353 protein-coding genes, 9 tRNA genes and 24 pseudogenes (1 of these 386 only partly in view) are annotated in these 392,614 nt (G+C 35.6%); 186 read left to right on the top strand and 200 right to left on the bottom strand.

What is annotated here, in order from left to right; all coding sequences use genetic code 11:
• Positions 1-403 precede the first annotated feature (403 nt).
• Entirely contained in the window at positions 404-1,222 is an 819-nt protein-coding gene (locus AAGD72_RS06320) for a transporter associated domain-containing protein (protein WP_007549273.1), read from the top strand.
• Between the two features lie 66 nt (positions 1,223-1,288).
• On the opposite strand, the gene AAGD72_RS06315 is transcribed toward AAGD72_RS06320, so the two are convergent.
• Together AAGD72_RS06315 and AAGD72_RS06310 are read right to left on the bottom strand one after the other, a co-directional pair.
• A complete protein-coding gene (locus AAGD72_RS06315; protein ID WP_233395610.1) occupies positions 1,289-1,633 on the bottom strand; it encodes a hypothetical protein in 345 nt (114 codons plus the stop codon).
• Positions 1,634-1,647: 14 nt separating this feature from the next.
• The gene (locus AAGD72_RS06310) at positions 1,648-1,941 is read right to left on the bottom strand and encodes a hypothetical protein (protein ID WP_006280049.1); all 294 of its coding nucleotides are present in this window, start codon (positions 1,939-1,941) and stop codon (positions 1,648-1,650) included.
• A 133-nt stretch (positions 1,942-2,074) separates the two neighbouring features.
• Here AAGD72_RS06310 and purM point away from each other — a divergent pair, with 133 nt between their 5' ends.
• Positions 2,075-3,112, top strand: a complete 1,038-nt coding sequence (purM, locus tag AAGD72_RS06305) for a phosphoribosylformylglycinamidine cyclo-ligase (protein ID WP_007549277.1) — start codon at positions 2,075-2,077, stop codon at positions 3,110-3,112.
• Here purM and purC read toward each other — a convergent pair.
• On the bottom strand, positions 3,109-3,831 hold the full coding sequence (gene purC, locus AAGD72_RS06300) for a phosphoribosylaminoimidazolesuccinocarboxamide synthase (protein WP_010081959.1): 723 nt from the start codon (positions 3,829-3,831) through the stop codon (positions 3,109-3,111). The two genes, purM and purC, sit on opposite strands and share 4 nt — an antisense overlap.
• Before the next feature lie 74 nt (positions 3,832-3,905).
• Here purC and trmD point away from each other — a divergent pair, with 74 nt between their 5' ends.
• A complete protein-coding gene (trmD, locus tag AAGD72_RS06295; protein WP_341814827.1) occupies positions 3,906-4,616 on the top strand; it encodes a tRNA (guanosine(37)-N1)-methyltransferase TrmD in 711 nt (236 codons plus the stop codon).
• Positions 4,600-4,977, top strand: a complete 378-nt coding sequence (gene rplS / locus AAGD72_RS06290) for a 50S ribosomal protein L19 (protein ID WP_006279489.1) — start codon at positions 4,600-4,602, stop codon at positions 4,975-4,977. The genes trmD and rplS overlap by 17 nt, the downstream gene beginning before the upstream one ends.
• A gap of 48 nt (positions 4,978-5,025) precedes the next feature.
• Here rplS and AAGD72_RS06285 read toward each other — a convergent pair whose 3' ends face one another.
• The gene (locus AAGD72_RS06285) at positions 5,026-5,208 is read right to left on the bottom strand and encodes a hypothetical protein (RefSeq protein WP_010962989.1); all 183 of its coding nucleotides are present in this window, start codon (positions 5,206-5,208) and stop codon (positions 5,026-5,028) included.
• Positions 5,209-5,256: 48 nt separating this feature from the next.
• On the opposite strand from AAGD72_RS06285, the gene pstA reads away from it, so the two are divergent.
• The 3 genes from pstA to terL (AAGD72_RS06270) all read left to right on the top strand — a co-directional run bounded on the left by pstA (position 5,257) and on the right by terL (AAGD72_RS06270) (position 9,628).
• A complete protein-coding gene (gene pstA, locus AAGD72_RS06280) occupies positions 5,257-6,507 on the top strand; it encodes a phosphate ABC transporter permease PstA (RefSeq protein WP_007549491.1) in 1,251 nt (416 codons plus the stop codon).
• Positions 6,508-6,513: 6 nt separating this feature from the next.
• Positions 6,514-7,311 (top strand): phosphoribosylformylglycinamidine synthase subunit PurQ, encoded by a 798-nt coding sequence (locus tag AAGD72_RS06275; RefSeq protein WP_044471287.1) that lies wholly within the window; start codon positions 6,514-6,516, stop codon positions 7,309-7,311.
• Between the two features lie 874 nt (positions 7,312-8,185).
• Positions 8,186-9,628: a phage terminase large subunit gene (gene terL, locus AAGD72_RS06270; protein WP_264705897.1), complete on the top strand. Its 1,443-nt coding sequence runs from the start codon at positions 8,186-8,188 to the stop codon at positions 9,626-9,628.
• 556 nt (positions 9,629-10,184) lie between these two features.
• Here terL (AAGD72_RS06270) and AAGD72_RS06265 read toward each other — a convergent pair.
• Complete coding sequence (locus AAGD72_RS06265) at positions 10,185-11,210, bottom strand: LD-carboxypeptidase (protein WP_264718997.1); 1,026 nt, start codon at positions 11,208-11,210, stop codon at positions 10,185-10,187.
• On the bottom strand, positions 11,210-11,827 hold the full coding sequence (gene lipB, locus AAGD72_RS06260) for a lipoyl(octanoyl) transferase LipB (protein ID WP_155968936.1): 618 nt from the start codon (positions 11,825-11,827) through the stop codon (positions 11,210-11,212). Before lipB ends, AAGD72_RS06265 begins: the two co-directional genes overlap by 1 nt.
• Before the next feature lie 251 nt (positions 11,828-12,078).
• Between lipB and AAGD72_RS06255 the strand changes: the two genes are divergently transcribed.
• The 3 genes from AAGD72_RS06255 (at position 12,079) to AAGD72_RS06245 (ending at position 13,979) form a co-directional block, all read left to right on the top strand.
• A complete protein-coding gene (locus tag AAGD72_RS06255) occupies positions 12,079-12,312 on the top strand; it encodes a DUF6290 family protein (RefSeq protein WP_010081986.1) in 234 nt (77 codons plus the stop codon).
• Between the two features lie 46 nt (positions 12,313-12,358).
• Complete coding sequence (locus tag AAGD72_RS06250; RefSeq protein ID WP_341815143.1) at positions 12,359-12,550, top strand: type II toxin-antitoxin system RelE family toxin; 192 nt, start codon at positions 12,359-12,361, stop codon at positions 12,548-12,550.
• Positions 12,551-12,785: 235 nt separating this feature from the next.
• Entirely contained in the window at positions 12,786-13,979 is a 1,194-nt protein-coding gene (locus tag AAGD72_RS06245) for a phage portal protein (protein ID WP_341814826.1), read from the top strand.
• 54 nt (positions 13,980-14,033) lie between these two features.
• Here AAGD72_RS06245 and AAGD72_RS06240 read toward each other — a convergent pair whose 3' ends face one another.
• Together AAGD72_RS06240 and murJ are read right to left on the bottom strand one after the other, a co-directional pair.
• The gene (locus AAGD72_RS06240; protein ID WP_341814825.1) at positions 14,034-16,571 is read right to left on the bottom strand and encodes an AsmA-like C-terminal region-containing protein; all 2,538 of its coding nucleotides are present in this window, start codon (positions 16,569-16,571) and stop codon (positions 14,034-14,036) included.
• Positions 16,572-16,574: 3 nt separating this feature from the next.
• Entirely contained in the window at positions 16,575-18,062 is a 1,488-nt protein-coding gene (gene murJ / locus AAGD72_RS06235; protein ID WP_341814824.1) for a murein biosynthesis integral membrane protein MurJ, read from the bottom strand.
• Positions 18,063-18,212: 150 nt separating this feature from the next.
• On the opposite strand from murJ, the gene AAGD72_RS06230 reads away from it, so the two are divergent.
• From AAGD72_RS06230 to AAGD72_RS06170, 13 genes are all read left to right on the top strand, one after another.
• Positions 18,213-18,288: transfer RNA gene (locus AAGD72_RS06230), tRNA-His, on the top strand.
• Between the two features lie 248 nt (positions 18,289-18,536).
• On the top strand, positions 18,537-19,010 hold the full coding sequence (locus AAGD72_RS06225) for a hypothetical protein (RefSeq protein WP_341814823.1): 474 nt from the start codon (positions 18,537-18,539) through the stop codon (positions 19,008-19,010).
• 111 nt (positions 19,011-19,121) lie between these two features.
• Positions 19,122-21,056, top strand: a complete 1,935-nt coding sequence (gene mnmG / locus AAGD72_RS06220; RefSeq protein WP_341814822.1) for a tRNA uridine-5-carboxymethylaminomethyl(34) synthesis enzyme MnmG — start codon at positions 19,122-19,124, stop codon at positions 21,054-21,056.
• Positions 21,057-21,064: 8 nt separating this feature from the next.
• Positions 21,065-22,732 (top strand): aminopeptidase P family protein, encoded by a 1,668-nt coding sequence (locus tag AAGD72_RS06215; protein ID WP_341814821.1) that lies wholly within the window; start codon positions 21,065-21,067, stop codon positions 22,730-22,732.
• 121 nt (positions 22,733-22,853) lie between these two features.
• The gene (locus tag AAGD72_RS06210; RefSeq protein WP_341814820.1) at positions 22,854-23,219 is read left to right on the top strand and encodes a hypothetical protein; all 366 of its coding nucleotides are present in this window, start codon (positions 22,854-22,856) and stop codon (positions 23,217-23,219) included.
• A gap of 269 nt (positions 23,220-23,488) precedes the next feature.
• Complete coding sequence (locus AAGD72_RS06205; protein WP_265029948.1) at positions 23,489-24,133, top strand: alpha/beta hydrolase; 645 nt, start codon at positions 23,489-23,491, stop codon at positions 24,131-24,133.
• 5 nt (positions 24,134-24,138) lie between these two features.
• A complete protein-coding gene (locus tag AAGD72_RS06200) occupies positions 24,139-24,945 on the top strand; it encodes an SDR family oxidoreductase (RefSeq protein ID WP_341814819.1) in 807 nt (268 codons plus the stop codon).
• A gap of 232 nt (positions 24,946-25,177) precedes the next feature.
• The gene (locus AAGD72_RS06195; RefSeq protein ID WP_007548709.1) at positions 25,178-25,471 is read left to right on the top strand and encodes a transposase; all 294 of its coding nucleotides are present in this window, start codon (positions 25,178-25,180) and stop codon (positions 25,469-25,471) included.
• The gene (locus tag AAGD72_RS06450) at positions 25,456-25,890 is read left to right on the top strand and encodes an IS3 family transposase (RefSeq protein ID WP_144078574.1); all 435 of its coding nucleotides are present in this window, start codon (positions 25,456-25,458) and stop codon (positions 25,888-25,890) included. Before AAGD72_RS06195 ends, AAGD72_RS06450 begins: the two co-directional genes overlap by 16 nt.
• A 3-nt stretch (positions 25,891-25,893) precedes the next feature.
• On the top strand, positions 25,894-26,055 hold the full coding sequence (locus tag AAGD72_RS06185) for a DDE-type integrase/transposase/recombinase (protein ID WP_010082071.1): 162 nt from the start codon (positions 25,894-25,896) through the stop codon (positions 26,053-26,055).
• The gene (locus tag AAGD72_RS06180; RefSeq protein ID WP_141456809.1) at positions 26,048-26,212 is read left to right on the top strand and encodes an IS3 family transposase; all 165 of its coding nucleotides are present in this window, start codon (positions 26,048-26,050) and stop codon (positions 26,210-26,212) included. Before AAGD72_RS06185 ends, AAGD72_RS06180 begins: the two co-directional genes overlap by 8 nt.
• Positions 26,213-26,455: 243 nt before the next feature.
• Entirely contained in the window at positions 26,456-29,029 is a 2,574-nt protein-coding gene (gene polA / locus AAGD72_RS06175; protein WP_341814818.1) for a DNA polymerase I, read from the top strand.
• A gap of 49 nt (positions 29,030-29,078) precedes the next feature.
• The gene (locus AAGD72_RS06170; RefSeq protein WP_341814817.1) at positions 29,079-30,242 is read left to right on the top strand and encodes a hypothetical protein; all 1,164 of its coding nucleotides are present in this window, start codon (positions 29,079-29,081) and stop codon (positions 30,240-30,242) included.
• Between the two features lie 26 nt (positions 30,243-30,268).
• Here AAGD72_RS06170 and AAGD72_RS06165 read toward each other — a convergent pair whose 3' ends face one another.
• From AAGD72_RS06165 to AAGD72_RS06150, 4 genes are all read right to left on the bottom strand, one after another.
• Positions 30,269-31,048: an exodeoxyribonuclease III gene (locus AAGD72_RS06165; RefSeq protein ID WP_341814816.1), complete on the bottom strand. Its 780-nt coding sequence runs from the start codon at positions 31,046-31,048 to the stop codon at positions 30,269-30,271.
• A complete protein-coding gene (locus tag AAGD72_RS06160) occupies positions 31,048-31,755 on the bottom strand; it encodes a uroporphyrinogen-III synthase (RefSeq protein WP_341814815.1) in 708 nt (235 codons plus the stop codon). The genes AAGD72_RS06165 and AAGD72_RS06160 overlap by 1 nt, the downstream gene beginning before the upstream one ends.
• A 253-nt stretch (positions 31,756-32,008) precedes the next feature.
• Positions 32,009-32,506 (bottom strand): hypothetical protein, encoded by a 498-nt coding sequence (locus AAGD72_RS06155; RefSeq protein WP_341814814.1) that lies wholly within the window; start codon positions 32,504-32,506, stop codon positions 32,009-32,011.
• Between the two features lie 70 nt (positions 32,507-32,576).
• A tRNA-Leu gene (locus tag AAGD72_RS06150) sits at positions 32,577-32,661 on the bottom strand.
• A 62-nt stretch (positions 32,662-32,723) separates the two neighbouring features.
• Between AAGD72_RS06150 and AAGD72_RS06145 the strand changes: the two are divergent.
• Together AAGD72_RS06145 and AAGD72_RS06140 are read left to right on the top strand one after the other, a co-directional pair.
• Positions 32,724-33,365: pseudogene (locus AAGD72_RS06145) on the top strand (PmbA/TldA family metallopeptidase); the annotation flags it as partial.
• 51 nt (positions 33,366-33,416) lie between these two features.
• Positions 33,417-34,206 (top strand): IS5 family transposase gene (locus AAGD72_RS06140; protein WP_341814566.1). Its coding sequence is split into 2 segments (ribosomal slippage): positions 33,417-33,677 and positions 33,679-34,206, totalling 789 coding nucleotides; the frame shifts between segments, so codons are not numbered across the junction.
• Between the two features lie 1,043 nt (positions 34,207-35,249).
• Here the strand turns inward: AAGD72_RS06140 and AAGD72_RS06135 are convergent.
• The 3 genes from AAGD72_RS06135 to AAGD72_RS06125 all read right to left on the bottom strand — a co-directional run bounded on the left by AAGD72_RS06135 (position 35,250) and on the right by AAGD72_RS06125 (position 39,250).
• A complete protein-coding gene (locus AAGD72_RS06135; protein WP_341814813.1) occupies positions 35,250-35,432 on the bottom strand; it encodes a hypothetical protein in 183 nt (60 codons plus the stop codon).
• Between the two features lie 440 nt (positions 35,433-35,872).
• Complete coding sequence (locus AAGD72_RS06130) at positions 35,873-36,085, bottom strand: hypothetical protein (RefSeq protein WP_341814812.1); 213 nt, start codon at positions 36,083-36,085, stop codon at positions 35,873-35,875.
• Between the two features lie 1,092 nt (positions 36,086-37,177).
• Positions 37,178-39,250 (bottom strand): AAA family ATPase, encoded by a 2,073-nt coding sequence (locus tag AAGD72_RS06125; RefSeq protein WP_341814811.1) that lies wholly within the window; start codon positions 39,248-39,250, stop codon positions 37,178-37,180.
• Between the two features lie 153 nt (positions 39,251-39,403).
• Here AAGD72_RS06125 and AAGD72_RS06120 point away from each other — a divergent pair, with 153 nt between their 5' ends.
• Genes AAGD72_RS06120 through AAGD72_RS06100 form a run of 5 tightly spaced genes read left to right on the top strand, consistent with a single transcriptional unit; the run spans position 39,404 to position 43,474 of the window.
• Positions 39,404-39,988 (top strand): sigma-70 family RNA polymerase sigma factor, encoded by a 585-nt coding sequence (locus AAGD72_RS06120; RefSeq protein WP_341814810.1) that lies wholly within the window; start codon positions 39,404-39,406, stop codon positions 39,986-39,988.
• A 51-nt stretch (positions 39,989-40,039) separates the two neighbouring features.
• A complete protein-coding gene (locus AAGD72_RS06115; RefSeq protein WP_341814809.1) occupies positions 40,040-40,855 on the top strand; it encodes an ATP-binding protein in 816 nt (271 codons plus the stop codon).
• A 12-nt stretch (positions 40,856-40,867) separates the two neighbouring features.
• Positions 40,868-41,704 carry an AAA family ATPase gene (locus AAGD72_RS06110; RefSeq protein ID WP_341814808.1) on the top strand — a complete coding sequence of 279 codons (837 nt, stop codon included), beginning with the start codon at positions 40,868-40,870 and terminating at the stop codon, positions 41,702-41,704.
• Positions 41,705-41,729: 25 nt separating this feature from the next.
• Positions 41,730-42,218: a hypothetical protein gene (locus tag AAGD72_RS06105; RefSeq protein ID WP_341814807.1), complete on the top strand. Its 489-nt coding sequence runs from the start codon at positions 41,730-41,732 to the stop codon at positions 42,216-42,218.
• Positions 42,215-43,474, top strand: a complete 1,260-nt coding sequence (locus AAGD72_RS06100) for an AAA family ATPase (RefSeq protein WP_341814806.1) — start codon at positions 42,215-42,217, stop codon at positions 43,472-43,474. Before AAGD72_RS06105 ends, AAGD72_RS06100 begins: the two co-directional genes overlap by 4 nt.
• Here AAGD72_RS06100 and AAGD72_RS06095 read toward each other — a convergent pair.
• Positions 43,452-44,477, bottom strand: a complete 1,026-nt coding sequence (locus tag AAGD72_RS06095) for a hypothetical protein (protein WP_341814805.1) — start codon at positions 44,475-44,477, stop codon at positions 43,452-43,454. The two genes, AAGD72_RS06100 and AAGD72_RS06095, sit on opposite strands and share 23 nt — an antisense overlap.
• Before the next feature lie 28 nt (positions 44,478-44,505).
• Positions 44,506-45,717, bottom strand: coding sequence for a hypothetical protein (locus AAGD72_RS06090; RefSeq protein WP_341814804.1), 1,212 nt, complete (start codon positions 45,715-45,717; stop codon positions 44,506-44,508).
• Positions 45,718-45,859: 142 nt separating this feature from the next.
• On the opposite strand from AAGD72_RS06090, the gene AAGD72_RS06085 reads away from it, so the two are divergent.
• The 24 genes and pseudogenes from AAGD72_RS06085 to AAGD72_RS05970 all read left to right on the top strand — a co-directional run bounded on the left by AAGD72_RS06085 (position 45,860) and on the right by AAGD72_RS05970 (position 65,892).
• Positions 45,860-46,525 carry a hypothetical protein gene (locus AAGD72_RS06085; RefSeq protein WP_341814803.1) on the top strand — a complete coding sequence of 222 codons (666 nt, stop codon included), beginning with the start codon at positions 45,860-45,862 and terminating at the stop codon, positions 46,523-46,525.
• Positions 46,526-46,699: 174 nt separating this feature from the next.
• Positions 46,700-48,640, top strand: coding sequence for a DUF4815 domain-containing protein (locus AAGD72_RS06080; RefSeq protein ID WP_341814802.1), 1,941 nt, complete (start codon positions 46,700-46,702; stop codon positions 48,638-48,640).
• On the top strand, positions 48,627-49,826 hold the full coding sequence (locus tag AAGD72_RS06075; protein WP_341814801.1) for a hypothetical protein: 1,200 nt from the start codon (positions 48,627-48,629) through the stop codon (positions 49,824-49,826). The genes AAGD72_RS06080 and AAGD72_RS06075 overlap by 14 nt, the downstream gene beginning before the upstream one ends.
• A 4-nt stretch (positions 49,827-49,830) precedes the next feature.
• Positions 49,831-50,016 carry a hypothetical protein gene (locus tag AAGD72_RS06070; RefSeq protein WP_341814800.1) on the top strand — a complete coding sequence of 62 codons (186 nt, stop codon included), beginning with the start codon at positions 49,831-49,833 and terminating at the stop codon, positions 50,014-50,016.
• Positions 50,013-50,627 (top strand): annotated as a pseudogene (locus AAGD72_RS06065) (hypothetical protein); the annotation flags it as partial. The gene AAGD72_RS06070 and the pseudogene AAGD72_RS06065, both read left to right, overlap by 4 nt.
• A 134-nt stretch (positions 50,628-50,761) precedes the next feature.
• A protein-coding gene (locus tag AAGD72_RS06060; protein WP_341814578.1) for an IS5 family transposase occupies positions 50,762-51,551 on the top strand; the annotation gives its coding sequence in 2 pieces (ribosomal slippage) (positions 50,762-51,022 and positions 51,024-51,551; 789 coding nt in all).
• Positions 51,550-52,389, top strand: a pseudogene (locus tag AAGD72_RS06055) (hypothetical protein); the annotation flags it as partial. The gene AAGD72_RS06060 and the pseudogene AAGD72_RS06055, both read left to right, overlap by 2 nt.
• A gap of 21 nt (positions 52,390-52,410) precedes the next feature.
• Positions 52,411-52,977: a hypothetical protein gene (locus tag AAGD72_RS06050; RefSeq protein ID WP_341814799.1), complete on the top strand. Its 567-nt coding sequence runs from the start codon at positions 52,411-52,413 to the stop codon at positions 52,975-52,977.
• 54 nt (positions 52,978-53,031) lie between these two features.
• A complete protein-coding gene (locus tag AAGD72_RS06045) occupies positions 53,032-54,186 on the top strand; it encodes a phage tail sheath subtilisin-like domain-containing protein (protein ID WP_341814798.1) in 1,155 nt (384 codons plus the stop codon).
• Positions 54,187-54,238: 52 nt separating this feature from the next.
• Positions 54,239-54,745, top strand: coding sequence for a phage major tail tube protein (locus AAGD72_RS06040; protein WP_265035145.1), 507 nt, complete (start codon positions 54,239-54,241; stop codon positions 54,743-54,745).
• A 22-nt stretch (positions 54,746-54,767) separates the two neighbouring features.
• A complete protein-coding gene (locus tag AAGD72_RS06035; RefSeq protein ID WP_265035147.1) occupies positions 54,768-55,025 on the top strand; it encodes a phage tail assembly protein in 258 nt (85 codons plus the stop codon).
• A 109-nt stretch (positions 55,026-55,134) separates the two neighbouring features.
• Positions 55,135-57,711, top strand: coding sequence for a phage tail tape measure protein (locus AAGD72_RS06030; RefSeq protein ID WP_265035148.1), 2,577 nt, complete (start codon positions 55,135-55,137; stop codon positions 57,709-57,711).
• Positions 57,711-58,058 carry a phage tail protein gene (locus AAGD72_RS06025; protein WP_341814797.1) on the top strand — a complete coding sequence of 116 codons (348 nt, stop codon included), beginning with the start codon at positions 57,711-57,713 and terminating at the stop codon, positions 58,056-58,058. Before AAGD72_RS06030 ends, AAGD72_RS06025 begins: the two co-directional genes overlap by 1 nt.
• On the top strand, positions 58,055-58,264 hold the full coding sequence (locus AAGD72_RS06020; RefSeq protein ID WP_265035152.1) for a tail protein X: 210 nt from the start codon (positions 58,055-58,057) through the stop codon (positions 58,262-58,264). Before AAGD72_RS06025 ends, AAGD72_RS06020 begins: the two co-directional genes overlap by 4 nt.
• A 1-nt stretch (position 58,265) precedes the next feature.
• Positions 58,266-59,210, top strand: a complete 945-nt coding sequence (locus AAGD72_RS06015; protein WP_265035153.1) for a phage late control D family protein — start codon at positions 58,266-58,268, stop codon at positions 59,208-59,210.
• A gap of 67 nt (positions 59,211-59,277) precedes the next feature.
• The gene (locus AAGD72_RS06010) at positions 59,278-59,763 is read left to right on the top strand and encodes an ankyrin repeat domain-containing protein (RefSeq protein ID WP_265035154.1); all 486 of its coding nucleotides are present in this window, start codon (positions 59,278-59,280) and stop codon (positions 59,761-59,763) included.
• A 60-nt stretch (positions 59,764-59,823) separates the two neighbouring features.
• Positions 59,824-60,045: a hypothetical protein gene (locus tag AAGD72_RS06005; protein WP_265035155.1), complete on the top strand. Its 222-nt coding sequence runs from the start codon at positions 59,824-59,826 to the stop codon at positions 60,043-60,045.
• 15 nt (positions 60,046-60,060) lie between these two features.
• Entirely contained in the window at positions 60,061-60,840 is a 780-nt protein-coding gene (locus tag AAGD72_RS06000) for a patatin-like phospholipase family protein (RefSeq protein WP_341814796.1), read from the top strand.
• Between the two features lie 478 nt (positions 60,841-61,318).
• Positions 61,319-62,659 carry a group II intron reverse transcriptase/maturase gene (gene ltrA, locus AAGD72_RS05995; protein ID WP_265035157.1) on the top strand — a complete coding sequence of 447 codons (1,341 nt, stop codon included), beginning with the start codon at positions 61,319-61,321 and terminating at the stop codon, positions 62,657-62,659.
• A 150-nt stretch (positions 62,660-62,809) separates the two neighbouring features.
• Positions 62,810-62,971: pseudogene (locus AAGD72_RS05990) on the top strand (patatin); the annotation flags it as partial.
• Positions 62,956-63,582 carry a hypothetical protein gene (locus AAGD72_RS05985; protein ID WP_265035161.1) on the top strand — a complete coding sequence of 209 codons (627 nt, stop codon included), beginning with the start codon at positions 62,956-62,958 and terminating at the stop codon, positions 63,580-63,582. The pseudogene AAGD72_RS05990 and the gene AAGD72_RS05985, both read left to right, overlap by 16 nt.
• A gap of 420 nt (positions 63,583-64,002) precedes the next feature.
• Positions 64,003-64,401, top strand: coding sequence for a DNA adenine methylase (locus tag AAGD72_RS05980; protein ID WP_341814794.1), 399 nt, complete (start codon positions 64,003-64,005; stop codon positions 64,399-64,401).
• Positions 64,402-64,724: 323 nt separating this feature from the next.
• Positions 64,725-65,534 carry an ankyrin repeat domain-containing protein gene (locus AAGD72_RS05975; protein ID WP_341814793.1) on the top strand — a complete coding sequence of 270 codons (810 nt, stop codon included), beginning with the start codon at positions 64,725-64,727 and terminating at the stop codon, positions 65,532-65,534.
• Between the two features lie 13 nt (positions 65,535-65,547).
• The gene (locus AAGD72_RS05970) at positions 65,548-65,892 is read left to right on the top strand and encodes a hypothetical protein (protein WP_265035167.1); all 345 of its coding nucleotides are present in this window, start codon (positions 65,548-65,550) and stop codon (positions 65,890-65,892) included.
• A gap of 47 nt (positions 65,893-65,939) precedes the next feature.
• Here the strand turns inward: AAGD72_RS05970 and AAGD72_RS05965 are convergent, their stop codons facing one another.
• Positions 65,940-66,350, bottom strand: coding sequence for an ankyrin repeat domain-containing protein (locus tag AAGD72_RS05965; RefSeq protein ID WP_265035169.1), 411 nt, complete (start codon positions 66,348-66,350; stop codon positions 65,940-65,942).
• A gap of 135 nt (positions 66,351-66,485) precedes the next feature.
• Positions 66,486-67,241 (bottom strand): helix-turn-helix transcriptional regulator, encoded by a 756-nt coding sequence (locus AAGD72_RS05960; protein WP_341814792.1) that lies wholly within the window; start codon positions 67,239-67,241, stop codon positions 66,486-66,488.
• Positions 67,242-67,477: 236 nt separating this feature from the next.
• Here AAGD72_RS05960 and ligA (AAGD72_RS05955) point away from each other — a divergent pair, with 236 nt between their 5' ends.
• Positions 67,478-69,394, top strand: a complete 1,917-nt coding sequence (gene ligA, locus AAGD72_RS05955) for an NAD-dependent DNA ligase LigA (RefSeq protein ID WP_265035173.1) — start codon at positions 67,478-67,480, stop codon at positions 69,392-69,394.
• Between the two features lie 148 nt (positions 69,395-69,542).
• Here ligA (AAGD72_RS05955) and AAGD72_RS05950 read toward each other — a convergent pair whose 3' ends face one another.
• Positions 69,543-70,229, bottom strand: coding sequence for a RadC family protein (locus AAGD72_RS05950; RefSeq protein WP_265035174.1), 687 nt, complete (start codon positions 70,227-70,229; stop codon positions 69,543-69,545).
• Between the two features lie 461 nt (positions 70,230-70,690).
• On the opposite strand from AAGD72_RS05950, the gene AAGD72_RS05945 reads away from it, so the two are divergent.
• The 5 genes from AAGD72_RS05945 (at position 70,691) to AAGD72_RS05925 (ending at position 79,591) form a co-directional block, all read left to right on the top strand.
• Positions 70,691-71,587, top strand: coding sequence for an Rpn family recombination-promoting nuclease/putative transposase (locus AAGD72_RS05945; RefSeq protein WP_341814791.1), 897 nt, complete (start codon positions 70,691-70,693; stop codon positions 71,585-71,587).
• Positions 71,588-71,607: 20 nt separating this feature from the next.
• Positions 71,608-72,141 (top strand): pyrimidine dimer DNA glycosylase/endonuclease V, encoded by a 534-nt coding sequence (locus tag AAGD72_RS05940; protein WP_182319428.1) that lies wholly within the window; start codon positions 71,608-71,610, stop codon positions 72,139-72,141.
• Between the two features lie 289 nt (positions 72,142-72,430).
• Entirely contained in the window at positions 72,431-73,906 is a 1,476-nt protein-coding gene (locus tag AAGD72_RS05935; RefSeq protein ID WP_341814790.1) for a cytoplasmic incompatibility factor CifA, read from the top strand.
• 53 nt (positions 73,907-73,959) lie between these two features.
• Positions 73,960-77,397 (top strand): cytoplasmic incompatibility factor CifB, encoded by a 3,438-nt coding sequence (locus tag AAGD72_RS05930; RefSeq protein WP_341814789.1) that lies wholly within the window; start codon positions 73,960-73,962, stop codon positions 77,395-77,397.
• A 697-nt stretch (positions 77,398-78,094) separates the two neighbouring features.
• Positions 78,095-79,591 (top strand): hypothetical protein, encoded by a 1,497-nt coding sequence (locus tag AAGD72_RS05925; protein ID WP_341814788.1) that lies wholly within the window; start codon positions 78,095-78,097, stop codon positions 79,589-79,591.
• A gap of 226 nt (positions 79,592-79,817) precedes the next feature.
• Here the strand turns inward: AAGD72_RS05925 and AAGD72_RS05920 are convergent, their stop codons facing one another.
• On the bottom strand, positions 79,818-80,774 hold the full coding sequence (locus AAGD72_RS05920; RefSeq protein ID WP_341814569.1) for an IS5 family transposase: 957 nt from the start codon (positions 80,772-80,774) through the stop codon (positions 79,818-79,820).
• A 325-nt stretch (positions 80,775-81,099) separates the two neighbouring features.
• Between AAGD72_RS05920 and AAGD72_RS05915 the strand changes: the two genes are divergently transcribed.
• Entirely contained in the window at positions 81,100-81,285 is a 186-nt protein-coding gene (locus AAGD72_RS05915; protein WP_341814787.1) for a hypothetical protein, read from the top strand.
• Between the two features lie 34 nt (positions 81,286-81,319).
• Positions 81,320-84,808 carry a hypothetical protein gene (locus AAGD72_RS05910; protein WP_341814786.1) on the top strand — a complete coding sequence of 1,163 codons (3,489 nt, stop codon included), beginning with the start codon at positions 81,320-81,322 and terminating at the stop codon, positions 84,806-84,808.
• Between the two features lies 1 nt (position 84,809).
• Here the strand turns inward: AAGD72_RS05910 and terL (AAGD72_RS05905) are convergent.
• From terL (AAGD72_RS05905) to AAGD72_RS05890, 4 genes and pseudogenes are all read right to left on the bottom strand, one after another.
• Positions 84,810-85,130, bottom strand: a pseudogene (gene terL, locus AAGD72_RS05905) (phage terminase large subunit); the annotation flags it as partial.
• An 84-nt stretch (positions 85,131-85,214) separates the two neighbouring features.
• On the bottom strand, positions 85,215-87,479 hold the full coding sequence (locus tag AAGD72_RS05900; protein WP_341814785.1) for an ankyrin repeat domain-containing protein: 2,265 nt from the start codon (positions 87,477-87,479) through the stop codon (positions 85,215-85,217).
• Positions 87,476-87,661, bottom strand: a complete 186-nt coding sequence (locus AAGD72_RS05895) for a hypothetical protein (protein WP_265035124.1) — start codon at positions 87,659-87,661, stop codon at positions 87,476-87,478. Before AAGD72_RS05895 ends, AAGD72_RS05900 begins: the two co-directional genes overlap by 4 nt.
• Positions 87,662-88,092: 431 nt before the next feature.
• Positions 88,093-88,710: pseudogene (locus tag AAGD72_RS05890) on the bottom strand (hypothetical protein); the annotation flags it as partial.
• Between the two features lie 552 nt (positions 88,711-89,262).
• Here AAGD72_RS05890 and AAGD72_RS05885 point away from each other — a divergent pair.
• The 3 genes from AAGD72_RS05885 (at position 89,263) to AAGD72_RS05875 (ending at position 91,667) form a co-directional block, all read left to right on the top strand.
• Positions 89,263-90,468 (top strand): hypothetical protein, encoded by a 1,206-nt coding sequence (locus tag AAGD72_RS05885; RefSeq protein WP_341814784.1) that lies wholly within the window; start codon positions 89,263-89,265, stop codon positions 90,466-90,468.
• A 326-nt stretch (positions 90,469-90,794) separates the two neighbouring features.
• On the top strand, positions 90,795-91,016 hold the full coding sequence (locus tag AAGD72_RS05880; RefSeq protein ID WP_264329650.1) for a hypothetical protein: 222 nt from the start codon (positions 90,795-90,797) through the stop codon (positions 91,014-91,016).
• Positions 91,017-91,046: 30 nt separating this feature from the next.
• Entirely contained in the window at positions 91,047-91,667 is a 621-nt protein-coding gene (locus AAGD72_RS05875) for a hypothetical protein (protein ID WP_341814783.1), read from the top strand.
• Here AAGD72_RS05875 and AAGD72_RS05870 read toward each other — a convergent pair.
• Positions 91,639-92,428 (bottom strand): IS5 family transposase gene (locus tag AAGD72_RS05870; protein WP_341814566.1). Its coding sequence is split into 2 segments (ribosomal slippage): positions 91,639-92,166 and positions 92,168-92,428, totalling 789 coding nucleotides; the frame shifts between segments, so codons are not numbered across the junction. The two genes, AAGD72_RS05875 and AAGD72_RS05870, sit on opposite strands and share 29 nt — an antisense overlap.
• 176 nt (positions 92,429-92,604) lie before the next feature.
• On the opposite strand from AAGD72_RS05870, the gene AAGD72_RS05865 reads away from it, so the two are divergent.
• Positions 92,605-94,515, top strand: a complete 1,911-nt coding sequence (locus AAGD72_RS05865) for a hypothetical protein (RefSeq protein ID WP_341814782.1) — start codon at positions 92,605-92,607, stop codon at positions 94,513-94,515.
• Between the two features lie 11 nt (positions 94,516-94,526).
• Here the strand turns inward: AAGD72_RS05865 and terL (AAGD72_RS05860) are convergent.
• From terL (AAGD72_RS05860) to hflK, 4 genes and pseudogenes are all read right to left on the bottom strand, one after another.
• Positions 94,527-96,062 (bottom strand): annotated as a pseudogene (terL, locus tag AAGD72_RS05860) (phage terminase large subunit).
• A gap of 230 nt (positions 96,063-96,292) precedes the next feature.
• Positions 96,293-97,786: a DegQ family serine endoprotease gene (locus AAGD72_RS05855; RefSeq protein WP_015589225.1), complete on the bottom strand. Its 1,494-nt coding sequence runs from the start codon at positions 97,784-97,786 to the stop codon at positions 96,293-96,295.
• Positions 97,787-97,789: 3 nt separating this feature from the next.
• The gene (gene hflC / locus AAGD72_RS05850; protein WP_012673275.1) at positions 97,790-98,662 is read right to left on the bottom strand and encodes a protease modulator HflC; all 873 of its coding nucleotides are present in this window, start codon (positions 98,660-98,662) and stop codon (positions 97,790-97,792) included.
• Positions 98,663-98,664: 2 nt separating this feature from the next.
• Positions 98,665-99,699: an FtsH protease activity modulator HflK gene (hflK, locus tag AAGD72_RS05845; RefSeq protein WP_010962866.1), complete on the bottom strand. Its 1,035-nt coding sequence runs from the start codon at positions 99,697-99,699 to the stop codon at positions 98,665-98,667.
• 453 nt (positions 99,700-100,152) lie between these two features.
• On the opposite strand from hflK, the gene walE1 reads away from it, so the two are divergent.
• The 9 genes from walE1 (at position 100,153) to AAGD72_RS05800 (ending at position 108,155) form a co-directional block, all read left to right on the top strand.
• The gene (gene walE1, locus AAGD72_RS05840; protein ID WP_264339096.1) at positions 100,153-101,676 is read left to right on the top strand and encodes an actin bundler; all 1,524 of its coding nucleotides are present in this window, start codon (positions 100,153-100,155) and stop codon (positions 101,674-101,676) included.
• 254 nt (positions 101,677-101,930) lie between these two features.
• A complete protein-coding gene (locus AAGD72_RS05835) occupies positions 101,931-102,887 on the top strand; it encodes an IS5 family transposase (protein ID WP_341814569.1) in 957 nt (318 codons plus the stop codon).
• A 7-nt stretch (positions 102,888-102,894) separates the two neighbouring features.
• A complete protein-coding gene (locus AAGD72_RS05830) occupies positions 102,895-103,041 on the top strand; it encodes a hypothetical protein (RefSeq protein WP_264339505.1) in 147 nt (48 codons plus the stop codon).
• Between the two features lie 329 nt (positions 103,042-103,370).
• Complete coding sequence (locus AAGD72_RS05825; RefSeq protein ID WP_341814781.1) at positions 103,371-103,859, top strand: hypothetical protein; 489 nt, start codon at positions 103,371-103,373, stop codon at positions 103,857-103,859.
• 91 nt (positions 103,860-103,950) lie between these two features.
• Positions 103,951-104,541: a hypothetical protein gene (locus AAGD72_RS05820; RefSeq protein ID WP_341814780.1), complete on the top strand. Its 591-nt coding sequence runs from the start codon at positions 103,951-103,953 to the stop codon at positions 104,539-104,541.
• A 102-nt stretch (positions 104,542-104,643) separates the two neighbouring features.
• The gene (gene proS / locus AAGD72_RS05815; protein ID WP_341814779.1) at positions 104,644-105,912 is read left to right on the top strand and encodes a proline--tRNA ligase; all 1,269 of its coding nucleotides are present in this window, start codon (positions 104,644-104,646) and stop codon (positions 105,910-105,912) included.
• A complete protein-coding gene (locus tag AAGD72_RS05810; protein WP_341814778.1) occupies positions 105,909-106,286 on the top strand; it encodes a holo-[acyl-carrier-protein] synthase in 378 nt (125 codons plus the stop codon). The genes proS and AAGD72_RS05810 overlap by 4 nt, the downstream gene beginning before the upstream one ends.
• A gap of 80 nt (positions 106,287-106,366) precedes the next feature.
• Positions 106,367-106,552, top strand: coding sequence for a hypothetical protein (locus AAGD72_RS05805; protein WP_265040751.1), 186 nt, complete (start codon positions 106,367-106,369; stop codon positions 106,550-106,552).
• Positions 106,553-106,658: 106 nt separating this feature from the next.
• Positions 106,659-108,155: a proton-conducting transporter membrane subunit gene (locus tag AAGD72_RS05800; protein ID WP_341815142.1), complete on the top strand. Its 1,497-nt coding sequence runs from the start codon at positions 106,659-106,661 to the stop codon at positions 108,153-108,155.
• Here AAGD72_RS05800 and AAGD72_RS05795 read toward each other — a convergent pair.
• From AAGD72_RS05795 to AAGD72_RS05775, 5 genes are all read right to left on the bottom strand, one after another.
• Positions 108,152-108,814 carry a hypothetical protein gene (locus AAGD72_RS05795; RefSeq protein WP_006280401.1) on the bottom strand — a complete coding sequence of 221 codons (663 nt, stop codon included), beginning with the start codon at positions 108,812-108,814 and terminating at the stop codon, positions 108,152-108,154. The genes AAGD72_RS05800 and AAGD72_RS05795 overlap by 4 nt on opposite strands.
• Before the next feature lie 59 nt (positions 108,815-108,873).
• Positions 108,874-109,668, bottom strand: coding sequence for a hypothetical protein (locus tag AAGD72_RS05790; protein ID WP_341814777.1), 795 nt, complete (start codon positions 109,666-109,668; stop codon positions 108,874-108,876).
• A gap of 73 nt (positions 109,669-109,741) precedes the next feature.
• Positions 109,742-110,563 (bottom strand): AAA family ATPase, encoded by an 822-nt coding sequence (locus AAGD72_RS05785; protein WP_151807995.1) that lies wholly within the window; start codon positions 110,561-110,563, stop codon positions 109,742-109,744.
• A gap of 17 nt (positions 110,564-110,580) precedes the next feature.
• Complete coding sequence (locus tag AAGD72_RS05780) at positions 110,581-111,168, bottom strand: L-threonylcarbamoyladenylate synthase (protein WP_006280292.1); 588 nt, start codon at positions 111,166-111,168, stop codon at positions 110,581-110,583.
• Positions 111,169-111,286: 118 nt separating this feature from the next.
• A complete protein-coding gene (locus tag AAGD72_RS05775; protein ID WP_010082479.1) occupies positions 111,287-111,757 on the bottom strand; it encodes a hypothetical protein in 471 nt (156 codons plus the stop codon).
• A 75-nt stretch (positions 111,758-111,832) separates the two neighbouring features.
• Here AAGD72_RS05775 and miaA point away from each other — a divergent pair, with 75 nt between their 5' ends.
• Complete coding sequence (gene miaA, locus AAGD72_RS05770; RefSeq protein WP_341814776.1) at positions 111,833-112,726, top strand: tRNA (adenosine(37)-N6)-dimethylallyltransferase MiaA; 894 nt, start codon at positions 111,833-111,835, stop codon at positions 112,724-112,726.
• Positions 112,727-112,729: 3 nt separating this feature from the next.
• On the opposite strand, the gene AAGD72_RS05765 is transcribed toward miaA, so the two are convergent.
• A complete protein-coding gene (locus AAGD72_RS05765; protein ID WP_341814775.1) occupies positions 112,730-113,686 on the bottom strand; it encodes a hypothetical protein in 957 nt (318 codons plus the stop codon).
• 298 nt (positions 113,687-113,984) lie between these two features.
• Here AAGD72_RS05765 and recG point away from each other — a divergent pair, with 298 nt between their 5' ends.
• Entirely contained in the window at positions 113,985-116,006 is a 2,022-nt protein-coding gene (gene recG / locus AAGD72_RS05760; protein ID WP_341814774.1) for an ATP-dependent DNA helicase RecG, read from the top strand.
• A 291-nt stretch (positions 116,007-116,297) separates the two neighbouring features.
• Here recG and AAGD72_RS05755 read toward each other — a convergent pair whose 3' ends face one another.
• Positions 116,298-116,474 carry a hypothetical protein gene (locus tag AAGD72_RS05755; protein WP_215401836.1) on the bottom strand — a complete coding sequence of 59 codons (177 nt, stop codon included), beginning with the start codon at positions 116,472-116,474 and terminating at the stop codon, positions 116,298-116,300.
• A 139-nt stretch (positions 116,475-116,613) separates the two neighbouring features.
• On the opposite strand from AAGD72_RS05755, the gene AAGD72_RS05750 reads away from it, so the two are divergent.
• The 3 genes and pseudogenes from AAGD72_RS05750 to AAGD72_RS05740 form a co-directional block, all read left to right on the top strand.
• Positions 116,614-116,778 carry a hypothetical protein gene (locus tag AAGD72_RS05750; protein WP_341814773.1) on the top strand — a complete coding sequence of 55 codons (165 nt, stop codon included), beginning with the start codon at positions 116,614-116,616 and terminating at the stop codon, positions 116,776-116,778.
• 71 nt (positions 116,779-116,849) lie between these two features.
• Positions 116,850-117,743: an IS5 family transposase gene (locus tag AAGD72_RS05745; protein WP_341814772.1), complete on the top strand. Its 894-nt coding sequence runs from the start codon at positions 116,850-116,852 to the stop codon at positions 117,741-117,743.
• A 36-nt stretch (positions 117,744-117,779) separates the two neighbouring features.
• Positions 117,780-118,272, top strand: a pseudogene (locus AAGD72_RS05740) (IS5 family transposase); the annotation flags it as partial.
• A 6-nt stretch (positions 118,273-118,278) separates the two neighbouring features.
• On the opposite strand, the gene AAGD72_RS05735 reads toward AAGD72_RS05740, so the two are convergent.
• Positions 118,279-119,068 (bottom strand): IS5 family transposase gene (locus tag AAGD72_RS05735; RefSeq protein WP_341814578.1). Its coding sequence is split into 2 segments (ribosomal slippage): positions 118,279-118,806 and positions 118,808-119,068, totalling 789 coding nucleotides; the frame shifts between segments, so codons are not numbered across the junction.
• A gap of 391 nt (positions 119,069-119,459) precedes the next feature.
• On the opposite strand from AAGD72_RS05735, the gene AAGD72_RS05730 reads away from it, so the two are divergent.
• Positions 119,460-119,747 (top strand): hypothetical protein, encoded by a 288-nt coding sequence (locus tag AAGD72_RS05730; protein ID WP_010962862.1) that lies wholly within the window; start codon positions 119,460-119,462, stop codon positions 119,745-119,747.
• A gap of 15 nt (positions 119,748-119,762) precedes the next feature.
• Here AAGD72_RS05730 and AAGD72_RS05725 read toward each other — a convergent pair whose 3' ends face one another.
• From AAGD72_RS05725 to AAGD72_RS05705, 5 genes are all read right to left on the bottom strand, one after another.
• Complete coding sequence (locus tag AAGD72_RS05725; protein ID WP_341814771.1) at positions 119,763-120,221, bottom strand: hypothetical protein; 459 nt, start codon at positions 120,219-120,221, stop codon at positions 119,763-119,765.
• Between the two features lie 135 nt (positions 120,222-120,356).
• A tRNA-Gln gene (locus AAGD72_RS05720) sits at positions 120,357-120,431 on the bottom strand.
• Entirely contained in the window at positions 120,422-120,757 is a 336-nt protein-coding gene (cutA, locus tag AAGD72_RS05715) for a divalent-cation tolerance protein CutA (protein ID WP_015589221.1), read from the bottom strand. Before cutA ends, AAGD72_RS05720 begins: the two co-directional genes overlap by 10 nt.
• 328 nt (positions 120,758-121,085) lie before the next feature.
• Complete coding sequence (locus AAGD72_RS05710; protein ID WP_341814569.1) at positions 121,086-122,042, bottom strand: IS5 family transposase; 957 nt, start codon at positions 122,040-122,042, stop codon at positions 121,086-121,088.
• A gap of 64 nt (positions 122,043-122,106) precedes the next feature.
• Positions 122,107-122,250 (bottom strand): hypothetical protein, encoded by a 144-nt coding sequence (locus AAGD72_RS05705; protein ID WP_341814770.1) that lies wholly within the window; start codon positions 122,248-122,250, stop codon positions 122,107-122,109.
• A gap of 208 nt (positions 122,251-122,458) precedes the next feature.
• Between AAGD72_RS05705 and AAGD72_RS05700 the strand changes: the two are divergent.
• From AAGD72_RS05700 to AAGD72_RS05690, 3 genes and pseudogenes are all read left to right on the top strand, one after another.
• A pseudogene (locus tag AAGD72_RS05700) lies at positions 122,459-123,714 on the top strand (IS4 family transposase).
• Between the two features lie 440 nt (positions 123,715-124,154).
• Complete coding sequence (locus tag AAGD72_RS05695; RefSeq protein ID WP_010082469.1) at positions 124,155-124,682, top strand: c-type cytochrome; 528 nt, start codon at positions 124,155-124,157, stop codon at positions 124,680-124,682.
• Between the two features lies 1 nt (position 124,683).
• Positions 124,684-125,445 carry an alpha/beta hydrolase gene (locus tag AAGD72_RS05690; RefSeq protein WP_012673268.1) on the top strand — a complete coding sequence of 254 codons (762 nt, stop codon included), beginning with the start codon at positions 124,684-124,686 and terminating at the stop codon, positions 125,443-125,445.
• 175 nt (positions 125,446-125,620) lie between these two features.
• Here AAGD72_RS05690 and trpS read toward each other — a convergent pair whose 3' ends face one another.
• From trpS to AAGD72_RS05665, 5 genes are all read right to left on the bottom strand, one after another.
• Positions 125,621-126,619 (bottom strand): tryptophan--tRNA ligase, encoded by a 999-nt coding sequence (trpS, locus tag AAGD72_RS05685; RefSeq protein WP_341814769.1) that lies wholly within the window; start codon positions 126,617-126,619, stop codon positions 125,621-125,623.
• Positions 126,620-126,659: 40 nt separating this feature from the next.
• The gene (locus AAGD72_RS05680) at positions 126,660-127,205 is read right to left on the bottom strand and encodes a nucleotide exchange factor GrpE (RefSeq protein WP_341814768.1); all 546 of its coding nucleotides are present in this window, start codon (positions 127,203-127,205) and stop codon (positions 126,660-126,662) included.
• Positions 127,206-127,266: 61 nt separating this feature from the next.
• Positions 127,267-128,253, bottom strand: a complete 987-nt coding sequence (locus AAGD72_RS05675; RefSeq protein ID WP_182320705.1) for a polyprenyl synthetase family protein — start codon at positions 128,251-128,253, stop codon at positions 127,267-127,269.
• A 10-nt stretch (positions 128,254-128,263) separates the two neighbouring features.
• A complete protein-coding gene (gene rpsP, locus AAGD72_RS05670) occupies positions 128,264-128,584 on the bottom strand; it encodes a 30S ribosomal protein S16 (RefSeq protein ID WP_341814767.1) in 321 nt (106 codons plus the stop codon).
• A 391-nt stretch (positions 128,585-128,975) separates the two neighbouring features.
• Positions 128,976-130,775 (bottom strand): SurA N-terminal domain-containing protein, encoded by a 1,800-nt coding sequence (locus AAGD72_RS05665; protein ID WP_341814766.1) that lies wholly within the window; start codon positions 130,773-130,775, stop codon positions 128,976-128,978.
• A 307-nt stretch (positions 130,776-131,082) separates the two neighbouring features.
• On the opposite strand from AAGD72_RS05665, the gene AAGD72_RS05660 reads away from it, so the two are divergent.
• Positions 131,083-131,685: a cell cycle transcriptional regulator TrcR gene (locus AAGD72_RS05660; protein WP_010082495.1), complete on the top strand. Its 603-nt coding sequence runs from the start codon at positions 131,083-131,085 to the stop codon at positions 131,683-131,685.
• Positions 131,686-131,884: 199 nt separating this feature from the next.
• Positions 131,885-133,288 carry a transcription termination factor Rho gene (gene rho / locus AAGD72_RS05655; protein ID WP_007549497.1) on the top strand — a complete coding sequence of 468 codons (1,404 nt, stop codon included), beginning with the start codon at positions 131,885-131,887 and terminating at the stop codon, positions 133,286-133,288.
• Positions 133,289-133,454: 166 nt separating this feature from the next.
• Here the strand turns inward: rho and AAGD72_RS05650 are convergent, their stop codons facing one another.
• Both AAGD72_RS05650 and AAGD72_RS05645 read right to left on the bottom strand, forming a co-directional pair.
• Positions 133,455-133,931 carry an RDD family protein gene (locus AAGD72_RS05650; protein ID WP_006279800.1) on the bottom strand — a complete coding sequence of 159 codons (477 nt, stop codon included), beginning with the start codon at positions 133,929-133,931 and terminating at the stop codon, positions 133,455-133,457.
• A 22-nt stretch (positions 133,932-133,953) separates the two neighbouring features.
• Complete coding sequence (locus tag AAGD72_RS05645) at positions 133,954-134,448, bottom strand: RDD family protein (protein WP_265026289.1); 495 nt, start codon at positions 134,446-134,448, stop codon at positions 133,954-133,956.
• A 143-nt stretch (positions 134,449-134,591) separates the two neighbouring features.
• On the opposite strand from AAGD72_RS05645, the gene icd reads away from it, so the two are divergent.
• On the top strand, positions 134,592-136,019 hold the full coding sequence (gene icd / locus AAGD72_RS05640) for an isocitrate dehydrogenase (RefSeq protein ID WP_341814765.1): 1,428 nt from the start codon (positions 134,592-134,594) through the stop codon (positions 136,017-136,019).
• Positions 136,020-136,046: 27 nt separating this feature from the next.
• A complete protein-coding gene (nth, locus tag AAGD72_RS05635) occupies positions 136,047-136,685 on the top strand; it encodes an endonuclease III (RefSeq protein ID WP_006279797.1) in 639 nt (212 codons plus the stop codon).
• A 117-nt stretch (positions 136,686-136,802) separates the two neighbouring features.
• Here the strand turns inward: nth and dapE are convergent, their stop codons facing one another.
• Positions 136,803-137,999 carry a succinyl-diaminopimelate desuccinylase gene (gene dapE, locus AAGD72_RS05630; protein WP_010082500.1) on the bottom strand — a complete coding sequence of 399 codons (1,197 nt, stop codon included), beginning with the start codon at positions 137,997-137,999 and terminating at the stop codon, positions 136,803-136,805.
• Positions 138,000-138,041: 42 nt separating this feature from the next.
• Here dapE and AAGD72_RS05625 point away from each other — a divergent pair, with 42 nt between their 5' ends.
• On the top strand, positions 138,042-139,298 hold the full coding sequence (locus AAGD72_RS05625; RefSeq protein ID WP_341814764.1) for an iron-containing alcohol dehydrogenase: 1,257 nt from the start codon (positions 138,042-138,044) through the stop codon (positions 139,296-139,298).
• 170 nt (positions 139,299-139,468) lie between these two features.
• On the opposite strand, the gene AAGD72_RS05620 is transcribed toward AAGD72_RS05625, so the two are convergent.
• The 8 genes from AAGD72_RS05620 to gltX (AAGD72_RS05585) form a co-directional block, all read right to left on the bottom strand.
• Positions 139,469-139,541 (bottom strand) — tRNA-Met (locus tag AAGD72_RS05620).
• On the bottom strand, positions 139,541-140,833 hold the full coding sequence (purB, locus tag AAGD72_RS05615) for an adenylosuccinate lyase (RefSeq protein ID WP_341814763.1): 1,293 nt from the start codon (positions 140,831-140,833) through the stop codon (positions 139,541-139,543). Before purB ends, AAGD72_RS05620 begins: the two co-directional genes overlap by 1 nt.
• Positions 140,834-141,069: 236 nt before the next feature.
• Positions 141,070-141,624 (bottom strand): 50S ribosomal protein L9, encoded by a 555-nt coding sequence (gene rplI / locus AAGD72_RS05610; protein ID WP_006279792.1) that lies wholly within the window; start codon positions 141,622-141,624, stop codon positions 141,070-141,072.
• 7 nt (positions 141,625-141,631) lie between these two features.
• On the bottom strand, positions 141,632-141,907 hold the full coding sequence (gene rpsR / locus AAGD72_RS05605) for a 30S ribosomal protein S18 (RefSeq protein WP_007548890.1): 276 nt from the start codon (positions 141,905-141,907) through the stop codon (positions 141,632-141,634).
• On the bottom strand, positions 141,907-142,680 hold the full coding sequence (locus AAGD72_RS05600; protein ID WP_010082465.1) for a 30S ribosomal protein S6: 774 nt from the start codon (positions 142,678-142,680) through the stop codon (positions 141,907-141,909). The genes rpsR and AAGD72_RS05600 overlap by 1 nt, the downstream gene beginning before the upstream one ends.
• Before the next feature lie 48 nt (positions 142,681-142,728).
• Positions 142,729-146,058, bottom strand: a complete 3,330-nt coding sequence (gene dnaE / locus AAGD72_RS05595) for a DNA polymerase III subunit alpha (protein WP_341814762.1) — start codon at positions 146,056-146,058, stop codon at positions 142,729-142,731.
• 357 nt (positions 146,059-146,415) lie between these two features.
• Complete coding sequence (locus AAGD72_RS05590) at positions 146,416-146,589, bottom strand: hypothetical protein (RefSeq protein ID WP_341814761.1); 174 nt, start codon at positions 146,587-146,589, stop codon at positions 146,416-146,418.
• 311 nt (positions 146,590-146,900) lie between these two features.
• Positions 146,901-148,223, bottom strand: coding sequence for a glutamate--tRNA ligase (gltX, locus tag AAGD72_RS05585; RefSeq protein WP_015589198.1), 1,323 nt, complete (start codon positions 148,221-148,223; stop codon positions 146,901-146,903).
• A 214-nt stretch (positions 148,224-148,437) separates the two neighbouring features.
• Between gltX (AAGD72_RS05585) and ligA (AAGD72_RS05580) the strand changes: the two genes are divergently transcribed.
• On the top strand, positions 148,438-150,426 hold the full coding sequence (ligA, locus tag AAGD72_RS05580; protein ID WP_341814760.1) for an NAD-dependent DNA ligase LigA: 1,989 nt from the start codon (positions 148,438-148,440) through the stop codon (positions 150,424-150,426).
• Positions 150,427-150,464: 38 nt separating this feature from the next.
• Here ligA (AAGD72_RS05580) and dapA read toward each other — a convergent pair whose 3' ends face one another.
• From dapA to AAGD72_RS05530, 10 genes are all read right to left on the bottom strand, one after another.
• Positions 150,465-151,346: a 4-hydroxy-tetrahydrodipicolinate synthase gene (dapA, locus tag AAGD72_RS05575; protein WP_341814759.1), complete on the bottom strand. Its 882-nt coding sequence runs from the start codon at positions 151,344-151,346 to the stop codon at positions 150,465-150,467.
• 9 nt (positions 151,347-151,355) lie between these two features.
• Positions 151,356-151,838, bottom strand: coding sequence for a single-stranded DNA-binding protein (ssb, locus tag AAGD72_RS05570; protein ID WP_341814758.1), 483 nt, complete (start codon positions 151,836-151,838; stop codon positions 151,356-151,358).
• A gap of 67 nt (positions 151,839-151,905) precedes the next feature.
• Positions 151,906-151,979: transfer RNA gene (locus tag AAGD72_RS05565), tRNA-Arg, on the bottom strand.
• Between the two features lie 13 nt (positions 151,980-151,992).
• Positions 151,993-152,808 (bottom strand): hypothetical protein, encoded by an 816-nt coding sequence (locus AAGD72_RS05560; protein WP_341814757.1) that lies wholly within the window; start codon positions 152,806-152,808, stop codon positions 151,993-151,995.
• 4 nt (positions 152,809-152,812) lie between these two features.
• Entirely contained in the window at positions 152,813-153,421 is a 609-nt protein-coding gene (locus tag AAGD72_RS05555; RefSeq protein WP_341814756.1) for a hypothetical protein, read from the bottom strand.
• Between the two features lie 4 nt (positions 153,422-153,425).
• A complete protein-coding gene (locus AAGD72_RS05550) occupies positions 153,426-154,865 on the bottom strand; it encodes a hypothetical protein (protein ID WP_015589193.1) in 1,440 nt (479 codons plus the stop codon).
• A gap of 362 nt (positions 154,866-155,227) precedes the next feature.
• Positions 155,228-156,973 carry a type I secretion system permease/ATPase gene (locus AAGD72_RS05545; RefSeq protein WP_015589192.1) on the bottom strand — a complete coding sequence of 582 codons (1,746 nt, stop codon included), beginning with the start codon at positions 156,971-156,973 and terminating at the stop codon, positions 155,228-155,230.
• A gap of 690 nt (positions 156,974-157,663) precedes the next feature.
• Positions 157,664-158,455 (bottom strand): prolipoprotein diacylglyceryl transferase, encoded by a 792-nt coding sequence (gene lgt / locus AAGD72_RS05540; protein ID WP_341814755.1) that lies wholly within the window; start codon positions 158,453-158,455, stop codon positions 157,664-157,666.
• A 6-nt stretch (positions 158,456-158,461) separates the two neighbouring features.
• The gene (gene smpB, locus AAGD72_RS05535; protein ID WP_007548863.1) at positions 158,462-158,911 is read right to left on the bottom strand and encodes an SsrA-binding protein SmpB; all 450 of its coding nucleotides are present in this window, start codon (positions 158,909-158,911) and stop codon (positions 158,462-158,464) included.
• Between the two features lie 120 nt (positions 158,912-159,031).
• Positions 159,032-160,909, bottom strand: coding sequence for an ankyrin repeat domain-containing protein (locus AAGD72_RS05530; RefSeq protein WP_341814754.1), 1,878 nt, complete (start codon positions 160,907-160,909; stop codon positions 159,032-159,034).
• A gap of 77 nt (positions 160,910-160,986) precedes the next feature.
• On the opposite strand from AAGD72_RS05530, the gene AAGD72_RS05525 reads away from it, so the two are divergent.
• Positions 160,987-161,776, top strand: a protein-coding gene (locus AAGD72_RS05525) for an IS5 family transposase (protein ID WP_341814566.1) whose coding sequence is annotated in 2 segments (ribosomal slippage) — positions 160,987-161,247 and positions 161,249-161,776 — 789 coding nt in all. Because the reading frame shifts where the segments join, the coding sequence is not laid out codon by codon here.
• On the opposite strand, the gene AAGD72_RS05520 is transcribed toward AAGD72_RS05525, so the two are convergent.
• On the bottom strand, positions 161,762-162,841 hold the full coding sequence (locus tag AAGD72_RS05520) for a hypothetical protein (RefSeq protein ID WP_341814753.1): 1,080 nt from the start codon (positions 162,839-162,841) through the stop codon (positions 161,762-161,764). The genes AAGD72_RS05525 and AAGD72_RS05520 overlap by 15 nt on opposite strands.
• 310 nt (positions 162,842-163,151) lie before the next feature.
• On the opposite strand from AAGD72_RS05520, the gene AAGD72_RS05515 reads away from it, so the two are divergent.
• The 7 genes and pseudogenes from AAGD72_RS05515 to AAGD72_RS05485 form a co-directional block, all read left to right on the top strand.
• On the top strand, positions 163,152-163,481 hold the full coding sequence (locus AAGD72_RS05515) for a transposase (RefSeq protein WP_007548762.1): 330 nt from the start codon (positions 163,152-163,154) through the stop codon (positions 163,479-163,481).
• Positions 163,465-163,665 (top strand): hypothetical protein, encoded by a 201-nt coding sequence (locus AAGD72_RS05510; RefSeq protein ID WP_010082383.1) that lies wholly within the window; start codon positions 163,465-163,467, stop codon positions 163,663-163,665. The genes AAGD72_RS05515 and AAGD72_RS05510 overlap by 17 nt, the downstream gene beginning before the upstream one ends.
• Positions 163,666-163,684: 19 nt before the next feature.
• Positions 163,685-164,092 carry a transposase gene (locus AAGD72_RS05505; RefSeq protein WP_341814752.1) on the top strand — a complete coding sequence of 136 codons (408 nt, stop codon included), beginning with the start codon at positions 163,685-163,687 and terminating at the stop codon, positions 164,090-164,092.
• Positions 164,093-164,099: 7 nt separating this feature from the next.
• Complete coding sequence (locus tag AAGD72_RS05500) at positions 164,100-164,438, top strand: hypothetical protein (RefSeq protein ID WP_231115842.1); 339 nt, start codon at positions 164,100-164,102, stop codon at positions 164,436-164,438.
• A 12-nt stretch (positions 164,439-164,450) separates the two neighbouring features.
• On the top strand, positions 164,451-164,723 hold the full coding sequence (gene rpsO, locus AAGD72_RS05495) for a 30S ribosomal protein S15 (protein ID WP_006279944.1): 273 nt from the start codon (positions 164,451-164,453) through the stop codon (positions 164,721-164,723).
• A 14-nt stretch (positions 164,724-164,737) separates the two neighbouring features.
• Positions 164,738-167,011: a polyribonucleotide nucleotidyltransferase gene (gene pnp, locus AAGD72_RS05490; RefSeq protein WP_341814751.1), complete on the top strand. Its 2,274-nt coding sequence runs from the start codon at positions 164,738-164,740 to the stop codon at positions 167,009-167,011.
• 205 nt (positions 167,012-167,216) lie between these two features.
• Positions 167,217-167,600, top strand: a pseudogene (locus tag AAGD72_RS05485) (IS66 family transposase); the annotation flags it as partial.
• A gap of 28 nt (positions 167,601-167,628) precedes the next feature.
• Here the strand turns inward: AAGD72_RS05485 and AAGD72_RS05480 are convergent.
• Positions 167,629-168,488 (bottom strand): IS630 family transposase gene (locus AAGD72_RS05480; protein ID WP_341814665.1). Its coding sequence is split into 2 segments (ribosomal slippage): positions 167,629-168,164 and positions 168,164-168,488, totalling 861 coding nucleotides; the frame shifts between segments, so codons are not numbered across the junction.
• 66 nt (positions 168,489-168,554) lie between these two features.
• Between AAGD72_RS05480 and AAGD72_RS05475 the strand changes: the two genes are divergently transcribed.
• Complete coding sequence (locus tag AAGD72_RS05475) at positions 168,555-169,172, top strand: transposase (protein WP_341814750.1); 618 nt, start codon at positions 168,555-168,557, stop codon at positions 169,170-169,172.
• Between the two features lie 117 nt (positions 169,173-169,289).
• On the opposite strand, the gene AAGD72_RS05470 is transcribed toward AAGD72_RS05475, so the two are convergent.
• Positions 169,290-172,121: a WPE palindromic element domain-containing protein gene (locus tag AAGD72_RS05470; RefSeq protein ID WP_341814749.1), complete on the bottom strand. Its 2,832-nt coding sequence runs from the start codon at positions 172,119-172,121 to the stop codon at positions 169,290-169,292.
• 80 nt (positions 172,122-172,201) lie between these two features.
• Positions 172,202-172,957, bottom strand: coding sequence for an ankyrin repeat domain-containing protein (locus AAGD72_RS05465; RefSeq protein WP_341814748.1), 756 nt, complete (start codon positions 172,955-172,957; stop codon positions 172,202-172,204).
• Between the two features lie 150 nt (positions 172,958-173,107).
• Here AAGD72_RS05465 and AAGD72_RS05460 point away from each other — a divergent pair, with 150 nt between their 5' ends.
• The 5 genes from AAGD72_RS05460 (at position 173,108) to AAGD72_RS05440 (ending at position 181,774) form a co-directional block, all read left to right on the top strand.
• Positions 173,108-176,095 carry a phosphoribosylformylglycinamidine synthase subunit PurL gene (locus tag AAGD72_RS05460; protein ID WP_341814747.1) on the top strand — a complete coding sequence of 996 codons (2,988 nt, stop codon included), beginning with the start codon at positions 173,108-173,110 and terminating at the stop codon, positions 176,093-176,095.
• 187 nt (positions 176,096-176,282) lie between these two features.
• Positions 176,283-176,795 (top strand): hypothetical protein, encoded by a 513-nt coding sequence (locus AAGD72_RS05455; RefSeq protein ID WP_341814746.1) that lies wholly within the window; start codon positions 176,283-176,285, stop codon positions 176,793-176,795.
• 634 nt (positions 176,796-177,429) lie between these two features.
• Entirely contained in the window at positions 177,430-180,225 is a 2,796-nt protein-coding gene (uvrA, locus tag AAGD72_RS05450; RefSeq protein WP_341814745.1) for an excinuclease ABC subunit UvrA, read from the top strand.
• Between the two features lie 54 nt (positions 180,226-180,279).
• Positions 180,280-180,924: a hypothetical protein gene (locus tag AAGD72_RS05445; protein WP_151807657.1), complete on the top strand. Its 645-nt coding sequence runs from the start codon at positions 180,280-180,282 to the stop codon at positions 180,922-180,924.
• A 115-nt stretch (positions 180,925-181,039) separates the two neighbouring features.
• Positions 181,040-181,774, top strand: a complete 735-nt coding sequence (locus AAGD72_RS05440) for a ComF family protein (protein WP_341814744.1) — start codon at positions 181,040-181,042, stop codon at positions 181,772-181,774.
• On the opposite strand, the gene AAGD72_RS05435 is transcribed toward AAGD72_RS05440, so the two are convergent.
• The 5 genes and pseudogenes from AAGD72_RS05435 to AAGD72_RS05415 all read right to left on the bottom strand — a co-directional run bounded on the left by AAGD72_RS05435 (position 181,756) and on the right by AAGD72_RS05415 (position 188,544).
• On the bottom strand, positions 181,756-183,201 hold the full coding sequence (locus AAGD72_RS05435) for a UDP-N-acetylmuramoyl-L-alanyl-D-glutamate--2,6-diaminopimelate ligase (RefSeq protein ID WP_341814743.1): 1,446 nt from the start codon (positions 183,199-183,201) through the stop codon (positions 181,756-181,758). The two genes, AAGD72_RS05440 and AAGD72_RS05435, sit on opposite strands and share 19 nt — an antisense overlap.
• Positions 183,176-184,409, bottom strand: a pseudogene (gene metC, locus AAGD72_RS05430) (cystathionine beta-lyase). Before metC ends, AAGD72_RS05435 begins: the two are co-directional and overlap by 26 nt.
• Positions 184,410-184,416: 7 nt before the next feature.
• Positions 184,417-184,701 (bottom strand): BolA family protein, encoded by a 285-nt coding sequence (locus AAGD72_RS05425; protein WP_077188332.1) that lies wholly within the window; start codon positions 184,699-184,701, stop codon positions 184,417-184,419.
• Between the two features lie 70 nt (positions 184,702-184,771).
• On the bottom strand, positions 184,772-186,694 hold the full coding sequence (dnaK, locus tag AAGD72_RS05420; protein ID WP_341814742.1) for a molecular chaperone DnaK: 1,923 nt from the start codon (positions 186,692-186,694) through the stop codon (positions 184,772-184,774).
• Positions 186,695-186,780: 86 nt separating this feature from the next.
• Complete coding sequence (locus AAGD72_RS05415; RefSeq protein ID WP_095742804.1) at positions 186,781-188,544, bottom strand: ribonuclease E/G; 1,764 nt, start codon at positions 188,542-188,544, stop codon at positions 186,781-186,783.
• Between the two features lie 149 nt (positions 188,545-188,693).
• Between AAGD72_RS05415 and rpmG the strand changes: the two genes are divergently transcribed.
• Positions 188,694-188,894 (top strand): 50S ribosomal protein L33, encoded by a 201-nt coding sequence (gene rpmG, locus AAGD72_RS05410; RefSeq protein ID WP_010082633.1) that lies wholly within the window; start codon positions 188,694-188,696, stop codon positions 188,892-188,894.
• 25 nt (positions 188,895-188,919) lie between these two features.
• A complete protein-coding gene (locus AAGD72_RS05405) occupies positions 188,920-189,195 on the top strand; it encodes a helix-turn-helix domain-containing protein (RefSeq protein ID WP_010082632.1) in 276 nt (91 codons plus the stop codon).
• Positions 189,196-189,588: 393 nt separating this feature from the next.
• Here AAGD72_RS05405 and AAGD72_RS05400 read toward each other — a convergent pair whose 3' ends face one another.
• Positions 189,589-190,470: a zinc ABC transporter substrate-binding protein gene (locus AAGD72_RS05400; RefSeq protein WP_341814741.1), complete on the bottom strand. Its 882-nt coding sequence runs from the start codon at positions 190,468-190,470 to the stop codon at positions 189,589-189,591.
• On the opposite strand from AAGD72_RS05400, the gene AAGD72_RS05395 reads away from it, so the two are divergent.
• The gene (locus tag AAGD72_RS05395; RefSeq protein ID WP_038199232.1) at positions 190,462-191,202 is read left to right on the top strand and encodes a metal ABC transporter ATP-binding protein; all 741 of its coding nucleotides are present in this window, start codon (positions 190,462-190,464) and stop codon (positions 191,200-191,202) included. The genes AAGD72_RS05400 and AAGD72_RS05395 overlap by 9 nt on opposite strands.
• Positions 191,199-192,629, top strand: a complete 1,431-nt coding sequence (gene ubiB, locus AAGD72_RS05390) for a 2-polyprenylphenol 6-hydroxylase (RefSeq protein WP_070356945.1) — start codon at positions 191,199-191,201, stop codon at positions 192,627-192,629. Before AAGD72_RS05395 ends, ubiB begins: the two co-directional genes overlap by 4 nt.
• 416 nt (positions 192,630-193,045) lie before the next feature.
• On the opposite strand, the gene AAGD72_RS06445 is transcribed toward ubiB, so the two are convergent.
• The 4 genes and pseudogenes from AAGD72_RS06445 to AAGD72_RS05375 all read right to left on the bottom strand — a co-directional run.
• The gene (locus AAGD72_RS06445) at positions 193,046-193,357 is read right to left on the bottom strand and encodes a transposase (protein ID WP_022626381.1); all 312 of its coding nucleotides are present in this window, start codon (positions 193,355-193,357) and stop codon (positions 193,046-193,048) included.
• Between the two features lie 191 nt (positions 193,358-193,548).
• Positions 193,549-193,896, bottom strand: coding sequence for an IS630 transposase-related protein (locus AAGD72_RS05385; protein WP_022626382.1), 348 nt, complete (start codon positions 193,894-193,896; stop codon positions 193,549-193,551).
• Positions 193,897-194,073: 177 nt separating this feature from the next.
• Positions 194,074-195,687, bottom strand: a complete 1,614-nt coding sequence (locus tag AAGD72_RS05380) for a hypothetical protein (RefSeq protein ID WP_264707260.1) — start codon at positions 195,685-195,687, stop codon at positions 194,074-194,076.
• A gap of 157 nt (positions 195,688-195,844) precedes the next feature.
• Positions 195,845-196,252, bottom strand: a pseudogene (locus AAGD72_RS05375) (IS4 family transposase); the annotation flags it as partial.
• 216 nt (positions 196,253-196,468) lie between these two features.
• On the opposite strand from AAGD72_RS05375, the pseudogene AAGD72_RS05370 reads away from it, so the two are divergent.
• A pseudogene (locus AAGD72_RS05370) lies at positions 196,469-197,408 on the top strand (IS110 family transposase).
• Between the two features lie 193 nt (positions 197,409-197,601).
• Here AAGD72_RS05370 and AAGD72_RS05365 read toward each other — a convergent pair.
• The 4 genes and pseudogenes from AAGD72_RS05365 to AAGD72_RS05350 all read right to left on the bottom strand — a co-directional run.
• A pseudogene (locus AAGD72_RS05365) lies at positions 197,602-197,780 on the bottom strand (IS4 family transposase); the annotation flags it as partial.
• Between the two features lie 6 nt (positions 197,781-197,786).
• Positions 197,787-198,576 (bottom strand): IS5 family transposase gene (locus AAGD72_RS05360; protein ID WP_341814566.1). Its coding sequence is split into 2 segments (ribosomal slippage): positions 197,787-198,314 and positions 198,316-198,576, totalling 789 coding nucleotides; the frame shifts between segments, so codons are not numbered across the junction.
• A gap of 60 nt (positions 198,577-198,636) precedes the next feature.
• A pseudogene (locus tag AAGD72_RS05355) lies at positions 198,637-199,465 on the bottom strand (IS4 family transposase); the annotation flags it as partial.
• A gap of 451 nt (positions 199,466-199,916) precedes the next feature.
• Complete coding sequence (locus AAGD72_RS05350) at positions 199,917-200,894, bottom strand: quinone oxidoreductase (RefSeq protein WP_341814740.1); 978 nt, start codon at positions 200,892-200,894, stop codon at positions 199,917-199,919.
• A gap of 118 nt (positions 200,895-201,012) precedes the next feature.
• Between AAGD72_RS05350 and AAGD72_RS05345 the strand changes: the two genes are divergently transcribed.
• Positions 201,013-201,711: an ankyrin repeat domain-containing protein gene (locus AAGD72_RS05345; protein WP_341814739.1), complete on the top strand. Its 699-nt coding sequence runs from the start codon at positions 201,013-201,015 to the stop codon at positions 201,709-201,711.
• 253 nt (positions 201,712-201,964) lie between these two features.
• On the opposite strand, the gene AAGD72_RS05340 is transcribed toward AAGD72_RS05345, so the two are convergent.
• The 3 genes from AAGD72_RS05340 to rlmB all read right to left on the bottom strand — a co-directional run bounded on the left by AAGD72_RS05340 (position 201,965) and on the right by rlmB (position 204,068).
• Positions 201,965-202,501, bottom strand: coding sequence for a cytochrome c oxidase assembly protein (locus AAGD72_RS05340; protein WP_341814738.1), 537 nt, complete (start codon positions 202,499-202,501; stop codon positions 201,965-201,967).
• Positions 202,502-203,224, bottom strand: coding sequence for a Bax inhibitor-1/YccA family protein (locus AAGD72_RS05335; protein ID WP_151807787.1), 723 nt, complete (start codon positions 203,222-203,224; stop codon positions 202,502-202,504).
• Positions 203,225-203,303: 79 nt separating this feature from the next.
• Positions 203,304-204,068: a 23S rRNA (guanosine(2251)-2'-O)-methyltransferase RlmB gene (gene rlmB / locus AAGD72_RS05330; protein ID WP_341814737.1), complete on the bottom strand. Its 765-nt coding sequence runs from the start codon at positions 204,066-204,068 to the stop codon at positions 203,304-203,306.
• 92 nt (positions 204,069-204,160) lie between these two features.
• Here rlmB and AAGD72_RS05325 point away from each other — a divergent pair, with 92 nt between their 5' ends.
• Positions 204,161-204,655 (top strand): Smr/MutS family protein, encoded by a 495-nt coding sequence (locus AAGD72_RS05325; protein WP_341815141.1) that lies wholly within the window; start codon positions 204,161-204,163, stop codon positions 204,653-204,655.
• A gap of 883 nt (positions 204,656-205,538) precedes the next feature.
• On the opposite strand, the gene AAGD72_RS05320 is transcribed toward AAGD72_RS05325, so the two are convergent.
• Positions 205,539-206,573 (bottom strand): aspartate-semialdehyde dehydrogenase, encoded by a 1,035-nt coding sequence (locus AAGD72_RS05320; protein ID WP_010962945.1) that lies wholly within the window; start codon positions 206,571-206,573, stop codon positions 205,539-205,541.
• 140 nt (positions 206,574-206,713) lie between these two features.
• Here AAGD72_RS05320 and AAGD72_RS05315 point away from each other — a divergent pair, with 140 nt between their 5' ends.
• The 3 genes from AAGD72_RS05315 (at position 206,714) to AAGD72_RS05305 (ending at position 209,619) form a co-directional block, all read left to right on the top strand.
• Positions 206,714-207,166, top strand: a complete 453-nt coding sequence (locus AAGD72_RS05315) for a hypothetical protein (protein ID WP_015589289.1) — start codon at positions 206,714-206,716, stop codon at positions 207,164-207,166.
• Positions 207,167-207,486: 320 nt separating this feature from the next.
• Positions 207,487-208,455: an IS110 family transposase gene (locus tag AAGD72_RS05310; protein WP_341814736.1), complete on the top strand. Its 969-nt coding sequence runs from the start codon at positions 207,487-207,489 to the stop codon at positions 208,453-208,455.
• A 207-nt stretch (positions 208,456-208,662) separates the two neighbouring features.
• Entirely contained in the window at positions 208,663-209,619 is a 957-nt protein-coding gene (locus tag AAGD72_RS05305) for an IS5 family transposase (RefSeq protein ID WP_341814569.1), read from the top strand.
• 142 nt (positions 209,620-209,761) lie between these two features.
• Here AAGD72_RS05305 and AAGD72_RS05300 read toward each other — a convergent pair whose 3' ends face one another.
• Positions 209,762-211,036, bottom strand: coding sequence for an APC family permease (locus AAGD72_RS05300; protein ID WP_010082345.1), 1,275 nt, complete (start codon positions 211,034-211,036; stop codon positions 209,762-209,764).
• Between the two features lie 135 nt (positions 211,037-211,171).
• Between AAGD72_RS05300 and AAGD72_RS05295 the strand changes: the two genes are divergently transcribed.
• The 7 genes from AAGD72_RS05295 to AAGD72_RS05265 all read left to right on the top strand — a co-directional run bounded on the left by AAGD72_RS05295 (position 211,172) and on the right by AAGD72_RS05265 (position 216,415).
• Complete coding sequence (locus AAGD72_RS05295) at positions 211,172-212,638, top strand: hypothetical protein (RefSeq protein WP_341814735.1); 1,467 nt, start codon at positions 211,172-211,174, stop codon at positions 212,636-212,638.
• A gap of 272 nt (positions 212,639-212,910) precedes the next feature.
• Positions 212,911-213,867, top strand: a complete 957-nt coding sequence (locus tag AAGD72_RS05290) for an IS5 family transposase (protein ID WP_341814569.1) — start codon at positions 212,911-212,913, stop codon at positions 213,865-213,867.
• Between the two features lie 77 nt (positions 213,868-213,944).
• Positions 213,945-214,070, top strand: coding sequence for a hypothetical protein (locus AAGD72_RS05280; protein ID WP_256469399.1), 126 nt, complete (start codon positions 213,945-213,947; stop codon positions 214,068-214,070).
• Between the two features lie 92 nt (positions 214,071-214,162).
• Positions 214,163-215,329 carry an aspartate kinase gene (locus AAGD72_RS05275; protein ID WP_341814734.1) on the top strand — a complete coding sequence of 389 codons (1,167 nt, stop codon included), beginning with the start codon at positions 214,163-214,165 and terminating at the stop codon, positions 215,327-215,329.
• Between the two features lie 91 nt (positions 215,330-215,420).
• Complete coding sequence (locus AAGD72_RS05270) at positions 215,421-215,624, top strand: IS5 family transposase (RefSeq protein ID WP_007549940.1); 204 nt, start codon at positions 215,421-215,423, stop codon at positions 215,622-215,624.
• A 158-nt stretch (positions 215,625-215,782) separates the two neighbouring features.
• Positions 215,783-216,040, top strand: a complete 258-nt coding sequence (locus AAGD72_RS06440; RefSeq protein ID WP_138264905.1) for a transposase — start codon at positions 215,783-215,785, stop codon at positions 216,038-216,040.
• 162 nt (positions 216,041-216,202) lie between these two features.
• Positions 216,203-216,415 (top strand): hypothetical protein, encoded by a 213-nt coding sequence (locus AAGD72_RS05265; RefSeq protein ID WP_065094389.1) that lies wholly within the window; start codon positions 216,203-216,205, stop codon positions 216,413-216,415.
• A gap of 154 nt (positions 216,416-216,569) precedes the next feature.
• Here the strand turns inward: AAGD72_RS05265 and AAGD72_RS05260 are convergent, their stop codons facing one another.
• The 3 genes and pseudogenes from AAGD72_RS05260 to AAGD72_RS05250 all read right to left on the bottom strand — a co-directional run bounded on the left by AAGD72_RS05260 (position 216,570) and on the right by AAGD72_RS05250 (position 219,996).
• Positions 216,570-218,486 (bottom strand): ATP-dependent helicase, encoded by a 1,917-nt coding sequence (locus tag AAGD72_RS05260; protein ID WP_155969319.1) that lies wholly within the window; start codon positions 218,484-218,486, stop codon positions 216,570-216,572.
• Positions 218,487-218,613: 127 nt separating this feature from the next.
• Positions 218,614-218,934, bottom strand: coding sequence for a hypothetical protein (locus tag AAGD72_RS05255; protein WP_341814733.1), 321 nt, complete (start codon positions 218,932-218,934; stop codon positions 218,614-218,616).
• A 73-nt stretch (positions 218,935-219,007) separates the two neighbouring features.
• Positions 219,008-219,996, bottom strand: a pseudogene (locus AAGD72_RS05250) (IS630 family transposase).
• Positions 219,997-220,318: 322 nt separating this feature from the next.
• On the opposite strand from AAGD72_RS05250, the gene AAGD72_RS05245 reads away from it, so the two are divergent.
• From AAGD72_RS05245 to ccmE, 8 genes are all read left to right on the top strand, one after another.
• Positions 220,319-221,035, top strand: a complete 717-nt coding sequence (locus AAGD72_RS05245) for a hypothetical protein (protein ID WP_174515685.1) — start codon at positions 220,319-220,321, stop codon at positions 221,033-221,035.
• 73 nt (positions 221,036-221,108) lie between these two features.
• Entirely contained in the window at positions 221,109-221,696 is a 588-nt protein-coding gene (locus AAGD72_RS05240; protein WP_265026509.1) for an NADH-quinone oxidoreductase subunit J, read from the top strand.
• Positions 221,687-221,995, top strand: a complete 309-nt coding sequence (gene nuoK, locus AAGD72_RS05235; protein ID WP_010962953.1) for an NADH-quinone oxidoreductase subunit NuoK — start codon at positions 221,687-221,689, stop codon at positions 221,993-221,995. The genes AAGD72_RS05240 and nuoK overlap by 10 nt, the downstream gene beginning before the upstream one ends.
• A 4-nt stretch (positions 221,996-221,999) precedes the next feature.
• Entirely contained in the window at positions 222,000-223,847 is a 1,848-nt protein-coding gene (gene nuoL / locus AAGD72_RS05230) for an NADH-quinone oxidoreductase subunit L (RefSeq protein WP_341814732.1), read from the top strand.
• Between the two features lie 3 nt (positions 223,848-223,850).
• Positions 223,851-225,293: an NADH-quinone oxidoreductase subunit M gene (locus AAGD72_RS05225; RefSeq protein ID WP_341814731.1), complete on the top strand. Its 1,443-nt coding sequence runs from the start codon at positions 223,851-223,853 to the stop codon at positions 225,291-225,293.
• Positions 225,290-226,654 (top strand): NADH-quinone oxidoreductase subunit N, encoded by a 1,365-nt coding sequence (locus tag AAGD72_RS05220; RefSeq protein ID WP_341814730.1) that lies wholly within the window; start codon positions 225,290-225,292, stop codon positions 226,652-226,654. Before AAGD72_RS05225 ends, AAGD72_RS05220 begins: the two co-directional genes overlap by 4 nt.
• Positions 226,655-226,671: 17 nt before the next feature.
• Complete coding sequence (locus tag AAGD72_RS05215; protein ID WP_341814729.1) at positions 226,672-227,541, top strand: biotin--[acetyl-CoA-carboxylase] ligase; 870 nt, start codon at positions 226,672-226,674, stop codon at positions 227,539-227,541.
• 117 nt (positions 227,542-227,658) lie between these two features.
• Positions 227,659-228,060 (top strand): cytochrome c maturation protein CcmE, encoded by a 402-nt coding sequence (gene ccmE, locus AAGD72_RS05210; protein ID WP_341814728.1) that lies wholly within the window; start codon positions 227,659-227,661, stop codon positions 228,058-228,060.
• Between the two features lie 62 nt (positions 228,061-228,122).
• Here ccmE and AAGD72_RS05205 read toward each other — a convergent pair whose 3' ends face one another.
• From AAGD72_RS05205 to AAGD72_RS05175, 7 genes and pseudogenes are all read right to left on the bottom strand, one after another.
• Positions 228,123-228,455: a hypothetical protein gene (locus AAGD72_RS05205; RefSeq protein ID WP_182320991.1), complete on the bottom strand. Its 333-nt coding sequence runs from the start codon at positions 228,453-228,455 to the stop codon at positions 228,123-228,125.
• A 101-nt stretch (positions 228,456-228,556) separates the two neighbouring features.
• Positions 228,557-229,000, bottom strand: a complete 444-nt coding sequence (locus AAGD72_RS05200) for a hypothetical protein (protein ID WP_265023591.1) — start codon at positions 228,998-229,000, stop codon at positions 228,557-228,559.
• Between the two features lie 46 nt (positions 229,001-229,046).
• Entirely contained in the window at positions 229,047-230,519 is a 1,473-nt protein-coding gene (locus AAGD72_RS05195) for a magnesium transporter MgtE N-terminal domain-containing protein (RefSeq protein ID WP_341814727.1), read from the bottom strand.
• Between the two features lie 43 nt (positions 230,520-230,562).
• A protein-coding gene (locus tag AAGD72_RS05190) for an IS5 family transposase (protein WP_341814578.1) occupies positions 230,563-231,352 on the bottom strand; the annotation gives its coding sequence in 2 pieces (ribosomal slippage) (positions 230,563-231,090 and positions 231,092-231,352; 789 coding nt in all).
• 64 nt (positions 231,353-231,416) lie between these two features.
• Positions 231,417-231,545: pseudogene (locus tag AAGD72_RS05185) on the bottom strand (transposase); the annotation flags it as partial.
• A gap of 36 nt (positions 231,546-231,581) precedes the next feature.
• The gene (locus AAGD72_RS05180) at positions 231,582-232,070 is read right to left on the bottom strand and encodes a transposase (RefSeq protein ID WP_341814726.1); all 489 of its coding nucleotides are present in this window, start codon (positions 232,068-232,070) and stop codon (positions 231,582-231,584) included.
• A gap of 15 nt (positions 232,071-232,085) precedes the next feature.
• On the bottom strand, positions 232,086-232,322 hold the full coding sequence (locus AAGD72_RS05175; protein ID WP_341814725.1) for a transposase: 237 nt from the start codon (positions 232,320-232,322) through the stop codon (positions 232,086-232,088).
• A gap of 1,213 nt (positions 232,323-233,535) precedes the next feature.
• Between AAGD72_RS05175 and miaB the strand changes: the two genes are divergently transcribed.
• Positions 233,536-234,855: a tRNA (N6-isopentenyl adenosine(37)-C2)-methylthiotransferase MiaB gene (miaB, locus tag AAGD72_RS05170; RefSeq protein ID WP_341814724.1), complete on the top strand. Its 1,320-nt coding sequence runs from the start codon at positions 233,536-233,538 to the stop codon at positions 234,853-234,855.
• A gap of 140 nt (positions 234,856-234,995) precedes the next feature.
• On the opposite strand, the gene AAGD72_RS05165 is transcribed toward miaB, so the two are convergent.
• Positions 234,996-236,462, bottom strand: a complete 1,467-nt coding sequence (locus AAGD72_RS05165; RefSeq protein WP_264718763.1) for a peptide MFS transporter — start codon at positions 236,460-236,462, stop codon at positions 234,996-234,998.
• A gap of 176 nt (positions 236,463-236,638) precedes the next feature.
• Between AAGD72_RS05165 and ileS the strand changes: the two genes are divergently transcribed.
• Positions 236,639-239,950, top strand: a complete 3,312-nt coding sequence (gene ileS / locus AAGD72_RS05160) for an isoleucine--tRNA ligase (RefSeq protein ID WP_341814723.1) — start codon at positions 236,639-236,641, stop codon at positions 239,948-239,950.
• A gap of 68 nt (positions 239,951-240,018) precedes the next feature.
• A complete protein-coding gene (locus tag AAGD72_RS05155) occupies positions 240,019-242,739 on the top strand; it encodes a hypothetical protein (protein WP_341814722.1) in 2,721 nt (906 codons plus the stop codon).
• Here AAGD72_RS05155 and pheT read toward each other — a convergent pair.
• Both pheT and AAGD72_RS05145 read right to left on the bottom strand, forming a co-directional pair.
• Complete coding sequence (gene pheT, locus AAGD72_RS05150) at positions 242,730-245,069, bottom strand: phenylalanine--tRNA ligase subunit beta (protein WP_341814721.1); 2,340 nt, start codon at positions 245,067-245,069, stop codon at positions 242,730-242,732. The genes AAGD72_RS05155 and pheT overlap by 10 nt on opposite strands.
• 112 nt (positions 245,070-245,181) lie before the next feature.
• Positions 245,182-245,445 carry a hypothetical protein gene (locus AAGD72_RS05145; RefSeq protein ID WP_010962582.1) on the bottom strand — a complete coding sequence of 88 codons (264 nt, stop codon included), beginning with the start codon at positions 245,443-245,445 and terminating at the stop codon, positions 245,182-245,184.
• A gap of 229 nt (positions 245,446-245,674) precedes the next feature.
• Between AAGD72_RS05145 and AAGD72_RS05140 the strand changes: the two genes are divergently transcribed.
• Genes AAGD72_RS05140 through AAGD72_RS05115 form a run of 6 tightly spaced genes read left to right on the top strand, consistent with a single transcriptional unit; the run spans position 245,675 to position 250,278 of the window.
• On the top strand, positions 245,675-246,400 hold the full coding sequence (locus tag AAGD72_RS05140) for a F0F1 ATP synthase subunit A (protein WP_155968396.1): 726 nt from the start codon (positions 245,675-245,677) through the stop codon (positions 246,398-246,400).
• 59 nt (positions 246,401-246,459) lie between these two features.
• Positions 246,460-246,687, top strand: a complete 228-nt coding sequence (locus tag AAGD72_RS05135) for a F0F1 ATP synthase subunit C (protein ID WP_006014985.1) — start codon at positions 246,460-246,462, stop codon at positions 246,685-246,687.
• Positions 246,688-246,690: 3 nt separating this feature from the next.
• Complete coding sequence (locus AAGD72_RS05130) at positions 246,691-247,170, top strand: hypothetical protein (protein ID WP_065094794.1); 480 nt, start codon at positions 246,691-246,693, stop codon at positions 247,168-247,170.
• Positions 247,171-247,178: 8 nt separating this feature from the next.
• On the top strand, positions 247,179-247,655 hold the full coding sequence (locus AAGD72_RS05125; protein ID WP_065094793.1) for a hypothetical protein: 477 nt from the start codon (positions 247,179-247,181) through the stop codon (positions 247,653-247,655).
• A gap of 14 nt (positions 247,656-247,669) precedes the next feature.
• Entirely contained in the window at positions 247,670-249,268 is a 1,599-nt protein-coding gene (locus tag AAGD72_RS05120; RefSeq protein ID WP_341815139.1) for a glycosyltransferase family 2 protein, read from the top strand.
• Positions 249,250-250,278: a COX15/CtaA family protein gene (locus tag AAGD72_RS05115; RefSeq protein ID WP_253303034.1), complete on the top strand. Its 1,029-nt coding sequence runs from the start codon at positions 249,250-249,252 to the stop codon at positions 250,276-250,278. The genes AAGD72_RS05120 and AAGD72_RS05115 overlap by 19 nt, the downstream gene beginning before the upstream one ends.
• On the opposite strand, the gene AAGD72_RS05110 is transcribed toward AAGD72_RS05115, so the two are convergent.
• Together AAGD72_RS05110 and AAGD72_RS05105 are read right to left on the bottom strand one after the other, a co-directional pair.
• Positions 250,227-252,302, bottom strand: a complete 2,076-nt coding sequence (locus tag AAGD72_RS05110) for an acetyl-CoA carboxylase biotin carboxylase subunit (RefSeq protein WP_341814720.1) — start codon at positions 252,300-252,302, stop codon at positions 250,227-250,229. The two genes, AAGD72_RS05115 and AAGD72_RS05110, sit on opposite strands and share 52 nt — an antisense overlap.
• A 72-nt stretch (positions 252,303-252,374) precedes the next feature.
• The gene (locus tag AAGD72_RS05105; RefSeq protein ID WP_341814719.1) at positions 252,375-253,130 is read right to left on the bottom strand and encodes an ankyrin repeat domain-containing protein; all 756 of its coding nucleotides are present in this window, start codon (positions 253,128-253,130) and stop codon (positions 252,375-252,377) included.
• A 149-nt stretch (positions 253,131-253,279) separates the two neighbouring features.
• Here AAGD72_RS05105 and gltX (AAGD72_RS05100) point away from each other — a divergent pair, with 149 nt between their 5' ends.
• Together gltX (AAGD72_RS05100) and sdhA are read left to right on the top strand one after the other, a co-directional pair.
• On the top strand, positions 253,280-254,701 hold the full coding sequence (gene gltX, locus AAGD72_RS05100) for a glutamate--tRNA ligase (protein WP_341814718.1): 1,422 nt from the start codon (positions 253,280-253,282) through the stop codon (positions 254,699-254,701).
• Positions 254,702-255,464: 763 nt separating this feature from the next.
• On the top strand, positions 255,465-257,264 hold the full coding sequence (gene sdhA, locus AAGD72_RS05095) for a succinate dehydrogenase flavoprotein subunit (RefSeq protein WP_151807886.1): 1,800 nt from the start codon (positions 255,465-255,467) through the stop codon (positions 257,262-257,264).
• Here sdhA and AAGD72_RS05090 read toward each other — a convergent pair whose 3' ends face one another.
• From AAGD72_RS05090 to ychF, 5 genes are all read right to left on the bottom strand, one after another.
• Positions 257,265-260,195 (bottom strand): ankyrin repeat domain-containing protein, encoded by a 2,931-nt coding sequence (locus AAGD72_RS05090; protein WP_341814717.1) that lies wholly within the window; start codon positions 260,193-260,195, stop codon positions 257,265-257,267.
• 286 nt (positions 260,196-260,481) lie between these two features.
• Positions 260,482-261,087: a guanylate kinase gene (gmk, locus tag AAGD72_RS05085; protein WP_341815138.1), complete on the bottom strand. Its 606-nt coding sequence runs from the start codon at positions 261,085-261,087 to the stop codon at positions 260,482-260,484.
• A complete protein-coding gene (locus AAGD72_RS05080) occupies positions 261,071-262,876 on the bottom strand; it encodes a pentapeptide repeat-containing protein (RefSeq protein WP_341815137.1) in 1,806 nt (601 codons plus the stop codon). The genes gmk and AAGD72_RS05080 overlap by 17 nt, the downstream gene beginning before the upstream one ends.
• Complete coding sequence (locus tag AAGD72_RS05075) at positions 262,869-264,071, bottom strand: ankyrin repeat domain-containing protein (protein ID WP_341814716.1); 1,203 nt, start codon at positions 264,069-264,071, stop codon at positions 262,869-262,871. The genes AAGD72_RS05080 and AAGD72_RS05075 overlap by 8 nt, the downstream gene beginning before the upstream one ends.
• 102 nt (positions 264,072-264,173) lie before the next feature.
• Positions 264,174-265,268 carry a redox-regulated ATPase YchF gene (gene ychF / locus AAGD72_RS05070; protein ID WP_341814715.1) on the bottom strand — a complete coding sequence of 365 codons (1,095 nt, stop codon included), beginning with the start codon at positions 265,266-265,268 and terminating at the stop codon, positions 264,174-264,176.
• Positions 265,269-265,385: 117 nt separating this feature from the next.
• On the opposite strand from ychF, the gene AAGD72_RS05065 reads away from it, so the two are divergent.
• Both AAGD72_RS05065 and AAGD72_RS05060 read left to right on the top strand, forming a co-directional pair.
• Complete coding sequence (locus AAGD72_RS05065; RefSeq protein ID WP_341814714.1) at positions 265,386-266,330, top strand: hypothetical protein; 945 nt, start codon at positions 265,386-265,388, stop codon at positions 266,328-266,330.
• A 75-nt stretch (positions 266,331-266,405) separates the two neighbouring features.
• On the top strand, positions 266,406-267,581 hold the full coding sequence (locus tag AAGD72_RS05060) for a CCA tRNA nucleotidyltransferase (RefSeq protein WP_213862916.1): 1,176 nt from the start codon (positions 266,406-266,408) through the stop codon (positions 267,579-267,581).
• On the opposite strand, the gene AAGD72_RS05055 is transcribed toward AAGD72_RS05060, so the two are convergent.
• The 3 genes from AAGD72_RS05055 to AAGD72_RS05045 all read right to left on the bottom strand — a co-directional run bounded on the left by AAGD72_RS05055 (position 267,565) and on the right by AAGD72_RS05045 (position 270,420).
• Positions 267,565-269,289, bottom strand: coding sequence for a hypothetical protein (locus AAGD72_RS05055; RefSeq protein ID WP_341814713.1), 1,725 nt, complete (start codon positions 269,287-269,289; stop codon positions 267,565-267,567). The two genes, AAGD72_RS05060 and AAGD72_RS05055, sit on opposite strands and share 17 nt — an antisense overlap.
• Positions 269,290-269,416: 127 nt before the next feature.
• On the bottom strand, positions 269,417-269,950 hold the full coding sequence (locus tag AAGD72_RS05050) for an HK97 family phage prohead protease (protein WP_182320246.1): 534 nt from the start codon (positions 269,948-269,950) through the stop codon (positions 269,417-269,419).
• 194 nt (positions 269,951-270,144) lie between these two features.
• Positions 270,145-270,420: a hypothetical protein gene (locus AAGD72_RS05045; protein ID WP_341814711.1), complete on the bottom strand. Its 276-nt coding sequence runs from the start codon at positions 270,418-270,420 to the stop codon at positions 270,145-270,147.
• A gap of 109 nt (positions 270,421-270,529) precedes the next feature.
• Here AAGD72_RS05045 and AAGD72_RS05040 point away from each other — a divergent pair, with 109 nt between their 5' ends.
• Positions 270,530-271,648: a type I glyceraldehyde-3-phosphate dehydrogenase gene (locus tag AAGD72_RS05040; protein WP_341815136.1), complete on the top strand. Its 1,119-nt coding sequence runs from the start codon at positions 270,530-270,532 to the stop codon at positions 271,646-271,648.
• Positions 271,645-272,406: a twin-arginine translocase subunit TatC gene (tatC, locus tag AAGD72_RS05035; RefSeq protein WP_341814710.1), complete on the top strand. Its 762-nt coding sequence runs from the start codon at positions 271,645-271,647 to the stop codon at positions 272,404-272,406. The genes AAGD72_RS05040 and tatC overlap by 4 nt, the downstream gene beginning before the upstream one ends.
• Before the next feature lie 53 nt (positions 272,407-272,459).
• Here tatC and AAGD72_RS05030 read toward each other — a convergent pair whose 3' ends face one another.
• A complete protein-coding gene (locus tag AAGD72_RS05030) occupies positions 272,460-272,915 on the bottom strand; it encodes an arginine repressor ArgR (protein ID WP_010081874.1) in 456 nt (151 codons plus the stop codon).
• A 124-nt stretch (positions 272,916-273,039) separates the two neighbouring features.
• Between AAGD72_RS05030 and AAGD72_RS05025 the strand changes: the two genes are divergently transcribed.
• The 3 genes from AAGD72_RS05025 to AAGD72_RS05015 are packed head-to-tail and all read left to right on the top strand — an operon-like array spanning position 273,040 to position 275,046.
• On the top strand, positions 273,040-273,774 hold the full coding sequence (locus AAGD72_RS05025) for an ABC transporter substrate-binding protein (RefSeq protein WP_341814709.1): 735 nt from the start codon (positions 273,040-273,042) through the stop codon (positions 273,772-273,774).
• The gene (locus AAGD72_RS05020) at positions 273,774-274,421 is read left to right on the top strand and encodes an amino acid ABC transporter permease (protein ID WP_007548901.1); all 648 of its coding nucleotides are present in this window, start codon (positions 273,774-273,776) and stop codon (positions 274,419-274,421) included. Before AAGD72_RS05025 ends, AAGD72_RS05020 begins: the two co-directional genes overlap by 1 nt.
• Entirely contained in the window at positions 274,405-275,046 is a 642-nt protein-coding gene (locus AAGD72_RS05015; protein ID WP_012673115.1) for an amino acid ABC transporter ATP-binding protein, read from the top strand. Before AAGD72_RS05020 ends, AAGD72_RS05015 begins: the two co-directional genes overlap by 17 nt.
• Before the next feature lie 389 nt (positions 275,047-275,435).
• Here the strand turns inward: AAGD72_RS05015 and AAGD72_RS05010 are convergent, their stop codons facing one another.
• Positions 275,436-276,635 (bottom strand): phage major capsid protein, encoded by a 1,200-nt coding sequence (locus AAGD72_RS05010; protein ID WP_151807876.1) that lies wholly within the window; start codon positions 276,633-276,635, stop codon positions 275,436-275,438.
• Positions 276,636-277,317: 682 nt separating this feature from the next.
• Here AAGD72_RS05010 and AAGD72_RS05005 point away from each other — a divergent pair.
• Together AAGD72_RS05005 and AAGD72_RS05000 are read left to right on the top strand one after the other, a co-directional pair.
• Positions 277,318-278,274 carry an IS5 family transposase gene (locus AAGD72_RS05005; protein WP_341814569.1) on the top strand — a complete coding sequence of 319 codons (957 nt, stop codon included), beginning with the start codon at positions 277,318-277,320 and terminating at the stop codon, positions 278,272-278,274.
• Between the two features lie 7 nt (positions 278,275-278,281).
• A complete protein-coding gene (locus tag AAGD72_RS05000) occupies positions 278,282-278,434 on the top strand; it encodes a hypothetical protein (RefSeq protein ID WP_341814708.1) in 153 nt (50 codons plus the stop codon).
• Positions 278,435-278,626: 192 nt separating this feature from the next.
• On the opposite strand, the gene AAGD72_RS04995 is transcribed toward AAGD72_RS05000, so the two are convergent.
• The 5 genes from AAGD72_RS04995 to AAGD72_RS04975 form a co-directional block, all read right to left on the bottom strand.
• Complete coding sequence (locus tag AAGD72_RS04995) at positions 278,627-279,424, bottom strand: hypothetical protein (protein WP_155968486.1); 798 nt, start codon at positions 279,422-279,424, stop codon at positions 278,627-278,629.
• A 49-nt stretch (positions 279,425-279,473) separates the two neighbouring features.
• Positions 279,474-280,148: an orotidine-5'-phosphate decarboxylase gene (pyrF, locus tag AAGD72_RS04990; RefSeq protein ID WP_006280567.1), complete on the bottom strand. Its 675-nt coding sequence runs from the start codon at positions 280,146-280,148 to the stop codon at positions 279,474-279,476.
• 30 nt (positions 280,149-280,178) lie between these two features.
• Positions 280,179-281,486 carry a hypothetical protein gene (locus tag AAGD72_RS04985; protein WP_341814707.1) on the bottom strand — a complete coding sequence of 436 codons (1,308 nt, stop codon included), beginning with the start codon at positions 281,484-281,486 and terminating at the stop codon, positions 280,179-280,181.
• Between the two features lie 387 nt (positions 281,487-281,873).
• On the bottom strand, positions 281,874-283,175 hold the full coding sequence (locus AAGD72_RS04980; RefSeq protein WP_341814706.1) for a hypothetical protein: 1,302 nt from the start codon (positions 283,173-283,175) through the stop codon (positions 281,874-281,876).
• A 67-nt stretch (positions 283,176-283,242) separates the two neighbouring features.
• The gene (locus AAGD72_RS04975) at positions 283,243-285,684 is read right to left on the bottom strand and encodes a valine--tRNA ligase (protein WP_341814705.1); all 2,442 of its coding nucleotides are present in this window, start codon (positions 285,682-285,684) and stop codon (positions 283,243-283,245) included.
• 188 nt (positions 285,685-285,872) lie between these two features.
• Here AAGD72_RS04975 and AAGD72_RS04970 point away from each other — a divergent pair.
• Positions 285,873-286,662, top strand: a protein-coding gene (locus AAGD72_RS04970; RefSeq protein WP_341814578.1) for an IS5 family transposase whose coding sequence is annotated in 2 segments (ribosomal slippage) — positions 285,873-286,133 and positions 286,135-286,662 — 789 coding nt in all. Because the reading frame shifts where the segments join, the coding sequence is not laid out codon by codon here.
• A gap of 51 nt (positions 286,663-286,713) precedes the next feature.
• Positions 286,714-287,958 (top strand): hypothetical protein, encoded by a 1,245-nt coding sequence (locus tag AAGD72_RS04965; protein WP_341814704.1) that lies wholly within the window; start codon positions 286,714-286,716, stop codon positions 287,956-287,958.
• A gap of 40 nt (positions 287,959-287,998) precedes the next feature.
• Here AAGD72_RS04965 and AAGD72_RS04960 read toward each other — a convergent pair whose 3' ends face one another.
• On the bottom strand, positions 287,999-288,514 hold the full coding sequence (locus AAGD72_RS04960) for a gamma carbonic anhydrase family protein (RefSeq protein ID WP_341814703.1): 516 nt from the start codon (positions 288,512-288,514) through the stop codon (positions 287,999-288,001).
• Positions 288,515-288,649: 135 nt separating this feature from the next.
• Between AAGD72_RS04960 and secG the strand changes: the two genes are divergently transcribed.
• Genes secG through AAGD72_RS04945 form a run of 3 tightly spaced genes read left to right on the top strand, consistent with a single transcriptional unit; the run spans position 288,650 to position 291,007 of the window.
• Positions 288,650-288,970: a preprotein translocase subunit SecG gene (gene secG / locus AAGD72_RS04955; protein WP_341814702.1), complete on the top strand. Its 321-nt coding sequence runs from the start codon at positions 288,650-288,652 to the stop codon at positions 288,968-288,970.
• The gene (locus tag AAGD72_RS04950) at positions 288,970-290,574 is read left to right on the top strand and encodes a CTP synthase (protein WP_341814701.1); all 1,605 of its coding nucleotides are present in this window, start codon (positions 288,970-288,972) and stop codon (positions 290,572-290,574) included. Before secG ends, AAGD72_RS04950 begins: the two co-directional genes overlap by 1 nt.
• A gap of 25 nt (positions 290,575-290,599) precedes the next feature.
• Complete coding sequence (locus tag AAGD72_RS04945) at positions 290,600-291,007, top strand: nucleoside deaminase (protein ID WP_209472967.1); 408 nt, start codon at positions 290,600-290,602, stop codon at positions 291,005-291,007.
• A gap of 77 nt (positions 291,008-291,084) precedes the next feature.
• On the opposite strand, the gene AAGD72_RS04940 is transcribed toward AAGD72_RS04945, so the two are convergent.
• The 4 genes from AAGD72_RS04940 to AAGD72_RS04925 form a co-directional block, all read right to left on the bottom strand.
• Positions 291,085-291,819: a hypothetical protein gene (locus AAGD72_RS04940; RefSeq protein WP_341814700.1), complete on the bottom strand. Its 735-nt coding sequence runs from the start codon at positions 291,817-291,819 to the stop codon at positions 291,085-291,087.
• A gap of 120 nt (positions 291,820-291,939) precedes the next feature.
• Positions 291,940-293,832: an ankyrin repeat domain-containing protein gene (locus tag AAGD72_RS04935; protein ID WP_341814699.1), complete on the bottom strand. Its 1,893-nt coding sequence runs from the start codon at positions 293,830-293,832 to the stop codon at positions 291,940-291,942.
• Between the two features lie 249 nt (positions 293,833-294,081).
• Positions 294,082-295,287 (bottom strand): MFS transporter, encoded by a 1,206-nt coding sequence (locus tag AAGD72_RS04930; protein ID WP_410529949.1) that lies wholly within the window; start codon positions 295,285-295,287, stop codon positions 294,082-294,084.
• 207 nt (positions 295,288-295,494) lie between these two features.
• Entirely contained in the window at positions 295,495-295,761 is a 267-nt protein-coding gene (locus AAGD72_RS04925) for a hypothetical protein (RefSeq protein WP_341814697.1), read from the bottom strand.
• Between the two features lie 719 nt (positions 295,762-296,480).
• Here AAGD72_RS04925 and AAGD72_RS04920 point away from each other — a divergent pair.
• Entirely contained in the window at positions 296,481-297,578 is a 1,098-nt protein-coding gene (locus tag AAGD72_RS04920; protein ID WP_341814696.1) for an ATP-binding protein, read from the top strand.
• Positions 297,579-297,818: 240 nt separating this feature from the next.
• Positions 297,819-298,817 (top strand): pyruvate dehydrogenase complex E1 component subunit beta, encoded by a 999-nt coding sequence (locus tag AAGD72_RS04915; RefSeq protein ID WP_012673123.1) that lies wholly within the window; start codon positions 297,819-297,821, stop codon positions 298,815-298,817.
• On the opposite strand, the gene AAGD72_RS04910 is transcribed toward AAGD72_RS04915, so the two are convergent.
• From AAGD72_RS04910 to AAGD72_RS04765, 30 genes and pseudogenes are all read right to left on the bottom strand, one after another.
• Positions 298,793-299,167, bottom strand: a complete 375-nt coding sequence (locus tag AAGD72_RS04910) for a TrbC/VirB2 family protein (protein WP_006279664.1) — start codon at positions 299,165-299,167, stop codon at positions 298,793-298,795. The genes AAGD72_RS04915 and AAGD72_RS04910 overlap by 25 nt on opposite strands.
• A gap of 311 nt (positions 299,168-299,478) precedes the next feature.
• Positions 299,479-300,435 (bottom strand): IS5 family transposase, encoded by a 957-nt coding sequence (locus AAGD72_RS04905; RefSeq protein ID WP_341814569.1) that lies wholly within the window; start codon positions 300,433-300,435, stop codon positions 299,479-299,481.
• Positions 300,436-300,567: 132 nt separating this feature from the next.
• Positions 300,568-301,338, bottom strand: a complete 771-nt coding sequence (locus tag AAGD72_RS04900) for a hypothetical protein (protein WP_341814695.1) — start codon at positions 301,336-301,338, stop codon at positions 300,568-300,570.
• Positions 301,313-302,992 carry a recombinase family protein gene (locus AAGD72_RS04895; protein WP_341814694.1) on the bottom strand — a complete coding sequence of 560 codons (1,680 nt, stop codon included), beginning with the start codon at positions 302,990-302,992 and terminating at the stop codon, positions 301,313-301,315. Before AAGD72_RS04895 ends, AAGD72_RS04900 begins: the two co-directional genes overlap by 26 nt.
• Before the next feature lie 175 nt (positions 302,993-303,167).
• Positions 303,168-304,823 carry a recombinase family protein gene (locus AAGD72_RS04890; protein WP_410529946.1) on the bottom strand — a complete coding sequence of 552 codons (1,656 nt, stop codon included), beginning with the start codon at positions 304,821-304,823 and terminating at the stop codon, positions 303,168-303,170.
• Complete coding sequence (locus tag AAGD72_RS04885) at positions 304,732-304,959, bottom strand: hypothetical protein (RefSeq protein WP_265026498.1); 228 nt, start codon at positions 304,957-304,959, stop codon at positions 304,732-304,734. The genes AAGD72_RS04890 and AAGD72_RS04885 overlap by 92 nt, the downstream gene beginning before the upstream one ends.
• A 203-nt stretch (positions 304,960-305,162) precedes the next feature.
• A complete protein-coding gene (locus AAGD72_RS04880) occupies positions 305,163-305,315 on the bottom strand; it encodes a hypothetical protein (RefSeq protein ID WP_341814692.1) in 153 nt (50 codons plus the stop codon).
• A complete protein-coding gene (locus AAGD72_RS04875) occupies positions 305,302-305,874 on the bottom strand; it encodes an ankyrin repeat domain-containing protein (RefSeq protein ID WP_341814691.1) in 573 nt (190 codons plus the stop codon). The genes AAGD72_RS04880 and AAGD72_RS04875 overlap by 14 nt, the downstream gene beginning before the upstream one ends.
• A 177-nt stretch (positions 305,875-306,051) precedes the next feature.
• On the bottom strand, positions 306,052-306,657 hold the full coding sequence (locus AAGD72_RS04870) for an ankyrin repeat domain-containing protein (protein WP_341814690.1): 606 nt from the start codon (positions 306,655-306,657) through the stop codon (positions 306,052-306,054).
• Positions 306,658-306,831: 174 nt separating this feature from the next.
• Entirely contained in the window at positions 306,832-307,995 is a 1,164-nt protein-coding gene (locus tag AAGD72_RS04865; protein WP_341815135.1) for a phage tail protein, read from the bottom strand.
• A pseudogene (locus tag AAGD72_RS04860) lies at positions 307,995-308,809 on the bottom strand (baseplate J/gp47 family protein). Before AAGD72_RS04860 ends, AAGD72_RS04865 begins: the two are co-directional and overlap by 1 nt.
• Before the next feature lie 2 nt (positions 308,810-308,811).
• On the bottom strand, positions 308,812-309,147 hold the full coding sequence (locus AAGD72_RS04855; RefSeq protein ID WP_341814689.1) for a GPW/gp25 family protein: 336 nt from the start codon (positions 309,145-309,147) through the stop codon (positions 308,812-308,814).
• 5 nt (positions 309,148-309,152) lie between these two features.
• The gene (locus AAGD72_RS04850) at positions 309,153-309,407 is read right to left on the bottom strand and encodes a PAAR domain-containing protein (RefSeq protein ID WP_341814688.1); all 255 of its coding nucleotides are present in this window, start codon (positions 309,405-309,407) and stop codon (positions 309,153-309,155) included.
• A gap of 3 nt (positions 309,408-309,410) precedes the next feature.
• Complete coding sequence (locus AAGD72_RS04845) at positions 309,411-309,875, bottom strand: phage baseplate assembly protein V (RefSeq protein WP_341814687.1); 465 nt, start codon at positions 309,873-309,875, stop codon at positions 309,411-309,413.
• Entirely contained in the window at positions 309,862-310,335 is a 474-nt protein-coding gene (locus AAGD72_RS04840; protein ID WP_341814686.1) for a hypothetical protein, read from the bottom strand. The genes AAGD72_RS04845 and AAGD72_RS04840 overlap by 14 nt, the downstream gene beginning before the upstream one ends.
• Entirely contained in the window at positions 310,322-310,831 is a 510-nt protein-coding gene (locus AAGD72_RS04835) for a phage tail protein (protein ID WP_341814685.1), read from the bottom strand. The genes AAGD72_RS04840 and AAGD72_RS04835 overlap by 14 nt, the downstream gene beginning before the upstream one ends.
• Positions 310,832-311,137 (bottom strand): hypothetical protein, encoded by a 306-nt coding sequence (locus AAGD72_RS04830; RefSeq protein WP_341814684.1) that lies wholly within the window; start codon positions 311,135-311,137, stop codon positions 310,832-310,834. It abuts the gene before it with no gap.
• 102 nt (positions 311,138-311,239) lie between these two features.
• Positions 311,240-312,244 (bottom strand): major capsid protein, encoded by a 1,005-nt coding sequence (locus tag AAGD72_RS04825; protein ID WP_341814683.1) that lies wholly within the window; start codon positions 312,242-312,244, stop codon positions 311,240-311,242.
• 44 nt (positions 312,245-312,288) lie between these two features.
• Complete coding sequence (locus AAGD72_RS04820; protein WP_341814682.1) at positions 312,289-312,663, bottom strand: head decoration protein; 375 nt, start codon at positions 312,661-312,663, stop codon at positions 312,289-312,291.
• A gap of 185 nt (positions 312,664-312,848) precedes the next feature.
• Positions 312,849-313,943 (bottom strand): S49 family peptidase, encoded by a 1,095-nt coding sequence (locus tag AAGD72_RS04815; RefSeq protein WP_341814681.1) that lies wholly within the window; start codon positions 313,941-313,943, stop codon positions 312,849-312,851.
• Positions 313,940-315,364 (bottom strand): phage portal protein, encoded by a 1,425-nt coding sequence (locus tag AAGD72_RS04810; protein ID WP_341814680.1) that lies wholly within the window; start codon positions 315,362-315,364, stop codon positions 313,940-313,942. Before AAGD72_RS04810 ends, AAGD72_RS04815 begins: the two co-directional genes overlap by 4 nt.
• Before the next feature lie 121 nt (positions 315,365-315,485).
• The gene (locus tag AAGD72_RS04805; RefSeq protein WP_253303276.1) at positions 315,486-315,746 is read right to left on the bottom strand and encodes a type II toxin-antitoxin system RelE family toxin; all 261 of its coding nucleotides are present in this window, start codon (positions 315,744-315,746) and stop codon (positions 315,486-315,488) included.
• Positions 315,743-316,000, bottom strand: coding sequence for a hypothetical protein (locus AAGD72_RS04800; protein ID WP_264688165.1), 258 nt, complete (start codon positions 315,998-316,000; stop codon positions 315,743-315,745). Before AAGD72_RS04800 ends, AAGD72_RS04805 begins: the two co-directional genes overlap by 4 nt.
• Positions 316,001-316,040: 40 nt before the next feature.
• The gene (locus AAGD72_RS04795) at positions 316,041-316,274 is read right to left on the bottom strand and encodes a gpW family head-tail joining protein (RefSeq protein WP_341815134.1); all 234 of its coding nucleotides are present in this window, start codon (positions 316,272-316,274) and stop codon (positions 316,041-316,043) included.
• On the bottom strand, positions 316,267-318,096 hold the full coding sequence (locus tag AAGD72_RS04790) for a phage terminase large subunit family protein (RefSeq protein ID WP_341814679.1): 1,830 nt from the start codon (positions 318,094-318,096) through the stop codon (positions 316,267-316,269). Before AAGD72_RS04790 ends, AAGD72_RS04795 begins: the two co-directional genes overlap by 8 nt.
• On the bottom strand, positions 318,093-318,326 hold the full coding sequence (locus tag AAGD72_RS04785) for a hypothetical protein (RefSeq protein WP_265026482.1): 234 nt from the start codon (positions 318,324-318,326) through the stop codon (positions 318,093-318,095). Before AAGD72_RS04785 ends, AAGD72_RS04790 begins: the two co-directional genes overlap by 4 nt.
• Positions 318,326-318,817, bottom strand: coding sequence for a helix-turn-helix domain-containing protein (locus AAGD72_RS04780; RefSeq protein ID WP_341814678.1), 492 nt, complete (start codon positions 318,815-318,817; stop codon positions 318,326-318,328). Before AAGD72_RS04780 ends, AAGD72_RS04785 begins: the two co-directional genes overlap by 1 nt.
• A gap of 23 nt (positions 318,818-318,840) precedes the next feature.
• Positions 318,841-320,048, bottom strand: a pseudogene (locus tag AAGD72_RS04775) (DNA modification methylase).
• A 181-nt stretch (positions 320,049-320,229) separates the two neighbouring features.
• Positions 320,230-320,703, bottom strand: coding sequence for a Holliday junction resolvase (locus tag AAGD72_RS04770; RefSeq protein ID WP_341814677.1), 474 nt, complete (start codon positions 320,701-320,703; stop codon positions 320,230-320,232).
• Between the two features lie 615 nt (positions 320,704-321,318).
• Positions 321,319-321,945, bottom strand: a complete 627-nt coding sequence (locus AAGD72_RS04765; RefSeq protein WP_341814676.1) for a hypothetical protein — start codon at positions 321,943-321,945, stop codon at positions 321,319-321,321.
• 68 nt (positions 321,946-322,013) lie between these two features.
• On the opposite strand from AAGD72_RS04765, the gene AAGD72_RS04760 reads away from it, so the two are divergent.
• From AAGD72_RS04760 to AAGD72_RS04740, 5 genes and pseudogenes are all read left to right on the top strand, one after another.
• Positions 322,014-322,803, top strand: a protein-coding gene (locus AAGD72_RS04760; RefSeq protein WP_341814578.1) for an IS5 family transposase whose coding sequence is annotated in 2 segments (ribosomal slippage) — positions 322,014-322,274 and positions 322,276-322,803 — 789 coding nt in all. Because the reading frame shifts where the segments join, the coding sequence is not laid out codon by codon here.
• A gap of 93 nt (positions 322,804-322,896) precedes the next feature.
• A complete protein-coding gene (locus AAGD72_RS04755; RefSeq protein ID WP_410529945.1) occupies positions 322,897-323,163 on the top strand; it encodes a metallopeptidase TldD-related protein in 267 nt (88 codons plus the stop codon).
• Positions 323,164-323,465: 302 nt separating this feature from the next.
• Positions 323,466-323,939: pseudogene (locus tag AAGD72_RS04750) on the top strand (metallopeptidase TldD-related protein); the annotation flags it as partial.
• Positions 323,940-323,994: 55 nt separating this feature from the next.
• Positions 323,995-324,135, top strand: a complete 141-nt coding sequence (locus AAGD72_RS04745) for a hypothetical protein (protein WP_153296798.1) — start codon at positions 323,995-323,997, stop codon at positions 324,133-324,135.
• Positions 324,136-324,225: 90 nt separating this feature from the next.
• A complete protein-coding gene (locus tag AAGD72_RS04740) occupies positions 324,226-325,473 on the top strand; it encodes an IscS subfamily cysteine desulfurase (protein WP_341814675.1) in 1,248 nt (415 codons plus the stop codon).
• A 34-nt stretch (positions 325,474-325,507) separates the two neighbouring features.
• Here AAGD72_RS04740 and AAGD72_RS04735 read toward each other — a convergent pair.
• From AAGD72_RS04735 to AAGD72_RS04710, 6 genes and pseudogenes are all read right to left on the bottom strand, one after another.
• A pseudogene (locus AAGD72_RS04735) lies at positions 325,508-325,666 on the bottom strand (transposase); the annotation flags it as partial.
• Between the two features lie 381 nt (positions 325,667-326,047).
• Positions 326,048-326,863: pseudogene (locus AAGD72_RS04730) on the bottom strand (Rpn family recombination-promoting nuclease/putative transposase); the annotation flags it as partial.
• 379 nt (positions 326,864-327,242) lie between these two features.
• On the bottom strand, positions 327,243-328,406 hold the full coding sequence (gene dxr, locus AAGD72_RS04725) for a 1-deoxy-D-xylulose-5-phosphate reductoisomerase (RefSeq protein WP_341814674.1): 1,164 nt from the start codon (positions 328,404-328,406) through the stop codon (positions 327,243-327,245).
• Between the two features lie 72 nt (positions 328,407-328,478).
• Entirely contained in the window at positions 328,479-328,976 is a 498-nt protein-coding gene (locus tag AAGD72_RS04720) for a hypothetical protein (protein ID WP_007548965.1), read from the bottom strand.
• 320 nt (positions 328,977-329,296) lie between these two features.
• Positions 329,297-329,998 (bottom strand): ABC transporter ATP-binding protein, encoded by a 702-nt coding sequence (locus AAGD72_RS04715; RefSeq protein ID WP_341814673.1) that lies wholly within the window; start codon positions 329,996-329,998, stop codon positions 329,297-329,299.
• A complete protein-coding gene (locus AAGD72_RS04710) occupies positions 329,991-330,773 on the bottom strand; it encodes an ABC transporter permease (RefSeq protein ID WP_341814672.1) in 783 nt (260 codons plus the stop codon). Before AAGD72_RS04710 ends, AAGD72_RS04715 begins: the two co-directional genes overlap by 8 nt.
• 339 nt (positions 330,774-331,112) lie before the next feature.
• On the opposite strand from AAGD72_RS04710, the gene rpmF reads away from it, so the two are divergent.
• From rpmF to AAGD72_RS04690, 4 genes are all read left to right on the top strand, one after another.
• Positions 331,113-331,295, top strand: coding sequence for a 50S ribosomal protein L32 (rpmF, locus tag AAGD72_RS04705; protein ID WP_010962967.1), 183 nt, complete (start codon positions 331,113-331,115; stop codon positions 331,293-331,295).
• 10 nt (positions 331,296-331,305) lie between these two features.
• Entirely contained in the window at positions 331,306-332,343 is a 1,038-nt protein-coding gene (gene plsX, locus AAGD72_RS04700; RefSeq protein WP_341815133.1) for a phosphate acyltransferase PlsX, read from the top strand.
• Complete coding sequence (locus AAGD72_RS04695; RefSeq protein ID WP_341814671.1) at positions 332,336-333,292, top strand: beta-ketoacyl-ACP synthase III; 957 nt, start codon at positions 332,336-332,338, stop codon at positions 333,290-333,292. Before plsX ends, AAGD72_RS04695 begins: the two co-directional genes overlap by 8 nt.
• Before the next feature lie 111 nt (positions 333,293-333,403).
• On the top strand, positions 333,404-333,574 hold the full coding sequence (locus tag AAGD72_RS04690; protein ID WP_010082311.1) for a hypothetical protein: 171 nt from the start codon (positions 333,404-333,406) through the stop codon (positions 333,572-333,574).
• 557 nt (positions 333,575-334,131) lie between these two features.
• On the opposite strand, the gene AAGD72_RS04685 is transcribed toward AAGD72_RS04690, so the two are convergent.
• The 3 genes from AAGD72_RS04685 to mnmE all read right to left on the bottom strand — a co-directional run bounded on the left by AAGD72_RS04685 (position 334,132) and on the right by mnmE (position 336,778).
• On the bottom strand, positions 334,132-335,148 hold the full coding sequence (locus AAGD72_RS04685; protein WP_341814670.1) for an NAD(P)/FAD-dependent oxidoreductase: 1,017 nt from the start codon (positions 335,146-335,148) through the stop codon (positions 334,132-334,134).
• Positions 335,149-335,314: 166 nt separating this feature from the next.
• Positions 335,315-335,402 (bottom strand) — tRNA-Ser (locus AAGD72_RS04680).
• Positions 335,403-335,449: 47 nt separating this feature from the next.
• Complete coding sequence (gene mnmE, locus AAGD72_RS04675; RefSeq protein WP_341814669.1) at positions 335,450-336,778, bottom strand: tRNA uridine-5-carboxymethylaminomethyl(34) synthesis GTPase MnmE; 1,329 nt, start codon at positions 336,776-336,778, stop codon at positions 335,450-335,452.
• Positions 336,779-337,000: 222 nt separating this feature from the next.
• Here mnmE and nuoI point away from each other — a divergent pair, with 222 nt between their 5' ends.
• Both nuoI and AAGD72_RS04665 read left to right on the top strand, forming a co-directional pair.
• Positions 337,001-337,483 (top strand): NADH-quinone oxidoreductase subunit NuoI, encoded by a 483-nt coding sequence (gene nuoI, locus AAGD72_RS04670; protein ID WP_041573606.1) that lies wholly within the window; start codon positions 337,001-337,003, stop codon positions 337,481-337,483.
• A 115-nt stretch (positions 337,484-337,598) separates the two neighbouring features.
• Positions 337,599-337,790 (top strand): hypothetical protein, encoded by a 192-nt coding sequence (locus AAGD72_RS04665; RefSeq protein WP_341814668.1) that lies wholly within the window; start codon positions 337,599-337,601, stop codon positions 337,788-337,790.
• A 19-nt stretch (positions 337,791-337,809) separates the two neighbouring features.
• On the opposite strand, the gene AAGD72_RS04660 is transcribed toward AAGD72_RS04665, so the two are convergent.
• Complete coding sequence (locus AAGD72_RS04660; RefSeq protein WP_341814569.1) at positions 337,810-338,766, bottom strand: IS5 family transposase; 957 nt, start codon at positions 338,764-338,766, stop codon at positions 337,810-337,812.
• Positions 338,767-338,908: 142 nt separating this feature from the next.
• On the opposite strand from AAGD72_RS04660, the gene thrS reads away from it, so the two are divergent.
• A complete protein-coding gene (thrS, locus tag AAGD72_RS04655) occupies positions 338,909-340,810 on the top strand; it encodes a threonine--tRNA ligase (protein WP_341814667.1) in 1,902 nt (633 codons plus the stop codon).
• Positions 340,811-340,822: 12 nt separating this feature from the next.
• A complete protein-coding gene (gene infC, locus AAGD72_RS04650; RefSeq protein ID WP_151807803.1) occupies positions 340,823-341,341 on the top strand; it encodes a translation initiation factor IF-3 in 519 nt (172 codons plus the stop codon).
• Positions 341,342-341,369: 28 nt separating this feature from the next.
• Here infC and nuoF read toward each other — a convergent pair whose 3' ends face one another.
• Together nuoF and AAGD72_RS04640 are read right to left on the bottom strand one after the other, a co-directional pair.
• A complete protein-coding gene (nuoF, locus tag AAGD72_RS04645) occupies positions 341,370-342,623 on the bottom strand; it encodes an NADH-quinone oxidoreductase subunit NuoF (RefSeq protein WP_341814666.1) in 1,254 nt (417 codons plus the stop codon).
• Positions 342,624-342,642: 19 nt separating this feature from the next.
• Positions 342,643-342,715 (bottom strand) — tRNA-Lys (locus AAGD72_RS04640).
• A 210-nt stretch (positions 342,716-342,925) separates the two neighbouring features.
• Here AAGD72_RS04640 and AAGD72_RS04635 point away from each other — a divergent pair.
• From AAGD72_RS04635 to AAGD72_RS04620, 4 genes are all read left to right on the top strand, one after another.
• Positions 342,926-343,785, top strand: a protein-coding gene (locus AAGD72_RS04635; RefSeq protein WP_341814665.1) for an IS630 family transposase whose coding sequence is annotated in 2 segments (ribosomal slippage) — positions 342,926-343,250 and positions 343,250-343,785 — 861 coding nt in all. Because the reading frame shifts where the segments join, the coding sequence is not laid out codon by codon here.
• Positions 343,786-343,987: 202 nt separating this feature from the next.
• Positions 343,988-344,063, top strand: a tRNA-Ala gene (locus AAGD72_RS04630).
• Positions 344,064-344,307: 244 nt separating this feature from the next.
• Positions 344,308-345,097 (top strand): IS5 family transposase gene (locus AAGD72_RS04625; RefSeq protein ID WP_341814566.1). Its coding sequence is split into 2 segments (ribosomal slippage): positions 344,308-344,568 and positions 344,570-345,097, totalling 789 coding nucleotides; the frame shifts between segments, so codons are not numbered across the junction.
• Between the two features lie 57 nt (positions 345,098-345,154).
• Positions 345,155-345,352 (top strand): hypothetical protein, encoded by a 198-nt coding sequence (locus AAGD72_RS04620; RefSeq protein WP_264732094.1) that lies wholly within the window; start codon positions 345,155-345,157, stop codon positions 345,350-345,352.
• Positions 345,353-345,517: 165 nt separating this feature from the next.
• Here the strand turns inward: AAGD72_RS04620 and hemJ are convergent, their stop codons facing one another.
• A complete protein-coding gene (gene hemJ, locus AAGD72_RS04615; RefSeq protein WP_010082641.1) occupies positions 345,518-345,946 on the bottom strand; it encodes a protoporphyrinogen oxidase HemJ in 429 nt (142 codons plus the stop codon).
• Between the two features lie 55 nt (positions 345,947-346,001).
• Between hemJ and pdhA the strand changes: the two genes are divergently transcribed.
• Entirely contained in the window at positions 346,002-346,982 is a 981-nt protein-coding gene (pdhA, locus tag AAGD72_RS04610; RefSeq protein WP_006279887.1) for a pyruvate dehydrogenase (acetyl-transferring) E1 component subunit alpha, read from the top strand.
• Between the two features lie 408 nt (positions 346,983-347,390).
• Entirely contained in the window at positions 347,391-348,314 is a 924-nt protein-coding gene (locus AAGD72_RS04605; protein WP_006279888.1) for an RluA family pseudouridine synthase, read from the top strand.
• Positions 348,315-348,321: 7 nt separating this feature from the next.
• Here AAGD72_RS04605 and AAGD72_RS04600 read toward each other — a convergent pair whose 3' ends face one another.
• Positions 348,322-349,584, bottom strand: a complete 1,263-nt coding sequence (locus tag AAGD72_RS04600) for an MFS transporter (RefSeq protein WP_006280528.1) — start codon at positions 349,582-349,584, stop codon at positions 348,322-348,324.
• A gap of 61 nt (positions 349,585-349,645) precedes the next feature.
• Complete coding sequence (aspS, locus tag AAGD72_RS04595) at positions 349,646-351,448, bottom strand: aspartate--tRNA ligase (RefSeq protein ID WP_341815132.1); 1,803 nt, start codon at positions 351,446-351,448, stop codon at positions 349,646-349,648.
• Between the two features lie 197 nt (positions 351,449-351,645).
• On the opposite strand from aspS, the gene AAGD72_RS04590 reads away from it, so the two are divergent.
• The 3 genes from AAGD72_RS04590 (at position 351,646) to AAGD72_RS04580 (ending at position 355,120) form a co-directional block, all read left to right on the top strand.
• Positions 351,646-352,077, top strand: coding sequence for a hypothetical protein (locus tag AAGD72_RS04590; RefSeq protein ID WP_341814664.1), 432 nt, complete (start codon positions 351,646-351,648; stop codon positions 352,075-352,077).
• Between the two features lie 3 nt (positions 352,078-352,080).
• Positions 352,081-352,704 carry a heme ABC exporter ATP-binding protein CcmA gene (ccmA, locus tag AAGD72_RS04585; protein ID WP_007548816.1) on the top strand — a complete coding sequence of 208 codons (624 nt, stop codon included), beginning with the start codon at positions 352,081-352,083 and terminating at the stop codon, positions 352,702-352,704.
• 1,120 nt (positions 352,705-353,824) lie between these two features.
• Positions 353,825-355,120 (top strand): Na+/H+ antiporter NhaC family protein, encoded by a 1,296-nt coding sequence (locus AAGD72_RS04580; RefSeq protein ID WP_006280467.1) that lies wholly within the window; start codon positions 353,825-353,827, stop codon positions 355,118-355,120.
• 789 nt (positions 355,121-355,909) lie between these two features.
• On the opposite strand, the gene AAGD72_RS04575 is transcribed toward AAGD72_RS04580, so the two are convergent.
• From AAGD72_RS04575 to AAGD72_RS04560, 4 genes are all read right to left on the bottom strand, one after another.
• A complete protein-coding gene (locus AAGD72_RS04575; RefSeq protein WP_341814663.1) occupies positions 355,910-356,926 on the bottom strand; it encodes an ankyrin repeat domain-containing protein in 1,017 nt (338 codons plus the stop codon).
• 57 nt (positions 356,927-356,983) lie between these two features.
• Positions 356,984-358,690: an arginine--tRNA ligase gene (gene argS, locus AAGD72_RS04570; RefSeq protein ID WP_341814662.1), complete on the bottom strand. Its 1,707-nt coding sequence runs from the start codon at positions 358,688-358,690 to the stop codon at positions 356,984-356,986.
• 95 nt (positions 358,691-358,785) lie between these two features.
• Positions 358,786-359,004: a hypothetical protein gene (locus AAGD72_RS04565; RefSeq protein ID WP_010962563.1), complete on the bottom strand. Its 219-nt coding sequence runs from the start codon at positions 359,002-359,004 to the stop codon at positions 358,786-358,788.
• Positions 359,005-359,199: 195 nt separating this feature from the next.
• Positions 359,200-360,915, bottom strand: coding sequence for an ABC transporter ATP-binding protein (locus AAGD72_RS04560; protein ID WP_341814661.1), 1,716 nt, complete (start codon positions 360,913-360,915; stop codon positions 359,200-359,202).
• Positions 360,916-361,961: 1,046 nt separating this feature from the next.
• On the opposite strand from AAGD72_RS04560, the gene AAGD72_RS04555 reads away from it, so the two are divergent.
• Entirely contained in the window at positions 361,962-362,825 is an 864-nt protein-coding gene (locus AAGD72_RS04555) for an Rpn family recombination-promoting nuclease/putative transposase (RefSeq protein ID WP_341814660.1), read from the top strand.
• A gap of 194 nt (positions 362,826-363,019) precedes the next feature.
• Here AAGD72_RS04555 and AAGD72_RS04550 read toward each other — a convergent pair whose 3' ends face one another.
• From AAGD72_RS04550 to rpsD, 8 genes are all read right to left on the bottom strand, one after another.
• A complete protein-coding gene (locus AAGD72_RS04550) occupies positions 363,020-364,135 on the bottom strand; it encodes an FtsW/RodA/SpoVE family cell cycle protein (RefSeq protein WP_341814659.1) in 1,116 nt (371 codons plus the stop codon).
• Positions 364,132-364,848: a bifunctional demethylmenaquinone methyltransferase/2-methoxy-6-polyprenyl-1,4-benzoquinol methylase UbiE gene (gene ubiE, locus AAGD72_RS04545; protein WP_341814658.1), complete on the bottom strand. Its 717-nt coding sequence runs from the start codon at positions 364,846-364,848 to the stop codon at positions 364,132-364,134. Before ubiE ends, AAGD72_RS04550 begins: the two co-directional genes overlap by 4 nt.
• 53 nt (positions 364,849-364,901) lie before the next feature.
• Entirely contained in the window at positions 364,902-365,765 is an 864-nt protein-coding gene (lipA, locus tag AAGD72_RS04540; RefSeq protein ID WP_012673150.1) for a lipoyl synthase, read from the bottom strand.
• The gene (rpmB, locus tag AAGD72_RS04535) at positions 365,758-366,072 is read right to left on the bottom strand and encodes a 50S ribosomal protein L28 (RefSeq protein WP_006279619.1); all 315 of its coding nucleotides are present in this window, start codon (positions 366,070-366,072) and stop codon (positions 365,758-365,760) included. Before rpmB ends, lipA begins: the two co-directional genes overlap by 8 nt.
• 37 nt (positions 366,073-366,109) lie before the next feature.
• Positions 366,110-366,451, bottom strand: coding sequence for a DUF721 domain-containing protein (locus AAGD72_RS04530; protein WP_010082513.1), 342 nt, complete (start codon positions 366,449-366,451; stop codon positions 366,110-366,112).
• Between the two features lie 446 nt (positions 366,452-366,897).
• Complete coding sequence (gene iscX, locus AAGD72_RS04525; protein WP_007552114.1) at positions 366,898-367,098, bottom strand: Fe-S cluster assembly protein IscX; 201 nt, start codon at positions 367,096-367,098, stop codon at positions 366,898-366,900.
• Positions 367,099-367,128: 30 nt separating this feature from the next.
• Positions 367,129-367,215, bottom strand: a tRNA-Leu gene (locus tag AAGD72_RS04520).
• A gap of 9 nt (positions 367,216-367,224) precedes the next feature.
• Complete coding sequence (rpsD, locus tag AAGD72_RS04515; protein ID WP_010962555.1) at positions 367,225-367,839, bottom strand: 30S ribosomal protein S4; 615 nt, start codon at positions 367,837-367,839, stop codon at positions 367,225-367,227.
• A gap of 113 nt (positions 367,840-367,952) precedes the next feature.
• Here rpsD and tkt point away from each other — a divergent pair, with 113 nt between their 5' ends.
• Positions 367,953-369,995: a transketolase gene (tkt, locus tag AAGD72_RS04510; protein WP_155968553.1), complete on the top strand. Its 2,043-nt coding sequence runs from the start codon at positions 367,953-367,955 to the stop codon at positions 369,993-369,995.
• 332 nt (positions 369,996-370,327) lie between these two features.
• On the opposite strand, the gene AAGD72_RS04505 is transcribed toward tkt, so the two are convergent.
• The 5 genes and pseudogenes from AAGD72_RS04505 to AAGD72_RS04480 all read right to left on the bottom strand — a co-directional run bounded on the left by AAGD72_RS04505 (position 370,328) and on the right by AAGD72_RS04480 (position 379,892).
• Positions 370,328-373,132, bottom strand: a complete 2,805-nt coding sequence (locus tag AAGD72_RS04505) for an ankyrin repeat domain-containing protein (RefSeq protein ID WP_341814657.1) — start codon at positions 373,130-373,132, stop codon at positions 370,328-370,330.
• Positions 373,092-373,881, bottom strand: a protein-coding gene (locus AAGD72_RS04500; RefSeq protein ID WP_341814578.1) for an IS5 family transposase whose coding sequence is annotated in 2 segments (ribosomal slippage) — positions 373,092-373,619 and positions 373,621-373,881 — 789 coding nt in all. Because the reading frame shifts where the segments join, the coding sequence is not laid out codon by codon here. Before AAGD72_RS04500 ends, AAGD72_RS04505 begins: the two co-directional genes overlap by 41 nt.
• Before the next feature lie 278 nt (positions 373,882-374,159).
• Entirely contained in the window at positions 374,160-375,323 is a 1,164-nt protein-coding gene (locus AAGD72_RS04495) for a multidrug effflux MFS transporter (protein ID WP_341814656.1), read from the bottom strand.
• A gap of 225 nt (positions 375,324-375,548) precedes the next feature.
• Positions 375,549-378,287, bottom strand: a pseudogene (locus tag AAGD72_RS06435) (glycoside hydrolase TIM-barrel-like domain-containing protein).
• Between the two features lie 648 nt (positions 378,288-378,935).
• A complete protein-coding gene (locus AAGD72_RS04480) occupies positions 378,936-379,892 on the bottom strand; it encodes an IS5 family transposase (protein ID WP_341814569.1) in 957 nt (318 codons plus the stop codon).
• Positions 379,893-379,933: 41 nt separating this feature from the next.
• Between AAGD72_RS04480 and AAGD72_RS04475 the strand changes: the two genes are divergently transcribed.
• Positions 379,934-380,137, top strand: a complete 204-nt coding sequence (locus AAGD72_RS04475) for a WPE palindromic element domain-containing protein (RefSeq protein WP_341814655.1) — start codon at positions 379,934-379,936, stop codon at positions 380,135-380,137.
• Positions 380,138-380,276: 139 nt separating this feature from the next.
• On the opposite strand, the gene dcd is transcribed toward AAGD72_RS04475, so the two are convergent.
• Positions 380,277-380,834 carry a dCTP deaminase gene (gene dcd, locus AAGD72_RS04470; RefSeq protein WP_006280485.1) on the bottom strand — a complete coding sequence of 186 codons (558 nt, stop codon included), beginning with the start codon at positions 380,832-380,834 and terminating at the stop codon, positions 380,277-380,279.
• 141 nt (positions 380,835-380,975) lie between these two features.
• Between dcd and AAGD72_RS04465 the strand changes: the two genes are divergently transcribed.
• Positions 380,976-381,992, top strand: coding sequence for a substrate-binding domain-containing protein (locus tag AAGD72_RS04465; RefSeq protein WP_341814654.1), 1,017 nt, complete (start codon positions 380,976-380,978; stop codon positions 381,990-381,992).
• Positions 381,993-382,071: 79 nt separating this feature from the next.
• Here AAGD72_RS04465 and AAGD72_RS04460 read toward each other — a convergent pair whose 3' ends face one another.
• Positions 382,072-383,325, bottom strand: a complete 1,254-nt coding sequence (locus AAGD72_RS04460) for a hypothetical protein (RefSeq protein WP_341814653.1) — start codon at positions 383,323-383,325, stop codon at positions 382,072-382,074.
• A 94-nt stretch (positions 383,326-383,419) separates the two neighbouring features.
• Here AAGD72_RS04460 and AAGD72_RS04455 point away from each other — a divergent pair.
• The 3 genes and pseudogenes from AAGD72_RS04455 to AAGD72_RS04445 all read left to right on the top strand — a co-directional run.
• A pseudogene (locus AAGD72_RS04455) lies at positions 383,420-383,548 on the top strand (transposase); the annotation flags it as partial.
• A 64-nt stretch (positions 383,549-383,612) separates the two neighbouring features.
• Positions 383,613-384,402, top strand: a protein-coding gene (locus AAGD72_RS04450) for an IS5 family transposase (protein ID WP_341814578.1) whose coding sequence is annotated in 2 segments (ribosomal slippage) — positions 383,613-383,873 and positions 383,875-384,402 — 789 coding nt in all. Because the reading frame shifts where the segments join, the coding sequence is not laid out codon by codon here.
• Positions 384,403-384,524: 122 nt separating this feature from the next.
• Entirely contained in the window at positions 384,525-385,985 is a 1,461-nt protein-coding gene (locus tag AAGD72_RS04445) for a TrkH family potassium uptake protein (protein ID WP_341814652.1), read from the top strand.
• Between the two features lie 263 nt (positions 385,986-386,248).
• On the opposite strand, the gene mgtE is transcribed toward AAGD72_RS04445, so the two are convergent.
• Positions 386,249-387,619 carry a magnesium transporter gene (mgtE, locus tag AAGD72_RS04440; protein WP_341814651.1) on the bottom strand — a complete coding sequence of 457 codons (1,371 nt, stop codon included), beginning with the start codon at positions 387,617-387,619 and terminating at the stop codon, positions 386,249-386,251.
• Positions 387,620-387,772: 153 nt separating this feature from the next.
• Between mgtE and prfB the strand changes: the two genes are divergently transcribed.
• A protein-coding gene (gene prfB, locus AAGD72_RS04435) for a peptide chain release factor 2 (RefSeq protein WP_264954064.1) occupies positions 387,773-388,877 on the top strand; the annotation gives its coding sequence in 2 pieces (ribosomal slippage) (positions 387,773-387,847 and positions 387,849-388,877; 1,104 coding nt in all).
• Positions 388,878-389,056: 179 nt separating this feature from the next.
• On the opposite strand, the gene AAGD72_RS04430 is transcribed toward prfB, so the two are convergent.
• The 8 genes from AAGD72_RS04430 to AAGD72_RS04395 form a co-directional block, all read right to left on the bottom strand.
• Entirely contained in the window at positions 389,057-389,221 is a 165-nt protein-coding gene (locus AAGD72_RS04430) for an IS3 family transposase (RefSeq protein ID WP_010082072.1), read from the bottom strand.
• Positions 389,214-389,375, bottom strand: a complete 162-nt coding sequence (locus tag AAGD72_RS04425; RefSeq protein WP_264373729.1) for a hypothetical protein — start codon at positions 389,373-389,375, stop codon at positions 389,214-389,216. Before AAGD72_RS04425 ends, AAGD72_RS04430 begins: the two co-directional genes overlap by 8 nt.
• 3 nt (positions 389,376-389,378) lie before the next feature.
• Entirely contained in the window at positions 389,379-389,675 is a 297-nt protein-coding gene (locus AAGD72_RS04420) for an IS3 family transposase (protein WP_094189604.1), read from the bottom strand.
• 122 nt (positions 389,676-389,797) lie between these two features.
• Positions 389,798-390,091 (bottom strand): transposase, encoded by a 294-nt coding sequence (locus AAGD72_RS04415; RefSeq protein ID WP_007548709.1) that lies wholly within the window; start codon positions 390,089-390,091, stop codon positions 389,798-389,800.
• 78 nt (positions 390,092-390,169) lie between these two features.
• Entirely contained in the window at positions 390,170-390,928 is a 759-nt protein-coding gene (pstB, locus tag AAGD72_RS04410) for a phosphate ABC transporter ATP-binding protein PstB (protein ID WP_006280935.1), read from the bottom strand.
• A complete protein-coding gene (gene dapB, locus AAGD72_RS04405) occupies positions 390,925-391,710 on the bottom strand; it encodes a 4-hydroxy-tetrahydrodipicolinate reductase (RefSeq protein WP_010962542.1) in 786 nt (261 codons plus the stop codon). Before dapB ends, pstB begins: the two co-directional genes overlap by 4 nt.
• Positions 391,711-391,856: 146 nt before the next feature.
• On the bottom strand, positions 391,857-392,033 hold the full coding sequence (locus tag AAGD72_RS04400; protein WP_153801318.1) for a hypothetical protein: 177 nt from the start codon (positions 392,031-392,033) through the stop codon (positions 391,857-391,859).
• Positions 392,034-392,116: 83 nt separating this feature from the next.
• Positions 392,117-392,614 carry the 3' end of a Fic family protein gene (locus AAGD72_RS04395; RefSeq protein ID WP_341814650.1) on the bottom strand. 537 nt of this gene lie beyond the right edge of the window, so only the last 498 of its 1,035 coding nucleotides appear in the window; its start codon lies off the right edge, out of view; the stop codon is at positions 392,117-392,119.

Genomic DNA, 392,614 nt, shown 5'->3' with positions numbered 1-392,614 from the left:
ATCTATTCTATTTATTCTTTTGTATATTAAAGTATAGTAATAATAATAGTTCTATCAATAACTTGTTACTAACTTAAAATTCAGTAAAAATTGGCGTTGTTCAACTTGTGGATAAATATGTGAGTAACTTTCGTATATTATTGATTTTCTGTTATGATTTATGTGTATAAGTAAGGTGTTTAGAGTGTTAGTAATTTTCTTTTATGGAAAATACTTTACCATCATGCATTGTTACACAACTATGTATATGTTGTTGAAAAAGTTGTTGATCAATTGTTGGTATTTTATATCAACAAATAATTCACAAATTAATTTGACATTATTCACATGCTTATTAAACATTTAATAACAGTTTTCTTGATAAATCTAATCTGAAAACGTTTTTGCCATTACAGGGAATAAATTGAGTAAAAAAAGAACCTTAGTAGAAAAAATAGCATATAGAATTTTTCTCTTCCTTTTCAAAAAAGCTTCTGTGTTGAAAAAGTGTGCGACTGAGGCATTAATGAAAGATCTGCCAGACCTTAATATATTTAATGGTCTATTAAAATTCCGCGATTGTGGTATAATGGATATAATGACTCCACGTACAGAGATATGCGCAGTAGACATTGAGTCAAGCGAGCGTGAAATAATAAAGAAGATAAAAAACACTTGCCACACTAAAATACCAATTTATAAAAATAACTTTGATAACGTAATAGGCTTTTTTTATGTAAAAGATGTTATTTTTAATAGGGATAAAAATTTTAATCTGAAACATATTATACAAAGCGTAATATTTGTTCCACCCTCGATGAAGACAACTAATCTTTTTGTTAGGATGAACTCTTCTAAATCATGCTTAGCTATCGTATTGGATGAATATGGTGGAACTGATGGTTTAATTTCAATGACTGATCTTATAGAGGAACTAATACCAAACATTGATAGTGAAAACGAAATAAATTCAGAATATACCATTACTGAATTGTCTCAAAATAAGTTTGAAGTATCAGCAAGGGCTCTTATAAAAGATATAGAAGAGGATCTAAAAATAGAATTACGTGACCCTGAAGAAGACTATGTTACACTTGGTGGTTTGATTCTTTCGATTGCTGGTAAAGTGCCTTCTGTAGATGAAGTCATTAAATATAAAAATGGTATGAAGTTTATCATCAAAGATGCAAATGAGCGCTACATTAATAAAATAGTACTAGACTTAAGTGATTACAAAAATTAGATTTGGTACCCCTTGTCGGGGAATGCCTTGACACGAAGAAAAAGTTGTAATAACCAAATATGCAACTCAAGTTATAGTTAAACCTATTTCCAGCAAATTATTTTCGCAAGTATAATGCATTTCAGTGTTATAGTACTCTAATAATAAAGAGGTCATATAGATATTAATATCTTTTGTATTTAAATTAGTGTCATTTTTTTTGATTAATTTGTCTACTAATGATTTGCTTATTGGTTTGTGTTCATTTAGAATTTTTATAGTTAATAGCATTTTATCTTCTGTTTGACTCAGTAAAACAGATACTAGTTCAACTTCCGCCACTGCACTGGCTATAGTTAGCACCATATTAGAAATTATCTTATTTATCTTTTCAATTAAATCTTCCTTATTTTTTGCAGAGTATGCGTCTATTTTCCACGTAAGCTTTACTTTTTTTTTAATAAATAATTTTCGATATTAGATTTGGTCTTATCAAAGCTATAATTATCCATTGAAGAAGAATATGCCTGCTTCATAACTTTATGTTTATATATTAAATCATCGGAGCTTTCTTTAAGAAACAACAACGCTTCCTTCTGCGCATCAGCATCATTCTTATCTATTACTTCAAGCTCTTCTACGCCAAACGTTATTCCATTCATAGAGTTAGCAAAGTCATGAAGCAGCCGTCCTGATAGCAGTTCCGTTATTAACAGTATGTTTTTGGTATTTTCGTTCATTGGATAATTATAAATGATTTAAGTTACCCTATATTGGTAAGTATATAATAGTCAATTAAGAGAAAGTTTCGTTGCACTTTTTATATCAAGGCATTAATATAGTATTAACAATTTTAAAATTTATAAAAGGATTATGAATACTTATACCAGATCAGGAATAGATATTGAACTATATAATAAGTTAATAAAAGAAGTCAAGCCTATTGCTCAAGAAACTACTAGAGAAGAAGTAATCAGCGAAATAGGTTCATTTTCTGCGTTATTTGATTTTGCTGCACTAAGTAAGAAGTATGACCATCCAGTACTCGTTTCCTCAACTGATGGAGTAGGTACGAAACTGTTGATAGCTCAAGAAGTGAATAAACATGATACTATAGGTATAGATTTAGTTGCAATGTGTGTAAATGACTTACTTGCACAAGGAGCAACGCCTTTGTTTTTCCTTGATTACTTTGCAACAGGCGTTTTGACCAAAGATGTTTTATTATCTGTGGTTAAGGGCATTGCAGAGGGGTGCAAGCAAGCTAAAATAGCATTGGTTGGTGGGGAAACTGCAGAAATGCCTGGAATGTATGGTAATAATCACTATGACCTTGCAGGGTTTGTGGTTGGTGTAGTTGATCGAAAGCAAATTCTTCCAAACTGTAGTATGATGAAAGCAGGTGATTATATAGTTGGCTTAGAGTCAAGTGGAATTCACTCAAATGGGTTTTCTTTAGTGCGCCATGTTTTCAAAAGCTTAGGTATAAATTATAACGATACATCTCTATGGAATAATAAATCTTGGAGTGAAATACTACTTGAACCAACAAAAATATATGTTGATTCTTTGCTGCCTATCATGTCACAAGTAAAAGGTATTGCGCACATCACGGGTGGTGGTTTGGTAGACAATATTCCGCGAATTCTTCCAAAAAACTTATTTGCAAACATAGACATTAATTCCTGGAAATGGCCAGATATATTTTTATGGCTAACAAAGGAGGGTAAAATAGAGAAGAAAGAAATGCTAAAAACATTTAATTGTGGTATTGGTATGGTATTGATCGTAAGTTCTGAGAATATGCAAAACGTGAAAAATCATTTCCAAAAACGTGGAGAAAAAATTGAAATTATTGGAAAACTTGATGAGGCATGTAACCCTCCACTTGATAGAGTAGTATTTAGTTAACCTAACTTTACTGACAGTCTTTTTGCAACTTCTAGGTATGCTTCCTTTAAATCTCCTAAATTCAAACGAAAGACATCTTTATCTAGCTTTTTATAAGTATTTTTATCCCATAATCTGCAGTTATCAGGGCTAATTTCATCAGCTAAAACGATTTTAGTACTGTCATTTATTAATCTGCCAAATTCTAACTTGAGATCAACTAAATATATACTTGCATTTGAAAATAGGTGAACTAATATTTCGTTGATTTTTAAAGTTGTAGTTTTAACTTCATCCATTTCTTTGCTAGATAGCCAATCAAAATACAGTATGTGATTTTCACTTACCATTGGGTCGGCTAGGTCATCATTTTTGTAAAAAAAATCGATTATAGGAGATGCAAGCCTCTCACCTTCTTTGATATTAAAACGTTTGCAAAAGCTGCCAGCTGCGACATTTCTAACTACTACCTCAAGAGGTATTATCTTGAGTTTTTTGACTAGCTGTTCTCTTTCGTTTAGAGTTTTTATAAAGTGTGTGCTAATTTCTGCTTTCTCAAGCTTTTCCATGATAAAAGCACTAATATGATTATTAATTATTCCTTTACCATCGATTATTTCATATTTTTCCTTATTGAATGCTGTAACATCATCTTTAAAGTGCTGTATGACAATTGATAAGTCTTCAGTTTCAATAATGGCTTTCGCTTTACCTTCGTATATCGTTTTATTCAGTGACATGTTTAATTTAACTATATATTATATCAATTTACTATTCTTAGAGTATAGCCCCAAATAACTTAAAATAAACCTTAATGGTATTCAATGTTACAATATTAACCATATTCCCAGAAATGTTCCCGGGGTTTTTGAACTATTCTCTTGCCGGAAAAGCGTTAGAAAAAAAAATATGGAACCTTGAAGTAATAAATATTCGTTCTTTTGCGAAAGATAAACATTCAACTGTGGATGATGTTCCATATGGAGGTGGAGCAGGAATGGTTATGCGTTCTGATGTAGTTGGTGATGCAGTAGATAGTATGCTCTCTGTTCATAAAAACACTAAGTTTATTTACATGACTCCATCTGGAACTAAGTTTAATCAGAGTATTGCCAGAGAATTATTAGAGTTTCCTCATATAACAATATTGTGTGGTCGATTTGAAGGTATTGACCAAAGGATAATTGATGCGTATACTCCTTATGAGTTAAGTATTGGAGATTATATACTTTCAGGAGGTGAGCCAGCTGCAATGGTGGTTCTTGATGCATGCATTAGACTTCTTCCAGGTGTAGTAAATAATACCGATAGTATTACTGAAGAAAGTTTTAATTATGGTGGTGGTGTACTTGAATATCCTCAATATACTAGACCTGAGCAGTGGAAGGGATATAAAGTACCTGAGGTTTTGTTATCTGGCAATCACAAAAAAATAAGTGATTGGAGGCAGAAGCAGTCTCATGTTATAACAAAAAAGCGTAGGCCTGAATTATTGAATGGAGAGATAAATGACAAATTTACTTAAAAAATTTAACGAACAGCAAATGCAAGTGTTAGCTAAAGAAATACCAGAATTTCGTCCTGGCGATGATTTGAAGGTCACTTTTAAAGTAGTTGACGGTACAAGTGAACGTATACAGATATTTGAAGGTGTATGTATATCAAAAAGGAACCGCGGGTTACATTCTTCTTTTGCAGTCAGAAAAGTGAGCCATGGAGAAAGTATAGTGTCTCAGTTTTTTGTTTATTCTCCTGCACTGGTTTCAGTGCAAGTGACAAGAAAAGGAAAGGTTCGTAGAGCAAAACTGTATTATCTGTGCAAACTATTTGGAAAAGCTGCAAGGATCAAAGAGCGTACTACTTATGTTAAAAAGAAATCTAAGTAGATACAATAGGGAGTGATGTCAATTGTGTCATCTCAGAACTCTCTCTTGTCATCCCAGTGCGTGACACACAACTGTACGAACATTGTGTTTGCCTCCCGCTGTGGTGTCATCCCAGTGCTCCGACACTGGGATCCAGCATTCATTATTCTCCTTTTGGTTTGTGCTTTCATGGAAAATGTAAAAATTATTTGCAGGCAAAGCCTGCTGGATCCCAGTGTCAGCTACTTGCATGACAAAAAAGGGGAAAGTTTTTTCAAATCCTCGTGTAAAGAAAAGTAAATGAGTATAAAGAAAAAATTCCTTAAATTACTTCAGTCAAGGCGTGTACATGCTCGTATAAAAAGGAAAAATAAAAAGAACAGAGCGCTACGCTTTTGTTCTTTCACGGCACTAGTTATCTCACTTGGCTGTCCTGTGTGTATATTGTTGAGTATATTAGTTAACTCTTACAGTGCCTTAACAGTAACGAAAATTTTATTGCCAGTTGAAATAAATGCTGATCTTGCTTTGGCGAGTAATCCTAGTGATTTGCGGTATAAGTCCATTGGCTTACTCAACGATTCTTTACGTAAGGTGTTTGGAGGAACTGATTTTAAAGACGGTGACGAAATTTTAAGTCGTAATTCTTACAAAGAACTAGAGAAATTTTTTCGTAAGAAAGTAAAAGATAGTGGTGAATATGAGATCTGGTTTACCGCGTCAAGTATAATTAATTCAATAAATAAAGATAAATATTTGAATGATCGTTATGCTAAATTACTTGATTGGCTAAAAGAAAAGAGGAGAGTGAAAAAATTTTTTAATAAGTCTTTATTCCTTAAATCTGACTCTCGTGAACCTGAAAATGCAGGGATTTTAGGAGCGTTTATCGGTTCATTAATGACAATTATAGTGTGCCTAGCATTAGCATTACCAATAGGAATTATGTCGGGCATCTGTCTTTACGAATTTATGCCTAAAAATAGGCTAATGACTAATATTGTAGAAATTAGCATAAATAATCTTGCTGCAGTGCCTTCAATAATATTTGGTGTAGTGGGCTTAACTCTCTATCTTGGCATATTTGGGCTACCACGCTCTTCACCACTTGTTGGTGGAATGACTCTTTCATTTATGATGTTACCTAATATTATAATTGCAACAAAAAATGCCTTTGCGAATGTTCCTATTACGATAAAAGATGCAGCGTTTGCGCTCGGTGCACCTCACATCAAGGTGATATTAGATCACTCTTTACCGATTGCGTTACCAAGAATAATACATGGTACTGTGCTTGCAATTGCAAGGATTTTAGGTGAATCTTCTCCTTTACTTATGATGGGTATGGTGGCATTTATTGCTGATACACCTACGTCCTTTTTCGATCCGGCGACTGTTCTACCTGTGCAAATATACATATGGTCAAGCAATCCTGAAATTGCATTTGTTGAACTTGCTGCTATCGCAATTATAGCTTTATTATTGGTGTTATTTGCGTTAAATTTAGTAGCAAATTTTGTAAAAAGGAAATTCGAATTTTTTAATTTTTAGCAATTCATGAAAATCACAGTCCTATCTGGTTATGGCTTAAATTGCGAAAAAGAAACTGCATTTGCATTTATGGAATGCAGCAGAAAACTTGGTATTGGTAATATTGAAGTAAAAATCGTTCACATTAACGATATCATAGATAATCCAGGTGAACTGAAATTAAGCAATATACTTGCAATTCCAGGGGGTTTTTCCTATGGTGATGACACTGGTGCTGGTAATGCGTTTGCTTTACGTATTAAAAACAACTTGTTGGATGAGTTTCAAGAGTTTTTATCTCAGGACAAGCTGATTATAGGAATATGTAATGGTTGTCAGATATTAGTAAAATTAATTCCAGAGTTCTCTAATCTAGCTTTAATCCATAATGATATAGGCAATTACCAATGCCGCTGGATTAGAGTGAGAGTTAATCCGCAGAGTAATTCTGTTTGGCTACGGGGTCTGAGTGAACTATATCTCCCTATTGCTCATGGGGAAGGCAAATTTTTTATGGATCAAGATATTTTGAACCAATTGATTGAGAGCAATTCCACCGCATTACGTTACATTGATAAAAATGGCAACTATGCTAACCTACAATTTCCTTACAATCCGAATGGATCTACATACGACCTAGCAGCTTTATCAGATAAAAGTGGAAGAGTGCTAGCTTTAATGCCCCATCCAGAAAGGGGAATATTTTTTACCCAGCAAGATAATTGGCCCCTTGAAAAAGAAAAGAGCAAGCGTTTAGGTGTTGCTGTGCCAAAATATGGCGATGGAATGCTTATATTTGAAAATGCACTAAAGTATTTTTGTTAAAATTTATTGATAGGGATTTATGGTCGAAATTATCCCCTGATATTGCAAAAAACTTGCTTGACAAACCTCGCCAGCCCCCTTATCATAAAACTGAAGCTATTTATTTATCTTCGCAATCTGCAGATTAAAACGACAAAGGGAACTTTGTATTTGGCGTAAATCATGCTTAATTTTTTGCACTATGTGCACCTCATGTCTTTATAAAACTTCTGGGTTTCTAGCTATACAAGCCGAAACGCGCTTATAAAGCGTTTAAGACATCAAAAGACGTCAAATAGAACAAGGGAGAATTTGAATACTAGCTACCCTAGGTTCTCTTTGCCTTTTTTTCTGCTTAGTAAATTTCTTAAACATTTAAACTAAGGTGAGTTGCATTTAAAAGCAGCTAAATTGCAGTGTTTAAGACTTAAAAAACGCCAATACTGAAAATAGACAATGACTAGGGTTTCTTTTGCCTTTTTTTTCGTTTGGTAAATTTCTTAATGTTTATGGCTAAACGACAACCGTCATCCCGCTGCTTGTTAGCGGGATCTCTTGTTAGCGCCGCGGTGGTATGACGTAGGATTGTTGTCATTCCGCTACTTGTTAGCGGCTGAGATACCGCGAATGAATCGCGGTATGACGGTGTAGATGATGGTTAAGTAATTCGTCATCCCGCTGCTTGTTAGCGGGATCTATGTTAAGGTATAGTAGGGGATCTATGTTAAGAGATACCGCGAATGAATCGCGGTATGACGGTGTAGATGATGGTTAAGTAATTCGTCATCCCGCTGCTTGTTAGCGGGATCTAGAGATACCGCGACGTCTCACCTATAGCCTTCAGTGCTCCTTTTTTTGTCATCCCAGCGTCACGCGCTGGTTTCAACATTATATCATGAACTTTCTAAAATTCATTGAGTTATGCTTTCAAACGGTAGTGCCGGGGTGTGAGTATAATGATTATCAGTATATAAAAGTCATAGCAGACAGACTTGAAGCGGCAAATGTTGGCAAAATGAGGCGAATAATATTCAATATGCCTCCGCGTTCAATGAAGTCCCTGTGCATAAGCGTTGCGTGGCCCGCATGGATACTGGGAAATCAGCCCACTGCAAGAATAATAGTTGCAAGTTACTCCCGGCTGCTTAGCGAAAAACACTCGCTCGATACAAGGTGTATAATGCAGTCTAGTTGGTATAGAGAGCTATTTCCAGAGGTAGAACTATCCAAAGATCAGAATACCAAATACAAATTTCAAACAGTGCAGAGAGGATACAGAATCGCAACATCAGTTGGAGGAACACTAACTGGTGAAGGTGGTGATTTTATCATTGTGGACGATCCGCTCAGTTCTGCTCAAGCTTTGAGTGAAACGCTTAGAAAGCGTGCCACAAACTGGTTTGATCAGACTTTAGTAACCAGGCTGAACGATAGAAAAAAAGGAGTCATCGTTCTTGTAATGCACAGGCTACACCAGGAGGACTTAACCGGACACCTTCTCTCCAAGCCAAAAAATATATGGCATCATATTTGCTTACCGATGATTTCTGAAAATAAGAAGATTATCTATTCAATCAAAAAGCCAGCGCATCCTGTTTCTGTCATCCAAGTAACTACAACCAGTAATAAAACAGCATCGCGTGCTAGACCTGCAAAGATGTTATACTCAAGAGAAGAAGGCCAGCTATTATATCCCCTCTATGGAGGAAAAAAAGAAGTTAAGATGATAAAAGTCGAACTTGGGAGTTACGCTTTTGCTGCACAATATCAACAGAACCCTCTGCCACTTTCAAGTGGTATAATTAAACGAGAGTGGCTGAAGCGCTATAGAAATTTTTCTGATAGTCTCTCATATGTCACTCAGAGCTGGGACACTGCAGTTTCAACAAGCAGCATGAGCAACTTTAGCGTCTGCACCACCTGGACAAAAGTGGGCAATAAATTCTATTTACTCGATGTATATCGCGCAAAGCTTGAGTATCCAAAGCTTAAAGAGCAAGTTCTGTCACTAGCTGCAAGATGGACACCGCACGCAATTTTAATCGAAGCAAAAACAAGTGGTCAGCAATTGGTGCAAGAGCTAAAGACAAACAGTGATTTACCAATTATCGAAATAGTACCACATGATGACAAACTCACTCGATTTTATCAAATTGTTCCGATTATAGAGTCTGGCAAGGTTTTTCTGCCGCACCAAGCAGTATGGCTGAACGATTTTGAGTATGAGATTTTAATGTTTCCTGAAACTCGACACGATGATCAAGTGGATAGTACCGTGCAATATTTGCAGTGGGTGAGAGATAGTAGCTCTAGGGTCGCAGCTTTACGGGCATTGTGATTTGAGTCTACCAGATCCAAGTAGTCAGCTACTTGCATGACACCCTGACAACCGTCATCCCGCTACGTGTTAGCGGGATCTAGAGATACCGCGAATGAATCGCGGTATGACGGTTCGTGGTGGTATGACAGTTCGTGGCGGTATGACGGTTCGCGGCGGCATGACAATAAGCTCGTCATTCCGCTACTCGTTAGCGGGATCTCTTGTTAGCGGATGAGATACCGCGAATGAATCGCGGTATGACGGTTAAGTACGTGTTAGCGGCTAAGAGATACCGCGGCGGTACGACGGTCTGCGGCGGAATGACGGTTAAGCAATTCGTCATCCCGCTACATGTTAGCGGGATCTCTTGTTAGCGGATGAGATACCGCGAATGAATCGCGGTATGACGGTTAAGTACGTGTTAGCGGCTAAGAGATACCGCGGCGGTATGACGGTCTGCGGCGGAATGACGGTTAAGCAATTCGTCATCCCGCTACATGTTAGCGGGATCTCTTGTTAGTGGATGAGATACCGCGAATGAATCGCGGTATGACGGTTAAGTACGTGTTAGCGGCTAAGAGATACTGCGGCGGTATGACGTAGAGCTCGCGTTAGCTATAAGATTAGCTAAATTCTGCACGTCCATAAAAAACAAACCTTCTTTTTCGTCTTGAACGCTAATAATAGCGTGAGTGTTAAAAGGTAAAGGATCATTTGTATGTCCATGGCCTACCCCTTTCATTGTAAATACAGGAAAGTTAACACTTTTTGCAAACCTTTCTTTTACAACTTCAACAAGGTTATCGTTATAGCAGTTAACGAAATCCCCAAAGATTACTGCATGTACTCCATCAAAGATGTGAGCTTGTTTTAGGTGATCTAAACTGCGCTCTATTGCGTATGGGTAAACTCTTATGTCCTCTAAAAATAGAATTTTACCTTTTGCATTTATTTGCCAAGCAGTTCCTATACTATTTTCAACTAGAGTCATATTACCACCGATGATTTTAGACTTTAATCTGCCATCTTTTAGTCTAATGCCATTATTTATCATCTTTAGCTTATCAAATCTGATAGAATCCTGCTTGTTAAGAATTAACTCTTTCAATTTTTTAACAGAGCTTTCAGAAATGGAGTTATTTACTATCATTTCCAACATGGTGCCGTGAAGAGTTTGCCAATTATATTTAGCTTGTAGATAGATGTGCAAGGCAGTTATATCGCTATAGCCTATGAGGATCTTTTTGTTTTGAGCAATCCTTTCTTTTTTATCATTGGGTAACTTTTCTAGATAGGGAATTAACCGAGAAGCCCCTTCTCCTCCTCTGATACACCAGATTATTTTACTATCACCGGTTAGTGCACTAATCAAATCATTTGCTCTGAATTCATCAGAGTTGGAATAAAATGGATTATCATTACTATATATTTTCTCCGAAATATGGGGATTAAAATCCAAAGCTTCTACATATTCTTTTATAGTAGTCAGATCTAATTCTTTTCCCTTCGAAGAAGGAGCAATAATATCAACTTGGTCGATTGCATGAATACCTGTGTTAGCACATAAAGTGAGAATGAAATATAAAAGGTAAACAATCATTAAAATATCTTATAAAACTCTTTTTTTAGTATATCATCCAATTCAGAGAGTGGAACTTTCACTCCTAGTTCTTCCATTGACGTGACGCCATAATCTTGCAGTCCACAAGGAATAATGCCCTTATAGTGAGAGAGGTTGGGGGAGACATTAAGCGCTATGCCATGATAAGTTACCCATTTTCTTAAACGGATACCAAAAGCTGCAATTTTTTTTTCTACTCCATTGTTATTCACCCAAACACCTATTCTATCCTCTTTAAATTCTCCAAGTATATTAAATTGCTTTAAAACATTTATTATCCACTTACTTAGGTCTCTAATATATAGCTTTATGTCGCATTTATTTCTTTTTTTAAGGTTTAACATTAAATATATGATGCGCTGTCCTGGACCATGATATGTGTATTTGCCACCCCTGCCTGTTTTATATATAGGAAATAATTTTTCAACAACGTCGTCATCTGTTGCACTGATTCCTGCAGTATAAAGTGGAGGGTGCTGGAGTAGCCATACTAATTCGTCTGCTGAATTATTGTAAATTTGTTGAATTTTTTCTTCCATAGATTTTACGGCACAGTTATAATCAATAAGCTGATTAGATATTAGCCATTCTATCATATTCTATTTCTTTTTTTTTAGTATAGCAGTTCGTTTTTTCCTGTTATTCCAGTGTGTGACACTGAGCGCAGCCTTTCTTATTCCTAATATACTTAATACTAACTTCTGTGCTATTTCTCCTTAACAAACATAGTACATGACAAATGTTTAATTATTTGTCAACACAGGTCCTCTTTACGTATAGGCAACTTTTTTTATTGAAAAATTCAGAAAAATGTTGTATAATTATTAGTAGATTTTAGGTAAAATATATGGCAAACTCAAAATTTAGCATAACTTTCAACAACGAAATTTCAGAGTGTCTTGCTGGACTGGCTAAAATAAGAAATAAGTCCATTAAAGAACTAACAGAGAAGCTAATACAAGAAGCAATTGAAAATGAGGAAGATAAAATACTAATTGAGCGTGCTGCTAAACGTAATGTTTCAGGTGTAAAGAAAATTAGAAGTGAGGATGTAGACTGGAATACAATATTATCTTCATAGAAAGCGTTCTTGAGAAAGACCTTCCAGCTCTTCCAAAAACAATAAGATTAAGATCATAAATGCGATAAATAAGCGCCTTACAGTTGATCCCATTAACCTTGGTGAGCCATTATATTACAGATTTAAAGGACAAAGAAGATTAAGGGTAGGTGATTATCGCGTTATCTATTCCGTAAATATTATAAAATATGAAGTGGTTATCACAGAGATAGGACACAGAAAAGATATTTATAAGTAAGTACATCATATAAATATTAAATATATTTTTACTCCTTCCTGATTCATTTTCTACCTTAGGTGGCTTCGCTCAGCTCAAAAAAAAAGCTCATTCTTTTTGCTACCCCTTATTGTGCCTGCCATTTAACTACTGTGTAGAGATTGCTCTCAAACATAATGTTCGTACGTTAGTATATCCTTCCTGTGACACCAATTGATATAATTCTACCACAAATTCAATTTTTTAGGAGGCATATATGAATCTCAATATTTTTCAAAGAAAAAAAAGCGCAGTATTTACTAAATATTCTGCTTTGCAACTAATGATGGAGCCAAGTTGGAGTAAGCGTGATTATGTAAGTTTTGCTGAGGAAGGTTACATAAAAAATGTTATTGCCTTTCGAGCAATCAATATGATTGCAAGTGCTGCATCTTCGGTACCTTTTACTCTCTGCCAGCTTACTGAACAGGGAAAATCGCAACTAAAAGCCCATCCATTACTGAAATTACTTTATTCTCCTAACCCAATGACATCAAAATCGGAATTTATTGAGGGGATTGTAACTTATCGGTTAGTTAACGGCAATTCTTATATATTGATGGTTGAGTCACAGAATAGTAGAAAACCACCAACAGAGCTTTATCTTCTGCGCCCAGATAGGGTTGAAATTGTTCCAGGGAGAAATAACGTTCCTTATATCTATCGTTATGCCATAAATAACAACAGTTATGACTTTAAAGTTGATAAACTAACTGGATGTTCAGCAGTGTTGCACTTAAAGACCTTTAATCCTTTGAATGATTGGTATGGGCTATCACCAATTGAGGCAGCTGCATATAGCATAGATCAGCATAATCAGGCGGGTGCTTGGAATCAAGCGATGTTGCAAAATGGGGCAAGACCAAGTGGTGCAATAGTTGTAAAATCAGCAAAAGATGGAAGTGGTGGAAGTTTAAGTCAAGAGCAGTACCAACGCTTAAAAGCGCAGATAAATGATCATTATTCAGGTTCTATAAACGCTGGAAGACCGATATTGCTTGAAGGAGGCTTGGAGTGGAAGGAAATGAGCTTATCACCAAGGGATATGGATTTTATTGAGTCCAAACACAGTTCAGCTCGTGATATTGCCCTGGCTTTTGGCGTTCCGCCGCAGTTGCTTGGCATACCAGGTGATAACACTTATAGCAATTTAGTCGAAGCACGCTTGTCCCTTTGGGAACAGACGGTTTTACCAACGCTAGAAAATATTATCTGTCACCTGAATTCTTGGCTGACACCAAGATTTGGTGAAGATCTGTGCTTGTCGTACGACAAAGATGCAATAGAAATTCTCATGGAAAAAAGACAAAAGTTGTGGAAATACGTAGAAAATGCAAGCTTTATGACACTCAATGAAAAAAGAGAAGCTTTTGGCTTGCCACCGCTGCCGGGTGGTGATGAGTTAGGTTAAGTTTGTATCCGTTCAGATTAGTTCATTGTTCCCTAAACCGTACGCCTAAGTAAATCAACTATTTTTCTTGCCAACCAGAGCGGTGAAGATTTGGTCTACATCAAAACTCATCTTAGGACGCCAAATAGGGCCATCCAAATGCATATCGATATAGATTGGATTACTATAATTTGGTGGTATGAAAAAGAACCTGAATATAGAAGCTAAAGCGAAGTTAGATAAGGTTAAATTAGAAGAGATTGACCCTGATGCTTGATCAATCCCGAACTGTAAACTAGTTGAACATATACCACTCTTAATACTTGCTTTTCCGCTAATATTTTCAAAAAATGTTTTACCATTATATATATCAATATAAGCAAGTGTGGAAATTTCAGACTTATTCTTACTGCTTAACAAATTAGTGATAAATGAATTGAAATCTACATTAATAACTTCTATTCCCTGTGCTTGTAAATTTATATCTCCTGATAAGTTACTAGCCCAATCATGAAAACTTTTTCCTTGAGTTTTGATTTCACCACTTAAGCTTACCTGACCATTTACATTGTCAATTCCTATAACCTTACCAATCTTTTTAGTGTCCAAATTTACAATAGAAAACCTTGTATTTATTGAGTCTGATCTTAAATAACCCTGAAAAAACACTTGCCCGCGTTCTAATAAGTAACTTACCTGCCTGATAGTGATAACGTTGTTTCTCATTACCGCATCCAAATTAAAATCTTTTAAAACATTCTGCTCGGTTTTAAATTCTGCAGTATTGATTTGCACATTTGCATCAAAGCCTTCTTTATCATCCAAAAAATCAAGCTGCTTTGTTGACCATTGAATTTGATCTATCTCATTTCTTGAATTTCTTTTCGTCTCTACTAAATTTGGTAATGTAATAATTTTTCCATTAAATTTACTGCCCGTAAGGTTAACATCTAATAAAGGTTTGGCGTATTTTTGATCTGCTAATATTTTTGCATTACCGGTAATATCGAAATCTTCTCCAGATAGTTTTATTTTATCTGCAACTAGCTTACCTTTTTCCATTTTCAGCAAAAAATCCAAATTTTTAATTTTCGTATCATTCAATGTAAGGTTATTAACACGGGCCTTTATATTTGCATCATACTGAAAATTTTTCAGCCATTGCATTTTAGGTAAACTGCTAAATAATGAATGATCATATTTATCTGCATCAAGATTATGCATGCTAAATTCACCATTGACCACATTGTGTTTTTTTGTATGGCTTACTCTAATTGACCCTTGCAAGGATTCCTTATTATTTAGCAGTCTAATGTCTGAGATAGATAATATTCTTGGTGCAAGGTGCAGTTTAGAACTTAGTGTAAATTGATTTTTCTGGTTTTCTTTCATCTTTATAGAAGGGAAAAAACATGAAATGAATGACCCAAAATCATTTCCTTCGACTAATAAATCGCCGTTGAATTCAGATAGGACATTATTGTTTGAGATCTCTCCTGATAAGTAAGATATATTATTGATTCCAGGAAATTTAAGAAGCGTATTAACTTTTACTTTGCCATCAGTGGATTTTAGTACAGCACGGAAATTGTCCAATATTTTGTTTTGATATTGAATGTTAGAAGCTTCCATATTAAAATTTAAGCTCAAGTTCTTTGGCACAACTGCTCTAAAACATTCCAGAAGATCCTTCATATTCATTGTTCTTTGTGAATCATTTTGTATGGAATCTAAATCAACTTTACTGAAGCTAATATTGAAATTAGTGTGATTGCCTTTTCTATCATTTTGTATTGTACCGCTGGCTTGCATGCTTTTGGAATCAATTTTTAAGTCAGTTGCCGTAAACTCACTTTCATTAAGACTTATATTGGATGATATCTTGATATTTTTGCTAGGAATAACACAAGAGAGAAAGCTAAGATTAATGATTTTTGCTAAATCACTCACAGAACCGGAACTGTTATTAATTGTTAATGTTAAATTACCCTGGAGTTCTTCTTGATTTCTATTACCTGTAAATAGCAAATTTACAAAATTTGATTCAACACTAATGTGTACATTCTTTTTTGTGATATCAACCTTTCCTGAAAAATCGTAATTATTATCACCTACCTTTACTTTACCGGAGAATTGCCTATTTTTTTTTACAGCAACCTCCTTTATGTTAACAATATCAGCGAAATCACTCTTAAAACTTACTTGGCTGTCTTTTATTACTATATCGACTGTGTTACCACTGGCTTTTGTATTTTTAAGTAAATTTTCTTTGTTGCTTTTCATACCAAACAATGTGATTGACTTTGGTTGCAACGAAAATAAAAACAACGATAGGAGTGACGGTTTTACCTCAATTTTTCTTACACTAATTAAATCTGACAACTTTTGCTCTTTATTTTCGTTGTATTGTACGTATACATTATAAATAGTGAGCTTTGGGGTAATCAACGAAACTTTAATTTTTCCTCCAATATGCACTTTAGCATCATACGTCTTCTCCAACTCTTTTATAACATATCCCTTGTAGCCACTCCAATCCTTAAAAGTTGCAGCAACATGCATGAGAATTAATAGCAGTGAGATTGATAATATAGCATATAAAGAAAGTCTCATAATTTACACATGCTTAAAGTTTCCCTTAAATATTAAATAGAGAATACCAAAATAAACAATAACACTCAAAGCTATTAAAGTCGTTAAATAAACAATACGAGCCAACATTTTATCAAAAAATAATCCTGCCAACAAAGAATTAAAAATATAAAGGGCTATTGACATGACTGCCGTTGCTACAAAAATTTTCATGACATTTAACAATAACGCTTGGCTAACCTTATACATTTTATTTATTGTTAAATAACTAATTAATAGAATAGAGTTTATCCAAGTGGAAACGGAAGTAGCAATAGCAATCCCCGTATGCTGATACTCGTTCATTAACAAAAGGTTTAGCACTACATTAATTCCAAGACACATTAGTGAAAACATAGTTGGTATTTTCAGATTGCCTTTAGCAAAAAATGTAGGTAGCAATACTTTATTTATAATAAATGCAGGTAAAGAAAGAGAAAATGCTATTAAAGTGGGAACAGTTTGCTGCACTGCATAATGATCAAACCGGCCGTAAGAAAAAAGCGTAAGTAAAATTATGTCGGGAATAATGATAAAGGCAGCAGTTGTTGGCATAATTAACATTAATCCTATGTTGAGAGCCTTGTTCTGTATTTTGACTATATTTTCAGTATTATCCACCTGTTTTGAAATTAAAGGAAGAAGCACTGTACCAATTGCAGTACCGATTATTCCCTGCGGTAGTTGATTTAGTCTATCGGCATAATATATATAGGACACCGCATTTGGTATAAAACTCGCCATGATTGTATCAATCCATAAGCTTATTTGAGTTACACAATTGTTGATAATTGCAGGTATCACACGCTTAAAAAATAACCTTACTTCATTGCTTAATTCAAGGCTAAAAGAAAAAGCTGCCTTTAACTTGTATGCACTAAATAGTATCAAAAGTAGCTGGAAAATTCCTCCTATAAGGACAGCTATAGAAAGGTTGTGCGCTGGAGTTTTTACGTAAGGCACAAACAAACTGATGATTAAACAGAGATTCAAAACAATTGGTGCAATAGCTGTTGAAGCAAAATGCTGCTTTACTTGCAGCATTCCACCAATAAGTGATGCAATTGAAACAAAGATTATGTAGGGCATCATAATTCTTGATAAAGTAACAGTAAGGGTAAACTTACTTTGGTCAAATCCAGGAGCAAAAATTTGAATCATATAAGGGGAGAAAGTTTGCATGATAAGGCAAAAAATTACTAAGATAATAAACGTAATGGATATTACACTACTTGCAAAATTAAATGCCTTCTTATTATCATATGATTCTGTCGAGTATAACGGTATGAATGAGGTAGTGAACGCTCCTTCTGCAAAAAATGCTCGAAATAGATTGGCAAAGCGAAACGAAGAAAAAAATATGTCTGCAAGAGAGTTTGCACCAATAACTGTAGCAATCAATACATCTCTTATTAACCCTGAGATCCTTGAAATAGCCGTAAAAAAACTAAATGTGAAAATACTTTTAAACATACCACTACTTCATTAGTGTCAATACAATTAACTATAATGGTAAAAGTATCAATGAAAATATTTATTGGCTAAACTTAAAACCCTCTGCAAAAGGAGAGTTAAATAATCAATTGACTATTTGCGCTCTTATGTTAGAAATTTTATATCTTGGCGGGCGTAGCTCAGTTGGTAGAGCGTCAGTTTGTGGTACTGAATGTCGCCAGTTCGATCCTGGTCGCTCGCCCCACTAAAACCCAATAATTTGAAAAACCGTCATCCCGCTGCTTGTTAGCGGGATCTAGAGATACCGTGACGGTATGACGTGGGGTTAGCTATACATTAGCCACTGATGATTGAAATAGTTAAGGTCAAGGCCCTTCTTCCGCTCTTTTTTCCAAGGCCATTTCGTAAAAAATTACTTTATTTATTCAGTCAACCTAATTATAATAACAAGGAGAAAGTAAAAAAAATTGTCATTATTAATTGAAGGGTTGTATGGGTCACGATGATAAAGCACGTGTAATATTTAATTATGTACCACCAGTAATAGTAATATTTGCAGCTTATGGATTGAGGGTTACAACTTCATCACCTTTAGTAATAGGTGGGATTATTGGTTCTATATTTCCAGCATTGTTTACGGCTGTGGTCGTAGGAAATTTGCTATATACACTTTACAAAGGAGATTCTATTGAGGAATTTGATAAAAAGGCACTAATTTACTCTGGTATTTCCACAGCTGTAAGCGCTGCAATTGGAGTTGGCCTTGCTGCAGCCGCAACTGCTATTTTTCCTAGTGCAATGCTTGGAATGGGCTCTGCAGCTTTAGCAGGTGCAACAATAGGAGTAATAGCGCCGATAGCAGGGTTACTTGCAGCCGTGGCTATAATATCTGCTGCTGAAAAAGTGAATGAGCACATTATATCACCTATAATTAAGCACTTTTCTTCAAAAGGGAAGGAAGTTTAAGCTAATCAAGTAAGGTTTCTGTTATTCCAGTGTGCAACATTGGAATAACAAGGTTTGACATCAACCGCTAATAGTCGGAATATTAGTAGAGTAAGAATTACTCAAGAAGGCATGCATAAATATGATGTAGTAGTAGTAGGTGGTGGTCATGCAGGGTGCGAAGCGGCTGCGGCTGCAGCTCGCCTTGGTGCAAACACGCTGCTTATAACTCATAAAATTTCAACTATAGGGGAAATGTCCTGCAATCCAGCAATTGGAGGAGTTGCAAAGGGTGTTGTAGTCAGGGAAGTTGATGCCCTTGATGGAATAATGGGAAGAGCAATCGATCAAGCAAGCATACACTCAGTCATTTTAAATAGCAGCAGAGGTGCGGCGGTGTGGGGACCACGTGCACAGGCAGATCGAAAATTATACAAGCAAGCAATACAGGAAATTATTCTAAATTATAACAATTTGATGGTAAAAGAAGAGTCAGTTGACGATTTCCTTATAGAGAGTAATAACAATGGAGAATTGTGCATTAAAGCTGTAATAACAAGCTCAGGGGAACGTATACTAACAAGCAAAGTCGTTTTAACCACAGGAACTTTTCTGCAAGGTGTAATTCATATAGGAGAACAAACAACCCCTTCAGGGAGAATGGGAGATAAGCCTGCAGTAGAACTTGCAAATACGTTGAAGAAATATGATTTTAGATTAGGTAGACTGCGTACCGGAACTCCACCAAGGCTTGATCGTGGCACTATAAATTGGTCAATATTGCAAGAACAAGTGGGTGATAATCCACCTGTGCCGTTTTCTTATCTCACAGAAAAAATTAACCAACCTCAGGTATCATGCTTTATTACCCATACTAATGAAAATACGCATAAAATAATTAGAGAAAATCTTCATAGGTCAGCTTCTTCGTATCTAAGTGACGTTGTTGCGCCAAGATACTGCCCATCAATTGAAGTTAAAGTTAAAAAATTCGCGGAAAAAAGTAGTCATCAAATATTTCTAGAGCCAGAAGGCCTGGATGATGATACTGTATACCCGAATGGAATTTCAAATTCATTGCCTATTGAAGTGCAGCGTGAAATGATAAAGAGTATCAAGGGACTTGAAAATGCAGAAATACTAAGACCTGGATATGCAGTTGAGTATGACTATATTGACCCACGAGAGCTGTTTCATACTCTTGAAACTAAGAAAGTTAAAGGCCTATATTTTGCTGGCCAAATTAATGGCACCACTGGATATGAAGAAGCAGCAGGGCAAGGAATTATCGCCGGAATTAATGCAGCACTCTCTGCATTTGAAAAAAAAGAAAGCTTTGTTCTCCATCGTACAGATTCGTATATCGGCGTAATGATAGATGATCTAGTCACCAAAGGGGTGATCGAACCTTATAGATTATTTACCTCGCGTGCAGAATATAGGCTAGCTATCAGGTCAGACAATGCAGATAGAAGATTAACACAAAAAGGTTATGATATTTCCCTTGTTTCGCATGAGAGATACTCTGTTTTACAGAATAAACTTGAATCCATTAAGCAGCTTGAAGAGAAGTTAGGGAGTCTGACGATTACTCCTGAGCAGCTTAGGTCTTATGGTATCAAAATATCTTATGATGGGATAAGAAAAACGGCACTAGATTTACTTAGCTATCCAAACATCGACTGGAATAAATTACAAGAAATATGGCCGGAGTTAAGCAGCGTCACGCGCTGGAATGACAAAATGGGACACACCAAAGCGGATAATAGAGCTAAGAATGAAATATGCGAAGCGGTTGAAATTGAAGCAAAATACAAACCTTATCTAATAAGACAAGAAGCGGATATGAAGTTTTTACGAGAGGAAATTAACACTCAAATTCCAATTGATTTCAACTATTCACAAGTTAAAGGCCTGTCAAGTGAAGTAATAGAAAAGTTGCAGACGATAAAACCAGCAACGATTGGCATTGCAAAGCAAATACAAGGCATCACTCCCGCAGCGATAGTGAGCATATTAGTGTATTTGAGAAACAGGAAAACGAAAGTGGCTGCTAATTTTGTATGAGGTGTTCTATGTCAAAAATCGAAGAATTTCGTTCTTTTATGCACGAGATAAACGTTGATGCATTTATGTTGCATACTAAAGATGAATATTTAAATGAGTATTCAGAGGAGCTAACAAAGCTGTGTGGCTTTACAGGAACAAATGGGCTACTTATCGTTACAAAAGACAACAAGTGCCCATTTTTTACGGATGGACGCTATATCACACAAGCTCGCAATCAGCTCGATCGGGGCAATTTTCAAGTATATAATATACAAGAAGAGGATCCACGCGAATGGATAAAAGCAAACTTAACATCGACTGCCTCACTAGGTTATTATTTGCAATATTTTACCATAGAAGATATAAGAAAGTATGAGAATATCTGTAAATTAATACCCTGTTTAGCTGGAAAAAAAAGTGACTGTCGAAAACAAGCAGTGGTTTTACATTCTATTGAATATGCTGGTGAAAGTAGTAAAGACAAATGTGAAAAAATAGCTAAAAGCATAGATAAAGAAGCTGAAGTAGTGCTTTTAACTGATCCAAATTCAATTTCATGGTTATTAAATTTAAGAAATGAAAATGCTAAATATACTCCATGTATATTGGGCCGTGCTATATTGTATAAAAGCGGTAATGTTGATTTGTTTATTCAAGATAAAGAACATTCAACTATAGAAGCAAATTTAGGCAATCATATAAATATTTTTGATATTAGTGAGCTAGAAAATTCGCTGCACAAGCTAAATTCAATAGTTATAGATCCAAACACAACTCCAATGAGTATTATGGCTGTAATAAAAGATAAACAGGTAGCTGAAAGAGAGGATCCTTGTCTAATTTATAAAGCAGTAAAAAACCAAACTGAAATAGCTGGGGCTATAAATGCGCACATCAGAGATGGAGTGGCAGTTACAAACTTTCTACATTGGCTTGAAAATAATGTTGGTACAGAGCTTGAAGCTGAAGAGAAACTCTTAGAATACAGAAAAGAGCAGAATTTGTTTAAGCAACTAAGTTTTCCAACAATTTCAGCATTTAATGAGAATGGAGCAATAATTCACTATCGTGCAAGCAGTAAGACGAATAAGGTAATTCAGAAAAGTGGACTATATTTGATTGACTCTGGTGGCCAATACCTTGACGGCACAACTGATGTGACAAGAACTGTAGCAATTTGCAGTCCAACTAATGAGCAAATAACCCACTATACAATAGTGTTGAGAGCTCACATTGCTATAGCAAGTGTCATCTTTCCCCCCGGCACTACTGGTGGAGAATTGGATATATTGGCACGTACGCATTTATGGAAATTTGGAATGGACTATATGCATGGTACAGGGCATGGAGTAGGAAGTTACCTATCAGTACACGAAGGACCACAAGCAATATCAAAAAGTAATAAAGTGAAACTCACGCCAGGGATGATACTTTCCAACGAACCTGGCTATTACATTCCGGGAGAGTATGGAATAAGAATTGAAAATCTGATATATGTTGACAGGCAAGAGAATGGCTTCTTAAACTTTAAACAACTGACCTCTATTCCATATGATAGAAGACTAATAAATGTGCAAATGCTTACTAAGGATGAAATTGAATGGATAAATGGCTACCATCAATTTGTCTATAAAAACTTAGAAAATAGCGTAAAAGATAAGGAATGGTTAAAGAAGGTATGTGACCCTTTATAAGCAAAGGAGCATTTTTTATTATTTAAAAAGTATTAATGCAATTGTGACAGGTATTTTGTATTGTTTTTTATTTTAAAATAATATATAATAAAGGACACGTATTTTTAGGTAGGTTATAATTATGATAGACAAAGGGCAAGAAGATGAATTTATGAAGCAGTATATGGATACTTGCAAAGAGCAAATAGAAAAATTAGCCAAGGATCCTGAATTGCTTAATCAGGCTTTAAAACCATTTATGCAAATGTCTCAGCAGCTTATGGCTGATGGTATGTTAGAAGGGGCTATGCCTGGCATGATACCTGATTTGGGCAGTATGGATGTTAACAAGATGATTGCTCAGATGAAGGAAATGATTGACTACATAAGAGGTAACTATAAGGAACTAATGAAAGAGCGCAGCTCGCAAATTCAAGAGCTTGATGAATCCAGTAAGAAGCTAAGAGGTTTAGTTAAAAAATTGATAGAAAAGATCGAAAGTAAATAAATAATATTTAACGCAAGTCTCTTCTGTCATTCTATGTACAACTTTCTAGTTGGACGGTAAGTCGAGGTCAATTATTGATGTCATGTAAGTAGTGTGGCTACTTGCATGACATTATTATACCAATTTCCGTAAATAAATAAGGTACGTTGCTTAAGGCTGCAGCTTTTGTTTTCTTATTTCTGAGATTTGGTATCAGCACGATTGCACATGGGTTTTTACAAATTTGAAAATTAGTGTTAAATAAAGATATAAATGCAAAAAGAAAAGAAATGATTGAACTTAAAGGCCCAGAAATTTGTGCAGGCGGAAATAAGAAAAATTTGATTATTTTTTTACATGGTTGGGGCTCAAGTGGCGATAATTTCATTCACCTTGCTAAAGTTATGAGCAAGTTTTTACTGGGTTCATATTTTGTAGCACCCAATGCTCCGTTTAAGAGAGAAATAGGTGATGGTTATCAGTGGTTTAGCTTGGAAGATCGTAGTGAGGAAGCGCTATATAATGGAGTAAAAAATGCTACATCAATTGTAAATCATTTCATTGATACAAAATTAAAGGAGCTTAATTTAAAAGATACGCAACTTTCTTTAGTTGGATTTTCTCAAGGAGCAATGCTTGCAATACATACAGCTCTCACCCGCTCTCAATCCTGTGCATCAGTTGTTGCATACTCTGGTAGGTTTCTTTCACCTTCAAAAACTGCACCAGAGATCAAGTCAAAACCTAACATATGTGTTATCCATGGTGATGCTGACGACGTGGTACCTTTTTCGTCCCTCGACTTAGCGGTTAAAGCTCTGAAAGAAAATGGAGTAAATGTTGAAGGACACCCAATTCATGCATTAGGGCATATTATTAATGAAGAGGGAATAAAATTAGGAGTAGAATTTATCAAGAAGAATTTTAAAAATTAATTTTCATGCACTTGTTTTGCTTTGGTTATGGATATGTAGCTAAATTTTTATCGAAAAAATTACTGAACTTAGGTTGGAAAGTCAGTGGCACATCAAGAAGTAAAAATATACAAGATGTAATCCTCTTTAATTATGAGAAAGTTAGTCAAGATCTGCTTAAAAGCGCAACGCACATTTTAATTTCTATTCCTCCAGATGGCGATGATGTTGTGGAGAGATACGGTGATTGCCTGCAAAATGTAAAATGGCTTGGTTATTTGTCTGCAACTAGCGTCTATGGTGATCACTCTGGTAATTGGGTGGATGAGGAATCTGAAACAAGACCTATAGAAATCAGAGGAGAAAAGCGCCTTAAATCTGAAAAGAAGTGGCTAAATAGCAAACTGCCTGTACATATTTTTCGTTTAGCTGGAATATACGGTCCTGGTAGGAACGTGTTAATTGACTTGCAGCTTGGCAAAGCAAGAAATATGAAAAAAGAAGGGCATTTTTTTTCTCGTATTCACGTTGAAGATATATCGAATATTCTATTTTCTTCCATGCAAAACATAAAACCTGGTGAAATATACAATTGTGCAGACGATTTACCCACTACACAATCTGAAGTGGTAATATATGCGACCAAACTTCTCAATGTTAGCCCTCCAGAACCAATTGAGTTACCAGATTATGCACAGAGTTTTTATTTAGGATCAAAGAGAGTAAGTAATGTTAAAATTAAAAAAGATCTTAATGTCTCTCTAATTTATCCTAACTACAAGGTGGGATTAGAGAGTTTGCACGTAAACAAAACTGAAATCACATCAGAATGATAGATAGGCTTATTGTCACTGCCATTAAGTTAAGGAAAGAATGGTTAAAAACTGAACTAAAAAGTCAGAAATAATTAAGGATTTATGACAAATGCTGAAACAGAATAGAGTAAACTTTAAAGCAGATAAACTCTGAAGTGTAAATTACTTAAGAAATAGTGACCTTACCCAGAAAAAGTGGAGAGAAAGAAAAGAGTTTTTTTGGGTAAAATAAAATTTTGGAGGATTAGAAATGGTAAGAGAATATACAGCAGAATTCAAATTGGAAGCTGTTAAACTGGCAAATGAACAAAGAAAGGTAGGTCAACCAGTTGCAAAAGTAGCAAGAGATCTAGGAATAAGGGATAGTGTATTAGGAAAATGGATGAAGAAATATAACGAAAAAAAGTCAGCGGCAAATGCATTTCCAGATGTAGCACCTTATGACAAAGAGAGGTTTGATTTACAAAGCAAGAGTAACAAGGGAAAGAGACATTTAAAAAAAAGCCCTGGCCAGTCAAAAAGAGTAAAATATTTTTTTATATAGTAACTGCTATAAAGTACAGGAATTATGTAGGATTTTCTGCTAGTGGCTACTATAAGTGGACCACAAGAAAAATAAGCAGTAGAGAATCAGCAAATAAAGAGCTACTCGAAGCTATTCAAAAAATATATCAAGTTTCTAAATGTAGATATGGAGCTCCTAAAATTCATGCTGAATTGAAGGCTTTGGGTAAAAGTTGCAATTTGAAAACGGTGCAAAGTATTATGCAGAAAAATGACATCAGGGCTATACTGAGAAGAAAGTTTAAAATTAAAAAACAACAAACAGATAATAGAGCTGTAGCTCCCAATATACTAGATCAAAACTTTATTGTTGATCAACCAAATAAAGTATGGGATTACTTACATCAAAACCAAGGAGGGATGGCTATATTTGGCAGCAATAATTCTCACGTATGGTAGTTAATGAGTAGTGCAATAAATAAACAATTGGTTATGAACTCTTTATTAATGGCCATTAATAGGCGTAAACCTGTTAAAAATCTACTGCTGCACAGTGACCAAGGTTCACAATATACTGCGCAAGGGTATCAATATCTCTTAGCTGTAAAGAATATAGATGAGTAATAAAGGCTGTTGTTACGACAATTCTGTTGTGGAAAGCTTCTTCAGTTCTCTAAAAAGGGAGTTACCAATAGACACCTCTCGGCACTCTAAACAGCATATCAAAACTGCTATATTTGAATATATAGAAATTTTTTATAACAAACAACGTCACTATTAACTATTGCATTCCTGAGCATTTTGATTCATCATTCTTTTTGTGAAAAACATTCCAAACTTTCTCTCCACTTTTTCTGGGTAAGGTCAAATTTCTTCTACTAGGTTTTGATATTACATATGTGTACATCCCCATCATGAATGCTATTTTCGGTAAAATCTCTTACAACGCTCAAAAGCAGAAAAACAAAAACTTGATTTTCTCAGCTAAATAGTGGACCATCAAAAGCACGCATAAATATCTACAATGAAAGAAAAAACTTTCACAATCATCGATGGCTATGGTTTTCTTTTCAGAGCTTACTATGTACTACCTCACTTAATTACCACAACAGGAATGCCAATAGGTGGTGTATATGGCTTTCTGAATATGGTTCTTAAGTACATTGCCCATTCGGACTACTTAACTATAGCACTTGATGCAGGGAAAAAGAATTTTAGGCACAATTTATATCCTGAGTACAAAGCGAATAGAGTAACGCCTCCTGAGGATCTAACTCCACAGTTCACCATACTGAGGGAAGCGGTAGAAGCTTTTAACCTCAGCTATGAAGAAATTGAAGGTTATGAAGCAGATGACATAATCGCAACACTAGCTGCAAAATATGCCAATCACCAAGACTTTAAAGTGGTAGTCGTTTCATCAGATAAAGATTTGTTTCAACTCTTGAACCACAATATTTTAATATTCGACCCCATTAAAAATATATATATAGATGAAAAACAAATAGTAGAAAAATTTGGTGTAAACTCACACAAGCTTCTTGATTTATTTTCTCTAACTGGTGATGCATCCGATAACATTCCAGGTGTTCCAGGAATAGGCCCAAAAACTGCCACTAAATTATTAGATGAATTTGATTCATTGAATAATATTATAGAGAACATTGATAACATCGAGCAAACGAGGATTCGTAATATTCTTACCGAACATAAGGAAAAAGCATTGATTTCAAGAGAACTTTTATCACTATGCGAAAAAGTAGACCTTCAACATGATATTGCAAAATATGAAGTCCATTCTCCAAACATGGAGAAATTGTTATCCTTTTTAAAGAAGTATGAATTCAATTCCTTGATAGGGAAAGTGGAAAAGCTTTTTTCCTATAGTGGGTCTAGCACAGAAGAAAAAATAGAGTATAGTAGTGAAGAGTTAGAGAAATTTTTAGAGCACTGTAGATATGAAGGCAAAATTGCAATTCATTACCACCTTGAAAACAATGTATTAAGTCTATCTTATAGCGAAAGTAATATTTTTTATATAGAGCAAGACAGCATACAAGATGCACTTATTACAATTAACTCAACTTTACTCTCAAATGGAGTGCTTAAAATAATACATAACATTAAAGAGATCAGGAAAATCTTCCCTGTAATAGAGAAGATGTTAGATTCAGTTGATGATTTGATGATAATGTCGTATAGCTTGGATACAGGAAAACATGATCACAGTATTCCAAACATAATTGCACATAATTTGAGTGGAGATGTAGAAATTTTCTCGGCAAAAACTTTAATAGCAATTCATGAAAAGCTAAAGCAAAGGTTATTTCAGGAAAAATTGTTCACAATTTACGAGCGCTTCGACAGACCACTCATGAAAGTAATATTTAACATGGAAAGAAACGGAATACTGCTGGACATACAAAAATTACAGGAATTATCCGATAAATTTCAGCAGGTAATTGCCGTGCTTGAAGATGAGATATATAACTTAGCAGAGGAAAAATTTAATATTGCTTCGCCAAAGCAATTAAGTGATGTTTTATTTAATAAAATGGGGCTTAATAAAAAGAAAAAGTCAAAATCTGGATCGTATAGCACCAATTATGAAGTTCTAGAGGCACTCGAAGAAGAAGGGGTAGAAATCGCAAGTAAAATCTTAAATTGGCGGCATTTAAGTAAATTAAAAAGCACCTACACTGATGCGCTAATAAAGCAAGTTGATCTTATTGATGGTAGAATACACACAAGCTTTTCAACAACTGCAACTGCAACTGGAAGGCTGAGCTCCAGCAATCCTAATTTACAGAACATTCCTATCAGAAGCGAAGAGGGAAATCTTATCAGACAAGCATTTATTGCGCCAAAAGGGCATAAGATAATTTCTGCTGACTATTCACAAATAGAATTGAGACTCCTGGCACACGTTGCAAACGTTGCAGCATTTAAAGAAGCTTTTGCAAACGAACAAGATATTCACGATATCACCGCTAGGCAAGTTTTTGGAGTGCAAGAAATAGATGAGCAATTAAGACGCAAAGCAAAATCCATTAATTTTGGAATTATATATGGCATTAGCCCATTTGGTCTTGCAAAGCGGCTTGGAATTACCATTGCGGAGGCTGCTGAATACATTAATTACTATTTTTCCTGTTACCCAGAAATAAAGGTCTATATGGAAAAAGCAGTGTCTATCGCAAGATTGCATGGTTATGTAGAAACTTTGTTTGGCAGGAGATGCTTTGTAAGAGACATAAACAATACAATTCCTTATGTAAGACAATTTGCAGAAAGGGCAGCAATAAATGCACCACTGCAAGGAACCGCTGCTGATATAATAAAACGTGCGACAATTCAGCTTTTTGACCAATTGAAAGTAGGTAAAATAATCCTCCAGGTTCACGATGAACTACTGGTTGAAGTAGAGGACGAAAAGGTACAAGAAACAGCAAAACTTATGAAAGATATAATGGAAAATGCAATAGAAATTTCTGTACTACTTGAAGTAGAAATAAAAGTTGGCGATAACTGGGGTCTAAATTCCCTTAATTATGACTTAAACATCGTGAATTCTAGGAGTATAAATCATTTGAACTAATACGAAAAATATGTTAGAATAGAACATAGCAAATGCAAATAGGTCAGCCATGATAGGCCCACAAGTAAAAAGTTCAAAACCTCCAAAGTTACCTACTCAGGTAACTAACAAAGATGAGAAAGTTTTTAAATTTGAAAAAGAGAAACATCAGTTAATCTATCGTACTTTCCTAGATATTTTTAAAAATCCAGAAAAACTAGAAGAGCAAACGAAACAGGAAATAGAAAAGAAGGAACAGGAAATAGAAAAGAAGAAACAGAAATTGAAAGAAAAACAAAAATTACAGAGTGATCTGAAGTCATTAAAGGAACGGTTACCTCGATTACAGGATGAAAATGAAAAGAAAATTTTTACTTTTGTATTTGAGAATAGTGGAAAGATATTCAACAATGTCAATCCAGAAGATATAAAATCACTCAGTGAAGAGAATTTTTCTCAGTTTTTACTTTCCGTATTTGAGAAAATTAGAGAGAAAAAATTAGCTAATGAGGAGAATCTCAAGAATGGTAAAATAAAAGAAGTAGTAGATGACTGTGTAGCTGATATACGCGGTACAGAAGCTAAAGATTCATCCATAAAGTTTGTATTGGAAATGCTGCTGCTGCTAATTGGAGGGATCAAAATAGACCCGAAAAATATTTCTGGCTCCTTTATGGATGGGATGAAAGAAAAAATACCATTCTTAGGTAAAGACAAGAAAGAAGAGGATGAACCACCACTCAGTGATGAAGAGATGGTAACAACGTTCTTAAGCAAGATCTTTTTTCCTGTCCTTCTTTCCACTATTCCAATGTTAATTTTTGGTCCTACTACACTCGGAGTAGTTCTTACTGCTATCGGCACAATATTTGCCATAAAAGGAGGAGCGGGAGTTCTTTTTTCAAATAACAAAAAAGGTACTTTGTATGACCCTAGCTCACAAGATAAAGATGATACAGAAAAGAGAGCAAAATTGAATAAAAAAATTTGCGATGGTATCAATACAATTTTAAAAACTCCAGTCAAAGGAGCTGAGAAAGGCACCTCTGTTTCTGAACAAATTTCCCAAGGAAAAGAAAAGAGTGAACAACAACCTGTTCCTGAGCAAATTTCCCAGAGAAACAACAGGGAAAACGAAAAGAGTGAGCAGCGCGATCAATCTTGGACAGGAAAGGAAAACAAACGAAGGGAAGAACCACAGAGCAGCAAAGGTAAGACTACTCAGGTTTGCTAAAAGTGAATTGTGTAAGAGATCTGCTATTATTTTATAGCACATACAACAGGAGTATGGTCAGACGGATTTTCTAGCTTACGCAATCTATCATCTATGTAGCATGTTTCCAATTTATCTACAGCTTGTGGTGATAACAGCATATAATCTATTCGCATTCCTTGATTATTTCTGAGTGAATTGCCTTGATAATGCCACCAAGTGAATTGTTGCAAATTTGGGTGAGATATTCTAAACGCATCTTTAAACCCAAGATTCAAGATCGCTCTTAACTTCTCACGTTCTCTTATATGAAAGCACACTTGGCCATTCAATAAGTTTGAATCAAAGACATCAATTTCATCCGGTGCAACATTATAATCGCCAGCTATAATAGTTAACTCTTCATTCTTTAACAAAGTGCTCATCCTTTCATATAGATTATCAAAAAACTTGAGTTTATATTCAAATGCTTGAGAGTCCGGGCTTTGACCGTTTGGAACGTATACACTTCCCACCCTTACCTTCTGATTATTGTGCTTTATTATGCACTCTATATAACGCGCTTCTTGATAACCTTCTACGATATCAATCTTAAACTTCTCCAGTATCGGATATTTAGATAAAACACAAACGCCATTTCTTGCAACTTGTCCATAGACAGCACATTCATATCCCAGCTTCTCTATCTCTGCATAAGGAAATTGCTCTTCCATACATTTTATCTCTTGCAGCAAAATTATATCTATCTGACTATCAACTATAAAACTACAAAGTTGGTTAACTCTTTTACGTATGGAGTTTACATTCCAAGTTGCAATCTTTAGCATCAGCAATCCTTATTAATTATATCAATTAAACTCTCCCCAGTAGGCAACCTCGATGTTATAATTTTTTTCCACTTGATTAACTTTAAACTATCAGCAATGTTTTTACTCATGGTATATGCAACTGTATTATTCATCACATGAGATAGCCCACTTTTTAGAACTAATGAACAAAATACCCTTGCTGTCTGTGAGGAAAAAAAAGCAACACTACCAATTTTACCATCCAATAGTAAATTTTTACACCTATTAGTTAGATTCCTTTTTATAATTGTTTTATAGAGTACAACTTCTCTTACGTTAAAATCTTCTTCAGATAATCTCTTTTTTAGGTCACATGATACTTCTTGTCCCCTTATATACAAGAACTTTATTGCGTTTGAATAATGAGCTTTTATGAATGATATCAGACCATCAACGTTGCTGTCTGCTGAGATTATATCAGAAAATCCCAAATTTTTTGCAGCCTGCATGGTTGAATTACCAACTGTAATAATCGGAAAGTCATCCACTTTGCATATTTGACTAAAAGCCTTTACACTGTTTTTACTTGTGGATATTACAACGTCAAATTCGTATGCAGATATATCAGGATTTAAGTACTTTATTGTGAATACTGGTTCTATATAAACTTTGTATCCATACTTTCTCAATATATTTCTTGTATTGAACGAATCCAATAAAGGCCTCGTTAATAAAATAGACTTCATTCTGATTTATTTCACTACTAGTAAAATAGTACCCTTTATACACAAATTACTGAATAAAAACTTTTATTTTGATAGCTTGAGCAATTATTCAAGTAATTGATGTGGAAGTAGGAGTACTAAGCGCTCCTACCCCAATAAGCCCACAATTTCTGCTTACACTTTTTTGACGCTAATTACATCGAACTCTTTTGAATGGCTTCCTTCAGTGGAATTATATAGCTAATATTCCTGTATAAGTTAAATAAGTTAATACTTAAGCTTGTACTCTTGCAGTATTTGAAGAGAGATTCTCAAGGACGTTTTTTGTCTGTGGTTCACTAATCATAGTTTGAACGATATTAGCTGCCATAATAACACAGCCTAGAATAAAAAAAGGCGTAGAAACAAAATAAATAACAGAAGACTCAAAAAGCGACATAGATGCAATACCTCCTATTAGAAATGAAGCACTGGATGCTATATCAAGATAGATCTTTGTTAACTTTTTTTGTCCTGGAGTGTTTTTTATGCCAGATTTCTTATTAAGATTCTGTTGTTGGGAATGATCATTTAGTGACCATATATTTAAAGCAAACGAAAGTGCACTGAATATAGTGCCGGCAATACTAAAATACAGACTTAAGACAGGAATATTCAAGACCAATGCCGCTATGTATCCAATGAAAGAGATAGTAGATAGTGTAGTAACTAAGCGTTTCGAGTAAGTTCGTACCTTCTTTCTGTAGGCTAACTTATCTTTTTCACCATACATAGCATAAATATTACCTAATATGTTATATTATAACATTAATTAATTCAATAAGCAATATGGAAGCTAAGAGTGCCCGAGAGAAGACTTGAACTTCCACAACTTAAAAAGTTACTAGCACCTGAAGCTAGCGCGTCTACCAATTCCGCCACCCGGGCTTTTTATAGTTTACTATGTTAAAGTTAAATAATATACTTAAACAATTTTTAGTTCAAAGGTAATGCCAAATCTAGATCAAATATTTTTTGCTCAAAACAATGTTAATATTAATAACGTATATAAAATAGTCAATAACGCTTTGAGCAATAGCGATGGTGGTGAGCTGTTTCTAGAATTTTGCCAGTCGGAGTCCCTGGTTTTTGAGGATAACATATTAAAACACATGGACTTGAATACTAGAAGGGGATTTGGTTTAAGGTCTTTTTGTGAAGATAGTACATCTTTCGTTTGTTCTTCTGAGATCAGCGAAAAAGAAATTAGTAATGCTGCTTCTATGGTAAAAAGCTCAGTGTCTTTAAACAAGACAAATTCAATAAACTTAAATGAAGAGACAACAAGCCTATATTCGAGGATTAACCCCATAAATGAAATGGATCTGAATTCAAAGATTAAACTACTCAATGAGGTTAATGAGTATGTAAGGTCCAAAAATAACTGCGTGAAGCAAGTAAAAATAACTTTAAGTGGAGAATGGCAAGTTGTACAAATAATAAAGGGTGATCACAGATTAAGCGATATCAGGCCTCTGGTACGTTTTAATGTGCTAGTCATTGTAGAAAAAGATGGCCGTACCGAAAGAGGTTCTGCAGGGCATGGTGGAAGGGACTCTTATAGTAAGTTTATTTCTGAGAACCTGTTTAAAATCTCGGAGAGATGAGGTAAAATAGTGGTAGATTAAGAATGAGGTATATCTATGCGTAAAAATTATCCAAGTGATATGAGTCGAGAGCAATTTGAAAAAATCAGACCAATACTAGAGAGTAGCAGGAAGAAAACGAGACCAAGAAAACTTGATTTGTATGATGTATTTCGTACAGTGTTATACGTCCTAAAAAGTGGTTGCCAGTGGAGAATGTTGCCAAAAGATTTTCCAAGGTGGGAAAGCGTATATTACTATTTTCAAATGTGGAATAAAAAGAATGGAGAAGAACCAAGTTTGTTGGAATTAGTTTTAAAAAAAATTGGTTGGAGAGATCCGTATCAACAATGGTCGGAAAGAGAAAACTAGCTTCTGTATAATTGATGCTCAAAGTGTTAAAAACACAGATACTGCTGAAAAAAAGGGCTATGATGCAGGTAAAAAGATTTCAGGCATAAAGCGTCATATTGCAGTTGATACTCAAGGTCTACCACATGCAATTTATGTAACAACAGCAGAAGTAACTGATCGTAGTAGCGCTGTAAGAATGGTTGAAAATGCTAAAGATACCCTTTCTGAAGTCAAAAATATATTGGTTGATGCAGGCTACACAGGAAAAATTTTTGCAACCCAAATAAAAGATATTATTGGTGCAACTGTTGAGGTAATAAAGCGCAGTGAATTACATTCTTTTGTTGTATTGCCAAAGAGATGGGTTGTTGAGCGTTCTTTTGCTTGGTTAGAAAAGTGTAGACGGCTATGGAAAAATTGCGAACGTAAACTCAATACCAGCTTGCAAATGATTGTCCTTTCCTTCATTTCTCTCCTATTACGAAGATTTTAAACAGGTTCTTAGGCAAAAGCTTGTCTAAGTTGCTTTAAATCTTTATCATAAGCTGAAGAGTGCATAATGAACATAAGACGCCTAAGCAAAGAAACCTGTTATTGCTTTTGCATTAAAAGGGTTGTTGTTATCATCGAAATATTCCATGAGCCTCTCATCCGGTGTTTCTTCTTCTATGGCAGTAGCTAGTTTAGTTAATTCTCCCAGCTCTACTAACTTCTTTCCTTTAGCTTCATCTATAAGTTGCTTATAAAGGTTGTTTCGTTACTGAGAGTTTTGCAATATTCTTTTAACTGCTCAGAGTTTTGCAATAAAAGTTGTTGTATTTTCATAAAGTCTCCATTAACCCCTTGCTATATATACTCAAGAAATTATGAAAACTGTTCAATTTTTTTTAATTTTTCTTTGCAAAGCGTAAAAAACGTGCTAAACTCACCTATGGGTTTGCTATACAGTAATAGAATTGCTAAGAATGCCATTTATTCGAGTTCTAAGGGGTATTACGTGCGTTCTTTGGCAATGGTAGTAATTTTGTACCCTAAAGTTATATCTAGTCTTAAAACAAAGTTTTTGTCTCATCTAAAAAAATACAAATTCTCAATTATGTAACTTACCAAAAGCCTAAATTACTTTATTTCTTTTGCTTTCTTCAATCTTTTCTACTCTGTTTTTGTTTGCCGACTTTTGTGTTTGAAGCGCATCTACAAACTACCTCAATACCCTTCCATAATATATATACCGGATTTCTCATCACTTTTTCCGGGATTTTCTAAAAAAAAGTTAAAATAATTTTAAGGCAGCTAAGGAATTAAAGAGCTTTGAAAACCAGCTATATCTTTTACAGCAGCTTCTTCGCTATTTAAGATCTTTCCATTTTGGAAACAACTGGTTATTTAGATTTAAAAGAGGTTACATGAGTTTTTGATAAAAACAGCTATCTAACAACACTATAATAGCCCTCTAAAACGTTTTTAAGAATGGTGTTGCAGTAGAGAGATTGTTTTGGCTCCTTTTTTCTCACAATGAAAATATGCTACCCCACTTCAATCTTTAATCTTCTTCAGAAAGTTATCCGGAGAAACGACTTTCACACCTCTCGCTTGTTCAAATGCTTCTCTTGCTATACCTGCATTTTTACCGCCTCCCTTTGCCGCTTCTAAGTTTTCATTATAACCATGAGCATCTTTATCCTTTATCTCATCAATGGTAGCTTGTTCTCCTAGCATGTTAAAAATTCGGTGTCATATGGTCTCTTAGAGGCTGCTTCTTTAAGCCTTTTATTTCCTTATGTTTTTTGGTCTTTATTCCAAAAGTCTCTTGAGAGATTGCATCTGTCAATATTGCATACTCCTTGCCTTCAAGGTGCTTATTATTATGATCAGAGATCTTTCTGCTATCCCACTCTTTTGTTAGCTGATTTCTGATAGATATCGATTGTATCCTTTTTTGTATCCACTCTTCAGGGTATCCTTTTGCAACATAATCAGCATAGGCTCGCTTAAATGCCAGTTCTGGGTTTTCATATTCTTGTAATCTTTCATACCCAACCTTTGCAAGCCAACGTTTAAATTGTTCAACCTTTTTAGAAGGAATAGACTGCGCGATACGAAATAACCCCTCAACATTTGTACAATTAACATTCTGTTTACCACCTTTTGTTTTAATTTCAAGGGGGGTGTCCCCATCCTTCAGAGAGCCCTATATCTCTGCTTTTTATCTTTTTTAGGTAATCAGATGGGTTTTTACTACCTGTAAGAGAAGCTATTACCTCTGTTATCACATACCACCACTCTCCATTGTGTAATACTCTAGTCATATTGCTATTATCAAATGCAGTAGTCTCAATATCTCCTTCTTTTAAAGTTAAAGTGTCAATCATGTTGAAAATAAGTTTATTCTAAAAACCAAATATAAACTAAGTTGCTTTTTATTACTAATAAATAGTGGAAATTTTGTCTCCGTTATGTATGATAAAATTGGAGACGTAAATTTTGCTCTTTGTCTCCATTTTAAGCGGCAATCAAATTTTACGAGCTTCTGTTTCTTCTTCTACGGCAGCAACTTCAAACTTTTTTTTCTTTAGCTTCATCTACAACCTGTTTATAGAGATTTTTTCATCAAAAGACTCACAACATTCCCTCAGGAGTTTGAGATAAAAGTCGTTGTATTTCCATAAGACCTCCAGTGTACCAACTTAACCAGCTTTTGTTATACCAAAATTACAAAAACTGTTCACTTTTTTGAAAAAATATTTTACAACGAATAAAAAACGTGATAAACTAAAATAAGGGTTTTTTTATAACAAGTAAAAGTTTAAAGTAAAAAATAATTTAGAAATGCCTCGTAATCAAGTTTTAAGCTACCCTACATGAGTAATTTAGGTCTTGGTGGTACAATTTATACCCTGAAGTCGTAGAATCGTTTTAAAACCGCGCTAATTGTATCTTTCATTAAATGTAAATATCTTAATAATGTTTTGTGGCAACCTTTCTGGACTTCTTTTTTTTTGCTGTTTAAGTTATTGTACTCTATTTGTGTTTTACTATTATTTTATATTATCTATTATTATTTATTACTATTATATATATATAATATATAAGGGTTTTAGGAAGCTAGAATCCGCCTCACTGGCTGACTTTAGACATGTAGTTTCTAGGAACGCTTTTAGGAACGTAGGTAAAAAAGCTAGCTCTCACGCAGAATTTAGATTCCTGATTTCTAATTACTGATTTAGGAACCTAGGAATTAGGAATGTAATACAATCATTGGCGGTGCTATTTCTTATATATTCTACCTATCTTTAGTTGAAAATTATATTGAGTGCTAAGATTAGCGTTTTAGTTGAGTGGATGTAAATTGATAGTAGCTATAGATTGAAAGGGCAATAGAGAAAACTGGGTAAACTCTAAAATATTTTTACCCATAAAAAAAGACTTATCCTAACATTAAATTTTGCCTATAGCTAAAATCTTCAGCTCCAGGAGTCTATACCACAAGCAAATGGTCCAGTTGGAATGTCAATCCACTTATCCTCTTTTGAACCTGTAGACATCACTTTAACTAACTGCTTTACCTGTAAAAGTTCCTGAACTATACGCTCTAGTCGATCTCTTCCCATGCTGTGAAAAACTTCAGGTAGTCTATGCCGTTGCTTATATACTCCTGTGCTTCCTGTGTGAGTAAATGGATGTCCTGCAACAGCAGATCGTGTAATTGCATCAGTAAGACATATTTTAAGGTCTTTTTCACTAGCATTTTTAACTGTTAGTTGTATTGTTATATCTTCTAGTAGCCCTGTTTCCTGATTTCTTAGGTAAGTTCTTACAGTGCGATCAGCTAAACCATTGGCCTTCACAACTGCCCCATGAAACAAAGCATTCTGTCTTGGTGTTTCTCCTACTGCCTTAAAGATTTCTAGCCTAGCTGTATTTTCTATTGGCCAAAAAGCGTATGAGCATCTAACACCATTAACAAGAGCAGAGGTACCTCTAATTGCATCGCGTGCTTGTTCAGCAGTTAATATCGGTTTTTCTCCTTTTGGCTTTCTCATGTGATGAGCAGTAATTATCGAAGCTCCAGTACTACATGCTAAATCAGATAATAAGCACATTAGATAATCCCCTACAGCTGGATCAGCATTTATATCTGCATGGATAAATGAAGCAAGTGGATCAAATACTATCAATTTCAGATCTTTTATTTCCTCGAGCTGTTTCATTACGGATTCGAATTCAGGAGAAACTTCGACGATTTTACCACGAACATTTCTGAGTATTGTAAGTGATCCTCTGACGTTTGGCAGTGGTACAATAAATAATTTATCTTTATGTTTCAACCTTTCACACTTAGGGCCGAGTCGTTCTAAGCGGCGGTGTATCTCACTTGCATCATCTTCTGCTGAAAAAATCACTACTGATCCATGTTCAGTAACAAGTGAACCAAAGCCACACATCTGATCCTTATCACTTGCAACCTTAAGCGCTAGGTCAAGAAGAAGCATACCTTTGCCTGTATCTCCCATTGCTGCTATTATTGAAGTAACACCTAAAGGAAATAGACCTTCAACAAGAAACTTTTGCTCTGGTACCGGACCTACAAAGCGCTCTGCACTCCAATCTAAAATGTTAAGTGGCTGTTTTGTGGATCTTTCTAAACTTTTCATATTTGAAGTATCAGTAGCTGGAGTATCAATAGTAAGTAACGGAGTTGAAGCTAAAAACTCTTTGACATCTATACCTTCCTCTACACAATCAGCAGCATCCCATTTCTCAGGTTTACCTTGCGGAATCTCAAGAACAGCAAGTGATGCAACTCCGATCTCTAAAAGCTTTTTTTCAGCTTTTTTTGCGTATTTATTACCTGCTTCATCATTATCTGGCCAAATAATAATATTTTTACCCTTAAGCGGTGTCCAATCTGTTTTATCAATAGGTGCATTTGCTCCAAACATTGCTGTCGTTGCAGTAATTCCTTTCTCTATGAGCGCTTCTGCACATTTTTCTCCTTCAACCAGAATAATCTTATCAGATTTTAGAATACCTGGAATGTTGTAGAGTGGCCTTATATCCGGTTCGCCAAAACTCAGCTTCTTAACATCAAATGGACGATATTCTTTCTTTCCTTCAGGTGGATCATATCGGTAAACTATAACAATAACTTGGTTGTTTTCATCGTAATAATTCCAGCTACAAGTCAGGTGCTGTTCTAGATCTTTGATACTCTTTTTTTCTCTAGTGTGTTGTTTGCCAAGCCATTCACCTATAGAAGCCATTACTTCAGAAAACTCTGTTCTGGCGTTTTTTCTATGCACGGCTGCCCAAAGATCGATAATGTCACCACCGTCCCCGGTTGCGAAATCATTCCATAACCCGGCTTTACTGCCACTTAGCTCTACTCTTAAACTTTTTCCTCTATTACCCCAGATATCCCCTACTTGAAACTCATTTCTGCAAAAAGTGCCATTAGGTAGTAAATACGAAAGACACGATCTTATCTGCAACAATAGTTCTGCTTTTAATTCTTCACTGCTTAAACCGAAATTCATAGTTCAAAACCTTTAAATGTTCCCTATGTGCTCTATACCGTAATTGCTGCTTGTTGTGCGCCATCACCATTATTTAAATTGCTATCGCCATTATTCTCAGAAAAAAAGCATAGAATATCAGTAAGTTAAAAATCGCATCGCAATTATTTAATTTTGCTCCGCAATTACAATCAGTCTCCAAAAACGATCACTCTTGAAGAAGTTAATTATTCAAGAAAAATTATGAAATCACAGAACTCTTACTCGGGAATTAATCCTATAGTTGTTAAGTACGTAAAGTATTATGCAAAATGTCTTAAACGCCTTAAATGTTTTGCCGATGAAAGCATTGAAGATATTGAACAAGAACTTTTTTTACTTGTTTGGCCAACAATTATTCAATATGACGAGAGTAAAAGTTGTTTTGTTGCTTTTGTTAAACAACTCGTTAAGTGCCGTGCCATTAACTTAGTGTATAGGCAATCATGCGAAAAGCGTGGTGGCAAACAAGGTATATTATATATAGATCATACTATTTTAGATAACATTGCTGATGAAAGGTGCCGTTTTGAAGATGAAATAGCAGACCGTAGTGATCTTGATTACATTGTCTCAACACTACCTCAAGAATGGCAAGTTCTATGCAGACAGCTAGAAATCTTCAGTGTTCCAGAAGTAGCTGAAATACGTGGAATAGCAAGGACAACAGTCTATGACATTCTCAGAAGAATAAGACGACATACAAAAAAAGTTTTCTAGAACCTCCGACAACAGAGAACCATTCCGGTATATAAAACATAGGGGGAGATTATGACTCTAAAAATAATAAGTAACGAAGAAAGAGTAAAAACAGTAACAGGTGTAAAAATGGTAATCTTTGGACCTTATGGAATCGGCAAAACTAGTCTACTTAAAACTCTCGATGAGTCGACAACACTCTGTCTTGATTTTGAAGCAGGGCTTTTAGCAGTTCAGGACTGGAAAGGAGATTCAATCAGCGTTCGTACTTGGAATGAGGCAAGAGATATAGCTTGTCTTATTGGTGGGCTAAATCCTGCATTAAAATCTGATCAAGCATATAGTCAAAGGCACTATGAGCATGTATCTGGCAAGTACAAAGATCTTTCTTCGGAGTTTTTTAAATATCATTGCATTTTTATCGATAGTATCACTGTAGCATCACGTTTATGCTTTTTATGGGCAAGGATGCAACCTGAAGCTTTTTCTGATAGATCAGGAAGAGAAGATAAAAGAGCTGCTTACGGCACACTTGCTCAGGAGATGATGGCTTGGCTCAATCAGTTTCAACATATTCGGGATAAAGACATCATCATAGTTGGCACTTTAGGTCAGTATCTTGATGATTGTAATCGTTCGACCTGGCTGCCTCAATGTGAAGGGGCTAAAACTGCCAGTGAAATTCCTGGAATTGTTGATGAAGTAATCAGCATGGTTGGAATCAAGAAAGATGATGGCACAGAAGTACGTTCATTTGTCTGTCAGACGATTAATTCCTGGGGATACCCTGCTAAAGATCGAAGTGGTTGCCTTAATATGGTTGAAGAACCGCATCTGGGAAAACTACTTGCGAAAATTAAAGCTAAAGCCTTTTCTACTGCTACTTAATGGAGAATAACTATGCTACAAAACATTTTCACTATTGGTCAAAAAATCCCTTTTTTCAGCGTAAAAGAGTATTTAAGTGACCCAACACCAATCCCAGAAGACATCATCTACCCGAGGATATTAACTCCAAGGGGTTTGTTGGTATTTGGTGGGCCACCTAAAATTGGTAAAAGCGATTTTCTAATTTCATGGCTCATGCACATGGCTGCTGGTGTTTCATTTCTTGGCATGATTCCCAATCAGCCTATGAAAGTTCTCTGTCTGCAGACTGAAATTGATGATGGATATTTAAAAGAGCGTCTACAGGAGTTAAAACTTGATAAAGAGCTTTTGGATATTGGTGCAAACAACTTCATGATCACGCCAAGAGTACAACTATCGTTTAGTAGTGAAGAGATAGATGAAATAAAAAACTCTCTGGAGGAAAAAAGTTTCAAGCCAGATATTATCGCCATAGATCCTCTACGAAATATCTTTAATTCAGGTGAATATGGTAATGAGAACGATAACAGCGCTATGCTATTCTTCCTGCAAAAAACGCTTGAAAGACTGAGAAATGTTATTAATCCAGATGCCGGTATAATACTTACCCACCACACTAAAAAATTATCCAAAAAAATGCTGGAAGAAGATCCATTTCAAGGTTTAAGTGGTGCTGGGTCTTTAAGGGGATTCTACACTACAGGTATGGTGATGTTTCGGAAGGATGAAGAAAACAGAGAAGAAAACGGAAAAGAACAAACCGCATGTCAAATAGTTTTTGAGTTACGCAATGGAAAACATATCCTGCGCAAGACTGTCGACAAGATAGATGGTCGCTGGCAGTTTGTGGACCAATGGAATAGCTGATTTCAACTTTATTATGGAGACATTTATGTTACAGGATTTAACTGATTTTAACACGGCAAAGTCGCAAAGTAATTTAATACCTAAAGGTACAACGGTAAAAGTCAAAATGGCTATTAAACCTGGGGGTTATGAATGCTGGCTCACTAAAAGTCCCACTACCGGTAGTATCTATTTAAATGCAGAATTTACCGTCATTGAAGGGTCATATGCAAGGCATAAGATTTATCAAGCAATTGGTATTAAAAGTGGCAAAGCAAACGTTGAAAGAGAAGATGTTTGGGGAGAAATGGGTCGTTCTATGATTCGCAGTATTTTAGAGTCAGCACGCAATATTCATCCACATGATAATTCAGAAAAGGCGGTACTTGCTCGTAAGCTGAACTCTATTGCAGACTTAAATGGTTTAGAATTCAGAGCAAAGGTAGGTATTGAAGCTGATCGGTATGGAGAAAAGAACAAGATTGCTACAGTTATTACTTCAGAAAATACTGAAAATGATTGGGTACCGTTTTGAAGTACGACGAGGAGAAGCTCTGGATTGCTGTCATTAAGAGAGCTATCAAAGATGCAGCAGGAAAAAATGCAGAGCTAAAAAAAGAAGCAATTGAATGGTTCAATTTGGAGTCTTTTGAAACTGTTTGTGAGCTGGCTAATCTCAGCTTTAAACGTATGAAAAACATGTTGTTAGGTTATGGAGGTTTTATGTCTAAAAAGGAAATAAAGGCGTCATTAATTGATAATATTAAGGAATGTGTGTCTCATCTAATTCCAGACGGTAAGTTTTACCAAGAGAAGACTTATGTTGGCAGCTTAAATGGAGATACCATTATGGTTAAAATAGTAGGTAAAAAAGCCGGTAATTGGCGTAATTTTACCACAGGGACTAGTGGTGACATTATTGATCTTTGGACTTTAATTAAAGGTAATATAGATTCTGCCAAGGAGTGGTTAAATACTAAAAATACTGAGAAATTACAAAATAAAGAAGCAAAGGGGGCAATAAAAAAAGGGGAAAAGGCGTTTTCTGTAGGACAGTATTTAAGCGACCAATCTCCAATGCCGAAAGATGTCATAGGCCCAAGAATTCTAACACCAGGTGGGCTTTTAGTTATAGGTGGTACTCCAAAGGTTGGAAAAAGTAGTTTTCTGCTTTCTTTATTAGCACATATGGCAGCAGGAGTATCATTTCTTAAGATGACACCTACAAAACCGCTTAGGATACTCTATCTACAGGACGAAATGGGATATGACGACATGAGAAGGCGCTTACAGCAACTCAAAATCGACCAAAAGCTTATAGATTTAATGAAAGAAAACTTGGTTATTGCTTCAGAAGCAAAAATAACGTTGAATGATGAAGGAGTGGAGAGGATCAAAGACATCATCGTGAAAGACTTTGGTACAAAGATGGTTGATCTTATTGCAATAGACTCTCTTACGACGCATCTGATGCCACTTTCTCTTTTACGTAGTGGGATTGAAAAATTACGCTCTATCGGCATTGGAATAATCATGACCCATCACACTAAGAAAGTATCCACAGCTACACTGGAAAAAAATCCATTTCAGGCTCTGGTTGGAGCTAATGCACTCAGAAGTTTCTATACGTCTGGTATAGTAATGTTTCAACCCAGTAGAAGCAAAAATATTCTGCAGGTAGTGTATGAGCTTGGGAACAGAAAACCTATACCAGCAAAATTCATTAGCAGAGCTAACGGATGTTGGAAAGCTTCTAAGGTTAGCTTGATTACTTTGTCAACACAAGTGTGAAGGGATTAAGGCGATAACCATGTTCCTTACAAATTAATTCTGGCCAACCAATGGTTTGAATAACATCATCACGTTCGATGCTCAATCCTGATTGGTTAGCCAGTTTTTCTTTTATTTGTCTTTGCATTTTATTCAGAGGATATCTTATTTGTTGTTCTAAATCTGTAATTTCTGAATGAAAAATTAAACTGTCTGCTATTTTTTCGGTGCTAAGAGGTACATGATGTTTTAATGGTATACCATTTTCAAAATCATCGAGAAATTGTTTGAGTAAAACGCGAAAGATACTAATACACAATATAGCTCTTTTATTTACTACTTCAATGTCATTTACGTAGACCGCACCATGTGAGAACCCAAGTTGTAGAGTTTTCTTTGGTGATTTAGGTTTAACTTGTTTTAATGAAATAACAGGGAAAATTTGTGTAGAGACATTAGCAATTAATTCTGGTATAGCTACTTCAAGAAGTATTTCACGTAAACTCCTATTCTCACAAAAAAGATCAGACATTTTTACGATGGGCAAAACAATTGGCAAGTCCGGTATATTCTCTCTTACGGTAATTAAAACAGTGGGCTGGATTCTAAGCTTATCTATGGTTAAATATACTGCATCAGAGCAAAGATCAAGAATGATTATGCTAACAATACTGCCTTGGCTACTTATGTGATAAACTCCTTCTGCTGCTTTTTGCCAGATGAACTTTGAGTTGTTCAATAGACTCTCAAACCAATGTGCAATTTTTTCTAGGTTAAGATTGGTTGATAGTAGGTGAAATCGTTGCTTTTGATGAGTATTGGGTAGAATGTAGCGACAACAATCTTCACAAAGCATGTCATCACATTCTTCATCAAAGTCTGGACTAATAGGAATTTCATTAGTGCAATCTGGATCAAATACGTGAGGCCAATCCAAATGATCCTCTTTACGAGAACAAATAACAAAATCAACTGCTTTTAGCTTAATAAAGCCAAGACTAGATAAATAGATTGCAGTTTTCAAGTAAGCTTTGCTCGGGTCAATACAGGGTTCATTGGATTCCAGAACATCTGCAATAGTTTGCTTTTGGTAGGATTGTAAGTCCATAGTTCTCCTTCATTAATGACTTGAAATCTTCACGCTCTTTTTTATTGAGTACATGCTCTGAGTAATAAATAATGGTATAATGCTGATTTCTTTTAAAAAATAAAGTTACTTTTTTATTCTGAAACAAAACGCGAATGGACTCAACAACAGAATTATCTTGTGTTAATTTTAACATCTGTAATTCGCGAGCAAGTGAGTTAAATGGATTAGTGGCTACAACTAAGTATGTATCTTTCTTGAGCTGAGTTGAACGGAACCTTATTTCAAAAGGGCAAATATGAGGGTCAGCCCCTTCTATGGAAGACTTTAAGAATGCTGCAACAAGAAGTGTACAATTTTGGTCTTGCATATCGATAAATAAGCATTCACGTTGAAAGTAACGACTTAAGATACTATTTGCTATTTTTAGACTTTCATCAGAGTTTTTGGCAGAAAGATTTAATTGATTACCATGTAGAGAAAAATCGAGAATAATCCGATCTGGTCTATATCCATGGATAATACGGTTTGAATTAAAGAGTAAGTCCTTATCGCTAGCACGACGTATAAACACGTATATACGATCATGATGATAGAAAAAACATTGTAGTTGAGTTTCAAAGCCATCATTTTTTGCAGCATCATATTTTTGCAGTAGTTCGTGAACAATTTGCTTTGATAAAAAGTTTTTAAAAGGAGTTTTCATCTGTCTAGGGGAATTTTGTAGAATAAAGGGAGAAAACCCTCTCTTTTGTACTCTGTCAAAATGGTAAACATACTTGATTAACTCTGGATTATGATGAAACATAACAAAGATCAAGGACTTTTTATCATATTTATTGCTCTTACATAAAAACTGAGCAATGAGCGCTTTGTCCAAGGTGGATTTTGCTACTTCAACAACAGCAGACTGAAATTTAGAATAGTTAAAACAACTAAGTAGATAATAGTTGAGCAAAGAATCTGAACAATCCGTGAGAATGGCACGTTTTTGTTGAATTGGAATATCATCGTTATGCTTAAAAAGTTGCAGAAAAATGACATTTAATTGTCTACCTGAGAGGGAAGAAAGCCAATTTTTACGTATTTTCTCATTTTGAAAGCTAGGTAACCAATGATCTATTGGCATCTCTAAATCACTCTCCCAGAAATCTCTGCTGGGATAAAGATCAACCATATAATGTGTATAATATAATGAGCTATATTTTACATAAGTAAAAAATTAATCAACAAAAAAACTTCAATAAAAAATATTTTTCAAAATAGCCTGAACAAATTTCTACAAAAAATGTATATCTTAAATAGGGGGAGTAGAAAACATGTCAATCCTAACGCAAACGGGAAGAGCAGCAATAGCAGCAAGCATAAAAGAGCAACCGATACATCTTGCTTGGGGAAGTGGTGACTCAAACTGGGAAAGTCGCCATAAAGTAGAGAAAACTTTTACCAATGGCGAAATAACCCTAGATCACCATACTATTAAAGATGTAAAAGTTTTTACCGGGCAAATAACTTATCAGCCAAGTATAGACTATACAGTTGCTGGTGTAATTAAACGTACGGAAAATGGTTCTATTGCAAATGGTGGTGGAGTTACCATAGAGTATACTCAAGACACACCACCAGAACCCATTACTTCTGCAACATTACTCAAGGAAGTTGGACGTCGTGTTGTTGATGAGATACTCTTCTGTGTTGGTGATGAGGATGGAGAACTTTTGACCCCTTCTGGGAGGTTTAAATCTTCCGCTGTACCAACCAATAATCTTTATCTCAAATTTACTTTTGATTTCACGGACGCAGCAAATCAAGTAATAAGGGAACTAGGGGTTATGGTTGGTACAAGGGTAAAGGCGCCAGGACAGAGATATTTTGAACCACAAGATATAGAAGACCCTGGAATTTTGTTAGTTTTAGAGCACACTGTGCCACTTATCAGAACCGCAGCTACAAGAGAAACTTTTTCCTTTGTTGTAACATTTTGACATATGACAATAGTCTATTTTTTGAAAGAAAAATACTTCGATCAGAAGAATCAACAAAATCTAAGTTTATTATTCAACATCCTTGTAACTTTTTTATTGACATGCAAGACGGTATCTGCGGCAACCCGTGAAACTTTTTCATTTGTTGTGACGTTTTAGAAAAAGGGGAAAAAGATGACGTTAAATAGCTATTATAATCGCTCTGACAAAGAATACGAGAAAAGTTTATTCTTAGCAGGAAGAGGTTTGCAGTCAGCAGAATTAAATGAGATTCAAGATTATGCTCTTTTGAGTCTCAAAGGCATAGGTGATGCGATATTCCGTGATGGTGACGTTATAACGGGAAGCGATTGTATCATAGACGGGGAAAAAGTTACACTTGAAGCAGGAAAAATCTATCTTCGTGGAGCAGTTAGAAAAGTCGAAAAAGAAAAATTTACTATTCCACTTAATACTACAGTTCGCATAGGTGTTTATTATGTAGAATCTACCATTACAGAACTTGAGGATGAAAATCTTCGTGATCCTGCAGTTGGTACGCGTAATTACCAAGAAGTAGGAGCAGCAAGGCTTAAAGTTTCCACCATTTGGGGTTATCAAGCAGAGAGTGTTACTGTTAACTCCGCAAATGGGGAATTCTATCCAATTTATAACATTGAAAACGGAGTTCTTGTTCAGTATTCACCGCCACCACAAGCAAACATAGTAACCACAGCTCTTGCTCGTTACGATAAAGAAGCAAATGGATCTTATGTAGTAAATGGCCTAGAAGTAATGTTCCTGCAAAAGGAAGAGGGCAAAAAAGGGGCACAAATATTTGTGATTAATGAGGGAAAAGCTCATGTTGATGGCTACGAAATTGAATTATCCCACGGTATTCGTGTTTATTTTGATGAAGATCCAGATATAAAAGCAGTTAAATCAGAATTTCACACCTTTCAGCCAAATAGCCAAAGAGTAATGGAGCTTAAAGTTCATGATTTTCCGGTTAGTGAGATAAAAAGGGTAGATATAACTGTTCAGAAAACTATTACCATGACGCATGGTTCATACTCTGGAGTTGTTGATCCGATACCTGACTCTGCAGTTCAGGAGATCATTCAAGTTAAGCAAGGTGATGTAATCTATGAAAATAGTGCAGATTGCAAGCTCAGTGGAGGAAATGTTGATTGGTCATTGGCAGGAAAAGAACCAGCACCAGGAAGTAGTTACCTGATAACCTACCGCTTTCGCACTCATGTAAGCCCTGAAGATGTGGATGAACAAGGGTGTAAAATAAGAGGAGCAGTGGATGGCAGTTTAGTTTCAGTTGATTACACTTGGAAAATGCCCCGCTTTGATTTAATCACTCTAGATGCAAAAGGGGTGGTAAGAAGAATAAAGGGAATTGCTCATCCATGGCGACCATCGATGCCTAAAGCACCTAGCGGACAATTGCTACTTTGCTACATTCACCAAACGTGGAAAGAAGGGGAAGAGGGGAAAATAAAAATAGTGAATAATGCTATCCACGCTGTACCGATGAACGAATTGGAAGCAATGAAAAAAGGAATAAATGATCTTTATGCATTAGTTGCCGAAGAACGTCTGCGTAATGATGCAAATTCAAGAGAGCCTACCACTAAAAAAGGAGTATTTGTTGATCCGTTCTTTGATGATGATATGCGTGATCAGGGAATTTTGCAGTCTGCAGCAATAGTAAACAAGGAACTAGTATTACCGATAGATGTAGAAGTTGTTGATGTTGAAAGGGGAAAAAAACCGTATCTTTTGCCGTATGAACTTGAGCCGGTATTGGAACAGCTTTTACAGACTAAAAGTGAAAGGATTAATCCTTATCAAGCTTTCGATCCAGTACCGGCAAAAGTTACCATGAACAAAAACATCGATCACTGGACAGAGGTAAAGACAAATTGGTCAAGTCCAGTGACAAGAGAATTTAATACTAGAGAAACAACAGAGCTTCTGTCAAGTAGTACGTATGAAGCTGAATTTATGAGAGAAGCAGTACAAGATTTTGAGATCGAAGGTTTTTCGGTCGGTGAGAAACTTAAAGAAATAAAATTCGATGGAATCAGCATTCAACCTATAGAGGAAGGAAATGTCTACAATTAGCAACCAGGGGAAAAAAGGACGAATAAGTGGAAAAATAAAAATCCCAGCAAATATTCCAGCCGGTACTAAATTAGTGCAGTTTTACGGGGATAAGGGAAGTTATGGAGAAGCAACGTATACTGGTAAAAAAACTATTACCATAGAAGAGCGAAGAAGAGTTTTTTCCAGCAAACGTGTTGATCCTTTAGCGCAAACATTTACCTTGGATGAGAGTAGGCATATAGGAGGTATAGACTTATGGTTTACAAATAGCGGCAAAAGACGTGTTGTTGTGCAGATTCGGGAAACAACAGTTGGAGTGCCCTCGCAAACAGTTATCGCTGAAAATTCCATCGAGCCAACCAAGATCAATACCAATGGCACAGCAACACGTATAACTTGGTCACCTGTGTTTTGTCATGGAGGGCAAGAGTATGCAATAGTTTTACTTACCGATGACGGGGAAAATGCGGTCAAAGTAGCAGAACTTGGCAAATACGATGCAGTAAACAGCCGTTGGGTAACCAGTCAACCTTATCAAGTAGGGGTATTACTCTCATCAAGCAATGCAAGTACGTGGACACCGCATCAAAATTTAGACCTAACTTTTAGGCTTTTAGCAGCAAAATTTACCGAAAGTTCTCACGTTATTGATCTTGGTAAAGTTACTGCAAATAATACATCAGACTTAATCGCTCTAACCAACATAGAAAAAGTAGGTTTTGATACTAATGTAGAATTTATCTTAACAGATGAGAAAGGAGAAGAAAATTTTCTATCTGATAATCTGCCGTTAGCACTGCGCGCAAGAATAAGTGGGGAATTAACGGTAAAAGTAGCGCTCAAAGGATCGGGGGAAAAAAGTCCAGTTCTCTACCCTGGGTTGCAGCTAGTTATGGGGAATATTTCAGCGTCCGGAGATTATGTCACGAGGAGCATTACAGCAGGATCCAACACTAAGATAACAATTACCTATGATGCATTGATACCTGGTACTGCAGATGTTAAAGCATATGTGCAGAAAAGCGTGGAAGGGGAATGGCAATTAGTAGATTTAACAGCGGGAAAACCAATCGGAGAAAATTGGGTAGAGAGAGTCCACGTGCTGACGAACTTTAATGCAAATGAGACGAGGGTAAAATTAGTCTTGAGTGGAACGGTTGTCTATCGACCAAAGGTAAAAAACTTACGAGTTATTATAACATAAAAAAATGCCAGATGATGAAACTAAACGTGGATATCCTTTACCACATCCAGAGAATATTGCTGCTCAAGATGTAGTACGTATTCGCAGAGCCATAGAAAAAATAGATGAAGATATGAGTGAAAGAGATAACAATCTTAAAAAAGCATTTGAACGACTGAATTTTGAAACTTTTTTGAATTTTTGGGGATGAAAGAAGCAATCGATGCATTGCATCAAAGAATTAAAGATTTAGCAGCAAACAGCACACCAGAGCAGCTTGCATATCTTGCTAAGTCATTGGAATTGATAATAGATAAAAAAGCAATCTCCAATATTGTGCAGATGACCACAATAAAAGAAATAATCGATGCACTACAAAAAAGACTTAAGGATTTAGCAGCAAATAGTACACCAGATCAACTAGCATATCTTGCTAAAGCATTGGAATCAATAGTAGGTAAGAGTGCAGTGTCTGAAATTGTATACATGACAGATGAAAAGTTGAAAGAACTTCTAAACGCTGCAAGATCACATTTGAATGACATAAATACCAATAAGGAAAATTCAATATCGGCGATAACTGGAGCAAAGACAGAGTCTGTAAATGAGATCAATACGCTAAAAACTAACACCTTGGATACTTTAAAAGCGTCATCAGATTCATACGTATCGCTACTTGACACGAGAAAAGATGCGAATATTGCGGCAATAAACAGTATTAGCAACAATCATAAAGATGGTCTTAAAGGTTTAGTAGAAGATTTTCGTGCTATTAATAATGTACCACCTGGCTCATCAATTATAGGAGAAATAGAAACTCGAGATAATCAACTAAAAACATCCCTTATAAATGAGGTAAAAACTCGAGATGATCAATTAAAAACGTCTCTTAGAACCTGTTTAAAATCTCGGAGAGATGAGGTAAAATAGTGGTAGATTAAGAATGAGGTATATCTATGCGTAAAAATTATCCAAGTGATATAAGTCGAGAGCAATTTGAAAAAATCAGACCAATACTAGAGAGTAGCAGGAAGAAAACGAGACCAAGAAAACTTGATTTGTATGATGTATTTCGTACAGTGTTATACGTCCTAAAAAGTGGTTGCCAGTGGAGAATGTTGCCAAAAGATTTTCCAAGGTGGGAAAGCGTATATTACTATTTTCAAATGTGGAATAAAAAGAATGGAGAAGAACCAAGTTTGTTGGAATTAGTTTTAAAAAAAATTGGTTGGAGAGATCCGTATCAACAATGGTCGGAAAGAGAAAACTAGCTTCTGTATAATTGATGCTCAAAGTGTTAAAAACACAGATACTGCTGAAAAAAAGGGCTATGATGCAGGTAAAAAGATTTCAGGCATAAAGCGTCATATTGCAGTTGATACTCAAGGTCTACCACATGCAATTTATGTAACAACAGCAGAAGTAACTGATCGTAGTAGCGCTGTAAGAATGGTTGAAAATGCTAAAGATACCCTTTCTGAAGTCAAAAATATATTGGTTGATGCAGGCTACACAGGAAAAATTTTTGCAACCCAAATAAAAGATATTATTGGTGCAACTGTTGAGGTAATAAAGCGCAGTGAATTACATTCTTTTGTTGTATTGCCAAAGAGATGGGTTGTTGAGCGTTCTTTTGCTTGGTTAGAAAAGTGTAGACGGCTATGGAAAAATTGCGAACGTAAACTCAATACCAGCTTGCAAATGATTGTCCTTTCCTTCATTTCTCTCCTATTACGAAGATTTTAAACAGGTTCTTACAAATGAGGTAAAAACTCGAGATGATCAACTAAAAGTGTCGCTTACAAACGAAATAAGAAAGCGCAATATGGTTGAACCAGGGTCATTACCTTTCTTGTTTGGTGTGCTCAGTAGAAAAAATAATTACTATGGTGACGGAGCTTTCACAACTGAATTAGGTCAATGGAGCAGCGATATAACAAAAACCGACTACATGTTACAACTACTTGCGGGTAGTCATACATACGATACAAGTTACGTTAGTTTTTATCGGCCAAGACAATTGAGTTTTATAGAGGGAAACAAAGGTACATTTATTTACGGAGAGTCATATACAAGCAGTGACTCCGTGAGTCGTGATCAGATATATTACTACCCGTATGCTGCACTTGGAGTAATGTTTGTAAAAAACACCACAAGTAGGGATATAACAAGAACATTAAACTTTGTTGGTACATCTTTTTGGAGTTCAGGATACGAAGGAGCAGGAGCATTTGTGGGAACACCTGATAATACCAATAAATCGAGGATTTCAAAAATAACATGGAAAAATGTTTACCAATACACGAGTTCGAGTAGCAGATTTGCTGCATCTGGTAATGTAGAAATTCCAGCAGGAAAAACAGTTGCAGTGTTACTGTATACATCATCTTATCTAGATAGCAGAGGAAAAGTTAGTGAAGGTATGCTTTCAGGTAATGTATATATCTATGGTCAATTTATACAGTGGGGGATTTATAACATACGTAACAATTTTCTAACCACAGGACTTGAGATCGATGTAGAGAGGACACTAAGAGCGTGGCAATGTCCAGGATTAGATGCGACGTATAAAATTTGGCAATAAATCAAAATTAGGGGAAAAATTGTGACTATTTACATTCGCTTTGAAAATAACAAACAAGTAGAAACAACAACGCTTGAAAGCAAGCCAACTGGGAATGATTGGTATGAAGCGCCAAAGAATTTCAATTGGCAAAAGAGTTATCGTTTAATAGAAGGAGGAAAAATTGTTGAAAGGAGTAAAGAGGATATTGAGTTGGAATTATTGGAAAATGCGAAATTTTCTGCACTTGATAGTGTGCGTTTTTATTTTAATGACTGTACTCACAAATACGCAGGAGCTTCTCATCAGAAGTCTAAGTCGTATGAGATACAAGCGAAAGCCGCAGAGAACATTCTAGCAGCACCAGAATCTATAGACGAAAAAGATGCAGAAATCATAGAACCTTTAGCAAAAGTCCGTGATATCCCGGTTATTGAAATGGCAAGAATAATTCAGGAAAAAGCAAAAAAAGCAGTAAAAGCAATAATCAAATGTGAAGAGCTTGAAGACTTAGCCAAGAAGAAAATTAAGGAAGTCAGGGATAAAGAAGAGCTGCAGAGTTTACTCAACGATTTTAAGCAAAAAATGCAAAAGGTTTTAGAAAGCTAAAAAAGAAACCTTTTCTCTATCCACTTTCCGAAATTCAACATTACAAGGAGAAAAATGACAGAACAGTTTTTGCATGGGGTAAATGTTATTGAGATTACCTCTGGAGCAAGGACAGTACGCACAGCTAAATCATCAGTGATAGGTGTAATTGGTACTGCTCCGGAAGCTGACGGGCAAAAGTTTCCACTCAATAGTCCAGTATTAATAGTAGGAAGCTTAAAAGAGGCAGCAAAACTTGGAAAAAGAGGAACTCTGCCTTCTGCAGTGAATGGAATATTTTCCCAGGTTGGTGCAACAGTAGTAGTTATTCGAGTTGAAAATGCTGATCAAGAAGAAGAAATATTGAGAAATATCATTGGAGGAGTTGATGAAGAAACTGGGGAATATCAAGGCATTCAAGCATTCTTAAGCAGTGAAAGTATAGTCCATGTTGCCCCAAGAATACTAATTGCACCTCAGTTTACTCATCAATTGCCTGAAGATGCTGGAAACCCAGTGGTCAGCGCTTTAATTCCTATAGCAGAAAAGCTAAGGGCGATAATAGTAGCAGATGGTCCAAATACCAATGATGAAGAAGCAATAAAGTGGAGAAAAAGTGTAGGTAGTGCAAGAGTTTACGTAGTTGATCCTTGGGTTATTGATGGAAAAGAAGAAACTTTGCCGTCTAGACCATTTGTAGCCGGTTTAATAGCCAAAGTAGATAGTGAACAAGGCTTTTGGCAATCACCTTCAAATAAAGAGATAAATGGTATTGTTGGGACAAGTAGGGCTATTGATTTTACCTTAGGTGATACAAGTTGTAGAGCAAACCACTTAAATGAAAATGAAGTAACAACGATAATTCATCAAAATGGCTACAGACTATGGGGAAATAGAACATGTTCAAACGATGAAAGGTGGGCTTTTCTGCCGGTTAGGCGTACTGCAGATCTAATCAATGATAGTCTACTGCGAGCTCATCTATGGGCAGTTGATCGAAATATTACCAAAACTTATATAGATGATGTGATTGAGGGGGTGAATTCTTATCTGGCCCATTTAAAAGCACAGGGGGCAATTACCAGTGGAAGATGTTATGAAACACCAGAGCTCAATACACCGGCAAATATTGCAAATGGGAAAGTGTATTTTGACTTTGAATTTAATACATCTTATCCAGCCGAACACGTTACTTTTAGATCTCATTTAGTGAACAACCAAATACTTTAAAAGGCAACCTGCCTTCTAGACAAAATCTAGCAACATTAAAACAGGAGAAAAAATGCTGCCAAAAATCTTAAAGAATTTTAACGTATTTGTTGATGGTAGAGGTTACGCAGGAAAAATAGATGAAGTAACCTTGCCAAAACTTACCATAAAAACAGAAGAATATCGTGCAGGTGGTATGGATATTCCAATAAATATTGATATGGGCATGGAAAAGCTGGAAGCAGATTTCACTTTTTCTGAATACGATACAGAGCTATTTAGGCTTTTTGGCCTCATAGATGGTAATTCGGTTTCTTTGACGCTAAGGGGCGGATTACAAGGCAGTGGAAGTAATGATATCGAAGGAGTAATTATCAATCTCAGAGGAATATTCAGAGAATTTGATTTTGGTAGCTGGAAACCGGCTGAGAAAGCAACACTAAAATGTACCGTAGCTGCCCATTATTATAAACTTACTATAGGTGGCAATGAACTGATAGAAATCGATGCTGAAAATATGATTCGCAGAATTAACGGTGTTGATCAAATGGCTTTGTTACAAACGATTTTAGGGATTTAATTTATTTATAGGAGAAAAAAATATGAAAACAGTAAAACTTGATAACCCAATAACAGTAGAAGGAATTGAGGTTTCAGAATTAACTTTTAGACCAGTCAAAGTAAGAGACTGCCTAACAATGGAACGTGCCGGTAGTAGTGATTTTGAAAAAGAAGTTGGATTAATAGCAAACCTAGCATCTGTAACAAAGGAAACAATTTGGGAATTATATTTTGCAGACTACATGAAAATACAGGAAGCGTTGAAGGATTTTTTTCCATCGGTTACACAAAGGACTTAAGGCTAAATGTGTTAATGCTCTGTTCTGTCGTAGGTGGCGGAATTGAGCAGGTACTTGAGATGGAAATAAACGAATTTATTTTATGGGCCAAAGCTGCGGGGGAATTTAAATGTCAACATTATCAGTAAAAATAGGTGCCATACTAGATGGTAGCTTTAATAGCGTAATGGCAGGAAGTAATGCTCAACTTTCCCGTCTTGGGAGTACAATAGAGCAACTTGATGCATCGATGAAATCGGGATCTAAATTCAAGGAATTAAGACATGGAGCTCTAGCTGCTAAGGTATCTTTGAACAAATTGGAAAAGAAATTAGAGTTCTTGTCGGGAGCACCTTTAAAGGCTGCTTTTGATAAAGCAAAGGCGTCAGTAGTAAAGGCGAAAGAAGCTTATTTACAGAAAAAAGACGAAACTTCAAAGGTTGCTCTTGACAAAGCTAGGAAGTTAGCGGCAGAGGCAAAAAAAGCTTATTCACAACATAAGAAAGACAAAACTTTAAAGGCTGAGTTTGATAAAGCTAGGGCAGAAGTAAAGAAGGAAAAAGCAGCATACTTACAAAAGAGAAATACTCTACATGCATTCAGTGAAGAAGTAAGAAAAAGTGGAAAGAACGTTCAGTCCTTGATAAGGGATCAACATAAACTTGGTGCTTCTGCAGACAGGCTGAGAGGTCAATACAGTAAGTTGAATACTGCCATCAAAAAACGGGACATGTTTTTGGGGAGAAAAGCGTACTTTAGATCACAAATGTTGGAGACGGCTGGGCTTGCATTAACGCTTGCAGCTCCAATTAAAGTTGCAATTGACTTTGAAAGTGCTATGGCTGATGTTAAGAAGGTAGTGAAATTTGCTGAGGATGATGCAGCTCATAACCAAGGAGCCGCAGAATTTGGCCAGAAATTAAAGGAATTATCCCGTACAATACCACTATCAGCTGCAGAATTAGCACAAATAGCTGCAAGTGGTGGACAACTTGGTATTAAAAAAGAGAAACTGCTTTCATTCACAGAAACAGTAGCTAAAATGTCTACAGCATTCGATATGTCTGCAGAAGAAGCAGGTGATTCCATAGCTAAACTTGCTAATGTTTATGGAATTGAAGTAGCAGGCATGGAAAGGGTAGGTAATATTATAAATCACCTTTCAGATAATAGTGCTGCTAAAGCAGGAGATATGGTTAAAGCATTAGCTATAGTTGGTGGTAGTGCAAAACAGTTTGGTCTTGATATTAAGGAAACAAGTAGTTTAGTAAATGCCTTCATTAGTTTAGGAAAACAACCAGCAAAAGCTGCTACTGCAATAAACGCTCTACTTAGTAAACTCCAGACCGCTGAGGGACAGAGCAAAGAGTTCAAAGCAGCATTGGAAGACATGGGAATCACTGCAGAAGAGATGACACAAAGGATTAGCGAAAATGGCCAAGACGCACTACTTTATTTTTTTGAAACTCTGGAGAAAGTAGATAAACAGGAACGTTCGCAAATTCTTCTCAATCTCTTTGGTCAAGAATATCAGGATGATATTGCATTACTAGTTGGAAGCTTAAAGAATTATAAAGATGCCATAAATCAGTTAGCTGACGAGAAAAAATTTGAAAAGTCCATGCAAGAAGAGTTTAACAATCGTGCAGCAACTACAGCAAATAATTTGAGACTACTGAGAAATGCGATAGCGGAAGTAGGAATGAACTTGGGCTCAGTAATGCTACCTCCTTTAAAGTGGGTAAGTAGTCTTTTAAGAGAGATAACTAACCCCATAGCTTGGTTTGCAGAAAAGTTTCCAGTTATTACTACAGGAATAATGAGTGTCATAGCAGCACTAATAGGTCTTAAAGTTCTAGCAGTAAGTGGTGGTTATGCATGGAATCTGATTAGAGGTGGAATGTTAACTTTTTCGGTTATTTTGCATGGGGTAGTTAAGCCAGCACTGATATCATTATCGTCATATGCTATTCCAGCGGTAATTACTGGGCTGAGTGTTTTAAAAGCTACAACTTTGAGCTTAGCAACGAAAGCTTTTCCTCTACTATCATCAGCTCTACCTGCAGTAGCAGCAGGAGTGAGATTTTTGACAGCAGCAATTGTGAGCAACCCTATAGGGGCTATTATTGCCTTACTTGCATCTGGTGCGATACTTGTTATATCTAACTGGCAAAAGGTAAAGAACTTTTTTTCTAGCATCTGGGAGTATATAAAATCGATAATAAAACCCATTGGAGAGATGTTTTCATGGCTGGGAAATACTGTCGGTAGTATATTTGGAAAAGTTGCTGAAAATAGTCCATTGAAGGAATTTGAAAAAAGAAAAAGTATTGTTACTGAAATAAAAGCAGTCCATACTCCCCTGAGGAGCAGCACTTTCAGCAATGGGAATCCTTTGTTGAATAACAGTATAATTAAAGAAATATCTGAGAGAAGAAAGAATAATATAAAAGTCAAAAGCCTTATTGAGGAGAAAAAGTCCACAGAGAGCGATAATGATAAGATATTTGCAGACTTTGCAAGGAGTAAGTTTGAAAATAAAGAACAAAAAACTATGAATAAAACTCAGAACATCACTAATAATTACACTATCAGCATTAAAGCAGAGCCAAATCAAGATGTTCGTAGTCTTGCAGATGAAGTAATAAAAAGAATAAGAGAAAAATCACGAGATGTTATGTTTGATACCGTAGACTCCATTTACTAATGTTATCCTTCGGTCCATATAAATTTTCTCCAACGAGTTTAAAGTATAGCAAAGAGAAACGCTGGAGTGTAGTTGAGTGTATTGGTAAGCAATTACTACAGAATATTGGCCAAGGGGCAGAAAATGTAGATTTAGAAGGGATAATCTATCTTCATAATGGGTTAGATCAATTAAAGAACATGAAAGAAACAGAAGAAAACCAAATACCTCACACTTTAGTTGATAGCATGGGAAATGTTTTAGGACAATTTGTAATCACTCGCTTTGAAGAAAAGCAAACGTCGTTTTTTCCTTGTGGGTTGCCGAAAAAAGTTGAATTTAATTTAAGTTTAAGGCGTTACTTATGACTATATATTACTCGACAAAAGAGAATGACATGTTGGACTATATTTGTTGGAAACACTACGGATTTACTTCAGGAGCAGTAGAAATAGTATTAGAGGAAAACCCTGGACTTGCAGAACATGGAAGTTTTTTACCGGCAGGACTAAAAATTAAATTGCCTGTAATAGAAAAGCCTCTACAAAAGTCAACTTTAAAGGTTTGGGAATAAAATGCAACCAGAGTTTATCATTGAAGGGTATGAATTAGCAAAAGATCACTTGGTGTCAATGCATGTTACTGATGAATCAGGGACTATAGAGGATGTAGTTGAAATATGTGTTGATTACAGGGATGATAACATAAAAGTTCCAAAAGAGCTAAAGATTGCTTTGGGATATAGAGAAACAGGAGTACTACCCATAGGTGTATATACAGTCAATGAAATTACAGTACAAAGTCCACCAAAAACCCTAACAATCAAAGCTCATGCAACAAACTTGATGATATCGCTAAAGGAAAAAGTATCTAGGGCATGGGACCAGATTACACTTGGTGATTTAGTCAAAGAAATAGCAAATAAGCATGGATATGGGTACAAAGTTGCTGAAGAATTTAAAGATATATTGATGCCACACATTGATCAGACTGAAGAAAGTGATATAAATTTGTTAACTAGAATAGCCATAGAGCGAGAAGCAATGGCAAAATTAGCAGGAGGATATGTATTGTTTATTCCAAAAGGCGCAGCAAAATCAGCAACAGGAAAAGCTTTAGGAACAACGACTATTAGACCTCAAAATACAATCAATTGGAAAGTGCATTTTACTGTACGTGATAAATATAATTCAGTGATAGCAAAATGGTATAGCTATGAGAAGGGAGAACCAATATCAGAAACAGTAGGTAGCGGTGAACCAAGTTACCCTATACAAACAATTTATCCGAATGCAGAATCAGCATTAAGTGCAGCAAATGCCAAATTTAAACAACTACAGCGTAACAATGAAACTTTAGAAATGACAATACCAGGTAATCCAGAGTTATTTGCAGAGGCAAAACTTAACCTTGTAGGGTTCAATCAAGATATAGATGGTGAATGGGTAATTGATAGAGCAGAACATACTTTAAATAGTTCGGGATATCGTACTGCATTATCGGCATCTTTGAGTAAGTGAGATTTATGTTAAGAGAAAGTAAATAAATTGCTGATTTAATGTGAAAAAAATGCTAAATATGAGCAAAATGTTCAAGAAACAAGCTACACTGTGGTTTATAGTGGCAATAGTATGTATTGTTATTACGTATTACTATCAAAAATCCAAGGCTGCTGAGGAGTATCAGAAAATGTTGGAAGTAGCAGCTAAGAACTGTGACTTAGAAACTGTGAAATCATTAGTAAAAAAAAGTAGAGATGATTCAAGTATTAGTAAAAAGGCATTATATTATGCGGCAGAGAAAGGATGCTTAGAAATTGTCAAATTTCTGTTAGATGAAGGAGTAGACATAAACACTATGAGTTTAGCACTGCTTGATGCTGCTGACGGTGGTCAATTAGAGGTTGTAAAACTTTTGTTGGAGAGAGGAGCTAACCCTCATGTTGGAGACTGGAAAGGGAGAACTGCAAAAACTATAGCAATTAGGTCATCTTATCATGAAAGTAATAAGCCTTACAGAGAGATTGTAGATCTACTTGCTGAGGCAGAAAAACAATATAAGTCAGAGCAATAAATCGTACGTACAACACGCAGTACAAATTCTCAATAACACAAATTAACATTTCAAATCATTATGCCAAACCAGAAAATCCCATTAGCAGTAATTATCACTATGGTAATACAGACCGTAGCAGCGATATGGTGGCTCGCTAAGCTAGATTTACGGGTTCACATGCATGATAAATTTGTAGAACAAAACCAAGGACTAACAGAAATAGTCTATCGACTTGAAGAGAGAGTGAAAAACCTCACTGAAGAAGTCAATGAACTTGAAGCCATTCACAAACACAAATAACGACTAAATTTCACAATGACTAAATATATCTTGTCCGTTGACGGCGGAGGCATAAGAGGCATAATACCAGCCATAATACTAGCAGAAATAGAAAAGAGAGCAAGAAAACCTATTTCCCAAATCTTTGACCTAATGGCAGGTACTTCAACCGGTGGCATTGTTGTGGCTGGGTTATGCAAGAAAGATGATCAAGGCAAACCTCAATACTCTGCAAATGATTTAGTTGAGCTTTACCAAGAGTATGGGGCATGTATTTTCAAGTCTTCATTTTTTAGGCGATCAATATTATCTTGGTTTAACTGCGCACAATACCCATATGAAAACATCGAGTCGATATTGGACAAGTATTTTGGTGAAGATATTCTAAAAAACACTTTAAGTAAGGTACTAATTACAAGTTATGATATTCACAATAACTGCCCATTTTTCTTTAAGAGCTGGAAGAAAGATAAAAATTTTATCAAGTTGAAAGATGCACTCAGAGCCACAACAGCAGCACCAACATACTTTGCACCTAAGTATTTAGAAGTTAGCCAAGAAAAAAGAGTATTAGTCGATGGAGGGGTATTTGCCAATAACCCAGCGGCTTGTGCATATGCAAATAGTAAAAAACTTTTCCCTAATGAAGAAATAATGCTGGTATCAATTGGCACAGGTCGGCTATCTAATCGAATCAAGTACAGGAAATTAGGAAAAATAGCCTGGATAAAGCCTCTATTAAATGTGATGTTTGCGTCGAGCCTTGATGTAGTGAATTATCAACGTGTGTCCAGAGAAGGTGAGTATGTTCAGTAGGAGTTAAACCTACCGGGATAAAAGTCGGAGTCCCGTAGCTTGGGTAGCAGCATGTAGGGAGACCAAAGTGTTGAAGCCTACCGACAACGTTATCGTAGGATAATGGCGAATTACCAGGCCGTAGCGAAAGCGAACACATAGGTGGCCTCGAAAATTACAAGTCCTAAAGGCTGAGCCCACGTTGGTAGGGTGAAGGCAATAGGGATAGCTGAAAACCCGAATGATACGGCATATCTACTTTAGCGTGGTGATAGTGATGGCATGGTAATGAGGACATATGAAGCAACTGGAGAAGCCCTACTCATCCCAGGGAGAAATACCTTGGAGCGGTAAGTTCTATAACTGGAAAACAGGAAATGAACCGAAGATGAGAGGGTGGCGGATGGGTGCGTAGTAGCGAAGAAATGAGGTAACTCTCACGGAGCAAAGGCACCCTACTAGTAGGAATTCTTTTAACAAAAGGAAGGTAAAGGTAAAAATGATAAAAATGCCAACAAAATTACAAGACCTGAGAAGAAAGATATATACCAAAGCGAAGGCAGAACCGGAATGGCGATTCTGGGGAATCTATGTTCACGTCTGTAAGATGGAGACACTAGAAGAAGCATATAAGCTAACAAAGAAAAGTAATGGGGCACCAGGAATTGATGGGGTGACATTCAAATCAATAGAGGCAGAAAGCTTAGAAAAGTATCTTCAGCAAATAAGACACGAACTAACAACCAAAACCTATAGCCCAAATAGGAACCGGAGAAAGGAAATACCAAAAGTTGGGGGAAAACTCAGAACGTTGAACATACCCTGCATCCGGGATAGAATAGTGCAAAGTGCACTAAAGCTAATAATTGAACCAATATTTGAATCTGACTTTCAGGACGGATCATATGGGTACAGACCTAAGAAAAAAGCGCATGAAGCAATAAACAGAGTAGAGAAAGCAGCAATCAAAGGCAACACAAAATGTATTGACGTAGATCTGAAATCCTACTTTGATAACGTGCGACATCATATTCTTATGGAGAAAATTGCCAGAAGGATAAATGATAAAGGAATCATGCACTTAATCAAGCTAATCCTTAAAGTAGGAGGAAAACGAGGAATAGCACAAGGGTCGCCGATCTCGCCGTTACTAAGCAATATATACCTGAATGAGGTAGATAAAATGCTAGAAAAGGCTAAAGAGGTGACTAAAGAGGGGAAATACCAACATATAGAATACGCCAGGTGGGCAGATGATCTAGTGATACTGATAGATGGACACCAGAAATGGGAATGGCTTGAGAAATCAGTGCACAAAAGGTTACAAGAAGAATTAGCAAAACTAGAAGTAGAAGTAAATAAAGAAAAGACAAAGGTAGTCAATCTAAAAGAAAAAGAGACATTCAGTTTTCTAGGATTTGATTTTCGAGAGAAAATTACAAAACAAGGAAAGTGGAGGGTACAAATAACACCAAAGATGAAAACACGGACAAGCTTACTTCAAAAACTGAAGGAAGTATTCCGTAGCTATAAATCACAACCAATAGGAAAGGTGATCCAAATCATTAATCCAATATTGAGAGGGTGGACAAACTACTTTAGGATAGGAAACTCAGGTCGAAGCTTTAAATACATAAAACAATGGGTAGAGAAGAAAGCAAGACGCAATCTGATGCAAGCCAGAAAAGCAAAAGGATTTGGCTGGAAAAGGTGGAGTAGCAAATGGATATACGAGACTCTTGGTCTATATTCGGACTATAGAATAAGATATTACGTCCCGAAAGCCTTACCAGCACAATATGCTATAAACTTTGGTAAAGAATCTACTAGGAAAGCGTAGTGCGGGAAAACCGCATGCTGCGTTTGATGAGGCGGGAGCTGGAAACGTAAACACGGGAATTTTGGATTGAGGCCCAGGATGAAAATAATGGATCAGTCGCCAAACCCTAAAGAGGCGCGCCAGTTCTCGACCCTACTAGGTAATGTAATGGACGACAGATACATCAGGATACAATCACAACTGACAATAGCGTCGGCTGAGATGGATAATGTAACACCTAAAAATATTAAATGTCTTCAGCAAGAAGCAAATGCGATGATAGAGGACAACCAGAAAGTAATAGATAAATTTTTGAAATGCCAAGCAAGATAAAGAACTTATATAAAAAAGCAAAGAAGGGCTTAAAGAATCTAGTTTTGCCGAAAAAACATAAAGCTAAGGATCAAGAAGCTAAGCCAAAACCGCCACATGAGCAACCTCTGAAGTTGATGGAGAAGACCTCTAAAGTAGAAAATGTCAAAAAAGATAAGAAGGGATTTAAAGAAATAAAAGAAAAAATAAAAAGCTTAAAAACGAAGAAAGCAAAACCCGTAGAAAAAGAGCTGAAAAGAGGTAACGTGTTCAAAAAAGGCTTCAAAAAGCTAAAAGGGAAGCTGAAGAGCCTAAACCCCATAAAAGCTAAGAAAAATAAGATAATCGGGAGCAAGAAGTTAGCATTTTTACTGACATCTGCTACAATTGTGGCAATTTTACCAACATTCAGTTTAGCTCCCTTGCCAGCACTAGCAATAACTTCGGCATGTGTTTTCAGTATTAATTTTATTGCAGTCAAAACATTAAAGAAGTTTATCAAACAACGCAAATTAGCAGCAGAATCTAAAGAAGAGTCAACTCTAGCCGAACCAAACAAGCCGGAAGAAGAAATTCAAGATGTATCGTTCGAATCAATAAAAGAAGAATCTAAGCAAATTTCCAGAGAATAGACTTAGCTATTTATTACCGCATTTGTTACAGCAGACAAACCACCCAAGAAAAGGAAATAAATTTTGCTTGTAAAGTCTCCTCTTCGCTACCCTGGAGGTAAGAGTCGCGCCGTTTCTCAAATTATTAATAAATATATTCCAAAAGACGCTGTGCTCTCCTTTTATAGGTAATAGAGTTAGCGTTAGCCAGCAGAGGAACAAAAGTTTATGGCTATGACGCCTTTGAACCATTAGTAAGATTTTGGCAGGTGCTTTTAGAAGATGCTTCTTACCTTGCAGAGGTAGTTAGGAAATACCAAAATATGACATCTACCATACTTACAAAAAACATTTTTCACCTTGCAAGATAGAATTGAAATTGCTGCAGCATTTTTTGCATTAAATCGCTCATCTTTCAGCGGTACAACATTGTCGGGCGGTATGTCTCCAGGCCACCCACGTTTTACACCAAGTTCAATAGAAAGATTAGCAAAGTTCTCAATTAAAAATCTTACTGTGGATTTAGCTGACTTTAAAAAAAGTATTCCTAAACACGCAAATGATTTCTTATATTGTGATCCTCCTTATTTAATTGATCAAAAACTATACGGAAGAAGAGGTACAGATTTTGACCATGAAGGACTTGCCAAACTTTTGTCGACTCGCGATGGATGGGTTTTATCGTATAATGATTGTGAGGAAATACGGGACATGTATACAGAGCATCGTATCATTACACCCAAATGGACGTATGGAATGGGTAACTCTAAAAAATCGAATGAGATTTTAATCTTGAGTAAGGACTATAGGAATTTCAGTATCGCGGTCAAAACACACTAAAGAAATTAACGCAAATTAGCAGCAGAATCTAAAGAAGAGTCAACTCTAGCTGAACCAAACAAGCCGGAAGAAGAAATTCAAGATATATCAGTCGAATCAATAAAAGAAGAATCCAAGCAAGTTTCCAAAGAATAGATTTCTATATTAATATATTTGCTTAAATATCTCTCTATTTTCATTTAAATATTATATATTTAATAAAAAACACTAGCAAAGCGGAAATTTTGTTCGTAAAATAACACAAAAGTGAGTGCGCAAGTTAATAATTTAAAAATGTTTGTCGCTGCATACTTATATACAAACACATTTTTTGTGAGGTTGTTATGACAATAGAAAAGATGTTAAAAGAGACTGCAAAGAAAATTTATCACTTCAGACATCCTAGTCTCCTTTCATTGATCGTTTTCGAGACTATCAAAACTATTATTAATACTAGACTTGGTACTAAAATCTTACTTTTCTCTGCAAAACACAATCTTTACAACTTATTTCTATCCTTCGTTAGATACGATGCTAATGTTGATGCTGCAGATAGAAAAGGTAATACAGTACTACACGTTGCCTCTCAATATGGATCCACAGCAATAGCAGAGGTTATTATAGCAATAAGCAAAAATGTTAATGCTCAGAATATCGATGGCGACACTCCTTTGCATTATTCAGTAAAGTATGGATGTATGGACGTTATGCAAAAGTTATTACAATCTGGTGCAGACATCAATTGCCAAAATCATCTAGGTAAATCACCGCTACATATCGCAGCTCAATGCTCTGATGGTGTAATATTGGGATTACTAGCAAAAGGAGGATCTTATATCAACATCGAAAATAAAGATGGACATACACCTTTGCACCTTGCAGTTTCATCCAATTGTAAAGATTTTGTGGAGATTTTGCTGCAAAACGGGGCAAATGTTAATGCAATAGGGAAAGATGGTTGTACTTCTCTGCACCTTGCTGTTATGAAAGGCAATAAAGAAATTGTTGAGTTATTACTAGACAAAAAGGCAAACGCTCATCTGGAATGTTCTTATAACTCTAATGAAGGTTACACAGCACTGGAAATCGCTGTAGCAAATCGAAACAAAAAAATTGTAGCATTGTTTCTGCTTCATGGAATAACCTTAGAATAGTTGGAGTGCAACAATGTCTTACGAGCAGATTTCTATATGTGGCATAATACTAATCATTGCTATTAAAATACTTTCCTTTTTTAGGAAACGAGCGTATAAAAGTCTTATCAGAAAGGTGTCACTAAAAGAGAGTGAAGAGAAATTTGAACATAACCTTCAAGTTTATAAAGAAAATCTAAAAATAGTTGGTGTTGCAAAACCGATAGGTAAATGGACAAAGATGGCTATACTCAATAATGAATTGATGCAGCGTTTGGCACAATTGATAACGGAAGAAGGCGATGAGAAGGGATACTGGCAGCTATTTGTGAAAGCTCAAGCTTCAACTCAAGGTAAGTATAAGGGAAGAGGGCGGTAGCTCCGTTTGTAGGAAACTGCGAAAAAACGGCAACTTGATGCAACAGTCTAACGGTTATGGGGATTTAGAATAGAACGCTTTTCATATGTCAGCCCCTGTACCCCAACCTGTCGTCTAATTTCTTTATCACTTGCAAATAGGTCCTGAACCAAGGGTTTGTTTTGAGATATGTCGTATGCTGTTTCGCCTTTTTTATTCTTTATAAAAAGTTTTGCACAGTTGGATAGTAATAATCTCACAACAGGTATATTTTCCAACATGATAGCTTTGTGCAAAGGTGTATTGCCATTACTGCTGCGTTCGTTGAGATCAATACCGTTTTCTATCAATGACTTTACTTTATCCACATCACAGTTTGAAACAGCTTGGTATAATTCAGGTTCACAAAATAACGTATCGCTGAATCTGCCTATGAAGACACCCTTTATAGCCTTTATTATTTTCCATAGCTTCCTCATCTTTACCCCCTCTCTATTTACAGAAAAAAGTTTCCTTAAATTTAAGGCATATATATAAAGTTTTTGTTAAAAATGCTACATATAATGCTTATAAAGGTATACCTTGTCTATAAAAATATTGAATAAAGTTTCAAGCTAGCTATCCTTCTCTTCACTAATCTTTACAACCTCAGACAAAAACGAATACCATAAATCTTTTAACTTTTGATTATCAATTTTTTGGTATTCCCTCATTATACTCAATATCTTCTTTTCTCCTTCACCATCCTCATCTTCACAATACCTCTCTGCTTTTGATGTAGGCAGTAGAACTCCATAATGCAATGATAATCCATCTGCCATTTTGGGTACTATTTTGAACGATACCTCCCCTTTCTCATACCTGACTACTTGTCCATGGGGCATTCCACTTTTATCCGCTACTTCCATCTGTGTACGCCCTCTTGCAAACCGCCAATCTTTTGCCTTTTGCACCATTTGGTAGCTTATAGATCTTATCTCTTCTGTAACCTTACTAATTTGAATTCCTTCTGACAAAAATCTAGTTAGTACACACACCGCATCACGAACCTTCCAGTCCTTAATTCTTTTTAGGGTTTGCACTAAATCAAATGACTTCTTGTCCTCACTGTTAATACAATTAATTGGCTCGGGAAAGAAATATTCAATATCACGCGATGATTTGTTTGCTATCTTCTCGAGAGTATCAGGTAGAATACTGTGTATTCCTCGCTCATACTTTCCTATTAGTGACTTTGCTACATCAGTTTTTTCTGCGAACTCTGCTTGAGTGGAGTTTAGCTCAAATCTAACATTTTTAACCTTTTGAGTTATGTAGTAACATAAAGAATCAGTATCTATCTTCTTTTCGGTACTCATGTTTTTATTCAATTGCAGTACAAATATATATACCCTTTTATAAAATTTTATTAAAGATAAAACGTTTTTTAGCTAGCCAAGCGGCAAAGTTAAATACTTTTCTATTTTTATTTAAATGTTATATCTTTAATAAAAACACTAGCAAAGCGGGAATTTTATTTGCAAAATAACACGAAAGTGAGTGCATAAGTTAATAATTGATTTACCATTGACGCTGTATACTGAAACAGTGGTTGAGGTAAATTATTATGAGTGAAAATGCATTACAAGAAGAAATAAAACGCTACAATGAGTTGTACTATCGGGAAAATATATCAGAAATAACCGATGCAGAATACGATGAGCTGGTGAAAAAAGCAGATGTGCAAATTGTAGGTGCTGCACCTGATGATAGGTTTTCCAAGGTAGAACATATTGTGCCCATGCTCTCGTTAATCAAAGTTTACAGCCAAGAAGACATTGAAGAATTTATTGCTAAGTCCAGAGAACTCCTAAATACAGATGAGCTGGAGATAATGTGCGAGCTGAAAATTGATGGCTTAAGTTTCACTGCAATTTATGAAAATGGCTTACTCGTTAAAGCTGCAACGCGCGGTGATGGTAATTTAGGCGAAGATGTCACTGATAACACAAAAACCATAAAGGATTTTCCTCAAGCTTTACCTGGTATAAAGGGTAGATTGGAGGTGAGAGGGGAAGTATACATAAGAAATGATGATTTTTTAAAATTAAATAAGGATGATCAATTTTCAAATCCGCGCAATTTAGCATCTGGTTCACTAAGACAACTAAATCCAGAGGTTACTACTAGCAGACCACTCAGGTACTTTGCCTATTCTTTAATTGGTGGAGCAGAAAAAACTCAATTTGAAGTATTAAACAAGTTGAAGGAACTTGGATTCTGTGTAAATGAACATCAATGCTTAGCAAAAAATGTGGACGAAATGCTGGGGTTTTATAACAGAATCTATAATGACCGTTATAGTTTAGGGTATGATATTGACGGAATTGTCTTGAAGGTAAATAATTTAACATCACAAAGTCGTCTTGGGAATACCAACAAGGCTCCAAAATGGGCAATAGCACACAAGTTTCCAGCAGCTCATGCAAAAACTAAGATAGTTGAAATATTAATACAAGTAGGCAAAACGGGCAAATTGAATCCTGTTGCTAAATTAGCTCCGATAAATGTAGGTGGGGTGATCATTACTAGAGCAAATCTGTATAATAAAGATGAAATTAAGCACAAGGACATAAGAGTAGGAGATATTGTAACAATCAAAAGGGCAGGAGATGTGATTCCTCAAATTTTAGAAGTAGACAAAAATGCTCGTTCTCGAAAAGCACCAAGGTTTGTATTTCCTAATATTTGCCCAGAATGCGGAAGTGCAATAGATAAATTTGAAGATGAAGCTGCAGTTAGGTGTTCAGGTGAAAACGTTTGCCCAGCACAGCAAATAGAAAAGCTGAAATATTTTGTTTCTCAGTTGGACATTACCGGCTTTGGTGATAAGCAAATAGAGTTCTTTTATGACCTTGGTTTGATAAGGAAAATATCTGACATTTTTGCTCTCGAAGAAAAACTCAAAAATTTCAACTTAAGTGAGCTGAAGGGATGGGATGAAAAATCAATATCTAATTTGCTCAATTCCATCAACAGCAGAAGAGTTGTGAGTTTGGATAAATTTATATGTTCTCTAGGGATTCGATACGTCGGACCACATGTAGCAAAATTACTAGCAAAACATTATGGCTCATATGAAAATTGGTATTCTGCTGATGAAGAAGAATTAATGAGCATAATAGGTGTAGGAGAAAAGATTATAGATTCATTAATATCTTTCTTCTCTGAAAAGGATAATGTTGAAATGGTAAAGAATCTCGCTTCTCAACTAAAGATTGAGCCTGTAAGTGCTAATGTTAGTAATTCCCCTCTTAGCGGAAAAATAGTGGTTTTTACTGGGACCCTCTTGACAATGGACAGGAAAACAGCGCAAGCAGAAGCAGAATCTTTAGGCACGATTGTGAGTTCAAGTGTATCAAATAAAACGGACTTCTTGGTTGTTGGCGAAAAACCTGGGTCGAAATATAAAAAAGCTGTGGAACTTGGTATTAAAATTTTAACTGAGGAGGAATTTAATAAACTAATCATGAGAGAAAAATAAACGCTATTATTTCCTATACCTTCTTCATCACTGAAAGCCTCAAATCAACAAGTAGCAATTTTCTTTTCGTTAGCCATTCACAGGCATTGCAGTTCAACTGCGAGAAAAATGTACATAAAAAAGAGGCTTACAGCAGATGCCCAAAACTCTACAACAATCCGTTTTGTCGAAAGCTAAAATAATCGCTGCCTGTAATGATAATATGATCGAGAAACTTGATACCCACGCTATGACAAGCTAAAGCTAAATTCTTGGTCATAGTTTTATCAGCTTCAGATGGTTTTGCACTTCCGCATGGGTGGTTGTGTGAAATTACGATTGATGTTGAATTTTTTAATAATGCTTTTTTTATTATTTCCCTTGTATAGACAGGCGCCTGGTCCACTGTACCAGAAAATACTTCTTCCCCTATCAAATGGCACCCTTGATTCAAATATATTATTGTAATATTCTCCTTATCTGAATAGCCAATACTCACCCTTAAATATTCTATAAGCTTGCCTAGGTTATCTAGTATCGGCACTTTTTTTAGCTCTTCCTTTAATACCCTAGTTAAAGTTTCCTTAACACAAAAAATCATTGAAATCGTAGAGTCTGTTACACCTTCTATGCTTTTCAGCTCATCCATTTCGCGACCTAAAATCCTTCCTATTCCTGTACAAGTGGTTACTAGATTTTTAGCAATAGCTCGAGCCTGAGCCCTATCATGCACTGCACTTAGAAACGTTTCAATTATTTCATGATCTAGTAAAGCATTTCCTTTGCTTGCCAATATTCTGAACTCTATTTCTTTTTTACGTTTATTTTCATCTTTACTTTTATTCTTATTGTTCATATAATATACCCTTCACTAATAATAAATTATTTTTAAATGTTTACTGTTATTTTCTTAGCAGTATTGGCATAAAGCCATAGGTTACGGGTGAAGTCAAATCAATTTTTCAATTTTTTTTATTTATTTTTTTATGAAAAGGTAGAAGATATTAATAGCTGCTAATTTCTTTAAACGATGTCGTTGTAGATTCGTATTTTTATACACCAAAAAGCGTATCTTTGATGTCTCCACAGCTCTAAATTCATGATATCCATTTGCCGGGGTTTTTAGGCGCTTTATGAGGGGGGTATAAAAAGATCTAAAAAGGACGTCTAAGGTGCGTAGTAGCATTCTAGGGCCATCTATGGGAGACATTTTTTTCATCAACACATTCAAAACTTAAAAAATAAACTAAAAATAAAGAAGTTGAATATTTCTTCAGAATTGTGTATAATTATTAATGCTTTTTAGGTTAATTTCTCATGGCTCTTTCACAATTTCTCAATGTGCGAAATGATTATGCATTTAAGAGAATATTTGGTACTGAAAAGAACAAAGACATTCTTATTCACTTTCTTAATGATATATTAGATCTTACTGATGACAACCAGATTAAAGATGTCTCCTTTCTCAGTCCCATTCAAGACCCTGTTATTGCCTCTCAAAAGCAAAGTATTGTTGATGTTCTCTGTGTTGATTCTACAGGGGTCAAAACCATCATTGAGATGCAAGTCGCTAAAACAAGGGGCTTTGAAAAACGTGCCCAATACTACGCTGCCAAAGCTTATTCAAGTCAAGCTGATGTAGGTGACCAGTATCATGATCTTAAAGGGGTTATCTTTATTGCTATTGCTGATTTTATCCTATTTCCTAATAAGCTGGCTTATAAGTCTGATCACGTTACTTTTGATAAGATGACCTTTGAACATGATCTCAAAGACTTTAGTTTCACTTTCGTAGAGCTACCAAAGTTTAATAAGACAAAAGAAGATCAATTAGAAAATATTGTTGAAAAATGGATCTATTTTTTTAAGCACGCAGATGAAACGAGCGAAGAGGATCTAAAAAAAATAATAGGTAGTGATGTAATTATTGGTAGGGCTTATGATGAGTTAAATCAATATAATTGGAGTAAAGAAGAACGTTTTGCATATGATCAAGCTAAGAAACGTACCGATGATTATTTATCTACCCTTGAAGAAAAACTTCATGAAGGCATCCTCATAGGCAAAGAAAAAGGCATCCTAATCGGACATGAAAAAGGCAGAAAAGCAGAGAAAATTGAGGTCGCAAAGAATCTACTAAAAGCAGGTGTTTCTATTGATATTATAGCTCAAACTACTGGTCTTACAGCTAATGAAATTAAAGACTTAAGCTGATTCTATCTTTGGATGTTTAGATGAACATCTTTGTACTAGATGAAAACCCAGAGATTGCGGCAAAAATGTTATGTGATAAGCATATAGTAAAAATGCCATTAGAAACTGCTCAGTTATTAAGTAATGTTTTTTCAATAGCATTAAAAGTGCCAAATCCTTTAGTCAGCATCACAGACCAGAATATAGAAGTTCCATATAAACTTACTCACAAAAACCACCCTTGTTCTCTATGGGCTAGACACTCAAAAGGAAACTTTAATTGGTTGATAAAGCATGGAAAAGAATTGTGCATAGAGTATAGCTTGCGATACAAAAGAACGCATAAATCCGAAGAAGTTATAGATTGGTGTGATAATAATAAGGATTTGCTAATTTTTCAATCAGCTGATATACAAATTTTTACACAAGCGTTACCTGATCGATATAAATGTAGTAATCCAATAGAAGCCTATAGAGAATATTACCTAAAAGAAAAGATGAGGTTTGCTAAGTGGGAAAAAGGTAGAGAAGCACCAGGTTGGATAATCTGCTACACAATACCACAGCTAATATAGCTCATAAATAAAGAAGCCATCCAAATCGGACATGAAAAAAGCAGGGAAGAGGGCGAAAAACAGGCTAAAATAGCTGTGGCTAAAAATTCACTCAAGGCGGGTGTTTCTATTGATGTTATTGCTGAAATAACAGGGTTTTCTGTTGATTATATTGAGAAAATTCAAGAAAAGAAGTTTTAGCCATAACGTTTTTTTTATTAAACCCTCTATTCTAGTAATTTTAATATTGTAATCCATTCTAATGTCTGTACAATACCTTTTTTATATAAATACTTAATAGGAGGGGTTAATGCCAACACAGAAAGAGCTTCAGGCTACGATGTCCAAAAAATTACAGGAAGCTATTAAACATCCAGATCCAACAGTTGCTGCCGGGAGGAAGTCAGCTATCAAGAGATGGGTGGGAGTCCTTCAAGATAACTTTATGGAGCACATAAAATACTTTAAGGGTGATAAGTTGAAGTTTTTGCACAATGTATTCCAAGATGAAGGTTGCTGGTCAGGTGTAAGGTTGGATAATGCTGCTTTAGGTCAAAGGTTTACTGAAGAGAAAATAGGTGGAATAGATAATCCACTTCGCAAATATGAGATGGCTTGTAGTTACTGTGTAGTAGATAAAATTCATCCACTCTTTCAAAAAAGATTTGAATCTTATAGGAACAATTTTCCTCCTAGTGCATTTGATGGTAAAACTGAAACTGAAATTGGCAAATACGTACGAAACTCGTTACTAGATAGCATAAAGAGGAAAGGTCCTGTGTTTGATTTCTGGATCGATAGAGAATCTGGGCGATTAAAGCAACCAAGTAACGCGTCAGAAGGTTTTGACAGTGCTGTAAAACTTAAGTGGAGCGAAGGAGTAGAGTATTTTTATAATCATTTAAAAGAAGAAGATAAGGAAAAGAAACTTACAGAAGCTGTTATTGCTCTGTCTCGCGTTCAATCTGTTGAGAAAGACGCTCCTATTTTAGATTTTTGTGTAAGGAATATAGCTGACAAAGATACTCTTTTACAGAAATTATTGCAGAAGGATAGAGGGGTATATTTCCTTTTTAGTAGATTAATACGTTCATGTTTTTTTGATACGGTTCATGATTTGGTACAGTATTGGTGCTATAAAGGAATTTCAGCACGTGGAGATCATTCAGAGAAAATATTCTCACAGCAAAACTATGAGATTCTTCTTTCTTCACTTTCAGATACAATGTTGAACAATCCTGAATCAAATGTTCAAGCTAGATCTCTCATTATGGAGATTTGGCAGTGTGGTAGTTTTAGTGAATATAAAAAGGCTGCTATTATTGATACTTCAAATGATAGAATTCCTATAAAGGGTGTACTTGCAGAATTGATAGTTAACTGGAAACGAGAAGACATTTATAAGTCTGATGAGGAAAAAGAAATAGAGAAAAAAGAAATACTAGATATGATGTTATTTGCTAAAAATAGCTTTCCTGAAAGGTTTGAGTTCTTTAAGGGAAGGATAATAAAAAGTCTTAGATTATGTGGTAGAGAAGGTAAAAGAGTAAATGTAGATTACGGTCTGTTTGCGGAAGAATTATTCTCTGAGTTAGAGAAAACAATTTTACCACCTGTAGGTGATGGTCCTTGGAATAATTTACGGTCACGATCTAAAGCTCATGGTAGTAAGGAAACAACTTTGCCAGTTGATGATGGTCCACAGTCTGAGCTTGGAACTCCTAGTGTAAGTGGTGTTTCTTCTTATAAGAAAAAAAGCGTCTTTACGCTTAGTGGTAATAAGTAATCCACTTATGAACTCTTGGTGTTTCTGGTCGTAGTAAATAAGGGGTATTTTGTATGAGTAATGGTGATGGATTTATTAGGAGTTTGGTGGATGGAGATCTTGAAGGATTCAGACAAGGATTTGAATCTTTTTTAGATCAATGTCCATCTTTTTTGTATCATGTGAGTGCAGGTCGTTTCCTTCCTGTATTCTTTTTTAGTATGTTTGCTACTGCACATGATGCTGGTATCTTAACTGCAAATGAGAGAGTCTATTTTCGTTTTGATAATCATGGTATTGATACAGGTGGTAGGAATAGAAATACAGGAAACTTAAAGGTTGCTGTTTCAACTCGTAGTCGTGACGGACAGCGAGTTGTCAAGTGTTACAGCATTTCTGATCGCCCTAACAGTAATGGGTTAAGGTTTAGTACAAGGGAGAGAAATGCTCTAGTGCAAGAGATTAGATGGCAAAATCCGAATTTACGGGAAGAAGACCTAAATTTTGAGCAGTACAAAGTATGCATGCATGGAAAGGGCAAGAGTCAGGGAGAGGCAATTGCAACAGTATTCGAGGCGATTCGTGAAAAGGATTTTAGAGGTAGAGATAAATTTGCCAAATATTCAGCATCTGAGGTTCATTTCTTGAGGCAACTCTTTAGAAATCGCAGATTAACAATTAAGGAAATAGAAGGAAGACAACTTAATCAAAATCAGCTCAGACAACTTGATAGATCAGTCAATTTTGCACAGGTAGCACAAGGTCAACAAAGGATTGACAACTTTATGGAAATACTAACAAGTGATGACGAAGAAAATGTAAGAGATCCTCTCCGAGAAGATATTTTAGAATATATAACTGATACCTATAATAATTATAGAGCGCAGATAGAAAATAATATTGAAAATCGCAGTCAAAAATTTGAGAGTCACGGGTTTTTATTAGGTTTCTTAGCAAATTTTAGTCATCGCTACACAATAGGCATCGATCTTGACTTATCTCCTAGAAACTCACATGTTGCTTTTCTTGTACGTCACCAAGCAGAAAGAGAAAATATTCCTATTGTTGTTAATCTTGCTACAAGGGCACCGTCCAATATCGCATTAAACCGCGCCAGAAGTCACGCTGAAAGATTGCATGTTTTTTCATTTATACCTATCCATACTGAATCAAGAAATACTGTCTGTGTTGGATTAAATTTTAATTTAAATCTAGATCCTTTTAGTGTTGATACAGTAGGGCTTCAACAGGATAGATTTCCTTTAGTACAAAGATTGTTTGAGTATATAGAAGATGAAGAGGTTGGAGAGAATATTAGAGATTTCTTGCTTCAACATCTTCCTGGTGAAATACCAAGAAATGCAGATAATTATAACAGAGTATTTGATTGTATAACTGGTTTTACTTTTGGAAGTAGTGCTTTTGATAGGCACCCTTTAGAACTAGAAGAGGAAGACGAAGCACCTATAACAAAATACATATTTAGACATGGTGATGAGGGTTTAAGATGTTTAACTATGGTCTTTCATGCTGAAGGTTCTGATATAGTTATACTTCATATTAGAGCTCACGATGCGCAACAACAAGGAGCAATCAATTTAGAAAATCTTAATATTAATGGAAATAATGTTCATGTATGGGAAGTTTCATGCACACTTAATGACCAATTTAAGCTAGATATTGATCAACCAAATGACCTTGGTTTATATCACGATTACCAAAATAATAATGCAAATAATTTTCTTGATGGTGATCTTATACAAGTGCCTAATGTTGAAAATGTACATGGTATTTCAGAAAGAGTTATGGATGATGGCTGGCAAGATGTAGGTCAGCATGGAGAGCTGTTTCAAGAGATCTCTGGAATATTGATGCCACTTAGGGACGCAATAAATGTTAATAGTGAGGATAAGTTTCGTTCTATACTACATGGTACATTTTATGCTAGTGATAATCCTTATAAAGTGCTTGCTATGTATAAAGTTGGTCAAACATATAGTTTGAAAAGGGGTCAGGAAGAAGAAGGAGAAAGGGCAATACTCACAAGAATTACAGAACAGAGATTAGACCTTTTATTATTAAGACAATCTACGGAGAATGCTCCAGATACTCATCCGATTGTATATGTATTAGGATTTGCTAATAATGCAGAAGAAGTAGCACAAAAGGAGAATAACGCAAAAGATCGAATAAAAGAACTTATGAACAAGCAAAGAGGATATTTGCTTATTACTTCTGGAAATGAGGTGGTTTTATTTCCTCTTATATTTAATGCAGGTGCAGGGAGAGTAGAAGGTCTTATATCTATTCCAGAAGGAATAGGAAGAGAAGAGTATGTACATAGACTTGATCGTGGTGGTCGTGACTCAAGACCAGGAGTATTAGTGGGACCTGAAAGTGTTATTGATGAAAATCCACCAGAGGGTCTATTATCAGATCAGACTCGTGAAAATTTAATAAATTATATTCGAGAAAATCCCGGACGGAACCGGATTTTACCGTTTGATCTAGGTGATAATCGATGTGTTAGTATTATTACCTTCGAAGGTAGTATACAACAACTCCTAGAAATACTAAGGTCAAGAATAAGGGGAGGTGATAATTCCATTCCTACAGCACAAGAGATAAGAAGACAAATAAGAGATATTCTTAGAAATCAAGGGATAGAAGTAAATGATCTACTTACACTAGAATTTGCGACGAGAAATGGACATTATGATTACTGGCTTCAACAAATTGATATAGCTCACGCTGGAAGATTTCGATATCAGCTTCGTACTGAAGGTAATCACACTTTTGAAGTAGCTAATTTGGCAAGGAATGACGGTAACGAGCACATTGTTAGAGTATTAAATCAATTTAGGGAAAATGAAGAACAACAGCGTTTAACTTTAATCATTACTTTAAATAATACTCATTGCGTTACACTAGTGATTGAACGTCAAAATGGGAACTATGTTGGGTACTATGCTGATTCAACTGCTACTGCTGTTCCAGGTGGTATTACTGATATCATTCAAAATAACTTAGGAAATAATATCAGGATTAATAATGTTTCTGTTAGTCAGCAAACAGATGGTTGGAATTGTGGTTTATGGGCATTAGAAAATGCTAGTGATATTAATCGAGTTCTAAACGAAAATCCTGTTGGGCAAGTGCAGAATATCATAAATATAATACGCGATTTTCTTGGAAGAGGCCACCCAAACAGAGATAGAAATTACTTTCAGAACATAAGAGTGGGCATTTCACAATTATTCAGGAATGATCCGGGATTTCAAGATGTGCAATTGCAAGCATACATTCAAAATAGAGAACAAATTGATCCATTACTACGTACTTATCTAGAATTAGGATATCACAGAGTAGGAGGAGGGTATGGATTAGTAGAAGCACCTATATCGCTTGGTGTTAGTGATTCCAGTAATTTTGGTGACCTGCCACAGTCAAGTTTAGAAGGTCCTGAAGCTAGTCGTGTTTCTGACCTTAGCAAAGGTAAAGGCGGTAAGTAGAGGTAATCGGTAGATGAAAGGAGTGTAACAAAAACCTTATGCATCAAGTAAAGATTGTGAGCAAATTTAAAGAAGTTAAGGTGGGTAACCTGTTTTTTTCTACTTGCAGCAATGTTTCAAAAAGTATATGTGTCGAGTTGGGTAAAGTTGAAGGAGGTTCTTAAATGAGCAACTATTAATTTGGTAGTGTATAACATTAATAAATTTAAATGATGCAACCATTTCCAGCAACAAAAATCAGCTAGCGTGAGAAGATTTTTTCTTGGAATCGTGTGGTCTAGAGTTAAGATCTTGGATGTTTTGGAGCATCTTTAGTGAATAAGCATTTCCTCCATTTTCAAGTTTTCGGATCGAGGTTTAGAGAGTTTTTTACTATTTGTATTGCTCTGCCTCTGTTGCTCTGATAGTTTCTCCTTCTGAATATAATATGTTGAAAATATTATGCCAGAGAGTATAATAAAATCTATATCAAATACTTTACAAGAAAAAGTGGTGGTAGAGGCAAAAGTGAACACTAATAAGAACCAATTTAAGGAAAGCGCATGCTAGAGTTTGAAAAAGCAGCAAGAATATTATTGAAAGGTTAAATGGCGTATGATATGATATATATAGTGTAAAGATGTAAATAATCTTATTGACATCTTTACATTAATAGTTCTTAAATGTTTAGTGCTGTAAAATTAAATTATTAAGTTTTATGAAGGGAGTAAAAATGGTGGAAAGCTTTCTAGGTAAGAACAAAGGCAGTAATTTTATTGAGGGGACAAAAATAATGAAAAATTTTTCAGATAATAACAAAAACGGTAGCTCAATCTTCCAAGGAAAAATCAGGGAGCAAGATTTCTCTGCGGAGCAGAAGTTAAATGAACTAAAAGCAGCCGTAGAGGAGCTTGCCAGACAAGATTTACTCAGAAGGCTCGAGTGTGAGCGTCAGGCCTCTAGTTGTATCGATGAAATATCATCTCAAGCAGAGCTACATATCGAAGAAGATGATGAAGATTACTTCAATGGTGAAAGAGAAAGAGTACTCGGAGATTTCTGGAGTTTCTTTGAACCTCTCTTCAACCTCTTTGAAGTAGATGTAGATCCGAAAATCTACCAAATGCTCAAGGAGAAGAAAGAAAAAAATTGGCTTCTTTCGATAATGAAGTTTTTGCGTGACAAGCTTAAGGAGTTAATCAAGAAGATTTTTGCACGCGATTTAAGTTTCGATCAGAGGTTGGACAAAGAGATAAAAGAATTGCAGGAGAAATTAGGCAGTGGTGAGTTATCAGAAGAAGAGTTTGCAAGGGCGTTAGAAAGGTTAACTGCATTGCAAGATCTGAAACTCAAGTTACAGCTGGCCGTTGTCGGATGGATTGTTACAATGTTCGCAGAGATTTTTGGAGTTGAGTTGGCGGCTGCGGCAGAGGCATCTAAAGAAAAAGAAGATAAAAAAGCAGAAAAAACATCATTAAAGGAAGAAAATAAAGAAGTTTGCGAAAACGTAGAAATGAAAGTGGATGAAAGAGAAAAACCTAAAGTGCCAGTTTCCCTTTTTGACGTCTCATCTGGGTTTGTAAGGCCAGTTGTTCTGAGCAAACCAGAACTTGATCTTTTACCAAAACCTATAATGCCTCCTATATTTAAAGAGGTTAATGAGAATCGCGAGATAAAAGAAACAAAACCAAAAGTGGAAGAAGAGAAAAAAGCGAAGCCTGAGAAACCGAAGGTGGCTGTGTGTCCACCGAAACCTGCGGAGAAGAAGCCCGTGGTGAGTGGGATAAAATTTTATTCTATAGACAAGGATATTAATTTCGAAAAATGGGATACGAATACTAGTGTTAATGGAAGAGGCACCACGTCTACCAATAAATGTGGTACTACTAATGATTTTAAGGAAAAGGAACTCAAGCCTACTAATGAGCAAAAATTTGATGGGAAAGAATCTAAGTCTACTGATAAGCAGAAAACGGATGACCCTTACGCTAAGCTTGCAAAAAAAGTTGCTGAAAGGAACACTCAAAGAAAAGAATCTGCCACTATTAAACACGATTATCCAATTGATACTTGGCAGGCTCCATCAGGAACTACTGATAATGGAAAGTCTAGTGCTAGTTCTGCAAGTGATGCTAAAGAAAATCCTAAGTCAAAATTTACTGATGTATTGAAGGAACGTGCAGCAAGAGGGAATGGTAATACACCATCGAGATAGCTAGTGTTAGCTACTTATTGGATGACGAGAAAGGGTGTCATTCCAGTGCTTGACACTGGAATCCAGGATGTGCATTGGGTTTGATAAGTGTAGGGTTTTATGTTAAGAGGGAGTGTTTTTGATGAAATTGTGAAGAACCAGTGTTAGCTACTTGGATGACAAAAAGACTGGATCCCAGTGGGCTTTGTTGCATCGCTCTTCGGATAGTAGGTAACGCACAATAAATTTATGAAGCTATCTCAAATTTAGCCATACCAATATCAGTGAACTTATTGAGCAAATAGCATTTAACAAGTAGTTCCTTCTCACGATTAATCTCAGATTTGCTCCTAAAACTAAACCCAAATATTCGCTTCAACCTTGAGAAAAATCCTTCAATATACGATCTTTTTCCGTAATTTACTTCTTCTTTCCATCTTTTTATACCATTCTCACCATGTAATTTCATTAACTGAATAGCGGCATTTCTATCAAGCATATAATCCAATTTTGGATGCTCTGCTGCGTTGTTTTTCGGAGGAATTTTCGTTTTTATACCATATTGATTACACAGCTTATAGAGCTTTTCTCTATCATATGCCCTATCTGCATATAGTACTTTTATGACATACTGAAAATCGACTTCTTTTAGCAAATCACAAGCTCCATAGTGATCAGAGTAGACACCATTACTGTATTTTACAGCTATGGCTTTTTTGCTGTTTGTATTCAACATTACATGCAATTTTCTTGTCTGTTCATAGCTGCGATACTTTCTATCTTCGCTATTTTCCTTGCTATGACCAGGAGTGTTGTTGTATATACTAATTCCTGTACTGTCTATAGCAATTTCGATATCTTCCATATTATTTTTATCAATTCTGCAATCATTGATCTTAATATTAAGTTTCTTAAACCTTCTTGATGATTGTGAATAGCTGATAACTTGCAAATTTTTCCCAATTTGCTCAAGGTATCCTGCTATAAACCCAACTGTTTGCCTCAGGCCTATTCTAAATAAACAAGTTATTATGTGCACCAAAATTACAACTTTATCGCTATAAATATTGTTGCCACCTGGTATTTTTGGACCATTCTCGTACCACTTTTCTATGGCTTCGTTGATATAATGAAAAATATTTCCTCTTTTTTCTAGAAATTTGTTATATTCGCTATGGTTACTGACCCTCATTTTTTGTGGCATATTTTTTCTTTCAAGGTTAAATGGCTATTTTATAATGAATTTTGTCAGTAGCCACCAGATTTTTTCAGTTGCTATGCAACAAAGCCATCCCAGTGTCTGGGCACTGGGATGACATTAAAAGAGTAGGAGTTGATGGCAAAAAGAAACACAGGCGTCATTCAGCGTCTTTTTTTTGCCATTCCAGCGCGTGACAATGGAATCTCTAAGCTCGAGTTTTATGAAAAAAAGAGTGAATAAAATTTATACTAAAAAATATAAAAAAAGTGCTTGCACTATAATTTATTTTTAGTATATTAGTTACATAATATTTTTACTGGAGGTTAATATGCATGGTAGTAATGATAATGGTGGTGCTAATAAGTGGATTTCAGATAAAAATGTTGAGTGGATTGGTCCTGATAAGTATAAAAACTACGAGCGACTACATGAAAGCAGTAAGCCTAACACACAACTGGGTAGTAGTAGTGCTACTGGTGCCGGTAGTAGTAAAGATAAAGGAAAAAGCAAGTAGTGAGGTTTCTTAACAATTTTTAATAGAGGTAGTTATGGGTATAAAAGAGTTGGTTAATGCGTTTAACTTAAATAATTATGCTTGTGATAAGATCGATACTAATTTTACTGTAGAAGGTAAAAAGATTGTTGGTTTATTTGCTAGTGGTACTAATACAAAAGAATATCTGCGAAGAATGGAAAAGGAGATAATAGGGCGGCACTATGGCACTAGAGAGATAGCAAATGAATATTATAACTTAGACTGTTTTCCATTTGTTTTAGGTGCTAATCATGATGAAGAGTATTTAGGTAATGGCATAGTGAAAGTGAAGCTTGCAGATTCTACGGATCCTGCAGTAATTCATAACTTGAAGGTTCATTTTGCTAGTGAGTTTAAGAGAGCTGTGAGATCCAAAGTGGCTGCATGTCTACAAAAAGAAGTAGGGATATCTGAGGAAGAAGCATATGAATGGGTCAATGAAACTGTTGGAACAGGAGCGATAGGCAAGCCTTATTTGTACTGTATAGCTTTTAGCAACGAATACCTTAAGAGGGAATATGATTTAGAGACTTTTGAATTTTTTAAGCAGGCATATATTAAAGAATTTAACTCAAGGTTAGAAAACTGTGGCCTTAAGAGTTCAAACTTTTATGAATATAAAGATGATGTGTTATATATTAAAGATGTGAGTGATAAGGTAGTCAGGAGTGTGGCAGAATATGTTAAAGGGCGAGTAGCGCTTTATTTGGGAACTCCAGGCACAGAAGATTCTAAAGTCGAAAATTTTAAAGATGTTCTTGGCGATTTTATTTTTAAATTGACAGGGAAATCAATTAATGCTTATGAGTATGATATTTTTACGGATAAAAAGAAAATAGAGAATGGTAATGATTTTGTCCTTATACCTTTAACAAAAAGATATAGTGGTCAGCTTGAATCTTTAAAGCATAAGGATGCATACAAAATTAATACAATACATAAAGATTTTGTAAGTGATATTAGAGGTAAGACTGCAAAACCAGATGTTGCCAGTTATGAAAGCCCAGTTTATGCTATCTCTAACAAAAGAATTGCTCAGTTACTTCCTGAAATTATGCAGTCTCCAATTGCATATAATCAAATACACGGACGTTTTGAATTTGCAGTTGATCTTGAGAATTTTAAGAGACGTGGCTCGAGTCGATCCTCCTCAACAGTAACTTCTCCATTCAATTCTCCTACACATGCAGGACAGAGTGGACTAAGAACACCGCCCAACCAAAGGAAAGCAGACACAGATAGTGGTTATGATAGTAATTCACCTCCGAAACCTAAGGATTCTGGTTCTTCAAGTGGCGGTCCAGGGCCATCGACTGAACTGTCAGATATGGAATGGGAGTCTCCCACGCGGAGTCAGGATGGAGCATTAGAGGATTCTCCCAGGCGAGGGTCAGAGCAAGGATCAGAAACGGAAAAAGAAGGACGGCTGCTGCACAATCATGTAAATTTAGCTGGAACGAGTAAAGGATTTCCGCCATTGCCGCAGCTGAATTCTATTGCAGTTAGTTATGGTGTTTCAGGGCCATCTTCATTATCGCAATCTGTAAGTACTGCTCAAAATCGTTGGTCATCACAAGGCACGTCCGGAAATAAATGGATGCCGTCACGGCAATTTACTGAACCAGGACCTAGTGGTTTATCATGGTCACAGAGTGGACCTTCATCATGGAAAGGTGCTAATCCAGTAGGGGCTAACCCTTGGGCTCAGCAAACGAACCCTTGTTTATCACAAGGCACGTCCGAAAATAAATGGATATCGTCAATGCAATTTACTAAACCAGGACCTAGTGGTTTATCATGCTCACAGAGTGGAGCTTCATCATCGAGAGGCGCTGGTAAAAATATGCCAACAGGGAGTAGTTCTTGGTGTTTGCCACCATCGACTTCTTCTCTTACGACAAGGAATGATCCAATATCCTCAAATCTTGGGATTTTTGCAGATCCTCCAGAAGATACGGAGAACATTTGTAGCATGAAAGAAAAACAGCAAGTTACTAAGGAAAAGGAAGAAGAAAAGTTGTCTAAAGCATTGCTTTATACATTCAACCTAATGAATTATACTCTTGATGGTGTTTATACTAACTTTTTTGCAAAAGATGGGAAAATTGTTAGTTTACTCCATGATAATGTTGATAGAGAGGAATATTTACAGGCGGTAATAGATTATGTAGTAGAAGAGTATTATGAAACTGAGAAAGAAGCAAGAGAATCTTGCGATTTTGATGAGTTTCCATTTAAATTTCTTCCTGATCCTGATTATGAAAAAAATCAAAATGATTGTGAGAAAAATTCAAGAAAGACAGTTGTTGCTAATATAAGTAGTGGTGCTTTATCTAACTTAGAAAAACTTTTTAGGCAGAAGTTTGGGAAAAACGTAGGTGCTATCGACACTAATTGGGTCAAAAAGGTAGAGAAACGTGAAAAGGACGAATGGGTAGATCGCCAGCGATCTTATGGCGCTTCTCTTCAAGACGCATGTGAGAGTTGTTTTCCTGATGAAGGGCCAATGAAAATAATTCCAATTGCACTTGAAGGAGATGAATACGTGCTTGACCGTAGTCGTGAAGAGTGTGAAGTAAAATTGTTGCTCAGAGAGCAAAAACTACGGCTTAGAGGTACATTAGTTAACGAGGAAGAAAAAGGGTTGTTTAAAGCATTGCTTTATGCGTTTAACTACAGTAATAATAATTTCGACCTTCCTGATACTAACTTTATTGTAAAAAATGGGAAGATTGCTAGTTTAATTCCTGATAGTGTTAATGTAGAAGAATATTTACAGGAGGTAATAGATAAGACGAAAGAAGAGTATTGTGAAGATAAGAAAGAAGCCTATGATCTAGATGAGTTTCCATTTGAACTTAATTGTGAGAAAAACCAAGAAACAACAGTTGTTGCTAATATAAGTCGTGGTGCCTTATTTAACTTAAAAAAACTTTTTATTTATGGGTATAAGAAAAAAGCGGAAACAGGAGATATCGACATTAACACTGTCGAAGAGGCAGTGAAATCTAAAAAGGACGAATTGGTAAATTCCAAGGTGAAAGGAATAGAAAGAGAAGGAGGATATTACAGTAGGATAAAACCTGACGAAGCAGCTACAGCCTCTTATCCCGATGGAAACGCATTAGAAGGTATTCCAATTATAAAAGGCAAAGGTGGATACTGCCTTGACCGTACTTTTAACGATTGGGAAACAAAGTTGTTTGTGGAAGATTCAGAGTATACTAAAGGTACATCAAAAGCTAAAAAGATGAAGTCCGAAGATAATAAAGACAGCGGTATCTCTTCAGGGGAGGCGACTGATGCTGAAAACGTAAGCTCTAAAGCTGAGGGGAAAACAAGTGGAACAAGTGGTTATGAGTCTATGGATTGTGAGAATACTAGAGGAGGATCGCCAAAACATACTCTAGAATTAAGTGTGGAAAATTTGAGAATATCCACAAAACTGGATGCTACTAAGGCCGAGCAGCACTCTCCCATAAAAAAATTTAGAAGCAATTGATCTAATCCACTGCTCTCAGCCACCTAAGCGTTTTATTAGGGTTGGGGCCAAAGCCCCTGACCCTGGGGATGCTGTCGGTGGTTTTTCTTGTCCATTGTAAATATTGTACTGTACTGTCCACCTGATCATCATAACGGGCTTCTGGGAACATTAAAATCTCATACTCAAAATCATTGAGCCATACCGCTTGCTGTGGCAGAAAAACCCTGCCAGACTCTATCACTGGAACAATTTGATAAAATCGAGTGAGTTTGTCATTGTGTGGCACTATTTCAATAATCGGTAGATCGCTATTTGCCTTTAGCTCTTGTGTTAATTGTTGCTTTTTATACCATCTGCTCTAATTTAACACGTATGAACATTCATGATTAATTTTTTAAAATCTTATCCTGAAAAATACATTAACTTAACCTGGTGGAGCCATTGCTGTTTTCTTTTGCTGCAAACAAGCTTGCGTGAGATCAGTAGATGGAACATCCTTAGTAGTCTCGATTGACTCTGTAGACACACTACCATTTTTCTTAAAACCTTTATCTTCTATAGCTTTCAGAACGTTTTCTCCTCCCAAAAGACAATTTTCTCCTAAACTTTTCTTCTTAGCTTTTAACTCGTCAAACCTTGTTCTGCTCTCCTCACAAATCTTTACCTCTATTTTATTACTATCTTCCTTACTAGGACTTAGATAAATACTAATCTCTCCTACCTCAGTGGTAAAAGACATTTCAATGCTACCTTTTAAGATATCTGTATAATTTCTTTTTCCATCTTTTGTGCCTTTAACTCTCACTATACTTTCCCCAATTTGAAGTATGCCGACTTTTAATTTTAACTCTTTAGCTTTTTCATTGTTTAAGATTTTTACAGGTTCAATAATACTATCTTGTGAATATTTCATATAAAAATATTGATTATCTATCTCCACTGTCTCTAGCTCCTCCTTTTGAGCTTGCCTATCTCTGTTTACGATACCTTCATATGCTATACTTATTAGCTTGCTTTCAATTTCTTTATATTTTTTATTGCGAGCATTCATATAAGAATAGTTATAATTTTGTGCTAGCTCAGTACCGGTGAAGAAAGATTCTTTTGCTTTCCCACCTTTTAACAATAAATCATCCATGATGCTTTCCATGATGTCTGAAGCTTCATCTTTATCTTTACCTTTATCTTCTTGTTCGGGAATATCATTAACCCTTCCTCTATACTCTCTGGTTTCATCGCGTGGTTTCACACGACTAATAAGAACATCTTCTATTTCTTTAAATATTAAATTTGTTACAGTTTCTTTATCACCTTTTTCACTGCCATTTTTATTATCATTACTACAACTTGAATTTAACCTTATTCCTTTCTCCAAGTACTCATTTACTATTTTCTTAATACTTTTTAGAATACTTTCTTCAGGTTCTTGTTTGTTTTTTGTTATATCTATTATCTCCTTATAAAAACCTTTAATTAGCCCCTCTTCACTTGTAGTTAATGGTATTTCTAACTTCATCAAAAGTGAGTCTTCTAGAAAAAGATCATCACTTGAACTACAGCTCGAATCCTCGTCTTCTGAGTCACAATCACTCAATTTAACAGACTTTACCTGACTATCATCACCAGAGTTATTTGAACAATCATTACTTTCATCTACCGAACCATCAGGTGTTGTCGGATTACCTTCATTTTCACGAGAATTATCTGAATAATAGTCCGAATCCTCTTCTGTGTTACAATTACTCAATTCAGCAGGCTTTACCTGACTATCATCACCAGAGCTATTTGAACAATCGTTTCTTTCACCTACCGAACTATCAGGTGTTGCCGGATTCCCTTTATTTTCATGAGAATCATCTGAACTATGGCTCGAATCCTCAATAGCTTGACGGCACTCATCTTCAGTAGCATATTCAGATGGAGTCTTTCCACTTTGATCTTGCACATTTGGATTAGCACCCGCTCCTAAAAGAAGTTCTCTAGCTTGAAGGCAGTTATTTTTAGCAGCATAATCTAACGGAGTCTTTCCACTTTGATCTCGCACATTTGGATTAGCTTTTATTACTTCTAAAAGAAACCTTATACCGCCAGTATCGTTACATTCAGCAACGTAATGTAACAGAGTTTTTCCATCTTCTTGGTTTTGTACATTTGGATTAGCTCCTGCTTCTAGAAGAAGAATTATATGTTGAATATTATTTAATATATCTCCATTGCTTTCTAACGCATTTAAAATGTTAAGTAATGGTTCATTTGAGTAATGTGACAGAGTTTTTCCATATTGGTTTTGTGTATTTCGATCAGCTCCTGCTTGTAGAAGAAGACTTATATGTTTAGCATAATAATATAATAGACCTCTATCGCTTTCTAACTGATCTAAAATATCACGTAATTTTTCATCTAAGTAACATGACAGAGTTTTTCCATCTGGGCTCCGTATATTTGGATCAGCTCCTGCTTGTAGAAGAGACATTATACGTTGAATATCATTGGGATTATCTAATAGACCTCTATTGCTTTCTAACTGATCTAAAATGTCACCTAATTTTTCATCTTGGTTCTGTATATTTGGATCAGCTTCTGCTCCTGAAAGAGACGTTATATTTTGAATATTACTATCGTTTTCTGGCTGACCTAAAATGTTAAGTGAACTTTCATTTAATTCCTTGCTTGATACCCCACCACTCATATTTTATAACCATTACTCACTAATTCTTCAGTGATTACCGTAATATATGGGTAAGTCAATAAAAAAATACACCTTTCCTTCTTCAGTTCTAAGAAATTGTCAAAAATCTCAAAAAGATGAGTTAAAAAGGGTTCTGCTTCCAACTTTTTTGCTGTAAATTTTTGCAAAATTTTAAAACTCACATCTACTCTATTATAGTATTCTTGGCAACTAATTTTATGTCAATATTAAAAATCTTACTATTACCCACAAATAAAGACATGGTATTGTATTTACTCAAATAATTTTATTAACTTGAAAGATTATTAGATTAAAATTATTAAATTAAGAGTTATAATTTTAGCAACTAAAAGCTGTAAGTTATACCATATAAACAGTTATTTCAAGCAAAAGTTATGCCATTAAGAGCTATGCAACAAACGTTCATATTTGTGGGTAATAGTAAGGGGGAAGTTATAGAATGACACTCAATCGCGAGGACTATGACTTCTACCAACCAGACTTTTCGTATAGCTTCTAGGTTCAAGCTTTCAATTTGCCTTTGAGCGCAGAAACTCCCTAGAAATCACGCTTTTGAACTCTATATTATTTTTTGTAACATTGTCGTAGGCGTTAGATCTTGCAATGCAGTTAATCTTTCTAACGCCCTTGCAAACTCTTCTTCTGATAACTCACCACTGCCTAATTTTTCCTGCAATTCTTTTATCTCTTTGTCCAACCTCTGATTGAAACTTAAATCGCGTGCAAAAATCTTCTTGATTAACTCCTTAAGCTTGTCACGCATAAATTTAATTATCGAAAGAAGCCAATTTTTTTCTTTCTTCTCCTTGAGCATTTGGTAGATTTTCGGATCATCTACATCTACTTCAAAAAGGGTAAAGAGAGATTCAAAGAAATTCCAGAAATCTCCGATTACTCTTCCTTTTTCACCAGTGAAGTAATCCTCATCATCACCTTCTCCGATATGTAGCTCTGCTTGAGATGATATTTCATCGATACAACTAGAAGCCTGACGCTCACACTCGAGCCTCCTGAGCAAATCTTGTCTGGTGAGCTCCTCTATGGCTGCTTTTAGTTCATTTAGCTTCTGCTCTGCAGAGAAATCTTGCTCCCTGATTTTTCCTTGGAAGATCGAGCTACCGTTTCCGTTATTATCTGAAAAATTTTCCATTATTTTTGCCTCCTCAATAAAATTACTGCCTTTGTTGTTACCTGAAAAGCTTTCCACCATTTTTACTTCCTTCATAAAACTTAATAATTTAATTCTACAGTACTAAATATTTAAGAACTATTAATGTAAAGATGTCAATAAAATTATTTACATTTTTACACTATATATATATTATATCATGTGCTATTTAACCTTTCAATAATATTTTTTATTTTTACTGCTTCTTCAAACTCTAGCATGCACTTTTCTTAAATTATCCTTATTAATATTTGCTTTTGCCTCTATCCCACTTTTTCTTGTAAAGTATTTGATATAGATTTTATTATACTCTTTGGCATAACATTTGCAACATACTTTATCTATAAATGGAAATTATTATACTTGCAGCTAGACACAATTTGAAATAATTTACACTATAAAGTTAAGGAACGAGATCCCAGTGTCACGCACTGGGATGACAGCAGTCCTACGTCATACCGCGATTCATTCGCGGTATAGATTCCGCTAACAAGTAGCGGAATGACGAATTTTTGTTTTTCAAATTATCGGTAAGTCACTTTAGCTATATCAGAGCAATAGAGGCAGTGCGTAGAGGAGCTCACCAGACAAGATTTGCTCAGGAGGCTCGAGTGTGAGCGTCAGGCTTCTAGTTGTATCGATGAAATATCATCTCAAGCAGAGCTACATATCGGAGAAGGTGATGATGAGGATTACTTCACTGATGAAAAAGGAAGAGTACTCGGAGATTTCTGGAATTTCTTTGAACCTCTCTTCAACCTTTTTGAAGTAGATGTAGATGATCCGAAAATCTACCAAATGCTCAAGGAGAAGAAAGAAAAAAATTGGCTTCTTTCGATAATTAAATTTATGCGTGACAAGCTTAAGGAGTTAATCAAGAAGATTTTTGCACGCGATTTAAGTTTCAATCAGAAGTTGGACAAAGAGATAAAAGAATTGCAGGAGAAATTAGGCAGTGGTGAGTTATCAGAAGAAGAGTTTGCAAGGGCGTTAGAAAGATTAACTGCATTGCAAGATCTGAAACTCAGGTTACAAATGGCTGTTGTCGGATGGATTGTTACAATGTTCGCAGAGATGTTTGGAGTTGAGTTGGCGGCTGCGGTAGAGGCATCTACAGAAAAGGAAGATAAAAAAGCAGAAAAAACATCATTAAAGGAAGAAAATAAAGAAGTTTGCGAAAACGTAGAAATGAAAGTGGATGAAAGAGAAAAACCTAAAGTGCCAGTTTTCCTTTTTGAAGTTTCACCAGGATTTGTAAGGCCGGTTGTTCTGAGCAAACCAGAACTTGATCTTTTACCAAAGCCTATAATGCCTTCTATATTTAAGGAGGTTATAAACAATGAGAACCGCGAGGAAACAAAACCAAAAGTGGAAGAAGAGAAAAAAGCGAAGCCGGAGGGACCGAAGAAAGAGGTGTGTCCACCTGCTCCAAAGACTGCAACGAATACGACGGAGCAGGGGAGAAAAAAGGTTTATGGATGCGATAGTAGTAAGGAAAGAAAGAAAAACCACGATGAAAATAATAATAAGCAAGCTCTAAACCAACCTACTCAAGGCTCTGTTCCTAACGGAAAAGCTTCGAACCAACCTATCCCAAAATCTATGTCTGACAGAAAGGCTTCAGAGCAATCCGTTAAAAGTTCTGTTGCTGATTGTGGATTTGATTTTACTAACATGGGTACTTGGAATGGTGCTGAGAATGAAGGTTCTGTAAGTAATGCTCGACCACCAGGAGGATTGACTAATGATGTAAAAGTTGAGAAATGTGCAGAAGGTCAGTCAGTAGGGAAGACACCATAGTGGGGATAGCTAATACTTAGATGACAAAAAAGGGTGTCATTCCAGTACTGGAATCCAGGGGCATATAGATAGATGTCGACAGTTCGTCATTCCGCTACGTGTTAGCGGAATCTATGCTTGAGATACCGCGAATGAATCGCGGTATGACGTAGGGAACTTAGGGTTGCCAATGACTTGTCATTCCAGCGCGTGACGCTGGAATCTTGAAATTTGTGTTTTGTGAAAAAGAGTGAATGAAATTTTTTGAAAAAAAATATAAAAAAGTGCTTGCACTTAATTTTATTTTTAGTATATTAGTTACATAATATTTTTACTTAGGAGGCAATATGCATAGCGGTAATGATAAAAAAGGTTTTGATGCTGAAAAGTGGAAACGTGAGAATCCAGGTCCAGGTGGTGGGAGATTGCTGCGAATCGAAGGAGCAAGGTTTGATGATCATCGTGATGCACTTAAGGACGTACGAGAGAAGCTACGTCAGTCTAATCAGCCTAGCAGTTCTATTAGTGGATCAAGCTCTAGTGGGGTTGGTAGCAGTAATAAAAGATAGTTGTTGTAATTTAAAAATGGGGAGGTTGGTATGCCTAATAGAGAAACAGTAAGAGCATTGGTTAGTGCTTTTAATGTACATAATTATTTTTCTAATACAGTTAAAACTAATTTTAAGCTGCAAAGCAAGGGCAAGGAGGACTATATTGTAGTCTCATTTGATAAGAGTATGGATACGTATCAGTGTAGAAGATATCTGGACAGTATAAAAAGGAAGATAATACGTGAATTCTACGGCATTGAAAAAGGTAATAAAGCAGAAATATTGGATACAGCTAAGCTAATTTTTGATGTTAATTCTTTTCCGTTTGAAAACTATAAAGATGTTGAATCTTTTCCACTTAAGAACTATAAAGAAGATTGGTTCGTAGATAAACAAGGTAGTATTAAGTTTGTAACACCTATAGATAAGGGCGTGATTTTTAATTTGAAGTCTCACTTGGCTTCTTCACTTAAAAAGGATGTTCTAGAAGATATGCAAATTAGCAGCACAACTGTACCATTTAATAAGGGAGAATATTTGTGTTGTTCTAAATTTGATAATAAAGAATTAAGTCAGCAATTTAAGAGTAAGTTTTTATCAAGGATGAGAGAAAGATATAAAAATGTTCCTAAGAACCTGTTTAAAATCTTCGTAATAGGAGAGAAATGAAGGAAAGGACAATCATTTGCAAGCTGGTATTGAGTTTACGTTCGCAATTTTTCCATAGCCGTCTACACTTTTCTAACCAAGCAAAAGAACGCTCAACAACCCATCTCTTTGGCAATACAACAAAAGAATGTAATTCACTGCGCTTTATTACCTCAACAGTTGCACCAATAATATCTTTTATTTGGGTTGCAAAAATTTTTCCTGTGTAGCCTGCATCAACCAATATATTTTTGACTTCAGAAAGGGTATCTTTAGCATTTTCAACCATTCTTACAGCGCTACTACGATCAGTTACTTCTGCTGTTGTTACATAAATTGCATGTGGTAGACCTTGAGTATCAACTGCAATATGACGCTTTATGCCTGAAATCTTTTTACCTGCATCATAGCCCTTTTTTTCAGCAGTATCTGTGTTTTTAACACTTTGAGCATCAATTATACAGAAGCTAGTTTTCTCTTTCCGACCATTGTTGATACGGATCTCTCCAACCAATTTTTTTTAAAACTAATTCCAACAAACTTGGTTCTTCTCCATTCTTTTTATTCCACATTTGAAAATAGTAATATACGCTTTCCCACCTTGGAAAATCTTTTGGCAACATTCTCCACTGGCAACCACTTTTTAGGACGTATAACACTGTACGAAATACATCATACAAATCAAGTTTTCTTGGTCTCGTTTTCTTCCTGCTACTCTCTAGTATTGGTCTGATTTTTTCAAATTGCTCTCGACTCATATCACTTGGATAATTTTTACGCATAGATATACCTCATTCTTAATCTACCACTATTTTACCTCATCTCTCCGAGATTTTAAACAGGTTCTAAGAAGCCTTTAGAGGTTAATGGTAAAGACAATAGTGTATATATCAAAGATGTTTTTGATAACGCTCGTTTTATTGATAGTGTAACACGGTATAAGGCATGGCTTACAGGTATGGACCTTGGAGTTGGCAATGATGTTGATCATAGTGTGAAGTCATTTAAAAATATGATAATAAGATCTACTTATTCGGTGACAAAAGTGATGATAGATGGTTTTATACTTGCTCCTCCTTTAGGTAGGAAAGACGCCTCAGTTCTTGTGCCTGTTATACTAGATGATAAAGGAGCTAGATTATTAACACACGAAGAAGCTCTTAAACTAAATTATACATTTAATAATGTTGTGCTTGGTGATCTTAATAGTAAAACTCAAGCAAAATTATCAGTGAATGGAAGCAGTGAGGTATATGGCATAGACTTTTCCAATCCATACATTTCTCACTGTGTGATAACCAAAATAATAAAAAACTCTGTAATCAACAAAGACCATGAATTGTCCATTGACCCTGAGCTTCGTTTTCGAGCATTGTCGCGATCACCATCGACTGAACTGTTAGATATGAAATTGGAGTCTCCCACGTGTAGTCAGGGTGTAGCATCAAAGGATTCTCCCAGGCAATGGTCAGGAACGGAAACAGAAAAAGAAGAACTGCTGTATAATCCAGTAAATTCAGTTAGAACGAGTGATAGGCCATTGACAGATCTGAGTTATGCTACAACTAGTTGTGGTGTTCCAGGGATATCTAGAGATCTAAGTGCTGGTGAAGGTACGCTAACAGAGGCTAATATTCCGGATCAGAAAAGATCATCATCGATTCCTTCTTTTAGAGCATGGGATAGTTCAACATTCTTAAATTCTGAAGATTCTCTAAAAGATACGGAGAACATTTGTAATGAGGAACCTGAAAAACAGCAAGTTACTGATGAAAGTGATCGAAAAAGTAGTGATGAGGGTTCTAAAGCGAAGCCACAAAAGAATGAATCTTCGAAGAAACATGGGGGTGGTCTCCAAAGTAAAATAAAAAGTTTCTTCTCTTTATCTCCTCAGCCTAAGCAACATAACGCAAGCTTTAAGCGACATGATGAAGGGCGTGATACAAAGCGAAGTACTCCTGAAACTCCTGTAACTGAAAAACCACCTGTGTCTACACGATCTCCTTCACTCCCAATTGAAATAGTAAAAAGTCGATCCTTAAAAGTGACTCCTGTTACTGAAGTACATACCGAAAACAAGCCTACTGAATTAAATGATAGTATTACAGAACTCCCGTCACAAGGTACCGTAGGCAAACTAAACATGCCCGGGGACCGTAGTTCTAAAATTTCTGTAGATAGTGGTTTAGGGTCGCTTGAGCGGTCACAGTCACTGCCACTTACTGAAAAGTCTAGTGGTTCATCTCAGCGGAAACAAAATATATTGAAGCAATTTTTTAGTGCGTTCCTTTCTGATAAGGGTAAAACAACAAAAGATATTCTGTTTGATGAGGAAACATTCTCACGTTTTTCTTCTGGAATGCAGAAGGTACTATCTTTATCTCTTTCTTGTGATATGGTAAGTAATCTATGCCGATTTTTTCCTATTAATGAACATGAGGAGCTAATAGTATTAGCTCGTTCTGGAAAAGTGAAGAAATCACGAAGTCCTGAGGAGATTGAGCAACTATTCTCATCTTTTTCTCGTGAGGAGAAGGAAATATGCTCACTTCTTTTTTTTCCTGAGAAGCAAAACGAAATGTGTGAAAATCTTTCTCCTACCGCAAAGGAGCAAGTGGACTTATTTTGGACGATCCTTGATGAACGAGGAATTAGTGGTAACGCTTCTACAAGTTCTAAAGATAGTGGTGTTTCTTTAGGATCGTCTTCACAAAAATCGACTAGTGATACTGGAAGTGATGAAGATGGACTAGAAGCTAGTGGTGGGTCGTCAGTCTCATCGAACTCCAGTACTTCCACTGTTAGAACTAAAATGGATGCTACTAAGATCGAGCAATACTTGCAAGAAGGAAAAGAAGTTTTTGTATAAGCGGTTTGTACCTAATCCACCGCTCTCAGCCACCTAAGCGTTTTATTAGGGTTAGGGCCAAAGTCTCTGACCCTGAAAGCACTGGTGTTAGTTTTTCTTGTCCATTGTAAGTATTGTGCGGTACTATCCACTTGATCATCATGGCGAGCTTCTGGGAACATTAAAATTTCATATTCGAAATCGCTGAGCCATACTGCTTAATGCGGCAGAAAAACCCTACCAGACTCTATCACCGGAACAATTTGATAAAATCGAGTGAGTTTGTCATTGTGTGGAATTATTTCGATAATCGGTAGATCGCTATTTGCCTTTAGCTCTTGTGTTAATTGTTGACCACTCGTTTTTGCTTCGATCAAAATTGCATGTGGTGCCCATCTTGCAGCTAGTGACAGAACTTGCTCTTTAAGCTTTGGGTACTCAAGCTTTGCTCGATATACATCAAGTAAATAGAATTTATTATCTATTTTTGCCCAGGTGGTGCAGATGCTAAAGTCGCTGGAATCGTTTGTTGAAACTGCAGTGTCCCAGCTTTGAGTTACATGTGAGAGATTATCAGGGAAATTTTTATAGCGCTTTAGCCACTCTTGTTTTATTATACCACTTGAAAGCGGCAGGGGGTTTTGTTGATATTGAGCAGCAAAAGCGTAACTCCCGAGTTCAACTTTTATCATCTCAACTTCTTCTCTTCCTCCCTCCAGGGGATATAATAACTCATTCTCTTCTCTTGAGTATAATACTCTTGCAGGTAGTGTCATTCCAGCACTTGATGCTGGAATCCAGTCTTTTGCGGTTGAATTTTCTGGATCCCAGTGTCTGGGCACTGGGATGACAGGAGGGGGGGTTGGAATGACACCAGTATGGTTATTAATTGAATAAATAACCTCCTTATTTTCAGAAATCATTGGCAAACAAATGTGATGCCATATGTTTTTTGGCTTGGATAAGAGGTGCCCAGTTAAGTCTTCCAGGTGGAGCCTATGCATCACAAGCACAATTACTCCTTTTTTTCTATCGTTGAGTCTCGTTACTAAAGTCTGATCGAACCAGTTTGTGGCACGTTTTCTAAATGTTTCACTCAAAGCTTGAGCAGGGTTAAGCGGATCATCCACAATAATAAAGTCACCACCTTCACCGGTTAATGTTCCTCCAACTGATGTTGCGATTCTGTATCCTCTCTGCACTGTTTGGAATTTATATTTAGTGTTCTGGTCTTTGGATAGTTCTACCTCTGGAAATAGCTTTTTATACCAATCAGATTGCATTATGCACCTCGTATCGAGCGAATGTTTTTCGCTAAGCAACTTAGAATAACTTGCAACTATTATTCTTGCAGTTGGCTGATTTCCCAGTATCCATGCGGGCCACGCAACACCCATACATATGGACTTCATTGAACGCGGAGGCATATTGAATATTATGCGCCTTACTTCGCCAGCATTCGCTGCTTCCAGCCTGTCTGCTATGACTTTTATGTACTGATAATCATTATACTCACATCCCGGCACTACTGTTTGAAAGCACAGTTCAATGAATTTTAGAAAGTTCATGTTAGACCTCCTATAGTATCACCCAAGTAACCCCTATGGTGTTATCCAAGTGGCCGACACTGGTTCCTTTATGACGGCGTCATGCAAGTAGCTGACACTGGAATGACATCCTTTGATTTTTTATATGGTTATGCAAGAAATCTAGTGTAGATTTTTATTTATTTTATAAGATTGAAGTGTTACAGTAGCGAGCTTACAACACTACTGTTTTGTAAATTTAGTGAATAAAATTACTTCTTTAACTTTATTGAAGCGAAAAATTGATTTCCATTGCGGTAAATGAGCAACATTATTGAATCTTTACCGTTTTTCTTTACTGCTGAATCAACTTGTTTTTGAAAATCATTAGTATTTTCTATATCGGTTCCATCTAATTGGATAATAATGTCTCCTTTTTTAATACCACGCAACGTGGCATTACTGTTACTATCTACATTGGTAACTATCACACCTTTTGTAGGTACATTATTTTTACTTTCTTTTGATTCTTTTGGCAGATTTGAAACAGTTAAACCGGTTACATAATCAGATGTTGATTTATTTTCTTCTTGATTGTTATCTTGGCCATCATTTGTAGATTCTCCGATCACAACTTTAATATTAACCTCTTTGCTCTTTCTAAGTAACTTAACTTGCACTTTTTTCTCAGGTCCAGCTCTTGAAACCATTTGAGGTAATTGTGTCATTCTATCGATTTTTTTACCGTCAAATTCTAATAATATATCACCTACTTTAATCCCACCTTTTTCTGCAGGACTATCCTTTACTATACTTGCAACCAATGCGCCTTTTATATCTTTTAAACCCAAGGACTCAGCAAATTCTTTCGTTATAGGCTGAACTTGCACACCAAGCCAACCATGTTTTATTTTTTTGCCACTTTTTAATGTGTCAATAATTGACATAGCTAAATTAGATGGTATGGCAAAACCTATACCCACGTTGCCGCCAGACTCAGATGGAGAATAGATAGCAGTATTAATACCTATAACTTTTCCATTTAAATCAAATAACGGTCCTCCAGAGTTACCCCTATTAATTGCAGCATCAGTTTGAATAAATTCATTCATAGTGCCAATACTAATGTCCCTGGACCTTGCAGATATAATTCCTGTGCTTACAGAGCCACCCAAACCAAATGGGTTACCTATTGCCATAACCGTATCACCAACCCTTGCTTTATCAGAATCACCAAATGCAACAGAGGAAAGATCTTTATCAGAATTAATCTTAAGCACAGCAAGATCAGTTCTTGCATCATAGCCTAAAACTTCTGCTTTGAAATAAGTATTATCGTTCATAGTAACTGTGATATCTTTAGCGTTTTTAATAACGTGATAATTGGTTACTATAGTTCCACCTTTATCTATAATAAACCCAGAACCAAGCAACACCACCTCTTTGTTAACACTAGGGCCCCTATCCATAAAAAACTGATCAAAATGCTCAAAAAACTCTCTAAAATCATCAAAAAAATTATTTCCTGGCATAGATGGAACTCTAGTTCTGCTGTTATTTTCTTGTTTGATGATTTGTTCGCTTGAAATATTTACAACCGCAGGAATGAGTTCTTCCACTAAATCGGCAAGTCCTTGATTACAGTTGCATGCAGTAGTGCTAGCATCAACGACCTTTTTTGCATTCCAATCAAACATATTAGCATACGAAGAAAACGCAATTAGAAAATATGCAAATATAGATAAAATAAATGCCTTACTTTTCATAAATTATTTCCATCCTTTATTTAAAATATCTAAAAAGTTATTGTTTGGTGAAAGTACAAATTTAGTATTATTTTCGGCAAATGATTTACTGTAAGCGCTCATAGAGCGATAAAAGTTAAAGAACTCTTCATCAACCTTAAATGCCTCATTATAAATTCTAGTTGCTTCAGCATAACCACGGCCCCTTATTTCGTACGATTCTTTTACTGCACTGGAGATAATTTCCCTTTTTAATTTATCAGCTTTTGATCTAACTTCCTGCCCAGCTTGCTCTCCTTCTGCTCTAATTTCTTTTGCTTCTTTTTCCCTTTCAGTTTGCATACGGCGAAATATTGCAGAACTATTTTCTTCTGGTAAATCTGCTCTCTTAATTCTTACATCTATTATTTCTATGCCAAATTTTTCAGCTTCAGAATAAACTCCACGCTGAATCAATTGCATAACCTCTGATCTTTTTTCATTCAACAAGCTAATCAACGAAAATCTGCCTATATTTTCTCTTATGTGAGCTTCTATAACCGGATATAATCTTCTAACCAGACCTGATTCATTCCTCACAGCCTGGTAAAAAGTAACAGGATTTGTTATTTTATATTTTGCATACGCATCTACTATAATACGTTTTTGATCCGCTGTTATCACTTCCCTTGGGATCTTATCAGGACTTAAATCTAAAACTCTTTTATCAAGAAACTCTACACTATTTATGAATGGCAACTTAAAATATAAGCCACTTTCCCTAACATCCCTTACAACTTTACCCAGTTGTATAACTATTGCTTGCTTTGTTTCTTGCACAACAAATATTGAATTAGATAAAACAATCAATAAAACAACAAATACAGAAACAAAAACAATTTTAATATTACTACTCATGGTTATTTTCCTAAATTTGTAAGAGGTAAATAAGAAAACATACCTTTCAGATCATCAGTTACAACAACTTTGTCTACCTTACTGAAAATATTTTCCATAGTTTCAAGATAAATACGATTCTTAACGAGAGAAGGATTCTGTCTATATTCCTCATAAAGAGATAAAAAGCGATTTGCATTACCTTTTGCTTCATTTATTATTTCATTTTCATATGCTTGTGCATCTAATTTTATCTTTATCGCTTCACCCTTTGCTCGAGGTATAATATCATTATTATAAGCATATGCTTCGTTTATAGTACGCTCTTTGTCTGCACGAGCACTTTGTACATCTCTAAACGAACTGATTACTTTTTCTGGTGGATCAATTTTTTTCATTTGAACAGATAAAATCTCTATACCCATTTGGTATCCATCAAGAATCTGCTGCAATAGAATTCTAGTATCTCTAGAAATTTCTGGTCTGCCTTGACCAAGTGCAAAAGAGATCGTATTTTTACCTATTATTTCTCTCATGGCACTTTCAGCAGCATTTTTAACACTGAAACCGGGTTTGTAATCCCGCACTTTGAATAAATAGTCCTTAGCATCTCTAACGCGCCATTGAACCTCGAAGTTAACGTTGACTATATTTTCATCTCCAGTTAGCATCACGCCTTCACCGCGATCTGTATCTCGCCCATAAGAACTACTTACCCCAATTTCTTCACGATTTACTTCCTTAACGTTCACTTTAAAAACCTTGCCAATAGGGTAGGGGAAGTGATAACGCAAACCAGGTGTTTCTGTATTAGAATATTTACCAAAGGTAAGTTCTATACTTTCTTCACTAGGATGGACAATATAAAAGCCAGTGCAAGCATAGAACAGCAAAATAATGAAAATGATGAAATAAGGTTTTTTGCCCCTGTTTCTGGTTAATCCATTAAGAAAGAACCTTATATCAGATACAGCTTTACTTAAAATATCTTCATTATTAGGAGTTTTGTTCCCTACCGGTTTCTTTCCCAGATTCCAAGGATTATTATCATCAAACATAATGATTGATTCTATAATTAATACGCTAATATTACTTCTTTAATAAGAAAATGCAAACATAAATTGCTATTTTATTTACAAATTAATCATCAGGATGGAAAACATGATCGTACACTTCCTTTTCTCTATGTAATATGGTCGACTCTATGGAATTTTCTGGCTTTTTTTTGAATTCTTTGTTGTCACTCTTTAAGTGCACTACGTCTTTGTGAAAATGGGAATTATACCTAAATAGTAAAGCTATTATTATTAAAGTTATAACAGCCAAAAAGATGAGTGTTCTTTTTCTATACTTCATAAATGCTGCAGCTTCTTGACCTAATTTTCTATGTTACCACAAAACACGTCAAGCGAAATTATTTGAAGACAAATAAATACTGGCAATCAATTTAACACTAACTTAAGAATCAAGGAATACAATTATAATATATTTAATTAATAGTGAGGTTTAAAATGTTACATAATGAAAAAAATTCAAATTCTGTTGGAACTCAACAAAACCAACCAGAAGATAGTTTTGATTTGAATAAAACGATGCAAAATCTACCAAATTCAGATATTGCTAATGATCCCAAGAAGCTAAAAGAAAGAATTACTGACCTGTTAAAAGGGGATACAAAATTCTCTAAGATGAAACAAGGAGATAAGATTCTTGTAGTAAGTGCAGCAAGTGGATTATTTACGGCAGTACTACCACTTTTGGCAGTTGGTGCAACACTTGCTATACCAGGTGCTATAGTTGGTCTTGCTTTATATTTCGCTGTAAAAGTCGCTGTAAAAACAGTTCAATCTGGATATAAAGGGCTCAAGTGGTCAGCAGAAAAAACAGTTGATGGGGCGAAATATACTGCTGGGAAAGTTAAGGACGCATCAACATACGCTGCCGGAAAAGTTAGAGATGGTGCTGTGCATGTTAAAGATAAGGTGAAAGAAGGTTATGAACATTCAGTAGATTCACTGAAAAAAGGCGCTAGTTTTGTAGGCGAAGGAGTGGCAAATAAGTTCCATAAGGCATCTGGTGAGACGGACTATTTAGATAAGGTAAAAAGGTTTACTCCAGATGCAATTAAGAAATCTGACGAAATAAGAAATGATATGAAAGCAATTTTTGCTGATAAAGGAAATAATTCTGGGTTAGTGAAAAATGTACTTTCTGGAATATCGTCAGAAATTGATTTAAAAATGGCAGAGAAGGCAAAATCAGGGGAGATTGAACATACTTCTGGATGGCAAGTACAGAAAGAATTCATTAATAATTTAAATGAAAAAAGCTTGCATAACTTGTTAACACAAAGGTCATTACCTAAAGGTAGTTATTTCATCGACAGTGTTTTCTCTGAACATTACGATGAAATTAAGAAGGTTATTAAAGAATGTAGAGAAAATCATTTGTACTCAAGCGTAAGCAATATGTTTGACAGAGCAGAGAAAAAAGCTAACAGGCCTTCTGTCAAAAGTTTAACTAGGTCTGTGTCATCATCATTCTCTTCACTGGGAAGAAAAGGCTCTGAACAATCTAACAGCTTGTCAAAAAGCAATTCACTAAATTCTATAGGAACTGAAAGTACTGCTACTGTCTCTGATTCAGATTCTCAGAACTTTGCAACAGTCCGTAGAAGCAATTCATCTAGTAGCTTAACTCCTAAGCTTACTCCAGTTGCTCCACCAGAACTACCTAGAAGCGCCTCATTGACTAACTTAAATGGACAAAGTTCTTTCAGTGAAGATGTTCTCAGTGATCCTATTGTGGAGCAAAACCTGGATAGTTTGAGTAACAGAACTCTCACTCACAGTAATTCTACTGATAGTGGAATGGGTTCTGGTTCTTCTACGCTAACAAGAAAACAAGTTCTTCCTTTAAAAGAAGAATTTGACAGAGAACTCGAAGAAAAGTTGGCAAAACGACGCGCATCTCTAGATCAACCTAGTGCAGAACCTGTCAACTCAAGAGCTACAGCAACTCCAGGAACAGTGTAATAAGTAAAACTTCTACCTTCTCCAAAAGGATGTTACTCAATGAGTAACGTCCTTTTTTTGTTTTTAAACTATAGAAAAATCCTAGATCCCAGCGGTATGCGTACAACCGTATGAACATTGTGATTTCTCTGCTAGGAAAGGTGTCATCCGAGTAGCTGACACTGGGATGGCTTTGTTGCATAGCAACTGAAAAAATCTGGTGGCTACTGACAAAATTCATTATAAAATAGCCATTTAACCTTGAAAGAAAAAATATGCCACAAAAAATGAGGGTCAGTAACCATAGCGAATATAACAAATTTCTAGAAAAAAGAGGAAATATTTTTCATTATATCAACGAAGCCATAGAAAAGTGGTACGAGAATGGTCCAAAAATACCAGGTGGCAACAATATTTATAGCGATAAAGTTGTAATTTTGGTGCACATAATAACTTGTTTATTTAGAATAGGCCTGAGGCAAACAGTTGGGTTTATAGCAGGATACCTTGAGCAAATTGGGAAAAATTTGCAAGTTATCAGCTATTCACAATCATCAAGAAGGTTTAAGAAACTTAATATTAAGATCAATGATTGCAGAATTGATAAAAATAATATGGAAGATATCGAAATTGCTATAGACAGTACAGGAATTAGTATATACAACAACACTCCTGGTCATAGCAAGGAAAATAGCGAAGATAGAAAGTATCGCAGCTATGAACAGACAAGAAAATTGCATGTAATGTTGAATACAAACAGCAAAAAAGCCATAGCTGTAAAATACAGTAATGGTGTCTACTCTGATCACTATGGAGCTTGTGATTTGCTAAAAGAAGTCGATTTTCAGTATGTCATAAAAGTACTATATGCAGATAGGGCATATGATAGAGAAAAGCTCTATAAGCTGTGTAATCAATATGGTATAAAAACGAAAATTCCTCCGAAAAACAACGCAGCAGAGCATCCAAAATTGGATTATATGCTTGATAGAAATGCCGCTATTCAGTTAATGAAATTACATGGTGAGAATGGTATAAAAAGATGGAAAGAAGAAGTAAATTACGGAAAAAGATCGTATATTGAAGGATTTTTCTCAAGGTTGAAGCGAATATTTGGGTTTAGTTTTAGGAGCAAATCTGAGATTAATCGTGAGAAGGAACTACTTGTTAAATGCTATTTGCTCAATAAGTTCACTGATATTGGTATGGCTAAATTTGAGATAGCTTCATAAATTTATTGTGCGTTACCTACTATCCGAAGAGCGATGCAACAAAGCCATCCCAGTGTCAAGCACTGGGATGACAAAAAAAGGAGCACTGGAATGGCACCATTTGTTATGTTTAACAAAGTTCGTACTTAGCTTCATGTTAGCCATAAATATTTAAGAAATTTACCAAATGGAAAAAAAGGCAAAAGAAGCCCCATGGTTAACTAGTTCTGACACTGGTTTCCATCCAAGACGGCAGTAGCCCCTTCGGTGTCATTCCAGTGTCAAGCACTGGAATGACAAAGGAGAGCAGTGTCAGCTACTTGGATGACACCTTTTTTCTACTTAGTGTGGGTTATACAAGAAGTCTATTGTATGGCTATTGCTGGTCGTATATTACTTATAGCTTATCTATTCAAATTGCAACTTTGTTTTTCATAATTAATTATTGACAGAAATTATTAATTGGGTTATTATTAAATTATCGTTAACAAGTGAGGCAAAGAAATGATGATATCCAATAATTCTTCATTGCTAAAAGATAGTCAGGAGCTTACTAAAACTAAGCAGACTATATGGAAACCTTTAATTGCTGTTTCATTATTATCTATATTTAGTTTCATATCTGGTCAATATCTTCCTTATGTTATTATAGCAGTTTCTGGTTCTGGTCCTATTGCAGCAGTTCCTTTAGCAATTTTTGCTGTTTCTACGGCTGTTGCATTGATTTCAAAAATATATCTCATTAGACTGGCCGTTTCTAGAGCTGACAATAAGAAAGAAGAACCACAAAAATTTGTGTGTGAAAATTGTACTAATCTGGAGAATAAATCAAGTGTGCCTACTCCTACACCGCCTCCAGTAACATTGGGTACACAACCAAATCCAAGTGTCAGTGTACCACCGCCGCCACCTCCTCCATTGCCACAAGATGCTGCACTACCACCTCCGCCTCCGCATTTTTTTTACAGCTTCCAAGCGTACGGAGCAACCTAAGAATGATGCACCGAAGAAGGCTGGTGAACCTGAGAATAATAATCATTCTACTCTGTTTGAACAGATAAGAGGAGGTACTACGTTAAAAAGAGTGAGCAGCAACAAGAGTGGGCAGCAACAAAATTTTACAAATGAATTGAAAGCAAAATTAGAAAGTAGTGGGGGCACTGACAAAAAAGAAACACCAGAAGAGTTTGCTGCAAGAATAGATAGGGAGCAAGCAGAGAGAAAGAAGTCGGATGATAATGATTCAGATTGGACAAAGAGACTTAAGGAGAGAGTAACAGTCATGCGATTCTCAGATAGTGAAAGTGAGCATTCTGATTCTATTAGCGATTCAGGTTGGACTACAGATGAAAGCAAAGACAAACAGAAAGAGATAGAGCAGGAAAAAGAGGAGCAGACAAAACACACAAATTCCCCATCAAGCAAGGAAGAAGGAAGCGGGGGTCTTGACAGTGGTATAGGATCTAGAGCCACATCTCCGATACATCCTGAACAAGAAACAGAGGAGTCACCGGTACCGCCAAGTTCGTGTGTTGATTCACCACAAGTAAATAATGTTGACTCAGTGGATAATGAGGTGCAAGATTCACCTCCTCTTTCTGTTGAGGATCGCATAGCACAGTTTGGTGGAAAAGCGTTGCGATGCCAAAAGGAAAATGTTGTACAAGGACTATGATAACTATGAAATGGTCAGCCATGCACTTCCCTTCCTTTTCAAAATAAGTTTACCTACAGGTCTGATTGTATTAAGATTACTTAATACAATCAGATCTATTATATGCGTTTATCCAAATATTACCTGCCAACTCTAAAGGAAAAGCCTGCCCATGCTAAAATTATCTCCCATCAATATTCTTTGCGTGCAGGTTTAATAAAGCAGATAGCATCTGGCATCTATACGTGGTTACCACTTGGTCTCTTAGTGCTTAAGAATATTGAAGATATTATCAGAGATGAAATGAACAAATCCGGTGCTATTGAAGCATTAATGCCTTGTGTGCAACCAGCAAATCTTTGGCGAGAATCAGGGCGTTACGATGATTACGGTAAGGAAATGCTACGCATAAAGGATAGGCATGAGGAAGATATGCTTTTTGGTCCAACGCATGAGGAGATAGCAACTGATTTAATTAGAGATGTGGTAAAAAGTTACAAAGATTTGCCACTTTGTTTATACCAAATTCAATGGAAATTTCGTGATGAGGTAAGACCACGTTATGGTGTTATGAGGGGCAGGGAATTTTTGATGAAGGATGCATACAGTTTTGATGTAGATTACGAAGGTGCACTGAATTCATATAATTTGATGTACAAAACTTACATAAAAATCTTCAAACGCATGGGACTTACCCCAATTGGAGTGAGAGCTGATACGGGGCCAATTGGAGGAAATTTGAGCCACGAGTTTCATATATTGGCAAACACTGGTGAGAGCACTTTATATTATGACAATAAATTTTCTGAACTACTAGAAAGTGAAGATATTGAAAGTTTGAAGAGTATATACGCAGTTGCAGATGATATGCATGATCCTGAGACTTGCCCTATATCACAAGAGCAGTTAAATGTTAGTAAAGGTATTGAAATAGGGCATATTTTTTATTTTGGCGACAAATACTCAAAGCCTATGAAGGCAAGTGTTACTTCTCAAGATGGAAAAAATGTCAATATACATATGGGTTCGTATGGCATTGGGGTTTCAAGACTTGTTGGTGCGATAATAGAAGCTTTTCATGATGATAAGGGAATTATCTGGCCGGAGGAGGTAGCTCCTTTCAGAATTGGTTTAATCAATTTACAAACGAAAGTAACGGAGACTGCAGATAAAATATACAAAGCTTTGAAGAGCGATGAAGTGCTTTACGATGACACGGAAGGAAGTGTAGGAGTAAAATTTTCTAGAATGGATCTGATGGGCTTGCCGTGGCAAATAATTGTCGGAAAAAAGGCAATAGATGAAAAGATAGTTGAAGTAAAAAATAGAGCAACTGGAGAGGTAAAGGAAATGCAGATTGAAGAAGCAATAAATCACTTTAGCACAAAATGATACACGGTATCGGCACTGACATAGTATATATACCAAGAGTATCGAGGATATTACAAAAATACGGGGAAAAATTTCTCAATAGAATCTACACTAAAAAAGAAATAGAGCTAAGTAGAAAGTATAATAGTCAAGAAATGCGAGCAAGGTATTTTGCTAAACGCTTTGCAGCAAAAGAAGCTTTTGTTAAAGCACGAGGTACTGGATTTAGTCAGGGCATTACAATGAAAGATATAGAAATATACAATGATGTGAGAGGCAAGCCGTATCTTACCGTTAGCAAGGATTTTATCTCCAAAATTCATCTTTCTCTAAGTGACGATGGAGATTACGCTACTGCATTTGTTGTAATTTGCGTCTATAGCTCACACAGATAAAGTTTACTCTTTTGTCATCCTATGGCTTACTGTATGAACATTCATTTTTAAAGGTAAACTGCACAGCAAATGGTCAGTGCTTGACACTGTCCTCCTTTGTCATCCCAGTGCCCAGACACTGGCTTTCTGCAATCTCATCGAAAACGTTTTTCTATGCTAGTTTGCTTGCTCACAAGCAAACTTTCCTGGATCCAAGTAGTCAGGGCACTGGGATGACATCTTTGTTGTGTTTAACAAAAACAAATGTTCGTACAGTTGTGGAATGAATCGCAGTATAGCTATAGCATACACAAACAACTAAAAAAACATAGCGGTTTTTCTATGATTTTAGTATAATTCTAGCTTTACCTAAACAAAAAGATGAATTATTTAATGGACTGTGTTTTAACGTCTCTTTCCTTACCATTTTCAATTACCGAGAATTATTTATTAATTACTGCATTGATTCCACTTTTGAGTGGGTTAGCTATTTTTTTTACTGGTAAATGGCCCGGAGTGAACAATAGTATTACTGTCACTTCTTCTGTACTTCTGTTTACGTATACGTGTCTGTGCACTTTATATTGGGTATATGATGATTATTCTCAATTTATTCTCATGGATTTTGGTAATAATTTGCACATTAGTTTAAAGCTAGAGTCTACCGGAGTAATATTCAGTTTATTAATATCGTTTTTATGGGTGCTGACCAGTATATATGCAATATGTTATATGCAGAATAACTATGCTGATAGCAATCACTCAAGTTTTCTATGCTTTTTTTCAATATCGATTAGCTGTGCAATGTTTATTGCTTTTTCTGGAGACTTGCTCACTACATTTGTCTTTTATGAGCTTCTAACTATTAGTACATACCCTCTGGTTACTTACAACTCAACAAATGAATCAATGATTGCAGGACGCTATTACTTTGGCGTGCTATTTTTCTCTTCTTTGGTATTGTTTTTTCCTGCAATAGGCCTTTTATATAATGAATTTCATACTTTAGACTTTGTAAGCGGTGGAATATTCAAATTTGATACTTCACTCATCACTTTCATTGCAGCGTGTTTTGCTATGCTGATTTACGGAATAGGAAAAGCTGCATTAATGCCAATGCATTTTTGGTTACCAAAAGCAATGGTTGCACCAACTCCTGTAAGCGCACTACTGCATGCTGTTGCTGTTGTGAAATCCGGAGTTTTCATCATCATAAAAGTTATATTATACACTTTCGGCGTCGATAACATGCAACGTTTTGTGCAGCAAAATTGGTTTGCTGGAGGGTGGCTTCCGTACGCTGCTGGATTTACTATTATTACTGCATCATTGATTGCACTAAAGCAAAAAGAATTAAAGAAGTTGCTTGCTTACTCTACCATCTCTCAATTGTCGTATATTATATTATTCGCTTCAATTTTTAGTGATCTCAGCATGAGGGTTGCAATTTTTCAATTAGTTTGCCACGCATTTGCAAAAATCACTTTGTTTTTCGTTGCCGGAGCAATAATAACGAGAGCAGGTGAGAAATATATAGATAAGATTTACGGTATAGGACGCAGTATGCCAATTAGCATGACAGCATTTGCTATAGGTGCATTGTCTATGATAGGGGTGCCGCCTGCTCCGACTTTTTGGGGTAAATTTCTCATTTTTCAAGCTGTTTTCAACTCTGGCAATGTAATACTTTCTGTGTTTGTAACTCTAGTGTTAATTGTTAGTACTATACTCAACGCTCTGTACTTTTTACCGATAATTTACAACGCCTTTTTCTTAAAACCTTCTCAGAATTACTTTATTAAAAAAACACCAATTCTTCTAGTTTTACCTCCAGTTATTACTGCTATGTGCACTTTGGTTATTTTTCTTAGCTACCAAGTAATATTTTAAAATCTGTATTTATAACCATTAACAATAAATTTAAATGGTATTATACCAGCCAGAGTTGCTTTTATATTCGACAAAGTGAAGCTAATCTCCACAGTATCCTCCTTATTTTGCTCGGTTGTAAAAACTACAGTAGCATTTCCAGCAAATGTAACTAAGTCCTTGGTCGATCGATCAATAGATAATGTTATTACATTTATGTTGGCGATTTTTCTTTTAGATAAAGACAAATTACCAGCTTCATTATTCGTTTTTTCCTGAAAGCCTTGATAGATTTTATGTATAGAATTGTTTCTTATAAAATTTTCTTGGTACTTCGGTTCAACGGTCTTAATGGACTCGTATATTTCAATGTATTTACTTATTAAGTACCTCGCTGTGGAAGTGTATTCATCTTCCTTTTTACTGAAACTAAGCTTATGCATTGCAGAGAACTCATCTTCTGTGTGGTTCATATACTTCACAAAATTTAAATCTTTTTTAACAGGAAATAACAGGTATATGTTTAATGTTAATAAACATAAGCATACTAGGAGAAGCGATACTATTAATGCCATCCAAGATCTTTCTGCTACACAAAACAGATACCTATGGCAGTACCATTCGACTGCTTTACTGAAATAACTTTTGTTTTTTACTGATTCAAGCAATTTATCTTCCATAACACAATGCTACCAGACCCAATTATAATAACAATAAGCTTAGATACTCTAAAAAAACTTTAAAATATGTCTAAATTTTCCCAAATAGGATGAATGATTATATCACCTTGTTCTGCAATGAGGTAGAATTTATCGATTTTGCTCACATCTATATTTATCATTTTTACACTGAAATTTTCAGGATCATAAGTATTACTTTCAGCACTTTTGTGATAATTATAATAATGTAATTTATTTTGATCATCAAAATAACCAAATTCATCAGCGAGGGTTCCCACTTTGCTACCTTTACCATCTTTGACTAGCCTAAATAGATCAATTGCATGGTTTTGAGATCCAGGCTCAATAGGCCCTTCCGCAGCAAAAAACTTAGGTGCATGACCAACATATTCCTTAAATTTTAGATTATGAGTCTTTTTTACACTACCAAAATCCACAAATTTATATTCATCTGAAACGCCAGAATATTGTGGATCATACTTTTTATATTCAAAAAACTCATTACCTAAAAAATTACAAAACGTTAATTTATAATTATCATGATCGGATTTAACGACTTTAAGGTAATGAAAATCTCTAGGAATCTTTACTTCCTCTTCCATAATATGATTACGTACAACAAGCTCACCATTTAGCATATGATAGCCAATTTTTGGCAAAGTGGCTATATTGATTGCCTTGTTTAGCTTAAAATTTGCTTCATAAATGCCGCTTAACAACTCCTTTCCTTTTTCTAAGGTGACGTCCTGGTCTAAAGCTATATTCTTGATTGAACTCAATTCTTTCTGCATGTTCAGTATGGCTTTCGTCAAAACTTCTATTGATTGCCATACAGTTAATTTATTATCAGTCAAATTATATACTTCAAGTATTAAATTAACAGGATTTTATCATGAATTTATGTTAAAAGTATTATACTTTGTAAACTTATGTCATGATATTAACTACATTAGCTAAAACATGCTTTTTATCTAAGTGGAGTTGCTTTGCGGCAACGAAAAGTTCATCTATTTTTTTCCACTGACTTAGCAGAATTTCAACACCATTTACCTCTCTCTTTATGCTTTCTAAAATGAAGGCCTGAATTATATATGATGCTAGTTCTAGTTCGATTTCGCTATTAATGACTTTATTAATCATATTGGGATTCTTTAAATCATGAAGAAATTTATAAAAGCATTTGTATGCTTCATAAGCATCACTACTTATTGTATTTATTATCATTCCTGGCATTCCAGGAAATAAAGTAATCATTTCGTCAAACGTTTGATTATCAAATTTACATTGAGATGAAGCAACTTGCTTTGTTTCATCATAAGTTAATGGGAGTAAATTTAGCTGAAAGCACCTACACAAGATAGTGGTTTGTATATCATATGGCTTATGGCTAATTATAAATATCTTAGAATTTTTTGGCGGCTCTTCTAATATTTTCAATATTGCGTTTTTAGCGTTATTAGTCATTGCCTCTAAGCTATCTATTATAGCTATTTTGTGTTCTGATTGAATGGGACTTAAGTGTAGAAAGTTTTTCATTTCTCTGACTTTTTCTATTCCGATAGTATCACCTTCAACAATGTGTAAGTCCAATGCTACTTCATTATAGTTTTTTATGAGTAACCAATTGGAGAAGGATTTTGCAAGTGTTGCTTTTCCTATACCTTTTTTACCACAGATCAGCCAAGACTGAACAGATAAGTTGTTCATTATTTTTTTTTTGGCTTGGTTGTGGCCTATTACTTTTTTCATTCTTTCTCCTATAGATTTTAGTTTGAAAATGCGTTGTTTACTGTTTGTAATGAAATTGCACCTTCCCTTAAAACCTTAATCTTATCTTCGGTTAAGTCAATAATAGTAGATTCTATACCAGAAACTAGTTCGTCATCTTCAATCACTACAGATAAATGTTGCTTAATGGATTGTGGTATATCGTTTGCCTTACATACACTTTCTTTTCCTGAAATATTTGTACTAGTTGCAACTATTGGAACTTTCAGTTTGTTTAGTATTGAAATTGCAATAGGATGCTCAGGAATTCTGATACCTATACTATCTTTAAAGAATTCGTTTGGCAATATGTTGTTGTTTTTAAGTGGTAAAATATAGGTAATTGGTCCAGGAGAAAAGTGGTTTATTAAATCAATATATCTTTCCTTTACCTTTGCTATTTTTGTCAAATTGTAAATATCACTAACAAATATAGACAGTGGTTTATTTTGAGAGCGTTTCTTTATCTGATATATTTTTCCTATAGATTCATTATCTAGTGCATTACAAGCAAGAGCATACACTGTTTCTGTTGGAAAACACACTAATAAATTGTTCTGTATTGCATTTATTATTTTAGATACCATATAGCTAAAAACTTATTCATAACAACTAGATCAGTTTTGTTGCACTGTATCTTATATAGTAACTGCTAGTTTTTGTAAACGTAATGCAACGCAGCTTACCATTTGTTATGCAGATTTGCTACAACCCAAACTCTTCATTGACTTTATCAATTATTGCCTGTGGTGGATCCTCTCCCCATCCTGAATACAAAATCTCTCCATAGTCTGCAACATCTATAGAGCCAGTTCTGCTTTTTGCTAGAAACATTTCTCTTTTCTCTTTATCAACTAATACATAATGCCACGCTGATTTTCCACGATCTTTACCACGGACTAAGTATATAAGATCTGACCTACTTCTTTTTGTTGCATCAGCAAAAGATCTTTCATTGACAGTTCTGCTTTTACTTTTTATGCCGCCACTTTCAGAAAAAGCTTCCTTGGATTCGGTTTTTTTGCCTGCTAATTCAGAAATTTTTCCTTTTTCCCCTAATGCCCGTTCTTTGGTGTTTTGAGACGAATACTTACTGGAAAAACCTTCCCCTGTACCGCCAGGAGTCCTGTTTGTGAAACGCTTAGTAAATGAATTATTGTCGTTGTTTTCTGCCATAAAAATCTCCAAACTTTAGATTGTAGAATCCAAACTTTTACTACACTTTATCATATGTTAATTAAATTAATATAAATGAAAAATAATATAGTAATTATTACAGGAATTACGGCCTCAGGTAAATCAGAATTATGCGATAACCTGATAGAAAAATATGGAAACATTAGTATAATAAATTGTGATTCAAAGCAGGTATATGAAGAAATTCCCATAATTACTGCTCAACCACCAAAGCAAGAAGTATTTTATAAACTATATGGTTATGTTTCAGCAAAAGAAAATTATTCCGTGGGTCTATGGTTAGAAGATTTAGAAAAAGAAGTTAATCACGCATTAGAAAATGCTCAAATACCTATCATCACTGGAGGAAGCGGGCTTTACATCAGCAGTTTAATCAAAGGCTTATCATCAATGCCACAAATAAGTCAGGAAGTGAGGAAAAATGTAAGCGAATTAAGGAAAAATTTAAGTAAAGAGGAGTTTTACAAATTAGCGCTAAGCAAAGATCCAAGGATTCAAGGTAAAGTGTTCATGAATGACTCGCACCGCCTTTCAAGGGCACTTGAAGTTATCACTGAAACTGGCAAGTCAATTTTTGTATGGCAAGAGAATAGACAGCCTCCTTTATTCAATAATTTTAAGATATATACAATTCTGCATAAACGTGAAGATGTATACCGAAAAATAAATTCTCGTTTCATTACAATGATTGAAAATGGAGCAATTGATGAAGTAAAAAAGCTACTTAGCATGAACCTAGCCCCACATTTGCCAGCTATGAAAGCACATGGAGTGCCAGAAATTGTAAAGTATTTGAAAGGTGAGATTACTTTAGACGAAGCGATACAGATTGCTCAAACAAACACAAGACACTACGCAAAACGCCAGTATACTTGGTTTAAAAACCAGTTCCCAAGTTCTGAAGTCATTGATTGTGCAAATGAGCTAACAGCGCTTGAAATATTTTAATTGTTAGTTTCTAGGTGTATTTCCATACTCATTGCTATGAATGGGCGGTTCCATATTTTCCAGATGGCTGTTCACTTTTGGTGGCTTATCCAAGCCATGCTCTATTTTTATTTTAAAAAATCCAAGCCTCTCGCAAAATTTCTGAAAACACTCTTTTATAACGTCAAACAAGTTTTTATCACCTATATTATAGTCCTTCAGTCTCTTAGGAACAGTAAGTGACAATTTACCATCTTCATATGTTACATTTTTATCACCTTGAGACTTAAGTGTGAATTCTAGCGAGCTATCCAATTTACATAATTCTTCTTCTGATTTTGCTAAAGTGCAAACTGCAATTTTTTCTTCAATTCTGATTGTTGCATGACTTGGATCACTACAATTAATATGTGTTGTATGACTAGAACCGAAAACTAACTCATATGCCATAGCTACATGAAAAAGAGGTTTATCTTCAGCGTATAATGCACCTACGTACCCTGCTTGATTACAATTGATAACCAGTTCTTCCAAAATAGAATCACTTGGAACTTGAGCTTCAGCATATTTAAATATTTCCTTAAAAACTTCTTTTGCAAACGCACGATAACTCTTATTTTCATCTTCTTCTTTCGGTAATAGGTTAGTATATCCTTTACCTATATTGTAGAATTTTTCAACTTCCTCTTTATACCGATCAGTTTCTTTATCATTAGAAACCTTCAGACCTTCGCAATACTTTTCCCAAAATTTGTCAAATTCTTCTTTATCTCTATTTATTAGTGCTTTAATCAAAATTGTGTCTATATTTTTCTTGTTAATAACAAAATTCATTCTGTCAAAATCCTCATACATCTGTTTACCAGAGTTCGCTGAGATATCCTTTTCATCAGCTCTTAACTTACTAAAATCAAACTTTTCTGCTTGAGCTCTTAGTGTAACTATTGGATTTTCCTTTTCTTCTGATATAGGGCTACTCATTATTAGTACCTCAATATAGACTACTGTATAATAATACATGAAAATGATTAATAAGTCAATAAAATACTTTATATAAACGCAAGTTCTATGACAGCAAATATAGTTAGGGGTAACTTAGGCTTACCGACGATTTTAAAAACAACAAATTCGTCATTCCGTTACGTGTTAGCGGCTGAGATACCGCGAATGAATCGCGGTATGACGTTAGAGAGCTGTGCTAGCTATAGTGCATACCTGACCATAAGGTGACAAGATTTTAAAAAGGCTCTATAACAGTTTTACACATGTATGAATCTCAATGAGCAATCAGATTTTTCTAAATAGCAGGCTGGAGAATATACCTAAGTTCCATTCCGCAATATTGCCTAAACTTTGTGGTGGGGACAAGGTGGTGGATCTGCTGTTTTATAAGCCACTTAGTTATGTGGATAGAAGCAAGTTACTATCTGATGCTCGAGTTGGAGAATTTACAACTTTCATTGCAAAAGTTTATGAGCATCAGTCGCCCACTTTTAGAGGTAGACCATATAAAATAGTCGTTGAAAGTGAGAGTCAGTATATATTCATAGTCTTTTTTAATTACTCAGTTAAGTATTTATATAAACTATTTCCAATTGGAGCGAATGTGATCATCAGTGGCAAACTCGAAAAATTTGCTGAACATTGGCAAATTACTCATCCAGATTACGTGTCGCTTGACATCAACCAATTTAAAAAAATAGCTTGCATAGAGCCAGTTTACCAATTATGCCGTGGCATTACCAATAAGCGCATTGGGAACATAATAAGCTCTAATCTAAAGGAATTGCCTGATTTACCAGAGTGGATAGATGATACATTAATCAAGCAAAAAAAATGGTTAAGTTGGAGGGAAAGCATCATAAAGTTGCACAGACCAAGCTCATTGGCGGAAGCTGAGGTTTGTAGAAAAAGGCTTGCTTATGATGAATTGTTTGCGTATCAGCTAGCGCTGAAACTTGCAAGAAAAAATCATGTGAAAGAAAGGGGAAGAGAATTTATAATATTGAGTAAATACAAAGAGCAAGTTTTAAATGAATTGTCGTTTCAATTAACAAATGATCAAACTCGTGCAATAGATGAGATCTCAGAGAGACAAAAATCCAAGTATCGCATGATAAGCTTGCTGCAAGGTGATGTTGGTAGTGGCAAAACCGTAGTTGCACTTTTTGCGATGATAAATGTGGTAGAAAACAACATGCAGGCAGCTCTAATGGCACCGACTACTATCTTGGCGGAGCAACATTATAATTGGATTGAGGAAGTTTTATCCTGTACCGATATAAAAGTTGCGCTGCTTACTGGTAAAACTTCGCGCAAGGAAAGAAAGATTATCATGAACGAACTTGCAAGTGGTGTTTTAAATATAGTGATTGGCACTCATGCACTATTTCAAGCTAACGTTACATTTAAAAATTTAGGGCTTGCAGTCATAGACGAGCAACAGCGATTTGGAGTGATGCAGAGAAATCGCTTGGTAGGAAAAGGAGAAAATGCCGATATACTTTTCGTTACTGCAACTCCCATTCCAAGAACCTTGCAGCAAGCTATGTATGGTGATGTTGAATGTTCAATTTTGAAAGAAAAACCAAAATCCAGATTGCCAATAAAAACTGTAACTATGAACATTAGTAGGATGCCAGATGTTATTGAAAAGCTAAAAGGTGCTATAAACAGGGGCGAAAAAGCATATTGGATTTGTCCATATATAGAAGAAAACGAAGAGACCAATATTGCTGCAGCAGAGATGCGTTTTCAGGAATTACAAAAAACATTTCTTGATAAAGTCGGGATAATACACGGAAAATTGACTCAGGAGCAGAAAGATCAAGTTATGTTTTCCTTCAAAAGGAATGAATTTTCTCTGCTTGTTGCAACCACTGTGATAGAAGTTGGTATAGATGTGCCAGATGCAACCATCATGATTATAGAAAATGCAGAGCAATTTGGGTTATCACAATTGCATCAGTTAAGAGGCAGAGTAGGGCGAGGAAACAAGCCATCTTTTTGTGTATTATTATACGATAATTTAAGTAAAAGCTCATCTTCAAAGTTAAAGATCATGTGTGAGTCACAAGATGGATTTTACATTGCTGAAAGGGATATGATGCTAAGAGGCAGTGGAGATATTTTAGGCACAAAACAATCAGGATGTATGGAATTTAAATTTGCTGATTTATATCAGGACAAAGAGCTGCTCAATCTCGCGTATAATAACGCAAAAGGCGCAATGGCTGATTTTGAATTACTGCTTGATATATTTGAATATAGGAGTAGATTACATTTTTCAAAATTTCAGTAGGAAAACCAGGTAGCCCGCAGAAACGAAAAAACTTCCTTGACAAACCTCGCCAGCCCCCTTATCATGAAACTGAAGCTATTGTATTTGCTTTCGCCAATCTGCAGATTAAAAGGTAAGGATTACTTAATGTATCGGCGTCTTATGTTCAATTTTTTGCAGTATATAGATACTGTATGTCTTTACAAAACTTCATCTACATCTAGATTTTTATCTAAATAAGCTGAACGCGCTTATAAAGCGTTACAAGACATCAAAAAATGCCAATACTCGACAGAGATAGTAAAAGACTAGCTAACTTGGGGATTCTTTGTCTTTTTTTCTGCTTAGTAAATTTCTTAAACATTTGCAGCGTAAGTTAGTTGCAATTAAAAGCGGCTGAATCTCGCTTGTCAAGCGTTTAAAACATAAAAAACGCCAATATTTTAAAGCGGATAATAACCTCAGGGCTTCTTTTGCCTTTTTTTTCATTTGGTAAATTTCTTAATGTTTATGGCTAAACGACAACCGTCATCCCGCTGCTTGTTAGCGGGATCTCTTGTTAGCGGCTGAGATACCGCGAATGAATCGCGGTATGACGTAGATTGCTGTCATTCCAGTGCTCCTTTTTTTGTCATCCAAGCAGCCTCCTATGGTGTCATCCCAGTGCCCAGACACTGGGATCCAGCATTTCATGCAATCCCATCAAGAACGTTGTATTTTACATAACACTTTTATGCTTACCAACCCAGTGTCCAATCAAAATTCCTGGATCCCAGTGGGCTTTGTTGCATAGCAACTGAAAAAATCTGGTGGCTACTGACAAAATTCATTATAAAATAGCCATTTAACCTTGAAAGAAAAAATATGCCACAAAAAATGAGGGTCAGTAACCATAGCGAATATAACAAATTTCTAGAAAAAAGAGGAAATATTTTTCATTATATCAACGAAGCCATAGAAAAGTGGTACGAGAATGGTCCAAAAATACCAGGTGGCAACAATATTTATAGCGATAAAGTTGTAATTTTGGTGCACATAATAACTTGTTTATTTAGAATAGGCCTGAGGCAAACAGTTGGGTTTATAGCAGGATACCTTGAGCAAATTGGGAAAAATTTGCAAGTTATCAGCTATTCACAATCATCAAGAAGGTTTAAGAAACTTAATATTAAGATCAATGATTGCAGAATTGATAAAAATAATATGGAAGATATCGAAATTGCTATAGACAGTACAGGAATTAGTATATACAACAACACTCCTGGTCATAGCAAGGAAAATAGCGAAGATAGAAAGTATCGCAGCTATGAACAGACAAGAAAATTGCATGTAATGTTGAATACAAACAGCAAAAAAGCCATAGCTGTAAAATACAGTAATGGTGTCTACTCTGATCACTATGGAGCTTGTGATTTGCTAAAAGAAGTCGATTTTCAGTATGTCATAAAAGTACTATATGCAGATAGGGCATATGATAGAGAAAAGCTCTATAAGCTGTGTAATCAATATGGTATAAAAACGAAAATTCCTCCGAAAAACAACGCAGCAGAGCATCCAAAATTGGATTATATGCTTGATAGAAATGCCGCTATTCAGTTAATGAAATTACATGGTGAGAATGGTATAAAAAGATGGAAAGAAGAAGTAAATTACGGAAAAAGATCGTATATTGAAGGATTTTTCTCAAGGTTGAAGCGAATATTTGGGTTTAGTTTTAGGAGCAAATCTGAGAACCTGTTTAAAATCTCGGAGAGATAAGGTAAAATAGTGGTAGATTAAGAATGAGGTATATCTATGCGTAAAAATTATCCAAGTGATATGAGTCGAGAGCAATTTGAAAAAATCAGACCAATACTAGAGAGTAGCAGGAAGAAAACGAGACCAAGAAAACTTGATTTGTATGATGTATTTCGTACAGTGTTATACGTCCTAAAAAGTGGTTGCCAGTGGAGAATGTTGCCAAAAGATTTTCCAAGGTGGGAAAGCGTATATTACTATTTTCAAATGTGGAATAAAAAGAATGGAGAAGAACCAAGTTTGTTGGAATTAGTTTTAAAAAAAATTGGTTGGAGAGATCCGTATCAACAATGGTCGGAAAGAGAAAACTAGCTTCTGTATAATTGATGCTCAAAGTGTTAAAAACACAGATACTGCTGAAAAAAAGGGCTATGATGCAGGTAAAAAGATTTCAGGCATAAAGCGTCATATTGCAGTTGATACTCAAGGTCTACCACATGCAATTTATGTAACAACAGCAGAAGTAACTGATCGTAGTAGCGCTGTAAGAACCTGTTTAAAATCTTCGTAATAGGAGAGAAATGAAGGAAAGGACAATCATTTGCAAGCTGGTATTGAGTTTACGTTCGCAATTTTTCCATAGCCGTCTACACTTTTCTAACCAAGCAAAAGAACGCTCAACAACCCATCTCTTTGGCAATACAACAAAAGAATGTAATTCACTGCGCTTTATTACCTCAACAGTTGCACCAATAATATCTTTTATTTGGGTTGCAAAAATTTTTCCTGTGTAGCCTGCATCAACCAATATATTTTTGACTTCAGAAAGGGTATCTTTAGCATTTTCAACCATTCTTACAGCGCTACTACGATCAGTTACTTCTGCTGTTGTTACATAAATTGCATGTGGTAGACCTTGAGTATCAACTGCAATATGACGCTTTATGCCTGAAATCTTTTTACCTGCATCATAGCCCTTTTTTTCAGCAGTATCTGTGTTTTTAACACTTTGAGCATCAATTATACAGAAGCTAGTTTTCTCTTTCCGACCATTGTTGATACGGATCTCTCCAACCAATTTTTTTTAAAACTAATTCCAACAAACTTGGTTCTTCTCCATTCTTTTTATTCCACATTTGAAAATAGTAATATACGCTTTCCCACCTTGGAAAATCTTTTGGCAACATTCTCCACTGGCAACCACTTTTTAGGACGTATAACACTGTACGAAATACATCATACAAATCAAGTTTTCTTGGTCTCGTTTTCTTCCTGCTACTCTCTAGTATTGGTCTGATTTTTTCAAATTGCTCTCGACTTATATCACTTGGATAATTTTTACGCATAGATATACCTCATTCTTAATCTACCACTATTTTACCTCATCTCTCCGAGATTTTAAACAGGTTCTGAGATTAATCGTGAGAAGGAACTACTTGTTAAATGCTATTTGCTCAATAAGTTCACTGATATTGGTATGGCTAAATTTGAGATAGCTTCATAAATTTATTGTGCGTTACCTACTATCCGAAGAGCGATGCAACAAAGCCATCCCAGTGTCAAGCACTGGGATGACACCATAGGGGCACTGCCGTCATAAAGGAACCAGTGTCAGCTACTTGAATGACATCATAGGGGCGCTGGCCTGACAACCGTCATCCCGCTGCTTGTTAGCGGAATCTGCTGTGGCGACATAAACTCAAATCATTTCAAATTTCAATCCAAAGAGGTATCATTATGTCAAACAACTTCAATTTTAAAGAATTTTTTAACCACTATGAAACAAATAGTACGTCAGATGATATACAAAGGTATTATTTGCTGTGGAAATCAGTAATAGCGCAGGCAATGATTGATGCAGCAAGTAACTGTAAAAAAACAGAAAGCTTGGTAGAAAAACGTAAGGCAATTTCTTGGTTGTCAGACTTTAGTCAAGATTTTGTGCACACATGTATATTGGCTGATTGTGATCCGGTATACGTAAAAAATAAAATACAGCCAACCTTAAAAAGCCTTACTAGATAAAGCCTTTTTATATACTTAATGAGGTTTACTCCTTTTACCGAAAAAAATATAATTCAATCTCCTATCTATAGTTGCCTCTATATCTTTGATTAATAGCTGCTTTATCATGTTTACTTTTCGCTTTGCATCTTGAGCTTGACGCTCATTGTTACCACTGTTATTGCTGTAATTATTCTTATCACTATAATTACTGCCACTTGGTTTGCTACTGTTACTGAACTCACTACCCTTTTTTCTTCTTGTGTTGAGTATCTGTATTATCTTTTCCTTTAAAAAGGACTTCCAGCCTGTGCCAAGTAATAATTTATAGAGAAAATGCGGAGTAAGAAACGCCACTAATATTCGAATAGAAATTCCGTAACCGAGATCTTCCCTATTTTCATAATACCACTTGCAATATTGAAACAAACGGTAAAACGCATTTTTGAAAGAGCAAAATTCTACAGCATACCAAAAACCATTGCTGAGAAACATGAGCACAATGCTGAATGTGTAAAGATACATTGTGAAGAGAAACAGTTTCACAATTATATCTTTTAGACTACCTAATATATAATTCAATAATCTTAATTTATAGAAAAGTGATATCATTTCACACCCACTTCAATATGGCTGGGGTGGAAGGATTCGAACCTTCGCGTGGCGGTATCAAAAACCGCTGCCTTACCACTTGGCTACACCCCAATACTACTTACATCAATAACACTATTAGCCCAATTAGTAAAAGATTTATTTGCTTTTTCTATGGGCATCACAGCAATAGCTGGCTGATCATAAGAATGCATTGCTTCAATTTTTTCTACAATTTTATCAACTTGATCATTTTTGCTTTTCATAATTGCTACTACTTCACAACTATTACTAATTTTACCTTCCCATAAATACAGAGAATTCACTTCGGGAAATATATTTACACATACAATTAATTTCTCGTTTAACAATTCTTCAGAAATAGTTTTAGCTTCTTCAAAATTTGAAAAAGTTGTATAAATCAAAACTAAACTACTCATTAGAATCTATATAAACGCACTGCTACTATACTCTACCGAGGTTTATTCATCAAGAGAAAATAACGCCAGCGCGTACTGTATGAACATTTGTTTGCAAAGGTAGTATGTTAAGTGTTATAGCTAGTTTGCCTCAAACGTAAAGGTGTCATCCCAGTGCCCCTGTGATGTCATTCCAGTGCTTGACACTGGAATCCAGTTTTCCATATAATCTCATCGAAAACGTTGTAACCACTTTCTATGCTAGTTTGCTTGTAAACAAGCAAACTTTCCTGGATCCCAGTGGGCTTTGTTGCATCGCTCTTCGGATAGTAGGTAACGCACAATAAATTTATGAAGCTATCTCAAATTTAGCCATACCAATATCAGTGAACTTATTGAGCAAATAGCATTTAACAAGTAGTTCCTTCTCACGATTAATCTCAGATTTGCTCCTAAAACTAAACCCAAATATTCGCTTCAACCTTGAGAAAAATCCTTCAATATACGATCTTTTTCCGTAATTTACTTCTTCTTTCCATCTTTTTATACCATTCTCACCATGTAATTTCATTAACTGAATAGCGGCATTTCTATCAAGCATATAATCCAATTTTGGATGCTCTGCTGCGTTGTTTTTCGGAGGAATTTTCGTTTTTATACCATATTGATTACACAGCTTATAGAGCTTTTCTCTATCATATGCCCTATCTGCATATAGTACTTTTATGACATACTGAAAATCGACTTCTTTTAGCAAATCACAAGCTCCATAGTGATCAGAGTAGACACCATTACTGTATTTTACAGCTATGGCTTTTTTGCTGTTTGTATTCAACATTACATGCAATTTTCTTGTCTGTTCATAGCTGCGATACTTTCTATCTTCGCTATTTTCCTTGCTATGACCAGGAGTGTTGTTGTATATACTAATTCCTGTACTGTCTATAGCAATTTCGATATCTTCCATATTATTTTTATCAATTCTGCAATCATTGATCTTAATATTAAGTTTCTTAAACCTTCTTGATGATTGTGAATAGCTGATAACTTGCAAATTTTTCCCAATTTGCTCAAGGTATCCTGCTATAAACCCAACTGTTTGCCTCAGGCCTATTCTAAATAAACAAGTTATTATGTGCACCAAAATTACAACTTTATCGCTATAAATATTGTTGCCACCTGGTATTTTTGGACCATTCTCGTACCACTTTTCTATGGCTTCGTTGATATAATGAAAAATATTTCCTCTTTTTTCTAGAAATTTGTTATATTCGCTATGGTTACTGACCCTCATTTTTTGTGGCATATTTTTTCTTTCAAGGTTAAATGGCTATTTTATAATGAATTTTGTCAGTAGCCACCAGATTTTTTCAGTTGCTATGCAACAAAGCCCACTGGGATCCAGTTTTCCATATAATCTCATCGAAAATGTTGTAACCACTTTCTGTGCTAGTTTGCTTGCTTACAAGCAAACTTTCCTGGATCCCAGTGTCTGGGCACTGGGATGACATCATAGGGACACTGGGATTACACCCTGACAATCGTCATCCAGCTACTTGTTAGCGGCTAAGAGATACCGCGAATGAATCGCGGTATGACGGTTCGTGGCGGCATGACGATAACCTCGTCTCACTGCCATTAAGTTAAGGAAAAAAGATAGATTTTATGGGATAATGATGTATACCAATAAGTTTAAAGGTAGTATGAGTAAAAAAGGCAGTAATAAAATTTATTCAAAATGAATTGGCAAGTCTAGAATTTATAGAATCCCATAAATCATCTTCAAAAGATTTTATGAGAAAGAGGAAGTTATCTTTTATTGACATATTTATCTTAATTTTAAGAAAAAGTGTAAAGTCGCTGCAAGTAATACTAAACGAATTTATTTTATATAGGAAAAAAGACTATACCGTTACTGCTAGTGCTTTTAGTCAAGCAAGAAAAAAAATGAAACACAGTGCATTTTCAGAAATTAACGAAGGTGTGGTTTCCTTGTACTACCAAGACCAAAAATTTAAAACTTGTTTTGGCTTTAGAGTGTTAGCTCTTGATGCCTCCAAAATCATTTTACCAACAAGCGTTGAAATAAAAAATGAATTTGGCTCAAGAAAAATACGTAACCAAAAACCAAAAGATTTAGGTGATTATGCAAGTGCAACCTTTGCGGTTTGTTATGATGTGTTAAATAATGTTGCCATAAGGTCAGTGTTAGATAGAGGTAACACTCATGAAATTAACTTAGCAGATGAAATGCTTAAAGTTGTAAATACTAATGACTTACTGATTTGTATATTTATTTTATAAATTTCTTTCTAGCCTTACAAAAAGAAAAATTGCTTATGTCATTCGATGTCCCAGATCATCTTTTAATGAAGTGAATGCTATGTTTGAAGAAAAAAGCCCATCTAGTGTTGAGGTTACCATATGTGCTCAGCGTAAGATAAAACAAGAAAATAGTGGAATAACGCTTCAAAGTGGTACTGCCATCTGGTGAAATTGAAGTGTTAGCTACATCATTAATGGATGAACAAAAGTTTCAAACTGGAGGATTTAAGGAGTTATATTTTTTACGCTGGGGAGTTGAGACATTTTTTGCAAAACTCAAAGGAAGACTAAGTCTAGAAAATTTTACAGGAAAAAGTGTTGAGTCTGTTAAACAGGATTTTTGGTCAGCTATCTTTATTAGCAACCTAGAAAGTGTTATGACAGAAGATGTAGAAGAAGCGTTGAATATGGACTTAACCGATGATAAGCTTAAGAGGAGCATTAACAAATCTGTCTCATTTAACGCGATCAAAAACTTGGCTTTCGACATTTTTGCTACGGAATCAGATACTGACTGCATTATGGATCAATTATCAAAGCTATTTTTGATGAACACTTTGGCGGTAAGAAAGGGAAGGAAAGTTGATCGTCATAAGGTACCTTATCTTCGTTCGTTCAATTACCAAAAAAGGGTTAGAAAACACATATTTTGACTAGAGGTAGTATTCATATCTTCTGATAATAACTGGGTAGCTTATTGCCATAGCTCCTGTAAAATGACTTCTAAACAAACTATTTCTTAAGTAATTTACACTTCAGAGTTTATCTGCTTTAAAGTTTACTCTATTCTGTTTCAGTATTTGTCATAAATCCTTAATTATTTCTGACTTTTTAGTTCAGTTTTTAACCATTCTTTCCTTAACTTAATGGCAGTGAACCTCGTCATCCCGCTACTTGTTAGCGGGATCTCTTGTTAGCGGCTGAGATACCGCGAATGAATCGCGGTATGACGGTTCGCGGCGGTATGGACGTAGGAAAACCTTTCTTGGGTCAGCTATAGAGACTCTCATCTTTAGCGAGCTTCAAGGTAATTGGTTGCTATTTGCGAAAATATTCGCATAATTTAAGTAACATTACTTAATAAAAATTAACTATGGAGCTTAATAAGATTGCAGCATCGATTTTACTTTCTGGGCTAATCATTATGATAGTTAGTAATGTAGTTGATATGCTTTACAGTCCAGAAGAATATAAGATTGAACACCAAACGATAGTAGCTGCTGGCAGCAATGAGTTCCAGCAAAAAATCGAGCAAGTGGCGCTTGATATTGGAGCGCTCATGCAGAATGCTAGCTTTGAGAAAGGTAAATCAGCAGCAAAAAAATGTATAGCCTGCCATAGTTTTGAGAAAGGTGGAATGAATAAAGTAGGACCAAACTTATGGAACATAGTTGGAAATAAAAAGGCCCATCTTGGTAACTCATTCAATTACTCAAAAGCAGTGCTTGAAAGAGGTGGAAAATGGGGGTATGAGGAGCTATTTGCCTTTTTAAAGAACCCAAAAGCCTATATAAAAGGTACACGTATGGCATTTGCAGGTATTTCCAATCCACAAGAAATTGCAGATCTAGTTAGTTATTTGCATCAATTGAGTGATAGCCCGGTTGCTTTGCCAAAGTAGTATGGATTATTGTAAATTGTTTGATGGAAATAATGGTCACATAGCATATCGAAAGCTACAAGGAAAGAAAGCTTCTGTAGTTTTTTTCGGTGGATTTGCATCCAATATGGATGGAACTAAAGCAACTGCTATTTACAAATTTTGCCAAGAAAATGACGTAGCACTTGTGCTATTTGATTATTTTGGTCACGGTCATTCAAGTGGTAATTTTATTGATTACACGATAAGTGATTGGCAAAAAAATTGTGCTAAAGTAATGAGTGAATTAACTAGCGATAAACAAATAATTATAGGTTCAAGTATGGGAGGATGGCTGATGTTGCTCACTGCCCTTCAATTTCCAGAAAAAATTGCAGCACTAATTGGTATATCGTCTGCTCCCGATTTTACTGAAGATTTGATATTCAAGCAATTGTCAGGCAAGCAAAAAGAAGAACTAGATTCTAAAGGTGTAATAGATTTTACTTCAGAGCATTGTACATACAAAATAACTAAAAATTTGATCGAAGATGGCAGAAAGAACCTTCTTTTAAACAAAAAGACAATAGATATAAACTGTCCTGTGCGCTTGCTGCATAGCATTAATGATAAAGATGTTCCTTATCAAACTTCATTGAATTTAGCTGAAAAAATTAAGTCAACCGATGTTGAAGTACACTTAATAAAATCAGCAGAGCACAATATGTCTGACAATCATTCACTGGAAGTTTTATTTAAGACCATTAGAGAATTTTGTAACCAGACTGCATTCTGTGATTTTTAGCAAAACACGATTTTTCATTTGAGCTTTCTTCAACTTAAAATAAATACAGAAAATTGCTGCCTATAGCTAAACTGACTTAGATTTACCGACAATTTGAAAAACCGTCATCCCGCTACGTGTTAGCGGCTGAGATACCGCGGCGGTATGACGGTTCGCACCATCACACTTTGGAACCTTACAGATATTGAGCAAATCCAATAATATCCTTGATTTCTTTTATATTATGGGTTGCAATTTCTGCTGCTTTCTTTGTGCCTTTTTTTAATATTTCATGTAAATGGAATTGGTCTTTTAAAAGATCATTCATTTTCTCACGTATGGGTGATATAACACTGATAATTAAATCAGCTAACTCTTTTTTGAAGTGCTTCATGTCATGCTTGTTCACTTCTTCACACACTTTTTCCACATTTAAATTACTAAGCACTGAATAAATGTTTATCAAATTGCTTATTTCCGGTCGGCACTCTAAAGTAGCAAAGCCTAGAATTGAATCTGTTTTTGCTTTTTCTATTTTTTTAACAATTAAGTCATCTGTATCATCAAGGTTAATGCACGAATGTTCTGAAGGGTCAGATTTACTCATCTTGCTTGTACCATCTCTTAAGCTCATTATTCTTGATGTGCAATCCAAAGTTAAGATTTCAGGTACGATGAAATAATCCAGTTTATAATGATTGTTAAAAGCTGATGCAATATCACGTGCAAGCTCCAAATGCTGTTTTTGATCATCACCAACAGGAACGTATTTAGTTTGATACAACAATATATCTGCAGCCATAAGTACTGGATAACTATATAATCCAAGAGAGGCTTTTTGTTTATCGCTACCAGCTTTATCTTTAAATTGAGTCATGCGATTAAGCCAACCAATTGGCGTGTAGCACCCAAGCAGCCAGCCCAGTTCTGCATGACCACTAACTGTGGACTGATTAAAAATAATGGACTTTTCTGGATCTATTCCACATGCAATATAAGCTGCTGCTGTTTTAAAAATATTACTTTTTAATTCACTTGCGGGAAGCTTATTTGCTGTAATTGCGTGTAGGTCGACAATACAAAAAAGAGATTTGTATTTATTCTGTAAGTCTATCCACTGTTTGATTGCACCAAGATAATTACCTAAATGTAGTACGCCACTTGGCTGGATACCTGAAAAGACAATACTTGTCATTACACATGTGCCTTATGCGTTTTGCTAATCGTTTCCACAATCAGCAAGAAATAATAACCATTGCAGGGCGGAGCAACCTATTTTTGATAGTATAACCAGTTTGTAGTACCTCTACAATGGTGCCAGGCTCTTTTTCATTGTCTTCTCTTTCCACAACAGCTTGGTGTAAATTACTATCAAAAAGCTCACCAAGTGGATCTACTTCCTCTATTCCATGTTTTTTCAGATCATTTATAATTTTTTGATAAGCTACTTTAATCCCCTCATGAACAGGATCACCGTCTTTCAAAATTTCCATTACTTTTTTTAAATTGTCACACGAGTCAATCATATCACGTGCAAATTTTGTGACTGCATAGTCACTTGCATCGCTAATTTGCTTTTGCATTATACGTTTGACGTTTTCATTATCTGCAACAGCACGGCGTAAATGATCTTCAAGCTGAACTGCACGTTCTTTTAATGTATTGAGATCTTCATTTAAATCATCAGTTTGCTTATGGTTATCACTTTGTTGATCGTCACCTTTCTGCCTACTTACCATATCAGCAAACTTCTTCTTTTTCTCCTTACTGCTATCTGACATATCATTACCCTTAAGAATCTAATAAATATATAACAATTAATCTGAAAATATCAAGCGCCAGCTACATTCGTCTTTCTATGCTCGCATTTAAAAAGTTAATTAAAGTAGTTTTATAAAAAGAATCAGAAAAAGTACTAATATCATTTTGTGCCATATTAATGTAGTGTCTAGCTTTTTCCATAGAAAGCTGAATGGCATTATGGTGATTAATATAGTGTAATGCTTGGTCAAAATTGTGTCTAGCTGAAGAAAAGCATTTTTCCCAGAATGTTTGCTCTGCTGGACTGCCCTTTTCGTATGCTATAATAGCAGGTAAGGTGACTTTACCTTCGAAAAAGTCTTTTCCGACTTGCTTTCCAGAAGTGCCTTGATTAGCAGTATAATCGAGCATATCATCAACTATTTGAAATGCCATACCAAAATTAAAACCAAAATTCTTTAGCCTCTCTGTTTCGTCATTTGTTGCACCAGATACTGTTGATGCAGCTTCACAGCATGCAGAAAATAAAGATGCTGTCTTTTCTCCAATGATATCAAAATAATTTTCCCTGACTGTGTGGGGGTCAAAGCGTGCTGTCATCTGCTTTATTTCACCCTTCACAAGTAAATGCGATGCTTTAGATAAAATAGAGAGAATATTTAAATTTCCACACTCTATAAGCCATCTAAATGCTAGAGTCAACAATAGATCACCAACTAAAATGCTTGATTTATTTCCCCAAATCTTATTCGCTGTTTTAACTCCATGGCGTGCCTCACTTTCATCGAGCACATCATCATGAAGTAAAGTAGCATTGTGTATAAACTCTACCGATGCAGCAACATTGATCCTATTCTCCCCAGAATAGTTTAGCATTTTACATATAATAAAAACTAGTTTAGGCCTTATTTTTTTTCCACCTGACCTAACAAGATGAGATATAATATCAGTAGCAAGCTTAGCATCTTCATCATTGACATTTTTGAAGACAAAGTCATTCATAGCTGACAAATCAGAAGATACAATATCGTCTAATTTATCGCTGTTTGTTAAATCAGTATTTAGCATTTTAAGAGACTTATGCCTCTTGCCCTTGTGCTTTCTCGTTCTCTACTTTCTTCTTTTCTGTTTTCTTTGGTTCTGTTTCTAAAGTTACCATGCCTTTTTTGATAAACCACAGTACTCTTTCAGTTGCCTGCGCGCCTACACTTAGCCAATGTTTTAATCTATCAGCTTTCACCACAACACGATTTTTATTGTCTTTTGGTAACATTGGATCATATTGTCCTATTTTCTCAATAAAACGCCCATCTCTTGGTGCTCGTGAATCAGCTACAACTATTCTATAAAAAGGGCGTTTCTTTGCGCCAAACCTCGCCAACCTTATTTTAACTGCCATGTTAACCTTTATTCATATATTAGCCACAATTTTATACAATGAGCCGTTTTAAGTCAAATGAATTATACAACTTTTGCACCTTATAATATAATTACCAATAATGTAGGATGTGCCGGGCGCATAACTGCACGAACATTCATTTTTGAAGACAACAAATGGTGTCATGCAAGTAGCTGACACTGGAATCCAGCCTTTTTTTAATCATTAAAACGTTGTATTTTAACATAAAACGGCTACTTTTATGCTTACCAACTTAATAAAATTCCTGGATCCCAGTGTCTGGGCACTGGGATGACATCCTTTCTAGTGAAGATTGCTCTCAAATCGCAATGTTCGTACAGTTGTGTGTCTGGGCACTGGATGCGTTTGAAGCAACTTATAAGATTTTTGATTATATATCATCAAGTATAGCGTGATTAACTTCGACTTTATACTTTGATTCCAGATAGCTAATTAATTGCTCTTTTAGCGATATCATCACACGTTTTCCAGTGTCAAGCATGTTTAATTTGCCATTTGATGAATGCATTTCTTTTAGAACACCTATTATAATTTCATTATTGTATTGAATAGGGTCTGTCACTGAACCAGTTGTTTTCATATTGAAAATCTCTTCTACAAAAGAAAATGGGTAGTTTTGTTCATTGCGATGCATCTGCTGATCTTCAACTAATTCCACACCTTGAATTTTTTCCCAATCTGTTTTTTCTCTTAGTTGAACTGCAAACTCTTGCCCAATTTTAAACATTCTTTCTTTTATAAACTCACTCTGCCAAAGCTCTACTGCTGATGCCCTGCCTTCTTCAAAACTTTGTGATTTAGGTGGAACGATATCGATGATTTTTACACTAACAACAGCGTCCCCAACGCCCTTAAAATAACCTTTCTGATCCTTTTCTCGCGAAAAAATGAAAGAAATCAAATCACTAGAATCTCCTACGTTATTACCGCTTTGATCTTTTCCACTCGCATCTACTGGACCAATAGTTTGTATAGGTAAATTATATTCACTCAATATTTCTTCGATTGCTGAACCATTGTATATCTTATAGTTCACTTGGTTTATGAAATCATTGACTCTTTCAAAAGACTTTTGGTTAGTTAAAACTGACTTTATGTCTTTTTTTAAATCAACTAAGTCTTCATCAGAGATTTGATGCGCACTTTCCACTTTTATTATGTGCCAACCAAAACTGCTTGCTAAAACTTCACTTACTTCACCTACTTTAAGAGCAAACACCTTCTCTCTCATGTCTTCCGGTAGAAAATCCTTAGTTATATTATTTACTCTAGTTTCTTCAAGTTCTGCTTTGCCAAACTCTTCTACTATCTGTTCAAAGCTTGTTTTACCCTCTTCACATGCTCTTCTTGCTGTCTCAGCTTCTTCTTTGGTAGAAAATATTACATTAAATATGTCTCTTTGATCTCTAAGTTCTTGTTGTTCTATTATGCCATCAACTTCTTCATCTGAGATCTTGATTTGATCTTCAAAATATTTCTGTTCTAGAGAAATATATTGCGCAGTTCGATACTCAGGATAATAAAAATGGGATTTATTTCTTTCGTACAAATCAAGTAAGGTTTGATCATCTGGTTCAGGAATGTTTGTAACTGCATCTTCAGTTATCTTAACAATATCAACTACTCTAGTTTGGTAGCGACTGTTGTATATCTGCTCATCAATTTTCTCGCCAAAAGTTACCGGATAATTATCTTTAAATAACGAAGTCATAAACATCATTGCAGGCAGGATTTTCTCTAGCTTTGCTATATACTCTTTCTCTGTCATATGCAGGTCATTTAGCGTTTCATGGAATTTGTTTTTGTCAAATTCGCCTTTATCATTTTGAAAGTACTTGGTGTTTTTAATATGGTTTTTTATAGACTCTTCTCCAACTGTCAACCCCAGTTCACTAGTTAGGTTAAACAATAGTTTTTGCTCTATAAGTGCGTTAAGTAAATCATATTTCAGCTTTTTTACTTGTTCTCTACTCGCATCAGATCCAGAAATTTGTTTTCCATAATTTTGATATAGTGATTTATACTCATCTGACGTTATAACTTCTTTTCCAACCCTAGCTACCTCTTCTTTTTCATCATCACCTGATAAAAGGTTGCCAACTCCCACAAAGATTAACAAGCAAGCTAAAAGGACAACAGTTACTTTAGTGAAAAAATTTTTAACATTCATTTTAAACTCAGTTAATTAATGGTTAATTATAGAATAGTGATAATTTAATACTTGTAAACCTGTTGCTTTATTAGTTAATATATATAATATATTAACTTAAAATTTAACTCTCTTCTTAAATAGAAACATATGTTTAACTGAGTTATACTATACCTTAAGAAGGGGAAATATGCTTAAAGGTGAGAGCATTTAATTAACTTAAGAGGTGGGAAGTGACAAACAAAAAGTTATTGAATGACAAAATTAATGCTTTTTTAGTTTTAATAGCTTATATTTTAGCTCTGTATAACAGTAATGGATACTTTAAATGGGAGATGCTTTTTTGATGTCAATGGAATCTTCTAAGGGCAATAACGATAGAAATAAACAGTTTCTAGTGCAAATAGCTGCTTGGTTAGTAGACAACACTGGTTTAACTTTTAATCAAATAGCACAATGTTGCAGATTGGCCCTTGAAGAAGTACAAGACATAGCTGATGAGGAAATAGAAGTAGAAAAATATAACCCTATTATTTCTGGAATAATTACTGAAAAAGAAATCGATGATTGCAAAAAAAATCCAAATCGTGTACCAAATTTGATTATAAAAAATATAAAAAAAAGGAGTAAAGCGATTGGTAGCATTCTTGGCTTTGCCTCTACGGCAAGACGTAGAGATAAACCTGATGCGATTTATTATTTAGTAAAAAAATTTCCTATCTTGGACAATAACGTTATAGCTAAATTAATTAGTACAACAAATTACACAGTTGAGCAGGTAAGAGATGGATCTCATCATAACATGCAAAATATAAAACCCCAAGATCCTGTACTACTCGGCTTATGTAGTCAAGAAAATTTAGAAGCAGAAGTGGAAAAAGCAAAAGTAGAAGAGGAGAAGCAAGAAAGGTTAAAAAAATATAAAGAATAGCTATTGAAAATCCTCAAATTTTTGTGCTTTGTTAACATTAAATTAACTTGACTTGCTAGTGTTTATTAGTATAATGTAAGTAAAGTACGGGGTTTAATGATAATTAAGCTTAATACGCACTGAAACTAACTCAGCCTAATTTATTATCTTATAGTCACATTTTAGGTTAGTAAGCATCAATTAAAATTTTTGGAGGATTATGACAACAATCAATGAAGATGTTTTGGCAAAAGGAAAGGTTACAGCTCAACCTGAAAAAAGTGAGCAAATTTACAATAACGATACAGTAAAACAGATGGTCAATGAAGGTACTGAGAAAAACAGAAAAACATTAGATCTGAGCGAATTAAAAGAGAAAACAGCAGAAGAATTGTTAGAGTTAGCTGAAGAAAGAAAAATTTCAACTAACGGTAAAAGCAATGGTAGAATGCTAAAGCAGGAAATAATATTCAGCTTAATGAAAAAAATGAGTGAAGAAGGAGGCATAACCACAGGGAGTGGAATAGTGGAAATATTGCCTGATGGTTTTGGTTTCTTACGTTCAGCAAGTGCAAATTATGCCCCAAGTACCGATGATGTTTATATTTCTAACGGGCAAATAAAGAAGTTTAATTTACGTACAGGAGATATGGCATATGGAGAAATAAGGCCACCTGGTGATAAAGAGAGATATTTTACTTTAACTAAGGTTCAAAGTATAAACTCTACTGAAGTAAGTGAATTAAGAAAGTACGTCCATTTTGATAATTTGCTTCCTCTTTATCCTGAGGAAAGCATAGTACTTGAGTGTAATAATGGTGATGATAAAAAAGGCTTAAGCATGCGTGCTATAGATATAGTAGCTCCTCTTGGAAAAGGGCAAAGAGCGTTAGTAGTTGCTCCACCTCGCACAGGAAAAACTGTATTGCTTCAGCAAATGGCTAACTCTATAGCTATAAATCACCCTGAAGTAGAATTAATAGTGTTACTTATAGATGAAAGACCTGAAGAAGTAACAGATATGATACGTTCTGTAAAAGGTGAGGTAGTAAGTTCTACGTTCGATGAGCCTGCTTACCGTCACGTACAGCTTGCTGAAATAGTAATAGAAAAAGCTAAAAGAATGGTTGAGCATAAAAAAGATGTGGTAATTCTACTTGACAATATTACTAGACTTGCACGTGCTTATAATGCGGTTATTCCTTCGTCTGGGAAAGTTCTAACTGGTGGTGTAGATTCAAACGCACTGCAGAGACCAAAACGCTTTTTTGGAGCAGCTCGTAATATTGAGAATGGGGGTTCTTTAACTATAATCGCCACAGCTCTTATAGAGACTGGTTCAAAAATGGATGAAGTTATTTTTGAAGAGTTTAAAGGTACAGGAAATGCTGAGATCATACTTGATAGAAAACTTTCTGATAAACGTATATTTCCAGCTATTGATATTACAAAATCCGGAACAAGGAAGGAAGAGCTATTAGTTGATAAGGCTATACTAAATAAAATATGGGTGGTGCGTAGGATACTCAATCCTATGGGACCCGTTGAAGCAATGGAATTTTTACGTGACAAACTACTTTTAACAAAGAGCAATGCTGACTTTTTTAACTCCATGAATCACTAAAAGTAAGCCAGTTATGATGGATATGCTGAGCAAAAAGTAAAACGCTCTTATAGCTAAAATAATTTGGATTTACCAAAATATATTTATAGTTAAGTTGGCAATTTACCTTAAGTTAGCGCGTGACACTGGAATGACACCCTTGGTGGCAGACAGCTAAAGGAAAATATCAACTAGGTTTATAATCTATCACTACCGTGTTTGCAATTTTGTCGTGAAAAGCTTGTTTATGTTCATCACCTACTGCACATACTAAAACTAAGATTAGTATAGCTAAGAATAAAATGGGATTACAAAGTGATATGCAATAAATTATAAAAAGAGCTATAGTCCTTTTCATTGCTTGCATTGTAGTGATTGACTCAAATGTATCTTTGTCTTTTACACGCATGCTAAATAACAAGTGTCCTGGAGTGCCGCCAAATTTTACTAGCATGAATATATGAAATATACATGGTATCATTAAAAATAAAGAAAATACAATCGTGGTGATTACAATTATTGCACCCATGATCCCTTGTATTGCGTGTGTAAGTGAGAAACCCACCGCCATTAAACCAAATGGTATTGCGATAAATAAAATACAATCAACTATAAATGCTAGAGTACGTCTTGTCATCGTTGAGTAGTTTACTTTTTTATCCATGTACTACCTATAAAGAAAAATATCAACTAGGTTTATAGTCTATTACTACTGTTTTTGCAATTTTGTCGTGAAGAAATTGTTTACGCTGGTCAAGGATTGCAAATAATATGATTAAGATTGATACAACTATGAATAGACTAGAAATATTGAATAGTGTGTAGCAGATTATAAAATATAATACTCCAAAAACTGCTGTTCTGCTTATTGCTTGTATTAGAGTGATTTTTTCAAGTGTATTTTCGTCTTTTACACGCATGCGAAGTAACAATTGTCCTGGAGTACCGCCAAATTCTATTATCGTAAATACATAAAATATTAATTCCAATATCAACCCTATTACTTGTATAGTTACTGCTTTATCTAAAATCATTTCAGTTACATTGAGTGATAGAGAATATGCTAAAGTAAATCCAATGATAAATCCGATAACAAACCCCATTCCCTGTGCTAAAACATAATCGATTGCAAATGCAAAAATACGTCTTGTAATCCCTGCATAACTTACTTTAGTATCCATACTCTGCCCATGTTCTACTGTGACGTAACTAGTATAAAAATACGTTATTAAATAACCGTAAATATACTAATATGGGTAATATTAGCTACTTGTGCCACTCTATTATTTGAATTAACATTAAATCATTTACAGTTAAGGAAGTTATGTCAACACCAATCACAGTTGCGTATGGCGACGGTATCGGGCCAGAAATTATGGAAGCGGTGCTGTCGATATTGCGCGAAGCAGAGGCAAAGATCTCGGTAGATATTATTGAAATAGGAGAGCGTGTTTATAGTAAGGGATGGTCTCATGGAATTTCTCCAAGTGGTTGGGAATCAATTGAAAGGACAAAAATATTATTAAAATCTCCGACAACAACTCCTCAAGGTAAAGGCCACAAAAGCTTAAACGTTGCACTCAGAAAAAATCTAGGGTTGTATGCAAATATCAGACCATGCATTTCATATCATCCTGTTATAGAAAATAAATTCGATAAGTTTGATATCGTAGTAATACGTGAAAATGAAGAGGACGTTTACACCGGAATAGAGCACAGGCTCACTGGTGACTCTTACCAATGCACTAAAATTATTACTAGATCCGGCTCAGAAAAAATATGCAGGTACGCTTTTGAATATGCAAAAAAACATAGTAGAAAGAAGGTAACTTGTCTTACTAAAGATAACATAATGAAAATGACTGACGGAACTTTCCATGCGGCGTTTGATCGTATTGCAAAGGAATACCCGGACATAAAGGCAGAACATTATATAGTCGATATTGGGATGGCACGTGTTGCCACAGAACCGGAGAATTTCGATGTTATAGTAACCGAGAACTTATATGGCGATATATTATCGGACATTGTGGCGCAAACCTCTGGATCTGTTGGACTCGCTGGAAGTAGCAATATAGGTAATGAATATGCAATGTTTGAAGCAGTGCACGGTTCTGCTCCTGATATTGCAGGAAAAAACATAGCTAATCCTTCTGGACTTTTGAATGCTGCAGTGCATATGTTGGTCTACATCAGTCAAGTGAGTACTGCAAAACTAATTTACGATGCATGGCTCAAGACTTTGGAGGATGGAATACATACCGCCGATTTATATAAAGAGAAAAAGAGTAAACAGAAAATTGGTACCAAAGAATTTGCAGAAGCCGTTATAGATAATCTAGGAAAAAAACCGAAAACATTATCTGAGCTTACAGTCGGTAGCAGTACAAATAGCAAAATAAGTGAAATACAAAATAGCTATGAACAGGACTATAAAACCAAAAAGCTAGTAGGTAGTGATATAGCGCTTGCTTGGGACAAATCCAGCAACTTTGACCAAATAGTTAGGTTATTTGAATCGAGTAATCTGCAAATGATAGCAATATACTCAAAAGGTCTTGCGATTTGGCCAGGAAACTCAAAACCTTCAAGTGATCAAATAACCTGTAGGTTTATCGCAAATAATGAAAAGCAAGCTATTACAAATAGTGATGTGAATAACTTGCTAATCAAACTTGAAGAACACAATTTTGACGTGGTGAGAATGGACAAATTGTATTTGTATGATGGGAAAGAGGGGTTCTTTGTTTAAATATTTAAAAGAGGTGTGGTAAATGAAATGGACTCAAAAAAAGTAGAACTAATATTTGAAAAGTTTCAACAATCAAATCCTGCGCCAAAAATAGAGCTAAATTATACCAATCATTTTACGTTACTGGTTGCGATAGTTTTATCAGCGCGGACAACTGATGTAAGCGTTAATAAAATTACAAGAGAACTATTTAATATCGCTGATACGCCAGAAAAAATGCTGAGCTTTGGGCAGAGTGAGCTGAAAAAATGCATAAGCAGTATTGGTTTATATAATTCCAAAGCAAAAAATATAATCGGGCTTAGTAAAATATTGGTAGAACGATACAACAGCAAAGTACCTACTAATTTTGATGATTTGGTGTCTTTGCCTGGAGTGGGGAGAAAGAGCGCTAATGTGTTCTTAAATTCGGGGCTTGGCATTCCAACATTGGCAGTTGATACTCACGTTTTTAGAGTGAGCAATAGAATTGGGCTTGTGAAAGAAAAAGATGTGTTTAAAACAGAGCAATCTCTTTTAAATGTGGTTCCCAAAAAATACCTGCTTTATGCTCATCATTGGCTAGTTTTGCATGGTAGATATGTTTGCAAAGCACAGAAACCTTCGTGTGAAACGTGCATAATTCATGATTTATGTGAATTTGAGTGCAAAAGGTATAAAGTCTAGTATTTCTTCTTTTGTCATCCAAGTAGCTATAGAAACGAAAAAACTTACTTGACACATTTTGCTGGAATGACACCAGTTGTTATTCAGACAACAGTTATGCAAGAGATCTGATTACATCTAAGCTAACAATGGACCACTAGATATATTACTAACTACGTTGACCTGATTCAATATTTTATTAGTGGGATTGAAATAATTTTCTATAAATTCCTTATATATAGCTGTTAACTTGTGTATATCGTTTACTGATACGCATTCGTTTATCTGATGTGCAGTTTTGTTGATTATACCAAATTCAATCACTGGACAAACATCTTTGATAAACGCAGCGTCAGATGTGCCACCACTTGTGCTAAGTATAGCATCAATGTTGGTAACCTTACTTATTGCATCAAGCATAATATCAGTATTTCTATCGGGAGTAGAGAGGAAAACGTCCCTGCTGCTATGCATAGAAAGTTTATAATCGTTAGTTACACTGGAGCATATTTCATCAATCAGCTTATATAAGCCACCCGGTGTTTGTTCATTGTTATATCGAATGTTAAAACGTGTAGTTGCTGAGCCAGGTATTAGATTGCTAGTATTATTTCCAACATCGATAGTAGTAACTTCGCAATGTGAAGGCTGAAAATATTTATTACCATGATCAAAAGTAGTATTTTTTACCTTACTCAATATCGATATTACCTTATATATTGGATTGTCTGCTAGGTCTGGGTAGGCAACGTGCCCTTGTTTTCCATGGCAAATTAATTCAAATGTTACAGAACCTCTTCTGCCTATTTTTATGGTATCACCTAATTTCTCACTACTGGTTGGTTCGCCAACCACACAAAAATCTATCTTTTTCTGCTTATTTTTCATCCATTCCAAAACTGCCTTTGTTCCATATTCTTCCATGCTTTCTTCAGCACTGGTAATCAATGCACTTATCGAACCATTAAATTGAAACTTCTCTGCAATCAAATTTACCATAGCAGCAATAAATGCAGCTACTCCGCTTTTCATATCAGCGGCCCCTCTTCCATATAGCATTCCATCCCTCACTTCTGGTTTAAATGGACCAAATGCCCAATCTTTTAACTGACCCGGTGGTACAACATCAACGTGCCCAGCAAAGCACAAATTTGGTACTCCATTTATATATTTCGCATAAAGATTTTTAACTTTATCACCAAATTCTAAAATCTCACAATCAAAGCCGCTCTTTTTGAAGATTGTTGCTATATACTCTATTGCCCCGCTGTCTTCTGGTGTTATACTCTCAAAAGAGATCAATTTCCTAGTTAGCTCTACAGGGTCAATTTTCATGTCAATCTTAAAATACTTATACTGCTATATTGTAAACACTCTATGCACTATTTAAAACAAATATTACATCAAACCGAACAAACTTTTCTAAGGGAAGTAATAACAGATTACTACCTTGCTGATGATATCTATGAAATATGCACACGACACGGAAATGACGTCTTTCTAGTTGCAGATAAAAATACAGCAAAACTTTTAAACAAAAACGTACTTAATAAAATTCCTAACTTAATTATTCCAGCTCCACCTGCCATTCCAGTGTCACGCGCTGGGATGACATCAGGTAGAGAAATGACACCAAGCAGAGCTGCCTCTCTTGAAACCGTAAATCTAGTTAGAAACAAAGCAAAAGACAGTGACTTAATAGTTGCATTTGGTAGCGGCACTGTTAACGATATCTGCAAATATGCAAGCTACCTCGAGAAAAAAGATTATATATCGTTCCCAACAGCCGCTTCTATGAATGGATATACCTCTGCAAATGCTTCAATATTAGTAAATGGATATAAAAAATCGTTCAAAGCACATCTTCCAAGAGCAGTATATATAGATATAGACATACTTGCCAATGCACCACTGCGTCTCACATTAAGCGGATTTGCAGATTTCATTTGTCGTTCAACAGTTCAGGCTGACTGGCTACTATCTCATTTGTTGCTTGGCACAGAATACAATGAATTACCTTTTACACTTGTTCGCGATTTGGAGCAAATTTTGCTAAGAGAGTATACGGCGCTTACTAAAAGAAGTAGAAAAGTGGTCCTATTACTTATGGAAGTTCTACTAATTTCAGGACTTGGAATGGTAATATCAAAAGGCAGCTATTCTGCAAGCCAAGGAGAGCATATGATAGCTCACGCAATGGAAATGGTAACAAGAGATCATTCCTTACTACATGGCGAAAAAATTGCTGTTACGACGATTACCATGGCTAATTTGCAGGAAAAGATATTATCAATACAAAACCCGATTATCAAACCGACCACTTTAGATGTAAAACATATAACTCAGTGCTTTGATAATATCGAATTTGTAAGAACTTTTGAACAGAAGCAAATTATGCAGCAAAAAATCCAAGAGATTATTTGTAAAGAATGGCATAATATTTCCAGTTTAATTAAGCAAAATTTACTACCTGCAAAACACCTGCAAAAAATATTTGAAGATCTATCAATTCCACACTTACCAGAGCACCTCAGTTGGAATAAAGAACAATATTGTAAAGTGGTCGATCTTGCGTTTACAACAAGAGATAGATTCACCTTTCTTGACTTAGCTAACTGCATAGAAGAAAGTTAAGTTTTGTAGTGAAATTCTGTCATTTAAAGAGATCATAGGCCAAAAGCTAAACCCTTTTCACAATCTCTTATCCATTGTCTCCTCACCTGAGTGGATATACAACTCATTCCAAGTAACTGACACTGGGTTTCACCAATAGCACTGCTTTGCTAAACATAGTTTAGTTCGAGTGGCTGAGGAGGGACTTGAACCCCCGACCAAGAGATTATGATCCTCCTGCTCTACCAACTGAGCTACTCAGCCTAATTGAAAACCTTGCTATACATGTGACCTACATGTTTTGTATAATATTTCAAATCAAACAAAGATTCAAGTTTTTCCGAGTTAATAACCTTAAGTAAGAGTTTATCTTGTTTCAATTCGGCCAGAAAATCACTGTTGTTTTGTTTCACTTTCATTGCATTGCTCTGAACAATTTTATACGCCTCTTCCCTCGCCAAACCACTATTTACTAACTCAAGCAATACACGCTGTGAGAAAACTAAACCTTTTGAAGAATTTAAGTTCTTTTCAATGTTTTCCTTATTGATCACCAATTTATCTATCAAATCTGTTAATCGCACTAAAGCAAAATCCATTGTTATACAAGCATCAGGAGCAATGCATCTTTCCACAGATGAGTGTGATATATCACGTTCGTGCCACAATGCAACATTTTCTAACGCAGGAAAAACATAACTGCGTATTAAACGTGAGAGTCCAGTCAGATTTTCACTTAAAATAGGATTACATTTGTGTGGCATAGCAGAGCTTCCCTTCTGCCCAGTGGAAAAATGCTCAGAAATTTCGCCGATTTCAGTTCTTTGCAAATGACGAATTTCAATTGCAATATTTTCTATTGAGCTTGCAATCACTCCCAAAATTGAAAAGAACATGGCATGTCTATCACGAGGAATGACTTGAGATGATATGGTTTCAGGTATGAGTCCCATTTCTTTCGCTACATACTCTTCAACAAACGGATCAACATTTGCAAAATTACCTACTGCACCTGATATTTTACAAATTGAGATCTCTTTTTGCGCGCTAATTAATCTCTGATAATTGCGTTTAAATTCAGCATAAAATCTGGCAAATTTTATTCCAAGAGTTGTTGGTTCTGCATGCATTCCGTGACTGCGTCCAACACAAACAATATCTTTATAGTCCTCAGCTTTTTTTTTCAATGCTGCAAGTAAATTTTTTAGATTCTCGAGCAAAATATCACAGGACTCTTTCAGTTGCACCGCAAGGCATGTATCCAAAACATCAGAACTTGTCATTCCATAATGAAGATAACGAACATCAACTCCCGCTTTTTTAGCAATATATGTCAGAAAAGCTATAACATCATGTTTTACAATGGATTCAATTTCGTTGATACATTCAACATCAAATTCAATAGCACCAGAGAGGTTCTCAGCAATATTATTCGGAATCACTCCTAACTTTGCTTGAGCTTCACACGCTAATTTTTCTATTTTAAGCCATATATTAAATTTATTATTTTCCTCCCAAATGGAAGACATTTCTTTTCTGCTATAGCGGGGAATCATTTTTGATTTATTCCAATAATGGTGTCATTCCAGTGCGTGACACTGGAATCCAGATATAAAAGTATTTGCAAATTATTCAATGGACAACGGATTCTAGAAGCATAAAATAATGTCCATGATGAAATAAACTGGATCCCAGTGTCACGCACTGGGATGACATGAGGGAAGCACTGGGATGACACCAGCTTAGCCATGGCAGACATTTCTTTACGACTATAACAAGGGATCATCTTTGATCAGCTATCATCACCATCAGTAGCTTCTTTATTCGCATCTTGCTCTGCCTCTTGTTGCTCAGACTTCTGATTTTGCAATTTTACTTGCCTTAGCTCATTTGCATCTGTTTCGGATTTTACGACGTATATAGTAATTGGTACTACTACTTCACTATGTAATTCTACGTTTACTTGGTATTCACCCAAGTTTTTGATGCTTACTCCACCAAAAGATAAACTACGGTGATCTATCACATGTCCTTCTTGTAGTAAAATTTTCGCAATTTCACGTGTTGTTACAGAACCAAAAATTTTACCATCCTCTGAAGCTTGCTTTATCAATACCACAAACTTATCATGTAGTGACAATGCAAGCTCTTTTGCTACATTTAATCTTTTTATATTCTCTTCTTCCAGTAATAAACGTTGCTCCTCTAGCTTTGTTAAATTTTCCTTGGTAGCTTTCACCGCTTTTCTTTGTGGAAAAAGAAAATTACGTGCATAACCTGGTTTAACTTTGACAACTTCACCAAGCTTACCTAAAGTCCTTATATTTTCCTTTAAAATTATCAACATAAATTACCTAAACTTTTTTAGTACAGTAAGGAATAAGAGCTAAAAAACGTGCCCTTATGATCGCTAAGCGTAACTTCCTTTGTTTTTTTGCACATACGCCTGTTAATCTTCTAGGTAATATCCTACCATAGTCAGAGGTAAACTTGGATAATAAATCTATATTCTTATAATCTATGTCTTCATCTTTAGACGCAGCAAGAGGGCAAACTTTAGAACGCCTAAAGCCAGTCCTATTATTTACAGATACGTAAGAATTATTAAAACTATTTCGTCTTTTCATCATTATGCGCTTTGCTCCTCAATTTGTTTATTCATCATATGAGATTTACCTTCAAAAATTTTATCAACCTGCACAGGAAAGTGGCGAATAACGTTCTCATTAAGTTTCATTCTACGCATAAATTCATCCAGAATGCTTGCAGTAGAACTTATGCACATTATACAATAATGACCGCTCTTCATTTTATTTTTGTGATATGCAAAATCCAAAAGACCCCAATGTTCATACTTGATTAATCCTGATGCTTCAATGTTTTTCAAAAGCATTTCCAACGCTTTGCTCGATTGAGTTGGACCGTTTATTCTAAAATCTTTCAAAATATCTTGAAAAATCTTTATTAGATGTTCTGAAATATTTCTCTTCAAAGCATTTACTGCGTTATGGATAAACGCACTTTTAGTACTGCCTCCTAGAAATTTTGTAAAATCTTGCGTTATTCCTAAATCTTTTAGGTCATCTTTCAACTCTTTATCGATTTTTGACTTCACTTCTTTCAAATTTGAAAGATCTTCTTCTAATTCAACCCATAAAATTTTTGTAAGATCTTCCAAGAAATCAGAGTAAGCAACTAGACTTTCTTTAATGTCCTCAGCACGCACTTCTAACTCTTGTTTTGTAAGCTTGTCATTTCCTTTTTTCAGAATATCCCTGATTTGCTGGAACATAATATCTGCTTTAATATTTTTCAATGAAACAGCTAGCTCTTGGACCATCTCCTCTACTTCTTGCTGTAACAATCCTTGTTGTGCTATAAAAGTAAATTCATAAAGATTCACTATATCTTCCTTTAATACCGATTAAATATTTCATTATATAAAGCTTTTTTATATAAGCAAGTTATTTGTATTAATTTCTACGCCTTTAATCCAGCTTAAATTAGATATTTCATAAATTACTTGAGGAGCAATTGAGTATGTACCTGGTAATAAGATGCTCACTTTATGTTTTTCGAGAAGAAGTTTTAGCATTATTTTGGTTCTGCCTTCATCTTTCAATATTGTGTTTAATTCCATAGCGGCTTTTTGCGAATCCGTGCACTCAGTGGTGAGAACTAATTCTTTTATTGTAGAAGTGACTCTTTTTGTAAACTCAGATATATCCTTGCCTGCTAATCTTGTTGTATTTTCTGAAGCTTCAAGATCAATTATCACAAACGTTCCTGGTGAAAATAAATCTCTTTTTTCTTCTATTATTTCATTATTATAGAATGCTATTTCAGAAACGTTATGGGGATCAGAAAGTGTGAGGATAACAAACCTTCCACGCTCTGAAGTTCTCATACGTGCATTTAATATTACCCCAGCAGTTTTTGCTGTTCTATTTTCTCCGATAAACCCAATATTTAACTTTTCCAGAAGAATTCTAAATTTTTCAAGTGGATGATTAGTTAAATAAAATCCTAGTGAAAATAACTCATGCTCTAATTTTTTCTCTTCATCAAAATCTTCCACATTCTCAAGTTTCGGTTTGAGGACATCAAGGCTACCAAACAAAGCAGCTTGACTTGATTCTCTATCCTGTTTGTTTTTATTTGCAAAGTAAATCAGCGTGTCCATTGACTCATATAGCTGCTTTCTGTTCTTATGCACGCTATCGAATGCTCCGGATTTAATCAGGCTTTCTAGCGCTCTCTTATTTATTATATGACCTGAATTTTGAATGAATTCCCATATGTCCTTACAAGCGCTTGAACGTACGTTCACTATTCCTTCCGCTATAGAAAAACCAACATTCCTCAAGGCAGCAATACCATAACGTATGCGTTCATCCTCTATTGAGAATTCAGCTTGAGACTTGTTTATATCAGGTGAAAGAACGGTAACGCCACTAAACTTTGCTGCATGATAAAATAAATTCAGTTTATCTCTATCATCAATATTCAGATTCATTAGTGCTGTAAAAAATTCTAATGGATAATTAGCTTTAAGGTAAGCCGTTTGATAAGATATAACCGCATATGCTGCAGCATGAGATTTATTAAACCCATAACCAGCAAATTTTGCAACAAGGTCAAAAATATAACTTGCCCTGTCATAATCAACGCCATTCTTCGTTGCCCCTTGGATGAAAAGTTCACGTTGTTTATCCATCTCTTCCTTGATTTTCTTACCCATGGCACGTCTCAGCAGATCTGCTTCCGCTAAGCTATACCCGGAAAGAATACGCGCTATTTCCATCACTTGTTCTTGGTAAATTATTACCCCAAATGTTTCTTTTAATATTCCCTCAAGTAATGGATGAATATAATCTGGCTTTTCAAGTCCATGTTTTCTTGCAACATAAGTTGGAATGTTATCCATAGGTCCTGGACGATAAAGAGAGATTAAAGCGATGATGTCCTCGATGCAGTCTGGTTTTAACTTGATTAAAGCTTCTCTCATTCCCGAACTTTCAAGCTGGAACACTCCAATTGAATCACCGCTTGAGAGTATCTCATAGGTTTTTTGGTCATTTAAAGGAACTGAAGAAATATCAATCTTTTTTCCATCACGATTAATTAAACGACATACATGATCTATTAGCGTTAGCGTACCAAGCCCAAGAAAATCAAATTTTATTAGCCCAGCTTTCTCCACATATTTCATGCTGTATTGAGTGATTGGCAAAGCTGAATTTGGATCATAATACACAGGAACAAAATTTTCCAACTTTTGATCACATATTACAATTCCAGCAGCATGGGTTGAAACGTGACGATATATTCCTTCAAGCTTAAGAGATATATCAAGAAGCTTTGCAATTACCTCATCACTATCCCGCTCTTTCTGCAGGTTTTGATCAAACTCTATCGCTTGTGATAAAGTTACAGGATTTACTGGATTAAATGGAACCATTTTAGATATTTTATCCACTTGAGAGTAAGGCATTTGCAATACTCTACCAACATCACGCAATACTGCCCTTGCCTGCAATTTACCAAAAGTGATTATTTGAGCAACATAACCGTACTTTTTCTGAACATAATCAATAACCAGGTCCCTTTTCTCTTGGCAGAAATCGATATCAAAGTCAGGCATCGATACACGATCAGGATTCAAAAATCTTTCAAATATTAGGCCAAACTTTATTGGATCAAGGTCTGTAATCTGCAAGCCCCAAGCAACAATTGATCCAGCACCAGAGCCTCTTCCTGGACCAACTGGAATGCCATTTGCTTTGCTCCAACGGATAAAGTCAGAAACTATTAGAAAATACCCGGAATAATTCATTGAAGTTATTACGCTTAGTTCGTAATTCAGCCGATCGTAGTATTGTTTAAGGTCTATGTCTGTCTCATTCGCAATACGGAATTCTAATCCTGCAACTGCCTGCTCCCTCAGTTCTTCATTCTCAGTTTTATTTTCTCTACAAGGAAATTTAGGCAAAATAGGCTGCCTGCTTCTTGGCATGTAAGAGCACCGCTTAGCTATCACTAAAGTGTTATGAATTGCTTCGGGAATGTCGCTGAACAGCTCCTCCATTTCTGCCACAGACTTGAAGTAATGCTCGGTAGTTAACTTCTTTCTGTTATTCTCCAGGGCATAACTCCCCTCCGATATACACGTTAATATATCATAAGCCTCATAGTCAGACCTATTTGGAAAAAACACATCGTTCGTTGCAACTAGTGGTATATTGCGCTGATAAGCAAAGTCTATCAAAGCTTCTTCAAGCTCTAGCTCTTTATTCAACCCATGACGCTGCAATTCAACATATAAATGACCATTAAATGCTGAAAGCAGTTTTTCAACCGTTTCTTTATCTTGCCCCAACAATAGTTGAGCCAAACATCCACCGGTTAAAGCGATCAGACCCGTACTTAAATTCAATAGCTCATCAAAATCAACGTAAGGAATATCGCTGTTATTTTTGCGCTTTCTAAAAGACTCACTTACCAAAGTGACTAAATTAGTGTACCCTTGCTCATTTTTTGCAAGCAATAATATAGGTAAATTTTGTTCTGAATGTTTAACTATAATATTGCATCCTATTATTAGCTGTATTCCTCTACTTGCCGCATATTCTGCAAACTCAAGTGAACCAAATAAATTACCTGAATCAGTAATTGCAACCGCTGGCATTTTATTTCGCAAACAAAGGCCGATCAGCTCCTCAATTTTAACCGAGCTTTCAAGCAGCGAATAAACACTATGAACACGTAAGTGTATGAACATAAAAAACTTTAGATCAACAAAAAAGGATAACATTAATTTACCCATGAGAACATAATTTTCATGAGAACAAAAGCCTATAAAATTCTAAAATTAAAATACAAAAACTTGCTTGACAAACTCGGCCAGCGCCCTTATCATGAAACTGAAGCTATTTATTTATCTTCGCAATCTGCAGATTAAAACGACAAAGGGAACTTTGTATTTGGCGTAAATCATGCTTAATTTTTTGCACTATGTGCATCTCATGTCTTTATAAAACTTTTAGGTTTCTACCTATACAAGCCGAAACGCGCTTATAAAGCGTTCAAGACATCAAAAGACGTCAAATAGAACAAGGGAGAATTTGAATGCTAGCTACTACGGGGTTTCTTTGTCTTTTTTTCTGCTTAGTAAATTTCTTAAACATTTGCAGCGTAGGTTAGTTGCAATTAAAAGCAGCTGAATTTCGCTTGTCAAGCGTTTAAAACATAAAAAACGCCAATATTTTAAAGCGGATAATAACTCCAGGGCTTCTTTTGCCTTTTTTTTCATTTGGTAAATTTCTTAACATTTATAGCTAAACGACAACCGTCATCCCGCTGCTTGTTAGCGGGATCTCTTGTTAGCGGCTGAGATACCGCGAATGAATCGCGGTATGACGTAGATTGCTGTCATTCCAGTGCTCCTTTTTTTGTCATCCCAGTGTCTGGGCACTGGGATGACAAGAAAGAGGCTACTTGGATGACACCCTGACAACCGTCATCCCGCTACTTGTTAGCGGGATCTCTTGTTAGCGGCTAAGAGATACCGCGAATGAATCGCGGTATGACGTAGGGATTGCATTAGCTATAATTCTTTAGTTTTCACTTTTCTTTTAACCTTGCAATGATATTTTCTTTGCCGATAAAAATTAATAGTTTAGCGAGCTCTGGTCCTGTTTCTGTTCCTGTTAAAGCTGAACGCAACTGCGTAAATAGGTTTTTTGCCTTTATATCCACTGTTTGTCGAATAGTTTTGACCCATTCTGACAACGTGTTTTCATTACAATCACCTTGGGGCAATGCATTGAACGCAATTTTTATAAGCTCCTTATCAAGAATCACAGGCTCTATATCAGATTTGCATATTTTCCACCACTTGGCCACCTCAGAAAACCTTTCTATATTGTTCCTTATAAAATACCAAAACTCTGAGGAGTCCACTCCAATTTGATTTAAACGGTCTTGCACCATTTCAAATGGCATTTGTTGCAGAACTTTGCTATTTAGCTTATATATTTCACTCAAGCTGAATTGTACAGATGCTGAGCTAAATTTTTTAATATTAAATGAATCAATCAAAGATTGCATACAGGCGCAAGCTTCAATTGGATTGGATGTTCCGAGCTTCACTAAATAACTAACTAGTGCCATCGGTTCAATTTCATCTTCTTTTATAGATTTGATATCTAGCACGCCGGCTCGCTTGGATATCTTGCTATCATCAAAATGTAGCAGAGAAAGGTGAGCAAATGTAGGGATTTTCGCTTTTAATGCTTTAATCATTTGGAGCTGAACTGCGGTATTAGTTACATGATCTTCCCCGCGTACAACATGGGTTACATTAAAGTCAACATCATCAATAACAGAAGGTAACATGTATGTGTAAATTCCATCTTCTCTTTTTACCACAGGGTCACTTATGCTACTGGTTGCAATATTTATTTCACCTTTAACTTCATCATTCCATTTAACAACCTCATTTCTATCCAACTTAAATCTAAAATGTGGTCTTCTTCCTTCTTGCTCATAACTAATTTTCTCTTGCTCAGTTAGAAGTAACGCGCTTCTGTCATATACAGGGGGAAGTCCTTGTTTTAACTGCAATTTTCGTTTAATGTCTAACTCTTCTCTTGTTTCATAGCATGCATAAATATGCCCTTCTTTTATTAACTGCAAAAACACCTCATTGTAACGCTCAAAGCGCTCTGATTGCTTGAAACTTGCATCCCAATTGATACCAATCCATTTCAAATCTTGTATGATATCATTTATATATTTGACATCTGAACGCTGAAGGTCAGTATCATCAAAACGGAGTAAAAATTTTCCATTTTGATTGCGTGTGTACATCCAACAAACCAAGGCAGTTCGTACGTTTCCTACGTGGAGGTAGCCAGTTGGGCTTGGAGCGAATCTTGTTAGCATTTAAATAGCAATATTGTTTACTCTAATTTATTTTAATTTTATATAAATGTACGGCTAAAGCAAGTGAGATCTGCTAATACAATTGAGCAAGAGAAGAATAAGTATGGCTATAGCATTGTGGTACCTTTGATATTTGATGGATTAAGACCATATGATAAATTCAAGAAAATTCACAGCTTGACGACAAAGGCTAATGTAGCATTATATTGGTATCATGACTAACTTAGAAAAGATGAGAGAAAAACTGCAAGATCAAATAAATTATCATAATGTTTTGTATCACCAAAAAAATAAGCCAGAAATAAGTGATGCTGAATATGATGAACTGAAGAAAAAGTTAGCTGAAATAGAGCCAGAAATTTATGCAACACAAGATAGTGTTGGTGCTCCACCTGATGAGAGGTTTTCTAAGGTGGAACATCAAGAACCTATGCTTTCCCTTGAGAATGCTTATGATGAACAAGGTGTAGAGAAATTTTTGCCTAAAATAAAGAGGTTTTTAATTGAGGACAAAATAGAGATATTATGTGAACCAAAAATTGATGGGTTGTCGTTTTCTGCAATTTATGAGGATGGAAGATTTGTTAAAGCTGCAACTCGAGGTGATGGTTTTGTAGGGGAAGATGTCACTCACAATGTTGCAACAATAAAAGGCTTTCCTAAGTTTTTGCAAGGTGTGCAAGGAAGACTAGAAGTAAGAGGTGAAATATACATCAGTAACAGCGACTTTTTAAAGTTAAATGAAAACGATGAATTTGCCAATCCTCGAAATGCAGCCGCTGGTTCTCTAAAGCAATTGGATGCAAACATTACAGCAAGTAGACCTCTTAGATATTTTGCTTATTCTTTAATTGGTGGGGCAGAGAAAAGTCAAAGTGAAATACTAAATAAGCTTGAGGCACTTGGTTTTTGCGTAAATGAGCATCAGTCCTTAACGAGTAGTTTAGATGGAATGCTGAAGTTCTATAATGAAGTCTATAACTGTCGCTATAACTTGGATTATGATATTGATGGAATAGTCTATAAAGTAAATGATTTGGTACTACAAAATCGTCTAGGGAATACTCACAAAGCACCGCGCTCAGCACTTGCATACAAGTTTTCTGCGGTTTATGCAAAAACAAAGTTAAACAAGATATTTATACAGGTGGGCAGAACAGGGGTTTTAACTCCAGTTGCAGATTTAGTGCCAGTCAATATTGGTGGGGTGCTAGTTAGTAGAGCAAGTCTGCATAACCAAGATGAGATAAAACGTAAAGACATAAGAGAGGGAGATATTGTAACAATCAAAAGAGCAGGTGATGTAATTCCCCAGATCGTTGAAGTAAGCAGAGATTCTCGTCTTCCAAATACACCTGAATTTGTGTTTCCTGAAGTATGCCCTGAATGTGGTAGTAAAGTACGTCAGGTTGAGGGAGAGGCGGCAGTAAGATGTCCTGAGGAATTTGCCTGTAAAGCTCAAATAATAGAAAAACTAAAGCATTTTGTATCGAAAGATGCATTTGACATTGTTGGCCTTGGTGATAAGCAGATAGAGTTTTTTTACGACCTTGGTCTGATAAAACAAATCCATGATATTTTTACTTTAGAAGAAAAATTGGATGAATTTAATCTGGAAGAACAGTCTGGCTGGGGCGAGAAATCTATAGCTCATTTATTAAATGCTATACAAAGCAGAAGGGTAATAACTCTAGATAGGTTTATATTTTCTTTAGGTATTAGATTTATTGGCCAAGTTGCAGCAGAATTGCTTGCAGATTATTATGTTTCTTATGATAATTGGTATAATTCGATGATTGAACTGTCATCAGATAATACTGAGCTAGTAGGTATAGACGGCATAGGAAAAAAAGTGGCTGAATCTTTGGAATCATTTTTTTCTAAGGAACATAACATCAAAATGTTAAATGATCTTACTGCTTGTCTTCAAATTCTTCCTGCGAGCTCCAACTCTAGTGACTCTGTTTTAAATAATAAAATTATAGTGTTTACTGGTAAGCTACTTGCTATGAGTAGAGGAGAGGCAAAAGTAAGAGCCAAAACTCTAGGAGCAAAGGTCAGCTCACATCTTTCTGCTAAAACTGACTACCTAATTGCAGGAGAAAAACCAGGATCCAAATATAAAAAGGCAGTGGAATTAGGTGTAGAAATTTTAGATGAAGACCAGTGGCATAAAGTGATAAGTTTGGGAGTGTTCAAATGAAACTTGGATTGTATATTAAATCAAAGTTGCAAGACTATTTAGAGAGTAGCCAATTCTTTCCATCCAAGAATCATTTTATTGACTTGCCTCAATTTTTCAACAGAAGGCAAGTCTTCTGTGCTGAGTGGTAGGCGGACAGTTTGATGTTCTATGAGCCCAATATCATGCAAAAGTGCTTTAGTAGGTATTGGGTTGCTGGCAGTAAATAACGCTTCGCAAGCCTGTTGCCAGATATCTGCCTGAGGGTTCCTGCCATTGAGGCACTTCTTAACATATTCATGTGCTACATATGGCCAAACATTGGAAGCAACGGAAACCAGGCCAGCCGCACCATAAGCGGCCATATCGGATATCATATTATCATCTCCACAAAAGACCTCAATATTTGGTGCAACTTTCTTATACTGAGCTAAAGTATCAACAGTGCCACTTGAATCTTTGATAGCCCAAAATTTTTCGTGGCTGGATAAGTTGCGTACAGTTTCAGCGTGAAGATTTATTCCTGCTCTTGATGGAATATTGTAAAACATAACCGGCACATGTGCTTTCTCAAGCAGCTTTTCAAACCATAAAGTCTGCCCCATAATTCCGGGCTTTGCATAAATGGGAGTTGTCATTAGATAGCCATGAATAGGCATACCCTTGCAAAAATCAAGCCATTCAAGAGTCTGATATAGATTCACTCCTGGTACGCCAATTATAATTTTTGTATTTAATTTTAGCTTACATACGAATTCAACTAATGTACGCTTTTCAGAATCAGTAAGCGATAGGCTCTCACCTGTGCTACCCAGCAACACTACGCCATTTTCAGCTTTAACTTGCATTGTCAGTAAACGCTGCAAACTGCTATAATCTATGCTATCCCCATTGCAATTAAAAGGAGTAATACAAGCAGTCCATAAAAATGTAGATTTCAATTTAAATTGTTAAAATGGTATTTCATCGTCGAGTAGTTCATCTTTTATATCGTTGTCAAAACTTTCGTGTTTATCTTTTTGTTCTGTTTTACCTTGTTTGTATTCACTTGGCTTGTAATCAGGATTTGGCGCACTATTTCGTGAATCCAAGAGAGTAAGAGCGCTATTAAAATTATATAGAACCACCTCTGTTGTGTATTTTTCACTACCGTTTTGGTCAGTCCATTTTCTAGTTCTCAAAGAACCTTCAACATAAACTTTACTGCCTTTACGTGCAAAATCTTTGACGATTTTTACTAATCCTTCACTAAAAATTACGATATTATGCCACTCTGTCTTTTCAGAGCGCATACCGGAAAGTTTGTCAGTCCAACTTTCAGACGTGGCTATTGAAAAACTTGCCATTTCTTTTCCATTTTGTGTAGTCCTAATTTCAGGATCTTTTCCTAAATTACCAACTAGTATGACTTTGTTTATGGTACCACCAGACATAATTATGCTCTAAATAAATCCTTTTATTATCTTATGTGAAAATACTATTGTCAAATTTAATTAAAAGTGCGCTTGGAGGGATTCGAACCCACGGCCTTTGCCTCCGGAGGGCAACGCTCTATCCAACTGAGCTACAAGCGCATATATATTTAAGTTATTTAATAGATAAGCCATCCAAGTCAAATTTTTGTTTTGGATAAAGCGTAAACATAATACTCCCATATCCAAAATATACATTTTGAGAATCATTCGCATGCTTTTTTATTGCTTTTTGATCTACGGTCCATACAAAAGTTACATAATTTTCAGTGACTGAGTGCACTTTTAAATCCTTGGTATTTATAAACAGTTTTCCATTTACCCATATTTTCCATGTATCGGGAGAAAGATATAAAATTGAGTCTAAACTCACTACCTTACAGTTGAAATTATCTGATACCTCCTCTTTTACAGCTCTTGAAGATCGTAAATTGAACTTTTCCATTTCATTGACCATTCTATTAACTGGCTCTTCATCAAAAAAAATGCTTTTTACGTTACTATATTGTGACAAAACGTCAAAGTCACTTTCCACTGCTTCTCTTATTATATCGTCCCGATCTGTATAGCTTAGTTTTTGATTGTTGATAAAGAAACACTCTTTTGCACGCAAATTTGCTATATCAATAAAATCGTCGATTTCTTGATTGCCAACTTTAAGAATACTTTCAAAATATCTTTTTTCTATCATCATTCCATACTGAGAATGATGACAAACCATTTCATCATTACCTTGTTTTTCTATATATACGCATAAATTTCCACTATTTAATCCTAATATTTTATGCTCAATAAAATCTTCATTGCCAATATATTGTCGGCAAGAATACTTCTTACAAATTCCTATGCTTTCTATAATATCTTCACAACTGCAATATGCATTAACATTGGAAATGAGTAGCGTAAAAATAAAAAACAGCTTTATATTCATTATCTTATCTACTTAATATAGTATACCAATCAAAGACTATATTAGCTCTCACTATCTCTATCATATTACCATTCAAAATCTGATTCATAGTTGCAGCATCAATATTTCTCTGCTTGTTTAAAATAAGAGATTTGATCATAACATAACCAGGCAGATTTGGAATAGACTGTAAAAATAAAAAAATATGCTTATCGCTGATTGAGCTTAAATTTAGGGCCACTTCACTTTTTATTACTTTTGTGCGTTCACTTTTGTTGTGGAGCTCAACTTCTTCGGGTATAGAAATTGATATTTCAGGTTCTAATATATAGTACTTTTTATATAACTTGCTAAGCTCGAAATTTAAATTTGCAATGTATCTGCTACTATGTAAATTTGAAGAAGAAATTTTTTTCCATAAATCTAGGTTTTTATTTAGAACAACTTCCTTTTTTTGAATTCCAGTAATCTGTAAATTAATAGAACGTATTTTATCAATCGCAATTTGGTTTTTATTATAAATCTTTTCGTTATAGATAACAACATATGTTAATAACCCTATTAATCCAACAGATAATAACAAATACGATATAAACTGAATTGTAGCTTTTCTTTTTAATTGAGAGATAGTCATTAATCTACATTGCCTCTCCTATTTCAACATCAATAGATAGATTTTGCTCTTTAGCAGCAGGTAAGCTAGAAATATTAATGTCATAGGTACGAAAATTATCGTTTAAATTTTTTCGTAGTTTCTCGTATTGATGAGAAATATTTTTACCGGATTGAAAATTAAACTTTAAAGTTGTGGTAATATAACTTTTTGCCTCATTATAATTCCATTCAAATGATCGAAGCTCTATACCTGGTATTTTTAACTTTTCTACATACTTAACTTGTGTAAGAGGAGAGTATTCTATTTTTGATAAAATATTATTGATATTAATAAAATCATAAATTTCATCTATTTTTTTTACATTATAGCTTTGGCTAAGTTTTGTTAATTGGTTATTTAAGGTGTTCTGCTTTGCTGATAAATTATCAGCGACATTGAAATTTGAATACAAATTTAGCAAACAAAGGGTGTTTGTTATAACTAAAACCAGGGCGAAGTATAGAAAAATTCGAGGAGAGTTTAAATAAAGGTAATTGAATAGATAAAATTCTTTAGTTTCCTTTGTATTAAAAATAGCTGCTAATTTATTCTTAAAGCTATGAAACAAAATTATGGTATCGCAAAAGTTATCTTTTTCACTTATAGCTAGTTCTGCTCCTAATAGTTTGCCTAACTCATATGGAGTTAATATGTTCACACTGTTCTCTGAAAAATTTATGACTGATAAACTAGCTTTGATATCTTCTGACACTATGATACAAAGGTCGATAGGGTTATTTTTTTCAAACCCAAACTTAGTTAAGGATCGAATAGTATCTTGCACTTCCTGATATATTCCACCAGCGATAATTCCTGGTAAATTATCATTAGTAAATGATGTTAAGCGCGTAAATACCATTTTATTCTCTTTAAGAACCACTTGTCTATAGCCTCCCGTTTTAGTTGCAGCAACTATAATTTTCCAATTATTAGGATCTTTATGTAGAATCTTTTTTGTTATATTACTTATTTCTATAGGAAACATTAATATTCCCTTAAAGTTGGAGCCTATCTCAATAAACACATTCAACCAATATTCTACTAAATGCTTTGCTTTTGATGAAACAAGAAGATAGCACCAGTTTTGATTGAATTTGTTTGGCTTCTCAACCAAAAAAACTGAACTTATGTCATTATTACGAGAAAAATGCTCCATCTTTGTTTTTGCTGATAGATAGGCACTAATCTTGTTTGCCCTTGTAATAAACTGTAGCGAGTAATTTTGATCTGCATGATTAAGCACCAGGTATAAAGGTGCTTTTTTATCTGACGAAAGACATGAAATTAAATCGGAAACTGCTTTATCGTTTTTGCCCTTAACAAAATACCTTTTATTTAAAGTATTATTTTTAAAATATAGTAACATTATGCCTTCTTCTCCAATAGAAAGCATAAACTTACTTTTGGATTTTGAACTAAACATATTAACAAAGCATATACTTATCTAGAATTAAAAAGGCAATTTATTGAAATTCATTAAACGTTAGAGGGAAATATTGTTATAAATTTTCGCAGCAACATTATTTATATTATAATTTTTTTTATAAAATTACCACTAATATTAAGTTATTTAGATAACAAATTAAGAAAATTCATTAAGACGAATTTGTTGTTTTTCAAATTGTAGGTAAACCTAAGCCACTTTAGCTATATCTGCCGATTGACTTTAATTAATAAGAGTTATTAATCTATTTACTATTCTTGTAATATTATTTCTAATGGTAAAGAAATATATATTTTTCTGGAACAGTTGTTATTTCAGATACAGAATTTATTGTAAGTAAACTAACCATTTGCTGAAGAGCGCTCATCTTCTGTGGTACTTGATGATGGAGCAACTAATTTGCTCAAAATCTCATCTTTTGGTCCCATAGCGTAAATGACACCATCTGACATGAGGATCACCTTATCAACTACGGACAATAACGGTAGCTTGTGAGTGATGATAACAGTAGTAGTATTTTGTTTTCTTGCAATGCCAATTGCATTAATTAAGCATGCCTCTCCATTGCTATCTAAGTTAGCGTTTGGTTCATCAAGTACTAAAAGTTTTGTGTGACCATAAAAAGCTCTGGCAAGTCCAAGAAGCTGTTTTTGGCCGCCAGAGAGCGTTACTCCTCCAGGACCTCCTATTGTTGTATCATATCCATTTGGTAAGCTTAGTATTAGTTCATGTATTCCTGCAATTTTTGCTGCTTTGATTATTTCTTCAGGATTTGGATCTGGCCTCATGCGAGCAATATTAGCTTTGACACTAGTGTTAAATAACTCAATATCCTGAGGTAAGTAGCCAACATAATTACCAAAATTTTCTCGATTCCAAGTATATACATCAGCGCCATCTAGTCTGACTACACCAGATATTGGCTTCCATACACCAACAGTTAATTTTGCGATAGTGGATTTACCAGAAGCACTTGCACCAATAACACCAACTACATCTCCAGGATCTATAATGAATGATATTCCTTTTACTGTCGGCTTATTGCTTCCATAAGGAGTAAAAAATACTCTATCAAATTCCAATTTTCCTTCAGGTTCTGGTAGAGCCATCGTTTGCTCTCTTTTTGGCGATGTTAATATAAGTCTTTGTAGCCTTCCATATGACATTCTAGCCTGATTTAAAAACTTCCAAGTATGAACCGCAGCATCAAATGGTGCTAATACTCTACCCATTAAAATTGAAGCAGCGATGATGCTACCGGCAGTCTTATGAGCTGTGATTGCAAGTAATGCACCTGTTCCAATTACTGATATTTGCAGAGTTGAGCGCAAAAACTTAGTGATTCCAGTAATTACATTAGAGCGATTTTGTGCTTTAATTTGCATTGCTCGATTCTGATCATTTCGTTTACACCAATCAGAGACTATGAATTCTGACATGCCCATAGCTTCAACCACTTCTGCATTTCTTGTTGCAACATCTATAGCATTGATATTCCGTATAGTTTCTTCGTTGGTTTCTTGTAATATTCGTTTAGTGGCAAGTTCATTCCATATTGCCATAGAGACTAATATAATAATTCCAGTAATAGCTATAAACCCCGTGGAGGTATGTATCATGAAAATCACAACAAGGTAAATTAACGACCATGGAGTATCAAACAGTGAGAATATACCATTTCCTGTAATGAAATTTTTTATCACTCCGAGATCTCGTATTGCTTCACCACTTGAAGTTGAGCTCTGCACTGACGTTAGCCTGATTGACCTTACTATCAGATCTGGTGTTGCAGTTTTATCGATCCAATCACCTATTTTTGCCATGGCTAAATATCGACAAGTTTCAAGCATTGCAGAACATGCAAATGCAGATAAAGTGATAATTGTCAGCATAGTTAGTGTTGATACACTTTCGCTCGATATCACCCGATCAAGCACTTGAGAGGTATAAAGTGGTAGGAATAACATTAATAAATTGATTCCCGCACTAAACCAAAAGATAAACCAAAATGCACTTTTGCATTTTTCTAGGCAAACATATAGAGTACTTTGCTTCAATTCTTTTTTTATTGATGGCGTAATTTCCACAATCTTCCTCTTAATTTGATTACATGCACCATATACAATTTTTATTACAAAAATATTAATAACGGTAGTTAGCTTACTTTAAGTGAGTAAAATATTAATATATGTGAATAGGAAATATAAACAATGGTAAAAAGAAGTATAGTTAATATTTCCTTCATTGCCTATAGCGAAGCTACGTCATACCGCGATTCATTCCATAGCTGTACGAACATTCATTTTTGAAGGTAAACTGCACAGCAAATGGTGTCATGAAAGTAGCTGACACTGGGATGGCTTTGTTGCATCGCTACTTATGAAAGGCTAACTATAATTAGGATTATAAGCAACTTATTGAAAATCTTGTTTTTTTGCAATCAATCTGATCAAATTTAAGAATAGTAATTTGTTATTTATATTAATAAATTTAATTCTATTGAAAATAGCTAAAGCATTGAAATTCTTGAATTTTAGCCGGATTAGTGAGTGGTAGTGAAATTTCTTTTACTCAAATTTAGGTATTCACTGACCGTTCTTGTTATAAATACCAGAATAATAAGCTACTGATATTCTCCACCTTTTTTATCTTTAATCCATCATAGCTAGCGATGCAACAAAGCCCACCGATTCATTCTACTGCAACGCAGAAAATTCGTACAATTGTGCATAATGTGGGGCTTCTGGCTACATTTTTCTATTGAACTCACCTTTTCTCTATGTGACAGATTTCGTATTAAATTTTAAATTTAATGCGCCTAGATATACAAGCATTCCTAGCAAAACCATAGGTATAGAAAGCAACTGCCCCATAGTTAAATCAAGCCACAAATAGCCAATTTGATAGTCTGGTTCGCGAAAAAACTCAACGAAAAAACGTGCTATTCCATACCACATAACTGCAATACCAGTTAACGCACCGTGATACAGTCTTATTCTAGTTAAGAAAAACAGTGAATTTGCAACTGCAAAAAGTAGCAGTCCTTCAAAAAGTGCCTCATAAAGCTGGCTTGGATGATGCAGCAAATTATCACCACTCTCTGGAAATACCATACCCCATGGCATAGTTGTAACTCTGCCAAATAACTCTCCGTTTATAAAATTGCCTATGCGACCTAAAAATAAACCTATGGGAACTCCGCAAGAAACTAGGTCCAGTGCATAAAATATAGGAATGTTATGTCTTCTGCAGGAGATTATTACTGCAAGCAAAACTCCTATAGCACCACCATGAAATGACATCCCTCCTTCCCAGGTCTTCAATATCTCAATAGGGTTGCTTATATAAAGAACTGGATCATATATCAATACGTAGCCAAGTCTACCTCCAAGGATAATACCTACAATAGTGGCTGTTAATAACGAATCGTAAAAATTCTTAGTAAATATTTTTTGGTCATCTAGCTTATGTAAATACCAATATGCAAACACTATACCCAAAACGTAGGCTAAGGAATACCAATATATAGAAACAGGACCGATGCTGAAAATTACTGGATTTAAAGACATATTTTGCTATAAATTATTCTTAGACAATCTACTTTTTTCACGATCCCACTCTCTCTGTTTTATGGTTGCTCTCTTATCGTAGAGTTTTTTTCCTTTTACAATGGCAATTTTAGTTTTTGCAAATCCTTTATCGTTAAAATAGACCGAAAGCGGCACAACAGTTATCCCAGCAGTCTTGATTTGACCAATTAGTTTATTTATCTCCTTTTTATGCAAGAGTAATTTACGTTCCCTTTTTGGTTTATGATTTTTTCGGTTCGCAGCTTTATATTCTGCAATATGCATATTGTGCAGCCATACTTCGCTATTCTTTTCAACAACGTAGGCGTCGGAAATATTTACTTTTCTTTCTCTTAGCGATTTAACTTCACTGCTTAATAAGACCATACCCGCTTCAAATTCTTCTAAGATGAAATATTCAAACCTTGCTTTCCTATTTTCTGCAATAACTTCCATATCTAAAGATATCTTTAAGCTTCAATATATTACAGAGTTTTTGACTTAATTCATAATAAAACAGTTATCCCAATAAATATAAGGTGCCAGGCTAGTCTGATAGCAACAGGATAACAAAAATCAAGTAAGTGCTTTTTCTGTCTCTCTAGGCACAAGTTCCTTTACTTCTTTCATTTCAGTTTTAGGCTTTGACATTATATATTGACCAGCACCAACTATGAGCGCAGATCCTGCAGCTAGTCCAATTATTGCTGGTACAGATAGGGCAGTAGCAAATGCAAGTGCAACACCAACTATCACTGCAGTTACAAAACACACAATAACACCTTTTACAATTGCATTTTTTGCAGATTGTTCTTTTTCTTTCACAATTGCATTTTTTCCAATTTGTTTTTCTTCCTTTTTCTCTGGAAGCTGCATTACATCTTTATTTTCGGTAAGATCCTTTGGCGTTTTTTTATTCTCATTTTTTAACGTTTGCTTTTTTTCCGCTTCCTCTAAAAGCTGAATTATACCTTGATATTTAGTAAGGTCTCTTGGCGTTTTTCCATCAACATCTTTTAATGAAGGGTCTGCTTCAGTGTGTAGCAGAACTTCCACCACTTTTATTTTGCCATTTTTAGCAGCAAGATGTAAAGGAGTACGTCTATCACCATTTTTTGCATTAACCTCTGCTCCTTTTGCGATTAGAGTTTTTACTACATCTTCGTGGCCATTTTTAGCAGCAAGATGTAAAGGAGTACGTCTCTCACCATTTTTTGCATTAACCTTTGCTCCTTTTGCGATTAGAGTTTTTACTATATCTTCGTGGCCATTTTCAGCAGCAACATGCAAAGGAGTCCATCTATCAGCATCCTTTATATTAACATCTGCTTTCTCAACTAGAATTTTTACTACCTCTATGTGGTTATTTTCAGCAGCAAGATGTAAAGCAGTACATCTATCATCATTTTCTGCATTAACCTTTGCTCCTTTTTTGATTAGAATGTCTACTACATCTTTATGGCCCTCTCTGGCTGCAAGATGTAAAGGAGTCTCGTCCACAATACCTTCTGCATTAACATCTGCTTTCTCAACTAGAATTTTTACTACCTCTATGTGGTTATTTTCAGCAGCAAGATGTAAAGCAGTACATCTATCATCATTTTCTGCATTAACCTTTGCTCCTTTTGCGATTAGAATGTCTACTACATCTTTATGGCCCTCTCTGGCTGCAAGATGTAAAGGAGTCTCGTCCACAATACCTTCTGCATTAACATTTGCTCCTTTTGCAATGAGAGTTTTTACTACATCTTCGCAGCCCTCTCTGGCAGCAAGATGTAAAGGAGTACATCCATCATCATCTTTTGCATTAACGTTTACTCCTTTATTTAATAGGTTTTTCACCTCCTCCTCATTATTATGTTTAACAGCTGAATGCAAAGCTTTGATGTTCTCTTGTGCCTTTAATAGAGCTTCTTTTACCGCTTTATGGCCTTTTTGAGAAGCAAATGTTAAAGGAGTCCATTTATAATGGTCTTTCGCATTAACATCTGCTCCTTTTTCAATTAGAGTTTCTACTATATCTTTGCGGCCATTTGCAGCAGCAAGATGTAAAGAAGTCCACCCATCACTATTTTTTGCATCAACGTTGATTCCTTCTGCTTTTGATAGAACTTGTACTATCTCTTTGTGGCCATTTGTAATAGCAAGATGTAAAGGAGCCCATCCTTTATCATTTTCTGCATTAACATTTGCTCCTTTTCCAATTAGAGTGTTTACTACATTTTTGTGGTTCTTTTCAACAGCAAAATGTAAAGAAGTCCATCCATCACCATTTTTTGCATCAACAATTGCTCCTTTTCCAGTTAGAATGGTTACTACATCTTCGTGGCCATAGTGAGCAGCAATATGTAAAGGAGTAATTTTATTATCATGTTCTGCATTAATATCTGCTCCGTTTTCAATCAGAGCTTTTGCTACATTTGCACAGTTCCAAAAAGAAGCAAGATGTAACAATTTGACTTCCTTAGAACCTGTTTAAAATCTCGGAGAGATGAGGTAAAATAGTGGTAGATTAAGAATGAGGTATATCTATGCGTAAAAATTATCCAAGTGATATGAGTCGAGAGCAATTTGAAAAAATCAGACCAATACTAGAGAGTAGCAGGAAGAAAACGAGACCAAGAAAACTTGATTTGTATGATGTATTTCGTACAGTGTTATACGTCCTAAAAAGTGGTTGCCAGTGGAGAATGTTGCCAAAAGATTTTCCAAGGTGGGAAAGCGTATATTACTATTTTCAAATGTGGAATAAAAAGAATGGAGAAGAACCAAGTTTGTTGGAATTAGTTTTAAAAAAAATTGGTTGGAGAGATCCGTATCAACAATGGTCGGAAAGAGAAAACTAGCTTCTGTATAATTGATGCTCAAAGTGTTAAAAACACAGATACTGCTGAAAAAAAGGGCTATGATGCAGGTAAAAAGATTTCAGGCATAAAGCGTCATATTGCAGTTGATACTCAAGGTCTACCACATGCAATTTATGTAACAACAGCAGAAGTAACTGATCGTAGTAGCGCTGTAAGAATGGTTGAAAATGCTAAAGATACCCTTTCTGAAGTCAAAAATATATTGGTTGATGCAGGCTACACAGGAAAAATTTTTGCAACCCAAATAAAAGATATTATTGGTGCAACTGTTGAGGTAATAAAGCGCAGTGAATTACATTCTTTTGTTGTATTGCCAAAGAGATGGGTTGTTGAGCGTTCTTTTGCTTGGTTAGAAAAGTGTAGACGGCTATGGAAAAATTGCGAACGTAAACTCAATACCAGCTTGCAAATGATTGTCCTTTCCTTCATTTCTCTCCTATTACGAAGATTTTAAACAGGTTCTTACAGCATTTTGAAATCCTGTATCACTAGCATTGACATTCATTGCAACGCTTGTTTTGAAATTGTCATTGCTTGTGAGTCTAGTAAATATTGCATCCTCTGATGGAATTAGCCCTCTACTGTTTAAGAACTGTTTTGCTGTTTGTTCAGTTCCAACATTATACTCTGCTTTATCTGTGCTAGCTATGGCGTCCCCCAATTTATCCACTAAAATTGATTTGTCGCCGTCTTGTGCAGGAAGTATAGCTTCCGCGAAAGCTTTCTTGTTTGCTGCATCTGTAAGGTTAGAAGCATCGATTTTAGCAAACGTAGTATCTGTAACAGTTTTAGTATAAACTTCATCAGCTGGAGCAGCTTTAATATATACCTTATTTGTAAAATCAGAAGAAGCAGTTATAGCATCCACGACCTCTTTTTCTGCAGCTTTTGTTTTAAGCTCTGTAGCTTTAACAACTTTATCAGTGAGTTTGTCTAACATAGCATTTACACCAGCATCAGTTACGTTGTCACCAGCAACATTAACTTTGGTAGTGAGATCAGAAACTTTAGCAACTCTCTCGTTTGCTGAGAGCTTATCTAACATAGCTTTCACACCAGCTTCAGTTGCATTATCACCAAGAACGTTAACTTTAGTAATGAGATCTGGAACTTTAACAACTTTATCAGTGAGTTTGCCTAACATAGCATTTACACCAGCTTCCTCTACATTAGAACCATCAATTTTAGCAACTACGTTAGCTCCAGTAAGTCTGTCTAGCATAGCATTTACGCCATCTTCAGTTGCATTGTCACCGTTAGCTTTAACAACTTGGTTATTTCCTCTAAGTGTGCCTAGCATAGCAGTTACACCAGCTTCAGTTGCATTGGAACCATCAGTTTTAACAAATGCAGTATTTGCAGCAGTTTTAGTATAAACACCACTATTACCAACACCTGCTGCGAGCTTTTCTACTAAAGCATTTATAAAAGCACCGTCGTCTATGAGCTCTTGTTCTGTCTTAGCATTCAATTGATCACCTAACGCCATATCACACTCTCCGTTAATTATAAAAACCATAGCATGCATGAAAAAAGTATAATTTTCGTTAATGCTAGATTTTACATAAGTTTTTTTTGAGGTTTGTCGTTTCAGAATTCTTCTCTTGCTATCCCAGTCCCCTCTCCTGTCATCCGAGTAGCTGACACTGGGATCCAGTTTTCCATATAATCTCATCGAAAATGTTGTAACCACTTTCTATACTAGTTTGCTTGCTCACAAGCAAACTTTCCTGGATCCCAGTGGGCTTTGTTGCATAGCAACTGAAAAAATCTGGTGGCTACTGACAAAATTCATTATAAAATAGCCATTTAACCTTGAAAGAAAAAATATGCCACAAAAAATGAGGGTCAGTAACCATAGCGAATATAACAAATTTCTAGAAAAAAGAGGAAATATTTTTCATTATATCAACGAAGCCATAGAAAAGTGGTACGAGAATGGTCCAAAAATACCAGGTGGCAACAATATTTATAGCGATAAAGTTGTAATTTTGGTGCACATAATAACTTGTTTATTTAGAATAGGCCTGAGGCAAACAGTTGGGTTTATAGCAGGATACCTTGAGCAAATTGGGAAAAATTTGCAAGTTATCAGCTATTCACAATCATCAAGAAGGTTTAAGAAACTCAATATTAAGATCAATGATTGCAGAAAATAATATGGAAGATATCGAAATTGCTATAGACAGTACAGGAATTAGTATATACAACAACACTCCTGGTCATAGCAAAGAAAATAGCGAAGATAGAAAGTATCGCAGCTATGAACAGACAAGAAAATTGCATGTAATGTTGAATACAAACAGCAAAAAAGCCATAGCTGTAAAATACAGTAACGGCTGATCACTATGGAGCTTGTGATTTGCTAAAAGAAGTCGATTTTCAGTATGTCATAAAAGTACTATATGCAGATAGGGCATATGACAGAGAAAAGCTCTATAAGCTGTGTAATCAATATGGTATAAAAACGAAAATTCCTCCGAAAAACAACGCAGCAGAGCATCCAAAGTTAGACTATATGGCTGAGAGAAATTCTGCAGTCAAGCTCATAAAGTCATATGATGAAGATGGTATAAAGAAGTGGAAAAAAGAGATGAGTTATGGAAAAAGATCTTATATAGAAGGTTTTTTCTCGCGATTAAAAAAGACATTTGGATTTAGTTTTAAGAACAAATCTGAAATGAATCGTGAGAGGGAACTACTACTCAAATGTTATTTGCTTAACAAATTTACTGAAATAGGCATGGCTAAATTTGAGATAGCTTCATAAATTTATTGTGCGTTACCTACTATCCGAAGAGCGATGCAACAAAGCCATCCCAGTGTCAGCTACTTGGATGACAGAGGGGGGTGGGATGACAGAAGATGATGGAGTGACAGGGAGTAATACAAAAAGTTTCGTCATCCCCATTGAATCGGCTTTAAAATCGATGTTCAAAGTTGAAATTTCCCTAGAAGATGCGGGGAAAATCAGAAAAGGTCAGGAAGTTGTATTAAATAACTTGCGTAATTTAAAGAATCATGATATTTGTTGTACGGTGGTGGGTAGTGTACCTATTGCAATCTGCAGTTTTATTTATGGTTGTGTGAAACCTATTCGTGTTTTTAATATTTAAAATGAGGTTTAGATGTCGATAACATCCGAAAAGAAAAAGAGTTTGATAAATATATATGCAATTAAAGAAGATGATACAGGTTCATCTTTTGTACAATGTGCAATTTTGACCGAGAGGATCAGTAACTTAACTGAGCATTTTAAAGTGCACAAGCATGACCATCACTCTAAGCGTGGTTTACTTATATTGATAGGTAGAAGACGCAAGCACTTAAATTATATAAAGCGTAAATTTGGTAATGAAGCCTATCAGGAATTAATAGAGAAGTTAGGCATTAGAAAATAATCGAGGAATTTAGTATGTTTAAAATTATAAAAAAATCTATAGAGTGGGGTGGTCGTACCTTATCTTTAGAAACAGGAAAAATAGCACGCCAAGCTCATGGTTCAGTAGTTGTAAATTACGGTGATACTTCTGTTTTAGTAACTGTTGTAAGTAAAAAGAAGGAAGAAAATGTTGATTTTCTTCCTTTAAATGTACAGTTTATCGCAAAAAGCTATGCCATGGGTAAGATCCCTGGCGGCTTTTTTAAAAGAGAAGGCAAGCCATCTGATAGAGAAACTTTAATCTCAAGGGTAATAGATAGAAGTATAAGACCACTATTCCGAGAAGGATTTCATGATGAAATTAGTGTGGTGTGCAATCTATTAACTTATGATACAGTCAATCCTCCTGAAGTGCCAGCATTGATTGGTGCTGTTGCAGCTCTTGCAATTTCTGGTGTTCCCTTTCACTTTACTATAGCTGGAGTGATGGTTGGTTGTGATGAAAATAATAACTATATACTCAACCCTTCTGTTCAAGAGATGAAAGCAAGCAGCTTGGATCTGTTTTTGTCTGGTGATGAAAATTCAATTTTAATGGTTGAATCAGAAGTGAAAGAGCTCTCTGAAGAAAATGTTTTTAATGCAATAAAATTTGGCCATGAACACCTTAAGCCTGTCATTAAGCTCATAAAAGAGTTTGCTGATACAATTGGCAATAAACCTGAGAGCTTTGCCCCTATTGATGCATCAGATATAACACAAGAGCTCGAAAAACACGGTAAAGATTTTGAAAAAGCATATTCGCAAACAGTAAAACAAGAGCGAGTTCAAGCTCTAGAAGCGATCAGAGAGAATATATTGAATACTCTTAAAGAAACTGGAAAAGACGAAAAGTTAATTACGTATGCAGTAAAAAACTTTGAAAGATCTTTAGTACGTGAAATAATTAGGAAGAAAAGTGTAAGGATAGACGGTCGTAAGCATGATGAGATACGTCAGATAGAAGTTGAAGTTGATATTCTGTCCAAAACTCACGGTTCTGCACTATTTACAAGAGGCAATACTCAGGCACTGGTTGTTACTGCTCTTGGCACCACTCAAGATGAGCAAATTGTGGATGATATTGAAGGGGATAGACGTGAGCATTTCATGTTGCATTATAACTTTCCCTCATTTGCTGTTGGAGAAACTTCTGCTGCGCGTGCACCAGGAAGAAGAGAAATCGGTCATGGCAAACTTGCTTGGAAAGCAATTCATCCTGTTTTACCCGATAAGTCTGAATTTCCTTATACAATAAGAGTAGTGTCCGAAATTTTGGAGTCTGATGGTTCTTCTTCTATGGCAACAGTTTGTGGGACTTCTCTTGCTTTAATGGATACGGGTGTGCCAATAAAGGCCCCTGTTGCTGGAATTGCTATGGGTCTCATCAAAGATAAAGACGAGTATGTAATACTTTCCGATATACTTGGTGATGAAGATTATCTTGGTGATATGGACTTTAAAGTAGCAGGAACTAGTGAAGGGATTACGGCGCTACAAATGGACATGAAAATTTCTGGTATAAGCTTTGAAATTGTTGAAAAATCTTTAGAACAGGCAAAAGCTGGAAGATTACATATTTTAGAAAAAATGAATGCAGTGATTTCAGAACACAGTGATGATGTCAAAGACCATGCACCAAGGATGTTATCATTTTACATAGATAAAGACAAAATTTCTGCTGCTATAGGTTCTAAGGGGAAAAATATACGCAGTGTGTGTGAAAGAAGTAATGCAAAAATTGAAATAGGAGATGATGGTAAAGTTTCTGTTTTTGCTACGAGTGGCATTGAAGCTGAAATTGCAAAGAGTATGATGATTGATTCAATAACAGAACTAGAACAAGGTTCTATAGTTGATGTCAAGGTTGTAAGAATAGAGAAGTCTATTGTAGAGCTTGAATTTCTTAATGGCAGAAAAGGAAAAATGCACATAAGTGAAGTAGCTAATGAACATATAGATTCTATAGAGAGCGTACTTAAACAAGATGATACTTTCAAAGCACTAGTAATTGACTTCGAAAAAGGTGGGTGTCCAAAGTTGTCAAGACGTCGGGTTGACCAAGAGACGGGAGAGTTTTTTGAAGGTGAGCTTTACAACGAGGAAAGGAAAGATGGTCCAAATGACAGGGATAATTATTACAATAATTCATTTAGTAGAAAACCTGGAGGAAGTCACCATAAGAGGCCTCCTCGTCCTCGTTCTGGTTTCAGCAACAGAAATAGGCCGAAATTTGGTAATAATGATTCATCATCAGGTTTTTATTAAGAGTAAACTTCTTGCGTTACCTCTCGTCATTCCAGTGCTTAACAATGGAATGACACCCTTTCTGGTGAAGGTTGTTCTCAAATCACAATGTTAGTACAATTGTGGTGTTAGCTATAGCTAACCCAAGGTATCCGTTCAGCGGAGTGGTAGAATAAGGTAGACAAAGTGATCTAAAAAGATAATCATAGAGCAAAAGTGAGGTAATGTGGTAAACCTTTTAGAACTTTGCAAAAATTTACAGCAAAAAATAGAAAAACTGAAAGCAGAGATAGAAAACTTAAAAGCAGAAAATAAAGCTTTAAAGATAGAGAACGCTGAATTAAAGGAAAGGCTTGGTTTAAACTCGAAAAATTCATCTCTACCGAGCTCTAAAGAATTGTACAAAACAAAAAAGGACAAGCCAAAAAGCGAAAGGAATGTTGGCGATCAGGTTGGGCATAAAGGAAATTTTCATGCTACAATGGAAGCGGATAAAGTAGTAAAAATAGAGTTGCCTAATATTTGCGAATGCGGAGGAGAGCTTGTAATATGCGAAAAACCTTATGTTCACCAAAAAGTTGATCTTCCGGAAATTAGGCCTTATGTAGTATAGCATTTCTCATAATAGTCCGAACAGGTCATAGGAAGGCAGAATCAACAGCACGACGAAAGGATTCGAATAGAGGAATGTTTTTCCTGGCTCTGTTTTTTATAGCAAACCAATGATGCTCAATTTTGTTGAAATCTGGAGAATAAGGCGGCAGATACAAAATTTCTGCACCAACCCCTTTAGCAAGCTCGATAATCTTATCAGACTTATGAAAAGTAGCATTGTCAAGAATGACAGTCTGTCCAGGTTCCAAGATCGGTGTCAAAAATTGCTCAAACCATCCATTAAAAACATCCATATTACAGTGGCCTTCAAAGGTTAACGGAACAACTATCTTTCTTCCACTTAAGGCTGCAACCATACTGATTCGTTGAGTTTTCTTTCCAGATTTTAAGGCATAAAACCGCTGTCCTTTCTGGCAATATCCGTAGGGGTAGTCTTCGGTGTTATCAATGCCAGACTCATCTATATACACTAAGTTTTTAGGTTCTTTTGTCGCTATAATTTTCAAAAATTCAGCACGTTTTTCTTCGTTTCTTTCCTTGTATCCATATGTCTTTTTTTGCGCGTAAATCCAATTTTTTTAAGGGCTCGATAGATCGTTTGGATACTAACGTTGTTCCAAAGTTTAGCCATTTCCGATAGAGTCTTTCCTCCGTGTTCTCTGGCAAATTTGGCAAAGGTACCCCAGTCGGTAATTTTGTGATTGTAACCCCCATTTCCAAGTTTTTTTGATTGAAAGTCTCCTGTTTCTTTTCTTCTTTGCTGCCACTCCCATAAAGTAGTTCGTCCAATCTTAAATCTTGCTGCCACTGTTTCTCTGCTTTCTCCTTCGTCTAGCGCTTCCATTGCTTTTTTTCTTAAATCATAACTATATGCTGCTGGCATTCAACCTCCTTATCATCATCTACCCTTATCCTATCACATCCAGACTTTTATGGAAAGAGCTATAATATGGAAGATATCGAAATTGCTATAGACAGTACAGGAATTAGTATATACAACAACACTCCTGGTCACAGTAAGGAAAATAGCACTGACAGAAAATATCGTGGCTATGAGCAAACGAGAAAATTGTACGTAATGTTGAATATAAACAACAAAAAAGCCATAGCTGTAAAATACAGTAACGGTGTCTACTCTGATCACTATGGAGCTTGTGATTTGCTAAAAGAAGTTGATTTTCAGCATGCCATAAAAGCACTATATGCAGATAGAGCATGTGATAGGCACAAGTTTTATAAGTTGTGTAACGAATATGATATAAAGACAAAAATTCCACCAATAAACAATGCGGCAGAACATCCAGAAATAGATTATATGTCTGACAGGAATGCTGCTATTAGGTTAATAAAATTATATGGTGAAGATGGCATGAAAGAATGGAAAAAAGAAGTAAATTATGGGAAAAGATCTTATATTGAAGGGTTTTTCTCAAGATTAAAGCAAATATTCGGATTTAGTTTTAGGAATAAATCTGAGATAAATCGAGAAAAAGAACTGCTAATCAAATGCTATTTGCTTAATAAATTCACTGATATTGGTATGGCTAAATTTGAGATAGTTACATGAATTTACCATAAATCACCATCTCATAAAGTGTGATGCAACAAAGCCATCCCAGTGTCTGGGCACTGGGATGACACCCTTTTGGATGGAAACCAGTGTCAGGTACTCGGATGACACCATTTACAACCACTCTCCTACCTTTTCTAGCTGTTTATAGCTGTTAAATCTCAGGAATTTATCAAAATATGGAGAGGCAATAAAGGGTGTGGAATTACTTAAATAATTAGATAAAAAATCTGGCAGATCATTCTGAAATTCTTGCATTTTTTGTCTATAATCTCGCAAAGAAATAACTTTTATTTTATCATAATCAAGTTTCCAATAAGCAAGTTCTGAGACTTCCCTTCCGGTCACATACTCTACCGCTAAAGCTTGCAAAATTAATTGCGGAAAAAACCCCGACATCACTTCTTCATTGGAAGGTGGTGAACCAAGTTTATAGTCTATAATTGCTACTTGCCCACTTGGTAGATACTCAACTCTATCACATCTTGCTGTCAGTAAGATTTCTTGTGGCCTATTTGTCATCCAAGCAGTTTCATACTGATCACAAGAACCAGTGTCACGCGCTGGAATATGAAATATCGGACAGGAAAAGTTCTTTTCCAACTCAACATAATTGCTTCGAGTTTCATCAAATTCGACAAAAGATTGAATTATCTTTTGTAGTCTTACCCACCACATATTTGAAAAATTAAACTGACTAGTCGAAAATGCTTCTCGTGCAATGCTCATTGGAGATTTTTTGTTGCGTAAATATCTTGCAAGAATGTTGTGTACCATAGTGCCAAATTCCAATATCGATGGCTTAAAATTCAAGTCTCTTAATTGTTTAAGGCCCAGTATATATTCAACGTAAAATGAATAAGGGTTGCGGATTAGCTTTTCTATTGCACTGCAAGACATCACCTGCATTTTTTCTTTTCTAACTTCGGTTTGAGGTTTTGGCATAGGCTGAGTACATGGAACAGTACATTCAGGCGTATTTAATACCCTCAGCCAATCACGATACGGCTGTTTCCCCTCCTTAAGCAGAATTTCCAAACGCTGCAATAGAATTGGTTTTCTATGGCTTAGCGATCTTGTAATATAAACCTTACTTGCACAAAACAAATTGTGTAAAGTATAAAAAAAATACCCCTGCTCTTCTTGCGCAGAAGGAAGGTTAAATTTTTCTCTCGTAAGTGCATTCAAAAGCGGACTTTGAAAGCTTGGCGCTTCATTAAATCCAGCGAGTATTACAACTTTGTTGTGATATAAGCTGAATTTATTCAAGTCACTTGCTACAGAGAAAAACTCTTTCTCTAAAAATAAGGTCAGAATTTGGCTATATAACTCTAAGGAGCACTTAATTTCTATACCCTCACATGCATTCAAGAAATTACAGGTGAAATTACCTATTTCACTATTTAGCTCTGAAAAATTTATACCAGATAGCACATTAATACACTGCAAATGAGTTGCCACCACATCAGAAATAGGGCAATTTATAATGTTAAGTAAAGGATTAAATATAATCCCTAACTTACTGATAATAAGTAATATATCTTCTTTATGTTTTAGCTTTTTATGAGCATTGATAGCATTTATAATATCGCTCAGGCCATTTGTACTAAAGTTGCGTAATATCTCTATTTCAAATTCAGATAAAATCCGAGAGTACTCTTCTTGAGTGTAACCAAAAGTCACTAGCCTATGTTTAAGGAGCGAAAGTAATGCCACACTGCTCCAATTTGAGGTCAAAACTTCGATACTATAAAGTAGAAGCGTTATATAAGGATAATTTTCCGGTATGGCACTGTGTTGCCTTGATAAACATGCTATACGAGCTGCAAGTAATTTATCAAAGACAACCAAAGAAACGTTTTCATAACCTTCATTTTCTATAATTAATGATGTCACTTGTGCTTCTTCCTCTCTGGAATCACAAGTGATGACTTCAATATTGCCAATATGTCCACTACTAACTTTGCTTAGATCGGCAGTTGTATCAAAGACATAATCTAGCTCAGGACTTCCTGTCATCCCAGCCCTCTGATTTTTAGTGTACGAACATTGTAATTTGCAGGTAATTTGAGTAGTAGATGGTGTCATTCCAGTGCTTGACACTGGAATCCAGTTTCTATTGTACAGCCACCTGGTGCGTTCATTTAAAGTTAAGTTTTCTGGATCCCAGTGTCGGAGCACTGGAGAACACGCTTCTGGCAGAAAACTCACATCCCTTCTATCTACATTTAAATAATCGAGCAGATCTTTCAAACAATATTGATAGTGTTTTTTATCAAGCAATTTCCAGTCTTTCTCTTTAATTTTCAAATTCAGGTTAGGCAAAATTATTTCTCCAAACGGCAGGTCATATATAGCCTTAATTAACGACTTATCCTTTCCGATTCCAACAAAGATTATATGTTGGTCTTTTTGTAAAGAGGTTATCATACTGTTTATGTAATCACTCTTATGTTCTAATATATCTACTACTCCTAAATCTTTTAAAATTTTATTCCATGTTTCAATAAGTAAATTTATGAAACTTTCTATTTTTTTTGAATGTTCATCGAACTCTGCCATTTGGGTATACTGAATTTTATCAAGCAATGATGGCAGGCTATAAGCTAAATCAATTGGGAAATTATCATTATTTTTTCTATTCCATTCCAATATGAATTGAATGAGTAGCAGCGTCCTTTTTATTGGACTTATAACTTTAACTCTATCAAGATTTAATATTAAATCTTCCTCATCAATGTTCTCTAGCGAAACTATCTCTGGCAAAATTATGCATTTTTCAGCGTTATAATTCTTGAATGCATTGAGTAGCGCTATCACATCCCTCTTGCAAGGAAGTATGACCTTTATCTCGGGAATTTTTTCTCTTTCATATTCAGAAAATATGTGCTGAACCAATACATTGAAAAAGGACTCATCCACATTAACGGTAAAAACTCTTCCCACTAACAGTAACAATTAATACAATACTTTATTATACAGGGCTTATTTTGGGGATAAATATTTTTATTTCACTTATGCGAAAGTTATGGTCTTAGTTCTTCTTGTTTACCTGTAAGTTTCACTTCATTTGTTTCAGTGTTAGGCTTTGACATTACGTATGTAACCTTGCCAACTGCTAATCCTACTACTGCAACTATGCTAATTGCTGCAAGTACAGTGAGCGTTTCAACTGCTATTATCCCTGTTGCAAATAGTGCTGTTGCTATAATAGCACAGGCTAATGCTGTTAAGCTACCAGAAATAGCACCTATTGCAATTGCTTTATTTGTTTTAAGTTGCATTTCTTTGGCTTCCTCTGAAGATTTTGTTATGTCTCCGTTTGTACCAGGACTTTTGGGAGTTTTACTACAACTATCCTTCGATAAAGAGCTTGATCTTTTTTTTGCCAGAGCTTCTGCTTCCTTCTCTAGAAGTTTCATTCTTAGGAGTTCCACTAACTCTCCATTGCCACTTTCAATAGCCAAATCTAAAGGAGTATACCCCCATCTATCTTTTTTACTAACATTTCCCCCTCTTTTTATTAGAGCGTCTGCTACTTTTTCACAGCCACCCTTAGCAGCATAATGTAATAGTGTTCTACCTAATTGAAACGGGGAAGAAAAATAACAGAAATTGTAATTTATCCCTTCCAAAGCTCTACTTATTTCGTAATAGATATGATTTCCAGCTTTATATTGTGCATACGATTCATCCTGTATCTTGCTGATCACATTCCATTGATTCAAATCTGGAAGACTGTTTACTGGCTTCAATATCTTTATAATGATGTCATCATCCATGACCTTACCTATCTTAAAATGTATAATTTATTATACATAACTTTAGTAAGTAAAGTCAAACATACAAATCTCAAGTTGAAAATCACTAAAAATATAAATGTGCTCACAGTTTCTTATGTTATTATATATTAAAATCTTTTATAATATTACATGACAAACATCAGAATAGAAGTTTTAAATAAATGTGAGCAAGTTGGCCGCAAAAGAGTAGTTAATGTTTATTCGATTTGCATGTGCAAAGAACTACCACCAAAATTATATGAAGAAATTTGTGGGCTATTTTATAATAAAGTCATACAAGACTGCCGTTATTATTCCTACAACGAAAACCTTGAAGAAGTTCAATATAACTTCATAGAACCACAAGCTGAGTGGGGCTTGGAAATAAGCTTTTTACCTGGCATGACCGATAATGTAGGCAACACAGTGAAACAAATTGTTAGAGAATATTTAATAAACAAGAACTACATTGATGAAAATGTTTATATCAAAGCAAGAAGTTCAAAATTGATTCTAAGTCAAGGGAGTTTGCCAACTGAAGATGACATAAAACAAGAATTTAATCCTATCACTCAGTATTGCACACTTATCTGTAAGAACTATAGCTGGAAATATTATGGTAAATACAAAGCAAACTCTTCAGCGCTCTCTTACTTGTCATCCCAGTGCCCAGACACTGGGATCCAGAAAAAAGATGTAGATTCCAGTGTCAGCTACTCAAATGACACCATTAATGGCAAAGCCAAATCTGTTGATTTAAATGTAAGTGACCAAGAACTTGAGAAAATCAGCAGAGATGGAATCGATGGTAATGGCACTTTAGGGCTCTCTCTGGCAGCAATGAAAGCTATAAAGGATTACTTTAAAAAACTTAATAGAAATCCATATGATATTGAACTTGAGTCCCTAGCACAAACTTGGTCTGAACATTGTAAGCACAATATCTTTTGCTCTCCCATTGATGAAATAAAAGATGGCCTATACGCACATTATATTAAGCGTGCAACGCGTGAGATAAATTCTGACATATGCGTGTCAGTTTTCTCCGACAATGCCGGAGGAATAATTTTTAATGACGATTACTTAATCGTAGATAAAGTTGAAACTCACAATAGCCCTTCGGCGCTTGATCCGTTTGGTGGAGCAATGACTGGGGTACTTGGAGTAAATCGTGATATAGTTGGTTTCGGGAAAGGCGCGGAGCCTATAATGAATACCTATTACTTTTGCTTTGCCAAAGAAGCAAAAGGCAAGTTTTATAGGGACAAAGAGCGCACTGATGAGATCTTACCGCCAAAATATATAATGAAAGAAGTGATCCACGGTGTTAATGTTGCTGGTAATTGCTCTGGTATTCCAACGCAACTTGGATCGGTATATTTTGACGATAGATTTTGTGGCAAGCCGTTAGTTTTTGTTGGCAGTGTCGGAATTATTCCGCGCAACATAAATAACGCACCTTCACACATCAAAGGGCCTAAAAACAGCGATAAAATCGTAATTATTGGCGGAAGAGTTGGAAGAGACGGAATTCACGGTGCAACGTTTTCTTCAGAGGCTTTGTCGGGAAACAGCCCTTCAACGATTGTGCAAATTGGTGACCCTATAACACAAAAAAAACTATCCAATGCCGTCATAAAAGCAAGAGATCTTGGTCTTTATAATGCAATAACGGACAATGGAGCAGGTGGGCTGTCGTCGTCTATTGGTGAAATGGGAAAAGACGGATTTGAAGTTGATTTGAGCAAGGTTCTCCTTAAAAACGATGGTATGGCTCCGTGGGAAATATGGATATCAGAATCACAAGAGAGAATGACCTTAGCAGTGCCAGAAGAAAATCTCCCTATGTTTAAGCAAATCATGAAAAAACATGATGTGGAGGTTTGTGTGATTGGAGAGTTTAATGAGAGTGGTAAAGCCGTTGTTAAATGTCCTAAAGGGACAGTAATAATGGATATCGGAACTGAATTTCTGCATGATGGTAATCCTAAAATGCATTTACAGACAAAGCCGTGGTCTAAGGGGCTTCCAGCGCCACGCGCTGGAATGACAACAAGTTCGCCTTCTTTAGAAATTGAATTAAAAGAAATGTTAAGCAGACCAAACATTTGCAGTAAAGAGTTCATAGTGGTGCAATATGATCATGAGGTTCAAGGATCGTCAGTGTTAAAACCACTGCAAGGCAAGGGAAGAATGTGCAGCGAAGCTATTGTCTCAAGGCCTGTTCTTTCTTCAAATAAAGGTGTTGTAAAATCGCAAGGATTTGGCTCAAGTTATGGAGAAATTGACACCTACCACATGGCAGCATGTGCAATTGACACCGCGATACGCAACTATGTAGCCGCAGGAGGAAATATAAATCATCTAGCGTTGCTCGACAATTTTTGCTGGTGTGATGCTTATAATCCAGAAAGGTTGTGGCAACTAAAGAAAGCTGCAGAGGCTTGTTACGACTTTGCAACTGCATTTAAAACACCATTCATATCCGGAAAAGATAGTATGTTCAATGACTTCAAGGGATATGATGAAAATGGCGAGAAAGTGATAATCTCTGCACCACCTTCATTACTCATCTCAGCAATTGGAATTATAGAAAATATTGAAAATGCAGTATCGCTTGATGTAAAAATGCCGGGGGACTTAATATACGTGCTTGGAGAAACACTTGATGAACTTGGTAGATCTGAATATCAGTTATATAGTGGAATAGGTAATAACAACGTACCAAAAGTTGATGCAAAGAGCGCTAGGAAGTTGTATGAGCGTTACAACCAGGCAATAAAAGATGGCATAATTGCCTCTGCAATTGCACCAAACTTAGGCGGATTAATTATTGCTCTGGCAAAATCACTAATTGCAGGAGACCTTGGTGCTGAAATCGATCTTTCACTAGTGCCAATAGGAGAAACACAAAATACAGACATAATAAACAAGATAATAATGTTTTCTGAATCGCAAAGTAGAATTTTGGTTACTATTGCACCACAAAGCCAGAAGAGGTTTGAAGAGTTGTTTAAAGGTGCGGTTTATTCATGTATTGGCAAAGTAACAGAGAAAAAGGTGCTAAACATAAAGGATGTTTTAAAAGTAGATTTAAAACATTTAAAAAATAGTTATTATATAGCTAAAGTAACTTAGGTTTACAGACAACCGTCATCCCGCTGCTTGTTAGCGGGATCTAGAGATACCGCGGCGGTATGACGTCTCTTAGCTATAACATGCCAGTTTAAAATGTTTTTTGTTTTCCATTAGGTTAAATAATTCTTTCACTATGTGCAATATTTACTTAAAATGAACGTATGTTATTAAATTTGGGTAGGTAACTATGTCTATTTTATCGATACTCTTGCTTATCAGTCTTTCTTTACTCAACACTTCAAATAAATTGATGGTATGTGCTGCCTTATTTGTGGGAGCTGCTTTAGTTGTAAATTCAATGGTTGAATTTTATGGCAAAAGCAAAGCTACGTACAGCTTAATAGTGTGTACAGCGCTATGTTGTGTTTTTAATTTGCAAAGTTTTAATTTGATGATATTGATTTCATATACTGCAATTTTAGTATCTCTTCTCTCAAGCATAATTATTTTTGAAAAATTGAAGTCCAAGTTGAATTTTCATATGGCAAATTTCATTACTTTAATTATAGCATCAGTGGTTGATAGTACCGTTGTATGTGTTGGATTACTATACAAATTTTCTGCAGGTAAATGCCTATCAATATATACTAGAGACTTAATTTTTAAGTTTTCTTATGCGTCAGTATTGAGCATCTGCTTGTTTGCAGGAATGTATTTATTTTGCTTGGCGAACAAGAAATATTTTAAGATTTCCACATAACCTGTTTTCTGATATAGCTAAACTGACTTTGGGTCCTGGAGGTGTATTTGGTGGTCCTAATACGTAACAACAGTTTAGAATTTATAGGTAGCCTAAACCCACAACTGTACAAACACTATGATTTGAGCCTATCAGGGGGGTGTCATTCCAGTGCCCAGACACTGGAATCCAGAAAAAAGAATGGTGTCATCCCAGTGCTTGACACATAGCTGTACGAACATTCATTTTTGAAGGTAAATTGCACAGCAAATGGTGTCATTCCAGTCTGGAATCCAGAAATTTTGCTTATAACTGAGCTGATGAGCTAAAGGTAGTTGTCTTACGCTAAAACAAACGTTTTTAATTAAGTTGCATAGAACCAGTGTCTGGGCACTGGCCCACTGGTGGGAATTGCTCCTAAACTACAACGTTCGTACAGCTATGTGCTTGACACTGGGATGACATCATAGGGGCACTGGCCTACTTAACCGTCATACCGTCGCGGTATCTCAGCCGCTAACAAGTAGCGGAATGACGATTTATCAAACGCTGCTTAATTTTCCGTAACAGTTGAAAAAATCAATAGAAAATCAATATATCACTATAAATTCACGTATTTTGAGGCTATAATGGTTAATACGCTATATGGTATAATATGGACGATTTTATCAGAGTTAAGGGCGCAAGGGAACATAATCTGCAAGGTGTAGACGTCAATATACCGAAAAATAAGCTAGTTGTTATAACTGGGCTAAGTGGTTCTGGCAAGTCTAGCCTTGCATTTGATACGATTTATGCAGAAGGCCAACGCCGGTACGTTGAAAGCCTGTCAGCTTACGCGCGTCAATTTCTCAACATTCAGGATAAACCAGATGTTGAGTCGATTACAGGTCTCTCTCCTGCAATATCTATCAACCAGAAATCGATCTCAAAAAATCCAAGGTCAACAGTTGGAACTGTTACCGAAATTTACGATTACTTGCGCTTAGTATATGCACGAATAGGAGTTCCTTATTCACCTGCAACTGGATTACCAATAACAAAACAAACGGTGTCTCAAATTGTAGATACTATAATTGCGTTACCTTTAGAAACTAAGATATATATACTTGCCCCTGTTGTGCGTGGTAGAAAGGGAGAACATCTTAAAGAGATATTGGAAATTAAAAGACAAGGTTACGTAAGGTTCAAAATAGATGGTGAAGTGTACAATGTAGATGACTTGCCTAAACTCGATAAGAACAAGAAACACGACATTTTTGTGGTTGCAGATAGAATATCAATATTGGGCGATATAGGAAATCGACTGCCAAGTAGTATAGAATCCGCACTAAAACTTGGTAATGGTCTAATGTATGTAGAAATAGTAAACCTACCTGACAACCATAATTCCGAGTATAAAAATGGTCAAATTCTGACTTTTTCAGAGAATTTTGCATGCCCCGAGTCTGGTTTCACTCTTGAGGAAATAGAACCAAGATTATTTTCTTTTAACAGCCCTTACGGTGCATGTGGTTCGTGTAATGGGCTTGGTAAAAAGCTGGCTATTGATGTGAAGCTGATAGTGCCAGATGAAACTCTTTCAATATCTGAAGGCGCTTTAAAGCCAGTGGGATCAATGTTCCGTCAAGTGCACACAGGTTATGGATTTCTAAAAAGTGCAATTCTATCACTGGCTGAAAACTACAAATTTAACCTTGATATTCCGTGGAAGAACATAGATCAAGAAGTAAAAGATATGATACTCTTTGGCTCTAATAAATTTCAAGGTTTGATCAGCATCTTGGAGAACCAGATGGATTATGATGAAACACTTGTTGAGCGATATTGCTCTGTCACTCACTGCAGAGAATGTACTGGCTATAGATTGAAAAAAGAAGCGCTTACAGTAAAAATTGATAGCAAACACATAGGTGAAATATCTAGGCTCAGCATCGATGAATCCCTTAAGTGGTTTGAAAATTTGCCAGACAAGCTCACAGAACAACAGAAGCAAATCTCAAGTAAAATATTAAATGAAATAATCAAGAGGCTAGCATTTTTAAAGAATGTAGGGTTGAATTACCTAACGCTTGATCGAGAATCTAGCACTCTCTCTGGCGGTGAGAGTCAGAGGATCAGACTTGCTTCACAAATTGGCTCTGGTTTAACAGGAGTGCTGTACGTGCTTGATGAACCCTCGATAGGCCTTCATCAATGCGATAATGATCGGTTAATTGCTACACTGAAAAACTTGAGAGACATGGGTAACACTGTAATCGTTGTTGAGCATGATGAAGATACAATAATGGCTGCTGATTATGCGATTGATATTGGTCCTGGAGCTGGCGTAAATGGTGGAAAAGTTGTTGCAGAAGGAACACCAGACCAGGTGCAAAGAAATTCGGGGAGCATAACAGGGCAATATTTGAGTGGAGAGAAAAAAATTTTAATTCCAAGGAGAAGAAAGCAAGCAACTCAGTTCATAAAAGTAATAAATGCATGTGAAAATAACTTAAAAAATGTGAACGTTAAATTTCCTATAGGGAATCTTATTTGTGTTACTGGAATATCAGGAGGGGGAAAATCAAGTTTAGTCATAGAAACGTTATATAAATATTCAGCACATAAGATACATCATTCGTCTGCAAGGTATGGTCAGTGTGATAGAATAGAAGGCCTTGAATATATAGATAAAGTTATAGAAGTTGATCAGTCGCCAATTGGTAGAACTCCTGCGTCAAATCCAGCAACATATGTTGGTATGTTCACTCATATAAGAAATTGGTTTGCAGGTCTTTCGGAGTCAAAAGCAAGGGGATATAATATAGGCCGGTTTTCATTTAATACCAGAGGGGGAAGGTGTGAGGCTTGTAAAGGTGATGGGCACTTAAAGATAGAGATGCATTTTCTACCGGACGTTTATGTGAAGTGTGAGCAGTGTAAAGGGCGAAGGTATAATCGGGAAACATTGGAAGTTACTTATAAAGAAAAATCAATCTCTGATGTCCTTGATATGACGATAGATCAAGCTTGTGATTTTTTTGAAAACCTTCCAATGGTAAAAGAAAAGTTGATTTCTTTGCAGGAAGTGGGGCTTGGCTATATAAAACTCGGACAGTCGTCAACAACGTTGTCTGGGGGTGAAGCACAACGAATAAAGCTGTCCAAAGAGCTATCAAAACGATTTACCGGAAGAACATTGTATATTCTTGATGAACCAACAACTGGATTACACTTTGAAGATATAAATAACTTACTAAAAATACTCCATAGATTAGTCGATCTGGGAAACACTGTTATAGTTATCGAGCACAATTTGCACGTTATAAAAACTGCAGATTATATAATAGACATCGGACCAGAGGGCGGAATAAAAGGCGGAGAAGTGATTGCTACTGGAACTCCAGAAGAAGTGGTAAAAATTCCAGAAAGTGTTACAGGCAGGTATCTTAAAACGTATTTATTATAAACTATTTCTTAATTATATTAGGCTAGGTTGCATATTTATGATTTGGAGATAAGAATGTCAGTATATCGATACTTTAGAAGGTACGTTGAATATGGAGTTGTACCTGCTAAGAAAGCAGAAGATAACACACTAGTTCCAGAAAATAGTTTCTATAAGTCCGTACATTACGTTGATAATGTGCTAGGATCTGTGAAAGATGTAATTTGTGGAGTTGAGAGTAAAGACGATTATAACAAGTATTATAAAAACAATGATAAATGTGAATACGTGGGCCACAGAGCAGAGAGAGTGTATTCATTGTGTACACTGGGTGCTGTTTTAGCAGCCAACATAATATTGCAACCTTTACTTTTGATAGTGGCATGTTTGTCATACTTTCCAGTCAAGTTATTGTCAAAAATAACAGGGGACTATTGTTTTAAAACGGATACAAAATCATTCGTTAATTATTCAAACATATTTTTAGAAATGGGGCAAGATTGTGCTAATGCAGTAGCTAGAGTATTTAACAAGATTGTAAGTTATGCTTGCGCTGCTATCATTTGGGCTGCCGCGTCAATCATAACGCCACTTGTGTGGGCTTGTGACAAAGTGCAAAGTAAGTTGAGTGAAGTACAGAAGCCAGAAAAACATCAATTTTTATCTAAGGATAATTCAAAGACTACTTCAGTCAATGGTATACCACAAACTGAGTTATAAGTTCTGCTTTTCAGCAGCATGAACTATATTGAAATGGAATAAAAAGTGAAAGAGTGTAAGCTTAAGTTACTTTAGCTATACTATATAAATTATTTTATAATATATTTAATGAGTTGTGAACCTTCTCTTACTAAAAAAAGCTACAAATCTCATATTTCCAAGCGTATGCGTAAGTTGCGAATGTATCATTGATGAAAATCTTAATCTGTGTAGTGAATGCAACAAAAAAATCAATTTTCTAACTAAGCATTACTGCAATGTTTGTGGCGTAGTAATCTCAGACAATATTTATACGTGTGGTAAGTGCATCATCAATCCTCCACCGTTTAAAGTATTAAGATCAGTTTTTGCTTATGATCAACATAGTAGAAACATGATTATAAATTTCAAATTTTTTGATAATTTGAATTACGTAAAAATCTATGCAAAGTGGATACACCAAGCTAATCAGGATACATTTCAGAACGCAGAGATCATAATTCCTATACCGTTACATAAAATGCGCTTGTTTAAACGTAAATATAATCAAGCAGCACTGCTTGCAAAAGAGTTGAGTAAGTTGTCCAATTTATCCTATACGCCATTTGCAATAAAACGTCTTCGCCATACTATCCCTCAGGCTGGTCTTTCACTTAAGCAGCGTGAAAAAAATTTAAAAAAGGCTTTTAGTATAAGCAACAAAGAAATTATCGAAAATAAAATCGTGATATTAGTTGACGATGTGGTAACAACCGGAGCAACTGTAAGATCTTGCTCTCAAGAAATTTTAAACTCCAGTGCAAGAGAAGTGAGAGTGCTATCGCTTGCAAGAACGGTGAATGATTGTGAAAATCAGCATGTTAAAACGTGATTTTTAATAACCTCAACATCACTAAATTCAAAAGTTTGATTTCCTATGATTTGAAATCTTTCATGCCCCTTTCCTGCAACTAGCAGAATCATACCTTCGTTATAGGCAATATCTACTCCTTTCTCTATAGCTTCTCTTCTATCTTCTATCTCTAACGCATCAGGGCAATGTAGTAAAATACCACGACGAATTTCTGCAGGATTCTCATCACGCGGATTGTCATCTGTGATTATCACTCTGTCTGCATACATTTGTGCTATTTTACCCATTTCTGCGCGTTTTGTTTGATCGCGATTTCCACCGCATCCAAAAACTAGAACTATTTTTTTATTGAAGTGCCATTTTAAAGACAATAGGGCTTGTTTAAGCGCACTTGGAGTATGAGCGTAATCTACAAATGCAAAAGGTTTCACTTTTTCCATTCTTCCTGCTGGAAAAATGAGTTTATCCACACATATTTCTCTGTAATTCAGTCCAGACAAGGTAACTATACCCATTGCACACAACAGATTATATGCTTGAAATTGCCCCAAAACTGGAAAAAACATGTCATAAATTTCATCGCCAATTTTAATTGTAAGATGTTGACCGTTTGGTGCTGGTATTTGCTTTAACAAAGTAATATCAGAGCCTTTTTTCCCATAGGTTATAACTTTATTACCACGTTCTTCAGCTATTTTAAGCAGCGCATCATATTCACTTATGTCTGCATTTAACACTGCTGTTTCCCCTTTTGGTAATACCTCATAAAATAACTTTTTTTTAACTTCAAAATACTTATTGATATCCTTATGATAATCTAAATGGTCTTGTGAGAAGTTGGTAAAAACTGCAGCAGTGAGCCTGAGTCCATGGATTCTATATTGATCAATCCCATGACTTGATGCTTCTAACACTAAGTGCTCTACGTTTTTATTATCTATATCACGTAATGCTGCGTAAAGGTCATCTGCACCTGGAGTGGTAAGACTGTTGCTATTACCTTTTCTGCCATTATTGATGCATGTTCCAAGTGTTCCAATAGACGCAGCATTATAGCCAGCGTTTTGCCAGATCTGGCGGCAAAATTCTACTACTGAAGTCTTGCCATTTGTGCCTGTTACAGCAGCAACATATTTTGGCTGTTTGAATTGATAAAACCTGCTGACTATTTTACTGTATATTTCTTGAGGGTTTGGGTGGAAGATACAGATTCCAGCATCACGCGTTGGAATGATACCAAGGCTTGAAGCTTCTGTTATGCAATCACTTGCAATTATCGCTTTAGCTCCACAAGATAATATCTGATCTATGTAAATCCTATCCCTTTCTGACACACAAACAAAAAGATAACCTTCCTTGATTTTCTTGGGATTACATGTGACGCCTTTGATTTCAATATCAAAGTTAACATCAATAATGTTATGCAGTAATTCTCTCAGTTTCATCTGCCAGCTTTGATATTCAAACATGGCAGTCTTGCTAGTGCAGCATTTAAATCAGAGATCAAATCCTCAGAATCTTCTAGTCCACAAAATATCCGCATGAAACTTCCACCATAATCTGAATTCATTACAGATCTTGACATAGATCTACGATCTATTGGTAATATCAAACTGTCGCACCCTCCCCAAGAAGCACCAATACTAAAAATTTTCATATGATCAACCATGCAGCTTAGTTCTTCACATGAATATTCTCTATCCAGTATTATACTGAATACGCTACTTGCTCCTTTGAAGTAACTTTTCCATAATTCGTGTTGAGGATGGGAGGGAAGTGCTGGGTACAAAACTTTTTTGATTTTTAAATGTTTTTCTAGCCACTTTGCCACTTCCATTGCTGTATTTTGGTGCCTTTTTATACGTGTGTGCAGTGTTCTTAGTCCCCTATGTGCAAGGTAGCAGTCGTGCGATTGAATGGTTACTCCATAATTTTTATAGCTCTCATAAAGCAATTTAAAAGTTTCACCTTCAGCAACCATAGCTCCCATCACTAAATCTGAGTGACCGGCTAGATACTTTGTCACCGCATATAGTGCAACATCAACTCCATAATCAAGCGGCTTAAATAACAAAGGAGTGGCCCATGAATTGTCACAAACGGTCACAATTTTATGTTCCTTAGCAACTTTTACTATATGCTCTATATTCGAAATCTCAAACGTTACAGAACCAGGAGTCTCGATCATTATCAATGAAGTATTACTCTGAATTAAATCAGTTATATCCTGTGTTGGATCATAAAAAGTTACTTCTGTTCCTCTTTTTGGTAGCTCATTTTCTGCAAACCTCCTAAGCCTATAATAACTATTATCTTGAATTAAAACGTGCGAGCCTGCTTTAGCGAAAGTTAGAATAGCAAAAGTAAGTGCAAATAGTCCGGAAGGATAAATAAGCGCTTGTCCACTCCCTTCAATTTCAGCCAGTGCATTTGAAAGATAATGAACAGTAGGAGTACCAACATTACTGTAGCTATAATCCCTTGCAACACCATCATTGATTACATCGTATATACTTTCTCCATTTGCTGCATTTAAGTAGTCCTTGTAAGTAGGGAATAATATGGTAGAAGAATGATAAACTGGCGGGTTCATGGAACCTTTATAGTCATTAAATTTTCTTCCTGCTTTAACTAATATAGACTCTTCCTTCACATTTTTATTATTTATTTTTTAAATTGTACTCATCTTGCGTATACAAGTGAAGAGAAATTGCATGTATTAGCTCTATCTCACCCTTCAATAACTCATAAATCAACTTGTGTCTTTTTAGAACGCTCATTCCAATAAAGCCGTCAGATATTAATATTAATTTAATGTGCGAAGGTAATGTTGAAGATGAAGCAAAATAATGATCAGCATGCTTTGCTGATTCATCGATAATGTTGATATCAATTACATCTATCGAATCGCGTATCTTTTCTTCTATTGTTTTAATAATATCCATAATGGTTTCTTTAAGCAACAATATGCTCCTCTTGTCATCCTAGTATCAGCTACTTGGATGACAATCGCAATTACTTATTCTCTTCTTTATTATCTATGTCTTGATAATCAGAATCTACTACTTTTTCCTCTTTATCATTTGGATTTCCTTCTGATGAAAAGCCATTTTCAGCACTATTTTGTTGAGATGCTTGATACATAGCTTCTCCAAGTTTCATAGATAATTGAGAAAGATTAGTGACTTTCTGCTGTATTGAATCAGCGTCATCAATGTTATCAGATTTACTAACTTCTTTTAATTCGTTAACTGCATTTTCAATAGCAGATCTATCTTCTGGTGAAACTTTATCACCATACTCTGTCAGAGACTTTTCTGTAGAATGGACTAAGCTATCCGCTTGATTCTTCACTTCAATAAACTTTTTGCGCTTTTCATCTTCTTGCGCTTTTTCTTCAGCTTCTTTTACCATGCGATTTATTTCATCATCAGATAAACCACCTGAAGATTGAATGCGTATTTTTTGCTCTTTTCCAGTAGCTTTATCTTTTGCAGAAACGTGTGCTATTCCATTTGCATCTATATCAAATGTCACTTCAATTTGTGGCCTTCCGCGCGGAGCAGGAGGTATCCCTTCCAAACTAAACTGACCGAGTAGCTTATTATCAACTGCCAGTTTTCTTTCACCCTGATGCACCTTAATTGTAACAGCTGTTTGGTTATCTTCTGCAGTTGAAAACACCTGAGATTTTTTAGTAGGAATTGTAGTATTACGCTCAATAAGTGGAGTGAATACTCCTCCTAGAGTTTCAATACCAAGAGAAAGTGGGGTCACATCAAGTAGTAACACATCTCTTACATCACCTTGAATGATCCCCGCCTGTATTGCAGCTCCAATTGCTACAACTTCATCAGGGTTAACTCCTCTATGTGGATCTTTGCCAAAGAATTCTTTAACTTTCTCTATGACTTTTGGCATACGAGTCATGCCACCAACAAGAACCACTTCGTCAATTTGACTAGCAGATAAACCAGCATCCTCAAGAGCTTTTTTACAAGGAGCCATAGTTCTTTCGATTAAATCATTCACTAAGCTTTCAAGTTTTGCTCTCGTTAATTTCATATTTAAGTGTTTTGGACCACTTGCATCAGCTGTAATAAACGGTAGATTTATTTCCGTTTCCATTGCACTTGATAATTCAATTTTCGCTTTTTCAGCAGCTTCTTTGATTCTTTGCATAGCCATTGGATCATTTTTCAAATCAATGCCATTACTTTTCTTGAATTCATCTAGTAAATAACTCACTACTCCATTATCAAAGTCTTCACCTCCAAGATGGGTATCACCGTTTGTTGCTTTCACTTCGAAAACTCCATCACCTATTTCAAGTATTGAAACGTCAAATGTACCACCACCAAGGTCATATACTACTATTGTGTGCCCATGTTTCTTATCAAGACCATAAGCAAGTGCTGCAGCAGTCGGTTCATTTACTATTCTGAGTACATTTAATCCGGCAATTTTTCCTGCATCTTTTGTTGCTTGACGTTGAGAGTCGTTGAAGTATGCTGGCACTGTTATCACAGCATCTTTTACTTCCTCTCCAAGATAAGCTTCTGCTACCTCTTTCATGTTTTGTAGTATAAATGCACCAATTTGACTAGGAGAATATTCTTTATTATCAGTTGTTTTAACCCATGCATCACCACTTTTTGCTGCAAATACTTTGTATGGTACACTTAGATTTTTCATCTCAGGATCACTATATTGACGGCCTATTAATCTCTTAGTAGCAAAAAAGGTATTACTTGCATTGGTGGTTGCTTGCCTTTTTGCTGGAGCACCAATCAACCTTTCTCCTGAAGAAGTCAATGCAACTATAGATGGAGTAGTTCTTGCCCCTTCTTTATTTTCTATTACCTTTGTATCCTTGCCCTGCATTATTGCAACACAAGAATTTGTTGTTCCGAGATCTATGCCTATTGCTCTTCCCATAATGAGTACCCCATTGTAAATATTATCTGATATAAGAATATATAAGTATAGGGCTCATTAATTACAAGCCCAATTTAGGTTTCTAATTAGTTATTAGAACTTAAAAGGCGCGAAAGCCACTTAGTCAGCCAAAAATTGCCTCGTAGTTTATTTGAATTATCAGCTTCTTCATTGCTGCTATCCCCAATTTGGTATCCAGAGTTCTGTAATGGCTTATAACCGTTTAAATTAACATCATCTCCTTGTTTTAAAACAAATGTATTTACATCTAAACTGTTATCAATACTAACGTTCAATGTAATATTAAACTCTTTTTCGATTGTAGAAACTGTATTGCGTTTGTTATTAAAAATGTGCGCTATAACTGCACTGTGTGCTACTAAATCAAAAGACTTATTTCGATTCTTGTTAGCAATATGTTGTAAATCCCTTAGTATTGATGAAACAATTACTTCGTTTGATTTTACTCTTCCAGTACCTTTGCAGTGTAAACACTCTGTAGTATTAATTTCTTGTATGTTTGGTTTAATTCTTTGTCTTGAAAATACCATTAAACCAAAGTCATTTATGTAGCTAAATTGAACTTTAGCTTTATCATCTTTAAACGCTTGCTTTATAGCAGACTCAACAGCTCTGCAATACTGATATTTCAACATATCAATAAAATCGACTACTATTAATCCTGATAGGCCCCTAAGATTCACCTGTCTTGATATTTCAGGTACTGCTTCCATGTTGGTTCTATAAGCTGTTTCTTCTATGCTATCTTCTCCTGTCATCTTTCCTGAATTTACGTCTATTGAAACAAACGCCTCAGTTAAAGTTATTATCAAAGACCCACCAGATGGCAATTCTACTCTATTGCTATATAACTCAGAAATTTGATCTTCGATTCCGTAGTAAGTAAAGATCGGAGCATAACCTCTATACAATCTATAGCGCAACTTACTACCTTTTAGTGCATTGTTAGCATATTGCCTAACTGCCTCAAAAGCTTCCTTTCCAGACACTATAACTTCTATACCATCGCTACAAAAATCACGAACAGATCTCATAATTACATCTGCTTCATTGTAAATTAATGATGGAACGTTTACAGAGAAGGCATTTTTTTGAATGCTCTGCCATAATGAGGATAAGTAATTGTAATCCTGCTCAATTTCTTTCTTATTTTTTCCTGAACCAACAGTTCTTACTATTAAACCTGATCTTTTTGGCAAGTTTATTGAACTCAGTATCTCCTTTAACTGCTTTCTGACATTAGCATCTTCAATTCTGCGGGACACTCCACCTTTGCTCATGGAATTTGGCATGAAAACACAGTATCTACCCACTAAAGTTATGTATGTTGTAAATGAAGCTCCTTTATTGCCTCGTTCCTCTTTAGTTAGCTGGACCAATACTTTTTGATTTACTGAAATAACATCTTGTAATTTGTATTTTTTATATAAAGGTACCTCTCTTACAAAACCACTACCTGATCCGTTGACATTCTTACTAGCTGCAGAATCTGAAGAAACATTTGCTGAGGCTTCTTCTATACAATCGTCATTTGAGTAGCCCTCAAAGATAGTTTCCTTTTCTTTTTCTGGAATGTTGAAGTAATCTAGAGATATCTCGGAAAAAGACAAAAAACCTTGCTTATTTTTCCCATATTCAATAAATACGGCTTGCAAAGAAGGCTCTATACGCTTTATATAAGCAACGTATATATTACCTCTTAATTGTTTTTTTTCCTTGAATTCTTGTTCAAATTCTACAACCTTGTTATTAATTGACAAGGCAACTCTTACCTCATTAGAACAGATAGAATTTTCTATCAATAATACCCTTTTACCACTATTTGTCACTTATTTACCGTTTGCTTTTTATTCTGAAGTTAACTTTATGCTACTTAATGCACTGTTGATTGTCAAGGATTTTGCAATCTGCATTATTCGATTGACTTTTAGTATTTTGCGTAATAAACTCGCATAGAATTTATTATATCATTATAAGTATGGCGAAAAAAAATGCTTCTTTGCTCGTTAAGTTAGTCAGCACTGCAATCAAGATAACAAAAACTGGTGAAGAAAAATCAACTGGCTATTTTTATGTAAAAAAGCGTAATCCAAAAAAGCTCACCAAAAAACTGGAGTTTAGGAAGTATGACCCAGTAGTCAGAAGGCATGTGTTATTTAAAGAAGAAAAACTAAAGTAATTTTTTTATAAGGAATTTTATTATTATGCAAAATTTACAATTAAGTTATCCTATAATAGTAGAGTTGGGGGATGTGAAAGATACAAAACTGAAATTAATAAAGGTCATTGCACAATTAATAAGTAAGAAGTACACAACACAGAAAAAAGCAGCAAACGCTCTAAAGATTGATCAACCTAAAGTATCTCAAATCAATAGGTCAAAAATCGAAGGGTTCTCCTTAGAATACTTGCTTAACTTATTGATTGTATTGGGCCAAGACATAAACGTAAGAATAAAGCATAATTCTAAACCTGCATAATATGGTATCCGTTCAGCGGAGTGGCAAAATAAGGTAGACAAGATAAATCAATCTCGGTGTCAAGCACTGGGATGACAAGGTATAAACCTTATCGTCATGCCGCCGCGAACCGTCATACCGCGATTCATTCGCGGTATCTCTAGATCCCGCTAACAAGTAGCGGGATGACGGTTATCAGGCCAGCACCCCTACGATGTCATCCCAGTCTGGGATCCAGGAATTTTATTAAGTTAGTAAGCATAAAAGTAGCCGTTTTATGTTAAAATACAACGTTTTGATGATTATGAAAAAGCTGGATTCCAGACTGGAATGACACCATTTGTTGTAAACTCACTTCTTCTTGATTTGCAGAACAATAAAACAGTAAGTCAGAGGCATTTTAAAAAGAACTTATTATTCAACAAAACAAGACTTAAAATTTTGTGCAATGCTGTTAATTATAGCTAGATATGCATCTTTTCCAGGTTCTATGTCTGATCCAATAGGGTCAAGAATTACCATTTTTGCGTCATTAGAAAGGGCGTTAGGCTTTATGCTATCTTCCTGTGAATGAGCAAATATACATTTAACGTTTTCTTCCTTCATTATCTTTTTTAGCTTCATTAAACTCTTCATACCTATGTAAGAATCCTCTTCTATGGAAAGAATAGCGCTTGGATGATTTAGACCGAAATATTTTTCAAAATATTGATAAGCATCGTGAGTGACGATATATTTTTGATTTTTAAAATCATTCAGTTCTTTCATAATTTCTTTTACTTCTTGGTCTATTTTTTTTATAGCTTTTGTTGCATTAGAACTGTATCGATGGGAATTTCCTTTATCTATGTCAGACAATGTTGCACTTATAGAAAGTATCATGCTCTTTGCATTTTCGGGACTCAGCCACATGTGTAAATCTTTTTCATCTTGAATGTGAGTGATTTTTCTAGAAAATGAATGTGGCCGAGTAGGAAGTAGGTTGATTGCCTTTGACAATTGCACTAGTTCTTTATTATTTTTGGCGAAAGTTTGAACAAACGTCTCTAAGTTATCGTCAACATAAAATATAACGTCACTTGATTCTAAATTACTCGCATCAGATGGCTTTAATATATAATTATGTGCAGATGTTGCATAGCCAAGCAATTCCGGTTCTAAAATCCCTTCTGTAACAGAAGCTACAAGTGAGTGGATAGGTTTGATTGTAGCTACAACTTTTAAATTGGATGAAAAGGCAATATTATAGTATAGTGTAAGTGAAAGTAATAGAAAAAAAGCCAGTAAATGTCTCATATAAACGTTGAGAAGAAGTTAAATTTTGTCAATAAATTGAATAATGTCAATAATCGTGTTCTAAAAATAGAAAATCTTGCTCTCGCATATGATGGTAAAAGAATCCTTGACAATATCAATATGTTCATGGAAAGAGGAGACATAATTACAATACTTGGTCCAAATGGTGGAGGTAAAACCTCTTTAGTGAAAGCAATTGCTGGTATAAATAAAAATTATACTGGAAATATTGTGTTAGCTGAGAACACAAAAATTAGCTACATGCCGCAAAATTTTAGTATTAGTAATTTGATGCCAATAACAGTTGAATATTTTCTTTTAAATAGCTCCTTGAAAAGACTAAAGAAAAATCAATCCATTATTACAGAAACGATAGAGTTGGCTGGTATCGGTAACATTTTGAAAAATCAAGTGTTAGAAATTTCTGCAGGGCAAACACAATTATTACTGCTTGCACGTTGTTTAATTGCAGAGCCTGACTTGATCATTCTAGATGAACCAGTTAGTGCAATGGATATTAACGCGCGGGCTAAATTTTATGATATTATAAATAAAATAGCAAAAAAACGATTGGTATCGATTCTTATGACTTCTCATGATCTTAACTCTGCTCTACCATCCTCAGATTACATAATTTGTATAAATAATACTATCTATTGCCAAGGCAAGCCTGATGAGATTATGAAAAATAGAACCCTAAATGAAATATTTAGCAGTTACGCAGCGAAATGATTCAAAATATTTTGCGTCTTCTGCACATAACTACGGTGCTGACGCGTTACAATATATTACCTTATTTACTTCCACCATCAAAAAAATCAATAAATAAAATACAAGGCCACAAGCTAAAGTGTGCTCTTGAAAAATTAGGTCCGGTGTTCATTAAGTTTGGGCAGTCTATCTCATCACGTACTGATGTTTTAAATGAGGATATAACAAATAACTTGTTATTGATATGTGATAGATTGCCATCATTTTCACATAAAATAGCAGTTAAAACTATAGAAAGTGAGTTTAATTGTAAATTGAGCGACATTTTTTCAAGCTTTTCTGAAAAGCCAATTGCAGCAGCATCGATTTCTCAGGTGCATAGAGCGGTTACAACTGAGGGTAAGGAAGTTGCTGTGAAGGTTTTAAGGCCAAATATTGAGAAAACATTCTCAAGGGATATAAAAATGCTTTCTTGGCTTGCAGAAATTGCAGAAAAATTTAGCGAACAATCAAAAAGGCTGAGGCCAATTGAATTAGTCAAAACTTTTGCTGAAATTTGCCGATTAGAGTTAGATCTACGTTTTGAAGCTGCTCACTCTTCGGAACTAAAGGAAAACACAAAAAATGACAGAGGTTTTTACGTACCTGAAATAGATTGGAATAGAACTTCGAAAAAGGTTTTAACATTAGAATGGATAGAAGCAACGCCAATATACGAAGTTGAAAAACTGAATAATCGTAAGCAAATAGCTATCAATCTTATAGAATCGTTTTGCAATCAAGTATACAGGGATTGTTTTTTTCATGCTGATATGCATCCTGGAAATCTAATGGTTGATAGTAATAACAATATTATTGCCCTGGATTGTGGAATCATGGGTAGAATAGATCGTGAGACATGCTATTACGTTATAGAGATACTCAAAGGCTTTTTAAATCGGGATTATGATCACGTTGCAAAAATGCACTTTAGGGCTGGTTATGTTTCATCACAGCATAGAAATTTTGTCACAGCTTGCAGGGCAATAGGTGAACCCATTATTGGGCAGCCTATACAGAAGATTTCATTTGCTAGTTTACTTGCTCAGCTATTAAAAATAACTGGTGATTTTGATATGAAAGTTCAAACACAATTGTTATTGCTGCAGAAAACTATGATTTTACTGGAAGGGACATGTAGAAAGATCTACTCAGAAATCAATATGTGGAAAGTAGTTGAAGCGTGGATAAGCAGTCAACATGAAAATAAAATAGGGTATAGGGAAAAAATTAGAAGTTCTTATCCTGTAAAAACAATCCAAGGGATATTTAGCCTTATAGAAAAATTAAACCTAATAGCTGATAAAAAATTAGAAAACATCCAAATTAAAAATAAATCAAATGGAAAAGTCTATTTTTTATTGTGGTTTGTAATTATAATTCTAATCGTTAAACTTTTAATTTCTTAAACTATGGGAAAAAACTGCGTCAAATCCAATTTTTATTCAACTTAATTTTTAATCTGCAGGAGCCGAGTTGAGAATGTCCAATTTTCCACTTTCTTTATGTATCTGTTCAGCAGAGTGGCAAAATAAGGTAGACGAGAAAAGACAACTATAGGAACAAATGGGTGTCATGCCAGTGCGTGACACTGGCCTCTTGTTTCAATGTTAAACAAAATACCATAGAATTCAAAAAGACAATTCCTAGAAAATTTCTACATCCAAAAAAGGCATAAGTTATGTTAATGCTGTTTGAATGAGATGATATAAAGATAAGCCAAATTTTTACAAAGAAAACATTTCAAGCAGCAAGACACCTTTGATTGAAAGAGAGCACCAAATTTATGGGGTGAGTAACTGCGCTATTTCAACTATAGTATTTTCTAAAACGAATGATAAACGTCTAAAATGGTATTACCAACTAAAAGGTGTAAGTCTGTACATTGATGCATTAGAGGTCTGAGGCAACTTTTGATGGTGTGCCAACAATGCTCTATCGGATTTAGATCAGGTGAATATGTTGGAAGATAAAGCAAATGACAGCCAAAAGACTCTATTAATGACTTTGTTTTGGGAGTTTTATGGAATGTAGCATTATCCATAACTATGGTTGTATCACGCTGTAATTGTGGAAGTAATCTTCGCTCTAACCATACATTAAATATATCTTTATTACACCCTCCTGTGAAGGTCATTGGTGCAATAAACTTCTCATCCACCTATTATACTCACTCTTTCCCGCTTTTTTCCTGGAACATCAGCATATATTTTTTCTCCTCTTGGAGCTCGTGCATATTCTCGGTATAGTCTATTATCAACTCCTGCTTCATCTATATATAAAATGCTACAGTGGTCTATTTTTGAGACTTTATCGATAAATTGCTGCCTATCTTCTTGATTGCGCTCTTGATAGAATGTGACTTTTTTTAAAGGTTATTTTTAGCTGTCTTAATCTATACCAAATTGCACTTATCCCAAAGCCAAGGTTTTGTTTCATTTCTGCTAGTGTGTGATCTGGGTGTTTTTTGACATATTCTTTGAGTATTTCTGGATCTATTTTTCGAATAAAACCAGTACTTTTTACCGCTTTGAGACCTTGGCCAGTAGCTTTCTTTTTTAGCCATCTATATAGTGTTGCTATCCCTATCTCAAAAACCTCTGCAACTTCAACCTTTGACTTTCCTTTTTCTACCAAAGACACTGCTTTTTCCCTTAAATCTACACTATATACCATTGCTTTCCCTACTTTAAAAAAACATATTATACCTTTATCATTCGCTTTTGAAAATACTATAGTTAGCGGAATGACGGTTTTTCAAATTGTCGGTAAATCTAATTCAGTTTAGCTATAATTTCCTAAATTTGCTCACAATCTCTTGACTTGACACATATGTTTTTTTCCCAAATGTTACTATCTTCCTCCTTTTCCTTTCTCAATTTGTGCAACCATTTCCTTTACATTTGCATGCGTGAGAAGGGAATTTTTGCTGACATGAGATTTTGGATCAGATTTTGCTGTTACGTGTTTCGTTGCAGATCTTTTATTCTCTGTTAGAAATGAATGAGATTGTTTTTTCTTCACACCGATATCCGCTTGTGCTGCTGGAGTGGTTTTGCTTTCAGCAAGCTGTACATTAGCATTTCCTTTTGCTTGATTTTGCTCAAATTTTTCTTTTAATGCCTTTACTTTACTGCCCATCTCGCGATTAGCTCCTCCTTTCATAGTAGCTGCTGCTACTTTTGGTATCGCCTTACCAGCAGCTTTTTGTGCTGATTTCCTATTGTCTTGATTTTCAGATTTTAGTGGTACTCTTTCAGCTGATTTTTTAAGAATTACTCCTACTACTTTTGGCTCTGTGCTTACTTTTTGATTAGCACGGCTTAGATTTTTAGGCTTTGGCGGTACTGCAGGTTTATCTTTGATTACCACTTTCGATTCTTGTCTAACTTCTTGACCAGTAGTAAACATTTTTTTTGGCACTTGCGGTGGTTTTGGTGGTACGAGGGATTGAGGTTGTTGTTTCTGCTTACGTTCTCTTTTTGCTTCTATATGTTCTTTAGAAACTGTTGCATAAATTGGCTCTTCTTTGGGCGATTTTGAACTCTGCGAATTTTCTATTAAAATTTTACTCTTCTTCTCTTGATAATTTGATATCTCTTTGTATACAGACTCTTCATTTAATGAACTTTCATAGCCTAAATCTTCTCTCTGCTCATATAAAGGATTTTCCTTTTGCTTTTTCTCTTGATAATTTGATATGTCTTCATATTCAGACCCCTGATCTAATGAACTTTCATAGCCTGAATCCTCAGAAGGATTTTCCTTAGCATCAGGCATACTAAAACTATTAGCTCCTTTTAGTAAAGAAGATGTAGACTTTGCCTTGCTTTCTCCATCTGAGGATATTTCTGATTTAAAGCGTACCTTCCTCAAATCTGGAGCAGCCGGAGGTGCTGTTGTTGGTCGCTTTATTTGCCTCATGCGATTACCACCTAATTTTTCTTTCGGCTGTTCTTCTTTTCGCAGCTCAAAAGTACTTTCCTTTTGCTTTCTACCTTCCAAACTCACTTCGTGCGATCTATCTTTTCCTTGACTCTTTTCACTTTGTTCTAAATTTAAAGAATCTTTTAAAATATTATTTTTTCTGAAATCTTTTTCTAATTGTTCCAAGAGATCAATTTTTTTTAAAATTCTTGTATACTTAGCTGCTGTTTCTAAAGTGAAACTTGACAACTCATCATTTACAAAATTACTTATACTACTGTTCTTGGTTGGAAAATTTTTTCCCAAAATTCTATTCATTAATGTTTTAAAAAGACCTAATGGCTGTTCTACATAATTGTTCAAGTCAGTATATATAACAAACTCAGCTATACCTTTTGCCTCACCTGTAAAACCTTCTAATGCATGAGATAAATCCCTTAACGTTTTGTTATATTGTTTCTCTGCATTTCCTAGCTTTACAGCTTTGATCAGAGAATCGAGATTTTTTTTATAGTTCTCACTTTTAAATGGATTATTCATACTAATTACAGCTCATTATTTATTAAAATATAGATCTAAAATATTAAGATCTAGTAAATGTTACTTTTGTAATTCATGTAGAACTATAGCTATAATAAGTAAGATTTCCCTACGTCATACCGCCGCGGTATCTCCAGATCCCGCTAACAACTTACTATTACCCACAAATATGAGGTTCGTGAGCAAGTCGCCATCCTTCTGCTAAATCAAAGAGACGTTTATATCCTTTCCAAAGAGTAATTGGTCCTGGTTTTGGGTCATTTTTTCTTGCTAAATGACCTCCAAGTTCACGAAACGGCTTCTTTTATAGTAGGGGCTATATTTGGACATGGTTTCCTGTGTATTTTAACATATAAAACTTTCCATTCTTCCTCAGCTAATAAGGCAGTACATGGTAATGTTGGGTTAGTTCTTGCAATTGATGTAATAAAGAAAATTCTCCAAGCAATAATGCTCATGACTGTTAAATACCTCATTAATCTTTCTGCTATTCCAAGCCTACATTCTTCAACTTTGAGACCGGATTTAAAATTTTATGTAATATCTCTATTTTCCATCTAAGGCAATTGTAAGTTAAAAACGTGATATAAAAGAGATAAGAGAGAAAGATAACCCTGCTCACTAGGAATAGCGGGCGTGCGCGACCGAAAGGAAATTGGTATTACAACCGTTGGTATCAAGGTACGCTAGCCCTATCTCTCGATACGTTTGAATAGTTGCTTGGGACATATATATGCACCCGTTTACAATCTTAAATTAACTAAAACTATCGAGGTTTATTATGGTTACATCTTATCAAAATTTTATTGGCATTGACATCGGAAAATTTAAAAATGTCGTTGCAATTCACAAACAGAAGAATGCTGTCGAATTTGATAATAATGCTTCTGGTTGGCAACAATTATTTCAAGAGTTTTCAGATATTCTACCTAATGCTTTAGTGACTTTAGAAAATACAGGGAAATATGAGCTTGGCTTATCACATTTTCTTACCGACAAAAATATTGCCGTGCATCGAGCTAATACTCGTAAAGTAAAAAGCTTTATTTTATCTCACGGAACTTTAGCAAAGTCTAGATGCAAGAGCTCTTGCTCAATATGGATTTGAACGCCATAGAACTATCTCTCTATTTGTACCTACCTCTACAGAACAATCAACTTTGGCTGCACTTTGTCAACGTCGTGATGATATTACGCAAATGAGAACTCAAGAAAAATGCAAACTTGAAGCACCGGAAAATGATCATATAAAAGAAAGCTGTCAAAAGACCATTGAGTTTTTCGATAGTCAAATAAACGAACTCAATGATACTATACAAAAGATTATTGATGAAAGCCGCGAATTACAACAACGCCAAAAAATTCTTAAAACAGTTCCTGGAATAGGTAAAAAGTTATCACAAGATTTTTTGTGTTTAATGCCAGAGCTTGGTTACTTAAATAGAAAAGAAGTAGCAAGTCTTGCCAGAGTTGCACCGCATCCAAAAGAAAGTGGTAAAGCTGTTGGTTACCGAAGGATTACAGGTGGTAGAAGTAACGTTCGTTCAAAGCTCTTTACAGCCGCTATGGCTGCTACAAGGTCAAAATCTATACTTGGCGCCTTTTATTCTAAGCTTGTTGAAAGTGGTAAGAAGAAGATGGTGGCTATAACAGCCCTAATGCGTAAAATTATAGTAATTGCTAATACAAGACTTAAAGAAGCAATTAATTTGCATACTTAAAAATCTTCACAACGGTAACTGAAATTGGCTAATGAATATGTGCGTCCGCACAGACTTAAAGCACATATTCATTAGCTTAAGCAGAAATTGCTGTGGTAGCTGTTTGATATAAAATTCTATTTCTATGACAAACGGGTTTTTATTGCCCATATAATTTGCAAAATTACACAAATAAAAAAATTTTTAAAAAACATAGTTGATACCAACTAATTTTTTCAACAGCTTCATCGAAAGTATTAACTGAAAGATTCGTTAATAGCATCCATTCTAGCGGTTTTTTTTTAAGGGAAGGGGAGTTTTCTCAACAACATAAACTGCATAAAGTGGTAATTTAGGTAGTTCTTCCGTCTTATGCCTAATATTATTCTTAGAACCTGTTTAAAATCTTCGTAATAGGAGAGAAATGAAGGAAAGGACAATCATTTGCAAGCTGGTATTGAGTTTACGTTCGCAATTTTTCCATAGCCGTCTACACTTTTCTAACCAAGCAAAAGAACGCTCAACAACCCATCTCTTTGGCAATACAACAAAAGAATGTAATTCACTGCGCTTTATTACCTCAACAGTTGCACCAATAATATCTTTTATTTGGGTTGCAAAAATTTTTCCTGTGTAGCCTGCATCAACCAATATATTTTTGACTTCAGAAAGGGTATCTTTAGCATTTTCAACCATTCTTACAGCGCTACTACGATCAGTTACTTCTGCTGTTGTTACATAAATTGCATGTGGTAGACCTTGAGTATCAACTGCAATATGACGCTTTATGCCTGAAATCTTTTTACCTGCATCATAGCCCTTTTTTTCAGCAGTATCTGTGTTTTTAACACTTTGAGCATCAATTATACAGAAGCTAGTTTTCTCTTTCCGACCATTGTTGATACGGATCTCTCCAACCAATTTTTTTTAAAACTAATTCCAACAAACTTGGTTCTTCTCCATTCTTTTTATTCCACATTTGAAAATAGTAATATACGCTTTCCCACCTTGGAAAATCTTTTGGCAACATTCTCCACTGGCAACCACTTTTTAGGACGTATAACACTGTACGAAATACATCATACAAATCAAGTTTTCTTGGTCTCGTTTTCTTCCTGCTACTCTCTAGTATTGGTCTGATTTTTTCAAATTGCTCTCGACTCATATCACTTGGATAATTTTTACGCATAGATATACCTCATTCTTAATCTACCACTATTTTACCTCATCTCTCCGAGATTTTAAACAGGTTCTTAGATGGATTCATCATAAACTTTCCAAATCTAACTTCCAAACGTGCTGTTCTTTTTGGCTTATTATCTTTTACAGGAACTTCAACTTCTACCGTACCTGCACAATGAGAGGATTTAATAAATGCCCATAACTTCTGCTCACCTTTTTCAGGATATCGAGATTTTCTATTTACTGCTCTATCTCTGCATGCTCTAACTAGCACTGCCGAATTAAGACTATGTGCAAGCTCAAAAAAGTCATATATATCTGCTTCTCTATCGCATACAGTTATAGTCTCAGTTTGAGTTGGATCAATAATATTATTTGTTTTTCTTAAAGTTTCCAACCACTTTACGCTTTCTTTATCTTCAATGCGATCGCTCTTTTTTTTAAGGTTCTCAGTTTCTTCAGGTCTTGAATAAACTTTTTGATCTAGTATCCCTAGTACCAAACCTTCTATACTAACGGCAAGAGCTGTATGCATTATAATACCTTTTGCAGTATCATAACTGGACAAATTTGCTAATCCGCTTGTTTTTTTATGGTTATTATATACAATGTAACTGGTATCTTGAATGACAAGAACCCTCTTGTGAGCTTTTGTTCTCTCAACTGTTTTATCAATGTGTGAAGCTAGAATATCGACTTCTTTTACGTTCTCATTTTAAAAAAAACGATATGCTGCTTTTGCTTCTGACCAACTTTCACATGCTTGATTAATCTAACTTTCAGGTAATTTTGTCAAACATATCAGCAATCTTTACTAATCGCTCAGTTAACCTTTTATCTCCAAGTACGGCATCTCCAAATTCATTTTTAGCCCATTCACTACTTTTACTTGCCATTTTACACCCTCAATATTTGCAAACTTTAATATTGTAATATTTTACTTTTTAGTCCATTTATATTTGTGGGTAATAGTAAGGAATGACGCCGTCTTGGATGGAAACCAGTGTCAGCTACTTTCATGACACCATCATAAGGTGAAACTGGATCCCAGTGTTTGGGCACTGGGATGACAAGAAGAGAGCACTGGAATGACAGGAGAAGGGGGGCTACTACCGTCATAAAGGAACCAGTGTCAGCTACTCGGATGATACCTTTTTCTACTTAATTTGGGTTATGCAAGAAGTCTATTCGCGGTATAGATTCCGCTAACACGTAGCGGGATGACGGTTGTCGGTAAATCTAAGTCAGTTTAGCTATATGCTTTTAATTCCCCCAAAAGGAGAATGAAATATGTGAAATTCTAGTTGATATAATTTAATGAATGGTTAGTTTAAATTACTAATTTATTTAAGAGATTTTGATAATATTTAACCCACTCGCTTTTCTATTTTCCATATCACGATGTGCTTGAATTATTTCATCAAATTTATATTTTTTATTGATCCGTACAGTTAAAAGTTTTTTTCTTATCATCTCGAAGATTTCCATTGTGGTAAGCACTAATGTGAATCTATCATGCTTATAATGGTATATTGAGGTTCCAGTTGCAAATAACGAACGTGAACTAAGTAAAGAAAAACTAATAGGAGCGTTACCTGATATCTGCCCATAGGAAACGTATATGCCGAACCTGCCTAAAGATTCAAAAGAAAGCTTGCTTGTAGCGTAACCTATAGGGTCATACACTGCACCTACTCCTCTGTTTTGCGTAATCTCCATAACTTTAGAAACGAAGTCTTTATCATTGTAGTTTATTGCGTATGTGCAGCCACTTTGTAAAGCTATCTTCATTTTTTCATCAGAGCTTACAGAACCTATCACTACACCTTTTTTATCCTTTGCCCATTGGCATATTATTTGTCCTAAGCCACCATTAGCCCCATGAACTAGCACAAAAGCACCAGGCCTGATTTTATAAGATTGATTAACTAAATAGTGAGCTGTCATACCTTTAAACAGCACTGCAGCAGCAACTTCATCAGATATGTCATCTGGGATTTTTATCAGATATTTCTGGTGTATAATGCGCTTTTCACAATATGCCCCTGGAGGAGCTGTGCAATATCCAACTCTATCTCCGACCTTCAACCCATCACTGATTTTTTTACCAAGCTTTTCAATAACTCCCACTGCTTCTACCCCAAGCACTGATGGTAAATTTTTAATTTTGCGCGTACCTTTTCTGTGCTCTAAATCATAACGATTTAAGCCGATAGTTGTGTGACGCACTAAGACTTCCTCGCCTTTTGGCTCACCTATACTCTTATCTACAAATTCTAATACTTCTGGTCCCCCAGTTTTTTTTATTTGTATAGCTCTAACCATGATGAATGTAAGATAAAAACTTTGATTATGTTATCTAACAATTAATATTTTGCAAAATGTTATTTAGAGTTTATATACTACATAAGTGTATATTAATAGTTTTAAGGTATAAATTATAATGAATAGAGAAACTTGGCTTTATAGTGTTTTGTATAATGTGTTGTACAAAGTGGATGAAGATAACGATTTAGATACTAGTAATATAATAAAAAAAATAAAAGAAAGGCTAGAAAGTGGAATGCGAACTTCAAGCAAAGAAAACTATTATGAATATTTATATGCTTCTTGGGAAAAAAAAGGTTTTGATATTAATCACAAATTTGATTTGAAAGACTATGATGGCTTTCCAGTAGATAGTCTTTTTTCTATTGCTATTAATCACAAGCCTCACGCTTTACCAAATCTAGCGCAAGTTTTAATAAAAGCAGGGGCTAACGTGCAAAATGAGAAAGGATATTTACATGCCTGCGCTTTGACTCGTTCTCCAGACGTGTTAAAGGCTCTCATAGAAGCGGGGGTAAGTGATAGCCCACATGAACACTACGGTGGAAATACCGCTTTAGATTGTGTTACTGAATTATATGATGCAGAGAAGTCAATTGAATGCAAAGATTGCTGTAAGATTCTAATTAAGCATACATTAGAAAAAAATCCCAACATAGAAGTGCCAAATTCTGTAAAAAATAATAAGGAATTGGCTAAGTATTGGGATGCTTGTGAAGCAAATAATGAAGGATGGGAATTGATAACACCAAGCACTGAGACACAAGTAGTCGGTGCGCAAAAAGCAAATAAGAACTCCTGCTCAATTCAATAGATCTGTTGCCTAATCATTATTTGAATAACAACGCACTCCTTCTATAGCTAACACGTCATACCGCCGCGGAGATCCCGCTAACAAGTAGCGGGATGACGAGGTTTACCTTATCGGATTACGTCATACCGCCGCGGTATCTCAAAGCATAGATCCCGCTAACGGGTAGCGGAATGACAGTTTTTCAAATTGTCGGTAAATCTAAGTCAGTTTAGCTATAGCTCACGCTGCTTGGGTGACAATAGGAAAAAGTTTATTACTTAAGCTTAAAAAACGTGTATGATAGTGTTATTTCGCTCAAATCTTTTGTATTACTATCAAGCATTATCTCAGGATCTATATAGAAAGATACGGGCATAGCTGCTTTTTGTTTTGCTAGCAACATTTGCTCTTCAAAACAAAAGCATGCAACTTTATTGAAATACTTACCTGCTTTGAAAGGCGTAACGTTATATACTGCCATACCAAATGAAGGCTGATCAGATAGATTTTTTGCGTAATAAAACGTTAAACTTTGTTCTCCTATGTTTACATCAATGTAGTTAGTTTCTGATTTAAACTCCCAAGGTAGATCGGACATTATATCAGCATTGAAATGGACCCTGATCTTTTGGTTAGTTATATTTGTTGTTGTGTTAGTTACTTTTCTTATTGTACCACCATACCCAGTAGCTTTACAAAAAATGCTATATAGAGGCACCGATGCATATGCAAGACATAACATCAATACAACTAGAGATATTAGAAAGAAAACTATAGAATTCTTACTGCCTTTCCTTAAAAAGGAAAACATCTAATCCCTATTGTTGAACAAGTTAAGTAACCTGAGTAGATTGAGAAATATATTAATAAAGTCAAAATAAAGATTAGTTGCACCGAGTATTGCCAATTTAGTAGTAGCAACTTCTGATCCGTCATTATGTTTATAATAAACGTCCTTGATTCTTTGAGCATCATACGCAGTCATTAAGGTAAATACTATTACTGATATAAACGATATTGCAAAGTAGAGAGGACTACTTCCAAGGAATAAATTTACTATAGACGCAATGATTAACCCCCAGATTCCCATAATCAAGAAAGAGCCCATACTTGTAAGATCTCTTTTTGTAGTATTACCATATAAAGCCATAGAGCCAAACATGATTGATGTAATGAAAAACGCCCTTGCTATATTTTCTGCAGTATAAACTATAAAAATATAAGATAAGGAAAGCCCCATTAACACTGAGAACGAGAAAAATATAGTAACGGCAGACTGAGCACTTAGGTGTTGAATTCTATAAGACATGTAGAACACCAATGCAACTGGAGATAACATTACCACAAGCGATAGGACGGGATTAGAATAAATCACCTGAAAAAGACCAGAAAATACCGTTAGAAACGCAACAAGCCCTGTAACGCCTAAAGCTAAAGCCATGTAGTTATATACTTTAGTTAGGTAACTTCTGAGCCCAGCGCTATAATAAACGCCCTGAGAGCGGATATCCTGTTCATTTCTCATGTAAGACATAATATAACTCCTTTTATCCATTACTTAACACATTATAATATAAAACCATATTTTTATCAAGTGTTTTTATTATAAACAGCTATGCGCTGGCATTTGTTTTAATATAAATAGAATATAGGCCTATTGCTGCTGCATTTGAGACATTTAAGCTGTCAATTACGTTTGACATTGGGATTTTTAAAAGATAATCACAGTTTTCTTTAACTAGTCTTCGTACCCCTTTCTCTTCAGAACCAAAAATAATTACTCTTTTTTTCTCAAAACTCTTTATTTCATCTATATTTTCTTTAGTATTGCAATCAAACCCATAACACCAGTAACCGACCTTTTTTAAATACTGCATAGTTTTTACTATATTTGTAACGTATATTAGTGGGACAATATCCAATGCTCCACTTGCTGCTTTTGCAATAGATGCATTTTCACTTGGTGAATGGTTATGTGGTAAAACCAATGCGTTGACATTAAAACAAGCTGAAGTTCTTAAAATTGATCCAATATTGTGCGTGTCAGTGACTTGATCTAAAATGACTATAGTAGAGCTGTCGTTTGAGCTTTCAGCTACTTCTTCGATGCTTAAGTTATGAAGAATAGGGGCAACATTTAAAGCAATTCCTTGATGGTTAGCACCTTTAGATAAAACGTCATTAAGTATTTTGTTTTCTACTAATCGAACTTTAATGCCCTTACTATTTGCACATTGCTTAATTTCTTTTTCGTGTTCTCTATAGAAATTTTCTGTTACTAACAGTTCTATACACCGCCTATTTTTATTCTTCAGTGCTGACATGCAGGTGTGCTTTCCATACAGCCAAAAATTCTCATTAGTTTTTGACGATTTCATCGTATTATCGAAAATCTGGTTTTTATAGAATAAGCAACATTTTACTATGTTTGAATATTGTTGTAAAATTATACAATTCGATTAATGCGTTTATGTCGGACGATGAGTTGGATTGGCAAAAAAATGTTAAGCCAATAAAATGTGGAAAAGTTACTTTGAAAGTTGATCATAAAGTAAATATAAAGTCTATGGTTGATAAAGGTACCTCCGACTTACAAGGGAATTTTCTTAATACCAATAATGGTAACTCATCATTTTGTCTTGACTACAACACAAAATCAAAGATTGATAGGGGTAAATATTTTATAAGCGACAAGCTCGATTTGCATGGCTATAATATAGAGGATGCTTACTGTAAATTGATAGATTTTATTATCAAAAATTATCGAGCAGGGAATAGATGTTTATTGGTAATTACGGGATACGGCAGTGCAACAAATAAAACAGACACTATAAAGAATAACTTAAATAAGTGGTTAAATGATACTAAAATCCAGCATATGGTTCTATACTACCAGCAAGCTACGAAAAAACATGGTGGTAAAGGAGCTTTTTATGTTTTATTAAGAAGGCTTAGGTCCTATTAGCTGCTTAAGTTTCCTTTTAAGCCTTAATTTTTCTTGTATAACCATACAGTGTTCGGCAGCGCGTGACGCACAACTGTGCGAACATTGTGATTTGGGTCTACCAGGAAGGATGTCTCCCAGTACCTCTTTTCCCGTCATCCCGCTACGTGTTAGCGGGATCTCATTTCACTTTATGAGGGTGTCATCCGAGTAGCCCCTTTCTCGTCATCCCGCTACGTGTTAGCGGGATCTCATTTCACTTTATGAGGGTGTCATCCGAATAGCTTGACTACTTGGATCCAGATTGGATACTGAGTTGGTGAGTATAAAAGTATAGCTTCTACGTCATACCGCCGCGGTATCTCAGCCGCTAACAAGTAGCGGGGTGACGAGTTACTATAACGCTGCGAACCGTCATACCGCGATTTATTCCATAGCTGTACGAACATTCATTTTTGAAGGTAAACTGCACAGCAAATGGTGTCATTCCAGTGCTTGACACTGGAATCCAGCCGGCTTTGTTGCATCGCTAGCTATGATGGATTAAAGATAAAAAAGGTGGAGAATATCAGTAGCTTATTATTCTGGTATTTATAACAAGAACGGTCAGTGAATACCTAAATTTGAGTAAAAGAAATTTCACTACCATTTACCAATCCGGCTAAAATTCAAGAATTTCAATGCTTTAGCTATTTTCAATAGAATTAAATTTATTAATATAAATAACAAATTACTATTCTTAAATTTGATCAGATTGATTGCAAAAAAACAAGATTTTCAATAGGTTGCTTATAATCCTAACTATAGTTAGCCTTTCATAAGTAGCGATGCAACAAAGCCATTCCAGCGTCACGCGCTGCCATGTGGTATACAAATTTCCTTCGAATTACAACGTACGTGCGCTCTATATGCACTTGATTGACAAATGCTCTCTTATCAAAATCTCAAGAATCTGCACTATATTTAATGCTGCGCCTTTGCGCAGGTTGTCAGCCACTATCCACATATTTAATCCGTGCTCAACAGTATTGTCTCTTCTAATACGCGATACATATACAGCATTCTCCTGTACAACATCAATTTGAGTTATGTATTCACTATCTTCACGCCTGTTGTACACTAAAACTCCACTATCTTCGGCTTCACTTAGCACTTCACGAGCTTGTTCTTCAGTGATATGTTGATCAAATTCCACATTTACTGCCATAGCGTGACCGATAAAGACGGGTACCCTTACACAAGTTGCAGTAACTTTTATATCTTCCTCTAAAATTTTTTTTGTCTCCTCTTGCATTTTCCATTCCTCTTCTGTAGAGCCATTTTCCATGAATTCTCCTACATGGGGAATGCAATTGAATGCTATTTGCTTAGAGAATATCTTGGGTTTTTTAGCTTCGTTCATAAAGATTTTTTTTGTCTGGTCATAGAGCTCATCCATTGCTGCTTTGCCTGCACCAGAAGTTGATTGATAAGTTGAAGCAACGATTCTCTTTATTTTTGCTTTTTGGTGTAATAGATGTAGTACTAGCAGCATCTGTATTGTAGTACAGTTTGGATTGGATATTATGTTGTGGTTTTTATATTCCATAATTTTTTCTTTATTAATCTCTGGAATAATGAGTGGCACACCCTCTTTCATTCTAAAATGGGAACTGTTATCTATCACGATGCATCCAGCCTGTGTTGCAATTGGTACATACTCTTCAGAAACATGAGATCCAGCACAGAAAATGGCTACATTAGTTCCAACGAAGTCATAATCCTCAAGGCATAAAACTGTTAACTCTTTGTCACCAAAGCTCACCTTCTTCCCTTCTGATTTTTTCGATGCAAGTGCAATAACGCAATCTATCGCCTCATCTTGAAATTCAGCAAGCGTGCTTAATACCTCACGCCCTACTCTTCCGGTTGCTCCAATAACAGCAATTTTGTATCTCATATAGATGAACCTCTAATTTTAAAGTTCTATTATATTTTTACTGACAAAATTTACAATTGTTTTAATATTTTTACCTTGCAATTAATTGTAATTTAGCTATTATTATGCAATATTAGTAATATTACATAATGAAATGAAAGATGAGTAAGGAATACGATGAAACTAAGGTTAAACCTGCAATGTCTACACCTCAAGGGCCTGAAGGAACCAATGGATCAAAGGCCCAAAGTGTTCTTTCGAATAAAAGAAAGCCTACAATAAATTTTGATGATAAAAAGTATGGTGTAAAAACCTCTAAAATAGACCAACAGTCTCTAAACAAAAGACAAGAATCTTCAAAGCTAAGAGATCTCTTAAGGTCAATACCAATAATAAGGAGATTTTTAGCAAGGATTTTCACACCTGAAAAAATAGAAATCATCAGTAACCCTATATATGACAACATGGAAGCATATAAAAAATCGCAGGAAGATTACCCTAGTAAGATAAAAGATGAAACTAGTATAGATGATGAACACACAAAAGAAGTAGATAGTAAACTTGAGAAGGGTAATGTTGAACAAGTGGACAACAAGAAAAGTCGTAGTTCATAAATATCAATCATTTAAAAATTATCTCTAGTTATAACATTGTATCTGTTCAGATGCATGGCTCATGTACAAATATTGAAACAAAAATTCCAGTGCTCCTTTCTCGTCATCCCAGTGCGTGACACTTGTATCTTTATGATGTGAGGCATTAGAGCTAAAATACCTCACAGGGAGGGTGAAGCTGATGCGACACTAATGCCATTAAGCCAGATTTTGCTTCCCTCCCATAGAGTTAAAGACTGAACAGTATCTTTTGGAATTATATCCCGTATTACAAGGTTAGTCTAAACTCTCAGTTTATTTATAGTCTTGGAGGCAATTTTATGCAAGTAAATGCTATTTTGGGTGTGGATATTTCAAAAAAGAAATTTGATGTTTGTTTGTTAGTGGACAGTAAAAAACGACACAAAGTCTTTCAAAATAATCAAGATGGTTTTGCAAAACTTGTAGTTTGGTGCAATGGCCATGGAGCAAATCTTACTCATTTATGTCTTGAAGCAACTAGTTGGTATGGAGAAGATTTGGCTACTTTTATGCACGATTTAGGACATAATGTCAGTATAGTAAACCCAGCCCAAATCAAAGCTTTTGGCAAAAGTGAGCTGCTCAGAAATAAGACAGATAAATCAGATGCAGCTATGATAGCTAGATTTTGTATCGCCAACAAACCTGCTCTTTGGAAGCCCATTGCACCTGAAATGAGGCATTTGAGGGAGCTTTACCGTTGCATGCAATCGCTAAAAGATGATAAGGTGCAACAGACAAATCGCTTGGAAAACAAAAATATGCATTCCAGTTGCAAAGAAGCTATATCTAAAGTAATTTTGGCAATAGAGGAGCAAATTATTGTTCTCGAAAAAGAAATTAATGAGCATATAAATAACTATCCACATCTAAAAAATATGGTGGAAAACCTTAAGACTATAAAAGGTATAGGATATCTTACTGCTGTTGCTGTTGTCGCAGAAATGCCATCAGTTGATAACTTTGACAATGCTAAACAATTTACAGCTTTTGCTGGTCTAAATCCAGGACATTATCAATCGGTATCGTCAGTAAGTAAGAGAAGTTGCATATGCAAAATAGGATCTGAGCGTATTCGAAAAGCTCTTTATATGCCAGCTATAGTAGTCAAAAACCATAATAATCATTTTCAAAAGTTTTGTCAGCGTCTAGCAAGTAAAGGCAAATGTCCAAAAGTCATAGTTCTTGCGTTAATGCGAAAATTAATGCATGTCTTTTTTGGTATTCTTAAAAATAATCAACCATTTAATTGTAATTTTGTTGGATAATTTGTTTGACAGCAGAGACAGTATCTGGGATCCAGATTGGGCACTAAGTTGGTAAACACGAAAGCGATTAATCCTTTACAACGTTTTTGATGGAACTGCGCGAAAGAACTGGATGCCAGTGGGCTTTGTTGCATAGCAACTGAAAAAATCTGGTGGCTACTGACAAAATTCATTATAAAATAGCCATTTAACCTTGAAAGAAAAAATATGCCACAAAAAATGAGGGTCAGTAACCATAGCGAATATAACAAATTTCTAGAAAAAAGAGGAAATATTTTTCATTATATCAACGAAGCCATAGAAAAGTGGTACGAGAATGGTCCAAAAATACCAGGTGGCAACAATATTTATAGCGATAAAGTTGTAATTTTGGTGCACATAATAACTTGTTTATTTAGAATAGGCCTGAGGCAAACAGTTGGGTTTATAGCAGGATACCTTGAGCAAATTGGGAAAAATTTGCAAGTTATCAGCTATTCACAATCATCAAGAAGGTTTAAGAAACTTAATATTAAGATCAATGATTGCAGAATTGATAAAAATAATATGGAAGATATCGAAATTGCTATAGACAGTACAGGAATTAGTATATACAACAACACTCCTGGTCATAGCAAGGAAAATAGCGAAGATAGAAAGTATCGCAGCTATGAACAGACAAGAAAATTGCATGTAATGTTGAATACAAACAGCAAAAAAGCCATAGCTGTAAAATACAGTAATGGTGTCTACTCTGATCACTATGGAGCTTGTGATTTGCTAAAAGAAGTCGATTTTCAGTATGTCATAAAAGTACTATATGCAGATAGGGCATATGATAGAGAAAAGCTCTATAAGCTGTGTAATCAATATGGTATAAAAACGAAAATTCCTCCGAAAAACAACGCAGCAGAGCATCCAAAATTGGATTATATGCTTGATAGAAATGCCGCTATTCAGTTAATGAAATTACATGGTGAGAATGGTATAAAAAGATGGAAAGAAGAAGTAAATTACGGAAAAAGATCGTATATTGAAGGATTTTTCTCAAGGTTGAAGCGAATATTTGGGTTTAGTTTTAGGAGCAAATCTGAGATTAATCGTGAGAAGGAACTACTTGTTAAATGCTATTTGCTCAATAAGTTCACTGATATTGGTATGGCTAAATTTGAGATAGCTTCATAAATTTATTGTGCGTTACCTACTATCCGAAGAGCGATGCAACAAAGCCATGCCAGTGTCACGCACTGGCATCCAGTTCTTCCTATAGTTGTCTTTTCTCGTCTACCTTATTTTGCCACTCTGCTGAACAGATACATAACATTTGCTATACAGAAACTCTGCGATACCAAAATAAATAAAGAGGTACGCCACTTGCAGTGAATAAGCTTGCGATCAGCAAGGTATTCACAGAAGTTTCAAATATTACCCAGCAGCAAAAGGTTGTTGCTATACTGCCAATTAAAAATTTGTAACAACTCTTTTCTTGCACAATAACTTTGAGAAAAGCAAGACTGCATGCAAGGTAAACAAATAAAAATGAAACTACAGAAAAGTCGATAATTGATGTGATCTGCTTAGCAAAATTGTTGCTTGAAGTGAGGATTAGTAAAGTTGCAGTTCCAACTGAGCTAGTTGTTATGCCCCAGAAAGGAGAACCGTGCTTGTTTCTTTGAGCAAAAAACTGTGGCATCAGTTTATCTTTTGCAAGGCCAAGGGCCACTTGTCCACTAGCTAGTACCCAAGCGTTTAAAGTACCAACACAAAAAATGAACGCAGTTATAGAAATAATCAAGTGCCAATTGCCAGAGGCCATAATTTTTATTGCGTCAACATATGGTGCTCTTGAACTTGCTAAATCATTGCCATTTATTAATCCCATAATTGCAAGATTGTTGATAAAATACACAACAGCAACAGAGATTGTTCCAAGTACCACAGCTCTTGGTATTGTTCTAGCTGGATTATCAACTGACCCTGCAGGTGCTGTTGCCAATTCAACTCCAATAAAACCCCATAGAGTAATAAGTGTAGAACGGGCAAGAATCTGCGATGTTGTAAGATTTGATATTTCTTCACTTATGATGAAGTTATTTCTATCAAAAAAAAACAATGCTGCTATAGGTATTACAAGCAATACAGAAATTTTTATCACCGTCAATAAAAACTCAACACGTCCAGCAGTAGCTACTCCTCTAAAATTTATTAGTGTAATAATTGTAAGTAATAACATCTCTAAAAACAGATGTACGTTTTGAATATCTTCATGGAAAAATGGTGTAAGATAACCAACACCCACAACTATTACGGCTGTTGTGCTAACCCATGAGATCACCCAATACGTCCAACCAACAAAAAAAGCTGCAGCAGGGCCAAAAGCATGCTTTACATAGACGTGAGGGCCACCCGTTTCCGGAAATTTTGCGCAGAGTGAGGCAAAAACTAAAGCAAGAGATATAGCACCAAGCCCTGATATTATCCAGCTTATAAGGCTATACATGCCATATGGAGCAAGGCTAATTGGAAGCATAAAAATTCCAGAGCCAATTTGGCTGCTAATCACTAAGGCAAAAATAGCCCAAAAACCTATTTTATTTGACACAATAATTCTTATCTAAATAGATTAACAATATACCCTAAACTCAGAAATTTCAATTGATCTTTTAACATAAAAACTTGCATTTTTTTCAATTTATTCCTAAAATAGATTATATTAACAGATTATTAAGAGGGGGTTATGAATCCGAGATTAAAAGCATTTTTGGTTGTTTGTAGTATTATTGCATTTTTGATTGCACTTTTGTTTCTCGTGTATTATTTAAATCTTCTTGTTAACTATATCCTTGACCCGATTCTAGTTCGTCCCTTTGAAAGATTATACAAAAACTTAATTGTTGATGGTCTTTATGCCTATTTATCTACAAGCACTTCTAGCCCTGCACTAGCATTTTTGGCTACAGGTTTTATTGTTATTGCTGCGTTTATTTGCCTGAATAAAATGCTTCTTCCCTTGCAAGAGAAGATCATAAACAACTATACCTCCTTTAAAAACGACAATATTGATAGCAATAGCATGTTGTTTGAGGTTTATAAAGATCCAACAATAAAATTAAAGGACAAAATCTTATTCTTCAGTATACACTTGATATATTACCTACAGCTTCCATTTTTGTACATTGCATCAAAGGTATCAGCTCTACGTGAGTTTCTTATATTTAATTTTGGTTTATTATTGTTAAATTATGCACTGCTAATTCCAGTAGCACTTCTTGAGTTAATAAAATATCCATCAGTAAAACTCTTTTCACCTTTGGGTTTGAATGTAAAGCAGCTAAGCTTTTTGTTTAATGTAAGTGATGTGGGCACTGGTAGTCAAAGTGTTCATACTAGAAGTTTTGAAGAAAGCACCATTAAATGTGCTAAAGAATTAAAGGAAAAATATGGGGCACCATCAAATGAGTTAGATGAAGAGTTTAAAAGTTATATAAGCGGTTTAACAAGTCAGCAAAAACGAATGATAGAACCTTATCTAAGATTGGATGGTTATGAAACTGGGGAGTGGGTAAATTGGGTAGATTCAAAAACCGGATTGACATTGACACAGGCTATAAATTTAGTTTTAATTGCGGCAAGAAAGCAAAATTCAGACGTAGAACTATTGAAATCTATATTACTGGTTCGCTTTGATGAAAGTAACCGCCAATGTGGTCCTGGAATGCTTCTCCGCATTATTTATGCATTAAATGGCCTTGAAGCAGAAAACAACTTTGCAGCTCAACTAGAGCCTTGGCAAATAGGAGAGTTGGCTAGGTATACTACTAAAAGATTTTTTGAGAGATATGTGGATAAGCATTACTATAAGATAAAAGTTTTGAAAGAAAATTTTGATGATTTGTATTCACCAAGTTCTGAAGTGGATTTGAGCAACGTGAGTGATGAAGTAAAGGACGGCATTTCTTATACAAGAGATGCTATAAAAGAATTTGTGTTTAAGGAATTATATGTAAAGTTTTATAACGACTATGGGGAGCATATTCAGAGAGGGCAGATAAAACAAAGGTTAAGGGAGTTAATAACGGATGAAGTCGTAGACGCGGCAATATATTCTAAAATAGATGAAATAGAAATCCCTGCAGAACCACCTACTTATCTTGAAAGAGTAAAAGCATTTTTTGGAGGTCATGCAAGGTCTTCTGCTGCTTAGTGGTTTAGTTCGTGCTATATAGCTAAACTGACTTAGATTTACTGACAATTTTAAAACAACAAATTCGTCATTCCGCTACTAGTTAGCGGAATCTATACCGCGAATGAATCCATAGCTGTACGAACATTGTGATTTGAGAGCAATTTCCACAAGGGAGGGTGTCATTCCAGTGCTTGGCACTGGAATGGCTTTGTTGCATAGCAACTGAAAAAATCTGGTGGCTACTGACAAAATTCATTATAAAATAGCCATTTAACCTTGAAAGAAAAAATATGCCACAAAAAATGAGGGTCAGTAACCATAGCGAATATAACAAATTTCTAGAAAAAAGAGGAAATATTTTTCATTATATCAACGAAGCCATAGAAAAGTGGTACGAGAATGGTCCAAAAATACCAGGTGGCAACAATATTTATAGCGATAAAGTTGTAATTTTGGTGCACATAATAACTTGTTTATTTAGAATAGGCCTGAGGCAAACAGTTGGGTTTATAGCAGGATACCTTGAGCAAATTGGGAAAAATTTGCAAGTTATCAGCTATTCACAATCATCAAGAAGGTTTAAGAAACTTAATATTAAGATCAATGATTGCAGAATTGATAAAAATAATATGGAAGATATCGAAATTGCTATAGACAGTACAGGAATTAGTATATACAACAACACTCCTGGTCATAGCAAGGAAAATAGCGAAGATAGAAAGTATCGCAGCTATGAACAGACAAGAAAATTGCATGTAATGTTGAATACAAACAGCAAAAAAGCCATAGCTGTAAAATACAGTAATGGTGTCTACTCTGATCACTATGGAGCTTGTGATTTGCTAAAAGAAGTCGATTTTCAGTATGTCATAAAAGTACTATATGCAGATAGGGCATATGATAGAGAAAAGCTCTATAAGCTGTGTAATCAATATGGTATAAAAACGAAAATTCCTCCGAAAAACAACGCAGCAGAGCATCCAAAATTGGATTATATGCTTGATAGAAATGCCGCTATTCAGTTAATGAAATTACATGGTGAGAATGGTATAAAAAGATGGAAAGAAGAAGTAAATTACGGAAAAAGATCGTATATTGAAGGATTTTTCTCAAGGTTGAAGCGAATATTTGGGTTTAGTTTTAGGAGCAAATCTGAGATTAATCGTGAGAAGGAACTACTTGTTAAATGCTATTTGCTCAATAAGTTCACTGATATTGGTATGGCTAAATTTGAGATAGCTTCATAAATTTATTGTGCGTTACCTACTATCCGAAGAGCGATGCAACAAAGCCCACTGGAATCCAGCCTTTATTATGCAGCCACTTGGTTGAAATTAAGTCTTCTGGATCCCAGTGTCTAGGCACTGGGATGACACCATTTGCTGTGCAATTTACCTTCAAAAATGAATGTTCGTACAGCTATGGAATGAATCGTGGTATGACGCGTTAGCTATAGCTTTGTCTTCCCTTTTCTGAATGGCTTGCAAGCTGCTATCTCTACAAAAACTATATTTTTCTTCAGAAGAGAGTTATATTGTAACTATGGACAAAATAATCATAAAAAAATTTGGTGGGACTTCGCTAACTGATTTAAACCGAGTTGCAAATTTGATAAAAAACGATATTGAGAAAGGTTGTAATGTAATCGTTGTTGTATCTGCTGTTGCAGGATTTACTGACCAAATGGCTTTTCAGGCTAGGCAAATCTCAAATTTAAGTTGCAGACAAGAGTTATCAGAGTATGACGTTATGCTTTCAGCAGGAGAACAAATTTCTTGCGGTCTATTAGCTATCACTCTCCAATCGATCGGAGTTAATGCTAAATCGTGGCTTGCCTGGCAGTTACCAATTGTAACTGATGATTTTTATTCTGAGTCTAAAATAAAAACAATAAAGATTGAACGTGTGAAAAGATCTTTTGCTGAGGGTTATACTGCTGCGATCATTGCTGGTTTTCAGGGTATAAATGATGATAGAATCACTACTTTTGGAAGAGGAGGCTCTGATATATCAGCAGTTGCCTTCGCGGTAGCCTTTGGTGTTAGAACTTGCGAAATTTTTACTGATATTGATGGAATATATACAGCAGACCCGAGAATTGTTCCAAAGGCACGCAAGCTCAAATTTATCTCTTACGATGAAATGTTGGAAATGTCGTCATCTGGTGCTAAAATATTGCATAATCGTTCAGTACAACTTGCAATGAAACATGACATTAAAGTGCAAGTGCTATCCACTTTTAAGGAAGTAGAAGGTACCACAGTGCTACACAAAAGGGAGGTACTAGAGAGATACTTAATTACTGGAATAGCTTATAGCACTAATGAAGCTCTTGTAACTTTCACTAACCTTGCAAATAACTTGCGTACTTTAAGAGATATAGTAGGGGCAAACGTTAAAATTGATATGGTACATGGGTCAAGTTTTGTTATCTCCAAATTTGATATTGATTTAATGGAAAAGTTACTGAATAAGAATGAAAATTATGCTATAAACGATAATGTAGCTAAAATTTCAATAATTGGTATTGGTGTTATGTCTAACACTGAAGTGATGCACCGTACACTCAAGGTTTTAAGCGAAAAAAAGATAGAAATACTTGCTATCACAACATCCGAAATCAAAATCAGTATAATTGTTCAAAAAGAATACGTTGTAGCTTTGGTCAAAGATTTACATACTGAGTATGAGCTTGATATGCAACACTAGGATAGGCTCGACGTCCAGTTGTCTAAGAGTATGTCTTGAAAAGGAATGAGGAAAAAAATATGATAGTGTAAGTAAAAAATAGGAGGGAAAATTGTATCCAAGTGATATAAGTGATAAGGAATGGGAAATTTTGGAGCCACATGTTGCACAAGGAAAGATAGGGAGGCCAAGAAAGCACAATATCAGAACAATTATTAATGCAATAAGGTATATAATGAGAGGTGGTTGTCAATGGAGAATGCTGCCGAAAGATTTTCCTCCATGGAAGACGGTGTATGACTATTTTCTCAGGTGACGTAGTAATGGCAAATTGGAAAAAATACATAATATGCTAGTAAAAGAGGTAAGAAAAATGTTTGGTAAAAATGAAACACCTTCAGTAGGAATAATTGACAGTCAATCAGTAAAAACCACTCAAAAAGGGGATCCAGAGGATATGATGCTGAAAAAAAAATAAAGGGTAGAAAACGTCATATTGTTGTAGATACAGTGGGCTTAATTATTGCGGCTGATGTTCATAGTGCAAGTGTTCAAGATCGTGATGGTGCTCTAAATCTTTTCACTCAAGCTAAATACAAGGCTCCAACTTTACGTAAGTTTTTTGCTGATCAAGGATACATAGCAAAACCGCTGTTTATTGGAGACAGGATACGATTACCAAGAAAGCTGTTGATGTTACAGGATTTTTCGACAATCTGGACCACAATTTAGCACTGCAGGCTATCAAGAAGCACACAGACTGCAAATGGGTCATACTGTATGTTGAAAGGTGGATGAAATCCCCTATTCAGCAAGCAGATGGCAGTAAGGTAGTTAGGGAAAAAAGGAGTTCCGCAAGGAGGTTCAATAAGCCCAATCATTTCAAACATATTTATGCACCATGCATTTGATATATGGATGAAACAAAATCACCCAACAGTACCATTTGAAAGATATGTGGATGATGCGATAGTGCACTGCAGAACTAAAAGACAGGCAGAATTTATGCGAGCAGCAATTGAAGAAAGATTGGCACAATGTAAGCTAAAATTGCAACCTGATACCAATGCCATTCCAAAACTCCATCATTATACTGCCTTAGTATAACCTTCTCACTTCTATTGTCTATTTGTTTGTTATGTAATAGAAATTGGTATGAGATTGAAGAATTAAGTGTGAACGGTTACAGAATTTTTGCCAGGAGAAACATATAGTTAAAGTAATTCAGATTTGTAAGATATGTTTATCTGCAATTATAGCTTCAACAGTAGGCAATGTTGCTTTTAATTACCTCAACATTTTCTCTTGGCAATTCTTTAATGAACCGAGAAGTGCGCATCGGTTGCCACTGGTTGTTAATTTCCCTCCTATCTGCACATGAAATGATTAACCTTTCTTTGGCTCTGGTTATGCCAACATATGCGAGTCTCCTTTCTTCTTCTAAAGCTTTACCACTTTTGTCATCAAAAGATCTTTGATGAGGAAATAATCCCTCTTCCCAACCAGGAAGAAACACGCACGGGAATTCAAGTCCTTTGGCTGCATGAAGAGTCATAACATATACGGTGTCATCGTTATTCATATTATCCACTTCCATCACCAAACTTATGTGCTCCAAGAAAGTTGTGGCATTATCGAAATTTTTTAAAGATGAGATGAGCTCCTTGACATTTTCTATTCGTGCTAAGCCTGTTACCTCCTCATTTTCAAGCATTTCAATATACCCTGATTGGTTTGCTACGATTTTAACGAATTCATGCAGTGGTTTTACGCTTACTATTTCTTCCCAAGCTTTAATTTTATTTAAAAAATCATTTAGTGAGAGTTTAATTCTTTCGGTTACTTGATTACTATTAACTAATATTTTTGCTGCCTCAAAAAAAGAAATTTTGTTATCCTGAGCAGTCGTGTATATTTTCTTTAGAGTTGTAGCTCCTATGCTTCTTTTTGGCCGGTTTACGATCCTTTCGAAAGCTAAGTCATCGTTATTGTTTGTAACGAGTCTTAAATATGCAATTATATCCCTGACTTCCTGACGTTCGTAGAATTTTACGCCACTTATAATCTTGTAGGGAATTGAATATTTTATAAAATACTCTTCGAGAACTCTAGTTTGAAAAGTGGCCCTTACCAGCACTGCAATGTCACTAAATCTGTATTTATTGAGCTTTAATATCTGTTCGCTTATGAACCTTGCTTCAGCTTTTCCGTCCCATAATTTTATTAGATTTACCTTTTCCCCTTCAATGTTTGTTGTCCACAATTTTTTTTCTAAGCGAGTCTTATTGTGATTGATAACATATGACGCAGTTGCAAGTATGTGGGATGTTGACCTGTAGTTACACTCTAGTTTAACGGTTTTTGCATTTTTAAAATCATCAGAAAACTTCAAAATATTTTCAACTTCTGCACCACGCCAACTATATATCGACTGGTCATCATCTCCTACACAGCAAATATTTGAGTGCTCTTTTGCAAGGTATTTTAGCCAAAGATATTGTATCGCATTTGTATCTTGATATTCATCTACCATGACATATTTAAACTTGTTTTGGTAGTAGGACAGAACTTCGGTCTTTTGATTAAAGAGTTGTATGTTATATAGCAATAAGTCACCAAAATCGACAGAGTTAAGGAATCTCAACCTTTCCTGATACTGGTGATAGACTTTGAGTGCAGTTACGTACACTGGCCTAAATGATTGAATATCTTCCACTTCAGATGGCAATAAGCACTTCTCTTTCCATTGCTGAATAATATTCATAATGGTCTTACATTTTTCTGATAGGTAATCAGGGCTTATTTCATTGATAATATTTTTTATTACCTGTAATTGGTCATCCACACCAATGATTGTAAAATTGGGGTTTAAGCCCACAATTTCTGCGTGCAGGCGCAAAATTTTTGCTGCAATTGCATGGAAAGTGCCAAGCCATGGTATGTTTGTGCCCGTTAGCTCAAGTACCCTTGATACCATCTCATTTGCTGCTTTATTTGTGAATGTAACAGCTAATATTTCATCAGAATAAGCGTGACCATTTCTAATTATGTGTGCTATTCTTGAAGTAATCGTTCTTGTTTTTCCGGTTCCGGCTCCTGCCAATATTAAAACCGGTCCATCTATGTTAGTTACAGCTGATTGTTGTTCTGGATTTAGCAGTGAGAGATAATCGTTCATCGTAGCCCTATAGATTATAACTTCGTAAAGTTAAACCTATGATTGAAATATTGTAAAGGTTTTATTGAATAGAACAGTTAAAGAATGCTTCACTCAAGTACTATATATTTAAACGTAGGTTTTACATCTATTTTGTTTTAGTAGTTTCAGGTGTATGTCGAGTAACAACAACTTGATTTGAGGTATTGGCACCAGTTGTTGGGTGAATAGGTGGAGTTTGGAATGGCTTATATGTACGGTTTAGTTCCTTCATTTCTATTTCTTCAACTTCAACAAGGGGTTTTTCTTTTGGGGTATAGCGATTATGCGTTGCAGGTCGTTCAGTGAGATTTTCATATGTTTCTTTCAACCAAGTTCCGATATCATACATAAATCCATACGCTTTTTCTTTAAATTCTCTCAATGATCTACTGAAACTTGCTAGTGTGTTATTAAAGTAAATTGTCATATAGTCTCTTGTGGTGTATTGATAACTTTCTCCATCTAGTCTGCTACTTTGTGCGTTATACCAATTCTCATTACTAGTGAATCAAATAAGCGGCATTGCAGAGTTTTTTAATTGTGGAGTGAGAAAGAGAGGTAATAAATTTGCACAAAGCGCTCTCAAGCAAAGCAATTGTGTCGTAGATTTTGTTACGCAAAATGTTCTGTTTTATATATAACCAAAACCTCTCAACAGGATTGAGGTCAGGTGAGTATGGTGGTAGGTATATAATGTCGATATTTTTAGGTACTTTTAAATTTTTTGACTTATGCCAACTAGCACAATCCATGATAAGAAATGCCTCCCTTGTTCCTAAATATTGTGACATCTGCTCAAGGAATATATTCATACAATCAGTATTGACGTTTGAGCTAGAACTTTCTCCATTTCTGGGATTAACTGCACTATAGAGATAAAAATTTTGCCTACCTAGTTTTACCTTAACCTGTGTCCTAATGCCTTTTTTAAACCACCCGTGTCCAATCTTTGAATGTGTGCCAAACCGCGATTCATCGAAGAAAAATAGCTCTTTTTCAGGATACATGACAATAGTTTCATTAAGATTTTTTTTTAAATTCCTCTTGTTTACTTTTATCTTGTCCGTTATGCACTGGTCTTGGTGTGATATATGAGAATTTCATTCTTTGCATATTACGGTGTACTGTAGATTTGCTGATATTCAAACCAAACTTTTCTTGAATTCTTATTTTCATTTCTTTTATAGTAATATTGGGGTTTTCCTCTATCCACACCTCAACTTGTTCACGTTGACTTTGATTCAATATAGTTTTTCTACGGCGTTGAGGCGGAGCAAATAATTTTTCTTCTCTGCCAAATTTTAGGTCATGCAGTAAGTGCCTTTCTTGAAATGCAGCATATCTTTGCTACGGCTGTTATACTGTGCTTTTTTGCTGCAATTACAGCATTTAGTTTTTTTGCAACATATGCGTTATTTCTTACTTTCTTCAGCATTTCTTTTGCTGATTCCACCACTTTTTCATCCAATAATTTTGATCTTAATGCCATTTAAACCTCGCTACTTTACTTACTTCAGTATGGCTTTTTTTCTATTATTGTCTATCCGTTACTTGTGTAGCGGGAATTGGTATTAGAACTATTGTTGCTTTTGAAATAACCAAATATGTTGTACATTTTGAGCTACCGCTGATTATTAATATACATATATTATGCATTAATAAATTAAAGTTGTCAAGAATTTTACTACTTGCACTCTGTAAAGTTTTTGTTGTGTACTTTGAACTTTGAGAAAAATGGACGCCTAAATTTGACAATTGTGAAAATATTAGTTAAAATTATTGTATGTTAAGTATAGTAAATAGGAGAAAATATGCCTACTAATTCTGATGAGCAAAGAAAACTTTCACTTGAAGAACGGATAGTTATTACGTCTTTAACATCTGTGGAAAATTTAAGAATCCATAATGTTGAATCAGTTAAAAAAACGACTGACATAATAAGTTATTATGTTGAACAAATAAAGGAGCCCTTTGAGGAATTTATTAAGCAAATCAATGAGATACATACTTCATTTATGTGGGAACTTGATCGTCTTGATCATGATACTTTGAGAGAACACTTTAATGAAGGAGTAACAATAGATGCACTAAAAGAACATGTGCAATCTGTTGGACAATACTTAGAATGCACTTCAAAGATTTTATATAAATTTGGTAAGTTAAATGATGAAGAAAAACAACAAGGTAGTGATTTAGTAGCAGAAAAACTTAAAATAATAGAAGAGATTTCAAATCCTAAAAGCAAGCCAAACGCTTGTAGAACTTGTTGTGCTTTAAGTGGTGGTGCAATTATTGGAGCAGCTATAGCATACCTTGCAGGAGCTGCCACTTTAGCTCCTGCTATTGTTGCTGTTGCAGTATTTATTGCAGCCACTGTTGTTGGTGCACTGGTGGGTTATGGTATTGGAAAATCTTGTGAAAAGGTCAGTGAAGAAAGGCAAAAGGATCGCCATATGAGCATAGGTACTGTGATTAAGAATGTCCTTACTCCTGAGTGTTTAAAATCACAATCGCAAGTTCATCCATAAGGTAGGCATTTAGTATTGACTTTACAACGATAGTCACTTTAAATTAGTAACTATTGTTGCAGTTAAAGTATCAATGCCTTTTTTCTTTTATTTTTTTGCAATTCTTAGCATTTTATCTGCTGTATGCGTAATTAGTGTAAGAAATCCTGTGCATGCAGTATTATTTTTAATTTTCACCTTCGTTAACTCTGCAGTGCTTTTCATTCTTCTTGGAGCTGAATTCATTGCTATGATGGTACTGATAGTATACATCGGTGCAGTTGCAGTGTTATTCCTCTTTGTAGTTATGATGCTCGATATTGACTACATAAGGTTGCGCCAGGGTTTTGCAAAGCATTTCACTCTTGGTGCTATATTATGTGTTGTGTTTTTTCTAATCATCAGCTTTGTAATCCGCAGCTCAGCACCGAATATAAGCAATGTTATAAACTATAATACTAATAACGTGAAAGCTATTGGTAATTTGCTATATACTGACTATATGTATGCTTTTCATCTTTCTGGAATTTTGCTGCTTGTTGCAATTGTCGGTGCAATTGCTCTTACTTTGCAGGACAAGAAAAAAGGAGTTAAAAAACAGAATGTATTAAAGCAATTGACGCAATCTTCATCTGTAAAATTGGTTAAGGCTAAATTTGGAAAAGGAGTGGAATGGAAATAGGATTAAATCATTTTTTGATAGTTGCTGCTATTTTGTTCACTGTTGGGGTGTGCGGTATTTTCATCAACCGTAAGAGCATAATCAATATATTGTTATCAATAGAAATATTATTGTTGGCGATTAACATCAATCTAGTTGCTTTTTCTGCCTTTATGAATGATATAGTTGGGCAAATTTTTGTGATGTTTGTGTTGACTGTTGCGGCAGCAGAGTCAGGAGTTGGGCTTGCAATATTGGTTGTATATTATAGAAGCCGTGGCAATATAGATGTTGAACAAGCAAATTTAATGAAAGAATGAAAGTATGATGGATATACTGAAATTAATAGTATTTTTGCCACTTTTTGGTTCGCTATTTGCAGCACTTTTTAGAAAAAGTCAGTTAGTTACAACGGCAGGGATTGGAATATCTGCAGTTTTATCTTGGTATGTTTTTCTCACCTTCTCTGAAAATTATCACTTGAGTTTATTTCCTTTGTTTTCATTGAGCATCTTAAAAGTAAATTGGGCAATTAGTGTGGATGCTCTCTCATCCTTAATGCTTATTGTTATTACCACCGTTTCACTGGTAGTACATCTCTACTCTATCGGTTATATGGAGCATGATAAGGGGAAGTCGAGGTTTTTTTCTTACCTATCGCTATTTACGTTTTGCATGATTGTGCTGGTTGTAAGCGATAATTTCGTGCAGCTTTTTTTTGGCTGGGAAGGAGTTGGCCTGTGTTCTTATTTACTCATAGGATTTTGGTTCCAAAAATATTCTGCAAATAATGCAGCAATTAAAGCATTTGTTGTGAATAGGGTAGGAGACTTTGCACTATTGATTGGAATCTTTCTTATTTATTATACATTTAATTCTCTAGAATTTGCATATATATTTGATACAATTAATTTTCTTGGCACTCAAAACATTCGTGTGTTCTGCTGTGAATTTAAAATAATTCATATAATATGCATATTACTTTTTATTGGCTGTATGGGAAAATCCGCGCAACTTGGCCTACATGTTTGGTTACCAGATGCAATGGAAGGGCCAACTCCTGTTTCTGCACTTATTCACGCAGCAACGATGGTAACAGCAGGTATATTTTTAGTAGCAAAGTGTTCTCCATTGTTTGAGTTATCAAATGTGGCACGAGAATTAATAGTTATCGTTGGAGCACTCACTGCTTTTTTTGCAGCCACCGTTGCAATTACTCAGAACGATATAAAGAAAATAATTGCTTATTCAACCTGCAGTCAACTTGGTTATATGTTCATGGCATGTGGGCTTTCTGCTTACAATGTTGCTATTTTTCATTTAATGACCCACGCTTTTTTTAAAGCTCTACTATTTCTTGGTGCTGGCAATGTAATTCATGCAATGCATCATGAGCAAAACATTCAGAAAATGGGAAATTGCTGGAAGAAAATCCCTTGCACTTACACTCTCATGTGGATTGGGTCTCTTGCGCTTTCTGGAATATTTCCATTTGCAGGTTTTTACTCAAAGGATTTGATAATTGAACATGCTTATAGCACGGATAGCTTTGCTTTTGTAATAAGCTTAGTTGTTGCATTCTTCACAGCGTTTTACTCTTGGAGGTTATTGCTTCTTGTGTTCCACAGCCAAAAACAAAGTAAAATTAATATACATGAGGCACCAAAGATTATGCTTATACCATTACTGATACTTGCTTTTGGTTCGGTATTTTCTGGAGTGTGGGGAGCAAATATTTTGAACATAACTAGTAATGCGTTTTGGAAATCAAGTTTAGTAGTTATTGATGAGCATGGAGTTCATAATTTCTTTATAAAACTACTGCCAACCTTAGCAAGCCTAAGTGGAATAGCACTTGCGTACCTAATTTACCAATATCAAGTAATTAGGCAAATTAAGAGTAAATTTTTACTTAAGTTTTTGCAGAATAAATGGTACTTTGATGAGGTGTATGAGTTTGTTATCATTGCACCGATAAGGTTTATATCTAGGCTTCTATGGAAGTTTGATGTTAAGGCTATTGATTCATTTGGGCCAAATGGTATTGTAAGGTTGGTTAATGAATGTTCAAAAAGTTCTATAAAGTTACAAACTGGTTATATATTTGATTATGCATTTATTATGTTTGTTACTTTAATAATCGGTGCTTTATATATTATTGGAATTAAATAGAAGGTGTTGTTACTTAGTATATTCTTGCTTCCACTGATAGGAGCGTTGATTTTATCCTTAATCAGGATTAATCATCAATCTATACACTTAAGATTCCTTGCTCTATTTTTTGCTGTACTTCCATTTTTGCTTAGCATTGTAGCTTGTATAGAATTTGATTATAACGATGCGGACTTTCAGTTTGTCAGCTACCCAATTAGAAATGTTGGAATAGGGATAGATGGTATATCGTTGCTTTTCCTTCTGCTTACAACTTTCTTGTTTGTAATTTGTATACTCTACAACTGCAAAATGAGTTATACAACCCTTAGGCCATATATGGCATTATTTCTACTGCTTGAGAGTTTTGTAGTCGGTTTTTTCGTTTCACTGAATGCTATAAGCTTTTATGTGTTTTTTGAAGCTGTTTTAATACCAATGTTCTTTATTATTGGCATTTGGGGAGGAAAACACAGGGTATATGCAACGTTTAAGTTGTTTCTTTATACATTAACTGGCTCATTATTATTTTTACTTGGATTGGTGTACATCTATAGCACTTTTGGGACGTTTAATATACAAAAATTAGCTACATTAGTGCCAAACCTTGATCTTGAAGTGCAGTCATTGCTGTGGATTGCATTTTTTATTTCTTTTGCAATAAAAGTACCGATGTTTCCATTTCACACTTGGCTTCCTGATGCGCATGTGCAATCACCAACTTCTGGATCTGTGATTTTAGCTGGCTTGCTTATTAAAATGGGGGGATATGGATTTTTAAGGTTTTCTATTCCAATGCTTCCTCAGGCAAGTTTGTATTTTTCAAATTTCGTTGTTGTGCTGAGCATTATTGCGGTGATATATGCTTCGCTAGTTGCGTTTGCTCAAGATGATATAAAGAAGTTAATAGCTTATTCTTCAATAGCACATATGGGGATCGTTACTGCTGGCCTCTTTTCATTTTGTGAGGAAGGAATACTCGGCGCTATATTTCAAATGATTAGTCATGGCCTTATTTCTGCTGCTTTATTTTTATGTGTTGGAATGCTATATACTCGAACTGGAACTTTGGAGATTGCAAAGTATTTTGGCATAGTAAACACAATGCCAAAATTTGGTTTTATGTTCATTTTATTTTCAATGGCTTCAATAGGGCTACCTGGAACATCTGGGTTCGCAGGTGAGTTTTTGGCTATGGTTGGGATGTTTAAGAGCATAGGGTTTTTTACAGGATTTATCGCACTTGGCACTATTTTAAGCGCAGTTTATATGCTGAATTTATGTAAGCAAATAATATGGGGGGTTAGCTATTCTAAATTATTAAATAACCGTTTGGATAGCATAGAATTTTCTGTCTTAATTCTGCTTGCAGTGTTTGTTATTTTGCTTGGATTTTACCCAACCCTTGCACTGAATTATTTGAAGCCATGTATGGCAAATTTGTTAGTCAAATATAATGCGCTATGAATTATATACAGATATTGCCGGAAACGTTCTCTATTATCTCCTCGTTCGTGTTGCTGCTGCTTGGGATTATATTTAACCGCCGAACTATCAACTTATTAGCACTTGGCTGCACAGTGGTAACTTTGATTATTTTAATTCTTTCGGCAGAAAACAATGAAATTTTTCTCTTTAATTCGTTGTTAAAACTCAATTTATACATCAGGTCAGCCCAAGGGTTAATTCTCAGCACAGGAATTTTAATACTTTTGATGCTGAATTTATCAAAATATGACTATAAGTATGAATTTTCAATGCTGATTCTTTTTGCGCTATTTGGCATGATAACTTTGGTTTCAGCAAATAGTCTGATTTCTTTTTATTTAGCTTTTGAGTTGATGAGTATATCTTTGTATGTTCTTGCGAGCTTTAATAAAGATTCGATTTATTCATGTGAAGCAGGAGTGAAATATTTTACACTCAGTGCATTATCTTCCTGCATTATGCTGTATGGTATGTCATTGCTTTATGGATATACAGGACAAGTCAATTTCTCTGAGCTCGGTTCATTCTTGCAAAACCATCAGATAACTTATGGAATAGTTTTTGGGTTAGTCTTTGTCCTAATTGGTTTGTGTTTCAAGCTTGCTATTGCTCCTTTTCATATGTGGGCTCCAGATGTCTATCAAGGTGCACCTACCATAGTAACTGCGTTTTTTTCTACGGCCCCAAAAGCTGCACTTGTAACATTTTTAATTCGATTGATGAATGAAGAGTTAGTAAATGTAAAAAGTTATGTTCAGCCTATTTTCTTATACGTTTCAGCATTGTCTGTGCTTATCTCAGCTTTTGGGGCTTTGCGTCAGCAAAACTTAAAAAGGCTGCTTGCTTACAGTTCAATTGGTCACATTGGTTTTATATTTGCTTCACTTTCTATTTTTACACAAGCAGGAACAGATAGTGCCTTAATGTATCTGGTGATATATATCATCACAAGCATAGGGCTATTCTCATATCTCGTACAAATTGACGATGACGATTGTGATATTGCAAACTTGTCTGGTATAGGGAAGAAACGCCCAATTGTAGCATTTCATCTTTCTGTGCTGTTACTCTCGATGTCGGGAATACCTCCACTTGCGGGTTTTATCGCTAAATTTTTTATATTCAAAAGTTTAATAAATTCTGGCTTTATCACCCTGTCTTTGATCCTTGTAATGGCAAGTGTTATATCGTGTTACTATTATCTAAATATTATAAAAGCTATGTATTTCGATAAAGCTAGTGGTAATAAGGTTACTTATTCTAAGGGTCTATTCATTATCACTTCGGTGGCTTCACTGATTAACCTCGTTCTTTTCTTGTACGTTTTACTCACTCATTGAACTAAAGGGCTGACAAGGTGATCCCTGAGGGTTTTCATATTCATCATTACAAAGAAGTTTTAAGCACTAATGGAAAAGCACTGGACTTAATTAACAGAGGAATATCAAATGAAACTGTTATTATTGCCGATAAACAAACAGAAGGCAGGGGGCGCACCGGAAAAAGTTGGGTTTCTCCAGAAGGTAATTTCTATGCGAGTTTGGTGATAAACCTCTTTAACGATTATCTGAATGAAAGCCAGCTTTCGGTGTCATTCCAGTGCGTGACGCTGGAATCTAGGAATCAAGAAGCATGGATCCCAGTGTCAAGCACTGGGATGACATCGGATGGTACTGGGATAACAGTAGGCTTAACGAGTCAAGTTAAAGACATCAGCAAATTAACAGAATTGACTTTTGTGACTGCTCTTGTTGTAGGAAATACTTTACTGTCATTTATGGATGATAGTAACATTCAATATAAATGGCCAAATGATGTCCTAGTTGATAGTAAAAAAATCAGTGGAATATTGCTTGAAAAAAGATCCAATTCGAATTGGCTTATTGTAGGAATTGGAATTAATGTCAATCATGCACCACTTGCAGGAACAACGTGCATTAGCAATTACGGTGAATCTGTGTCTAACATGGATCTGTTAAAGGAATTAATAATAAATTTTAATAAGCTAAGAAAGCAATGGCTATTTGACGGGTTTTATGCTATAAGAGAAATGTGGTTAAAAAAAGCATTCAAAATGAATGAGCAAATCAGTGTAAAGTTAGCTGACAAATTGTATGAAGGAATTTTTGCTGATATAGATGAAAGTGGTAAATTGGTGTTGCAGCAAAAGGATGGAAGCTTAATTTATTTTGATGCAGGTGAGTTATTTATTGGCAGTGCATTATGAATACGTATGTAATTTTTGCTTACCTTATTAGTTTTACGTTGATTACCGGAGAACTGATTTTTACCATTTCTTGCTATATTAAAAGTAAAAAAATTCTAGAAAGCCTGAAAGATAATAATGAAGAAGAAACATAAGCGATTACTTATAACTTCAGGAATTTTCTGCTTTTTAAGCTGCATAGCCTTTTTTATTTTAACAACGCTCAAAGAAAATATCTCATTTTTCTATACAGTAAGTGAGGCAATAGTTTTACCAAATAGTCAAAAGCCAATCCGTGTTGGTGGAATGGTTGTTGAAGATAGTGTGATACGGAGCGAAAGTGAAGTAGTTTTTCAAATGACAGATTTTAACAAAAGCGTTGTGGTAAAATACCAGGGAATACTTCCACCGATGTTTTCAGAAAAAAGTGGTGTTGTTGTGCAAGGTAAAATGTCTGATAATAATACCTTTCTTGCAGATACGGTGTTTGCAAAACATGATGAGAACTATATGCCGAAAGTTTTAAAACAGATTCCCTAATTCAGCTGTATTGAAACGATATGTAGAGAGAGTAACAGCCCACTGGGCTATTACTTTTTTTCTTATATGAATTCAGGAGCATCCATTGGTGGCGGTTCTAGCGAAGATTTTAAATCGTTAATTTCTTTTATTAGCTCGTCAAGCTTACTCCTTTCTTCTGTTAGCATGTCATTTAATTGACTGATAGAGTTGCTATTGTTATGCAATACATCATCCAATTCAGGAACGAATTTCGTGTTCAGCTCTGCGATTAATTTATCTAAAGCTTTGTGGACATAACCAAGCTGCGCTGGATTTCGCGCAACTGTTTCATCATAACCTTTAGGTTTGGTGTTAACTTCTATTTTGCTTATTACTTTAAGTTCGTTTTTGCTTTCTTGTTTACTATTATTCATGCTAACTCCTATAAAAAATTATAATTTCAAAATCAACTCAGCTATATTGAAATGATATGTGGAAAGGGTAACAGCCTGATATCAGGCTATTACCTTTTTTATTAAAGCAATCCGTTCTCTTCACCAGTAATATGGAGTAATGGAGGAGCTTCTCCAATATCTGGAATCGAATCCCTAAGATCTGCAAGTTCACTGTCTATACTACTTGTCTTGCTGCCTATACTATCTATGGTTGATGATAATTGTGTTATTATACCACTTTGAATTGCACTATCCATATTTTCGTCATACTTATTAATGCTGTTTATCAAGCCATCATAAAAATTTTTAAGGTGCTTGATGGTCAATGTAATTTGTGGCATCTTATCAATCTCTTCTTGTGTCATATCTTTAGTTATATCAAATTCTTCCTTTGTTTTACCACTGACAATCTTCTTTATTACTGGCTTTTCAAAGCTTGGTTTATCAAACTTCGGCTTCGAAAGTTGTAATGTATTATTTGATTCAACTTCTTCACTAGAATATAATTTTATATTTTTATTCATAATAGTTACCTCCTATAAAAAAACTACTTATCTTTATAAATCACTACTATACAAATAACAGTGAGTCATTATTAATGTCTACTATTGTAAAGTCTGGAGCCTGTCCAATGTCTGGCATATCGTCCTTGATTTGCTTGAGCATCTCAATCATTTCCTTGTTCTGTTTACTCTGCTCTTCAAGTTCCCCTTTTAATGCATCAATAATAGCTTTAGACTGATCTTTACTGCCAAGATCACCAATCACAGCTGTTACTTTCTCATAAGGCAGTTTGTGAATAATATCTTTAAGCTCTTCTGTACCTACGTTATCCAAGAGTTCTTTAAACTGCTCATTAGACATATTGCGAGCAAAAGCTTGAAGTTTTTCTGGGTTGTTAGCTAAAGACTTAATGATAATCTGAATCCTATTAGAATCAGTTAAATCCTGAGCAATTGCTTCGAGTTTATCATGATCAAGCTTATTAACTAAGTCTTTCAGTTGGTCTTCTTGCAGACTATTTACTAAAGCTTTCAACTGATCACCTTCTAATTCTTTGGAGAGTATTGTCAAGTGGTGCTCAGCTAAGTCTTTTGCAAGCACTGTAAATTGCTCGTCATTTAAAGTTTTAATAAGTGCTTTGAACTGATCCACTTTTAAGTGAGGTAAAATTTCTTTTACTTGTTCTGGATTTAAGCCTCTCACTAGAGCTTCAAGCTGAGCATCATTTAAAATAGGAACAATTATTTGTAATTTTTCTGGATTTAGTTCCTGAGCAAGAGTTTGTAATTGGTGATTGGTTAGATGATCTACTAAAGCTTGGAGTTGTTCATCTGTTAAGTTCTCTGCTAAGACCTGCAACTGGTTTGAGCTCAGTTCAGGAATTATTTTTTGCAGTTGCTCGTTACTAAGAGTATTGGCAAGAGTTTTTAGTTGGTCGTCTGTTAGGCCCTGAATAAAAACTTTAGTAAACGCGTTTGATAGCAACAGTAGCACATCTCTTATATGTCTCTCACCGTAGTATAACATAATGTCTTGTAATACCTCATTGTCAGGTGAATCGATTATATTTCCTGCCTCGTCTGAAAAATAATATTTATTGTTGCCAGTATCTGAATCTTCCCATGTTACATATTTGTATTCCAATTTTTTTGATTTAATAGAACTGCTACACATAGTTTTGAAAGGCTGCACAAGCTCTCTTGTATATGATAACTTAGCCAACTCATTACCGTAATATACAAATGTATGGTTACTTTTTACATAATCTAAGTTAGAATCACTTTTATAATCTTTGGCTACCAGATTTCCTTCATTTTCTTCCTCCAGACATATGTAACTGTCTAGGCAAGAACTGCTGCAAAGTTTTATAGGCAATAAGCCTAGTACTACATCGTTTTTATCATCCAGCGATACAAGCTCAACTTTTTTAATAGGCATTGTAGGATCATTACCTTCAGGCCACTTTATCCTTGTAGTCGGGGTTTTTCTAAACACCTCTTTTCCAGGTATCATCTTAAAAACATGCTTTTTTCCACTCATAGGCGTTACCAATAAATTAATTGTTAGTATTCTAAGAACCTGTTTAAAATCTTCGTAATAGGAGAGAAATGAAGGAAAGGACAATCATTTGCAAGCTGGTATTGAGTTTACGTTCGCAATTTTTCCATAGCCGTCTACACTTTTCTAACCAAGCAAAAGAACGCTCAACAACCCATCTCTTTGGCAATACAACAAAAGAATGTAATTCACTGCGCTTTATTACCTCAACAGTTGCACCAATAATATCTTTTATTTGGGTTGCAAAAATTTTTCCTGTGTAGCCTGCATCAACCAATATATTTTTGACTTCAGAAAGGGTATCTTTAGCATTTTCAACCATTCTTACAGCGCTACTACGATCAGTTACTTCTGCTGTTGTTACATAAATTGCATGTGGTAGACCTTGAGTATCAACTGCAATATGACGCTTTATGCCTGAAATCTTTTTACCTGCATCATAGCCCTTTTTTTCAGCAGTATCTGTGTTTTTAACACTTTGAGCATCAATTATACAGAAGCTAGTTTTCTCTTTCCGACCATTGTTGATACGGATCTCTCCAACCAATTTTTTTTAAAACTAATTCCAACAAACTTGGTTCTTCTCCATTCTTTTTATTCCACATTTGAAAATAGTAATATACGCTTTCCCACCTTGGAAAATCTTTTGGCAACATTCTCCACTGGCAACCACTTTTTAGGACGTATAACACTGTACGAAATACATCATACAAATCAAGTTTTCTTGGTCTCGTTTTCTTCCTGCTACTCTCTAGTATTGGTCTGATTTTTTCAAATTGCTCTCGACTTATATCACTTGGATAATTTTTACGCATAGATATACCTCATTCTTAATCTACCACTATTTTACCTCATCTCTCCGAGATTTTAAACAGGTTCTAACACTGTACGAAATACATCATACAAATCAAGTTTTCTTGGTCTCGTTTTCTTCCTGCTACTCTCTAGTATTGGTCTGATTTTTTCAAATTGCTCTCGACTTATATCACTTGGATAATTTTTACGCATAGATATACCTCATTCTTAATCTACCACTATTTTACCTTATCTCTCCGAGATTTTAAACAGGTTCTCAGACATATAATCTATTTCTGGATGTTCTGCCGCATTGTTTATTGGTGGAATTTTTGTCTTTATATCATATTCGTTACACAACTTATAAAACTTGTGCCTATCACATGCTCTATCTGCATATAGTGCTTTTATGGCATGCTGAAAATCAACTTCTTTTAGCAAATCACAAGCTCCATAGTGATCAGAGTAGACACCGTTACTGTATTTTACAGCTATGGCTTTTTTGTTGTTTATATTCAACATTACGTGCAATTTTCTCGTTTGCTCATAGCCACGATATTTTCTGTCAGTGCTATTTTCCTTACTGTGACCAGGAGTGTTGTTGTATATACTAATTCCTGTACTGTCTATAGCAATTTCGATATCTTCCATATTATTTTTATCAATTCTGCAATCATTTATCTTAATATTAAGTTTCTTAAACCTTCTTGATGCTTGTGAATAGCTGATAACTGCCAAATCTCTTCCTATTTGTTACAAATACCCTTGTATAAACCCGACTGTTTGTCTTAAACCAATTCTAAAGAAACTGACGATTATATGCACCAAAATCACAACTTTATCACTATAAATATAGTTGCCGCCCTGCATTTTTGGACAATTCTCGTACCAATTTTCTATGGCGTCATTGATATAACAAAAAATGCTTCCTCTTTCTTGGAGAAATTTGTTATATTCATGGCAGTTACTGACTCTCATTTTTTGTGGCATATTTTTTCTTCAACAGTTAAATGGCTATTTATAATGAATTTGTCAGTAACTGCCAGTTCTTTTCACTTGAGCGATGCAATAAAGCCCACTGGGATCCAGCTTTCTTTACAAATTCACCAAAAGTGCTTCATTCTATAACGCAAAACCCATACTCACCAAACTCAATGCATTACTTGCAATTAAGTTTCCTGGATGCCAGTGGGCTTTGTTGCATCGCTAGCTATGATGGATTAAAGATAAAAAAGGTGGAGAATATCAGTAGCTTATTATTCTGGTATTTATAACAAGAACGGTCAGTGAATACCTAAATTTGAGTAAAAGAAATTTCACTACCACTCACTAATCCGGCTAAAATTCAAGAATTTCAATGCTTTAGCTATTTTCAATAGAATTAAATTTATTAATATAAATAATAAATTACTATTCTTAAATTTGATCAGATTGATTGCAAAAAAACAAGATTTTCAATAGGTTGCTTATAATCCTAACTATAGTTAGCCTTTCATAAGTAGCGATGCAACAAAGCCATGCCAGTGTCAAGCTACTCGGATGACACCATTCTTTTTCCTGGATCCCAGTGGGCTTTGTTGCATCGCTAGCTATGATGGATTAAAGATAAAAAAGGTGGAGAATATCAGTAGCTTATTATTCTGGTATTTATAACAAGAACGGTCAGTGAATACCTAAATTTGAGTAAAAGAAATTTCACTACCACTCACTAATCCGGCTAAAATTCAAGAATTTCAATGCTTTAGCTATTTTCAATAGAATTAAATTTATTAATATAAATAATAAATTACTATTCTTAAATTTGATCAGATTGATTGCAAAAAAACAAGATTTTCAATAGGTTGCTTATAATCCTAACTATAGTTAGCCTTTCATAAGTAGCGATGCAACAAAGCCATCCCAGTGTCAAGCACTGGGATGACAAGAAGAGGGCACTGCCCTCTTGGATGGAAGCCAGTGTTAGCTACTTTCATGACACCCTGACAACCGTCATCCCGCTACTTGTTAGCGGGATCTAGAGATACCGTGATGGTATGACGTAGGGGTTGCCGAGAACTTGTCATCCCAGTGCTTGACACTGGGATCCAGTTTTTCGTATAATTTTGTCAAAATCTATTGTGCTAGCAAGTTCACTAGCGTCACGCGCTGGTCTGTTAGACATTTACGTGTAGGGTGAAGAAATTTTGAAAAAGACATACCAAATATGAAAGGCCTATATATTAAAACTTACGGCTGTCAGATGAACGTTTATGACTCCGTTTTAATGGAAAATGTAATTAAACCTTTGGGGTTCAACGTTGTTAGTGATGCAGAAAAAGCTGATTTGGTGATACTGAACACTTGTCACATTAGAGAGAAGGCAGCAGAAAAGCTTTATTCTGAGCTCGGGAAGATTCATTCGTCACGAAAAGAAATTACTATAGTGGTGGCTGGATGTGTAGCGCAAGCAGAGGGAGAAGAAGTATTCAGAAGGGCTCCATTTGTGGATATTGTTGTTGGTCCGCAGAGTATCGCTACCTTACCGGAGCTGATAGTCAAAGCAAGCAGAAGTAAAGGTCATGTAATAAACACTGATTTTCCTGAAGTTGCAAAATTTGATAAATTGCCAGATGAATGCTATGGCAATAGCCAGGGATCTTCTGCGTTTCTTGCCATACAAGAAGGTTGTGATAAATTTTGTACGTTTTGTGTGGTGCCCTACACTCGCGGAGCCGAGTATTCACGACCAGTAAATGAAATATTCCGCGAAGCATTGAAATTAGTTGCAAATGGAGCAAGGGAAATCAATCTACTCGGTCAAAACGTCAATGCTTACCATGGGAAATGCGAAGGGGAAGTGTGGGATTTAGGAAAATTAATTAGTCATATTGCTAAAATTGAAAAGCTAGAAAGAATCCGCTATACAACTTCCCATCCAAGAGATATGCACGAATCTCTCTACTTGGCACATGCGGAAGAGCCAAAACTCATGCCGTTTGTTCACCTGCCTGTGCAGTCAGGTTCGAATAAAATATTGCACGCGATGAACAGGAAACACACTGCAGAGGAGTATTTGGAAATGATAGACAGAATTCGCAAATTGAAACCTGAAATCGAATTTTCTTCTGATTTTATTGTTGGTTTTCCTGGAGAAACCGAAAAAGATTTTGAAGAAACTATGAAATTAGTAGAAAAAGTAAAATACGCTCAGGCTTATAGTTTTAAATACAGCCCAAGACCAGGCACACCGGGAGCGGAAAGAAAAGATCAAGTACCAGAAGAGGTTAAAACAGAGCGCCTTCTTCGTTTACAGAAATTAATTAGTAAGCAACAACTTGAGTTTAACCAGAGTATGGTGGGCAAGACTGTTCCTGCTTTGTTCAGTGATAAAAAAGGCAAACATCAAAACCAAATTATTGGTAAAAGCCCATATATGCAATCAGTGTGCATTGATGATCCTGAAGGTAAATACAGGGACAAAATAGTAAACGTGAAAGTGTTGGAAGCTCGGCAAAATAGTTTGTTGGGGCGTGCCTTTCACTGATTTTAAGCAGCGTTAAATATAAGTCATTAAGCAAAGAGTATTGAAAAAATGCAATCATAATCTTTTTCAAAAGTTACAAAGTTTAATTGCTACCTCTGCTGAACGGGTACCTTAAACCTACAAATTTGAGCTTACCTATATCAATTTTTTGTGTAAGATGAGTTAGTAATAACTTTATGTATTAAGTTAAAGAAAAGTAAAAATATAATACTTATTACTAGATTCAATATTCCCAACTTTAAGAAACCTTCTTTATATATTTCTAAAGATTCTAAATAATTTATTTTACCATTTACTGAAGGAACTGACATAAATTTTGATATTGCAACTCCGGCTAGGTTAGAAAACGCTAATGACAGCATTACTATACCCATCACTACTCCTCTAAGGTATTTAGGGGCTAGTGTAGTTGTTTGTTCGTGGACTAATGGAGCAATACATAATTCTCCCAGTCCCATAAAGGAGATAGCAATTATTAAATATAAGTATTCTACTTTACCTTCGCTGTTAGAGTTTAGGCATCCTATGTACAGTGTGAAAAAACACATAGCCATTGTCAGAAGGCCAAGGGTAAATATGGAAGTTGCATATTCTTTCTTAAACTTCATGTATGTTCCAAAAAGAAAGCCAAATATTATAATTGACAAAGGATTTATAGCTTGAAAAACTGAAGCTGGAATTGTTATACCTAATACATTGTTAATAACGTTTCTTTCGGTAAATAAGTTAATCAAGGAGCCAAGCTGCATTTCTAAAGCAAAAAAACACAAGAAAAATATCACAAGAATAGATAATGCCACTAATTTTCGTCTTTGTTCTGCTGATGATTTAGATATTATATAAATAAATATGCCTAGAGCTGTTATCCCAACAAATATAAGCACATTAGTAAAAAATTCACTATGTATAAGCATTTTAGCAATTATTGATGATAACAGAAGACTTCCTATCAATACTATACCAAAAATTTTAATTCCGAATATGCGCTTATTCATAAGCTCTGGATAAGGAGAAAGGCCGCTATCTCCTAAAAGACTCTGAAATTTGAGAAAAATGATGAGCCCTATGAACATCCCAATACCAGCTAAACCAAAGCCATAGTGCCAGCCAAACAAGTGGGCTACATAACCACATGAAATGGAAGCCAACATTGATCCAATATTCACACTTACGTAAAATAAAGTAAAGCCCCTGCCACGTTCAGGATCGCCTTTACCATAACATGAACCAAGTAGGTTAGTTGCATTTCCTTTAAACATACCAGTACCTACAGCTATTAGAGATAAACTTAAATATAATAAACCTGGTTCAAACTCAACTAATGACATGCAAGCATGACCTGCTATTATCACTATCCCTCCAAGCAATACCATGTTGCGGAATCCCATCAACTTATCAGCTAAAAAACCTCCAAGTATTGGCATAGCATAACCTGTTGCAGCAAATAATGAGTAAACAGTAAAGGCCCTCTTATCAGTGAAACCTAAGTGAGAAGTCAAAAATAGGACCAAAAGTGTCCTCATTCCATAGTAAGAGAAACGTTCCCACATTTCAACAAAGCACAACATTTTTAAAAATTGTGGAAACTTACTTGCCTTCTGATCCATAAAATACCTCTAAAACTTGAGTTAACATTAAGTAAAACAATAAAAACTGCAAGTAAAATTAAAAAAAAAGTATTAGAAGCTTGGCAAAGTAATTTGTTGGGGTGTGGGCTACGGAAATATTTTTGAATTTGTAATTTTTCAGAAAGCCCTATATTCTTTAGTTTTACATAGCGAACATGAAGTCAAAGCATTATCCTGATACAGTAAGTAATCCTGATTTTTCGTCGTTAGAAAAGGAAATCATAAAATTTTGGCAGGAAAATAAAGTTTTTGAGCAGTCAGTTGAAGAACGTTCCAAGGATAATTGTTTTGTCTTTTACGATGGGCCTCCGTTTGCAAATGGACTTCCGCATTATGGACATTTACTCACTGGTTTCATCAAAGACGCATTTGCAAGATATCAAACTATGCTTCAAAAAAGGGTTGAACGTAGATTTGGCTGGGATTGCCATGGATTGCCGGCTGAGATGGGTGCAGAAAAGGAACTTGGAATATCTGGTAGAACTGAGATAGAGAAGTTTGGTATAGATAAATTTAACAATCATTGTCGTACTTCTGTAATGAAATTTTCATCAGAATGGGAGAAGTATGTCAATAGGCAAGCAAGGTGGGTAGACTTTCACAATGACTATAAGACTATGGATAAATCATTCATGGAGTCGGTCATGTGGGCATTTAAGCAGCTTTATGATAAGGGCTTAGTATATGAATCAGTACGCGTTGTTCCATATAGTTGGGCTTGCGAAACTCCATTATCCAATTTTGAAACAAGGCTTGATAACGCGTATAGAGAAAAGACTAGCAAAGCTGTAACTGTTGCATTTGAGCTTTTAGAAAACCCACAGCAATTTAAAAATATTGAACAAAAGTGCAAATTACTTGCTTGGACTACAACCCCATGGACGTTGCCGAGCAATTTAGCTTTGGCGATAGGAAAGGACATCAAGTATTGTGCAGTGTCAGTCCACTCTTTGGCAGCGCGTGAAGCTGGAATCCAGGAAGGTAATAAATGTTTGCATGCTGAAGTGACATCAAATCAACCTAATGAAATATATATCTTTGCTGAAAGTTACCTAGAGAAATTTATCAGCCACTCTGAACAAAACAATATTCCATATGAAAACTGCAATATAAAACTTAAAGCGAATGATCTTGCAGGTCTTTCTTACAAACCACTGTTTGACTATTTTAAAGACACAAAAAATGCATTTCGCGTTTTTATTGCTGATTATGTTACAGGAGAAGACGGTACTGGCGTTGTGCATACTGCTCCTGGATTTGGTGAGGAAGATTTTTACCTTTGCCAAAGCCATGATATTCCAGTTATTTGTCCAATTGATAACAGTGGAAAATTTACTGCTGAAGTTTCAGATTTGGCAGGGGTTCATGTTTTTGATACCAATGATACAGTAATAAAAAAATTAAAAGAGCAAGGGAATTGGTTTAAAACTGAGCAATATATTCACAATTATCCACACTGCTGGAGAACTGACACTCCTTTGATCTATCGCACTATGCCTTCTTGGTATGTTGCTGTTACAAAATTCAAAAGCAGAATGGTAGAGCTAAATAAGAGAGTTAATTGGATACCAAACCACATTAGAGATGGTCAATTTGGAAAATGGCTTGAAGGGGCACACGACTGGTCAATTTCACGCAATCGATTCTGGGGTACGCCAATCCCTGTATGGAAATCAGATGATGCGAGATATCCAAGAGTAGATGTATATGGTTCAATAGAAGAACTGGAAAGAGATTTTAATGTTAAAATAGACGACTTGCACAGACCATTTATCGATACTTTAACAAGACCAAATCCTGATGATCCAACAGGAAAATCAGTTATGCGCCGTGTACCTGACGTGTTTGACTGCTGGTTTGAATCTGGCTCGATGCCATTTGCGCAAATCCACTATCCGTTTGAAAATAAGGAGTGGTTTGAATCTGCGGATTTTATCACTGAATACATAGCGCAAACCAGGGGGTGGTTTTATACGCTCTTTGTATTGTCCACTGCTTTGTTTGATAGGGAACCATTTAAGAACTGCATATGCCACGGTGTTGTTTTGGATGTAAAAGGGCAAAAATTGTCCAAACGTTTGAATAACTATGCAGATCCAATGGAGGTTTTTGATAGATACGGTTCTGATGCGCTGCGTTTTCTTATGCTTTCTGGATCTATTGTTTGTGGTGGTAATTTGCTACTCGATAAAGAAGGAAACTCAATACGAGATGTTCTGAAAAACGTAATAAAACCTATTTGGAATAGCTATCACTTTTTTACCATGTATGCAAATGCAGATGGGATTAAAGCTGAAGTTTGTAAGGATTATCAAAGCACTATTGATCGTTACATGATTTCCAAGTGTTTTGAAGCTGTAGAAGGTATCCAAGCTTCTATGAACAACTATAACTCCCAAGAGGCTTGCAAAATTTTAATGAACTTTTTTGAAGTGCTAAATAATTGGTATATTCGTCGCAGTCGCGAGCGTTTTTGGAAAAGTGATTTGGATCAGGATAAAACTGATGCTTATAATGTTCTATATACGGTTTTTTATTACATACTAAGAGCTGCAGCTCCTTTGTTGCCACTTATAACAGAGAATATATGGCAAGGGCTTAAGTATGAAGAAACATCTGTTCATTTGGCTAATTTTCCACAATTAGAGAAGTTTGATAGTCAGCTCATTGCCAAGATGGATTTGGTGAGAGAGATATGCAACTCTGCACTCTCTATTAGAAACACTTTTAACATACGTATCAGACAGCCACTTGGCAGTATGATCATTTATCATCAGTCTTCCTGTAGTTTTCTTGAAGGTGAGCCGTTTTCTGTCATCCCAGAGTTCTCTCCTGTTATCCAAGTAGCTGACACTGGGATCCAGTGTACTGCAGATTCAAATGAGTACCAGGAGATGATAAAAGATGAGGTAAATGTAAAAAAACTGGAGTTAGTAAACAGACTTGAAGATATTGCATCACTAGAGTTAAAGCTAAGTTTTCCGCTGCTTGGAAAGAGAATACCAGATAAAATTAAGAAACTAGTTCAATATGTCAAAGAGGGAAAATGGAAGCAAGTTGAAAATGAGCAAGTTTTTTTAGGTAATGAGTCAGAAAATTACATCATAGAAAAAGGCGAATATGAACTATTGTTAAAAGCAAATAGTGGATATTCTGCTGTGTTTGATAACAACAAAGGAGTTGTCATTCTAAATACTGAACTAAATGATGAATTAATTCTAGAAGGGTTAGCGAGAGATGTCGTGAGGCTCATTCAAGAAACCAGAAAACAAGCTGATTTTCATATATCAGATAGAATCAGAGTAATAATCAAAACAGAAGATGAGAAAATTAAGGAAGCAATAAATACGTGGTTTGAATATATAAAAGAGCAGACCCTTGCCTTATCTTTGGACATTAATACAGAAATTGGAACTAACTTCTATTCTAAGGAATATCAGGATTTAAGTGTTAGTATTGAGCGTTAAATTTTTAATAAAATTGCAAGATTGTCAGTATTTATGCTATACTTAAGGTAATTGGATAAGGTTATAATATGAATAAAGCTGTTGCAGATGATTATGAAGAAGTTGTTAACAATAGTGGTGGTTTAGGTAAAGCAGAATCTGTTGTTACTTTGGAGGAGGAAGAAGAGTTTTTTGATGCTATGGAAGCTGTTTCTAATGTAGAAGAAGGGAATAATTTAGGTCTTGCTACTTCAGAAGAGGAAGAAGAATTTTTTGATGCTGTGGAAGAACAAGAGCCGTTAGCTAATTTTAACGTTCCACTCAGTATATTTCATTATAAAGATTATAACTCTGATTTTTTTACTTCCTGGTATAATATATCAAGCGAAATATTTAAGGAAATAAATAGAACTTGCCCAGAAAAGAAAATATTAAATTTAGCTCTGTCAGTTTTAATGCTTCCTTATATTGCTTTTACTGCACTGGGATTAGTCGTATGCAGTAGATTTCAAGCAAACAGCAAGACACAAGACAGTGTAGGGGAAGATAAGACAAAAAAGAGTGAAACTGGCGTGCCAAAAAGATTGGCATATGGTGTTCTTGCTGCAATAGCAATTTTTGTTAATATGGCTGTACTTGTAGCCTTAGTTGTTCCTGCAACAATTGCTTTGGCTACTTTTTATCTTTTAAATAGAGATTTATCTCACTCTTTAGTTACTGCTCTTAAAATAAGTATGGGGCGGTATTCTAATAAGCATCAAAATATTGAGGTGTCTTTTCATGAAAAGGAAGTTACTGGACCAAATATTGCGTGGGATATGGAAATAGAATTTCCACCGCAATTTAAACGATTGCTTAGAGATTTGTATGAAAATGAAAATAACAAGTGGTTTGATGTGACGCGTGATTCAGAGCATAGCATCGTACTGAAATTGTCAACTAACATCAATTTAAAAAATGGTCTTAAGCCCTTACGCAATGAAATCAAGGATGTGCTTGCAACTTCTATTCAGGAATTTGCGAAGACTATGGAAGAACTGATAAAGCTAGAAAAGAAAGAGATTACATATGATAAATTGAAGGAATTATTGAACGAATTCAAGTCGAAAGTGGTAGATAGTATAGGTCCTAATTTGACAAGTCACTTAATACAAAGTGCTTATCAAGTTGCCTTTATACAAGCAATTAAGTTTCAGCGAGATAGACGGGGAGAAGATTTTTCGCTGGAAGATGAGATAAAAAATTCTTTAGTGAGACAGGAATTAGAGAGCCAAGGTAAGGAATTACCAAGTAGAAAAGAGATTATAATAGAAGATTTGAAAAACGCAGGAATGGAAGTAGAAGACTCAAAAGATGATGAATTTTCTGTACATGAGGCGGAATGGAAAAAGCTTATAAAGGAAGGCGAAATAGTTAAAAGGACAGTAATTGATATTTATAAAAATAAGCATCTCCAAGCAACAGAGAAAGCCTTAGGTAATGCGAAAGAAGAAATTGAACGTTTAAGAGGAATAGGTCAAACAAGGTGTAACGATATATATAAGAAATTAAAAGAAATACATGAAAACAGTAGCTTAACAAATGACACCTTAAAAAGGGGGTTAGAAGACCTTTTTAAATTCGAATATGATGATCAAGAGATTGAGCGCAGGCTGATAAAATCAGTAATGAAAAAAGTTCAAGGTAAGTTAAGTAAATCAGATATACCGGATAAGGAGAAGCAAAGCCTAAGGAAGCAGCTTGAAGATTTAGAAAAAAAAGTAAAGGTTCCATCGGATAAGGAAGCTTCAGCTAAAATAAATGACTTTATAGAAAAGATGTATTTAGAAATAAAAAAATATAAAGTGCAAAGGTTACTTCGAGAACAAAAAAAGGGTGTTTTACGTTTATGCAAGAAATTAAGAAAATATGGTGAATCAGGTCTAGCAGAAATAATTGAAGCTTTTCGCGTGCAAGATGAAGGACATTTAGAAAAATCTACATTAGAACAAACACTCAAAGATCAAAATAAGCGTTTACAAGCTGAACAAAATAACAGGGAAAAAGGGCATCCGGGTACAAGATCAATAGAAGTGCTCTTAAAAAGGAATGAAGAAATTCTGAAAGCATTAAAACAGTTAGAATTAGGCAAAAAAGAATTATTGATAAATGAAGAAACAAAAAATGATTATAAAGAAGAACTAACGTCTCGTGAAAAAATAAAATTTGCAGTAATAGAAGATGATTTACTGAAGGTATTCAAGCTTGAAACTTTTGATGAAAAAGAAATCAAGAAGTTATTAGAAAGAGCAGAACTGGAGTACTGTTTAGCAGAAAAACGCATCAAATATCCTGTAATTAAAACAAAAGATAATATCAAACATTTTAGTCAAAATTTATTGTCTCCTTTGATAGACAATTTGACAAAAAATATAATAAATAATATACCAGGAAATAGTGAAGGTTGTATACAGAAAGTTAAGAACTGGAGTAAAGTTATGTTTGGTGCAATAAAGATTGGAGCATCAAATGCTTATAAAGAGACTACAGAGAGAAAAGCGTTAAATGTGGCACATAATACTTATAAAGAAGGAGAGACATTTCTTCAATGTTTTCAGTCAAATTATGAAGGTATTGGAGCCTTTTTAGGTAATTTATTTTCTGATGATGGGGTAACATTTAAAAATGATGTGTGGCCTAAAATAGAAGAGCATTTGCATGGAATGTGGGATAGATTTTTCAAGGATATTGAATTCAATATTGGAAATAAATTGGATGAAGTAAGTGTGACACAGCAACGGCGGGAAACTATGATTGTGACTCAACGATAAGTTCTCAAAGTTCCTCCGGTATTTTCACATACTAAATTAACTATAGCACTTGATTCTTTTTGGATCTCTTTTTCAGTTAAAGTGTGGATTGGAGAGCAAAAAGTAACTGACAACGCTATAGACATCTTATTCGGTTCTATATTATTTCCATGGTATACATCGAATATCAAAACTTCTGTGATGAGCTCTGAGCTTTTTTTTACCACATTGATTATGTTACCTACTTCCACATCCTTATTTACTATAAATGCAAAATCACGTTTTACACTTTGGTATTTATAGTCAATAAATTTCTTTCTACTTACAGGTAAATTTTCAATATTTTCTAATATCACCTCAAAACCTACAACTTTTTGCTTGATGTCAAAAAGATCTAATATATTAGGATGCAACTCTCCAAAATAACCTGCTACTTTATTCTTAAAAGAGAGAGTGCCTGACTTTCCTGGGTGATAATGTTCTTTTTCTGCTCTCTCTATCGTTAAATTATCACAATTGACGTTAAAAAACTCCAAAGCTGCTATGCAATCAGCCTTTGCGTCAAAAACATCTACTTTCCTATCAGTATTATAATGGTTTCGCGGTAAATTATTTCCTGTTCTTATTCCACTTAAGACATGTTTAGACCGAGCTTCACCATCGTAAATCGGCCCAATTTCGAAGATTGCAAGATCAGATATTCCGTGGGCAATATTATCAGCAGTAACTTGCAATAAATTTGGCATAATACTTGGTCTCATTATATTAAAGTTATTGTTAAACGGATTATCGATGATAAATAACTTATTCGAGTAACCAAATTTTTCGGCTGTTGATTCACTCATAAACGACCAGGTTAGCACTTCATGAAACCCTCTGTTTGTCATCAAAATACGCAAATTGTCGTATGTACTATCTACTTCTTCAACATTATTTGGTAGTGGTTCTTCTTTTATTTTGTCATAGCCGTATATTCTTGTTACTTCTTCAATTAGGTCAGCCGGTATTGTCACGTCCGGTCTCCAGCTTGGTACTTGTACATTCCAATTGCCTTCGGTTTTTTTATCAATATTAAACCCTAGTTTCGTTAAGATATCAAGCACCTCATCAGGCGATACAGACACACTTCCAAACTTGTTCACATCCTGATAATCAAAGCTCACCTTGGTGTCAACACTATCTAAGCTGCCAGCAGACACTACGCTTGAGGTTTCTCCACCACATAAGTCCAGAATCATTTTAGCTGCAAGGTTGAGTCCATCAAAAGTAAATCCAGGATCAACTGAACGTGCAAATCTGTAACTAGCGTCTGTGGAGATGCTCAGCTCCCTTGAGGATTTAGCAATAGAGATTGGATCGAGCAAAGCTAATTCCAAAAAAATATTGGTAGTTTCAAGAGTACATTCACTGCACTTACCACCTATAATTCCAGCAACTCCATGAATATTTTTATCATCAGAAATAACGCTCATGTCTTTGTTTAATAAGTATTCTTTACCGTTTAAACCAGCAAATTTTTCTCCGTCGTTTGCTTTGCGTACTGTGAGCTCTCCTTCTATTTTTTTTGCATCATACGCGTGCATTGGGCGGCTGAAAGATATCATAATATAGTTCGTGATATCAACTATTGCAGAAATGGAGCGCATTCCTATCGATTCCAGCCTATCTTTTAACCATTTTGGGCTTTCTTGATTTTTTACATTGGCGATGTATATTCCACTAATAAAACTTTCCCCGTCAGTAACTTCAACATCGATTGGTGAATTTATGGAGCTGGTAAGTTGTGGAATGCTTAAAGTCTTTAATGTCCCAATTCCAGTTGCAGCAAGGTCGCGAGCTATTCCATAAATGCCTAAGCAATCTCCACGGTTTGGAGTAACATTTATATCAATTACAGGGTCACAATTGAAAAATTTATCCCCTACTTTATAATCATCGGAAAGCTCGATTATTCCTTCACTTTCCTCTTGAACCAGCGCAAGTTCAGAAGCAGAGCAGAGCATCCCTTCACTTAGCATTCCTCGTATTTTTGTGGACTTAATTGTGAGATCACTTTCTGGCAACGTGCTACCAAGAGATGCAAGTACAGTTTTCATACCTTCTCTAACATTGTTTGCTCCACAGACTATTTGTAGAATTTTACTTCCATCATTTACTTTACATAATTTTAATTTATCAGCATTTGGATGAGGTACGACTTCTAATACCTCTGCAACAATAAACCCAGTCAATCTGGAATTATCGATCACATCTTCTACTTCTAACCCTATGTGAGTTAATTTATCGGTAATTTCTTCTAAACTAGCATTGGTTTCTAAGTGTTCTAATAACCAAGATAATGTGAATTTCATGGACCTAAAAAGAAGTGAAAAAGTTATTGTAATATAAAATGTAGTGCTTTTAAAGCTTGTTGTAGTGGAATACTTCTACATCATTGTTTATGATGTAGAAGCTTTTGTAACTTTATATCTTCTTGCGAAGAGAAAGAATTTTTTCTATATCACCTTTTAAATCTATCTCCAGAAAGAATTTAAGACTTTCATAATCCCAGGCATCCTCATCAATGTTACCATCAAAAAAGAAGTGTATTATTGCATTGTTGAGTCCTATGTAATAATCGCGAGTATCTTCGTCAAGGAAACAATCTACTGATTCGATGTATCCGTTACCAAATTCCTGCTCCAAATTTAAAGGATGATTAGTGTTAATAAAATCTATTTCGTTCATTATATACCTCACTAAAAATTAAATTATAATCAAAATAAGATATTAAGTCAAGATATTGAATAATTTAACAAGATTAGTAAATTTTAAAATACAGAGCTGACTGTAATTAACATTCTAATTACATATTTTGTTAATATGTTAATGTTATAATAATACAGAGCCTTATCTTAATTCTTGACTTTGTCCTATAAAATTCATACTTTATTTACTGTTTATAATTCAGATTAAAATGGCATTAAATCCGCTGGAACAGTTTAAAGTATATACGGTAATAGAGTTACCTAGGTTATTTGGGTATGACGTAAGCTTTACCAATTCATCTCTTTTCACGATGATTTCGGTGATATTGGTGATACTCTTTTTGCTTTTTGGAATAAAGAAGGGGGCAGTAATACCAGGATATTTGCAAGCTGCAGTTGAGTATGTATATGATTTTGTTATTTCAATAATAGAAAATAACACTGGAAGCAAAGGCTTGCAGCACATTCCATTGATATTTACAGTGTTTATTTTCATTTTATCGTGTAATTTAGTTGGTGTTCTTCCTTATAGTTTCACGGTCACAAGTCATGTGATAGTCACCTTCGCTTTATCGATGGTGGTTTTTATTTATATAACGATTGTTGGATTTAAAGAAAGGGGAGTAGAATTTTTACGCATATTGCTACCAAAAGGAACTCCTTCGTGGCTTGCACCTATAATAATTATTATTAAGTTGTTTGCTTATTTAGTAAGGCCGGTTAGCCTATCAATAAGGCTTGCAGCAAATATGATTGCTGGTCATACAATCATCAAAGTGATAGCAGGGTTTATTGTAAATATGAACATATTTTTCACTCCTGCGCCGTTTTTGTTCATAATTGCATTGATAGGATTTGAAGTATTTGTTGCAATTTTACAAGCTTATATATTTACTATATTAACATGTGTATATTTGTCAGATGCAGTAAAGTAATTGACTTCCTTGTAGAATATTTTACAATTATATTATAAAGAAATAATTAAAGGTAATATATGGATTTAGTAGCTTTAAAATTTATAGCAATTGGTTTAGCTGTGTTTGGAATGCTCGGCGCTGGTTTAGGTATAGCTAATATCTTCTCTGCTATGTTAAATGGGATTGCGAGAAACCCTGAATCAGAAGGTAAAATGAAAAGTTATGTTTATATTGGTGCTGCCATGGTTGAAATCATGGGATTGCTTGCGTTTGTACTTGCAATGTTATTAATATTTGCTGCTTAACAGATGCCACAGCTTGATGTTTCAACCTTCTTTTCTCAAGTTTTTTGGTTTTTAATTTTTTTCTCTTCACTTTTTTTCGTAGTAAGTTGTTTATTTTTGCCAAAGTTAGATGAAATAATAAGCACTAGAAGTAAAGAAGTATTGGATTCTTTTAATAGTTCTGTTCATCTTTTAAGACTCACGGAAGATCAGGTTGCCAAGTATAATGCCGCTTTAAACCAAGCTAGAATACAGGCAAAAAAAATCATAGATGATGCACTTGCTCAGGTAGAAGAAATGAGAGCTAATGTTAAGAATATATTAGAAGAGGAAGATAAAAAAAAGAGCAAGCTTATTGAAAAAAAAGTGGCAGAATTTAAATCTGAATATACTGATCAGTTAAAACAAATGGCTACTAGTATTGCTTTAATTTATTATACTAAATTGACTAATTCTGAAATTGAAGAGGAATTTATTGCTGACTTGGTGTCCAAAGAATTTTAGGGGTTTTTATGTCTACATCACTGATTATCGGTCTTGCCTTCTTGGTAAGTTTTGTCCTTTCGTATAAATTGCTAAAGAAAGTGATAAAAAATGCGCTTAACAATAAGCGTAACAAAAGCAAATTTTCAAGTGAAGAAACTGAAAAATTCAGGAAAGATATGTTGGAGTATTACAAAAAATCTTCTAAAAAATACAAAGAATTAGATGCAGAAGTTAATAAAATGATGAATGAAGCACTTGATAAAGCTAATAGTATCATTAAGCACAATAGACAGCAGCTAGATCAGACATTAGATGACAATGCCCATTCTAACTTGAAGAAAGTCACTGACCAAGTTGAAAAAGCTCTTGGAGATTTACAGGCTAACACAGCGAATATAGCTGCTGATGCTGTAAAAAAAATAATGCATGAACGTAAAGATGATAAGCGTAGTAGCGAGGTCATATCTTCATTTTCACGTGACTTAAATAAAAAATTGCATTAGGTTCAATGCAACAATTGCCTATACTTCAAGCTGATAATGTAGAAAAAATTAAGTTTGATTCTAGTTTGTGCAAAGAGCCAGAGAAACTTTTTTACTATAAATTTAATATAATTCCTTGGCAAAAATTAAATAATACTACTTTTTTTATGGTTGAAGACACAAGCCGAGATATCAACCGTTGGGTCGAAGCTCATTACGGTATTGACTATGTATTAATAAAAGTGGATAGCGAACAGATTTTAAATCTTCTTAACTCGCACTTTGGTATTTCAGAATTTGCAAGCAACTACTTATATTACAAGAATCCTAATTTTTCAGCTAAAAGCATTAAACTAAGCTCAATATTTTTTGCTTCTTTCTTTATTGTAACTTCAATTTTAACACTAACAGAGAAATATACATATTTTGCTTTGATGTTGATATTTATAATCGGATGTTCTAGTTATTTATTCAAGTTTATAGCTACAGTTTTTAGCTTATGTGAAACCTCCAACCAAAAAGTGGATTATAGTAAGCTGAATGAAGAAGATTTTCCTATATATACTATTTTATTGCCTGCTTTTAAAGAAAGTGCAGTGATAGAGCAATTGATCGAAAGCATTGAAAGTTTGGATTATCCAAAATCAAAATTAGATGTGAAGCTTCAGGTAGAAAGTGATGACCAAGAAACGCTAGCAGCTATAGAAAAGTACACTTTACCGCAGTATTTTGAAGTAATAAAAGTGCCTCATTCTTTGCCTAGAACAAAAGCCAAGTCATGCAATTATGCTATGAGCTTTGCTAGAGGAAAGTATGCAGTAATATATGATGCGGACGATAAACCAGACCCATTGCAGTTAAAAAAAGCACTGATTGAATTTAATAAGGACGACGATAAGCTTGCCTGTGTACAGGCGAAATTAAATTACTACAATTGTGATTATAATTTTCTCACAAAATTCTTTTCTCTGGAGTATATGAACTGGTTTCAATACTTATTGCCTGGATTCCAAAAAATGAACATGCCGATGCCTTTGGGTGGTAGCAGTAATCATTTTTCAGTAAAAATTCTAAAAAAAGTGTTTTTCTGGGATGCTTACAGTGTTACCGAAGATGCTGACCTCGGTTTGAGACTTGCGCAAATGGGATATAAAACCAGGATGATTGACTCAGAAACATTGGAAGAGTCACCAATTGCTGTATTTGCTTGGATTAAGCAAAGAGCGCGCTGGATCAAAGGCTATATGCAAACTTATATTGTTCATTTAAAAAATATAAAGTCACTTTATAAACACACTGGATTTAAGGGAATTTTGCTATTGAATCTTTTTGTTGGTTCTGCAGCTTTTATATTTTTTACTACTCCATTTTTACTACTTTCATTGATATTAACTAAAGTTTTAAATGGATTATTTTTGTACTACTTTGTAGTGGTATACGTTACTAACCTGATTCTTTTGGTAATAGCTGTCAAACAGCAAAAGATGCCTTTTTATTTTTATATAGTATCGATATTTTTTCCGGTCTATAGTCTGCTACATAGTGTTGCAGCTTTTCTTGCCTTGTGGGAGTTTATTCTTTACCCTGAGCGATGGAACAAAACTAAACATGGTTTATGGAAGCAAAACCTGTAGCCATTTGGCTTTTTCTCTGCTCGGTCATGGTAATTCTTATGGTAGGAATTGGTGGATTTACCAGACTTACAAGAGCGGGATTGTCAATCACGGAGTGGAAACCCATCACTGGAACATTACCACCACTGAATGAGCAAGACTGGCTACAAGAAAAATTAAAATACGAAGCTACACCTGAGTATAAAGCATTCAACTATGGTATGAGTATGGAGGAGTTTCGCGCTATATACTTAATAGAGTATGTGCATAGATTAATTGCAAGACTAACAGGTTTAGTTTTTGTCCTGCCATTTATATATTTTACATTAAGAAGAAAAATATCTAAAAAGGTAATAATAAGGCTATTGATAGTCTTGTTATTTGGAGCGCTGCAAGCTTTTGCTGGTTGGTATATGGTAAAAAGCGGCTTGGTAGCCAAGCCTCATGTTAGCCACTATAGGCTCGCACTTCACTTATTATTAGCATTAGTTATCTTTGCATTATTGTCATATCAATTTTTTGATTATCAGATAAGGCCACAACAAACAAAACTTAAGGTTAGTGGTAACACTATATACTACGCAAGGATGATTTTGGTCCTAATTGTAATACAAATAATTTTCGGTGCATTTGTTGCAGGATTAAATGCTGGTTTGATTTACAATACCTTTCCACTAATGGACGGACAAATCGTTCCAGAAGATTTATTTTTCTTACAGCCTATATGGCTGAATATCTTTGAGAACAGAGCGACAGTGCAATTTATACATCGAGCACTGGCATTGCTAATACTAACTTTGGTAGTAATACTCACAGTAAAAAATGCTAGCATAAAACCGGTATATATTATGCTGCTCTCCGTCGTCATTCAGATCATTTTAGGTGTAATTACTCTATTATTGCACATACCGATAGCCATTGCCATAGCTCATCAAGTGTTTTCATTTATCTTGTTTGGGTCAAGTTTATACTTCTTGTGTTATTTAAGGAAGCAGACTACATCACCAATCTGCACATTTTTTCCTTCTTGAACGGGAATATTTTTTATCACCATTGCTGCTTCAGCACATATGATATTTTCCATTTTCATTGCCTCCACCACAAATAAAGGTTGTCCTATTTCCACCTGATCTCCTACATTTACGTGCAATTTAACTAATAAACCAGATATTGGGGATTTTACAGCATCTGCTGAAATCCCTTCTGTTTCATTATTTAGCATTAACTTACTTAATTCAGCTACATGAGGTTTTAATATACAACACTCAGCTTTCATACCTGCATGTCTTATGAAGTACTTGCTGCCTTGTCTTTCTATTTTAAGTGCTATATTGGTATCGTCATTAATTGTGATATATAGCAATCTATAACTTGATTTCCACTTGCCTATAACGGAGTATTTATTGTGATTATATACTGTTATTAATATATTATCTTGGTATTTTGCATTTACGGAGTACTCATTGTCATTTATATTCACTATGAATAAATCTCTTGCACGGTCACCTGCCATCCGAGTAGCTGATACTGGTGCCCCTTCTTTTTTACTAGATTCCAGTGTCACGCACTGGAATGACACCTGAGATGTTTCATTCACTGCTTTATGATGGTACCTTTCTTCATTTTCCAAATGAACATATAACGCAGTGAAAATAAATATTTTAATATACTCCTCTGCAACAAAATCGCCGTGAAACCCACTAGGGTAATGATCTGGAATGAATCTCGTATGGAGCTTTGCTGCGATAAAATTTGGGTGATGGAAGATGGATTCTAGAAATTCTATATTATTTGTTACTCCTTCTATATAGCATTCAGACAATGCTTTTTGCATTCTGCTAATCGCTTCTACTCTATCTTTTCCATATGTTATAACTTTTGCAATCATTGAGTCATAGAACGTGCTAATTTCTGAACCTGCAGCAACTCCATCATCTATTCTTACATAATCATTTTCACCCGGTTTATCGTAATATTTTATTCTTCCGCTGGAAGGGAAAAATTTCTTCGATGGGTCTTCAGCGCAAATTCTACTTTCTATTGCAGAACCAGTAAGTTTAATATCATCCTGATTGAATCTCAATTTCTCTCCACAGGAAGTTCTAATCATTTCTTCTACTATGTCTATTCCAGTTATAAATTCTGTTACTGGATGCTCAACTTGCAATCTCGTATTTACCTCAAGAAAATAGAAGTTTTGGTCTTTATCTACAACAAACTCAACAGTGCCTGCTGAAAAATAGCCAACTTGCTTTGCCAGAGAAACACATTGAACATACATTTTTTGTCTTACTTCTTCACTAATGAATGGACTTGGCGTTTCTTCTATTATTTTCTGATTATTCCTTTGTATCGAGCATTCTCTTTCTCCAAGACAAACTATATTGCCATATTTATCTGCTATGATTTGTATTTCAATATGTCTTGGCAACTCTATATATTTCTCTATAAAGATACTGCCATCCTTAAAACTTTTCTCTGCTTCATTTGTGGCTGATGTAAATGCTAGTTCAATTTCTTTTTTGGAGTTTACAATTCGCATTCCTTTGCCACCACCGCCTGATGCAGCTTTAAGCATAACCGGAAAGCCAATTTCTTCAGCAACTTGAGCTGCGTGGGCAGCGTTGCTAATCTTACCCATATATCCTGGCACTACATTCACTCCAGCTTTTTTTGCCGCTTCTTTTGCTGTTATTTTGTTGGCTGTAACTTCTATTGTTTCTGCACTGGGGCCGATGAAGTCTATATTATGTTTTTGAAGAGCACGTGGAAAATCTGGATTTTCTGCTAAAAAACCATAGCCAGGATGAACTGCCTCAGCACCTGTTTCAACTGCTACTTCACATATTTTTTCAATGTTTAAATAACTGAGGCAAGATGGCGAAGGGCCGATATATCTTGACTCATCTGCTTGTCTTACATGCACAGAATTTACATCTGCATCCGAATATATGCATACACAAGATATACCCATCTTATGGGCAGTTCTGATAATCCTGCAGGCAATCTCTCCTCTGTTTGCTATTAAAATCTTACTGTACTTCTTTTCTATCATCGTATGAGTATACTTTCTGAAGTTAAGAAAGTAAATTTCTATATCATTGCCTGCAAGTAATTTCTAGCTTCATCAAACACCCAAACTTTCTCCTGCAAGTTGTACATTAGCATTTTCCACTAAAGTGCTTTCGTTATGCAAGGCATGTATCTCGCTACATGCTTTAACTGACAGGTATGTGACTCCGCCAGAAGCTATTGCAACCATCGAGCTTAGTGCAAAAGATTGAGAAACTAAAAATAAAAAGTATAAAGACAAACATAAAGCAGCGATACATGCTATCGCTCCTATTATATATAAGCACAGGTGAAACTTCTGGTTACATATAAAGCTGTCTTTTATGCCTGCGATTTGCTTAATTTCTTTCTGTTGTGCAGCATTTAAGTAATAAAGAGGAGTTTCCCTCTTCTTATTAAAAGCATAGCCTTTACTGCAGAGCGCATCTTTAATATATTTTTTATTACATTTGAGTTCCTCTTTCAATCTGCTTACTTCTTTCCGATCTCCAGCTTCTTCTGCTTTCGTAATTTTGTTATCAGCTTCCGTCTCTAAGTCATTCACAATCTCTTGTACTGCAGGCAGCAAAATTCCACTTCTTGCTGCTTCATGAAATGGATTATCTCCATATTCATTATGCGCAGTTACAGAAGCAATGTTCTTCTTACAAATGTCTACAAATTTACCTTTGTTTTGTATTCTTGCAGCTAAATGCAGGAGATTATCTGCCTGTACTCTTTGTTTTGTTTTATCAAAAGGGCCGGTGTAACGCCAATTGATATTAGCTTCATTATCTGAAAGCAATTTTGCTATATCTACAAGTCCATCCATAACTCACCTCGCTATATTCAACCAATACTAAATTATACAACACAATTTATGAAAAACAAGTAAATTTTATCTCTCAGAACAAATAAATTCTAAATTGTTACAAACATAAATTTTAGCTATCATCATTTACATTACTGTAACAGACAAATATGCCAGGTATAGTCACGAGATTTGCTCCATCACCAACAGGATTTTTGCACATTGGAGGAGCTCGTACTGCGTTATTTAATTGGCTCTATGCAAAGCATCATGGTGGCAGGTTTTTGCTAAGAATTGAGGACACCGACAGAAAACGTTCAACGAAAGAAGCAATTGATGCAATTATAGAAGGGCTAAGATGGCTCGGTGTGAGCTATGATGGGGAAATAGTATATCAGTCAAAAAGAATAGAGCGGCATAAAGAAGTAGCAAACCTTTTAGTTGAGAAGGGTAGGGCGTATCACTGTTATTGCCCTGAGGATGAAGTTGCAGAAAAGAAAATAAAAGCAAGAGAAGAGGGCAAGATATATAAGCATAAGTGTACTACAAAACCTCCTTCTTGTCATCCAAGTAGCCGACACTGGAAAAATATGTGGTCACGCGCTGGAATGACATCGGGTGTGAGGTCAGTTGTCCGCTTTAAAGTGCCAGATTCGCAAGAGATCGTTGTTGATGATAAAATATACGGCCAAATTAAAGTAAATAGCAACCAGCTTGATGATATAGTGATCTTACGCTCTGATAACACTCCAACATATATTTTTGCCGTGGTAGTTGACGATCATGATGCTGGAATAACTGATATAATACGTGGCTCTGACCATCTTACTAATACCTTTAAGCAATTGCTAATATACCAGGCTCTTGATTTTGATGTTCCACGTTTTGCGCATGTGCCGCTTATCCACGGGGAAGATGGGAATAAGCTATCCAAAAGACACGGTGCAACAAGTGTTTGTGACTACGAAAAGATGGGGATATTGCCAGAGGCAATGCGTAATTACTTACTCAGACTTGGTTGGAGCCATGGTAATGATGAGATTGTTAGCGATGAGCAAGCAATAGGGTGGTTTAATTTAGAAAGTATTGGTCGTTCACCTGCACGGCTCGATTTCAAAAAACTGGAGCATTTGAATAACCACTATATTAGTAATATGAGCAATGAAGATATTCTGACTCTAATGCTTAGAGAAAATACTCTAACTGACAAAAAAAAGGGCTATTTACTGCAGGGACTGACAGAGCTAAAAAAAAGAGCAAACTACCTGACCGAATTATTGGATTTAGCAAAATTTTATATTCAAGATCCGCCACTTGATTTAAGTGAAGAGGCTGAGCAAATTGTCAAATCTAACCTCGATATAATTAAGTTACTCGCATCATTTCTGTCAAAGATCGGTGATGAAAATTGGAATAAGGGTTTTTTATCTTCTCAGATCAAGGAATGTGCAAAATTGCACGATATGAAAATAAGCGATGTATACCACTCATTACGCGCCCCTATAACTGGAGTAATGGATGCACCTGGAATCATTGATATCATGGTGATTCTTGGTAAAGATGAGTGTATAAGAAGGTTACAAGCAATTTAAATGAAATAAGAAAATTACTTGACATCCTTCGCCAGCCCCTTTATCATGACAGTGAAGCTATTGTATTTGCTTTCGCCAATCTGCAGATTAAAAGGTAAGGATTACTTAATGTATCGGCGTCTTATGTTTAATTTTTTGCAGTATATAGATACTGTATGTCTTTACAAAACTTCATCTACATCTAGATTTTTATCTAAATAAGCTGAACGCGCTTATAAAGCGTTACAAGACATCAAAAAATGCCAATACTCGACAGAGATAGTAAAAGACTAGCTAACTCGGGGATTCTTTGTCTTTTTTTCTGCTTAGTAAATTTCTTAAACATTTGCAGCGTAAGTTAGTTGCAATTAAAAGCAGCTGAATTTCGCTTGTCAAGCGTTTAAAACATAAAAAACGCCAATATTTTAAAGCGGATAATAACCACGGGGCTTCTTTTGCCTTTTTTTTCGTTTGGTAAATTTCTTAATGTTTATAGCTAAACGACAATCGTCATCCCGCTGCTTGTTAGCGGGATCTAGAGATACCGCGAATGAATCGCGGTATGACGGTTCGTGGCGGTATGACGGTTCGCGGCGGCATGACAATAAGCTCGTCATCCCGCTACGTGTTAGTGGCTGAGATACTGCGGCGGTATGACGTAGGATTGCTGTCATCCCGCTACTTGTTAGCGCCGCGGCGGCATGACGTCTTAACTATAGAAAACTTGTATAGATTTTTTCTACTTCTGTGATATCATAAGCCTGTAATGATAAAATAAGTAAATATGGATAAGTCAGCGTATGAGATCATAGAACATGAGTATGACGTGGTAGTAGTAGGTGCAGGTGGAGCAGGGCTCAGAGCAACGCTTGGGATGGCTGCAACTAATTTTTCAGTTGCCTGCATTTCTAAAATTTTCCCTACACGAAGTCATACAGTTGCAGCACAAGGCGGAATTAGTGCAGCTTTAGGTAATATCGGTGAAGACGATTGGCGCTGGCATGCATATGACACAATAAAAGGTTCAGACTGGCTTGGTGATCAAGATGCAATAGAATATATGTGTAAAAACGCTGCTAAAGCTGTTATTGAACTTGAAAATTTTGGCGTACCTTTTTCTCGTACAGAAGATGGCAAAATATACCAGCGTTCCTTTGGTGGAATGACAACTCACTTTGGTAAAGGAAAATCAGCGCAGCGCACTTGTGCGGCAGCAGATAAGACTGGGCACGCAATCCTTCACACTCTATATCAGCAGTGTCTTAAATTCAACGCTGAATTTTTTGTTGAATACTTTGTGATTGATTTAATTATGGATAGCGAAACATGCTGCGGAGTTCTTGCTTGGTCGCTATGCGACGGCACATTACATAGATTTCGTGCGCATAGAGTGGTGTTAGCAACAGGTGGATATGGACGTGTTTATTTCTCTGCAACAAGTGCGCATACCTGCACAGGTGATGGTAATGGCATGGTAGTAAGGGCTGGATTACCACTTGAAGATATGGAATTTGTACAATTTCATCCAACAGGAATATATGGCTCAGGGTGCTTGATGACAGAAGGATGCCGTGGTGAAGGGGGGTACCTCGTTAATTCTCAGGGCGAGAAGTTTATGGAACGTTACGCACCAAAAGCAAGAGATTTAGCTTCCCGTGATGTGGTAAGTCGCGCAATAACAATTGAAATTAGAGAGGGAAGGGGGGTTGGACCAAAAAAAGATCATATGTATTTAACTATAGCGCATCTTGATCCGGAAGTAATAAAACTCAGATTGCCGGGCATCAGCGAAACCGCAAGAACTTTTGCTGGAGTTGATGTCACTAAAGATCCAATACCGGTCATTCCGACTGTTCACTATAACATGGGTGGCATTCCAACCAATTATTATGGAGAAGTGATCACGCTGAAGCAAGGTAAGGAAGAAGTGGTAGATGGACTATTTGCAATTGGAGAAGCTGCATGTGTTTCTGTGCACGGTGCAAATCGACTTGGTTCTAACTCGCTTCTTGATCTTGTGGTTTTTGGTAGAGCTGCAGCGCTCAGAGCAAGAGAGAAACTAAAATCCGGTACACCACATAAAAAATTGCATTCAGACTGCACAGACTGGATAGTAGATAGATTTAATAAAATGCGATTTGCCTCCGGTGGGCTAAAAGTAGCAAAAATACGCAGCGAAATGCAGAACACTATGCAAAAGTACGCATCAGTGTTCCGTGTTGCTGAAGTTTTAGAAGAAGGCAAAAAAGCTATAAAAAAGGTAGCAAAAATGATGCCTGATATTTCACTTGAGGATCGCAGTATGATGTGGAATAGTGATTTAGTTGAAGCACTGGAGCTTGCTAACATGATCCCACAAGCGGTTATTACCATGGAATGCGCAGCTAATCGCGAGGAAAGCAGAGGTGCCCATGCTCGTGAAGACTTTCCTGAACGTGATGACAAAAACTGGATGAAGCACACTATAGCGTGGCTTGAAGAAAAGAAAGGGCAAATTAACGTAAAAATTGATTATAAAAAAGTGGCTGAAAAAACTCTGAGCGGTGAGATTGATTTCATAGCGCCAGAGAAGAGGGTTTACTAGTTACACTATCCCTACACAATTTTTCAACGAGTTTATTGATATGGCACTCATTTTAGTGTCTGGAGGACTCTCAGTATGCTCTGATTGATTTGGTGACTCTTGTACTGCTTGATTTTTAGTCTCATTCCTTAAATTCTGTTGATCATTATTAACAAGGTTCTTCGAAGCTTGATTCTGCTCTGTTGTTGAATTAGAGCGGTTTTTGTCGTTAAATGTGTCCTGTGCTTTGTTGGTTGATTTTTCAAAAAGTTTCTTAATACCACTAAATCCTAAAGTTAAAGTAAGGCATATAACTCCAGCAGTAGCTATGATAGGAATGGCTGCTCCAATTGCCATTTGACCCTGAAAGAAAGCAAATGTTACCATTGCAATAACAGTAATCGTTATCGTGATTGCTAACAATTCGCGGGTCCTTTTTGCTGGATCTATGAATCCTGCTACAGCAGATACTCCTTTTCTTATACCAGAACCTGCTTCTTTAATGCCAGACTTGCATTTTTTCGAAGCAGTTCCACAGTGGTATTTTTCTTCAAGCTTCTCTTTTAGTTCTTTAGCTTTCTCCTGTGCTTTCTGTGGAGTCCCTGAATAATCTTTTAGATCTCGTAAAGTTAAATAGTACTTTTTAGTATGGAATTCTGGATCTTTTAACCACAAAGAACCAGAATCACCGTTTTGTAATAATGCTGCACAAAACTTTGTTGTATTATCATAATTAGTTGCTAAATCAAAAATTGTTTCTTGCGATAGGTGTTCGATACTTCCTTTTTTTGCTTTTTTCTTTAATGCCAATTCTAGGGGTATGTTCCCTTCTCCATTCTTAGCATTTATAGCTTTACCTAATTTATCTTTAGATATTGTTCCATTTTTTACTAAACCTAAAATCAATTCCAAACATGTAACTTTTTGTTCTCCTTTGAATGAAGCAATATAGTGCAGAGCATTTTTTCCATCTTTATCTTGCACAGTAATATCTGCACCGTTTTTTAGCAATAGTTCTAGGGTTTCATACCTTTTAGTTTTTTCAAATTTCTTAAGTGATCGGTTCTCACTCTTCTCTTGTATGCGCTGGAGTATCTGATGGAGCGGTGTTTGCCCTTCCTTGTTAGTAGTATTTACAGCATCATCTTTATTTGAAATCAACTCTAAACATGTAACTTTTTGTTCTCCTTTTAGTAAAGCAATATAGTGCAGAGCATTTTTTTCATCTTTATCTTGCACAGTAATATCTGCACCGTTTTGTAAAAATAACTCTAAGGCTTTATATCTATTTGTTTTTTCAAATTTTCTATCTGTACATGATCGATCCTCATTCTTTTCTTTTATATACTGAAGCAACTGATGAAGAGGTGTTTGCTCTTTCCCGTTAACAGCATTTATAGCCTTACTAAATTCATCCTTACCTAAAGTCAACTTCAAACATGCAACTTTTTGTTCTCCTTTGAATGAAGCAATATAGTGCAGAGCATTTTTTTCATCTTTATCTTGCACAGTAATATCTGCACCGTTTTGTAGAAATAACTCTAAGGTTTTATACCTGCCAGTATCCTTAAATTCTTTTTTTACTACATTTTTTATTTTATTTTTCAATGAAGGCTCTTTACTCTTTTCTTGTATGCGCTGGAGTACCTGATGGAGCGGTGTTTGCCCTTCCTTGTTAGTAGTATTTACAGCATCATCTTTATTTGAAATCAACTCTAAACATGTAACTTTTTGTTCTCCTTTTAGCAATATATTGAGAAGTTCAAGTTTTTGTTTTGTTTCAGGTTTAACAATCAAGTGTAAAGCATTGTTACCATCTGTGTCTTTAAGGCTAATATCCGCCCCTTTTTGCAATAGTTCTTTAAAAAGTTCTTTATCATTATTTTTAATTGCTAAATGTAATTGATAATTATCATTACTATCTGGAGTATTTATGGTACGTGGTATAATTTCTTTAATTTTTGCTTCTGTATTGATTTTTATTTCTGGCTTTAATTTAGAGTTCTTTCCTTGCTCTGCTAATTTTTCTAAGAAATTACGATAGTATGTCTTTTGCTCTTCTTTTAAGTCTTGTAATTTTTTTGTAGATAATCCTAAATTATCAGAGCTGGCCCCATGCTCTAACAATTTTGTAAGAAACTTAAGTGTGTTATCGTTACTTCGAATTGTATTAGACTCATGTTTTTCTTTTGTCACCTTGTTAATTAGTGCTACCTGAAAAGGGGTTTTTCCGTCCTGATTTTCACTATTAATGAGTTGTGCTAGATCTTCCTTGGTGACCGTTTTTATTAGGGTACCTAGAAACTTGCATTTCTGTTTCTTTTCCAACGACGCAATGAGGTGTAAAATATTTTTCCCTTCTTCAGCTTTTATGCTGCTAATATCCGTACAATCTTTTAGATATTTTCTAAATTTCCTGTTATTTCCATTTTTGATCGCTTTTAGTAGTAGAGCATTGTTATTTGTTATTTCGTTGCTTATTTCTACTTCATGATCATCTTCAACATCACTGCTGTAGCCACTCTCTGTTTCGCTGTCCCTACGGTTGTGGGTAAAACAATATCTGCTATTATAAGTAATTTCTGAAATTGCTTGCTTTACTCGCTCTTTTGTTTCATTTGATATTTTTTTCGATCGTTCTATTGCTTTATCTAGCACTGGAAGGAAGCATTGGACATAATACCTATAATATTTTTCTTGTTCTCTAAGTGATTCTTCTAATTTAGTTAATACTTCAGGACTAGCATCTTTTTCAAATAACCTTTTACACTTCTTGAGGGTTCCATCTTGACCTCTTGGTTTTTCACGCTTGTGTTCTTCTTTTTTTACCTTTCTCTCTATAATGCCATATAATTGTTCGTCTTTTCTATCCTGCTCTTGCTTTTTATTTTTATCTATGCATTCACCTAATTTATCTGCATTAGTAGTTAGTGCAGTTATATCTATACCCATACTAAAACCTCAATATTAAAAGCTATTTAAGTTGTCAGCACTAAACTAACAACCAAGAAGTTTGACTTTTAAATTGAGCTAAACGTTGTATATGTATAGGTGGAAAGGCAGAAAACTAGTTTCTATTAGAAAATCTGTTATCATAGTCAAATCCTCACTTGAACAGTTGCTACTATTTTAACCATTTAATCTTAAAAAATAATAAATATAGCTAAACTGCGAAACGTGCTACTGGCTAAAATAGGATAAGAAACTATAGCTGCAAATATCCAAATTGATGTTTTTATCAGTCTTCCAGACTTGGTTTTTCTTTTAGTTTTTTAAGTCTTTCTTTATTTAGTATGGAGCTTATCTCTTCTACACTTTTATCAATATCATCATTGATTATTACATAATCATATTTATCACGTTTGCTTATCTCTTTTTGAGCTTCGGCTAATCTGCGCTCTATTTCGCTTGCATCATCACTATTACGCTTTTGCAAACGCAACCTAAGCTCTTCCATTGAAGGGGGAAGTATAAAAACACTTACAACTTTTTTTCTCATGAGCTTGAATAAGTGAAATGCTCCTTGCCAGTCTATGCTGAGTAAAACGCTTATTCCATTGCTTAAGTTTTGCTCTATAAAATTTCTTGGTATACCATAAAAATTCTCAAAAACTTTGGCGTATTCAAGCATTTGGCCAGCTTTGCATAACTCGTGAAATTTTTCTTCGGTAACGAAAAAATAGTCTTTTCCATTTATTTCGCCGGGGCGAGGCTTGCGCATAGTCATAGAAACAGACCTAACTAAATTAGTTGATCGCTCAAGTAATTTTGCTGATATAGTAGTTTTTCCAGCTCCAGAAGGGGAGGATAGAACCAATAATACGCCCTCACTTTTTACGGTCATTTTTCTTTGCATTTTTTAACATGGTGCTTTTTGGATCAGAGTTTAAAAAGCTAGAACCTTCTAAATTAGAATTTGATAAGTTGGTGCCAATGAGAGAAGAGTTATCAAAGACAGTATAGCGCAAATCGGTCTTTTCAAAATTTGCCTTATTCAAATTAACGTTTACAAACTTTGCTCTACTCAATGTTGAATTAGAAAAATCGGCATTTTCTAAATTCATATTCTTAAATTCAAAGTAAGAATAATTTACATTAAATTTTTCACCCTGTGATATTTTCTCTTGCAAATCTTTAATCGAAGTTATAGCATTTTCTGAACCTGCAAGTTTTTTCTGTCCTTTATTGTCAATCAAAATTGAATTATCAAATTTGCAACCTGTTAAGTGAGCATCAACAACTGAACTTTTATATATGCTTGAAGAGAGAAAAGACATATCACTAATTGTTGAATTACTCAAATTGCTAAGAAAAAAACTAGTTTTCCTAAAGGCATTAGCGTGAAGCAAAGAAGATCTGAAATCGCTTTCAATAAAATTTGAATTAGTTACTTTTAAATTGGACCAACTCGAATTATCAGCTAATAAATTAAAGAATGTTGAATTTTCTATTTCACTGGAATCAATATTATGGCGAGAAAGTGTACTGTTATAAACTTGAGAGTCTTGGATTTTTATCTTATACATTGAAGTTGTAGAAAGGTCTGAATCTTCTATCTTCGCAGAGGTGAATAGTGAATGGTCAAAAAATGAGCCATTCATGTTAGAATTTGCAACTTTAGTATTATGAAACTTTCCGTGACGAATGTCAGCATTAGAGACATTAACTTGATGCAGTTCACTAAAACTAAAATCAATATTGGATAAATCAGCATCATGAAGATTTGCTTCAGAAACATATACATGTTTTATCTTGGAACCATTTAGTATAGATTGAACAAAACTTGAATTATCGTCATTCACATAGGAAATTTGTGTGTTGCTTAAATCAGTTTCGTCGAAGTTACTGTTAATTATGATAGAAGAATTAAGGCAAGCATCGGAAAGATTGCTACCTGTAAAGTCTGATTCTTTTAACTCTGCACCATATATGTTAGCATTTTTTAATGAAGAAAATTGTATCTTTAATTTATATGCATCCACTCCAAAGAAACTTGCATTATCAAGGTTGTTTTTCTGCATAACAGTATCGTTTATTTCACTATCACTAAAATTTACGTGGCTAACATTCGAGTTTGATAAGTTGGAGAAATTCATTTTCACATTCGAGAAATTAGTATGCAAACCAATTACGTTGTGCATACTTACTTTTTTGAGATCGGAACTGATAAAATCAGCATAACTAACATTAGACTGATCAAATACGATATCTGTTAAGTTTGCAGAAACAAATTTTGTAAAACTCAAATTTGTACCTTTTATTTTAATGCCATGTAAATTAGCATTGGAGAAATTAGCACCACGTAAATCAACATCAATGAAAGACACGTCGGATAAATCGGTGTTAGAAAAATCAGCACCAATCAGACTTACTCCATCAAAAACAGATTTACTTAGGTACAGTTGGTTAAAATTAGCTCCATTTAAGTTAGAACCAAAACCTTTCTTAAAATCTTCTGGCACGCCCTCTTTGTGGCACTGCACCAAAAATTCAGCAAAGTCTTTTTTACTGTAAGATACGTATTTTACATCATGCAGAGCGTTTAAAAAATCACTAATCTGATTTTTTTCATCATTTGTTTCGTTTCCATAACATAAATGACCAACTAAAATTAATATCAAAAATCTAATCATCTTGCTTATCACACTGCGACTCATTGTTTTCTTTCGTTTTCACAGCCCAATCGTACATTGCTGAGCTTTCTTTATTGTCTATTTTTCTATCCTCCAAAAGGTGTGGCATCATTTCGGCAATCGCATTTATTATATTGATCTGCTTTTTTTCGATTGCTATATCAATTGGGGATTGAAAATTATTGTTAACTACTCTAAGATCAGCACCTTGTAATAAGAGAAAGCGCACTATGTCTACCTCACCTTGTTTAACTGAATAAATGAGAGGAGTATCACCCAATTTATTTCTAAACCTTAGTATCTCTTGAATTGTTAATCCAATTTTTTCTAGCTTACTTATTACTCCTCTTAAGCAAGTTAAGTTGTTCTTCTTAATGCAGTAAAAAAATTGCTTACTGTAATCATCAATAAACACAGTTGTAGGAAGATGCTCATTAAGGCTATCATATTGTCGTTTATATATTGACTTGCTTTGTATGTCTTTATGACCCCATTCTTTTATTGGTTCTCTGTTTAGCTTTGTCCATTTTTGTAAACTTTTCTTTTCACTTTGCTCTTCTTCATCTTTTTTAGTTATAGGTTTTACTCTATTGCGGTCCTTGGAATTACTGTTTGTTTCTTTCACTTTTTTTTCTTCAGACTGATTCTCTACTTTTTCTTTTTTTCCCTCTAATAATTGACTCGCATCACTTTTTGAAAGTTCATTATCTTTTATATCAATCTTCTGATCAGCTTGTAGATTTTTTTGCGGGTTAGCTGTATTCTCATTTAAATCAGCACTTAAAGGCAAAGGCTCTGGTTTCAAATCTTTATTCACTTCTTTATTGGCCACATTTGGTAAATTTTGAGCAAATTTGTCTGTGCTTCCTTCTAGCTGGTCATTTGGCAAATCTTTATCAATCCTTTCACCTGCACTTATAGTTTTTTCAACCACGAAAGCTTTGTTCTCGTTGTGTTGCAGTTTCTCTTTATCGGTAGTGCCTTCTAATCTTTTGCTCTCAGCCTCTTGTGTTTGTTTAGCATCGACGTTGCTTTTTAACTCATCTTTTTGATTTGTGCTATCTTGCTTCCTTACACCTACATTTTCGTTTTTATGAACTGATTCAATTTTCTTTTCTTCAAATTGCTCTACAGCAAATAGGCTCAGTGATCCGAATACAACAGCTAATAATATAAAATATAAAATATTTTTCATAAATATCCCAAGCATAAGCTTAATTAAAATGATACTATAATCAAATGATTAATCTACAGTAAAAAATGCCTTAGATAAAAAACCAATAGAAAGGATAAATTACTACACATTAAACCTAAAGTGCATTATATCACCATCTTGCACGATGTAATCTCTGCCTTCAAAGCGAATTTTTCCTGCGTCTTTACAAGCCGGTTCACTTCCATACTTTATGTAGTCTGCAAAGCTTATGGTTTCTGCTTTTATGAAGCCTTTCTCAAAATCAGTGTGGATTACACCTGCTGCTTTATCGGCTGTTGATCCTATTTTTACTGGCCATGCCCGTGCTTCTTTGGGGCCTACAGTAAAGAAAGTTATCATACTCAGCACTTCATACATAATACGCGCTACTCCATCAAGGCCTGATTCTTGTAAGCCAAATTCTGATAAAAAACTCTGTTTTTCCTCTTCACTATCAAGATTTGCAATATCTGCTTCGAGTTTTGCTGAAATGCAATAAAATTTGCTTTTATTTTCCTCCGCCATTTTTTCTACCTTTTTAGATAGTTCATTGCCAGTTATAACATTTGTATCTTCAACATTGCAGACGTACATAACGGGCTTTGTTGTCAGCAATTGAAGCAACTTCATCTCATCTCCATCGATATTCTCCAAACTTCTTGCAGGTTTACCTAATTTTAAAGTAGCTAATACCTCTTGCATTAATTCAAGTTGTCTCTTTAGCTCTTTATCACTTTGCTTTGCTTTCTTTTCCAATTGAGGAAGCCTTTTTTCTATGCTATCAATATCAGCTAGGATTAATTCCATTTCTACCACTTCAGCATCTGATATTGGATCTATTTTACTGTGTATATGGCTGATATCGTCATCCGTAAAGCACCTGAGCAGATGAACGATGGCATCAACTTCTCTGATATGGCTTAAAAATTTATTGCCGAGCCCTTCGCCTTTACTCGCACCCTTTACCAGACCTGCAATATCTACAACTTCTAATTGGTTGTAGATTACCTTCTCTGAGCCTGCAATTGCTGCGATTTGTTTCAAACGTTGATCTTTTATCGAAATCTTGCCTATATTTGGCTCGATTGTGCAAAAAGGATAATTTGCAGCTTCGGCTGCACTTGACTCTGTAAGCGCATTAAATAAGGTTGATTTTCCTATGTTTGGTAACCCAACTATACCGCAGTTAAAACTCATATTTGCTATGTAAAATTATAACTATTGCATAATTTAAAAATTTCTGCTATACTTAATTAGTCGCTTATTGACAATTTTGTTGGTATAGTAATATATAGCTTAAATTAAGGTAAAACTATGACTACAGCTAAGAAACGGAAACTACCAAGTGACTTTCATGATGTTGAGGTTGGAATAAAAAGGCCCAGGATCTCAGGGCAAGAAATAACTCTTTTAAATAGTAACCCTTACCCTGACAATTTCTATGTAGGACAAGCAATTGGTAATGGAAGCTGTTTTTTTGACTCGTTCAGGCAAAGTCTAGAACAACAGACAGGAGAGCAAGTTACTGCCGAAAAATTAAGAAATGATTGTAGGGAATTTGCACAAAAGAATCCACCAAAGTGGTTTACAGATGCAATTGCCAATGGTTATGATAACAATGGCCAGCACCGTAGTGAAACTGTAGATGATTATACAGCAGACATTATGCGTAACGGTAGGTGGGGTAGCTCTTATGTTGAAGCTAGGATACTTTGTGAAAAGTATGGTGTAAAATTACATGTTATAGAGAGTAACCCATTGCATGCTATTGACACCCAACAAGATCGGTTTTTGCATGAATTAATAGACAATTCAGGTTCAAAAAGTGCAGGTGAATACAATAAAGTTGATTATAATGATAGTAGTATTGTGCATATAATAAACAAAGGCTATTCTCATTTCGAACCATTGCTTGATATAAACAAAAGTTTAGCAAAACAACTGCAAGAGGAAACCAAACTTAAACAAGAGCAAGAACAAGAAGATTTCCTATTAGCAAAAAAGCTTCAGTTAGACGAGATCTTAGAGTATTGTAACCTTTCAAAGGATATCTCTGAGAGAGCAGAGGTTGAAAAGGGATTTGATAAGTTATTGGCAGAAAATGCTGATGGAAAAATTGGTGATGTTGTAGGGCAGTGCGTTAGTGATATAAAGCAGCGCATAGAGCAGCAAAACCCTTCAAGTTTACTAAGATGTGGTACGGAATCGATGGCAGAACCATTTCATCAACAACGAGCACCACAACTTGTAAAATCTTAATAGCCCTGTATATTTTTATATAGGGCTTTTGCAAGCATTTCATATAATATGAACTTGCAGTACGTACTAACCTAAATGCAAGTTGACCATGAGACTAGTTTAATTATTGATGCCATAGAGGAATTTGGTGGTGAGGCTAGGCTTGTCGGCGGGTGTGTGAGAGACTCAATTTTGCAGCGTGATGTCCACGACATCGATTTAGCTACTAATTTGCTTCCCAATCAAACGATTAAAGCGCTAAAACTCCGTAATATTAAAACTATTCCAACTGGCTTAAAACATGGAACTATCACTGCGGTTCTAAATCAAAGATCTTTTGAGATCACAACACTAAGGCATGATGTGAAATGTGATGGTAGGCATGCAAAAGTAGAATTTACCAATAATTGGCAAGCGGATGCTTCAAGGCGCGACTTTACATTTAATGCTCTGTATGCAGATAAGCATGGCCATATATATGACTACTTTGGTGGTATAGAGGACTTAAAAGCGCGAAGGTTAAACTTTATAGGCAACGCTGAAGATAGAATTAAAGAAGACTATCTACGTATTTTAAGAGCATTTCGTTTTCATGCAAAAATATGTGTCGGAGATTTGAGTGATGAAATACTAAACGTATGCAAAAAGCATTCGCATATGATTCAAAACCTCTCTGGAGAGAGAATAAGAGATGAAATACTTAAATTGCTGGAGTGCAATGATCCTTTTCCAACACTTAAGAGCATGCAAGAATCTGATGTTTTGCAAAAGATTATCCCAAAAGAAGTAAAATGCGAAATTCTGTCTTCGCCACTTCTTTTGGGCACTGATGCACTAGTAAAATTAGCGTTACTCCTTAGGACTACTAAAAAAAATGACAGGCTAAGTCTTGGAGAATATGTAAGCAAATTTTTACGTCTTTCGAACAAGCAAAAGAAAAAGCTGCTATTTTTACTATCCAACGATATCAAAACAGAACTCTCAGAAAAAGAGCAAAAAAAATACATATCTTTATTTGGTAGAGAATTATATTGTGATTTAGTGAAAATTTGTGGTGTTGAGTCTGGAGAAAATGTTGATGAATACATTTCATTTGCTAACACATTCAATATTCCAAAATTTCCTTTATCTGGCGATGATTTAATAAGTATAGGTCACCAGCCAGGAAAAAGTTTAGGTAGAAACTTGGAATTGCTAAAACAACATTGGGAAGATAGCTCCTACACTTTAACAAAAGAGGAGCTGGTGCTTTATGCTAAGAGCCTATTCTAACTGCTTTCTGACTGTTTAATGAATGTATGCTTGCAATATTAGGGGAACTCATAGAGGAATTAGGTATATGTTCTTTTTTAGCTTTTTCTGTTAATTGATATTCGTTTACTCCTCCTTGAGTTTGATTACACATTCCCTGATCTGGAGATAAAAATTTATCTCTTATGCTTAATGCCAGTTGTAACTCTTGAATCTTATTTGAAAAACATTTCATTTTAGCCTCTGTTAATTTTCCTGTAACAATTTCTTTAAGCAATTCTCCTGAGTCGTTATTATTATTATTCTTGCTATTAAAGCTGTGCAAGATAGAGTCTACAATCTTATTTACCCCTTCTTGTTTGTTAAATTCTAATTTTTTTACGCATTTTCTAACAGAAGGTGACAACTTGGCTTTTAACGTGTCATCTCGTAGTTCTTTACCCATATTTTTTCCAATGTTACAATGTTCGTTGACAACTTCTTTAACCTTAGCTTCTATGATCTCCCTTGCGGATTGTTTCAAATTACTTTCTAATAATTCAAGCAGCTTACTGCTTTCAAATTTGCCATCATCTTGATTTGATAGAGACTTTATAGTTTCATTAAGCACGTTATGGCAAAAGTATTTCTTTTCAAATTCAGAAAAACTTTTTTTCAACTCTTTATTTTTATCAGATAAAAATTTATCGCAATTCTCATTCCCACGAAGCTTAGATAAACCCTTTGGAATTTTTGACTTCATAGAACCAGTAGTTGATTTTGCAGTAGATACTGTACTCACTGTATCTGGCGCTTTAGTTTTTGTTTGCCCTTGTGTATCTTTCTCTGTTAACTTCCCATTTTGTTGTTCATCTTTAGCTGGTGAACTTTCAATTTGTTGATTTTTTAATGTCAGATTTTCATCAAGTGTTTTTGTACGCTCTCCAATAGAAAATATTGCAACATTTCTTGCTCTTTCTAATTTTGCATTCAGATGTTCAACTTGCTCTTGTAACTCTTCTTTTTTTTTCTTCGATTTTTCTTTCCTGACTTCTTCCACCCTTTCAAAAAGCTCGTTTATTTTTTTGGTAAATTCTGCTCTGAGTTCAGTTAATTCTCTTCCCTGGCACCCTATCATCTCAGATTTTGCCTTCAACTTTACTAAAAACTCTTTCTCTTGTTTATCTGTAACTTCTACCAATTCTCTATAATTCTTTTTAAGTCTTATAATTATAGATTGCAATTCTCTATTTTCCTTTTTTAACGAGCTATTTTTTGATTGTAAGTCCGCTTTAAGCCTTATGATTATAGATCGCAATTCTTCAATTTTCACTTCCAATAAGCCATTTTTTGATTGTAAGTCTTCAACCTGCTGTGCTTGATCACTATTTTTATCCGTTGTTTCGACGTATTCGGTCTGCATTGCTATATCGTGAAATGTTACTTTATTAGTTTGAACCTCTCCATCCTTACTTATTACTCCACTTTGGCTCTCTCTTACTGCTACTTCAGGTTTTAAGTCAACTTGAACACTTCCATCTATTGTCTTAAAAGCATCAGTTTGAACTTCATTGTTTGCAGTAGTTTTATCGTAGTACAAAATATTTTCTGCCCATCTGTTCCATCTCTTGGGCAATATTCGTCCAATCGTTTTTAGAAACAACCAAGCAAATACAGTAGACCAACTGTATTTTTTTTCCTTTCGTTTAACATTAATTTCATAATTAGCCGTATTATTAATATTTGGCATAAAATTACCTTGTTTTTTAACTTTAATTTACAGAAAATTTTAACAGTGATAAAGTTATATATATTAGTATAATAAATACTAACGCAGGTGTTAAATTATGGTAAAGTCTTTGCCTGCGTAATACACTTTAAGCAGAAATACACATGTCTGTAAGTACAGCATTTGCTTTTCCTATCGCTCTTGCTAACACTTCCTGTTCATTGTTCTGATTTTTCACATTGATTACCTGAGCAGCTAAGTTTGCAGGAAAAGTGACCAAACTGACTTCCCATAATTCCACTTGTTTTAACACTCTAGCTCCGCTTTTATGATCAACATCATACTCTATAGGTATATAGCCGATGGAAAGTCCGTTAATTGCTCCAGCTTTGAGCATCAAATACACTTCTTCTGCTTTCTGAATACCCAAAAGTAAATGTGCAATTATATATAGACCAACATCATTTTCGTAAATATCTATGATACTACCTATAGGTTCGTCAGGATTATGCTGCCAAAGGAGTTTTATTTTATTTCTGTTTAAATTTTCCTTAAATGCTCCAGGCAATATCAGATCATTTTGTTTATCAACTATATTAAAAACGCTAGCATAACCAGAAAATACACCGTTTTCTCCTATGCTTTTTATTGACAATGGTGAATAGAGAAATTTCTTATTCATAAAGCCTCCTTGTAGATTATGGTATTGGGAATTTTGTTTCGCAATGCACTGCGATATAATTCTATTATATGCAGCGCTCTAAAAGGGGGAAGTATTTTTTTTAGTTACAAAATAATAAAGAGACTATGAAAGCAATAAAGATCCCAGCGTCACGCGCTGGAATGAAAGTAGGGGGAAGGGTAGCTGGCTGTATGTTATGCTACTAAATGTAATCTATTATTTCTCATGACTGGCTCGATGGTAACATTTTCCAGTCTTGTAGAAGGACGATCAGCATTTCGGCCTAACTCTTCTAATCTAGCATTTCTCATGACTGGTTCGATGGTAACATTTTCCAGTCTTGTAGAAGGACGATCAGCATTTCGGCCTAACTCTTCTAATCTAGCATTTCTCATGACTGGTTCGATGGTAACATTTTCCAGTCTTGTAGAAGGACTACCTGAGATTGTTGCGAGCAGCTTTTGTTGCAATTCTTTTATACTCATAATTAGCTCCTATTAAAGTTTAAATGTTGCTATTACATGATGTTATAGTTTTAATCAAGATAATTCTCTATAATTAAATTTTTTGAATGAAGAAATGACGATTCGTGTAGGAATTAATGGCCTGGGTAGAATAGGCAGAGGCGTATTGCGTGCTATTTTCGAAATAGAAGAATATAGCAAACAAATAGAAGTTGTAGCTGTCAATGGATCGCTCGGTGCTGAGCAGCATGCACATTTGATTAAATATGATTCTGTTCATGGCAAATTCAGTGGTGATATTGATTTTAATGAGTCTCAAAATTGGATTTCTATAAATGGCAAAAAGTTTTCTTTATATAGAGAACGGAGCCCTGAAAATATTCCTTGGAATGTTGATGTAATACTTGAATGTACTGGTGCATTCAACAAACGTGAAGAAACAATAAGGCACAATGCAGAGAAAGTAATTGTCTCTGCTCCAGTTCCGGATGCTGATGTCACTATAGTTTATGGTGTGAATAACGATATGCTCGAAAAAGAGCATAAAGTGATATCAGCAGGTTCTTGCACTACAAATTGCCTTGCTCCGATTGTGAAAGTCCTACATTCTGGTTTAGGCATAAAAAGCGGTTTTATGACTACTATACATGCCTACACGAATGATCAAAATATTCTTGATGGTAATCATAAAGATTTGCGTAGAGCAAGGGCTTGCGGATTATCTATGGTGCCAACTACAACCGGGGCAGCAAAAACAATTGGTTCTGTCATCCCTGAATTAAAAGGAAAGCTAGATGGCACTGCCGTCAGAGTTCCGGTTAGCAATGTTTCTATGGTTGATTTTAAATTTACGACTGATAAGAAAGTGACCGTTAAAGAAATCAATGAAATGTTTAAGGATGCAGCTCTCTCCTCTACGTCATTCCAGCGCGTGACGCTGGAATCTAATTTCTGGATCCCGGTGTCAGCTACTCGGATGACATCAGAGGGTACTAAGATGACATCAGAGGGTACTAGGATGACAGAGGGTTATCCAATGTCAAATGTACTTTCTATATGCGCGGAACCTTTAGTCTCAATAGATTTTGTGCATAACCCTTATAGTGCAATTGTGGATTTAACTGGTACATATGTTACAGGTGATATATGCAGGGTTGCAGCGTGGTATGACAATGAGTGGGCTTTTTCGCTGAGAATGTTAGATATAGCATTATTGAGCCATAGTAAAGTATGAATGGAAACCCAAACAAGTATGCTTCATTTTATGAGCACTTTGCGGAACTCAGAAAAAGAGTTATCTTTTGCTTTCTATTTTTTTGCGTTGCTTTTGGTTTTTGTTATTACTTTAAGGAAAATATATACCGTTTTTTACTTGCACCTTTAATAGAAGCAACAAAAGGTAGTGAAGGTTTTTCTTTAATTTACACAGACTTAACAGAGGCATTTTTTGTGTATCTTAGAGTTGCAATAATGAGTGCACTTTTGCTCTCCTTTCCTGTGTTTGCATGGCAATTCTATATGTTCTTAGCACCTGGGTTATATAAAAGTGAAAGGGCAGTGTTGTTGCCATACTTAATTGCAACACCGGTTTTATTTGTAATGGGAGCTACTGTAGTCTATTACTATATATTTCCTTTAGCCTGGAAGTTTTTTATCACTTTTGAACATAGTGGTAAATCCTTCGGTATACCAATAGAGTTTATGCCATCAGTTAGCGAATATTTAGACCTTGTTCTCCAATTTATGTTTGCATTTGGCACTGCATTTCAAATTCCAGTCATACTCACATTAATGGTGAGAGTAGGGTTACTAACTACACAAAGTTTGTCAAATAAACGCAGAATCGCGATAGTGGTAATTTTTATTATCGCTGCAATCTTAACTCCACCTGATGTATTAAGCCAAGTAGGGCTTGCAATACCAATGCTGATTCTATATGAATTGTCCATTCTGATATGTAGGTATATTGAAAAAAAGAAGACAAAGATTTAAACAAAGGAATCCCTCTTATCTCCTTTATATCACATTTTTAACTTACAACATTCTTATTCAGGACTTAAATATGGAAATGTTTCATAAATTGATTGTAATACTTTGTTAAGTTCAGCCTTACTTTTGATGATCAATAATACTGTATCATCACCTGCTATAGTTCCTATAATTCCTATGTTTTTGCTATTGTTTAATGAATAAATAACATACTTCTGATCTAGAAAGTAAGCTAGGCTGCTAGCTTGTCCTGGTTGAGTGTGTAGTACTATTAAACCAAAATCCGAAATTTGCATATTAAGTATTAATGGTAATCGATATTGGTTGATGTCAATTACTTTATACATACCAGCAACTTTGGCAATTTTAAGTTTTTTTAATTTTCTTGATAAAGTAGCCTGAGGAATGTTATGCCCTCTTTCTTTAAGCAAGGTCTGTAAATCGCTCTGCTCTAAAATTTCGTGATTTTGAATAATATTTAAAATATGTTCACCTAGTGTGTTGTCATGCATTATGCATTTTCCTCATATTGAATATGTAATAAGTATATTTGAAATTATATTCATTATTCTTGACTATTCAATTTTTAATGTCTATACTCATAAGATGAATAAAACATGAATATAAATTAGTAATATGAAAAAATATATTTTAAATGCTATTATAGTGATAAGTATTCTATTAACAGGATGCAAGGAAGATAAACACGATACTATCATTAGATTTGCAATTTCTGCAGATTATCCACCTTTTGAATATTATGAAAATGGTAAATTTACTGGCTTTGACATTGAGCTTGCTCAATTAGTAGCAAAAGAGTTAGGTAAAGAAGCGATATTTAAAGATATGCAGTTTAGTACTATATTTGCAGCATTGCAAAGTAATTCTGTAGATGCTGCTATATCTACTATTGGTAGCACAGAAGAGCGTGAAAAAAATTTTGATTTTTCAAATAGTTATTATACAGGGGAATTTGGTATTCTATATCACAAAAATAAACCCATAGCCGGTATAAACAACTTAACTCACAAGAAGATAGCCGTTCAACTAGGAACTGTCATGGAAATTTGGCTAAAAGAGCATGTTCCTACAACAGCTCAAATTATTGCTATAGACAATAATAATCAAGCTGTAGAAACATTAAAGTCTGGTCATGTTGATAGCGTCCTAATTGATGAATTCCAAGGTAAAGTATTTAGCAAAAAAAATCCTGGTCTATCATGGTCAGCCATCGCTAAGTCAGATAATGGTTATTCTATTGCTGTGAATAAAGGATCTGATTTAAAGGATAAAATAAACGAGGCGTTAAAAAGTTTAGAAAGTAAAGGTGTAATACAAAAGATAGCAGAAAAATGGCTAGGAGATAACTGATGCAAGAATTAATTTCTAATTTCTTGTTTGTTGGAACAGGCCTTGCCTTTACTTTAAAATTATTGATTGGAGGACTGCTTTTAGGTATGAGTCTAGGAGGGTTATTTTCAGTACTCAGATATAATAAGATCTGTATTCCATTAATTAATGGAATTATATCTGTAATACGTGGCACCCCCCTTATATTACAGTTAAGTGTTGTTTATTTTATGACTCCAACCATTGCAGGAATTAAATTAAACATATTTAGTGCTGGCATTATAGCATTTGGTCTAAATAGCTGTGCTTATATTGCTGAGATTTTACGAGCTGGTATTGAAACTATATCAAAAAACCAGTTTGAAGCAGCTAAAACTTTACAAATACCTAGTTTCTATATGTGGAGAGATATTATATTACCACAAGTTATTAAAAATATTCTTCCTGCAATGATAAATGAGATCATTGCACTCCTTAAAGAAACGGCATTAATCTCTACTATTGGTGGTGTTGATATTATGCGCTCTGCGCAAATGCTTGCAGCAGAACAATTTACTTATTTTATACCACTTTGTCTTGCTGGGGCTTATTATTACGCTCTTGTATTACTAATTGAATATATAGGCAAAAAGATTGAACAGAAAGGTATATATGATAAAAATGCATAATGTTTGTAAATTATTTAATAATATTCCAGTACTTAATAATATTAACCTGATTATAGAACAATCTATAGTTGGTCTTGCTGGTCCTTCTGGTAGTGGTAAATCAACATTGTTACGTTGTATACAAAAACTCGAAGTTTTAGATTCTGGTAGCATTGAATGCAATGATAGTACTGGTTTTGTATTTCAGGATTTTCAACTTTTCCCACATATGACTGTCTGGGAAAATCTTACATACGCTCCCAAGCTTAAAAATAAAACTCAGGATCAAAGTTATTCACTACTTGAGTCTTTGGGTATTGCCTCTAAAAAAAATGATTACCCTAATAATCTATCTGGTGGGCAAAAACAGCGGGTTGCGCTTGCCAGAAGTTTAATGATGAATCCAAAGATTCTATTATGCGATGAGCCAACGTCTGGTTTAGATGTAGCAACAATAGTCGACGTTGTGGAACTATTACAATCAGTTAGAGATATGGGTATTACTATGATTATCGCTTCTCACAATTTGGATTTTTTAACAAAAATATCAGATCGGATTATTCTGTTAAAAAACGGAAAAATAATTGTAGATATCAATCCTAAAGAAATTGATGAACCAACAAACTATTTAAAAAATAATTATTAAAAGAGAATCACTCATATCATACTGAGAGCTATAACAGATCTTAGCATCGAAAATTACATAATATACATTATGGAAAATAAATTACATAATATAAGAAGCAACGCTAAAAATAAAATCACATAATATAGCAAACTATAGCTAACCCAAGAAAGGTTTTCCTACGTCATACCGCCGCGATATCTCAGCATAGATTCCGCTAACAAGTAGCGGAATGACGAATTTTTGTTTTTCAAACTGTCGGTAAATCTAAGTCAGTTTAGCTATATGTGTCAAGCACTGGGATGACACCCTCCTGATGGGCCAAAATCACAATGTTCGTACAGTTATGGAATGAATCGCGGTATGACGTGTTGCTTTGATCAGCTATAAAGATGATGCTGCGGAAGTTTTTAGTACTTGCTCGCAACTTTCAACAATTTAATAGCACTGGTGTTTACAACCTCTCCGCCGACACGCTTAGTGACAAAAAACCTCACATAAGGTTTATTCGTATAAGGGTCTCTTAATATTCTCATTCCTCTGTTATCTACAATCTTATAAGCTTGTTTGAAATCTGCCATCGCAATTACTGGTAGCTGATTGTTTGGCGCTGGTGGCATATCGGCAGATTGATATACTGGTATTCCCATTAAAGTATCTGGAGCTTCAAGCGACAGACTTGGCTGCCAGAGATACTGACCTGTTTGAGATTTTAGCAGCCTGATATCCTTCAACGTACTCCTGTTTATCAAAAATGACGCATTTTTGGAATAATATTCGTCCAGAGAGTAATACAACATCATTATTGAATCACTATCTAATTTTTCAGTTTTAACTTGCTCTATTTTATTATAACTGTTTCCATTTTCATAAGCTAAAATTCCTTTTGGTTGAAAAGTGCCCTCACCCTTAATGAAGGCTTCGCTTTCTTCCTTACTAAAAGTCTCGGCAATCTTTTCCACCAGCCAACTCTCAACATCGACAAACGCATCATCGAGTAACTTTTGTGATATTTGTGGTTGAGCATATAACTCGTAAGTTGTGACGGAAATCTTTTGGATTTTGGGCGTGTCCGTATCTTTTGCAAAATCATACTTAGACTTATTGCCACCGTCCTCATCATCTACTGTTTCACTGCTCCAACCTGCACCGGCGCGGTCAAAATCTTCTATAATGTAATCCAATGTTTCAGTAGAGATTCTTTGACTGGAGCATATTTGTCGCATTGGGGACGAATCAGTTACGCGCTTGTTTATGCGTTTTACAATATGCGGAGTAACTAGATACCCTCCGATATCACTGTCATCTCCACTGAGGGTTTTGTGTGATAAACCGCTTTCCATTCCCTTGCGGATATAATCAGAAAAATATTTATCGCTTGTGCTAAAATCTGTATTTACTTCTGGGCGTTGAGCTGCAGTTTCGATCAAGTCTAAACGCTCTTTGCAACTATCAATGGCATTATTTACCTTGCATAGCTGCTCAATTGTTGCAGAATCAGCACGCCCTTTGCTTTCAATTTCTTTTAGTTTGCGATCATTTATTAATTTAAATTGCTCCCATGATGAAGCGAGTTCATTGATACGGTGAGCGATATCGGTAAGTGACATAATAGCCTCCTTTGAAAATGAAATAAAAATGGAAATAAGGTAATAGGAATGGCATCCATAGATGTTTCCCACAGTTGTACGAATATTGCAATATGGTACATAGTAAACGATGTCATTCCAGTGCTCCCTTTCTTGTCATCCCAGTGCTTGACACTGGGATGGCTTTGTTGCATCGCTAGCTATGATGGATTAAAGATAAAAAAGGTGGAGAATATCAGTAGCTTATTATTCTGGTATTTATAACAAGAACGGTCAGTGAATACCTAAATTTGAGTAAAAGAAATTTCACTACCACTCACTAATCCGGCTAAAATTCAAGAATTTCAATGCTTTAGCTATTTTCAATAGAATTAAATTTATTAATATAAATAACAAGTTACTATTCTTAAATTTGATCAGATTGATTGCAAAAAAAACAAGATTTTCAATAAGTTGCTTATAATCCTAATTATAGTTAGCCTTTCATAAGTAGCGATGCAACAAAGCCCACTGGGATCCAGCTTCTATGCAACTTAATTAAAAACGTTTGTTTTAGCGTAAGACAACTACCTTTAGCTCATCAGCTCAGTTATAAGCAAAATTTCTGGATTCCAGTGGGCTTTGTTGCATAGCAACTGAAAAAATCTGGTGGCTACTGACAAAATTCATTATAAAATAGCCATTTAACCTTGAAAGAAAAAATATGCCACAAAAAATGAGGGTCAGTAACCATAGCGAATATAACAAATTTCTAGAAAAAAGAGGAAATATTTTTCATTATATCAACGAAGCCATAGAAAAGTGGTACGAGAATGGTCCAAAAATACCAGGTGGCAACAATATTTATAGCGATAAAGTTGTAATTTTGGTGCACATAATAACTTGTTTATTTAGAATAGGCCTGAGGCAAACAGTTGGGTTTATAGCAGGATACCTTGAGCAAATTGGGAAAAATTTGCAAGTTATCAGCTATTCACAATCATCAAGAAGGTTTAAGAAACTTAATATTAAGATCAATGATTGCAGAATTGATAAAAATAATATGGAAGATATCGAAATTGCTATAGACAGTACAGGAATTAGTATATACAACAACACTCCTGGTCATAGCAAGGAAAATAGCGAAGATAGAAAGTATCGCAGCTATGAACAGACAAGAAAATTGCATGTAATGTTGAATACAAACAGCAAAAAAGCCATAGCTGTAAAATACAGTAATGGTGTCTACTCTGATCACTATGGAGCTTGTGATTTGCTAAAAGAAGTCGATTTTCAGTATGTCATAAAAGTACTATATGCAGATAGGGCATATGATAGAGAAAAGCTCTATAAGCTGTGTAATCAATATGGTATAAAAACGAAAATTCCTCCGAAAAACAACGCAGCAGAGCATCCAAAATTGGATTATATGCTTGATAGAAATGCCGCTATTCAGTTAATGAAATTACATGGTGAGAATGGTATAAAAAGATGGAAAGAAGAAGTAAATTACGGAAAAAGATCGTATATTGAAGGATTTTTCTCAAGGTTGAAGCGAATATTTGGGTTTAGTTTTAGGAGCAAATCTGAGATTAATCGTGAGAAGGAACTACTTGTTAAATGCTATTTGCTCAATAAGTTCACTGATATTGGTATGGCTAAATTTGAGATAGCTTCATAAATTTATTGTGCGTTACCTACTATCCGAAGAGCGATGCAACAAAGCCATTCCAGTGTCAAGCACTGGAATGACATCATCTGTTGTGCAATTTACCTTTAAAAATGAATATCCGTACAGTTATGTGCTTGGCACTGAAATGGCATCATTTTTTATCTGTTGAAAATGTAAACCGGAAAATAGCGTGGCACTTTGTGCCACGCTTAGTACTGTAAGCTTAATCCAGTAATTAAATTAAGCGAGGTAAAATAAAAGATAATGACACTATATAATGTTCGTTCTTTTATGTCAAGCACTTTTTTGAATTTTTTTGGTGATAATTTTTATCCAGTTATTTTATTATTGTAGTATAATTTCAATGCCAGATACTATCATTATGATCACTATCTAAATTTAAATCGTAATTATCATCAAATTTATATATCCCCTCCATCTCTTCTCTATGCAATTCATGTGAATCACCTAAAGCTTTTTGATTAGAAACGTCAACACAATACTGTAACAGTGCTCTTAATGCTCCAGCACTATCTTGATCTAAATTAAAATTGCTAAAATCAAATTTCTGCATATTCTCCACATGTCCTTCTCTACATAACCTACATATCTTAGCAAAAGCCCTTTCACTTTCTCGACTCCAAGCATTAAGAAAGTAAGGATCTACTACTTTGCTAAATTGTTTCTCTATCTCTTCAAGAGAGCTCTCTGGATTAAGTTCTAATATTACTTTGAAAATCCCACTGCCATGGAATCTATAAAATTTACTAGATAAGCTATCTTTTACAAAATTAACTGCATCATCTATTGTAACACCAGAGCGAGATTCAAATATCATCTCAAATGCTCCATAACAACTATCAATACCAAAATTAATTATTTTTTCCATAAAATCAATTACCTCTTCTAAGGAAATTTGTGGCTTATTCCTCAAGATAACTTCTAAACTCTTGACAAAATTATGCCCATGCTGACCCATAGCATGGGTTTTCCCATTTATTGTATAATGATATAGCTTCTTATTTTCTATTATATGCTTATTGCACTGGTAGATATGTAGCTTATTCAATTTGCCAGAATATTCCTCTATTTCCTTATCTGGTAATTTTGAGCGGAATTCCTTGATTACTTCGCGTATTATTCTATTGATATTACTCATGCTTATTCCTAATTAATATGTTAGTATTTTTATAAATTAAGTTATTATATTAAAATTCTTTCATGGATTTCAATATTAGCTCCGCACTACTTGTAGTTTTTGTAATGGGTCTGCCAATGACGATATAATCAGCTCCTGAATTTATTGCTTCTTTTGGTGTTGCTGTTCTTTTTTGGTCGTCATGACCTGGATCTATACGAATTCCTGGAGTAATAATTTTAAAGTCTTCACCGCATTCTCGGCGCACTTCTTGAGCTTCTAGTGCAGAACAGACTACTCCATGGAGTCCAATCTTTTTTGCAAGCTTTGCAAGCAAAATTACCTGTGATTTTGCCTCTCTTGCTACTCCAAGCTCGTTTAAATCCTCATTGCTCATACTAGTTAGCACTGTCACTCCAATCAGCTTTATTTTTGTGCCTTGCACTACACTTAGCGCTTCTTCAAGCATTTTTGTTCCACCGCTGATGTGCAGAGTTAACATTTCAATGTTCAGAACTTTTATTACTTCAACTGTTTTGGCTACAGTGTTTGGAATGTCATGCAATTTCAGATCTAAAAAAATTGGTACATTGCATTTTGCAACTTCTTGCACTCCAGAAAGACCTTGAGCAGCAAAAAATTCTAATCCCAGCTTTACCATGCCAACTTTACCACGCAGAGCATTAGCTAGAGAAATAGCCTTATTTAAGTCTTGTGTATCCAGTGCGCATATTATTGGGTTCATTATCTTGCATGATTTATCTTATAATAAGACTCATTGTTGTGTTTTGCAAATACTTTCACTCTGATTGAACTGACTGCGTTCATAAGATTCTGTCAATAGTGAATTTGGCAATTTGATCGGAGTGGATGAGCGACTGTTATATCCAGAATCTTCCTCAGACTCATATCCAGGATCTCCTGCATGTAAAGGAACAGATGTTTCGTCTGGTAATGATGCATATTCAGAATCTTTCCCAGATGTTTTGCCTCGCAAATCTTGTACAACTTCTTCCAGTACAGACTTCATTACTGGAATCTCCTGTAATATTACTGTTTTATCATCATTTTTGATCACTTTACTTCTCTTTATTGATTCTTCTAACTTGCATAACATATATTCTGTTATCCTTGCCACATAAGACATTTTTTCTTCCTTCTCTCTCAACAAATCTTTTTCAAGTTGTTCTATTTCAGAGGATTTCTCTAAAATTAAATCTTCTAATCTTTTCAACTCATTGCTACAACTTTCTCTCATTCTTTTCTCCCTGCTACTACAGCGTTCCATTTCCTCGCTGAACTCCTGCCAACTATAACTGCAAGATAAAACCTGACGTAAATCCTCTTTTTCTTTGTTGACCTCTTTAATTTTACATTGTAGCTTATCTAAGCTTGTGTACAGCTTTTCTTGTTCTTCGCGTAATTCCTTTACTTCTTTAGAAAGTTTATTTTTTTCCTTATTCAATACCTCTACTTTTTCACTAAGTTCATGTTTTTTCTCACGTAGTGCCTTTTGTACTTCACGTAACGTTTCTATTCTATCATTTAACCCCTTATTCTCTAGCTCTAAATGTTTATTATCATCCACTTCCATCTTCAGCTTTGCAATAAATCTACTTCTTTCTTCCAACTGTTTCTTTAAACATGAGATTTCAAGTTTTAATTTCTCTTCCTGCTCATTAAGCTTACCTATTTCCTTTCTTGTTTTGTCCAATTCATTTACTTTCTGATTCAATTTTTTTGCTCTCTTGTCTAAATTTTGCTTCTCTCTAGTTAATTCATGTAATTGATTCTTCACTTCTTTGTTTGCAGCTTTTTCAGCTTCTTTTTCCAGAGTTATTTTATTTTCTAACTCTTGCTCTTTCTGAGCGAATTTATTTCTCTCAACCTCTATTTTTTTATTATTACTAATTATTTTATACGAAAGTGCAAGCACCAAAACAGATAATGTAGCTAAAGCAAGAATTAGAGGAAGAGGCACATTAGAAGTTACAATAAGCGCTAAAGATGTAAGTAACGTAAGAGTAGCTAAGGAACTAGCTATAAAATAAAATGTGTTAGCCTCACTAAGCAAATTGCTCATTACTCCCCTCCTCCCCCCACGTTCAGCAGTCTTGTATATATTTATTAAAATTCTCTTATCTGTGGAGGAATTATAGTGCTGCACCTACAACAAACTTCCCATCTTCAGTCTGCTAGCTAAAAATGGCTAAGGTTTTATGTATCCAGTGTACAACTGTACTCAAAATGTGTGGCAGCTGTTGGTCGGGGTAGAACATCCACTGGTATATCCAGGATCTTCCACAAATGAAGAAACAGACGTTTCGCCTGGCAAATATTGTGCAACTTCTTCTACTAACACGGACTTTATTGCTTGAATCACTTGTAATATTACTTTTTTATCATCATCTCTGATCACTTCATTTTCCCTTACTAATTTTTCTACCTCATCTGTTATATACTCTATCGTCTATTGCAAAAAAAGCACTTCTTCTTGTTTCTTTTTCGACAAATCTTCTTGAAGTTGTTCTATTTGAGAGGATTGCTCCAAAAGTGAACTGTTTAATTCTTTCACCTTATTATCGTGATCATCCTTCACTGTTGTTAATGTGTTATCAGATTCTTTCTCTTCTTTTTGTAAAGATAATAACTCCTTTTTCAGCTCCTCAATTTTAGATAAGTACTCTTTCTCCTTTGTACACAATTTATCAACTTTACTTTCAAGATCAGTGCGCTTTTGACGTTCATCACTAACTTTACCTTCTAATTCTTTCTTTTCCTTTTCCGACTGGCATAACTTCTTCTCTAATTCTTCTATGTCGCTTTCTGAGCTCTCATGTTGTTCTTCCGATTCTAAAGTTTTTAATTGTTTTACTTCTTCTACTTCTACTTTTTTTCTTAACATAGTTAATTGAGTACGCAGAGAAGAAGCTTCCCTACTTTTATGTTCTAATTCCAAGTTTAATTCATCTTCATATTCCAATCTTAAGCGTAACTCATCTTCATATTCTGACTTTAAACATAACTTATTCTTTTCACTTTCTAATTTGCATTGACACAATTCCTCCATTAAAGAATCTACTCTTTCATTCAATCTTGTATTTTCATCACGTAACTCTTGGTGTTCAAGAGAAAGCATCTCCTCCTTATGTTTTAACTGACCTTTTACTTTTGCACTCAATTCTGTATTTTCATCGTGTAAATCTTTGTTCTTATTATTAAGGGCACCTATCTTACCCTCTAATTCTCGGATTTGATTACCTTTATTATTTAACTCTTTTGTAGCATCATCTAATTTTTGCTGTGCATCATCTTGTTGTGTCTTTAACTGCTCTATTTCCTTATTTAACCCTGCAATTTCGCTTTCCAAATCTTGCTTTTCTCGAGTTAATTGATCTTTTAATTCCTTCACTTCTTTATTTACAGCTTCTTTAGCTTTTTCTCCCAGAGCTATTTTACTTTCTAACTCTTGTACCCTACTCTCTGATTGTTGTTTTACGCTTTCTAACTCTTGCTCTTTTTCAGCAAATTTATTTTTCTCAACCTCTATTTTCTTATTATTACTAATTATTTTACATGAAAGTGCAAGCACCAAAATAGAAAGTATAGACAAACTCAAAGCAACAGGAAGAGCTACATTAAAGGCTGCAACTGAAGACAAGAACTTAACATAAGGGGCAACAGCAAGTGTCCCAGACGCAAGCAATACCAAAGTAGCAAGAGCACCAGCTATAAGATATGGTGCATTGGCTTTATTATATAAATCCCCCATTATTATTCTCTCACAACCAATAATGACTATGATAGCATAGATATCAAAGGAAGTGAAGCTATAAAAATCAGTATAAGTCTATATTCACTATGTATTTCCCGTCTTCAGTTTCAAGCTCAGACTGCATCCACTCTATCGTTTCCGCATTGCACACTGCCTGCAAATCATCCTGTGCGGATTGATCCAACTTATCCTCTTGTACGCTCGCTTTTATCATCAACTTTTTTATCAGATGCTTAACTGATACATTATTATCTGCCTTCATCTTTCTGATAATGTTTAATATCTGAATAACATTATCTCCCATTTCCTCTGAATATTTATCGTAGATAAGTTCTTCTTTGCTCGGCCAATTACTTTGATTGTGTACAGAATTATAACTATACAACTGGTGGTATATCTCTTCTGTAATGTAAGGCAAGAAAGGTGCAAATAACCGCAAAATAATATTCAGTACATATGCCAAACTTTGTTTTACACTGAAGGTTGCTTCACTGCTTCCGTACGCGCGTTTTTTTACTAATTCCAAGTAGTTATCACAAAAATCCTTCCAAAAAAATTCTTCTACTGCACTCAAAGCTTCGCAGTATTCAAACTGTAATAGGTTATTCGTTGCTCTACCTATTACTTTGTACAGCTTAGACAATATCCATTTATCCATCGTCTCACTGATGGAATTTATGCTTACTGTTTGATGCTTTTCCATGAACATGGAAACAAACTTGCTAGCGTTCCAAAGTTTTGTAACGAGGCGCTTGCCAATTTTGAATATATTTTCAGAGTAGACTGTATCAACTCCAAGCCTTGAGTTCGCTGCCCAATAGCGCACTACATCAGCTCCATAAGTTTCAAGTATTACATGAGGAGTAATGATGTTACCTTTTGATTTACTCATCTTTTTCTTATCATCGGCTAAACACCAACCGCTAATCATAATGTTTTTCCAAGGTAAAGAATTTGCATGATAATATGCCTTTAAAATAGTATAAAAAGCCCAAGTTCTTATTATCTCATGGCTCTGGCTGCGCAGATCTGCAGGAAATATTGTATTATAGCGATGATTTGGTAAGCTAAACTCACTGTTTACTGCCAGTGCACTCAGTTGAGGAGTAATTGAACTTGTGGCCCAGGTATCCATTACATCTTGATCTGGGATAACCTCTTCTTTGCTATACCCTTTTGGCAAATCTTTGAGTGGATCTATAGGCAGGTCCTTTACTTCAGCTAGAATAATTTTACCTTCTTCTCCCTTACGTTTGGAATACCATGCTGGAAATGGCACACCAAAATAGCGCTGCCTTGAGATGCACCAGTCCCAATTTAGCCCTTCTATCCACACTTCCATGCGTTTACGCATAGTAGCTGGATGCCAATTGCATTCTTTTACTTTATCTAATACTTGAGCTTTTTGCTCTAAGGTCTTGATAAACCATTGATAAGTAGGCAATATCTCAAGTGGTGCACCAGACCTTTCTGCGCATTTGACAGAATGAGAAATGCTAGTGCTTTCTATTAGTAACTCCTTCTCAGTTAGGATTTCGATCATCCTCTTTCTTGCTGCTACAATTTTTAGTCCATTTATTTCATTTAGTATGTTGTTTGTCATCCAAACATGAAGGTTCATCCTCCCATCCTGATCGATGATAATTTTCATCGGCAGATTATGCTTTTGCTGCCAATATATGTCGAGTTCATCACCAAACGTACAGCACATAACAAGCCCGGTGCCTTTATCTATTTTAACCTTATCATCTGCTATTATTGGAACTTTCTCCTCTGTTATTGGCACTACCGCTGTTTTTCCGATCAGATGAGTGTAGCGCGTATCCTCTGGATGACAAAAAACTGCAACGCATGCTGGAAGTAGTTCAGGTCGCGTAGTTGCAATATTGATCTGCTCATTTTCTTGAGTAGAGAAAACTATCGTGTTTAAGGATGACTCAAAAACTTTATCTTCTATTTCTGCTTGCGCAATTGCTGTTTTATCAACCGGGTCCCAAAGGATGGGCTGCATTTTTCTATATGCATACCCTTTATTATATAGATCAATAAACGACATCTGTGAAAGCGTCACAGTTTCCTTGCTGATCGTGTGATATTCCAAATCCCAGTCATAACTAATGCCGACCGATTTAAATAGTTCCTTGAATTCTTGCTTTGATTTTTCAATAACCTCATGGCACATCTCTATAAATTTTTCTCTGCCAACTTCTTTTGCACGGGTTTTATAGGTTTGTTCAACCAATCTTTCGGTGGGAAGCCCATTATCATCAAACCCAATTGGATAAAACACATCTTTTCCCAGCATGCGCTGAAACCTTGCAATAAAGTCTGTATGGCAATAGCTGAATATATGGCCAATATGCAATTTACCCGATATTGTCGGTGGAGGTGTGTCTATAGTAAAAGTGTTATCCTTTTCACCATTCCATTTATAAACTTTACTTCCTTCCCATAATATGTTGCATTTGTCTTCAATTTCTTTAAAGCCGTATTTTTCTTTTAACATAAATATTTCTTAAGTTTTAAGCTCTAAGTTAGCACAATTACGGCAATTTTACGCCAAAATTTTTTGTTTACGAACATAAATTTTCTATGCTATGATAAAAATATTACTTGACCTTAGGTTCTAAGAACCTGTTTAAAATCTCGGAGAGATGAGGTAAAATAGTGGTAGATTAAGAATGAGGTATATCTATGCGTAAAAATTATCCAAGTGATATAAGTCGAGAGCAATTTGAAAAAATCAGACCAATACTAGAGAGTAGCAGGAAGAAAACGAGACCAAGAAAACTTGATTTGTATGATGTATTTCGTACAGTGTTATACGTCCTAAAAAGTGGTTGCCAGTGGAGAATGTTGCCAAAAGATTTTCCAAGGTGGGAAAGCGTATATTACTATTTTCAAATGTGGAATAAAAAGAATGGAGAAGAACCAAGTTTGTTGGAATTAGTTTTAAAAAAAATTGGTTGGAGAGATCCGTATCAACAATGGTCGGAAAGAGAAAACTAGCTTCTGTATAATTGATGCTCAAAGTGTTAAAAACACAGATACTGCTGAAAAAAAGGGCTATGATGCAGGTAAAAAGATTTCAGGCATAAAGCGTCATATTGCAGTTGATACTCAAGGTCTACCACATGCAATTTATGTAACAACAGCAGAAGTAACTGATCGTAGTAGCGCTGTAAGAATGGTTGAAAATGCTAAAGATACCCTTTCTGAAGTCAAAAATATATTGGTTGATGCAGGCTACACAGGAAAAATTTTTGCAACCCAAATAAAAGATATTATTGGTGCAACTGTTGAGGTAATAAAGCGCAGTGAATTACATTCTTTTGTTGTATTGCCAAAGAGATGGGTTGTTGAGCGTTCTTTTGCTTGGTTAGAAAAGTGTAGACGGCTATGGAAAAATTGCGAACGTAAACTCAATACCAGCTTGCAAATGATTGTCCTTTCCTTCATTTCTCTCCTATTACGAAGATTTTAAACAGGTTCTAAGGGTATTATGTAATGTTAATCATATATATTGAGGTTTAATATGCTTACAGAGATTAATGGTACAATAAAGTTAGTTGGTGAAGAAAATGATCAGAAAATACAGCTTATCATTCCAGGAAGCGATTATGAAAAATTTAAAGAGTATAAAAACATAGATGGGGATAACAACGTAATTAATGAGGAGTTCTTTGCGAGTTTTACGCTAAATGATAAACGAATACATATTACTGGTTTGTATCCTCAAGAAGAACAAACGAATAATAGTATTGTAACCGTGTATGCAAGTTCAATTGCGAGCAATGGCACATGTCATTTCGAATGCGGTGACAATGGTACATATAATAGTTCTCAACTACAAGAGATAAAAGATCAGTTGGGTCTTAGTGAGGATGAGCTTCAGGTGAACATATCTAAACATTTCATAAAAGAATTAAAAGATGAAATAAATGCACTAGAAGCTGCAAATAAGAAAGCTAAGAACGATAAAACAGAATTACAAACTCAATTGGACACAGCTCAGCAGGAAAAACAAGACTTAGAAGCTGAAGTGGAAAAACTAAAGGCAATAGATTCTACAGCGTTACAGCAGCAGTTAGAAGAGAAAAATGCTAAAATAACAGAATTGGAAGCATTAGATGCCGTGGCGTTACAGCAAAAGTTAACAGAGAAAGAGAATAAAATAACAGCATTAAAAGCTCAACCAGATGCTGCTGTTACGAAGTTAGAGGGTGAAAAAACAACACTAACAAATAAAATAAAAGATTTAGAAGCACAGTTAAACAACCAACCAAATGCTGCTCAGTTAAAAGATAAAGACGAGAAAATAAAAGATTTAGAGGCACAGTTAAGCAACCGACCAGATGCTGCTCAGTTAAAAGATAAAGAGGATAAGATAAAAGAATTAGAAGCTAAAATAAACCAACCAAATGCTGAAGTTGAAAGCCTGAAGAACGACTTAAAAACTAAAACTTCTCAAGTTCAGCAGTTAATGCAGAAAAATAAAGAATTAGAAGCTAAAAACAAAACAACTGAGCAACCAAAACAAGGCAATGGAGCACGGTACACTGCTACTGTTGGTATGGGTCTTGCTGCTGGACTGATAGCATTTACTGCACTTGAACGTACAGTGAGATTAGATATTTGGGTAATGGTTGGTATAGCAGTAGTATCTACACTCGCAGTTGGTAGTATTACATATGCAGCATTACCTAGTACTCAAGTGAATGGAGCGGAAGTGCAAGGAGTAAGTGGGGGAAAAACAAGGCAGCTTAACACAGTTTGTTGAGCTGAGACGTACGTGTCAAGTAAAACACTTGACGCGAACTTCAGTTTTTGTATTCCTTCATTAACATAATATAATTTTGTGCCGACTGCGCGATATGTTTAATTTCTTCATTCGACATTTTTTTGAAGAATTTTGCTGGCCTGCCAGCCCATATTTCCCCACTTTTTATCACTTTTCCGTGTGTTACCAGTGAGCCAGCAGCTACCATAGCTTCAGGCTCCACAACTGCATGGTCCATCACGGTAGAGCCCATACCAATAAACGCTTTATCATGCACCGTGCATGCGTGCAACATACAAAAATGTCCCACTGTTACCATGCTGCCAATAATTGTGTCACCACCTGGGTTTCTATCCACATGAATTACCGTCTCGTCTTGGATATTTGTTCCATCACCTATTTTTATTGATCCAACGTCCCCTCTGACCACACAATTAAACCAGATGCTTGCATTTCTTCCTATTTCAACCTTGCCTATGATATGCGAACCACCTGCGATGAAAGCACTTTCGTCTATTTTTGGTTCATAATTTTTGTATTTTAAAATGTGATACATATTAAGCCCAAAGTTTTATGCATATGTTAATCAAAATAAGGTAAGCAGTCTTAGATTTCAAACTACTTGGGTGACAGATGTTCTTGACTTACGTGCTTTGTACTGCTAAAATTTTTATTTTCAGCCCTATCTATAATGTCAGTAGCGGTATTAAGTATATTTCAAATAATATTGGTTGTTGTGTTAGTAATTTTAGTGCTCTTGCAGCCACCTGGAAGTAGTTCGTTAAGTGGTTTTAGTAATGCACAACAGGGGGTCAATTCGATGATTCCGGTGAAATCTTCTGAAAACCCGCTCAGCAGAGTAACGGCTATTGTTGCTGGATTGTTTATTATAAATACATTGCTATTGTCAGGATTATGTTCAAAAGACGTACATAAAAAATCGATCGCAGAAAAAATTATATTAGAAAAAAAGCAAGAAAGTGAATCTACTTCTGTTCCATTTGAAAATTAATGAAGGAAGCTAAATTTATCTTTGTCACAGGTGGAGTTGTGTCATCGCTTGGTAAAGGCTTAGTTGCTTCAAGCGTTGGTACGCTTCTTCAAGCTCACGGTTTTAAGATCCGTATCAGAAAACTTGACCCGTATCTCAACATTGATCCTGGGACAATGAACCCAACTCAGCACGGAGAGGTATTTGTTACCGAAGATGGTGCTGAAACTGATTTGGATCTTGGGCATTATGAGCGTTTTACTGGAATTAAAGCAACAAAAGATGACAATATAACAACTGGTAAGATATATCATGAGTTATTGAAGAAAGAGAGGCGTGGTGATTATCTGGGCAAAACTGTGCAAGTCATTCCTCATGTAACAGATTTGATCAAATCGTTCATTTTTAATGGTACGGAAGGTTTAGATTTTGTAATATGTGAAATAGGCGGAACTGTAGGTGACATTGAAAGCCAACCATTTTTGGAGGCTATACGCCAAGTTAACTACACATTAGGAAAACAAAGAGTTATCCTGATTCACTTAACTTTAATACCATATCTTACCGCAGCGCAAGAATTAAAGACAAAACCAACGCAGCATTCAGTTCGAGAGTTAAATTCCGCGGGGTTACAACCAGATATTATATTATGCCGCAGTGAGAAAGAAATTTTCGATAATCAAAGAGAGAAAATAGCTAAGCTTTGCAATGTTTCTTTATCCAATGTGATACCTGCTCCTGATGTGAGTCATATATATGAGTTACCGGTGTTGTATAGCCAATGTGGGCTTGATACGCAAATTTTGGAGCACTTTCATTTAAGTAAGCCAAAACCAAGCTTGACTGAATGGGATCAAATAGTGCATTCCATAAGGCACCCAACACAGGAAGTTACTGTATCTATAGTGGGAAAATACACCGAATTCCCTGATGCATACAAATCACTGGTTGAAGCATTAAATCATGGTGCGATTAGTAATAAAGTCAAAGTAAAGATAAATTGGGTTAACTCAAGAGAGAAGGAAGAAAAACCTATAAATGAAAAACTTATAGGAGAGAAATTACAGAATTCTCATGCAATCCTTGTTCCAGGGGGGTTTGGTGATGACGGAGTAGAGGGTAAAATATTAGCAATAAATTATGCCCGTACAAATAATATCCCATTTTTCGGAATTTGCCTTGGTATGCAGCTTGCAATTATTGAATTTGCTCGTAATGTTGTTAAGCTTGAAGATGCACACTCTGAAGAATTTCGTAACTGTAAACATCCAATCGTTAAGTTAGCTGGCGATCAAGATGACGATCTTGGTGGAACCATGAGACTTGGGGCATACAAATGTAATATAAATGCAAACTCTAAAATGATGGATGCATATAGTAACACTACTATTTCAGAAAGACACAGGCATAGGTACATAATCAATTCAGATTATAAAGATGACTTAGAAAAAAATGGGCTGTTATGCAGTGGCATATCAGAAGATGGAACGTGCATAGAGGCAGTGGAGTTAGAGAGTCATCCGTGGTTTATTGGTGTGCAGTTTCATCCAGAGTTTCAATCAAAGCCGTTTTCTCCTCATCCTCTTTTTGTATCATTTATTGAAGCAGCAATTGATAAGAAATAAGTGCCTAGTGTTTAAGTATCAATATATGGAGCTTGCCATAGAGCAAGCCAAACTCGCTCAAAAAAATGATGAGGTGCCCATAGGTGCTGTAATAGTGAGTGGAGACAATATCATTTCTTCTGCACACAATATATCCAGCGATCCAACTGCACATGCAGAGATGTTAGCGATCAGACAAGCATTTTCAACTCCCACGCTTTGTGATGCTGATATGTACGTAACATTAGAACCATGTCCGATGTGTGCTCAAGCCATTTCCTTTGCCAGAATTAAACGATTGTACTTTGGAGCTTATAATCCAAAAGGTGGAGGAATTGAAAATGGTGCTAAGATATTTCAATTTTGCAGCCATATACCTGAAGTTTATGGTGGGATATTAGAAACAGAATGCTCTTTTTTGTTAAAGGATTTTTTTGAGAAATTGAGAACATAGTTTAAGTCTATCAATTGTCATTTGCTTGCTTATCTCTGAAACTATCTTCACTTTTTTCCATATAGCCGCCTCTAGTCTCACTGTGCAGATCGATTTGCTGCCACGTGCGTAATAAGTACAACATTAGAGTTGCTAGATAAATTATTATTAGTACCAGCTTCAGCGGCCAAATAACGACCATCTTCAGTACATGTGAGTATATAATTTAATAGTGTTGCGGCTGCTTCCCTATCATTCAGTTTTGGGTCCAAACAATAATCTATCAATTTACTAATTGACTGTTTATTTGTAACTCGACCCTCAAACTCCCTGAGAGATCCTACTCTCTCTCCTAAGTTTATAACGAATTGCTGCGTTTCTTCAGGTGTAAGTTTACCTACTCTGTAATCTAACTCATTTGCAGTTCTTGCACGTTCTACTTCTTCGTGTCCATAGCAGCCTAATAGGTTACTTATTGCCTGTACCATACCATTTAGACTATTTGTAAGTTCTACTCCTAATATCCTATACAATGACTCTTGTACCGATGTCGTATAAACTTCATCAATCACTTCTTTCAGGCAGACCAGAGTATAGATTATAAATTTTCTTTCTTCTCTTGATTCTGATAGGCTCTTTAAAATATCAGTAAGAGTTGGTACTATAACATTCCGCACAACTTCTTGATTTCTTATTAAGTTTGGTACTGTATTTTTTAATACCTTAGCCCACTGCTTATCTTCAGGCAATTTTCTTTCACTTATGGCAGTTAAAATTGTACTTCCAAGAGTTGGATCAGTTATTGCCTGAAAAATAGCATATGATACTTCCAATGATAAATGGTAAACAAGCGATAATAGATGTAAATTGGAAATAGGAATGCTGGAGCGTATCTTTAGAACATCTTTAACAGCAGCATAGAATTTCTTTAAAGTACTAGAATCTCTAGCACCTTAAAGTTCTTCAAAATTACTTAACTTATTAATGAAATTTTCTTGTATATTTTGAAATCTTGCTTCAATTAATTCCTTTTTGGATGTCATTTTTTTAGCTACACTTTCAGTCTTTTCCTTTACTTCCAGGTATAGTGCACCTGCTTCTGCTCCTCTTTCTGCTATAGTTGATAACCCGCTAAACAAATCATTAGCTGCTTCTTCTAGACTTATGTTAAATACAGCATTATTAACAATTACCTCGTGTTTGCGTTCCCCTTTTACTTTTTTATATAATACAAACAGAGACATAGATGCTATTGCAGTCAAAAAGAAGGTCACAGCTACTATTACTAACACTAGCGGAGACATTTTAATTAGAGTAAACGTGGCTGCAGCTCCCATACCAAGCGAAAACATCGCTACACATCCAACCGCTACTTGGAAATACAACTTACAGTTTTTCTTATTATTTGAAATGTTTGCGTTATTTGGAATGTCTGCTCTGTTTCGTAAAAGAAACCCGATACCTTCTATATCTCGATTCTGAAGAGCTTGTATCAGTAAAGATGACCCATTATGCGAAACATTTGCTCCTAGATCTATACAAGATTGAGCACTATCAAATAATTTATTGTTGAAAAAATACTCCAATAGTGTTTCACCAGAAGGCAATTTGAAATTTTTTACTAACTGCATGTTTTCACTCTGATCACCTCTTTCTATATATAGCTTGAATAAATAAACAGCTTCCCTAGGAGCTATTCTTGCGTGAAAAGCATATTCAAATGCTGTAAGGTTATCATGATTTTTGATATAGAGATCTGCACCATTCTTAAGAAAATCATAAAAAGTAGCGTTAGCTGTATAGGTTTCATCACATTCAATTAAGCGCTGCTTAATAAAATTGACAACAGCGTAGTGTAGTGAGCTATTTCCATTATTATCTGGTATATTAACGTTAACTCTTTGTTTTATGAGATATTTTGCATGGCCCAACTTATCTTGAATAATTGCATTTAGTAATAACGTTCTTCCTTCAGCATCTTGAGAATTTACTCCTTCATGTGCTCCCCTTTCAAGCAATAGCACAGCATTTTCAACATCACCTTTTTCAGCTGCAACACTCAGTAGGGCTTGATCACCTTTATTAACATTAATGTTAGCACCATTTTTTAGCAACCAATCTATAACCTCTTCCTTTTCGCATCTGTCCTCAATCTCTAATGCTTTTGTAAGCACATCAAAGCAGTAGTTATGGTCAGAAACAAGTTTATTTAAATCTAATTCCCCTATATTAAGGTTGCGTGAGTATAAAAACTTTTCACTATGTTGTGCTCCATATTTTTGCAGCAAGCTATACATTTCACTGCCATATTGAGCATAATCCAAAGCAGTACAACCATCATTATCCTTAGCATTTACTTCTATTTTTTGATATAACATAGACAATGGCAAAAACCTTGCTACCAGGTACTGAGACACTTCTTTTTCATTAGCTTCTAAAAACAACTCAACAACTTTTCTATTTTCATTCCTAACAGATCTATGCAGTACAGTACGATCACTAGCATCTATAGTATCAATCCTACTGCCATTGCTTATTAATGAACTTATAACTTTTGATGAGCATTTTTTTTCTATAGCAACGTCTAGAATAGTTTTGCCATTTTTTGTAGCATTTATATCTAAATCTTCCTTGATAAGCTGCTTAATTCTGTTTTCCCTATCGGTGCTGTTTTTTATTCTCAACACATCTTCAAAGTACTCAAAATTAGACCACGCATCACACAATGCTTCATTTTCTACTGATTTTTGTATTCTTTCTGAGTAAGCAATATCTGAATGAACAGCATTTCCTGCTTGTTCATGTACTATATTAATTCTATTATTATTTTCTGTATTTGTTGTCATATACCCTCTATAAAGCCTAACTTATATCATACTATATTTGTGACGCTTGTAAAAACTTAAATTTACAGTTGGAAATACTGTTTTTTTAGACGAATAGAATAAGAAATTAGTGTTACGCATAAAAAAGTTTATCATGGCATGTGTTTTTGATCGTTCTAATTTTTCCGCAATAAAATTTTCTCATTTAGCGAGATTAGCGCATTTTTCACACCTTTTTTCAACTTAGGAGAATACACACTTAAGAGAAAACTAAGACCAATCAAATTTCTTATCTTGCGGTTTTATTTGCAATATTGCTACCACACTGATCAACAAGCAGAAGACTATATAAAGCCCAGCAGCAAGGTTTGTTTGAGGAAATGTTACAGTCAACCAAATACAAACCATAGGAGTAAATCCTCCATGTAACGCATAAGAGATATTGCGTGATAAGCTCACACCACTAAATCTAACATTGGTAGGAAAGAGTTCAGATGCAACTATTCCTATGGGAACTATACCCCTTTCTATTATAGAGAGAACCATTACGCTCAACGCAATCACAAGATAATTTTTATAGTAATATGCAATAGATAACGCAGGACAACACAGTGCCATTGTAATTGCTATAAATAAGATTGCAGTGCGCTCTTTTCCAACTTTATCAGCCAACATTCCAAACGCTATTGAAGATATCGGCATTAATACACTGGTTATAATCAATACAATTTCGTTGATATATGTTGTTACATAAACATCCACTGATGCTATTTCCTTTGCGAGAGTTCGAAGAAATATGGTAAATCCAACAGCAACATTAACAGGTACAGATATTAAAATAGCAAGTATAAGAGCTCTCTTGTGGCGTTTTATAAGCTCTATTATTGGCAAATCAGGTAAATTTCTTTGTTTTCGATTTTTTTCATATGCTGGAGTTTCTCCCAATGTGTATATGCTATACGCGCTAATTAATCCTAAAATAGCTGAGAAAATAAATGGCAATCTCCAACCCCAGGTACAAAAATCAGTAGTTTTTTTGCAGATAATCACTATCACCGCAGAAAGCAAGACGCCAATGGAGCGACCAAAACCCATCATTCCAAAATACATCCCTAAGTTCTCTTTCCTACTGGATAAATGCTCTATAAGATAAACAGAACTTCCTTGTTCACCACCAAGTGCAATTCCTTGTGTTATATGGATTGCAAGAAGCAATATAGTAGAAATTATACCTACTTGATTGTAACTTGGAATAAATGCAATGAGACTTGATGGTATCGATATTAGCAAGATAGTAATTATTAATGCTATCCTCCTTCCATACCTGTCACCAACGTGACCAAATATGAATGCACCAAGTGGCCTTACAATTGCACCTAGCCCTACAATTCCAAATAATTGCAGTATGTTACTATAGACATCTTTTGCAAAACAAAACTCTCTGCTGATTATGTTAATCAAATCAATAAAAAGCATGTAGTCATACCATATTGCGATTCTGCAGAGTATGGTTGATATCAACACCCTTGTTTGCACTAAATTCAATTCGTAAATGTTTGCTTATTCTATTCTGGCTGCTTTTTGGGATTTTACAACCTAAACATATGGAGTTGACTTTTTTATTATGGTGTGTGATAATTGCAGTGTTATTAAGTTTAGTGGTAAAGTTATAATAGATATAGCCTATTTAGCAGCACTTATATCAGCAGCTATAATAAAAATAGCAGCAGTAATACTTTGTGCTATAGCGTGTATAAGCATTTTCTTTATATTATTTAAGGGAATTAAAGAACACTTAGATTCAAAAGGATTTCTATCTCTGCTGAAAACAGTAGGTGTAATTTCTATAATACTATCAATTATATCTCTCCCACTTATTATATTAAGCCTTACTACTCCGTCACCTCTGGTAGTAGGTATAGTAGGTGGTATCGTTGGTGCTATTTCCATAATACCATTAATAGTAGCTTACATTTTGCTTGTGGCTATATCGGATATCTTTATTACCAAGTCTTTATAAATTTGAGCTAATGTTACTGTCTTCATTTCTTCTTGGTTGTAATATTGCTGAAAGTTATCTATTTCCATAGGTATAACATATAATCTGATTTTATAAGATATTCTACCGGGATTAAAATATCGTAAATCTTAGGCGTTATAAACAAAATTTACAGGAAAAATAAGATGATACTACTCAAAAAGGCAAACAAGACGGTATTTTTTTGGCATAAGTTAGCGTTCAGCTTTACCTTTCCTTGCAAGACATTTTAGAGCTATTATGTCTTACTTCTTGAAGATACAAGTTAGCGTTTTTAACCCGAATTCTGGATTGGAGATTAAAAAAAACAAGAATATCAATAGCTTATTGTTTTAGCATTTACGATAAAGCAGTAAGCATTTTAAGACTAGTTACTAATTTAGTAAAATTCAAGACTTTCAATAATTTACCTAAAATCTAATCCAGAATTCGGGTTAATAATAAAATCTTGTTTTTTGAAAATGAATTTGGTAAACTTTAAAGATGTATATGACAATATGGTGATATATTGTTTTTAGTATTTAATAAATTAAAGTACGTACTTGATAATTTTTCTGAACGCTCTAATCAAGCTAAAATAGGTAAGCTAGATAAAATTATTCTTAGTTTAAAATTGGTATAAGGTATTAAGATGAAAAAAATTGAAATTTCAGAATTACTAAAAAGAATTTCAATCTGTTTACTATGCGTGGTAACTATTATCTCTATCGCTTTTTTGTTTGCCTATATGCATACGATGTTGCTTAGTAAAGGGTATGAGTTAGCTGCACATTATGTTAGTGAAGCTATGCCTTGTGTGTTACTTGTCGTTCTCCTTTTTATTGTTTGGTTTGTATATGATCAAGTATTCAGCAAACTAAAGGAAGTAGAGCTGCCTATATCGATAGAATTAGCTGATTCAGATGATAAAAGAATAACATTTGCTGATGCTATAATTGATGACTCCTTAAAACAACGGTTGCAGATGATTTGCTGTGACCAAATGACAGAAGAAATGCGCAAGCTGTTTGGAAATAAAAGTATTAATTCACTAAGAGGTTACATATTACATGGCCCTCCTGGAAATGGTAAAACACTTATCGCTCGTGCAATTGCAGGTGAATCAAATATGAATTTCATAAGCATCTCAGGTCCTGAACTTATTGGAGTATATATTGGTCATGGTGCACATGCTGTACGCGAGCTTTTTAAAATAGCAAAAAAATATTCTCCTTGTATAGTCTTTATAGATGAAATAGATGCAGTTGCTCAAAAAAGAAGTACCGCTAATAACTCAGCTTACCATTGTCGAGAGAGTTTAACACAGTTGTTAACTGAAATAGATGGATTTAAGAGCAGAAAAGATATAATAGTAATTGGTGCAACTAACCTTATCGGTGGTATAGATCCAGCACTTATTAGACCTGGACGTTTAGGTCAGAAGGTTTATGTCCCTAATCCAAACATAGAGGTGAGACAAAGGATATTGGAACTTTATATGCGAGGTACAAAAACTGATGAAAAGCTAAACCTCCAAGACATTGCAGACAAGACTGAAGGCTATTCTGGGGCTGAATTAGAGCAATTAGTGAATGAAGCAAAAATTAGCGCTGGTGCGCAAAGACGGCTTATAGTGAGTGAGGAAGATTTCAGTTACGCGCTTCACAGGTTAAGTCCAGAACAAGAAAGAGATAGAATAAGGTTAGTTTCAAACGTGAAGACACAGACAGAAGTATCTTATTCTATTTAGAGTATAAAACTATCATAAATTTTTCTGTTATTTCCAAATAAATTGCTATTAATTTAACAACATACATTACTAAAAGCTTAAATAATCCAGCCATTTCCAGCAACAAAAAACAGCAAGCGTGAGAAGATTTTTTTTTGGAATGAGTTGGTCATGATGTTTGTAAAACTTAATTTGTACACTTTACTTACCCCCAGTAATTCTGATATAGTTACTTTAGTTAAAGTCTATAAAAGTTTATAAATGGCAACCTTAAGTGTAAGAGAAGCTTTATGCACAGCAATTAGAGAAGAAATGCAAAACGACTCTGATGTGCTTATCATGGGTGAAGAAGTTGCAGAGTATGATGGTGCTTATAAAGTAACGAAAGGATTACTGAAAGAGTTTGGAGAAAACAGAGTAGTTGATACGCCTATTACCGAACATGGGTTTGCTGGCCTTGCTGTTGGAGCGGCATTTGCTGGATTAAAGCCAATAGTCGAGTTTATGACTTTTAATTTTTCTATGCAAGCTATTGACCAAATTGTGAATTCCGCAGCAAAAACAAATTATATGTCAGGCGGACAACTTGGATGCCCTATAGTATTTCGTGGACCAAATGGCGCTGCAGCAAGAGTTGCTGCACAACATTCTCAATGCTTTGCAGCTTGGTATTCGCATATACCGGGGTTAAAAGTAATAGCACCCTATTTTGCCTCAGATTGCAGAGGTCTGCTTAAAGCTGCAATTCGTGACCCTAATCCGGTAATATTTCTAGAAAACGAAATAGCTTATGGACATGAGCATGAAGTTTCTGACTCTGAGCTATCAAACAAAGATTATCTACTTGAGATAGGCAAAGCTGCTGTTATACGGGAAGGAAAGGATGTAACTATCACTGCTTTTTCATTAAAATTAATGGATGCCTTAAATGCAGCAGATTTACTTTCGAGTGAAGGTATAGAAGCTGAAGTTATTGACCTCAGAACCTTAAGACCACTTGACACTCAAACTGTTATTAACTCTATTCAGAAGACTAATAGGTTAGTTAGTGTAGAAGAAGGATGGCCATTTGCAGGAATAGGAGCAGAGCTGTCAGCCGTTGTTATGGAACAAGGATTTGACTACCTTGATGCTCCAGTTGTACGCGTAACTGGCAAGGACATCCCCTTACCTTACGCTGCAAATCTAGAAAAAAAAGCATTACCACAAGTGGAAGATATAGTTGAAGCCGTGCATCAGGTCTGTTTTAGAAAAAAATAGTTCTTTTTTGTGTCTCCTGTTCCGCATTGGTCCATCAAAGAAGTATTTCCAGTGCCGCCTATACCACCCATTACTTTTATGACGATAGTTTTAGCACCGAAAAATACAGCACAAAATATACCGAGTGCAAAAAGAGCTGGCCATGGCATTCTACCAAATATCGCAAGCAAAGCTGCACCTATTATCACTACGGTCATAAGCGGTCCGCCTATTCCCCAAACGTAGCCAATAATGTTACATATTACTTGAGCAGTTGTATCAGTATTAGTGTCAGCGGCAGCACTCCCAACATGAGAAAAAGAAATAAATAATACTATAAAAAGAATATTAAAAACTTTCCTAGGGTTCATCTCTATACCTTAAATTTAGATATTGCAATTATACCTAAAATACTATAATTTTTAGTAAAACTAGCATAAAGATTGAATAACAAACGGTGCCACAAAAGTAGTTGATACACAACTGCACAAATATTGTAATATAGACATAGTAAACGATATTATTCCAGTGCTTGACGCTGGAATCCAGACTTTAATTGTTATATTTATAAATAAGTCTGGAACGTTCATCTCAAATGCAGTATTTTTGTTGAAATAGCTCAACTGGATCCCAGTGGGCTTTGTTGCATCGCTCTTCGGATAGTAGGTAACGCACAATAAATTTATGAAGCTATCTCAAATTTAGCCATACCAATATCAGTGAACTTATTGAGCAAATAGCATTTAACAAGTAGTTCCTTCTCACGATTAATCTCAGATTTGCTCCTAAAACTAAACCCAAATATTCGCTTCAACCTTGAGAAAAATCCTTCAATATACGATCTTTTTCCGTAATTTACTTCTTCTTTCCATCTTTTTATACCATTCTCACCATGTAATTTCATTAACTGAATAGCGGCATTTCTATCAAGCATATAATCCAATTTTGGATGCTCTGCTGCGTTGTTTTTCGGAGGAATTTTCGTTTTTATACCATATTGATTACACAGCTTATAGAGCTTTTCTCTATCATATGCCCTATCTGCATATAGTACTTTTATGACATACTGAAAATCGACTTCTTTTAGCAAATCACAAGCTCCATAGTGATCAGAGTAGACACCATTACTGTATTTTACAGCTATGGCTTTTTTGCTGTTTGTATTCAACATTACATGCAATTTTCTTGTCTGTTCATAGCTGCGATACTTTCTATCTTCGCTATTTTCCTTGCTATGACCAGGAGTGTTGTTGTATATACTAATTCCTGTACTGTCTATAGCAATTTCGATATCTTCCATATTATTTTTATCAATTCTGCAATCATTGATCTTAATATTAAGTTTCTTAAACCTTCTTGATGATTGTGAATAGCTGATAACTTGCAAATTTTTCCCAATTTGCTCAAGGTATCCTGCTATAAACCCAACTGTTTGCCTCAGGCCTATTCTAAATAAACAAGTTATTATGTGCACCAAAATTACAACTTTATCGCTATAAATATTGTTGCCACCTGGTATTTTTGGACCATTCTCGTACCACTTTTCTATGGCTTCGTTGATATAATGAAAAATATTTCCTCTTTTTTCTAGAAATTTGTTATATTCGCTATGGTTACTGACCCTCATTTTTTGTGGCATATTTTTTCTTTCAAGGTTAAATGGCTATTTTATAATGAATTTTGTCAGTAGCCACCAGATTTTTTCAGTTGCTATGCAACAAAGCCCACTGGGATCCAGTCTTTTTTGTCATCTAAGTATTAGCTATCCCCACTATGGTGTCTTTCCTACTGACTGACCTTCTGCACATTTCTCAACTTTTACATCATTAGTCAATTCTTTTGGTGGTTGAGCATTATTCACAGAACTTTCATTCTCAGGACCATTCCAAAAACCAACTGTAAAATCAAGTCTCTCAACAGGTTGCTTTTTAGCCTCTATGTTAGAAGCAGATTTTCCTGGAGTACTTCCACTAGCTTTGTCAGGTTGCCTTGGATCAGGAACAGGACTCTTAGCAGATTGATTCGAAGCTTTTTTGTCAGAAACAAAGCTTTGAGCAGATTGGCTTGAAGCTTGATAGGTATTATTGTTATCTTGCTCTATCATTTTTCTCCAATCACTATTGCATCCATAAACCTTTTTTCTCCCCTGCTCCGTCGTATTCGTTGCAGTCTTTGGAGCAGGTGGACACACCTCTTTCTTCGGTCCCTCCGGCTTCGCTTTTTTCTCTTCTTCCACTTTTGGTTTTGTTTCCTCGCGGTTCTCATTGTTTATAACCTCCTTAAATATAGAAGGCATTATAGGCTTTGGTAAAAGATCAAGTTCTGGTTTGCTCAGAACAACCGGCCTTACAAATCCTGGTGAAATTTCAAAAAGGAAAACTGGCACTTTAGGTTTTTCTCTTTCGTCTAACTTGATTTCTACGTTTTCGCAAACTTCTTTATTTTCTTCCTTTAATGATGTTTTTTCTGCTTTTTTATCTTCTTTTTCTGTAGATGCCTCTACCGCAGCCGCCAACTCAACTCCAAACATCTCTGCGAACATTGTAACAATCCATCCGACAACGGCCATCTGTAACCTGAGTTTCAGGAACCCTAGGACAATGTTGCATATTTTGATTTTGCCCATTCTGAGCAACAAATTCCTTTATTCGAAATACTATAGTTATATCATCAACATTTACCTCTATTCTTTTAACTAACTTTCTTATTACACCACGCTTTTCTAACCAATCATATTGATTAATCTCTGACTCGATTCCGGAAGAAAACTTCTTTATGCTGCTTATGATAATTGCAAACTCTTGCTGTGTCTCTTTCTGATCTTTCATCCTTTCTTTTTCCTCTTCCACTTCTTTTAAGTGTCCTTTCATTTCTGTGATTCTTGACTCAAATTCCTCTCGATTTATGTACTCGTTAGTATAACTATCAATCAGCCTTGAAATGCCTCGTTTTAATTTGCTTTCTTGCCTCTCAAGATCTTGCTCCAATGGTGACTCTTTGCTTCCCTCCAGTCTTTGTTGGTATTCATTCATCATCCCTTCCGGCTCATTCAATATGCTTTTTACTTTTTCCCATATAGCCATCTCTAATACATCTGCATGGACCGGTTTACTGTTACATATTCCCCTAACACTACTGCTAAAAGCATATATGGTGCTACAACGATAATAGTAGTTAATCCCTCCTTTTTTTTTACTCCCACCACGCACACCGCAATAAGCATATCTACAGTGTTGACACACAATTAAACCTTGTAGCAGGTACGCTGCTTTCCTTTTCTGTATTCTCGCTCTTTCTCTATTTTCAGCCAGTTGTTCTTCCACTGCATTAAATAATGCCTCATCTACTATCCTTGGTATTGGAATGTAAATCCAATTCTCTTTACTTGGATAAGTAAGAGAACACCTTTGCTGGCTGCCAGCATTTCTTTGTGGTCTTACTCTTGGTTTTGCTGGATTTGACTTAGTTTTACCAAATGCTGCTTGCCCTTTATACGCAGGATTTTTTAATATCTGCTGGATGGTGCTTCGGTTCCACATCTCTCTTCCTTTTTGTGTCCTTACTGACCTTTCTTTTAGCCTACGTATTGTTTCATTAATGCTTACTCTTTCTTCACCTATCCACATGAACAGTTTTTTTACTATTCTCGCCTCTTCTTCATTAATTTCAAATCTCCTTTCTTCACCTGTTGTGCCACTCTTTATGTATCGATAACCATAAGGCGCTACAGCCATTACACTTACACAGCCTTTTCTTGCTGCATGCAGTCTTCCTCGGCGATTCCTCTCCATAATCTTTGCTCGTTCATACTCTGCTATTGCTCCTTGCATTTGTAGTAGTAAATTAGATTCTGGACTATTACCAACCTGATGGTTTAAAAAGATCACCTCTGCTCCTGCTTTTTGAAATTCTTCCAGCAATATCATCTGATGTACGTAATTACGTGATAACCTATCTGGTGAGTGAATATAAATTTTATCAATTTTTCCTTCTGCTACTTTATCACGTAATTCATCTAAACCAGGGCGCTCTAATTTTGATCCACTATACCCATTATCTATGAATTTATGCTCATTTAGTAGCTCGTGCTTATCCTCATTAATTCTACTTGCCAACTCAGCTACTTGACTTTCTATTGTTCCTTCTTGTGCTTGCCTCTTCGATGAAACTCTTGCATATAAGCTCACTACTTTCATTTGTCCCTTTCTTTCCTCCTTTAACTTCTCACACTAGACTCATAACAGCTTTTGACGGTTTGTTGTTCTTACAGTTAGGAGCTTTTCTGTGAAAAACTGACTATTCTAATTCTGTCTTACAATTTTTCCTACAAATGCAACTTTTGTTTTCCCCATCTACTATATCAATTCTTTTTTATTGACCTTGCCTATTTCTATCATAAATTGCTGCGCCGTACTCGCTTTTTGGTCGTGCAATTCTTTCTCTGATAGCTTGTATATCTTGATTTTGTTTATTTTGGGTAACAAATTCTTTTATTCGAAATACTATAGTTACATTATCAACGTTAATCTCTATTCTCTCAACTAACTTCCTTACTACACTACGTTTATCTAACCAATCCAATTGATCAAGCTCTAATTTTATCCCAGAAGAAAACTCCTTTATGTTACCTATTATAGTAGTCAACTCTTCCTGTACCTCTTTCTTATCTTTTATCCTTTTCTTTTCCTCTTCCTTTTCTTTTAAACGCTGTTTCATTCCTTTGATTCTTAACTCGAATTCCTCTTGATTTATATATCCACTTGCATAACTATCAATCAGTCCAGAAATACCTCGTTTTAATTTGCTTTCTTCCCTCTCAAGACCTTCCTCCAATAGCAACTCTTTACTTCCTAGCAGGTGCCGTTGATATTTATTTATCAACCTTTCTGGTTTCTTCAATATACCTTTTACTTTTTTCCATATAGTTGTTTCTAATGCATCTGCTTGCACCGGTCTATTGCCGCATGCTTCCTTATAACTTGGAGCAATACAACGATAATAATAATGATAGTAGGTTCCCCTCCTATTTATAGTAGATGCACCGCAATAAGCATATCTACAGCGTTGACACACAGTTAAACCTTGTAGCAGGTACGCTGCTCTCCTTTTCTGTCTTTTCACTCTTTCTCCATTTTCAGCCAGTTGTTCTTGTACTGCATTAAACAATCCTTCATCAACTATTCTTGGTACTGCAATATAAATCCAATTCTCTTTATCTTGAGAGTACATAGAATAACTTTTCTGCCTACCAGCATTCCGTTGTGGCCTTACTTTTGGTTTTACTTGGCCTACCTTAGTCCTGCCATACACTGCTTGCCCTTTGTATACAGGATTTTTTAATATCTGCTGGATGGTGCTTCGGTTCCACCTCTCTTTTCCTGTTTGTGTTCTTATTGACCTTTCTTTTAGTCTACATATTGCCTCTATAGTTCTTATTCTTTCTTCCCCTACCCACATGAACAATTCTCTCACTACTTTTGCTTCCTCTTCATTAATTTCAAATTTCCCTTCTTCGCCTATTCCACCCTTTTTTATGTACCGATAACCATAAGATGCTTTGCCTATTACACTGACACTGCCTTTTTTTGCCGTACTGATCCTCCCTCGTCTATACCGTTCTATCATCTTCGCTCGTTCATATTCCGCTATTGCTCCTTGCATTTGTAATAGTAGGCTTGACTCTGGGCTCTTATCTGTCCTGTGATTTAAAAAGATCACCTCTACTTCTGTTTTCTCAAACTCTTCCAGCAGTATCATCTGGTATACATAGTTACGTGATAACCTATCTGGTGAATGAATATAAATTTTATCAATTTCTCCTTTTCCTATTTTATCGCGTAACCTATCTAAACCGGGACGCTCTAAATCTGATCCACTATACCCATTGTCTATGAATCTATACTCATTTAGTAGCTTGTGCTCATCTTCACTAATTCTACGCTCCAACTCCGCTATTTGACTCTCTATTGTTCCCTTCTGTGCTTGCTTTTCTGATGATACTCTCGCATATAAACTCACTACTTTCATTTGTTTCTTTCTCTCTATTTTCTTTTTTTCTCTTTATTAATCTCTCTATCAGTTGCCCGTATACATCCGATAAGCGTTTATCTGCTAACTCATCAGGCTCATATCGACAGGTCACAGTTAACGTTCTTTTTCTCATAGTTTCTCCTGTAAATGTTTTTGTAGTTCAGGAGCCTGACCACTCCCTTTTTCCATAAATCCATTTATCAGCTACTCTTGCGAAAAAGACGCAACTGTTAACCTTCGTTTTGTTTTACTTTTATGCAAAATTTTAGAAACACATAGCTGCACTCCGCTATCTTTCATCAATTAAGCACTCTCCCAAATTATCAAGCTTCTTTTTTACATCCATAAGCTCTTTCTTGTGCCTTTTCCCCCAAACAACTCCTTCCATATTTTCCTCAGTTCTACCAACTTTTTTCCCTCCAATGATAAAACTTCCCTTTTTCCCATAATTACCTCTTTCTTAGCCACAGCCCTTCTAAATTTTTTCATCCACAAGCTCCTCCTTTGCCACTATCACACCTGCTGCCGTACTTTCCGATACAACTCTTACTCTTTCTATAAATTCCCTCTGTTTATTTGCCATTTTTACGTTCTCTAACACTTCTTTTATCTCTTTATTATTTCTCGCATAATACATTGCTGTTTTGCCAAATTTATCCTTTTGTTCTATATTCGCTCCGGCTTTTACTAGCTCTTCTACTATTTTTATCTCTGCTACCATGCACGCAAGGTGTAACGGGGCAAATTTGCTACTTCGTTCCACTGCGTTTACATCGGCTCCTGCCTTTATCAGCTCTTTTGTATTTTCTACACGTTGCCCCATCACTGCTAGGTGTAGTGGTCTATATTTCCCGGCATCTGCTGCATCTACATCTCCTCCCTTTTTGATTAATAAACTCACTTTTTTTGGATCTGGCATTCCCACCGCGTAATGTAGTATCGTCCTCCCTTTTGTGTCTTTTTTATTAATATTTTCTATTGAGTTATCTAATACCTCTTTCCACGATTTATTAAATTCTTCTCTTTCTTTCTTACTAAATTTTACCATAACGTTCCTCAGCTATTAATGCAATATAAAGTGGCTCCAATTTGGCTCACTTCAGCGCTTAGCAAATCTTGTTTGTTTACTAGCTACTTTTTCATTTAGGGCTGTTTTAGCATAAAAAGCAAGTTTTTTTTTGCAAAATATACAAATTTTTTCCACATATTATATTAAGATATAAATCTATATACTTAATCTATTAAATCTACCTCCTGCTGTTGTCAGCTTTTCTCTATCATTTAGCTTCTTTCCACCATTTACCACCTGCTTTTCCGATACCTTACTTATTTTTTCCATTAACTCCCTCTGTTTATTCACTATTTTTCCTCCATTTTTCTTTAACACCTTGCTTATCTCTTCATCACTTGCGTAATACATTGGGCTAAATCCTGATATACTTACCCGGTTTATTTCTGCCCCTGCTTTTATTAACTCTTCTACTATCTTTTTTCCACCTACCATACACGCTAGATGTAGTGCCGTATTTCCATCTTCTTCGGTTGCGTTTATATCTGCTCTGGCTTCTATTAATTCTTTTACGTTTTCCAGACGCATTCCAAGCGCTGCTGAGTGCAGTGGTATATAACCTTCGTTATCTCTTGCATCTACATCTGCTCCTTCCCATATCAGCCAGTTTGCTTTTTTTCTCGTCGACATTTTTGCTGCTCGGTGCAACATTGTTTCACCGTTTTCATTTTTTCTATTTATATGCTTTTTAGACAATTTGCCTGCAAGCAACTCTTGAAATAATTCATTAAAATCATCCCTTTCTTCTTGACTAATCCACATAATCTACCTCACTATAAAACTTCCTAACTTCTAGCGTTTGGTAAATCTTTTTTGTTTACCTACACCTACCTAATTTATAGCTGTTTTGGCATGGAAAAGCAACTTCTTTTTTTTCAAAATACACACATTTTTACCGAATGTTAATGTAGTATATGAAGATATAAATATATATATTTAGTATATTAAGCATATGGGCTGTTTTTCTTCCCAAGACCTGTTCAAATGTCGATGTTCGTGCCACGTTAGTACACCTGGGTAAAACACTAAAATGTAATTTTCCGGTTCATGTATTGAATCCTTTTGCTCTGAATTTAAATCGCTTTCAAAATGAACATTGTGTTCTGCTAAACCAAATCTTATAACTTTCTGGTTGGTAAAATCTTCTACCTTGTAGTGGTGAGTAACGCTAAACCTTTCTAAAATTGGCTTGTATTTTAAATTCCACAGTTGTTCAGATAGTTTATCACTTCCTAGTAAAAACTTGCTCCCTTCTTCTTCTGCACTCGTAACCGGAAAACACGCGTTTATTTCTCCTAAACTCCAACTGTCCGATAATACTATCTGCGCTTTAGCAAACTTAATTGCCGGTAATAAGCTCTGTGGTAGCGGATATAGCGCTTTGAAATTATACCACAAATGATTTCTTTCATAAATACCGTTATAGTTCTTAGTATGAGGCTCTGTTTCTCCAAGTATTGCTACATCCAAGCGATATATGTCATTGCTTAAAGCTCGTTCATAATGATCGCGTAGATAGTTTTCTACAATCCTAATAACTGGACCACTAGACCTGAAAAAATTTACTCTCCCAAATGATAACACTGGTCCATCTTTTTCGATCTTTGTACCAGAGTAGTCTGATAATAAGCTGCCAAAAAAACTCTCATCTAAAATGAACCTACCAATATTGTAGTGATCGTTAAAAATTCTCATTAGCCGCGATCTTGCTGGCAATGATAGTTTTGCAAGCTCTACTACTGCATCTACAAAGAAATCATTTGGTACGTTTCTTATCCCTATCTGTAATTCAAAAAAGTGTTCTCCAGGTGGCTCTTCAATAATTGTAATATCTTCATTTATATTTGCCCACTTCAGTGCTATTTTCAGTGAGGCAGGTGTTCCTCTTAAACGCTGAAATTCTACCCCTTCTTTTATCGCTCTTCTTTTGTCTTTTGCCCAACACAGAATCTCTTCTAGACCATATTCCTCTACTATCCATGGCAATATTTCATCTTTAGGATTAAACTTAAATCCCCTTATCCTGCTTGGATCAACTTTGTAATCGATAGCCTCTACTATGGCTCTTTCTTCTTTTGTGCTATTAGGTGGAAGTAACATTAGCTTTTGCCCATTAATTCGATTTCTAGCTTGCCTAAACAAACGCACTCATTCCCCAGTACCACAACATCCTCTCTTGGCTCGATTAATTCTACGTTTTCTACTCCTTCCATAAACAAATTGGCTATAATCCACGATCTTGTCACCTTCCATCCTAATCTTTTTGTTGATTCAAATTTTTCTATAAATCTCTTCTTCACTGTTTCAACAATATCTGGTCTTTTAATGCTAATTCTGCTGTGGATATTTATTTCAATAATATTGCAACCAACTACTGTTATCGTATCTGTCAATACCCTTATATCATCCCTGGTGACTCGCTTTCTTACAATATCAAGTAGTTCTTCAGACGCTATGCCATTTGTGGATAACTTTGTTGATAAAATCGAGATCTCCACACTTCCTGGCACTTTTGATTCAACCAGCGCATCCTTTACTCTACTATCTGCTGAGAGTGCTTGAAACCGATAATGCTCTTTACTTCCTCCTGTGCTCCATCCTATTATTTTTGCTTTGATTCTTTTCCTAAAACGTTCATCTTTTTCCCGTTCTCTCTTTCCCTTTCGACTCCATAAAACTCAGCTAAATTATCAAGTTCTTCTCCACTTGCAAACTTCAGTAAGTTGCTCCTTGCTGCTTCGTTTATTCTTTCTCTGAGCAAAAGTTCTCGCCATGCTGCTACCTCTAAAATCTTTATTGCTGGATCACTTTCTACTAATGCCGTAAAACTTTCATCACGACTTACTAATTCTTCTTTCATCCGAGAAAAAATCTCCTCAAAGTTCAGTGGTTCGATAATATTTGGCTGCTCCATCTTTATACCACAACCCCGTCAAAGCGAATATTTTTTCCACTTGGCAAGTACAATCCTTCTAGATCAATCGTTACTTTCCCTTCTTTTACTTCTGTGATTTTTACTTTTTCTAACTTAAATCTCTTTTCCCATTTTTCCAAAGCTTCCGCTGTTGCTGCGTAAATTTCTAGTGTAAAATCACGATTTACTGGCTTATCCACTAATTCAAACAATCTCGATCCATATTTCCTACGCATGATTCTGCTGCCTATCGGAGTGGTCAGTATATCAATTATTGATTGTTTCAGATGGTCTAAACCTTCCAGTTCCTTCCCACTAGTAGCACTCATACCACGCATCTTTTTTACCCTGCAAATACATTTTTGCTATCACCCATCACATGAAAACCACACGATACCAAGTCACCTGTTCTCGTTACCCCAATACCATTCACAAATACGCTGTTTGAACCTTGTGTTAGTTTCTCACCTAGAGTTAAGATATCTCCTTTTCGACAAACAGATCTACCATTTACAAATACGTTTTCACTTCCACTCATACAAACATGTGCTGGTATTCCACTGCAATAATCTCCTACACAAACGATTGCTTTACCCATATGCTAGTTTAGATCTATTCTTTTTGCTTTGAGTTTTATTCCCTTTTTTGTCATTTCTATACTTGATTCCCCAACTTTTAGCGTTATTTTATCTACTACATCTATCTCTAAATGATGTTTATCTTTATCGTATGTAAACTTTGTTCCATCTTGAAATTTTACACTATTTATTTCCTTTTTATTCTCCGGAGGCGGATATTTCTCCTGATATATTGCCGGTAACACCACCCCTAATGACAACTCTCCATATGGCGATAATACCATCACCTGCTCATCAATATCTGGGGAAAACCAACTTCTATCTTCTCCTGCTCTTGCCGTTATCCACGGAAGCCAATCAGTTAAAAATTCTCCTACTTTTACCCTTACTCTTGCTTTTTCATAGTCTACTTCTTTAACTAGACCTATACGAATAATATTCGCTAGCCTTCTATTTAGCTCTGCAATGGCAAAATTATGGTCCAACATACACTTTTCCTATCTCGATAGTATGTGGCGTAACTCCGCCTGAAAATATTGACTTGCCTACATGGACTTCATGCACCCATTCAACCATCCACACTAGATATGCATCTAATTCTGGTCTAAAATCATCTCCTCCTGCTGATATAAATTCACCTGCTGAAACATTTTCCACGTCCCAAGTATTTTTATTCACAACTCTTGCAACTTCTGTTGCTAATTCTCTCACAACTATCGAGGAATCCTCGACTGTTCCATCAACTACTATTCTCGCTTCAAATCTTGCTCTCAGTGCTAATTCCTCTGTTCCCGGATCTTTCCCTGGCTCTAAACTCACAAGCTCTACAAACACTGCTGGGGCTATTATTTCCCGACGTATCGTTGGATACACTTCACATGTCTGTATCGCTGGTATCTCTTCCTTTAACTTATTACAGATTGCTGTATGTAAATTACTCCAAAACATCTATCTGCTGCTGAAAATATTTCTCAAATACTCTTTCTACTTCATTATCAACTAACTCTTTCATTGTTTCCCGAGCATGGGTGTTTATTTTAATTTCATCTATTGGCAAAGACGTGGTATACCTTCTTCTGAATATTCCTATATGACCATTTTTCATTGTTGCTATAAATGCTCCTTCATACGTACGGCTTCCTACCTTTGCTCCCATCTTTGTCTGTTTTATACTCCCAAGTTTTGCTACTCCTATCCACTGCGAACTAAGCTTTATTATAGACCACAAACGCTTTCTATTTGCTTTATCCACACTTAACTTTTTTCTCATTGCTTTTTTTGGTATTTGTTTTTCTTCGCTAACTTGTTTGACAGTTTGCGACCTTACCCATAGTGCTGTTTTGTTTAATGCCCTCACCGTCGCTTTTTCCACTTTCTCTTTCTCTGCATCTATGCTTTGCATAACTTTTTCTATGCTACCGGTCACTTCGATGTTAATACGCATCTACACCCCTGACGCTTGAATTTTCCAGATCATCCCAGAGTTATCTCTGAGTGGCGGTGTGTGTACTCTGTATCTACAACTACCTATAGAAAAAGTATCTCCCACCATTGGCTTTAATACATCAAACACACTTACTTCTAAAGTCAAAGTTTCTCCTACAAATTGTCCTTCACCAATCCCGTATAATTTATCTGGTTGTTGCTTTAATATCTGCACCAGGTATGACTTATCCTTTGACTCATACAACGCTTGCTGCCCTAAATGTGTAAAACAATCTGCAAATAATCTTTTTATTTTTTCTTGCATACTTTACCTTTATGCACTAATCTCTACATGCACGCTAAGAAGGGGCATACTGGTAGAGCAGTTTCATGCCTCACCACTTTTGTAGTTGCTCTACCAGTATTGTTATGCTGCAACGACTTTGATTAATATTCCTGGACGATGGCACATTGGTAAAGGATTTGACTGAGTATGTAAATCGGTCCCTCTATCAAATCTTCTTGGCTCTTGTTTTGCATATAACGGTTGCCCTAGTGTATTTACCGTCTCATTAAAGTCCGCTGGCGCAAAGTAAGTAGTAAATGTATTAGCTGTACCAAGTGGAAAACAGTGTCCCGCATCTTTTTCTATAAATCTTCTCACAATTCCTTCAGGATCAGTTGCTTGCCCTCTGTACTCCTCAAATGTTATTCCACAGAACGTAAATCCTGATCTCATGTCGTTCCTTAGCGCTGCTCCTTCTTGCCATCTCTCGTATGCTTCTTTTACTTTAGCGTGGGAAGTTAAAGCATCGAAAAACTCAGGACTTACCAGCGCATGAATCCCGGTCATATATTCACCACTTAAGTTGTCCTCAATATGCCTCAATACTTCCAGACACCTACGCTTTACATCGGTGGTTGCTGTTCCTAGCGCAAAATTTACTACCTTTGGCGTAATTTCAAATTCGTTGTAAAGATTTAACAATTCACTGCCATCTGCGTCTAAAATTATTCCTTTGAGCGCACCCATTCGCAGATGCTCTAACGTTATCGCGTGTTTGTTTCTCATCAATTCCAGATGATCTGTTACTACATTAGCCAGTGCTGTAAGTTCGCTTTCTGACCCAAATGCCCTTATCCCTTGCACTTCCTCAGGTAACACTACGTCATCATGGGGAATATGTGGTATCGTAAATGTTCTTATTTTTCGTTTTCCGCGTTTTCCCACTGTTGCTGGTGCTCCGGGAACTTGCGTTGGTAATAAACTCAATACTCCGTTTTGCTCTTCTATCGTGATATGTCGAAATCTTACCGATCTACTTGGAAACAAATTTAAGCTTTCTGTTCGACCATAATTTATCGGCAATATGTTCATTGCTTTAGTTAATTCCGTCATACTAAATGCTGGATTTGTAAATGGATTTTGCATGTTTTTCCCCTTGTTTTCCCTATTAATTTAAGTTGAGTTGAAGTTTAAACTCCCTTGCGGATGATGATTCCTCGGCCTTGTGCTTCAAGTTGTTTTATTGCTGTAGCTTTCTGCTCTTCGGTGATATTTCCTGGCCATACAACTGCATGATCTGCTAGCATCGCTATACGTGTAATGATTACTGCTTTGGTGGTTTCCGTTGCGTTTACATCACTTGTTATCACACCTATCGCCGTTTGTGTGCCATCTGTGGCCGTTGCATTTATAATTTTAATTAGATCATCTTTATCACGACCAACAACCGTACCAAGCTTTAGGTTTTGCCCCTTTGCTACTGTTATTTGGTCTCTTGAATATAGATTAGACACTTCATATTTTAGAAGATCGCCTAAATTATTTCCTTCTGTTATACTTGTCATGTTTTTCTCCCTGTTTTAGTTTATTCCGCTGTCTTTATAATTGTTATATTCCGCGGCTTATAATTGTGGCGCGTTTTAACTACCGCCGCGTATGTTAGCGCTATATACGGCGGTTATAAGATGATCAACTTTATTTTACCGCGGTGTTTAAAGTTGCTATACGCCGCGGTAAAAGATACACAACCTTATAGTTGGCTATTCTGGCGTGTTTTTGCCACTTGCATCATTAAATCTTCTGACGAATTTTGTGGTATTGTGCTCAGTATCTCTGTCTTCTTCGTTCTCTCCGCCAGTATCGACATTAATATCTCTTGTGCTTGTTTTGCATTTACATCCTGCTCGATAAATTCTCCTATTTTCTCTGGCATCTTTGATAAATTACATAATCTTATTACCTCTAATACTTCCTTGCGGCACCTCTCATAACCTATTCGTTTTGATTCTTCCATTAACTCATCAGCATCGATGGTGTGGCCCTTATAGTTAAATTCAGCTTTACTCATATTGTTTCTCCTATCTATAAATTCAGAATATGTTATTACCTCATCAGCAAGACCTATCTCTATTGCTTTCTCACCAAAATATAGCCCTGCTTCCGTTGATTTGATTTTTTCCGTGGATAAATTTCTGTTTCGTGCGATGAGCTGGACAAACATCTCATATAGGCGATCTACTTCCTCTTGTAAGCTTTCCACACTTTCTGATGTTATCGGCTCATGCGGATTTAAATCGTTTTTTCTCTTTCCTGCAAATACTGTGGTATATTTTATCCCCTGTTTTTCATCAAACCCACTTTGATCTATATGACTTGCTATTACTCCTATACTTCCAACTCCTGAAGTTCTCGTTACCAATACTTTTTCAGCACTTGACGCTATCGCATACGCTGCAGAATATGCATCATCATTTGCTATCGCCACAATTCTCTTTTTTGTCCTTGCTTCGTAAATAAAGTCAGAAAGGTCGAATAAACCGTTTACTTCTCCTCCAGGGCTGTCTATATCCAAAATTATTGTTTCTACTTCTTCATCTATTAAAGCTTCTTCTATCTCTTCACGTATCTTCTCATATGATGTCATTCCTAAAATATCGTCAAAAGCTTCTGAATTCTTCGTTAAGATTCCATGTATTGGTATGACTGCTATTCCCTTTTTATTATTTCTTACTGCGTGTTTTATGTTTTTAAACGTGGGATGCTTTCCGGCATGTAATGACAATAGATCAAAACTTCTTTGCTCCATCATTACCGGTCTATTCAGCCACATTGCTTGTTGTTTCATGTCATTTCCGCAAAACTACTTTGTACATCAGAATCAAAACTTAAGCCCAATTCACTCGCACGTCTTTGATCTTCAGCAATTTCTTGGTCTATTTCTTCTACATCATAACCAAGTTCCGAAACCACCTCCGACCTGCTCTTAAACCCATTCCTTACTGCCATTTGCTGTGCTTGCTGGTCTTTTAGTGGATCTACGTAAGCACACCCTTGCGGTATCCATTTTACCTCTTTTGCTGTTTCTTTTGCCCAATTTTCACCTATGTCCAGTTCTCCAGAGAGTATTGCTAATTCTAGCCACCTATCCCATACTGGACGGCAAAGCTGAAATACTACCACGTTATGCTGTAACATTGCACACCTCCGGCGAAACTCTATTAACCCTGCTCGTATCGATGAATAATTGACACCACTTAGATCTCCTGTTAGCTGCTCGTAAGTTATTCCCATGCCTACTGCTATTGCTCTGAGCTGCTGTTTCATGAATGCTTCATAACTTCCCCCAACATCTGATGGTTCTGAAAATTTTATATCCTCTCCCGGGTCTAAAAGTTGCATAGTCCCAGGTTCAAGACCAGATAATGCTACCCCTTGTTCATTACTCTCTCCTTCTCCCATGATGTTCGCTTCAGGATCAAGTCTCGTAATAAATCCCGCAAACATCGCTGCTGTCTTCTTTCTTACCAGCTCCGCATCATCGTATTGATCAAGTTCATAGAGCTTTAACAGTACACTGGACAACCATGGTACTCCTCGAATCTGCCCAGGTCTCAGTAGCCTATAGATATGTAAAACATCATTTGCTGGTACTCTCACTGACTCTCCAAATGATCCTTCACCCGGATGTTCTCTAAATAGGTAGTATGCTTCCCTCTGCCCAAGTCTATTGAACTCAATGCCGTTTCTAATTACATTACCGTTGGCAAGGGTTTGATTGCTCTTATTATCTAAATGCTCTGATTCAAGTACTTGCAGTTGCAACGGCACACAAAGTCCATCTTCTCGTTTTCTTGTTCGGAGTCTTACAAAACATTCTCCTCCTTCTATCATGCTTCTACATACTAGAGCTTGTAATCCATAAAAATCACTTACTCCGCTACTGTCTGCTTCATCTGTCCATCTTAGCCATAACTCTTGCACTTTTTTCCGAAACTCTCCATCCTTTGCTTTTGACTGCGGCTTTATTCCTGTCCCAACGCAATTACTCACTATCGTATCGATGATGTTTGCTGCATAGGAGTTCTTTCTTACCATGTCACGTGATCGACTTCTTAAAGTTTCAAGACTATGCGAGAGTAAGCTATTTATACTTCCTGTCTCTGGTTGAAAGTGCAATAATCTCCTTCCTGAGCCTGACGCATCCCATGCTGAACTTTTTGGTTTTGTTGGTTTCCGAAATAATTGTTTGAATGATTTCAATAACATTTAGCCTCTGATTGTTTTAATTATGCAGCAGGTTGTTGCACAAATTTATAGTTTAATATTGAGAAATTTCAGCAAGCTGCTGGAGAATTTGGTCATTGACTTTTTATAGTGCATTTACCTCTTAATAAATGGTACTTCTGTGTCCTATTTCTGTGATGATTACTGTGTTCTCTAATTTATCTACTTTATAAATAATCCGATAATCGCCTACTCTTAATCTTTTACTTCCTACTAATCTACCACTTAATGGTTTACCAAGATTAATTGGATCAATTGTAAGCCGCTCGTCTATAGCTCTTCTAATTCTTGATCTTATTGTTGGTGGTAAAGTAAGGAAATCTCTCTCAAGAACCTTTTCTGAATAGATAATATTGTATTTCACTCATCTTTAATTGTCTTTGCAGATAATATTTTATCCCAATCGACATCCTCACTTCTGACCGTCTTTGCATCTGGCACATCACGTTCTTTTATAATTTCAGCCATCTCTTTCTCTGCTTCAAATTCTTCTTTCACAAGACACACTAAAACTTCTGGTATAGTTTTATTCCATGCTTTTGCGACCTCTGTAAGATACTGAGCAAATTCACCCTCGAAACTTACATTAATATTGAGCTTTTTTTGACTTTGAGCCATATGATTAACCAGAAAACATCAACTATAGACTATAACATTTTTACACAATTTTGTCAATCCCCTTACTCGTTGAAATAACAATCTTTCTCTTCGGCTTCACACCTGCAACTTTTAACTCTGCTTTGATTCGTTGCCTGAGCTCCAATAAATCCTTTATTTGAACTTCCCCATACCGAACTACATGGTCACCATATGCAATTGAGACAACCCTTTCCCCGCTCTGTAGCTTCTTTATCGCTTCTTCTACTTGTGCTAAGTATTCTTCACTATACATTTTGCTCACTCAGCCACTTACTTTTTCTCACTCTTTTTGACTTTTTAGCTTTTTCACCTACTAAACTTTCCCATTTACTCTCTGGCCATCTATCTATTCCCAGTGCTATCGATGCTGCTCTTGCATAAACTCTGCAATCTAGTACTTCATTTCGGTCTCTTATCTTTTGCCATTCTTGTTTGGTATACCCTTTTACTACCTTGGTAATTAGTTGCTCTGCGGTTAGCTGCTTAAAATATTCAGGTGGATATTCGGGAAAATGACAATACCCAGGTAGCCCTTCTTTTAAAACATTAAGTAATTGGAAAAGCTCTGACTTTAATATCGATACCCCAACTGGCCACAGCTTTATTCCTCTTTTTAGTTTTTGTCCTCCAACTGTTACATCAACTCTACTTGGGCTGTTAAGCGGCACTAGGGCTTTGTTTACTCCCTTTACTGCCATTACTCTTCCAGACCCTTGATGACTTCTTACCCAATTGTATACCTCCTGCGTTGCGTACCCAGCATCTACCGCCATCATGCTTATCATGTATTCAAGACCATTTTCACCGATAAAATGATGATTCAAGAGCTCTGAAAGTTTTTCCAATACTTCTCCACTGCCAGTATCACCTTCTAATACCTGGTAGTCTATTGACCAATTTTCTCGGTTTCTTCCCCATGCTACAATTTCTGCCTCTAAACGATCTTTTTGCACATCAACCCCTGCCGTCAGTATCACTTTGCCTTTTGGTACCGTACCAACCGTAAAGGATTCTCTTCGGTTAAATAGTTGCTTCCAGTCTGGTACTTCTCCTTTATCTACCCAGGTTTCTCCCAGTGTGGTGTTGATCCAAACTTTTAATAATTGCTCATTCTCTTTGCTATGTAGAAAATCTTCTACTGCTTGATTCCAGCTATACCAACCAACTGGGCTATATAAGCTTGAAAGGTGGAATCCTATTGTTTTTCCCTCTTTTGCTTTTTCTTCCCCTGTAGCTCTCCATTTACCTCTAGCTAGCATCTCTGTTTTCTGATGATTTTTTATTTCTCCCCTACACTCTATGCAAACGTAGTGGGCTGTTGAGGGTTCTTTATCTTTCCACTTTATCTGTGGCCATTTCAGCACCTGATAGTGATCACAATGTGGACAAGGTACAAAAAAGTATCGTTTGTCTGAACTCTCAAATTCCTTCTCTATTCTGCTTATTCCGTGAACTGTTGGTGTCGATACCAAAAAAATCTTTCGACGAGCAAAAGTATTAGTTCGGGCTATGCTGAGTAAAACCGGATCTCCTTCTCCTCCTGAATCTCCTGGATATGCATCAACCTCATCTAAAAAAAGATATTTTACCGGCATTGAACGTAAACCCACTGGACTATTTGCTCCAGTTACTACTACCGTTCCTCCCGGAAACTCTTTGCTCTGCACAGTATTGCCTGAATCTCTCGACCTTGGATCTTTTATTTTACTCCTTAAACATGATGTATCTTCTATTAACGGCGCAAATCTTCCCTTTGACCAACGCTTGCCCATTTCTACTGTTGGCTGTACTACCAGCATTGGCCCTGGTGTTTGGTCGATTATATATCCTATCCAGTTATTCCCTGCTTCTGTTCCGCCAATTTGTGCTCCTTTCATGAATATTACTTTTTCAGCCGATGAAGATGGCGACAGTGAATCCATTATTTCTCTGAGGTATGGCGTTCTCTCTGTTCTCCATTTTCCTGGCTCTGATGACGCTATCGTTGAAAGTTGACGATTCTTATCTGCCCACTCTGATACTTTAAGTGGTGAATCTGGCTTCAGCCCTATACAAAAGCTATTGCTATAAATCATAGTGTTATTTGCTGCTGAAATTTTGCTACTTTCACATCGGTCAGAATAGAACGTTTGCAGTAGACATCAGTTGCATCTTTAGCAAAACAACTTAGAATAATGACTGCAATTATTCCTGCATACGCTGTAGAAATAGAGATGCTTATAGCTATTGAGCCTATTATTATAAGGCGTCTACTAATTTTCTTTAATAATTTTAAATTATTTGAATATAAATTAACAGCAGTCATTAAAATGTATTTTTCGATAATTCTTCGAGGGCATTGGTAATCTCTTCTGTTAACGTCTCATGGATCTTCTCTGTGTCATTCATCGATGCCAGTAATGCTGATACTCTGTCTGGGATATTCAAAAGATTATTTCTCACTACTCTTGCCACGTTAAATGCTTCAGTCTTTACTTCTTCTACTGAGATAAGTTCACCAATTTCAGCTTTTGCCTTTGCCTCGAGCAGTTTTCCCCGCTCCATCTCATTTTTTATCCGCGTTTTTAGCAACATCGTGGAAAGTTTATTATTTCCCCTTTCTTCACCTTCTGGATTTTTTCTCCTCAGTGGTTGACTTGGATCTCGTATTGCTGCCACCGCTTCATTTGCTTGTTCTCGGTCAATCAAACCATCCTCCAGCTCAACTATTCCTTTTTTTACTAAATAACAGACGTATTGCTTTGAAACTCCTAGTTCTCTTGCCCATTCTGTCTGCGTGATTTTCCCTCTTTCCACCTTTCTTTCCCCTCTTTTTTTCCTTATTTCGCCCCTTGCTGTCTTGATTCTTGAATTTGCGCAAAAGTTTTACCAGAACCGAAAAGGGTGGAATCTCTTCCCGTATACACCTGCCAACGCTTTATCGTTACATCTACGAAGGCGGGATCAAGTTCTATGGTTCTACAGATTCTTCCTGTCCTCTCACACGCAATCAACGTACTCCCAGACCCGCTAAATGGATCAAGAACTATGTCCCCTGGTCTACTGCTGTTTACTATCGCTCTCTCCATTAACTCCACTGGTTTCATCGTTGGGTGCAGTGAGTTGTATGTTGGCTTATCGTAAAGCCAGAGATCACTTTGATTACGTCCTCCATGCCACTCACGTTTATTGCCGTTTTTCCAACCGTAGAGTATTGTTTCGTATTGTCTTTGATAATCAGATCTCCCCAGTGTAAAATGATTCTTTGCCCAAATTATGAACGTTGACCACCTTCCTCCTGCTTCTTCAAATACCTTCTGCAAGGTCGAAAGCTCTGATGATGATGCACAGATGTAAATTGCCCCTTTGGTGTTTGCTAAAACATGAGTACAAATGTCATACAGAAAAAGTTCGTATTTTTCACCTTGATCATCGTTTAGTATTTTTTTGTCTTCCCTTTCCTGACTGTCACCATATGCTACGTTATACGGAGGGTCACACACGGTAATATCTGCCATTTTATCGTCTAATACCGCTTTAAATGATTCAACCAGACAACTATCGCCACAGTAGATTCGATGACCACCTAAAATCCATAGATCCCCTGGTTTCGACACTACTGACTTTTTATCAACCAATTCCACTCCCTCTTTTTCTCCTCTTTCTACTTCTTTTTTTCCATCAATGTCGTCGAGAAAAGGTCAAACTCCAAGTCTTCTAACTCTTGAATTTCCAACTTCAAAAGATCATCGTCCCACTTTGCCCAGTTAGCTGATTGATTTGCTAGTAACCGAAAAGCTTTGGTTTGGGCATCACTTAAGTTATCACTTAACACCACTGGAATACTCTCCATGCCCAGTTTTCTTGCTGCTTTGAGGCGTAAATGACCATCAACCACAGTTCCATCGCTTTTTGCAACTATCGGAATACGAAAACCAAATTCCCGAATTGAAGCACACATTCTGTTTACTACCTTGTCATTATCACGAGGATTGCGCTCATATTCGACAAGATTTTCAATAGGATAGTAGTGTATTGCTAAGTTCATATTCTTATTAAATTACTAGTGGAGATTCTTAACGACTTGTTAAAAAGTTAATAATTAAAATACGTCTGACGCTAGAGAGGGACCGGGCTTTTCGCCACCAAATCAGCCTGGCTGGCGGGAAGGACCCACATTTCACCCCGTTTCTATATTATTAAAATCGTTACTTATATCAGAAGTGTCATTAAAACTCATTATGTAAAATATTAACATCACAGCATTCGCCAAAACTCATTATGTAAAACATCAATGCCAAAGCATCGGCTTCATTATCGTCTTGAGGGAAAAAACCTTTGCCCCTTACAGCTTCAATAACTTCACTTTTACTTGCATTGCCCTTGCCAGTGATAAAACGTTTTATGGTCCCCACAGGTACACCTTTGTAAGGTATATGATGCTTTTCACACCAAGCAGTTAAAACGGCAAAGAAACCACCATAACAATGCGCAGCGTCTGTTCCTAGATGTCTTCTTACCTCCTCAAAGTACACCGCAGAAATGTCTTTCAAGGAATTAAGCCAATTACTAAAACTTAAGAAGCACATGCCACCTCCGCTGAAACGGCTAGAGTGAAAACTCTCACTGCCACTTTGGATTACTCCGTCTTTGAGAATAGCCCAACCTGTTTGTTTGCCGAGGTCTAGTGTTAAGATTGACATTTGCTATAATTTAAAACTGCAAGTAGCACTAAATATCATTTGGTCCTTTCAAAATACGCTATGAATGGGTTTTTGTTGGCCAATGACAAGAATCTTATGCTACCTACCTTAGTTAGGAGTTAATTCCTTGCTATTATATATATTCACCGATTTTACAAAAACTGTTCACTTTTTTTTAATTTTTCTTTGCAAAGCGTAAAAAACGTGCTAAACTCACTTGTGAGTTTACTATACAGCAATAGAATTGCTAAGAATACCATTTATTCGAGTTCTAAGGGGCATTATATGCATTCTTTGGTAATAGTAGTATTTTTGTACCCTAAAGTTGCATCTGGCCTTAAAACAAAGTTTTTGCCTCATCTAAAAAAATACAAAGCTGTTTCTTCTCAATTACGTAACTTACCAAAAGCCTAAATTACTTTATTTCTTTTGCTTTCTTCAATCTTTTCTACTCTGTTTATTTGCCGAGATCGAGTGTTAGATAAGCTATTTTACCCCTAATAGTTATATACCACTTTTAGTTCAGTGTTATTTTTTTCTTTTTTCGTTTAAATTATTGCTACTCCCCCTAATAGTTATATACAGTAAATGTAACTTTTTGTTCAGTATTAATTATCATTTTATTGCACAATTTGGTAAAGGTGTTTGAGATAATCTAAATCTTGATAGTTGCTCCACTACCTTATTTCTTTTATCCATTGTTTCTTTTTCAATCTTTTCCACTTCATTTCTACATTTTTCAATCTCCTCTAAGTTTCCTTCAAATTCTTTTAACCTTTTATCCATTATATCAATGAAGGCACTGATGTCAGATTTTAAGTTTTCCACTTCTTTTTTGTCTTTACTTTCTTCTATCCTTTTTTTTATCCGGTTTTTGATATCAGAATCTAAGTTCTCTTCTATTTCTCTTCTCTCTATACTTTTTTCCAGCAAGTTGATTAAGATATTAATATCAGATTCTAAGCTTTCTACCTCTTTTCCAAAAACTTTTATATAATCCAAAATAAGATCTAGTATAAATTTATCTCCTCTATAATTCAGCTCAGGTTGTATTGTCAATAGCCTTATGAGCTCAATCGTTGCTTCTTTTCTTTTTTCTACAGAGCCATAGATTTCAGCATCTTCTAAAGGTCTAAAGACATCAATATTATCACGCAAAAAATTGCTGAACCTAAGTTCTTTCTCTGCATGATTTCTCATGGGCGTATCATTTGTTAGTCTCAGCTTTAGTTTTTCATACATCTAAGAACCTGTTTAAAATCTCGGAGAGATGAGGTAAAATAGTGGTAGATTAAGAATGAGGTATATCTATGCGTAAAAATTATCCAAGTGATATAAGTCGAGAGCAATTTGAAAAAATCAGACCAATACTAGAGAGTAGCAGGAAGAAAACGAGACCAAGAAAACTTGATTTGTATGATGTATTTCGTACAGTGTTATACGTCCTAAAAAGTGGTTGCCAGTGGAGAATGTTGCCAAAAGATTTTCCAAGGTGGGAAAGCGTATATTACTATTTTCAAATGTGGAATAAAAAGAATGGAGAAGAACCAAGTTTGTTGGAATTAGTTTTAAAAAAAATTGGTTGGAGAGATCCGTATCAACAATGGTCGGAAAGAGAAAACTAGCTTCTGTATAATTGATGCTCAAAGTGTTAAAAACACAGATACTGCTGAAAAAAAGGGCTATGATGCAGGTAAAAAGATTTCAGGCATAAAGCGTCATATTGCAGTTGATACTCAAGGTCTACCACATGCAATTTATGTAACAACAGCAGAAGTAACTGATCGTAGTAGCGCTGTAAGAATGGTTGAAAATGCTAAAGATACCCTTTCTGAAGTCAAAAATATATTGGTTGATGCAGGCTACACAGGAAAAATTTTTGCAACCCAAATAAAAGATATTATTGGTGCAACTGTTGAGGTAATAAAGCGCAGTGAATTACATTCTTTTGTTGTATTGCCAAAGAGATGGGTTGTTGAGCGTTCTTTTGCTTGGTTAGAAAAGTGTAGACGGCTATGGAAAAATTGCGAACGTAAACTCAATACCAGCTTGCAAATGATTGTCCTTTCCTTCATTTCTCTCCTATTACGAAGATTTTAAACAGGTTCTGAGAAAAAGTGGAAAGAAGTTGCAAACCAAGCGTTAGAACAAGCACTGGTAAATCTTGAAGCAATTCCAACTCCAGCCGGAGAAATGACAGTCGTTTTAGGTCCAGGCTGGCCAGGAATATTGTTACACGAAGCCGTGGTTCATGGACTTGAGGGCGACTTCAATCGCAAAAAAGTCTCAGCATTTTCAAATTCTGTGGGTAAACAAGTAGCAGCTAGTGACATCACAGTAGTTGATGACGGAACTCTGCCCAATTTGCGCGGCTCTATCAGCGTAGACGATGAAGGCACTCCACCCAGTTATAATATATTGATAGAGGATGGGATGGCTTTGTTGCATCGCTACTTATGAAAGGCTAACTATAGTTAGGATTATAAGCAACCTATTGAAAATCTTGTTTTTTTGCAATCAATCTGATCAAATTTAAGAATAGTAATTTGTTATTTATATTAATAAATTTAATTCTATTGAAAATAGCTAAAGCATTGAAATTCTTGAATTTTAGCCGGATTGGTAAATGGTAGTGAAATTTCTTTTACTCAAATTTAGGTATTCATTGACCGTTCTTGTTATAAATACCAGAATAATAAGCTACTGATATTCCCTATCTTTTTTATCTTTAATCCATCATAGCTAGCGATGCAACAAAGCCGGATGGGATCCTAAAAGGATACATGCAGGATCATATGAACGCTAAACTCATGGGTGTAAGCCCAACTGGTAATGGTAGAAGGGAAAGTTATAAAGAAGTTACTATGCCGCGCATGACAAACACCTATATGTTGCCTGGAAAACATGCACCGGAGGAAATAATATCTAGCGTAAAGAAAGGTCTATATGCAGTAAATTTCGGTGGTGGGCAAGTTGATATAACGTCAGGAAAATTTGTTTTTTCATCTTCGGAAGCTTACCTAATAGAAAATGGCAAAATTACACAGCCAGTAAAAGGAGCAACACTAATTGGTGACGGTCCAACAGTGTTGAAAAAAGTATCTATGGTTGGTAATGACTTAAAGTTAGATCCTGGTGTTGGCACATGCTCGAAAGATGGACAAAATGTGCCCGTTGGAGTTGGTCAGCCGACACTCAAAGTCGACGCAATAACTGTTGGTGGAACTGAGATATAGATAAGGGCTAAAACGGATTCCAGCGCACGGCGCACAGCTGTACAAACATTATGATTTGGAAGCAATTGCCACCAATAGGGTGTCATCCCAGTGTCTGGGCACTGCCTTTGTGTTTGAGGCAAAACTGGCTATAACATTTAACACACTGCTTTCGCAAATAAATGTTCGTACAGTTATGTGTCAGCTACTTGGATGACACTTTTGTACTTGATGCAAGATTATATCTTGAAAAAATTAAGTTTTAATGCTATAAAATAATTGTAAATTTTGTCTCCGTGGTAGCTTTATGAATGTTGAAAGTAAAAAAATACACGATGCTAAAATAAAATTACCAATATTTCTTGATTATCAATCTACTACTAAAGTAGATCCCCGTGTTTTAGAGGTGATGATACCTTACTTTGGTGAGTTCAGTAATGCACACTCTCGCAGCCATTCATTTGGTTGGACTGCTGAAGAAGCAGTGGAAAAAGCAAGGAAACACATCGCTGATCTGGTGAACGCAGATAGCAAAGAAATTATCTTTACCTCAGGTGCAACTGAGTCAAATAATACGGCAATCAAGGGCGTTGCTCACTTTTATAAAAATAAAGGAAATCATATAATCACTGTCTGCACGGAGCATAAGTGTGTTCTGGATTCTTGTCGGCATCTGGAAAATGAAGGCTTTAAAGTTACATATTTGCCTGTTAAGCAAAACGGAATTATAGATTTATCAAAGCTTGAGGAAGCAATTACTGATAAAACAATCCTGGTTTCAGTGATGATGGTAAATAATGAAATCGGAGTAATTCAGCCTGTCAAAGAAATTGGTGTAATATGTAGAAAGCATAATATATTTTTCCACACAGATGCAGCTCAAAGCTTTGGAAAAGTTCCAATTGATGTTAATGAGATGTGCATTGATCTTATGAGTCTCTCTAGCCACAAAATTTATGGACCTATGGGAATAGGCGCATTATATGTACGTAGAAAGAATCCTCGTGTTAGGCTGATACCACTAATTAGTGGTGGTGGACAGGAAAGAGGCATGCGTTCTGGAACAGTTCCAACACCTCTTGCAGTTGGTTTTGGTGAAGCGGCACGTATTGCTAAAGAAGAAATGAAAAAAGAAACAACTAGAGTGGAAGAATTAAGGGATATTTTGTATAACAAGATAAAAGAAGCGTTTCCTGATATCGTTTTAAATGGTGATTATGAAAATAGAATTCCTGGCAACCTAAACTTGAGCTTTCCCTATGTTGAGGGTGAGTCTCTCATCATGGCAATCAAGGATTTAGCAGTAAGTTCTGGTTCTGCGTGCACGTCTGCGTCTCTTGAGCCTTCCTATGTCGTACGGTCGCTAAATAATGGCCATGACCTTGAGCATTCATCAATTAGATTTGGCCTAGGCCGATTTACAACTAAAGAAGAAGTTTTGTATGCAGCAGATCTTGTTGCTAAAAATGTTGGCCGACTGAGAGAAATGAGCCCACTTTGGGAGATGGTACAAGAAGGAGTAGATTTGAACACCGTGAAATGGGACTCTCATTAAATGTATCCGTTCCAACTGCAAATGCACTTTGAAATTACTCTGTACCGTTCACACTTAATTCTTCAATCTCACTAATAGAAAGGCCAGTAAACTTGACAATAGTGTTGACATCAACATTATTAGCCAGCATTGCTTTTGCGACTTCGATTTTTCCTTCGATTTTTCCTTCGATTTTTCCTTCGATTTTTCCTTCGATTTTTCCTTCGATTTTTCCTTCGATTTTTCCTTCGATTTTTCCTTCGATTTTTCCTTCGATTTTTCCTTCGATTTTTCCTTCGATTTTTCCTTCGATTTTTCCTTCGATTTTTCCTTCGATTTTTCCTTCGATTTTTCCTTCGATTTTTCCTTCGATTTTTCCTTCGATTTTTCCTTCGATTTTTCCTTCGATTTTTCCTTCGATTTTTCCTTCGATTTTTCCTTCGATTTTTCCTTCGATTTTTCCTTCGATTTTTCCTTCGATTTTTCCTTCGATTTTTCCTTCGATTTTTCCTTCGATTTTTCCTTCGATTTTTCCTTCGATTTTTCCTTCGATTTTTCCTTCGATTTTTCCTTCGATTTTTCCTTCGATTTTTCCTTCGATTTTTCCTTCAATTTTCCCTTCCTCTTTACCGATTTTGATGCCTCTTTCTTCGCCAATTTGGATGCCTTTTTCAGTAGCAAGGTCAAGTCTGTATTCAAGAATGGCTTCTTCTTTCCGTAGATCCATTATTCTTTCTTCATAAGCTACTAAATCTTTTTCATTCCAGCTAAACCTGTCTAATTCATCGTAGGCTAACTTTATTATTGGTGCTTTTTCTGCTATTTTCCTTAAGTCTTCTTCCGTAGTTTCATCTGCATATTTGAAGAAAAATAACCAACGATCCACTATGCTTTCTAGCTGTTCTTCCTTATTCTTAGGAAATTTAGGTAGTTCAATAAATACAAATTGAAAATCTTTTAAGTCATGTTCATTGGTTTTCTCATCTCTTATAGTGTGGCTGGATATATAATCAAGCTTATCAGGAAATAAATTACAATTAGAGATAGCAATAAAGAAAACCTTCTTTAAATCAATGTACTTACCAGATTTATCAGCTTGCCTTGAGTAAGCCTTAGCAGCATATAGTTGAGCTCGTTTTTCGAAGCCTTTATCGCGAGTGAGCTGCATTTCAATCACATACCTAGCCCCACTAGAGTCCCTGCAAAGAACATCAACTATACTTTGCTTATCAGAGGCAATTTCAGGATCCATTATAGTACTGAGGAATTCCACTTCTTGTATAGTATTTATCTCGGTAAACCCTAAAATATCATTCAAAAAATGTATGAGAATATTCTTATTTTTTTCAGTGCCAAAGATTCTTTTAAAGGTTAAATCCAGCTTAGGGTCGAGAAACTTAGATAAAGCCATAGCCAAAGTGCTTAAAAATATTAATAATTATACACACAATTATTCAACCATATTTTTGAAGATAGCTATAGCTATGCCGCCGCGAACCGTCATACCGCCGCGGTATCTCTAGATCCCGCTAACAAGCAGCGGGATGACGAATTACTTAACCGTCATACCACCGCGAACCGTCATACCGCGATTCATTCGCGGTATCTCTAGATCCCGCTAACAAGCAGCGGGATGACGAATTACTTAACCGTCATACCACCGCGAACCGTCATACCGCGATTCATTCGCGGTATCTCGGCATAGATTCCGCTAACTAGTAGCGGAATGACGATTGTGTATCGTGCTTTGCTAAAAAAAAAATCACAGAATGCAGTCTGGTTACATTACTCTAGCTATACGCAACAACTTTACTTTCAACAACTTTATTAGCAATAATACGACTTTCATAATCAATATTTATTATATCAGATAGTGAATTAATATCAGTATAACTACCAAAACTTTCCATTGTTGATTCCACTACCTCTACTATTTTTAAAAAGCCGATTCGTGACTTCAAAAATTCATTAACAGCTATTTCATTTGCAGCATTGAGCACAATACTGTTTGTTTGTGGAGTAGAAGAGTTTAACACTTCCATGCTAAGCTTTAGCACAGGGAAATGCTTATGGTCTGGCTCTTGAAAGGTCAATTTTCCTTGCTTTGTTAGGTCTAGTTTATAATTTAAAGCTGATCTTTCCGGCCAAGATAGAGCATATGAAATAGGAATTGCCATGTCAGTTTCTGCAAGCACAGCAAAGTTGAACCCATCCTTATAAGTTACAATTCCATGTACTATTGACTCAGGATGCACTACTGCTTCAATTTTATCCGGGCTGATGTTAAACAAGTTATGTGCTTCTATTATCTCTAGTGCCTTATTCATCATTGTTGCGCTATCAACCGAGATTTTCTTTCCCATATTCCAAGTGGGGTGACTAAGCGCCTTATCTACCATAACATTTTTTAATTGCTCAAGGCTATAATTTAAGAATGGTCCACCAGAAGCAGTAAGTATGATCTTTTCTACGCATTTGTCGTCATTTTGCAAAATTTGAAAAATTGCATTGTGCTCAGAGTCAATAGGGATTATTTGTACATTTTTTTCTTTAGCTTTTTTGAGTAATAACTTTCCACCGCAAACAATGCTTTCTTTGTTTGCCAATGCAATGACTTTGGTACCGCTTTCTATAACCTCCATAACTGGCCCAAGGCCTGCAATGCCAACTATTGCAACAACTGAGAGATCAACAGGTATAGCAGCAACATTTGTAGCACCAATTGCTATTTTTACATCTGTACCAAGTAAACTTTCTTTCAAATCTTTGTAAAGCCTTTCATCGGAGATAGCAACATATTTTGCATTTAGCAGTTTTGCTTGGTGTGCCAGTAGAGCAAAGTTCGAATGGGCACTTAGTGCTTCCACTTGGTATTCTTCTCTTCTCTTTGAGAGCAAATCTACAGTCTTTTTTCCAACACTTCCTGTTGATCCTAAAACTGAAACCTTTTTCACTAAGACAAACTCATAACAACAGCAACTTTTCTTATTAGGCCTTCTTCCAACTATTCAATAGTTTTTAAGCGTTTAACCAAGTTCATGCCCGTGGTCATCGCCAACAGATGGTGAAGGACCAGGTGAAAAAGATTGACCATGGTGATCACCTGCATCATGCATGTCTTGCAAACCATCAGCATTATGAGCTATTTCGTTATTGGCATGAGGGTAATCATCTGAGTGATGTCCATCATCACCATGAGCCATATCCATTCCTTCTGATGGCATATCTTCCCCACCTCCACCTGAAAAATATTCTGCAAGGCCTTCAAGAAATTTTATGCCAAACATATTACCTGATTTTCCAAACAGCGTTACTAGACTACTACCACTCACCAAACCTTCAAACACGTTACTATAAGCAGCAATTGCTCCTTCATGAAAGTTGAACAACCATTTCATTCCATCCACGACTGTTGAAACAGAGTCACTATGACCAAGACCAAAACCACTTTTCTCACCAGCAGCCTCTTGGTGTTGCTGCTGCGCTTGCCATTCTGCAATATTTGGACCTTGAGCTTCACTCATAAATTTTTACTCTCAACCTTAAGCTATTATTTTATCACAAATATTGCAAAATATCAATAGAGCTTTTGAATATAGCTAATACAAACAATTTCTGTCATCCTATATATAGCTAAACTGACTTACGACAATTTGAAAAACGACAAATTCGTCATTCCGCTACTAGTTAGCGGAATCTATGCCGAGATACCGCGAATGAATCGCGGTATGACGTGTTAGCTATAGGATCCAGTTTGAAAAAAATCTGAATTCCAATGTCCACTACCTTTTACAAAGTTAAAACTTAAAAATATGACTGTTAGCAATAGTGTATATATCTTTAGCTATATATAATGAATGAATTTTTTTATATATTCGTTATTAGTATTTTGTATTTCCTGAACAGTTCCATGGGAAATGATCTCCCCTTCATATAATACTGCTATTTTATCAGCTATTTTAAATGCGCTATGAATATCATGTGTAATCGTGATAATTGTAGGGTTAAGATCTCTAGATAATTTTATTATTATCTCGTTTACTATATCTGACATAATTGGGTCCAATCCTGAAGTTGGTTCATCCAAAATAATGATTTCTGGATTGTGTGCAATCGCCTTTGCAAGTGCCACTCTTTTTTTCATTCCACCTGATAGCTCTATTGGAAACATATCTGCTATGCTTTCCTCCAGTCCAACATCATTTAACTTCTCGATTGCTAGCTGTTTTGCCTCTTTTTTGCTGATATTAAAGCGCTTTTTATAATTAAAAGATATATTTTCCCACACTGTAACGTAGTCAAATAAAGCGGAATTTTGAAATAAAACCCCAAATTTATTTTTGCTTTTACTATTTATTTTAACAGACCCTGAGTCTGGAGCAAGCAAGCCGATAATTGTTTTTGTTAATACAGATTTGCCGCTTCCTGAGCCACCAAGTATGACTAATGATTCCCCTTTTAATATATCAAAATTTAGATCTTTTAGTACTGTCCTATCATCAAAAGATAAGCTTAAGTTCAATATTGATATTATGGGGTTACGCATGTATCAAAGTAATCATGTAGTTTGCTAAAATGATCAGTATGGACGATAAAACAACAGTTGATGTTGTAGCAACACCTACTCCTCGTGCACCTTCTTTGCAATGGTAACCGTAATAGCAGCTTGAGACAGAAATTATGGCGCCAAATGCAGTTGCTTTTATTAGCCCAGTTATAAAATCATACGTATTAAAGAACTGAGCTGTGTGTTTAATGTATATATTTAAATTGTGGTTAAATTCGAAGACTGCAGTGATACATCCTCCAAATATTCCTATTAAATCTGCACATACTGTAAGTATGGGAAATACTATGATTGACGCTAAAATCCTTGGTGCAATTAAATATTTGAAAGGGTTGATGTTCAAAGTTGTAAGGGCATCTATTTGCTCGGTGATGCGCATCGTACCAATTTCTGCTGCAACTGATGATCCAACCTTTCCTACCATTATTAAGCTGATCAAAACTGGTCCTAACTCTTTAATGATAGTGATCGTAACAAGTTTGGGTATTATCTGTTCTTGGTTAATTAATGGGTCACTCAAGCTACTTTGTAAAACTATCGCCGCTCCTATAAAAACTCCAGTGAGCCCAACAATTGGCAGAGAGAAAAAGCCTATCTCTATGATTTGTCTTGCTACGTTGCTAAAATAATATGGTGGCACGAAGCAGTGGTATAGAGATTGAATAAAAAATATGAATGCACTACCAAGCCTTAACAAAAAATTGATAAAGTACCTACCAATTATTCTAACACTATTTATATCAAAAAAGCTCACTTTGTATTCATTTTAGCTAGAGGTTAGTCTTACTGATTTTATTAAAATTTTTATTAACTTTATCGCAAAGTATAGCTGAGATATGTTTTAAGTTCAATATACTTGATGTTTTAATTTAAAGCTTAACCCAAGAAAGGTTTCCCTACGTCATACCGCAATTCATTCGCGGTATAGATTCCGCTAACGAGTAGCGGAATGACGGTTTTTCAAATTGTAGAGCCACTTTAGCTATAGAACTCAATTACATAAGCAAACCTTACTTATTTTACTATCCCTGTTTACTTCCTGTAAAAAACATGTTACTAATGTATTGTATTTTGTAGTAGAATGGAGGAAGTTTTGGCAGTTCCAAAAAGAAAAAAGTCAAAGTCAAGGCGTAATATGCATCGTTCTCATCATGCTATTGAGCCTAAGAATGTTGTGGTATGTTCAACAACTGGGGAATTCATGTTGCCTCATAACGTAGCAGTTGATGGCAGTTACAAAGGAAAACGGGTTTTCATCAAGCAACAGGCAGAGTGACTATTATGATATGTTACCTACGGTCAATAATAATATAGTTATTGCACTTGACGCTATGGGGGGCGATTTTGCGCCTCTTTCCGTAATTCATGGTGCTGGTTTTTTTTTAGACAACCTTGTTGACCCAGGCATTAAAGTTTTTTTTCATATTTATGGAGATAAGGAAGAAGTATCTCCTTTGCTTTCAAAATACAAAAAAGTAAGTAACAATTCTGAGTTTACTCATTGTTCTGACAATGTTCTTGCAAATGATAAGCCATCTTTTGCACTGAGGCATCGTAAAGACTCAAGTATGAAAGCTGCCATTGAGGCAGTAAAAAAAGGTAAAGCTTTCGGAGTGGTGTCTTCAGGCAACACCGGAGCATTGATGGCAATTTCCAGATTTATTTTAGGAACATTACCAAACATTTATCGTCCTGCTATTGCCTCTATCTGTCCAACTAAGACAAAAAGCTTCGCTTTGCTTGACCTTGGTGCAAATGTTGATTGTAATGCCGACTCATTATTTCAATTTGCGTTAATGGGTAGTATATTTGCAAAAATAGCATTAAAAATTGACAATCCTGAAGTTGCTTTGCTAAATATCGGTACAGAAGAAGTTAAAGGTAATGACTCAGTGCGCGGTGCTTTTGAGTTGCTTAAAAACGCTCCAGGCATTAATTTCAAAGGGTATATAGAGGCAAGTGAATTTTTAGAGGGCAATATAGATGTGATTGTTGCTGATGGTTTTGTTGGCAATGTAATGCTCAAAACGGCTGAGGCAACCGCTAATACTTTTATCAATCTAATAAAGCAGGAAGTACTGAGCTCATGGGCAACAAAGATGCTTGTTGGTATGTTGTTAAAATCCAAACTAAATAAAGCTTTAACACGTTTTAATCCCAAAATTAGAAGTGGAGCTATGTTTTTAGGGCTGAATGGTATCATCATTAAAAGTCATGGAAATTCTGACGCTATTTCTTTTGCCCATGCCATAAAATTTGCAGTAAATGCAATTAGTGAAAATTTAAATCAAAAGATAATTAACGGGGTAAGTCATATTGAATAAAAGTTTCATATTAAGCACTGGATCTTACCTACCAAGAAAAATGTTGAGTAACAACGAAATTGCATCGATAGTTGAGACGAGCGATGAATGGATAAGGCAGAGAACAGGAATAGTTCAAAGGCATATAGCAGATGAAGGAGAACTAACGTCAGATCTAGCTGTAAATGCAGCAAAAAGTGCTATAGAAAAAGCTAAAATTTCAGTAGATGAAATTGACTTGATTATAGTTGCTACAACAACTCCTGATAAAACTTTTCCTAGCTGTGCAACGATTGTACAAAGTAAGTTAAAATGTAAAAACGCATTTGCTTTTGATGTACAAGCAGCATGCTCTGGTTTTATATATGCAGTTACAATCGCAGACTCGCTTATCAAATCTAACAATAGCATTAAATATGCATTGGTTATAGGTGCTGAAATAATGTCTAGGATTGTTGATTGGGAAGATAGATCAACTTGTATACTCTTTGGTGATGGTGCTGGTGCAGTGGTGATGAAATCAGAAATGGGTAGAAGCGGCATCATATCAACAAACTTACACTCTGATGGCAATTTGGACATACTATGTACGAACGGAGGGATATCCTCAACTGGTGATTCTGGAAAAATATGCATGAATGGAAGAGAAGTGTTTAAACATGCAGTGGATAAGTTAACAGCCTCAGTAGAGGAAACTCTGAAATGCAATAATTTGAAAATCACTGATATTGACTGGTTAATTCCCCATCAAGCAAACATTCGTATTATTGAAGCAGTAGTAAAGAAATTAGATTTTCCTATAGAGAAAGTGATTAATACCGTTGATAAGCATGCAAACACCTCAGCGGCATCAATTCCACTGGCCTTAGACTATGCAATACAAGAATCAAAAATAAAATCAGGAAATCTGGTACTGCTGATTTCAATAGGTGCAGGCCTGACCTGGGGTTCCGTGTTGCTGCACTATTAGACTTCCTGCATTACCTCCTGTCATCCAAGTACCCTCTTTGTCATTCCAGTGCCTCTTTCTCCTGTCATCCCAGTGCCCTGACTACTTGGATCCAGAAAAAAGAATGGTGTCATGAAAGTAGCTGATACTGGTTTTCATCCAAGAGGGTGTCATCTCAGTGCCCTGACTACTTGGATCCAGGAAAGTTTGCTTGTAAGCAAGCAAACTAGCACAGAAAGTGGTTACAACATTTTCGATGAGATTATATGGAAAACTAGATCCCAGTGTCAAGCACTGGGATGACAAAAAAAGGAGCACTGGGATGACAGCAGTCCTACGTCATACCGCGATTCATTCGCGGTATCTCTAGATCCCGCTAACAAGCAGCGGGATGACGGTTGTCGTTTAGCCATAAATATTTAAGAAATTTACCAAATAAAAAAAAAGGCAAAAGAAGCCCCGTGGTGGTTGGCTATTTACTATGTACTAAAATATCGGCGTTTTTTTATTCTAAAACGCTTGATTAAGAGCGATTTAGCTGCTTTTAACTTGCAACTAACCTACACCGCAAGTGTTTAAGAAATTTACTAAGCAGGAAAAAAGGCAAAGAAACCCCGTAGTAGCTAGCATTCAAATTCTCCCTTGTCAATTTGACGTTTTTTGCTGTCTTAAACGCTTTGTAAGCGCGTTTCGGCTTATATAGGTAAAAACCTAAAAATTTTTAAAGACATGCGATGCACGTAGTGCGAAAAATTAAACATGAGACGCCAAATACCCTAAGTTTTTTGTCATTAACCTGCACAGATTGCGAAGATAAATAAATAGCTTCAGTTTCATAATAAGGGGGCTGGCGAAGGGTGTCAAGTAAGTTTTTCTTTTCCGTGAATTCCCTTTGAAGTCGAGTATTGAAAATTGACTGGAGAGTTGTGGATTACTTTGTATATGTCATAACAAGCCATGGCACTCTCGGCAAAACCACTTAATATTAACTTTAGTTTGCCTGAATAAGTAGCTATATCTCCGATTGCATATATTCTATCTCTACTGGTTTTTAAGGTAGTCGGATTAACAGCTATGCGGCCATGTTCTAACTGTATACCCCAATTGTTTATTGGACCAAGATTCATTGACAGTCCAAAAAATGGCAGCAAAAAATCAGCGGATATTTCTTTTTCTTCCTTAGAGGCAATGTTTTTTACTATCACTGCGCTCAACTGCCCATTACCTCCTGCTAGTTCGTGTAATTGATATGGCACTACCAGTTCTATCTTTCCATCATTTTCAAGTGATTCTAATTTATTTCTAGTTTCAGGAGTGCAGCGAAATTCCTTTCTCCTATGTATCACATAAATTTTCTTTGCAACTTTAGAAAGTTCTACAGTCCAATCAGCCGCAGAATCACCCCCCCCTGCAATGACTATAGTTTTGTCCTGAAAATCAGAAATTTTATTTACACTATAAAATACAGATTTATTTTCATATTCTAATATACCACTTAAGGGTGGACGGTTAGGTTCAAACATTCCGTTACCTGCAGCAATGATAACGGCTTTGCATTTTACCTCTGTACCTATGTTCGTTATGATAGTAAAGTTTTCACCTTCGTTATTTGAAATCTTTTCTACTTTTTGACTTAAATGGTAAATAGGCTTAAATGGCGAAGCTTGCTCCATTAGCTGCTCAATTAATTTTTGGGCAGTAATTACAGGATAACCAGGTATATCATATATTGGCTTTTCTGGGTAAAGAGCTGTGCATTGTCCTCCTGCTTGATCCAAAACATCTATTATATGACATTTCATATCAAGCATTCCCGCTTGAAAAGCAGTGAATATTCCAACAGGTCCTGCACCTATTATTACTATATCGGTTTTCATATTCAGATGGTGATCTATTTATAGATATTAGCTTTCTTCGCTAACAAGGTCAATTTACAAAGGGATGTATTTTAAAAGATGTAGCTAATTAGATAAGATTTCCAGCGTTATGAACCACATAGTCCAAATAAGCTCTAAAAATCAGCTAGCATAGCGAGATGCTGTGCGGACGGAATGGGATTCGAACCCATGGTACGCTCATCACGTACGTCAGTTTTCAAGACTGGTGCCTTAAACCGCTCGGCCATCCGTCCATTTCTTTTCTATCACAACATTTGATTTTAAGCAATCTATAAAAGCTTTACTTGCCCACGCAAAAGTTGCTAAACACACTACTCAATATTTCCTCAACATCAATAATTCCAATCACCGCACCAAGTTCAAATGCAGCAAGCCTCAAATCTTCAGATATCAACTCAATTGGATTATCGATATTAAAACGTTGTAAATGTTCCAGTGCTTTCTTCATGTGATTCCTATGTCTTTGCCGAGTAATCACAGGAGTGTCTCTATCATGCCCAAATTTTTCCTCTGCCTTCTCTTTTATGAGAGAGATCAATTTGTTTGTACCTATTCCCTTTAAAATAGAAATAGGTAGAAAATCTATGCCATTAATTTTTATATTGTGATTATTGATAACATCGTCAGCTTTGCTCAATACATAAATAGTATCGCTATTTACAACGTTGCAATTGATATTATGACGCTGTTCAAAAGGAAACAGTTCTATTCTTAAATCAGCTTCAAAAGACCTCTTTTTCGCTCGACTTATACCTTCTGATTCTATTGGATCTGAACTCTCACGAATTCCAGCAGTATCAGAGAGAATGATTGGGTATCCGCCAATGTCAATATGAGCTTCAAGTATATCTCTTGTTGTGCCTGCATATTCAGAAACAATAGCAATATCACGCTTGGCTAAGAAATTAAACAGAGTTGATTTACCGACATTTGGTTTACCAGTTATTACAACATGCAAACCCTCACGCAACCTTTCACCCCGTCTATTATCATTTAAATGCTCTTGTATCAACCGCACGAGAGATTGCACTTCATTATTAATTTTTTCCAATTCATTTTTTTCTGTCCAAACATCCTCTGGAAAGTCTATATATGCTTCGATTTTGGATTGTATCGTTATTAATCTTTGCCTCCAATTGCTGTATAGTCTCTCCAATTCTCCTGATATCTGCTTAATCGCTTGTTTAGCTTGCATTTTCGTCTCAGCATCAATTAAGTCTGCAATCCCTTCTATTTGCGTTAAGTCAAATTTACCATTTAGAAAAGCCCTAAGTGAGAATTCTCCAGGCTTGGCCATAACGAAAACTTTTGATAATTCCTCCAAGATGATTTTTATAACTGCCTTGCTTCCATGCACTTGTAACTCTATAACGTCCTCGCCAGTGAAACTGTTTGGAGCAGGGAAATAGATGATTATTCCATTATCTATCAATTGACTGGAATCATCATATAGATCAACTAAAGTAGCAAATCTTGGTTTAATTTCTTTCTTAATATGAAAATGATTTAAAGCTTTAAGCGCATAGTTGCCTGAAATTCTAATTACTGCAACTCCTGACTTACCAAATACGGTCGATAAAGCGAAAATAGTTTCATTTGTGTTTGTCATTATTTATATAAACTACTTAGCAATGTTATACTTAAGGAACCAAAATACCTAATTTGAAAATATTCAAAATTTTTATCTATCTTGCTAGTTTATATTAATGCAGTACTATCATACTAGTGAATGTATTATATAGAAAAGCTGTAAAAGTCACCCAGGTGAAAATATTTATTTTGAAAACTGATAATATGATTTATAATGACTGACACAAGTTTTAAATATTTTATGCTCAAGAAATTAGCTTGGTATTGGTCTTTTGCAGAGTTAATCAAAGGGTTTGCTATTACATTGAAATATATGTTCAAACCAAAGGTTACGTTAAGATATCCTATGGAGAAGGGCCCTTTAAGTCCAAGGTTTCGTGGTGAGCATGCGTTGCGTAGGTATCCAAACGGTGAAGAACGGTGCATAGCTTGTAAATTATGCGAAGTTATCTGCCCTGCTCAAGCAATAGTTATTGAAGCAGAGGAAAGAGAAGACGGTAGTCGTCGCACCACACGCTATGATATTGACATGACAAAATGCATATACTGCGGACTTTGCCAAGAGGCATGTCCAGTTGATGCAATTGTGGAGGGTCCTAACTTTGAATTTGCTACTGAAACGAGAGAGGAGCTAATGTACAATAAAGAAAAGTTATTGCGTAATGGTGAAATTTGGGAAGACGCAATTGCACTCAGGTTAAAGAAGAATAGACCTTATTATTAATGTTCAGAGCTTATAACCCTGTTATCCATTATGATTTAAGGGCAGTGCCCACTAGGGGTGGTGTCATCCAAGTAGCTGATACACAACTGTACGAACATTTGTTTGCGAGGGCAGTATGTTAAATGTTATAGCCTGTTTTGCCTCAAACACAAAGGTGTCATCCCAGTGCTTGACACTGGGGTCCAGGTATAAAAATATTTGCAAATTGTGCAATGGACAACAGATTTTAGGAGCATACGTTAAACTAATTTCCATTATAAAAATAAGATGGATCCCAGTGGGCTTTGTTGCATCGCTCTTCGGATAGTAGGTAACGCACAATAAATTTATGAAGCTATCTCAAATTTAGCCATACCAATATCAGTGAACTTATTGAGCAAATAGCATTTAACAAGTAGTTCCTTCTCACGATTAATCTCAGATTTGCTCCTAAAACTAAACCCAAATATTCGCTTCAACCTTGAGAAAAATCCTTCAATATACGATCTTTTTCCGTAATTTACTTCTTCTTTCCATCTTTTTATACCATTCTCACCATGTAATTTCATTAACTGAATAGCGGCATTTCTATCAAGCATATAATCCAATTTTGGATGCTCTGCTGCGTTGTTTTTCGGAGGAATTTTCGTTTTTATACCATATTGATTACACAGCTTATAGAGCTTTTCTCTATCATATGCCCTATCTGCATATAGTACTTTTATGACATACTGAAAATCGACTTCTTTTAGCAAATCACAAGCTCCATAGTGATCAGAGTAGACACCATTACTGTATTTTACAGCTATGGCTTTTTTGCTGTTTGTATTCAACATTACATGCAATTTTCTTGTCTGTTCATAGCTGCGATACTTTCTATCTTCGCTATTTTCCTTGCTATGACCAGGAGTGTTGTTGTATATACTAATTCCTGTACTGTCTATAGCAATTTCGATATCTTCCATATTATTTTTATCAATTCTGCAATCATTGATCTTAATATTAAGTTTCTTAAACCTTCTTGATGATTGTGAATAGCTGATAACTTGCAAATTTTTCCCAATTTGCTCAAGGTATCCTGCTATAAACCCAACTGTTTGCCTCAGGCCTATTCTAAATAAACAAGTTATTATGTGCACCAAAATTACAACTTTATCGCTATAAATATTGTTGCCACCTGGTATTTTTGGACCATTCTCGTACCACTTTTCTATGGCTTCGTTGATATAATGAAAAATATTTCCTCTTTTTTCTAGAAATTTGTTATATTCGCTATGGTTACTGACCCTCATTTTTTGTGGCATATTTTTTCTTTCAAGGTTAAATGGCTATTTTATAATGAATTTTGTCAGTAGCCACCAGATTTTTTCAGTTGCTATGCAACAAAGCCATCCCAGTGTCACGCACTGGGATGACAAAGAGAGGGTTAGACAAAAGGGTCGATAAATGATTAGGATTACTTTTTCAGCCGAACAAAAAGTAAAAGAATACAGTGGTAAAGTTACTGGCTTTGATATATTACAACCGGATGTTTTGAAAGAAGCAATTGCCTTTAAGGTAAATGGTGAGTTGCATGATCTCTCACGTGAAATTGAAGCTGATGCAGAGATAGAGGTGATACAACTGAGTGACGAAGTGGGTTTAGATATAATAAGGCATGATGCTGCTCATATAATGGCGCAGGCAGTGAAAGAGCTATTTCCTAATACTCAGATTACTATCGGCCCAACAATTCAGGACGGTTTTTACTATGATTTTGCTACAGATCGTACCTTCACTACGGACGATCTTACCGCAATAGAAAAGAAAATGAAAGAGATTGTAAAAAGTAACCACAGATTTGTTCGAGAAGTTTGGACTCGCAAGCAGGCAATTGATTTCTTTAGTGATATAGGCGAAAAATATAAGGTTGATATTATCTCATCCATACCAGAGGGTAAAAACCTAACTGTTTATAGACAAGGCGATTTTGTAGACCTATGCCGTGGTCCGCACTCACCATCAACCGGCAGAGTTAAAGCGTTTAAACTTATGAAAGTAGCGGGTGCATACTGGCGACGTGATGCAAAGGGCCCAATGTTGCAGCGAATATATGGCACAGCATGGAGAAATAAGGATGAATTAAACGCTTATCTTGAGTGTCTCAAAGAAGCAGAGAAACGTGATCACCGCAAAATTGCCAAGGATATGGATTTATTTCACATCCAAGAGGAAGCTGTCGGGCAGGTTTTTTGGCATGAACAAGGATATATTCTATATAATGTTCTTGAGTCTTACATCAGAAAGAAGCTAATAAATAATGGCTATTTTGAGGTAAAAACTCCTATTTTAGTAAGTAAAGAGCTGTGGGAAAGATCTGGACATTGGGATAAGTTTCGTGAAAATATGTTTATTGTTGACGAATCTGAGAATAAAAAGTTAGCAATAAAACCCATGAATTGTCCTTGTCATGTGCAGATTTTTAATTCTCACACCAGGAGCTACCGTGATTTACCAATACGTATGGCAGAGTTTGGCACATGCCATAGAAATGAAAGCTCAGGCTCATTGCACGGACTGATGCGAGTGCGTGGTTTTACGCAAGACGATGCACACATTTTTTGTATGGAAGAACAAGTGAATTCTGAGACTATAAAGTTTTGTGACCTTTTAAAAGAAGTATATTCAGAGCTTGGATTTAATGAAATTTCTGTGAAATTTTCAGACCGTCCAGATATTAGAGCAGGTAATGATGAAGTATGGGATAGAGCTGAAAAAGCGCTGCTTGAAGCCGTTAAAGAAGCGGGCTTAAGTTATGAACTGAGCCCTGGTGAAGGTGCATTTTATGGTCCAAAGCTAGAGTTTGTTTTAAAAGATGCAATAGGCAGAAGCTGGCAATGTGGAACATTACAAGTTGATTTCATTTTACCAGAACGTCTGGGAGCTTTTTATATAGGGGCAGATGGGCACAAGCATCACCCTGTCATGTTACATAGGGCAATTCTTGGAACTTTTGAGCGTTTTATTGGAATTTTAATAGAAAATTATGCAGGAAAATTTCCAGTTTGGCTTGCTCCAACGCAACTTGCTATTCTGACCATTACAAATGAAGCTGACGGTTACGCCACAGAAATTAGCAATATTTTAAAAGAACAAGGTGTGAGAGTCAAGACTGATTTGACCAATGAAAAAATTAGTTATAAGATACGTTTGCATAGTCTAAACAAGGTTCCTATATTGTGGATTGTAGGCAAAAATGAAGTTACAAGTAAAACTGTGTCAGTGAGAAATTTAGGATCGGAAAGACAGGAGTCTTTTTCTTTGGAGAAGGCTATTGAATTGTTGTTAAAAAGTATTAATTTGAATTAAGGGAGTTAAAGTTTGCAAGTTAAAAAGAACAATAAAAACAGAATTAATGGATTCATCACAGCTAAGGAGGTACGCTTAGTTGATCACAGTGGTGAAATGATCGGAATCGTGCTAATAGAACGAGCTTTGGAGCTTGCACAGGGTGTTGGTTTAGACTTGGTAGAAATTGCACCTGATTCAACCCCTCCAGTATGTAAAATACTGGATTATAGCAAACAAAAGTATGATATAAAAAAGAAAGCAAGTGAAGCAAAAAAGAAACAAAAAACATTAACTATAAAAGAAATTAAACTGGGTCCCAATATTGGTGATCACGATTACGGAACAAAATTGCGTCAAGCAAGAGACTTACTTGCCCACGGACATAAAATTAAAGTCACAATGAGATTTAGAGGGAGAGAGCTTATAAACACTGAAGTTGGACTGGAAAAATTAGAACGGCTAATTCGAGACACTGAAGATATCGCAAAGGTAGAATTGGCACCTAAAAGAGAAGGGAATCAATATTTTTTAGCTCTGGTTGCTAAGTAGCAAGACGGCTTAAGAAGTATAAGTAGAGTTAAACTATCGCTCTCTCTTTGATAACATGGCGAAAATGTCTTATTAATCCTTGAATCGGCCAAGCTGCAGCATCGCCAAGTGCGCAAATTGTATGTCCTTCTATTTGAGTTGTAAGGTCAAGCAGCTTATCTATTTCATCAGGCTTGATATCTCCTGCTACCATCCTCCTCATAATCCTCCACATCCATCCAGTACCTTCACGGCATGGTGTGCATTGTCCACAGGACTCATGCATATAAAAGTGTGATAACCTCTCTATTGCAGCTATTATATCAGTTGATTTATTCATCACTATTACAGCAGCAGTACCAAGCCCTGATTGTGCAGTTCTTAATGAATCAAAATCCATTTCAATAGTATCGCATATAGATTTTGGAATTAATGGCACTGAAGACCCACCAGGTATTACAGCAAGTAAATTATCCCAACCCCCTCGCACTCCACCTGCGTATTTTTCAATTAATTCACGTAATGGAATTCCGAGCTCTTCTTCAACATTACACGGGTTGTTTACGTGCCCTGAAATACAAAAGACCTTGGTACCAGTATTATTTGGTTTACCAAGAGATGCAAACCATTCTCCTCCGCGGTTCAGAATATCTGGAACCATGGCTATAGTTTCAACGTTGTTTATTGTAGTCGGGCAGCCAAAAAGTCCAACACCTGCGGGAAATGGAGGTTTCATGCGAGGAAAGCCCTTTTTTCCTTCAATTGATTCAAGTTGAGCTGTTTCTTCTCCACATATGTAAGCTCCTGCGCCCCTATGGATAAACACATCAAGATCATAGCCTGATTTGCAGGCATTTTTTCCAATTAAACCTTCTTTATAGGCTTCCTCAAGTGCTTTTTTTAGAACTAAATATTCATTATAAAATTCACCCCTGATATAAATATACGCAACTGATGCGCTGATCGCTCTGCTGGCCAGGAGAATTCCTTCAAGTAACTTATGTGGCTCGTATCGCAATATATCTCTATCTTTACATGTACCAGGTTCTGACTCATCTGCATTGACTACTAAATATGCTTTTGGGAGATTTTTGGGCATAAAGCTCCACTTAAGGCCGGTGGAAAATCCTGCACCTCCTCGACCTCTCAAACCAGATTTCTTTACTTCATCAATGATTTTTTCTGATCCTAAATCCAGTAATTCCTTTGTTTTTTGCCAGCTACCACGTTTTTTTGCACCCTCAAGTAGTGGAGTTTCTTTACCATTTAGGTTGGTGAATATTTTGTCTTGTTCTTTTAGCATGTTTTTCAAAATTTGTGAGTGATCCCGACGCGATTCGAACGCGTGACCCACTGATTAAAAGTCAGTTGCTCTACCGGCTGAGCTACGGGATCATTTCATTTTTCAGCTATACTAAACATCAATACAGTTTTTATCCGTTTTAATCAAACTAAAATTTTCATGTGTGGTTAAATAAATTATATAATATACTGCGTTAGTGATAATTTAGTTAAAAAATTTTTAAAGGAAAACTTCTTGTTATAGCTCTTTCCATAAAAGTCTGGATGTGATAGGATAAGGGTAGATGATGATAAGGAGGTTGAATGCCAGCAGCATATAGTTATGATTTAAGAAAAAAAGCAATGGAAGCGCTAGACGAAGGAGAAAGCAGAGAAACAGTGGCAGCAAGATTTAAGATTGGACGAACTACTTTATGGGAGTGGCAGCAAAGAAGAAAAGAAACAGGAGACTTTCAATCAAAAAAACTTGGAAATGGGGGTTACAATCACAAAATTACCGACTGGGGTACCTTTGCCAAATTTGCCAGAGAACACGGAGGAAAGACTCTATCGGAAATGGCTAAACTTTGGAACAACGTTAGTATCCAAACGATCTATCGAGCCCTTAAAAAAATTGGATTTACGCGCAAAAAAAGACATATGGATACAAGGAAAGAAACGAAGAAAAACGTGCTGAATTTTTGAAAATTATAGCGACAAAAGAACCTAAAAACTTAGTGTATATAGATGAGTCTGGCATTGATAACACCGAAGACTACCCCTACGGATATTGCCAGAAAGGACAGCGGTTTTATGCCTTAAAATCTGGAAAGAAAACTCAACGAATCAGTATGGTTGCAGCCTTAAGTGGAAGAAAGATAGTTGTTCCGTTAACCTTTGAAGGCCACTGTAATATGGATGTTTTTAATGGATGGTTTGAGCAATTTTTGACACCGATCTTGGAACCTGGACAGACTGTCATTCTTGACAATGCTACTTTTCATAAGTCTGATAAGATTATCGAGCTTGCTAAAGGGGTTGGTGCAGAAATTTTGTATCTGCCGCCTTATTCTCCAGATTTCAACAAAATTGAGCATCATTGGTTTGCTATAAAAAACAGAGCCAGGAAAAACATTCCTCTATTCGAATCCTTTCGTCGTGCTGTTGATTCTGCCTTCCTATGACCTGTTCGGACTATTATGAGAAATGCTATAATTTTCAGTTCACAGATTTATTTGGATGGTGTGACGTATAACGCTAAGGAGACAAAAAAATAGAGAAGTGTGTACACCCTGCAGAATTTGTACACTATTTAGCAATAGCCTAATAGATAAATATTTCTTGCATTTCAGCCTGAGTGATTTATGCTTTAAGCAAGAATTACCTGGGGGTATAGCTCAGCTGGTAGAGCATCTGTTTTGCACGCAGAAGGTCAGCGGTTCGATCCCGCTTGCCTCCACCAGTCTATACAGCTCTAGCCGCCACAAAACCTGTCAAAGCAGCTTATTTTAATCTATGAGGATTTTATACTATTTCCCTGAAAATCTCTATTTCTTTTCGTAACTTTTCTCTACACAAGTAATGTTGGTTATTACAATTGTAATATATACTAACTTAACAATAAATTAATCAATAAATGTTAGAACCTGTTTAAAATCTCGGAGAGATGAGGTAAAATAGTGGTAGATTAAGAATGAGGTATATCTATGCGTAAAAATTATCCAAGTGATATGAGTCGAGAGCAATTTGAAAAAATCAGACCAATACTAGAGAGTAGCAGGAAGAAAACGAGACCAAGAAAACTTGATTTGTATGATGTATTTCGTACAGTGTTATACGTCCTAAAAAGTGGTTGCCAGTGGAGAATGTTGCCAAAAGATTTTCCAAGGTGGGAAAGCGTATATTACTATTTTCAAATGTGGAATAAAAAGAATGGAGAAGAACCAAGTTTGTTGGAATTAGTTTTAAAAAAAATTGGTTGGAGAGATCCGTATCAACAATGGTCGGAAAGAGAAAACTAGCTTCTGTATAATTGATGCTCAAAGTGTTAAAAACACAGATACTGCTGAAAAAAAGGGCTATGATGCAGGTAAAAAGATTTCAGGCATAAAGCGTCATATTGCAGTTGATACTCAAGGTCTACCACATGCAATTTATGTAACAACAGCAGAAGTAACTGATCGTAGTAGCGCTGTAAGAATGGTTGAAAATGCTAAAGATACCCTTTCTGAAGTCAAAAATATATTGGTTGATGCAGGCTACACAGGAAAAATTTTTGCAACCCAAATAAAAGATATTATTGGTGCAACTGTTGAGGTAATAAAGCGCAGTGAATTACATTCTTTTGTTGTATTGCCAAAGAGATGGGTTGTTGAGCGTTCTTTTGCTTGGTTAGAAAAGTGTAGACGGCTATGGAAAAATTGCGAACGTAAACTCAATACCAGCTTGCAAATGATTGTCCTTTCCTTCATTTCTCTCCTATTACGAAGATTTTAAACAGGTTCTGACAGGAATGCTGCTATTAGGTTAATAAAATTATACGGTGAAGATGGCATGAAAGAATGGAAAAAAGAAGTAAATTATGGGAAAAGATCTTATATTGAAGGGTTTTTCTCAAGATTAAAGCAAATATTCGGATTTAGTTTTAGGAATAAATCTGAGATAAATCGAGAAAAAGAACTGCTAATCAAATGCTATTTGCTTAATAAATTCACTGATATTGGTATGGCTAAATTTGAGATAGTTACATGAATTTACCATAAATCACCATCTCATAAAGTGTGATGCAACAAAGCCATCCCAGTGTCAAGCACTGGGATGACAAGAAAGGGAGCACTGGAATTTTTATTTCAGTATTGTACATTAGCCATGCATCTGAACAGATACGAGCTTTCTGCTTTTTTTGGGTAAGGTCAGTCAAAAAGGTTTTACAACAACCATAATAACTATAACTATTATCAATACTGTAACTGCTTCATTTAAAACGCGAAAATAAATATGTGACTTCTTATTCGAACCCATTGCAAAATTTTTCCTATATTTTGCAAGTAGCATATGAATAATTAACATCAAAAGTATTGCAAATGCTTTTACATGAAACCATCCTTCACGATATGCTTCCCTAATAACCATTAGTGTAATTCCAAGACCAAGTGAGAAAAGCATTGCAGGGTTTATGATATATCTAAGTAGCCTCTTTTCCATTGTTTGAAGCAAGCTATCATTTTCCGATCCCGGTTTTACAGTTGCATGGTAGACATAAAGCCTGGGTAAATAAAGCATACCTGCCATCCACATGATAACAGAGATAACGTGAAAAGCCTCAAGCCAGTGGTAATAGTTCATTAGCAAAAATTTAAAATTCCTGGTATTGTGTTAGTTTAATGAAAAAGAAATCGATATGAAAGCAGAAAATTTCACTAAAGAACAGATAATTGGATTCTACAGGAAAATGCTACTCATACGCAGATTTGAGGAAAAAGCAGGACAATTATATGGGATGGGATTAATAGGCGGGTTCTGTCACCTATCAATAGGACAAGAAGCAGTTGCAGTTGGAACTCAAGCTGCATCAAAATTAGGTGACGCTTTTATCACAAGTTATAGAGACCATGGCTTAATGCTCGCATGTGATTCTGATCCAAATGTTGTAATGGCAGAGCTTACCGGCAAAGAAACAGGATGCTCGAAAGGTAAAGGTGGTTCGATGCACGTATTTGACGTTGAAAAAAAATTCTTCGGCGGGCATGGAATAGTGGGAGCACAAGTTCCAATTGGCACAGGAATAGCATTTGCTAATAAATATAAGAAAAAAGATAATGTGGTATTTACATATTTTGGCGACGGTGCTGCAAATCAAGGACAAGTATATGAATCGTTTAATATGGCATCTTTGTGGGAGTTGCCTGTGGTTTACATCATAGAAAATAATGAATACGCAATGGGAACCTCCGTGCAAAGGTCAACTTTAGTAACAGAGTTATATAAAAGAGGAGAAAGTTTTGGTATTCCTGGAAAACAAGTTGATGGAATGGATTTTTTCTCTGTTTATGAGGCTACAAGCGAAGCAGCGGAACACACACGCAGCGGAAAAGGGCCTATCCTGCTTGAAATGAAGACATATCGATATCGCGGTCACTCAATGTCAGATCCTGCTACTTATCGCTTAAAAGAAGAAGTTGAAGATATGAAGCAAAATCATGACCCTATAAGCACTTTAAAGAAATACATGACAGATAATAAAATGGCTTCAGAAGAAGAGTGCAAAGTAATTGATAAGGAAATACGTGATTTAGTAAAAAAGTCGGAAGATTTTGCCAAAAATAGTAAAGAACCAAGCGTTGATGAGCTGTATACTGATGTTTATAAATTTGTTAGCTAATTTTTTTATCCAGAACTGTACAAACATTGTATAGTAAACGATGTCATCCAAATAGCTCCTTCTCCCGTCATCCAAGTGCCCTCCTTTTTTTGTCATCCCAGTGCTCTGACTACTTGGATCCAGCTGAGTTGGTGAGTATAAAAGTATAGCTAACGCAAGCTCTACGTCATGCCGCCGCGAACCGTCATACCGCGATTCATTCGCGGTATCTCTAGATCCCGCTAACAAGCAGCGGGATGACGGTTGTCAGGCTAGCTGTCATCTCAGTAGTCTCCTTCTCCTGTCATCCGAGTAGCTGACACTGGTTCCTTTATGACGGCAGTAGCCCCTTCGGTGTCATTCCAGTGCTTGACACTGGAATGACACCAATAATTGACATTTCACTAGATATTCATTATAAATAATGGAATGCTACAAAGTATAAAAACCATATTAATAGAAGACGATAACGTTAGGCTGGATAGGTACATCAGAAGAATCTTTCCTGATCTAAAGCAATCTGTAATTGAAAAATCTTTAAGGAAAGGATTAATCAAAGTTGATGATTGCAAAGCAAAGTCCAGTGATAGAGTAAATTCTGGGCAAACTATAACGCTGAAGCACTTGAATTATATTGAAAACGCTAATTCTGATCGCAAATATAATGAAAAGTTAGTGAATCTACTAAGAGAGAACATATTATATGAAGACGAATATATACTAGCTATAAACAAACCCGCAGGGGTCATCGTTCAAGGTGGCGTAAAAGTAAAGATTAGCATGAGTGATTTGCTTGACCAAATAAGAGAGGGAGAAACATTTAAAATTGTCCATAGGCTAGATAGAGATACGAGTGGAGTGATAATATTCGCACGCAACGCTAATGTTGCCAGATACCTTATGGAAGAATTTAAAGGACGAAGAGTAAAAAAAACTTATTTAGCATTAACTTCTGGCATACCGAGCAAGGATAGTGGAACAATAGACTATCCATTGGTGAAAAAATATGTTTCAGGTCAAGAAAAAGTGGTCGTTGATGAAAATTCACCTCAGAATGCCACTACGCATTTTTCAATTATAGCAAAATCCAAACACAATGTTGCTTATTTAAAATTACAACCAATTACCGGCAGAACCCATCAGTTACGTGCACATTTAGCTCATATAAATTGCCCTATTCTTGGTGACGGTAAATATGGTGGTAAAAAAGCTTTTATTGATGGGATAGCAAATAAAATTCACCTTCATTCGCATTCTTTATCTTTAAAACTGCCAAACAATAAAGAAATCACTATCACCGCTCCTATCACTAAACACATCGAAAAATCCATTGAAGCGCTATTTTTCGACTGAAACGATTTCACCAATCAACTTTTCTGTCTTTGGCTTTAATTTGAAGCACAGATATTAGGCTAATTAATGCGCAGGCAGTAAGATAAATGCCTGCTGCAAGTTTTGTTTCGGTTTTTTCTATAAGCCACATGCATATGTATGGAGAAAGGCCACCAAAAATTCCTGCAGATATATTATTTGCTAAGCTTACGCCAGTGCATCTTACTTTTGTTGGAAACAGTTCACAAATAACAGAACCATATATTCCAAAAGATGCACCTACTGGTATAGTAATCAATAAGTAAGTTATTATTACGACATAGTGGTTAACGGAAGATAATAATGGTAATACACATGTACCAATCAGAGATAGCATAATCAGTACAGGAATCATTACGCGTTTTCTTCCAACTTTATCAGATAAAATTGCAAAAAGTACCGCAGATGCTGCAAATACAACCTGTATTACTATCCTCATTAAATCTTTAACACTAATAGATAAAATAACTAGCTCTTTTATTGATATATTATAAAACATTATTGCTGCGTAGACAATTGCATTCTGAGCAATTCCCAGATTGATTGAAATAATAAGCGGTCTTTTATAGTTTCTTACTAGTTCTAACAATGGTGAATGTGCTAAATTATTAGCGTACTTATTAGTTTTATATGCTAAGCTTTCTTTTAATATGTACCTAGTTAAAAAACCTATTGTCCCCAAAAAAAAGCAAAAATAAAAAAGCAACTTCCATCCCCATATTTCATAGTTCTCACCTGTAACTCTTTTGCAGATAAATATCATTGTTATGCATAAGAGCGTTCCAAGGGCTCCGCTAAAGGGCTTCATACTTCCTAAGAAACCTAGATTTTTTTTATCTTTTGAATGCTCTATCGTAAATGCTGTATTAATGCTTGTTTCACCTCCTGCAGTTATTCCTTGCACTATTCTACAAAACACAAGCAATACAGGTGAAAGCAACCCTATTTCTTTATACCCAGGTATAATTCCCATAATTGTGGATGATATTGAAATTAATATTACTGAAGTAAGTAAAGTCTTTCTTCTGCCATACTTATCTCCCATATAACCAAAAATTACTGCACCAATTGGTCTAAACGCAAAACCAATTGCAAAAACACCAAGGAATTTGAGTGTACTCAAATAATGATCTTCTGATGGGAAAAAAACGTTGATGATTGTATCTGTTAATACTCCAAAAAGAGTGAGTTCATACCACACAATCATGTTACAGATCATGCCCGATAGTATTGCTTTTTGGATATTATTCATGGTCTTTCAATTTAACATAACCTAATATATCATTAACCGGTGCTCCTTGCTATAAAATTTTTCATTCAATAACCTTCAAGGATAATTCACGTAAATGCTTATCCTCCACCTTGGAAGGAGCACCCATTAGAACATCTTCACCTTGCTGGTTCATAGGAAAACAGATTACTTCACGAATATTTGGCTCATCAGCAAGCAGCATAACTATTCTATCAACTCCTGGTGCTATTCCACCATGAGGAGGAACACCAAATCTGAATGCACGTACAAGTGCACCGAATCTTGTATCAACTTCTCCCCGGCTATAACCTGCAATGGCAAAAGCTTTATACATGATATCCAGTTTGTTATTACGAATCGCCCCACTTGACAGTTCTATTCCATTGCAAACAAGATCATATTGGTAAGCAAGGATATCCAGTGGATTTTTGTCCTCTAAATCTTTCAGACCACCGTGTGGCATGGAGAATGGGTTATGAAAGAAATCGATTTTTTTACTTTTATCGTCATATACAAAATATGGAAAATCAATGATCCAACAAAACTTGAAGATATTATCATCTATAAGACTGAGTTCTGACCCTAAAAGAGTGCGTACTTTTCCTGCAATGTTTGCCGCCTCATTCTCTTTGTCAGAAGCAAAAAATACACTATCTCCTGGCTCTATGTTTGTTGCTTCTCTTATGTGGTTTAGCCTATTTTCATCAAGAAATTTAGCAATTGGGCCTTTCGCAGTTCCATCTTTATCAAACGTTATATATCCGAGACCCTTAGCACCGAATTCTTTTTGCGCATGTTCTATCTTTTTATCAAAGAAGCTGCGTGGTTCCTCTGCTGTTTTAGGTGCAGGGATGGCTCTCACTACCATACCACGCTCAATATTGCTTTTGAAAATATTGAACCCTGAATCACGAAAAATTTCTGTAACATCGCTGATTAATAGTGGATTGCGCAGATCTGGCTTATCAGAACCATATTTAAGCATTGCTTCTTTATATGTAATACGTGGAAAATCTTTATCAACAGACTTACGAGAAAATTTAGCAAACACTCTATATAAGGTAGACTCAATAATCTGAAAGATGTCTTCTTGAGTTACAAAAGACATTTCAAGATCTAGCTGATAAAACTCTCCCGGAGAACGGTCAGCCCTTGCGTCTTCATCACGAAAACACGGTGCAATTTGGAAATATTTATCAAACCCTGAAACCATGAGCAACTGTTTGAAAATCTGCGGAGCTTGTGGCAATGCATAGAACTTGCCAGGATTTAGCCTGCTTGGCACTAGGTAGTCGCGTGCTCCTTCAGGAGAGGAAGCAGTGAGTATTGGAGTTTGAATCTCTAAAAATCCTCGCTCTATCATGAGCTTGCGGAGCTCTGCAATAATTTGTGAGCGCAAAATAATATTGTTGCGGACTTTTTCACGTCTTAAGTCAAGAAATCGATATTTAAATCTCATGTTTTCTGGGTATTCTTGCTCGCCGGTAATGCTTGCCAATATACTTCTTTCTTCTTTTGCTATTTCTTCATCAAAGTGGAACTCAACTTCTGATTCAACGTGCAAATTGCTCACTACAACCTCAATTTCTCCGGTTGCGATAGAGGTGTTTATCGTATCTTCAGTTCTAGCTTCAACTATTCCTGTAACAGTAATTACACTCTCCAATTTTAAATTTGATATCTCATCAAAAAAGTCTTTGTCATTATTAAATACTAGTTGAGTGATTCCATAGAAGTCTCTTAGATCAACAAAGATTAGGTTGCCGTGATCACGCTTACGGTATAACCATCCAGAAAGGGTAACTTCCTTTTCTACATCATTCTTCCTTAATTCATTGCACGTGTGAGTCTTGTAGCAGTTCATATTTGTTTCACTTCTAAATTCTTTAAAAAGTATAGAAATAAACCTTACCACATACAAGCCCATTCGTCAGATATTTGTCCAGTTTACGAAATAGAGCAGTATTACTTTTATACTGTCTTTACCCGCAAAAAAATTGCACAATTTCTATAATTATGGTATAATATAAGTGGCGCTTTGTAATAAGCTGAGTACAGAAAATGTCTTTCGGACAAATCATTATATATAGTATAGCATTACTTGCTATAGTCAAAGTATTTCTCTTTTTGAGAAAAATATACAAAAATCGCATTAGAAAAATCATATTTCCTAGAAAAGTTTTTAAAGAAGAGTGGGAAGAAGACAGAAAATTCAATGAATTATATCAAAAAAATAAGCAAAAAGAGTTGCTGAAACAACAAGAAACGCTACGCGAGAAACAAAAAGATGTGCAAGTTTATAAAGAAGATCCAGAAATAGTTGACATAGCAAAACCGGTAGGTAAATGGACAAAGATGGTTATGATGGGTAATGGTTTAATGCAGCGTTTTGCACAATTGATACATAGAGAAGGCGGACAGAAAGGATTTTGGGAGCTGTTTGTAAAAGCTCAGGCTTCAACTCAAGGTAAACATAAGGGAAAGGGCAGATAATCCATGCTTGAATGTGAAAATTTATCCTGCACTCGTAATAATAAGGTACTATTTAAGAATCTCAGTTTTAAAGCTGAGCTAAAATCAAAGATTCTAATCACTGGTCCAAATGGTAGTGGTAAAACCAGCTTAATTAGAAGTTTATCTGGACTTTTACCGCCGGTATCAGGCAATATAAGGCACTGCGGAAAAGATATATATGATGATCCAAAATCCTATATATCTTCTATGGTCTATATAGGCCATAAGAATGCCTGTAAAGATAGCTTAACTGTTGCTCAAAACGTAGAATTCTGGGCAGGAATACGAAATACTAGAGAATTGATTGTGGCAGCTATTTGTTGCTTGCAGTTGCAACCTGTACTTAATATTAGATATGGCGAACTTTCTGCAGGCTGGAAAAGGAGAGTTGCGCTTGCTCGCCTCTTGATTTCTAATGCAAACGTTTGGCTGATAGATGAACCATTTTGTAATCTTGATAGTGCAACGTGTGAATTAGTGCTGAACTTAATCTCAATACGCTCTGAGCAAAATGGTATAGTAATTATTACAGGGCATAGCTCTACAGAGCAATTGTGTGATTTTACAACGATTGATATACGTAATTTCAATAGACTTCTTGTATAGTTTTTGGCAACAACCGCTAGAAATAAAAAACTTACTTGACAAACTCCGCCAGCCTCCTTATCATGAAACTGAAGCTATTTATTTATCTTCTCTGTACAGATTAAATGACAAAAAAACTCACGTATCTGGCGTCTCATGTTTAATTTTTTGCACTATGTGCACTCTATGTCTTTATCAAATTTCTAGGTTTTTACCTATACAAGCTGAAATACGCTTATAAAGCATTTAAAACATCAAAAAACGCCAACTTAAAAAATGGATAGTGAATAATTAGCTACCCTAGGGTTTCTTTTGCCTTTTTTTCTGTTTAGTAAATTTCTTAAACATTTATGACTAAAGGTTAGTTGCATTAAAAAGCAGCTAAATCGCGGTTATTAAGCGTTTAGAATAAAAAAACGCCATACTTGAAAGTATAATGTAAGTAATTAGCCAACCACGGGGCTTCTTTTGCCTTTTTTTTCATTTGGTAAATTCCTTAATGTTTATGGCTAAACGACAACCGTCATCCCGCTGCTTGTTAGCGGGATCTAGAGATACCGCGAATGAATCGCGGTATGACGGTTCGCGGTGGCATGACGATAAGCTCGTCATCCCGCTGCTTGTTAGCGGCTAAGGGATACCGCGAAGGGATACTGCGAATGAATCGCGGTATGACGGTTAATTATTCTGCGGCGGTATGACGTAGAGCTCGCGTTAGCTATACTTTTATACTCACCAACTCAGTATCCAATCTGGATCCAAGTAGTCAGCTACTTGGATGACACCCTGTTGAGGCTGCGCTTACACATTCCACTTTCTATGCTCACCAAACAAATTTGCTTATTCGCAGCAAAATTTTCTGGATCCAAGTATTCAGCTACTCGGATGATATCTTTGTGTTTGAAGCAAAACCAGCTATAACATTTCTTCGCAAACAAATGTTCGTACAGTTGTGCGCGTGATGCTGGAATCTAGACAACAATTAGATCCTATTGTCAAGCAATAAGCTACATGTGCTATTTATTTAGTAGATTAAATATGAAGTTTAAAACTCTGCTATTGACTTCCTGTAGAACTAGTGAAAACCAAACTTGCTTAAAACCACTTAATTAGTTATAGTTATAAGTTTAGGTACAGTAAAATGACAGCTTTTGTCCCCTTGATTATTTTTTTAATCTTGTATCTTGGAAGTGGTGCTTATTTTTCTTTTATCGGAACTGATAATCCACTTCATCAGGTTTCACCAGTAATCTGCTTATTACCAGCACTATTTTTTGCTGTCTCACGTGGTACAAATAAAATTCAGCATAACATCGATACTGTTATCAAGGGCATGGGTGACAAAAACACCCTTACTATGTGTTTAATTTTTTTATTTTCTGGAGCATTTTCTGCGGTGACTCAATCAATCGGTAGCGCAGACACTGTTGCTAATTTAATTCTTAATTTCCTTCCAGCAAGATTACTGCTGCCTGGAGTATTTTTGGCTTCTGCTTTTATTTCAACTGCAATTGGCACATCTATGGGAGTTGTTGCGCTGATGGTACCTATAGCTGTTAATCTGGCAAAAAGTGGAGCTTTTGGTCTCGAAATAGGAACTGCAACTGTAGTAGGTGGTGCCGTGTTTGGCGATAACCTTTCGATGATATCTGATACCACCATTGCATCTGTTTCTTCACAGGAAGCTTCAGCAAAAGATAAACTTAAAATGAACTCTAAAGTTGCACTTATTGCCAGCATTATAACACTCATCTACCTAGCAGTTGCCTCAAATAGTACAAAAATTATTTCTATATCAAATTTAGATTATTATTCTATAATAAAAATTATTCCTTACATTTCTTTAATAATCATGGGGCTGCTTGAAGTCGCCACTTTAGTAACAATAACTATAAACATAATTATTGCTGGTGTGCTAGGAATAACTTTTTTTGACTATGCTATCATTCAATTTCCTCATGACGTGTATGACGGTTTCAAAAAAGTAAACGAAATAGTGATATTTGCTCTATTTATCGGTGGATTGAGCCATATAATGTACAAGCAAGGTCAAAAAGCGTTGCATAAACTCATCGATGAAAGCAATATCACAAAAACTAAAGCTGAATTTGTGATAGCAGGAATTGCGTCTATGTTTACTACCTTAGTTGCCAATAATACCATTGCTATTTTACTAAGTGGTGGCATTGCAAAAAGGCTTGCACAAAAACACAGTATTGCGCCACATCGCAGCGCATACTTATTAGATGTTTTTGCTTGTGCTACAAAAGGTATCTTACCTTATGGTTCCCAACTATTGCTAGCAGGTAGCATCGCCTCTGTATCACCTATTTCTTTATTAACACAGGTATATTATTGCTTTATTCTAGCGGCAGTTACAATAGGCGAAATAATCATCAACAGCAGAAAAGAGAAACATTGTGCGGCTGCAACTTAGAGTTTCTCTTTTTTTACCCATAAGGAACGGAATTACTTGACACCCTTCGCCAACCCCCTTATCATGAAACTGAAGCTATTTATTTATCTTCGCAATCTGTGCAGGTTAATGACAAAAAACTTAGGGTATTTGGCGTCTCATGTTTAATTTTTCGCACTACGTGCATCGCATGTCTTTAAAAATTTTTAGGTTTTTATCTATATAAGCCGAAACGCGCTTACAAAGCGTTTAAGACAGCAAAAAACGTCAAATTGACAAGGGAGAATTTGAATGCTAGCTACTACGGGGTTTCTTTGCCTTTTTTCCTGCTTAGTAAATTTCTTAAACACTTGCGGTGTAGGTTAGTTGCAAGTTAAAAGCAGCTAAATCGCTCTTAATCAAGCGTTTTAGAATAAAAAAAACGCCGGTATTTTAGTACATGGTAAATAGCCAACCACCACGAGGCTTCTTTTGCCTTTTTTTTTATTTGGTAAATTCCTTAATGTTTATGGCTAAACGACAATCGTCATCCCGCTGCTTGTTAGCGGGATCTCTTGTTAGCGGCTGAGATACCGCGAATGAATCGCGGTATGACGGTTCGTGGCGGCGTGACGATAAGCTCGTCATCCCGCTACGTGTTAGCGGGATCTAGGAATTTTATTAAGTATAAAAGTTATGTTAAAATGCACCATTTATGGAAAACTAGATCCCAGTGTCACGCACTGGGATGACAGAAGAGCGGATGACAGGAAAAAGGGCTACCGTGTTGTAATAACAAATTCCAGTGCTGGAATCCAGCAGATCAAGCGGCTATACTTTCCTCCGCCCATCCTCAGTTATGCCTTGTTCTTCTTCCACTTCATCCATTTCAGTACTAGGTTTTAACATCATATATGTGATACCACCAACTGCTAGTGCTGCTGCTGCAATTGCAGCCACTGCTATTACTATAGATATCAACTCAACTGCAACTGTTCCGGTTACAAAAAGTGCCACTGCTACAGCAGTGCCTAATAACGCAGTTGCACTACTGGTGTAAATACCTTTTTGGGTTGTTGATATAGACTGTTCTTCTTCTGCTTTTTTCAGAAGCTTTTCTATTCTATCATCTATAGCTAAGTCTTTTGGAGTCTTGCCATCTTTATTCTTTAATAAAGGATTTGCTTTGTTTTCTACCAAAGCTTTTACTACATCTTTATGGCCATGATAAGCAGCCAAATGCAAAGGAGTAAATCTATTTTTGTCTTCAGCATTAACATTTACTTCATTTTCTATTAGAGTATTTACTATCTTTGTGTGGCCATTTGCAGCAGCCCAATGTAAAGAAGTCCATCCACGTTGATCCAACGCATTAACATCAGCCTCATTTTTTATTAGGGCATTTACTACGTCTATATGGCCCTTTTCAGCAGCCACATGTAAAGGAGCTCTGTCACCTCCATCTACCGCATTAACATCAGCCTCATTTTTTATTAGGGCATTTACTACGTCTATATGGCCCTTTTTAGCAGCCACATGTAAAAGAGTATCTCCCCACCAATCTTTTGCATCAACATTGATTCCTTTTACTCCTAATAGAGCATTTGCTACATCTCCTAGATCATCAAATATTGCTTCGTAAGCAGCTAAATGCAATAATGTGAGTTTACCACTTTCAACTTCAAACAGGTGATTTACATCAAAGCCAACTTTTTTCCATTTCTTATATTCTTCTGGATATTTCTTTAATTCCTCTTTTATTTTGTCAATTACGTTGTCTTTATTTAAATCCTTGTCGTCATTAACGGCACTTAATATTTTTTTCCACTCTTCATGTTTAATTGCCATAGTTCTACCTACAAATTCAATAACATTTTAATTATCATACATTATGACGAAAAAAAATCAACTCATTTCTTCCAAAGGCTCTATATTGAAGATAGAAAGTCCAGAAGCGATGACGTGCGCTAAGGCTTGCACGAGAAACATTCTTGCAGCGGTGAGGTTTAAGTTGTCTTCCAGTATGAAACGCATGTTTAAATCACTCTTGCCATACCCCCATAAAACGTGAAACGCTTCTGCAACTTCAAGTAAGTAGAAAGTAATTCTGTGTGGCTCACAAAGCCTTGCTGCAATTTCTACCACATCTGGCCACTTTGCTAAGGTTTTTATGAGGAAGAGCTCTCCACCTGTCCTTAAAAGTGAAGGATCTGCTGTTGGGAGCTCTTTTGGAGCATTACGCATTAACGAATGAGCACGAGCATGCGCATATTGCACGTAAAAAATAGGGTTGTCTTTTGACTGTTCTTTAACTTTAGCAAAATCAAAGTCCAAGACCATATCATTCTTGCGTGTTAGCATTATAAAACGAGTTATGTCCCTGCCAACTTCTTCCACTACATCTCTTGCTGTTAGGAAGTTTCCTGATCTTTTGGACATCTTAACAGGTTTGCCATTCTCGAAAAAATTCACAATATTATGCAGTTTTACCTCTATTTTTGCTTGATCATCACTTAGCGCAGAGACGACTGCTTTAAGTCTTTTGACATAACCGCCGTGGTCACTACCAAGCTCTACGATCATATTGTTAAAACCACGTGATATCTTATCAAAATGGTAAGCAATATCCGAGGCAAAATAAGTCCAACTGCCGTCCTCTTTTTTCAGTGCGCGGTCAACATCATCGCCAAATTTTGTAGAGCGAAATAACATTTCTTTTCTGGAAGTCCAATTTTCACTTTCTTTGCCTTTTGGTTTCTCCAAGTACCCTTCATACACTAGACCCTTGTCAGACAATATCTTTATACTCTCTTCAATTTTGCCACTTTTTTGTAGCTCATACTCTGAAGTAAAAACATCATGACTTACTCCAAGTAAGTTCATGTCTTCCTTTATGAGTTCTAAGATAGAACTTAAAGTATAGTCTCTAATTATCTGATTATCTTGCTTTTTTAGAAGCTCCTTGCCATATTTTTTAGCCAGCTCCTCCCCTATCGGTTTTAAATATTCACCTGGGTATAAACCTTTTTCTATACTGATTTTTTCTCCCAGAGCTTCTTTGTACCGCAGATATACTGACTTTATTAGTGTATCTATCTGCGCTCCAGCATCGTTAATATAGTATTCCTTAGTAACTTTATAACCAACTTTTTTCAATAAATTTGCCAGAACGTCACCAAATACTGCCCCTCTTGCATGACCAATATGCAGTGGACCAGTTGGATTTGCAGATACAAATTCAACATTGATGGCCTGATTGTTCCCTATATCTAGGGTGCCAAACTCTGTTTTTAGCTCACTTATTTGTTTTAAAATCCCATGCCATACTTTTATTTTTAAGTGTATGTTGATGAAACCAGGGCCTGCTATTTCCACTTTTGCAACTTCATCAAAAAGTTCAAATTCTTTGGCTAAAACCTCTGCAATTTCAATGGGATTCTTCTTTTCATGCTTTGCGAGTACCATAGCAACGTTTGTGTAAATGTCTCCATGTGCTCTGTTACTTGGGGGTTCTACGATAAAGTTTGTTGTATCTGTATTTATAATACCCCTTTGCTTCAACTCGTTTAATTTACTCAAAATTAAGGAAGAAGCCCTTTTGAAAATGTTCATCAACTAGAAAAACTATGAAAACCTCCAACAATATAGCGAATAAGTGGGGCTAGTTGAAGGTTTATCTTAACTATTTTATCTTCCTGGATCAGAGTTTATATTAAGTCGTTGCCGTAACCATGGTAAGAGAAAGCCATACCTTCGCTGTAACCATCATTACCAGCATCAGGCTCTTCAACATCATCAGTTACTACCTGATCTTCAGTTGTGATTTTATCCTTGATCGTCTCATCTACACCCTCATCACTATAAGAAAATTTGTTAGTATATGAATAGCGATTATTGATTTTATCACTATAGTTATGTTTTAACATAGAGACCTCCTATACAGTCAAAATTGGAATTACATTAAGATAGAACAAGCTATGAATATAACGTGAATGAAAGAAACTACAGATCACGAAATTTCCGGATAACTATGGAACCATTATAAAATAATAAAATTAAAAATTTAATAATTTTAATTATAAATCTAGCATATCAACTAACGGTATGATTTAAATTTTCTTTCAATTCCACTGTATCTTCGCCAGTTTTGCATACAGCCCGTCTTTACTTATTAGAGAGTCATGAGTGCCTACTTCTTCTACTTTTCCATGATTAATTACTATAATCTTGTCAGTCTTGAGTGCGGTTGATAGCCTGTGTGTAATTACGATTGTTGTTCTGTTTTGCATTAACTTGCTCAATGCTTTTTGCACGAGGTTCTCACTTTTGTAATCAAGGGCAGAGGTTGCTTCATCCAGTATTAAAACCTGAGGATTGTTGAGTATGGCCCTTGCTATTACAATACGTTGTTTTTGTCCTTCAGAAAGTTTTAATCCTCTTTTTCCTACAAATGTATCAAATTTATCAGGCAGCTTATCAATAAATTCCATCGCATAAGCACCGATAGCTGCTTGCCTTACTTCCTCATATTCAGCACCCGGTTTGCCATATAGTATATTTTCCATTATTGAGCAAGAAAATATCATGTGATCTTGTGGCACTAAGCCAAACAGCGATCTGAGGTCATTTAGCGCAATTGACTTAATGTTGTGCCCATCGATAGTAATGCTGCCTATGCTTGGATCATGAAAACGGAGCAGAAGTTTTAAAATGGTGCTTTTACCACTGCCAGATGGTCCAACAATTGATACTGCTTGACCTGCCTCTATAGAAAACGATACATTGTTTAACGCTGGCTTATCAAGCTGAGATTCATAAAAAAATGTTACGCTATTAAACGAAATTTCTTTTTGAACACTATAGATTTTTATAGGATCATCGGCATCTGTTATAGAACTTTTCATGTTTTTAAATTCAAATAAACGCTCTATTACTCCAAGACCTCGTTGTAAATCACTGATATTATCGCTCAAATTATTTATAGCTCCTGTCGCAAGCGCTGAATAAAACACAAATGAGGAGAGTTCTCCAATAGTTATATTATTGCTTAAGACTTCTTTAATACCAAAAAAGAGCAAAACAACTAGTGAACCTATCACACACGTGATAACTAGAGTTACTAAAATAGCACGCAAGAGTACTAATTTTACGTATGATTTTGATACTGAGTTTAAATACTCTTTAAAACGGGTTTTTTCATTTTCTTCGAGTACAAACGACTTGATAGTCACTATAGATCTAAAATTTTCCTCACTAAATGACGCAAGCTCACTTAATTTATCCTGAGCAAAGCGTGCATAGCTACGCACTTTTTTTCCAAGTGAGGTCATGATAATGAGTAGTATAGGTATTATTGCGGCTGCATACGCAGTTAGTTGTATATTTGTATATAATAACATAGCAACACTGCCAATCAGAATCACAAAATTTCGTAATATGGTTAGTAAGCTGCTGTTTATTATTGATTGCAGCACAGAGGTATCAGTAATTAACGCTGAGATAACATCTTGTACGCCTGTGTTCTCAAAGAAACTTGGTTGCAAGTTAGTGATACTGCTATATAAGTCATATCTGATTCTTGCGATAACTTTCTCGCTGCCAATGCCAATGAAATATAACCGAGTAAATGCAGTGAGAGAAATGGCTAAAACTATAAGTATTGCAACTAATAGTTTGGTAGTAAAATCGTGCTCTGTGCCAGAATCAATTATATTGCTTAAGCCTCTGCCAAAGAGGAGGATCGTTAAGGCTGAAAATAAAACTGCAATAAAAGCTATGACAAAATAGGATAGATTAGGCTTTATATAGTAAAATAACTGCCTAATATTAGATCGCATCTTATTTTAAAGTTTCTAAAGTTAAGTATATAGATTTTAGTTTCAGGGGAAAGGGGAAAGGTGTAGTATGAAGCAATTTAGGTTCTGCAGCTGTTGTGATTTTAGTCCACCAAGAAAGGGTAGTAGCCCGCAGAAACAAAAAACTTCCTTGACAAACCTCGCCAGCCCCCTTATCATAAAACTGAAGCTATTTATTTATCTTCGCAATCTGCAGATTAAAACGACAAAGGGAACTTTGTATTTGGCGTAAATCATGCTTAATTTTTTGCACTATGTGCACCTCATGTCTTTATAAAACTTCTGGGTTTCTACCTATACAAGCCGAAACGCGCTTATAAAGCGTTTAAGACATCAAAAGACGTCAAATAGAACAAGGGAGAATTTGAATACTAGCTACCCTAGGTTCTCTTTGCCTTTTTTTCTGCTTAGTAAATTTCTTAAACATTTAAACTAAGGTGAGTTGCATTTAAAAGCAGCTAAATTGCAGTGTTTAAGACTTAAAAAACGCCAATACTGAAAATAGACAGTGACTGGGGTTTCTTTTGCCTTTTTTTTCGTTTAGTAAATTTCTTAAATATTTATGGCTAAACGACAATCGTCATCCCGCTACGTGTTAGCGGGATCTCTTGTTAGCGCCGCGGCGGTATGACGGTTCGTGGCAGCGTGACGATAAGCTCGTCATCCCGCTACTTGTTAGCGGGATCTAGAGATACCGCGAATGAATCGTGGTATGACGGTTCGTGGCGGCATGAAGATAAGCTCGTCATCCCGCTACGTGTTAGCGGGATCTATGCTTTGAGATACCGCGAATGAATCGCGGTATGACGGTGTAGATGATGGTTAAGTAATTCGTCATCCCGCTGCTTGTTAGCGGGATCTAGAGATACCGCGAATGAATCGCGGTATGACGGTTCGCGGTGGCATGACGATAAGCTCGTCATCCCGCTACGTGTTAGCGCCGCGGCGGTATAGCTATACTTAAAAATATGGTTGAATAGTTGTTAATAATAGTGTATAATTATTAATCTTTTCTCAGTATTTTTACTATGGCTCTTTCTAAATTTCTCGATCCAAAATTGGACCTAACATTTAAAAAAATATTTGGTACTGAGAGAAATAAGAATATTCTTATTCATTTTTTGAACGATATTTTAGGATGTACTGAAGTCAACACTATACAAGAAGTAGAATTCTTAAGCACCATTATGGACCCTGAAATTGCTTCTGATAAACAAAGCATTGTTGATGTTCTTTGCAGGGATTCTAGTGGGAACAGGTATATAATTGAGATGCAGCTCACTCGTGATAAAGGCTTTGAAAAACGCGCACAACTTTATGCTGCTAAGGCTTACTCAAGACAAGCTGATAAATCTGGTAAATACGTTGATTTAAAGAAGATTTTCTTTATCGCGATTTCAAATTGTACCTTATTCCCTGATAAGCTTGACTATATATCTAGCCATACCATAAGAGATGAAAAAACCAATGAGCATGACTTAAAAGATTTTCAATTTATCTTCATAGAGCTGCCAAAATTTCCTAAGAGTAGAGAAGAACAACTAGAAAGTGTAGTAGACCGTTGGCTATTTTTTTTCAAATATGCAGATGAAACAACGGACGAAGATCTCAGAAAAATTGCGGAAAAATCACCAATAATAAAGCTAGCATATGATGAATTAGATAAGTTTCACTGGAATGAAAAAGATCTAATAGCTTATGAAGAAAGAATAATGGATCTGCGCAAAGAAGAAGCCATTCTTGAATACAGACTTGATCTTGCTAAAGAGGAAGGTAGAAAAGAGATGGAAATTGAAGTCGCAAAGAATCTACTTAAAGCAGGTGTTTCTTTTAATATTATAGCTCAAACTACTGGTCTTTCTATGAGTGAGATCAAAGAATTGCAGAATTAAGTGTGAATGGTTACGAAAAATATAAGTTTTTGCGATAAACGACATAGTGATGTATTTGTTGTTCAGCATGTCAGTGGAATATTTTCTGAAAAATTTCCACATAACTCTTTCAGATTTCATAATATCTCTTGCCACTCATCTGAACAGATACCCATTTTGGAGGGATACCAATAATAGTTGTGAGCGGTACAAGTTTAGTCCATATACCTTCCAAGCATAATACGCTCACGAAACTTTAATGCAATAGCTTGATTTCTACTAAAAGACAGCATTATGCCAAGTGCAATGCTCGAAGATAAAAGAGAAGAACCACCATAGCTAAGTAACGGCAGGGTTATGCCGGTGGTTGGAAAAACACTCAATGTTACCCCTATGTTTATTATGAATTGTGTGATGAATTGCATTGAGATACCGAGAATCACTAACAGATTAAATAATTCATTTTCCCTATATGCAACGTAAAGCAAGCGGGCGGAAATGATGCCAAATAACATCAATGTGGCTAAGCACGTAATCAAACCAAATTCTTCTGCTAAAACAGAAAACACAAAATCTGTATGGCAATCAGGAAGAGAGGCTTTTACGCTACCTTCACCAGGTCCAACTCCAGTTAATTGACCTCTTTTGAATGCTTCTAATGATTTTGTGACTTGAAAGTTATCGCGTTGCGTAAAAAAGACAAAATTGTAAATCCTTTGCTTTATATGTGGGAGGCATAAGTAAGCTATTGTAGTTCCAGTTGTGGCCATTCCTATTATGCATAGAAAGTATAAAAATGGTATACATGCAATAAACATTTGACCGATAAAAGAATATGTTAAAAGCATAGACATACTGAAATCAGGTTGCAAAAGTAACAACACAAAAACTAACAGAAATATTATGATTGATATGTGCATTTTAAACCTCATTTCGCTGGCCAAGATACTAGCTATAACAACAGAAAAAAATGGCCTTACAAACTCAGATGGTTGAACAGAAATTTTGACAATATGTAACCATCGTTTCGCACCTTTTACCTCTATACCAAGTATTATCGCAGTTGCTACTAGAATAGTAAATAAAGCGAAACCTGCGAATGAGAGGTTAAGTATAGTTCTTGTGTTGAGAAAAGAAAATGTCACCAAGGTAATTAGTGACAGGACTATATAAATTGTATGGCGCCGTATAAAATAATCCTGTGGTAGAAAAAGACGCTGCGCAATTACAGGGCTTGCTGAATAAACAAGAATGAAGCTTATAGTGAGCAAAAAAAACACTGGAAGGATGAGATAGTAATCCAGCGTTCTATACCAGAGTTTAATATTCATTTTGTTCCAATGTGTAATGCCACTATTCCATAGCTCATATTATGAAACTCAACATTCTTAAAGCCTACCTCTTCAATTTCCATTTTAAAATCAGCCTGAGTTGGAAACTCTCTAATGCTCCTCACTAAATATTCATAAGAACTCTTGTCTTTAGCAACTATGCTGCCAATTTTAGGAATTACTTTAAATGAATATAAGTCATAAAGTTTGGTAAATATCTCATTTTGATAATGCATAGGGGCAAATTCTAAGCAGATAAATTTTCCATGTGGTTTTAATACCCTGTGCGCCTCATTTAAAGCCTTCTTGCGGTCAGAAACGTTTCGAATGCCAAAAGCTATTGTGCAATAATCAAATTCGGAGTCTTCAAATGGTAAACTTTCTGCACTCGCACATACCCAATCAAAATTAATTTGATTTGAATTTATAGCTTTATCACGTCCTCTGCTTAGCATATTTTGATTTATATCGCATACTGTAACCTTAGCACTTGGCTCTTTTCTTACTATTCTTATTGCTATATCTCCAGTTCCTCCAGCAACATCTAAAACCTTAGAGTTTTTTGTAAAATGCACACTATTTACCATCTTATCTTTCCATAATCTGTGCATTCCGAGGCTCATTATATCATTCATGGTGTCGTAGCGACTTGCCACGGAATCGAATACCTCTTTAACTAATTGTGATTTCTTCTCGATTTTTATAGTAGACATTACGTAAAAACTCCTTTATAATTAGTAAAAATTAATTTGAATTAACACAAATGTCAACGACAGGCCTTGAGCCTGTTAAAATCTTCTTCAGCGTGGTATGATGACCGAGTTAGTGGGCTTGATGCAACCACTAGGAACCCTTTGGAGTAAGCGATATATTTATAATGCTCAAATTCCTCTGGGGTAACATACCTATCAAGTTTTGCATGTTTTGGAGTTGGTTGTAGATATTGACCAATTGTAATAAAATCAACCTCAGCACTGCGCAAATCGTCCATAACCTGAAATATTTCCTCTTTTGTTTCTCCAAGACCAACCATAAGCCCCGACTTTGTGAAAACTTTAGGATTAATCTGCTTTACCATCTTCAGCAAATATAGTGAATGAAAATAGCGAGCTCGTGGTCTTATTTTTGCATACAATCTCGGCACTGTTTCAATATTGTGGTTATAGACATCAGGTGATGCAACAGCAATTGCTTCAAATGCTCCTTTCTTATTTAAAAAATCAGGAGTTAAAATCTCTATTGTTGTTTCTGAAGTTATCTTTCTAATTTCTTCTATGCACTGTATAAACTGATTTGCGCCACCATCTGGTAAATCATCACGATCAACAGAAGTAATGACAACATGTTTTAAGTTTAACTTTTTTATCGCTTTTGCTAAATTTTCTGGTTCATGAGGGTCTAGTTTATCAGGAATGCCAGTTGCAACGTTGCAAAATGCACAAGCACGAGTGCAAACAGAACCGAGAATCATTACAGTAGCGTGACGCTTATTCCAACATTCGCCAATATTTGGACATGCAGCCTCTTCGCACACTGTATGCAAGTTATGCAGTTTAACGATGTTTAAGGTTTCATTGAATACTTCACCGGTCGGAGCTTTTGCTCTGAGCCATTGAGGTTTGCTATGCATCTGAAACTGCTAACTCTACCTCTTGCTTTACTAAAACTTTTTTCAACCTTCTTTTTATCTTCTGCGCTTTCTCACTTAGTTTAATCGTTCTTGTGTTGAGCAAAAAAGCATCTAAATCACCTTTGTAATCTATAGTTCTCAAAGTTCTTGTTGCCACACGAAATCTAAACTTTTTATTTAATATATCACTTGTTAACGTAACCTTATGCAAATTTAAAAGAAAGGTACGCTTTGTTTTACGATTTGAATGTGATACCTTATTACCAAAAGATTTTTTTCTATTTGTTAATTCACAAACTCTACTCACTTCAATATACCAAATTATTCTATGTACTTAGATTACCTTATATAGTCAAATAGTCAATACTCTCTTGCTTAATTTTTATACCATATACTGCTTTATAGCCAAAAAATATCGTAATTTTTTCTATTATAAGAGAAATCATATGCTGAATTTCCAATGCTTTGCTGCCATTTGTTACTACCAGATGCAACACACCCGAATTTATATTCTGTGCATATGAGATCTTTTTCGGTTTTGTACACTCTGCTATTTCTTTCCCTACTATATTTCGCCAGTTTAAAATAAGACGTATTTCATTTTTACTAATCTTATTTTTCATGCATTTTAATGCATAGTTTTCTATTATAGACTTTAATTTTTTTGGACCGCTACGTTTGAGCATTTTTCTGTTTTTTTAGTAGGTAGATAATATAAAAGTATACATATAACTTGAGATTTTGTCATTACTGCTACATGTTTGTGAGATACCGTGACGGTATGACCATAATCGTCACTCCGCAACGCATATTGCATAGTCGTCATTCCGCGGCGTGTTCGCGGAATCTAGCTCTGGTCACGCTACTTAGATGACAACCTTCTAACTGCTTTACAAAGGCTCTACCCTCTGGCCTCACACCGTAAAAGCAGTATTTTTATGCAAAACTTATCTCAACGTAGCACTTGTCAAGATCGTTCCATTCAAAAATTTTTGTTTTGCCTCATAATTAACCTTATAGCTGTTTTAATTGTAATTAGTTAAATTATTATTAACTTGCCAGGCTAGATCCAAAAAATAGCATAATCAATATGCAAATTGTAATAGAAATCACGTTTGCGTATGGTTTATTGCTATGCGGTTAATCTTTCCTCAATCCAAGCTGCTTGAATAGCTTCGAGTATTTTTTCGTTACAGCGTTTTTCATCATCATCAAATTCCTCTAAACTCAAGACCTTTTTTTTAAGCTCAGTGAATCTGATACTAATTATATTCTCATTTGGAAATTTTTCCTCCAGAGCTTCCACAATATCTTCTATATCAAGCCATTTCATACTTTTTTGTATTTATCTGCTAAGTTAAATTGGTGCCCATGGGGAGACTTGAACTCCCAAGGTCGCAAAACCCACGGATTTTAAGTCCGCTGCGTCTACCGATTCCGCCACACGGGCTTTTTTTATCTATCTAGAGTAAAACTCTACTACTAAATTGACTTCCATGTCTGCTGAATAAGGAACCTCAGAATATTGAGGCGACCTCAAATATTTCACTGAATGCTCTTTACTATCTGCTTCTAAATAATCCGGAGCCTTGCGCTCTTGTTTTTGTTCAGCCTCTACTACTACAGGGATTTTTGCTGCCCTTTCTCTTATTTTTATTATATCACCTGGCTTCACTCGATAACTCGATATGTTAACCACCTTATCATTAACTGTAACGTGCTTGTGAGATATGAGCTGCTTTGCTGAGTAAATTGTTGGAACAAGACCAGAGTGGTATAAAACAGAACTTAATCTCGATTCTAAGATACCGATAAAATTATCAGCCGTATAACCCTTTCTGTTATAAGCATCTAAAAATGTACGTCTGAGCTGCTTACTTGAAATCGCGTAGTAAAACTTAAATTTCTTATGCGCAGCAAACTGCTTACCAAAGTCGGATAACTTCTTGAATCCAAGAATACCATGTTGACCTGGAGGGTATTTCCTTTTGTTTACTGGGTCTTTAGCTCTACCCCATAAATTTACACCAAGTCTACGGCTAATCCTATACTTTCTAGTGATAACAGTTGTCATATAAAAACTCTCACGATTCAACTCTAGATTATTAAGGATTTTAGCACTCAGTGTCAACTTGTTTTTGCTGATATAATCTTTTATACTTCATTTTTAAGTTTTTCTATTAACACATGAATCATTCACATTTAAAATCTATGGCAAACGCCATCCGTTTTTTATCAATTGATGCAGTACAAAAAGCAAACTCTGGACACCCAGGTATGCCACTTGGCATGGCAGATGTTGCAACTGTTTTGTTTGCTAAATATCTGAATCATAATCCTGATGATTCTAAATGGTTCAATAGAGATCGCTTTGTTTTATCAAACGGTCATGGGTCAATGTTACTATACTCAATATTATATTTGACAGGTTATATTAGCATAGATGAGCTAAAAAACTTCAGGCAAATGGGATCCAAGACCCCAGGTCATCCAGAGTTCGGCTTGACTTCCGGGGTAGAGGCAACGACAGGCCCTTTAGGGCAGGGGTTTGCCGCTGCTGTTGGCATGGCACTTGCTGAATCAATCCTTAAAAAGCAATTCAGAATCAATCACTACACTTACGTGATGCTAGGGGATGGCTGTCTTATGGAAGGAATAAGCCATGAAGCAGCATCACTTGCTGGGCATCTTAAATTGAATAAGCTCATAGCTCTTTTTGATGATAATGATATCTCTATAGATGGCGCTACTTGCCTTTCCTGCTCTGATGATGTAGAGAAACGCTTCTTAGCGTATGGATGGAATGTTGACAAAATTGATGGCCATGATTTTGATGCCATATCCCTTGCAATAGAGCAAGCAAAAAAGTCTGATAAACCTACAATGATCTGCTGCAAAACTATTATCGGAAAATTTTCAAGCCGTGCTGGCACATCCTCTGTTCACAGTGGTGCTTTTTCGGAGGAAGACATCAAACAGATGAGAGAGAAATTAAACTGGAATTATGAACCATTTCATGTACCAGAAGATGTGAAAAACGCCTGGATGAAAACTGTTGAGAGAGCAAAACAAAATTACACGATGTCATTCCAGCGCGTGACCAGGAAAGAAGAAAAAGAATGGATCCCAGTGTCAAGCACTGGGATGACAAAAAGTGGAGCTGGGGTAACAGGATATCATGTAGAACTTCAAAGACGGTTAGATAAACATCTACCAGACAATATCGCTGGTGTTTTAGCTGACCTGAAGAAACAAATATGTGAGCTAATGCCAAACGAAGCTACTCGATCTTCTTTTGGTAGGGTAATGGAACTTTTAACACAACATATGCCGGAATTAATCGGCGGTTCTGCTGATCTTACCGGGTCAAATTGCACTAAATATAAGCACATGCAGGTAATAAATAGCAATAATTATAGTGGCTCTTATGTCCACTATGGAGTGAGAGAACACGCTATGGCAGCTTGTATGAATGGTATGGCACTTCACGGCGCGATTCTTCCTTATGGCGGCACTTTTTTGGTATTTTCCGACTATTGTCGTCCTGCTATACGTCTTTCAGCTCTGATGAAGCAGCAGGTTATGTATGTCATGACTCACGACTCAATTGGAGTGGGAGAAGATGGCCCAACTCATCAGCCAATAGAGCATTTAGCCTCTTTGCGTGCTATACCAAATCTATATGTTTTTAGGCCAGCCGATGCAGTTGAAACTCTGGAGTGTGTTAGCATTGCACTCGAAAAGAAAGAATCTCCAGCACTGTTTGCGCTCTCAAGGCAAAACGTAAGTTACATGCGCAAGTTCTACTCTGATATCGATCAATCTGCTAATTTATCGAAGTTTGGTGCATATATTTTGTGTGAATGTTCAAAAGAATTAAAAGTGACGATATTTGCTACGGGGTCCGAGGTTGAAATTGCAGTTGAAGCAAGGGAGAAATTGCAGGAAAAGGGTATAGGTACAAGGATTGTTTCTATGCCATGCTGGAGGCTTTTTGACGAGCAAAGCGATGAATATAAAGCGGCAATATTAAATAATGACAGCATTAAAGTTGCAATTGAAGCCGGAAGTGAAATGGGTTGGCATAAATACATAGGTTCAAACGGTATATTTATTGGCATGAAAAGCTTCGGAGAATCAGCACCTTATAAAACACTCTATGAGCATTTTAATATCAGCGCAGATCATGTGGTAAAATGTGTGTGTGAGAAACTGGTTTACATTCAGTAGACTTCTTGCATAACCATATGAAAGCCCACTCTTCTTTGTCATTCCAGCGCGTGACGTTATCCAAGATGATGTCATTCCAGTGCTTGACACTGGGATGACATCATATAGGCTACTTAGAAGACCCAAAAAGGGTGTCATTCCAGTCTGGAATCTAGTCTTTATTATGCAGCCACTTATTTAAAGTTAAGTTTCCTGGATCCCAGTCTCTGGGCACTGGGATGACAGGGGAAGATACTAGGATGACACCGTCATAAAGGAACCAGTGTCAGCTACTTGAATACATACCACCATGTCATTCCAGCGCGTGACGCTGGAATCTAGTAAACCTCTGGCTATATTATGTCATTGCCTTCTGAACTACTTGGTGATTCTAATACAACTGGTTGGTCAGATTCAGATGATGATTGTGTTGGCTCATCAAAACAAAATAACCATGAAAAAAACCCACCAAAAAATGATGCAACTAATGAAAAAGGCTTCATAAGTATACTAAACAAACTACCAAAAAAAGAGCTCGGCTGTTCTTCTGTTTGTGCAGGTTCTGTGGAAGCAACAGGACCTACATCGTTGTCTTGTACATCAGTTCCTTGTTCTGCACTGGTGGTGCTGGTTTTTTCCCCTTCTTTGCTATTATCTGATTGTAGTTCAGTATCATCACCTACTCGTTTTTCTTCCTCTTGACCCCCTTCACTATCTGTCGATGATCCACCCGCTGAACCATCATCAGATTTTTCTGCTGGTTGCAATAGAGTTTTTATTCCTTCATCAGTGGCTAATTTGAAAGGAGTATTTCCATCTTCATTTTCTATATTAACATCTGCTCCTTTTTTTATTAAGAATTTTACTGTTTCCGCAGAGGCGTTTGCTGGACGATCTGCATAACCCATAAACACTTTATTTTTTGTAGCAAAATGTAAAGGAGTCCATAGATCGTTATCTTGTATATTAACATTCGCTCCTTTTTTGAATAAAAGTTCTGCTATATCCGTATAACCTTCTCTAGCAGCCCAATGCAAAAGAGTATGTCCATATGAATCTACTGCATCAGCATTTGCTCCCTTGTTTAATAAAGCTTTAACTATATCTTTATGGCTACTATTGTAATTATATTCCATCATACTCTGAAGAAGTGATTCCATTACTGTATCAACCTTTGCTCCACTATTTAATAAAACTTCAGTTGCATCTTTATGACCATAGAAAGCAGCTTTAAACAAAGGAACCATTCCATTTTTATCTGCTATATTAACATCTGCTCCTGCTTTTATTAGGGCGTCTACTATTTCTTTATGGCCACTTGCAGCAGCTTCAAATAAAGGAACCATTCCTTCTTTATCTGCTATATTAACATCTGCTCCTGCTTTTATTAGGGCGTCTACTATTTCTTTATGGCCACTTGCAGCAGCTTTATGTAAAGGAGTTTTTCCATTGCTGTCTATTGAATTAACGTTTACTTTTTTACTTAATAGACTTTGAACCTCCTTATAATTATCACTTTTAACGGCTGAATACAAAGCTTCGATATCCTTTTGCGTTTCTTCTAGAATTTTTACTATATGTTTCCCGCCTTGTTGAGAGGCAAGATTTAAAGGAGTGCTGCTAGTATTATCTAGTGGAATAACATAAATTCCTTTTGCTTCTAATAGAACTGTTACTATTTGCTGATCGTCAGTTTTAGCGGCTTCATGTAAAGCAGTCCTTCCATTTTTATCTGCTATATTAACATTGATCCCTTTTGCTTCTAATAGAGCTTCTATTATACTTGTATCGAGTGGTTGCGTTTTGTTGGCTTTGTCAACAGCAACATGTAAAAGAGCGCGTCCATTTTCAGACTGTGCATTAACATCTGCTTTGTTATCAATGAAAAGCGAGACCATATCTTTGTCTCCTTTGACAATAGCATGCCGTAAAGGAGTAAATCTGTTTCCATCTAAAGCATTAACATCTGCTCCTTCGCTTATTAGACGCTTTACTTCATTAATATTATCTCCTTTAATAGCCTCAAATAAATCAGCATTTTGTGAAACTTGGCTTTCTTCTTCATCATTTTGCAATACTGGATTAACATCATCAGTTTTTTCTGCGTTTTGCAATAGAGTTTTTATTCCGTCATCACCGGCTAAATCTAAGGGAGTATTTTTCCCTTCATCTTGTGCATTAACATTTGCCCCTTTTTCCAATAGGGCTTCTACTACCTCTTTATGGCCATTTTCAGCAGCCCAATGTAGAGGAGTCTTTCCATCATCATCTACTGCATTAACATTTGCCCCTTTGTCCAATAGATCTTTTACTATCTCTGCATGGCCCTTTTCAGCAGCAAAATGTAGAGGAGTTCTGTTATGTTCATCTATTGCATTAACATTTGCTCCTTTGCCCAATAGATCCTTTACTATCTCTGCATCGCCATTTATAGCAGCCTCAAGTAAAGCGGTATCTATTAATAGAGTGCGTATTTCTTCGTTAGTGGCTAAATTGAGAGGAGTCTCTCCATTTCGATCTACTGCGTTAACATTTGCCCCATTATTTAGTAAAACTTCTACTACCTCTTTACTATCTTTTTTAGCAGCTGAATGTAAAGGAGTATATCCAAAAAGCTTTCCCTCCTTATTAACATCTGCATTTGCTCTCAATAGGACTTCAACTGCCTCTTTACGGCTATAGGTAGCAGCTAAATATAAAGGAGTATATCCCCAATCATTTTCCTTATTAACATGAGCCCCTGCTGCTAATAAGGCATTTATTGCATCTGTATTGTTATTTCCAGCAGCCCAATGTAAAGGAGCATTGCCAAATCCATCTTGTGCATGAACATTTGCTCCTTCACTTATTAGACGTCTTACTTCATCAATATCACTATCACTATTTTTAGCAGCCTCAAGTAATTTAGCTGTGTTTTCTAATAGAGTTTGTATTTCTTCATCAGTGGCTAAATCGTAAGGAGTTTTTCCATCTGTATCTTCCGCATTAACATTTGCCCCATTATTTAGTAAAACTTCTACTACCTCTTTATGGCCATTTTCAACAGCCCAATGTAAAGGAGTCTTTTTATCTTGATCTTTTACATTAACCTTTGCTCCTTCACTTATTAGAACCTGTTTAAAATCTTCGTAATAGGAGAGAAATGAAGGAAAGGACAATCATTTGCAAGCTGGTATTGAGTTTACGTTCGCAATTTTTCCATAGCCGTCTACACTTTTCTAACCAAGCAAAAGAACGCTCAACAACCCATCTCTTTGGCAATACAACAAAAGAATGTAATTCACTGCGCTTTATTACCTCAACAGTTGCACCAATAATATCTTTTATTTGGGTTGCAAAAATTTTTCCTGTGTAGCCTGCATCAACCAATATATTTTTGACTTCAGAAAGGGTATCTTTAGCATTTTCAACCATTCTTACAGCGCTACTACGATCAGTTACTTCTGCTGTTGTTACATAAATTGCATGTGGTAGACCTTGAGTATCAACTGCAATATGACGCTTTATGCCTGAAATCTTTTTACCTGCATCATAGCCCTTTTTTTCAGCAGTATCTGTGTTTTTAACACTTTGAGCATCAATTATACAGAAGCTAGTTTTCTCTTTCCGACCATTGTTGATACGGATCTCTCCAACCAATTTTTTTTAAAACTAATTCCAACAAACTTGGTTCTTCTCCATTCTTTTTATTCCACATTTGAAAATAGTAATATACGCTTTCCCACCTTGGAAAATCTTTTGGCAACATTCTCCACTGGCAACCACTTTTTAGGACGTATAACACTGTACGAAATACATCATACAAATCAAGTTTTCTTGGTCTCGTTTTCTTCCTGCTACTCTCTAGTATTGGTCTGATTTTTTCAAATTGCTCTCGACTTATATCACTTGGATAATTTTTACGCATAGATATACCTCATTCTTAATCTACCACTATTTTACCTCATCTCTCCGAGATTTTAAACAGGTTCTTAGACTTTTTACTTTCTCAATATTACCTTCTAGAGCAGCCTTACGTAATTCAGCATTTATATCTCTGTTTGAATTGCTCATCCCATACCTCCTGTAAAACTATATTGTTATGATAAAGTCGTTAATAATCTATGAGCTCTCACCCCCTGTAAAATTATATTATCATGATAAAGTCATTAATAACCCATGAGCTCTGGATCACGCAAATAATGGTTATTCCCTGTGTTTTTCAGTACATTTGAGCTGGCTGTACATAAGAATTGCAATTGTAGAGCATGCTATTGTTAATAGTAAATTTGGTAAAATACCATAGCGAAAAAATTTTCCTACTATATATATTCCAATAGCCCCAAACATCATATTGCAGAATGAGAGAACTGCACTACCAAGCCCTATACCTTTGATCGTTTCTAAAGCAGAAGTTACGTTATTGCTTATTATTAATGCAAGTCCGATATTGGCTGGAATCCAGGCAACTTGAAGAATTAGTATATTCAACTTGTCCGCGAAATAAAAATATACCAATAAACTATCGGATATTATCGGTAACACCAAACCTATTATTAGCATTTTGCTAACCCCTACTTTTGGTACATACCTTCTATTAATTAAAGTTCCAATTATGTAGAATATGACTATGATCGATATGAGGTAGCCAAAATACTGTACTTCAATGCCCATCGATTCAAATATGAAAGGGTAGTTAGCAATGTATGCCCAAAGCCACATGAAAGTTAATCCATGAATGGCTGAAAACCCAAGGAAACGATAATTTCTAAATATTGATATATATTGCTTGAAGATATTAGTAGTTATGTTAGTTATACTGGTTTCATTTTTATTTATAGTGAGTGTTTCTTGTAACTTAAAGTAGATAAAAATAAGTATAGCAATTGCCGCGAGTGACATAATAAAAAACAAAAATTTCCAATGATACCCATGTGAAATTATATAACTGCCCACCACTGGAGCTATTCCAGGTGAGAGTGCCACAACCATATTTAATTTTGAAATTACTCTCGAGTATTCACTACCCGAGTACATATCCCTTATTGCTGCATACCCAACAACACCTGCAACACCAGCCCCTGTTCCTTGTATGAAGCGAATTAGTATCAAGAGCGCAATACTGTCGGCTATATAACACATGACACTTGCCAAAGTAAAAATTGTCATACCAATCAGCATCATTGGACGCCTACCATAATGGTCCGATAATGGACCATAAATTAATCCAGATACCGCAAATCCAACTAGATTCAAGCTAATTGTAAGCTGCACTACACTGCCTTCTACTTTAAAATAATTGGCAATGCTTGGTAGTGCAACTGAGTATAGGTCAGTTGCCATATCGACAATTGCTACAGACAATATCATAATAAGAGAGATGATATTTTGCGGAAGAGCTGTTTTCACTTAATGATTTACTGGATTAAATATACTTAATTATAATGTATTTTTTTCATTAGTATAAGTACAATGTTACATAGTAAACGATGTCATTCGAGTAGCGGACACTGAAATCTTAAGCTAAAATCATGAAAAGCACGAATTTCAATATCTTATCTTGAATTATTCAAGTTTAAGTTTAAATACTGAGCATCAATTGTTTAGGATCTTCACCTCTGTGTTATCTAACGAATCACCGTAAGTCACTGCTTTTAGGTAAAACTTTTTTCCCCTTTGCACTTCGAAAGATATTATTGAATCATCAAGTAGAACAAATTTTTCACCTGCAGTCTCTTTAGTACCTTCTTGTCCTCTGATTAGGTTACTAAGCTTATATTTATTTTTATCTATAAGTTCAGCACTCTGGAATTTTATTACCTCTTTTCCGATTAATGCTGAATTTGAATCGATAATTCCTAGCAGCTTACCAAAACGTAGCACTACTATAAGCCCCTCGTCGGTAGATTCCATTACATATCCGTAAGTAGACTGCTTATTTGTGCTTGCGATAGGCTTATAATCCTTATCGTTGTACGAAATAAAGAGCGTTGCTCCCTTCCAATTCTTTTCCTCGCTAATTAAAGTAAAGCTTGTGGTATTATCTTTAATATTGGGTAAATCTATCATTTCTATGATGGTTTTGCTAACGTGAGAGGGAGGGTATTCCTTCAGCATAAGTGACCTTGTTGAAGGAAAAGAGAGCTTATATATAGAGTGATCATAACCAACGCCAATTACTTGAATGGACATGCTTTCAAATTTCGTTTTTATAATTCTCACCGTATGTTTTTTCTCACTGTCTAAAATCGTTATTACATCACTTGGCACAAGCCACGCATATTTTATCGGTAGCTTGAAATTGTATATATTTCTCTCTTGCCACGAAGAATAAAGTAAAACCTCAGCGATATTTTGCGCCTCTCCCTCCTCCATAATGAGTGGTATTTCAACTGTTATAGCAGTGCCTTGCTTTGGCAACTCAGCATATTTAACATCAATTGGATAGCCAAAATTGCGGTTAAAGTAAACGATGTTAACTTTATTGTTTAAATCCAGTTGACTAATATTAACAAGTTGCATCGACTTTGAACTGTTATTGAAAACCATTTCACCAATTGGCATTACAGTTGTAACTCCCCTGCCCTTTTGGACAAATTTCAGTTTAGAGTCCTGTTCAACCACATCAAAAAAATAGCAACTTTGCAGCATTTTAATAATTGAACGTACCGATTGCTGGTCATTTATTACATATCCAGACAATAATCCTTTAACATCACTCGTATCGAACTGATCGCTTTTTAAACCTGCTTTTTGTAACAGATCCGATAAAACATCGGAAATATTAAGCTGTGAAAGCTTTCCCTGAATCCAATGTCCTGTCTGCCAATTATGGCAGTCAGTCCACATATCACACAAATTGGGGAAATAAGGAAATGGCCTTGCATCCCATGCCCAGAGAAACATTTTTTCTACCATTTCCGAGCTTTGCCACTTCTTTAGCGTTCCTTCAATTGCAATTTTCTGTGAAAGAAAGCTCACCTCTCCGTTTGAATATCGTGGATATTTGCTCTCTATGCTGCCTTTGTCAACAAACACATTTGGCTCATTAGTGCAGCCGTTCATACTGGGAAATCCATATTCAGTAAACCATATTTTTTTCATTTTTGGTTGCCATTTCGTTTTACTACCACCTGGATTTATGTGAGTTTCACTCCACCATTTCTCTATATTTTTCCACGCATACCTGCTGTCGTTATACTTTACTTTTTCAGGTTCACTCTTTGAGTAATCATAGAAATAATCATACCCCACTCCACTGCTCCAACCACCCATTACATCTTCCGCGGAATAACCAAAAGGAGGCTCTGGCCCATCAGTCAGTGGAAAATAAGCATCTATGCCAACAACGTCGATGTACTCTGAAGACCACAGTTCATCCATATTATACTAACCATCATATGAGTGGTATTCGCTCCAATCTGCAGCGTAGGTAACTGTTACTTCTTTTCCAAGATTAAGTTTTATCTGCTTTGCAAGCTTGACCAGCTCTATAACGGCAGGGTAATTCCCTTGTTCATCCCTGATTTTGGTAAGTTGCGCAAATTCAGATCCGATGATAAACCCTTCCACTTTAGTTTGTTTGGCAATGCTTGCATAATGCTCTATAAATTTGTTATATTGATTCTCAAAAAAATCACTTATATCCCCAGGGGTCCCACTCAATCTTCCTCGCCACTCTTTATTTTCTGTGTCAAGCAAGGGCATTGGATAGAGCATCACCTTATAGCCTCTGCTGCGTAACTCTTCTATATATCTTATCAGCGCTGCATCACTAATTGTGCCACCATACCTTGGGTTTCCACTCGCATCTTTTGAAATTAGCTGAGCATTATCTCTGGTTACACCCCCTACTTGCCAATCATCAGGTAATATTGCGGAATCATCTTGAAATTCAACTGCAGGATATATTTTACAATCTTTAATGTTCAGATCATTCACAAACCAATTGACTACTACCGACACCAACTCAACATTTGGCAAATCTCCCTTTAATTGATCCAAAGAAAGCACTGCATCGCTCTTTTTAGTGTGGTTGTTATGATTTACCCTTTGTGCTAGGCCATATGGGATATATTGGTTGCTGCTTATTTTCTCTTGCGCGATTTTCTTCTGTATTTTTGTATCATATACAAACTCACCTGAGCCTGGTATTATATTGATATTCGGAATATTTTCTGCTATTGAAAATCCACTGGGTTTTAATGCAGTTCGCACTTCAAATGTAAATATCGGGACACGATTGTTATAGTCTGCTAAAGGAAAATTCTTGATGACTATGTAAGATATTCCCCTATAAGCCGGCACATTCCCCTCTCCTTCAATTGATGACATAAATGGATCAGGATTTTGGTCTTCTCTGCCGCTGTAAAAAGTATAATCTATTTCATCAAAGCTAAGTGATGTTGTATCTGCCCAGATTCTGTTTAATTTTTCTACTTTCCCCTTGCAGATCGCAATTGCAAGCGTTGCATAGTAATTATATGTAACGTTCATACCTCTTCCAATTTTACTTTTGGTGGTTATCGCCTCTTCTTTGATTGGCTGCGACCAAATAATGTTCCCTGCAACACGAGCAGTGCCATAGATAATTGGGATCGTCCTGCCGTAGGTTGAGGTTTGAACTTGCAGATTTTTTAGTCTCGCACCATGCGTTACTTTCTGCTCAGCATCAAGGCTAAACATCGCACCATCAAGCTGCGCACCAAGAAGAGCACCGAGTTCTGAGCCGATAATCCGGCCAATTGGCCCAAAAATGCTGCCTGCTTGACCAAAAATTGATGATAAAATTATTGTGGACATGATAATCCTCCTTTTTGATAGATTTTTTTGAAATTGTTGAGAAAAGATCCAAGTGTCACGCTACTTGGATGACACCTATAACCTTGTCATCCCAGTGCTTCCTCCTTTGTCATCCCAGTGCTTGACACTGGGATGGCTTTGTTGCATCGCTCTTCGGATAGTAGGTAACGCACAATAAATTTATGAAGCTATCTCAAATTTAGCCATACCAATATCAGTGAACTTATTGAGCAAATAGCATTTAACAAGTAGTTCCTTCTCACGATTAATCTCAGATTTGCTCCTAAAACTAAACCCAAATATTCGCTTCAACCTTGAGAAAAATCCTTCAATATACGATCTTTTTCCGTAATTTACTTCTTCTTTCCATCTTTTTATACCATTCTCACCATGTAATTTCATTAACTGAATAGCGGCATTTCTATCAAGCATATAATCCAATTTTGGATGCTCTGCTGCGTTGTTTTTCGGAGGAATTTTCGTTTTTATACCATATTGATTACACAGCTTATAGAGCTTTTCTCTATCATATGCCCTATCTGCATATAGTACTTTTATGACATACTGAAAATCGACTTCTTTTAGCAAATCACAAGCTCCATAGTGATCAGAGTAGACACCATTACTGTATTTTACAGCTATGGCTTTTTTGCTGTTTGTATTCAACATTACATGCAATTTTCTTGTCTGTTCATAGCTGCGATACTTTCTATCTTCGCTATTTTCCTTGCTATGACCAGGAGTGTTGTTGTATATACTAATTCCTGTACTGTCTATAGCAATTTCGATATCTTCCATATTATTTTTATCAATTCTGCAATCATTGATCTTAATATTAAGTTTCTTAAACCTTCTTGATGATTGTGAATAGCTGATAACTTGCAAATTTTTCCCAATTTGCTCAAGGTATCCTGCTATAAACCCAACTGTTTGCCTCAGGCCTATTCTAAATAAACAAGTTATTATGTGCACCAAAATTACAACTTTATCGCTATAAATATTGTTGCCACCTGGTATTTTTGGACCATTCTCGTACCACTTTTCTATGGCTTCGTTGATATAATGAAAAATATTTCCTCTTTTTTCTAGAAATTTGTTATATTCGCTATGGTTACTGACCCTCATTTTTTGTGGCATATTTTTTCTTTCAAGGTTAAATGGCTATTTTATAATGAATTTTGTCAGTAGCCACCAGATTTTTTCAGTTGCTATGCAACAAAGCCCACTGGGATCCAGGAATTTTAATTGTAAACGAGCAAACATTTTCGATAAAATTACCAAAAAGCTGGATTCCATTGTCAAGTACTGGAATGACACCATCCTTTTTTCTGGATCCAAGTAGTCAAGGCACTGGGATGACAAGAAAGGGGCTACTCGGATAACAGATACTATGATAAGAAATTCAACAACTTACAATGAATAATTGAAGTTTTTAATTAAGAAAAGCACATGGTGTAGCTATAATTATTGTAAGCAACAATGAAAAAGTGCGGAAGTGAAAAATTACCACTCTCATGGCAATCACTTCACCAGCGGCAAAGTGATACCATGCTGATTCATATATTTTCCTTTCATATCATCATATGATTTCTCACACTCACTTTCGCCGCTTAAAAATACGAATTGGCATGCGCCTTCATTAGCGTAAATTTTCGCAGGAAGCGGAGTGGTGTTTGAGAATTCGAGTGTGACATGACCTTCCCATCCAGGTTCTAAGGGAGTAACGTTTACTATAATTCCACATCTTGCGTAAGTTGATTTACCAACACAAATGACCAGTACATTCCTTGGTATACGAAAATATTCCACTGTGCTTGCAAGCACAAAGCTATTTGGTGGAATTATACATACATCTGTTTCTTTATCTATAAAACTATTCTCAGAAAAATTTTTAGGGTCCACGATAGCTGAATTAACGTTAGTAAAAATTTTAAATTTATTATCCACTCTTGCATCGTAACCATAAGACGATAGTCCGAAAGATATGACACCTTTGCTGCTTTTGTGATTCACAAAAGGCTCTATCATTCCAAAGTTTTCAGCTTTTTCTCTTATCCATTTATCTGGCATAACTGCCATAACTGTTCCTTAAAGTTGTGTAATACTTACAATAATATAAAATAAAATTTAAATGTAAACTGTAGCTTTTGTCATGCAATTAAAGCTTTTCAGTTTGATGTTTTGTTACAATAATTAGATTTATGTTCTTAACTAAAAATAATGCTTAGAAACTTTCTCCTGATTTTTGTATTCGTATTATTCACGCCGCCGTCAAATGCTGATGCCAGGAAATACATCAGAATTGTTGGATCTTCAACTGTTTTTCCTTTTATCTCGTTTATAGCCGAGGAGTTCAATCGTGTATTCCCTTTTAAGACTCCAGTTGTGGAATCAATAGGAAGTGGATCAGGGTTCAAAATGTTTTGCTCAGGAATAGGGGAAGACACGCCAGACATCACCACTTCATCTCGCCCTATGAAGGAAGTAGAAAGAGAACTATGTAAAAGGAATAAAATTAATGAAGTGATAGAAATCATCATTGGCTATGATGGAGTTGTCATTGCAAATTCAAATCAAAGCCATAGATTTGATTTCACAAAGAAGGACTTATTTGAAACTTTATCTGCATATTCTCAAGAAAATGATAAATTAGTAAAAAATAATAAGAAGTTTTGGTCTGATGTAAATCAAGCCTTACCAAAAACAGAAATTGAAATTTATGGTCCACATCAAAATACAGGCACATACGAAACTTTGGTTAATTCTATTATGCTTGATCAATATTCATGCATGAACTCGAGAATTTTCAAAGAGAATTATAAAGATCAGGAAGAAAGAAAGCAAGCATGTGGTAATATAAGGGATGACGGAAGGTATATAGAAGTTGGAATTAATGAAAATATAATAATACAAAAATTGAAAAGCAACAAAAACGCCTTAGGGATATTTAGTTTCAGCTTTTTAATGAGGAATCAAGATAAAATACAAGGGAGCACAATTGCAGGAATTGAGCCAACTTACGAAAATATATCATCGGGAAAATATATATTAGCAAGACCTCTATACCTTTACATAAAGAGGGAACACTTGGATACTGTTGATGGATTAAGAGAATTCGTAAAAGAAATTATAGATTCGATCGGCATTGAAGATGGGTACCTATCTAGGCTTGGTCTAATTCCACTTTCAAGTGAAGATATAAAGAAAGCTTCAGCAAAGGTTTATGATATAACGTGACGGCAACGTTTCTTTTATATTCTTTGTTCTAGCGTAGTCAGACCCAGCGCGGCGCGCTGGGATGACAATGGATTACTAATTAGACAGTTCTGCGTTGTTGCAACACCCCAGAAACAACCGGGTCCGAGCTTTTCGTATTTGGGCTTTCTGATTTCTCACAAACTCCTCCAATATAAGCTAGTACAGCCAATGCTGAAACTGCTAAAACTTCTAAAACTAATGCAACTACAGGATATGCCAGCACATAGGCTGCAATAGCACCAACTACGCATAGTCCAACAACGCCCAGAGCGATCTTCCCTTTGTGTTCACTCCAGAAGTTTGTATCGTTTTTTTCTGGGGTTTTGTTGTCTGCAGTTGGTGCAGAGTTTACGGTGTTTTGATCTAGATCAGTGTCATCTATAAAGTTAAGATCATCATTCTCAGACGGATCCTGATTGATTTCTTGTGAAAATCGAGTCGCATACTCTTTATCCCATGCTATCTGATCATTAATCTTGGCATTATCTAGTTCATTTTTACTAAGTTTTTCCTCAAATTCTTGAATCAAATCTTGAAAGCATTGCTCACCTACTCCAGGTATTTTAGCAAAACGTTTTTGTGCACATGTAAGTTTATCCATTACATAGTTATTTCCATTGGGCTCGAACCCAAGGAGCCCTGGAGAAGCAGCATCAAACATTAATTTAAAGCTTTCTTTTATCTTTTCCACATCTTCTTGGTTCAATTCTCTATCATATTTAACCAGCAGAGGATAAACTAAAAGGGCATCTACGCTTCCATCATCCCAATATACACATCGCTCTAAAACCCTTGCTGCATCTGCACCACAATTCTCTAATACTGCTTTAACTCGATTAACATCAAGGTCTTCTATTGCTTCTTGTAAGTTGGAATCAAGACCCATTACCCTCTCGTGCTTTTCTATTTCTTGAATAACTCGTGCAAGAGCAAAATATTCTGTGTTATTATAGTCAATTTTTCCTTGAAAGCGTTTAAGATCATCTATTGTATCCGTAAAATATTGTTGACCTTCTAAATATTTTGTTACCTTGTAATCACACAAAAAATCACGAGTTTTTTTATCAGCTTTCTGCCAAATTAGTTTAATGATCTTTACTTTAGTGCTAACGCTAGCATTAGAACAGTCAATAACATCATTTAAAATGGTACCTTTGTCACTAGTCAGAGTCCCCTCGTGGCTCAAAACTGCTTGTATATCATTATGTTCCTTATTGTCGAGTACGTTCTGGACTTCTTGAAAATTGTCATTCCTGACTGCCTGTCTTAATGAACCTAGAATTTTTTCTTGTGCATCAGTTAATTCAACCATATCTTACCCCTAATAAAAATTTAATTATCAGAACCTGTTTAAAATCTCGGAGAGATAAGGTAAAATAGTGGTAGATTAAGAATGAGGTATATCTATGCGTAAAAATTATCCAAGTGATATAAGTCGAGAGCAATTTGAAAAAATCAGACCAATACTAGAGAGTAGCAGGAAGAAAACGAGACCAAGAAAACTTGATTTGTATGATGTATTTCGTACAGTGTTAGAACCTGTTTAAAATCTCGGAGAGATGAGGTAAAATAGTGGTAGATTAAGAATGAGGTATATCTATGCGTAAAAATTATCCAAGTGATATAAGTCGAGAGCAATTTGAAAAAATCAGACCAATACTAGAGAGTAGCAGGAAGAAAACGAGACCAAGAAAACTTGATTTGTATGATGTATTTCGTACAGTGTTATACGTCCTAAAAAGTGGTTGCCAGTGGAGAATGTTGCCAAAAGATTTTCCAAGGTGGGAAAGCGTATATTACTATTTTCAAATGTGGAATAAAAAGAATGGAGAAGAACCAAGTTTGTTGGAATTAGTTTTAAAAAAAATTGGTTGGAGAGATCCGTATCAACAATGGTCGGAAAGAGAAAACTAGCTTCTGTATAATTGATGCTCAAAGTGTTAAAAACACAGATACTGCTGAAAAAAAGGGCTATGATGCAGGTAAAAAGATTTCAGGCATAAAGCGTCATATTGCAGTTGATACTCAAGGTCTACCACATGCAATTTATGTAACAACAGCAGAAGTAACTGATCGTAGTAGCGCTGTAAGAATGGTTGAAAATGCTAAAGATACCCTTTCTGAAGTCAAAAATATATTGGTTGATGCAGGCTACACAGGAAAAATTTTTGCAACCCAAATAAAAGATATTATTGGTGCAACTGTTGAGGTAATAAAGCGCAGTGAATTACATTCTTTTGTTGTATTGCCAAAGAGATGGGTTGTTGAGCGTTCTTTTGCTTGGTTAGAAAAGTGTAGACGGCTATGGAAAAATTGCGAACGTAAACTCAATACCAGCTTGCAAATGATTGTCCTTTCCTTCATTTCTCTCCTATTACGAAGATTTTAAACAGGTTCTCACACATATTTACAAGTAAATCAAGTATATTGTTAATAACTGTTAATAAAGGCCAACAAAATGCTTGACGTTAGAGTAGCTTTTATGGCTTTGTATAGCGAGGAAGTAACTCTATGAAAAATCATCAACGTTTACAAAATTTGCGTTCAATTGTATTTATTGTGGGAATATTCCTATTGCTGTTTAGCTTAGCAATGCTTATTCCTGCTATTACTAATAAATGTCTCAGCTACAAATGGAAAAATTTCCTCGCTGGATTCATAATTACCTGCACATCTGGCGCAATTTTTATTTTACTCGGTAAATTAAGTAGATTGCATGGAATGCCAGCAATTTTTGCGATTACTAGTTGCACCTGGATTGCCTTGTCTCTGTTTGCAGCTATTCCTTTCTATTTTGATAATCTGAGCTATGTTGATGCATTGTTTGAAACGATATCTGGCATCACAACCACAGGAGCAACTATATTTAATGATATTGAAAAACAATCTCCAGGAATACTGCTATGGAGAGCAATGCTACATGGCATGGGGGGTTTTGGTGTAATCACTTTAGGAATTGCAGTTTTTCCTATGTTTAAGGTTCTCAGCCTAAATAATTTACTTTATTCTGAGTATTCAGATGCTACCAAAAGGAAGTTGCCGAATACGCGAAGCGTAGTGATTCATGTTACGGCAATATATTATGGCTTAATTTTGTTATGTATATTTTCCTATTATCTAGCTGGTATGCCACTATTTGATGCAATATGTCACGGAATGTCTGCTGTATCAACTGGTGGATTTGCTAACTATAATGATTCTATAGGGCACTATAATAATCCCATACTAGAAGCCATAACGATCGTTTTTATGATTTTGGGTTCTCTGCCTTTTCTTAGCTATTTAAAAATCATAAGACGGTTAGACATTTGCTATGATGAGCAGGTCTCTTACTTTTTTAAGATAGCTATTGTTTCATCTTTATTTGCTTGTTTTTGGTTGTATAAAAATGTTGATTTAGGAGTGTCATTATCATTTAGATGCAGCACATTTACCATCACTTCCTTGATTACGTCAACTGGTTATGCAATCTGTAATCATATAGATTGGAGTTTCATTTCAGTCTTAGCTTTTTTTCTCACCTTTGTTGGTGGATGTAGTGGTTCTTCAAGTGGTGGTGTCAAAATCTTCCGCTTGATTGTTCTTTTAAGGTTTATAAGAAATTACTTTTACCTTTTATTAAACCCTGATGCAGACAATGGAGTAAAATTCAATGGAAAAACCCTGGAGAATGATGAAGTTCACTCTGTCTTTATATTTTTTGCAATTTTCATGTTAACGTTTACCATTTCATCAATAGTGATGTCTTACTTAAGCAATGCAGACTTTATAACTAGCATCAGTTCAGTCTCTGCAACGCTTACAAACTCTGGCCCGGGATTTAGTAATTTAATAGGTCCTTCTGGTAATTATTCCTCTTTCAGTAATGAAGTAAAATTATTTCTATCGTTTTTAATGCTGCTTGGCAGACTTGAAATATTGCCAATCTATTTTTGTATAGGCAATTTATTCTTATTTAATAGAAAGAAATAGTTGGTGAAGTTGTGAAATTTGATATTATAGCTAAACTGACTTACGACAATTTGAAAAACCGTCATTCCGCTACTCGTTAGCGGAATCTATACCGCGAATAAATCCACAGATGTACGAACATTGTGATTTGGGCACACCAGGAAGAATGTCATCCAAGTAGCCCCTTTCTCGTCATCCCGCTACTTGTTAGCGGGATCTATGCTAAGAGATACCGCGAATGAATCGCGGCATGACGGTTCGTGGCGGTATAGCTATAGATAGTATTAGCTATTTAATAAAAAGATCGTAGCTAAACCAAGAAATATAAAAGCTGAGAGAATATCAGTTGTTGCCGATGTTAGGATTGAAGAAGAAACGGCAGGGTCAGACTTTAAGCGATGAAGCATTATAGGAATGAAAGTTCCGATGAACGTTGCAATAATTGACATCATAATCATGGAGACCACAAAAATCATCTCCACTTTGAAGTTGTGAAACCTTATTGCTAACACTACTAATGAAATAGTAGATAAGATCACCCCGTTTATAAGACCTATTAAAAATTCTTTCATCAGTATTCTTTTTGCATTTTGCTCAGTTAGATATTTTGTTGCGATTGCCCGGATGGTTAGCGTTACTGTTTGGGATCCTGCATTTCCGCTCATTGATGCAATTATCGGCATGATTATTGGCAGCACTATAAAACTTTTTATTACATCATCGAAAAAGCCAACTACTATGGAACACATTGTTGCAGCTAAGAGGTTAAACAGTAACCAAGGTAGCCTTTTAATTATAGTTTTATGTATAGGGGCATTTATATCGGCTTTAGAAGATACACCGCTTATTTTGAGTATATCCTCTTCTGTTTCTTGTTGAACAACTTTTATCACATCTTCAATTAAGATCACACCAATAATTTTACCATTCTTATTTACTACCGGAGCTGATAATAGAGAGTAATCTTTAAATATTCTTGCTACTTCCTCTTGGTCTATTCCAGTTTTAATGATTTTTATGTCATGATCCATTATCTCTTTTATTATTGTGTCTCCTGAGTGAGATATTACCTTATTTAAATTAACACTGCCTATAGGCTCTAATTTTGAGTTGATAATGAATATCTGGTGAAATTTTTCTGGTATTTTTTTATAGTTGCACACAAATTCTGTCAGTTGATTTATTGTCCAATAATATGGAGCTATAACCATATCTTTATGTATTAACCTCCCTGCACTTTCTTCTGGGTATGATAGCAACTCCTCTACTGATTTCTGAGTCTTGCTGGGCAAATAGTAAAGTATATTTTCTACAAACTTTCTATCTAAATCTTTCACTATGGTTACTATATCTTCTACATCAAGGAGCATTAGTAACTTTGCTGTATTTTCTATTCCCAATGTTTCCATGATCTCTATTTGTAAATCTGGCACTACATGCACTAGGGCATCACTTAACAAATGTTGATCGAGGATATTAACTAATTTCTCCCTGTGATCACTGATTGAAGTAGATAAAAAATAAGCTAACTGAACGCTATCTATCGTTTTTACAATACTACGAACATTCTCTAGCTCCTCGTTATCAAGTGACTCTATTAAGTCATCAATAGCCTTTTTGTCTAAACCATAATGAGAACTTATTTTAATATTCATTACTTTACCTTATTTTTTAATAAATATACGCGCTTGATTTCCTTAAACATTAAAGTATAATGAAATTATTTAAATTAACTATCATATGGTTAAATTTCTATTTTGTTTACTGTTATTGTTATTGATAGTAAATATATTAAAATCTAAAGTATAATGAAAACTTATCCAGAAATTCTTGAACACTTTCAAAGCTTAAATAAAAGTATTTCTCTTATCAGGAGGTGTCTTTGACATAGAAAAATTAAAGTTGCGCCTTGAAGAGCTTGACTCCCAAGCGTCGAATGATGACCTATGGCAAGATAACCAAAAAGCACAAGAAGTTTTAAAAGAACGTTCTAAAATTAAGAATGACGTAGAGTCGTTTTTAAAGCTGGAAAGCGATTACAACAATGCCATCAGCTTAATGAAGTCTGCTATTGATGAAAATGATGAAGAATTTTTCTCTGAAGTTGAAAATGAATTAGCTAAGCTAGAGAAATTAATCAAGTATAAAGAAACAGAGTCCTTATTTACTGGTGAAGCAGATAATAATAACTGCTTTTTAGAAATCCACTCAGGAGCTGGCGGAACCGAGAGCAATGATTGGGCTGAAATGCTGATGCGCATGTATATAAGGTGGGCAGAAATTTATCACAACTTTAAAGTTGAAGTTGTAGAAAAATTAGAAGGAGAGTCAGTTGGTATAAAGTCTGCAATGATAAAAATCGTTGGAGAAAAAGCTTATGGGTGGGCAAAAAGTGAAAGTGGAATTCACAGGCTGGTTAGAATATCGCCATTTGATGCAAATGGTAAACGTCATACCAGTTTTGCAAGTGTAGGAGTAACTCCAGTGATCGAAGATTCAATTGATATTGCTGTGGATGAAAAGGATCTAAAGATCGACACCTACCGAGCTTCTGGAGCAGGCGGTCAGCATGTGAACAAAACTGAAAGTGCAGTACGCATTACGCATATTCCAACTGGTGTTGTAGTTCAATGCCAAAATGGTCGTTCTCAACACAGAAATAAAGATGAGGCGTTAAAATTACTTAAAGGACGTTTATACCAAATTGAACTGGAAAAAAAAGAACAGAAAATGGCTGAAGAGTATGGTAAAAAATGCGATATAGGCTGGGGTAATCAGATCAGATCGTACGTTATGCATCCATATCAAATGGTGAAGGATTTAAGAACCGGACATGAAGTGGGCAATATAAATTCTGTTTTTGATGGTAATATAGATTGTTTCATAGTTAGTGTGCTTACTAAGCAAAATTAGGTAGGGTTGACTTTCTTGCCATAATATATGATAATTAAAATATTGTTAAAGTAGGAGTAAAGTTATGGCGATTAAATATGATCAGTGGAAAAGTGACCTTACCCAGAAAAAGTGGAGAGAAAGTTTGGAATGTTTTTTACAAAAAGAATGATGCATCAAATTGTTCTGGAATGCAATAGTTAATAGTGACGTTGTTTGTTATAAAAAATTTCTATGTATTCAAATATTGCAGTTCTAGTTTGTTGAGCAGAGTGTTGTGAAGTATCAATAAGTATTTCTCTTTTCAATGAGCTAAAGAAGCTTTCTGCAACAGAATTGTCGTAACAACAGCCTTTATTACTCATCTATATTCTTTACAGCTAAGAGATATTGATAACCTTGCAAAGTATATTGTGAACCTTGGTCACTGTGCAGCAGTAGATTTTTAACAGGTTTACGCCTATTAATGGCCATTAATAAAGAGTTCATAACCAATTGTTTATTTATTGCACTACTCATTAACTACCATACGTGAGAATTATTGCTGCCAAATATAGCCATCCCTCCTTGGTTTTGATGTAAGTAATCCCATACTTTATTTGGTTGATCAACAATAAAGTTTTGATCTAGTATATTGGGAGCTACAGCTCTATTATCTGTTTGTTGTTTTTTAATTTTAAACTTTCTTCTCAGTATAGCCCTGATGTCATTTTTCTGCATAATACTTTGCACCGTTTTCAAATTGCAACTTTTACCCAAAGCCTTCAATTCAGCATGAATTTTAGGAGCTCCATATCTACATTTAGAAACTTGATATATTTTTTGAATAGCTTCGAGTAGCTCTTTATTTGCTGATTCTCTACTGCTTATTTTTCTTGTGGTCCACTTATAGTAGCCACTAGCAGAAAATCCTACATAATTCCTGTACTTTATAGCAGTTACTATATAAAAAAATATTTTACTCTTTTTGACTGGCCAGGGCTTTTTTTTAAATGTCTCTTTCCCTTGTTACTCTTGCTTTGTAAATCAAACCTCTCTTTGTCATAAGGTGCTACATCTGGAAATGCATTTGCCGCTGACTTTTTTTCGTTATATTTCTTCATCCATTTTCCTAATACACTATCCCTTATTCCTAGATCTCTTGCTACTTTTGCAACTGGTTGACCTACCTTTCTTTGTTCATTTGCCAGTTTAACAGCTTCCAATTTGAATTCTGCTGTATATTCTCTTACCATTTCTAATCCTCCAAAATTTTATTTTACCCAAAAAAACTCTTTTCTTTCTCTCCACTTTTTCTGGGTAAGGTCAGAAATTTAATGATCCAGGATATACTCCTTTGTTAAGGGAGATTGAGCATTTTCGAATATTTCTTGAGTGCTTCCAGACTCAACAATTCTGCCATTATGAAAGAAAATTACACTATCAGATAACTTTTTAGCTTGTTTCATTGAATGAGTTACCATAATTATGGTAAATCTTAATTTCAGCTCTTGTATAAGATTTTCAATTGCATTGGTTGCCATTGGATCAAGAGCGGAGCACGGTTCATCCATTAATAAAATAGTTGGCTTCACTGCAATTGCGCGAGCGATGCATAGCCTCTGTTGTTGGCCACCGGATAAATTGAGTGCGCTATCTTGCAATCTGTCCTTCAATTCTTCCCATAAACCAACCTTGGTTAAACTATTTTCCACCATCTCATTCAATTTTTGCTTATCCTTCGCCATACCATGCAATTTTGGCCCACAAGCAACATTATCATATATTGATTTTGGAAAAGGATTTGGCTTTTGAAATACCATACCAACTTTTGCTCTAAGTAGTACAACATCCATATCGCGTGAATATATATCACCCAGCCCATCGATATCTAATTCACCAACAGTTTTGCATCCAGGTACATAGTCATTCATACGATTAAAACAACGCAAAAATGTCGATTTACCGCACCCGGATGGTCCGATAAAAGTAGTAACTTTTCTTTTATAAATATTCAAATTTATATCGAATAAAACTTGCTTAGAGCCGTACCAGAGATTTAAATCTTTAACAGAGGCACGTGTATTGCTCATATCACATCCTGCATTGAATAGAGCCCCGGAATTTCTCTTTTATTTTCGTATAGCCATACTGCTGCTTGAACAGCTCCTCTAGCAAATGTTGTGCGATCAATTGCTTTGTGGTTTAGTTCTATCCGTTCATCAGAATTAACAAACATCACGCTGTGATCTCCTATTACTCCACCTCCACGAGATACTGCAAAACCTATTCCCCCCTTTTTCCTTATGTTTGAACCACTATGTAAATATTGATTGGACTGAAAATCCACTTTTGAAGCGTTAGCAATTGTTTTGCCAAGTTCTATAGCTGTTCCAGATGGTGAATCCTTTTTTAAGTTATGATGCATTTCCCAAATCTCAACGTCATATTCATTACCTAAAAGCTCAGCAGCTTTTTTTACCAATTTCAGCAACACATTAACCCCAACACTCATATTTGCTGACCATAATATTGGAACTTCAGCAGCATATTCTTTCAAATCGACACCTTCTATTCCAGTTGTGCCACTAACCAGCGGTGTTTTAAATTTTACAGCTGCTTTAAGGCAGTCTAACATACATTCTTTAGTTGTAAAATCTATTACAACGTCAGATGACTCAAATATGCCACTAATAGAACTTGTAACTTTAATTCCTAGATTGGCTATAATTGGTCCAATATCTGAATCTATGTACTTACTGCCTGAACGGGCAACAGCACCTGCTATTTCCACTTTGGTATTTGTAATTAATTCATTGAGTATTTTTTTGCCCATTCTGCCTAAGCAGCCTATTACTCCAACTCTGATTTTCATAAAGCTTTTTACGTTTATTAAGAATGTTAGGCCTTTTTTTAAGCTCTGTCACTTCTGATCTATATTCTATAGCTGTACGAACACTGCAATTTCAGATCCCAGTGCCTTGACCACAACTATTGCAATATGGTACATAGTGAACGATGTCATTCCAGTCTGGAATCTAGCCTTTCTGCAATCTCATCGAAAACGTTGTAACCACTTTCTATGCTAGTTTGCTTGCTTACAAGCAAACTTTTCTGGATCCCAGTGTCTGGGCACTGGGATGACAGGAGAAGGCACTGGGATGACAAGAATAGGGCACTGGGATCTAGTGGGCTCAAACTACAATGTTTGTACAGCTGTGATCTATATTCTATAGCTGAATAATTTAACAATTCAAAATGAATACATATCCTATTGAGCTCTATATTACATACCAGGTTGCTTTGCCTTTTCCATGCTGAGTGATGTGATTACTCTTTACGAGATTAGATACGTGCTTCTTTAAGGTATTGCAGTTTGCTTTAGTAATATTTTCCAAATCCTTAATTGTAAGACGTCCATGTTTGCTGAGTAGTGCTAATACTTTAGCAGAAAGTGGTGGTAAATAGAGATTTAACACTTTTTCATGTGACACCTTTTGTTCAAGATGAAATTTTTGCTTTTGTAGTGACCTTAAAAAGAACATAAGCCATGGATTAAAATCATAGCTGCTCGTCTTCAAGGATTGTTGAGTACGACGCAAAGCTAAGTAGTAACTCTCCTTATTACTTTCAAGGGAACTGTAAGGTACATAGATATACCCTAACTTTAGTAACAAGAAAGTTGTGAGAATGCGTGATAATCTGCCATTTCCATCCTGGAAGGGATGAATAGCTAAAAAAGTAACTATAAAAATGCCAATAATTAATAGAGGGTGTAA

It is taken from the genome of Wolbachia endosymbiont (group A) of Chalcis sispes, from assembly GCF_964026765.1.
GTDB classification, from domain to species: domain Bacteria; phylum Pseudomonadota; class Alphaproteobacteria; order Rickettsiales; family Anaplasmataceae; genus Wolbachia; species Wolbachia pipientis.
The sequence above is the reverse complement of the archived record's forward strand: the minus strand, read 5'-3'. Positions and strand labels throughout refer to the sequence as shown.

What these genes read in the sequence shown, in the direction of transcription:
- AAGD72_RS05795 (WP_006280401.1), bottom strand. Translation starts at nt 108,814, where the DNA reads ATGGAAGATAAATTGCTTGAATCAGTAAAAAACAAAAGTTATTTCAGT.
- purM (WP_007549277.1), top strand. Translation starts at nt 2,075, where the DNA reads ATGAATACTTATACCAGATCAGGAATAGATATTGAACTATATAATAAG.
- AAGD72_RS05175 (WP_341814725.1), bottom strand. Translation starts at nt 232,322, where the DNA reads ATGCCACAAAAAATGAGAGTCAGTAACTGCCATGAATATAACAAATTT.
- ligA (WP_265035173.1), top strand. Translation starts at nt 67,478, where the DNA reads ATGAGTGAAAATGCATTACAAGAAGAAATAAAACGCTACAATGAGTTG.
- AAGD72_RS06130 (WP_341814812.1), bottom strand. Translation starts at nt 36,085, where the DNA reads ATGATTGACACTTTAACTTTAAAAGAAGGAGATATTGAGACTACTGCA.
- AAGD72_RS05205 (WP_182320991.1), bottom strand. Translation starts at nt 228,455, where the DNA reads ATGAATAATAGTAAACAAGAAAGCAAAAACGAACTTAAAGTAATAAGC.
- AAGD72_RS04460 (WP_341814653.1), bottom strand. Translation starts at nt 383,325, where the DNA reads ATGGTTGAATTAACTGATGCACAAGAAAAAATTCTAGGTTCATTAAGA.
- tkt (WP_155968553.1), top strand. Translation starts at nt 367,953, where the DNA reads ATGAATCATTCACATTTAAAATCTATGGCAAACGCCATCCGTTTTTTA.
- AAGD72_RS05260 (WP_155969319.1), bottom strand. Translation starts at nt 218,486, where the DNA reads ATGAACGATTATCTCTCACTGCTAAATCCAGAACAACAATCAGCTGTA.
- AAGD72_RS05515 (WP_007548762.1), top strand. Translation starts at nt 163,152, where the DNA reads ATGCCACAAAAAATGAGGGTCAGTAACCATAGCGAATATAACAAATTT.
- AAGD72_RS06005 (WP_265035155.1), top strand. Translation starts at nt 59,824, where the DNA reads ATGCCAAACCAGAAAATCCCATTAGCAGTAATTATCACTATGGTAATA.
- terL (WP_264705897.1), top strand. Translation starts at nt 8,186, where the DNA reads ATGAACTTTCTAAAATTCATTGAGTTATGCTTTCAAACGGTAGTGCCG.
- AAGD72_RS05825 (WP_341814781.1), top strand. Translation starts at nt 103,371, where the DNA reads ATGATGATATCCAATAATTCTTCATTGCTAAAAGATAGTCAGGAGCTT.
- AAGD72_RS04430 (WP_010082072.1), bottom strand. Translation starts at nt 389,221, where the DNA reads ATGAGTAATAAAGGCTGTTGTTACGACAATTCTGTTGCAGAAAGCTTC.
- ubiE (WP_341814658.1), bottom strand. Translation starts at nt 364,848, where the DNA reads ATGTCTACTATAAAAATCGAGAAGAAATCACAATTAGTTAAAGAGGTA.
- secG (WP_341814702.1), top strand. Translation starts at nt 288,650, where the DNA reads ATGTCAGTAGCGGTATTAAGTATATTTCAAATAATATTGGTTGTTGTG.
- AAGD72_RS05625 (WP_341814764.1), top strand. Translation starts at nt 138,042, where the DNA reads ATGCACTATTTAAAACAAATATTACATCAAACCGAACAAACTTTTCTA.
- AAGD72_RS05245 (WP_174515685.1), top strand. Translation starts at nt 220,319, where the DNA reads ATGCCTACTAATTCTGATGAGCAAAGAAAACTTTCACTTGAAGAACGG.
- ubiB (WP_070356945.1), top strand. Translation starts at nt 191,199, where the DNA reads ATGATTCAAAATATTTTGCGTCTTCTGCACATAACTACGGTGCTGACG.
- AAGD72_RS05460 (WP_341814747.1), top strand. Translation starts at nt 173,108, where the DNA reads ATGACAAACATCAGAATAGAAGTTTTAAATAAATGTGAGCAAGTTGGC.
- AAGD72_RS04740 (WP_341814675.1), top strand. Translation starts at nt 324,226, where the DNA reads ATGAATGTTGAAAGTAAAAAAATACACGATGCTAAAATAAAATTACCA.
- rpsR (WP_007548890.1), bottom strand. Translation starts at nt 141,907, where the DNA reads ATGATGAAAAGACGAAATAGTTTTAATAATTCTTACGTATCTGTAAAT.
- AAGD72_RS05985 (WP_265035161.1), top strand. Translation starts at nt 62,956, where the DNA reads ATGCCAAGCAAGATAAAGAACTTATATAAAAAAGCAAAGAAGGGCTTA.
- AAGD72_RS05550 (WP_015589193.1), bottom strand. Translation starts at nt 154,865, where the DNA reads ATGTTTAGTTCAAAATCCAAAAGTAAGTTTATGCTTTCTATTGGAGAA.
- AAGD72_RS06205 (WP_265029948.1), top strand. Translation starts at nt 23,489, where the DNA reads ATGATTGAACTTAAAGGCCCAGAAATTTGTGCAGGCGGAAATAAGAAA.
- AAGD72_RS05645 (WP_265026289.1), bottom strand. Translation starts at nt 134,448, where the DNA reads ATGGATACTAAAGTAAGTTATGCAGGGATTACAAGACGTATTTTTGCA.
- ligA (WP_341814760.1), top strand. Translation starts at nt 148,438, where the DNA reads ATGACTAACTTAGAAAAGATGAGAGAAAAACTGCAAGATCAAATAAAT.
- AAGD72_RS05980 (WP_341814794.1), top strand. Translation starts at nt 64,003, where the DNA reads ATGTCTCCAGGCCACCCACGTTTTACACCAAGTTCAATAGAAAGATTA.
- AAGD72_RS05465 (WP_341814748.1), bottom strand. Translation starts at nt 172,957, where the DNA reads ATGGATGATGACATCATTATAAAGATATTGAAGCCAGTAAACAGTCTT.
- AAGD72_RS05930 (WP_341814789.1), top strand. Translation starts at nt 73,960, where the DNA reads ATGAGTAATGGTGATGGATTTATTAGGAGTTTGGTGGATGGAGATCTT.
- walE1 (WP_264339096.1), top strand. Translation starts at nt 100,153, where the DNA reads ATGTTACATAATGAAAAAAATTCAAATTCTGTTGGAACTCAACAAAAC.
- miaA (WP_341814776.1), top strand. Translation starts at nt 111,833, where the DNA reads ATGAAAAATAATATAGTAATTATTACAGGAATTACGGCCTCAGGTAAA.
- AAGD72_RS04530 (WP_010082513.1), bottom strand. Translation starts at nt 366,451, where the DNA reads ATGCTCAAACGTAGCGGTCCAAAAAAATTAAAGTCTATAATAGAAAAC.
- nth (WP_006279797.1), top strand. Translation starts at nt 136,047, where the DNA reads ATGGACTCAAAAAAAGTAGAACTAATATTTGAAAAGTTTCAACAATCA.
- AAGD72_RS04850 (WP_341814688.1), bottom strand. Translation starts at nt 309,407, where the DNA reads ATGGGTAAAGCAATCGTTTGTGTAGGAGATTATTGCAGTGGAATACCA.
- AAGD72_RS05780 (WP_006280292.1), bottom strand. Translation starts at nt 111,168, where the DNA reads ATGGTATCTAAAATAATAAATGCAATACAGAACAATTTATTAGTGTGT.
- AAGD72_RS04930 (WP_410529949.1), bottom strand. Translation starts at nt 295,287, where the DNA reads ATGCTTTTTATTGATTTGATTAACATAATCAGCAGAGAGTTTTGTTTT.
- AAGD72_RS05065 (WP_341814714.1), top strand. Translation starts at nt 265,386, where the DNA reads ATGACTACAGCTAAGAAACGGAAACTACCAAGTGACTTTCATGATGTT.
- AAGD72_RS04875 (WP_341814691.1), bottom strand. Translation starts at nt 305,874, where the DNA reads ATGGTAAAATTTAGTAAGAAAGAAAGAGAAGAATTTAATAAATCGTGG.
- AAGD72_RS04715 (WP_341814673.1), bottom strand. Translation starts at nt 329,998, where the DNA reads ATGCGTAACCCCATAATATCAATATTGAACTTAAGCTTATCTTTTGAT.
- AAGD72_RS05590 (WP_341814761.1), bottom strand. Translation starts at nt 146,589, where the DNA reads ATGAAAAAAAAGGCAAAAGAAGCCCTGGAGTTATTATCCGCTTTAAAA.
- AAGD72_RS04980 (WP_341814706.1), bottom strand. Translation starts at nt 283,175, where the DNA reads ATGGGGGATTTATATAATAAAGCCAATGCACCATATCTTATAGCTGGT.
- AAGD72_RS06185 (WP_010082071.1), top strand. Translation starts at nt 25,894, where the DNA reads ATGAGTAGTGCAATAAATAAACAATTGGTTATGAACTCTTTATTAATG.
- mnmE (WP_341814669.1), bottom strand. Translation starts at nt 336,778, where the DNA reads ATGACAAACACAAATGAAACTATTTTCGCTTTATCGACCGTATTTGGT.
- AAGD72_RS04555 (WP_341814660.1), top strand. Translation starts at nt 361,962, where the DNA reads ATGGCTCTTTCTAAATTTCTCGATCCAAAATTGGACCTAACATTTAAA.
- rlmB (WP_341814737.1), bottom strand. Translation starts at nt 204,068, where the DNA reads ATGAAATCGTCAAAAACTAATGAGAATTTTTGGCTGTATGGAAAGCAC.
- AAGD72_RS06015 (WP_265035153.1), top strand. Translation starts at nt 58,266, where the DNA reads ATGCAACCAGAGTTTATCATTGAAGGGTATGAATTAGCAAAAGATCAC.
- AAGD72_RS04830 (WP_341814684.1), bottom strand. Translation starts at nt 311,137, where the DNA reads ATGCAAGAAAAAATAAAAAGATTATTTGCAGATTGTTTTACACATTTA.
- AAGD72_RS06035 (WP_265035147.1), top strand. Translation starts at nt 54,768, where the DNA reads ATGAAAACAGTAAAACTTGATAACCCAATAACAGTAGAAGGAATTGAG.
- proS (WP_341814779.1), top strand. Translation starts at nt 104,644, where the DNA reads ATGCGTTTATCCAAATATTACCTGCCAACTCTAAAGGAAAAGCCTGCC.
- AAGD72_RS06215 (WP_341814821.1), top strand. Translation starts at nt 21,065, where the DNA reads ATGTCAAAAATCGAAGAATTTCGTTCTTTTATGCACGAGATAAACGTT.
- thrS (WP_341814667.1), top strand. Translation starts at nt 338,909, where the DNA reads ATGATTAGGATTACTTTTTCAGCCGAACAAAAAGTAAAAGAATACAGT.
- AAGD72_RS05050 (WP_182320246.1), bottom strand. Translation starts at nt 269,950, where the DNA reads ATGAATAAGAAATTTCTCTATTCACCATTGTCAATAAAAAGCATAGGA.
- AAGD72_RS05015 (WP_012673115.1), top strand. Translation starts at nt 274,405, where the DNA reads ATGATAAAAATGCATAATGTTTGTAAATTATTTAATAATATTCCAGTA.
- AAGD72_RS04910 (WP_006279664.1), bottom strand. Translation starts at nt 299,167, where the DNA reads ATGAACCCTAGGAAAGTTTTTAATATTCTTTTTATAGTATTATTTATT.
- dapB (WP_010962542.1), bottom strand. Translation starts at nt 391,710, where the DNA reads ATGAAAATCAGAGTTGGAGTAATAGGCTGCTTAGGCAGAATGGGCAAA.
- dnaE (WP_341814762.1), bottom strand. Translation starts at nt 146,058, where the DNA reads ATGTTCATACACTTACGTGTTCATAGTGTTTATTCGCTGCTTGAAAGC.
- AAGD72_RS05340 (WP_341814738.1), bottom strand. Translation starts at nt 202,501, where the DNA reads ATGTTTTCCTTTTTAAGGAAAGGCAGTAAGAATTCTATAGTTTTCTTT.
- AAGD72_RS04755 (WP_410529945.1), top strand. Translation starts at nt 322,897, where the DNA reads ATGACAGTCGTTTTAGGTCCAGGCTGGCCAGGAATATTGTTACACGAA.
- gltX (WP_341814718.1), top strand. Translation starts at nt 253,280, where the DNA reads ATGCCAGGTATAGTCACGAGATTTGCTCCATCACCAACAGGATTTTTG.
- AAGD72_RS06155 (WP_341814814.1), bottom strand. Translation starts at nt 32,506, where the DNA reads ATGTATGGTGAAAAAGATAAGTTAGCCTACAGAAAGAAGGTACGAACT.
- AAGD72_RS06170 (WP_341814817.1), top strand. Translation starts at nt 29,079, where the DNA reads ATGATAGGCCCACAAGTAAAAAGTTCAAAACCTCCAAAGTTACCTACT.
- AAGD72_RS05665 (WP_341814766.1), bottom strand. Translation starts at nt 130,775, where the DNA reads ATGAATGTTAAAAATTTTTTCACTAAAGTAACTGTTGTCCTTTTAGCT.
- AAGD72_RS04790 (WP_341814679.1), bottom strand. Translation starts at nt 318,096, where the DNA reads ATGATTTATAGCAATAGCTTTTGTATAGGGCTGAAGCCAGATTCACCA.
- argS (WP_341814662.1), bottom strand. Translation starts at nt 358,690, where the DNA reads ATGAACATTTTCAAAAGGGCTTCTTCCTTAATTTTGAGTAAATTAAAC.
- AAGD72_RS04845 (WP_341814687.1), bottom strand. Translation starts at nt 309,875, where the DNA reads ATGTTGGACCATAATTTTGCCATTGCAGAGCTAAATAGAAGGCTAGCG.
- AAGD72_RS05135 (WP_006014985.1), top strand. Translation starts at nt 246,460, where the DNA reads ATGGATTTAGTAGCTTTAAAATTTATAGCAATTGGTTTAGCTGTGTTT.
- AAGD72_RS05020 (WP_007548901.1), top strand. Translation starts at nt 273,774, where the DNA reads ATGCAAGAATTAATTTCTAATTTCTTGTTTGTTGGAACAGGCCTTGCC.
- AAGD72_RS04985 (WP_341814707.1), bottom strand. Translation starts at nt 281,486, where the DNA reads ATGAGCAATTTGCTTAGTGAGGCTAACACATTTTATTTTATAGCTAGT.
- AAGD72_RS04885 (WP_265026498.1), bottom strand. Translation starts at nt 304,959, where the DNA reads ATGAGAAAAAGAACGTTAACTGTGACCTGTCGATATGAGCCTGATGAG.
- AAGD72_RS06085 (WP_341814803.1), top strand. Translation starts at nt 45,860, where the DNA reads ATGTCAATCCTAACGCAAACGGGAAGAGCAGCAATAGCAGCAAGCATA.
- AAGD72_RS05090 (WP_341814717.1), bottom strand. Translation starts at nt 260,195, where the DNA reads ATGGGTATAGATATAACTGCACTAACTACTAATGCAGATAAATTAGGT.
- AAGD72_RS04965 (WP_341814704.1), top strand. Translation starts at nt 286,714, where the DNA reads ATGCTTACAGAGATTAATGGTACAATAAAGTTAGTTGGTGAAGAAAAT.
- pstB (WP_006280935.1), bottom strand. Translation starts at nt 390,928, where the DNA reads ATGAGCAATACACGTGCCTCTGTTAAAGATTTAAATCTCTGGTACGGC.
- AAGD72_RS06020 (WP_265035152.1), top strand. Translation starts at nt 58,055, where the DNA reads ATGACTATATATTACTCGACAAAAGAGAATGACATGTTGGACTATATT.
- AAGD72_RS05075 (WP_341814716.1), bottom strand. Translation starts at nt 264,071, where the DNA reads ATGAAAAATATTTTATATTTTATATTATTAGCTGTTGTATTCGGATCA.
- AAGD72_RS05140 (WP_155968396.1), top strand. Translation starts at nt 245,675, where the DNA reads ATGGCATTAAATCCGCTGGAACAGTTTAAAGTATATACGGTAATAGAG.
- AAGD72_RS06180 (WP_141456809.1), top strand. Translation starts at nt 26,048, where the DNA reads ATGAGTAATAAAGGCTGTTGTTACGACAATTCTGTTGTGGAAAGCTTC.
- cutA (WP_015589221.1), bottom strand. Translation starts at nt 120,757, where the DNA reads ATGAGTAGTTTAGTTTTGATTTATACAACTTTTTCAAATTTTGAAGAA.
- AAGD72_RS04900 (WP_341814695.1), bottom strand. Translation starts at nt 301,338, where the DNA reads ATGTTCGCAGAGATGTTTGGAGTTGAGTTGGCGGCTGCGGTAGAGGCA.
- AAGD72_RS04840 (WP_341814686.1), bottom strand. Translation starts at nt 310,335, where the DNA reads ATGTTTTGGAGTAATTTACATACAGCAATCTGTAATAAGTTAAAGGAA.
- AAGD72_RS06275 (WP_044471287.1), top strand. Translation starts at nt 6,514, where the DNA reads ATGAAAATCACAGTCCTATCTGGTTATGGCTTAAATTGCGAAAAAGAA.
- miaB (WP_341814724.1), top strand. Translation starts at nt 233,536, where the DNA reads ATGAAAGGCCTATATATTAAAACTTACGGCTGTCAGATGAACGTTTAT.
- AAGD72_RS05290 (WP_341814569.1), top strand. Translation starts at nt 212,911, where the DNA reads ATGCCACAAAAAATGAGGGTCAGTAACCATAGCGAATATAACAAATTT.
- AAGD72_RS05030 (WP_010081874.1), bottom strand. Translation starts at nt 272,915, where the DNA reads ATGCATGACAACACACTAGGTGAACATATTTTAAATATTATTCAAAAT.
- rpsO (WP_006279944.1), top strand. Translation starts at nt 164,451, where the DNA reads ATGTCGATAACATCCGAAAAGAAAAAGAGTTTGATAAATATATATGCA.
- ychF (WP_341814715.1), bottom strand. Translation starts at nt 265,268, where the DNA reads ATGAGTTTTAACTGCGGTATAGTTGGGTTACCAAACATAGGAAAATCA.
- AAGD72_RS05010 (WP_151807876.1), bottom strand. Translation starts at nt 276,635, where the DNA reads ATGTCACTTACCGATATCGCTCACCGTATCAATGAACTCGCTTCATCA.
- AAGD72_RS04855 (WP_341814689.1), bottom strand. Translation starts at nt 309,147, where the DNA reads ATGCGTGGTATGAGTGCTACTAGTGGGAAGGAACTGGAAGGTTTAGAC.
- AAGD72_RS05730 (WP_010962862.1), top strand. Translation starts at nt 119,460, where the DNA reads ATGTCAAACAACTTCAATTTTAAAGAATTTTTTAACCACTATGAAACA.
- pdhA (WP_006279887.1), top strand. Translation starts at nt 346,002, where the DNA reads ATGAAAGCAGAAAATTTCACTAAAGAACAGATAATTGGATTCTACAGG.
- trpS (WP_341814769.1), bottom strand. Translation starts at nt 126,619, where the DNA reads ATGACAAGTATTGTCTTTTCAGGTATCCAGCCAAGTGGCGTACTACAT.
- AAGD72_RS05155 (WP_341814722.1), top strand. Translation starts at nt 240,019, where the DNA reads ATGAATAAAGCTGTTGCAGATGATTATGAAGAAGTTGTTAACAATAGT.
- AAGD72_RS04895 (WP_341814694.1), bottom strand. Translation starts at nt 302,992, where the DNA reads ATGAAAGTAGTGAGCTTATATGCAAGAGTTTCATCGAAGAGGCAAGCA.
- AAGD72_RS05765 (WP_341814775.1), bottom strand. Translation starts at nt 113,686, where the DNA reads ATGAGTAGCCCTATATCAGAAGAAAAGGAAAATCCAATAGTTACACTA.
- AAGD72_RS05325 (WP_341815141.1), top strand. Translation starts at nt 204,161, where the DNA reads ATGTCGGACGATGAGTTGGATTGGCAAAAAAATGTTAAGCCAATAAAA.
- AAGD72_RS04660 (WP_341814569.1), bottom strand. Translation starts at nt 338,766, where the DNA reads ATGCCACAAAAAATGAGGGTCAGTAACCATAGCGAATATAACAAATTT.
- ileS (WP_341814723.1), top strand. Translation starts at nt 236,639, where the DNA reads ATGAAGTCAAAGCATTATCCTGATACAGTAAGTAATCCTGATTTTTCG.
- AAGD72_RS05705 (WP_341814770.1), bottom strand. Translation starts at nt 122,250, where the DNA reads ATGATGTCATCCCAGTGCCCAGACACTGGGATCCAGGAAAGTTTGCTT.
- AAGD72_RS04425 (WP_264373729.1), bottom strand. Translation starts at nt 389,375, where the DNA reads ATGAGTAGTGCAATAAATAAACAATTGGTTATGAACTCTTTATTAATG.
- AAGD72_RS06200 (WP_341814819.1), top strand. Translation starts at nt 24,139, where the DNA reads ATGCACTTGTTTTGCTTTGGTTATGGATATGTAGCTAAATTTTTATCG.
- pnp (WP_341814751.1), top strand. Translation starts at nt 164,738, where the DNA reads ATGTTTAAAATTATAAAAAAATCTATAGAGTGGGGTGGTCGTACCTTA.
- AAGD72_RS05310 (WP_341814736.1), top strand. Translation starts at nt 207,487, where the DNA reads ATGCAAGTAAATGCTATTTTGGGTGTGGATATTTCAAAAAAGAAATTT.
- AAGD72_RS05970 (WP_265035167.1), top strand. Translation starts at nt 65,548, where the DNA reads ATGTCTTACGAGCAGATTTCTATATGTGGCATAATACTAATCATTGCT.
- AAGD72_RS05920 (WP_341814569.1), bottom strand. Translation starts at nt 80,774, where the DNA reads ATGCCACAAAAAATGAGGGTCAGTAACCATAGCGAATATAACAAATTT.
- AAGD72_RS05395 (WP_038199232.1), top strand. Translation starts at nt 190,462, where the DNA reads ATGTCTCATATAAACGTTGAGAAGAAGTTAAATTTTGTCAATAAATTG.
- gmk (WP_341815138.1), bottom strand. Translation starts at nt 261,087, where the DNA reads ATGACCGTAAAAAGTGAGGGCGTATTATTGGTTCTATCCTCCCCTTCT.
- AAGD72_RS04605 (WP_006279888.1), top strand. Translation starts at nt 347,391, where the DNA reads ATGCTACAAAGTATAAAAACCATATTAATAGAAGACGATAACGTTAGG.
- AAGD72_RS05255 (WP_341814733.1), bottom strand. Translation starts at nt 218,934, where the DNA reads ATGACAATTTACTTTAATAACACACTAGCAAGTTTCAGTAGATCATTG.
- AAGD72_RS06025 (WP_341814797.1), top strand. Translation starts at nt 57,711, where the DNA reads ATGTTATCCTTCGGTCCATATAAATTTTCTCCAACGAGTTTAAAGTAT.
- trmD (WP_341814827.1), top strand. Translation starts at nt 3,906, where the DNA reads ATGGTATTCAATGTTACAATATTAACCATATTCCCAGAAATGTTCCCG.
- AAGD72_RS05115 (WP_253303034.1), top strand. Translation starts at nt 249,250, where the DNA reads ATGGAAGCAAAACCTGTAGCCATTTGGCTTTTTCTCTGCTCGGTCATG.
- rpsP (WP_341814767.1), bottom strand. Translation starts at nt 128,584, where the DNA reads ATGGCAGTTAAAATAAGGTTGGCGAGGTTTGGCGCAAAGAAACGCCCT.
- AAGD72_RS05975 (WP_341814793.1), top strand. Translation starts at nt 64,725, where the DNA reads ATGACAATAGAAAAGATGTTAAAAGAGACTGCAAAGAAAATTTATCAC.
- AAGD72_RS05110 (WP_341814720.1), bottom strand. Translation starts at nt 252,302, where the DNA reads ATGATAGAAAAGAAGTACAGTAAGATTTTAATAGCAAACAGAGGAGAG.
- pstA (WP_007549491.1), top strand. Translation starts at nt 5,257, where the DNA reads ATGAGTATAAAGAAAAAATTCCTTAAATTACTTCAGTCAAGGCGTGTA.
- AAGD72_RS05005 (WP_341814569.1), top strand. Translation starts at nt 277,318, where the DNA reads ATGCCACAAAAAATGAGGGTCAGTAACCATAGCGAATATAACAAATTT.
- nuoI (WP_041573606.1), top strand. Translation starts at nt 337,001, where the DNA reads ATGCTCAAGAAATTAGCTTGGTATTGGTCTTTTGCAGAGTTAATCAAA.
- polA (WP_341814818.1), top strand. Translation starts at nt 26,456, where the DNA reads ATGAAAGAAAAAACTTTCACAATCATCGATGGCTATGGTTTTCTTTTC.
- recG (WP_341814774.1), top strand. Translation starts at nt 113,985, where the DNA reads ATGAGCAATCAGATTTTTCTAAATAGCAGGCTGGAGAATATACCTAAG.
- AAGD72_RS06240 (WP_341814825.1), bottom strand. Translation starts at nt 16,571, where the DNA reads ATGAGACTTTCTTTATATGCTATATTATCAATCTCACTGCTATTAATT.
- AAGD72_RS05130 (WP_065094794.1), top strand. Translation starts at nt 246,691, where the DNA reads ATGCCACAGCTTGATGTTTCAACCTTCTTTTCTCAAGTTTTTTGGTTT.
- AAGD72_RS04565 (WP_010962563.1), bottom strand. Translation starts at nt 359,004, where the DNA reads ATGTTAAAACATAACTATAGTGATAAAATCAATAATCGCTATTCATAT.
- AAGD72_RS04905 (WP_341814569.1), bottom strand. Translation starts at nt 300,435, where the DNA reads ATGCCACAAAAAATGAGGGTCAGTAACCATAGCGAATATAACAAATTT.
- mnmG (WP_341814822.1), top strand. Translation starts at nt 19,122, where the DNA reads ATGCATAAATATGATGTAGTAGTAGTAGGTGGTGGTCATGCAGGGTGC.
- AAGD72_RS05275 (WP_341814734.1), top strand. Translation starts at nt 214,163, where the DNA reads ATGGACAAAATAATCATAAAAAAATTTGGTGGGACTTCGCTAACTGAT.
- AAGD72_RS04690 (WP_010082311.1), top strand. Translation starts at nt 333,404, where the DNA reads ATGAAAGTAGCTGATACTGGTTTTCATCCAAGAGGGTGTCATCTCAGT.
- AAGD72_RS05295 (WP_341814735.1), top strand. Translation starts at nt 211,172, where the DNA reads ATGAATCCGAGATTAAAAGCATTTTTGGTTGTTTGTAGTATTATTGCA.
- ssb (WP_341814758.1), bottom strand. Translation starts at nt 151,838, where the DNA reads ATGTCTGGTGGTACCATAAACAAAGTCATACTAGTTGGTAATTTAGGA.
- AAGD72_RS06225 (WP_341814823.1), top strand. Translation starts at nt 18,537, where the DNA reads ATGGGTCACGATGATAAAGCACGTGTAATATTTAATTATGTACCACCA.
- tatC (WP_341814710.1), top strand. Translation starts at nt 271,645, where the DNA reads ATGAATGGAAACCCAAACAAGTATGCTTCATTTTATGAGCACTTTGCG.
- AAGD72_RS04580 (WP_006280467.1), top strand. Translation starts at nt 353,825, where the DNA reads ATGACAGCTTTTGTCCCCTTGATTATTTTTTTAATCTTGTATCTTGGA.
- AAGD72_RS05125 (WP_065094793.1), top strand. Translation starts at nt 247,179, where the DNA reads ATGTCTACATCACTGATTATCGGTCTTGCCTTCTTGGTAAGTTTTGTC.
- hflK (WP_010962866.1), bottom strand. Translation starts at nt 99,699, where the DNA reads ATGTTTGATGATAATAATCCTTGGAATCTGGGAAAGAAACCGGTAGGG.
- AAGD72_RS05945 (WP_341814791.1), top strand. Translation starts at nt 70,691, where the DNA reads ATGGCTCTTTCACAATTTCTCAATGTGCGAAATGATTATGCATTTAAG.
- hflC (WP_012673275.1), bottom strand. Translation starts at nt 98,662, where the DNA reads ATGAGTAGTAATATTAAAATTGTTTTTGTTTCTGTATTTGTTGTTTTA.
- smpB (WP_007548863.1), bottom strand. Translation starts at nt 158,911, where the DNA reads ATGGAAGTTATTGCAGAAAATAGGAAAGCAAGGTTTGAATATTTCATC.
- AAGD72_RS05555 (WP_341814756.1), bottom strand. Translation starts at nt 153,421, where the DNA reads ATGACTATCTCTCAATTAAAAAGAAAAGCTACAATTCAGTTTATATCG.
- AAGD72_RS05660 (WP_010082495.1), top strand. Translation starts at nt 131,083, where the DNA reads ATGGGAGATGCTTTTTTGATGTCAATGGAATCTTCTAAGGGCAATAAC.
- AAGD72_RS05040 (WP_341815136.1), top strand. Translation starts at nt 270,530, where the DNA reads ATGACGATTCGTGTAGGAATTAATGGCCTGGGTAGAATAGGCAGAGGC.
- AAGD72_RS05380 (WP_264707260.1), bottom strand. Translation starts at nt 195,687, where the DNA reads ATGAATAATCCATTTAAAAGTGAGAACTATAAAAAAAATCTCGATTCT.
- rplS (WP_006279489.1), top strand. Translation starts at nt 4,600, where the DNA reads ATGACAAATTTACTTAAAAAATTTAACGAACAGCAAATGCAAGTGTTA.
- AAGD72_RS04810 (WP_341814680.1), bottom strand. Translation starts at nt 315,364, where the DNA reads ATGTTATTGAAATCATTCAAACAATTATTTCGGAAACCAACAAAACCA.
- AAGD72_RS05710 (WP_341814569.1), bottom strand. Translation starts at nt 122,042, where the DNA reads ATGCCACAAAAAATGAGGGTCAGTAACCATAGCGAATATAACAAATTT.
- gltX (WP_015589198.1), bottom strand. Translation starts at nt 148,223, where the DNA reads ATGCTAACAAGATTCGCTCCAAGCCCAACTGGCTACCTCCACGTAGGA.
- AAGD72_RS05935 (WP_341814790.1), top strand. Translation starts at nt 72,431, where the DNA reads ATGCCAACACAGAAAGAGCTTCAGGCTACGATGTCCAAAAAATTACAG.
- AAGD72_RS04870 (WP_341814690.1), bottom strand. Translation starts at nt 306,657, where the DNA reads ATGTGGATTAGTCAAGAAGAAAGGGATGATTTTAATGAATTATTTCAA.
- AAGD72_RS05145 (WP_010962582.1), bottom strand. Translation starts at nt 245,445, where the DNA reads ATGAACGAAATAGATTTTATTAACACTAATCATCCTTTAAATTTGGAG.
- AAGD72_RS05335 (WP_151807787.1), bottom strand. Translation starts at nt 203,224, where the DNA reads ATGTCTTACATGAGAAATGAACAGGATATCCGCTCTCAGGGCGTTTAT.
- AAGD72_RS05435 (WP_341814743.1), bottom strand. Translation starts at nt 183,201, where the DNA reads ATGAAACTGAGAGAATTACTGCATAACATTATTGATGTTAACTTTGAT.
- AAGD72_RS06110 (WP_341814808.1), top strand. Translation starts at nt 40,868, where the DNA reads ATGCTACAAAACATTTTCACTATTGGTCAAAAAATCCCTTTTTTCAGC.
- AAGD72_RS04720 (WP_007548965.1), bottom strand. Translation starts at nt 328,976, where the DNA reads ATGAGTGAAGCTCAAGGTCCAAATATTGCAGAATGGCAAGCGCAGCAG.
- AAGD72_RS05810 (WP_341814778.1), top strand. Translation starts at nt 105,909, where the DNA reads ATGATACACGGTATCGGCACTGACATAGTATATATACCAAGAGTATCG.
- AAGD72_RS05200 (WP_265023591.1), bottom strand. Translation starts at nt 229,000, where the DNA reads ATGAATAAAAATATAAAATTATATTCTAGTGAAGAAGTTGAATCAAAT.
- AAGD72_RS06000 (WP_341814796.1), top strand. Translation starts at nt 60,061, where the DNA reads ATGACTAAATATATCTTGTCCGTTGACGGCGGAGGCATAAGAGGCATA.
- AAGD72_RS05835 (WP_341814569.1), top strand. Translation starts at nt 101,931, where the DNA reads ATGCCACAAAAAATGAGGGTCAGTAACCATAGCGAATATAACAAATTT.
- AAGD72_RS06165 (WP_341814816.1), bottom strand. Translation starts at nt 31,048, where the DNA reads ATGCTAAAGATTGCAACTTGGAATGTAAACTCCATACGTAAAAGAGTT.
- AAGD72_RS05400 (WP_341814741.1), bottom strand. Translation starts at nt 190,470, where the DNA reads ATGAGACATTTACTGGCTTTTTTTCTATTACTTTCACTTACACTATAC.
- AAGD72_RS04820 (WP_341814682.1), bottom strand. Translation starts at nt 312,663, where the DNA reads ATGACAAGTATAACAGAAGGAAATAATTTAGGCGATCTTCTAAAATAT.
- AAGD72_RS05950 (WP_265035174.1), bottom strand. Translation starts at nt 70,229, where the DNA reads ATGAACAATAAGAATAAAAGTAAAGATGAAAATAAACGTAAAAAAGAA.
- AAGD72_RS04880 (WP_341814692.1), bottom strand. Translation starts at nt 305,315, where the DNA reads ATGAAAAAATTTAGAAGGGCTGTGGCTAAGAAAGAGGTAATTATGGGA.
- AAGD72_RS04995 (WP_155968486.1), bottom strand. Translation starts at nt 279,424, where the DNA reads ATGAGTAATATCAATAGAATAATACGCGAAGTAATCAAGGAATTCCGC.
- AAGD72_RS05725 (WP_341814771.1), bottom strand. Translation starts at nt 120,221, where the DNA reads ATGTTTCTCAGCAATGGTTTTTGGTATGCTGTAGAATTTTGCTCTTTC.
- AAGD72_RS04920 (WP_341814696.1), top strand. Translation starts at nt 296,481, where the DNA reads ATGAAAAAAATTGAAATTTCAGAATTACTAAAAAGAATTTCAATCTGT.
- icd (WP_341814765.1), top strand. Translation starts at nt 134,592, where the DNA reads ATGTCAACACCAATCACAGTTGCGTATGGCGACGGTATCGGGCCAGAA.
- AAGD72_RS04925 (WP_341814697.1), bottom strand. Translation starts at nt 295,761, where the DNA reads ATGGAAATAGCACCAACGATACCACCTACTATACCTACTACCAGAGGT.
- ccmE (WP_341814728.1), top strand. Translation starts at nt 227,659, where the DNA reads ATGAAGAAGAAACATAAGCGATTACTTATAACTTCAGGAATTTTCTGC.
- AAGD72_RS05240 (WP_265026509.1), top strand. Translation starts at nt 221,109, where the DNA reads ATGCCTTTTTTCTTTTATTTTTTTGCAATTCTTAGCATTTTATCTGCT.
- uvrA (WP_341814745.1), top strand. Translation starts at nt 177,430, where the DNA reads ATGGACGATTTTATCAGAGTTAAGGGCGCAAGGGAACATAATCTGCAA.
- AAGD72_RS05080 (WP_341815137.1), bottom strand. Translation starts at nt 262,876, where the DNA reads ATGATTAGATTTTTGATATTAATTTTAGTTGGTCATTTATGTTATGGA.
- AAGD72_RS04800 (WP_264688165.1), bottom strand. Translation starts at nt 316,000, where the DNA reads ATGGCTCAAAGTCAAAAAAAGCTCAATATTAATGTAAGTTTCGAGGGT.
- AAGD72_RS05265 (WP_065094389.1), top strand. Translation starts at nt 216,203, where the DNA reads ATGCACCATGCATTTGATATATGGATGAAACAAAATCACCCAACAGTA.
- AAGD72_RS05405 (WP_010082632.1), top strand. Translation starts at nt 188,920, where the DNA reads ATGCAAAATTTACAATTAAGTTATCCTATAATAGTAGAGTTGGGGGAT.
- AAGD72_RS04945 (WP_209472967.1), top strand. Translation starts at nt 290,600, where the DNA reads ATGGAGCTTGCCATAGAGCAAGCCAAACTCGCTCAAAAAAATGATGAG.
- AAGD72_RS04815 (WP_341814681.1), bottom strand. Translation starts at nt 313,943, where the DNA reads ATGAAACAACAAGCAATGTGGCTGAATAGACCGGTAATGATGGAGCAA.
- plsX (WP_341815133.1), top strand. Translation starts at nt 331,306, where the DNA reads ATGTTACCTACGGTCAATAATAATATAGTTATTGCACTTGACGCTATG.
- AAGD72_RS05195 (WP_341814727.1), bottom strand. Translation starts at nt 230,519, where the DNA reads ATGAGTGGAAAAAAGCATGTTTTTAAGATGATACCTGGAAAAGAGGTG.
- AAGD72_RS04960 (WP_341814703.1), bottom strand. Translation starts at nt 288,514, where the DNA reads ATGTATCACATTTTAAAATACAAAAATTATGAACCAAAAATAGACGAA.
- rpsD (WP_010962555.1), bottom strand. Translation starts at nt 367,839, where the DNA reads ATGACAACTGTTATCACTAGAAAGTATAGGATTAGCCGTAGACTTGGT.
- AAGD72_RS05855 (WP_015589225.1), bottom strand. Translation starts at nt 97,786, where the DNA reads ATGAAAAGTAAGGCATTTATTTTATCTATATTTGCATATTTTCTAATT.
- AAGD72_RS04600 (WP_006280528.1), bottom strand. Translation starts at nt 349,584, where the DNA reads ATGAATAATATCCAAAAAGCAATACTATCGGGCATGATCTGTAACATG.
- pyrF (WP_006280567.1), bottom strand. Translation starts at nt 280,148, where the DNA reads ATGAACCCAATAATATGCGCACTGGATACACAAGACTTAAATAAGGCT.
- AAGD72_RS06255 (WP_010081986.1), top strand. Translation starts at nt 12,079, where the DNA reads ATGGCAAACTCAAAATTTAGCATAACTTTCAACAACGAAATTTCAGAG.
- AAGD72_RS04550 (WP_341814659.1), bottom strand. Translation starts at nt 364,135, where the DNA reads ATGAATATTAAACTCTGGTATAGAACGCTGGATTACTATCTCATCCTT.
- AAGD72_RS05455 (WP_341814746.1), top strand. Translation starts at nt 176,283, where the DNA reads ATGTCTATTTTATCGATACTCTTGCTTATCAGTCTTTCTTTACTCAAC.
- AAGD72_RS06010 (WP_265035154.1), top strand. Translation starts at nt 59,278, where the DNA reads ATGTTCAAGAAACAAGCTACACTGTGGTTTATAGTGGCAATAGTATGT.
- AAGD72_RS04495 (WP_341814656.1), bottom strand. Translation starts at nt 375,323, where the DNA reads ATGATATTGTCTGTAGCAATTGTCGATATGGCAACTGACCTATACTCA.
- AAGD72_RS06090 (WP_341814804.1), bottom strand. Translation starts at nt 45,717, where the DNA reads ATGGTTGATCTTTATCCCAGCAGAGATTTCTGGGAGAGTGATTTAGAG.
- dcd (WP_006280485.1), bottom strand. Translation starts at nt 380,834, where the DNA reads ATGGCAGTTATGCCAGATAAATGGATAAGAGAAAAAGCTGAAAACTTT.
- AAGD72_RS05425 (WP_077188332.1), bottom strand. Translation starts at nt 184,701, where the DNA reads ATGGATATTATTAAAACAATAGAAGAAAAGATACGCGATTCGATAGAT.
- ltrA (WP_265035157.1), top strand. Translation starts at nt 61,319, where the DNA reads ATGATAAAAATGCCAACAAAATTACAAGACCTGAGAAGAAAGATATAT.
- pheT (WP_341814721.1), bottom strand. Translation starts at nt 245,069, where the DNA reads ATGAAATTCACATTATCTTGGTTATTAGAACACTTAGAAACCAATGCT.
- AAGD72_RS05925 (WP_341814788.1), top strand. Translation starts at nt 78,095, where the DNA reads ATGAAGGGAGTAAAAATGGTGGAAAGCTTTCTAGGTAAGAACAAAGGC.
- AAGD72_RS05385 (WP_022626382.1), bottom strand. Translation starts at nt 193,896, where the DNA reads ATGGTATATAGTGTAGATTTAAGGGAAAAAGCAGTGTCTTTGGTAGAA.
- AAGD72_RS04975 (WP_341814705.1), bottom strand. Translation starts at nt 285,684, where the DNA reads ATGTTAAAAGAAAAATACGGCTTTAAAGAAATTGAAGACAAATGCAAC.
- AAGD72_RS05105 (WP_341814719.1), bottom strand. Translation starts at nt 253,130, where the DNA reads ATGGATGGACTTGTAGATATAGCAAAATTGCTTTCAGATAATGAAGCT.
- AAGD72_RS06045 (WP_341814798.1), top strand. Translation starts at nt 53,032, where the DNA reads ATGACAGAACAGTTTTTGCATGGGGTAAATGTTATTGAGATTACCTCT.
- AAGD72_RS04620 (WP_264732094.1), top strand. Translation starts at nt 345,155, where the DNA reads ATGAAAGAATGGAAAAAAGAAGTAAATTATGGGAAAAGATCTTATATT.
- AAGD72_RS06245 (WP_341814826.1), top strand. Translation starts at nt 12,786, where the DNA reads ATGAATCTCAATATTTTTCAAAGAAAAAAAAGCGCAGTATTTACTAAA.
- purB (WP_341814763.1), bottom strand. Translation starts at nt 140,833, where the DNA reads ATGATTCCCCGCTATAGCAGAAAAGAAATGTCTTCCATTTGGGAGGAA.
- AAGD72_RS05475 (WP_341814750.1), top strand. Translation starts at nt 168,555, where the DNA reads ATGGAAGATATCGAAATTGCTATAGACAGTACAGGAATTAGTATATAC.
- sdhA (WP_151807886.1), top strand. Translation starts at nt 255,465, where the DNA reads ATGGATAAGTCAGCGTATGAGATCATAGAACATGAGTATGACGTGGTA.
- AAGD72_RS05510 (WP_010082383.1), top strand. Translation starts at nt 163,465, where the DNA reads ATGATTGCAGAAAATAATATGGAAGATATCGAAATTGCTATAGACAGT.
- AAGD72_RS04415 (WP_007548709.1), bottom strand. Translation starts at nt 390,091, where the DNA reads ATGGTAAGAGAATATACAGCAGAATTCAAATTGGAAGCTGTTAAACTG.
- AAGD72_RS05650 (WP_006279800.1), bottom strand. Translation starts at nt 133,931, where the DNA reads ATGGATAAAAAAGTAAACTACTCAACGATGACAAGACGTACTCTAGCA.
- AAGD72_RS05560 (WP_341814757.1), bottom strand. Translation starts at nt 152,808, where the DNA reads ATGAATATAAAGCTGTTTTTTATTTTTACGCTACTCATTTCCAATGTT.
- AAGD72_RS05800 (WP_341815142.1), top strand. Translation starts at nt 106,659, where the DNA reads ATGGACTGTGTTTTAACGTCTCTTTCCTTACCATTTTCAATTACCGAG.
- AAGD72_RS05165 (WP_264718763.1), bottom strand. Translation starts at nt 236,462, where the DNA reads ATGGATCAGAAGGCAAGTAAGTTTCCACAATTTTTAAAAATGTTGTGC.
- AAGD72_RS05060 (WP_213862916.1), top strand. Translation starts at nt 266,406, where the DNA reads ATGCAAGTTGACCATGAGACTAGTTTAATTATTGATGCCATAGAGGAA.
- AAGD72_RS06075 (WP_341814801.1), top strand. Translation starts at nt 48,627, where the DNA reads ATGTCTACAATTAGCAACCAGGGGAAAAAAGGACGAATAAGTGGAAAA.
- AAGD72_RS04825 (WP_341814683.1), bottom strand. Translation starts at nt 312,244, where the DNA reads ATGCAAAATCCATTTACAAATCCAGCATTTAGTATGACGGAATTAACT.
- mgtE (WP_341814651.1), bottom strand. Translation starts at nt 387,619, where the DNA reads ATGAATATTAAAATAAGTTCTCATTATGGTTTAGACAAAAAGGCTATT.
- nuoF (WP_341814666.1), bottom strand. Translation starts at nt 342,623, where the DNA reads ATGCTAAAAGAACAAGACAAAATATTCACCAACCTAAATGGTAAAGAA.
- AAGD72_RS06265 (WP_264718997.1), bottom strand. Translation starts at nt 11,210, where the DNA reads ATGATTGTTTACCTTTTATATTTCATTCTCACTTTATGTGCTAACACA.
- AAGD72_RS05445 (WP_151807657.1), top strand. Translation starts at nt 180,280, where the DNA reads ATGTCAGTATATCGATACTTTAGAAGGTACGTTGAATATGGAGTTGTA.
- AAGD72_RS04590 (WP_341814664.1), top strand. Translation starts at nt 351,646, where the DNA reads ATGTCTTTCGGACAAATCATTATATATAGTATAGCATTACTTGCTATA.
- hemJ (WP_010082641.1), bottom strand. Translation starts at nt 345,946, where the DNA reads ATGAACTATTACCACTGGCTTGAGGCTTTTCACGTTATCTCTGTTATC.
- AAGD72_RS05305 (WP_341814569.1), top strand. Translation starts at nt 208,663, where the DNA reads ATGCCACAAAAAATGAGGGTCAGTAACCATAGCGAATATAACAAATTT.
- AAGD72_RS05220 (WP_341814730.1), top strand. Translation starts at nt 225,290, where the DNA reads ATGAATTATATACAGATATTGCCGGAAACGTTCTCTATTATCTCCTCG.
- AAGD72_RS04795 (WP_341815134.1), bottom strand. Translation starts at nt 316,274, where the DNA reads ATGTATAGTGAAGAATACTTAGCACAAGTAGAAGAAGCGATAAAGAAG.
- AAGD72_RS05900 (WP_341814785.1), bottom strand. Translation starts at nt 87,479, where the DNA reads ATGAGTGGTGGGGTATCAAGCAAGGAATTAAATGAAAGTTCACTTAAC.
- AAGD72_RS04465 (WP_341814654.1), top strand. Translation starts at nt 380,976, where the DNA reads ATGCTTAGAAACTTTCTCCTGATTTTTGTATTCGTATTATTCACGCCG.
- dnaK (WP_341814742.1), bottom strand. Translation starts at nt 186,694, where the DNA reads ATGGGAAGAGCAATAGGCATAGATCTCGGAACAACAAATTCTTGTGTT.
- AAGD72_RS05315 (WP_015589289.1), top strand. Translation starts at nt 206,714, where the DNA reads ATGAGTAAGGAATACGATGAAACTAAGGTTAAACCTGCAATGTCTACA.
- AAGD72_RS06125 (WP_341814811.1), bottom strand. Translation starts at nt 39,250, where the DNA reads ATGAATTTCGGTTTAAGCAGTGAAGAATTAAAAGCAGAACTATTGTTG.
- AAGD72_RS05915 (WP_341814787.1), top strand. Translation starts at nt 81,100, where the DNA reads ATGCATGGTAGTAATGATAATGGTGGTGCTAATAAGTGGATTTCAGAT.
- AAGD72_RS05755 (WP_215401836.1), bottom strand. Translation starts at nt 116,474, where the DNA reads ATGAAAAAAAAGGCAAAAGAAGCCCTGAGGTTATTATCCGCTTTAAAA.
- AAGD72_RS06040 (WP_265035145.1), top strand. Translation starts at nt 54,239, where the DNA reads ATGCTGCCAAAAATCTTAAAGAATTTTAACGTATTTGTTGATGGTAGA.
- AAGD72_RS06105 (WP_341814807.1), top strand. Translation starts at nt 41,730, where the DNA reads ATGTTACAGGATTTAACTGATTTTAACACGGCAAAGTCGCAAAGTAAT.
- AAGD72_RS05350 (WP_341814740.1), bottom strand. Translation starts at nt 200,894, where the DNA reads ATGGTTAGAGCTATACAAATAAAAAAAACTGGGGGACCAGAAGTATTA.
- AAGD72_RS05775 (WP_010082479.1), bottom strand. Translation starts at nt 111,757, where the DNA reads ATGGCAGAAAACAACGACAATAATTCATTTACTAAGCGTTTCACAAAC.
- AAGD72_RS04445 (WP_341814652.1), top strand. Translation starts at nt 384,525, where the DNA reads ATGAAAAATCATCAACGTTTACAAAATTTGCGTTCAATTGTATTTATT.
- AAGD72_RS06195 (WP_007548709.1), top strand. Translation starts at nt 25,178, where the DNA reads ATGGTAAGAGAATATACAGCAGAATTCAAATTGGAAGCTGTTAAACTG.
- AAGD72_RS05875 (WP_341814783.1), top strand. Translation starts at nt 91,047, where the DNA reads ATGCCTAATAGAGAAACAGTAAGAGCATTGGTTAGTGCTTTTAATGTA.
- AAGD72_RS05880 (WP_264329650.1), top strand. Translation starts at nt 90,795, where the DNA reads ATGCATAGCGGTAATGATAAAAAAGGTTTTGATGCTGAAAAGTGGAAA.
- iscX (WP_007552114.1), bottom strand. Translation starts at nt 367,098, where the DNA reads ATGAAATGGCTTGATATAGAAGATATTGTGGAAGCTCTGGAGGAAAAA.
- AAGD72_RS06285 (WP_010962989.1), bottom strand. Translation starts at nt 5,208, where the DNA reads ATGCAAGTAGCTGACACTGGGATCCAGCAGGCTTTGCCTGCAAATAAT.
- AAGD72_RS04480 (WP_341814569.1), bottom strand. Translation starts at nt 379,892, where the DNA reads ATGCCACAAAAAATGAGGGTCAGTAACCATAGCGAATATAACAAATTT.
- AAGD72_RS05025 (WP_341814709.1), top strand. Translation starts at nt 273,040, where the DNA reads ATGAAAAAATATATTTTAAATGCTATTATAGTGATAAGTATTCTATTA.
- purC (WP_010081959.1), bottom strand. Translation starts at nt 3,831, where the DNA reads ATGTCACTGAATAAAACGATATACGAAGGTAAAGCGAAAGCCATTATT.
- rho (WP_007549497.1), top strand. Translation starts at nt 131,885, where the DNA reads ATGACAACAATCAATGAAGATGTTTTGGCAAAAGGAAAGGTTACAGCT.
- AAGD72_RS05675 (WP_182320705.1), bottom strand. Translation starts at nt 128,253, where the DNA reads ATGCTAAATACTGATTTAACAAACAGCGATAAATTAGACGATATTGTA.
- AAGD72_RS05745 (WP_341814772.1), top strand. Translation starts at nt 116,850, where the DNA reads ATGCCACAAAAAATGAGGGTCAGTAACCATAGCGAATATAACAAATTT.
- AAGD72_RS04950 (WP_341814701.1), top strand. Translation starts at nt 288,970, where the DNA reads ATGAAGGAAGCTAAATTTATCTTTGTCACAGGTGGAGTTGTGTCATCG.
- AAGD72_RS06030 (WP_265035148.1), top strand. Translation starts at nt 55,135, where the DNA reads ATGTCAACATTATCAGTAAAAATAGGTGCCATACTAGATGGTAGCTTT.
- aspS (WP_341815132.1), bottom strand. Translation starts at nt 351,448, where the DNA reads ATGAACTGCTACAAGACTCACACGTGCAATGAATTAAGGAAGAATGAT.
- ccmA (WP_007548816.1), top strand. Translation starts at nt 352,081, where the DNA reads ATGCTTGAATGTGAAAATTTATCCTGCACTCGTAATAATAAGGTACTA.
- nuoL (WP_341814732.1), top strand. Translation starts at nt 222,000, where the DNA reads ATGATGGATATACTGAAATTAATAGTATTTTTGCCACTTTTTGGTTCG.
- AAGD72_RS05680 (WP_341814768.1), bottom strand. Translation starts at nt 127,205, where the DNA reads ATGTCAGATAGCAGTAAGGAGAAAAAGAAGAAGTTTGCTGATATGGTA.
- AAGD72_RS05690 (WP_012673268.1), top strand. Translation starts at nt 124,684, where the DNA reads ATGGATTATTGTAAATTGTTTGATGGAAATAATGGTCACATAGCATAT.
- AAGD72_RS06135 (WP_341814813.1), bottom strand. Translation starts at nt 35,432, where the DNA reads ATGCTAGGAGAACAAGCTACCATTGATGAGATAAAGGATAAAGATGCT.
- AAGD72_RS05345 (WP_341814739.1), top strand. Translation starts at nt 201,013, where the DNA reads ATGAATAGAGAAACTTGGCTTTATAGTGTTTTGTATAATGTGTTGTAC.
- AAGD72_RS06080 (WP_341814802.1), top strand. Translation starts at nt 46,700, where the DNA reads ATGACGTTAAATAGCTATTATAATCGCTCTGACAAAGAATACGAGAAA.
- AAGD72_RS04770 (WP_341814677.1), bottom strand. Translation starts at nt 320,703, where the DNA reads ATGTCAATCTTAACACTAGACCTCGGCAAACAAACAGGTTGGGCTATT.
- rplI (WP_006279792.1), bottom strand. Translation starts at nt 141,624, where the DNA reads ATGTTGATAATTTTAAAGGAAAATATAAGGACTTTAGGTAAGCTTGGT.
- AAGD72_RS05695 (WP_010082469.1), top strand. Translation starts at nt 124,155, where the DNA reads ATGGAGCTTAATAAGATTGCAGCATCGATTTTACTTTCTGGGCTAATC.
- AAGD72_RS05910 (WP_341814786.1), top strand. Translation starts at nt 81,320, where the DNA reads ATGGGTATAAAAGAGTTGGTTAATGCGTTTAACTTAAATAATTATGCT.
- AAGD72_RS05520 (WP_341814753.1), bottom strand. Translation starts at nt 162,841, where the DNA reads ATGGTTTTTATAATTAACGGAGAGTGTGATATGGCGTTAGGTGATCAA.
- AAGD72_RS05965 (WP_265035169.1), bottom strand. Translation starts at nt 66,350, where the DNA reads ATGAGGAAGCTATGGAAAATAATAAAGGCTATAAAGGGTGTCTTCATA.
- AAGD72_RS05940 (WP_182319428.1), top strand. Translation starts at nt 71,608, where the DNA reads ATGAACATCTTTGTACTAGATGAAAACCCAGAGATTGCGGCAAAAATG.
- lipA (WP_012673150.1), bottom strand. Translation starts at nt 365,765, where the DNA reads ATGCATAGCAAACCTCAATGGCTCAGAGCAAAAGCTCCGACCGGTGAA.
- lgt (WP_341814755.1), bottom strand. Translation starts at nt 158,455, where the DNA reads ATGTCTTTAAATCCAGTAATTTTCAGCATCGGTCCTGTTTCTATATAT.
- nuoK (WP_010962953.1), top strand. Translation starts at nt 221,687, where the DNA reads ATGGAAATAGGATTAAATCATTTTTTGATAGTTGCTGCTATTTTGTTC.
- rpmG (WP_010082633.1), top strand. Translation starts at nt 188,694, where the DNA reads ATGGCGAAAAAAAATGCTTCTTTGCTCGTTAAGTTAGTCAGCACTGCA.
- AAGD72_RS06210 (WP_341814820.1), top strand. Translation starts at nt 22,854, where the DNA reads ATGATAGACAAAGGGCAAGAAGATGAATTTATGAAGCAGTATATGGAT.
- AAGD72_RS05055 (WP_341814713.1), bottom strand. Translation starts at nt 269,289, where the DNA reads ATGCCAAATATTAATAATACGGCTAATTATGAAATTAATGTTAAACGA.
- dapE (WP_010082500.1), bottom strand. Translation starts at nt 137,999, where the DNA reads ATGAAAATTGACCCTGTAGAGCTAACTAGGAAATTGATCTCTTTTGAG.
- murJ (WP_341814824.1), bottom strand. Translation starts at nt 18,062, where the DNA reads ATGTTTAAAAGTATTTTCACATTTAGTTTTTTTACGGCTATTTCAAGG.
- AAGD72_RS04785 (WP_265026482.1), bottom strand. Translation starts at nt 318,326, where the DNA reads ATGACTGCTGTTAATTTATATTCAAATAATTTAAAATTATTAAAGAAA.
- AAGD72_RS04765 (WP_341814676.1), bottom strand. Translation starts at nt 321,945, where the DNA reads ATGTATGAAAAACTAAAGCTGAGACTAACAAATGATACGCCCATGAGA.
- AAGD72_RS04665 (WP_341814668.1), top strand. Translation starts at nt 337,599, where the DNA reads ATGTTAAATGTTATAGCCTGTTTTGCCTCAAACACAAAGGTGTCATCC.
- AAGD72_RS04865 (WP_341815135.1), bottom strand. Translation starts at nt 307,995, where the DNA reads ATGTTACTTCCACCTAATAGCACAAAAGAAGAAAGAGCCATAGTAGAG.
- AAGD72_RS04560 (WP_341814661.1), bottom strand. Translation starts at nt 360,915, where the DNA reads ATGCGATCTAATATTAGGCAGTTATTTTACTATATAAAGCCTAATCTA.
- AAGD72_RS05785 (WP_151807995.1), bottom strand. Translation starts at nt 110,563, where the DNA reads ATGAAAAAAGTAATAGGCCACAACCAAGCCAAAAAAAAAATAATGAAC.
- AAGD72_RS04890 (WP_410529946.1), bottom strand. Translation starts at nt 304,823, where the DNA reads ATGAAAGTAGTGAGTTTATATGCGAGAGTATCATCAGAAAAGCAAGCA.
- AAGD72_RS05865 (WP_341814782.1), top strand. Translation starts at nt 92,605, where the DNA reads ATGGACCTTGGAGTTGGCAATGATGTTGATCATAGTGTGAAGTCATTT.
- AAGD72_RS06115 (WP_341814809.1), top strand. Translation starts at nt 40,040, where the DNA reads ATGACTCTAAAAATAATAAGTAACGAAGAAAGAGTAAAAACAGTAACA.
- AAGD72_RS05320 (WP_010962945.1), bottom strand. Translation starts at nt 206,573, where the DNA reads ATGAGATACAAAATTGCTGTTATTGGAGCAACCGGAAGAGTAGGGCGT.
- AAGD72_RS04915 (WP_012673123.1), top strand. Translation starts at nt 297,819, where the DNA reads ATGGCAACCTTAAGTGTAAGAGAAGCTTTATGCACAGCAATTAGAGAA.
- AAGD72_RS06160 (WP_341814815.1), bottom strand. Translation starts at nt 31,755, where the DNA reads ATGAAGTCTATTTTATTAACGAGGCCTTTATTGGATTCGTTCAATACA.
- AAGD72_RS06070 (WP_341814800.1), top strand. Translation starts at nt 49,831, where the DNA reads ATGCCAGATGATGAAACTAAACGTGGATATCCTTTACCACATCCAGAG.
- AAGD72_RS04935 (WP_341814699.1), bottom strand. Translation starts at nt 293,832, where the DNA reads ATGACAACAAATACAGAAAATAATAATAGAATTAATATAGTACATGAA.
- AAGD72_RS04835 (WP_341814685.1), bottom strand. Translation starts at nt 310,831, where the DNA reads ATGCGTATTAACATCGAAGTGACCGGTAGCATAGAAAAAGTTATGCAA.
- AAGD72_RS06445 (WP_022626381.1), bottom strand. Translation starts at nt 193,357, where the DNA reads ATGACCTTCACAGGAGGGTGTAATAAAGATATATTTAATGTATGGTTA.
- AAGD72_RS04575 (WP_341814663.1), bottom strand. Translation starts at nt 356,926, where the DNA reads ATGGCAATTAAACATGAAGAGTGGAAAAAAATATTAAGTGCCGTTAAT.
- AAGD72_RS06310 (WP_006280049.1), bottom strand. Translation starts at nt 1,941, where the DNA reads ATGAACGAAAATACCAAAAACATACTGTTAATAACGGAACTGCTATCA.
- AAGD72_RS04685 (WP_341814670.1), bottom strand. Translation starts at nt 335,148, where the DNA reads ATGAAAACCGATATAGTAATAATAGGTGCAGGACCTGTTGGAATATTC.
- lipB (WP_155968936.1), bottom strand. Translation starts at nt 11,827, where the DNA reads ATGATAGAATGGCTAATATCTAATCAGCTTATTGATTATAACTGTGCC.